We start from the raw sequence: 449,628 nt of genomic DNA on the forward strand, positions 1-449,628 counted from the left end.
TTTCGGAGAGGCTCAGCAGTATGGAGCGATTTGCGCCCGTCGGCAAGATCAATCTTCAGAAGATTTTCACTGGCCGCCGGCGCGTCGTTGTTCCCGCCGCCGAGGAGTGGGGGTGTATCCGCCCCTCCCCCGGGACGCAAGCCCGAATGGGAGTCAAACTGCAGCTTTGCGCAGCAGGTCGCTGTGAAAGCCTGTTCCGCCTCTGTGGGGACTAGGCCCCCTCTATATAGGCCTTGAGACTTTCCGCTTCCGCCTCGGCATGGGCGATCTTGCGTTTGACCACGTCACCAATGGAGACCACGCCGATCATACGGCCCTCATCCATGATGATGAGGTGGCGCACCCGCTTTTCCGTCATGAGCGACAACAGGGCGTCGATGCTGTCAGACGGGCTGGCTGTAATCAGCCCCCTGCTCATCACGGTCTCCACCCGTTCAGACAGGGCGGCCGGTCCGGACGCCGCGATTGTGCGGGCCAGATCCCGTTCAGAGAAGACGCCCACAGGCTGATCCCCCCCTTCGGTGACGATCACGGCGCCCACCTTGTATTGTGCGAGCGCGACAGCGGCTTCCTGAAGTGTCTGTGTCGGGCGAAGCGAGAATACGGTCGCCCCCTTGTCGTCGAGTATACGCGCAGCAGTCATGCGGGCCTCCCTGACTTTTATGATGGGAGTATAACCACACCCGATCCCTCCTTCATAGAGAGAGCCGGACTCTCACCGACGAACGGGCGAGCGCAGCGCACGCACGAAGGCCGGATAGGCGAACATCCCCACCAGAAGGCCGCCCACATGCCCCGCCCAGGCGATCGGCACGGGGAACACCAGCGTGGCGAACGCCAGCGCCAGGTTCAGTCCCAGCCAGGGCAGCGCCAGCTGATACATGCCCGCACGCCCCCCGCGCGCCCAGCCGGCCGCCGCGATCAGTCCGGATATGGCGGTAGACGCGCCAGCCATTGTGGTCGGCGTATTCAGATGGGTCAGCTGGTGCAGAAGCGCTCCGCCGATCGCACAGGCAAAGAAGAAGAGCACGAATCCCAGATCCCCGCGCAGACCCGGTCCGAAAGGACGGCGCACAGCCGGCCCCACCGCCACCAGGACACCCAGATTGAGAAGAAGGTGCCCCCAGCCCGCATGGACGAAGACATGCAGCACATAAGGCGTCAGTCCGAACACTGGCGCGGGCGGAATGGCATCGACCGCCGCGCCGGTCCGCAGCGCGCCCGCCCAATAGATCAGCGCATGCACCGAGCCGCCGCTTCCGAAAGACAGGGATTCAGCAAGCTGGACCGCCAGGATGAGCGCGGACAGGAGGATCACCACACCCGGCATCGCGTTGAACAGAGGTTCGCGCGGCGGCTTGGGCGGCTGCGGGCCTGCACCCTCGCCTTCGGGGTCATCCTGGGACAGCGGGGGCGGCGTGGCGCTCATGAAGCTTTCCTAGCGTTGTGAAGCGTTTGGCATGGCCATTGCAGCCTGTCAGCCAAACCGTCTTCAAAGAGGACACATAAGGCATGACCCGTCAGCTTAAAGTCTGGCTCTGCGCTTCCGCCGCGGCCATTTTCGCAGCGACCGCCGCAATGGCTCAGTCCACCGCTCCCAATCCCTCGGAGTGGAATCGTCCCTATGGTCAGGCCTATGGCTCTGAAGGCCAAGCTTATGTCGGCGCACGCGTCGGCGGCAACCGGGTGGTGCTCAACGGGATCATCCAGTCCGGCGTGGGCGTCTCCGCCCAGGCCTACGCCATGACCCAGACCGGCGCCGGCGTCGGCCTGTCGAGCCAGAACCAGTCGGGCCTGTTCGCCTCGGCGGGCGCAAGCGCGATCGGCAACCAGCTCAATGTGGTGGTCAACGGCAATTACAACACCGTGGTGATCAACAACCGCCAGATCAACAATGGCGACATCTCCGCCAATGCTGGCGCGGCCGCAAACAACCAGTCCTCTCAGGGAGAAGCCGCCAATGACCGTTAAGCGCCTTATCGCCGCCGCGGTGTCCGCGCTGTCCCTGACTGCGTGCGCCACCTCGACGCCGGGCACGGACGGGCTTTACGCCACGCCGACCGGCGGCGCGCCGGTGACCCCGAACCCGACACCCTATTCGGACGCGCTGGTCTGCCTGTCCGGCTATGCGCGCCAGCACGGCCAGGCCGCGCCCCGCGTCGCTGTGGGCCGGATTGCGGACTATACCGGCCAGATGAACCCTGAAGGCGGCACCCGGGTCACCCAGGGCGCATCCCTGATGGCGATCAGCGCCTTCGCCAAGGCCGGCGCGCGTCTGGTGGAGCGTTTTGACACGTCTGTGGCCGAGCTTGAACTGCGCTACGCCAACAACCAGCTCATCGGCGACGCCGCCGAACAGGATGGCTACCGGCAGATCTATGCGGGCTCGATTCCCGGCTCTGACTATTATCTGGTGGGCGGCATCACCGAGCTGAACGCCAATATCCGGTCCAACGGCCAGGATGTGCTGGCGGGCGACAGTGTGGATTCCGATCCGTCCGGCCTGTTCTCGCGTCGCATGTATGTGATGAATGTGGGCCTCGACCTGCGCCTCATCGATTCGCGTACGCTCGAAGTGGTCGATGTGGTCTCCTATCAGAAGCAGATCATCGGCCGCGAACTGTCCGCCGGCGTTTTCGCCTTCTTTGGCGATGTGGTGCTCGACGCGTCCGCAGGCGGTCGCTCGCTCGAGCCGATCCAGCTCGCCGTGCGCTCTGTCATCGAACGCGCCGTGCTGGAGATCTCCTCCCAGCTTTATCAGGTCTCGCCGGACCAGGTCTGCGCCTTTGATGACCCGATCGGCCCGTCCAACATTACCGGCGGCGTTCAACTGAACACCGCCTACGCCCCCACGGAGGCTCCCTATGTCCAGGCTCGCACGAGTGTTGATCGCGGGCACCAGCGCCGCGACGTTGATATCCGCAGCCAGCTTCGCGGAACCTATCAATAAGGTCGAGCTGGACCAGGACCAGACCGGGCCTGTCTCATCTGAGGACATCCTGAATGCAGACGGCGTGCGAGACATGATCTCCACCGCCGTCGCTCAGGGCAATTCAGGCACGGGCGCCCTGTCCGGTGACAGCGAGATTTCGGGAGCACAGACGCTGAATGGCTCTGTGAGCGCGCAATCTCTGCTGAGCGCGAACGGGGTCTGGGCCAGCGTCATCAGTACGGCCACCGCACAGGGCAACGCCCTGACCGCGAGCGTGGAAGATGGCGCTCTCAATCTCGATCTCAACCAGACGGCGGGCGCCGGTCAGGTCTCGGCGCTGTCGCGCCTGCGGATCACCGATTACGCTGCCCATACCGTTCAGACCGCGTCCAGCGCCGTGAACGCCATCCAGACCAGTGCGGAAGGCGGGCAAACCCTGTCGATCCGTCAGGCAAGCGCCGCAGATTCCCGCGCCGAGGCCCGGGTCGAAGCCGCGAACGCGGAAATCGAAACCAGCGTTGTCGGCGCCGTGGCGGCGGGCAACAGCCTGATCTCTACGGCGGAAGACGAGGATTCGTCCCTGACTCTGGACCAGTCCCAGACCGGTTCGACGACTGCGATCGCCCATGCCGAGGTTGGCAATGCGGACTGGGGCGTCACGGCGGCCTCCCAGGCGGCCGGCAACACAGCGACTTTCCAGAATGATTATGGCGACAGCCAGACGGGCGGCGTGCAGTTCAATTCCGGCGAGGTGCGGTCTGAAACCGTGATTCTGGCGGACCAGTTCGCCAATGGCTACGCCACGGGCTCGGCCAATGCGGTGGGCAACTCGGTCCTGACGTCCACGATCGGCGCCAACACCTATCAGGGCGTCCAGCAAACCAATTCCGGCGATGTCATCGCAAATGTGACGATGACCGGCGGCGCGGGCGGCGGTCTGGGATCCGTGCTCAACGCCACCGCGATCGGCAACGCCCAGTCCGCCTATGTCTGCGCGACCTGTCCGGTGGGCGTGACCGGCGAGATCAACCAGATCAATTCCGGCGCCATCAGCGCCAGCTCGGTGACAACGCACACTGGTCAGGTCCGCACCATGACCAGCTCCGCCACCGCCGTCGGCAATGCGGCGACCTTCGCCACGCAAAACCGCGGAAACTGATCCACACACTATACCCACCCAACTGACTGGCCGCTCGCGCAAGGAGCGGCCTTTTTCTTGGCCGGATTCAGCTCTGACAGCGGCACAAAAAGCCCCGAAGGCGGAACCTTCGGGGCTTTGTTCATTCAGCCATGACGAGATGGGTTAGTGATACCCGCCTACGCCGCCATCGAGCATCAGGGTCATCGAGCGACGCTCATAGGATTCGCTGCGGCGTTCGACGGTCTCGGTATAGTGCTCTTCATAGCGATACCAGACCAGCTTCACGCCCGGACCATGCAGGCGGAGCAAGGAGCGCTCATTGCAATTACGGCGGTGTTCCTGCGGCGCGCAGAACAGCTCGCCGCCGCGGCCATAGCGCAGGGCTTCGCCTTTCTGGCACTGGATGGAGACGCCGTCGAAGCGATCTTCCCCGCCTTCGCGCCAGCCCAGCGTCGCCTGAAGCGCCGTGCCAGCGACACACCGGAAAATCTCGCCTTCAAAGTCCGGCGTCACTCGCTCGTCCGCATCGGGACGCGAAGCAGGATGCGGATTGCCGCTATCATCCATGCAGTACGCCCGGACCAGGCGCCATTCCTCAACCCAGCGCGACCGCTCTTCTTCAATGAGCTCGTATTCGCTTTCACCGGCCAGACGCAGACCCGATACGGCGGTCGCCGCCGGGGCCGTGCCGCCGCCATAATATCCGCCGCCGCCATAGATGATGGTCGCGCCGGAACGGGCAGAGGCCGTCGCAGTGGCGCCGGCATAGGCGTTAGCGCTGACATTGACGTTGACCGAGGTGTTCACGTTCACCCCGCCCATATTCACGGTCGTGCCGCCCACATGCACGCTGGGCGCGCCGATATTGATGCTGGGCGTGCCGATGACCGGACCGCCCGGATGCGTACAGCAGGGCGGAGGCGGCGGCGGGGCGCAGCAGGGATCGCCGCCAGCAGCCGTCGTCAGCGTTACAGCCTGGGCCGCTCCTGTCAGGGCGGCGGACGCCAGAAGGCTCGCGGCCAGAGCAGACAGGGCGGAAGCGTATCGTGTTGAAACGCGCATGGCGGTCTCCGTTCTCACTTGCGCGTAACCTTGCAAGACAGAGGCCGAACTTCCGTTTCTCGTCCCGGGCGGAATTGCACCTGTCTCAAATGGGGTTGGCAAGCAGCTTGCAGACTGTCCCGCCAACACACGGTCGCGCCCTCACCGGCGCCGTCCCGATACGGACGGAACAGACCGCGGGGGGACTATGACGATAGAAAAGGGACGGCGCTCGTGAAGCACCCGAACACACAGACCTTGCTGGCTTACTGGCATTCCCGTCGGCATGACGAAGCTGCGCCTCAACGCGCAGACATTGCGCCTGAAGATCTGGGTTCGCTCCTGTCGAACCTCTTCTTGCTGCGCCGCATGGATCAGGGCCACCATGTGTTTCGCCTGGCCGGGACAGGTCTGTGCCGCATGCATCAGCGCGAATTTCGCGATCAGAACTTTCTCAGCCTCTGGCAGGGGCATGACCGGGTGCATGTCTCCGCCCTGCTGGAAGGCGCCCTGTCGACACCCGCGCCCGCCAGCCTCGTAACCGAAGCGGTCAGCCTGGACGGGGATCGGACCGATGTCGAAATCGCCCTGCTGCCCCTGCGCGGCCCTGAAGGCTGGCTGGACCGGGTTCTGGGACTTTACCAGCCTTTGACCCCGCGCCCGGCCAACACCCGCCCCATCGTCCGACACCGCCTTCAGGCGCTTCACCCGGCGCAATGCCCGGCGCCGCACTATTCGGCTTTTTCCGCGCCGAGCTTTGAATCCGTTGGATTACGGGTCGCGAACGACAGTTAAGCTAGCGAAGTATTAAGGCTGCCACCCTAGGCTTTTGGCACTGTGCCGAGGGTGAAATGACGCGATCCTTAGACTTGGGCGCCCGACTGGACCGCCGGAAAATCAAGATTGCTGCGCGTGGCGCCGAAGAGCGCCGCCGTCACCGTCGTGTGCGTCTGACGCTGGCGGGCCGCGGCCTGTCACCCAGCGCCGGCGAGTTCACCTGCACCCTGGTCGACATTTCTCCGGGCGGCGCCCGGATATCCAGCAAGACCCCGCCCGAAAAGGGCGAACGCGTTGTCTTGCTGTTTGACGGCCTGGGCCGGCTTGAAGGCGAAGTCCTTCGCGCCGGACGTTCAGGCTTCATCGTCCGCCTGCAAGGTTCCCAGCGCAAACGTGACCGGCTGGCGGACGCCATTACGTGGCGTTTCAATATGCAACGCCTGGGTCTGGACGAAGACCGCGCTGCGCCCCGCAAACCCGGCCGGGGCCGCGCCAAGATCCGCCTGCGTGACGGCGTGGTCATTCAGGCAGATGTGATCGACGTCTCTATCAGCGGCGCCGCCTTCGCCTGCCTTGAACGGCCGCGTCTTGGAGAGGTTGTTCGCGTCGGCGACATGCAGGGACATGTCGCACGATGGCTGGACAATGGCTTCGCAGTAGCGTTCGATCCCTCTACCGACCGGAGTTGAGGGCTCCGGATGGTATTTCAGGGTGAATGCATGACAGCGTCACTTTGAAACACCATATATCGAGGGGTACGGCCCGTTTCTTGCCTGTGTAAGGTTCACGCCTACGGCAATAGGGCCCTTGGCCGGGAGAATTACAGATGCCGCGCGACGACGGAATCGCCATGTCCTGGTTTGTGAAAGTGGAAGGCCGTGTCTACGGACCTTACACGGGTGCGCAAATGCGCGCCTTTGTGGGGGAAGGACGCGTTGCCGCCCACTCCACAGTTTCAGAGCAGCGCGACGGTGAGTTCCGCGATGCCCGCGATGTGCCCCAGCTGAAAGCCTGGCTGGATGAAGCGCGTCGTGCGCCTGGCGAGCGTCGCCCGATGCCGGCGGACGCCCGCACGTCCAATTTCGTGATCGTGGCCGACCTCAATTCCGATAGCCGGGGCGGTTTTGAATCCGCCTTGAAGGATTTCGGTGAAGTGGAAGCCATTACCCCGGGCGTCTGGTTGCTGCGCGGCGCCGCAAGTGCAGCCCATCTGCGCAACGAGCTGAGTCACCTGCTGGCGCGGGACGACAAGCTTCTTGTCGTAGACGCTTCACGGGATCGTTCTGCATGGTTCAATCTGGGCCGAACTGCAGATCAGCGCATTCGCGACCTATGGGGCCGTCGCGACTAGGGAATTTCCTGCTGCGCTTGCTGCTTTGCAGCAACCTGCGACATCACAACGCTGTCACAGGTCTGTTTTTATACGTTGCACTGAATGTTGCAGATGCACATGTGTGCACCCAACGTGCGATACCGCGCGCGTATAAAAACACCAAGCGGAGGACTCCCCATGCTTCGTCTCAACAGCCTCGCCACCCGTCTGGGTCTGGCGGCCGGTCTCGCACTGTCCGCAGCCTCCCCGGCGCTTGCTGGCGGCTTCAAGCTCTCTGAATATTCTGTCCGTGACCTGGGCATGGGCCATGCCGGTTACGCCGCGCTCGCCGATGACCCGTCCACGATCTGGTCCAACCCGGCCGGTCTCGCCCGTCTTGACGGCACCCAGATCCAGATTGGCGCGCACGCCATCATCGGTCAGGGCGACTTCACCAATGCTGGTTCGGTCGACGTTCTGGGGCGTCCGCTGGGCGGCACCGAAGAGAATGACCTCTTCAACGACGCCGTCATCCCAAACTTCTACCTGTCGCACCGCCTGAACGACCGTATCGTTCTGGGTCTGGGCGTGACCGCGCCCTTCGGCCTCGCGACCGAATACAATCAGGACTCTGTCACCCGCTTCCAGAGCGTGAAGAGCTCCCTGAAAGTGGCCGAAATCAACCCGTCCATCGGCTATCAAGTGAATGACCGCCTGTCGCTGGGCTTCGGCGTCTCCGCCCAGTATTCTGAAGCGACCCTCGCCAACCACCTTGATTTCAGCGCCATCTGCCTGGGTCAGCTGACCCCGGCCCAGTGCACCGCCACCGGCTTCCTGCCGGGCCGCCCGGAAGGCTATCTGCGGGTCACCGGCGATGACTGGGCGTTCGGCTGGAATGTCGGCGCGCTCTATGACCTGACCGAGACCACCCGCGTCGGCGTCTCCTATCGTCACAAAGTGGACCACAATCTCGAAGGCGAAGCCGATTTCGGCGTGCCGGCGAACGCGGCGCTCTTTGCGCCGGCCTTCACCGACACCGACGGCTCTGCAGAGCTGAACCTGCCGGCCGAGCTGGCGGTCAGCCTGGCGCATCAGGTCAATGACAAGCTCTCCCTGAACGCCTCTGTGGTCTACACCTTCTGGGATTTCGAACGTCTGGTCGTCGAGTTCGAAAACCCGGCCCAACCCGATGCGGGCGAAACCCTCGGCTATGACGATGAAGTGCGTTACGCGGTGGGTGGCGAGTACGCCTACAACAGCCGCCTGACCCTGCGTGCGGGTGTGGCTTACGATCAGTCCCCGACCGAGAACGAGCACCGCACCACGCGCGTGCCGGACTCTGACCGCACCATCATCGCGCTTGGCGCGTCCTTCCAGGCGACTGATTCCATCCAGATCGATGCGGGCTATCAGCACCTGATGTTCGACGATGCGCCGATCAACCATGTCGGCGCCACGGGCGACCGCGTGGTGGGTGACTATGACAATGTCGCCGACATTGTCGGCCTGTCCCTGACCTGGCGTCGCTAGGCTTCAGTCAGATCTGAACAGAGACGGCGCCGCAGGATGATCTGCGGCGCCGTTTTATTTTGGCTCAGACCGCTTTGAGCCCCTTGGCGTAGCGCGCGGCGTTCTCGGCGTAATGATCGGCGCTGGCCTTGAGCATTTCCGCCACGCCCTCCCCGATCTCCTTGACCACCTTGCCCGGCGCGCCCATCACGACCGAGCCGTCCGGGATCTCCTTGCCCTCGGTGATCAGCGCATGTGCCCCGATGATGCAGTTCTTGCCAATCTTCGCGCCGTTGAGAATCGTCGCGCCAATGCCGATCAGCGAATAATCACCCACCGTGCAGCCATGCAGCATGGCCTTGTGACCGACCGTCACGCCTTTGCCGAGCGTCAGCGGGAAGCCCATATCGGTATGCATGACCGAGCCGTCCTGGACGTTTGATTCCTCGCCGATCGTGATCAGCTCATTGTCCCCGCGAAGGACCGCACCGAACCAGACCGAGGCGCGCGGAAGAAGTTTTACACGACCAATCAGGGCCGCATCGGGCGCAACCCAGGCGCCCTCCTCGCTGATCTCGGGCGTCGCATCGTCCAGTCTGTACAGGGTCATAGAGGGCCTCCCAGGGTGTTGCGCCGCACAATGTGGCGGCGATTTTTCGTCTTTGTATCGGATATGAGACGAGTAGACTCATACTTCGTTAGGCGTCCAACATGACACTGTGCTTGCGATTCGAGATCAAGTTTCGATTCGCTTCGCACGCGCCGCATGGCGCTGGATGTGTGAAGGAGGACGTGATGGCGTACGCGCCACCTCAAGCTGGAACGACCCCGCCGCCCGGTGCGCCGATGTCGTTTGAGTCTCGCGCTTCTGAATTCACTGCTTTGATCACCCCTCCGCTGCCGCGTGAGGGGTTTTTTCTTGTCTCTTGGAGGGCCTGACATGCGTAAACGAGCCACCAAACGCCGCCAATCCGGACACTTCAACGCTGAAGCCTATGAGGAAGATAAAGTCCGCTCGCTCTTCCCCGGGACCAGCTGGTCTCCCGATGACAAGGAGCCCATGCGTGATCAGAGCTACACAAAGAACGTCAAACCGCGCTCGAAGAATCAGGCCGAGCTCATGGAGTCCATTGATTCCCACAATCTGGTGATGGCGCTTGGCCCGGCGGGGACCGGCAAGACCTATCTCGCCGTCGCCAAAGGGGTCGAGGCGCTTGAAAAGGGCGAGGTTGGACGAATCGTCCTCTCCCGTCCCGCCGTGGAAGCGGGCGAATCGATTGGCTTCCTGCCCGGCGCCATGGAAGAAAAGCTCGCGCCCTATCTGCGCCCGCTCTACGACGCGCTGGCGGACCGGCTGAGCCCCAAGCGCCTCAAGGCGCTGATGGCGGAAGGCCTGATCGAGATCGCCCCGATCGGCTATATGCGCGGACGCACGCTGAACAACGCCTTCGTGGTGGTCGATGAGGCGCAGAACTGCACCTACGCCCAGCTCAAGATGCTGCTGACCCGGCTGGGCTGGAACTCCACCATGGTAGTCACTGGCGACCCGGCGCAGACCGACCTTCTGCCCGAAATGTCAGGCCTCGCCACCATCGCCGAGAAACTCGAGACGGTGGACAATATCGGCGTGGTCCGTCTCCAGAAGGAAGACATCGTGCGTCACCCGCTGGTCGCCAGCATGTTGACCGTGTTGTAAAAAATTCAATCTCAAACCTGAGAAGAGCCGGTATCAGTCCGGCTCTTCTTTTGTTTGGAGCCTGCCATGAACCGCCTGCTTGCCCTGATCGCAGCCAGCCTTGTCAGCCTGGTCCTCACCTCGCCGCTTCGCGCGCAGGCCCCCTGGCCGGCCGAAGCGCCTGAGAGCTGGGGGCTGGCCATCGTCGATGTCGAGACAACGGGGCTGGAGCCCGGCGAGCACGAGCTGGTCGATCTGGGCGCGATCTATACCGATGTCCACGGCAACGAGCTGGGCCGGTTCTTCGTTCGGGTGATGCCGGACCACCCCGAGCGCGCCGGCGAGATCGCGCGATCCATCAACGGCTTCTCCGAAGAGCGCTGGCAATCGCTGGGCGCCATCAGCCAGGCAGAGGCCGCCGCGCAATTTCTGGCGTTTCATGAGCAGATGAGCACCGAGCGCCGCTTTGTCTTCACTGCCTACAACGCCAGCTTTGACCGGGGCTTCGTGGACGCGTGGCTGAATGCTCATGGTTCCGATTTTGAAGCGCTCTACACGTACTTCGCACTGGATCTGCCATCTGTCGCCTGGGGCGCGGGCGCCATTGATCTGGTCAACGCAGATGTCGCTGCGGCCTACGGCGTAGAAGCGGAAACCAGCGACCCCATGCTGCACACCGGCCTGTCCGGCGCGGAATGGAATCTCGAGCTCTACCGCGCCATGCTGGCGGCCGGTCACGGGCCCGCCGCGCAGAACCGCTAAAGAAAAGCCCCCGCAACCAGGCTGCGGGGGCGCTTTTCATATCGACAGGTCGAAAGAGGCCTAGATGCCCTCAAGATCGATGTCGAGGATGACCAGCTCGAAGGAATAGGACACTTCGCCCTCTTCCACGTTTTTGGACACCACGCCGAGCAGCTCGGAGTCGATGTAGATTTCCGCGCACTCGTCAGCGCGCTGGCGCAGACGCACGGCCAGCTTCGGATTCAGTTTGCTGCGCAGGAAGGTTTCGACTTTTTTCGCTTCAGCGGCAGTGAAAACGGGAGCGGCCACGGCTTTACCTCTTCAAAGATGGATCAACGAGTCAGGCGCACCCTAGCGTTCTTCCTGCGCAGGGCAACACAAAGGGCGCAGGCCTAGCTGTCCTCGCCATTGGAGGCGAAGGTCTGATCCATGGTGCGAGACGGCTCGGCGCAGCGCCCCCCCACCGGTTTGGCGGGCACGCCCGCAACGGTGCAACGAGACGGCACATCCGCCAGAACAACTGAACCCGCCGCAATCCGCGCTTCAGCGCCAACCGTGATATTGCCCAGCACTTTCGCGCCCGCGCCGATCAACACGCCATTGCCGATCTTGGGATGGCGGTCCCCGCCATCCGCGCCGGTCCCGCCCAGCGTCACCTCGTGCAGGATCGAGACATTGTCGCCCACCACGGCGGTCTCACCGATCACCACAGACGTGGCGTGGTCGATCATGATCCCCCGGCCCAGCTGGGCGGCGGGGTGAATGTCCACACCAAAGCGTTCCGACATCCGGCTCTGCATATGGAACGCCAGGCTGTCGCGCCCGTCGCGCCACAAACGGTGGGCGATGCGGTAGCACAACAGGGAATGGAAACCCTTGAAGTAGAGGAAGGGCTGCAGGAGCGACCGGCAGGCGGGATCCCGCTCATCCACCGCCAGCATGTCCGCCGCCGCTTGCTCGACCAGATCGTGATCCGCTTCCAGCGCCGCCTTGGCCACGTCATGGACCTGCAGGGCGTCGAGCTGGGAATCACTCATCTTGGCGGCCACACGGTGCGCAAAGGCTTCGGTCAGCCCGTCATGGCGCAGGATCGCTGCATTCAGGAAGCTCGCCAGCATCGGCTCTTCAGCTGCGGCGGAGGCCGCGTCCAGACGCAGGCGGTTCCAGACAGAACCGGCGAGCGGCGGCGTTTCATCGAAGACCTGGGTTTGCGCGAGGGTCATCGGTGACTCCTGTGATGGTCGCGTGTCAGGGCGTCTAAGCTTCATCAAGCCCGGACAGGATGGAACGGGACAGTCCGGGGTCAAGAGCGCCACGACGCGCTTTTTCAACCGCAGCCATCAGCATGATCAAGGTGAAACCGTCCCGAATTGATCCTGAAATGGCCATCTCCAGCGCCTCGCGCAAGGGCAGGCGCCGCATCTGCATGTCTGCTTCCGTCCCCTCGCGATCGGGATCGCCTTCGCTCAGGCCCCAGGCGATGTAGCTGTAGGCGCGTTCATTGGTAATCGAGTTGGAGACATCAAACTCTGACAACTCACACCAGTCCGACGCCTTGAGGCCGGTTTCCTCTTCCAGTTCCCGCTTCGCCGCGTCCAGTGGCGGCACGTCCTCCGCGCCGCCCCCCTCAGGCAATTCCCAGGACCAGGCATCGAGCGCAAAGCGATACTGGCCCACCAGCATGGTGTCGCCATTCTCAAAGACGGGCAAAATGCCGATCGCGACGTTCTTGGGCTCAACCACACCATAAAGGCCGGGCTGGCCGTCCGGGCGGAGCACGTCGAACTCGCGCACTTTCATCCAGGGATTTTCATAGCCCAGACGCTCGGTCAGAATCGTCCATGGGCCGCGCTTGCGCTCAGTCATGGCGCACCTGCCCGATCAGAAGCGTTCGCCCGCATCCAGCCGCTCCACAAGCCGCGCTGTGCCCAGCCCGCGCAGAATTGTGTCGGCATGGAAAGTGATGAGGCGGTCGAGCTCGGCGCGCACATGCTCTTCACTGAGACCACAGGAATTGGGCTCATGATCACTCAGCACCGGCAAGGCGCAGGGAAATTGCGGGATGGTCACCGCCAGCTGGGTCAGACCATGGGTCGCCGCCCAGACCGACTTCGCCGCAAGCTTGAGGTCGAGCGGTCGGAACCAGCCCTGCTCGATGCTCAGCTGGATGATGCGATCCAGGTATTCCGCCACGGCATAGGCGTAGGTCTCTTCCGGATGGTCATCGATATCCGGGAAGGACGAGAAGGCCAGCTTGTAATGGCCTGGCTGCTCCAGCCCTGTGTCCACATAAGCGCGAATACAGGCCGACCCCAGCATGGGGCCGACTTCCACCTCCTCGCCGACCGCCTTCATCCGGTCATGCAGGCGCTCAAAGAAACTCTCGCGAATCTCGCGGAACAGCGCTTCCTTTGAATCAAAATACTTGTAGAGCGCCGCCGGAGAGTAATCGATGCGCTCGGCGATGCGGCGCATGGACAGCCCCGCTTCGCCTTCTTCGGTGAAGATCGCTTCTGCGGCATGGATGATCGCATCGCGCACCTTGCGACGGCGACGTTCCGCCGGGCTGAGCGCGTCTTCACTGACTGCGGTGATGGTCACTTCCCCAACTTCCCCGGATCCGGCGCCGCGGCCTGCGTCTGACAGGCCCTGACTTGATCGCACTATGCTAACCTACAACGTATAGCGACGTTTCACGTATACGGTCAAAAACTCCGCTTCGAAGTCAAAGGCAGATCATGGCCACTTTCACCGCCCCGACCTTTCCAAATCCCGGCGACACGGTCAGCCTGACCGGCCCCAGCGCCGAGACGCTCACGCTGATGGCGCAGCGCCGCTCGACGCTCGCCAAGGATATGGGCGAGCCCGGCCCCAGCGCTGAACAACTGGACACGCTCTTGAAGATCGGCGCCCGCACGCCCGATCACGGCAAGCTGTTTCCCTGGCGCTTCATCGTTTTTGAAGGTGAGTCGCGCGCCGTGTTCGGGGAGAAGCTGGAAGCACGCTTCCGCGATATCGAGCCGGACGCCCCGGCGGAACGGCTGGAACTGGAACGCACCCGCTTCCTGCGGGCGCCCGTCGTGATCGCGGTCATTTCCGACACGGACGAGATGCACAAGGTTCCCGAATGGGAACAGATCCTGTCGGCAGGGGCTGTGTGCCAGAACCTTCTGATCGCCTCCGCCGCCATGGGCTTTGGCGCGCAATGGCTGACCGAATGGTATGCCTTTGACAACCCCATGAAGAGCGCGCTGGGCCTGCAACCGGGCGAACGTGTGGCCGGCTTCATCTATGTGGGCACGCCGCAAGTCCCGGCGCAGGAGCGCCCCCGCAAGGACCCGCGCGTGACGCACTGGGCGGGGTAAGTTTTCTTCCCTAACAATGAAACCCCGGCCAAGCGCAGCGCTGAGCCGGGGCCTCGTGCAGGATAAGGTGCTAGAAGCGGAGGGAGGTCCCGGGTCTCGCTATGCTCGCCCGGGATTTCAGCATCCCCTAAAGCTCGAGCACCCGGGCGCCGTCTTCCTCGCCAACGATCACGGCGCGGGCGAGGTTGATGAACAGGCCATGCTCGACAACGCCCGGAATGGCGTTGAGGCGGGCCGCAACCTGTTCGGGGTCAGACAGCGCAGCACAGGCGCAATCCAGGATGTAATTGCCGCCATCGGTGATGAACGGGTCATTCCCGTCGCCCCGGCAACGCAGTTTCACATCCGGGCGGACTACGCCAGAGGCGGTCAGCGCGTCATAGACCTTCTTGGCGGTGATGGTGAAACCGAATGGGTCTACCTCGACCGGCAGGGCGAACGCGCCCAGCGTTTCCACCAGCTTGGTTTCATCGACCACCACAACCATCAGGTCAGAGGCGTGGGCGATGATCTTCTCACGCAGCAGGCACCCGCCGCCGCCCTTGATCAGGCGGAAACGGCCGTCCACTTCGTCCGCGCCGTCAATCGTGACATCGATCTTGTCGGCCTGATCCACTTCCAGAAGCGGCACGCCGGCTTCGCGCGCGACCTTGGCCGTGTTTTCCGAAGTGGGAATGCCCTTCACATTGGTCAGCGAGCCGCTTTCCAGCGCCGCCCCCAGAAGACGCACAAAGATGTCCGCCGTGGAGCCCGAACCGAGACCCAGCGTCATGCCGTCCTCGACAAACTCGAGAGCCGCCTCGGCGGCGCGTGTTTTCTGTTCGACCGCGCTCATTGATCCACTCCCGCCAGCAGCACGAACTTAAGTTCGGTGAATTCCTCGACGCCCCATTTTCCGCCCTCGCGGCCAATGCCGGATTCCTTGACCCCGCCGAACGGGGTGGCGGGCGAGCCCACCATCGGGGCATTCACCCCGATCATGCCGAAATCAAGCGCTTCGGAGATGCGGTGCACCCGGCCCACATCCCGCGTGTAGACATAGGCGGCCAGGCCATAGGGCGTGCCATTGGCCAACTCGATCATCTCGTCTTCGGTCTCAACGCGATAAACGGCGCAAACCGGGCCGAAAATTTCAAAACACGCCAGCTCCAGCTCGAAATCCGTCCCGCCCTCAATCAGGGTCGGCGCGTAGAACGATCCGCCTAGCTCATCCGCCAGCGATTGTCCGCCCGCATGGATGACGGCGCCGCGCTCACGCGCGTTGTCGACCAGCTTGCTCACTCGCGCCACGGCTTCGTCATGGATCAGCGGGCCCACGGTGACGCCTTCGGTCAGACCATCGCCCACCTTGATGGCGGAGATGCGCTCTTTCAGCGCCGCGATCAGCTTATCGGCGATGGGCGCGTGGGCGATGATCCGGTTGGCGGACACGCAGGTCTGTCCCGAGGCGCGGAATTTCGACGCGACCACGCCATCCGCAGCCTTCTCGATATCCGCATCATCCATGATCAGGAAGGGCGCATTGCCCCCCAGCTCCAGCGCCACGCGCTTCACAGTGCTTGAGGCCTGCTTCATCAGAAGTTTGCCCACCGGGGTCGAGCCGGTGAAGCCGACCATACGCACCTTGTCAGACTGGGTGAAGACATCGCCAATGGCCGGGGCGTCGCCGGTGATGACGTTGAAGACGCCATCAGGGAAGCCCGCGCGCCTGGCCAGCTCCGCCAGCGCCAGCGCCGACAGCGGGGTTTCCGGGGCCGGTTTGACCACCACAGTGCAGCCCGCCGCCAGAGCCGGGGCGCATTTGCGGGTGATCATGGCGGAGGGGAAGTTCCACGGCGTGATACAGGCGACAACGCCGATCGGCTGATGGATCGTCCAGCCGCGCGAACCGGGGAACGGGGTCTGGATGGTTTCGCCGTGACTGCGCTTGGCTTCTTCGGCCGACCATTCGACAAAGCCCGCGCCATAGACCACTTCGCCGCGCGCCTCGGGGAAGGGCTTGCCCATTTCAGCAGTGATCAGATGACCCAGATCGTCGGCATGCTCGATGATCAGGTCATGCCATTTCTTCACCAGCTTCGCGCGCTCGAACACAGAGGTGTTCTTCCACGTCTTGAAGGCCTCGGCGGCGGCGTCGATCGCGGCTTCGGCGCCCTGGGCGCCGACATCAGTCATCTGCGCCAGCACAGACCGGTTGGACGGGCTTGTAACCTCGATCCAGGGCTCACCCTTGACCCAGGCGCCATTGATGAAGGACTGAGTCTGATACAGCGCCTTGTCCTTGAGACGATCTTGAAGCTCGGTCATGGCTATCCCTTCTTGGCTTTGTCTTTTTTGGCGGACATGGCCCGGCGGAAACGCGCGGCCCAGCCGTCCTTGTTGGTCTGCTTGGCGCGCGAGACGGCCAGAGCGTCCGCGGGCACGCTGTCGGTGATCACGCTGCCCGACCCCGTCATCGCGCCATCGCCTATGGTCACCGGGGCCACCAGCGAGGAGTTCGAGCCGATAAAGGCGCCCTCGCCGATCACCGTCTGGTATTTGAGGAAGCCGTCATAATTGCAGGTGATGGTTCCCGCGCCGATATTGGCCTTCGCGCCCACCGTCGCATCCCCGATATAGGAGAGATGGTTCGCTTTCGCGCCCTCCCCCAGCACCGCTTTTTTCACTTCCACGAAATTGCCGACCTTGGCGCCGGTCTTCAAAACCGCGCCAGGGCGCAGTCGCGCATAGGGGCCAACCTCGCAGCCACCGGAAACCTGCGCGCCTTCCAGATGGGAATAACCGCGAATGCGCGCGCCGCTCTCGATCACCACGCCCGGTCCGAACACCACATGGGGTTCGATCACCACATCGTTCTCGATCACGGTGTCATGGCTGAAATAGACAGTTTCGGGCGCAACCAATGTCACCCCGTCCACCATGGCCTGATGCCGCGCGCGCTGCTGGAAGGCGTGTTCTGCGGCGGCGAGATCCACGCGGGAGTTCACGCCCAGCACCTCATCCGCGCTCGCCTTGACCGCTTTCGCCGGCAGGTCACGACCGCGCGCCAGGCCAACAAGGTCCGTGAGGTAGTATTCGCCACTGGCGTTCTCGTTCGTCACCTCGGCCAACAGTTCGAACATCAGTTTTGACGGCATGGCGAGGACGCCGGAATTGCACAGCCCGACCATGAGCTGCTCAGGGCTCGCATCCTTGGCCTCGACGATCGCATCCAGACCACCCTCGGCGTTCTCGATCAGGCGGCCATAGCCGCCCGGCTCTTTCGGCTCAAAGCCCAGCACGGACACCGCAGCGCCCGCATCCAGCGCTGCGAACACCTCTTCCACAGTCTCAGCGGTGATCAGCGGCGTGTCGGCATAGAGCACAATCACATCGCCCTCGAAGTCCTTGAGCGCATCCTGCGCCTGCTGCACGGCATGGCCGGTGCCCCGGGGCGGATCCTGCAGCGCCGTCAGCGCACCCGCAGCTTCCGCCTTCTCCTTCACCTCAGGCGCATGCGCGCCCCAGACCACCACCTTGCGCTCGGCTTTCACCGCATCCGCCAGCACCAGCGACCAGTCCAGCATGGATCGGCCGCCAATGGCGTGCAGCGGTTTGGCCTGAGCCGATTTCATACGCTTGCCATGACCGGCGGCGAGAATGACGGCGGCGCGGGGACGAGAAGACATGAGCCGGGCTCCCAGAAAACGTCAGGTCCGTGAGGTGAGGAATCTCAGGCGCTTTTAACGCCTGAGCGCTATAGCCTATCGAGAACCCGGACGCGACCACGCAGGCGCGTCACATTCGCTGAAGTCTTTGAAACCCAATGTGAGGGCCCATGCTCACTTCCCTATCCGGCGCCCGCATCGCCTTTGATCTTGATGGAACGCTGGTGGACACCGCCCCCGATCTGGTGCGGGCGCTCAATGAAAGCGTGGTTCCGCTGGGGTTTGAGCCGGTGCCGCTGGAGGACGTGCGCGCCATGGTGGGCCGCGGCGCCAGAGCGCTGATCGAGCGCGCCTTCGAGCGTGAAGGTCGTCCGGCGCCCGAGGCGGATCTCGTGAGCGAACGTCTGACGGTGTTTCTGGATGCCTATCGAGCTGACATCGCCCGGCACTCGCGCCCGTTCGAGGGCGTTGAAGCGGCGCTTGATTCGCTGGCGGAGGCCGGCGCACGCCTGTCGGTCTGCACCAACAAGCCGACGCAGCTGGCGATTCCCCTGCTGGACGCGCTGAACATGCGCAGTCGATTCGAGCGGGTCATCGGGCCGGAAGACGCTCCGGCGAAGAAACCCGATCCGTCCCATCTTCTGGTCGCGGTGGGTGGAGAGCCGGTCGATCACGCCTGCGTGCTGGTGGGCGATTCCGAACCGGACGCGCTGGCGGCGAAGGCGGCGGGCGCCGGTTCAGTGATTTTCGAGGGCGGTTATAGCGAAAAGCCGGCCCGCACACTGGGTGCGGACCGGCTTTTTGAAGCGTATGGCGCTTTGCCCGGCCTGCTCGCCGAGCTCATCGACACACGAAAAGGCGCTTAGGCGCTGCGACGATCCGAAGACCGGTCGTTTGCCGGGCGCGGCATGCCATTGACCATGTTGGAGCGCACGTCGGTGCGGGCCGAACGCATGGCGGGCATGAAGCCGGCTTCGGTCAGTTCGATGTTCACGTCGTAGCCACGCTCTTTCCAGTACGCTTCAATGCGTTCTTTCAGACGGAGCGCGCCTTCACGGGTGCAGAAGTCATTGGTGGCCATGGGGAGAAACCTCCTTCAAACACGCGCAGCAGCTCGCGTGCGTAGGGTTCGTTATCATTTGGAATTCTTAGCCGCAGACCGAAACAGCCCGGCGGCGAGACGCGGGTCTATAAGTGATATTTGTTCTTGACGAAAGTATGACGGGCCATTTTTTCGAAAAAAAATTACGCAACCGAGGAAAATTCGTAACTTAGCGATCCATGCGCTGCATACGATCTGCGTTTCATCGGCTGGGACCGCTTGACCGCCCCCGGTCCTCATCATAAAACCCGCGCCTCTTGAGGGCGATTAGCTCAGCGGTAGAGCACTTCGTTCACACCGAAGGGGTCACAAGTTCGATCCTTGTATCGCCCACCAATAAGCCTGAAGAGGCGCGAACCCCGGCTCGATCGAGCCGGGGTTTTTGCTATGCGGTCGCAGTCTCAGCCCCTCAGCCGATAACGCGCCTGAACCATCGGGTGGGCCTCCACCTCGATATGGGCCGAGCTGCGCGCCAGAAAGCGGATCAGTTTATGCTCGGAACCTGACAAGCGGCCTTCCCCACGCAGCTCCAACCGCGCCTGCACTTGTTCAGGAACGATGGAGATCGCCGCCCGCACCAGACTGCCCTGGATCGGCCTGATGGCGGCGGGAACAGCTCGAGGCGATCTTATCACCCCCAGAAAGTCATCCAGGACAGGATTGGGCGCCAACTCTGGAAGCTTGGCGTCGATCAGGGCGCGGGCTTCGGCCTGAGTTCGAGGCGGCTGTGACACTCCATAAAGTCGCGCGCTTACTTCCGCTTCCGCGTAGGCGTCGGACTGGGCCTCCTCATCGAGTGGTTCCACGAACCGGTCATAGGCGGTCACAAAGCCATAACTCGCCGTCAGCTGCACCCAGGTCAGAAGCGCATCGTCATTGGCGAAGTAAGACGTTCCCGAAGGCGTTTCGCCCCGCACCTGGTCGTGCATCTCGACCACATGGCCAATGACCTTCTCCGCCACACTTTTCGCTGCGTAAACGGTCACCATGGCCGCCAGGCCAGTCCTTTGCATCCGGGCCAGCGGATCGCGCTTGAAATCGGTGTGGTCCCAGACTCCATAGGCGATGCGCTCGTCTCCAAACTCCATGATGACGGCCGCTACGCCGCCTATGAACAAAGAGATCGGGCTGGCGAAAATCCGCCATGAAACGCCCTCCGCCGGTGTCAGCGCCGGTTCGCCCGACGGCGCACGAAAGTCGACCCTCGGACCGTTTTCAGGCTGCAAGAAAGACTGAAATCCCTTCCCGGTGACGCTTTTGAGGGGCCAGCTAGACAGAGACCGCCCAAGGGCTGCGCTAAAGGAAAAATCCTGATTGTCCGACTTCATGGTGGCTCCGCCCTTCATTCCAGGCGACTAACGCGCTTTCCCTTCGATCCGTTGCGCGTTTGCGTCCAACAAATCGCGATGCGGCTGGCCGTCGCACTTGCGAGACGTTCTCAGAAGTGGCAGTGAGTACCTCCCCCGGACAGGACAGACGTCCGTTATGTCTGTCGGAAGTACAAGGACACGCCATGACACTCGCCACCGCCTGCAAAAGCCTTCTGCTCGGAATGGTCAGCCTGAGCGCGCTCAGCGCCTGCAGCCCTTCCGGTTCGTCCTCAGGTGAAGGCGTGGTCAATGTCTATACGGCGCGCCACTACGCGTCTGACGATGCCCTCTATGACGCCTTCACCGAACACACAGGCATCGAGGTCAATGTCATCGAGGCGCCGGGCGATCTCTTGATCGAACGGGTGCGCGCCGATGGCGACCGCTCCCAGGCTGACGTGGTGATCACCGTGGATGCAGGCCGTCTCTGGCGCGCCGATGAAGCGGGGCTGTTCCAGCCCGCGCCGGAACTGGACAGCGTTCTGGCGAATGTTCCCGCCAATCTGCGACAGCCGGATGGCGACTGGTTCGGTTTCGCCAAGCGCGTGCGCGTCATCGCCTATGCGAAAGATCGTGTGGATCCCTCCGAAATCAGCAGCTTTGACGATCTGACCGACCCGCAATGGGCCGGCCGCGTCTGCGTGCGCTCCTCCAACAATGTCTATAACCAGTCCCTGCTTGCGGCGATGGTCGCCCAGGAAGGCGTCGAGGCGGCTGAAGCCTGGGCCCAGGGCATTGTCAACAACATGGCGCGCGCGCCGCAGGGCGGGGACACCGACCAGATTCGCGCCGTCGCCGCGCGCGAATGCGATGTCACCATCATCAACCATTACTATCTCGCCCGCTTCATGCGTTCGGAAAATCCGGGCGATCATGAAATCGGTGAGCAGATCGGCGTGATCTTCGCTGATCTCGGCGATGACGGCGCGCATGTAAACGTGTCCGGCGCGGGTCTCGCGGCCAATGCGCCGAACCGCGAGAACGCGGTCGCCTTCCTTGAATTCCTGCTCTCTGACGAATCCCAGCGCATCTTCGCCGAGCTGACCAACGAATACCCGGTCATTCCGAGCGTCACTTATGACAATGACGTGCTGGACGCGTTTGGCGAGTATTCCTCTGATGACGTCAATGTGGATGAGCTGGGCGCCAATGCCGGCGAAGCCCAGCGCATCTTTGACCGTGTCGGCTGGCCGTGATCGCATCACGCGCCCAGTTCAATCCGGTCAGGCCCGCCATTGTCGCCGCTCTGATCTGCGCCGCACCGCTTCTGGCGGTCGCGGCGCTTGGCGTTTTCGGGCCCTGGACAGACTATATGGGCCATATCGCCCGCACCCGCCTGCCCGCCTATCTGGGCCATACGGCGCTGGTGACGAGCGTGGCGGCCTTGAGCGCATGTCTGGTCGGCGTGCCGCTCGCCTGGCTTGTGGCGCGGTATCGCTTTTTCGGACGCTCGGTCTTTGAATGGCTGCTGGCCCTGCCCCTGGCGGCGCCCGCCTACGCCTCCGCCTATGGCTGGTATGACCTGACCCAGCCCGGCGGTCCGGCGGACTTCCTCCCAACCGTGCGCGGGCCCATCGGGGCCGGGCTGATCTTCGGCTTTGCGCTCTACCCTTACGTCTATCTTCTGGCGCGAGAGGCCTTCGCCGGTCAGTCCGCGGACGCCTACGAAGCCGCCCGCACGCTGGGCGCCAAGCCGCGCAGCGCCTTCCTGCGCGCCGCGATTCCCATGGCCCGTCCCGCCATCGCAGCCGGTCTTGCGCTAGTGGTCATGGAAAGCCTCGCCGATTACGGCGCAGTCGTCCATCTGGGCGCCCCGACCCTGTCGGTAGGCCTGATCCGCGCCTGGGCCGGGGAAGGCGCGATTGCAGACGCCGCACGCCTCGCGCTGATTCTGGTCATGATCGCCTTTGTCCTGTTCGCGCTCGAGCGCAGCCAGCGCCAGCGGGCGCGCCAGACCAGCGCTTCCGGGCGACGCCGTCCGCCGCGGCGGGTTTCGCTGTCGCGCGTACAAGGCGGGCTCGCCATCCTCGCCTGTCTCAGCCCGGTCCTGATCGGGCTTGTGATTCCTCTGGGACGGCTCACTTATCGCGCCTTTCACGCCCCCATGGCGCGGGATCTGATGCAAGCCGCCACCCATTCGCTGACGCTGGCGGTGCTGTCCGGCGTTGTCGCCGCCGCCATCGGGCTGGCCTGCGCCTATGCCTTGCGCAGCAAGAAGACCGTTGCGGTCGCCGCCGCCCGTCTGGCCGGGTTGGGCTATGCCGTCCCCGGTTCTGTCGCCGCTCTGGGCGTTCTGGTCCTGCTGGGCGGTCTGCAAACCGGACTGGATGACGCCTGGACCCGGATGACCGGCGTGCAGTTCCCGCTCCTCGTTTCGGGCGGGGTGCTGGCCTTGATCTTCGCCTATCAGTCCCGCTTCGCTGCGGCCTCCATCGGCCCCTCTGAAAGCGCCTTGCAGCGCGTGACGCCCACACTCGACATGGCGGCCCGCACGCTGGGCGCCGGTCCGGGAGAGACGGCCTGGCGGGTGCATCGCCCCATGGTGATGTCCGGCTCGCTTCTGGCGGCGCTTTTGGTGTTTGTGGAGGTGCTCAAGGAGCTCCCCGCCACGATGATCCTGCGCCCGTTCAACTATGACACCCTCGCCGTGATCGCGAACAACTATGCGTCTGATGAAAGATTGGGCGAAGCGGCGCTGCCTGCGCTATTGATCACGCTGATCGCCCTGCCGCCCATGATCTGGATCGCACGCCGGATCACGCGGCAAGAGGGCGCGAAATGACTGGACTTCGCTAGACTATGACCGCCGTCAAACTCGATGATCGCCTGCTGGAAGTGTCCGGCGCCGTGGTGCGTTTTGCGCCCGGTCGCGCCGCTGTGGACGGCGTCGAGCTGACCCTGACATGCGGGCGGGTGACGGCGCTTTTGGGCCCGTCAGGGTCTGGCAAATCCACGCTTCTGCGCGCCATCGCCGGGCTGGAGCCGCTGGATGCCGGCGAGATCCGGTTCGAAAACCATTTGTGGAGCGCCAAGGGCCTTCACAAGCCGCCGGAAGATCGGCGTTGCGGCGTGGTGTTTCAGGACTATGCCCTGTTCCCGCACCTCACCGCGCTCGACAATGTGGCGTTCGGCCTGCGCGAAGGCCCCAAGGCGCACCGACGCGAGATCGCGCTTAAACGTCTGGAAGCGGTGGAGTTGGCCCATCGCGCCAAGGCCTACCCCCATGAGCTGTCGGGCGGTGAGCAACAACGCGTGGCGCTGGCGCGCGCGCTGGCGATCAAGCCCGATGTCATGCTGCTCGATGAGCCGTTCTCCGGCCTCGACCGTCGTCTGCGCTCGGATCTGCGCGGCGCAACGGCGGACGCTCTGCGCCAGTCCGAAGCGGCGACCCTGATCGTGACGCACGATGCCGAAGAAGCGCTGGAGCTTGCTGATTCCATCGCGCTGATGAATGACGGCAAGATCATCCAGACGGGCGCCCCTGACACGCTGTACATGAAGCCCGCTTCGCTGACCGCAGCGCGTCTTCTGGGCGATGTGGATGCGTTTGAGGCGGACATTTCGGACGGTGTCGTCCGGACCGTGCTGGGCTCCTATCCGGCGGAAGGTTTCACCAATGGGGACAATGCGTTGCTGCTGGTCCGCCCCGAAGGCGTGATCCTGGGCCGCGCGGATGCAGAGGGCGCCCTCGCCCGCATCACCGCGCGCCGGGTCAGCTCCGGCTATGCGCGTTTGACCTGCCGGCTTGAGACTGGCCAGACACTGGAAGCTCGCGCCAGCCTGAAAGAGAACCACCGCGTGGGCGATGCCGTGCGCCTGAGCGTCGAGCCTGCTTTCGCGCATCTGGTCAGCGCCTGAACGGCGTCAATTCCAGCCTGTCATCCAGCCCCAGCGCCTCAAGGAACGCCTCGTCGTGACTGACGGCCAGTATGGCGCCCGAAAAGTCCGCCAGCGCCTGTTCCAGCGCTTCCACGGCCTCGATATCGAGATGGTTCGTGGGCTCATCGAGCAAGATCAGCTCAGGCGGCTCACCGCCCAGAACGCCCGCCAACCCGGCGCGCAAGCGCTCCCCGCCACTCAGGGCTGAGACCGGCTTCTCGGCCTCTGTATTGCGCAGATCGAACTGGGCCAATGCTGCGTAGGCGGCATTGCGCGACAGCGCCGGATCACGGGCGCGGAGCGCGTCGACGACGCTCAGAGCCGGATCCAGATCACTTACGGTCTGATCGAGCCGGGCAATGCACCCTGTGGTGCGGCGGATCTCTCCGGCATCGGGCGCGAACACGCCTTCGGCCAGTTTCAGCACGGTCGTCTTCCCGGCCCCGTTCGGCCCGGTGATCGCCACGCGCTCACCGCCTGAGAGTGCAAAGCTGAGCTGGTCGATGACGGGCGCTTCGCCATAGCCGAACGATACGGCGTCAAACGCCAGAACCGTACGGCCCTGCGGGCTGTCCGCGCCCACGGCCCTGATATTGAGTTTGGCGCCGGTGTAAAGCTGGCTTCGCGCTGCTTCAAGACGGCTCGTCGCCTCGCTGACCCGCTTCTGGCTAATGCTGGCGAGACGCCCCGCGGTCGCTTCGCTGCGATTCTTCATGGCGTCGAGCAGCACCTTGGGCTGGCTGCCATCGGCGCGTTGCGCCTTACCCGAGCGCGCCCGGCGCTGCAGCCGGGCTTCGGCTTCCTTCGCGGCGCGTTTGACCTGTCGCGCTTCAGCGTCCAGCCGGTCATGTTCTGCCTGCGCGCGAGCGCGGGCGGCGCCCCGCTGGGCCACATAGTCTGACCAGCCACCGCCAAACATCGACCAGCCCGGGCTCTCCAGCGCGACGATGCGGTCCACATGCTCCAGAAGTGCGCGGTCATGGCTGACGATCACCAGCCCGCCCGGCCAGTCTTTCAGCATCTGATGCACGGCGGCGCGCCCCTCGGCGTCGAGATTGTTGGTGGGCTCATCCATCAAAAGGATGTCCGGCGCCGTGATCCAGGCCCGCGCCAGCGCCAGCCGCGCGCGTTGGCCGCCGGACAGCGCCGAGAGCGGTCGATCAAGCGCCAGACCGCCCAGACCGACGCGATCCAGTGCGGCCTCCACGCGCGCCTCCAGCGTCCAGTCGGCGGCGTCAAAGTCGGCGTCCTCGCCCGCGCCTTCGGTGATGCGTTTGACGCAGGCGAGCGCGTCGCTGATCCCCAGACCCGTTGCGAGGTCGCCCTCAGCCGCCGCACCGGACTGTTCCAGCCAACCGATCCGGCCATGCGCTGCGACGCTGCCCGATGAAGGCGCAACACCGCCCGCCAGCGCCCTGAGAAGCGTGGACTTGCCCGCCCCGTTGGTGCCGACAATGCCTGTCACCTCAGCGCCGAAGCTGAGGGTGAAGTCCTTCAGAAGGCAGGTGTGATCAGGCGTATGGAGGGAAAGAGCGTTTGCAGAAAGACAGGCGGACATGACGGACTCCAGACAAGGTTGCGCAAGGGGCGAAACGGGTCTGAAGCTTCATCGGTCGGGTGTCCTTCAATGCAGAAACGGCGGCCTGACTACAGGCCGCCGTTCCGGTGTGCAAGTTTATTTCAGGCCAGAAAGCGGGCTTATTCCGCCGCCAGGGCCTTTTGCTCGGCCGCATCAGCAAGACGCTGGCGCGCAATCTCGTCGGCGACGAGGTTGGACGGACGGTTCTCGCGCGCCGCGGTGTCCATGATCTCGCCCAGCGTCGCTTTCAGGGTGTGCAGCTTGCCTTCCACCCATTTGGCGTCAAAGCGCGTGTCGATCTCTCCCATGACGTTGATGATGCCGCCGGCGTTGATGACATAGTCCGGCGCATACAGGATGCCGCGCTTGACCAGCTCGGCGCCCATATCGCGGGTTTCCAGCTGGTTGTTGGCCGCGCCCGCCACCACTTTGACCTTCAGACGGTCAATGGTGTTGGGGTTGATGATCGCGCCCAGAGCACACGGGGTGAAGATGTCCGCATCCACGTCGTATATGGCGTTCGGATCTTCCACCACGGTCGCGCCGGTTTCCTTGGCGAGCGCCTTGAGCTCGGCTTCGCGAATGTCGGCGAGGTGCAGCTCGGCGCCGGCTTCAGCCAGGTGACGCACCAGATAGGCGCCCACATGGCCGGTGGCGCCCTGAACGGCGATCTTCACACCCTTGAGGTCTTCAGAGCCCAGACCGCGTGCAGCGGCCGCCTGAATGCCCATGAACACGCCCTTGGCGGTCACCGGGGACGGGTCGCCCGTGCCGTCCGGCAGGCCCACCACGTGACGGGTGGTGCGGCGCGCCGCAACCATGTCGTCCGGAGACACGCCGACATCTTCTGCAGAAATGTACTGGCCATTGAGGCTTTCCAGCGCACGACCGAAGGCTTCAAACAGCGCTTCACGGTCGAAATCGCCCTGCGGCTTGATGATCACGGATTTGCCGCCGCCAATGGGCAGGTCCGCCATGATGTTCTTGTAGCTCATGCCCTGGGACAGGCGCAGCACGTCGGTCACCGCCTCGGCAGAGGACGGATAGGACCACATGCGGCAGCCGCCAACGGCCGGGCCGCGGGCGGTGGAGTGCACCGCCAGAATGGCTTTCAGCCCCGTCGCCGGATCGGTGGCGAAGAGAACTTTTTCGTGGTTGTCGAAGGCGTTATGCTCGAACAGGCTCATGAGCGGGGAGTCCTTCCTGTCGCGATACGAAAATGGGACGCTGGCGGAGACAGGGCCGCTTCATTGGCGGTCGCTTCCATCCCGGGGCCAGCGTGTGCGCCGCCTCGATACTCCCTGTCACAAACGTGTGCAAGTGTCCGTTTTACTTGGGTAAATGTACGGTCAATTTACACTGTTCAGCATTTCGCGAACGCGAGATTTCAGCTCGGGCAAAACGTCTTTTTCAAACCAAGGGTTACGCTTCAGCCAGCCGGTGTTTCGCCAGCTTGGATGCGGCAGCGCAACATAATCCGGCCAGTACAGTCGCCACTGCTTTACGGTGTCTGTCAGCGTCTTTGCAGCGCGAGTCTTCAAATGCCAGCGCTGTGCATGGGCGCCCACCAGTAAAGTCAGCCCCACACGGGGCAGCGCCTCACCGACGCGGTCCTGCCAGAGCGGCGCGCATTCGCGTCGGGGTGGTTTGTCGCCGCCTTTCGCATCCAGACCCGGAAAGCAGAACCCCATGGGCGTGATGGCGATGGCGCGTTCGTCGTAGAACTCGTCCTCGCTCACCCCCATCCAGTCGCGCAAACGATCCCCGCTGGGATCGGTGAACGGCTTGCCGCTGGCCTGCACGCGCGTGCCGGGCGCCTGTCCGACAATGCGGATGCGCGCGCTCGCCTCGCCCCAGATCACAGGACGCACGGGATGATTCAAATGGGGCTGGCAGACCCGACAGGCGCGGATCTCGGCCTTCAGCGGATCAAACGCCTCAGCCATCGCCTTCAGGCGCGGGCGCGTCGGGCGCCTTGGCGAGGCGATAGACGCCCTTGAAGTTTTCCGGGTCCACCGGCTTGCCCTTGCGCAGGATCACGATCTTGCCCTGACGGGCCAGATGGATCGCGGCGTTGCGCACATGGCGCATGCGGTTCTGCCAGTCTTCAGGAAAGACCTCGCGCGCTGCCTCAGAGGGGCAGATGCTCTTTTCCGGCCCTCGCTGCTCGACCAGGGACAGAATCGCGGTTTCGATAACGTCTTCGCTCATTCTGGCTGGATACTCCAAAACCATGCGTCATGACCACCGCCCTTACTGGATGCACGCTCTGTGGGAGCAGTATGAGAACTGGTGGGTCCGGCGCTTTGTCGAACCCCATTTCGAAAGTCTGGGGAAGAACGCCAAGATCGTCCGCCCGTGGAATGTGGAAGTGTTCGGCCCCAATGTGCATGCCGGGCAAGCGATTCACGTCGTCAGCCGACGCGACCAGCCCGTCAGTTTCACCGTCTGGTCGCCCCAGGATGCGCCGGGCGAGATCCGCATCGGCGATTGCTGCTTCTTCGCCGGCGGGGTGCGCATTCTGGCGGGACAAAAGATCGTGATTGGCGACGGCGCCCTGATCGCGAAATCCGTCACGATCACCGACAGCGACTGGCACGACATCTATGACCGCATCACCCCGCGCCCGCCCAGCAAGCCGGTCATCATCGGCCGCAATGTCTGGATCGGGGACGGCGCCTTTGTGGGCAAGGGCGTGACCATTGGCGACAACGCCATCATCGGCGCCCGCTCGGTGATCACCAAGGACGTGCCCGCCAACACCGTGGTCGCGGGCGCGCCCGCCAAGCCGGTCAAGTCGCTTGATCCGGACGGCCCCTTCAAGACCCGCATGGAAATGCTGGGCGACGCCGAAGGCCTCGATCGCTTTATGAAGGCCGCCTATCGCGAACAGCTCAAGGGCAATTCCACGCTGGGCTGGCTCAGAAGCAAGCTCTTCCCGCGGCGGGGGGATTAGCCGCCTGCCCCAAACAAAAACGGCCCCGGATTTCCGGGGCCGTTTTCTAGTTGACGTGTCGCCTGTCTAGCTGAACAGGCTCATCGGCAGGGTTCCGATCACGGCGCCCGTCATCAGGGTCGCAAGCGTGCCGGAGATGAGCGCGCGCGGGGCGAGCTTGAGGATGTCCTCACGGCGGCTCGGCGCCACGGCGATGAGGCCGCCCACCAGGATGCCGACCGAGGAGAAGTTCGCAAAGCCGCACGCCGCATAGGTCAGGATGAGGCGCGAGCGCGGGCTGAGCACGTCGGCGTTCGCCGCGAGCGCATCATAGGCGAAGATCTCGTTCAGCGCGGTCTTGAAGCCCATCACGGTGCCGCCCGCCTGCGCTTCACTCCAGGGCAGGCCTGCGACCCACACTAATGGCGAGAACAGGAAACCCAGCGCCCGTTGCACGGTGATCGGCTCGCCCATGAAGTCCGGCAGGCCGCCCAGCATGAAGTTCACCAGCGCGACGATGGCGGTGAACACCAACAGCATGGCGATGATGTTGATGAAGAGCTTCACGCCGTCCGCAACGCCGGTGGTCAGCGCGTCCATGGTGGAGTGATAGAGCTGGACCGGGATGCGTTCCTTCTCGGCCTGCTCGGCGGTCTCGTCCTGCGGGTGCATCAGGCGCGCCAGAATGGCCGCCGCAGGCACCGAGATCAGCGAGGCGGTCAGGATGTGGCCCGCAGCGTCATCAAGCACGGCGTTGAGCTGGCTCACATAGATGGCCATCACCGAGCCCGCCACGGTGGAAAAGCCCACCGTCATGATCAGGAAGAGGTCCGAGCGGGAGATCGCAGGCAGGCGCGGACGGATCAGCACCGGGCTTTCCGTCATCCCCAGGAAGATGTTCGCCGCAGCGCCCAGAGACGCGGCGCCGGACAGGTTCAGGATGCGGCGGAACAGGCTGGCGAAGCCGCGCACCGCAAACTCCAGAATGCGCCAGCGCCACAGCACGGCCGAGATCGCTGACAATACGATCACCATGGGCAGGGCCTGGAAGGCGAAGGTGAAGGTCAGCCCCTCGGCGCCCTCGCGGATCACATAGGGGTTCTCACCCCCGCCCAGATAGCCGAACACGAAGCTCGTGCCCTGGGTGGTCGCGGCCTGAAGCACTTCGACCACAGTGGTCAGCGATGACAGAAATGCGCGCGTGGGCGCAAAGCTGAACAGCAGGATGGCGATGGCGAACTGGACGGCGACGCCGCCAATCACCAGAACAACCGGCGGCGTCTTGCGCGGGCCAAGCGCCCAGGCGATGGCCAGAAACACGAACACGCCGATGAGGCTGCGCAGCTGCAGACCCAGATCTTCAATCATGTGAATGAATTCCCCTAATGACGGCCCACGCCGCGTTGGGCGTTTGTCACAGGTTCGCCAAAATACCGTTTTCTTAAAGAAACACTAGTGCGCTTGCAGCAGAAGCCTTAACGCGCCAGTTTCAGGCCATGAGCGAACCGATCTGGAGCCCCTGCAAACGCGTCTGCGTCGTCGATCCCAATGCAGCGATCTGCGTGGGCTGTTTCCGCACCATGGACGAGCTGGGCCGCTGGATGAAGATGACCCAGCAAGAGCGTCTGGCGATCAAGCCCGAGTTGAAAGCGCGCGAAGCCGCCTATCGGGAAAAGCGCAAGGCGAACCGCTAGCTAGCCGACGAAGATCGCTTCGCGCAGCATGTTCAGCGACATCACCAGCAGGCCCACGGCGAAGAATTGCTTGAGCCGTTTGGGGTTCAGGCTGTGCGCCAGATTGGCGCCTACCGGCGCCAGAAAAACCGCGGACGCCGCGAGCGTGACGAACGCGGCCATGTTCACATAGCCCAGCGAGAACGGCGCCCGGCCCGGCTCATCGAGCCCTGCGACCATGAAGCCGATGGCGCCCGGAAGGCCAATCGCAACGCCGAACCCGGCGGCGGTGGCGACAGCGGTGTGGATCGTCTTGCCGTGCAGGGTCATCAGCGTGACGCCGAACACGCCGCCGCCAATCCCCATAAGGGACGACAGGATGCCGATGGTCATGCCCAGCACGGTCTTCATGGGCTGGCCCGGCAGGTCATCCGCCAGCTTCCAGTCCGGACGGCCAAAGAAAAACTGCGCTGACAGCAGAAGCGCCACCGCGCCAAACAGCCCTGTCAGCGCCCGGCCCGGCGCCAGGTCGGCGACAGCCGACCCCACCAGCGCGCCGATGACGATGAAGGGCGTCCAGGTCTTGAGCACCTGGAAGTCCACCGCGCCTTTCTTGGCGTGAGCAGCGACCGAGCGCAGGGAGGTCGCCACGATCACCATCAGCGAGGTGCCCACGGCGGCATGCATGGCATGCGCCTCATACCCCAGCCCGTTCAGTACGTAATAGAGCGCGGGCACCATGATGATGCCGCCGCCAATGCCGAACAGGCCCGCAATCAGCCCGGCGAAGGCGCCGACGGCCAGAAGAGCGAGAATGAAGGGGATGAGCGAGGCGTCCATGGTGCGGCCTTTCACAAAGACTGAAAGAGGGCCGCACTTGTGCGCCGTTTCATGGCGCGCTGCAACATGCAGTCGAGAAAGGGTTTCCCGCTTATCCACCAAAGAAAGCGGCAACATCAGCAACCAGCCCTTTGGCGCTGAAAGTCGGTGATCTGATCGACGGCGCCATTTTCCGCGTCAGCTGCATCAAGCCTCATTGGGGATGAGACAAGAGCAAACCGCAACACAGAACTCCTTGAGCGCGTCGCAGTCTGCACTCACATTGCCGCCCCGCCGGGTGAAGGCGGAGCGACAATACCAGAGCCGCGTCAGGACAGAACGACGATCTTGCCGACGATGCCCTTGCTGGCATAGGCCGCATAGGCAGCCGCAGCATCCTCCAGGCCGAAGGTTCCAGCGATCTCGGGCGTCAGCTTGCCTTCTTCCAGAACGCTTGCCACGTCTTCCATGGTGGCGAGTTGCCCTTCGGTGTCCGCCACGAAGATCGCCTCGACGTCCTTCCGGGAGATCATGTCGGGTTGAAGCGGCGGCATGGTGATCGACACGAGGCGCCCGCCGCTGCGCAGGTGACCCGCGACATCGGAGAGTTCATGGCCCGGCAAGGCGAGGTTGAAGATCGCATCCAGATCGACCGGATAGCCCGCTGCGTCATATCCGGTGAACTGCTTGGCCCCCAGGGCAGCCAGCGTGCTCTGGTCCTCCGGCTTGGCCGTAGCCACGACCTCGACCCCAAGCGAGGCGAGATGGGAGACCAGCGCGGTGCCGACGCCGCCAGAGGCCCCGATCACCAGAGCCCTCTCGCCTGCTGCGGCGCGACCTGCGCGGGCAGCAGCCAGCGCGGTCAGCCCGGTCGTTGCCACGGCGGCGGCCTGCGCGGGTTCAACTGTCGCGGGACGGCGCGCGATCACCGGCGTATCCGCCTCGACCACCATGTATTCGGCCATGGAGCCGGTGCCGACCGAGGGGCGCGATCCCGCCATCGGCCGCATCACGCGGGGGCTTGCGTAGCCGAAGATTTCGTCGCCCACGGCATAGCCGCTGACACCCTCGCCAACTGCCGTGACGGTGCCAGCAAAGTCGTTACCCATCACATGGGGGAAGGGCAGGTCAAGGAAGGCGCTCAGCTCTCCGGTCAGAAGGCGCATGTCGGCGGGGTTCACCGACGCCGCCTTCACCTTGATCTGAAGTTGGCCGGGGCCGGCTTCAGGGCGGTCGATGTCTTCGACGGATAGCACGTCGGGGGTGCCGTATTCGCGGGTGAGAAGGGCTTTCATGATGTGATCCTCTTGAGTCATGCTTCTAAACGGACCATGTAGTCACCTTAGAAGGCCGAATCAATAAGCGGACCGCGTGGTCCGTTAAATTTCGGAGATGTCATGCCAAAGCCTCGCGCACCTCGCTCGGATGGGTTGAAGAACCAGGCTTCGCTGCTGAAGGCAGCCGAAGAGGCCTTTGTCGAACAGGGCGTGGATGTCTCCGTCGCCGAGATCGCCAGGCGCGCGGGCGTCGGGAAGGGCACGGTGTTTCGACACTTCGACACCAAGGAAGACCTGCTGGCGGCCGTCGTGGTCACCCGTCTGCAAGACCTGATCGCGGAAGGGCGCGCACGTCTCGACGCGCCGGACAGCGCCAAGGCTCTCTACGATTTCCTTGAGCTGGGGGCGGCGCAGCGGCAGCAGCGCGGGCTTTCCTTCATGCAGGATGCCTATGTGGGGAACGACGTCATCGCTGCGGCGCGCAGTGATCTCCTGACCGTGCTGGACGCGCTTGTCGAGCGCGCCAAGGCCGAGGGGGAACTCCGCAAGGACGTCAACGGCGGGGACGTTGCCCTGCTGATGTGCGCGCCAGGCTATATCGCCAGTCACATCCATGAGGCGGACGAGGCGATCTGGAAGCGCTACCTCGCAATCATTTTCGACGGGCTGCGCCCGGAAAGCGCCCGAGCGCTGCCGGGTCACACGCCGGGGATGCCGAAGTAAGGTCCTGCACCGACGTCGGGAAATGGCTCGAAATACCTTTGCGCTTCAGGTCTGCGAAACGCGTATCTGCATCGCAGATGCATGGGGCAGCCATCAAGGCCAGCATAGCCCGTAGCTCTTCGAGCGGCGCAGCTGCTTACCGACAGCCCCTTGGAGCAGGACGCGCATCTGGTCGACCACCGGGATCGGTTTCCAGATTGTGGTTGATTTCTCCCGCTCGACACCCGCTTCCAGATGTCAGGGATGGACTTCAGTTCGGTGATCATCAGGGCTCTCCGCTCGTTCCGCCAACCGAGCAATGTTGGCCTGGCAGGTGTTCGGCGAAGAAGAAACTTGGAAAATCGCGCAAAATGCGGCGAGATGACGGAAAAGCTAAGCTAAGTCAGCACCTTGGGATAATCTCTGCTTTTTCTCGTGGATAAGCGGGAGGGGTTTTATTCCGCAGCGTGGACACTGACCGCGGCCAGCGCCTCTTCCATCACCTCCCAGCCCGCGCCGGGACGGTTGGCGCGTTCGGACAGGATCTGGCGCCATTTGCGCGCGCCGGGACGGCCCGCGAACAGACCCAGCATGTGACGGGTGATGGAATGAAGGCGCACGCCCTGTTCCAGCTGCGCCTCGATATAGGGCCGATAGGCCGCCACCGCTTCAAACGGGCTCGCACACGGGTCTGACGCCTCGCCATAGATGCGGGTGTCCACTTCAGCCAGCGTCCAGGGCGTGTGATAGGCCGCACGCCCCAGCATGATCCCGTCCGTGCCGTGAATTTCCGCCAGCCCGTGCTCCAGGCTTTCAAGTCCGCCATTGAGAAGGACTTCCAGATCAGGATGCTCCGCCTTCATTCGGCGCACCAGATCGTAATCGAGCGGCGGCACATCGCGGTTTTCTTTCGGGCTCAGCCCTTTCAGCCAGGCCTTGCGGGCATGAACGACAAAGGTCTTCACCCCGCTCTCGCGCACCGTCTCGACAAAGCCAAAGAGGGTCTGTTCGGGCTCCTGATCATCCACGCCCAGCCGGTGCTTGACGGTGACAGGGACCGACACCGCCTCGCGCATGGCGGTCAGGCAGTCGCGCACCAGCTCGGGCTCGCGCATCAGGCAGGCGCCGAACTTGCCCGACTGAACCCGATCCGACGGGCAGCCCACATTCAGATTGATCTCGAGATAGCCAAAGCGTTCGGCGATCCTGGATGCGCGCGCCAGAATCTCCGGATCAGACCCGCCCAGCTGAATGGCGACCGGATGCTCTGAGGCGTCAAAGCCGATGAGGCGCGGCGCATCGCCATGGATCAGCGCCTGGTCCACCGCCATCTCGGTATAGAGCACAGCGCGGCGCGACAGGACGCGATGGAAGGCGCGGCAATGCCGGTCCGTCCAGTCCATCATGGGCGCCACCGTGAACCGGCGGTCGAGAAGCGTTGCGCTGTTCGTCATGGGCGGGGGATGTAGTGCGAGCGAACAGAAAGCGCAAATCCGCCGGTCAGGCTCTGGCGCGCACCAGGCCCTGACGTTGCGCCTTCAGACGGTCCAGCAAGAGGCGGAAGGCCGGGGTCATCTGACGGCGACTGGGGTAATAGAGGTGATAGCCCGGAAAGGGCGGACACCAGTCTTCGAGCACGGTTTCCAGCGCCCCGGACTTCAGATGCTCGGCGATCAGCTGGTCGGGCAGACAGACCAGCCCGCCGCCCTTGAGCGCCATCTTGATGTTCAGCTCCGGATCATCACTGGTATAGCGCCCTTCCACGCGCACGCTGAGCGGTCGGCCATCCTTCTCGAACTCCCAGGCGTACAGACCGCCCAGGGTCTGGAGCCTGAGATTGATGCAGTCATGATCGGTCAGCTGGTGCGGCGTTTCCGGTCGCCCCGCTCGGGCGAAATAGGACGGCGCCCCGGCGACGCGCATGCTCAGATCCGGGCCAATGGACACCGCGATCATGTCCGCATCCACCTGCTCTCCCAGACGTACACCTGCGTCAAAGCCATCCTTGGCGATGTCGACAAGTCGCGCATCCACGCTGATCTCCACCTCGATATCGGGATAGTCCTGCATCAACTGGCTAACCACAGGCTCCAGAAGGTCATGCGCGGAATCCCGCGTTGCGGTGATGCGCAGCAACCCGGCCGGTGTCGAGCGAATCTGATCGAGGGTTTCAAGCTCGGCCTCGATCTCGTCCAGCGCCGGACGCAAACGCTCTGCTAACCGCCGCCCCGCTTCCGTGGGCGCCACATTCCGGGTCGTTCGGGTGAGCAAGCGCACGCCCAGACGATCCTCCAGACGGCGCACGACCTGACTGACCGCAGACTGGGAGGTGCTCAGCCGCACAGCGGCCTTGGTGAAACTGCGGGTTTCAGCGACAGCCAGAAAGGTCATCAGGTCGGAGAGGTCTTCGCGTTTCATTTATATCAATTTCGAATAAGCCCCAATCAGCCTCATATACTAATCACATTTATAACAGTCGCTATATCACGGGTGCACACAAGAAGAGGCAGGATTGAAAGATGGATATCCTTCATCAAGACCAACAACCCGCTGTCCAGGGCCCGGCCGAGACCTTTTCCGGTCAGGTTCAGATCAACGGCCTGTTCACGGCCCCTTCCCCGGCCGAAATCTCAACCGGCACGGTCACCTTTGAAGCCGGCGCCCGGACACACTGGCACACCCACCCGCTCGGTCAGCTGCTGATCGTAACCGACGGCGAAGGCTGGATCCAGATCGAGGGCGAAGCGCGCCAGGACATCCGCACCGGGGACATGGTGTGGATCGAACCGCACAAGAATCACTGGCACGGCGCCCAGGCCGACAAATCCATGACCCATATCGCAATCCAGCAGTCTGAAGACGGATCCCCCGTCGCATGGGGCGAAGCCGTGACCAATACCGATTACGCCCCTGAACTGAGCCAATAACCCGCAACGTTACTTAATATCGCTTGCGATATAAGCGCTTCATCCTACCTATCGGGCGAAGCGCTTTTCACCACCCCTCGGGAGACCCTCATGAAAACGACTGGCTACGCCGCCTACGCGCCGGACAAACCGCTGGCCCCGTATGACTTCGAACGCCGTGAGCTGCGCGGCAATGATGTCGCCATCGAGATTCTTTACAGCGGCGTCTGCCACTCTGACCTGCACACCGCCCGTGGCGACTGGGGCCCCTACACGGCGCCGCTGGTGCCCGGCCACGAGATCGTGGGCAAGGTGATCGCAGTGGGTCCCGACGTCGAAAATTACGCTGTGGGCGATCATGTGGGCGTCGGCTGCATGGTGGACAGCTGCCAGGACTGCGACCAGTGCGATCACGGCGAGGAGCAGTACTGCCGCAACGGCATGACCGCGACCTATGATTCCAAGGACCGCATATCCGGCGAGCCGACCCAGGGCGGCTATTCCAAGCATATCGTGGTGCGTGAAGAGTTCGTTCTGGCCATGCCGGAAGGACTGGATATCTCTCGCGCCGCGCCGCTGCTGTGCGCCGGCATCACGACCTATTCCCCGCTGCGCACCTGGAATGTCGGACCAGGCAGCCGGGTTGGTGTCATCGGCATGGGCGGTCTTGGCCATATGGCGATCAAGCTGGCCATCGCCCTGGGCGCGCATGTGACCGTGCTGAGCCGCTCTCCCAGCAAGGAGAAGGACGCCCTCGAGCTGGGCGCCGACGCCGTGCTGATCTCCACCGACAAGGATGCGATGAAAGAAGCGCGCAACTCGCTCGACCTCATCATCGACACCGTGCCGGTCAAGCACGATGTGACCCCGTACATGCCGCTTCTGGATGTGGACGGCACGCTCGCCATTGTCGGCCAGGTCGGCGTGATGGACGAGTTCATGTCCCCGCCGCTCATCATGGGCCGTCGCCGCGTCGCCGGCTCCCTGATCGGGGGGATCGCCGAGACCCAGGAAATGCTCGATTTCTGCGGTCGCATGAACATCCTGCCCGAGGTGGAGATGATCAGGATGGACGAGATCAACACCGCCTTTGACCGCATGGAAAAAGCCGATGTGCGCTATCGTTTCGTCATTGATATGAGCAGCATTGAAGCGCCGGCGGCCTAAGCCGACATCGCTTCAGAACCTGTCAGAACGCCGCCCTGCCCCGCGCAGGGCGGCGTTTTTGCGTCTGCTTGCGACGGCATCGCGAATGTCCGGACGTATAGGAGGTTTCCGTCCCCCCAATGGAGCCTTCGTGATGAGACTGACCTACACCCTGATTACAGCGGCAGCCCTGACTGTCACGGCCTGCGCGGGAGGCCCGCCCGAAGGCCGTGGCGCTCATGAAGGCGCGCCCGGGATCAATCCCGCCCGCGTGGGCGGCATCGTCACTCCGGCCAGTCTTGTGGTCGCCAGTTTCGACGCAAGCGCAGACGCGGTCGTTACAGCCGCCGAAGTGCGTACCGGTGCAGAAAGGGTTTTCCTGGCCTCTGATCAGGACAGCAATGGCGGTCTGTCCGGCATCGAGATTTCCGGATTTTCCCAGCGTCATCTGGGGGCTCAACATGCCATTCCGGGCCGGATCGCCTTTGATCCGAACGGCGATGCCGTTACGACGCTGGAGGAGTTCACAGCGGTCTGGATCGCCGAATTCACCCGCCTCGACACCAACGCGGATGGCGCAGTCACCCGCGAGGAGATGATCCGACAAGTCAGCATGAGCCCGTCCGGCCAAGGCCGCCCGGGTGGCGGGCGCGGCGGGCGTGGCGGTCCCGGCGGCGGTGGCCGGGGCCCCGGGGGTCCCGGCTAGTCGCTAGTCCTCAACGAGGCGCCAGGCCATGGCTTCACCGGCATGGAAGGGGACGATCTTGATGTCTCCGGCTTCCAGGGCTGCGGGGATGTCGGTGGGCTGGCGCTTGAGGGTGATCGTGCCCTCATTGAACGGCAGGCGATAGAAGGCCGGGCCGAACTCGCTGGCGAACCCTTCCAGCTTGCCGAGCGCGCCTTCCTCCTCAAAGGTCTGGGCGTAGCTCTCAATGGCGACCGGCGCGCTAAAAATGCCCGCACAGCCGCATGCGCTTTCCTTGGCGTGGCGCTCATGGGGCGCAGTGTCCGTGCCCAAGAAGAATTTCGGGTTGCCCGAGACCGCCGCCTTGCGCAGGGCCAGCTTGTGCAGGCGTCGCTTGGCGACCGGCAGGCAATAGGCGTGCGGGCGAATGCCGCCCACCAGCATGTCATTGCGGTCAATGCGCAAATGGTGCGCCGTAATGGTCGCCGCGAGGTTTTCGCTTCCCGCCTTCACGAACTCGACCGAGTGCTCGGTCGTAATGTGCTCCAGCACAACCCGCAGGCCCGGCATCTCCTTGAGAAGCGGGCCGAGGACCGTATCGAGGAACACCGCCTCGCGATCGAAAATATCGATATCGGGGCTGACCACCTCGCCATGCACCAGAAGCGGTATGCCCAGCTTTTCCATCCGCTCGAGCACCGGACGGATATTGGCGATATCGCTGACGCCATGCGCCGAGTTGGTCGTCGCATTCTGAGGGTAGAGCTTGGCGGCGGTGAAGACGCCCTCCCGGAAACCGCGCTCGATCTCGTCCGCGCTGATCGTGTCGGTCAGATAGGCCGTCATCAGCGGAGTGAAACCGCGCTCCGCCGGAACGGCGGCGTTGATCCGGTCGCGGTAGGCTATGGCCTGATCCACTGTCGTCACCGGCGGGGTCAGGTTCGGCATCACGATGGCGCGGGCGAACTGCCGAGCGGTGAAATCGGCGACGAACTCAAGCATCGCGCCGTCGCGCAGATGCACATGCCAGTCGTCGGGCTTGCGGAGGGTCAGCGTGTTCTGGGTCATGGCTGCGATTTACACAGGCTTTCAAGCCAGCGCAAACCCGTCCTGCGCGGTTGGCTGGAAGGGGTTTCGTAACCGTGTTGGTTAACCCGGCCTAGACCCGGCCCCCGTTATGCTGGTCGGCAAGGGAGTGCACGATGGCCAAAGCTGAATACCACAAGCATCAACGCGTCTACGTCAAACCGGTCGGCACCTGGGCGGTGATCGAGAAGGTCAAACCCCATTGGGTGCGAGACGTCGAGGAGCCGGTGAAGATCGCTTATGACTGCGGTCTGGGCCGGGACTTCACGGCAGACGAGCTGAGCGCGGAGGCGGTTGAGGAGAACCCGGTCGGCAACTGGCGGCTCATGCGGGCGCGTAATAAATGGCAATCGGCCGAGGAGTGCGCCCACCACCCGCAGCCCGGCACCTATCCGGTGGTGGTGACGGACAGCCAGAACTGGGGCGGCTGGCGCGTGCCCGGCGCCGAATATGACCGCGACCCGGGTCGCATCGAGCATCAGGCCCGTCTGATCGTGCATGCGCCCAGCCTGTTCGCGCTGGCTGAACGCCTTGTGAAGTCAGCCCAGGATGATCCGGACGCCTCCACGCAAACCATCACGCTCGCCAAGGGTGCGGCTGACCTCATCCGCGCCATCAACGCCCGGCCGGATGATATGCAGCAAAAGTCTGAAGGCACATTGGATTAACCGTACGGAAATGGCGTACGACCTAGATTGAACGCGAGTCAGACTTGAGCCCTGAGCGAACGGAGCCGTGGCATGACGCCCCGCATGGGCAATGTGAACACCCTGATCATCGACGATAATGCTCACATGATCAGCATTATCCGTTCGATGCTGCTCGGTTTCGGCATTTCCCGCACTCATGAATCGCGCGACGCCGTGGAAGCGTTCGAGATGGTGCGTCATGAAGCCATCGACCTGATTATCGTGGATTATCAGATGCCGCTTCTGGACGGGCTGGAATTCATCCAGATGGTCCGCCGCGGCGCGGACATGAAGAACCCGTTCGTGCCGATCATCCTGCTGACCGCGCATACCGAGCGCTCGCGCATCATGGCCGCCCGTGATGCCGGCGTCACCGAGATCTGCGCCAAGCCCGTCACGGCGCGCCAGATGTGGGAAAAGATTGTGGCCGTGGTCAACAATCCCCGCCCCTTCGTGAAGACCGCGAACTATCTGGGCCCGGACCGTCGCCGCAAACGCGAGGACTACAAGGGTCCCGAGCGTCGCGCCGCCGCTGCTGAAAAGCCCTCGGAAGGGGGTGAAAACACCGAATCCGAGGTCGTTGACGACAACGATCAGGACGCCATCGACAAGCTGATGGCTTAAGCCTCAAGACGGCTCTTAACCCGGTATTTACGGCGCTGGACGAACGCCCGCGGAACACCTTAGTTTGCGAGGGATGATTCGTGTCGGCCAACAAACCGCGCGCGGCGCCAAAAGCGATCGCACACCCGTTTCGGCCGAGACCGAAGCGAAGGGGTCGTTGTGGCCGACAACCCTTGCGGTTATTGCATTCTCGCTGGTTTTCGGATGCGTGATCCTGGTCAAGCTGCATCAGGAATGGACCGCCGCCCGCGCCGAGGCTGAAGCCTCCCAGGCGCGCACCGCCGCCTTCATCGCTGAACGCGTTTCCGGACGCCTGTCCGAAGTCCGCGGCGCGCTCGCCATGGCGGCCTCCCAGCTTGAGGTGATGAGCCCGGCCAGTCTGGATGCCGGCGCCCAGGCCGGCCTCGACAATCTGATCCAGGCGCCCTGGGTGAACGCCGCCGCCCTTCTCACCCCGGATGGACGCCTGATCGCGGCTGGCGAAGCTGACCCCGAAGCCCTCCGGGAAGCGGCCAATGCCGCGCTCCTCTCCAGCTCTGGCATTGCCGCGCGTCCCGGCCAGACGCCGCCGCTGGTGATCACTGCGCCCGCGCCTCTGGCGGACGGCTCGGTTGGCGCCCTTGTCGCCAGTCTCACGCCGCAGGGCCTCCTCCCGCGCTGGAACCGTGACGAGGTCGCCATGCTGACCGACGCGGACGGGCGCTTGCTGGCGCTCAACCCGGACACGCCATTCACAGGCGCGCCCTTCGCGGCTGAACGGCTGGGCCTAGACCCTGCCGCCGTCTCGGAAATGTCGCGCAATGGCGGCGCCATGCGTGGCGCGCATCTGGGAGAAGACACCCGTATCCTGGGGGCCGCCGCTATCAATGGCGCGCCGCTACAGGCGCTGAGCCTGGGCCCGGACGGCATTGATCGCTCGGCCTGGAACAGCACCCTTCTGTTCCACCTGCTTCTGTTCCTGGCGCCCTTGGGTACGGCGGGCGCCCTGTCCATCGTCCTGCGCAATCAGATGGGTCGACTGGGCGACACTCAGGCCAAGCTGACGGACTCCGAGGGCCGCCTCCACCTCGCTATTGAAGGCGCGCGTTGCGGGGTGTGGGACTGGGATCTGGATACCGACGAAGTGGAGCTGACCGATTCCTTTGCGCAGCTGATCGGACGCGCGCGCGGCGAATCGCTCTCCGGCCCGGAGTTGCTGCTGCTTCTGGGCAAGGAAGACCGCCCCAAGGTGCGCGCGGCCCTGCGCGGCGCCGCGAATGCCCAGGACGTCGATCTGGAAGTGCGCGCGGCGGGTCTGCCGGTCTGGCTGCAACTGCGCGGACGTCTGCTGCCCCATACCCGCCGGATCATCGGCGTCGCCATCGACATTACCGAGCGCAAGGGCGCCCAGGCGCGTGTAGCGGCGGCGGAATCACGCCTCCGCGCCGCGCTTGAATCCATGAGCGAGAGCTTCGTGCTGTGGGATGCTCGCGGCCGCCTCGTGTTGTGGAACCGCAAGTTCCGCGACTTCTTCGGCTTCAACGAACCCGATCTGCGCATCGGGTCGAGCTATGAGCAGGTCGAGGCTGCGGCGGCGCGGGCCATCAAGGCGGCTCATGCCTCCGAGGACGGTCAGGACGACTATGATCTCGAGCTCAATGACGGGCGCTGGATTCACTATGCCGAACGCCGCACCGCCGATGGCGGCCTTGTCAGCGTGGGCGCGGACATCACGGCCCTGAAGGACCAGCAGCGCGCCCTCAAGGATAATGACCGCGAGATGCGTCGCACGGTCGAGAATCTCCGTCGGTCGCAGGAGCGGGTTCAGGAACTCGCCGCCAATTACGAGCAGGAGAAGATCCGGGCCGAGGAAGCCAACCGCTCCAAGTCCGAATTCCTCGCCAATATGAGCCACGAGCTGCGCACGCCGCTCAACGCCATCAACGGCTTCTCCGAGATCATGGCGGGCGAGATGTTCGGTCCGCTCGGCCATGAACGCTATCAGGACTATGTCAACGACATCCTCAGCTCGGGCCAGCACCTGCTTTCGCTGATCAACGACATTCTCGACATGTCCAAGATCGAGGCGGGCAAGATGCAGCTTCAGCCCGAGCCCCTGATGCCCGCCGAAGTGATCGAGCAGTGCGTGCGGATCATGCGCGCCCGCGCCGAGGAGAAGTCCATCCAGCTGACGGTGGAAGGCGACGATCTGCCCGAGATCTGCGCCGATCCGCGCGCCCTCAAGCAGGTGCTCCTGAACCTGATGTCGAATGCGGTGAAGTTCACCCCCGAAGGCGGCAAGGTGAAACTGCGCGGCTTCCAGGCCGCCGATGGCGTGGTGCTTCAGGTCTCTGACACCGGCATCGGCATCTCTGAAGACGATCTGCAACGGGTCGGGCGCCCGTTCGAGCAAATCGAGAGCCAGCACTCCAAGAAGCACCAGGGTTCAGGCCTCGGCCTCGCCCTGTCCAAATCCCTGATCGAGCTGCATGGCGGCGCGTTGCGCATCGACTCGCGCCTGGGCGAAGGCACCACCGTGTCATTCACCTTGCCGGCGGAACCAAGCCTGCCTCAGGAAGCAGAGCCTGAAATCCTCCCCTCGGTCGATCATGACGAGACTGATGAGGCCACGGTCAGCGCGGAAGCCTGATCCGCACCGCAGCCCGGGAGTCCACGCTCGGCTCTAGAAGCCCGTGCGTCTACGCTCGGCTCTAGAACAGGTCCGGTTCGTTCGGGCCCGCCGGCGGTTCATGTCGCGGAGCGTGATCACGACGATCATGCGCGTCATCATCACCCCGCTCGCCGTCATGACGGCTCCCACGGTCACCGCCACGGCGGTCATGGTCGCGGTCATGATGACGGGTCAGGGCGCGATCAAATGCATCCCGACGCACATCAGCCGGCAAAATGCCCGCCGCATCCAGGATCAGCGCCTCGGTGCGTTGCTCCAGCCGCGCCCGTGCGTCCCGAGCCTCGCTCAGCGCTTCCGCCGCCGCTTCAGGATCATAAGGCTCGCTGGTCAGCACATCGCGTACTGCGCGGCGCTTGTCGCCCAGATCACGCATCAGGCCGTAGACCTCATCACGAGAGCCCGCCATGTGCTCAAACAGATCCCGGCGATACTCTTCGGGCACGGCGCGGAAAAAGCTGCGCGGCTCAAAGCCCTTCACACTCGCCGCATCCGCAGCGTCAGCGCGGATGGCTTCACGCGACGGGCCGTCGTCATGAAGCCAGCGATGGGCGCTGGCGCCGATGAGCAGACCGTTCAGCAGAACAGACGCCAGAAGCAGGGCGATCCAGATATTGATCCGGTTCATGAGCCATCCTCAAATAGGGTTTCCGTCTCGGACAGAACGGAAAAGGCGTTGGCGTACAAAACGTCATGGTTTGGCTGGGTATTCATCTGGGCGCCAACCCAGCCGGTCCCTGCCCCGAACATCAGGGCGAAAGCCGCAGCGATACCCGCCCAGCGAGGCGGTGCGAAGGCGCGACGAATACCCGAAACGGCAATGGTTTCATAAAGCGAAGGCGGCGGCGGGGCGATAGCATCCAGATCCAGCAGCGCGTCCAGCGCGGCGGCTTCTTCCAGAAGCGCCTGCGCCAGGTCTGGCTCCGCCTTCACGAACGCCTGTGCGCGCGCCTGCTCCTCGCTCGGCCAGCGCGACAGATCTCCGCCAAAAGCATCCGCCAGTTCAGAAAACCGGTCCGGGTTCATCGTGTGCATCTCGCTCATATTTCTTTCCCCGATCCGTGTAGTCCAGCCGCATCCGCGATCAATTCGTCACGATCCGCGGCGAGTTTCGCCTTCAAGGCGCGACGCGCCCGGGCCAGAAGGGATTCCAGCGCCTCGACGCTGACCTCCATGATCTGGGCCGCCTCTATATTGGAATGGTCCTGAAAATGGCACAGCTGAAGCGCCATTTTTTGCCGCTCCGGCAAGGCGTTGACCGCCTCTCTCACCCGGCTCAGCGCATCCTCGCCCGTCAGACGGTTCTCGGCGCTGACCGCGCCATCCATCTGTTCGGGCGCGTCCTCGCTGATCTGACTTTCGCGCTTCTTGCGCAAACGGTCATAGCAGGCGTTCATCGCAATCCGCGTCACCCAGGTCTCGAGCCGGGCGCGATCGGGATCGTAAAGCGCGATCTTGCGCCAGACCTTCATGAAGGTCTCCTGCGCCACATCTTCGGCTTCGTCCTGGTCGCTCAGCAGGCGCGCCGCCACGCCATGGACGCGCGGCAGGCACCTCTGGGTCAAAGCCCGGATAGCGCCGGCATCGCCCTGGGCGACGCCTTGAGCCAAACGGGCGTCCGCAGCGCGCGCCTCCTCACCCCCGCCCGTCCGGTGGGGGGATCCGTCTATGACTTTGAGAACGGGGCGAGACACGCGCGCTGCTTTCCTTTGACGCCTAGTTGCGCCACCAGGGCGTGCGACGCTCTTCCCGACGCTCTTCACGCGCCGCCACATGAGCATCGAGCTCATCCGGGGTCACAGAGCCGTCAGAATTCGCATCAAGCCGCTCGAACATACGCAGCGATCCCGCCATGAACTCATCGGAGGAGATGCGGCCATCCTGGTCGGCGTCAAAACCGCGACCTTGGCCCCGGCGACCGTCACCACGACCTTCACGGCGGTTGGGACGGTCCTCACGCTCGGCCTGACGCGCCTCACGGCGCTCTTCACGCAGCGACATCATGCGGATGTGCATCGGAGAGGCGTCCGCCTCGTCCAGGAAGCCGTCGCCATTGCGATCCCGATAGGCGAACTCTTCGCCCTGCAGCTGCTCGACCTCGGCGCGGGTGACGGTGTTGTCACCGTTCAGATCCGCCACCTGAAGCATGCGCAGACCATTCATGCCGCCATGCCCGCGGCCCTGACCACGATCATGATGACCGTGGCCACGCGCGCCATATCCGTCAAAGCCCATGGGCTGGGCCAGGGCTGCGCCCGAACCCAGAACGATCATCGCTGCAGCAGCGCTCAGAAGTCTCTTCATCGTACCAATCTCCTGTATCGAAGCGGGGTCTTGTTCTCTCCCTCGCTCATACCCTTGGTACGGGTGGGGTCATCCTAATCCGTCGCGCGAAATCTGACAGGCCCGATATAGCGCTCGAAAACCGTGCGAACATCAGCGGCGCAAGCATCCAGACGATCGGCGGCACAGGCCAGATCCTCGCAATGGGCCGCCATGCACAAACGCCGGGAGAAAGGATCGCTGGCTTTTTCCGGATCAAAGTCCGCACCATGCGCCGCCCGCAGGATCTGCGTCAGGTCGCCATAAAGCTCATGCGCCTCCAGCAATACGCGCGCATCCTCAACCGCCAGCCATCCTGCTTGCGACAGTCGGTCCAGAGCCCCCGCCGTATCCGCGCCCTGTCGTTCATGCTGAACCAGCTGACCGATCTGGGCGATGAATTCGATATCGATCAGCCCGCCCGGCCGCAGCTTGAGGTCCCAGAACGACCGCGCCGGTCGATCCCGTTCCAGCCGGGCGCGCATGTCCGCGGCGTCCTCGCGCAACATCTCGGCGTCCCCGGCGTCACCGATCACGGTGTTGATGGCGTCATCAAGCTTTCGGGCCAAACCACCCTCGACCACGATCCGGGCGCGGGTCAGGGCCATCCGTTCCCAGGTCCAGGCTTCGGAAGTCTGATAATACTCTTCAAAGCGGGAGAGGCTGACCGCAGCGGGCCCGGCGGAGCCCGACGGCCGCAGCGCGAGGTCCACTTCATAGAGCTCCCCCTCCTCGGTGGGCGCCGAGAGGGCGGAGACCAGACGCTGGGTGAAGCGGATGAACCAGGTTTGCGCGACCAGCGGGCGCTTGCCGTCTGATTGCTCGGCATGTGGCTCATAGACCAGCATGATATCGAGATCAGACGTCGCGGTCAGCTCTCGCCCCCCGAGCTTGCCCAGCCCCAGCACCGCCCAGTCGCCCGGTGGAGGCCCGTGCCGCGCGGTCATTTCCTTGACGGCGGCTTGCGCCATCGCGGCCAGCGAAGCGTCGGCGAGATCGGCATAGGCCTGCCCCGCATCCTGCGCCCGCGCACGCCCCAGCAAAAGCTGTCCGCCAATGCGCAACTTCTCCTCACGCGCCAGACGCCGGGCGGCGTTGAGCGCCTGCTCGTAATCCATCGCATCAAGCCCGGCAAAGCGCTCAATCCGATAAGCCGGCGGGTCTTCGCTCAGCGGGCGCGCGAAGGCCGGGTCCAGCAGGGTATCCAGAAGCGCCGGGCGCCGCGCCAGGGTTTCTGCCAGACGTGGCGCGAGGCCCAGCATGGCGATCAACTCACGCGCCAGCTCGGGCTGATTGACCAGAAGCGACAGCGGCTGCACCCCGCTGGGCAGGCCCTCGAAAAAGGTCGAAAAGCGGGTGAAGGCGGCGTCGGGATCACCTGTGGCGGCCAGCGCCTCGATCAGGCGCGGCGCAAAGCGGGAGAACAGGCGCCGGGCGCGTTCAGTGCGCGCAGCGCGCGCCCGGCCCGCCGCCCAGCCTGACAGGCGCTCCCACACCCGATCCGGCTGCGAAAAGCCCAGACGGTCCAGCGTCTCACGGGTATCGGGCGTCGGCTCGACCCCGGTCAGCACCAGAGAGCCCGCCTCGGTGGCGAGACTCTCTCCGTCCCCGAACTGGGCCGAGAAGGCCGCGTGCACAGCGCCGAACAGCGCTGTCATGCGCGCATCAAAGTCGCCCAGATCATCCGATCCCGAGAGCGCCGCCACAGCCCGGCGCGCCTCCGCCTGCACAGGCAGGGTCTGGGTCTGCTCGTCCTCCAGCATCTGGATGCGATGCTCCACATCACGCAGGGCGATGTAATAGGCGGTCAGCGCTTCGGCCTCTTCAGATTCAATGAGGTCATGGGCCGCCAGCGCCGCCAGCGCATCCACCGTACCGGGCGCCCTGACAGCAGGCATGCGCCCGCCAAACACCAGCTGCAGGCATTGGGCGTAGAACTCGATCTCGCGAATGCCGCCACGCCCCAGCTTCACATCATGGCCGGCTGCGCGCACTTCAGCGCGCTTGCCGACGGCCTGAATCTGCTTGGCGATGGAGCGGATATCCTCGACCGCGGCGAAATCCATGGTCCGCCGCCAGATGAAGGGGTTGAGGTCTTTCAGAAAGCCCTCGCCCGCTGCCCGATCACCCGCACAGACGCGCGCCTTGGCGTAGGCCGCCCGTTCCCAGTTCTGGCCCAGAGCTTCGAAATAATAGCGCGCCATATTGGCGCTGACCGCCACAGGGGTGGAGCCCGGATCAGGACGCAGACGCAAATCAACGCGGAAGACATATCCGTCCGCCGTCACGTCCTGCATGATATTGCTGAGCTTCTGGGCGATGCGCGAGAACAGCTTGAGCGGGTCCTTGCCCTCGGGCGCCTCGATGATCTCCGGCTCATAGGCGATCACAAGATCAATGTCGGAGGAGAAATTGAGGCTGCGCGTGCCGTGCTTGCCCAGCGTCAGCACGAAATAGCCCGGCAGCGGATTGAGCGGATCGCTGACCTCGACGCCATAGCTGCGCACAGCGCACGCAAGGCTGGCCTGAACAGCCGCGTCGGCAAAGTCCGTCAGCGCCGCCATCACCTGTTTCAGGCTGAACGCGCCCGCAAGGTCCGCCAGCGCCGTGACAAGATGAAGGTCCAGCTTGGCCCGCCGCAACACAGCCATCACTTCGGCCTCGTCCTCCAGGGACGCCGCCTGACGCGCGGTCTCGCACAAACGCTCGATCAGGGCTTCAGGGCTGGTGGTGGCAAGCTCACGCAGCGTATCGGGCCGCCGCACGACCGTGCGCGTCAGATAGGGCGCCGCCGCGAACACGCTGTCGAGGAAATCCGCCCCCTCGCCCCAAGCGTCAAACACCGCCTCGCCGATGCGCTCTCGCGCCCGCCGGGCGCGGTCGGGCGCGATATTGGGCAGGTGTTTGGTGAGGCGGTCTTTGAGGGGCGCAGTCATGGACCCAGAGTGCAGAGCGTTGCGGGCCGCTGCAAGATTGCGAGGCGGTTCGGCTTCCCCTACCGTCCGATTCTTGCTGGAGGGGAATCCATGATCAGAAATCTCTGTGTGGCGGCGATCCGCCTGCTGGCCTTGTATCTGGGAGCGATTACTCTTCCCAATTTGCTCTTTAGTCTGATGCGCTTACTCAGCGGGAGCGACCCATTTTCCAACACCGCATATGAGATTCAGAACTTTCTGGGGTTAGGCATCACGATCGTACTGGCTATCGCGCTATGGGTATTTTCGGGTTTCCTCACAAAGGTAATAGCACCCGAAGCAAAGAACCCCACAGAATCAGATATCAAGGCACAGGATTTCGTTCTAATCGGCCTGTGCCTGATTGGCGCGAACACACTGATCAACAGCCTTCCAGACGCTATTATTTATACGACTGAAGTCATACGCTCTCGAGCTGCTGAGGGCGCCGCAGCGAACTCCAACATGCAACTGCAAGTGCAAGTTAGGTCAGGCCTCGCTTCTTTGCTGTTAGAAGCCATCATCAGCTCTGTGTTTGGCGCCGGCCTGCTCTTCTTTGGCTTCCGACTGCGTCCGTTTCTGCGCAAGTTCCAGACTCTACGCACCGCCGGCCACGACAAGCCCGAGCCTATTTCCGCTTCGAAAACGTCAGAGCGATCCTGAAGCCAGGGCATCGCCTCAGGCTTCGGGCGCTGCTGCGCCGATACGACCGCGCGAATGGCTCGATTGTTATTCGCGCGGTCGTGGGCAAAGGGTGCGGCGCGCCGCGATCAAGGGCAAGGCGGTTGCGGCAGTGCTTCAAGCCTGCATAGTAGCCGCGCTTTCGCCTGACAGGAGTCCCCGCATGCTCAGATCCCTTTTCGTTACGCTCCTCAGGGTGCTGTGCGTATGGGGGCTTATCCTACAGGTTCCCGAACTTGTTCAGATTTGCCTTCACTGGATGGCTCTCACTTCAGTTCCTGAAATGTCACCCGATTTTCCAGATACGCTCTGGATAACGGGGCAGCTTTCGCTGTCGGCCTCACTGGCATTAGGGTTCGTGTTCGCAGCGCCGGTGTCAAAAGTCGCAATCCCCAAGACTGCGGACTTTCCCAGGATCTCTCTGACAACCATGGAGCTTACCCAGATGGGGCTGGCGATTCTCGGAGCCTATATTGCGATCACTCGCATTCCGCTGGTCTTAGAGAACCTGCTCACTTTCGGGGCGTTCACGGCCTTCATAGCATCCGATCTGGCGCAAAGCCTTATCGGCCTTGTCCTCGTGATGCTCATATTCAGAATAAACAGCAGGCCAATTGACCGCCACGACAAGCCCGAGCCTATTTCCGCTTCGGAAACGTCAGAGCGATCCTGAGGCCAGGGCCGGCGCCATCCACGGCGCCGGGGCCGTCATCGAGGCTGAGCTTTGCGCCGTGCACTTCCGCGATGGCGTGCACCAGCGACAGGCCAAGGCCCACGCCGGGCTGGTTGCGCGAACGATCCAGACGCACAAAGCGCTCCAGCACCCGTTCGCGATCCTCCGCCGGGATGCCGGGGCCGGTATCAGTGACCGACAGCTCGATACGCCCATCGCCGGTCTTGCGACCGCGCAAGGCAATCGCGCCGCCATCGGGGGTGTACTTGATGGCGTTGTCGAGAAGATTGGCGATGGCCTGAGCAATCAGCTCGCGATCCCCCAGCAGCATCAGATCGGGCGAGCACTCGCACAGGAATTCCGTGCCCGCATCCTCACACACCGGCTGATAGAGCTCGCACATATCTTCCATGAGTGCGCCCAGATCCATGCTCTCGAAGGCGCGGCGGCGCTCACCGGTCTGAAGGCGGGACAGGGACAGAACGGCGTTGAAGGTCTTTAAAAGCTCGTCCACATCGCTGACGGCTTGCATCAGCGCGGCTTCGCGCGCCTCCACATCGCCTTCCTCAACAAGGGCGGATTCGATGCGTCCGCGCATTCGGGTCAGCGGCAGGCGCAAATCGTGGGCGATGGAATCGCCCGCCGTGCGCATGCGGTGCATCAGGTTTTCCACCCGATCGAGCATGTCGTTGAAATTGCGCGCCATCTCATCCAGCTCATCGCCGGAATAGGTGCGCGGCGCGCGGGTATCGAGCTTGCCCAGCATCACCGCCCGCGCAGCGGCGTTGATGCCGTCGAGCCTTCGCGCAAACCGACGCGACACGACCGCGCCCGACACGATCCCCAGCGCCAGCGACAGGCCCGAGGCGATCAGGACCGAATTCAGCGTATTGGCGACGAAGCGGCTTTCCTCTTCCACATCGAGGCCGACAAAGAGCTGATAGCCGTCGCCCAGCTCGACAATCTGACCGCGGGCGTCCCGGCCTTCCTCGGCGCGATCAATCACCCCGTCCACGGGTTGGCGGTCATAGGTGAAGCGCACCCGGCCTTGCGGATCGGTCGGGGCTTCTGGCAGGCCATAGATATTGCCCACCAGCTGTTGCCCGTCCGGGTCCAGCAGCATGTAGAAGAACTCGCCCCCGCCCACCGAGCGCTGGACGAGATAGCGATAGGCGCCCTGATAGCCGCGCTCTTCATAGAGCGTCTGGATCTCGGCGACTTCAGCGGAGACAGACGCATCGGCCCGCCTCAGCGCTGCGCTCACAGAGGCGGCGTAGACGAGCGCAAGGATCACGAAACTGGACAGCGCAAACAGCGCCGCAGACAGCAGCGTCAGGCGAAAGGCGGTCGTCCGCAGAAACGCGGGCGCCCGCCAGCCTTTATGGGTTTGCGTGTCCAGTGTCTTGCTCGCCGTTCGCGCCTAGTTGGACAGACGATAGCCTGCCCCGCGCACCGTGTGCAGCATGGAGGTGTCGAACGGCTTGTCGATCTTCGAACGCAGACGCGAGATGTGCACGTCGATGACGTTGGTCTGGGGGTCAAAGTGATAGTCCCAGACCTTTTCCAGAAGCATCGTACGGGTCACGACCTGACCGGCATGGCGCATGAGGAATTCCAGCAGGCGAAACTCGCGCGGCTGAAGCTGGATTGTCTCCTCACCGCGCTTCACGGTGCGCGCCAGAAGATCCATTTCCAGATCACCGACCTGCAGGCGGGTCTTCAGCGCTTCAGGGTCACGACGACGCGCCAGCGCGTCCACACGCGCCTTCAGCTCTGAAGGCGCATAGGGTTTGACCAGATAGTCATCGCCGCCCGCCGTCAGGCCAGCCACGCGATCATCCACCTCGCCCAGCGCGGACAGCACCAGGACCGGGGTCTTGTCGCCTTCCTCACGCAGGATGGACACCATGGACAGGCCGTCGCGGCGCGGCATCATCCGGTCCACGATCAGCACATCGAAAGCGCCGTCACGCGCCATGGCGAGGCCGTCCTCGCCATCATGGGCCATATCGACCACATGTCCGGATTCGCGCAACATTTTCGCAATGTTGCCGGCGACCTCGCGGTCGTCTTCCACGATCAGAATACGCATGACTCACTCCCGAACCAGAATGGGCGCCGGGCTTCCCGACCCGGCGCCGTATTGTTGTTTTTGTTATTCGTCCGTCTCTTCGGACGGCATTTCCAACGCGGTGTAGCGCTGACCGCTTTGCGACACCACGAACACCAGAAGCGCACGGCGGTTGCGCTCACGCGCATCCTCCACCGCCGCATCAAAATCAGACAAGGCGCTCAGATCACGACCACCCGCTTCCAGGATCATATCCCCCGGACGCAGACCTTTCTCAGCAGCTTCCGAGCCGGGACGCACGCCCTGAACCAGTAGGCCACGGCCATCCTCGATCCCCAGCGCTTCACGCTCGGCCTCATCCGCCACGCTCAGCGCCAGACCGAACTGGGCGGCGGCGCCGGCGTCACGATCCGGGGTTTGAGCCGGGGCGGAATTGTCCGGGCGCTCGGTCAGCTCGACGCGAATGGTGCGCTCGCGCTCTTCACGCAGGATGCGGAATGCGACGCGCTCACCCGGCGCAAAGGCGCCGACGCGACGGGTCAGCTCACGCGGATCGTCCACCGGCTCGCCATTGATCTCAAGAATGATGTCGCCGTTCTCCAGACCCGCGGCCTGCGCCGGGGTGTCGTCGAGCACCTGGTTGATCAGAACGCCTTCAAGGTCTTCATCAAGACCCATGGCGTCCTTGAGATCATCGGTCAGGACAGCCGGGGCAATGCCCAGATAACCCCGTCGCACTTCGCCATTCTCGATCAGCTGATCGATGACGGTGGCGGCGAGATCGGAGGGGATGGCGAAGCCGATGCCCACATTGCCGCCCGTCGGGCTGATGATGGCGGAGTTCACGCCGATCACCTTGCCATCGAGATCAAACGCCGGACCGCCCGAATTGCCGCGGTTGATCGGCGCATCGATCTGCAGGAAGTCGGTATAGGCCTGAGCCGCGCCCATCTGGCGACCGGTCGCAGAAATGATGCCCGCCGTGGCGGTGCCGCCGAGACCGAACGGGTTGCCCACGGCCACGACCCAGTCGCCAACCCGGATGCTCAGATCGCGTTCCAGCTCCACATAGGCGAAGGGTTCGTCTTCTTCGGCGACGCGCAGCAGCGCCAGATCCGTCGCCACATCCGTGCCGACAATGGTCGCCTCAAGAGAACGCCCGTCAGTCAGCACGACACGGATGGTGTCGGCGCCGTCAATGACGTGATTGTTGGTGACCACATAGCCGTCAGCGGAAATGAAGAAGCCCGAGCCCTGGGCGCGACGTTCGCGCGGCTGGTCCGGAATGCCGCCAAAACGCTCGAAGAACTCGCGGAATTGCGGCGGCAATTGCGACATGTCAGGCGCGTTCTGGCTCTCCACATGACCTTCCGCCTCGATGGAGACCACAGCCGGGCTGACCTGCTCGATCAGGCTGGCGAAGCTCATCGGAGCGCCATTGGGCGCCGCATAGGCATACGCGGACGGCGCCTCCTGCGCGCTAAAGGCGACAGTGGTCGCAGCCCCCAGGGTGAGAGCGGCGACGGCGGCGGACAGGATCAAACGTTGGGTCAGTTTCATGGCAGACAATCACAGTCCTTTACGCGTGTCAGAACCGGCGGACCGGTCCATGGGATGTAAATTTGATGGCAGGGTGCGGCTGACAGGAATATTACGGACACCTTACGGTTTCGTAATTTTTAGAGTCTGGTCTCAGCGGCTCCCCTTATAGCGGCTCTCCACATGGGCGCCGCGCTCAAGCGTGCGGTGGACCGGGCACTTGTTGGCGATCTCGAGAAGCTTGAGCTGAAGGGCTTCATCCTCCAGACCCTCGACCTCGATCTCGCGCTCAAACAGATCTGACGGGCCGTCCGCCTTCACCTTGCTATGGGTCACCCGTGTCGTGATGCGCCCCAGCTCGATTTGCTTGTGATTGGCGTACATGCGCAGGGTCATGGTCGTGCAGGCGCCCAGCGCCGCAGACAACATGTCATAGGGAGCGGGACCGCCATTCAGACCGCCCACCTTCTCAGGCTCATCTACAATGAAGGCATGCTCGCCAGTCACAGCCCAGCTGTGAAACCCGCCAAGCCCAGTCTCCTGCACGATAGCCGTCTCGCCATTGTTCAGTTGCGGCGGCGGGCCGACCTTGGCGGGCGGCGCATACCGGCTTGCCCAGGCCGCGATGGCGTCAGCAGCGTAATGACTGTCCGCTTCCCGGCTCAGAAGGTGATCCGCATTGTCCAGGCTCAGAAAGCTTTTGGGATGACGGGCGGCTACAAACAGGCGCGTGGCGTTCTCGATGCCGACGGTTTCATCAATCGGGGAGTGCGCGATCAGAAGCGCCGCCTTCATGTGGCGCACCACATCTTCAAGCTTGTGATCCTCGATATCGTCGAGGAATTGCTTCTTGATCGTGAAGACGCGCCCGGCAAGCGACACCCTGGCGGAGCCGTTGGCCTCGATCGCTTCCACCTCATCCTGACTGAAATGATGGCGCACATGCTCGGCGTCAGCAGGCGCATTGAGCGTGGCCACCGCTTTGACTTCGGGGATGGAGGGCGCCGCGGCGATAACCGCCGCCCCGCCCAGGGAATGGCCAACCAGAAGACTGGGCGCCGCCTGCGTCTCGCGCAGAAAGTCCGCCGCCTTGATCAGGTCTTCCACATTGGAGCTGAAATTGGTGTTGGCGAAATCACCTTCGGACTGGCCCAGCCCGGTGAAATCAAAGCGCAGCACGCCATAGCCATGGGTGGTCAGGCGTCGGGACACCCGCTGGGCCGCGTGCACATCCTTGGAACAGGAAAAACAGTGCGCAAACAGGGCCCAGGCCCGGATCGGCCCGTTCGGGCGATCCAGTCGCGCCGCCAGCGTATCGCCTGCGGCGCCTTCAAAGGTCACTTTTTCTGATTGAGCCATCCCAGCCTCTCATCACCTGTCTGAGAGGATGAGGTGGCGTCTTTGTGTTCAGGCTTCAAGACAAGCTCTGCTCACGGTTTCGTGGGACGTTTGCGCATGGAATTGGCCAGGAGGCCGCCACCCATCACAAGCAACAGCACCGGCGCCACCCATAGCAGGATCGTATTGGCGTCCAGCGGCGGGCGCATCAGCACCGCATAGCCGAAACGCTGCACCAGCGCTTCGCGCACCGCATCGTCATCCGCGCCTAGAGCGACCTGCTCACGCACGAACCGGCGCATGTCCTGCGCCTGGGCTGCGTTGGAATCCAGGATCGACTCCCCCGAGCACACCATGCACCGCACTTCGCGCATCAGGGCCTGCGCACGCGCTTCCTCATCAGAAGGAAGCGCGCCTGACGGAACAGACTGGGCCGCCAACGCCAGAGCCAGGATCAGGGCTTTCATCACACCGCCTCCGCAGGTTTGGCAGTCGCATCCCGCCGGACGATGGGCGCATAGGCGCGCAGCCGTCCTGTCAGCGACAGACCGCCGCCCAGAACGATCATGATCGCGCCAAGGCTCAGCGCCCAGATCAGCGGGTGGAACGCTACTCGTGTTTCAAACGCCGTCGAGCTGTCCGGACGCAAGCGCGCTTCGCCGACCGAGATATACAGATCACCGGCGATAGAGGATTTCAGCGCCACTTCGCGGGTGGTCTGGTTGGCGCCGGCATAGAAGCGACGCTCCGGAGACATGACGCCCCCCTCGCCGCCATCCACAAGGATACGCGCCCGGTCAGCCATATAGTTCGGCCCGTCAGCCCGGCGCACGCCATCCAGCGTCAGCTCGCGACCTGCGATACTCACGCTTTCGCCCGGCGCCAGCGCCAGATTCTGATCTGGCGGGCGGGAGGCGTCCGCCGCAGCCCCCAGCGCGATAAAGCCGACGCCCGCATGGGCGAGCACCCGGCCAATGACCAGCAGCTTCTGGCCGCGCGCCATGGCGACCGGCAGGAATTGGCCCAGATCCATCACCGCGCCCGAAATCGCCCAGACGCCAATGGCGCCGCCGACAACCGCCAGCGGGCTGGCGCCGGCGAACAGCAGGGCGATGATCACCGCCGCTACCGGGATCAGCATCAACGCCGCGCGCATTTGCGAGACCGCGTTCTTCAATCCGCCATTAGCCCAGGGCAGAAAAGGCGCGATGGGCATCAGAAGCGCCGCGCCCAACAAGAGCAGCGTGGCCGAAGAGTTGAAATACGGCGCGCCAACCGAAATCGTCGCCCCACCCATCATCTCAAGCAGCATGGGATAGAGCGTGCCGATCAGCACGACGCCCGAGGTTGCGGCCAGCAGCAGGTTATTGGCGCCGATCAGCGCCTCTTTGGACGTGGGTTCAAACCCGTCGCCCTCGCCCAGCGAGCCGGCGCGCAACGCAAACAGCAGGAACCCCGCCACCGAGGACACGCCCAGCATGCCCAGAATCCAGATGCCGCGTTCAGGATCAAGCGCGAAGGCGTGCACCGAGGTGATGACGCCCGACCGCACCAGGAAGGCGCCCAGAATGGAGAGGATATAGGCCAGAAGCGCCAGAAAGACGGTCCAGCCTGGAAAGGCGCCGCGCTTTTCAGTGGCGATGGAGGAGTGGATCAGAGCCGCGCCCAGAAGCCAGGGCATGAAGCTGGCGTTCTCAACCGGGTCCCAGAACCACCAGCCGCCCCAACCCAGCTCGTAATAGGCCCAGAAGGCCCCCAGCGCGATGCCCGCCGTCAACGCCGTCCAGGCGCCCAGCGCCCAGGGGCGGATCGCCGCCGCGAGCACACGGCCCGGCGTTTTCTGCATCAGGCCCGCCGCCGCAATCGCAAAGGCCGTCGACAGCCCCACATAGCCCACATAGAGCATGGGCGGATGGATCACGAGGAGCGGGTCTTGCAGGATCGGATTGAGCTCGGCGCCTTGCAATGGGACCGGAGACAAGCGCTCGAACGGATTGGACGCGAAGGCGAGAAAGCCGAAGAACAACGTCTGCAACAGGCCCTGAAAGCTCACGGCGCGGGACCGCAAACCCTCATCCGTCGGGCCAAAGCGCGCCAGGCCATAACCGAACACCGCCAGCAGCAGACACCACAGCAGCATCGAGCCTTCATGCCCGCCCCAGCTGGCGGCGATCTTGTAGGCCAGCGGTTTGTCGACCGATGAGTTCGCCGCCACATAAGCGATGGAAAAGTCAGACCGCAGGAAGCTCGCGATCAGCAAGATCATGGCGACGCCCGCCGCAAGCATCGCGATCTCAGAGGCCGCCTTGCCCGCATTCACATACGCGCTGCGCCCCGCCCCCCCGGCGCCCCGCCAGGCGACGAAGATCTGCACAAGGCTCGCCAGCAGGGCCAGCGCGATCAGATAGCGTCCGAGCTCGGCGATCATGAAGGCTGCTCCGTTTCAGCGGGGCGATAGCCATTCGGGCCGCCATAGCCCTCATGGTCGCCTTCCTCTTCATGCCACATTCCCGATTCGCGCAGTGCAGCGGCGACTTCAGGCGGCATGTAGTTCTCATCGTGCTTGGCGAGCACGGTGTCGGCGGTGAAACGGCCTTCGGGATCAAACACGCCCTCGGCCACAATGCCCTGCCCTTCGCGGAACAGGTCCGGCAGCGAGCCGTCATAGCTGATGCGGATTTCCCCGCCGCCATCGGTGATGATGAAATTGGCGCCGCCGCGCGACGGACGCTCCACAGAACCGTCCAGAACCAGTCCGCCCACGCGCACGCGCTGACCGGGCTGGGGCGGGTTCTCGGCCACCATGGCGGGCGAATAGAAGAACACCATGGCGTCACGCATGGCCGTCATGGCTAGACCGGCGGCCCCGACCAGAACCACGCCTGCCGCGAGGGTGATCCAAAGACGTCGCTGGGCTTTTCTCATTGTTCGCTCTCCTCAACCGCAAAGGCGGTCCGCATGGCCGAAATCAGGGCCAGGGCGCCGGCATCGCCTTCAAACCGCGCGCTCGCCTGCTCCAGTGCCTCAAGGCCGGCTTCGGCCTGCCCTTGCGTCCAGCGCGCCCGCGCCAGCGTCAGCCAGCCGGACAGATCGTCCGGATCCTCTTCAAGCCGGGTTTCAAGCCGACTCACCATCATCTCCGCCAGGTCTGCAGGATCAACACCCGCAGCGATGGCGTCGGCGAACGGGGCCGCGCCGGACGAACCCGGTCCGCCCTGCGGTCGCGACAGAAGGTCCGCCGCACGCGCCGCAATCGCTGCGCGGAACGGGTCCCCGTCATCCAGACGCGCAATGATGTCAGACCAGACTGCAGCCGCTTCATTGCGTTCGCCGCGCGCATAATAGGCTGCGCCCAGGAAGAAGGCGGGTTCAGGCAAGGTCGGATCCAGCTGGTTTGCCGCCTCAAAGGCGCGCTCGGCTTCGGGGGTGACCTGACCGTCATTGAGCACCACAAGCGCCTGCCCGAGATCGGAGAGAATGCGCGGATCCTCTTCGATCTGAAGCGCGCGCGTAAACAGGGTGACCGCTTCCAGCTCCCGTTCGCTGCGCGACAGGAAACGGCCCAACAGCGTCAACGCCTGAAGGTCTTCGGGATTCTCGCGCAGGATGGCGCGCAAGCGGGCTTCCTGCTCGTCCGGGGACAATTGTTCAGGATCGGTCTCCGCCAGACGCTGGGCGACGGAGGCATAGGGGGCGCCTGGTTCTTCCGGTTCGCCGTTGACGAAATAAAAGCCCAACGCCCCCAGCAGGACGACCGGAACAATCACAAGCGCCATGATGCGCCCCGATCCCGTCTCGGTCCCGTTGAGGAAAGGACTGGCCAGACGCCAGGCGGCGACGGCGCCGATGATCGCCGTGATCAGGATAAAGAGGATCATGCCGCGCTCCGATGGAAGGTCAGCATCAGATTGTTGGACGGCATGACCAGCCGTTCCGTCCGCGCAAAGCCGCAACGGGCCGCAAGCGCATCCACGGCCTCGATCGAGCGCACGCCCCAGCTTGGATCGCGCTGTTTAAGACTGGCGTCAAAATCGAGATTGGACGCCGCGGTCTCCGCCCCTTCCAGAAACGGGCCGTACAGATACAGGCCCCCCTTCGGTGCGAGAAGCTGTGATGCGCCTTCAAACAGGCCTTCCGCCGCCTCCCAGGGAGCAATGTGGATCATGTTGGCGCAGTAAAGCGCGTCCACAGCCTCAAGGTTTTCCCACCAGCCCTTCGCGCAGACATCCAAATCCAGCGACGGGCGGATCCGGCCCTCGGCGTCCTCAGCCCAGGCGTTCTGGCTGGCGCGCGAGCGGGGATCGGGATCGCTGGGCGTCCAGCTCAGATCCGGACGCGCACCGACAACGGCCAGAGCGTGTTCGCCGGTTCCGCTGGCGATCTCCAGAACCCGGGCGCCCTCAGGCAAGCGGTCCTTCAGCGCCAGGGTGATCGGTTCGCGATTGCGCGCTGCGCTTGGCGAGCTCATACGCACGCCGTGCTCGGCGCGGTCTTCCAGTGCAATGGGAGAAGTCTTCTCGGTCATACGGGGGTAGATAGACTGTCCCCCGCCCGCTTTGAAGGCGAATTAGGCCGCTTGAACTGCGGCGGCTCGGCGCAGGAGCACCGCACCGGCCTCCCGCATGCCCAGCACATCAAGGAAACGGGTCACCTCGCGCAGGCGAACACGATCGGCTTCCTCGTCATCAGAAACATTGCGGCGCAAGCGCGCGAGAATATCCTCGCCCAGCTTCTCGGCGGTTTCCCGAAAGTCTTCCAGAAGATGGGCATGGGCGTTGCCGACAGCGGCGCGGGCCGCATCATCCTTGATCTGATAGAGAAATCCGCAGACCGCTTCGGCCTCATCAAAGACCGGATCGCCAGGATGGGGAATATCACGCGTGCGGCGTCTTGGCCCTGTCTCGGGCAAGGCATGCTCGAACATCCGCCGCGCCTCTTCATGGATCAGCTCCATCTGCTGGCTGGCGGCGTTGCGCAGCTCGAACAGACGCTTGCCCCAAGCGCCATCCTTGCGAATGCCGATCTCCCGGGTCATGCCCACGGTGACCGCGGCGAACTGGGTCACCGCCTGCACACAGCGCGCCACCTGATCGGGCGTTTTGGGGGTGAGCTTGAAGCCCTTGAGATAGAATTCGGCGTCGCTCAGCAGCGCTTCACCCACGCTGGACATATCCGTATGGGTCAGCAGGAAATCATCGTCACGCCGGGCGATACGCTCGAACACGCGTAGCATGCGCCAGGGTTTCTGGACCCGCGCCATGGTCATCAGGAGCACCCAGACACCGGATTCAGGCTGTTCCTCGATGGCCTGCTCATACCGGTCGCGCAGCTCAGCGCAGACCTCATCATCCATCTTCTCGATCTCTTCCGGCAAGCCATCGAGTGCTTCGCGCAAGGCCGGCACACTCATCAGCAGACCGGCGACAGAGCGCACTTCATCAAAGTCCTTTACGCCCAGCTGATGGCGAAGGCGTTTGTTTTCTTTGGGCTCTTCCTTGAGCGAATCCACAGTCTCGACAATCAGCTGCGCCACCCTCACACGCGCCTCGTCCAGGCTCTCGTTATCAAAGTTATCTGAGAATGTGGACGCGGCATCCATCGCAGCCGCAGCTGCGTCAGGGTCCAGGTCCGAGCGGATCCAGCTCCACAGTGGGACCAGAAGCGCCTCGGGAATCAAGGCGCGTGACGGCTCGATCACGGTCCGGTCGCCTATGGCGTCTTTCAAGGGAAGGAAGAACTGCCGGCAGGCCGCACCATCCGCGCCATAGCGACAGAATTCCAGCATGCGCGCCATGCCGGGATCAATTTCGGCTGCCAGATCGACAAGACTATCCACCCGCTCACCCGACATGTGAGCCAGCAGCATGGACAGTTTTTCGACTTTCTCCGCGGAGAGCGGCCCCATGGGATCACCAAGACAAGCACGTTGAGTATGAAGATAACTGAACGCGGTTAATGTCAGCTTTCCACAAGCGCCGGCAACCACAAACAGGCTTTCAGCCCGCCCAGCTCTGAACGATCAAGCTCGAGGGCGCCCTCATAAGCCCGCGCCAGATCGACCACGATCGCCAGCCCCAGCCCCGTCCCTGGCGCCTGTTCGTCCAGACGGACCCCGCGCGCCAGCACGGCCTGACTTTGCTCAGGCGTCAGCCCGGGTCCATCATCTTCAACGCACAGATAGACCTGCCCCTCGCGCAGGCTGGCGGACACGGTCACCGCGCTCGCCGCCCATTTGCAGGCATTATCGATCAGATTGCCCAGAAGCTCTTCGAGGTCTTGTTTTTCACCCCGAAACACGACCCGCTCCTCACAGGACCAGCTAAGCGTAATGCCCTGACGTCCATAGATTTTCTGCAAGGTGCGGCCCAGATCGTCGACCGTGCGGTCCACAGCCGCCCGAGCGCCAATGGTGCGCGCATGGGCCGCCGCACGCGCCCGGCGCAAATGGTGCTCCACCTGCTCGGACATCAGACGCGTCTGCCGGTCCACCTGGCGGGCGAGCGCGCCCTCCTGATCCCGCGCCTCATTGGACAGGACCGTCAGCGGTGTTTTCAGCGCATGAGCCAGATTGCCCACATGGGTGCGGGCGCGTTCGACGACTTCCTGAGAATGATCAAGCAGCTTGTTGAGCTCGCCGCCCAGCGTGATCAGCTCGGCGGGATAGACGCCGCTGACCCGGTCCGCCCGGCCATCGCGCACATCCGCGACCGCGCGCCCCATGCGCAGAACCGGCGCCAGACCCACCCGGACCTGAACGAAGACCCCGATCGCCAGAGCAACCGTGAACAGGAAGAACAGGCCCGCAGACGCCAGGCCAAACCGCAGGATGCGCGCATTGGCCGGTCGCTGGTCTTCAGCCGCAATTACCAGAAGCGGTTGTTCGACCCCTTCAATCAGGATCGCACGGATTACCAGCCGCAAGGGCTCTCCGTCCGGCCCTTTGGTCGTCGAACTGACAGGCCGCCCCGGCGTGGACAGCGCCTCCCCCAACGCCTTGTCCGGCGCGGCCAGTGAGACATCGGCCAGAGATTGAGAGCGTAAGGGCGCCACATCCAGCGCCCCGGGCAGGGACACCTGCCAGTAGCGCCCGGAAAAGGTCTGCGAAAAGCGCGGATCGATCAGGTCTTCATCCAGACGCAAAGTCAGGGCGCCGCTGACTTCCACATGGGCGATCAGGGCGTCGGCCACTCCGGCCAGACGGTCTTCGAGATCACTCAGGACCGTCTGACGAAACAGGGCGGTCAGGGACATCGCCCCCAGCACCAGAAGCACGAGCGCCCAACCCAGCGCCGTCATCACCAGACGGCGCACCATCGACCCCTGTGTCACCAGGGGCGGCGATGTGGGCGCGTCACTCACTCAGCCGCCGAACTTTCGGTCTCGCCCGGATCCACCAGCCGATAGCCCAGACCGCGCACGGTCTCGATCCGGTTGGAGCCGATTTTCTTGCGCAGGCGTCCGACAAACACTTCGATCGTGTTGGAGTCGCGATCAAAATCCTGATCGTAGATATGCTCGACCAGCTCGGTGCGTGAAATCACCCGGTCGCGGTGATGCATGAGATAACTCAGCATCCGGAATTCGTGCGAGGTCAGCTTGATCAGCTGGTCGCCCAGGAAAACCCGCGACCCGCGCGTGTCCAGGCTCAGATCACCACACATCAGGGTCGAGCTGGAATGTCCCGCCGCGCGACGGGTCAGCGCCCGCAATCGCGCCAGCAATTCCTCGGGATGGAAAGGCTTGGTCAGATAGTCATCCGCGCCTGCATCAAAGCCCGCGACTTTCTCGCTCCAGCGATCACGCGCGGTCAGGATCAGCACCGGGGCGGACATGCCCGCATCGCGCCAACGCTCCAGAACCGTCACACCGTCAAGCTTGGGCAGACCCAGATCGAGAACGATCGCGTCATAGGGCTCGGTCTCGCCCAGAAACAGGCCGTCCTCGCCATCCGCTGCCGTATCCACGGCATAACCCGAATGGGTCAGCACATCCGCCAGCTGGCGGCGCAGGTCTGGATCATCTTCGACAATAAGCGCTCGCATCTCAGCGTCCTCCGCTAGCGCCGCACCCGACCGGAGATCGCATCCACGCGCACATCCAGCCGGCGGCCTTCCGGGGTCAGAATCCGGATCATGTAATAGGGATTCTCACCATTCACGAGCCGGTGCGAAAGCACCTCGGAACCCGGATACGCCTGACGCACCGCCGCCACCGCGACCGAGACCGGCACGATGGACTGGGCGGACGCGTGAACCGCATCCTTGTGTGTGCTGGCGAAGGCCTGCGCATCCGCGAGAACGGCGGCGCAGGCAAACGTCAGGAGAAGAGTGAGAATTCGTTTCATGACAGGCTTAATGACGGATCCGGGCTGAACGCATGCTGAACGTCGCTGACAGGGTTTCGCCGCGAAGTTGACGCATCATGACATGAAACGCTTTCGCGGATCATAACCGGCTGGCGGTTTCCAGTCTTCGATAAAGGCTTCAAGGTCGGGATCATTGAGCGGCACATCGATCACCAGGCGAATGATCTGGTCGCCCCGACCGCCCTCGCTTTTGGGGGCGCCCTTTCCGCGCAAGCGCAGCTGGGCGCCGGAATTGGCGCCGGCGGGCACGCGCACTTCCACCATACCGTCCACCGTCGGGGCGCGCACCGTGCCGCCAAACAGGGCTTCCTTTAGCGAAATGGGCAGGTCGAGGCGGATATTGTCGCCCTCGCGCCGGAACCAGGGATGATCCGCGATCACGATCTCGATCAGCGCATCCCCGGCCGGGCCGCCATCGCGTCCCGGATGCCCCTGCCCGCGCAAGCGCAGCACCTTGCCGCTCTCAACGCCGACCGGCACCCCCACCTCAAGGGATTTGCCGTTGGACAGGCTGACGCGTTTTTTCGCGCCCTTCATCGCTTCTTCAAAGCTGACGGTCAGGCGCGCCTTGATCTCGGCGCCGCGCATGGGCTGGGCGCGCGAGCGGGCGCCGCCAAAATCAGTGAAGAGGTCAGAGAACAGATCGCCCAGATCCTCGAACCGGCCGCTGGGGCCGCGCTCGCCGGGAGCGCCGCCCGGACGTGAGCGGAAATGATACGCCGGGCGCTCCTGACCCTGCGCGTCGATTTCGCCCTGATCAAAACGGGCGCGCTGTTCGGGATCAGACAGCAGTTTGAAGGCTTGGGTGACCTCTTTGAACTTCTCCTCCGCCTCCTTGTCATTGGGGCGTGCGTCAGGGTGCAGGGCCTTCGCCAGCTTGCGGTAGGCGCGCCGGATCTCGTCGGCGCTCGCTGTGCGGGACACGCCCAGAATCGCATAAGGGTCAGTCATCATGGCCGTCGTGATAGCAGTCCATTGCCAGTCGGGCGAGCGTCAGGGCGCACCCGTCCGGCGCATATCTGTAGGTTCCGCCTCACATCTGCAAGACAGACGCCAATCCGGGCCCGTATCGTTCCGACACCTGACAAACCTGAAAGACATGACCGGCAAGGTCGGAGGGCAAGTCAGCGCGTGGCAGGTCGATCAGGGGCGCTGTGCACATCCATTGCCCGATCAAATCCCCGTCAGGGGCCTGCAGGCTCACCTGATAGTGCTCCTGCGCCTCTCCCAGCGGGACGTCTAACCCCTGCCAGCGATCCCCGCCAAGCCGGGTGCGGCGGATCCAGCCGAGCCTCATCTCCTCCGCCCGTCTCTCAAGCCGCAGATGCACCGGGGATAAGGGTCGCAGATCACGCCCCTCATAGACCGCCGTCAGACGCCGGGCGCGCGCATCACTGCGTCGCGCGCCCTCAGGAACGGCGATCACACTCAGCTCGGCGCCGCGTTCGGCCTCATTCACCGGCAGTACCTCGAGCAACGGATCCAGAATGACCACGCCTGCGCCCGCTGGCGCACCCGCCGGGGGCGAGCCGCCCAATCCACGGAGCAAGCCGTTCAGCAACCAGCTCCCGTCCGGCTCCAGCGCGGCGCACTCGAACCCGATGACTTCCCAGCCCTCCTCTGTCTCGACCGCCAGACGGTTGGCGCCCGCCAACACGGCCAGAGGGGAACGGCTCTCCAGCGCTCCTGCCGTCAGACGCAAACGCAAGACGGCGTCCCGCCGCCAACGCCCTTCCGGCCCCGCCGGTAAATCCGCCAGCAACTCTCCGGTCCGGGCCGGGGCCACAAGGCGGGCGCGGGCTTCAGCGCTGTCCTCATCCGCGCCTGCGTAGAGTTGGACAGCGCCCGCCCAGGGCTGGCTCCACGCAGCGGCGACAAGGCCGTTGCGAGCGCTGTCGGCATCCGGCTCAAGCGGCAGATCGAGAAGCCGCACCAGTGGCCGACCGGCAGGCGCAGGTGCAGGCACGGCGCCCGTTTGCGGCTCGGGGCCCGAGACCGGGGCGGCGCCGGGGTCTGTCCGTCCCAAACGCGCCTGACGCACACTGCCGCCTTCGAGCGCGTCCAGGCGCCAGACCGGCCCCATCGCTGCAGGCCTCACCGGATCGCCCGGCTCCAGCCGCGCCAGTGACGGCGGCAGGGCCGCGTTCAGACTCTCACCCTCGCGCCTTGCCCGATTGAGCAACCCCCTTGCCCAGTCCTGCGCCTGCTGGCGATCCGCCAGCACCGGCGCGCTCAGTGAAACAAGGCCATGGGTCAGATGGTCCAGACCTTGCGCCCTGACCGACGCGGGGGCGTACTCGCCCTCATCCCCAATCAGCGTGAGCTGCGCATCGGCAGGCGCGGTTTCAGGTGGCGTGCGCGTGATCACAAATCCGTCTGCCCCCTCGGGCAGATCGTCGTTCCTGAGAACCGTCGCGGCGCCGCGCGGCGCAAGCGGCAGGCAGACCGGCCCGCGGCTCTGATCGGTCAGGGTGAAGCCAAACACGCCCGACAGCGAGGCGATCACATCGCGCGCGCGCCGGGGCCGGTCGATCACAAACCCCGCCAGCACGCCATCCAGAGCCGACACGTCCAGCGTCTCAAGCCCCGCCCGCCTTGCCACGTCCTGAACCACCGCGCCCAGCGCGGACTGTCCCGCGCGCCCTGTCAGCCAGTGCCCGCGCCGCCAGTTGCCGCCATCACTCCACACATCCTCACGGGTCGGGAACTCGGGAAACGGTCGCCCGTCCCAGCACCAGACATGACTGCGCGCCACATCCAGCATCGGCCCGCCATAGACTGTCGAGACCGGGTTATGGCCCTCATCAGGCGCCCAATAATCCAGCACTGTCTCGATATAGCGTCGCTGGATCAGGTCATCGCGGGCGCCATTGGAGAAATGCGGCGCGCGGCTTTCCGCGCTCTTGGGATCGATGAAAACATTGGGCTGGTTTGAACCTTTATCGACCGCCGGGCAGCCCAGCTCCACAAGGCGGATCGGCTTCATTCCCGGCGTCCAGACCGTCGGCGCGCTGGCGCGCACCCCGCCCACCCGGTCATGATGGGGGTTCGACCACCAGTCAGCCAGGCGCTTATAGGCCCAGATCCAGTCCTCGCCATATGCGCCGTCGATGATGGGTGTTCGCAGCTGGGTCTGACGATCCGCCTCGTTGGCGTAATACCAGTCTCCGCCCTCACCGCCTTCTACATTGTTGCTCAGATAGGCGCGGTCATGGATCGAGCCCGCGGCGGCGTCCGCATGCGCCTCGCCCTCGCGCCAGTCCGATAAAGGCCCGTACCAGTCGATCCCGATATAATCCACATTCGGATCGGCCCAGAGCGGATCGAGATGAAACAGGCGATCCCCCGACCCGTCGCCGGGCGCATGACCGGCATATTCAGACCAGTCCGCCGCATAGGAGAGCTTCACCCCCGCCCCGACCAGTGTGCGCACCTCTCCCGCCAGGGCTTTGAGGCGCGCGACAGCGGGATAGCTTGTCCGGTCAGAGCGCACCTGAGTGAGCGCCACCAGTTCAGACCCGATCAAAAGGCTCTCCACCCCGCCCGCAGCTTTGGCGAGCATGGCGTGGTGCAGGATGAAACGGTCAAAGCCCCAGTCTTCGGCCCCCGCATACCGCACCTCATCCCCGCTCAGAGAGAAGTCCGCCACCTTCGCGCCGCCAAAGAAGGCGTTGATCTGCGCATGCGCCGCCATGCTCTGGTCCGGGCTTCCCGGCTGGTCCGGCGCCGGGCTCGAACTGATCCGACCGCGCCAGGGATAGGCGGGCTGAAAGCCGCCGCCATGCGGATCGCCGGGCACGGTCTCGCCCGGAATATCCATCAGGATGAAGGGATAGAGCGTGACCTGATAGCCGCGCTGTTTGAGCGCGCGGATGCAGGCGATGATCGTGTCATCTGACGGCGTGCCGCCATAGACCGGAGCGCCCTCTTTCTGCGACACCAGATGCGCGCTCGCCCGATCCAGCCCCGCCGCGCGCCAGCTTAAAGGCCGCGTCCGCTTCTCGCGCGTCTCGACGCCGGGGCGGATCTGGCACTGGTCACAGCGCAGATCGGTCCCGAACCAGCTCGTGACCAGCGCGACCGATGTCACGTTCGGCAGGCGCGCGGCAAGATCATCAAGCGCCGCGTCGAGATTGGTGAAGGCGCGGCTGGTGTGGACATTCTCGGCCCGCTCCTCGCCCTCGCGCACCTCGCGAAACACGGGTTCGGTGGCGTAGGCGAATTCGCCCGAGGCCGGGATCAGGCACACGCCCTGAACCAGCTGCTCGAGCTGCGGCTCTTCGCTCTCAACAGCCCCCGCGCCCAGCACTTCAAAGCTCAGATTGGGAAGCCGCGCGCCAAACGCATCAAGCGGCAAATCCTCAAACACCATATAGGCGAGCCCGCGATAGGCGGGCGCTTGCCCCTCCACCGCCTCGATCAGCGGATCGGGCGCCTGGTCTTCGGCTCCGCTATGAAGCCGCATCACCGCGGCGTCATGGTTCAGGATTTCGCCATTCGCCCAGATGCGTCCCACGCTCGCGATCGGGCCTTCACACAGCGCCACGGCGAAGCTCGCGGCATACTGATACTCGGTCAGCTCCGGCCCGCCCTTGCCGCCAGATGTGCGCGCGCTTTCTGTCACGGGGCCCATCCAGATCACCTGCCCGGCCAGACGCATGCGGCCATAGACGATGGGCACGAAGGCGCCCTCGGTCGAGGTCTGAACGCTCAGCCCGTCAAGGCGCGGGCCTTCGCGGTCGGGTGCAAACAGATTGCCGAGGAGCGTGGAGACACCGGCCTGCAGAAAGGACGCCCCCGCCTGTCCGGCGGCGGTCAGAAGAAGCTGGCCCATAAGGTCCTCGCTCTAATGTTGAGGGAAGGCGTAGGCGCCCGAAATCCGGCGCCGCCAGAACGACCCCAGCGTGGTCTCGCACACGCTCTGCCCGCGCCAGGCGTGCAGGATGCGGTCGGGCGCGGAGAGGATGGCGCAATGGCGCGCAAAGCCGTTCGTCGCATAACGAAACAACAGCACATCGCCGGGTTGGGCTTGAGACGCATCAAGCGGAACCAGCCAGCGCCCTGCCGCCTCGCTGAGCGTGTCGACTGGGGTGCGTTCAGACCAGTCCGGCGCGTAGGGCGGCAAGGCTTCCGGCTCCGGCCCGTAAAGCGCCCGCCACACCCCGCGCACCAGCCCCAGACAATCGCACCCTGCGCCTTTGACGCTCATCTGATGGTGATAGGGCGTGCCTATCCAGCTTTGCGCCTCGGCCAGAACTTCCGTCCTCATCGACGGGCGCTCACGGGCCGGATCAGGGCGTCATTGCCAGGCATGTGCGGGCAGCCGCGAAAGTTCAGCGCGTTGGAAAAACGGGTGGCGCAGGTCTCGAACCGCTTGTCACAGCCCACGCTCAACTGCACCGCCTGCCCAGGCGTCACGCCCTCAGGTATGGCGGCCTCAAGCTCAATGACCTGTGCGGCGCCTTCAATGCGCGCCGACACAATGCGCTGATCAGGCCAGCTCGCGCCCGGCCAGCTCAACACGCCGTGGATCAGCGCGGACGCGTCCAGACTGTCCGCCCCGCTGATCCTCAACGCCCGCGCCGTGATCTGTTCAGACACGGCGCCCTCCACCCGGCGCCCGGCGGCGCCCAGATCGACACCGCAGCGGGCATCCCCCAGCTCCGCATCGCACAGGCGTGAAAAGGCCCGCCCGATGGTGCGGTTCAAACGCGCGCTCAAACCTGAAACATCTGCTTCAAGACCCTGATCGCCATAGCGGATTTCCCCAAGCTCGCCTGTAAAGGCTCGCCAGAACAGCGATGGCTCGGACCAGTCCACGCGGTAGAGCACAAGCCCCGCACCGTCCCAGACGCCCGCGGCGATGTCGGAGCACGTGATGATGCTGGAGTCGAGCTGACCAAACACGGCGCCGCGGGCGGGCGCGCCGCCCGTCTCGCTGCGCAAATCGCCATGCGAAAACCCTGAGGCAGGTTCACAGTTTACGCCCTCTAGCTCCAGCGCCTGATCATGATCGGTGAAGCCGAACCTCATGCCGTCCCGGCGTGTCAGGATCCAGACCCAGCACAGGGTCGTGACGCCCGCATCGAGCTTCGCCTGCAAGAGGGGTGGAATGTCGATCATGCGACCTCCAACAAAAAACCCCGGCGCAGGGCCGGGGTGGAAACACATCAACGTCTCAGATTGAGCACCCCGAGCCTGAAAGGCTCGCAAGCGCGACCGCGCGCCCGCAGCGAAGCGAGGAAACTGAAAAACCGAGCCCAGCGGGCTCGCAAGGCCAAAGGCCGCCCACAGCTTTAGCGAGGACCGACAGAACGGAGTGAAGGAGGACAGGGAAAATCCCCTGCGCGAAGGCGCGGGAGAAACCTTATTCCTCAAACGCCGCGCAGGGCGCCTCAGGCTCCAGATGACAATCCGCTTCCATATAGGGTTTGAGACGACCGTCTATGAAATGCACCCAGACGCGGCGGACAATGCCCGCCAGCTCCTCATCCACCTCGCCCGTGATTGCGAGATCGACGGTGAAGCGGGTTTGCTCCGGGTTTTCGCCCTCTTCCAGCGTCCAGCTCGACACCAGCTGCACCGCCCGGCCGCTGAGCCCCAGCGGGCCATCAAGGCGAAGCTGTTCAGGCGCCCGAACGAAGATCACCCGCGCATGGACCACGCCATCGGGCTCCCCCGCCTCAAAGCGCTCATAGAACAGGCCGCCCACTTCAGGCTCGATCACCAGCTCCGCTGGCCCCGGCCAGAAGGTGTGATCCCACCAGGGCGAGACATCGCCGGTCGCGGCGTCAAACACTTCAGCGCGCGGCGCATCAATCTCCACCATGATCTGGCTGCGAAAGCCCTGAACCTCGAACGCCTCCACGGCTTGCGCCTCAGGCGTAGCCTGAAGCAGGGCAAAAGCGGCAATCGTGCTGATCATGTCATCCTCCCCAGAGTATTGCTTCATGAGGGCGATGAACGACGCGCCTGTCCAGCCCTAAAGCCGGACTTCCAGCAAGGGAACCGACGCGATCAACGCCGCGCCGCCCTCAAGGCTCGCCTCGATCTGATCGGCGTCAAACCGCGTCGGCACGTCAAAGCGGAACCCCGCCGTGATCAGCGCGCCATCTGCGAGCGGCGTCTCGAACTTGATCCAGCCTTCCGGTTCAAGCTCATACCCGGTCTCGACCCCATCCACGGCCACACGCACGCTGTCAGGCTGGGGGTGGGTGATCGGGCGCCGCCATTGATTGGCCGCATCGCCATACGCTTTGGACAGTTGAAAGCGGTCCGTTGCGCCATCCCCGGTCCCGATGACCTGATCGAGCGGGCCGGGCGCCGCCCCGGAAGTCCCAGAGCTGTGATCAAACGGATCGGTGAAGCGGAAGGCATGAAGCCGCCCCCGCCGCGCCTCAAAGAACGCCACGAACTTTGCCAGATCCGCCTGCGACCTTACCCCCGGCGCCGCATCCCAGCGCCGCCGGGAATCACGCCAGACGGCGTTGCGCTCCTCACGGCCTGAATTGAGGGTGACGATTTCAGTGCGCCGTTCCGGCCCGCCGCGCGCGGCGAGCCCGATCGACAGCGGGAAGCGCACATCATGAAACCCGGTCATAGCTGACGCCCGCCGCGCTGCACCGCCCGCGCCACCGCCGCCGCGATCTGGCTTTCAGAGCGGCGCACGCTGTCCAGCGGTGCGCCATGTGTGTTGATGGTGATGGAAATGGGCGCGGACCCCAGCGTCGAAATCGCGCCCGATTGGGCGGGAGTGAACACTTCCGGCCCCCGCTCGCCGACAAGATACCGCTCTCCCGCCAGAACCGGGCCGCCCTCGGCGCGTTGGCCCAGCACCCCGCCCAGAAGGCTCGCCGCATTGCCCAGAAGTCCGGAGACGGGCTGCAGGACGAACTGATCGAGCGCGATTTGCGCAAAGCTCTGCGCGATCTGTTCAGCGAGCGCAGTAAAGCTCAATTCCCCTGAACGCGCCGCGCCCTCAAGGCTGTTGGCGATATCCCGCCCGGCGCTTTCAAACGCCTCTGAGAGAGCTTGCGCGGCGAGCGTTCCTTCGCGCGCCGTCTCTTTAAGCTCGCTGCGCGCCGTGCTGGCGCCAGACGCCAGCTCGGACAGGTCAAACGTATCCGTCATTCTTCACTCCATCGGGAAAACGCCGCATCAGCGTGTCCAGCGCGCTCCGGTCCGGCGGCGGCGCAGCGCCCGGCGCCAAGGCCGAACACAGCGCCCGCCATTCCAGAACCGACAGGCGCCAGAACGCCTCCGGGTTTAGCCCAAACCGCAGAACGCCCAGCGCGAACGAGCCTTGCCAGCGCGCGCTCATTTGAGGTTCGCATCAAAGCAGGCGAGCACCGCCTGCGCGGCTTCGGTCGGCGCGGCGGTGTGCGCCAGTGCGTCCGCATCCTCATGCCCGCCCGCCCGCAACAGGGCAGTCAGCACTGCGCTCAGATCGCTCGCCGTCAGGGCGCGAAACCGCGCCGCCAGCGCATCAAGACCGGACACGCCTAGAGCCTGTTCGATTTCCATCAAGGCGGCGAGCGACAGGCGCAAGCGAACCGCCGTCTCACCCAGTCGGGCGGAGACGGTTCCAGGTTGAGAGATTGTCATGTGAAAGCCCCAGACTTCGGGTTTAGGCTCAACGCATCCCATCAGCTCAAGGATGATCCATGCGCCGCGCTCTCGCCGTTCTCGCCCTCGCCTCGCCGCTTATTCTGTGCGGTTGTGAAAGCGTGTTTGAAGAGGTCTATGACGAGCGGGCCGAGGATGAGTGCGAGGAATTGCGCAATCCGGACGCCTATCGCGCCTGCCTCAATGATCTTGAGGATCGCCAGCGCCAACGCCGGATCAACGACCGCACGTCATAGCGGCGTGAAGCTCAGCGCCCCGGCGGAACTCAATGAGATCGAGTAACTCGCCTCGCCATCATGGCGGCCGGAATATTCCAGCGCCGTCACCAGGAACGGGCCTTCGATGACGCCAAAATCCGGCACGATCACCTGAAAGCTGCGCTTGGCCTGATCAAAGAACACCCCGCGCACGGTCTCGTCCGCCGCGCTGTCCACAAAAATGCCCGCGCCGGATATCGCCGCCTGACGCACCCCGGCGCCATCCAGCAATTCGCGCCAGCGCCCCGGGCTGTCCGCATGGGTCACTTCGACCGCCCGGGCATTCAGGGAAAGCGTTTTCGCCCGCAAACCTGCAAGCGTGGTGAAGTTTTCGGGCGATCCGCCATCGCCGATTTTCAGCAAGACATCCTTGCCCGCCTGCGCCGTCATGGCGTGTCTCCTTGTGTTTGAAGTAGCGCCCGCACCCGCACCAGCCCTTGCAGGGCGCGGCTGTCGGACGTTGAGAACAGATCGGCGTAGACGACCCGCGCGTGGATCGCCTGATAGGGCGGGGCCAGCGCCAGCGGCGCCGCATCGAGCGCCGCCCGTATCGCGCCCAGCGCCTGTTTGATCGCTTCGGCGTCATCGCGTCGCCCTCGGATCAGAAGGGTCTGGCGCAGCTCGATCAGGCGGCTTTCGCTGGCGTCTGCAGCGTCGCTTTCAACGCGCCCCAGATAGAGGAAGGGATAGCGCACGCCCGAGCGCGGCAGGTCAAACACCCGCTCACCCAGAACAGCCGCAACACCCGCATCCGTCCGCAAATGGTCCAGAAGTCCGCTCTGGAAAGCGGCTTCCGCACTCATAGCCGCACCCGTTCATAGGGCGCGAGCAGGCGGTCGACGATCTCCGGCGCAGGTGGCGTCTCGCCCCCCTCGCCGCGATCTGCGCCATAACTCGCCGCGACCAGATGCAGGATCGCCGCGCGCAGGGGTGCGGGCACGTCGTCGGGCGTTTCGCCATAGCCGGCGGTGAAATCGATCTCGATGCCGCCGCCGCGAACGTCTGGCCGAGGCAAGGCGAAGGGGAGGATGGCGACCAGCCGCCCCGGCTCGCCCGTCTCCACACGGTATTCCGCCGGGTCCCAGTCAGTCAGTGCGCCGTTACGGCCTCGCACCCTGACCGCCTCAACGCTAATCAGCGGCGCCCGCTTGAGCTGAACCGCCAGCCCGGATGCGCTCAGCCGGTCGCGCGGCCAGTCCTCCAGCCGCTCGCGCCAGCTCTGTGTGATCAGCACCCCCCCTGTTCGGGTTTCGACATGCTCGCGTGCGGCGCGTAGAAGAGATGAAATCAGAGCGTCATCAGCCGCATGACTGATCCGCAACCAGTTCTTGGCGTCAGACACGCTGACAGGCTCCGCTGCGGGAGCCGCAGTGAGTTCGAGTGTCATGGGATGTCCCTGGAATGGAGACCAAGCCGATGCGGCTTTATCTCGGGTTATTACTGACGACGGCGATTGAAGCCGGTGTGACCCTTCTGGCCATGGCCCTTGTGGCGGCGGGGGCCCTTTATGCCTTTGCTCAGGACGTCAAGATCGAAGCGGTCGTCATTGTTGGCTTTGCAGCGTTCGTCATCGGGTTGGGAGCCATATACAGGCTGCTCAGACTGGATCAGGGACTGCAGGTCATTCTGCGCCTCTTTGCAGGAGAACCCGAGCCGGAGCTGACGCTCAACAAGGCAAAAGACAGAGCCTTGCTCCTGGCTATTCTGGTGTCGCTCGGGCTTGGTCCTGTGGTCTTCCTGACCCTGGCCCTTCTGCTTTCCGGCTGGCTCCAGACGAGCCTGTTCGCATCCCTCACCTATTTGGTGTTCGTTGAGCTCCTGATTGGCGCACCCGGATTGTTCTTCTTCGGTTCGCAGGCCTACAGCCGCGCCAGGGCCTATCTGTACCAGGGCAGAGACGAGCTCATTTCGCCTGATCTCGACGACCGGATTCGCACTTCGCTGGAAAAAGACCTCAACACGCCAACCTGAACGCCCCTCAAAAAGCAAAGCCCCGGCGCGGTGGCCGGGGCTTTGAGGTGGGGGAGAGCAGGCTCGATCAGGCCGCGAATTTCAGAAGCTTGATCGCGTCGAAATCCTGCACGCCGCCGCCGACACGGCGGGTGGTGTAGAAGAGGACATAGGGCTTGGCGGAATAGGGATCGCGCAGCACCTGAACGCCCTGGCGGTCCACCACCAGATAGCCGCGCTCAAAATCGCCAAACGCAATCGAGAAGCTGTTCACGCCGATATCGGGCATGTCCTCAGCCTCGGTGACGGGATAGCCCATCAGGCTGGCGGACTGGCCCGCGCTCTGGGCGGGCTGCCAGATATATTGCCCATCCGCATCCTTGAACTTGCGCACCGCAGACACCGTCGAACGGTTCATCACGAACCGGCCCTTGGCGCGATAGCTCGTCTTGGGCGCATAGATGAGATCAATCAGCGCGTCGGCGGGATCAGAGGCGGAGAATCCGCCCGACACGCCCGTGGTCACAAAGCCCAGCTCGCCCCAGCTTTCCGTGCCCACTTCGGCTTTCGTGTAATCGAGAAAGCCGCGCGGCTTGTTCACGCCATCGCCCAACACGAACGCCCGGCCCTCGGCTTCGGCGAACACATCGCGCACTTCCTCGGCCAGCCATTGCTCAAGATCGACCATGGCGTCATCGAGGATGGCCGGCGTCGCGGCGGGCATGGCGTAAAGCTCAGCGGTGGGAAACTCCAATAGCTCCAACGAGGAGGCGTCGGTTTCGGGCCGGCTCGCCGTCTCCGCCGCCCAGGCGCCGGTGGCCCCGCCCGCGCTGACGGGTTTGCGGAAGGTATGCGACGTCGTCTGCTTCACCGTGGCGATGGCGCGGATCGGGCTCACTTCCCGGATCAGGCGCTCGATGCGGGTTTCCAGCTCCGCCGGCGCCACATGGCCGCCCGTAGCGCCGGACTGCCCCGACAGCGCTTTCTGGTCCAGCGCGAGCGCGGAGCCCGTACGCAGGAAGTCGCCCCAGCCCGCGCTTTTCGTCCCGCTGCCCGACAGATCCGGCCTCGCCGCTTCCCGGCTCAAACGATCCAGACGCGATTTGGCTTCATCGAGCGCGGCATCGATGCGGTCCACCTTCTCGGTGATCAGCGGATCAGCGCCGGTTTTGGATTCCAGCGCATCCAGCCGCTGGTCATTGGCCTCTTTGAAGTGTTCGAACGCGGCCAGCATGTCGGCCATGGCGGCGCGCGTCTCGGCGGAGGGAACCGCCATCTTGGTTTCCCGGCTCATGAATGTCCTTTCTGGTCATGAAGAGAAAAGGCGGTCAGGCCGCCGACGCGGAGAGCCGCGTCTTATTGGGCTCCACAACGCGCAAGCGCGCCTGAGCCAGCATGGGGAAGGTCACGATCGACACCTCCCACAGATCGAGCTGCAACAGATCGCGCCCGCCGCCCGGTCGGGGGGCGGAGCGGATCGTGCGAAATCCGATGGAGAGGCCGTCCACGGCCCCTTCGGCCACCAGCCCCATCGCGGCCTTGCCGCGCGGGGCGGTCGAAAGAATGCGGCCGCGGACATAAAGCCCGCGGCCATCCTCGGTGATTTCGTCCCAGACCCCGACGGGTTCGGTCGCGTCATGCTGGAACAGCATGCGCACCCCGGTCGGGCCTCGCGCCTTCAGCCCCTCTGCAAAGGCCCCGGCGCGGACGAGATCCCCGCCCTGATCCTCGATATCAAACAGGCTGGCATAGCCCGCCACCTCCAGCGTCTCGCCAGAGCGGTTCAGCGCCTGCATCGGCGTCTCCATTGTTAGAAGGGGCGGACCTCAGTCCTGTTCGAGCCGACGCTCGATGCGTTCCAGCGCCGCGCGGGAATAGGCGGCGTGCGCTTCCAGCCGCGCCAGCCGCTCGGCTACGGGCGCGGTGGCGTCGGCGCGGGTTTCAAGCTGATCGAGGCGCTCATTCGCCGCCCCGGCCCACATCAGGGCGCCCGCGGTCTGCAGCGTCAGCGCCAGAATGACGCCCAAAGTGATCGAGCGATCCAGCCGCCAGGGGCTGATCGAGTGGGACGCGTCGGTCATTGCGCGCCTCCTTGCGGGGCGAGACCCAGTAATGATCGCTTTTCCACGTCTGACAGAAACTCCGCCGCCGCGATCCGCGCCCAGCGCGCCGCGCGTTCCTCGGTAAAGGCGGGCAAGCCGTCTTCATCCACGCAGAGCTTCGGGTCCGCGCCGAGCCAGGGCGCCAGAAAGCGGTTGAGCGCCAGAGCGCAGGTTTTGGCCAGCGGCAGCACCGTCTGGCGATAGAAGGCCTGATTGGCTTCGCGATAGTTCGAATAGGTGTTGTCGCCCGGCAGCCCCAGCAGCATGGGCGGCACGCCGAAGGCCAGCGCGATCTCCCGCGCCGCCTCGCGCCGCGCCTCGATGAAATCCATCTCGGCAGGACTATGCCCCATCGGCTTCCAGTCGAGCCCGCCTTCCAGCAACAGAGGCCGCCCGGCATTCTCGGCGCCGGTATAAAGGCTTTCCAGCTCTCCTTTCAGGCGCTCGAACTGGTCCGGCGTCAGACGCCCCTGTCCGTCGGTTCCCGCTTTCACCACCAGAGCGCCCGAGGGTCGCGCGGCGTTATCCAAGAGCGCCTTCGCCCAGGCGCCGCCTGCGGCGTGCACATCGACGGCGCGCGCCGCCGCCTCCATGGGCGACAGGCCGTACTGGTCGTCGGTGGGGTGAAAGCGTTTGAGGTGCAGGATGGGAGAGCGGCCCGAGGCGCGATCACGCTGAAACACTTCTGCTCCCGTGGCGGTGCGATATTCCCAGCCCTCGGTCCAGCCTTTCGGCCCCGTCATCACCCGCACCCGATCGGGCCGCAGCGCATACAGCGACGGCGCCCCGGTCTCAAACCCTGTCAGATGCAGATAGGCGTCGCCCGCCACCTGAAGATGGCTCTGGACCATATCGATCAGTTCGGGGCCGGACTGGTCGGGATTGGGCGCGGTCAGAAGCGTCAAGGCCGCCTCCCCCGCCGGGCCTTGCGCCGCCTTGAACGGCGCCGCGGCGACCGCTTCAGCAACCAGCCGCACGCAGCGATGGGCGACCGCGTTGCGGGCATAGCCCTCGGTCGCGAAAGCGGCATAGCCGCGCGGGCTCCAGCTCGCCCCCGTCCCGAAGCCGAGCGCAAGGGTTCGCCCGGCCGCCTTGCGACCGAGACCCAGCCATTGCTTGAGCATGGCGTTCTCCTGTGGGTTTAAAGCCGCCGCAGCCTGGGGCTGGCGGCGTTTGGGGTCAGGGCGGCGATGGCCCAGACAAGGGCGTCCACCCGGTCCGGACTGCCGCTTTGTTCGGGCGCGCCAAAGGCGCACATCTGGTCTTCCAGCACCGCAAAGCGCCCGGCATGGCGCACGCGGCCCTTGGCGTAGAGCGCAGCGACGGGTTCGGCCCGTGCCCGCTTGCCGCGGCTGGCATGGACCAGCTTGATCGGCAGGTCGGGGGCTGCGGCCTGCAACACGGCGCGGACCATGTCCCCGCCCTGATTGGCCTCGGCCACCACCCAGTCTGCATCCACCGCCTCAAAGGCTTCAGCCACCTTGGCCGCCCAGACTTCAGGGCGACCTTGCTGGCTCATATCCTTCAGCACGACCAATCGGGCGTCGCGGCCCTGACCGCTCACACCCGCCGCGATGATCCCGCATTCGTCTCCTGTGGCGCTCGCGGGCGGGTCCACCGCCACCACTACGCGCTCCGGCTCAAAAGCGGGCAGGCCTAGCGCCTGATCAATCAGGCCCCGTGTCCACACGGCGCCGTCTGGATCGTCGATCAGAACGCCCTCCAGCTCCTGCCGCGCGAGGCGCGACGCGCCATAGCGCTCGGTCATCGCGGCGACAAAGCCCGGCGCCAGATTGGCCGCATTGGCGTCCGTCGTCGCATGGGTCATGACCACGCCCGCTTGTTTGAGCAGCGCCTTTAGCGCCGGAAGGGGCCTGGGCGTCGTCGTGATCATCAATCTGGGGTCTTCGCCCAGACGCAGACCCAGCCCCAGCATGTCCAGCGTTTCCTGCGGCCGGGTCCAGGCGGCGAACTCATCCGCCCAGGCGCAATCAAATTGCGGTCCGCGCAAACCGTCCGGATCTTCGGATGAGAAGCCATAGGCCTCCGCCCCGTTGGGCCAGATCAGACGATGGCGGCTGGCTTCATAGCGGGGGCGGTCATCGTCCTCGCCAATATTGAGAAAGCCTGACGGGCCGGACACCATGACCTCGCGCACATCGGAAAAGGTCGGCGCCACAAGCGCGATGCGCTTGCAGCCCGCCTTCACCTGGGCCCTCACCCATTCGGCGCCAGCGCGGGTCTTGCCCGCCCCCCGGCCGCCCAGAAACAGCCAGATGCGCCAGTCACCCGGTGGCGGTTTCTGCTCAGTCCTCGCCCAGAACGCCCAGCTATCGACCAGATGTTGCGCCTCGCTCTCGCTCAGCTTGCTCACCCATGTCTTTGGACAGAAGGTGCGATTGTAAACGAGTAAGTCGGCGCTCAAGCTCGGCGTGGTAATCTCGTTTCTCACCTTGGGGCGCCTCCGCCTGTGCGGCGGGCATGCCGCCAGTCTTCTGCTCGCTCATTGTCTCGCTCCATTGCTTCAGCTCGCGCCCCGCGCGGATCAGCGCGGCGATGGTTCTGGCCTGCTTTTCCGCCTGCGCCGCATCGCCCTCATCCAGCCGGGACATCGCCTGTTCCAGACGCCGGTTCAGCTCCGCAATCAGGCGCGCGGGCGCCGGGGGCGGGAAGAACTGGTCAATCCAGACGCATTTTCCGATGATGGTATTGGCTTTCAGCCCATGGGCCTCAGCCAGGGTTTCTGCGGTTTGCCCGGCCCGCCAGCCTTCATGAATGGCGACCCAGTCAAACCGTTTTCCGCCCGTCCGTTTCGGCTCCGGGCAGAACGTCCTTCGGTTCATTTCGACCATGCCTGAAGACTAGCACCTGACCGCCCCGGTCGGATTGATCGCGCACAAAAACCGCCAACGCCCGAAAGCGTCAGCGTGTTTTGTGTTTCACTTGCGGGATTGGCGCAGACTTATTCCTGCTTTGCGTCCTGACGGGCGACGATATGGTGCTCGAGATCGTCCTCATGAACGATATTCTCGCTGATCAGCGTGCCTTTGACCGAATGCCCCGCCTCGATGACGCTATTGGGGTCGCCGGAGACCAGCGGATGCCAGTCGGGCAAATCCTTGCCCTCATTGAGCAGGCGATAGGCGCAGGTTTCAGGCATCCATTTAAGCTGGGCGATATTGTCCGGGCTCAACCGCACGCAGCCGGGAACCTTTGACTGGCGATGGGCGTAATCTGAACAACGGATCGTGTTCAGATCGAGGAGCTTGCAGCCCACATTGGTGCGCCAGAAGGTGTCCGGGTCGTCCTCATCGCCCAGAATGACGACGCAGCACTTGCCGCAGCCATCACACAGGGACTCCCATTCACTCACGCTCATTTCAGAAAGCGTCTTGCGTTCGTAGAAAGGACGAGTATCGCTCATCGCCTGAATTTAGCCGTGATCAGCTGTTCTTGAGATCATTCCCAAAAACGCCCCAGAGGGCGGCAAACCTATTGAGGCCTGCCATCACCTTTCGTGCCGATCAAAAGCCCTCCCCATGGACCCGGCTGAAATCCCGCTGGCGCCTTGTCGCCCTGATCACCGCGCAGATCGTGATCCTGGTCGGGCTGATCAGCGGGATCGCCTTCTGGCGTTGGGCCTACCACGACTTGCCGAATGTGCCAACAACCGCTCAGGAGTTGTGGAGCGTGCGGCGCGAGCCTGCGGTGACGGTGCTGGCGGAAAATGGCGCGATTCTGGGCCAGCGCGGGCCGCTTTACGCCCGCCCGGTCCGGCTGGACGAGTTGCCCGATCACGTCCCCCAGGCTTTTCTGGCGGTCGAGGACCGGCGCTTTTACGAGCATGACGGCTTTGACGAGCGCGGCTTCGCCCGCGCGATGTGGGCCAATGTGCGCGCCGGGCATCTGGTGCAGGGCGGCTCGACGCTGACCATGCAGCTGGTGAAGAACCTCATTCTCAGCCCGGAACGCACCGTCCGGCGCAAGATCCAGGAAATCCGCATCGCGACCGAGCTTGAGAACATTCTGACCAAGCAGGAAATCCTCGAGCTCTATCTCAACCGGGTCTATCTCGGGGATCAGGCCTATGGCGTGGAAGCCGCCGCGCGGCGCTATTTCAACAAGCCCGCCAGTGAGCTGACCCTGTCTGAAGCGGCGCTTCTGGCGGCTCTGCCCAAGGCGCCCTCACGGCTGGCGCCCACCTCGAACCTGCCCGCCGCCCGCGCCCGCGCCGCTGAAGTGCTCTACGACATGCTCGACGCCGGTTTCATCGACGAGACCGCCTATCAGGACGCAATCGACACGCCCGCTGAACTCGCCGCCGGGGATGAAAGTTTCGAGCCCGGCGCCTTTGGCTATGTCTTTGACCAGGCGCTGGCCGAGGCGCGTCAGCATCTGGGCGATGCAGCGGATACGCCCGACCTTGTCATCCGCACCACGGTCAGCGTCACCGCCCAGCAGGCCGCCGAGCGCGCCGTCGCCGCCGTGATGGATTTGCAGGCCGAAGCGCGCAACGCCGATGAAGCCGCGCTGGTAGCGATGGACCCGCAAGGCCGGGTGCGCGCCATGGTGGGCGGGCGCGACTATGCCGAAAGCCAGTTCAATCGCGCCGTGCAGGCCCGCCGCCAGCCCGGCTCCGCCTTCAAACCCGTGGTCTTCGCCGCCGCGTTCGAGGCGGGCATGGAGCCCTCCACCGCGTTTAATGACGAGCCCATCGAGATCGAGGGCTGGAGCCCGGAGAACTATGGCGGCAATTATCGCGGCCGCATCACCATCGCCGACGCCCTGAAACGCTCCATCAACACGGTCGCCGCCCAGGCGGGCGCCCAGGTGGGCGCGGACGCCGTGGCGGAAATGGGCCAGCGTCTGGGGATCACCACTGCGCTTGATCCTGTGCCCGCCTTGTCGCTGGGCGCCTCGGGCGTGCGCCTGATCGACATGACGCGGGTCTATGCGGTCTTCGCCAATGACGGTCGTCGCCCGAACCCGGTTCTGGTGCTGGAGGTGCGCAATTCGCGCGGTGATCTGCTCTACGAGGCGCCCGAAGCCACCGAGGGCCGTCAGGTGATCGATCCCGAGCAGGCCCAGTGGATGTCCACGCTCTTGCAGGGCGTCATACAGGACGGCACGGGTCAACGCGCCCAGCTCAATGGCCGCCGCGCCGCCGGCAAGACCGGCACCAGCCAGAACAGCCGCGACGCCTGGTTTGTGGGCTATACGGGTCAGCTGGTGGCGGGCGTCTGGGTCGGCAATGACGATGACACCCCGACCGCCGATGTGACGGGCGGACAACTGCCCGCCGAGATCTGGCGCCGCTTCATGACGGAAGCCCATCAGGGTCTGCCCGCCGCCCCCCTCTCCGCTCCGGCGCCGCAAAGGCGCGGCGCACGCGAGGAAGCTCTGGCGGCGTATTATTCGGCTTTGTCCGCCCGGTTTGAATCGCTCAAGGACGGCATAGACGACTGATCCGCCCCGGTTTTTTCCGCCAGCAGGAGGCGCATTTCATGCATCTCCTCACGCATGGCGCGCATTTCGTGGATCAACACCTCGCGCTCGTCATGGGCGACATTCTGGCGCTCGGTCTCGGCGTCGAAATGCTTGGACTGCATGGAGTCCACGATGACCGCGATAAAGAGGTTCAGAACCGCAAAGCTCGTCACGATCACGAAGCCGACGAAATAGATCCACGCATAAGGGTGCTCGGCGATCACCGGACGCGCCACCCCCATGGACCAGCTTTCCAGCGTCATCACCTGAAACAGGGTATAGGCCGAGCCGCCAAGGTCGCCGAAAAACTGCGGATGCGTGCCCGAAAACAGCTTCGCGCCCATCACCGAGGCGACATAGAAAATCACGCCCAGAACCAGCATGATGGCGCCCATGCCCGGGATCGCCTTGCCTAGCGCTTCCACGACCGAGCGCATTTCAGGGATCACCGAGAACAGGCGGAACAACCGCAGCACGCGCAGCGCCCGCAGCACGGTGAACGCGCCCGCCGCCGGAACCAGCGAGATCGCCACGACCGTGAAGTCAAACCAGTTCCAGCCCGACTTGAAGAAATTCAGGCGGTAGACGACCAGCTTGAGCGCAATCTCCACGACAAACGCCGCGATGATCGCCTTGTCGGCATAAGCCAGAACCGTCGCCACAGAAGCGGGCAAGTTATAGGTCAGAAGCCCCAGGATCGCGGCGTTGATCAGGATCAGCGCCGTGATGGTGTTGCGGAACGCCGCGCTCTCCAGCAGGCGTTCCAGGGCGTTCTTGGAGGTCTCGGCCGACGCGTCGCTCATGACAGGCTCTTCTCTGGTATGGATCGCGCTTGGTTAGCCGCGCGCTTGGGCCGGCGCAACGGTTTGTCAAAGTCGTGATGTCATATTCGCAACCATGATTGCTGTCTTCGCCCTGATGCTGCAAACCGCAGCGCCCGATCCGACTGCGCTGCCCCCCGGCGCCCTGACCCCCGATCACGCCCGGCGCGGGGTGTTGATCCGGCTGGATGGCGCGGCGGCGCAAAGCGTGGAGGCCTGCATCAGCGCGTGCGCCCTGAACGAGCCATGTCAGGCCTGGACCTGGCGCCCGACACAAATCGGCCGCGCGGCGCGCTGCGAACTTCACCCCATTGCCGGCCCCAGCCAATACGCCCCCGGCGCAGTCACCGGATTATCCCCCGAACTGGCCGCCCGGATCGAGGCGGGCGCCGAGCGGGCGCCCAGCGCGCGGGAACGCGCTGCGCTCACACCCCAGCCCCGACAGGCCGACACCCCCTACCATGCGGAAAACGAACTCGCCGGAGGCGGGTGAAAAAGAACGGTTGAACGACGCGTTAACCAAGGTGCGGCACGCTTTCTTTACATCATGCGTCGCAGAATACCGCCATCACTGCGGAGGCCCGGATGTCGGTTTCGTCCAAGCTGCACAAGCTGACCGAACTTGCGAAAGAAAAATCGTCTGATCGCCGCCGCGAATTGCTCCGCGAGGTGACGGACCTGTTCTTCGATGCGCCTCCCGCCAGCGACTCCGCCGCGCAGGGCCAGTTCGACGACATTTTGCGCACCCTCGCCAATGAAACCGCTCAGGACGCCCGCGCCGAGCTGGCTGATCGGTTCGCCGACGCCCCGTTTGCGCCCAAGGGCCTGATCCAGCAACTGGCCAAGGACGCCATCGAAGTCGCGGCGCCGATTCTGTCGCGCTCGTCCGTGCTCAGCGATGAGGACCTCGTCACCATCGTTCACGAAACCGGCCAGGCCCATATCCAGGCCATTGCCCGGCGTGAGTCCGTGTCTGAACGCCTGTCCCACGCCATCGTGGAAAAGGGCGATGACCACTCAGTCGCCGCCCTGATCCGCAACGAAGGCGCCCAGCTGTCGCGCTCCACCTATGAAGAAGTGGCCCGCCGCGCCGAGGACAGCGAAATCCTGCAGGCGCCGATCGTGGAACGCGGCGACGCCCCCGCCGACCTGCTCAACGACCTGATGGTGGTGGTCAGCCGCACCCTGCGTGACAAGATCAGCCAGCGCTTTGAAACGCTGGAGCCGGGCGTTCTGGAAGCGGCGCTGGCCGCCTCCCAGGCCCGTTTGGAAAAGCGCATGGCCGAGGACAAGGCCCTCGTGGAAGCCCAGCGCTACATCGCCTCCAAGCGCGTGCGCAAGGAACTCGACGGCTCCCTGCTGGTCAGCCTGCTGCGTGAACGCAAGCCCGTCCATTGCGCCCTTGGCTTCGCGGAGCTGACGGGTGTGGATTACTTCACCGCCAAACGCGCCTTCGAGCACAAGAGCCCGGACGGTCTGGCGCTGATCTGCAAGGCGGCGGGCATCGAGAAAGCCCTGTTCGTCACCCTCGCCGTCCTGCGCAGTCAGGCGGCGGAGAACGCCTTCAATGATGCGCGCGAAATCGGCGCCATCTACGAAGCCCTCGAACCGGAACAGGCCGAACGCGCCCTGCGGTTCTGGAAGCTGCGCAAGCAGAACGCGGCGGCGGCTTAGCGCCTGCTCTCACACCTCCGCTCGTCATCCCGGACGCGAAGCGATCCGGGATCTACCGGAACCGCTCTGTTCTGATCACAGAAATGAAACGGGTAGATCCCGGCTCAAGGCCGGGATGACATTGATATGTGAGTAAAATCCCGGCCAAGCGCAGCGCGCAGGCGCTCCACCCCTAGCGACCGTCTCCGCTTTCCCCGTCATGGTTCTCGCCGCGGGCGATCTGACGGTTCTGCTTTTCGGGATCGTCATGCGGGGTGTGCTTTTTCACCTTCGGCGGCACGAACAGCTCCGCCCCGTCATCCATGTAGACGGTGGTGGACGGGAAGGCGAAGCCCGTGCCCGCCTCTTCCACGATGCGCTTGATGGCGAAGGCCAGCTCTTCCTTGATGCGCAGCCACTCGCCCCAATTGGTGGTGGTGGTGAAGCAATAGAGGAAGAAGTCGATCGAGGACGGCCCGAACTTGTCCACATGCATGAATGTGGACACTTCCGGCGGCTTGGCGAATTCAGGATGGTTGAGCACCCAGTCCAGCACTTCGTCGCGGATATAGGCCAGCTGGTCGGTCGTGGTCTTGTACTCCACGCCAATGACCCAGCTGATCCGGCGATGGGTCATGCGTGAGAAGTTCGTCACCGCCTTGTCCGACAGGAAGGCGTTCGGCACGTAGACCGGACCCTTGTCAAAGCGGCGCACGAGGGTGGAGCGGAAATTGATCTGCTCGACCGTGCCTTCCACCACGCCATCCACCTTGATCCATTCGCCCGGCACGAAACGCTTTTCGGTCAGGATCAGAATGCCGGCGATCAGGTTCTTGAACAGGTCCTGCGCGCCCAGGCCGACCGCCACGCCCAGAAGCCCCAGACCACCGATGACCGGCGCCACGGGAATGCCCCAGGCGCTCAGCGCCGCGGCGACGCCAATCACCACGAACAGGATCTTCAGGGCTTTTGACAGCCAGTCGATCATCACCGGGTTCAGCGCCCGACGCAGCGGCTTGAACAGATGCGCCACCGGCTCGACCGCATTATGCAGCGCCCAGAACAGCGCCAGAATGACCAGCGTCTGCACCAGGCTATCGCCGCTGATGGCGGCGTCCTCGCCGCGCAAGCCCAGAATATTGACCGCGATATAGACGCCGATGATCACGGGGATCATCTTGATCGGGCCGTAGAGGGCCTCGAGCAGCTTGTCATCAAGCTGGGTCTCGGTCTTCTCGGTCGCGTTGCGCACCCGGTGAATGATCACCGAGGAGAACAGGCCGCGGAACACGAAGGCGATGACGATCACGCCCAGCGCCGCCAGCCCCGCCCCGACCGACAGACCCAGAAAGCTGGTGTCCCAGACAGACTGAATGATGCTGACCAGATCGGTGATCGAGGCCTGAACAGGCTCGGGCAATTGCTCGGTGACCGACGGCGCGCTCATCAGCTCCGCTCCTTGGTGGCGTTGAAGGTGATGTTGGGGAATTTCTCCTGGGAGTAATTCACCTCCCAGGCCGATTTCGCCATGAACACGGGATCGCCGTCGATATCTTCGGCGATGGCCGATTTATGCCGGTCGATGAAGGCGGCGATGTCCGCGTCCGAGCCGGTGATCCAGCGCGCCGTGTCATAGGGGCTGGCTTCAAACACCACCTCGATGCCGTATTCATCCGCCACCCGCTGGGCCATCACATCGATCTGCAGCGCGCCCACCGCGCCAATGATGAACTCACCGCCCAATTGCAGACGGAAGAGCTGGGTGACGCCTTCTTCAGCCAGCGATTCCAGCGCCTTTTTGAGATGCTTGGCCTTGAGCGGGTCTTTCAGACGCGCCCGGCGCAGCATTTCAGGCGCGAAGTTCGGAATGCCCGCCACGCGCCATTTGCCGCTTTCAGACAGGGTGTCGCCCACCCGCAAAACGCCATGGTTCGGCACGCCCATCACATCGCCGGCAAAGGCTTCGTCGGCGATCTCGCGGTCAGACGCAAAGAACAGGATCGGATTGTGCACCGACAGCGTCTTGCCGCTTTCGGTCTTCAGCTTCATGCCGCGTTTGAACTGGCCCGAGCTCAGGCGCACGAACGCCACCCGGTCGCGGTGATTGGGGTCCATATTCGCCTGGACCTTGAAGACAAAGCCCGCGACTTCCTTGTCGCCCGGCTCCAGCGTCTCGCGCGGGCCCTTGGCGGCGGCCTGGGGCTGCGGTCCCGGCGCATGATCCGCCAGCGCATCAAGCAGCTCGTGCACGCCGAACCGGCGCAAGGCCGAACCGAAATAGACCGGGCTCAGATGGCCCTCTTCAAAGCTCTGCTGGTCAAATTCGGGCAAAAGCTCGCGCGCCATTTCGGCGCCTTCGGTGACTTCGGCCAGCTCGTCCGCGCTCAGCACGCTTTTGATCGCGTCGCCGTCCAGCGGCACGCGCTCGGAGCGGCTCACCTCGGCGTCGTCCGGACGCTTGTAGAGCACAAACTCGTTCGTCTTGAGATCGGCGACGCCCTTGAAGCGATTGCCCGACCCGCACGGCCATTGCATCGCGGTGACGTCGAGCGCCAGCTTGTCCTGAATGTCGTCCAGCAGCTCGGACGGCTCCATCGCCTCGCGGTCGAACTTGTTGATGAAGGTGATGATCGGGATGTCGCGCAGGCGGCACACCTCCACCAGCTTCAGCGTCCGCGGCTCCACGCCCTTGGCGGCGTCCAGCACCATGATGGCGCAGTCAGCCGCCGTCAGGGTGCGATAGGTGTCTTCAGAGAAGTCCTCGTGGCCCGGCGTATCAAGCAGGTTGAAGATGAGGTCGCGATACTCATACGTCATCACAGAGGCGGAGACCGAAATCCCGCGCTCACGCTCGATCTTCATCCAGTCCGACTGGGTGCGGCGGTTCTCGCCGCGTGCGCGCACCTGACCGGCCAGACGAATGGCGCCCGCTTCCAGAAGCAGCGTCTCGGTGAGCGTCGTCTTACCCGCGTCAGGGTGAGAGATGATGGCGTAGGTGCGCCGGCGCGCCCATTGCGCGCCGTCAGCGGCGGTGGTCATCGGCATATCCTGCAAAGTTTTCAGACCCGCGAGGTAGCCGAGCCGTCCCCTGCACGCAAGCGCTCAGGCGTCAGGGATAGTGTCTCACTTTGATATTTCAGCGATACGTTTATTTGTCGGAGCCATGATCGGCTTGATGCTTTCCATCTAAACCAGCCTCAGAAAACAGGGACTCTATTCATTTTAAATGGTCAATAATATTCTCAAAATCATCTCGCATTATATCATGCGCGACCCAACGAGGCAGCTTTAATTGAGTAGCAACAATTTCCATAGTTGCGTTGTCATTATCAAGCGCGTGCCGCAAATCCCGCCGCTTTTTCTCCGTGCACAGAACTCCAATAGCACGCCAATATGCTTTCCCTTCAGCAGCGAACTGCGGACTTGTCGGGAGCTTCGGATCTCCAAATTTTTCAATTTGATTAGAAAATTTTTCCGCTGTATTCGTTTTTTCGCTTTCTTCATCAAAAGCGTGCATAAGTTCTTTTGTAAATACTATGCGGCGGTCGGTTTTAGGTATGTCGCGAGCCAGCACGATAAGAATTTCATTTGCCTCCAGCGGAACAGGCGGAGACAGCGGGCCTTCGATATAAAAACCTCGTAGAACCGCAGGGTCAAGTTGACCCGTCCACTGCTCTTTAACGCGAGCAACATGAGTAAGATCAATAATTTGATCCCTTACCCAGCTAGTCTTCACACGCCCGTTAGGTTGAGACTGAACGCGCTTATATAATTCAGAGTACGACATAAAAAATGCGCCACCTGCAGTTACAGATGGCGCATTAAGACAACCGAATCAATTACGCGTCAAGATCAGCTTCAACGTTAAGCATCTCTTGAACTCCGCCATTTTCTGCATCTGCAAAATAGCGGTTGATCTGACCGGCTATATCGTCGGCACTCACATCTCTGTTCGAGCCCGGAAAAAACTTTATGTTTTGAACGGCGCTGTCTTCGAATAACCGCCGCTTGAGCAGTTGAACGTTTATTTGCATGGTCGGCCCTCCAACGCACTTTTTCTGCGCGCTTTGCTATCTCCTTACACGCCAGCCGAAAGCCATTCGGCCCGCGCGCATCCACCAACACGGCTACGCTTGGCGGTTCTGGTTTTTTCCACCTTGCCCAAAGCGATTTTCGCGACCATCACCGCACACGCATTGGTGTCAGCTAGTCTGCGCTCGCTATTTGCTCCCCAGGCAAGGTGCTCCTTTGTCATCCTGCACGTGGCAATCATGCGCCACTCTGATTAACACATAGTACATCTCACAGGATTTTTCAACTTCATCTCTTGACTTGATCGCGCAAATGTGACTAGCGGTCATATCACCTTCGAAGCGCATCCTGTCACCACACTGGGCACTTCTGTCAAGCCTGTGTGGCTTAATGATGGCGCTTTGCCGCAGCAGTGAGGTGTTTTTGCCGCGTTTGCTTCAATTGTAGCTTTCGCACAAATTCACACTCAACGATTCTTGCGCCAGAGTCTAAAACTTTGCCGTTTCGTTCCATTATCTACCACTTTTGACATGCAGCAAATAACCTGAAGCGAACGGTGTTCGTTCCCTGCGGTCCACATCTCAAACTGAAGCGCTGTGCGTCAGGCCTGCATGCGGGCGGGCGCCTGGGACCAGACCGCCATGTTCGCCATATGCCCGGACAGACGGCCTTCCGCCTGCAGGTCGAGCAATTGCTTCATAGTCACAAGCGACACAGACGCCAGTCGCACCTGCACATCCGCCGACGTCTTGGAGCCATTGGGCGCCACGGCCAGAAGCGCGTTGGCTTCATTGGTCTTCATGGCCACCAGCGCCGCCAGGAACATCCCGCTCTGCGGATCAGACTTGGCGAGGGCGGGACGCTCCCACACCCATTCGCGCACCATCTTGATCACCTGGCCCACACGCAGATTTCGCAGCGCCAGGGGGTTCACCCCCAACGCATCACCGCGCTCGCGCGCGGTCTCCGCGACGTCGCCCAGATCGTAAAGAGCATCGTTGAACAAAAACAGCATGTTGAATGTAACCCGTCGGCGATTTCCCAACCACGGCTCATCCTAGCGCGGTGATCTTAAGAATTATCAATCGCCTCATTAAGGAAGTGTCGACCATGAGGGTCGTCCACCTCCACCAGCCAGAGGTCGGGATCATCCTCGATCCGGCGCCGCGCATAGCTCTCAGCGTCTTCTTCCGGCACAGGGTCAGGGCCAAGCGGCGTCATCCACACCCGCTCCCCCTCGAAATTGCGCATGGGCGCATACAGCTGCGCCTGCCGTCCGGGCAGCAGGGTTTTAAGCAGGATCACGCCTGCATCCGGGTCGCCCTTATGCGCCACATACACGCTGGCGCCGGCGCTTTCCGCACGCCACCGCAAGGCATCCACCCAAAATCGCGCTCTGAGATCCGTCATCGTCATTTCACTTGATGGCAAAGCAATTGCTTAATAGTTTGTTAATTGAGGGGAGCGTGCCATGCTGACACAAAATCGTTCATTCGGCCTTATTCTTATAGGCCTGATGTCACTTGCCGTGTTTACGTCACAGGCGCTGGCGGACGATCACAGGGCTGCGCGCTCTGAGGAAGTCCTGCTGACCGAGCTGACGGACAACACCAATGATCTGCGGCTGGATGCAGAGCATCGTGAAATCCGCATCCCCTTCACCATTGCACCGAGCGCTGATCCGCAGGCGATCGAGCTTCTGATGAACGCCATTCCTGACAGCGCTCAGGCCGATGGCCGCATCGAGGCCTTCGTGAACCGGTCGCGCGCCGTGGTGCTTCAGCCGCGCGCTGAACCCTTTGAAGCCCGCTTCTCGCTCTATTCCGATGATCTGCGCGCCGGGGAGAACACCCTGATCTTGCGCATTGTCGATCCGGGTGCGGATGGCTGGACGATCAGCGCCCAGGCCAGCCGCCTGCGCATCTCCGCCGCCCCGCCGCGCGGCTATTCCGCCCTGTCGGAAGTCGAAGCGGCGCTGAACGCCGATTTCGCCGCCCCGCGCCGCGTTCATATCGACGCCCGTGAAGCCGGTGATGACGAACTGGCTGTCGCAGCGCTCGTGGCTCAGGGTCTGGCCCTGCGCATGGGCGAAGCGCCGATCCTTGTCAGCGATTCTGATGTGGCGGAACTGGTCGTCACCGCCCATGTGCGCGGCTCCGGCGCTCCGGCCATCGATCTGACCGGCCCGTCCGAAGTGCGCCTGTCCGCCGCCTCTCCGGCCGCGCTGATCGCCTCGGCCCGCCTGTTCGCCGCCCGCTCCATGCAGGCGCACACCGTTCGCTTTGACATGGCGGCTGCGCTCAACGCGCCGCGCCTGATGCGCACCCCGCCCGCCACCACTAGGGACCGGGACGCGCTGGCGGGGCTCGCCAGCATGGGCGCCCCCTTCGGACTGGATCAGGGCGGCCGTGCGGCTGTCGTGATCGCCGGTGAAGACGAAGACCAGCGCAACGCCGCCCTGTCGGTGATCGCCCGCGCGGGTCTGGCGTCCGGTTCGGCCTGGCTCTACGCCTGGTTCGGCGATGATGTGGACGCCGCGCCCGCCCGCTATGACCTGATGGTTCTGGGCCCGCAGGAAGCGCTGGACCCGCGTCTTCTGGCCGCAGCGCCTGTGGAAGTGCGCGCCGCCGCCAGCGCCGCCGCCAACCGCACCCCGCAACGTCGCCGCTATTATGGCTCGACGGCCTTCGCCGCCGATCCCAGCGAACGCGATGCGCGCATCACCGGCGTCGCCGCCCTGTTTGATACGCCCGAGGGGCGTCAGGTGGCCCTGTTCACCGCGCCGGACGGCGCAGATTTCGCCCGCGCCGCCAAGCGTCTGGCCCGGTCCGAGCTGTGGACCGAGCTCGATGGCCGCGCCGCCCTGTGGGATGCAGCGAACGTCACCCATTTCGGCCCGTCCTCGGCCCCGCGCTTCTCGGCGGAATGGATCAGCGGCCAGCTGCGCGCCCATGACGAATGGTTTGCGCTGGGCGCCTTCACCCTGGCTGTGCTTCTTCTGCTGGGCAGCATCAACGTAAACCGGACGTCAAGACGCCGCGCCTAGACTGGGGGGCATGTGGACATCCGCCCTCGCCCTTCTGACGACGCAAGCCGTCTTTGACGCCGACGCCTCCTTTGACGCCTATGAGCTGCGTCTGGAGGCCCGGTCGGCGGACAACGCCTGTTCGGTGTTCACCGCGGTTGAACGCGCGCTTCTGGACGCCGCCATCAAGCGCTCCCGCGATGATGCGGTGATGCAGGGCGCGAGCCCGGGGCAGCTTGACGGGTTTGAACGCCGCCAGGCGGACGCCTTCAGCACGCCCTGCAACACGGCCTTTGATCTGCCGGGCGTCACGCTCCATCGTCAGGAAACCCTGCGCCTGAGCGGCTATGACCAGGCGCGCTTTGAAGGGCGCGCCCAGGGCTGGACCGCCCAGCGCGGCGGCCTGTCAGACGAATTCGCCCAATGGCGCATCGTCCAGAGCCTGCGGCAGGGCGCGGCCTATTTCGGCATTTATCAGCAAGGCGAGGAAACCGGCCTGGCGCTCAGCCTGCGCACGGCGCTTCGCCCCGCCTATGCGGTCGCCTTTGTGCGCGACGCCGAACGGGCGCCCGATCCTGTGGACCTGACGGCGGGCGGATTGCTGCCGCCGCCGGACGATGATCCGGTCAGCGCCTGGGGCGCCCCGTCAGACCGTCTGGAGCGCATCTTTGCAACCCGGACCCTGAGCCGTCAGCGCGCCGGGGAGCTTGCCCCCGCCAGCGGCCAGCCCGCCGTGGGCTTTGTGTTTCCCCAGGCCCTGACCGAAGAACTGGCGACCCTGTCCCCGCGCGAAGGCGCCCGCATTGACCTGTATGACGGCACGGGGACCGTGATTGACCGCTATTGGGTGGAAGTGGGCGCGTTTGACGCCGCCCTCGCCTTCATGCGCTTGCCGACCATGGCGCCGCAAAGCGCCGCCGCAGCGTCACACTGATCTGAATTCGGAAAGCAAAGCGCCGAAGACGGCCGGCTTACGCCGCGCCGCCATTGGCCTTGATGATCACTTCGCCCGCCTGCTGGGCGGCGGCGATGCGCTGATGCACTTCCAGCGGCGCGAACTCGGTGACGGTGCTTTTCGCTTCGCCAATCACCGGCAGGCGCACAGTCACCGTGGTGCCCTGACCGCGGGCGCTCTGAACCTTCACGGTTCCGCCCTGCATGTCCGCCAGCGCCTGCACCAGCGACAGGCCCAGGCCCGTGCCGCGCTCAGAGGTTTCCTTGCCCGAGCGGGTCTGGTGATAGGGCTTGCCCAGATCGGCAAGCTCATCCTCGCCAATGCCGACGCCGCTATCGCCCACAGCCAGCACCAGATCAGGACCGTCCTGACGCGCCATCACGACGACGGCGCCGCCTTCGGGCGTGAACTTCACGGCGTTCGACAGCAGGTTCAGAAGGATCTGGCGCATGGCCTTGCGGTCCGCCTTCACCGGCAAGTCCGCATCGCCCGGCTCGCAATACAGCGCAATGCCGCGATCCTTGGCGCGCGGGCTGATCATCTTGGCGCAGATGGACACCACGTCGCGGGCGTCAAACTCGTCCGGGGTCAGCTCGTACTTGTCCGCTTCGATCTTGGACATGTCGAGCACGTCGCCGATCAGCTCCAGAAGGTGCTCGCCGCTTTCATGGATCAGATCGCCATACTCGGCATAGCGTGCAGGCAGCGGGCCGAACAGGCGCTGCTTGATGATGTCGGAGAAGCCGATAATGGCGTTGAGCGGGGTGCGCAGCTCGTGGCTGACCGCCGCCAGAAACTCGGACTTGGACTGGCTGGCCGCCAGCGCCGCGTCGCGTTCCGCTTCCAGATGCGTCAGCTCTTCAGACCGGGGCGCCGCAGCCACAGCCGCCTCGCCGCGCGGGGTTTCAAGGCTCAGCACAAAACCGGCCTCGGTCGCCTGGGCGTGGGCGTCCAGCACCTGGCGCGCGCCGCGGGCGGAGCGGACCGGGAAGCTGAAGGCGCTGTCAGACAGATGGCCGTGCGACAGGGTGGACTGGAGCCCGGCCTGAATCTCGGCTCGGCCCTCATCGTCAAAGGCCAGCCCGGTCACATCCAGACCGTTCATGTCGCGCGGGGCGCCCGGCGTGAAGCCGCGCAGGCGTTGGGACACCGCAGAAATGCGGCCCTTGCGATCGAGCGTCATCAGCGCGGTCGGCGCGTGATCAAAACCATAGGCCGCCGGTTCCAGCGCCTTAAGTTTGGCGCGGCTCTCGTCCAGCGCGCCCAGCAGCTGCACACGGGCGGCGAAGCCGCAGCCCGCAAAGAAGATCGCCAAGGCCAGCCCCGTCATCGGGCTGGAAACAAGGCCCGAGCCCCCGGCGCTGAGCGGGGCCCAGGCGCTGGCGATAGCGACCATCAGGAAGGCGAGCGTATTCATCGTCGCGCTCAGGCGCACATCCTTGCGCAGACCTGCCGCTGACAACGCCGCCGGCCCTGCAAGAAAGGCCAGAGCCGCCGGAGACAGGGCCGAACCCAGCGCCAGAGCCGCCGCAAAACCGGGCAGCGTCCACGCCAGCGCCAGCACGAAGCGGACGCTGTCACGGCTGGCCGAACGGTGACCGCCCAGCAAAAGCCCCAGAACGCCCGGCGCGGCGGCCAGCCCCAGCACGCCCAGATCACTTTGGGAAACAGGGGCTTGGGCGCCCGTTCCGATCAGGGCGATCAGCACCAGCCAGCCGCCATGAATCAGGCGCGCCGCCTGTTGGTCCATGACACGTGAGAGGTGGGCGAAGGCAGGGCGCATCGAAGCGAATCTCGACTCACAAATGAGAATAGAACCGCACGCTCGTCTGGGCCCGTTAACAATTACTGAATTCGCGCCAATCACCGTCATCCCCCTTGGCGCGGACCGCGCTCTAGGTCATGATCAAAACAGGTGTTTTCTCCTTGGATGACGAGATCATGATTTTTGCCGCCATCAGCCTTTCCCTGCTGTCAGCCGCAAGCCAGACCGCAGCCCAGGAGCCCCCGTCTGACGGGCCGGTGCTCAGCCTGCCCGCCCCCGGTCAGGATCAGGGCCTGCCCGACACCACCGAGCCTGAAGTGCTTCAGAACGCGCAGACCTATGCCGCCTATCGCTCGGATGTGACGCTGGCGGGCGAGCGCGAATTGCTGTCCGGCGCCGATCTGGACGCCACCATGGATGCGCTGAGCCAATATTATGATGGCGACCGTCTGGTGAACGCCCAGATCGCCTATGCCGCGCTGGTCGCCGCGCGCAATCCTGAATTCATCGACGCCGTGCGCGCCGTCGCCGATTACTACGGCACAGAAACCGCCGCCGCCGCCCTCACCCATGATCCCATGTATGTGACCGGCTTCATGGGGGCAGACACCGCAGGCCAGACCGTGGCCGTCGCCATTGACGGCGATGTGAATGATATCCGCACGGTGGGTACGCGCTATCGTCAGGCCGCCTATGACCTTCAGCGCGAACGCTGGGCCCAGCAGCGCGCCCGCGACCGTCAGGAGCGTCTGTCGGCGCTGGAAAGCGCGTCCGAGCGTCTGGATGTACAGTTCCGCGCGCCCGAAACGCCCGCCGCCGCCCCCATGGGCGCCAGCACCACCTTGTTCGCCCAGCCTGAAGTCGTCGATCTGAACCTGCCCGATCTCAGCGTTGAAGTGGGCCAGAGCCAGCTTCAGCCCGATGAGCGCAGGGTGGGCCGCATGCTGTCGCTCGCAGCCCTCGACGCCATTGAAGACGGCGACATGACCTATATGGACCGTCTGCTGGATGATCCGGCGGTGGAGCGCTGCATGCAGTGGGTGCGTCTCGACCTCGCCCAGTGCGTGGCGGCCGGCCATTTCAAGTATGAGGACAGCTTCTGCATCGCCGAGCACGCCCTCAACGATGTGGCCGATTGCCTGACCGCGACCCGTGCGCCTTCTGAAGCTGTGTCAAATTGAGACACTTTATTCAATTAGGTAATTTCAAATTAAGGGTAAGTGTTCAGCGTTAACACACGTTTTACCCTTAATTGCACATCAGCTGGTATTTCCGGGAACAGTTTTTTAGCCTCAGAATTGCTTCAAGACCTGAAGTGAGTTGAAAAGAGGCTGGCATGCTCCGCAACGTGCTACGCGCCATTTTCTGGACCGCCGTGACGGCGGCTTTCGTCCCTGCCGGCTTTAGCGCCGCGCCGGACGGAGCGTTTGCGCGTGAAACGCGCCAGCTTGTCCTTTCAACGGATGCGCTCTCGACCTCTCAGGACTTCACCCGGCAGGCGGGGCATCAGACCCGTCAGTTCTGTGATGATCAGGCCGAGGCGTGCGCGGTGGGCCAACAGCTCGCCAGCTTCTCCTCGATCGTTGCTGGCGTGGTGGGTGATCGCGCCCAGCGATGGGCGGCTGATCAGGCGCAGGCCAGCCCGCGCGATCCGCTCGCTTTGCCGCAGAACGCCCCGGCGCAGAGCCTTGACGCCCTGCTCGCCGATGTCGCCCGCGAAACCGGCGATCTGAACTAGGCGCGCCGCGGGGTCTTGCCCCTGCCGCCTGCGCGCTTTACCTCAGCGCGCATGAGTGATCTCAACACCGATATCGACACCCTCGTGGACGAGTTCGACTTCCTGGGCGACTGGGAAGAGCGCTACCGCTATCTCATCGAGATGGGTCAGGCGCTGCCCGGCCTTGACGCCAGCGAGCGCACTGACGACACCCGCGTTCAGGGCTGCGTCAGCCAGGTCTGGCTGGTGCTTGAGAGCGGCCCGTCCAAAGAGCTCATCCTGCGCGGGGATTCCGACGCCCATATCGTCAAGGGGCTCGTGGCGCTGCTCAATCGGCTGTATGACGGCCGCACGCCGCAAGAGGCGCTGTCCATTGATCCCAAAGAGGTTCTGGGCCGCATCGGCCTCGCCGAACACCTCTCCCCCCAACGCTCAAACGGCCTCGCCTCGATGATCAAGCGCATCCGGGCGGAAGCGGAAAGCCGGGTTTAGGCGGGGTGGGGCAAGCTCAATTGCCAGGACAGGCCGAACGGGTCGAGCAGCCAGCCATAGCGGGCGCTGAACCCGTATTCGCCGACCGGCATCAGGATCTGGCCATTCCCTGAAAGCTGTTCAAAGGCCGTATCGAGCACATCGACGCTGTCGCATTCCACATAGAGCGACATGGACGGCGTAAACTTGAAATCATGGATGGGCGGGCTGTTATAGATGATCAGCTCATGGCCCGCGAAACGGCCCGAGGCGAGCTTGATCGCCCCCTCGGGCAAGGCTTCGCCTTCGCCATAGCGATCCTCGACTGTGATCTCGAACGCCGGAAAGACCGAGCGATAGAGCGCCAGCGCCTCGTCCGCATCCCCTTGAAACATCACATGCGTCTTGACCTGCATAGAGCCCTCCCCGGCGCCTGACAGCCTTGACCGTCACGCCGCGCGGAACGGGTCCGCGCACCGGCGCTCGGGCTTGAGCCGATAGTGAACCGCGAGACGGTCGAGCGCCAGCTTCAAGGCCTGAGCGCCGGAGCGTGAGGGCCAGTTCAGGTGCCGTTCGGCGTCGGTCATGGCGCTTTGACGGATCAGGATTTCCACCAGCCAGTGATCAAGCCCCGGCCCGACGGCGGCCAGCGCCTCCATCACCCGCGCCTGCGCCTTCATGCGCCGCAAGGGCGCGTCAGAGCGATCACGCGGGGCCGAACGCCCGCCCCCGCCCGGAACCCCGCTCCAGTCCTGTGTGACGCGGCTTGAAAGGCTCGACAGTTCATAATCGCGCATCAGGCTGTCCGCCGCGCAGAGATGGGCGGGCTCTAAAAGCGGCGGCTGGCCGTTGCGCGGTTTGGCATAGCGCGCCAGCGGGCCGTCACTCGTGTTCGGGTTGATCGTCTGCACGCTGACGCCGCCCTCAGGGGTCGGCGCCAGACGGCGTTCGGTGGTGAGCGCGGGGCGAAGTTCTGGCGCGTCAGACAACGCCTGCTGGCGGCCCAGATGGCTCAGGCCATAAACGCCCTCGCCCGCCTCGCTGAGCCAGCCCGCCTCGACCGCCTGCTCGAATGCCGCCCGGTCCAGCCGGGCGAGCGGGCGGCGTCGCCGGTCCCCGTCAGCAAAGACGCCATAGCCGGGCTTGACGCCCGCCAGCGGCGCCAGCACGGCCCCTCGCCGCGCCAATCGCCGCATCCAGCCCGGCGCCGGGCTCATTGGGTCATCCGGAAGGGAATGAGGTCAGGCCCCGGCGCGCTGCGCAGACAGGCTTCAAGATCCTCCATCGCCGCATCAAAGGCAGGGTCGTCACGCGCATCCTCGATCCGGTGACAGGCATGGGCCGCCGTCGAGCGGTCCCGGCCAAAGGCGTCCGCCACCCGATTGAGGCTCAGCTCGAACGCCACATGGGTCAGATAGATGGCCGCCTGCCGCGCAAGGGCCGCTCGGGCCCGCCCTCGCGTTGGCGTATTGATCTCTTCCACCGGCACGCCAAAGGCGTAAGCGGCGGCCTGCTGCGCCAGGCGCGCACGCGCCTGATCCAGAACAAGCGTATTGGTACGCATCGGGTTATCCCCTCCCTTCTCGATCCACGGGTGAAGTATAGGATCGCGATGAAGGGCGAGGATAACATTCCTATTATGCGCGCGTGAATTCCCTTATCAGGCTAGTTGACACTGAGTGCGTTCAATGCCCTAGACGGGGGAAAAGTATGCCACCAGAACGACGCCTGCCAGCATGATTGCTGTCCACAGCGCCATCATCCCGGAAGGAAATTCCCGAGACAGGGCGCCCGCCGGGCTGAACAGGTTGAACAGGCGCAGACGGATGAAGCTGATGAACGCGCCCAGAACCTTGCCGATGGCGTCAAACAGGAGCTGCCCCATGGCCGCGCCCCAGCGCGCGCTGGCGTCGCCAAAGCGGCGATAGAGCCAGTCCGCATCCAGGAGGGTGCGATCCGATGTCAGCGGGAACAGCTTGAAGTACAGCGCCAGCCCGAAGACGAGCATGGTCCCCAGAAGAAGCTGGGTCTGACCGTACACGCTGGCGAGCTTGTAGGGCTCATACTCCATGTCGAACGGCAGAATGCCGTAGAGCGCGGGATAATTGATCCCGAGGAAGACGCACAGGAAGGCGGCGAGCGCCATGCCCAGATGCATGGTCTGGGGCGCTTCCTTGACGCGGAGGCCGCGGTCTTTGCCGAAGAAGGCGAACCAGACGACTTTCAGCGCGCTGATCTCCATCACCCCAGCAGACGCATAGACCAGAAGCGTATAGGCGAGATCATGATGCTCGTGATGCGCCGCCGACAGGATCAGCGTCTTGGCGACAAAACCCGAGAACAAAGGTGCGCCCATCACTGACAGGGCGCCAATGATGGCAAAGAGCGTGGTGACCGGCATGGACTTGTAAAGACCGCCCAGCTCGGTCGCCTTCACCGTGCCCGTACGCAGCAGAACCGCGCCCAGCACCATGAACATCAGCGCCATATAGATCACGCCCGCGAAAGCGTTCGCCGCCGCGCCATTGATCCCCAGATGCCCGCCGACGCCGATGGCGACGACCATGAAGCCGAGCTGGTTGATCAGCGCATAGGCCAAGGTCTGGCGCAGATCGTTGGAGGTGATGACGTAGAAGATCGGGAAGATCGCCATGACCAGGCCAATGACGATCAGCGCATCCTCGCCCGCAAACCCCCGCGCCAGCGCATAGATGGCGAGCTTGGTGGTGAAGGCGGACAGAACGACCGAGCCCACGCCCGTCGCCTTGGGATAGGCGTCCGGAATCCACATGTGCAAGAGCGGGAACCCCGCTTTCAGGCCGAAGGCCAGCAGCAGGATGATCCCGGCCCAGCTGCCGGTTCCGATGGCGTCGAACGCCCAGGAGCCAGTCTGGCTGGCCCAGATCGCAGCCCCGCCCAGCAGCATGACGCCGGACAGGACCTGGATCGCCAGATAGCGCAGGCCCGCGCGTTGGGCTTCAGGCGTGCCGACCGCAAAGATCAGCGGCGCCGAGGCGAGCGCGGTCAGTTCCCAGAAGAAGAACAGGGTCAGCATATCGCCTGCGAACACCGCGCCCACGGCGGAGCCGGAATAGATCAGCGCGGCGCCGTCGGTCATACGGTTGCGTTCGTGCAGGGCGTACACGGCGTTGATGAAGCTGATCAGGATGAAGACCAGCGCCCAGACGCGCGACAGGCCATCCAGACGGAAGGTTTCCAGCACAACGGGCCCGAGATCGAGCACGCCATAAATGCCGGTTTCCCCCGTGGCGAACCAGGCCGCCAGAGCGCCGATCGGGCCCAGCAGCATCAGCGCCTTGCGCAGTTCAGAACGCGGCGACGCCCAGGCCAGAAGACCCGCGACGATCAGGAACCAGGCCGGCGAGACGCCGTTCAGTACGGACAGGGCGTCAGTCATCCTGGCCCTCCTTCACATCGCCTGCGGCGCGGGAATAGAAATCACCCGGACGGCTGACCAGCCAGACCAGCACCCAGCCCAGCGCAATGGCGATGACGCTGGCCGCCAGCGGCAGCAGCTCATACGCGCCGTACACGTCGGGATATTTCGACAGACCGCCGTCATAAATCACGGTCTCGAGCGCGAAACCGGCAACGACCAGAACAGCAATCACGATCAGCGCGATCAGACCGGCGCGCGGGCTGCTCAGCCCGCTCAGCGGACGGGCGAGCGGATGCACGCCGGATTTGGGATCACGGGGCGCGGTCATGGCGTCATCTCCGTGGTGAAGACAGGCGACAGGAAGTCGATCAGCGGGCCAATGGCGAAGAACAGCACCACCGTGCCCAGCGCTGTGATCAGCGGCGCGATCCAGGCGAGCGCCGGCGGCTGGCCGGGGCGCATGGGGCTGGGTTCAGGCTTGGGCTTGAAGAAGCCGCGTATCACGATGGGCAAGAGATAGCCGATATTAAGAAGCGTCGAACCGATCAGCATGACGATCAGCCAGGGCTGACCGCCAGACGCCGCGCCCTCCATCAGGAAGACTTTCGGCCAGACCCCGCCAAAGGGCGGCACGCCGATGATCGACAGCGCGCCAATGAGGAAGGCCGCAAAGGTCACCGGCATGTAATGGCCAAGGCCATTAAGCTGGGAGATCTCGGACTTCTTGGCGCCGGTATAGATGCCGCCTGCGGTCATGAAGAGCGTGATCTTGCCATAGGCGTGCATGACGATCTGAAGCGCAGCGCCCAGAAGCGCCAGCGGGCTGGCCACCATGGCCCCCAGCGTGATGTAGCTCAGTTGCGAGACGGTGGAATAGGCGAGCCGGGCCTTGAGATTGTCCTTGGTGAACGCAAAGACCGAGGCGAGCACGATGGAGCCGCCCGCCACCCAGGCCAGAACATCCGCCGCCGGCAGGGTCTGCATATAGTCCGCGCCAAAAATGTAGACGACGACCTTGAGGATCGAGAACACGCCCGCTTTCACAACGGCCACGGCGTGCAGCAGGGCGGACACCGGCGTCGGCGCGACCATGGCGTTCGGCAGCCAGGGGTGAACCGGCATCAGCGCCGCCTTGCCGATGCCGAAGGCGAACAGCACCAGCAGGATCGAACCCGCCACAGGACCGACGCCCGACAGGATGCCGCCAACGGTGAAGTCGGTGGTGCCGGTCAGCGCGTAAACAGCAAACACGCCCGGCAGGAACAGGCCGATGGAGGTCGCCAGAAGAATGCCCAGATAGATCGAGGCGCCGCGCTTGGCCTTGGCGTCACCCTTGTGCGCCACCAGCGGATAGGTCGCCAGCGAAAGCGCTTCATAGAAGAAGAACAGGGTCAGCAGATTGCCAGACAGCGCGATGCCCATGGCGGCGGCGATGGAGATCGTGAAGCAGAAATAGAAGCGGGTCTGATCCTTCTCGTTGTTTCCGCGCATATAGGCGATGGAATACAGCGAGTTGATGATCCACAGACCGCTCGCGACCATGGCGAACATGGCGCCGAGCGGTTCGAGCTTGAATTTCAGCTCCAGCCCCGGCGCCAGCGTCGCCAGCACCAGTTCGGGACGACCGGCGGACGCTTCCACCAGATAGGCCACCACAATCGCCAGCGCGATGGCGGTGATCAGAGTGACGGCTTCACGCAGATTGGGCTTTGAACCCAGCGCCAGCACCCCTGCCCCGCCAATGAGCGGCAGGATCAGGGCGAGCGCGAGGGCCAGTTCAGGGGTCCAGCTCACGGCGCAACTCCGGCGTTATAGGCTGCGGCGGCGGCCGTCTCAGCCATGTTCACAAGCGGCTCGGCATACACGCCGAACACCAGGTTCATCAGGGCGAGCGCCAGCAGCGGGGCAAGGATCATGTAGGGCACGCGCTGCACCGAACGGCTGGCGCCATCGGGGCGCGGGGCGACCCACAGATTGACCAGCACCCGGTAGCAATAGAACACCGCCAGCACCGAGCTGATCAGGATGGCGACGACCGCAAAGGCCCAGCCTTTCTGAAGCGCCGCCTGGATGAGGTAGAATTTCGAGATGAAGCCCACCGTGAACGGCACGCCGATGAGCGACAGGGCGCCCAGGGTGAAGGCCGCCGAAGTGACCGGCAGCGACTGGCCCAGCCCCTTGAAGTTCTCGATCCGGCGCACGCCATAGCTGATTGCAAACGCGCCCAGCGCCATGAACAGCGTGCCCTTCATCAGGGCGTGGTTGATCAGGTGCAGCACGCCCGCCGCGACACCAGCCTGCGTTCCGATGCCCAGGCCCAGCATCATATAGCCCACCTGCGCCACCGATGAGTACGCCAGAAGCCGGCGCACATCGCTCTGGAACAGGGCCTGAGCGGACGCGATGATCATGCCTGCTATAGCGAGCGGGGTGATCACATAGGTGAAGCTGTTCAGCACAAAGCCGTTCTCGACCGAGAACACGTCATAGCTGAAGCGGATGATGCCGTAGAAGGCGACCTTGGTGGCCGTGGCGGCCAGGAAGGTCGTCACAAAACTCGGCGCATAGGCATAGGCGCCCGGCAGCCACAGATGCAGCGGGAAGAGCGCGGCCTTCAGGCCCAGACCCACGAGAATGAAAGCGAAGCCGATTTCGACGACCCGGTTGCCATGCAATTCGGACAGGCGCTCGGCGAGGTCGGCCATGTTGAGCGTACCGGTCGCCATGTAGAGAAAGCCGACGCCGATGACGAAGAAGGTCGCCCCGATCGTGCCCATAACCAGATAGTTGAACGAGCTGGTCAGCGCGCGGCGGTCATGCCCGGCCCCCATCGCGATCAGCGCGTAGGTGGGGATGGATGAGATTTCCAGGAAGACGAACAGGTTGAACGCGTCGCCCGTGGTCGCAACGCCCGCAAGGCCGGCGAAGACGATCAGGAAGCCGCCATAGAACAGCGATCGCTTGTTGGCGTCGATCTCGTCCTCAACGCTCGGGAAGGCGAAGATCAGCGCCAGGACAGCACTGGCGGACAAGAGCAGCAGCAAGGCCGAGTTCAGCCCGTCAATGCGAAACTCGATGCCGACCGGGGGCTGCCAGGCGCCCAGCGCATAGCTGATCTCGGCGCCCACGCCGCGCGTGGCGAGGAAGACCTCGAGGGTGAACAACAGCGAAGCGACAGCGCCCGCCATCGCAATCGCCCAGCCAACACGGCCGGACCGGATGGCGGCGGCCGGCGCAGACAGCACCAGCGGGATAACCACCAGCAAAACGGGAGCGTGGGCCGCCAGCGCGGCCGGGAGGAGATGACCAACCGTCACGGCTTAAACGCCCTTTTCCAGTTCAAGAGAGTAATCGGCCTCGGCCAGCGTATCGTCTTCGATCGAGCCGTAGGCTTCGCGGATGCGCACCACCAGAGCCAGCCCCACCGACAGCGTCGCCACGCCGACCACGATGGCGGTCAGGATCAGCACGTGCGGCAGCGGATTGGAGTAGATCGCATTGGGATCAAGCTGGTGGCTGGACATCTCCTTGTAGTCAAAGATCGGCGGGGCGCCGCCGAAGACCTTGCCCACAGTGATGTACAGAAGGAAGACCGAGGTCTGGAAGATCGACAGGCCGACCAGGCGCTTGACCAGATTGCCCGTGGCGATCACCGCATAGAGCCCCACCATCATCAGGATGATAATGACCGCGTAGTTGAAGCGTTCTGCAACCATCTCGATCATGGCTTACCAATCCTCGTCAGAGATTTCGGGGCTGCGGCCGGCGAAGGCGTAGAAGATCGCGATCATCACGCAGGTCACCGTCACCAGGACGCCCAGCTCGACGCCGATAATGCCGATATGCTGGCCCATGCCGTGATCCACATCGGGGTGAAGCACGGTGTATTCGAGAAACTTGCCGCCCATGAACAGGGAGACGAAGCCGACCGAGGCGTAGATCACCCCGCCCAGCGCCATGCCCACGCGCGCCCAGTACGGCGGGAACACATGATGGGCGGCCTCAAGGCCGAAGATCAGCGCGTACAGGATGATGGCGGACGCCAGGATCACCCCGGCCTGAAAGCCCCCGCCCGGCGAATAGTCGCCATGGAAGTGGACGTAGAAACCGAAAACGATGATGAGCGGGATCAGAAGCTTGGAAACGACCCGCAAGATGACATGTGGCGACATCCGCTTATCCCTTCTTCTTCTTTGATCCGCCCAGACCGATCAGCAGGGCGACCCCGAGACCGGCGGCGAACACCACGAAGGTCTCGCCCATGGTGTCAAAGCCCCGATAGCTGGCCAGCACGGCGGTCACAACGTTCGGAATATGGATTTCTTCAGCGGTCATATGGACATAGTCCATGCCCACGCCCGTATTGGCCGGGCTCGTCCCGTCGCCATAGACCGGCATGTCGCCCAGCGCATAGAACAGGGCCACGCCCGCCGCGATGGTCACGACCGCCGCCGCCGCGTGACGGGCGAAAGACGTCTTGTCCGCCTCGCGAGAGGTCAAAAGCATCGCGCCCAGCAGCAGGACGGTGGAGATGCCAGCGCCCACAGCCGCTTCGGTGAAGCCCACATCCACCGCGTCCAGCGACACGAACCAGGCCGCCGAGATCAGCGAATAGGCGCCGGTCAGCATGACCACGGCGAACAGATTGCGCAGGCGGATCACCGCAATGCCGATGCACAGGAGCATCGCCATGAAGATGTAGTCAAAATACTGGGTGATGTCAGACGCGCTCATGCCGCCCCTCCATCGTCAGAACCGGCATGGGGGCGGTAGCGGGTCAGAAGCGGCTTCAGCCCCGATTTATAGGCGGCGTTCGCCACGGCATGGGTGGCGGTCGGGCTCGTCAGGAAGACGAACACGCCCAGAAGCGCCAGCTTCACCGTGATCAGCGAGAACCCGCCCTGGATCATCAGGCCGATGACGATCATTTCCGCGCCCAGCGTGTCGGTCACGCCAGCCGCATGCATGCGGGTGTAGAAGTCAGGCAGGCGGATAACGCCAATAGCGCCCGCCAGCACGAACACCGCGCCGGTGATCACAAAGCCCGCCGAGACGATATCGAGGGCCAGCTCAATCCAGAAACCGTAATCCATCAGTCGTCATCCTCCCCGTCGAGCGCACGGCGCAGGGCCATTTGCGACAGGGCTACATCCAGCGAGCGATAGCGGAAGAACTTCAGGATCGCGATGGTGGCGATGAAGTTGATCAGCGCATACAGAAGCGCGATGTCGAGGCCGTCGCCGCGGCCCACCATCAGCGAGAACACCGCCAGGAACAGCACCGTCTTGGTGCCGAAGGAGTTCACCGCCAGCACGCGGTCATAGAGCGTCGGGCCGACAAACAGGCGGCTGATCATCAGCACCATGGACACGGCCAGAACGATCGCGATGCCGAAATCGAGAATGGGTGTGATCATGATCAGGCCTCTCCCCGCGGCTTCTCGAGCGCCTTGCGTCCCTCGACCGCCTCGATGGTGCGCCGCTCCATGTCACGGAAGGCGTCCTGGTCGGCGAATTCCTCGGTCAGGGCGTGCACCAGAAAGCCGGTATCCTCGACCTCGATGGTCACGGTGCCCGGCGTCAGGGTGATGGAGTTGGCGTAGGTCGTGCGCGCCATGTCCGATTTTGCGGTGACGGCGACACGGGTCATGACCGGCTTGATGTTGAGATCGGGCGCCATGGCGATGCGCACCACGGCGATATTGGCCTTGAAGATCTCGGCGCCCAGCCAGCCCCAGTATTTGAGATATTGCGGCATGCGGGCGAACGGAACGGATTCCCCGTCCAGAAGCCCCATGCGGGCGGTCATGGCGATCGCGGCGAACACCGCGAAGCCGCCCAGCCCCACCAGAAGCGGTTTGAACCAGTACCCTGACAATAACAGCCAGAGCACGGACAGAACGAGTGCGAGCAAGACGCCGTAAAACAGCCTTGAGGCCACCGATCACCCTCCCTTTGCGCCGCTTGATGAACGGCGTTGTCGGGGGGTTCTAGACCACCCCTAACCGCGTTTTCCAGTGAAACCGGTCGTTAATACTGGATATTCTTCAGAAGCGCTCGCCGCGGACCACCTCGACATCGTGCGCGTAGATGATGCCGGGATAGCGCGCGAAGAACGGCTCGGCGAGCTCGAACACCTTCTCGGCGGTCTCCGGCTTCATCACCGACAGCACCACCTTCATCTCTGTGGCGTCCAGCACATCCTCGCGCGTCCAGTCCCCGCCCAGGCCGCTGCCCTCGCGGCCCTCGATCACGGTGAACCCCGTCACGCCGCACTGGCGGAACAGGTCGATCAGCCGTTTGAGATGGGGCGTTTCCACAATGGCTATGAGCTTCTTGCGTACGGTCCGCGACATGTCTTCAGCCTCCAATGACAGCTCTGGCGATCGCGCTGTAAAGCGGAATGCCGATGGTCAGGTTGAACGGGAAGGTAATGGCCAAAGATAATGTCAGATATACGGACGGATCAGCGTCCGGCAGTGCGATCCGCATGGCCGCAGGCACAGCAATATAACTGGCCGACGCGCCCAGGATCATCAGCGCCGCCGCATCCCCGGCCCCCATGCCAGCGAGGAGCGCCAGCCCCAGCGCCGCAGTTGCGCCGATCGGCGGCATGATCACGCCAAACAGCGCCCCGGTGACGCCCAGCTTGCGTGCGCCCGACAGACGCCGCGCCGCCACAAGGCCCATATCGAGCAGGAAGAGGCACAGAATGCCCTGGAACAGATCGACCACAAAGGGTTCGAGCCGGACCATGCCATGCTCGCCCGAAATGCAGCCGATCACGAAAGAGCCCATCATCAGGACCACAGAGCCGTTCAGCGCCACTTCGCGGATCAGCTCGCCGCGCGCTGACGGGTCCGGCCCCTTGCTCGATGCGCCCGCCAGCAGCAGGCCCGTCAGGATCGCCGGGGTCTCCATCAAGGCCAGCACGGCGACCATGTGCCCTGAATAGACCAGACCCGAGAGCTGCAGGAATTCAGAGCCCGCCACAAAGGTCACAACCGAGATCGAACCATAGTGCGCGGCGCTGGCCGCGGCGGTCGTACGGTCGAGCTTTGTGAAGGCGCGCAACAGCGCATAGGCGATCACCGGCATGGCGAAGCTCAGAAGCACGCCCGAGCCTGCCGCGAGCAGCAGCTCCAGCGTCAGGCCGGCCTTGGAGACTTCCACACCGCCCTTGAAGCCGATGGCGAGCATCAGATAGAGCGCCAGCCCCTTGGCGACCGCCTGGGGAATGTTGAGATCAGACCGCACCACCCCGGCGAGAACGCCGAGGGCGAAAAACAGGACGGCCGGCGATGTCAGGTTCGCAAGTGCGAGAGAAAGAACATCCAGCATGGTGCGACAGCTAGACGCACAGGCTCACCGGTTCAAGGTTTGTTGCGAGCGCGAAAAGCTGTTCAGCCTGCGCGCGCGGCGCGGGCGATCACCCAGTTCCAGTAGCGCAGCACGGTTTGCGCCTTGTCCACGCTCATGGTGTCAAACACTCGTACGGCCTGCTCGACGCGGTTGAAAGCGTCCATCCGGCCCGACCCTTCGATCATGGCCGTCAGATGCTGACGCGACAGGCCGGTCGCCTTGGCGAGAATCGCCAGCGGCTCACCGCCGAAATCATCGATCATCCGGTTCAGCAGGTCGCGCTGGACATTGGCGAGCACGGAGGCTTCCGCCCGCAATTCCTCGGTGAAACCGATCTGGGCGGCCCGTTCCACAAGCCCTTCCAGAGAGCCATAGGGCGTGACCTCGGCCGCCTTCCGGTCGCGCTGACGCCGGTCGATATAGGCCAGCGCCTCGCGCACTGCGGAATCCGGGGTCTCTTCCCTTGCGGCGAGCGGGAACACGTCTTCAGCCGCATCTTGCAGGATCTGACGGGAGGCGGCGAAACGGTCCAGGATCAAACGGCGCAATTCATGCGACACCGACCAGAACAGGGCCAGCGCCTGGGCGGGCCGCAATTCGGGACGCGGAATGATGAGACGGGCAATGGTATCGTGCTCGGCGGCGACCCGGACGATCACATCCATGGTCGAGCTGGCGAATCGCACGCCCGGATTGCGCAGCAGGACTGTCATCACCTCGATATCCGCGCTCGAGCACAGGGCGGCGGCGACGGTTTCAGACACCTTCTCGCGCCGGGCGATCTCCAGCTTGTGACGCACAGAACCCGACTGGGCGATGTCCATCATGTCAAAATCGGACAGGGCGAGCGAGTTGCGCAAAAGCGGCTCGGCCACCTCGAACTGGTCATGCGCCAGACGCCGCAACAGGCCGCGCGGCGCTTCATGCTGCTGGGCCAGGCGCTTGGCCACCTTCATGCGCAATTCGACCTCCGCCGAGCGGAGCAATTCATCCAGCACGTCCGCCACCATCCAGCGCTCTTGCGGCGCAATCTGGCTGGAAGGCAGACAGACAATGTCCGCCAGCCTGCGGGTCAACAGATCACGCGCCCGCGGCGGGGCGGTGCGAGGAGGAACAGGGCTGAGGTCTTCGGCCATTACAACGTCACATCCGGCTTTTGAGCGCCAAGCTTGCCCCAAGGGCGTTAAGGAAGCGTCGAAGCCCTTGCCCGAAACGCCCTGATCACACCTGAGTGCTTAAGTCCTTATCAACCTTGTTCTGCCCGTATCTGGCTTGCTAGGGTTCAGTGTGTCCGTTCATACGGGCCCGGGATTCTCACAGCTGACAGGACCGCTCGTGGCGCTGAAAACTCTACGCAGACTGCGCCGAATGAGGCGTTTGCCGCCTTTCAGCGTCTACATGATTGCGGTCTCGGGCTGGTTCTTCAGCTTCGGGCTTCAGACCACCCTGTTTCCCGGTGTGATCAACTATACGCTGAATGAGAGCCCGGACCGGCTGGGCCTGGCCCAGGCCGCCCTCACCGCACCCATGTTGTTCCTGCTGCCTTTTGCCGGGGTGGTCGCTGAACGTCTGGATCGCCGCTGGGTCATGGGCGGATTTCACGTTCTGGCGGGCCTGTGCGCCGCCGTGCTGTCCCTGATGCTGTTCCGGAACCTGCTGAGCTATTGGGCGATGATCATCTATGCCCTGCTGGTGGGGGTGGCCGGGGCGTTCGTGATGCCTGCGCGCGACAGCGCGGTGAATGCCGTCACCCGCGTGGCCCAAAGGCTGGGCCATCCCGACTTCACCCTCCAGAAAGCGGTCATTCTCGCCTCCCTCGTCCAGTTCGCAGCGCAAATCCTGGGAATGGGCGCCGGCGTTCTGGCCGGTCGGCTGGGCCCGGCGCCCCTGTTCGCAGTCCAGTCCGCCGGGCTCGTCATCGGCGGCGCGGCGGCGCTGATGATGCCGCGTCTTCCCCGACAGAATACCGGCGGGGAGAGCCTGTGGGCCAGCCTGCGGTCGGGCGTGCTGGAAGTCCTGCGCTCGCCAATCCTCGCGCCCATGACGCTGATCATGCTGGCGCTCGGGCTTCTGGTCGTGGGCGGCGGATTCTTCGTGATCATCCCGGTTCTGGTGCGCGATGTTTATGATGGCGGGTACGGAATGCTCGCCCTGTTGCTGGTCGCATTCTGGATCGGCGCCTTTATCGCCAATGTGCTGCTGGCCCGCGCCGGAGAGATCGAGCGCCCCGGTCGCGCGCTGATGATGGCGCAGATGGCCACGGTCATCACCATGGGGCTCCTGGCCTTTCCCATGCCGCTTTTCGCCCTGTTCGGGCTTGTCTTCAGCTGGGGGCTGGGCGGGGGCGTCGCCATCTCGCTGTCACGCGCCGTGGTGCAGGAGAACGCGCCGCCGCGCATGATCGCCCGCGTCATGAGCGTCTATCAGCTGGGCCTGTTTGGCGGTATGCCGCTCGGCGCGTTCGTCATGGGCCATGTCGTGCACGAGATCGGACCGCGCCTGTCCGCGCTCATCCCCATGGCGGGCCTGCTGCTGGTTCTGGGCTTTGTGTCGCTGACTACCCCGATCCTGTCGCTTCGCCGCACATCCTGATCGGTATTCTGTTACATTTCAGCCAGACTCACTGGACAGCGCTGCAGCCGCGAGAAACACTGTCTCTTCAGTTTTATTGGGGAGTCAGACGCAGTGCTGCGTCTGGTGAAAAATCATCATGAGCTTATCTCGATATGGCATGAAAGCCGCCCTGCTCGCCGGAGCGGCCGTCTTCGCCCTGACGGCCTGCAGTCAGCCTGCCTCTGACAGCGCCGCCACCACTACGGAACAGACAATGACTGACACTTCCGCCCAGGATCTGATCGCCCGCGCGCAGACGATCCAGGCCCCGACGCCCGAACAGCGCCCTGAAGAGATCACCCAGCTGGGTCGCACCCGCACGGACGAGTTCAGCTGGCTGCGCGACGCCAACTGGCAGGAAGTCATGCGCGAGCCGTCCGTGCTGCGTCAGGACATCCGCGACCATCTCGAGGCGGAGAACGCCTATTACAACGAAGTGATGGAGCCGCTGACCGGCCTTGAGACCCGCATCTATGAAGAGATCCGCGGCCGTATCAAGGAAGACGACGAATCCCCCGCATCCCGCGACGGCGACTGGTATTACTCCTCGCGCTATCGCGAAGGCGGCCAGTATCCGGTGTTCGTGCGCCGCGCGACCGGCGAGAACGGCGAAATGGCCGGCGAGGAAGTCATCATCTTTGACGGTGACGCCGAAGCCGAGGGCATCGACTATTTCGGCCTGGGCGCGGTCCAGCACTCGCCTGACCACCGCTATCTGGCCTATGCGGTCGATACCGCAGGCTCTGAATTCTACGCCGTAAAGATCCGCGATCTTGAGACCGGTGAAGACATCGCCACCCTGACCGATGAGGGCTATGGCTCCATCGTCTGGGGCAATGACAGCGAGACCATCTACTGGGTCTGGCGCGACGAGAACAACCGTCCGCGCCGCGTCTATCGCCAGAACATCAACTCGGCCGACGCCGAGCTGATCTACGAAGAAACCGATCCGGGCTACTTCCTGGGCGTGGGCAAGACCGATGGCGATCGCTGGATCGTGCTGTCGGCCAATGACCACACCACCTCTGAAATGCGCGTCTTTGACGCCAATGACCCGAACGCCGAGCCGATCCTGGTCGCCGAGCGGGAGCCGGGCGTTGAATACTCGCTGACCGAAGCGGGCGGCCGCCTGTTCGTGCGCACCAACCTCAATGACGCTGTGGACTTCCAGATCATGGAAGCCCCGCTGGAGGATCCGCGCCGCGAGAACTGGACCCCGCTGATCGAGCACCGTCCGGGCGTTCTGGTGAACGGTCTGATGGGTTTTGAGAACTGGCTGGTTCGCTCTGAACGCGCCAACGCCCTGCCCCGCATCGTCGTGCGCGACCTGCGTTCGGGTGAAGAGCACGAGATCGCCTTTGATGAAGAGGCTTACGCGCTCGGCATGGATGGCGGCTATGAATACGCCACCGACCAGATGCGCTTCTCCTATGAGAGCCCGTCCACCCCGGAACAAACCTATGACTATGATATGAGCACGCGCGAGCGCACCCTGATCAAGGAACAGGAAGTGCCGTCCGGCCACAACGCCGACGATTACGTCGTGCGCCGTATCATGGCGACCGCCCGTGACGGCGCCAGCGTGCCGGTGACGATCCTGTACCACCGCGACACCCCGATCGACGGCACCGCGCCGCTGCTACTGTATGGCTATGGCTCTTACGGCATCACCATTCCGGCCAGCTTCTCGGTCTCGCGCCTCTCGCTGGTGGATCGCGGCATGGTCTACGCCATCGCCCATATCCGCGGCGGCATGGCCAAGGGCTATCAATGGTATCTGGACGGCAAGCTCGACCACAAGATCAACACTTTCAATGACTTCGTGGATTCCGGCCGCGCCCTGATCGAGGAGGGCTACACCTCTGAAGGTCAGATGGTGGCCATGGGCGGCTCCGCGGGCGGTCTGCTGGTCGGCGCGACCATCAACCAGGCGCCGGAACTGTTCGCCGGCGCCATTGGCGCGGTGCCCTTCGTGGACGTTCTGACCACGATGAGCGACGACACCCTGCCCCTGACCCCGCCGGAATGGCCCGAATGGGGCAACCCGATCACCGACGAGGCGGCGTATGACTACATCATGTCCTACAGCCCCTATGATCAGGTGAGCGCGCAGGATTACCCGCACGTTCTGGCCACCGCAGGCCTGACCGACCCGCGCGTGACCTATTGGGAGCCGGCCAAATGGGCGGCGCGTCTGCGCACCCGTCGCACCGATGACGGCCTCACCCTGCTGCGCACCAATATGGGCGCGGGTCATGGCGGCGCTTCAGGCCGGTTCGACGCCCTGCGTGAAACCGCCGAGGAATACGCCTTCGCGCTGATGACCGTGGGTCTGGCCGATGCAGAGGCCGCTGAGGCGGGCTCTGACGCGTCCGAGAGCCAGGAGGGCGGCGAGCACTAGGCTCGGCCCCCACCGCAATGAGAAACGGCGCGGGAGCCTCTCCCGCGCCGTTTTTGTTAGGACTTCACGCCAATCCGTGTGTCGTGTTGTTCGCCCTCATCGCCAATCTCGTCCCACCCCGCTTTCGAGCCTACGAAGATATGGTGGATGACCTTGAGGTCGTCCACGCCCTCGGAAAGGATGCCCGCCGGGATGAAGACACGGTCCTCATCATTGTCGCCCGGCGCCGGCGAGCCACAGACCTGACAGAAGGCGCTTTCCCAATCTGCCTCCGGATGGCGCCAGTGCGAGACCTTGTCGGCGCCAGAGCGCCAGTGAAAATCCGCCCGGTCCGCCAGCACAACCGAGATATTCGCCGTGCCCGTATAGCGACGACACAGCGAGCAATGGCACTGGATCACCCCCATGACCGGGCCGGTGACCTCAAAGCTGACAGCGCCGCAATTGCATTCGCCTTTCATGGCGCTCTCCTCTGTCCTGACAGCGGCATTCAACCCCATCCCTAACGCACGCACAAATGTGAACGGCGCAGCCAAACTGCTGCACCGTTCACAATTCGGCCTGAGCGGTGATCAGTCTTCCAGATCGAACACCAGCGTGGTCTGGACCCCGCGATTGACGATGCGGTTCGGGTCCACGTCCTGCACCGTCTGGTGACGCCAGCGTTCGACTGCGGCGATCGTAGCCCGGGCAAAGCCCGTGCTGTCGCATTCGGTGACCTGAAGGTTCACCGTCGCCCCAGAGGCCAGAATGTCATAGCGGATGGTGCACTGGCCGGTGATGCCCCGGTCCAGCTCCCGCGCCGGATAGACCGGCGGTATGCGGATCGCGAGCGGCGATGGCGCCAGGGTGACGCCCTCCATCCCGGTATCAATCACAGGCTCTGGCGTGACCGGTGTGGTGGCGTAGGTGAAGCCGTCTTCAGACGGGATTTCAGTGCTCGACCGATCAATGGGCGGGGTGACCGGCAAAGGTTCGACATCAACCCGTTGCGGACGATCCGGCCGCGTCACGGTATGGGGTCTGACATTTTCCGAGAGCGTGAACGTCTCCCGCTCCGCCGGTTCAGGCAGCACGATCACCTCCACATGGATGAGCACCTTCATCAGGACAAATAGCGCGAAGGTGATGATGACCGCGAGGCTGCCGGCGGTGATCCAGCGGGCGGCGGTCGAGATCGCGTGCCCTTGCGGCGACGCGGCGGTCGTAGGCGTGACAGTCATTGAGGTCATGATCAACTCCCCGATCAATGCGGGGCGGCCTCTGGCTCTGTCCCCGCCAACATTGCGAGGCTGTAATGTGAATGCGGCCAAAACCAGACATTTTCCCGTTCAAAGCGAGGCGGCGGATTCGACCTTCGTCTTAGGGGAAATGATGAATGGGCAAAGAAAAACCCCGGCGCGGAACGCCGGGGTTTTCCAGTTTGCCTTGAAGACGGCTTAGCCTTCAGCGGTTTCCGCTTCGGCTGCGGCCGCAGCTTCAGCCTGAGCGGCTGCAGCTTCCTCGTCCGACATGCCCGCTTCGCGGATCTGTTCGCCATACACATTGTAGTACGGCTGGCAGCGTTCCGGGATCGATTCAAACCGCACGCGGCCTTCCTCGTCCACAGAACCGGTCAGAACGATCTGGCGACGTTCGGCTTCCAGGGTCAGGCGGCATTCGTCGATGACGATTTGCTCCTGCTGCACCCGGCGACGCTCTTCGCCTTCGATCTGAGCGGTGATCCAGCGGATCCAGCCATTGGAGGTGGACCGCGTGGTCGGGTAACGGGCGCCTTCACGGAAGGCGGCCAGAGCACCCTGACGGTCACCCTGACGGAACCGCGAGGTCCCGAGCAGTTCCCAGGCCTTGCCGGTATCGCTCAGCCCGCCGCGGTTGATCGCCGTTTCAAACGCCGTTTCAGCCGCTGCGAAGTTGTTCTGCGCGAAGTTGGCTTCCGCCAGACGCAGAGCGGTTTCACCGCTGCCTTGCAGTTCCGACAGTCGTTCGAGAACCGGAATCGCACGCTGGAACTCGGCCGCCTGACGCCACATGTTCGCCAGAAGCTCGAGATTGCGCTGGTTGGTTTCCACCCGGCCCGCATTCATTTCACGCTCCAGAATGGAGCCGCCACGGAACGGATTCTCGAAGTAGCTGTAGTATTGCACCAGACGGATCAGCTCGTTCTCTTCCTGGAAAAGACCATTCAGATACATGAGCTTGTTGGCTTCAAACGCATTGTTTGAATCGTCCTGCTGCGCATAGAGCGCAATCAGGTTCTGCCACGCCTGACGCGCGCCCGGAAACGCGGACAGATACTCCCGGATCACCCGCAGCTGATCGCTGGTGCGATCCAGTTGCTGGTAGAAGTAGAACATCAGGTTGTAGTCCTGCTCCGTCTTCTCCGGGGTGTTGTTGTAGAAGATCTCCGCATAGCGGACCCCGTCACGGATGCGGTCAGCCTGAAGATAGGCCTGCGCCACCGTTTTGGAGAAGCTCGGCGTCAGCTCGGCGCCGGCCTCGATGGCCAGCTCGAATTGACGGATCGCCTGATCGGTTTGCTCTTGCACCAGATACAGCTGGCCCAGTGCGGAGCGGATGGAAACGGTCTCGTCACGGGTGGTCGCCCCGGTATCCAGCGCAGCGCTGAAATCCCGGATCGCCAGATCCAGACGATCGTTCATGAAGTAGGCGCGCGCGCGGAACTGGAGAACCACAAACCGTTCATACGGGCTGAGTCCCTCCCGAGCCGCGAGCTCGTTCATGATGCGAAGCACGCAGGCATTGTCGTCCACGTCCTGACATTCCTGCGCAGCGAGCACCTGCTCACCCACAGCCGCCGTCAGAACCCGGCCTTCAACCTGCTCTTCATCATTGTCGCGACGGCGTTGCGCTTCTGACGGCGCAGCAATCGCGAAGGCCAGAAGGCCGGCTACGGCGACGACGCCCAGTGACCGAACCAAGCTGGCGGGGTTGAAAGTCTCGTTCAGAGTCATTGTCTCTCTCCCGGTGTCGGCGCACCGCCCTCGTTAGGGAGTTTGGTGCGCCGCACTGCTTAGTCAGCCAGCTGGTAATCGAGGCGCGTTTGCACGCCGCGACGCCAGACAGCGTTGCCGTTCTGGATTTTCGGCTCATACCGCCAGCGTTCCACGGCCCGTACGGAGGAGCGTTCGAACAGGGAGCTGGAGCAATCCAGCGCCACAATGTTCGTCGGCGTCCCGTCCGGAGTCACGTCGAACTGCATCAGGCAGTACCCTTCCGTGCCGCGTTCAGCCGCCCGGGGCGGATATTGCGGCGGGATGCGGACCATCGGTTGGGCGTCACGGTCGGACACGTCAAAGCTGACGTCGCCGCTGCCCAGGTCCGGAGCGTCAAATTCCGGAATTTCACCGGCGATGGTGCTCATGTCTTCAGACGGGACATCAGCCACTTGCCGCTCGATTTGAGGCGGCGGAGGCGGAGGTTCCACGTCGTTCACGTCATCCATCGTCACTTCACGACGACGAACGCTCATATCCTCGACTTCCTCGGAGATAACGATCCGCAGATCATCACCCGCTTCAGGAAGCTCGACTGAATCGGTCACGATCAGTCGCTGCATGAGCATGAACAGCAGGAAGGTGATGACGGCCGCGATAGGCGCACCGACGAGAAGACGGATCAAACTAGCCATATCGTCTCCCTCACTCCTGCGTTGACACTTTGACGGGCACGTCCATGTCCATGAGCAACTCCTGAACATCGAGAACCGTACCGGCCGGAGCGCCAAGATCACCCTGGATCATGGCTTCGGCGCGGGGGTTCTCCTCACGGAGCTGTTCGAACACGTTACGAAGCTGCGAGAGCTCGTAAACGTCCCCATCCACGTAGATTTCGTCATTGGCCGTCACGGCCACGAGCAGGGTCGGCTTCTCACGGTCCCGAAGTTGAGTTTCGGGACGCAGAATGTCGACGCCTGGCTCCTTAACGAACACGGCTGTCACGATGAAAAAGATCAGAAGGATGAACACGACGTCGAGCATCGGGGTCATGTCCAGCTGGACTTCTTCCTCATCGTTGAGCACGCGGCTTTGTCGGCGAGCCATTGCTTGTCTCCTCTCCCGATCCGTTACCCCTCGCCGCTGTCGTGGCGAGAAATTGAGACCGGAATGCTGTTCGCCTTCATCTCATCCCAGATGGTGACGACGGTGCCGTGAAGCGCCTCGTCATACACCTCGATGAGGACCGCGGATTCAGGCTGTTCAGCCCGGATCCGTGACACAGCCGCAAGGACGCGAAGCTCGCTGGTGGGTTCCTGGTTGACGAAGACCTGATTGCGGTCATTCACCTGAACAAGGATCACCGGGTTGCTTTGGTCCGGCTGCTCCGGGGACGGAGGCGGCGGACGCATGTCCACGCCTTCTTCCTGGATGAAGGTGGCCGTAACGATGAAGAAGATGAGTAGGATGAACACGATGTCCAACATCGGCGTCATATCGATGTCGGCCTGATCGTTTCCGCGTTTTGAACGTCTACGCATGGCCTAGTCCACCTCCAGCTCGTCGGCGAGTTCATGGACCTTTTGTTTGGCCATGCGCTCGATCTGGTTGGAGAAAAGCAGTCCGGACAGAGAAGCAACCATGCCCGCCATGGTCGGGATGGTGGCGCGAGCCACCCCCGCCGACATGGCGCGAGCATCGGATGAGCCGGAGATCGACATGACGTCGAACACCGAGACCATCCCGGTCACCGTGCCCAGCAGACCAAAGAGGGGAGCGACCGCGACGAGCGTCTTGATCAGTTCCACATTCTGGTCGGCCTTGGCCTTAACTTCGCTAATGAGCTGATCCCGGATGGCGTGGGCGTGCCAGGAATGGTGGTCGCTACGTGCGCCCCATTCCTGTCTTGCCCGATCGGCCGTGCCCTTATGGGCGAAGCCGAAATACGCCAGACGTTCCAGGATAAACGCCCACATCACGAAGGTCAGGGCCATGATCCAGGTCAGGATCGGACCACCGCGTTCCAGGAATTCCTGGAGACCTGTGAGGGCGCCTGAAATATCCATAGGTCTGTTTCCTTAACCTGCGGATTTCTCTTCGGCGTGACGGGCGATGATGCCAGCAGCTTGTTCTTCCAGGGTCTGCTGTGCGCCACGAGCAAAGCTTGCAGCGAACGAGTGGATGAACAGAAGCGGGATCGCCGCGATCAGACCGGACACCGTGGTCACCAGGGCTTCGGAGATACCGCCGGCCATGATCTTGGGATCGCCGGTGCCGAAGAGGGTGATTTGGGTGAAGGTCCGGATCATGCCGGTCACGGTGCCGAGCAGGCCGAGCAGCGGAGCCACAGCAGCCGCCAGCTTGATGAAGTTCAGGCCGAACTCGAGTTTCGGAGTCTCACGAAGGATCGCTTCGTCGACTTTCAGCTCGATGGTCTCGGTCGGACGATCCTTGACTTCCTCATACGCCAGCATGATGCGGCCCAGCGGGTTGGAGTTCGACGCGGTCGAACGACGCTTCTGGGCGTTGATGGCGGACGTGGTCAGCAGCAGGCTCACCAGACGGAACAGACCGAAAGCAGCCGAGAAGATCAGCAGGACGGCGATAATCTTTGCGACGATGCCGCCTTGCTCGAAACGCTCGGACAGGCTCGGCACGTCACGGTAGATGCGCAGCAGCGCGCCACGGGACGGGTCGACCGGACCGGAGACGATTTCGCCCGGCTCAGCATTGATCAGGTTGGACGCCGCGCTCAGCAGACGAGCCGGAGGCTGACGCTCGAGGTTCGCCAGACGGTAGCCGGCGGCGGTGTTGTTTTCGTCGGAGGTCCACTGCACGAAGACCGGGCCGCCATCATTGGCCATGGCGATGAACGGACCCACGCGGGTCACGGCCACCGGCTGACCTTCGTTCAGACCCAGCACGCGGGTGTTGAACGTGGTGACCTGAGCCTGGGCTTCCATCTCGTTGACGACGGTCTGCCAGATGGAATCAAGTTCGTAGCGCTCCGGCAGGGTGCGGCTCTGGGCCAGTTCCTGCAGCGGCTCGGCGCGGCCCGGGTACTGGGCGGACACGAGGGAGGCTTCGATGGTGGAGCCGAATTCGCCAGCAGCCTGACGGGCGGCGCCGAACAGTTCACCGAAAGCGCCTTGCGCTTCACGCAGCTGGGCGTCCAGCTCGGCGATCTGCTGGTCGTTGGCGTCGAACTGGGCTTGCAGACGCTCGGACTGGGCTTCCAGGGAAGCCAGTTCGTTGCGGGCCTGGCTCAGCAGGGCGGACTGGCGGTCGCGCTCGGAGCGGAACTCCTGCAGGCGACGCTGGTTCTCAGCCTGTGCATCACGGCTGTCCGCACGGACGCGCTCAAGCAGCTGGGAAATGGAGGTGACCGGTTCGCGGTCGGCTTGTGCGAAGGCCGGAGCCGACGCCGCACCGGCGATCAGCGAGACGGCCGCAATCGAGGTAAGAATGCGTTTCATCGTAAGAATCTCCCGTCTCAACTACTGTGCCGTCGGGCCCGGCAGAGGGGCCTCGAACACTTCCGGGGTGGTCACTTCGTCTGCGATCCGGAAGGCGCGCAGAACATTGTTCGCCATGGAGGACGGCACCGGACGCCAGGTCTGGTTGTCGTGGGTCATGATGGCGAGGTCGCCGCCGACCTGACGGATCATGGCCACGCGGCCGATCTGCAGGATGCGGGCTTCTTCCGGAACGCCGTCCACGAGCACTTCCTCGGTGTAGGAGTTCAGCGAACGACCATACGCAGATTCAATCTCGAAGGCGTTCAGCAGCAGGCGGTATTTCTCGGCGGGAGACACGTCAGCCTCGCCCAGAACGTCGCGGATGCTGTCCAGGCGCTCGGTGCGCTGTTCCATGCGGAACGGCAGGTCAGACGAGATGAAGTCTTCCAGTGCGTTGAACATTTCCAGCATCATCGGGGCGAGATCGACTTCGATGTTGCCCACGCGCTCGAGCTGGCCTTGCAGGCCGGCGAGCTCGTTTTCCTGCGAGCGCAGGAACACGTTTTGCTGCGCGATGAAGACGCGCTGGGATTCGATCTGCTCACGAACCGCCAGGTATTCGCGTTCCGCGTTGTCGGCGGCGTCCGCCAGCGTGTTGATCTGCTCTTGAGCCCGAGCACCGTCCTGAGTGGACTGACGCGCCACTTCAAGCGCTCGGTCGAGCTGCGCATGCGCAGCGCCCGCAACAACGAGCGCGGCGGCGCTCGCCGCAAGCGTCGTGCGGATTCCTTTGAACGTCATGGACATATTTTGCCTCACAGTAGCCGGCGCGATCACAATGACTGCGCGCTCCGTTTCCCTCGCTTAATCGGTGCGCCGATCGTCTCCGCGACGGCATCGGCCCCCCAAAAACACAAATACCGCGGCGCACCGCGCGATGACGCCTGAACTTCAGGCGCCAATAAACAAGTAAACGAGACCGACGTCGCAGGACGTCGCCCTCATCAAGGTAACGCGGCGTGGACCGCCGTCTCTATAGTTTGGATGAACGCTAGCACCGGCTGAGTTCGCCGATCAACCGCTCAAACACGATCAGCCCTGCCTGTGGCGGGGGTGTTTTAAGCTTCTAGCGTCAGACCATCATGGTTTTACGACGGCGCTCCGTATTACGGGATCGTCAGAAATAGCATGTGAATCAACGCCAATTTGACGCAGGCGGACGCACGGACATGACGCGGGAGGCGGACAATGAATCGCCTGCGACATTAACTGCAATTGCTTGATTTGGAGACGTTAAGCATGTGCGCGTGGCGCCAACGCAACGCGCAAAACGCTGCATGACAGCGTTATAATACCATACGTGTGCAGGAAAAGTTGGCTGGGGCGCCAGGATTCGAACCTGGGAATGGCGGTACCAAAAACCGCTGCCTTACCGCTTGGCCACGCCCCAACCGTGTGACCGCTTGGTCACGGGACGCGGTATGTATCCCGGCCCGAGACAGGATGCAACGCCCCTGCTGCACTTTCATTCAGCTGCATTCCAGCTGCGAAGAGATCATTGCCTTTTTCAGGAGCTTCGGTCTATAAGCCCGGCCTCGGTTCGGAGTATAGCTCAGCCTGGTAGAGCACTGTCTTCGGGAGGCAGGGGTCGCAGGTTCAAATCCTGCTACTCCGACCATCTATTTCCCGCCCTGTTTACAGGACATGCGCGCCCTCCTTTCGGAAGGCGCGTTTTTGTTTGCGCCAACAGCTGTGAGTCGCGTCTGCGCCACACTTCACCGCGCTCCGCCCTCTGCCCTTACAAGCGCAGTCGACCCGGCCCCTCCCCGACGTTAAGATTTCGGAAAGGTTGAGGGGGCGTGCAGGCAAGCCTGCGCGAGGGGCATGAAACAATTCTGGCTGACATTCTTCGGATCCATCGCGGGCGTGCTGGCAGGCGCCTTGATCTGCGTGGTCTTCCTCCTGTTCCTGATCGGAGGCCTGATCAGCGCCGCGATCTCGGACGCCGGTGACGCCGCCCTGCCCGCCCCGTCCGGCGCCATGGTGCTGGAGCTTGATCTGCGCACGCCGCGGCTGGACCAGGCCTCCGCCTCGCCCTTCGCCTTCGCCGAACCCCTGTCCATCGTCGAGCTGTCCCGGGCGCTCGAGCGCGCCCGGACGGATTCGCGAATCTCGGCGGTCTTCGTGCGGGCCAACACCCTGAGTCTTCCCGCCGCACAGGCGGAAGAGATCAACGCCCTGTTCGCCGCCCTGTCAGAGGCCGGCAAACCGGTGATCGCCCACGCCCAGGGGTTCGAGGGGGGATCGATTCTGCCCTATCTGGCCGTTGGCGCGGCCGACGAGATCTGGATGCAGGACAGCGCCAGCTTCACCGCCGTCGGCCTGTCGGTGGAAACCCTGTTTCTGGGCGGCCTGTTCGAGCAGATCGGCGTTGAGCCGCAAATGGTCCAGCTGCACGAGTACAAGAACGCCGCCGACACCCTGACCCAAGCGGGCTATACTGACGCCCACCGCGAAGCCACACTAAGCTGGCTGGGCTCGATCCAGGACAGCGCCCTTGCTGACATCGCCCGCGCACGCGATGTCGCCCCGGACACGCTGCGCGCCATTGTCGAGGCTGGCCCCTATTCGGCGGAAGCCGCTCTGGAGCTGGGCCTGATTGACCGGCTGGGCCATGTCGCCGCCGCACGCGACAGCGCGCTGGATCGCGCGGGGCCCAACGCCCGTCTGATCGACATCTCTGTTTACGCCCGGCAGATGACGCCGCCCCCGGCTCCACACGCGCCGGTGATCGCCCTGATCGAAGCGCAGGGCGAGATTGTCACCGGCCCGTCTGAAGCCGGCTTTGGCGCGGTCACTCTGGGCGGAGACACGCTGGCGGACGCGCTGGACGCCGCCGCCCGCGACGCCTCGGTCGCCGCCATCATCCTGCGCATTGATTCCCCCGGCGGATCGGCCATCGCCTCCGACCAGATCTGGGACGCGGTGATGCGCGCCCGCCAGCAGGGTAAGCCGGTCATCGCCTCCATGGGCGCGACTGCGGCCTCCGGCGGCTATTACATCGCCGCACCGGCGGACCGCATCATCGCCAACGCCACTACCCTGACCGGTTCGATCGGCATGTTCGGCGGCAAGCTGGTCGTTGAGGATGCTCTGGGTCGTCTGGGCCTCAATCTCGACCCGCTGTATGTGGGCGGGGAGTATGCCCTCGCCCAATCCTCCGCCCAGCCCTGGAGCGAGAGCCAGGCGGCGGATTTCCGTTCGCTGGCCGAGGATGTGTATGACGACTTCACCCGCAAGGTCGCCCAGGGCCGCGATCTGCCGCTGGCGCGCATCCAGACCCTTGCGCGCGGCCGGGTCTGGACGGGCCGACAAGCGCTCGAGCTGGGGCTGGTGGATGAGATCGGCGGTTTTGACGCCGCCCTGGCCAGCGCCCGCGATCTGGCCGGGCTGAGCGACAGCCAGCCTGTCCGCCTGCAGCGCTACCCTGCGCGTCCGGACGGTCTGGCGGCGCTTCAGGCGCTGTTCGGCGTAGGGGTTGAAAGCGTGGAGAGCGCCGCAGCGCTGAACCAGTTGATGCAGAGCCCCGAGGCGCAAGCGCTGATCCGCGCCCAGTCCCGGATGCAGTCCGGCGGGCAGACGCTGAGCGCGCCGGCGGAAAACCCGCGCTAGCCCAGCACCGCGCCCAGCAGGAACACGGCGAACAAGCCCAGCATCAGCACGAAACCATACATGTTGGTCAGCACGAAGGTGCGCACGGCGGACTGGAAGCGTCCGCGCTCGTAGACGACGCGATGCAGCTTGTAGAGATAGACGTTCGAATAGATCACCATGGCGAAGATCGCCCAGCCGCCGCCGATCAGGATGCTGGCCTGGCTCATGATCGCCATGGCCAGGAACAGCGCGGCATGAAAGTGCAGCGACACGATCATATGGTCGTAAAGATAGAAGCCCCGACGCCAGATATAGACCAGCCCCAGCAAGAGCGCATAGACCGGGACCATCACGAACATGACCCGCGGCACCCAGTCCGCCGCTGAATCCAGCCAGTCGCCCGGATCATCCGCCACATGGGCGAAGCGCTCGCCCAGATACCGCCGGAACTGCAGGGGCCAGATGGTCTCGGGCGCCGCTTCGCCAAAATCCTCTGGCGCAAAGAAGCGCCTGATCCGCTCGCCCTCGACCTGACCGCCGAAGGGGTTGAACTCCCCTTCGCCAGACTGCGCAGCCTCCACCCCATCCCCTGCATCAGGCGAGGCCTCCTCCACCAGGGCGACCTTCTCCTCGACGCTGAGCGCCACCGGATCAGGCTGCAGCACCTGGTAGTCGGCGGGCGGCGCCTTTTCCGGCGTCTCCAGCACCAGCTCGCCGCCGGGATATTTCGGCCCCAACGGCGTCAGATAGGTGATCTCGTCACCCGCCTCTTGCGATTCATTGGACGAGAGACCGCCCAGAAAACCGAGCGTATCGAAGGTGCGCAGCGCAATGGTCGCCTCGTCTTCAGTCATTTCGCCTGCAGAGACCTGCTCGGCGATCCGCTCCCGCGCCTGCTCAATCTCGACCGCAGCCTCGGCCTGAGTGTCGGCGTTGTTCCACCCTTCGCGCATATCGCTGGTCGCCTGGTCGAGCCCGGTGGTCATCGGCACGAGCAGGAAGAAAATCAGCGAGGCGATGATGTAGAGGCGGAAGGGCGGCATGTACCGCATCCGCTTGCCTTTCAGGAAGGCGCGCGTAACGCGCCCCGGAAACAGCAAGAGGGCCGGAATGGTGCGCGCCACCCGGCCATCCAGGGCGAACAGCCCTTCAACAATTTCAGAAAACAGGCCGCGGACCGGCCGGTGGTATTCATCATCGACCTGGCCGCACATATGGCAGACCGGGCCTTCAAGCTTGGTCTCGCAGTTCGCGCAGACGCCTTCAGGCGTATCCGCACGCAGCACTGCGGGACGGGAGGGGCGGCGGCGAGACGATCCCCGGCCCGCCGCCACGCCCATGGCGATGGCATGGTCAGCGACGACTTGCGCCGAAGGATCGAAATTATCGCTCACACGTCGCCCCAGCCCTGTCGCGATTAACCTGCGTCAGCCTTGCACAGGTAACGGGTGCGGTGAATGTGGGTCAGGTTGTCTTCCCAACCGGTCACATTCGGGTTCACCAGCGCCTTGTTCACGTAATAGACGAGCGGCATGTACGGGCTGTCGTCGAGCAGGATCTGCTCGGCGTCAGACAGCAAGTCGCCGCGTTGTTCGGCGTCCAGCGTGCGGTTCGCCTGCTCCACCAGAGCGTCATACTCGGGGTTGGACCAGCGCGAATAGTTCATCGGAACCGAATCCGTCTCGCCCAGGAACAGGAAGTTGTAAGCGTCGTTGTAATCGCCGATCCAGCCGCCATCGCCCAGCGAGAAGTCACCGGCGCGCAGGTTGGCGTAGTGGATCTGGGTCTCGATGCCCACGATCTCCGGACGCACCCAGTCTGCAATCAGCGCCCAGTCCTGCTGGACCACCGGCGCCACCCGCGGATTGTCGCCCGTGGTGCGGTGGGAGTATTCGAACACCAGCGGGTTTTCAGGACCGTAGCCGGCTTCGATCAGCAGCTCGCGCGCCATCTCGCGGCGCTCTTCAACCGGAATCTCTTCCCAGCTCACATGCGCATCGCCCGGATAGGCGTTCACGCCCGGCGGCACGAAGGAATAGGCCGGGATCTGGCCGGCGCGCAGGATGTCATTGGCGATAAAGTCACGATCGACCGCCATGGACAGGGCGTTGCGCACGCGCGGATCGTCAAACGGCGCTTCAGTGGTGTTGAAGGCGAAGTAGACGATGCCGAGATAGGGGTGCACCCGCACATAGTCGGGGATCTCACGGCGCAGGAAGTCGAGGTTCTGGCCAGCGAAATCCACGTTCAGGTCCAGCTCGCCATTGCGCACGCGGCGCTCGGCGGCGGGGTTGTCCACGGTCGGGTAGTAGAACACCTCGTCCACGCAGACATTCTCATTGTCCCAGAACAGCGGGTTGCGCTCGACAAGCACGAAGTCGTTGGCGCGCCAGTTCACCAGCTTGTAGGGGCCATTGGTGACGATGTTCTGCGGCTGAACCCACGCATCGCCATATTGCTCCACCACGTGCTGGGGCACGGGGAAGGTGGTGTAGTGGGTCAGAAGGCCCGGCAGGTACGGCGCAGGGAATTCCAGATCGATGCGCAGGGTGTGATCGTCAATGGCGGTCACGCCCAGCTCTTCCGGAGCCAGCTCGCCCGCGTTCACCGCGCGCGCATTCTTGATCGGGTAGAGCAGCGAGGCGTAGTTGGCCAGCGTCGCCGGATCGAGGATGCGGCGGAAGGCGTATTCGAAATCGCCCGCCGTCACCGGCTCGCCATCGCTCCACACCGCATCGCGCAGGGTGAAGGACCAGCTCAGGCCGTCCTCGGTGACATCCCAGTCAGCCGCCATGCCCGGAACTGGCTCTGCATCGGCGTTCTCGGTGAACAGGCCGATCAGCATGTCGCCGATAATGTTGTTTTCCCAGGTGCCCGACGCCTTGTGCGGATCGAGCGTCAGCGGCTCTGCGCCGTTGCCGCGATGCAGCACGACCAGATCACTGTCAGCAGAATCGCCGCCTCCCCCGCATGCGGTGAGGGCGAGCGCGGATGCGCCAGCCGCAAGAAGTAGGCTCAGCTTACGAGTGATGGTCATTATGATCAGGCTCCCCAGTGATCTGTTTTCGCTTCTGCGTGCAATTGACCGCGTTCCATAGCATCATCGCATTCAGAGGATGCTGAACCTAGCCGCCATGCCCAGTCAATTCACCGGGTGATGTAAGCGCTATGGTTGACGCCTTCTTAATTTCCTAGGGAAATGGGTGAGAATTCAAGTGAAAATCGGACGTATCATATGCAACTGAGATCTCTGGCGACCGCTTGCGCCCTGATCAGCGTGAGTTTTCCGGCTCTGGCGCAAGGCGCTGAAACGGAGTCTGAAACCCTGAACCGGCTACTCGCATGTCAGGCGCTGACCGATGACGCCGCCCGCCTCGCCTGCCAGGACGAGCATCTCGCCACACTGGCCGAGGCGACGCAAACCGGCCGCATCGTTGTGGTCGAACGCCAGGCGCTGCGTCAGGTGGAACGCGAGAGCTTTGGTCTCAACCTGCCCAGCGTCGGACGGCTGGGTGGCTTCCTGCGCCGTTCATCCTCTGACACGGCGGACGCCGAACAGGTCGCAGAAGCGGAAACCGAGACGTTCGAAGACGGCTCTGTGGCCACCTATAACGAGGAAGGCTCTCTGGACAGCCTGACCGGACTTCCGGTCGAGGAGGTGGAGACCGTGCGCGGCAAGCTGCGCATCACCCTCGCCAATGGCCAGGTCTGGGCCCAGACCGATTCGACCCGCATTCCGACGATCTCCAATCGCGATGTGCGCAACGGACTGACCGCCGAGATCGAGACCGGCCTGATGGGCGCTCACTTCATGACGCTGAGCAACAACACACGCCGTCGCTTCCGCGCCGAGCGCATTCACTAGGCGCGCGCCTTCAGACAAGGAAAAAGCGGCGCTGGTTCAGCGCCGCTTTTTTTGTGTCCGTACCTGAGGCCTCGGCCTAGCGATCCTTGGGATCGATGGCGTCGCGCAGGCCGTCGCCGATGAAGTTGAAGCAGAACAGCGTCAGCATCATGGTCAGCGCCGGGAAGATCAGCGTCCAGGGTGCGATTTCCATATCGCGGGCGCCGTTCGAGATCAGATTGCCGAGCGAGGTCAGCGGTTCCTGAACGCCGAGCCCGAGGAAGCTCAGGAAGCTTTCCGCCAGGATCACCACCGGAATGGTCAGCGTCACATAGACCACCACAGGGCCCAGCACGTTGGGCACGATATGGCGGCGGATGATGGCGCCCTGGGAGACGCCGGCGGCATGAGCCGCCTCGACGAATTCCATGCTTTTGAGCGCAATGGTCTGGCCGCGCACGATTCGCGCCATGGTCAGCCATTCAACCGCGCCGATGGCGACGAAGATCAGGATGATGTTCCGCCCGAACACCACCATCAGGATGATGACGAAGAAGATGAAGGGCAGCGAGTACAGGATATCCACGACGCGCATCATCAGCTGGTCGAGCTTGCCGCCCACAAAGCCGGCGATCGCGCCCCAGGTCACCCCGATGATCAGAGAGACGAAGGTCGCCACCACGCCCACCATCAAGGACATGCGCAGGCCGACCAGCACGCGGGCGAACAAATCCCGCCCCTGCGCGTCCGTGCCAAAGATATGAAGGTCGGTGAAGGTCGGCGCGATCTGCACCTTGTCACGATAGATGAAGGTGCTGTCGTGAACCCAGAGCAGCGGGCCGACCAGCGCCAGAAGAACCATGACGCCCAGAAGGATCAGGCTGGCGACCGCCGCCTTGTTGCGCAGCAGGCGCGCGCGCGCATCGTCCCAGAGCGAGCGGCCCTTGACGGCGCTCTGTTCCATCAGCTCGGCTTTTTCTTGCGGCGTGGAGGTCAGAACCATCAGTCGAACTTCACTTTGGGATTGAGCACCGCATACAAGAGGTCCGCAATCAGATTGAGAAGGATGATCAGGCTGGCGTACAGGATCACCACGCCCATCACCACGGTGTAGTCACGCTGGAGCGCGGCGAAGACAAACTGTCGCCCGACGCCCGGCAGGGAGAAGACCTGCTCGATCACGATGGAGCCGGTCAGAAGCGCGGCGGTCGCCGGGCCCAGATAGCTCACCAGCGGCAGGATCGCGGCGCGCAGGGCGTGACGGGTGATCACCGCGAACGGGCTCAGACCCTTGGCGCGCGCCGTCCGGATGAAGTTGGAGCGGATCACCTCGATCATGCTCGCGCGCATCAGGCGCGAGATGATGGCGATCTGCGGCAGGGCCAGCGTGATGACCGGCAGGATCAGGCGCTCGACGGTCATGCCGTGTCGCGGATCCAGCCCGCCCGATGGCAGCCAGCCCAGATAGATGCCGATGACCAGCGCCAGAATGGGGCCCACCACAAAGGGCGGGATCACGATGCCCACTGTGGCGAAGCCGACCACCCCGTAATCCAGCGATGTATTTTGCCTGAGCGCGGCTATCGATCCGAGCGCCGTGCCCACAAACACCGCCAGCGCCATCGACAACAGGCCGACAGTGGCCGAAACCGGGAAGCCTTCAGAAATGATCTGGGCGACGGTCTTGTCGCGGAATTTCAGGGACGGGCCGAGATCGAACTTCGCCAGATCGACCAGATAATCGACATATTGCTTGGCGACCGGCTGATCCATGCCGTAGCTCGCCAGCAGGTTCTGACGGGTCTGCTCCGGCATGGGACGTTCGAGGTCGAACGGACCACCCGGCGCAAAGCGCATCATGAAGAACGCCAGCGTGATGATCACCAACAAGGTTGGGATCGCAACGAGAATACGGCGGACGATGTAACCGATCATGGGGCGCTTTTTGACATCTGGATGAAGACCGCTTTGTGGGGGTTACAAACTATCGGATCAAGGACGACCCGCAGTCAGCAACATTTGGAATTATTTTTCAATAGCTTCGCACTCAGTGCATTCACTGTTCCCGATCAGTCTTTGTCCGGACCTTGAGTGCGTTCAGCGTTTGAATCACGCATAATGTCAGCACTGGCGTGAACAGGGCCTGACTGAACCGGACCGTGCGCCTGGGTGTCGAGTCCCATTTTGAGACACCCGATCACGATCGCCGCCATCACCAGAAGGCGCATGCGGCGGCTCAGAAAGATACTGGCGGCGGTCAGGCGTGTCATGGCGAGGTCCTCGGTTTCCAGCTCGGTGACGCACACGAAAGCGTGACGCAAAAAGCGCGCCGGTGTGATGAGGCGTGAATTGCGCCATTCAGGGGCCGCGGTATCGTGTAACCGGAATCAAGAGGGGCGCAGGTATGGCGACGACCGCGTGGTGGCGCGATTTTGAGCTGAACGGACATGTGGTGCAGGTCAGAAAAACCGGCGCCCGCATTCCGATTGATGGCGGCATCGTCTCTGAAGTCCTGTCCTGGCTGACCTATCACCTGCGCATCGAGTTTGAGCGCCAGCGCATCCCGGCCGACGGGCCGCGCGTCTGGTTCACCCCCGACCGCCCCCGGCCCTGGTATCTGATCTGGCCGGTGGCGCAGATGGCGGGCCTCAGACTGGCCAGCAGGCCAGAGGACGCGGACCTCGTGTTCAGCTTCGAGGACCTGACGTGTGTGGAGGCGGCGCAATCGAGCCCCCTGCCCCAGATGAACACGCAGTGCGTGGACGTCTCCAAATCCCGCGTAGCCGCCGTGTTTGAACAGGTGAGCGGCCGGGCGCTGGCGGTGGACCCCGGCGTCTGGAGCGGCCCGATGGTCGCCAAGTCAGAGCTTAACGGCGCCCATGACGGCCAGATCGTGACAGGTCCGACCGCCGCCGAACCCGGCCTCGCCTATCAACGCCTGATCGACAATGTGGCTGAAGATGGCTGCGTGGAGGATCTGCGCTGCCCCACCGTGGGCGGCGATGTACCGGTCGTCTTTCTCAAGCGCCGCCCTGTGGGCGAGCGCTTCGCCAACCACAATACCGAAGTGCGGCTGCTGCACCCCGACGCGGTGTTCTCGGCCGGGGAGCGCGACCTGATCCGCCGCTTCTGCGCCGCCATGAAACTGGACTGGGGCGGCATTGATGTGTTGCGCGACCGCCAGTCCGGCGATCTGTGGATCGTCGATGTGAACAAGACCGATATGGGCCCGCCGATCGCGCTGCCCATGACCGACAAACTCAGCGCCACGCATACGCTGGCGCAAAGCCTGCGCGCCTATGTGGACGCCCGGCTGACCGCTTTGGAGACCTGATATGAGCGCCATCCCCTTCGTCCGCGAGTTCGACTTTGAATACGGACGCTGTGACCAGATGAGCCCGCGCATCCGCCGGGTGATCGCGCCCAATCCGGGCAATTTCACCTATACCGGCACGGGCGTGTTCATCATCGGAACCGGCGAGGTCGCCGTGCTTGATCCCGGCCCCGCCATGGCTGAACACGAAGCCGCGCTCGACAAAGCGCTGGCGGGCGAACGGGTCAGCCATGTCTTCGTCACCCACCATCATCTCGACCACTCCCCCCTCGCCCACACCCTGGCGAACAAGCATGGCTGCAAGGTCTATGGCCGTATGCCCAGGGTGACCGAACCCGAAGGCGGAGAAGTGCGCATGGAAGCGGGCGATGATCTGGGTTTCCGTCCGGACATCCAGATCGAGGATGGCGATGTGTTCGAGGGTCCGGACTGGACGCTGACCGCGCTCCATACGCCGGGGCACACCTCCAACCATCTGTGCTACGCACTGAAGGAAGAGAACGCCCTGTTCTCGGGCGATCATGTCATGGGCTGGTCCACCTCGGTGGTCAGCCCGCCCGATGGCTCCATGAGTGATTACATGGCCCAGCTCAAGCGCATCCGGGCCATGACGTTCGGGACGATCTACCCCACCCATGGCCCGCAGATCACCGATCCGCAGCCGTTTCTGGACGCCTATATCGCCCACCGCGAAGCCCGCGAGGCGCAAGTGCTCAACCAGCTCAAGGACGGTCAGACCACCATCAAGGCCATGGTGGCGGTGATGTATGCTGATGTGGACAAGCGCCTGCACCCGGCCGCCGCCCATTCTGTGCTCGCGCACATGATCCATCTGGTGGAACAGGGCAAGGCGGTCTGCGAGGGCGCGCCGGGGCTCGACACCCCTTACACCCTCGCCTGACGGAAGGGCGGGCGCCTAGGCGCCCTCGCCCAGCGAGCTGCGCAAGCGCGCCTCGAACGCGTCCAGACGGGCGGCGTTCGCACCGAGATCAGAGACGCCCACTCGGCTGACGGACCGGGCGTCGACCCGGCTTCCGCCCTCTTCAAGCGCGGTCACACGCACCACAACATCATCCTTGAAGCCGAACCAGAACGAGGTGTCGGTGGCTTCAAACATGCCCGCTTCGGGCGAGTCCGTGCCGATCTTCCAGCCCATATCCCGCGCCGCATTCAGAGCCGCCTCATAGACCAGCTCGGGCTCGACTGCGAAGATCATCGGCTGGATCTGCGGATAGGCCTCGGCCTGCACTTCGGGCAGCGGACGCTCGGAACGCGGATCGATCTTGCCTTCATACACAACCGGATTGGCGTCCGCGCCACGCCGGTCGATCAGGGCGGCGGAAAATTGCGGCGGGTTCTGGGTGTCGGTGGTGATGTCGTGAATGGGCGGGATGGTCGAGGCGTATTCGCGCACTGACGCCGCGTATCCCAGCCCGCCAGCACCCACGACAATCGCCAGTATGGCGGCGACCCAACCGCCTGCGCCCGGCGCATTCGCCTTGCCGAACACGAAGCGGTAGACGATCAGCAGCACCAGGCTGACAACGCCCGCGCCGAGCGCCGCAAACAGGAAGCGCGGCCCCCATTCAAACGTCATGACGCCCAGACCGAAGCGATAGCTCCACAGCTCGAACCGTGTGCCCAGCGCGCCAGCGGCGAACCAGAGCGGCGTGATAATGGCGAGCGCCGCCGTGACGCCAACCACGAGATGCCGAATGGCGCGAAAAACCGAAATCATGACAAAGCCCCGACTGCCACTGGATGGGTATTTGGATACTCTAGGCCCAAACCCCAGCCGTTTTAAGGATAGAGCCGGCTGACCGACCATGTTTCACGCGAATGTGTCCGTTCGAACACCATCCGGTCGTGCAGACGGAAGGCGCGATCGCGCCAGAATTCGATCCGGTGCGGGTCCAGACGGTAGCCGGTCCAGTTCTCCGGCCGCGGAATATCGCCGATATTGAACTTCGCGGCGTATTGGGCGACGCGCTTTTCCAGCGCGAACCGGCTTTCCAGCTCATGCGATTGCTTGGACGCCCAGGCCCCGATCCGGCTGTCACGGGCGCGAGACTTGAAATAGGCGTCCGCCTCTTCGCTGCTGACCTGGCTGATCGGGCCGCGAATGCGGATCTGGCGGCGCAGGCTCTTCCAGTGAAAACACATGGCCGCATTGGGATTGGCCGCCAGCTGCTGGCCCTTGTTGCTGTCGGTATTGGTGTAGAAAACGAAGCCGCGCGCATCAAAGCCCTTCAGAAGCACCATGCGCACATCCGGCAGGCCGTCCGCGTCCGCCGTGGCCACCGCAACCGCATTGGGGTCATTGGGCTCTTTGGCCTTCGCATCCTCAAGCCAGTGCTCAAAAAGGGCGAACGGGTCCTCGCGCGCAAAGATGTCTTCGGGCGGGTTCGTCTCGGACTGTTCATAGTCGCTCTGGCTGGGACTGGGCGGGATAACGGGCTTGTCGCTCATAGGACGGCTCCTGTGGCCCCCAAGAAATGATGGCTCTGAGTTAGTCGCATCCTCGGGAAGGTCAACGATTCGACAATAAAAGCCGTTTAATATGTGCACCATGAGTGAGCCGCACGAAGCGATAGTCAAAGCGTACAAGGTGTTCGGCCTTGAAGGCGACGAGGATTTCTCCGTCGTCCGTGACCGCTTTCGCACCGTGATCAAGGATGTTCACCCTGACACCGCCGCCTCCAGCGACGCCAAGACGGTGGCCAAGCTCCAGCGCATGCTGAAGGCGTATGAAGTGCTGCGCCGCTTCGCACCGCGCCGGCACGACATCACCATCACGCCTGAAGAAGCGCGCAAGGGCGGCATCCGCACCATCAAGATTCAGGACCGCGAGGCCATGATCCGCGTGCCGGTGGCGGTGAAGAACGGCACCGTCGTGGTGCCCATCGGGGACCCGCTCTGGCGCGTGCACATCAAGGTGCAGGACGTGATGGTGGACGCCGACCTCAACCAGCAGGGCGAAGCCGAGCTCAAGCGCCTGGCCGCCATGAAACAGAAGTTCGAGGACACCAAGGTTGAGGAAGACGCCGAGGCGCACACCAACCTTCTCAAGGCTTTCTGCGAGCGCTTTGTGAAAGCCTCGCCCGCCGCCCGCTTCGCCAAATGGGTTCGCGGCGGCAGCAACGCGGCGTGACGCCTGCGCAAAGCCTCTCTAGAGTGCTGCGCCTGTAACGAATTCTGCCTGGCGTCTGTTCAATGTCCCACAATAGCTTCGGTCATCTGTTCCGCTTCACCACCTGGGGCGAAAGCCACGGGCCCGCGCTCGGCTGCGTCATTGACGGTTGCCCCGCCGGGATCAAGCTGACCGAAGCCGATATTCAGCCCTGGCTGGACCTGCGCAAGCCCGGCACCTCGCGCCATGTCACCCAGCGCCGCGAAGCCGATGAGGTGAAGATCCTCTCTGGCGTGTTCGAGGATGAGCGCACGGACGGTCAGGTCACGACAGGCGCACCCATTTCGCTGATGATCGAGAATACCGACCAGCGCTCGAAAGACTATTCCGACATTCGCGACAAATGGCGTCCCGGCCACGCCGATTACGCCTATGACGTCAAATATGGCGTGCGCGATTATCGCGGCGGCGGGCGCTCGTCGGCGCGTGAAACCGCCGCCCGTGTCGCCGCGGGCGCCGTCGCCCGAAAGGTGCTGGGTGATGAGATCACGATCCGCGCCGCCCTCGTCCAGATTGGCGACCGCAAGATCGACCGCGCCCGCTGGGACTGGGATCAGGTCCGCGAGAACGATTTCTTTTGCCCCGATGCCGAGACCGCCAAGCTCTGGGAAACCGATATGGACCAGATCCGCAAGGATGGCAGCTCGGTCGGCGCCCTGATTGAAGTGGTCTGCTCGAACGTGCCCGCAGGCTGGGGCGCGCCGGTCTATGGCAAGCTCGATGCGGACATGGCGAGCGCCATGATGTCGATCAACGCCGCCAAGGCCGTCGAGATCGGTGCGGGGCTCGAGGCCGCCGCCCTGCGCGGCGAAGACGCCGCCGACCAGATGCGCCTCGGGCCCGATGGTCAGCCGCACTTCCTGTCCAACAATAATGGCGGGGTTCTGGGCGGCATCTCCACGGGTCAGGAACTGGTGATCCGCGTCGCGATCAAACCCACCTCCTCGATCCGCATTCCGCGCCAGACCCTGACGAAAGACCTGCAGGAAACCGAAGTGGTCACCAAGGGCCGCCACGACCCTTGTGTCGGCATTCGCGGCGTCCCCGTCGCCGAAGCCATGGCCGCCCTGGTGCTCGCCGATCACAAGCTCCGCGCAGCGGCGTATCGGTAAGACTTACAACACGCCCTCTTTCCCGGCGAAGGCCGGGATCCAGAGATCATCAAATGCTGCGGGTCCGGCTCTGGGCCCCGGCCTTCGCCGGGGAAGAGGAAGTTTCTATTGCCTGTCATCCCCCGCTTCATGCGGGGGATCCATTCCGGTTGGCGCGATCACAGGTCACGGCATGGATTCACCGGATGAACCGGTGAATGACAGTTTGAGAGAACTGAGAGCCCCCATCGTCACCCCGGACGCCGTAGCTGGCCCGGGATGACGGGAAGCGTGATGCGCTTACGTCCCTTGAGACAGGCGACACGAGATATGGTCGTGCATGTCCCAGTCAAATCTGATCCCGGCTCCCGGGTTCGAGTTCATATAGCCGTCAGAAAGCGCCAAATCGAGCTTCTGCAAGTCAGAGGGCAGAACCCTGTCAGCGATCACGCACTCAAAACTGATGGTCTCGGCCATTTCATTGATGAGCACGCCGCCGGACAGACAGGTTTCAATTGGCAAATGCAGGGTCGCGCTGCCATGGCCATATCGCGTCAGCTCGAGAAAGAGCTCTGAATAGCCCGCAGCACCGCCTCCACGTTCCAGAGATATGCTCGCACTCAACGCCTGATTGCTGTCAGTACAGGAACTGACCCTCTCGCCGCACGCGGGCAGGAACAGCAGCAGGGAAAAGAGGGCGACGCGCCTCATCCCTACCGTCTCCGGAACACCGCCACCGACTCCACATGGCCGGTCCATTTGAACTGATCGACCGGAGTGACGGGCCCCATCTTGTAGCCGCCCTCGATCAGGATGGCGGCATCGCGGGCGAAGGTGGCCGGGTTACACGAGATCGAGACGATCACCGGCACCATGCTGTCAGACAGGCGTTCAGCCTGGGCTTTCGCGCCCGCCCGCGGCGGGTCGATGACGACCAGCGACGTGCCTTCAAGCTCCTTGGGGGTGATCGGTTCAAGCGCCAGATCGCGCACCCGAGCATCCACGGGTTTCAGCCCCGGCGTGCGTTGGGCGGCGCGTTGCAAAGCGTGCAGCAGCCCGCTTTCCCCTTCCACGGCCAGCACCGGCATGGTCCGCGCCAGACGCAGCGCGAAGGCGCCCGCGCCCGCAAACAGGTCCGCGGCCTTGAACGGGCCCTTGCCCTCAAGGCTTTTCACCGCTTCATCCACAAAGCTCGCCAGCACCGCTTCGCCCTCGGCGGTGGCTTGCAGGAAGCCGCCGGGCGCAGGGGTGACTTTCGTATCGCCAAATTTGACGACCGGGGCCTCGAACTCGATCAGCGGGTCGCCGCCAATGGTGACGCGGGTCCAGTTATACTTGCCCGCCAGCTCCGCCCCGGCTTCACGCAGAGCCAGGCTGATCTCCTTGACGCCTTGAACGGAGACATCGAGCCCCGGTTCGCAATCGAGCACATGAATGTCGATCCGGCCCTTCTTGGGCGTCGCGACTTCAGCCAGCTTGCGCAGGCCCGGCACGGAGGCGCGCAGGCCCGGCGTTGAAACCGGGCAATCGGTGATGTCGACAATCTTGTCGCCAGCGCGTTCGGCAAAGCCGACCACCAGCTTGGCGCCGAAGCGTTGGGCGTGCAGCGTCATGCGGCGACGGCCCTCGCCATGGGCGTCCACCAGCATGCGCACCTCGGCATGGACGCCCGCTTTCTCGAGCGCATCCACTACGAGGTGGCGCTTCCACAGCTTGTAGGCGCTTTCTTCAAAATGCTGCAGCGAGCAACCGCCACAGCGTTCGGCCACCGGGCAGAAGGGCTCGACCCGATCGGGGCTGTTGCTGACCCGTTCAAGCACGCGCCCGCGCTGGCCCTGCACTTCCACCTTCGCGCCTTCGCCCGGCAGCAATCCGGGGGTGAAGACAGGGCCCGCCATGACGGCGTCCCCCCGCGCGCCGAGGCTCTCGGCGATCAGGGTTTCCACATGGACGGGTTTGGGGGCGGCTTTGCGACGTCTGTTCATGAGCATGCTGATGCCGGGCGCAGGCGATGCGGTCAAGCGCCCAGAGCAAGCCGCGCCCGGAGCCGTTTTCTGACAAACGTGTTCATGTCCGGCTCAGCTTCGGGGCTTTAGGGTTTGTTTACGTTACGGGCACGCCCCGCCACAGCACAGGAAAGGGCCATCCTCATGCGCCTGAAAACCCTCGTCGCCACATGCCTGCTCTCGTCCGCTCTCGTGACGCCGGGCCTTGTGTTCGCGCCGTCCGCCTATGCCGCGGACGCCGTCATCGAAACCGTCCAGCAAGAGCGCCAGGAACGCCGGGCCGATCGTCGCGAGCAGCGACGTGAATCGCGCGGTGACCGGCGGGAAGATCGTCGCGATGCGCGGGGCGACCGTCGGGGTGAACGACGCGAAGCCCGTGGGGACCGACGCGAAGACCGGCGCGAGGGGCGCCGGGACCGGCGCGACGATGGCGGCGATCAACGCCGCCATCGTCAGCCCGATCAGCGCCCGCCCCATCAGGACCGGGAGCGGGGACGCGAGCATGACCAGCGCCGCGACGGACGCGGGCATGACGACCGGCGCGACCATCATCGCGAGTCCCGGCCCGATCACGGCCGAAACCCGCATTGGGACAATCGTCGGGACCGCCGGGATCATTTCGACCGCCGCGACCAGCGTCGCTGGGGGCATGAGGATCGCCGCGGTCATAACCGCCGCTACTCCCCGCCGCCGCGCCGGGTGATCCATTATCATGTGGACCGCCGCCCCGATTACGGTCGCAGCTGGCGCTATCATGACAGCTATCGCCGCTATAACAGCCACCAGTTCTATTACACCGACCAGTTCTGCCGCGCCGATGGCGATGCGGTGATCGCGGGCGCGCTGATCGGCGCCCTTCTGGGCGGGGTCGCCGGTGACGGGGATGGCGGCGCGCTGCTGGCGGGCGGTCTTGTCGGCGCGGGCCTGGGCGCAGCGCTTAACGATTGTGACCGCGGCCAGTACCGTTATGGCCTTCAATCCGCCTTTGTCAGCGATCAACCCTATTACTGGGCCAACCCCTATTCAGGCGTGCGCGGCGTTGTGCGCGCCGGGGACTGGCACCGCTGGGGGCCGCGCCAGTGCCGCTGGGGCGACGCCGAGATTTTCCTGCCCAATGGCCGGGTCACCTATGACCGCGTGCGCATGTGCCAGGACGCCTATGGTCGCTGGGAAGTGGCGCACCGCCAGTAATCTGGCTATAACTTTCGTGGCTTGACGCACTCTCTCGCGCCCGGCCGCTGTTCCGAACGGACGCTCTATCCGGGTCGGAACCTTCCGGCGCCTGTGGGGACAGACGCCGGGGACAGGAACGGGCCCGCCATGTCTTTATGGCGGGCCCGTTTTTGTCTCCCCGCATCACACCATCACGCAATCGCCCCAAACCGTTCATCCTGGGCTCATGGCGACTGGCTTAAGGTTTGCGTAACGTCAGACACCGGCGCCAGATCGCGCCAGAACTGGAGGGTCCAACATGATCCGTTCGCGTTTCGCCATTTCCGCCCTGACGGGCGCCGCCCTGCTGCTGCCGCTCGCCGCCGCCGGCGCGCAGGCGCAGACCTATCGCTCCTATTCCGCTCAACAGCCCCAGACCACGCAAAGCTATGAGCAATGCGTCGCCGCCCAGCGCAACCGCCAGGTCGCCGGCGCGGTTCTGGGCGGGGTTCTGGGCGCCGTGGTCGGCGCGGAGATCCATGACGACCGCCAGGACCGGGACCGCGAGCGTCACTACAATGACCGCAACCGTCACCGCGACCATTACGGACGGGGCTCACGCCGGGGCGACCGCTATGATCGCCGGGGCCGGGGTCGCTATGAGGAAGACGGCAATGATGGCGCGGTTCTGGCCGGCGCCGGCATTGGCGCCCTCGCCGGCGCCGCCGTCGCGGGCCGCTCCAATGGCTGCGAGCATCTGCGCAATACCGGCTATGGCTATGACAATGGCTACGGCAATAGCGGGTATTCCAACAGCGGTTACGACAATGGCTATGGCTATGACGACGGATATGGCCAGCAAGGCTATTCCTATCCGTCTTCCAACTCCGGCGAGCTTCTGGGCGGGGAAAGCTATGGCTATGACGAGCCGGCCCAGCCCTATCAGAACCAGCCCTACCAGCCGCAAACCCAACCGGGCTATGACAGCCGCACCTATACCGCCAGCGCCAGCGCGCCCCGCGCAAACGCTTGCCGGAACATGCAATCGGGCAATGGGTCGGTGACCTGGATGTGTCAGGGTACGGATGGCGTCTGGCGCCCCGCCGGAACCTACTGATCCGTTCAGGCCTTGCGGCCGTAAAACAGATATTCGCGGTTCCCGTCCCCTCCCCGGATCGGACTGCAGGTCTCCCTTTGGACCGGGATCAACGCCCGCGCAAAGAAAGCGCGGGCGTTTTCCTTTGCGCGCTCCACCGCCACTTCATCCTTCACGACCCCGCCCTTGCCGACAAATTTCGGCCCGACCTCGAACTGGGGTTTGAAGAGCGCGATCATTTCGCCCGCCTCCGCCAACAGCTCCAGTGGACGGGTGAGCACTTTCTCAAGGCTGATGAAGCTGGCGTCGCAGACCACAAGATCCGGCGCGGCGCCGCCGATCTGATCCAGCGTCAGCGTGCGCGCATCGGTGGCTTCCAGGCTGAGCACGCGCGGGTCCGCCCTGAGCGCCGGCGCCAGCTGATCCCGGCCCACATCGACTGCAATGACCCTGGCTGCGCCCCGTTCCAGAAGGACTTCGGTGAACCCGCCCGTGCTGGCGCCGACATCAAGACAGACTTTGCCCGCCGGATCGACGCCAAACACATCAAGCCCCTCCACCAGCTTCAATGCTGCGCGACTGACATAGGGGTGAGCCGCCTCGGCAATGACTTCGGCTCCGTCGGCTATGGTCTGGGAGGGTTTTGTCAGGGCGACGCCATTGACCACCACCTTGCCCGCCGCGATTGCAGCCTGGGCCTTCGCGCGGGTGTCAAAATGGCCGTGCTTCACAAGGTATTTGTCTGCGCGCATTCCCGTCCTCGCCTTCAGGGCGCTGCTTGTATCCACCCCCGACTGAAAAACCAAATCCCCGATTGAGTGACCGCAGTCATGTTTTCTGGCAGAGTCTGAGCATGACCGGATTACGAGACGCCAAAAAAGCCCGGGTGCGCGAGGCGCTTTATGAGGCCGCCCTCGAGCAGTTTCGCGCGTCTGGCTATGAAGACGCCTCCATCGCCGATATCTGCAAGGCGGCGGGCGTGGCCAAGGGCACCTTCTTCAACCACTTCCCCACCAAGTCGCACATTCTGGCGGACTGGTATGATCAGGCGATGCAGAGCGCTGATCTGAGATCGAGCGCCACCCCTGACCAGACGCTGCTCGACGCCTTGCTGCTGGTGGCGCACAACGCCGTCACCCTTGCCGGTCTCGATCCCGTGCTCTGGCGCGCCAAGCACGCCTATGCGCCCCAGTCAGACGATATCCAGCGCACCGAACGCGAAACCGATGACCGCGTCCATACCCGGATCACGGCCCGTATTCGCGCCGCGCAGGAGCACGGTGAAGTCCGGGCGGACGTTGAGGCTGACGCCCTGTCGGCGCTCTATGTCTCCACGGTCACCGGCGTGATCCGCCAATGGCTGAACACGGGTGAGAGCTTTGACCTGAAGGACACGCTGGAGGATCGAATCCGGACGATCCTGAAGCTCGCCAACGCCTGAGCGCTTGACTTTAAGCTCGCCTGGACTCAAAAGATGACCGTGGTCACTTTTGGGGTTTCACATGGTCCTCCTTCTCGCCTTCCTCTTCGCGCTCTTCAACGGCGCGGCATCCTCCGAACCCATATTCAACGAGGACGGGACGTTGGCCCCGCAGGCTGAAGGTGTCTGGTACAGCCGCGAGAAAGGCTGGATCCTCGATATCAACGACACCGGGATCACCCGCTGGCAGGACACGCCGCAAGGCTGCTACGCCAATCCGGCGCCCGATGACAGCACGCCTCTGATGGGGCAGCTGGAGTACCGCCTGTTCCGCGCCTCGCACGACGGCCAGTCGCTCAGCCTGAACTATCTGCCGGGCGACGCCTCGGCCCATTTCGAACGGCTTGACGCCTTGCCCCCTCGCTGCGGCAGCGACGACCTGACATCGGAAACAGCGATTTTTGACGTATTCACCAGCGTCATGGCCCAGCATTACAGCTTCTTTGACGCGCGCGGCGTGGATTGGGATGCGCTGGTCGCCCATGCTCGCCCACAAGTGCGTGACGGCATGGGTGAAGCAGCCTTGTGGGAAGTTCTGGACGGGCTTCTCGCACCGCTGGGCGATTCTCACACCAAGATGGTCGGGCTGGTGAATGGCGAGCCTCGGCGTGCGCAATCAGGCCTGGGGACCACCCTTCCCATGATCCGTGACGGCATGGGCGAAGGCGCCTGGCTCAATGGCCTTGTGGATCAACTGTTCAACGAGATGTTGGACCCCGGCGCCGAGCTGATCGCGGACCGGGTGATCGTGGGCGAGATCACGCCCGAAAGCGGCCAACCGATCGGCTATATCCAGATCTTCACCATGGGCGGGTTCACCACTGAGCACACACCCGGCAGCATTGAGTGGTCACAGGCCGAACTGGCGGCGCTGTCTGACATGCTCGATGACGCGCTCACCCGTTTTGCGGATCATCAGGCGGTCATTCTCGACCTGTCCAACAATCGTGGCGGCTATGACGCCGTCACCCGCGCTATCGCCGCGCGGTTCACCGATCAGCCTTTCCTGGGCTATCGCGTCAGCGTGCCGGGCGCCCCGGAAGCGGATCAGGACTATCCGATCACCCCTTATGAGGGCGTGCGGTACACCGGCCCCGTCTATCTGATGACCAGCGATGTGACCGTGTCGGGCGGCGAGATCACCACATTGATGATGCGCCAGCTGCCCAATGTCATTCAGGTGGGCTCAACCACGCGCGGCGCCTTTTCCACCCCGCTCGCCAAGCCCTTGCCCAATGGCTGGTATCTGGAGCTGTCCAACGAGGTGTTCGAGGACAGCGAAGGCCACATCTTTGAAGGGCGCGGCATTCCGCCGGTGGTCGCCTTTGACATCTATCCCGAAGACAACCCCATTACCCACCACAAGACCGCCATTGAACGCGTGGTCGGGATGATCGAGGCGGGCTAGGCGATCTCCACCAACGCCTCGACTGGACGACGCAACATGCGCGGGGCGACAGGCCCCCGCCCGACCCGCAGCACCAGATCCGGCCGCCGTCCCGGCTCGCCCATCAGGGCCGCCAGTTCAGGGCGTAGAGCCCCCACCTCGACCGGCTGGTTCAGGAAAGCGGTTTTAAGGCCGAGCACGGTTGCTTCCAGCTGCAGGCGTTGCGCGGCGCGGCCCGCCTCCACCCAGCCCGACGGCGTGGCTTCATTAGCCATCAGCACGATCAGGGCGGCGCTGGAATTGACCTGCCGGACGATTTTGGCGTTCTCGCCCTCCGCCGTGAACACTGTGGAAAACAGGCGCCGCCCCAGCCAGCCCGGCATTTCAGGATTGCCCGTCGCCCCTGTGAACAGGCCATCGCGCAGCCGGGCCGCCTCGGACTTGTTGAAGCGTATCCAGTCGCGCAGTTCAGCCACGAAGGCCGCGTCTGCGATCTGACGCCGATTGCCTTCAAGGATCAGCTCGGTCAGATCCGCCTTGCCTGAAGCGCTATCAAAGACAGCCACCGACACCCGCCCATCGCCTTCCGCCGCCGCCAGCAGGCGCGTGCGTTCCTCGGCGCTCAGGGCCGAACCGTCATACTCCAGCCGCGTACTTTGACGATGGGGGATGGCGGCGAAGCGTTCGCTAGGCTCGCTCGCACCGGGGCTCAGGGGCAGCACCAGACCATGGTCCAGCCATTCCACCTGACCACCCTGCCCTGCGGCTCTCGCGGCCAGGCTGAGATTTTCCGCCGCGCAGCCCATGGATGCGAACAGGTGGTGGTCATCCGGATCCACCACGGGCGTGCGCCGGTCGTAATCGGGGCGCAGGACAAGGGCGTTTGAGGACAGGACAAAGCGCCAGGGCTGGGTGTTGTGCCCGTTCGCGGCCAATCGCGCATAATGAACCAGCTGAAGATGCGTATGGGGAAACGCGCCCGGCGTGAAGTCGGGCGAGGCGCCCAGCTCAGACGCAATTTGCGCATAGCTGTCAGTACTGTCTGAACAGCCTGCTAAGGCGGGCGCAGCCATCACTGATGCAAGACCCAGCGCGCCACGGCGCGTGATCGACGCTCCCATGGGCTCATACTCCCTCTGGCGACGGCAGGAACTCTCCTGCCGCCCAGAAGTGCGGTCAATGAAAACAGAGGCGCTGCGACGCTATGGCCTAGGCCAGAGCCGCCGCCGCTTCCGCCTGACGGCCCAGCGCGTCGAGCACTTTGGCGGTGATGTGCTTGGCGTTGAGGCCCGCGGTTTCATACATGCCGAACGGGCTGTCCTGATCCTGGAAGATATCGGGCAGGGTCATGGTGCGGATCTTCACACCCGCATCGAGCGCGCCGTCTTCAGCCAGGAAGTGCAGCACGAAGGCGCCAAAGCCGCCCACTGCGCCCTCTTCAATAGTGATGAGCACTTCATGCTCGCGCACCAGAGAGCGGATCAGATCATGATCGAGCGGCTTGGCGAAGCGCGCATCGGCAATCGTCGGGTTGAGGCCATAGGCGGCAAGCTCGTCCGCGCTTTTCAGCACTTCGCCGAGGCGAGCGCCAAAGGACAGGATGGCGACGCCGGAGCCTTCGCGCACGATGCGGCCCTTGCCGATCTCGAGCGGGGTCAATTCCTTGGGGATTTCAACGCCCAGCCCCTCGCCGCGCGGATAGCGGAAGGCGCTCGGCCGGTCGTCGATCTCATTGGCGGTGGCGACCATGCGCGCCAGCTCCGCCTCGTCGGCGGCGGCCATCAGCACCATGCCCGGCAGGGCGCCCATATAGCCCACATCAAAGGCGCCAGCATGGGTGGCGCCATCCGCGCCCACAAGACCGGCCCGATCGATGGCGAAGCGCACCGGCAGGGACTGGATCGCAACATCGTGGACGACCTGATCATAGCCGCGCTGCAGGAAGGTGGAATAGATCGCGCAATAGGGTTTGAGGCCCTCAGCCGCGAGACCCGCCGCGAAGGTGACGGCATGCTGTTCGGCGATGCCCACATCAAAGGCGCGGTCGGGATAGGCCGCAGCGAACTTGTCCACGCCCGTGCCGCCCGGCATGGCGGCGGTGACGGCGCAGATTTTCTCGTCGGTTTCGGCCAGCTGGATCAGCGCCTTGGCGAAGACGCCGGTATAGCTCGGCGCAGCCGGTTTGGATTTTTGCTGCTCGCCGGTGACCACGTTGAACTTGGCGACGCCGTGATACTTGTCGTCGGCCGCCTCGGCGGGGGCGTAGCCCTTGCCTTTCTGCGTCACGGCATGGATCAGGATCGGGCCCTCGCCGGCATCGCGCACATTGCGCAGCACGGCGACCAGCTGGTCCATGTCATGGCCGTCGATCGGGCCGACATAGCGGAAGCCCATTTCCTCAAACAGCGTGCCGCCCATGGCCATGCCGCGCAGATATTCCTCGGCCCGGCGCGCATGCTCCTTCACGCCCAGCGCCTCGGCGACGCCGCGCCCGAGCTTGCGGATGGAGTTATAGTTTTTCGAGCTGACCTGACGGGCGAAATAATGGCTCATCGCGCCCACAGGCGGGGCGATGGACATGTCATTGTCATTGAGGATGACAATGAGGTCCTTCTTCATGTCCCCGGCATTGTTCATGGCCTCATAGGCCATGCCGGCGGACATGGAGCCGTCGCCAATCACCGCGACGACCTTGCGGCCTTCTTCGTGCTTGAGGTCACGGCCTACGGCGAAGCCCAGCCCTGCAGAAATCGAGGTCGAGGCGTGCGCGGCCCCGAACGGGTCGTATTCGCTTTCAGAGCGCTTGGTGAAGCCCGACAGGCCGCCGCCCTGACGCAGGGTGCGGATGCGGTCGCGGCGCCCGGTCAGAATCTTGTGCGGATAGCATTGGTGGCCCACATCCCAGATCAGGATATCGCTGGGCGTATCAAACACATGGTGCAGGGCGACGGTCATCTCGACCACGCCCAGACCCGCGCCCAGATGCCCGCCCGTCACCGATACGGCGTCGATGGTTTCGGTGCGCAATTCCTCCGCCACGGCCTTCAGAAAGGTGAGGTCGCGATTTTTCAGATCCTGCGGTGAGGCGATCTGATCAAGATGCGGAGTGTCGGGCATGCGCCGTGTCCTTGTTGTCTTGTTCTAATCTAGGCGTCAGGACTGCCGGGCCAAAACGAAATCCATCAGATGACGCAGCATGTCGGCGTCCTTGCCGAATACGTCCAGATGGGCCTTCGCCTGATCCGCCAGCCTGGCGGCCCGGTCACGGGCGTCCTTCACCCCGAGTATCGAGACGAAATTGGCTTTTCCTTGACCGACATCCTTGCCGGTGCGTTTGCCCGTCAGGCTCTCGTCACCTTCCGCGTCCAGAAGATCATCCACGATCTGGTAACACAGACCCAGGTCATGCGCGAAGCCCTCGAGCGCAATTCGATGAGCGCGGTCAGCGTTGGCGATCACCCCGCCCGCCTCGGCGCAGAAACTGATCAGGGCGCCGGTCTTCATGCGCTGGCAGCGCGTGATGATCCCGATATCGCTCTCTTCGCCCGCCTCAACGGCCATGTCGATCATCTGACCGCCCACCATGCCGCGCGGACCGGAGGCTTTGGCCAGACGCAGCACCAGCTCGGCGCGTACGGCGGCATTGTCATGGGTCTCAGGGTCGGCGAGCAGCTCGAACGCCTGGCTCTGCAGGGCGTCGCCAGCCAGCACAGCGGTCGCCTCATCATATTCACGATGCACCGTCGGACGGCCCCGGCGCAGATCGTCATCATCCATGCAGGGCAGATCGTCATGGACGAGCGAATAGGCGTGCACGCATTCCACCGCGCAGGCGGCGCGCAGCAGGGCCCGCTCGTCCGCGCCTACGAGGAACCCCGCCTCGATCAGCAAGAAAGGCCGCAACCTCTTGCCCGGCCCCAGCGCTGCATAGCGCATGGCGGAGATGACGCGTTGCTCTGGCCCGTCCGGGCGCGCCAGCAAGGCGTCCAGCGCCACAGTGACCCGGTCAGCGGTCTCGGTGAGATGCTTGTCAAAGGCGCTCATGATACTCGCGCTCCGTTCGGCGCATCCCCGTCTGCATTCAGAAGCAGGATCGAGCCGTCGGTATCGGTCACGCCCAGCACCAGCACTTCAGAGCGCACCGGACCGATCTGGCGCGGCGGGAAGTTCACCACCGCCAGCACGCGGCGGCCCACAAGGGTCTCGGGCGCGTAATGCACGGTGATCTGGGCGGAGCTTTTCTTCTCGCCAATCTCCGGGCCGAAATCGACCCACAGCTTGATGGCGGGCTTGCGCGCTTCGGGGAAAGGTTCGGCGCGCACAATGGTCCCAAGCCGGATATCGGTCTTGAAGAAGTCCTCGGGCGCGATGTCAGGCTGGACCGGTTCGCAGCTCATGCGCCTAGTCCAGATTCGCCGGTTCAGCGCTCAAAGCGCCATCGGCCTGCTCGACGATCTTGTCGACCTTGAGCTGGGCTTCGCGCAGGCGCGCCTCGCAATGAGCTTTCAGGGCCGCGCCGCGCTCATACATGGCGATGGACTTTTCCAGCTCCACCTCACCGCGCTCAAGCTGAGCGACAATGGTCTCGAGCTCTTTAAGCGCGGTCTCAAAGCTCATCTGGGCGATTTCGGCGGAGGGTGCGTCAGTCATCGCGACAGCCTTCTCATCAGGAACACGTGGCCCCCACAATCGCGAAAGATCGCCGAGGATCAAGCCGCCTGTGCGCTAGCGCTTCAGCTCATAGCGGCGCCAGGACCAGTATCCGTCCCCGCCATCGCGCACACAGGTCCAGCCCTGACGCTTGAGTTCAGGGCGCAGCATGCGATTGAACCAGCCATGGGCGAACAGGGCCACGCCGCCCGTCTGGGCCGCATCGACCAGTTTTTCAGCAGCCGCCGCAGCGCGCACTTCGGCCTGGGGACGGCTTTCACCATCCCGGGCGAAGCCCATCCACCATGAACAACGGGCGAACACGCCCCAGGTCCGCGCCTGCATCTTCCAGGGCAGGGACGGCGGCGGCAAAGGCGCTTCCACAAACAGGCTGTCGTGCTCGATCGGACGCTCGCCCACGGTCGCGCGCGCAGTTTCGATGGCGCGCGGCAGGGTGGAGGAATACAGCGTCTGCGCCAGCCCCGCCTGTTCAACCAGGCTTGGCGGCGACACCTGACCCGGCTTCAGCCCGGCGCGATCATAGGCCGCCCACCAGTCCACATAGCCACGCCAGTCCATCACAGCCCGGCGGTCCGCGTCAGGCTCGCCATGGCGTGCGATGATGATAGGGCCCGGCCCGGTCTGGCTGTCGGCTTTGGTCATGAACAGTCTTGAGCGATCCTGATGAACACGCGCTGACAGCCGCCTCCTCGCCCGGACGAGCCGGCTGCCTCTCACGCCCCCCGTCGTGAAAGCCGCGGCCCTCATGAGTCAAGCGTCAGGACTTGGTACCCGCCCTCCCCCCTCCGCACAAGCAAGGATGACGCGCCCGTGTGCGATGAAACGGCAGAGGGCTTTCAAGCCTTGGAAACAGCGGTTGTCTCAGGAAAAGAAACAGACACAGCGCCGTGCACGGGCCGCCGACCGGCGAGCCCGCACATCAACTGGTGATTCGCTCTGGACGCGACACACCTGAGCGTCAGGCTCAGCGGGCGTGTGAAGAACCGTTGCCGTTTGACCGCCCGGCATGGGCGGCCACCATGGAGGGCATCATTTCGAAGCCGGGCTCGAATTCGGAGTAATTGCAGGTGATTTCTTCGCCCGGCGCGATGTCGGCGATGGCGTAGCCATAGACGGAATCGCGAAAATCCGTGTTCGGGGTAAGCGAATGGTTCATGTGCCGGCCATTGTCGGCATCCAGCACCAGAACGCCCGGCTTGCCCGGATAGGGATAGGTGTAGCGGTCCACGAAGCGGCGAATGGATTCGGGAAGCGCGTCGATCTCGGAGAGCTCGATCAGCCGGTCGAACTCCGGCGCGAAGCGATAGATCATCTGGCCGGCGCGAATGGGTTCGGCGGCGAACACGCCGACGCCCTCGATCGCACTCGGTCCGACATAGGTGTCGATGAGCAACATGGGTCAGAACGCCCTGGGCTCCGCGCGTCGACGCGGATCAAGGATACAGCGCGGCCTGACTGGCAGGACCGACGCAGAGTGCGACGCTCCAGCGCCTATGATGCTCCATTGGGGAAAAATGCAAGCGGATTGTTGGCCGCGCGCCGGATGCACGCGGCCAAGTCCTTGGATTAATGCCCCAGCTGGACATCCATGATTTTGACGCCCTCAGGCGCCTTGGGCTCTTCAGGCACGAAGAAGTCCGGCAGCAGCTCTTCACCCGGGGTGACGCTGAACTGATCAAGATCGGTGACGCCCTCGCTGACGAGGAAACTGTCATCAATCAGGAAATTGCCGGTGAATTCGGACGCCGGCTTGGTGAGCACGCGATAGGCGGTCTCGGCCAGAATGTCGGGCTTGCGGCAGTTCTTGAACGCATCCTCGCCCGCCAGAACATTGGCGATGGCGGCGGTGGCGACCGCCGTGCGTGGCCAGATGGCGTTCGCGGCGATCTTGCCCTTGAACTCGCCCGCCCAGCCCAGAATGCACAGGCTCATGCCGTATTTGGCCGAGGTATAGGCCACGTGCGGGGCGAACCATTGCTCGCGCATATCCAGCGGCGGAGACAGCGCCAGAATGTGCGGGTTTTCCGATTTTTCCAGATACGGCAGCGCTTTCTGGGTGACGAGGAAGGTGCCGCGCGCATTCACCTGATGCATCAGGTCCCAGCGCTTGATCGGCGTGTCTTTCGTGGGCATCGGGAAGATGGCCGAGGCATTGTTCACGACGATATCGATGCCGCCAAAGGTCTCGACCGTCTTGGCGATCGCGGCGTCCACGCTGGCTTCATCGCGAATGTCGCACACCAGAGGCAGGGCTTTGCCGCCCGCTTTCTCAATGGCGTCTGCAGCAGTGTGGATGGTGCCTTCCAGCTTGGGATGAGGCTGGTCGGTCTTGGCGGCGATGACAATATTGGCGCCGTCGCGCGCACAGCGTTCGGCAATGGCCAGACCAATGCCGCGGCTTGCGCCGGTAATGAAAAGAGTCTTGCCCTTCAGGGACATGCTTTCCTCCCGCTCCTGAATGAAGCGAGAGAATAACACTGTTATAGGGCAAAGGACAGCCCCGCGAGCCGCGTGGTTAGATCGGACGCCAGACGCGCCAGCCCGGGCAGGTCATGCCTTCTTCGCGGCGGCAGGAGGCGAAGGTGAAGAGCACGGTCCAGGCCTGGCCGACCACCAGATCGCGATGGACATAGCCGATCCCGCGCGAAGCGCGGCTGTCGAGCGAAGCGTCGCGATTGTCGCCCATCAGGAAGAGATGGTTCTCTGGCACATTGAACGGGCCCACATTGTCCAGCAGCGCATTGTCGGACCGCTCGTAGATCTCGTGCACCTTGCCGCCCGGCAGGCTTTCCAGATAGACGGCGGCTTCCACCGGCGCACCTTCACGGTCGCGATAGCGCACCACGCCTTCAGGATCACGCGGGACCAGCTCGTCATTGATGTACAGGCGGCCCTCACGCATCTCGATCCGGTCACCGGGCAGGCCGATGACCCGCTTGATCAGGTTGATGCCCTGAGCGGGGTCGCGCACCACGACGACGTCGCCGCGCTTGGGGGTCGAGCCCAGAAAGCGGCCCGACCAGCTGTCCGGCAGGTGATAGCCCAGCCCCAGCGGCAGGGAATGACGCGAATACCCGTACGCGAATTTCGACACCAGAACGCGGTCGCCCACCTGAATGGCCGGCTGCATGCTTTCTGACGGGATATGGAAGGCCGCAAAGACGAACGTGACCAGCACGAACCAGACCGCCACAACCCCGGCGAGGAAGCGGATGGTTTCCCCGACTTCCGAAATCGCCTTGCCGCCGAAACGGCGCACGTGTTCATTCATTTCAGTTTTACCGCCGTTCCATAGGCGAGCACTTCTGCTGTGCCTTCCATGACCGCGGCGGTGGAGAAGCGGAAGGTGACAACTGCGTCCGCCCCCATCTCCTCGGCATGGCTGACCAGTCGGCCTAGAGCCTGCTCGCGCGCTTCGGCCATCAGCTTGGTGTACTCGCTGACTTCGCCCCCGACCAGATTGCGCAATCCGGCCACAAAATCACGTCCAAAAAACCGCGCACGCACCACACTGCCACGCGCAATCCCGATGACCGCCTCGACTTCACGGCCGGGAATATCATCGGCCATGGTGACGAGTACAGGGGCGCGCGTTGCGGGATGCTCAGGGGTGTTGCTCATGGAAAGCCCTTTTAAACAAACCTGTTAACCCAGCACACTGATCGCGCCACAATCACACGGAGAAAGTTAAAGATTAACTCGCAGGCCTCAGTTCACAATGCTTATTGGCGCCTGACAAGGTGACAGCTGACAGGGTCTTCACTTGACGCAACCAAGCGCGCCCGGCTGAGTTATAAAGGTCACAGATAAACGACCGGCAATTTGCGGAGATCCGGCATGGCCCCCACCGACACCTCCCCCCCGAACCCGGATGACGCGCCACAGAGCGCGCGGGACCAGAACAGCGACCGCGTGCTCGCCGTCATCAATTATGCGCTCCTGCTGGTCGGGATCAGTAATGGCGTCACTGTGCTGATCGCCGCCATTCTGGCCTATGTGCGCAAGGACAATGCCGATCCGTTGGTGAAGAACCATTTCCAGTTCCAGATCCGGACTTTCTGGTACTGGCTGGCCATGGTGATTGTGGGCGCGCTGACCTGGATCTTCCTGATCGGCATGGTGATCCTGCTGCTCGCCACCGTGTGGCTCGGCATCAGGGGCGTGGTGGGGCTGATCCGGATTGTCGACGGGCGTCCCCATCCCGACCCGACTGGCTTCTGGATCTAGCTTCGGCTTGACGCATGGCGCCTGGAGCGCCATCTCGGTTGCAGAGGACGACCTCCCCGCACTCGGGATCAGCATTCGGGACGGCCCGGAACCTGAAAGGTTTCGGCCATGCCGTGGATATATCTGCTGGGCGCAGGGCTTCTTGAAGTGCTCTGGGCGAGCATGATGAAACAGTCAGACGGACTGACCCGCCCCGTCCCGACACTGATCATGCTGGTGAGCATGGTGGCGAGCTTCGCGCTGCTGACGCTGGCCCTGCGTACCCTGCCGCTCGGCACGGGCTATGCCGTGTGGACCGGAATTGGCGCCGTAGGGGCCTTCATAGTCGGCATTATCGCGTTTGGCGACGCTCTGACACTCGGGCGCGTCCTGAGCGCGACGTTGATCCTGGCGGGCATTGTCGGCCTGAAACTCTCGACCGACAACGCCCACTAGATCCCGATCAGACGCTTTCGAGCACGGCTTCGCCCGGCGCGAACAACGGGTCGTAGCCGATCTTGATTTCGCCGAGCAGGCCCTTGGCGCCGGTCAGCACGCTCTGGGCGAAGACATTGGCGATGGCGATGCGCGCCTGCGCGTAACTGTCATCGCCATCGGCTTCCTTGAGCTTGCGCTGGGCGGCGACCGCGCCCACGCACAACAGCCAGCCGCCCGTTACATCACCGGCGAGCTGGAGATAGGCGGTGGCGCCGGCAAGCCGGTCCGCATCAGACGCGCCCAGCATGAAGGCGGTCGCCTCTTCCAGCGCGTCACAGGCAGGCTTCAGCGCTTCGGCGAGAACCGGCAGTTCAGGGTTTGAGCTGGTGATGCAGTCCTCGATGGTCTGACGCACATCCTCGATCAGCTCGCCCATGGCGGTCCCGCCATCGCGCGCCAGCTTGCGGCCTACAAGGTCGATGGCCTGAATGCCGTTCGTGCCTTCATAGATCGGGGTGATACGGGCATCGCGCAGATGCTGGGCGGCGCCCGTTTCTTCGATGAAGCCCATGCCGCCATGAACCTGAACGCCCATGGAAGCGACCTCGACACCCATATCGGTGCACCAGGCCTTGGCGATCGGGATCATCAGATCTTCGCGACGCTTGGACCAGGCCTTCTCGTCGGCGTCATCATTATGCTCACCGAGATCAGCCTCGACCGCGGCGTGGAAGCAGATCGCACGACCCGCTTCGATCTTGGCCTTCATCACCGCCAGGGAGCGACGCACATCAGGATGGTGGATGATGGCGTGCGGGCCATGATCGTCCATATTGATAGCGCGGCCCTGCTTGCGATCCTTGGCGTAGGCCAGCGCGTGCTGATAGGCGCGCTCGGCGATGCCGACCCCCTGCACGCCCACATTCAGGCGCGCCGAGTTCATCATGATGAACATGGCGGCCATGCCCTTGAACTCGTCGCCCAGCAGCCAGCCTTTGGCGCCGTCATATTCCATGGTGCAGGTGGGCGAGCCGTGAATACCCATCTTGTGTTCAAGCCCGATCGCCTGAACCGTATTGCGCTCGCCCGGGGCGCCATCCGCATCGGGGATGAATTTCGGCACGATGAACAGCGAGATGCCCTTGGTGCCCGGCGCCCCGTCCGGCGTGCGAGCCAGCACCAGGTGGATGATGTTCTCGGCGCAGTCGTGCTCACCCCAGGTGATGAAGATCTTCTGGCCTGAAATGGCCCAGGAGCCGTCGCCATTGGGCTCGGCCTTGGTGCGCAGCGCGCCTACATCGGACCCGGCGCCCGGCTCGGTCAGGTTCATGGTCGCGGACCATTCGCCCGACAGGATCTTGCCCAGATAAAGTTCGCGCTGCTCTTCAGAGCCGACGGCGATGAGCGATTCAATCGCGCCAAAGGACAGCATCGGGCCCAGGCCGAAGGCCATGTTGGCTGATTGCAGCATCTCCATCAGCGCGCAACCCAGCGCCTTGGGCAGGCCCATGCCGCCCATATCGGTGGGAAATTGCAAACCCTGCCAGCCGCCTTCAACAAACTGGGCATAGGCCTCCCTGAAGCCGTCCGGCGTCGTCACTTCGCCATCCTTCAGGGTGCAGCCCTGCTGGTCGCCGGAGCGATTGATCGGCCCCAGCACGTCGTTGGCGAGCTTGGCGGCCTCATCCAGAATGGCGGGCGTCAGGTCCGAGGAGAATTCCGGAAACGCGCCTGTGGCGTTCACGCTGTCGAGCGCAGCAACTTCTTCCAGGGCGAAACGGATATCGCGAACCGGGGCGCGGTAGCTCATGGTGAGGTTTCCCTTCCAGCATCAGATTTGGTCCGAACATAGCGCGTTTGCTGCAAAGCGGGAGTCAGCTGTCTGGGTTTTGGGCAGGACCGCGTGTCGCATGGCGGCTCAGGATCACGGACTCGACCTGCACTCCAGCCTCTCCAGCATGCTGCACATGCGCAAGCCGGGCCGCGAACGCCCGGGAAACACAGTTATCCGGCGCGCGCTCTAATCGCCGTTCGGTCCAGCCTGTATGGGTATCCGGCAACCCGGACAAAAGACCACACATTTTTCGGGGTTGATCCGCTTCCCCGAATTCATAACCGCTATAGACTGAGTATTCATACCGTAGCGGAGCGTTTCCGCTTCTGACTGGAGTAGGTCATGACCACCGCAACCGCGTCCTCGCGTTACACCACCGTCGCCATCATCCTGCACTGGCTGATCGCGGCCATGCTGATCAGCCTGATCTTCGTGGGCTGGTGGATGGAAGATCTGGGCGCCGCCGCGCGCGCCGGCGAAGTCAGCTTCGACTTCACCCGGGGCGTCTACAACTGGCACAAGACCGCCGGCATTCTGGTCCTGGTGCTCTCGCTGGTGCGTCTGGGCTGGCGCCTGACCCACCCCGCTCCGGCTCTGCCTTCCGGCATGAAGCCCTGGGAAGCCTTTGCAGCCAAGGCCATCCACAAGCTGTTCTATGTGGTGATGATCGGCCTGCCGCTGATTGGCTGGCTCATGGTGTCCAACAGCTCGCTGCCGACGCGCCTGTTCAACATCGAAGGCTTCAACCTGCCCGGCCTTCCGGTGCCTGACAGCGAGTTCCTGCATGAAGCGCTTGAGAGCGCGCACGGCGCCGGCGCCTGGGTGATCATCGTCCTGCTGGCCCTGCACGCCGGCGCGGCGCTCAAGCACCACATCATCGAGCGCGATGGCGTGCTGACCCGCATGCTGCCGTTCGTGAACGTGCCCAAGCAGAACGTCGAGGACTGATCCTTTCCGTTCCGGAAGCAGCTCCTTTCGTGAAGCGCGGCTTGTTTGCCCGTCCCGCCATCGTATCTGTGTGGCCAAAAGCGCGGCATTCAGCCCGCTTCGCAAAGGAGGCTCTTATGCGTACGCTTTCCATGATCGCCCCGCTCGCCGCCGCCCTGGCTCTGAGCGCCCCCGCCCTGGCTCAGGACTGGATTCTTGATGCAGAGGCCAGCCAGATCCGCTTTGAAACCCAGGCGTTCGGCGGATCGATTGAAGGGGCTTTCGAGGCCTTTTCCGCAGACATCACGCTGGACCCGGACAATCTGGACGCCGCGCATATCCACGCCGTGGTCCAGACGGGCTCTGCTGTGATCGATAATGCCGAGTATCTCGACACCCTGCGTGGCCGCGCCGGTTTGAACATTTCCAGATTCCCCGAGGCGGTCTTTGACTCAAGCCGCATTACCCGCGAAGGCGAGACCTATCGCGCAGAGGGCGCCCTGACGATCAAGGGCGAAGAGAACCCGGCGGTTCTCACCTTCACCCTCGACATCGAGGGCGACCGGGCCGTCGCGGATGGCCAGTTGCAGGTGATGAGCCGGAGCTTCGGCGTGGGCGCCAATGACTGGGATGGCGCGGGTGAAGAGGTCGCGCTTTCGCTTCACATCGAGGCCGACGCCGCGCAGCGCTAAGATTGCGCCGTTTCCGGGGCGGAGCTACCTAACAGGCATGACCCGCCCCGCCCTCCCCTCCAATACGCCGATCCTGAGCGCGACTGATCTCGCCGCGCTCGACGAGGCCGCGCGCATCCTCAAAGCGGGCGGCTGTGTGGCGGTTCCGACCGAGACCGTTTACGGGCTGGCCTGTGACGCCACCCATGCGGAAGCGGTGGCTGGCGTCTATGAGGCCAAGGGCCGCCCCAGCTTCAATCCCCTGATCTGCCATGTGGACACGATCGAGCGCGCTCGATCCCTGATCGCCCTCGATAGCGCAGGCGAGCAGCTCGCCGACGCCTTCTGGCCCGGCCCGCTGACGCTCGTGGCGCGCAGACGCACGCCCTCGCCGGTCAGCGACCTCGCTGCAGCGGGGCTCGACAGCCTGGCGGTCCGGCTGCCGAAATCTGACGCCCTGCGCGCGCTTGTCGCCAAACTCGATGCGCCGCTGGCGGCGCCCAGCGCCAATGCGTCAGGCACGATCAGTCCGACCACCGCCCAGCATGTGAAAGACAGCCTGAACGGCCGCATTCACCTCATCCTTGATGGCGGGCCCTGCCCGGTCGGCGTGGAGAGCACCATCGTTTCACTACTTGAGCCCGGCTCACCCGCGATTCTGCGTCCGGGCGGGGTTGCGCGTGAAGCGCTGGAAACGGTCTGCGGCGGGCTTGATCACACAGAAGTGACGAATCACTCCGCCCCCACCTCACCGGGTCAGCTCACCAGCCACTACGCGCCCAACGCGCATGTGCGATTGAACGCAACCGGGCCGCAAGTCGGCGAAGCCTATTTGGGGTTTGGCGCGCAACCAGAGCGCGATGATCTTGTATTTTTTAATCTTTCTCAAAAGGGCGACCTAGTCGAGGCCGCTTCGAATCTGTTTACTGGGCTACGCTGGCTGGATTCACTCAGCGACCGCATCGCTGTCGCCCCCATTCCTGAAACAGGTCTGGGCGAAGCGATAAACGACCGCCTCAGACGTGCGGCTGCAGAGCGTTAGAACAACTGCTCAAGGTTGCATTCAGACTCTGGATGATAAATACGCTCGCCATGAACAACGGTCTTTACATCGCCTCTTTCCGCACCCCGCTGGATGACGCCAAGGGCGTGATCATGATCCAGGACCAGAAGGTCATGGGCGGGGATTCCGGTATGTTTTACGTCGGCACGGTGTCCGGCCCCGACAATGATCTTCAGGTGAAGATGGTCGTGACCAACCATGACCCGTCGCGATTGTCCGTGTTTGGCGAGTTCGACAAGTTCGCGCTCACCCTGACCGGCAAGCGCGAAGGCGACGCCTATGTCTTCCAGGGCCGTGCGGACGCCGCACCGTCCATGCGCTTTGAAGCCGTACTGGAAAAAGCCGCAGATTAGTCGCGAACGCGGCGCATCGGCTCTTGTTCTATTCAATGCGGCGGTTGCACACTGCCGCCATGAGCACGAACACCCTCTCCCAGATCAAAGCCGCCCTCGACCCCAAAGCCTGGAGCGAGGATCCTGACGAGCTCGCCCCGCATGTGCGTGACTGGCGCGGGCGTTATCAGGGCGCCTCGCCGCTCCTGCTCAAACCGTCTACGACGGATGAGGTGAGCCGCATCCTGTCGCTGTGCAATGCGGGCGGCGTGACCGTCATCCCGCAAAGCGGCAATACGGGGCTGGTCGGCGGTTCGACGCCTCAGGGCGAGGTGGTGCTGTCGCTCAAGCGGATGAACCAGATCCGCACCATCGATACAGACAACGACTCCCTGACCTGTGAGGCGGGCGCCATTCTGGAAAGCGTGCAGGACGCCGCCAAGGCGCGCGGCAAGCTGTTCCCGCTGTCTCTGGGCGCGCAAGGCTCGGCGATGATTGGCGGGTTGATCTCCACCAATGCCGGCGGCGTGCATGTTTTGCGCTATGGCATGATGCGCGAGCTGGTGCTGGGGCTTGAAGCCGTGCTGCCCGATGGCCGCGTCCTGTCGGACCTGTCCGGTCTGCGCAAGGACAATACGGGCTATGACCTCAAACAGCTCTTCATCGGGGCGGAAGGCACGCTGGGCGTTGTCACCGCCGCAACGCTGAAGCTGTTCGCGCGCCCTGCCTCCACCGCGGTCGCCATCGCCGCCGTTGAAAGCCCGGCCCAAGCGGTTGAGCTTCTGGGCCATATGAAAGAAACCACGGGCTCGGTCGCCGCGTTCGAGCTGATGCCGAAGATCGGGCTCGATCTCGCCGTGCATCACCTGCCCGGCGCGCGCCATCCGCTGGATTCAGACCCCGCCTGGACCGTGCTGATCGAGCTGGTGAGCCCGGAAACAGACCGCGCCCAGTCCCTGATGGAAAGCGCGCTGGAGACCGCCTTTGAAAAGGGCCTCGTCTCGGATGCCGCTTTGGCGCAGACCGAAGCGCAAATGGCCGAGTTCTGGGCCCTGCGCGAGGGCATTCCCGAAGCGGAGAAAGCCCATGGCAAGGCCGCCAAGCACGATGTCTCCGTGCCGGTCTCGCGCATGCCCGCCTTCATGGAGGAAGCGACCGCGAAAGCCGAAGCCATGCTGCCCGAAGCCCTGATCATCGCGTTCGGCCATGTGGGCGACGGCAATGTCCATTTCAACGTGGCCCGCAAAACGCCCGGCTCGGGCGATGATTTCGTGGCGAGCTGCGCCCCGGTCACTGAAGCCATCTATGATCTGGTGGACAAGCATGGCGGCTCGATCAGCGCCGAGCACGGCGTAGGCGTTCTCAAGCGCGAGGAGCTGGCCCGGCGCAAGCCCGTCGAAGTGGCCGTGATGCGCGCCATCAAACAGACGCTCGACCCCAACGCCATCATGAACCCGCGGATCATGCTGGGTATAGACTGAGCCTATGACTCCGACCGGCTAAATTGATTGGCGCCGCAGGGGCTCGGCCCCTATCTCTGCCTCATACCTGACGGAGATGCCCATGCTGATTCTGCTTTCGCCCGCCAAAAAGCTCGACTTTTCCGAACGCGGCCATGCCCCGACCGCGACCCGCCCGGCCCTGATGGACCGGACGAAAGAGCTGTCAAAAACCACGGCGAAGCTGACGGCCTCCAAGATCAAAGCCCTGATGCATCTCAGCGATGATCTGGCCGATCTGAACCGCGAGCGATTCAAGGCGTTTGATCCCGACAGCACCGAGGGCCGCCCGGCGGCGATGGCGTTCAATGGCGAGGTCTATTCCGGCCTCGACGCCCCATCCCTCAGCTCTGAAGACCTGCAATGGGCGCAACAGCGCCTGCGCATACTGTCGGGCCTGTACGGTGTTCTGCGGCCGCTCGACACGGTCCAGCCCTATCGGCTGGAGATGGGCACGAAGCTGAAAACGCCCAAGGGCGGCAATCTCTATGATTTCTGGGGCGAGGATATCGCCAACCAGCTGAGCGCTGATCTGGAGGGGCATCCGTCCAAGGCCGTGATCAATCTGGCGTCCAACGAATATTCCAAGGCGGCGAAGCTGAAATCACTGGGCGTTCCGGTGATCAGCGTTGACTTCAAGGAAGAGAAGGACGGCCAGCTGCGCGCCCTGATGGTGTTCGCCAAGAAGGCCCGCGGCATGATGGCGCGCTGGATCATCGAGAACCGGATCGAGGACCCCGACCAGCTGCCGCAGTTCAATGCGGAAGGCTACCGGTTTGATCGTGACGGATCGACGCCGGACAAACTGCTCTTCACCCGCCCGCAACCGCCGAAGAAAAGCTAGTCCGCACCTGATATCAGGAGCGTTCCGGACTTGACGCGGCTACGAAATTCATCACCTGTTGAAGCTCTGCAATCCCCTCTTCTGGAGACCTGTCTATGAGCTCGATCCGTGTGGACCTGTCCGGCCATGCCGCCGTCATCACCGGCTCTTCATCCGGCATCGGCCTGCATATGGCCGAGGGTCTGGCGGCCAATGGCGCCGATATCGTGCTCAATGGTCTGGGTGATCCTGATGCGATCGAAGCTGAGCGCAAGCGTCTCGCGGACACCTATGGCGTCAAGGTGCTGTATCACGGCGCCAACATGCTCAAGCCGGACGAGATCGAGGATCTGATCGCGTTTACGTCGCGGGAGCTGGGCCGTCTCGACATTCTGGTCAACTGCGCCGGCATCCAGCATGTGGCGCCGGTGGACGAATTCCCCACCGAAAAGTGGGACGCCATTATCGGCATCAACCTCACCAGCGCCTTTCACACGATCAAGCACGCCGTGCCGGTCATGAAGGCTCAGGGCCGGGGCCGCATCGTCAACATCGCCTCCGCCCACGCCTTGCGCGCCAGCCCGTTCAAAGCGGCCTATGTGTCGGCCAAGCACGGCCTGATGGGGCTGACCAAGACGGTCGCGCTGGAAACCGCCGAAGCGGGCATCACGGTGAATTGCATTAATCCGGGCTATGTGAAGACGCCGCTCGTTGAGAACCAGATCGCCGACACAGCCAGGGCGCGCGGCATTTCCGAAGAGGAAGTGGTACGCGACGTCATGCTGGCCGCCCAGCCCACCAAGAAGTTCGTCACCTATAGCGAGCTGGTCGGTGCGCTCCTGTATCTGGTCAGTGATGACGGAGCGAATGTGAACGGCAACGCCATCACCATTGATGGCGGCTGGACCGCCAAATAGCGATGACCGGGTCGGCTTCCTCTTCGTCGACCCGCAAACGGTCGAAGACGCCCCGCCCCGTCTCGCTCGCCCTGCAAGGCGGCGGCGCCCATGGCGCGTTCACCTGGGGCGTTCTGGACGCCCTTCTCGAAGACGGACGCATCGCCCCCAAAGCCATCAGCGCCACCAGCGCCGGCGCCATGAACGCTTGCGCGCTGGTCATGGGCCGGGTGAGAGGCGGTGATGAAGGCGCAAGGCAGGCGCTGGATGATTTCTGGCGCGCCGTCTCACGCGCAGGCGGCGGCTTTCTGCGCGCGCCGGGCCTGTCGTTTTTCGCGCCCTGGCTGGATGCTCTGACGCGTCTCACCAGCCCCTATGACACCAATCCGTTCGGCTATGATCCGCTGATGGAAATACTGGACCGGCAGATCGACTTTGACGCCATCCATGACTGCGCAGAAATCCAGCTCTTCATCGCCGCGACCTGCGTGACCACCGGGCGCAGCAAGGTGTTTTCCGGCGACGAGGTGACCCGTGATGCGGTGCGGGCGTCAGCCACCCTGCCCTTCATCCATCAGGCGGTGGAGATCAAGGGCGAGCCATTCTGGGATGGCGGCTTCACCGGCAATCCGGCGCTCTGGCCGCTGTTTTACGCCGACGCACCGCATGACCTTCTGATCGTGCACATCAATCCGATGGTGCGCCCCGGCACGCCCAAATCGGCCGAGGACATCCTCAACCGCGTCAACGAGATCACGTTCAACGCCAGCCTTCTGGCGGAATTGCGCGCCGTCGCCTTTGTCCAGCGTCTGATCCGGGATGACTTGCTGAAGGATCCGCGCCAGATGCAGCTGCGCAATATGCGCGTGCATTCGATCCGCGCCGATGACGCGATCTCGGCCTATCCCGCTTCGAGCAAATATGAGACGAGCTGGAGCTTTCTGACCGAATTGCGCGACCGGGGGCGTGAGGCGGCGAAAGACTGGCTGGACACCAGTTCAGACAAGGTGGGCAAGCAATCAAGCGTCGACCTGCACGCCGAGTTCCTGAGCCAGAACCGCTAATCCTCGCCTTCGATCAGCCCCGGATCGTCCTCACGCACGCCATTCACCCGCTTTGAGGCCTTGCGCAGGCTCAGATAGCCCTCGGGCGGGGCCGTCAGGAAGGGCTGAGGGTCGGTCTCGGGGTTCAGCCAGTCCGCAAAGCGTCCTTCAGGAATGAAGACCGGGCTGCGATGGTGGATCGAGGCGATATCATTGCTGGCCGCGGTTGTGAGGATGGCGAAGCTATCCACCCGGTCCGCCCCCTCGCCCCAGCGCTCCCACACGCCTGCCATCACCATGGGCTGACCGTCGGTGCGGGTGATGTACCAGGGCTGCTTGCCCCCAGCCTCGTCCCTGGACCATTCATAGAAGCCGTCCGCCGGGATCAGCGCGCGACGACGCTGCAGCGCCTGTCTGAAGCTGGGTTTGTCGCTTGCGGTTTCCGCACGCGCATTGATCAGCGGCTTGGCGCCGTCCGGCCCGGTCTTTGACCAGTGCGGCACGAGCCCCCAGCGCACATTTGTAAGCCGAAAGTCGGCGGCCCGCCCCAGCCGGACGATCGGCAAAGCCTGTGTGGGCGCGGCGTTCCAGGTGGGCGGAAAGTTCAACCGATCCAGCTTGCCGAACAGGGCTTCCAGCTGGACGAGGCTCAAACTCATGACATAACGACCGCACATATCTGTCTCCTCGCCCTGTCAGCCTCAGAGGTCAAGCATGAAGCAACTGCCCCGCATCAGTGTCGGCCTTGTGGTCTGGCGCGAGGAGGACGTGCTGCTGATCCGCCGCGCCAATCCGCCCTTTCAGGGCTGCTGGTCCATCCCCGGCGGCAAGGTGGAGTTTGGCGAAACCCTGCATCAGGCCGGCCTGCGTGAAGTCAGGGAAGAGACCGGGGTCATTGCAAAGGTCGAAACCCTGATCGATGTCTTTGAATCCATCACAGAGCACGGCCATTTCGTGATGGCGGACTTCTCGGCCTGCTGGATCAGCGGCGAACCACAGGCGGGCGATGACGCGTTGGACGCCGCCTTCTTCCCCTTTGAGAAAGCCTGCGACCTCGTCGCCTGGGACGATACCCGGACGGCGCTCCGGCAGAGTGCGGAAAAGCGCATAGGATAAAGGTCTTATCCGCCTCGATAACGCTCAGTGCTTGACGGTCTGTTAGGAGGTTAACCCCCACCCTCACGAATGAATAAATACATGCCTGCGTATCGCAGATGAGGGCGAAGATGAAACTGACCTTGAGGCACAAATTGCTGGCCGCCTTTGCAGGCGTGGCCGCTCTGGTTCTAGTGGTAGGCGCATTCGGCGCCTTTGGCGCACGAACCATGGGTCAGATTTTTGATGATTATCGCCAGACAGCGCGCGCCAGCCTGATCTACAACGACATGAAATTGCGTCTGGAATCCGCCCGGCGCTCCGCCTTTATCTGGCGCACCAATCAAAGCGAGGAACACGCCCAGCGCTTTGACGAGCAGATCGAAATCTTCATTCACGACGCTGACCTGCAAGGCATGAATGAAGAACACGCCCATGCCGATGAATATCGGTCCTATTTCCGTGAAGCGATCAGCCATCAGCAAATTCGCGACGGTCATTACGCGACGCAATCCGCCATGGGCCCCCAATTGCGCATGAAGCTCAGCGAAGTCATGCGCTCCGCCTATACGGACGGCGATGTTGAAGCGGCCTATCGCGCTGGTCTGGCGCAGGAGCACCTGATGCTGGGCCGCTATTATGCGGAACGCTTTCTGCGCACCAATACCGAAGCGGATTCACAGCGTGCGGTTTCAGAGTTCGAGCTGGCTCGCTCCGAACTGGACGCCCTGCTGCTCGAACTGGAAAACCCGGCACGGCGCGCCCTCGCTCAAAGCGCAATCGATGAACTGGCGCAATTCGAAACCGCTTTCAGCGCAGCTGCTACAGCCATTTTCGACCGTAATCTCGCCCTGGCCGAGCTCGACCGGATCGGTCCGGTCATGGAGGCCATCGCGGAAGAAGCGCGGATCGAGAGCGTCAACCACCAGAACGAGCTGGGCCCGCGCGCCGAAGCCGAAGTGCGTCAGACCGAGCTGATGGTGATCGCCGCTTCCGGTCTGATCCTGATCCTGTCCATCGTCATGGGCGTTCTGGTTTCCGACGGTCTGTCAGGCATGATCCGCAAGATCACCGAGTCCATGACGAAACTGGCCGGTGGCGACAAGACCATCAAAGTCGCCGGAACCGAGCGGGCGGACGAAATCGGCGATATGGCGCGAGCCCTTGCCGTCTTCCGCGATCAGGCGCTGGAAGTGGACCGTTTGCAGGCCGAACAGAAAGAGGCTGAAGCGCGCGCCGCCAGGGAACGCAAAGCCGCCATGATGGATCTCGCCGATCAGTTCGAAAATCAGGTCGGGTCCGTCATCCAATCCCTGTCTGACGCCGCGCAGGAAATGCAGACCCGCTCCCAGATCCTCAACACCAATGTGGACAACACCAATGTCCGCGCGTCTTCTGTCGCAGCAGCAGCAGAACAGGCGTCCGGCAATGTCGAGGCGGTGGCGTCCGCCGCAGAAGAGCTGACAGCCTCGATCCGCGAGATCGCCGGACAGGTCGCCAATTCCGCCAGCGCCGTGCAAGCCTCCAATGCGCGCGCCGAGATCAGCAGCCAGCAACTCGACCGTCTCAATACCGCCGTCGCAGGCGTGGACGAGATCGTCCAGGCAATCAACGCCGTCGCCGACCAGACCAATCTGCTGGCGCTGAACGCCACCATCGAGGCTGCCCGCGCCGGTGAAGCCGGCAAAGGGTTCGCCGTCGTGGCCAGCGAAGTCAAAGCGCTCGCCACCCAGACACAGAAACTGACCGAGCAGATCGCCGACCGTCTGAACGAGATCGGCTCCACCTCCAATGACGCCATCTCCGCCACGCGGGACATTCTCGGCCAGGTTCAGGAGATTGACCGGACGACCCAGGCGCTCTCCGCCGCCGTCGAAGAGCAAAGCGCGGCGACGGGCGAAATCTCCGCCAATGCCCAGCAGGCGGCGGAAGGCGCCCGGACTGTCACCAGCGACATCACCGACATTCAGGGTTCGGTTCAGAAAACCTCCACCGTGTCCGATGAAGTGAGCACCGCCGCCAGCGCGCTGAAATCCAATTCGGAACATCTGCGCACTGAAGTCCAGCGCTTCCTGAGCACGGTTCGCGCGGCCTGACGCGCCGAAAGGCCTTGAATTCGCCCTGTTCAGCGTACAGGAACAGGGGATGATCTTGAGACCGCTCCTTCTGGCCCTCGGGCTGACGCTCATCCTTGCCCCGCTCAGCGAGGCGCAGACGATCCGTCGCCCTCCGGGCTATGAAGACCCGTATCCGGTGGAATCCCTGGCGCGGGTGATGGGCGAGATGCACTATCTCGATTTCGCCTGCAAAGGCCGCCAGTCTCAGGCCTGGCGCGACGCCATGGTCGAATTGCTCGACCATGAAGCCCCCACGCGCGGCAGCTATCGGCAACGGCTCGTCGACCGGTTCAATGAAGGTTTCCGCATTCAGGAACGCCGCTCGCCGCGCTGTGGCGCGGAAGAGGAAATGGTCCGCCAGAGCCTCGCCATCGAAGGCGAAGCCCTGAGCGAGCAATTGCGCCGGACCTATCTGAACTGAAGCACGCCCGGACACCGTCCGCCCGCACCCGACGCCGAATAATTATATGCTGCCAAAGACTGGTGATCAGCGTCCGGCGTTAACTCTGTGCAAAGTCGAAATCCGCCAACCCTTGCTTCACCTTTGGGGATTTGTTGAAGTGGTTGGTATTCACCATGTTGAAGCTGAATCTGAAGCAGCAATTGTTTGCTGCCTTTACCGGACTGGCGCTGTTCGTTCTCATCATCGGCGCAATCGGCGCCGTTGGCGTGAACGTGCTGGGCGGCGTGTTCCATCAATATCAAAGCGTGTCGCAAGACAGCTTGCAGGTAAACGGCATGAAGGTGGACCTCGCGACTGCGCGCGGCGCTGCCTTCAACTGGCGCACCACCAACAACGCCTCCAAGGCCGAAGAATTCTCCGCACTGATCTCACAATTCATCAGCAGCGCAGAAGCGCAGAACCAGACGGAACTCGCAGATCAGGCCCGGTCCTATCGCGAGGCGTTTGAGGCGGCCCGGCAATCGCAGGCTGAACGGGACCGTCACTATGCGGTCATGGCCGAGCATGGCCCCGTCGTCCGCCAGAACATCACCGATCTGATGGAAAGCGCGTATGCGGACAATGCCACCGAGGATTCCTTCTATGCCGGTCGCGCACAGGAAAAGCTGATGCTGGGGCGCTTCTACGCCGAGCGCTATATCAACAGCTCGCGCGAAGACTACGCCCTGGAGACCACGACCGAACTTCAGGCCTCTCTTGAAGCGCTGACCACGCTCCTGCCGCGGGTTGAGAACCCGCAACGGCGCGCCCTGACAACGGAAGCCATCGGTCGCGTAGAGCTCTACATCTCAAGCTTCAACGGCGTACTGAGCGCCACCCGCGCCCGCAACCAGGCGATGAACCGAATGGACGAGCTGGGCCCCGACATGGCGACGGGCTCCGAGAATGCGCGCCTGGCCATCATTGCGCGGCAGGAAGAGCTGGGCGGCAGCGGCGAGCAAACCCTGACCACGACCCAGACCGTCGTCATCGGCGCGTCGGTGATCGCGGTGCTGCTGGCGCTGATCGCGGCCTTCCTGATCGCCACGCGCATGTCCGGCTCGCTGAGGGCGATCACCGAGGCGATGCGCACCCTCGCGGCGGGCGACAAGTCCGTGCACATCGAGGGCGCGGAACGCAGCGACGAGATAGGTGAAATGGCCCAGGCTCTGGTCGTCTTCCGCGATCAGGCCGTGGAAATGGAGCGCATGGAAGCCGAGCAGGCCGAACTGAAGGCGCGCACCGAGGCCGACCGCCGGGCGGAAATGATGCAGATGGCGAACGCTTTCGAGGCTCAGGTCGGCGCAGTCATCGAAGCCCTGTCGTCCGCCGCCAATGATCTGGGCGACCGCTCGATCACCCTGAACGGCGCCGTGGATGCCGCCGGTCAGCGCTCAACTTCGGTGGCGTCCGCCGCCGAACAGGCGAGCGGCAGCGTCGAGGCTGTGGCCTCAGCCGCTGAAGAGCTGACCGCCTCCATCCGGGAAGTTTCAAGCCAGGTCGCGTCCTCGGCCGAAGCGGCGCGCGCCTCCAACAGCCAGGCGTCCAAGAGCGGCGAGCAACTGGATCGCCTGAACACCGCCGTCGCGGGCGTGGACGAAATCCTGGGCTCCATCAATGATGTGGCCGAACAGACCAATCTTCTGGCCCTCAACGCCACCATCGAGGCGGCCCGAGCCGGTGAAGCCGGTCGCGGCTTTGCTGTGGTCGCCAGCGAGGTCAAGGCGCTGGCGGCGCAGACCCAGAAGCTGACCGAGGAAATCGGCAAACGCCTGAGCGAGATCCGCGTCACGTCCGGGGACGCCATCACCTCCACCCGCGACATCATCGGGCGGATTCAGGAAATCGACAGCACCACCCAGGCGCTGGCGGCTGCGGTGGAAGAGCAGACCTCGGCGACCGGGGAAATCTCCTCGAGCGCCCAGCAGGCGGCTGACGGCGCGCGTACGGTCTCTGAAGACATTGCGGGCGTTCAGACGGCGGTGAATGAATCCGCCTCTGTCGCCGAAGCGGTCAACACCTCGGCGCGTCTGCTGCTGGAGAATGCGGAAAGCTTGCGAACGGAAGTCTCGCGCTTCCTCAATACGGTGCGCGCAGCGTAAAACGCAGCGTCACGGGATCGGAAAAGGCGGCGGCGACGCCGCCTTTTTCATGCGCGGTTCTCAGCTGTGTCCGACATCAGAGCCTCGGCGGCGCGCTCCACCGCATCCACCTGCAAGGCGCCCATGAGCGTCTGCCTGGAGCTGTCGGCCAGGGCGCGACGGTCGCGTTCGTCAAACCGGTCGCCGGCCCGAACGATCCGCGCCCGCTTGCCCCAGGGGGCGTACAACCGCTCATCAGTCGGACCGAACAGGCCCAGCGTCGGCGTGCCTGCTGCGGCCGCCATATGCATCAGCCCGCTATCATTGCCCACAAACAGCGCTGCGCGCTTCAGGCAGGCCGCCGCCTCCACCAGATCCAGCTGACCGGTCAGGTCGATCACCGTGCGCGTTTCAAGCCCCGCCTTCACCGCCTCGGCCCGCGCTTCATCGCCGGGCCCGCCAAAGATGGCGATCGCCGCGCCAGGCAAAAGCCCGTCTTCAGCGGTCAGGCGCAAGGCCAGCTCGGAAAAGCGCTCTGGCGCCCATTCCTTGAACACGGCTGACGCGGCTGGCGATAGCGCCAGAACCGTCTGATCGGCGGGCAGTTCGGCGTCGGCGCGCGACTGGCCCTCTGCGTCAATCCAGAGCCGGGTGTCAGGCGCGGTGTCCAGACCCAGCACGTCAGCCGCCTCTTCCACCCGGTGGCGAATGCCCGCCTTGGGGTTTGGACGCTTCACAAAGCGCTTCCCCGCCCAGAGGAACCAGCTCGTCAGCGAGCCGCGCATATCCACCACCACATCCCAGCGATGGCCTACGCTTTCCCGCCACAGCTTGATCCAGTGGCCGCCGCCCTTCTGCTTGGCCATCACGATCACCCGCTCGACTTGCGGGATGGCGCGGAAAAGCGGCGCAGCCAGCGGACCACAGCCCACGGTGATACGGGCATCCGGATGCGCCGCGATCAGATGATCGAGCACGCCCATATTCATGATGGCGTCGCCGATGCGGGTGGCGGTGATGAAAAGGATGCGCGTCATGGGGGGACGCACTTAGCCTGACATCGCGCCGGGCGCCAGTCTGAAGCGCGCCCTCTTGATCCGCGAACCGCTTCACCCCCATCTAACGGGCATGACCCAGGCCTTTCTGACTTCCCTGCCCGACCGCGCTGTTCTCTCCGTCACCGGAGCGGAGGCGCGCAGCTTTCTCCAGCGCGTTCTGACCAATGGACCGGAGGGGGTGGCGCCGGGCAAGGCGATGTTCTCCGCCCTCCTGACCCCGCAGGGCAAGGTGATGGCCGACCTCATCCTCTTTGATGACGGTGATGAAGGGCTCTTGTTTGACGTGCCCGCAAGCGAAGCGGACATGCTTGTCAAACGTTTCACCCTCTATCGCATGCGCGCGGACGCCACGATTGAACGGCGTGAGGACCTGTCTGTCATCGCTGCTGCGGGCGAAAGCATCGAGGAACTCAGGACGGTCGCGCTGAGCGCCGCCCCCGATCCGCGCAAGGCTGAAGCCGGTTGGCGCGCCATTGCGCCTGCAGGCGGACCGGATGCCGATCTCGATGCCTATCATCTGGCGCGCATCAGCGCAGGCGTGCCTGAAATGGGCAGCGATTACGGCCCGTCAGACGTGTTCTCCACCGATGTGAACCACGACCTTCTCGCGGGCATCAATTACAAGAAAGGCTGCTTTGTCGGCCAGGAAGTCGCCAGCCGGATGCACCGCAAGGGTGGCGTGCGCAAACGCACTGTGCGTCTTCAGGCGGATGGGCTGAACCCCGGCGACGAGGTGAGCGCGGGAGAGACGGCTCTGGGCGCAATCACAAGTTCTACTGGCGGACACGCCCTCGCCCGCCTTCGGATTGATCGGCTGAAAGAGGGGCTGGATGCAGGCGACGCCCTGACGGTCGGGACCGCGCCGGTGCGCCTTCTGGACGATCCTGACGCGCTTTGACCCCGCCTTCTTTTTGTCTTGTCAGCGCCGATGAGACCCGGCTAGATGCGGAACAAAAGGAGATCACCATGACCGAGCGCTGCTCGTGGTGCGGGGATGACCCGCTCTATGTCGCCTATCATGACACGGAATGGGGCGTGCCGGAGTGGGATTCCCGAGCGCTCTGGGAAAAGCTGATCCTGGACGGGTTCCAGGCCGGGCTCGCCTGGATCACCATTCTGCGCAAGCGCGACACCCTGCGCGAAGCCTTTCATGGCTTCGATCCCGAACGGATCGCCCGCTATGACGCGACCGACATGGAGCGCCTGCTCGCCAATCCCGGCATTATACGCTCCCGCGCCAAGATCAACGCCGCCATCGGCAATGCGCAGGTCTATCTGGACATGGCCGAGCGCGGAGAGGACTTCTCCGACTATCTTTGGGGCTATATGGGCGGCGCGCCCAAGGTGAACCGCTTTGCGAGCATGGCGGACGTTCCCGCCCAGACCGAGTTGAGCCAGACCCTCTCGAAAGACCTTAAGAAACGCGGGTTTAAGTTTTGCGGCCCGGTGATCGTCTATGCCTTCATGCAAGCGGTTGGCATGGTGAATGACCACATCACCTCCTGCCATCGTCACAGGGAAGTTACAAAATAGCCTTTTGCTGCGTGGAAGCGGTTGGCGCTGCGGCGCAGGTGCGGCTAAGTTGCGCTCCTTCAAGTGATAGAATCTTGCGTCGGAGCCTTTCATGACCGCGGCCGTTATTCGTTCCACAGGCTTGTGGACGCCAGCCAACTCCATTTCCAATGAAGAGCTGGTGGAAAGCTTCAACGCCTACGTCGCCCAGTACAATCAGGAGCATGCGGCCGCGATCGAAGCGGGCGAGATTGCGCCTCTGTCTCCGTCGTCCGCCGAATTTGTCGAGAAAGCCTCCGGCATCAAGTCGCGTTACGTCATCGACAAGGATGGCGTGCTCGACACCAGGCGGATGAAGCCCTTCATTCCGGCGCGCGAGAACACCGAAATCTCCACCCTGGCCGAAATCGGCGTGAAGGCTTGTCAGGATGCGCTCCAGCGCGCTGGCAAGACTGCAGCCGATGTGGACGGGGTGATCGTCGCCGCCTCCAATCTGCAGCGCGGCTATCCGGCGGTCGCCGTGGAAATCCAGGACGCACTGGGCATCGAAGACGGCTTCGGCTTTGACATGAACGTCGCCTGCTCTTCGGCCACCTTCGGCATCCAGACCGCGGCGGACCAGATCGCCGCCGGCCATGCCCGCGCCATTCTGGTGGTGAACCCGGAAATCTGCTCGGCGCACCTGAACTGGTGTGACCGCGACAGCCACTTCATCTTCGGCGATGTGGCGACTGCGATCCTGCTCGAACGCGAGGATCTGGGCGAAAGCGGCTGGCGCATCATCGGCACCAAGCTGAAGACCAAGTTCTCCAACAATATCCGCAACAATTTCGGCTTCCTGAACCGGACCGAACGCCCCACCGGCGAAGCGGGTCAGGAAAACCTGCTCGCGCCCAAGGATGACAAGCTGTTCGTCCAGGAGGGCCGCAAGGTGTTCAAGGAAGTCGTGCCGATGGTGTCGGAGATGATCCGCACGCATATGGGCGAGCTGGGCCTTGAGGCGGACGACATGCGCCGTGTCTGGCTGCATCAGGCGAACATCAATATGAACCTGATGATTGCCAAGAAGGTGTTTGGTCGCGAGGCCGGCGGCGAGGATGCGCCGACCATTCTGGACGAATACGCCAACACCTCATCGGCTGGCTCCATCATCGCCTTCCACAAGCATTCCGATGACTTTGCGGCCGGTGAAAAAGGCGTGATCTGTTCCTTCGGCGCCGGATACTCCGCCGGCACCGTCTTTGTGGAGCGGCTCTGAGGTGAACCAGCCCGCCGATAGCACGCTTTTCGCCCGCGTGTTGGCGAAGACCAACGAGTATCTCGACTTCCCATCCGTGGTCGGGCACGAAACGCCTTTCCTCGACCATCTGGCGCGTGATTTCTCGGCTCTGGGCTGCACGGTCGACCGACCGCAAAATCTGTGCGTCATCACGCTGTCTGAGCCCGGCCCGGTCTATCTGGCGCATGCGGACCGTCATGGCGCTGTGATCGCGGAGGACGGCGCCGCCGTCTACGCCGCCCAGGCGGTGAAGAACACCAAGTATTCCGACGCCGCCACCCATACCGAGGCATTCGCCGCCACCGTCTCCAAACGCTATGAGGGCGAGGACGTCTTCGCCTACGACCGCAAGACGGGCGGCCGCCTCGCCTATGGCAATATCAAGCGCGCCCGGATCGACGAACAGAACCGTCTGATTGTCGACATCGAGGACCTGCCTCCGCTGCCGGGCGGCACGCCTGTCGCGTTTGCGCGCGATGTGACGCGCAACAAGTCCGGCCATGTCTCGGGTCAGCTGGATAATCCGGTCTCCCTCGCCGCCCTGCGCATCGCCGCAGAATTCGGTCTGAAGGGCACGATCATCGCCACCGCCGAGGAAGAGATCGGCCGCTCCGCCACACACTTCCTGAACTGGGCGCAGGCGGGCGGGCTCAAGCCTACCAAGGAACTGGTGGTGTGCGACACCTCCCCCTTTGATGACGCTGCCGCCTGCATGGCGGGCGCGGTCATCCTGCGCCGTCGCGACGCCACGTCGAGCTTTCACGATGCGATGGTGACCCGGCTTGAAAGCGCGGCCAGCCGCGCGGGCGCGCCGATGATCTTCAAGGACAGCTTCATCGCGCGGGAAAACGACGCCCGCGCCCGTCGCGAGCTGCCGCTCAAATCCATGGGCCTGACCGAGCTCGGGCGCATCACCGCGGACAGCCAGGGCCAGTATGCCGGAGCGACGCTGCAGCTGCCGACCTATAACTACCATTCCAACGAAGAAACGACCTCGGTGAAGGCGCTGACCGCCTTCGTCCGGACCCTGCTGGCGATCTGATAAAAAAGATCCCGCTTTGGCGAAAGCCGAAGCGGGACCAGTCAGGGAGGAAACTGTGCGCCGGGCGGCTGTGGAGCCATCGCCCGGCGAATGTGTGTCAGGCGCTCTCCCCGTGCAGCGCCACATCGAGGCCGGTGACCTCGTCTTCTTCTTCAACCCGCAACTTCATCACCCGTTCCATCAGCCACAGAATGGCGAAGGTGGCGATGCCGCACCATGCCGCAGCCGCCAGCGCGCCCCAGGTCTGGGTGAACACCAGCATGACATTGCCTTCCACCGCGCCGGGCGTTCCGCCGATGGCGGAGCTGGCGAAAACCCCGGTCAGGATTGCGCCCGCGAAACCGCCCACGCCGTGCAGGCCGAACGCATCCAGGCTGTCATCATACTTGCCCAGCTTCTTCAGGCCGGTGACGCCCCAATAGGCCACCAGCGTCGTCAGCACGCCGATCAGGAAGGCGGCGTAAGGCTCGACAAAGCCGGCCGCCGGCGTGATGCCGACAAGACCCGCAATGGCGCCCGATGCTGCGCCCAGCACAGACGGTTTGCCGCGCATCACCCATTCCAGGATCGCCCAGGTCAGGGCCGCAGCCGCCGCCGCAATCTGGGTCACGAGAGCGGCATGGGCCGCCAGTGCGTTCGCGCCTAGCGCCGAGCCGCCATTGAAGCCGAACCAGCCCACCCACAGAAGACCGGCGCCGATCACGGTCAGCACGAGATTGTGGGGCGGCTGGCCCTCTTTGGGCCAGCCGCGCCGCGGGCCCAGCTTAAGCGCCAGCACCAGACCCGCTACACCGGCGTTGATATGGACCACGGCCCCTCCCGCGAAATCCAGCACGCCTGCGTCGTACAAGAACCCTTCACCCCAGACCCAGTGCGCAATCGGCGCATAGACCACCAGCAGCCAGATGGGTGCGAACACCATCCAGGCCTTGAAGCTGAGACGCTCTGCTGCACCGCCGGCGATGATCGCCACGGTGATGATCGCAAAGGTCATCTGAAACAGGATGAACACCGCTTCGGGCAGGCCCGCCGCTTCGCTTTCAAGGTTCAATCCGTTCAGAAAGACCTTGCCGAAACCGCCAAACAGCGCGCCGTCGCCCGAGAAGGCGAAGGAATAGCCTGCAATCACCCAGACCAGAGATACCACCATGGCCGCGCCCAGAGACTGCATCAGCGTGGAGAGTACGTTCTGACGGCGCACCATGCCGCCATAGAACAGGGCGAGCCCCGGCAGGGTCATCATCAAGACCAGCGCGCACGCCGTGAGAATCCACGCCACATCGCCGCCTGAAAACTGAACCTGATCCATACTCGCGCTCCTCTTCGCCCGAATGCACGGACAAACTTGCGCCCGCGCCGGACGACGAGTCAGCGCTCAACCCGCATTTTGAGATGCAGCTGATCGCATCCGCTCAAAACAAAGGCGCCCTTGCACGCAGTTCGAGCAAGGGCGCAAACCGGGACGGACCATAAAAAAAGCCCCGGCGTCTGCAGCGCCGGGGCTTCACGTTACAGGATGAGGCGCGGCCTAGCCGTTCACCTCAGTCGCTTCAGTGATCTTGTAGACAAGGTCATCGCCATCCGCTTCGTGGATGGTCACGTAATCGCCGTGGCGCAGGGTGTGTTCACCGAGCTTGTACACCGGCTCATCCGGGCCTTCCTGCTCTTCGTCGTAATGGAAGAACCAGTTGGCGCCGCGATGGGTCAGCCAGCCATCCGCCTTCTCGTCCTCGTCCGGCGAGAAACGAATGACGGTGCAGGCTTTCTTATGGGCGCGCCACAGCTCGGTATCGAGCTTGCCGTCCTTGTCGAGCGGCGCGGTGATCACATAGCCACGCGAATCATCGCCGCCGGGATATCCCGCATCAGGGTTGCGGCTGAGCCGCAGGGTCAGACGGGTCAAAGCCATTCCAGCCTCCTCAGATCGTCTTTTCTATAAAAGGGTTAGTGCGCCATCAGCAGGGACGGGCCATGCTCGGCGGTCAGAAGTTGTCGCGTCACCCCGCCAAACATGAACTGGGCGATCCGGGAATGGCCATAGGCGCCGGCGACCAGAAGATCAGCCTTGTCAGCCGCCTCCAGAAGCGCATCGCCAAGACCGCCCTTGCCGTCGATCTCTTGCGTTTTCGCGGTCACGCCACGCGCCGCCAGCCAGTGCGTCAGACGATTGGGGGCGGACGCAGCACGGTCGTGATAATCAAGATTCCGGGCGCTGTGCAGCACCGTCACCTCAACGCCTTCACGGAACAGGGGCGCGGCGGCAAAGGCGGCGCGAGACGCCTCCTTGGAGCCGTCCCAGGCCACCGCAATGCGCTTGGGCGGGATGGCGCCCTGCCGCGGCACATAGATGGGGCAGCCTTCCTCGACCATGCAGGCGGCGGTGAAATCCGCCAGCGGACCACGTCCGGCGGCGGCGCGCGGACAAGTCACCAGCAGACGCACCAGGCGCGCCTGTTCTGCAGCTTCGGACGGGCTGTCGATGACACGCTTGAAACTCGCGGACTCGCCCAGATCATGCGCCTTGATCGCGGCGTCAAAGGACGCACTCGCCTCTTCACACGCTTTGGCGGCTTCCTCGCGCACCGTATCGATAGCGGAGGAGACAACAGAGGCGCCGGCTGCGCCGGGACCTGTCCAGAGCATGTAGGCGGCGGGGTCCGGTTCGACGAACAGCCCCCGCAGGTCCGCATCAAACAGGGGCGCCAGCGCACATGCGGCTTTCAGCGGCGTAGCATCGCTGTCAGAGCCTTGCAGGGCGACCAGAATGCGTTCGGGCTTCATCAAATCCTCCCAAGGGGTTGTGACGCCGCCAATGTTCAGCAGCTATCCTTGAACTTACGCTGTTTCACGATACGACGGAATTGAGTGAAAGCCGAATGGAGCGGGACAAAGTGGCGCGGTCAGCACGAAAAGAGGGCAAAGCGGCGACCGACAAACCGGTCCGGGCCTGGCAGCGCATGCTGTCGGGGCGTCGGCTGGACCTACTGGACCCTTCACCCTTTGACGTGGAGATCGATGACATCGCCCAGGGTCTGGCCCGGGTAGCGCGCTGGAACGGGCAGACGATGGGCGATCACGCCTTTTCTGTCGCCGAGCACTCGGTCGTCGTGGAGCAGCTGTGCGGCCTTCTCGAACCGGACTGGCCCATGAAATGGCGGCTCGCCGCCCTTCTGCATGACGCCGCCGAATATGTCATTGGCGATATGATCTCGCCCTTCAAGGCCGCTTTGGGCTATGACTACAAGGCGTTCGAGGCCCGGCTGGAGGGGGCGATCCACATGCGATACGGCTTGCCGCCTGAACTGCCCAAAACCATCAAGACCGTGATCAAGCGCGCCGATCGGATCTGCGCCTATCATGAAGCTGTACAGATTGCTGGTTTCTCTGTTGACGAAGGACGCAAGCTCTTTGGCCGCCCGCCGGTGGATGCGAAGGTCGAGATCAACCCGCTGCCGGTGAAGGCGGCGCAGGCGCTGTTTCTGCAGCGGTTTTCAGAGCTTCACGCCCTGACTGAAGCGGAGCTCGGTCGATGAAGCCCGATCTGAACGCCGCTATCCAGCCGCTCGTCGTGGGCCTGAACGCGGTGATCTTTGCGGCGTCCGAAGGCGACCTCAAAGTGCTGGTGACCGAAAGCGTCGAGGGGGGCGAGCCCGCCCTGCCCTTCGGTCCGTTTGACCCCAGCGCCCACCGCACATTCGAGATCGGCCTGCGTGAATGGGTGCGAGATCAAACCGGGTTCGAGCTTGGCTATGTGGAACAACTCTACACCTTCGGCGACCGGGGCCGCGAAGCGCCTTTGGCGGCGCTGGCCGGCGCGCAGGACGCCCGCGTCCTGTCAGTGGGCTATCTGGGCCTGACCCCGGAAGCGCGCCCGCTCAACACCTCCGAGGCCCACTGGGACAGCTGGAAACGGTTCTTTCCGTGGGAAGATCATCGCTGCGGGCGCCCGGCCGTGCTCACGAAAGTCATCGAGCCCGCCTTGCGCTCCTGGTGTGATGAAGCCGCCGCCCCCGGGCGCCGCGCCGCACGCTTTGACCGGGTGCGGGCGACCTTCGGGCTGGATGGCGCGCTGTGGAATGAAGAACGGGCGCTCGATCGCTATGAGCTGCTTTACGAAGCCGGGCTCGTGACCGAAGCGGCGCGGGATCGGGGCGAACCCAATGCGGCGCCGGACGGCCTGGGCGTCGCCATGGCGTCTGACCATCGCCGCATCCTCGCCACCGCCCTCTCGCGCCTGCGCGGCAAGATCAAATACCGCCCCGTGGTGTTCGAACTGATGGGGGAAAGCTTCACCCTGTCCGACCTGCAGCGGGTCGTGGAATCCGTCTCCGGCTTCACCCTGCACAAGCAGAATTTCCGCCGCGCACTGGACCGCGCTGGTTTTGTGGCGGGTACGGGACGGGTGGAGAGCCAGACCGGCGGTCGCCCTGCCGAGCTCTATCGCTTCGCCCGCGAAAACCTGACCGCAGGCGCCGCCCTGGGGCTCTCCATTCCCCGCGCGAAGGACAATTGACCATGAAAGCCGGACTGATCGCCGCCCTTCTTCTCGGTTTGACCAGCCCGGCGCCTGCCTTCGCCCAATCGGAGACTCCCGACGCCATGGCGTTCTGGAGCGAACACCGACGTGGCGCGAATTTCTTCAACGAGGTTGAAACCGAGCAACGCATCGCGGACGCCGCCCGAGCCGGGCTCGATTTTATCCGCCTGACGCCCAGCAAATGGCGTGATGAGGCGGGTCAGGGTCTGTTTGGCGATCTTTCAACGCCCTATGAGGGGGTGAACCCGGCGCTCATCGCACATCTGGTCGCCATGCTGGACGCCGCCGAGGCCCATGACATCAAGGTCGTGCTGACGCTTTTGGACATGCCCTGCATGTATGGGCGTCAGGGCGATGATCCGGACACCGCCGCGGCCCTGTGGCGCAACGAAGCCTGTCTGGATCAGGCGGCCAAGGCGTGGACGGATCTTGCTTCCGCCCTCGATGCGCACCCTGCATTGGCAGGCTATAACCCGCTCAACGAACCCCAGCCCGCCCCGGTCCTTGCCGATATTGACGCGCCCGGAGACGATTTTCTCGCCTTCACAGCAGCGCATCAGGGCACAACGGCGGATCTGGACCTCTTCAACGCTCGCATGATCAGCGCCATTCGCAGCGTGGATGCGACCACGCCCATTCATCTGGAGCCGGACCTTTACGCCGCGCCTGCCGCCTTGCCCGCCATGGCGCCGGTCGAGGACGCGCGTGTGATCTATTCGGTCCATCTTTATCCCTCTTGGCTCTACGGCACGCACCGCGCCAATCGGGGCCGCTTTACCTATCCCGACGCCATGCCGATGAACTGGAATGGCGATACGGAGCGGTGGGAAGACGGACGGTTGTGCGCCCTGATGAACCCGGCCCTTGAATGGATCGAGACGCACCGGATCCCTCGCGAGCAACTGGTCGTAGCTGAGTTCGGCGTCTCCCGCCGGGTCGCAGGCGCCGAAGCCTATCTCTCTGACATTCTAAGCTGTCTGGAAGACCATGATCTTCACTGGGCCTTCTATTCCTACCGGGAAGATGCCTGGGACGAGATGGATTACGAGCTGGCTTCTGACGCCCCCGCCTGGGCGCCCTCCCACACGGATGAAGCGGGCTACCGCATCAAGAACTGGCAAACGACAACGCTCTACCAGCTCCTCGATCAGCATCTGACGCCAGAGCCTTGAGGCGTTTGACCCGCAAGCCCCCATTCACCATACGGTGAGCGCTTGCACCGTCATGAAAGTTTCAACTTGCCACCCCCTTTCATCGGCGTATATTCGCCCCCACTTAGGCTCATGTAGAGCAAAAGGTCGGCGACACCCCCGAGTGATCGCCGTCGTTTAAGGCCCCTGAAATGCTCAAATCGAGCATAAGTCCACACATAACCAGGGGCCGAAGGAGGACGACCATGGACGGCATGAGCTGGACCGAAACCGGTAAGGACGTAGCCGAGCGCGTATGGCCCGAAGCGAGCGCGCTGGTGTATGACGACGCCGTCAAGGCGCGCACCGATCACCTTTATGCCCGCGTCAAGGACGTGGTCACTCCGATGGAATGGCCGGCCTTTGCGCCCCTGATCGACGCCATCAACCAGCTGAAAGTCCTGCGTGGCGCGACCATTCTGGCGCACAACTATATGACGCCGGAAATCTTCAACTGCGTCGGCGACATCACCGGGGATTCCCTCAAACTCGCCCAGGTCGCCGCCGAAGCGGAAGAAGACGTCATCCTGCAGGCGGGCGTCCACTTCATGGCCGAGACCGCCAAGATCCTCTCGCCGAACAAGACCGTGCTGATCCCCGACATGGACGCGGGCTGCTCGCTCGCCAGCTCCATCACCGGCGCGGACGTGCAGGCGATCAAGGCGGCGTATCCCGACTATCCGATCGTCACCTATGTAAACACGTCCGCCGAGGTGAAGGCGTATTCAGACATCTGCTGCACCAGCTCGAACGCCGTTCAGGTGGTCGAGGCCGTCGCCAGGCAGTGGAACACCGATACGGTCATCATGATCCCCGACCAGTATCTGGCCAAAAACGTCGCCGCCCAGACCGGCATCAAGATCCTGACCTGGCAGGGCGAATGCGAAGTGCACGAACAGTTCACGCCGCAGGACATTCAGGACCTGCGCGACGCGCACCCCGAAGCGGTGATCATTACTCACCCCGAATGCCCGCCCGAAGTCATGGCCGCCGCCGACTTCGCCGGCTCCACCGGAGCGATGGCCGCCTATGTCAAAGACAAGGCGCCGAAAAAGGCGATCCTGATCACCGAATGCTCGATGAGCGACAATGTCGCCGTCGAAAACCCCGGCGTTCAGTTCATCAAGCCGTGCAATCTGTGCCCGCACATGAAGCGCATCAGCCTCAAGAACATCTATGAAGCCCTGCGCGACATGAAGCACGAGGTCGAGGTCGACCCGGTGATCGCGGAAAAAGCCAAGGCCAGCCTGCAAGCCATGCTGGACCTGCCCAAGGCCGACAATCCGCCAAGCTTTGACACCGGCAAAGCCCCGGTCGCCGTGCCCTATGTGGCGATCTGATAATGAAACTGGTTTCTCAAAGTGGTGAAACGCTCTTTGACTTTGGCCGTGACGGTGTGGCTCAGGCTTTTCTTTGGCGCTGCATGATCACTGCCAAGTTTCCTGAGGACTACTTTTATACAGAAATCACGATGAACAGTCTGACCAACGGGCTTTTGGAAAGCCTTCAGGCGGCTAAAGAGAAACCCTCCGTTTCGCAAAAGCACCAAGGAGTCAGAGCCCTACCTGATCATGTGAGCCGGATTGCAGCGGAAGCGATCGCCGATCAGGTCCTGAACCTACGCGCCCAATGGTTCGGCACAAGTCTCTCTGAACGTAGAGATCTTTGCAAAGACGCTTTGTTTCCCTTCGACACAAGTGATCAGTCTATTGATCACGTTATGCGCGAGGTAGAAAAAAAAGTTGGACCAAGGAAACAAGAAGTAGAAGAGCGTTTGGCATGGCCGGATGCAAACGCAGACAAGTTTTCCTCATCGTGAGCAGCGCCTCGCAACATCAAGGGTGTGACATCAGATGAACCCGATGAGCACCCACCCCATCCTCATTGTCGGCGCCGGGATCGCCGGGTTGTGGACGGCCTTGAAGGCCGCGCCCAACCCTGTGGTGCTGCTGACGGGTTCGCCCCTCGGGGACGGCTCCTCGACCGGCTGGGCTCAGGGCGGGGTTGCGGCGGCGCTGGGCCCTGATGACAGTGCGGCCTTGCATGCGCGCGACACACTGATGGCGGGCGCGGGGCTGGTGGATGAGACCGCCGCCATGGTGCTCGCGAGCGCAGGAGCCAGCGAAGTCCGCGCCCTATTTGACGTCGGCGCCGGGTTTGAACGCACCGAAGATGGCGGCTGGTCGCTGTCGCGCGAGGCAGCGCACTCGGTCGCTCGCGTCGCCCGGATGAAGGGCGATCAGGCGGGCGCGGGTATTCTCGCCGCCCTCATTGCCGCCGTTCGCAAAGCTGACCATATCGAGATCAAGGATGGCTGGCGCGCCGAGGCGCTGCTGCCCGATCAGGCCAGGGGCTGCGCCGGCGTTCTGGCGCGCGATCCCGAGGGCAAGCTGCATTCGATCGAGGCGCGCCATACCGTGCTCGCCACGGGCTCCATCGGCGGGCTTTATGCGGTTACCACCACGCCCTGGACCAGCCAGGGACAGGCCATGGTGATGGCGGCCGAGCTGGGCGCGGTGATCCGCGATCCGGAATTTGTGCAGTTTCACCCCACCGCCATTGATATTGGCCGCGACCCGGCCCCGCTCGCCACAGAAGCCTTGCGCGGGGAAGGCGCGGTGCTTATCGACCGAAGCGGCCATCGCTTCATGAACGATGTGCATGAGCTGGCGGAGCTGGCGCCGCGCGACGTGGTCGCCCGCGCCGTTCATGCGCAGAACTTGTCCGGCGCGGGCGCCTATCTCGATGCCCGCGAGGCCGTCGGCGCCCACTTTCCTGATGAGTTTCCAGCCGTCTTCAAGGCCTGCATGAGCGGCGGTATTGATCCGCGCACCGATCCGATCCCGGTCGCCCCGGCGGCCCATTATCATATGGGCGGGGTGGAGACCGATCTTGATGGCTTTACCGGCGTGCCGGGCCTGTGGGCAGTGGGCGAATGCGCCTCCACCGGCGTTCATGGCGCGAACCGTCTGGCGTCCAATTCCCTGCTGGAAGGGCTGGTTTTTGGTCATCGGGCCGCAGACGCCATCAAGCGCGCGCCAAGCCGCACCGTGAAGGCGGGAGCGGCAAAGGCCCCGCCTGTCCTGCCCCAGAGCGCTCTGCAAACCCTGCGCGCCGCGATCAGTGCGCACGCGGGCGTCATCCGCGATGCGGACGGTCTGAGCGCCCTCTCCACCCTGATTGATGCGCTGGAAGCCGAGCATGGCGCAGCACCAGCCCTGGTCGCCGCGCGCTTTTTGACCCAGGGCGCGCTGGCACGACAGGAAAGCCGGGGCGGACATAGCCGCACCGACTTCCCCGACACGCTTGCGAACGGGCGCCATACCCGCCTGAAACTCTCTGACCTTGTCCCGGCGCAAACAAAACTGCGCCAAGCCGGAGCCGCCTGACATGACCCCAGCCCTGCCGCGCCATATCATCCATGCGCTCGTCACCCGCGCGCTCGAGGAAGATCTGGGCGGGCGCGGCGATGTCACCTCGCTCGCCACCATCCCGGCGGACCGCAATGCCAGCTTCGTCATCAGGAGCCGGGCCAATGGCGTGCTGGCGGGCCAGCAACCGGCGGACGCCTGCTTTGACCTTGTGGACCGTGATGTCGCGGTCACCTGGCGCAAACGCGATGGCGATATTCTGGAGAGCGGCGATGTGGTCGCGATTGTGGAAGGGCCAGCGCTTGGCATTCTGACGGCGGAACGCCCGGCCTTGAATTTTCTCGGGCGGATGAGCGGCATCGCCACGCTCACCCGCCAGTATGTCACCGCCATCGCGGACACGGGCGCAGTCATTGCGCACACCCGCAAAACCACGCCGGGCCTGCGCGCCGTCGAACTGCAAGCGGTCCGCGCAGGCGGCGGCGCGTATCATCGATATGGCCTTGATGACGCCATCCTGATCAAGGACAACCATGTGGCCGTCTGCGGTTCGGTCAGCGAAGCAGTGAAGCGCGCCCGCGCCTTCGCCGGGCACATGACCCGCGTCGCGGTCGAGGTGGACCGGCTTGATCAGCTTGAAGACGCGCTGTCAGCGGGTGCGGAAAGCGTGCTGCTGGATAATTTCAGCCTGGATGACCTGCGCGCTGCGGTGCTGCTGACCGATAGCCGCGCCAATCTGGAAGCGTCGGGCGGGGTCAATCTCGACACCGTTCGCGCCATCGCGGAGACAGGCGTGGATGTGATCAGCGTCGGCGCCCTCACCCATTCCGCCCCCAATTTCGATCTGGGACTGGACGAGCGCTAGGCCGCCAGCCAGCGCTTCATCTGCGGAAAGGGCGCCGGGTCAGCCGGGTCGCCAAAGGGTGGCGGGGCCGAGCACATCTCAGCCCGGACAAGCCCCTGAACACCCGGGAAGAAACCCTGCGCCACCTGCATCATGACCAGCTGCGGCGCGCCCCCATGCTGTCCGCCATAGCCTTGCTCCCAGAACACGCAGTCGGGCGACACACCCGCCGCCAGCGCCGCCGCATAGGACCAGGCGATGGCTTGTGGTTCGGTGCGGGCGATCTGGCGCGTTTCAGCCTCCGTCACCTTGAGATCAGGGTCAGCAATCAGGGCGGCGGCGCAGGCGTCGATATTGCCGTCCAGATGCCTGCGTAGACGCCCCGGCGCGACGGCCAGATGCCCCGCCTCGTGCAAGATGTCGCCGGGGGAGCCCAGGCGTTCGGGATCAACGATCAAAGCGCCGTGCTGAACGACCACACCGGGCAGGAAGCTGTCATCAGACAGCGAGGCCTGCGTCACCGGCAAACCAACCGCGCTCAGAAAGCGCTCGATCGGCGCCAGCGCCTCGGCATGGATCATAATCGCCCCCTCTGGACACATCAGAACAAGCTTAGCGCGCACACAATCGCCCGCAAGGAGAGAGAGCCGTCAGTTTTCTCGTCTGCCTTGATTTTGCAACTGGACTTGAGCTGCCCGTCGGCAAAATATCGATCCAGCTGACTGCTCTGGGCAGTCTGGCGGTTCATTTGGGGACGAACCTATGGCGACCTGGGAATCCAAGACCATGCTGACACGCGAGCAGACCTGCTCGATGTGCAGCACCCGCTATCGCTACGACTTCGAAGTGAAGGCGGAATCTCAAGAGAACTCCTTTGAAGCGGAGAAAAAACTTCAGGAAAAAGTTCAGGTCGAACTCGGGCGGGACTTCTCTGATGATCCGGTCAGATGTCCAGAATGCGCAAAGATGACGCCGGCCATGTGGAAGAAGGCGATGTCGAAATCCCTCATCGCGCTGGTTCTGGGCGTCATCGGCGTCGGCATAGGCGTTCTGATCTGCTTTGGCCTGCTGCGCATGCTGGAAGAAACCGGCCTGTTCGCCTGGGGGGCGCTGCTGTTCGTCGGCTTCTGGACGCTGATGGGCGCAATCGCGGTTCCCGCCCTCGTACTGGAACCCGTGCTCAAGCCCATCAAGGGATATCGCGTGGATGCACCCTCAGCCTGAGCAGGGATCGAGCGTGAACGAAAAAGGCCGCCCATCGGGCGGCCTTTGTGCATCAGGCTTCACGTTCGGCGAGCAAGCGCCGTTCGGAGCGATTGGGGAAGCGGTAGAAGACGTGCGAGCCGATCCGGCGGGTTCGCACCAGCGTATCGTTCCAGTGCGGATCCACCGCCGTGGTATGATAGTGCGTCGCGCGATTGGTGACCGGACGGGCAAAGCCCATCAGCGCATGGTCCGCCACATTCTGCGCCCGCTCCCAGCCCCGGCCCTGAGGCGCGTTGATCATGGAGCCATCGCAGGTGAAGGTGAACTGGCAGCCCGTCGAGCGCTCGGCGCCCTGATAGACCACGCCGCAGATCGTGTTGGGATAGGCGCGGTGAAGCGAGCGGTTGATCACCACTTCCGCCACCGCCATCTGACCCGCCAGCGTCTCGCTGCGCGCTTCATAATAGATGGCTTCCGCCAGGCAACGGCGCTCGCGCGCAGCATTGCGAGCCGCATCCAGCTCATTGAGATTGAGCGTGCCGACGCTGTCGATGGCGCGCTGAACCAGCACGGCGCCTTCAACCGGATCGGAATCGATCTCGAATGAGGCGAAGGTGAACGGCGTGTCGGCGGTCTGCGGGGTCCGGCTCTGTTCAAATTCGAGGAATTGAAGCGCCAGTTCGCGAAGATCGCCGGCCTCGTCCTGTTCTTGCGCCCGCTCGGGCGCCAGGCTGACGCCCGCCGCGATCACGGCGAAAGCCGCAAGCACGCCGAACCCGGCCAGGGCGCTCTTGGCGCGAAGGAGAAGAGTCGTAACCGTCAAATTCAACAAACTCCAAGGGGCTCGCCCGGTGTCAGGGGGCGCAGCTCCGCCAGCAAGATCAGGACCATGAATGTGTGTCCTGAACGCGCTCACCATCCAGTGGTGGGCTTGGATCAGGCCGCGGTCAATAAGTATCAACCATGCCCGAAATAAGGCACAAAGCCGCCCCTGCAAGTACAGGAGCGGCTCTGTTCTTATTTAACAATGACTTACCGGAGCGCTCAATCGTCGCCCTTGAGCACGGCCTGCGCCGCCGCCAGACGCGCAATCGGCACCCGGTATGGCGAACAGGACACATAATCGAGCCCGGCCGATTCGCAGAAGCGTATCGAAGCGGGATCCCCGCCATGCTCGCCGCAAATCCCCAGTTTCAGACCGGGACGGGTGGCGCGACCGCGTTCAGCGGCGATCTTCACCAGATCCCCCACGCCATCCTGATCGAGCGAGACGAACGGGTCTTTCTCGAAGATGCCCGCTTCCAGATACTCGCTCAGGAACTTGCCCGCGTCATCACGTGACAGGCCGAACGTGGTCTGGGTCAGGTCGTTGGTTCCGAAGGAGAAGAACTCGCCATGATGGGCGATGTCGCCAGCGCGCAGCGCTGCACGCGGCAGCTCGATCATGGTGCCGATCAGGTATTGCGGACGCTTGCCGGTTTCCCGATCCACTTCATCGGCAACCGCTTCCACACGGACCTTGAGGATCTCAAGCTCCTTGGCGGTGGCGACCAGCGGGATCATCACCTCGGCGACGGGTTTGACGCCGGTTTCCTTCTCCACGAGCGCCTGCGCCTCGAAAATGGCGCGCGCCTGCATCTCGTAGATTTCCGGGAAGGTGATGCCCAGACGACAGCCGCGATGGCCGAGCATGGGATTGGATTCAGACAGATCCTTGGCGCGCTCCCACAGGCCTTGGGCGGGCAGGCCCGTCGCATCGGCCACCGCCTGCACATCCTCTTCGGTGTGCGGCAGGAATTCATGGAGCGGCGGGTCCAGAAGGCGGATCGTGCACGGACGGTCTTCCATGATGCGGAAGATTTCCGCGAAGTCGTCACGCTGCATCGGCAGGATTTTGGCCAGCGCCGCGATACGGCCGGTCTGGTCTTCGGCCAGGATCATCTCGCGCACGGCCGCAATGCGGTCCGCATCAAAGAACATGTGCTCGGTGCGGCACAGGCCGATGCCTTCCGCGCCAAACTCCTTGGCGGTCTGAACATCCGCCGGGGTCTCGGCGTTGGCGCGCACCTTCATGCGGCGGGCCTTGTCGGCCCAGGTCATGAGGGCTGCGAAATCGCCGGTCATTTCCGGCTTGATCATCGGGGCTTCGCCCATCAGCACTTCGCCGGTGGCGCCGTCCACGGTGATGATGTCGCCATCCTTCACCACACGACCGCGGGTGCTGAACGAGCGCGCTTCGGTGTCGATGCGGATCTCGCCAGCTCCGGACACGCACGGACGGCCCATGCCGCGCGCCACAACGGCGGCGTGGCTGGTCATGCCGCCGCGCGCGGTGACGATGGCCTGAGCGGCGTGCATGCCGTGAATGTCTTCCGGGCTCGTCTCCACGCGCACCAGAATGACCTTCTCGCCCTGTGCGGCGCGGGTCTCGGCTTCGTCCGCGTCAAACACCACAGCGCCGGATGCGGCGCCCGGGCTGGCGGGCAGGCCCTTGGCCAGCACGTCGCGGGTATAGCTTTCGTCGATGGTGGGGTGCAGCAGCTGATCGAGCTGGGTCGGATCGACGCGCAGAACAGCTTCGCTCTCGCTGATCAGGCCCTCGGCCACCATTTCCACGGCGATTTTCAGCGCCGCCTTGGTGGTGCGCTTGCCGTTGCGGGTCTGCAGCATCCACAGACGGCCCTGCTCGACCGTGAACTCGATGTCCTGCATGTCGCGATAGTGATTTTCGAGCTTGTCGAACACATCGGTCAGCTGGGCGAAAACCTCCGGCATGGCGGTTTCCATGGACGGCAGATGGTCGTCCATCTTGATGCGCATGGCTTCGGTCAGACATTGCGGCGTGCGGATGCCCGCCACCACGTCCTCGCCCTGAGCGTTGATCAGGAACTCGCCGTAATAGCCGGTCTCGCCGGTGGACGGGTCGCGGGTGAACGCGACGCCCGTGGCCGAGGTGTCGCCCATATTGCCGAACACCATCGCCTGAACGTTCACCGCGGTGCCCCAGCTGGCGGGGATGTCATACATGCGGCGATAGGTGATGGCCCGGTCATTCATCCAGGAGCCGAACACCGCCCCGATCGCGCCCCAGAGCTGGTCGCGGGGATCGGTGGGGAACGGGAAATCGAGCGCGCGCTGCACGGCTTTCTTGTACTGCGCGATCACCTCTTCCCACTCTTCAGCGGTGATTTCGGTGTCCAGATTGTAGTCGCGCTCTTCCTTGAAGGTCTCAAGGATCTCTTCAAACGTGGAGTGCGGCACGCCCAGCACCACGTCAGAATACATGGTGATGAAGCGGCGATAGCTGTCGAGCGCAAAGCGGCGGTCGCCCGAAAGCTTGGCGAGGCCTTCGGTGGTCTCGTCATTGAGACCCAGGTTCAGCACCGTATCCATCATGCCCGGCATGGAGGCGCGGGCGCCCGAGCGCACCGACACCAGAAGCGGGTTGGCCGGATCGCCGAACGTCTTGCCGACCTTCTTCTCAAGGTCCGCCAGAGCGGCCTCGACCTGATCGTTCAGGTCGGAGGGATACTCGCGATCGTTTTCATAAAAAGCGGTGCACACCGCCGTGGTGAGCGTAAAGCCGGGCGGAACCGGCAGGCCGAGCTTGGCCATTTCAGCCAGGTTCGCGCCCTTGCCGCCCAGAAGATTGCGATCCTCGCGGTCGCCGTCCGCCGAACCGCCGCCGAATGCATAGACCCACTTCGTCATGGGGCTCACCTTCCTGATCGTCAAAACGGAGAAAAGAGCAGACGCCCCCGCGCCTACCCTTCCAACCGTGAGAAATCCGCCACTTGATCAGCTGCTGCGCGAATCCGCGACAACAGCAACAATCTATTGCGACGCACCATAGAATCTTCTGCGTTCACGACAACCGCCTCGAAGAAGGCATCGACCGGTTCACGCAGTTGCGACAGCGCCGACATGGCGCCTTCAAAATCTTCTTTGGACAGAGCAACCGAAGCCACCTCGTCCGCGCCCTCGATGGCCGCGATCAGCGTGCGCTCTTCAGCGGCGTCCGCGGTTTTGGCGATGGCGATCATCAGGGCGGCGTCCGTGTCCTTATCCGAGCCAGAAACGGCTTCGGCGCGGGCCGATGCAAGATCGAAGCCCTTCTTCTCTTCCGCCGCCAGAATGTTCGCCGCGCGGCGATAGCCCTGCAGCAGCGCCTGACCGTCCTCGGTATTCATGAAGGCCTGCAGCGCGCGGGCTTTCTTCGTGACGCGCACGAGGTCGACTGGGTCAATCATCACGCTGTCAGACTTCTGCTCGAACAGAGCATCAATGACGTCGTGCTTCACGCCCTCATCCTTCAGGTGGACCTTGAGGCGCTCACCGAAGAACCCCTCCAGAACAACGCACATCGCCGCGATAGCTTCATCTGAAGCATTACCACCGCCCCAAGCCTTTCCGGCCTGAACTTTGACTTCATCCACAACGGAGCGCACCAGCGTTTGATGGAGGTCAAGTCTGAACCCGCCATCCAGCAAAATCCGGATCACCCCCAGCGCCGCGCGGCGCAAGGCGAACGGGTCTTTCGAGCCGGTCGGCTTTTCATCAATCGCCCAGAAGCCCACCAGCGTATCAAGCTTGTCCGCCAGCGCGACAGCGGCGCTGACCGGCGCGGTCGGCACGTCGTCAGACGGGCCTTGCGGCTTGTAATGGTCCTTGATGGCGTCGGCGATCTGGGGATCAAGGCCGGCGTCGAGAGCGTAATAGCGGCCCATCGCGCCCTGAAGCTCAGGAAATTCATAGACCATCTGGCTGACGAGATCGGCTTTCGCCAGACGCGCGGCTTTCTCCGCCATGTCCGCATCGGCATCCACGACCGGCGCGAGTTCGCGCGCCAGCTTGGCGACGCGCTCGACCTTGTCCGCCACCGTGCCCAGCTTTTCGTGGAAGGTGACCTTGCTCAGCTCTGAGGCCATCGCCTCAAGCCCGGTCTTGCGGTCGAGATCCCAGAAATGGCGGGCGTCCGACAGGCGGGCGGACAGCACGCGGGCATTACCCGCCGCAATCGCCTTGCCGCCATCGGGCGCGTCCTGGTTTGCGAGAACCACGAATTTGGAGGTCAGCTGCTGAGTCTTTGGATCACGCACCGCAAAGTATTTCTGGTGCGTCTTCATGGTCAGCGCGATGACTTCAGGCGGCAGGTCGAGGAAGTCGGGGTCCATATCGCCAAGGATCGGCGCGGGATGTTCAACGAGCCCCGTCACCTCTTCCAGAAGCCCCTGATCCTCGATCAGCTCAAGCCCGGCTTCCGCACAGACGCGGCGAGCGCCGTCGAGCACCAGCTGCTTGCGCTCGTCCCGGCGCAGGATCACGCCATTCTTGCGCAGCTTGGCTTCGTAATCGGCAAAGTCTTTGACCGAGAACGGGCCGGAGCCGTGAATGCGGTGGCCATCGGTGATATCGCCGGACGTAATGCCGAAAACCTCGGTCTTGATCACTTCGCCATCGAGCAAAGAGATCAGCGAACGCAGCGGGCGCACCCAGCGCTGGGCCGTCTCGCCCTCGCCGAACTTCATCGATTTGGGCCAGGGGAAGCTCTTGAGGATGTCGGGGATGGCTTCAGCGATCACCTCGGCCGTATCCCGGCCCGGCTTCTCGATCACAGCGATATAGAAGCTGCCCTTCTTGCTTTCCTCGACCTTGCACTGATCAAGGCTGGTGATCCCGGCGCCGCGCATGAAGCCTTCGAGCGCCTTTTCCGGCGCGTCGGTGCGCGGGCCCTTGCGTTCCTCGCGCACATCCTCGGTCTTGAGCGGCAGGCCCTCGATCACAAGGCCCAGACGACGCGGGCCGGAGTAGGCTTCAAGGCTGTCCCATTTCAGGCCCGCCTCTTTGAGGCGGTCCGACATCAGACGGGCAAGGTCACCTTCCGCACGCTCTTGCATACGCGCAGGGATTTCCTCGCAGAAGATTTCAAACAGAAACTGGGCCATGGGGAGATGCGATACTCGAAACGTCGATGTCAGGAATTCTGGGTGGCGAAGGCGCGCTGGAAGGCGGGCCGTTCGGTCATCCGCTGGGCATAGGCGGTCAGCGCCGGGGTTTTGGGGAACATACCGAACTGGATCGCCCAGTTCACCGCCCCGCCCACGATCAGGTCCGCCGCGGTGAACCAGTCACCGAACAGATACGGGCTCGCCAGAGACAGGCGCTGTTCCAGCACCCGCGCCACCAGCTGGACATTGCCCCAGCCGGCCGAGCGCTGATTGGTCTCGAACTTCATGCCCGCCTGCAGCATGGCCGGCTCGATGGACGCGGCCTGGAAGACGATCCAGCGCAGATATTCGCCCCGGCGCGGATCATCGATCTCCGGCGCCAGATTGGCGTTGTCCTTGTACTTGTCGGCGAGATAGAGCGCGATGGCGACGGTCTCGGTCACCACCGTCTCGCCATCCACGATCACCGGGATCTTGCCCATCGGATTGAGCGCCAGAAAGCTTTCCGACCGCATGGAGCCGTCTTCATAGTCGACGGCCTTGAGGTCATAGGACACGCCCAGCTCTTCAAGCAGCCACAGCGTCATCACCGCCCGCGATTGCGGGTTGTAGTACAGATGCACGGTCATGCCGCTTGCTCCTCGCGTGATTTTTCAAGCGCAACCCAGGCGCTGGCGCAGCCCTTGGCGAGCTCCCGCACCCGCGCGATCCAGCTGGCGCGCTCGGCCACCGAAATCGCCCCGCGCGCATCCACCAGATTGAACAGGTGGGACGCCTTCAGGCACCAGTCATAAGCGGGCAGCGGCAGCGGGGTCTCCAGCGCCAGCAGCGCCTGACACTGTTTCTCTGCGTCCGCGAACCATTTGATCAGCATGTCCACATCGGCATGCTCGAAATTGAAGGTCGATTGCTGACGCTCGTTTTCCAGGAACACGTCGCCATAGGTCATCCCGGCGCCGTTGAAATCGAGGTCGTAGACGTTCTCCACGCCCTGCACATACATGGCGAGGCGCTCAAGACCATAGGTCAGCTCGCCCGAGACCAGCTCCACATCAAGGCCGCCAACCTGCTGGAAATAGGTGAACTGGCTGACTTCCATGCCGTCGCACCAGACTTCCCAGCCCAGCCCCCAGGCGCCCACGGTGGGGTTCTCCCAGTCGTCTTCCACAAAGCGCACATCGTGCAGCTTGCGATCAATGCCGATGGCGTCGAGCGAGCCCAGATACAGCTCTTGCAGATTGGCCGGGCTCGGCTTCAGCAGCACCTGAAACTGGTAATAGTGCTGCAAGCGGTTGGGGTTCTCGCCATAGCGGCCATCGGCCGGACGACGCGACGGCTGCACATAGGCCGCCCGCCAGGGCTTGGAGCCCAGCGACCGCAGCGTGGTGGCCGGGTGCAGCGTGCCTGCGCCCACTTCAGTGTCATAGGGCTGCAGAATGGCGCAGCCCTGATCAGCCCAATAGCGCTGAAGGATGAGGATCAGATCCTGAAAGCTCGGGGCTTTTGAAGCGGTCATCTGCGGGCGTCCGGTCGACAGTTTTCAAGGAAAGCGTCCGGCATGTGTTCGCGGACGCAAAAGTGCGCGCGACACTAGGCCCGCCAGCGCCCCCGATCAAGCAAGAGGGGCGGTGGATGCGGTGATTTGGGGTCTTCAGACCATCAGCCCGTACGTCACGGCCTGAACCGTCCCCCGGAACAGCCGGGGGACGGAGACACAGCGTCAGTTGTTATCGTCGCCCATATCGGTCAGGGCGCCATCCGCGCTGATCAGGAACCGGCGGATGCGAACACCGCTCGCTTCCACGGAAAACTGTGCATCGGCCCGTCCGAACGAGCCGCCCACGGCGTCCTCGAGATCGGCCTGGGTGACAATCAGTTCGCCATTGCGAAGCTCGCCAGCGGGCGAAAGCGCATAGGTGCCGTTCTCGCCTTCAGAAGAATGCGTCAGCGTCACCCACATCGCCGGCAGGGCATCGCCCAGCCCGGTCAGACGGAAGACATTGCGTACGCCGGCGTCGCCGCTCCCCACCCATTCAAAGGTCGAGGAGACAAGCCCTTCCCGTCCGATCGCATTGGCGCCGCCAGACAGCGTCTCATCGGTCAGCGCCAGCGTCCCGAAATCAAGCGACGTCGTTGTGGAGACCGTGCCGACGGTGATCTGCGTGTCGGCATCCGCATCCGGAACCGCCAGAATATCCACTGCGCCGCCTGCAATATGGGTCAGCGTCACATCACTCGCGCCCGTCACGACAAAGCGCGCGACATTGTCCACAAGGGGAGCGCGCAGGCTGGCGCCGCCGCTCGACAGCTCCAGCGCTTCAAGGCCGGTGGCGTCCGACAGGGTCACCACGAGCTCCAGCTCATCGGTGTGTGCGGCCAGGCTGGCGTTGACCGCGGCCCCGCCCACAAAGACCTGCCCCTGAACCACTGCTTCCAGCGTCCCCAGACGGCGGGCATCGAGATCGTTGTAGTCAGACGCCAAAGTCGCGTTCACAACCGTCTCGCCCAGCGGGTTCTCGGCGGTTCGGGCCGCCGTGCCAAAGGTGCGCACGACAAAGCCGTCCACAGCTTGCGCAACGGGGTCAGCGGTGGTGTTGGCGTCGTTATTGTCCTGCACGTCTGAGGCCAGAACCAAGCCCGTCGCGACGAGCCGGATCTCCACCGAGGCGTTCACCTCGCCGCCCGTCAGGCGAATCGGAAGGGTGAAGACCATGTCGTCATCATCCACACCCGCCGTATAGGTCCGGTCCGTCATCTGGTCATCACACTGGCTCAATGCGCTGGTGCGGAAGGTGACGACATTCCCGTCCGAACGGCCATCGCGGTACAAAGAGAAGGCGCACGGCCCGCCCGAACTGAAGGCGCTTTGCTGGACATGGCCGTCAAACACGGCGCCCTCCAGAGTGATCTCGAGATCCGCCGGGCTGGGATAGGCTGCGAACTGGTCATCATTCTGCACGACGATCGCCAGCTGAAGGTCGCCGGTGATGGATGCGGCATCGTAATCGACTTCACTGGCCAGCACTTGCGTGCCCGTAGCGCCGAAATCGGAGGCCGCCGTGACAAAGGCGTCTATCACACGGTCATTGTCACGCACGGTCACATAGCGCTGGCTACGAACAGCTACCGGGACCGCGTCACCGCCCAGTCCGCTGCCATCGGTCCAGCTGATGATAAAGCCTTCCTGATCATCAGCATCGATCGTCACCCGGTTCTGCGAATTTGCCGTGATCGTATTGACCAGAAACTCGGAACCGATTTTGTCCCCGTCCTCATCAATCACCTGCGCACGGACGGCATGCAGAGAGGTGTCATCGGCGGACAGGCTCAGATCCTCCCAGGTCACGACAGGATTGCCATTCGACATCACAGCGACCCTGGGAGCTTGCTGATCCGACGTCGTGGTGGTGTTGATCAGGCGATCCCCCCACAGACGATTACCAGAGACATCAAACGCGCCCGCCGCAATCGCCGAGCCGGAGTTATCTCCCAGAAGCAGGCTTCTATCCTGCCAGACCACGATGAAGCCGTCCCCCAAAGCCGCGACATCGGGTATGGCCTGATCGTTCACTGTTACCAGGTTGATCAGAAACTCGCCGCCCGACCGGACGGCAGAGGACGTATAGATTTGCCCGCGCACAGCATCATCGGAGGTATCACCGCCGGATGAGCTGTCGTCGCCCCAGACCACAACAAAGCCGCCATTGGACAGGCCTGCAACGCGCCCATTGTTCTGAAACTCACTCGTGGTGGTATTGACGAGGAACTCCGCGCTGAGTGGAGAACCGCTCGCATTATACCGTCGCCCCCGGATGGCGGTCTGGCTGATGTCCGCCCCCGTCCTGCTAAGGTCCTCAAAGACAACGACAAAGCCACCATCGGCCAGCGCCGCCACATCTGACGCATCCTGATTGGAAATCGTGCTCGAGTTGACCTGAAGCTCGCCACCCACACGCGCACCGTCGGCATCGAACACCTGCGCCCGCACGGCATTGCCATTCGTATCTCCGCCGGTCTGGGATTCATCCGTCCAGGTCACCACAAAGCCGCCCCCTGTCAGAGCCGCAATGCTGGGAAATCTCTGTCGATCAGCTGTGGTGGTGTTGACCAGGAACTCGCCGCCCTGAGCGATCCCGTTTGCATCATAGCGTTGCCCCAGCACGGCGGAACCGTCGGTGTCGCCGCCTGTCAGGCTGTCATCGCTCCAGACAATGACATAGCCGCCACCGGCCAGATATGCAGCCGCGGACGAATACTGGTTATTCGCCGTCGTGGTATTGACCAGCACTTCCGGGCCCGCCGGAACCACGGTCTGCGCATGGGCGCCGCATGAAACCATGGAGGCGAACGCCAACGCGCTCGCCAGCTTGAAACCGGACATGCGGCTCTCCGTTAAAATTGATTTGGCAAGGCTCGTTTAGACGTAAGTCTTAATAGGACTGCACCCGGAGGTGCAAAAATGCTCGTGCATTAAAAAATAACCATTCCCCTGAAATCCCGGGTTCACGCCCTAGGTTCTGGACTCATAAGTCCTGAGCCAGATTCGGGCTGACGCCAGTGCGACGGCGGCGAGGAAGTTTCTTGCGAGCTTTTCAAAGCGAGTGGCGCATCTTCGGAAGTGCTTGAGTTTACAGAAGTAGCGCTCGACGAGATTGCGTTGCCGGTAGATGTGGTCGGGGACGGATCGCTGAACCTTTCGATCTTTCTGGGTCGGGATATGGGCGGTGGCGCCGATGGCCTCGATCTGTTCGACCAGGGCGCGGGCGTCATAGCCGCGATCCGCGACCACATGGCGGGTTCGTGTCAGGCTGGCGATCAGCTCGGCACCGCCCCCTTGTCGGACGCCTGCCCCTGGGACAGGCCCAGGCGGATGGGCCGTCCGCACTCGTCGACAATGGCATGGATTTTGGTGCTCAATCCCCCACGAGAGAGGCCGATGGCGTGATCCGGGCCCCCTTTTTTCCACCGGCGGCGTGCTGGTGGGCGCGGATGATCGAGCTGTCGATGAAGGCCATGGATTCAGGCGAGTGTTCGGACAGGGCCTTGAACACGCAGACCCAGACCCCCGCCTTGGCCCAGCGGTTGAACCGGTTGCAGACCGTCGTGTACGGCCCGTATCGACCCGGCAGGTCGCGCCAGGGAGACCCCGTGCGCAGGATGTAGAAAATCCCGTTCAGGACCCGACGGTCATCCGTGCGCGCCACGCCGCGCGGCTTGTTGGGCAAAAGCGGCGCGATGACCGCCCATTCCGCATCACTCAAATCAAAACGGGCCATGATCCTTCTCCTTCAAGAAGTTTGAATCATGACCCGAAGTGTTTGGGAATCCCGTTTATGGGTACAGAGCCTAACCCCGTCCCCCGGAACAGCCGGGGGACGGAGACACAGCGTCAGTTGTTATCGTCGCCCATATCGGTCAGGGCGCCATCCGCGCTGATCAGGAACCGGCGGATGCGAACACCGCTCGCTTCCACGGAAAACTGTGCGTCGGCCCGTCCGAACGAGCCGCCCACGGCGTCCTCGAGATCGGCCTGGGTGACAATCAGTTCGCCATTGCGAAGCTCGCCAGCGGGCGAAAGCGCATAGGTGCCGTTCTCGCCTTCAGAAGAATGCGTCAGCGTCACCCACATCGCCGGCAGGGCATCGCCCAGCCCGGTCAGACGGAAGACATTGCGTACGCCGGCGTCGCCGCTCCCCACCCATTCAAAGGTCGAGGAGACAAGCCCTTCCCGTCCGATCGCATTGGCGCCGCCAGACAGCGTCTCATCGGTCAGCGCCAGCGTCCCGAAATCAAGCGACGTCGTTGTGGAGACCGTGCCGACGGTGATCTGCGTGTCGGCATCCGCATCCGGAACCGCCAGAATATCCACTGCGCCGCCTGCAATATGGGTCAGCGTCACATCACTCGCGCCCGTCACGACAAAGCGCGCGACATTGTCCACAAGGGGAGCGCGCAGGCTGGCGCCGCCGCTCGACAGCTCCAGCGCTTCAAGGCCGGTGGCGTCCGACAGGGTCACCACGAGCTCCAGCTCATCGGTGTGTGCGGCCAGGCTGGCGTTGACCGCGGCCCCGCCCACAAAGACCTGCCCCTGAACCACTGCTTCCAGCGTCCCCAGACGGCGGGCATCGAGATCGTTGTAGTCAGACGCCAAAGTCGCGTTCACAACCGTCTCGCCCAGCGGGTTCTCGGCGGTTCGGGCCGCCGTGCCAAAGGTGCGCACGACAAAGCCGTCCACAGCTTGCGCAACGGGGTCAGCGGTGGTGTTGGCGTCGTTATTGTCCTGCACGTCTGAGGCCAGAACCAAGCCCGTCGCGACGAGCCGGATCTCCACCGAGGCGTTCACCTCGCCGCCCGTCAGGCGGATCGGAAGGGTGAAGACCATATCGTCATCATCAAAACCCGCCGAATAGGTCCGGTCCGTCATCCGGTCATCACACTGGCTCAATGCGCTGGTGCGGAAGGTGACGACATTCCCGCCCGAACGACCATCAGCGTAAAGGCCAAAGGCGCACGCCCCGCCCGAACTGAAGGCGCTCTGCTGGACATGGCCGTCAAACACGGCGCCCTCCAGCGTGATCTCGAGATCCGCCGGGCTGGGGAAGGCTGCGAACTGGTCATCATTCTGCACGACGATCGCAAGCTGAAGGTCGCCGGTCATGGACGCTGCTTCGTAATCGACTTCACTGGCCAGAAATTGCGTGCCTGTGGCGCCGAAATCGGAGGCCGCCGTGACAAAGGCGTCTATCACGCGGTCATTGTCCCGCACGGTCACATAGCGCTGGCTGCGAATGGCTAACGGGTCCGGATCACCGCCCAGTCCGCTGCCATCTGTCCAGCTGATGATAAAGCCTTCCCGGTCGTCGGCATCGATCGTCACCCGGCTCTGTGACCCCGCGGTGATCGTGTTGACCAGGAATTCGGAACCGATCTTGTCGCCGTCCTCATCAATCACCTGCGCACGAATTGCGCTCAGATTGGTGTCGGCGCCCGTCAGGCTGAGATCCCCCCAGGTCACGACAGGATTGCCATTCGACATCACTGCGACCCTGGGCTCTTGCTGATACGACGCCGTGGTGGTGCTGATCCGGCGATCCCCCCACAGACGGTTGCCAGAGGCATCAAACGCGCCTGCCACAACTGCGGTGTTCGAGGCATCACCGAGGAGCAGACTGCTATCCTGCCAGACCACAATGAAGCCGTCTCCCAGAGCCGCGACATCAGGTCTGTTCTGAGAGTTCAATGTCGTCGCGTTGATCAGAAACTCGCCGCCCGACGGGGTGCCGGAGGCCGAATAGATTTGCCCGCGCACAGCATCAGACGAGGTGTCGCCGCCGGATGCGCTGCTGTCGGTCCAGACCACAACGAAGCCGCCATTGGACAGGCCTGCAACGCGTCCATAATTCTGAAAGTCATCCGTGGTGGTATTGACGAGAAACTCCGCGCCTTGCGGAGCGCCGCTCGCATTATATCGTTGCCCCCGGATGGCGGTCTGGCTGATGTCCGCCCCCGTCCTGCTAAGGTCTTCAAAGACAACGACAAAGCCGCCATCCCTCAGCGCCGCCACCTCAGACCTGTCCTGATTGGAAACCGTGCTGGTGTTGACCAGAAACTCGCCACCCACGCGCGTACCGTCCGCATCGTACATCTGCGCCCGCACGGCATTGCCATTCGTATCTGCGCCGGTTTGGGATTCATCCGTCCAGGTGACCACAAAGCCGCCGCCTGTCAGGCCGGCAATGCTGGGAAATCTCTGGAAATCGGCTGTGGTGGTGTTGACCAGGAATTCACCGCCCCGAGCAATCCCGTTTGCATCATAGCGCTGCCCCCGCACGGCGGTAAGGTCCGTGTCTCCGCCTGTTCTGCTGTTGTCACTCCAGACAATCACATAGCCGCCATCGGTCAGATATGCAGCGGCGGACGAGAACTGGGTATCAGCCGTGGCCGTATTGACCAGCACTTCCGGGCCTGCCGGAACCAGGGTCTGCGCATGGGCGCCGCATGTGACAATAGAGGCGAACGCCAACGCGCTCGCCAGCTTGAAACCGGACATGCGGCTCTCCATAAAAATTTTGTGACAGGTTTTGTCTAGACGTAGGGGTTATATGGCCTGCGCGTGGAAGCGCGACCCAAGAATGCGAATTAAATAATAACCTATGCCCAAGTATTTGTGAGGGTTTTGCCCTAGTCCCGGCCCTCGCGCTCGAGCTTGCGCCGCACCGCTTCGGCGGCGGCGTCCGCCGTCCTGTCGCGGCGGGCTTTGGCGGGGCGGGTGAAGATCACGAAGGCGATCACCGCGCCCGCCGCCAGCAAAAGCGTCAGTTCGAGCATTCTAGAGCCCGAAGCGCGCCCAGACCGCGCGCAGCTCAACGCCATCCAGCGCCGCGCCGAACAGGCGAGAGAGCGGGCCTTGCTTGGCGGGGCTGAAGACTTTCACGCGCACATCCTCGCCAAAGCGGGCGCGGACCACGCTTCGCAGATCACCAATTTCGTCCGCAATGCCATTTTCGATGGCTTCAGAGCCAGTGAAGACCGAGCCGTCAAACAGCTCTTCGCCCTCTTGCGGATTGAGCTTCTCGCCCCGGCGCGATTTGACCAGCTCGATGAACTGGCCGTGCACGGTGTTCAGCAAACGCTCCATGCGTTCTTTCTGCTGGTCGGTTTCGGGCGAGAACGGATCGGCGATCAGCTTGCTCTTGCCTGCGGTCTTCACCCGGCGCTCGACGCCCAGCTTGTCCATCGCCTCGGTAAAACCAAAGCCCGCATTGATGACGCCGATGGAGCCGATAATCGTCGCGGGATCGACAAAGATCTCATCCGCCGACACCGCCAGGAAATATCCGCCGGACGCGGCCACATCCTCGCAGAACGCCAGCACGGTCTTGTCTTTCTCGACCGCCAGCGCACGGATGCGCTCATGGATCAGGCGCGACTGCACCGGGCTGCCGCCGGGCGAATTGATCAGGAGCGCCACCGCAGACGTGTCAGGCATCGAGAAGGCTTTCTCGATCTGTTTCTCGACCCGCTGCAGGTTCAAGGCGTTGGCGTTACGCCCGCCGGACATGATCACGCCCTCAAGCCGGATCACCGGCACGACGGGCTTGTCGTCTCCCAGCAGCTTGCGAACCGATTGACGGACCTGCTCGACAGCAGACAGAAGCGAGTCTTTCAGTGACATTGTTTTGCGTCTCCAACCAGATAGAGATCAGTTGGGGGCTTCAGCGATGAAACTCAAGCCGCGCCTCGCCTTTGAAAATCGCATCCGCTTGCTCCGTGAAGCCGCTTTCCCCCGCCGCATGCAGGATCAGAGGGGCATGAAGCTGGAGCGGCGCCTTGCCGGTCTTGATCGCCTGCACCAGCACCCGCTTGGCGGGTTCCCCGGCGCGGGACTGAAGAGGCAGCACTTTCACCGACCCCGCCCGGTTCTTCAGCGCGATCAGAATGTCATCCAGCCGGTCCGCCCGCTGGATCACCGTTATGACGCCACCTGACCGCAGGCGGCGCAGCCCCGTATCGATCCACGCGGCCAGCCCGGCATCAGACATCCAGGCAGGCGTCTTGCCCGGCTTGGGCGCGCGAAGAGCAGACGGATCATCAAAGAAGGGCGGATTGAAGAACACGGCATCCAGCTCGCGCGCATCGGGATAGACCAGCGCATCCCCCTCGGTGATGCGAACCCGATCCGCCATGTCATTCAGCACGATATTGTCTTGCGCCAGCGCAGCGGCTTTCGGGTCGATCTCGACGCCGATCAGTTCCACATCATCATAGAGCGCCGCCGCGCCCAGAAGCGCCGCGCCGACCCCGCAGCCAAACTCCATCGCCCGCTGGCCCGGTTTCAGATTGAGCCCCGCGACCAGCACAGCCGCATCCATGCCGGCGCGATAGCCGTCCTCAAGCTGATAAAGACTGATCTTGCCGCCCAGAAAGGCGTCTGGCGCCCGTGTCACGTTTCCCCATCACCCTTGAGGGCCTCAGCCAGAAGGGATTTGGCGCGAGGACCATCGTCTTCACGCACCAGAATCCGGCGCTTGATCCAGGGCAACGCCCCGCCAAAGGTCGAGGAGGTCTGCTCATCCAGCGTCACCGCCTCAATCCCCGCCTCCTTGAGAACGGCCTGCGCGAAACTGAGTTTCACGGGATCGTTTGTCGCAAGCACTTCGATCATTCTGGTCTCCGGCCTATATGAGCTTTAGGCATAATGAACCATCCAATGCGTTCGCACAGCGTCGCGTGCTTGCCGCTTCAGGGGGCGCTCCCTATTGTGCGGCGCGCTGAACGAGAACATCAAGGGGCTCGGGGTGAACGGACTCCCTCAGGCAGACATTCAGGAACAGCCGGTCAATCCGGTGATCCGGCTGGCGACGCTCGCCAGCGATGACATGGCCGCCGTGGAGGCCGTGATCGAGGAACGTATGGCCAGCGCCACGCGCTCCATACCGCAGACCGCCGACTATCTGGTCGCGGCAGGCGGCAAGCGCATCCGCCCCCTGATCACCGTCACCGCCGCCCGCATGCTGGGCTATGAAGGGGACGGCCACGTCTCCCTCGCTGCTGCGGTGGAGTACATTCACTCCGCCACTCTGCTGCATGACGATGTGGTCGATGAGAGCGAGCTGCGCCGAGGCAAGGCGCCCGCCAACACCGTCTGGGGCAACGCCCATTCGGTCCTGGTTGGCGATTTCCTGTTCGCGCGCTCCTTCATGATGATGGTGGATGCAGGCTCCATGGACGCCCTGCATGTGCTGAGCCGCGCCGCCTCGGTGATCGCCGAGGGCGAGGTGCGCCAGCTGGCCGCCGTGCGCAATATCGACATCAGCCGCGACGAATATATGAGCATCATTGATGCCAAGACTGCGGCCCTGTTCTCCGCCGCCGCCCAGGTCGCCCCGATCCTTCACGGCTCGGACAAGGCGGTCGAGGACGGACTGGAAACCTATGGCCGCGAGCTGGGCCTCGCCTTCCAGCTTGTCGATGATGCGCTCGACTATGGCGGCATGGCTGCAGAGCTGGGCAAGAATACCGGCGATGATTTCCGCGAAGGCAAGATCACCCTGCCCGTCGCCCTCGCCATGGAACGGGCCAACGCCCGCGAGCGCGCCTTCTGGAAACGCGTCATCAGCGACGGCGAACAGACCGACGCTGATTTTGACGAGGCGCTGGCCATCCTGAAAAAGCACGGCGCCCTCGACGCCACGCTTGAAGCCGCCCGCACACACGCTGCGAATGCGGTCAACGCGCTCAAGATCGCACCGCAGAACGAATGGACCGAGGCGCTGGCCGCCCTTCCAGAGTTCGTCGTCGAGCGCGCTTACTAGTCTCATGGGCGGCCTTGGCCGCCCTTTTCACATCCGCAACGCAAAGGTCCGCCATGCGCATCTCCAGCCAGTTTGATTCCGGCAATATCGTTGTGAAGTCCGCGTCCGATCCCAAGGACATCCGCCTTGAGATCAAGAAGGACAATGGCTCGGATTTCTATCAATGGTTCCATTTCCGCCTGTCGGGCGCGAAGGGTCAGACCTGCCGCATGGTGATCGAGAACGCGGGCGGCGCGGCCTATCTTGACGGCTGGGACGGGTATCAGGCCGTCGCCTCTGAAGACCGTGAGCATTGGGAGCGGATCGAAACCTCCTACACGGACGGCCAGCTGACCCTCACCCTCACCCCGGACGCAGACGCGGTGTGGATCGCTTACTTTGCGCCCTATTCCATGGCCCGTCATGACGCCCTGATCGCCGCCTGCCAGGCCGATCCGCGCGTGACGCTCGATGTGATTGGCGAAACGCTGGACGGTCGCGATATCGACCGTTTGACCGTGGGCGAGCCGGGCGAGGGCAAGAAAACACTGTGGATCACCGCGCGCCAGCACCCCGGTGAAAGCATGGCCGAATGGGCCGCCGAGGGCCTTCTGGAACGCCTGCTCGATGACAATGACCCGGTGGCCCGCGACCTTCTGGGCAAGGCCGTCTTCCACATCGTGCCGAACATGAACCCGGACGGCTCCTTCCGCGGCCATCTGCGCACGAATGCGAAAGGTGTGAATCTCAACCGTGAATGGGACAAGGCGAGCGCGGAGAATTCACCGGAAGTCAAATGCGTGCTCGACGCGATGGAAGAGACCGGGGTGGATTTCTTCCTCGACATGCATGGCGATGAGGGCCTGCCCTATAACTTCATCGCGGGCGCCGAAGGCGTGCCAGGCTGGACGGACGCCGATCAGAAGAAGCTCGACGGCTACAAAACCGAGCTGAAACGCTTCAATCCCGATTTCCAGACCGAGTTCGGCTATGCGGTCGATGCGCCCAATAGCGCCGACCTCTCCATCGCCACCCACTGGATGCGCCATCATTTCGGCTGCCTCGCCATGACGCTGGAAATGCCCTTCAAGGACAATGCGGACATGCCGGACGAGATCTATGGCTGGTCTGCAGAGCGCTCCATGAAGCTCGGCGCCAGCCAGCTCGACGCCATCCGCGCAATGCTGGATCGGCTTTGATCTGACTGAATTCCCGAGCGAGCATAGCGAGACCCGGGACCTTTCTCCGGATAAAGCGCCACGCTTTATTCTCTCCAATTGTCATTCACCGGTTTATCCGGTGAATCCATGCCGTGACTTGTGATCCAACCAACCGGCATGGATCCCCCGCATGAAGCGGGGGATGACAGTGAGAAGGGTTTTCGTGAACCGCCAGATCCCGGGTCGCTTCGCGTCCGGGATGACAGGCTTAAACGAGAAGCGGTCTACCGCCCGACAACCCGCCCGACCGAGACATGCAGGCCGGTCAGCACCAAGACCCACACGGCAAACACCACCGGCACGGCGCCGTCCATGATCTGCGCAGCGACAAGCCCTGTCAGTCCGATTACAGCCGTCAGCCCGCCATAGACCAGCGCGATCGCCTGATGGCTCCAGCCGCTATCAATCAGGCGCTGATAGGCATGCTCACGATGGGCGGAGAGTGAGAAGCGGCCATGGCGCGCCCGACGCAAGAGCGTCAGCAAAACGTCCGCCAGAAACACCAGAACGAAGAGCGGCGCGAGCCAGAGCGTGCCGGAAAAGCCGTGATTGACGAGCGCCAGCGCCCCGCCGGCATAGAGCGCCCCGGCCCCCAGCGCGCCGATATCCCCGGCAAACAACTTCGCCGGCGGCCAGTTGAGCAGCACGAAGCCTGACAGGCTCGCCGCGAGCAGCACGCCTGCGATCACGGACGTCATCACGCCTGCGGCCAATCCCGCGACGCAGAGCGCGACCCCGGCCGGGATCATCACGGTGGCCAGAATGCCGTCCGAGCCGTCCATGAAGTTCGCCGCATTCACGACCACAAACACAAACAGCGCCGAACCGATCCAGCCAATGAGAGGGTTCAGGGCAAAGCCCAGCTCATAGGTCAGGCCAAAGCGGCTGACCGGACCGGCTACGGCCACCATGCCCAGGCAAAAAGCGATGAAAGCGATAAGCTTGAGCCGCTCATCCAGCACAAACAGATCGTCGAGAAAGCCCAGGGCTGCGAACAGCAAGGTCACCGCCAGCACGCCACCCAGAGCTGACGCACTCAGCGGAAACAGGCTGGCGATGATCGCGCCTGCCCCCACGCCCGCCATCACGCCCAGCCCGCCGCCCCGCGGCGTGGGTGCGCTATGGCTTGAGCGCGCATTGGGGAAATCGAGAATGCCGCCCTTGAGCACCAGAAACGAGACGATGAGGCTGACCAGTCCGGCGCTTGCCGCCATGGCGATCAGCGCCGCGCTCACGCCGCGCCTCCAAAGACCACGGCGCGCGCCGTCCAGTCCGGATGGGTCTGTGTCAGGGCGGTCGCCGCGCGTTGGGCGGCGTCCGAGGTCTCAAACAGTGCAAAGCAGCTGGCTCCGGAACCGGACATCCGCGCCAGACGTGAACCCGGCTGTGTGGCCAAAGCCTCCAGCGCCGTCGCAATCACAGGCGTTTGCGCGATAGCAGGCGCCTGAAGGTCATTGCCGTCCAGAAGCAGGCGATCGATGGCGTCATCCAGCGTGCCCGCGATCATCGGCTTGCCGGGCGACAGCCGCCCCGGCTCGGTCGCGTCATAGGCCTTGAAGACCGGTCCCGTGGGCACTGGCGCACCGGGGTGCACGATCACGCCGTGCAGTCCGGGCCAGGCGATCAGCGGGGTCACCCGCTCGCCAATCCCTTCCATGCGTAGCGGTCGCGCATGCACGCAGGCGGGCACATCCGCGCCCACCACCGTGCCGATCTCGGCGAGTTGCTTGATGGAAAAGCCCAGATCCCAGACCCGGTTGAGGATGCGCAGGGCGGCGGCGGCGTCCGAAGACCCGCCGCCCAGCCCGGCCGCGACCGGCAAATGCTTGTCGAGCGTCAGGCTCGCGCCCAGCTCGGGCTTGTCGGCGGCGGCGCGCAGCGCATAGGCGGCCTTGAGAACAAGGTTCTGCGGGTCCGCTTTCAGACCCTCCGCGCCTGGCCCGCTCAGGCTGAGCGTCAGCGTTTCAGAGGGCAGCGCCGTCAGCGTATCGCCCCAGTCTGCAAACACCACAAGCGAGTCCAGCGGATGGTAGCCATCGGCGCGCGGTCCGCCGACACGCAGGGTCAGGTTGACCTTCGCCGGAGCGAATTCTGTGGCTGCTTCAGTCATGTCGCCGCTCATGGCAGATCAGGCGGTCCGGCGTCCAGCCCGAGCTCCAGACGGCGCTCCACAAGGGCGCGCTCATCCTCATCCAGATCAAGCTCAAGCGCCCGCCGCCATTGGAACTCGGCTTCGAGCGTGCGTCCGGCAGCGGCGTAGACATCGCCCAGATGCCAGTTATTGGTGCCGCTATCGGGGCTGAGGGTAACCGCGCGTTCCAGCCAGAAGATCGCCTCTTCAATATGGCCCAGCTTGAACTGGCCCCAGCCCAGGGAATCCACGATAGCGCCATTGGAGGGCTCGATCGACACGGCGCGTTCAACCATTTCAAGGCCGCGCTCCATCTGCTCGCCCTCGACGATCAGATTATAGCCCAGATGATTGAGCAGCATGGGTTCGTTCGGCGCCAGGTCCAGGGCCCGCTCAAACAACGGCGCCGCCGCATCCCAGTCCTGCGCAATTTCCACGCAGGCGGCGTGATAGAACACGAACCGCCAGTCCGCCTGACCGCGTTCGGCTTCCGCCTGGGCGGAAACGTCTGCATAGATCGGGATGGCCTCGGCGCAGCGATCGGTGACGCGCAGCATGTCCGCCAGCAAGAGCCGACGAGACAGTGTCGGGTCGTCCTGCACCAGCACGCGCGCCTCATCCACCAGAGCTTCGGTCTGGTCCATGCGGAATTGCAACCAGATCCGGCTCACAGTCACCTGTTCAAGCAGCGGACCGTCATCAATCTTGCGATATTCCGCCACAGCTGCGTCCTGCAGGTCGAGATTGTCCAGAAGCTGGGCGATGGTCAGCGTATTGGTGTCAAACTCCGGGTCGAGCCGTTGCACCACGCGCAGGAACAGGATGGTGTACTCGCCTGAAGCGCGGCTGCTGATCAGCGAAGCCGGCGGAAACAGCGCGCGCGCCGCCGCCTGCCGTGGCGCGGGCAGTCGCGGCGCGCGCCCATTGCGCTCGACACGCGCCAGAGCCGCCTCGATATCGGGGCGATCGCTTGCAAACTCCTCCAGCGCGGCCTGATAAAGCGCCCGCGCATCGTCGCGACGCCCCTGTCGCTCCAGGAAGGCGCCATACATCACAGTGTTGAAACCGTTCAGGCCAGGCACGCCATCCCGCGCCTGCCGGTAGGCTTCTTCAGCGGCCTCGGGCTTGCGCAGCGTTTCATACACCAACGCCCGATGCATCTGTTGCTGGGCCGGGACCAGCTCTGCGCTCTCGAGATGTATCTCGGTCTGCGCCCAGGACGGCTCACCGCCGCGCGCGATCATATCCCAGTCTGACAGGATCGAGCTGACCAGCGTGGAGAACGGCCCGATCGGCGTATTGCTGATCGTCGGCGCCTCGCGCCCTCGCCCGAGCTGGATGACGCGCCAGTAAAGCTCGGCGATCTGGGCGGTCTCGGGATCATTCGCAGCGACTTCCGCAGCCGCGTCCGCATTATCGAAATCGCCCGCGACAAGCGCGGCGAAGAAGGCCCGCTGGGAGATCAGACCCGATTCCGGAGCCCGCTCCAGAGCGTCAGCGTAAAACGCGGCAGAGGCGTCCAGCTCACGCGCAGAGCTGGCGTATCGGGCCGCAAGATAGGAGCCATAGACCGAACGCTCATCCTGGTCGAAACCGGGATAAGGCGTACTCGCACACGCACTGAGACCCAGCACAAGGCCCGTGGCCAGAGCAGTTCTCAGCGCGGCGCGAAGGCCGGGTGCGGGGCGCATGCTCGCCCCGCCCTTACATGTTCGGATAGTTGGGACCGCCGCCGCCTTCGGGCGTGGTCCAGTTGATGTTCTGGTTCGGATCCTTGATGTCGCAGGTTTTGCAGTGGACGCAGTTCTGCGCATTGATCACGAACTTGGGCTCGCCGCCTTCGTCCGGGGTCACCCATTCATACACCGCCGCCGGGCAATAGCGTGCGGACGGGCCGCCATAGACATCATACTCGGATGATTTCTGCAGCGCCGGGTCCTTCACCTTGAGGTGGATCGGCTGATCTTCTTCATGGTTGGTGTTGGAGATGAACACCGAGGACAGGCGGTCAAAGGTCAGAACGCCATCGGGCTTGGGATAATCGATCTTTTTGCACTTGTCGGCGGGCTTGAGCGCCTCGGCGTCGGTGCCGCCATGGCTGAGCGTGCCGAAGATCGAGAAGCCGAACAGATAGTTCGTCCACATATCCATGCCGCCCAGCGCCACGCCCAGCACCGTGCCGAACTTGGTCCAGAGCGGCTTGGCGTTGCGAACGGTCTTGAGCTCTTTTTTCACCCAGGACTTGTCATAGGCCTCGGCATAGGCGGTCAGCTCGTCGCCCTGACGGCCTTCAACGATGGCGTCAAACGCGGCTTCGGCGGCCATCATGCCGGTCTTCATGGCGTTATGGCTGCCCTTGATGCGGGGCACGTTCACGAAACCGGCCGAACAGCCGATCAGCGCGCCGCCCGGGAAGGTCAGCTTGGGCACGGACTGATAGCCGCCCTCGGTGATCGCCCGCGCGCCATAGGACAGACGCTCGGCGCCCTCAAAGATCGGGGCGATGTCCGGATGCGTCTTGAAGCGCTGGAATTCGCCGAACGGGAACAGGTGCGGGTTCTTGTAGTTCAGGTGAACGACGAAACCGACCGCGACCAGATTGTCGCCGAAATGATAGAGGAAAGAGCCGCCGCCCGTGGTGTTGTCCAGCGGCCAGCCCATGGTGTGTTGCACCCGGCCCTTCTTGAAATTCTCCGGCTTCACGCGCCAGAGTTCCTTCATGCCAATGCCGAATTTCTGCGGGTCGCGGCCTTCGCTGAGGCCGTATTTCGCGATCAGCTGCTTGGACAGCGAACCGCGTGCGCCCTCACCGATCAGCACATACTTACCACGCAGCTCCATGCCGGGCTGGTACATGTCCTTGTGGCCGCCATCACGCGCCACGCCCATATCGCCGGTGATCACGCCTTTGACGACGCCATCTTCCTCGATGAATTCGGCGGCGGGGAAGCCGGGATAGATTTCCACGCCCATGGCTTCGGCTTTCTCGGCCAGCCAGCGGCACACATTCGCCAGCGAGCCGACATAGCAGCCATGATTGTGCATGAAAGGCGGCATGCCGAAGCCGGGGATCGTCGCAGATCCCGCCTCGCCGAGCGCCATGAAGACGTCTTCCTCGACCTGGGTGTCGAACGGCTGGCTCGGATCATTGCGCCAATCGGGCAGCAGCTCGTCGAGCGCCTTGGGATCGAAAACGACGCCCGAGAGGATGTGCGCGCCGACTTCGGAGCCCTTTTCAAGAACGGCGATGGAGAGGTCTTGCCCCGTCTCTTCGCAGCGTTGCTTCAGCCGGATGGCCGCCGCCAGGCCGGCCGGACCAGCCCCTGCGATGACCACATCATATTCCATGGATTCGCGCTCGATAGACCCGTCGGCCATGTCGTCTCCTACAGTCTCAGCCCCTGCCGCGCTCTTTCGCTGGCGCCGCATTCCCTTTCGTATTAACCCAGCCTTGCGCTATGAGCTAGGGTGAAGCCTCACACGGACCAGATCGGACCTGCGCCCTGCCATGACCGCCCCGCTGAACCCTGAAGACATCCGTGCTCTGAAGAGCCTGATCAGCTGGTGGGAGCAGTCCGGCGTCGAGGCGCTGCCGCCTTTGCCCGCCCCGAAATCCACTCAGCCCGCGCCGCCGCCATCGGTCGAAGCGCGCGCGACCGGCGCCCAGGCGCGACAGGCGGGATTCGGCGTTGCGCCCACCCAGGACGGGCGCGCCATGGCGCAGGCCGCCCAGACCATCGACGAGCTCAAACAGGCGCTCGAGGCCTTTGACGGCTGCCCGCTCAAGGCGACCGCCACCCAGACCGTGTTCGCACGCGGCAATCCGCAGGCGGATGTCATGATCATTGGCGAGGCGCCGGGCCGGGACGAGGATCGCGACGGCGTTCCTTTCGTCGGACCGACCGGGCATTTGCTGGACCGGATGCTGGCGGCGATCGGTCTTGATGAGACCGGCGCCTACATCACCAATGTCGTGTTCTGGCGCCCGCCGGGCAATCGCAAGCCCACCGACGCCGAGATCGAAACCTGCCTGCCCTTCGCAGAGCGCCATATCGAGCTGATCCGGCCCAAGCTGGTCGTCTTCGCCGGCGCGATCGCCGCGCAAAGCCTGTTGCATTCAAAGAACGGCATCATGGCGCTGCGCGGACGCTGGCATGACTACAAGCTCGGCGATGGAACCGTGATCCCGGCCCTGCCCATGTATCACCCCGCCTTCCTGCTGCGTCGCCCGCAGGAGAAAGCGAAAAGCTGGCAGGATTTGCTGAGCCTGAAGGCGAAGCTAGCGGGGCTTTAGATCCGACGCCTCATCCACATCCCGCAAGGGACGCAGCTGTTTCACGCGCTCCAGCCCGTGCAGGCGAAGTTGGCGCAACAAGTCGCTGCGGGTCTCTTCATGAGACCAGCGCATGCCGTCAAACAGGCCTTCCGGGGCCGGGCCGTTCAGCGCCAGCAGCCAATAGCCGCCATCTTCCGCCGGGCCGATCACGGCGTCATGGCGTTTGAGGCTTGAGAACGCCGCAGCGATGTCCGCGCGCGTGATCTGGGGCGCATCCGACCCGATCACGCACACCGGCGCGCGAGGGGCGAACACCCGCGCCTGACGGACGCCCAGATCACCGCCGCCCTGCAGGGCGCGGGGCAAGTGCGCGGGCCAGACGCCGGGAAAACGGCGCTTGAGAGCGCGGTCCGGGCTGAGCGTGATCACCGTCTCCCAGCGCGGATCCTGAAGGCGCCGCAAGAGCGTCGCCGTCATGGCGCGGTGACGCCGCCAGGCCTGCACCTTGCCGATGCCCTTGGCGAGGCGGGTTTTGGCGCCGCCGATCACGGGCGCCTTGACGAAAACCACAAGCCGGGGACGGGACATCAGCGATAGCTCTTGGCAAGGTCGGAGGGCCGGGCGCCCAGAAAATAGCGCGCCAGCAAAACCAAATTCTTCATCGACCGGCGACGATAGCCGTCAGCCAGGAACTTCTCCGCGCTCGTTTCCGCCCGCGCGGTCAGGGGCCAGAGCCTGTGCTTGCCGATCCGGCGCACCAGATCGACATCCTCGAACAAGGGCCAGGGCTTGAACCCGCCCAGCCGATCATAAAAGTCCGCCCGGATCAGCAAGCCCTGATCGCCATAGGGTAAGCCGAAGGTGCGGCAGCGCCAGCCGACCGCGCGTTCCAGCCGTCGCGCGCGATGGGACATGTCATCCAGCGTGAAGCGGAAATACGCGGCCCGGTCCCGGTGCGCATTCGCTTGCATGAAGGCCATCGCCTCGGTCGACCAGCCCGGCGACAGGCGCGTATCGGCGTGCAGGAACAGCATCCAGTCATCAGGCCTTATGCGCGACCGGGCATAGGCGGCGCCCGCAGCGAGCTGGGCGCCGCGCCCTTTCGGGCCCTGCACCAGATGACAGCCCAGTCGGCGTGCGGTCTGCGGCGTGCCATCCGTGGATCCGCCATCCGCCACAATCCAGCCTGCGGACAGGCCAGCGCGCTCGGCCTCGGCCAGGCTTTGCAGCGTGCGCTCCAGACGGGTGTTGGCGTTCAGAGTGGGCAGGAGGGTGATGATCTGGCTCATGGGAGTGAGAAACTCCGGCGCCGCTGAGGAGTCAATGCAAAAATGTTCTTGCTATGTTCCGATCTGTGAGTCACCGTCAGGACATGACCGCACGCTTTGTTCCCGCCCGGGGCATGAGCCCCCTTCCCGAGCCGCTGCAACCGCGCGGCCGCGCCGCCACATCCAATGCGTCGGGGCGCTTCGAACGCGACACGCGCGAGCCCTTCGACGATGGTTGGGGCGAGAGCGACGCTGCACCGAAACAGATCCGCACCACCCTGATCAAGGACAACAGCCGCACCATCATCGCCACCAATGACAGCCCGGATATCTCCTTCAACCGGTCGATCAATCCGTACAGGGGCTGCGAACATGGCTGCATCTATTGCTATGCGCGGCCCAGCCACGCCTATTGGGGCTATTCGGCGGGCGTGGACTTTGAAAGCATGCTGTTCTTCAAACCCGGCGCCGCGCGTCTGTTGGAACAACAATTCCGCAAGCCTTTCTACCAGGTTGAACCGATCGTGATCGGCGCCAATACCGACGCCTATCAGCCCATTGAACGCCAGTTGCGCCTGACGCGTTCGATCCTTGAGGTCTGCCTGCGTTTCAAGCACCCGGTCAGCCTGATCACCAAATCCGCCGCGATCACCCGCGATCTCGATATCCTGTCCGAACTTGCGGCCCTGGGGCTCGTCAAGGCTGCGATCTCCCTCACCACGCTGGATCGCAAGCTTGCCCGCGCCATGGAGCCCAGGGCCGCAACCCCCAGACGCCGTCTTGAAGCGATGGAGGCGCTCTCCAATGCGGGCGTGCCGCTGATGGTGATGACCGCGCCGGTCATTCCCGGTCTTACCGATCACGAGATCGAAAACCTTCTCAAGGCGTCGGCCAATGCCGGGGCGCAAAGCGCGGGCTATGTGCTGCTGCGCCTGCCGCTCGAAGTGCGCGATCTCTTCCATGACTGGCTGCGCAAGGTGAAGCCCGACGCCGCGGACAAGGTGATCAACATGGTGCGCGATACCCGCGGCGGCTTGGATTACAGCTCTGATTTCCATGTACGCGGACGGGGCCAGGGCCCGATCGCGGACATGATCGCCAAGCGCTTCCGCGCCGGGGTACGCCGCTATGGTCTGGACAAGGACCGGGTGAAACTGCGCTGTGACCTCTTTGAACGCCCGCTCGACACAGAGGACCAGCTCAGCCTGTTCTGATCCCCCCCTGTTCAGGTCATGGACAGGATATCGCCCGCCTGCAGACTTCCCCCAGCAAAGGGGGTTCTCATGCAGCTTTTCCGAACACTCATTCTGGGCGCCGCGCTGGCCGCCGGCGTCATGACGCTTGGTTCCTGCGGGTCCGGCAGCGTTGATTCCATGATCCGCGAGACCATGGACGACAGGGTCATCGCCGCCGCTGAAGAGATGGTCACGCTTCTCGTGGAAGAGGATCGCGACGGCTTGCTGGAAATGGCCCACCCGCTGGCGCGCATCCAGTTCAGCAGCGGCGGGGCCCTCGATCCCCTGCTCGCCGCCTTTCCGGACGTCACGCCCGACAGTCAACGTTTCGTGCAGTCAGAGACCTCGGCCTATACGCGCATCGGCGGCGGAAGCGGCACCCAGCACGACCTGGTCATGGCGCTGACCTTCAACGAGACCGAACGCTATCTGCTCACCCTGAATTTTCGCATGATCGACGAGGAACCGCGCGTGCTGCTCATCGAATTTGAGTCCGTGCCCGAATAGAAACGGCTGCAGACTTGTCCGGGCCGCCATTCCAAGGCACGAGGGGGCTTTGCTGAAGTCGGACAGAGCCCCCGCCATGCCTGAAACGCGCCCCACACCTCTCATCGCCGGTGTCGACGAAGCCGGTCGCGGCCCGCTTGCGGGCCCTGTTGTGTGCGCGGCGGTGATCCTGCCCGAAGGCTTCTCCGCGCTCGATCAGCTCGATGATTCAAAGAAGCTCAGTGAAAAGCGCCGCACGGCGCTGGCCGCCATCATCCGGGCCGAGGCGCGGGTTGGCGTCGGGATCGCCGAACCGGTCGAGATCGACCGCCTGAACGTCCTGCACGCCACCATGGCGGCCATGGTCCGCGCCGTTCAGGGGCTGGGCGTCCAGCCTCACGAAATCCTGATCGACGGAAATCGTGTTCCGCCCGGCCTGACCGCGCCGGCGCGGGCGATTGTGGGCGGGGATGGCAGCGAAGCCTGCATTGGCGCTGCGTCCATCATCGCCAAGACCTTGCGCGACCAGATCCTGATCGAGGCGGAAAACCGCTTTACCGGCTATGGCTTGGCCGGACACAAGGGTTATCCCAGCCCCAGCCATAAAGCCGCGCTCGAAAAACTCGGCGCCGCGCCGATCCATCGGTTAAGCTATGCCCCGGTACAGCAGGCCAGACAGGCGCGCGGCCTCTGGAGCAACACATAATGAATCGGCCTTAACCATCGGGTAAGCCGAAACGATTCACCCCTCAGGGAATCAGCGCTGTTGCGAACAGAAGGGCGGTTGAGGTGTCAGTGAAAACGAATAACAAGATTCCAGTCGATGTCATCCTGGAGGGCGATTGCGCCGAGGTGATGAAGACGCTTCCCGATGAGAGCGTCGATCTGATCTTCGCGGATCCGCCATACAACCTCCAGCTTGGCGGCGACCTGCACCGCCCGGACAATTCCAAGGTGGACGCGGTCGACAATGACTGGGATCAGATCGGCGACTTTGACGCCTATGACCTGTTCTCCTGCGCCTGGCTGGAAGAGGCGCGCCGGGTGCTCAAGCCCAATGGCGCGCTGTGGACCATCGGCAGCTATCACAACATCTTCCGCGTTGGCGCCTTCTTGCAGGATATGGGCTTCTGGATCCTCAATGACGTGATCTGGCGCAAGTCCAACCCGATGCCGAACTTCAAGGGCACGCGCTTTACCAATGCGCACGAGACCCTGATCTGGGCATCGAAAACCAAGGATGCCCGCCCGACTTTCAACTATGCCGCCATGAAGGCGCTGAATGACGGCGTGCAGATGCGCTCGGACTGGACCCTGCCGATCTGCGCAGGCGGCGAGCGTCTGAAGAACAAGGACGGCAAGAAAGCCCACCCGACGCAAAAGCCTGAAAGCCTGCTGCATCGCGTGCTTCTGGCCACCTCCAACCCTGGCGATGTGGTGCTTGATCCCTTCTTCGGCACCGGCACCACGGGCGCCGTCGCCAAGAAACTCGGCCGTCATTATATCGGCATTGAGGCTGATCCCGGTTACGCGGATGTGGCGCGCAAGCGCATCGCCGCCATCAACCCCACCAGCGAAGACCTGCTGCAGGTCACCCAGTCCAAACGCGCCCTGCCGCGCATCCCGTTTGGCTCGCTGGTGGAAGCCGGTCTCTTGAAACCCGGCGACACGCTTTACTGCGCGCAAGGCCGCCGCACTGCGCAAGTGCGCGCGGACGGCACGGTGATCGCAGGCGGTCAGGCCGGCTCGATCCACCAGATGGGCGCCCATGTGCAGGGCGCGCCGTCTTGCAATGGCTGGACCTTCTGGCATGTGCGCCAGGGCGGCGCCCTCGCCCCGATCGACGTACTGCGCGCCCGCATTCGCGCGGAAATGCAGGTCTAGGGTTTGCCGCATGGTCCTCCGGATCAAGTCCGAAGGCCGACATGTTGACGCCTCACATTTCGGTCCTCGGGCTTGACCCGGGGACCCATTCTTTTTTGGCGCTACAAAAGCCGCGTCTCCAGCCCCAGCTTCGCCGCCTTCATCATCACGCTGGGCAGCCCCGCCTCTTTCAGCTCTGACAAAGCCGTCCAGCCGCCCTCTTCCGGCGTCCAGCCCGCGGGCGCGATCGCGCACAGCACGTCAAGCTCCAGCGCAAAGTGCGTGAACACATGGCGCACCTGACCGGCGTTTCGCCAGTCCGCCTCAAACGGCGCAGCGCTCGCGACCTCCTCCTCTGAAACCCCGCCTTCGCGCCAGTCCGTTCCCGGCACTTCCATCATCGCGCCCAGAAGCCCCGTCTCAGGCCGACGGCGCAGCCAGATGGCGCCGTCGCGCAATATATGAAAACAGGCGCCGTGACGCACGGGCTTGGGCTTTTTCTTCTCTTTCAAGGGATAGCGGGTCTGATCGCCTTCGGCCCGCGCTGCGCACCAGTGTGACCACGGACACGCCGCGCAATCGGGAGATTTCGGCGTACACACGGTCGCCCCGAGATCCATGATCGCCTGCGCATAGTCGCCGGGTCGCTCAACCGAGGCGAACCCAGCCGCAATCGCCTTGATCTGCGGCTTGGCTTTCGGCAGCGGCGTCTGAAGCCGGACCATGCGGGTGATCACCCGCTCCACATTGCCATCCACCACGCTGGCGGGCTGGTCAAAGGCGGCTGCGCGGATGGCGTTTGCGGTGTAATCGCCCACGCCCGGCAGGGCCAGAAGCCCCTCAAGATCGCTGGGGAACGCACCCGCCAGCTCATAGGCGACATTTTGCGCGCAAGCGTGCAGATTGCGGGCGCGGGCGTAGTATCCAAGCCCCGCCCAGGCCGCCAGCACATCCTCACGCGGGGCGTTCGCCAGATGCGTCACCGTCGGCCAGCGCGTCAGGAAACGCTCCCAATAGGGCGTGGCATGCGGCACGGTCGTCTGCTGCAGCATGATTTCCGACAGCCAGACCGCATAGGGATCGGCGACCGCGCCCGTCTCACGGTCTTCAGGCCGGATGCGCCAGGGCAGGCTGCGCCCTTCTCGGTCATACCAGTCCAGAAGCGCAGCTTGCAGATCCGGGGCAGGCAGCGCGGGCTGTGCGGATGGCGGCACGGGTTGTCCTCTCATGCTTGCCAGAACGGCGTGACGGCGCGATGGTGCGCACCATGAAGCGACCGCCCCTTTCGTCAACGCCGAACCGGCATCTGATCGCACGCGGAACCCGCACGTCGCGTGACGAGGCGGACGCGTCGGCCTGGATGAGCGAACACCGGGGCCGCGCCGCTATCAAGCCTCCGCCGAGTGTAGATCGCGCCATGAGTGCGCTGATCAAGCCATTGTCGCAGAAATTCTCAGGCCCCACCCGTCACGAGCTGGACGCGCAATGGGCCGAGATTGTCGGCCCGCAACTGGCGAAGCTGACCCGACCGGAGAAATTCCAGTCTGGCGCCCTGGTCGTTCGGGCCCAGGGCCCCGCCGCAACGCTGGTGGAGGCGCAATCGGCCCAGATACTGGCGCGGGTCGCGGCCTATTCGGGCAAGAAGCCGAGCAAGCTGAAGATCATTCAGGGCCCGCTCAATTCTGCGCCGAAACCCAAAGCCCGTCCCGTCACAAACCGGATCATCAAGGTCACATCTGCGTCAGAGCGGACGCTGACCCTTGAAGAAACGCTTGAAAACTGGCGCAAAGAGATCGAACGGCGTGAAGGCGTCAGCCTGCCGCCCAAATCCACACGCGACTGACGCAACCGGAGACTGATGTGTTGTCACTGACCCGCCGCGGCCTGACCGCGATCGCCGCCGCCCTGTTCGTATCCGGCGCCGCCCTGGCGCAGAACGCCACCACGCTCTCCCAGGCTGAGGCCGGGCAAGTGCGCGCGACCGACCGCGTGATGGGCGAAGCCGACGCCCCCGTGACCTTCATCGAATACGGATCCGTCGCCTGCAGTCATTGCGCTCATTTTCAGGAAGTGGGCTTCCCCGCCGTTCGCGAAGCGATCGATGCGGGCGATGTGCGCTTTGTCTTTCGCGAGATGATCACCGGCCAGCCCAATATCGCCATCGCCGGTTTCGCCCTGGCCAACTGTGCGCCGGACAACCAGTATTTCGAGGTCATCGACGCGATGTTCCTGAACATGCGCTCGATCTATGAAGCCATGCAGACCGGCGAGGCGCTGGACCGCTATAATGAAATCGCGAGCGAGTTCGGCTTCAGCCCTGAAGACGTGCAGGCATGCTTCAGCAATGAACAAGCCGTCATTGCGGTTCAGGAGCACAACAGGCAGGCGGCTGAAGACGGCGTGCGCTCCACCCCCTATTTCATCATCAATGGCGACCATCTGATCGCCGAAGAAAATGGATCCGGTGAAGGCTATGTCTACACCGTGAACGGCCAGCCGCTCGCCGATTCACAAGGCGTCATCCCCGCAGACCACGAGGCCGCAACCGTTCGCCGCATCATCGCCCTGTATAAGGGCGAGTGAGCCCGCTAAGCTGACCTGAATTCAAAGACCGGCGCGCTATTCCGATGCCGGCCAGACACCCTGATTGGAGTTGATCACGTGACGACTTTCACCCGCCGCGCCCTCACCCTCGCCGCCGCAGTCGCCGGCGCCGTGATGCTGACCGCCTGTTCGGGCGGCGGCGCCTCGGACGGTCATTCCTCCTATGAGCGCGAAGGCGATCGCGGCGTTGGTCCCGCGGGCGCTCCGGTGACCATCATTGAGTACGCCTCCACCTCCTGCCCGGGCTGCGCCGCCTTTCACGCCCAGGGCAAGCCTGCCATTGATGACGCCGTTGAACGCGGCGATGTCCGCTTCGTCTTCCGCGAAATGCTGACCGGCCAGCCCAACCTCGCCCGCGCCGGCTTCATGCTGGCCCGCTGCGCGCCTGAAGATCAGTACATGGAGGTTCTGGACGTTCTGTTTGAACAGCAACGCGCCCTGTTCAGCGCCATGCAGCAAGGCAATGCGCAAGGCCAGTTCCAGTCCATCGCCCGCTCGGCCGGCTTCTCGGACGAGGATTTCCGCGCCTGCATGACCAATCAGGAAATCCTGGAAGCCGTGGAAGAAGCCAACCTGCAGGCCGTCCGCGACGGCATCGGCTCGACCCCGAGCTTCATCATCAACGGCCAGCATCTGGAACAGGAAGCGGGCGCTGAAGGCCCGGTCTATGCGGTCGACGGCGAGATCCTGATCGACGACCAGGGCGAAATCCCCGCCTCGTTTTCCCGAGACACCTGGGACCGAATCATCGCCCTATTCAAAGCGCGTGCGGAAGGCTAGCCTTCCCGCGCAGACCTTTTGCAGGCGGTCTCCCCTCAGATCGCCTGCGAAGGGTTTACGCCGAAACAGGTTTCGGCAGGGATGGCGGCGACTGACAGACCGGAAAACCGGCGTTCAGCGCCAGTGGAGGTCTGAGGTTGAAGTTCACCCAGCTGCGCCTGGCCGGCTTCAAATCGTTTGTTGACCCGACCGAGCTGCGGATCGACGCCGGATTGACCGGCATTATCGGTCCCAATGGCTGCGGTAAATCCAACCTGCTTGAAGCCCTGCGCTGGGTGATGGGCGCCACCTCGGCGAAATCCCTGCGCGGCGGCGGCATGGAAGACGTGATATTCGCCGGCACTGACAGCCGTCCGGCCCGCAACCATGCCGAAGTCACCCTCGTCGTCGACAATACCGACAAGCGCGCCCCGGCCCGTTTCAATGATCATGACATGCTCGAGGTCGTCCGCCGGATCACGCGCGGCAAGGGCTCGGATTACAAGATCAATGGCGAGGAAGTCCGCGCCAAGGATGTCCAGCTGCTGTTCGCCGATGCGGGCACGGGCGCAAACTCGCCCGCTCTCGTGCGTCAGGGCCAGATCAGCGAACTGATCAACGCCAAGCCTGAAAACCGCCGCCGGGTGCTGGAAGAAGCGGCAGGCGTCGCCGGCCTGCGCGCCCGTCGCCGCGAGGCGCAGCTCAAGCTCGCCGCCGCCGAGACCAATCTCGATCGCATTCTGGAAATCGTGGAGGACCTTGATAGCCGCCACGCCGCCCTGCAACGCCAGGCCAAGCAGGCGGGCCGCTATCGCGATCTCTCCCAGACCATCCGTAATTTTGAAGCCCTGCTCTGGATTCGCCGCTGGAAAGAAGCCGGTGAAGCCGTCGAGACGGCGCGGCAGAAGCTCAAGGAAACCGACGCCGAGGCCGAGCTGGCCTTGCGCGCGTCAGCGGGCGCCATGATCGAGGCCGAGCAGGCCCAGAGCGCCGTTCAGCCCTTGCGCGAAGCCGAAGCGGAAGCCGCCGCCGCCCTGCGCCACACCGAACGCGCTCGCGACCAGCTGGAACGCGATATAGAAGCCGCCCGCGCCGCGATCAAACGCGGGCAAGCGCGCCTTATGGAGCTGACCGGCACGCTCAAGCGCGAAAGCGAGCTTCTGGAAGAAGCCCAGGCCGCCCATGAGCGCCTGCATGGCCAGCTCAAGCATGCCCGCGATCAGGCGGCGGATGATGCGAACGCCCAGACCCGCGCTGAAGCGGTGCTCACCGACGCCGACACCGACCGCGCCAAGGCCGAACAGCATCTCGACGCCGCGTCCAACGCCGTCGCCCAGATCAAGGCGCGACGGGACGGCGCCCAGCGTGAGCTGGATCAGGCCGAGCGTCAGGTCGCGACGCTTGTCACTGAAGCGGAGAACGCCCAGGCGACGCTGGACCGGTTTGATGATGTTGTCGGCCCCGATCTTGAGAGCCTGCAGTCCGATGTGGATGACGCCAACGCAGCGGTTGAGGATCAATCCGGCCAGATCGCCAATCTCGATGAGGCCGCCGAGGCCGCCCGCAACACCGCTCAGACCGCGCGTGAGGAGGTCCAGCTCGCCCAGGCTGATGTGCGTGCGCTCGAGCGCGAAATCGCCGGGCTCGAACGCCTGCTGGCCAGCTCCGACGAAGGTGATCGCGCACTCGATGAAGTGCGCGCCTCTGCGGGCTATGAGCAGGCTCTGGCCGCTGCGCTCGGTGATGATCTGGAGGCCGGGCTCAACGCTTCTTCCGCCCGGCGCTGGCAAGGCGCCGAGATCGACCCGCCCGCCCTGCCCGATGGCGTGCAATCGCTGTTTGAGCATGTGGACGCGCCCGCCGCCCTCTGGCCGCGTCTGAAAGCGATTGGCGTGGTGGATACGGCTGATCTTCAACGTCTGAGCCCACGCCTGCAACCGGGCCAGCGCCTTGTGACCAGGGAGGGCGCCCTGCGCCGCTGGGACGGCTTCGCCAGCGAGGCGGGCGCGCCGTCAGCCGCCGCCGTGCGTCTGGAAACCCGCAACCGTCTGGCCGATCTGGCGCCGCAACTCGACACCGCCCGCCGGGGCGCCGCGCGCGCCCAGACCCTGGCGGAAGAGAGCCATCAGGCGCGCCTGGACGCCGAAGCCGAACTCAATGAAGCGCGCTCGGCTCTGAAACAGGCCGAGAATCGCCGTCGCGACGCCGAGCAGGCCTTGTCTGCCGCGCGCGCCCAGGCCGCTCGCGCCGAGGCGCGCCGGGCAGGTCTGGTGGAATCGGTGGGCCGTGCACAGAGCCGACTTGAGACCGCCCGCAAGCTGCACGCCGCCGCACAGGAGGCGCTTGAGGCGGTGAGCGGCGAGGATGATGGTCAGGATGCCCTTATAGCAGCGCGCGACCGCGCTGAACGCGCCCGTGGAAAGGCGGCGGATGCGCGCGCCGCACTGGAATCGGTCAAACGCGAAGCCCAGGGCCGTCGTCACCGCATCGCCTCGCTGGAGCGCGAAGCAGCGGACTGGGATCGTCGCCATGAGCGCTCGAAAGATCAGGTCGAAGCGCTGAAATCCCAGATCAGCCAGACCGGGACCGAGCTTGAAACCGCCCGCAGCCAGCCCGAAACGCTGGAAGGCCAGCGCGATGCTATTCTGGATGCGCTGACCGAGGCCGAGAAAAAAGCCAGCCTTGCCCGCGAAGCCGTGCTCAATTCCGAATCGCTTCAACGCGAGAAGGATGCGGCCCTGCGCGAAGCCGAGAAGATCAGCGCCAATGCGCGCGAAGCCCGCGCTGCGGCGCAGGCGCGACTGACGGCAGCGGAAGAACGTCTGACCGAAACCACCGAACGGCTGGAAGACGCCACGGGCGAAGAACCGCGTGCGCTCGAACGGATCGCCGCAGGCAGCGAATTCGCCGAGCTGACATCGGATGAGCTGGAACGGCGCCTGGATGAGGCCCGCCTCACCCGTGAGCGTCTGGGCGCGGTGAATTTGCGCGCCGATGAGGAAGCGCGAGAACTTGATTCTGAACGCACGCGATTGTCGCGAGAACGCGATGACCTGCTGGAAGCCGTCGCGCGCTTGCGCAAGGCGGTCGACACGCTGTCACGCGAAGGCCGAGCCCGCCTTCTGGATGCGTTCGAAGTGGTGGACGGGCATTTCCGCACCCTGTTTGAAACATTGTTCGGCGGCGGCGCTGCAGAATTGCGCCTGACGGAAAACGATGATCCGCTGGAAGCGGGCCTTGAAATCTTCGCCTGCCCGCCGGGCAAGAAGATGGAGACGATGAGCCTGATGAGCGGCGGCGAACAGGCCCTGACCGCGACCGCGCTGATCTTTGCGGTCTTCCTGGTCAGCCCGGCGCCCGTGTGCGTGCTCGACGAGGTGGACGCCCCACTCGACGATGCGAACGTGGACCGCTATTGCGCCATGCTTGAGCAGATGCGGTCGATGACCGAGACCCGATTCCTCGTCATCACGCACAACCCGGTGACCATGAGCCGGATGAACCGTCTGTTCGGCGTGACCATGGGCGAAAGAGGCGTCTCGCAGCTTGTCTCGGTCAATCTGAGCTCGGCTGAAGAGATGCTGGCTGCGGAATAATCCGCAAAGACTATAAAGTTCAACGAGTTAACTTGTCCGCAACCTTGCTTGACAGGGTATAGGCCCCCTTATAGGGTGCGCGCGCCTGTCGGGACTACCTCCGGGAGGTCGCCTGTCATCATGGCTCACCGAGACGAACCGAACCAGAACCCTTCCGATCCCCACGACTTCGAGCGGCGTTTGAACGCCAAGCTTGAAGCCCGTCGGGCGAAGGAGGCCGCCTCAAACCCCTCTGGATGGGGACAGGGCGTGCGCTATGGATCGGAATTCGCCGGAGGGGTTCTCGTTGGGGCTGGTCTGGGTTATTTGACCGACCAGATCTTCAACTGGACGCCCTGGGGCCTCCTGCTGGGTGTATTAATGGGTTTCGCAGCGGGCACTTTGAATGTAGTTCGCGCTGCGCAGAGCATGAACCAAAGCGACGACGCCTCGTCTTGAGACGCCCGGCGCTAAGGTTTGAAGTTGGAAACGCGGCGTGCGCGCCGTAGCACAAGGGGCCGGGTGTGGCTGACGCGACGAACCCGATCAAACAGTTCGAGATCCATCCGATCGCTGATTTCTCGATCGGCGGCTGGAATTTGTCCTTCACGAACTCCAGTTTCTTCATGGTGACGTCCGTGGTGCTGGTCGCCGGGCTGCTGTCGCTGGCGATGTCCAAGCGCGCGCTCGTGCCGGGCCGCGCCCAGTCGGTCGCCGAGCTGCTCTACGAATTCGTGGCCGGCATGATTCGCTCCACCGCGGGTGACGCAGGCTTGAAATTCTTCCCCTTCGTGTTCACGCTGTTCGCCTTCATCCTGATGGGCAACATGCTGGGCATGTTCCCGTACTTCCCGGCTCCGGGTTTCCACGGCTTCACCTTCACCTCCCACATCATCGTCACCTTCGCGCTGGCGCTTCTGGTGATGGCGATCGTGATTGGCTATGGCGTCTTCAAGCACGGCCTGAAATTCTTCTCGCTGTTCTTCCCGTCTGGCGTTCCGTGGCCCCTGTACATCCTTCTGACCCCGATCGAGATCATTTCGTTCCTGTCGCGTCCTGTGACTCTCGGGGTTCGTCTGTTCGCCAACATGCTGGCTGGCCACATTCTGCTGAAAGTGTTCGCCGGCTTCATCATCATGCTGGGTTCAGTGGGCGCTCTGGGCGTTATCGGCGCCGTCGCTCCGCTGATCATGGTCGTCGCGTTGACCTCGCTGGAATTCCTGGTGGCTTTCCTCCAGGCCTACGTGTTCGCCGTTCTGACCTGCATCTACCTTTCGGACGCACTGCACCCTGGTCACTAGGGGCGTTCGACAAGACCTACCTATCCATCCGCACCGACCACCTACGAGGAGTATCGACATGGAAGCGGAAGCCGCGAAATACATTGGCGCTGGCCTGGCCACCTTCGGCATGCTGGGCGCCGCTCTGGGCGTGGGCAACATCTTCTCCAGCTTCCTGGCTGGCGCCCTGCGCAACCCGTCCGCCGCGCAAGGCCAGTTCGGCAACCTGATCTTCGGCTTCGCCGTGACCGAAGCGCTGGGCATCTTCTCGCTGCTCATCGCACTGCTGCTGCTGTTCGTGGTCTAATAGACCTCGACTGAACAGCCCTCGTTCCGGCCGGAAGGCGCGCGAAGCATCGCCGCGTCTTTCCGGCTTGGGGCGTTCTATAGTGTCGGGCTTACGGTAAGCTCGAGCTAGTTTAGCCTTTGCGCAAGGGAGGCCGCCGTGCTGGCGCCGGAGTCCCATTCCGAACACGTCGAAGCTGCAGGACACGCTGCTGACGCCGCTCATGGCGGTGGTGCGTTCCCCCCCTTCGACCCGACCTATTTCGCTTCGCAGCTGTTCTGGCTCGCGATCAGCTTCATCGTCCTGTACGTGCTGCTGAGCCGTTTTGTCCTGCCGCGTATCGGCGGGGCGATTGAAGAACGCCGCGATCGCATCGCTGATGATCTCGACACCGCCGCGCAACTGAAAGCGCAGGCTGACGAGACCGTTCGCGCCTACGAGAAATCCCTGGCTGACGCCCGCGCCAAGGCGCATTCGGTGGCTGCAGAGGCGAAAGCCGCTGCCGACGCTGAAGTGGCCGACGCCATCCGCAAGGCAGACGCCGAGCTGGAAGCCAAGCTGGCCGAATCCGAAGACCGCATCCGCGTGTCTCGCGACGCCGCCCTTGGCGAAGTGCGCACCATCGCGGCCGGCGCCGCCGTGGTCGCCGTCGAGCACCTGGCCGGCCTTGAGGTGTCTGAAGACGACGCGGCGAAAGCCGTCGACGCGGTGAAGGAGTAAGTCATGAACTACCTCCTGTCTGACACCAGCTTCTGGGCCTTTGTCGGCCTGATCCTGTTCTTCGTGGTGATCGCCTTTGTCGGCGCCCCGAAAATGATCGGCAAAGCGCTCGACGATCGCGCCGACCTGATCCGCAAGGAACTCGATGAAGCCCGTCGCCTGCGCGAAGAAGCGCAGGAGCTGATGGCCACTTATGAGCGCAAGCAGACCGAGGCCGCGGCCGAAGCTGAAGCGATCATCAAGCAGGCCAAGGCGGAAGCTGACTATCTGCGCGACAACGCCAAGACCGAGATCGCCCAGCGCATCGAACGCCGCACGGCCATGGCCGAGCAGCGCATCGCGCAGGCCGAGGCCCAGGCCGCCAAGGAAGTCAAATCCCTGGCCGCTGACCTCGCCGTGGAAGCCGCTGAGCAGCTTCTGTCCAAGAAGCTGAACAAGACCCAGCGCAACGCCCTTCTGAAGGCCGATACGGCCGCCCTGAAGGACCAGCTGAACTAGTCAGCCCTGACAAACCGACATGAAAAAGCCCGCGAGATGATCGCGGGCTTTTTTGTATCTGGCGCAAAGCCTAGTCCGCGCAGATGACCTGTTCTTGCAGCAGCTGATAGGACAGGGCGAACATCTCGCCCTGGCTCTCGTCCACATTGGTCAGCATGGCCATTCCGGCGTCAAAGGCCGGCACATAGACCAGCGTGATATTGCTCGCCCCGTTCGAGCCTGACTGGGTCGAGACGAGATATGAGGCTCCACAGAGCTCCAGTTCACGGAATCGGCCGCCATAGGCGTAGTTCTGCTCGGGAACCTGAACGGTGCGGAAGGCTTCAAGCGAAGCAGCGGACAGCACCTCGCCGCTTTCAAGCGCCCGTTCCAGTCTGATCAGGTCCGACGCTGTCGTATAGCTGCCCTTGAAGAAGTCCGGGCTCCAGTAATCCCCTCGCCCGTCTGGATCCTCGGGATCAAAACCGATAGCGACATTCCGGACACGGGGCGTGGTTTCGTGCAGATCGTGGACATAGCCCCCGCTCTGGCTCATCCCGGCCCGGTCATACACATAATGCTGTCGGACCTGGACATAGCTTTCGCCCGTCACCTCAGCCAGCAGGTACTGAACCAGCAGCCAGTTTGACAGGGCATAGTCAAACCGCTCGCCGGGCTGAAACTGCAGATCGCCGCTGGCATAGTCGGCCACCGCCTCATCAACGCTTTGCGCATCGACCGCCTCGGCCTCGCCATTGGCGATCCGCCGGAAAGCGGCGCGAAGGTCGTTGGGCAGCCCCGACTGATTGCTCAGAATCATGCGCAGGGTGAGCTGAGCGCCGGTGTCAGGGCGGTAGTCGTGCAGATAGGCGCTGATGGGCGCATCGAGATCCAGAACGCCCTCATCAACCAGCGCGAAGACGGCGATGGAGGCGAAATACTTGTCGATGGAGCCGGTCTGGAACCGGGTGTCGGCGTTGATGAGTCGCCCCGTCTCCGGATCAGCCACACCCCAGGCCCAGCTTTGCCCCCTATCGCCCGTATCCAGCCGCACAACGCCGTTAAAGGCATGTGACTGCACCCAGTCGCCGACTGGCTCTGGAGGGGCCTCAGCCGGCGTCAGAGCGGCGGCAATCAATAAGGGAAGGGCGAAGGTCATGAACGGCTCCTGTCTGCGGGCAGACGTTATCGTGCAGGAGCAGCAAGCCTATCTGATTTGGCTGAGGGCAGAAGCGCCGCTCACCGACGGACAGGCGCCATTGATCGAATAATCGCAGACCGGGATCAGGACGGCCGGTCTTCGCGATGGAAGCGATCGAAGATGTGCTTGACCTTGTCCCAGACGCCCGGATGACGCTTCAGCCAGTTGGTGATGAAGGTGTGGGCGCGCTTGGAGGTCATCGCCAGCAGCAGGAGGCCGATAACGGCCAGCGGCAGCCCCAGCGGAATGGGCAGGAAAAACAGCGGGACAGACAGGGCGAGCAGAAACAGCGCCAAGGCGACCGAGATCGCGCGAAGCACCACCATGACCATGCCGGTCACGCCATTCATTCCGTTGCGCGCCCAGCGATTGGGGGTGTCGTTCATCGCCACCGCCGCCATCCTAACCCGATTACAGACCCAGACGTCTGCTACATAGGCCTATGTTGAGGGCCCCGCCATCCGATACAACCCGTATCGACTGACGAGGCCCGCAATCTTGCAGTTGACCGGACCGATTTCGCCACAGTGTTGCACCGCAACCTCAACCGGTCCGTGAGACTGCGTCTTGTTTACGCGTCGTCCGTAGCCGGCGTCCAGCGCAGAACCGGCTGACGAGCAGCGCGGGTTTCATCCAGACGCTTGGTCGGCGCATAGCGCGGCGCCGCAGTGAAGCGCTCGGTCTCACCCGCCTTGGCCGCATGGGCGAGCGCTTCCAGCGTATCGCAGAAGCGGTCAACACTGGCCTTGGATTCCGACTCCGTCGGCTCGATCAGCATCGCGCCGTGCACGACCAGCGGGAAGTACATGGTCATGGGGTGATAGCCCTCATCGATCATGGCTTTCGCAAAGTCGAGCGTGGTGACGCCGGTATCCTTGAGGAAGCGGTCGTCAAACAGCGCCTCGTGCATGCACAGACCGTCAAAGGACGGCGTCATGACGTCCTTGAGGCGCGCCAGGATGTAGTTGGCGTTCAGGACCGCGTCTTCGCTGGCCTGTTTCAGGCCGTCCGCGCCATGGCTGAGCATGTAGCTCATGGCGCGGGTGAACATGCCCATCTGGCCGTGGAAGGCGACCATGCGGCCGAACGGCTCGGCGCCCTGCGCTTTGGCGTCAGCTTCATCCTCAACCATGCGCCAGCTATCGCCCTCCTTGAGGACGTAAGGCAGGGGCGCAAACTTGGCGAGGGCGTCAGAGAGCACCGTCGGACCTGCGCCGGGACCACCGCCGCCGTGCGGGGTGGAATAGGTCTTGTGCAGGTTGAAGTGCATGGCGTCGACGCCCAGATCACCCGGGCGGACCCGGCCGGAAATGGCGTTGAAGTTGGCGCCGTCGCAATAGAAATACCCGCCCGCCTCGTGGATGGCGTCTGCAATTGCGCGAATATCGCGCTCGAACAGGCCGCACGTATTGGGGTTGGTCAGCATGATCGCGGCGACGTCATCGCCGAGTTTGGCCTTGAAGGCCTCCATGTCGACGCGGCCATCGGGGCCTGCCGGGATCTCGTCGCAGAAGAAGCCGCACTGAACAGCGGTCGCCGGGTTGGTGCCGTGCGCGCTTTCAGGCACCAGCACGCGACGGCGATGGCTTTCGCCACGAGCGTCTAGCGCGGCGCGGATCGCCATCATGCCGCACAGCTCGCCATGGGCGCCCGCTTTGGGGCTCATGGCCACGGTCGGCATGTTGGTCAGCGTCATCAACCAGTGCGCCAGCTCACCGATCAGCTCGAACGCGCCCTGCACGGTCGATTGCGGCTGCAGCGGGTGCACGTCCGAAAAGCCCGGCAGACGCGCCATCTTCTCGTTCAGGCGCGGGTTGTGCTTCATCGTGCACGAGCCCAGCGGATAGAGCCCCAGATCGATGGCGTAGTTCTTCCGGCTCAGGCGCACATAATGGCGCATGGCTTCGGGCTCGGAGAGACCGGGAAGACCCAGATCCTCGGTACGCTCCAGAGCGCCCAGACGGGATGTCTTGCCCTTCGGCGTTTCGAAATCGACGCCGGTCTTGTCATAGGTCTGACGCTCGAAGATCAGCGGTTCAGCCTGATCGAGCCCGCGCGAGCCCGAGAAGGTGTCGGCATACGCGCCCGGATCAGGGGTGTGGATCGGAGCGGAGGGACGGCCTTGAGTGTTCATCGCCATGATTACAGCACCTCTTTCAGAGCCGCTTCGAAAGCGTCGAGATCGCTATCGGTGTTGGTTTCGGTGGCCGCAACGATCAGAAGATCGTCATAGCCCTTGCCCGGATAGAGCCGGCTGGCGGGCACGCCGCCCAGAACGCCCTTTTCAGCCAGCGCTTCCACCACGTCCGCCGCGTTTTTCGGCAGGCGCAGGGTGAATTCGTTGAAGAAGGCGTCGGTCACCAGCTCCACGCCGGAAATCGCGCTGAGGCGATCGGCCAGCTCGCAGGCTTTCTCATGGCTCAGCCGGGCCATGGTGCGCAGGCCCGTATCGCCCAGCAGCGACATGTGGATCGTCCAGGCCAGCGTCATCAGGCCCGAATTGGTGCAGATGTTCGAGGTGGCCTTGTCGCGGCGGATATGCTGCTCGCGCGTCGACAGCGTCAGCACATAGCCGCGGCGGCCGTCCGCATCCACGGTCTCACCGGCCAGACGGCCCGGCAGGTTGCGGATGAAGTTGCGGTCATTGCGGCAAGCAAACAGACCCACATGCGGGCCGCCGAATTGCAGGCCGACGCCGATGGACTGGCCTTCGCCCACCACGATGTCCGCGCCCATGGCGCCCGGGGTCTTCATCAGGCCCAGCGACACCGCTTCGGTGAACACCGCGATCAGGAGCGCGCCCTTTTCATGGGCGGCCTTGGCGATGGGTTCCAGATCATGGACCTGACCGAACACGTCCGGATTCTGCACGACCACGCACGCCACATCGTCGCTAATACGCGACGCGATATCGTCAAGACCGCCCGGAACCGCCGGATCGTCCTTGATCTCGATGTCCATGTATTTGGCGAGCGTGTGGGTCGCAGCCGCGTAATGAGGGTGCAGATTGCCGCTCAGGATCGCCTTCTTGCGCTTGGTGATCCGGCAGGCCATCAGCACGGCTTCGCCGCAGGCGGTCGAGCCGTCATACATGGAAGCGTTCGCCACTTCCATGCCGGTCAGGAGCGCAACCTGGGTCTGAAACTCAAAGAGGGTCTGCAGCGTGCCCTGGCTGATTTCCGGCTGGTACGGCGTGTAGCTGGTCAGATATTCTGAACGCTGGATCAGATGATCCACGCTGGAGGGAATGTGGTGCTTGTACGCGCCCGCGCCCACGAAGAACGGCGCTTCGGAAGCGGCGATGTTCTTGCGCGACATCTGCGTCAGAAGGCGCTCGACCTCCATCTCGCTCTTGTGGCGCGGCAGGTCCACCGGCCCGTCCAGACGCGCCTTTTCCGGCACGTCTTCAAACAGGGCGTCGACAGAATCCACACCGATCTTCTCGAGCATCTCGGCCCGGTCGGCGTCGGTCAGCGGGAGATAGCGCATGGGCGATCCACCTTCCTTCAATAAGCAGGGCAGGCGGCCCCGTTGGGCCGCCGGTCTTGTCGCTGCATCTAGATCGACGCCGTCAGGCGTCGAGACTTACTTGGTGTGCTCGGCGTAGGCCGCGTCGTCCATCATGGCGTCAAGCTGGGATTTGTCAGACAGCTTGATCTTGACGAACCAGCCCTCGGCTTCCGGCGCTTCGTTTACGGTCGCCGGCGCATCTTCCAGACTGGAGTTGACGGCGATGATCTCGCCCGACACCGGCGCATAGACTTCAGAGGCGGCCTTCACGCTTTCCACCACAGCCAGCTCGTCGCCCTTGGCGACAGTCTTGCCGACTTCAGGCAGTTCCACGAACACCACATCGCCCAGCTGTTCAGCGGCGTAGGCGGTGATGCCCACAACGCCCTCTTCGCCGTCGACGCGGATCCATTCATGATCTTCGGTAAAACGGGTGGTCATCTTCTGTCTCCTCCAGAAACGGTAAGCGCGGGATCAACCGCGATAAAAACGATGCGGCGCGAAGGGCGTCTTCACCACTTCAGCCGGGCGCGCCTTGCCGCGCACCATCAAATCAATCTCGGTCCCTGGCGTCGCCAGATCGGTGCGCACATAGCCCATGGCGATCGGAGCGCCGACGGTGGGGCCAAAGCCGCCCGAGGTCACAACGCCCACAACCTCGCCATTGACGGCGATCTCCGTGCCCTCACGGGCAGGGGCGCGGTCTTTCAGGGCTATGCCAACGCGCTTTTTGGCCGGCTTGTCGGCAATGTCCTTGAGGATGCGGTCCGCACCGGGGAAGTCGGCGCGCTCGCGACGCGATTTCGCCACCGCCCAGGTCAGGGCCGCCTCGATCGGGCTGGTGGTCTCGTCCATGTCATGGCCATACAGGCACAGGCCCGCTTCCAGACGCAGGGAATCGCGTGCGCCGAGACCGATGGGTTTGACGCGCGCATCAGACAGAAGCTTGCGCGCAAAGTCGCTGGCATGCTCGTTGGCGACGGAGATCTCAAACCCGTCCTCGCCGGTATAGCCCGAGCGCGAAATCATCAGGCGCAGGCCATCAATCTCGAACCAGCCCGCCTGCATGAAGACCATCTTGGCGGCTTCGGGGCAGATATCCGCCATCACCGCGCCCGCCTGCGGGCCTTGCAGCGCCAGAAGCGCGCGACCATCCAGCTCGACAAGTTCAGCAACGCCCTTGGTCGCTTCGAGGATGTAATCAAAGTCAGAGCGCTTGCAGGCGGCGTTCACCACCAGGAACAGGCCTTCAGCATCGGGGCGGGAGACCATCAGATCGTCCTTGATGCCGCCTTCGGAATTGAGAAGCAGGGTGTATTTCTGTTCGCCCGGCTGCAGCGCCGCGAGATCCGCCGTGATCAGCTTTTCCAGTGCGCTCTCATCACCAATCAGCCGCGCCTGGCCCATATGGGAGACGTCAAACAGGCCCGCCGCTTCACGGGTATGGTTATGTTCGCCCATGACGCCGTCATACTGGACGGGCATTTCATAGCCGGCGAACGGGACCATCTTGGCCCCCAGCTCGATGTGGAGATCGTAAAGCGGCGTGCGTTTGAGCGTTTCGGTCATGTCTGGCCTCAGCATGCGGGTTTGCGAGCGTCGCGCGGCTCATGCCGGCTCCGATTCGCCCCCGCTGTCTTGAAGACCTGAGAGATTCCCGCGTGACGCCAGCCAGGGAGAGGCGCGCCCGCATTGCTCCTTCGGTGGGGCGCTGAAACTCAGCACCCGCTTTCCAGCGTTAGGTCTTAGGCTTGCGGTCCTTTAGCCTGAGCGTTTCCGGGGCGGTTGCGCCTTCGGCGCCGGCGTCTTCGGCCGGTCTCTCCCGCAAGTGACCTGTATCCATGCCCGCAACAGCGCGCCTCCCGGCGGGTCTGCAGCGACGCGCAAACCTAGCGTTTGCGCGGTATGAGTCAATCGCGATTGGGCGCTGCAGCATGGCTGTCGCGCACGTCCCCTCACCCACTGCCAGCTGGCGGCGCGCCACCCTATTCGGTTGTTGGCGGGGTCAGCATGATGCAGGCCTGCAAGGCCTCCTGCATGAGCTGGGGAATAGCGAGCTGTTCCTCTTCGGGCAGGGCTTCGAACTCGGACATGACCCTGTCGCGCACGACTTCCCAGTCCTGGATTTCGCCCCGTCCCTCGATGCTGGCCTGAGACCCCAGCGCCATCAGACGGAAACCCTCCGGGCTCACCGCCTCGCGCATGTCATCGGAAAAGCACTGACAGAACGCTTCATAGCTCGCCGGGGCTTGCGCCGGATTGCGATCAGTCTGCTGGATGCGGCACGCCTGCTGCAACCAGATTCCATACTGGCGCTCATCGGCCTCGTACGGCCGCTCATCGGCCAGCGCCAGACCCAGCGCCAAAGTGATCAGCATGTCCGTCTCCGTCAGTCGTTGGTCGCCGGGCCCAGAGTCACGCATTGCTGCAGGCTGGACTGAAGGCGTGCGGGAATTTCGCTCTGTTCCTGCTGCGGCAGGGCGGCGTATTCGGCAAAGGCGGTATCACGCGCCGCCTCCCAGTCCGGGATGTCCGCCCGGTCCTGGGCGTGCCCCTGCAGGCTTAGCGCCATGACGCGAAACGCGTCGTCCGAGGAGGACGCGTTCAGGCTGTCGGCGACACAGGCGCAAAACGCCTCAAATTCGGCCGGCTCATGCCCGTCGCGGCGGTCCGCCTGCTGCAAGCGGCAGCCCTGCTGAAGCCAGGCCGAGTATTGCTGCTCGTCCGCTTCAAACGGCCGGTCGTCCGTCAGCGCCAGGGCCAGAATCAGTGTGATGAACATGAGCGTCTCCCTTAAGTGGCGACACTCTAGTGCAGACATCGCCTCTCGCCCTCCCCTGAATAAGGGGGGCGAGAGGCGACAGAGTCTACATACGCTCGGGCACGTCAATCCCGATCAGGCCCAGCACGATTTCAAGCTGGCCAAGCGTGGTCTGCGCCAGACGCAGACGGGAGGCGCGAATGGCCTCGTCTTTCTCGGGCAGGATCGGACAGGCGGCGTAAAAGCCCGAGAACGCCTGCGCCAGACCATAAGCGTGCTCGCACAAGACGTTCGGCGCGCGATCGCGCTCAGCCCGGCTCAGCGCACCTTCAAAGGCGTCCAGACGCCGGATCAGCGCGGCTTCGGCCTTGTCGGAAATCGTCACAGCACCCGGCGCGATGCCTTGCTCGCCAGCCTTCTTCAGCAGCGATTTGATGCGTACGGCCTGATACTGCAGATACGGACCGGTCTTGCCCTCAAAGCTGACAAAACGATCCAGATCGAAGATGTAGTTCGTGGTCCGCACATTCTGCAGGTCCGAGAACTTGATCGCTGCATTCGCCACGGCGCGCGCCACGGTCTCGAACTCTTCAGGCGACAATTCGCTGCCCAGCCCGGCTTCGTTCAGACGCGCCCGCGCCCGCTCACGCGCCTCATTGATGAGGTCGGCCAGACGGAAGGTGCCGCCAGCGCGGGTGCGCAGGCGTTTGCCATCGGTCCCGTTGACCGTCCCGAACTTCACGTGCTCTAGCGCGTCTTCTTGCGCGAGGCCCGCCTTGTAGGCGGCGCGGAACACCTGTTCGAAATGGTCAGACTGCCCCAGATCGACCACATAAAGGGTCAGCTCGGGGTCCTGCTGGCGCTTGCGATCCAGGATCGTCGCCAGATCGGTCGTGGCGTAGAGCGCGGAGCCCTGGCTTGAGACCAGGATCAACGGCGCGAGTTCTTTCTTGTCGTCCTCACGGGCGACGCGGACGATCCAGGCGCCTTCGCTCTCCTCGGCAACGCCGCGATCCTTGAAGTCCTGGACCAGCTCGGGGATCAGGTCATTGACGTCGCTTTCGCCCTTCCACAGGTCGAAATGCACGCCCAGCGCACTGAAATCCTCTTTCAACGCCGCAATCGAGACATTGATGAAATGGCGCAGAAGGGCGCGATAGCCCGGACGCCCGGACTGCAGCTCGGCCGTCGCCTTGCGCGAACGCGCATTGCGCTCAGGGTCTTCCTTGGCCTTTGCGGAGGCCTGCGGGTACAGCCGCGCCAGATCCTCGATCGTCACCGGCGGCTCATCCGGATAGGGCCCGGTGAAACCGGCGTCGTAATAGACCAGATCGGGCTGCTCATCCTGCAGCTCGGTGACGAGATGGCCCATCTGAAGGCCCCAATCGCCGAGGTGGATGTCAGAGGTCACGTCATGGCCGCGGAAGCGCATCAGGCGCTGCAGGCTGTCGCCAATCACCGACGAGCGCAGATGGCCCACATGCATGGGCTTGGCGACGTTCGGGCCGCCGAAATCGATCATCAGACGCTTGGGTTCATCGCTCTTGCGGCCGCCCACGCGCGCATCTTCCGCCAGTCCATTGGCGCGGATCGCATAGACTGTGCTGGCCGGGGTGATGTTCAGAAAACCGGGACCGGCGATCTCCACCTCAAGCTCCGGATGAAGCTCTGAAAGCTTGGCTTTCACATCCTCGGCCACGGCGCGCGGGGCCTTCTTGGCCTGCCTGGCCGCCGCCATCGCGCCATTGCATTGATAAGGCGCAAGATCAGGGCGGTCGGATTCAAACACCGTCCCCAGATCAGAGGACAGGCCAACGGCCTCGAACGCAGCGCCGACGGCGCTGCTGAGTTGTTCAACAATGGAAGTCATACGGTCTCGACGTCTTAATCGTCTTGTCCGGCCCGAACGCGGAAGCGCAGGCCGCTACGGTTGAACTCGATCTGCTCGTCCGTCAGTTCGAAGCCGAGCAGAACCTCGTAGTTCACGCCCGAAGTCGTCGGCGACACGCGCGGCAGCTCGATGGAGGGGAATTCCTCGATCACTTCCACCCGCTCTTCGCCCGGCTCGAAGGTGACCGTGATGGGGAACACCTGACGATCGATCACGGCGCGATCGGTGCGGGTCACCGCCACGAACAGGTCATAGGTCTTGGTCTGCCCCTGCGCCGCCGGTCCGCGACCAAACGCCAGACGCACCGCCATCTCCATTTCAATGGGAGACGCGTTGCGGTCGGTGTAGCGGCAATTGCTCGCAATGTTGAGAATTTCACCCGTGAAACCCACATTGGAGAAGACGGGGTTCTCGCCATGGATCTCGACCAGACGGTGGGCGTCATAGAGCGCCAGAGCGTTCGGGCACGGCCCCGGATTGGGATCCGGCTCGCTGAGCGTGTCTCGCACGGTGGAGCAGCCGGCAAGAGCCAGAGCAGCGACGGACAGGCTGAGAACGGACAGGCGCATGAATTACCTCAAGGCGTTCAGATGGCGAACCATCTCGGAGGACGGCATGCCCCCCTTCGCGGGGCGCACAGGGTCTGCTAGAGCAGTCTGTACGACGCGCGCGCGGACAGGGCAACGCCCCGCCGCCTTTCCCGGCAGAGGAAATCCATGACCGACAAACCTGTTTTGACCGTTCAGCTGGCCTCGCCGCGGGGATTTTGCGCCGGTGTGGACCGGGCGATCCAGATCGTGGAAAAGGCGCTGGAGCGTTATGGCGCCCCTGTTTTCGTCCGCCATGAGATTGTTCACAACAAGCATGTGGTGAACCGGCTTGAGGCCATGGGCGCGGTCTTCGTCAAGGAGCTCGACGAGTGTCCGGACGACCGCCCCGTGGTGTTCTCCGCCCATGGCGTGCCCCAGCGTGTGCCCGCTGAAGCCTCCCGCCGCAACATGCTGTTCGTGGACGCCACATGCCCGCTGGTCAGCAAGGTGCATGTGGAAGCCCAGCGCCATCACAAGGCCGGTCAGGAAATCCTGCTGATCGGCCATGCCGGCCACCCCGAAGTGATCGGCACGATGGGGCAGCTGCCCGATGGCGTAATGCACCTCATTGAAACGGTCGAAGATGTCGAAACCTTCGAGCCCAGAGACCCGTCCAATGTCGCCTTCGTCACCCAGACCACCCTGTCTGTGGATGATACCGCCGACATTGTCGCCGCCCTGCAAAAACGCTTCCCGGGCATTTCCGCCCCGCACAAGGAAGACATCTGCTACGCCACCACCAACCGACAGCTGGCGGTGAAGGCCATTGGCGAGGGGGCGGACCTGGTGCTTGTGGTCGGCGCGCCCAACTCGTCAAACTCGGTGCGGCTGGTGGAAGTGGCCGAGCGCGCCGGCGCCAAGACCGCCAAGCTGGTGCAGAAAGCCGAGGAGATCGACTGGAGCTGGCTCGACGGCGTGAAACGCATCGGCATCTCTGCGGGCGCCAGCGCCCCCGAGGAGCTTGTGGAGGGCCTCCTGTCCGCCCTCGCCCGCCGCTACACCCTGCACATCCGCGAAGTTCGGGTAGCGGAGGAAAACGTGGTCTTCAAACTGCCCAAGGAAGTGGCGTAAGTTCCGGGCTCGGGGAGACGCCAATGGCCCAGAACAAGAACCAGCCCACGACGGCTGATGTCGCTGACTATCTGAAGACGGTCGAACCTGATGTGCGCCGCGAGGATGCGATTGCACTCGATGCCCTGATGCGTCGGGTGACCGGCTGGTCTCCCGTGATGTGGGGGGAGTCCATGGTCGGGTATGGCTCGTATCATTATCGCTATGAGAGTGGCCGTGAAGGCGATTTTTTCGCCACAGGCTTCGGTCCGCGCAAGGCCAGTCTGTCGATCTACATCATGCCCGGATATACCGATTACGGTCCGATCCTGGACCGACTGGGCAAGCACAAGACGGGCAAGAGCTGCCTTTATGTGAACCGGCTCTCAGACGTCGATCTGGACGTTCTGGCCGAACTCATTCAAGCCGGGCTCGACGATCTGGGCCGCACATGGCCCGTCAGCCCCAGCTAATGTTGAGAGTGCGTTTTGGCCGAAAACACCATCGTGATCCACACTGACGGCGCCTGTTCGGGCAATCCCGGCCCTGGCGGCTGGGGCGCCATCCTGCACTGGAAGGGTCACGAGAAGGAGCTGTCGGGCGCTGAGGCGGACACCACCAATAATCGCATGGAGCTGATGGCGGCCATCGCCGCGCTCGAAGCGCTCAAGCGTCGCTCAAAAGTGCGCCTCGTCACCGATAGCACCTATGTGCGCGACGGCGTGACCAAGTGGATTCATGGCTGGAAGCGCAATGGCTGGAAAACCGCCGCGAAAAAGCCGGTCAAGAATGATGATCTGTGGAAGCGACTCGACGCCATCGCCTCAAAGCATGACGTGACGTGGGAGTGGGTGAAAGGCCATGCCGGCCACCCCGAGAACGAACGCGCCGACCAGCTCGCGCGCGACGCCATCGCGACGCTCTCAAAGGACTGAACACTCCGGCCCGGCTTTCGCCAGACCGGAGCTTTCAGTTCTGTCAGACTAGAGCGCCTTGAGCATGTGCTCGGCGGAAGAGACTTCGAAATTGCCCGGCTCATCGACAAAGACCTGTTCGACGGTCTTGTCGTTGACCACCAGCGCATAACGCTGGGAGCGCTTGCCCATGCCGAAGGCGGAGCCGTCCATTTCAAGGCCAAGCGCCGAGGCGAAGTCGCCATTGCCGTCCGCCAGCATCAGCACGTCATCGCCCGCGCCCTGATCCTTGCCCCAGGCGCCCATGACGAACACGTCATTGACCGAGGTGCAGGCGATCCGGTCCACGCCCTTGGCCTGCAGCTCCGAGGCCTTCTCGATGAAGCCCGGCAGGTGCTTGGCTGAACAGGTCGGCGTATAGGCGCCCGGCACGGCGAACAGCGCCACGCGCTTGCCGCCGAACACGTCATCCGTGCTCATCGGCTGAGGACCGTCTGCGGTCATGGTCATGAAGGTGACGTCAGGCAGGGTGTCGCCGACTTTGATGGTCATGGGGGGCTCCTGAAAAGGACTGAAGAGTGAATGGTTCTGACTTAAGACGCCGCCTTCCCCGCGACAAGACGCTTGCAAGGCCTCGGGACTGGACAATCTGAGCGCTTGGAGAAAAGCTGTTCCCATGACCTCCGTTCAGCCTGATACCCAGACTGGCTATCTGGGCGGCAAGCTCCTGATCGCCAGTCCTCTGATCGGTGATCCGCGCTTTGACCGCACGGTGATCTATGTGTGCGCGCATGACGCAGAAACCGCGATGGGGCTGATCCTCAATCGTCCTTTGACCGGCATGCGCCTGCCTGACCTTCTCGAACAGCTCGATATCAGCGGCGGCGCTCAGGCCAAGGACGGGCCGGTGCTCGAGGGCGGCCCTGTGGATCGCGACCGCGGCTTCGTTCTTCACACCCTGGATGTGGATTGCGGGCCAGCCACCGAACGCGTGGGCTCCAATCTCGGTCTGACCGCCACCCAGGAGATCCTGATGGCGCTGGCCTCCGAGGATGCGCCCTCGCGCGCCCTTATGGCGTTAGGCTATGCCGGTTGGGGCGCAGGACAGCTGGAAGATGAAATCAGTCTCAACGCCTGGCTGGTCGCCGAGGCGGATCACGGCCTGATCTTTGACGATCAGGCGGACGAGAAATGGGCGCGCGCACTGGGCAAGCTGGGCGTAACCCCTGAATTTCTCACGGCAGCCAGCGGCAACGCGTGAAAAGTGGCGCATACGCCATATTCGCGATTGACTTGATCATTCAATTCGCTTGAATGGGGAAATCTTCTCCAAACGCGCGTTATCGACTCTCATGCCTGTCCGTTCAAATCGCAAGTCAGCGGCGTGGTTGATCCGCGTACGCGATTGCTCCGCCAAGGCCTTCGTCTTTGGCGTGCTGGGACTGGCTATGGTTCTTTTTCCGCTGGCGCTGACCTCGGGCTCTGTCTGGGCCCTCTGGTATTTCTAGACCGCTTTACTCTGGTTTTGCGCTGAACGACCGCGCCGGCTCGAACCGGGCCTTGAGCCCGTGCGTCACGGCGCGCGCCGCATCCTGCGGAGAGAGCGCGGGTGCATACTGATAGCCCTGACCGTAATTGCAGCCCAGCTCCAGGCAGAGCGTATGGGCGGCGGCGCTCTCCACCCCTTCTGCAACCACCAGCATGCCATAGCTTTCGGCGATCCGGACAACCGAGGAGATGATGGATCTGGCCGATCCGTCGGTCAGCGCGGCGCGGATGAAATACTGATCGAGCTTGACCACATCAAAGGCGAACCGGTCCAGACGCGCCAGCGAGGAATAGCCGGTTCCGAAATCATCAAGCACGATCGGCACGCCCTGATCCCGAACCGCATTGAGCGACCGCTCCGCCGCATCCGGGTCGAGCATCACATCGGTTTCATTCACTTCCAGCTTGAACGCCCCGCGCGGCAATCCCGCCCCCTGGACCGCCTCGAGCAAACGCCCGGCGAAGTCCGGCGAGCAGACTTCGGTCGCGGTGGCGTTGGCGGTGACAAACAGGTTGAGCCTTGAGGATTGCGCAGACAGCCAGGCGCCCAGATCCTGGGCCGCCATGGCGCGTACGGTCTCGCCCACCGCCTCGATATAGCCATGGGACTGGGCCAGCGGCATGAACTCGTCCGCGCCCAGCAAACCCACGCCGGGCCGGTCCCAACGCGCCAGCGCCTCAAACCCCGCCAGCACGCCGGACTTCAGATCGATGACCGGCTGATAATACGCGCAGACATCCCCTGTTTGCAGCGATTGCGCCAGGGCGGTTTCAAGGTCCATGTCCGCCTGAACGCCGGCGGATCCGCCCGCAGGCAGCATCAGACCGCGCCAATGCAGACCGTCGCCCTGTCCGATCAGGCGCACATAACGCACCTCGTGATCATCTCCCAGCACGCGCAGGCGCATGTCACACGGGCCCGCACGCCGCAAACGATCCAGCCGGGGCTGGTCTGTCGGCGCCAGGCGTTCACGCAAATGATGAAACCCGCCCGATTCCCCCAGCGAGCCCAGGCCCAGCGCCGTCACTTCGCCGCCCAGGATCAGGCTGTCATCGAGAAACCCGATCTCCACCGCCAGCGCCCCCGCCGCCGAAACGGCGTCCATATAGGGACGCAGGGTGGAGGGATCGGTCATCGGATCGGATCGTTCTTGAGGATGGCGAATTTCAGATGGTCGCGCCATTCGCCATAGATTTTCAGATAGCCGCGCGCCACGCCTTCAGGCGTGAAGCCCACCGACATCAGAAGCATGCGGGACGCCTCGTTGTCGATGCGCGTCGCCGCCTCGATCCGGTGCAGACGCAGAGAGCTGAAAGCATGGCCCAGAACGCGGCGAACAGCGGCGCGGGCATAGCCCTTGCGCACATAGGGCGAGCCGATCCAGTAGCCGATATCGGCCGCCTGAAGCACGCCCCGGCGGACATTGTTGAGATTGCAGGCGCCCAGAAGCACATCGTCCGACGCGCGGAAGATGAAAAACGGATAGCCCGTCCCGTTCTCCACATCGCTCTGATAGCGACGCAGACGGCGCTTGTAGGCGGATTTGGTGAGCTCATCCTCCGCCCAGCTGGGCTCGAACGGCTCGGTATGAGCCCGGCTGGCCGAGCGCAGCTTGGCCCAGGCCTCGTAATCTTCCAGCTGGGGATGGCGCAAACGCAGTCCTTCAGACCATAGCACCGTCTCCTGCATCTCTTCGCGCCAGAGCGCCATCGGGGTCTTCCTTCGCCGTCGCTTGAGCTAGCCCCGCCATTGCAGGCGGCCGACCTGTATATGATACGCGAAGTAAACAGCCAGCAAAGCCAGCATCATTCCGAACCAGGTAATTGCATATGCCAGATGCCGCTCGGGCGGCGTCTGGGTGAGATAGGCGGGCGGCGCGCCATCGCTGAGCGCCAGCCAGTAGCGGGTATTCAGGCGCTCCGGATCGATGTCCAGCCTTGCACCTAAGCCATCCGCGTCAAACGCGTAGAACTCGTTCGCCTCGGGGTTGGCGGGCGGCGTGAACGGCCCCTGCGCCAGAGGCGTCTCAAAGCGCAGCTGGGTGAAGGCGTCAGCCTCAACCACCGAGCTGTCATCAGCGCGTGTCGCCGTCTGCAGCCCTTCAAAGCCGGTCTCCACCAGCACCAGCTGATCGGTGCCGCAAACCATAAGTGGGGAAAATAGACGCCATCCCGGCGCGCCCTGGGCATTGCGGCCTGAAACACGCACCAGGCCCGAAAGCGGTTGCGCCCCATCCAGAAGCACACGACGGCCAAGCTCGGCTTGTCCTTCGCACAGCCCGTCAGACAGCGTCAGGGGTTCGGCTTGAGCCGTCGCGGCGTAATCCGCCAGAAGCTCGATCTTCCAGGCGCGGCGATCCAGCTGCCAGCTGCCCAGCCAGATGAGCAGACCCAGCGCCGGCAGCATCAGGAGAGTCAGAACGGGGAGCGGGCGAAAACTCGCCATGTCAGATCAGGCCGCGTCAGTATCGCTTTGGGAAGCCGCGCCCGGACGGGAGTCCTGCTCACCGCCTTCAGGGGCGAGATCGAGCTGCGCCTCATGGGCGTTATGCTTCCATTGCAAGGCGAACAGGGTCGCCTTGAAGGGCGGCAGGATCAGCAGGGTGAGGATCGTGGCCAGCGGCAGCCAGAGCAGCATGTGCAGCCAGACCGGCGGGGAGACCGCAAGCTCAAGCGCGAGCGCGGCGGGCACGACAATGAACCCCACGATGGACATCACGAAGACGGCGGGGCCATCCCCGGAATCCTCGCTGGAAAAATCAAGGCCGCAGACGCCGCACGCGTCCGCGACCTTGAGATATTTGCGAAACAGAGCCCCTTTTCCGCAGCGTGGGCAACGCCCGAGAAGGCCGGCGAGGAAGGGGCTCGTTTCAGTCATTTAGTGTCCAACTCCGGTCACAGTCCCGAGGCCGGCAAAGGCCACGTAGACAAACGCGAACAGGAACAGCCAGACCACGTCCACGAAGTGCCAGTACCAGGCGGCGGCTTCGAAGCCGAAATGGTGTTCCTTGGTCCAGTGGCCCATCATCAGGCGGATCAGGCAGACCGCCAGGAAGATGGTGCCGATGATGACGTGGGCACCGTGGAAGCCGGTCGCCATGTAGAAGGTCGCGCCATAGAGGCTGCCCGAAATGCCGAAGGCGGCATGGGAGTACTCATAGGCTTGCAGCGCGGTGAAGCTCAGACCCAGCAGTACGGTCAGCAGGGTGCCCAGCTTGGCGCCTTTACGGTCGCCGTGTTGCAGCGCGTGGTGCGCCCAGGTCACGGTCGTGCCCGACAGCAGCAGGATCAGGGTGTTGATCAGCGGCAGGTGGAAGGGATCAAAGGTCTGGATGCCCGGAACGCCGTTCGCCCAGCCCGAATAATCGATGCCCAGCACGTCGCCGGTCCAGCCTGCGCCCGCACGGTCGCCGTGGAACAGCGCCATGTCGAAGAACATCCAGAACCAGGCCGCAAAGAACATCACCTCGGAGACGATGAACAGCAGCATGCCGTAACGCAGACCCAGGTCCACGACCGGGGTGTGATCGCCCTTCTGGCCTTCCTTGATGACGTCTCCCCACCAGCCGAACATCACATAGATGATGAGGGCCACGCCGAGCAGCAGCAGGATCGGCGACCCTTGCTGCAGGAAGAAATGGAAGATCGACTCTTCGTTGGTCGACAGACCCTTCATGAAGACGACCCCGCCAAAGGTCAGCACGAACGCGCCAAGCGAGGCGACGAACGGCCACGGGCTGGGGTCGACGAGGTGATAGTCGTGTTTAACGGCTGCGCCGGCCATGATGCTCTCCCGCCAGTATTCCCGGTCAAATAACGTGCGACTCTATAACTTCGCCCGTCCCGGTATTCAATTAATCACGCGCGTTAGCGCTACTGGGCGTCAGCATCCGAACCGGACGCCTCCGCAGTTTCATAGACCCGCTCGTCGCCGCTTTCCCAGAAGGTGTAGGAAAGGGTTACGGTGCGGATATCGTCCAGCCGGTCGTCTTCGTCCATAAGGGGATCTACGAAGAAGATCACCGGCATGTCCATGGATTGCCCCGGTTCGAGGGTCTGCTCGGTAAAGCAGAAGCATTCCAGCTTGGAAAAATACGGCCCCATCTTGAACGGGGTCACATTGTAGCTGGCGATGCCCGTCACGGGGCGGTCAGAAGTGTTGGTGGCGCGGTAGAAGGCCAGAGCCGTCTCGCCAACACGCACCTGCATTTCGGTTTGCAGCGGCTCGAACTCCCAGGGGAAGCCGCGCGAGCGAGACGCGTCAAAACGCACCGTCACTTCGCGATCAAGCACCTGGCCCGGATCGTACTGGACGAGCTGGGTCGTGCCGCCATAGCCGGTCACCTTGCAGAACAGGTTGTAGAGCGGCACCGAGGCGTACGCCATGCCAACCATGCCCACGATCACGACGCCGCAAATCGCGAAGATCCGGGTGTTCTTGTCGAGACGGGAGAACATGATCGATCAGGCTCCTGCGTTATAATTGCTGGCGAGGCGGATCATCGTCGTGACGAAGATCAGCCCCACGAACACGAACAGGCCCAGCGCAATGGCGCGGTTTCGACGGTTGCGCGCAGCCTTCTGCTCTTCGGTCAGCACCACGAACTCCGCTTCGCCCTCGGGCGCGGCGTCAGGGGTCTCGGGGCGGTTCAGATCATCGCTCATGCGCCGCCTCCAAGAAGCGCCAGCACAGGCTTGTACCCGCCTGCCCCGTGCTCTACGAGCAGGGCCGCGAACAGCAAGGTCAGATGGGCGATCGAATAGGCGAAGAGGTCACGGGCCGCCTTGTCGCCTGCACGCACGGCGTACAGCTCGTCCTCGGCGGCGTTGGCGTCACCGGCGCGCGAGGCGAAGACCCGTACGGCCAGCAACGCGAACAGCGCGCCGCCCAGCACGACCGCGCCCGCATACACCCAGCCGCCCAGGCCGGTAACGATCGGCGCGGCGGTCGCAGCCAGATAGAGCGCGGTATAGATCAGGATCTGGAAGCGGGTCGATTTCGCGCCCTTGGCGACCGGCATCATCGGCACCCCGGCGGCGGAATAATCGCCCGATTTGTATAGCGCCAGCGCCCAGGAATGGGGCGGCGTCCACAGGAAGATGATCAGGAACAGGAGCACGGAATTGAGCGTGATGTCCCCGGTGGCGGCGGCCCAGCCAATCATCGGCGGGAAGGCGCCCGCAGCGCCGCCAATGACGATATTCTGCGGCGTCGAGCGCTTCAGCCACATGGTGTAGATCACCGTGTAGAAGAAGATGGAGAAGGCCAGAAGGCCCGCGGCGACATAGTTGGTCGCCAGCGCCATCAAGAGCACCGAGGCCAGCGCCATCACGCCGGAGAAGACATAGGCTTCATTGGCGGGCACGCGGCCGGTGGGCACCGGGCGACGCCGGGTGCGCTTCATGATGGCGTCGATATCGGCGTCATAGGCCATGTTGAACGCGCCAGCCGCGCCTGCGCCCACAGCGATGCACAGCATGGCGATGGCGGCGGTCAGGAAATTCACGTCAACAGGAGCTGCCGCAAAGCCGGCCAGACCGGTGAACACCACCAGGGTCATGACGCGCGGCTTCATCAGCGAGACATAGTCTCGCCAGGACGCCAGCGACGCGGCGTCCGAAGGATCGCGGGGCGGCGCTGCATCTGCAGCGCCGCCCTTGCGAAGATCGGCGGAAAGTTCGGTCACGGTGTTCGTTTCCGGTTCCGTCTGGTTGACCAACGTCACTGCTACTTGATGCGCGGCAGTTCGTTGAACTGGTGGAAGGGCGGCGGAGAGGACAGGGTCCACTCCAGCGTGGTTGCGCCTTCGCCCCACGGGTTCGCTTCGGCCGGGCGGCGACGCAGGATCGATTCGATCAGCACCAGGAAGAACACCGCCATGCCGATCAGCATCACGACGTAGCCCATGGACGAGACGTGGTTCCACAGTGCGAAACCGTCCGCATAGTCCACATACCGGCGCGGCATGCCCTGGAGGCCCAGGAAGTGCTGCGGGAAGAAGATCAGGTTGGCGCCCACGAAGAAGAAGAAGAACTGGATGTTCGCCAGCGTCTCGTTGAACTTGATGCCGAAGATCTTCTCATACCAGTAGTAGAAACCGGCGAAGATGGAGAACACCGCGCCCAGCGACAGCACGTAGTGGAAGTGCGCCACCACGTAATAGGTGTCGTGCAGGGCCTGGTCGACGCCGGCGTTGGAGAGCATGACGCCCGTCACGCCGCCGACGGTGAACAGGAAGATGAAGCCGATCGCCCAGATCATCGGGGTGCGGAACTGGATGGAGCCGCCCCACATGGTGGCGATCCACGAGAAGATCTTGATGCCGGTCGGCACCGCAATGATCATCGTGGCGGCCACGAAATAGGCTTTCAGGTTCACGTTCAGGCCCACGGTGTACATGTGGTGCGCCCACACGATGAAGCCGATGAAGCCGATGGCGACCATGGCGTAGGCCATGCCCAGATAGCCAAAGACCGGCTTGCGCGAGAAGGTGGACACGATGTGGGAGATCATGCCGAAGCCGGGCAGGATCAGGATGTACACTTCCGGGTGACCGAAGAACCAGAACAGGTGCTGGTACATGATCGGATCGCCGCCGCCGGCGGGATCAAAGAAGGTCGTGCCGAAGTTACGATCGGTCAGCAGCATGGTCAGGGCGCCGGCCAGAACCGGAACCGAGAGCAGCAGCAGGAAGGCCGTCACCAGCACGGACCAGGCGAACAGCGGCATCTTGTGCAGGGTCATGCCCGGCGCGCGCATGTTGAAGATCGTGGTGATGAAGTTGATCGAACCCAGGAGCGAGCTCACGCCGGCGATGTGCAGCGAGAAGATCACCATGTCGAAGGCCGGGCCGTTATGGCCTGATGTCGACAAGGGCGGGTACATCACCCAGCCGCCGCCAAAGCCGTTGTCCCCGCCTGCGCCCGGCACGAACATCGATGCGAACAGCATGATGAAGGAGAAGGGCAGCAGCCAGAAGGAGATGTTGTTCATCCGCGGGAAGGCCATGTCCGGCGCGCCGATCATCAGCGGCACGAACCAGTTGCCGAAACCGCCGATCATGGCGGGCATGACCATGAAGAAGATCATGATCAGACCGTGCATGGTCGTGATGACGTTGTAGTTATGCTCGTTGCCCCAGAAGCCGTTGTTAAAGACCTGGAGACCCGGCTCGGCGAGCTCCCAACGGATGAGGCCGGACATGGCGCCGCCGATCACCCCCGCGAAAATCGCGAAGATGAGGTACATCGTGCCGATGTCCTTGTGGTTGGTGGAATACACCCAACGCTTCCAATCCCAGACGCTGGGGGTGTGATCGTCGTGATGCGCAGCAGCTTCTGACATCTGATCTCTCCTTACTGGATGGAAGCGAGGCGGGCTCCGCCACGCACGTCATCGTAATAGGCGGCCAGGACGTCCGGCGCCGTGTAGGGGTCGTTATTGGCCGCTTCCACCCATGCGGTGAACACCTCTTCAGGCACCACATGAACCTCGATCGGCATGAAGGCATGGCGCAGGCCGCACAGTTCAGAGCACTGGCCGTAATAGATGCCCGGCTCGTCAACTTCGAACCAGGTCTCGTTCAGACGGCCCGGAATGGCGTCCATCTTGATGCCAAAGGCCGGCATGGCCCAGTTGTGGATCACGTCGGACGCGGTCACTTCAACACGCACCGTCGCGCCCGTCGGCACCACGACCGGCAGATCGGTCGACAGGTTGCGCAGCGCTGAATACGGGTGAGCGGCGATGTCCTCATCGGCCAGCATGTTCGCGACATAGTCGAAACCGCCATGGTCCGGATAGGTATAGGTCCAGTTCCACTGGTTGCCCGTCGCCTTGATGGTGAAGTCCGCTTCGGGGATCACGTCCTGCAGGTACAGCAGCTTGAAGGACGGCACCGCGATCACGACCAGGATCAGGATCGGAATCCCCGTCCAGATCACTTCAACCAGCGTGTTGTGGCTGAATTTCTTGGCTTCAGGGTTCTGCTTGCTGTTGTAGCGGACCATCACCCAGACCAAGAGGGCGAGAACGACGAGGGTGATCGCCGAGATGATCCACAGCACCATGGCGTGGAAAACCTCGATGTTCTCCTTCACCGGGGTGACCGCTTCCTGCAGCCCAAGATGACCGTCGACAGGCGCGCCGATCACAGTGGCCGAAGCGCTGGCTGTCATTACACATAGGGCGGCGAAGGCGCCCAGTATGGCCGAGAATCGCATAATTCCCCCAAGTCCTGGTTCTATCGTCCAATTGGCGACGTTCGATGAGAGGTGCGGTCAAACGTCACTTGCGGCGACTCGTCGCCACCTCTGAATTCCGCACGATATAAACTGCAATGGCGTGCGAGCCAATCGAGCATGAGCGCCTTTTTGTCGCACTTGGCCGTCTTTTTCCACCTCCTTGTGCGCATGAAAGTCTGGCCGCCTGATTCAGGCTTTGCTAACGTTCCCGGACACGATGAAGTCTGAGGGGGCCGGATTCATGACCACACATAGCTTTCACACCCGTTCCAACCGTCCTGTCATGCAGGCGCTGACCGGCGGCATTTGCGGCCTGGCGATGGCGGCGCTTCTGGCGCTGGCGATCTCCTTCGCCTTTTCCGGGCGCGCGCTCGGTCAGGACGAGGATCCGCGCTATGAATGCGAGGCTGGCGCACGCGATGCCGGCGCAACCGGTCGCGCGCTTGGCGCCTGCGATCTTCTGCTGCGCGATGCCTCCGTCACCGGCGAGACCCGCGCCCGCGTCCTGACCAACCGCGCTGTCATGCTGCTGGCCCGCGGTCAGAACATCCAGGCGCGCTCCGATCTTGAGGAAGCTGTCGAGCTGTCTCCGGAACTGGCTGAAGCCTGGCTGAACCTGTCGGCGGCGCAAATCGCCACCGGCTCGGCGCAAGCGGCCATCGACACCGCCCGCCAGGCGCGCGATCTGGGCGCGAGCCCCGCCCTCGTCGCCTTCAACACCGGCATCGCGCTCGAAACCCTGGGCCGCTATGAGGACGCCTACGCCGCCTATAGCGAGGCGGCGCAGGAAGACCCCGAGAATGTCACGCTGGCGGCGCAACCCGCCCGCTTCATCTGGCATCAGGGCTGAAGCCGACGGGCGCGCCTGTCCGCGCCCCTCGCACTGAGCTGACTCACGGTCTATGTATGAGGCCTACCGCCACGTGCAGGAGCCGTCATGACCACTGATCCGTTCACCGCTTTTGAATTTGACGCCGATGATGCGGGCCGCGTGCTCGACGAGGCGCTGGTCGGAGCGGATGACGGCGAGCTCTTCCTGGAAACCTCGGCCTCTGAAAGCCTCGCCTTTGACGATGGCCGGCTGAAGGTCGCCAATTTCGACGCCGAACGCGGCTTTGGCCTGCGCGGCGTGTTCGGCGAGGCCTCCGGCTTCGCCCACTCGTCTGACCCCACCCTGGCCGCGCTCAAGCGCGCCGGTGAAACCGCCAGCGCCGCCCGCCAGGGGCGCGACGCGGTGATGGCGCCCTCTCCGTCCCGCGCCAACCAGACCCTTTACAAGGATGTGGACGTCATCGCCCAGCCGGGCTTTGAAGCCAAATCCGCCCTGCTCGCCGAGATCGACGCCTATCTGCGCGCCAAGGATCCTGAAGTGGTCCAGGTCTCCGCTTCTGTCTCCGCCTCGCGCCGGGTGATCGGCATTGTCCGCACGGGCGGCGATGTGCGCACCGAGGTGCGTCCGCTGGTGCGCGTGAATGTGTCGGTGACCTGTGAACGTCAGGGCCGCCGCGAAACCGGCTCGGCGGGCGCAGGCGGTCGCGCCGCCTTTGATCAATGGATCGCGCCCGGCGCCTGGAAGGGCCTCGCCGATGAAGCGCTACGCGTGGCCAAGGTCAATCTGGAAGCCGTAGATGCGCCGGCGGGCGAATGGCAGGTCGTGCTGGGCCCGGGCTGGCCCGCCATCCTGCTGCACGAAGCGGTGGGGCACGGTCTGGAAGGCGATTTCAACCGCAAGGGCAGCTCGGCGTTCTCCGGCAAGGTCGGCCAGCAGGTCGCCGCCAAGGGTGTCACGGTCGTGGACGACGGCACGATTCCCGATCGTCGCGGCTCCTTGAGCTTTGACGATGAAGGCACGCCGACCGGCCGCACCGTGCTGATCGAGGACGGCGTCCTCAAAGGCTATATGCAGGATCGGCAAAATGCGCGCCTGATGGGCGTTGAGCCCACCGGCAACGGGCGCCGTGAAAGCTATGCCCACCCGCCCATGCCGCGCATGACCAACACCATCATGGAAGCGGGCGATCGGGACCCGGGCGAAATCCTTGAAAGCCTGAAAGACGGCATCTACGCCAAGAATTTCGGCGGCGGTCAGGTGGACATCACCTCGGGCAAGTTCGTCTTCCGCTGCACCGAGGCGTATCGCGTGCGCGACGGCAAGATCTGCGAGCCCATCAAGGGCGCCACGCTGATCGGTGACGGCCCGACCGCGCTGACCAGGATCTCGATGATCGGCAATGACATGCAGCTTGATCCCGGCGTCGGCACTTGCGGAAAGGCCGGTCAGGGCGTGCCTGTGGGCGTGGGCCAACCCACCCTGCGCATTGACGGATTGACGGTCGGCGGCACGGGCTGAGCCCGCAAACTCCGCCAGATCATCTTACAAAGTAGTCACTTACCACCTTGTAATAAGAAATTCCTGACAATACCCCCTAGCCTCGCGCCTGACTTTGAATTGCAAGGCTGGACTGATGATGATTGCCCGGACGACTTCGCTCGCCCTTCTTTTTGCTGCGACCGCCCCTGCTTTCGGCGATGACGCTCCCGAGCCGGTGATCGCGGAAGGCGAGGCCGATGGCGCCATCCTCGCCTACCCCGCCAGCTTCTTCACCGAATTCAGCCCCGTCACCGCGCGCGACATGATCAACCGTCTGCCCGGCTTTTCCCTCTCTGACGGGGATACCGGTCGCCGAGGTCTGGCGGATGCCTTTGGCAATCTTCTGATCAACGGGGAGCGCCCGTCCGACAAGACGCTGGGTCTGGGAACCGTGCTCCAGCGCATCCCCGCCAATCAGGTCGTGCGTATCGAGCTGATCCGCGAACCCCTGCCTGAATATGACATGCGCGGCTACAGCCAGCTCGCCAATGTCATTCTGGTTGAGGGCTCAGGCACGCGTGCGAGCTTCGAGCACACGCTGACGCGTAACAATTCATCGCGACTGGCCTCGGAAATGGAAAGCTCGATCACCCGCCCTGTGGGCTCGGGCGAGATCACACTCGGGCTCAATTGGGAAACCTGGGGTCCGGCCAATGACCGGACCGTGATCTCCGAATCGCCCGACGGCGTGCGCCTTTCGAGTGAGCGTTACAACGACCAGCGCCGCTATCGCGAGATCGAGCCCTCGATCAGCTATGCCGGGCCGATTGGCGAGAACACCCGGCTTCGCGTCAACGCCAATGCCGAATTCGTCGCCTGGCGCCGGATCATTTCCGGCTTCGCCTATGACGGCGCTGGCCAGCCCGAGGCCTATATCACCCAGGAAGCCAATGAGCGCAGCTGGGAGGCGGGCCTGTCGGCGACCGTGGAGCGGGACTGGGCGGAAGGGCTGGCGTCGACCACCACCTTCCTGCTGACCCGTTCGGATACGGATAATGGCCCGGAAGAGGAAAGCGTAAACACGCTGTCAGCCGGCGTGGAGCGGGCTCAGGTGCTCTATCAGAACGCCGAGGAAGAGACCGCGCTGCGCCACAGCTTCGACTGGACCCTGTCAGAGGCGCATTCCTTCACCTTCGGCGCCGAGGCCGCGTTCAACGCGCTCGACGCCAGCCTGGCGTTGTTCGAGGATACCGGCGGCGGATATGTGCCCATCCCCCTGCCCGTCAGCGACACCCGGGTCGAGGAAGTGCGCGGCGAGCTGTTCGCCGACACGGTCTGGGTGCTTTCGGACACGCTCTCGCTGGAAGGCGGGCTGCGCTATGAATACAGCGAGATTTCCCAGTCCGGCCCCAGCGGCCAGGCCCGCACCTTCACCTATCTCAAGCCCCGCGCCAGCGCGACCTGGCGTCCGGGCGAGCAGCGCCGCCTGCGCATCGGGATCGAGCGCAATGTGGACCAGCTCGATTTCGGCAATTTCGCCAGCTCGGTGGACCTCAATTCCGATCAGGTCGATGTGGGTAATCCCGATTATCGCCCCCAGACCGACTGGACGCTGGAAGCCGAGTTCGAGCAGCGCTTCAACGAGGACGCCTCTGTCACTCTGACGCTGGGTCGGGTCTGGCGGCAGGATCTGGACGATTACATCGCCATTATCACCCCCACCGAGATCTTTGACGCGCCGGGCAATATCGGTGATGGCGCCCTGAACCGGGTGACGCTGGAATGGACCAGCCCGCTGGGCTGGCTGGGCTTGCGCAACGCCACGCTGGACGGGTTCGTGGAATGGTATGACTCCAATGTCACCGACCCGGTCACCGGCGAGGATCGCGCCTGGTCCGGTATTGCGGAATGGGAGCTCAGCTTTGACTTCCGTCAGACCTTCCCCGAACAGCAGATCGCCTGGGGCTGGGATTACTTCTACCTGTCTGACGCCGCCTCCTATCGCGTCGGGCGCTTCACGAACATCCAGCATCCCGGCGGCGATCTCGATCTGTATGTGGAAACAACACGCTGGTTCGGCCTGACGACCCGCCTCGGGGCCGATTTCGTGCTGGACACGACCGAACGACAGGACCGGATCTTCTATGACGGATCACGGGCGGATGGCGTCGAAAGCCTGCGTCAGCAGCGCTATTTCGATTTCGGACCGCAGGTCTATCTCAGCGTCCGTGGCGCCTTCTGACCTTCCCGATTTGTAATGCCGGCACAACACCCAGTCTGGTAGACTGAATCAGGCAGGGCGAACGCCGGGCGAGCAGCGATCTGGCGAACCTGCCGGGAGGAGGTCGTCATGCACGCCGTCAAACGCGTCTGCCTGGGTCTGGCCCTGTGTTCGGCTTTGTCCGCCAGCGCCCACGCCCGGCCGGACACCCTGGAGCTGTTGCGCAGCCCGTCAGGCTATTATGTGGCGCCGGTCTTTATCGGCGAGGACGGGCCCTACCCGTTCGTGCCGGATACCGGAGCCAGCCATACCGCCATCGCCCAGAGTCTTGCTGAAGCCCATGGCTTCATCAGCACGCGCGAGCATCTTGATGACGTGCAGACCCTGACGGCGGAGGTTCAGGCCGAACGCTATACCCTGATCAAGTTTAGTCTGGGCCCTCACGCGCTGAATTCAGTGGATACGGTCGTCACGCCGACCCCGCCGGATCTTGAGCTTGAAATTTTCGGCCTGCTGGGCAGCAACGCCTTTGCCGGGCGCGTGATCGAGCTCGATTATCCGCGCGCACGCCTCAACCTTCAGGCCGAACCCCCGCAATACGCCGACGCCCGGATCGATCCGCGGCGGCAAGTGCTGACCGGCGCCGCTCGCGCCCGCGGCGTGGAGGACGATATTGCGGTGATGATCGACACCGGCTCGCCCATCACCATCGTCAATGACAGGCTTGCCGCGCGCCTGCGCCAGCGGGAAATGATCCGCGTCCTCACCGTGGGCAGCGTCTCTCGCATTCCCGACACGGTGGAGACGGATCAGGGCGTCGTCATCCGGCAATTCCAGCTGGGCGGATTGTGTCTGGGCCGCATGACCATTCACACAGCCGACCTCGATGTCTTCCGGGCCATGGGATGGGAGAACCGCCCCGCCATGATCGTGGGGCTGGATCTGTTGCAGAACACAACGCTGACCATCGACTATCGCAGCGGCGCCGCCCAGATCGAGCCCGGACCGTCCGACTGGCGCTGTCCGGGCGAACGCCGCAGCCAGCTCAGCCATTAAAAAAGCCCCGGAGCCAGGCTCCGGGGCTTTTCATCGACAGTCAGGACCGTCTAGAGCAGGTCACGTGCGTCCTGATCGGGGCCGGCGGCTTCCGCCTTGGCATCGATCTGGTCTTCCGCACGGCCATGGCCGAGGCCCTTGAGCCAGAAGCTCAAGACGCCGAACACCACGCCCAGCACGATGGCGAAGAGGCCGATCGAGCCGAACACGGCGGCATAGCCGTTGAGCGCGGCTTCAGGATCGAGCACCTGGCCCGCCACCGTGTCGGTCGCGGTGAAGGTGGCGATGATGCCCGCCACGTATTGCGCGAAGGCCGAGGACAGGAACCAGCCCGCCATCATGGTGGAGACCACCGCGCCGGGGCTGAGCTTGGTGATGGCCGACAGGCCCACCGGGCTCAGGCACAGCTCACCGGTGGTGTGCAACAGATAGGCGCCAGCGAGGAAGATCAGCGGCACGCGATAGTCATCGCCTGCAAACTGGACGCCCCACACCAGCAGCATGAAGCCCAGACCCACCTGAACCAGCGCGAGCGCGAACTTCAGCGGGGTGTTGGGGTTCTTGCGCAGCTTGGCGAGGAAGGCCCAGATCGCCGCGAAGATCGGTGCGAAGATCAGGATGAAGCCGGCGTTGAACGATTGCGTCTGTGACGCCGTGATCTCGAACGCGCCCACCGACAGGTCGGTATTGCGCGAAGCGAACAGGTTCATGGACGAACCGGCTTGCTCGAACAGCGCCCAGAACACGACCGAGACGATGATCAGGATCAGCGCCAGGATCAGGCGTTGCGCCTCCACCTTGGTGCAGCTGTTGACCATGTAGAAGACCACATAGCCCAGGAAGCCGAGGCCCCCGATCAGAAGGAACAAGGCCAGAAGGTCCTGCTCGCCCATGCCCGGCAGGGTGAAGCGGATGGTATGCGCCTGAACCATGAACCAGACCACGATCACGCCAACAAGGCCGATGCCATAGATCAGCCATTCGGTGTTGAGCGGACCCAGCGCCTTGGCCTTGAGCTTCTCAAGGCTCGGCGGGTTGCCCACATGGCTGAGCAGGTTCTTGCCCGGCAGGAAGAACAGCGCCCGGCCGCGCACGAACACGACAAAGCCCAGCAGCATGCCGATGCCGGCCGCGCCGAAGCCGGCCCACCAGCCCACGGTCTCGCCCAGCCAGCCGCACAGGATGGCGGCCCAGAAGGAGCCCAGATTGATGCCGTAATAATACAGGGTGAAGCCGCCATCACGCCGCGGGTCGTTCTCTTCATAGAGCTGACCGACGATGGAGGAGATGTTCGCCTTCAAAAAGCCCACGCCCATGATGATCAGAGCCAGGGCGAAGTAGAAGATGTTCAGGAACATCCGGTCGCGTTCAACGCGCTCGATCTCGAACTCGCCTTGCGGCAGCACAGCCGGGATGGACGCGCTTGCAGGCAGCTCAGCAATCTGGAAATCGCCTTCGGAGTTGGCCGAGAAGCTGTATTCCGCGCCATCCACCTCGATCATGACCGAGCGGTTCGAGCCGCGGCCTTCCGCGATCAGCTCGTATTGCTGGCCTTCATAGATCAGGGCTTCGCGAGCCGGCTCGCCTTCAATGCCCATGGTCGCGTGACCGGCCACCAGCAGCAGGGCGCCAAAGGCGATGGCCTTGCGGTTCCCCAGATACCGGTCCGCCAGATACCCGCCCAGAAGCGGCAGCAGGTACACCAGCGCGGTATAGGCGCCGTATTGCGAGCTGGCTTCCCCGTCCGAGAACAGGAAGTGCTGGGTGAGATAGAAGATCAGCAGGCCGCGCATCCCATAATAGGAAAAGCGCTCCCACATCTCGGCGAAAAACAGAATGTGAAGGCCCTTGGGATGCTTGCGCATCTCCAGAAAAACCGGCACGGCGGTAACGACCGTGATCAAAAAGCCTACAATGATCAGTAACATGACCTGAGGTCCCTCCCCCTGTCACGGCCCGACGCCCCTCATGCGTCAGTTGAGAAGGACCGTGATCGACTTCGTGAAGAATTTACTACCGCGCAAAACACCACGCGGGGCCGGGAGTCGCAAGGGCTTTGCGGCAGTGGGGGTATTGGGGAGGGGTGGGGTGGCGCATCTTTCAGGTTATGCGCTTCTCGCGATAGAGTGCGCGTATGGCGTCCAGAAAACCCATCACCACAGCACGTCGTTTGCGCCGGGACATGACCAACGCCGAGCGCAAGCTCTGGTCCTTGATGCGGCAAAGGCCTGATGGGCTGAAGTTTCGGCGTCAACATCCAATCGGGGCCTATGTGGCTGACTTTGCCTGCCCGGAAATCGGTCTGATCATCGAACTGGATGGCGGCCAGCATAATCTTCCCGCCCATCAGCGCCGCGACCAGAGCCGAACAACATGGCTAGAAAGCCAAGGCTGGCAAGTCCTTCGGTTCTGGAACACACAAGTCTTTGAAGCGCCCGAAATGCTGGGCGATCAGATTCTCGAAATCGCGCGCTCATTGAAGCAACGCCGACAGAACCCCTCTCCCCCTTGACCAAGGGGGAGAGGCAGGGTGAGGGGGTGCGCTTCAATCAGTCAGATGTGAGCCAGCTGAAACGCCGTTCACCCCTCACCTAACCTCTCCCCTCAGGGAGGGGAGAGGGATGGGGGTGGCGCTCTATGACTGTTTGCGAGCTGACTCAGCCCTCAGTAAGCCGCCTCTTCAAAGATCGGCTCGACGCTTTCGCCCCAGGCGCTGTGATAGCGCTCGAGCAGGCGTTCGGCGGGGCTGATGCCGGTCTTGGCGATCTCATCGAGATCATCAAGGAACAGCGCTTCGTTCTCGCCATGGGCGTTCAGGCGCTGGCGCGCCTTGAGGCCGGAGCGGGAGATGGCGAGCGCCTGCTGGGCGATCTCTTGCAGGGTGGTATTGCGGAACGGGGTTTTCAGCGCGGTCTTCGCGGCGCCCAGGCGCATGGCGTCGCGTTCTTCCGCGGTCCAGTCTTTCACCAGATCCCAGGCCGCATCGAGCGCGCTCTGATCATAGAGCAGCCCCACCCAGAAGGCCGGAAGCGCGCAGAGACGATTCCACGGGCCGCCATCCGCGCCGCGTTGTTCGAGGAAGGTCTTCAGGCGCACTTCAGGGAAGAGCGTGGAGAGATGATCTTCCCAGTCGGACAGGACCGGAAGCTCGCCCGGCAGCAGCGGCAGCTCGCCCTTCAGGAAGTCGCGGAAGCTGAGGCCCGTCGCGTCCTGGAAGACCGAATTGCGCTTGACGAAATACATCGGCGCGTCGAGCGCCCAGTCCACATACTGCTCATAGCCAAAGCCTTCATCGAAGGCGAAATGGAGCATGCCGGTGCGGTTGTTATCCGTGTCGGTCCAGACATGGGCGCGATAGCTGAGAAAGCCGTTGGGCTTGCCGTCCGCGAAGGGCGAGTTGGCGAACAGCGCCGTCGCGATCGGCTGCAGCGCCAGCGAGACGCGCATCTTCTTGACCATGTCCGCTTCGGACGCGAAATCGAGATTGGTCTGCACGGTGCAGGAGCGGAACATCATCTGATGGCCCAGCGTGCCGACCTTCGGCATGTAGGCTTTCATGATGTTGTAGCGGTCCTTGGGCATCATCGGGGTCTCATCAAGAGACCATTTCGGCGAGAAGCCGAGGCCCAGAAAGCCCGCGCCCACCTCATCGGCCACTTCACGCACTTCGCGCAAATGGGTGTTCACCTCACGACAGGTCTCGTGAAGGGTTTCCAGCGGCGCGCCGGAGAGTTCGAACTGGCCGCCCGGTTCAAGGGTGATCGAACCGCCATCGCGTTTGAGCGCAACCGGCTTGCCGTTCTCCTCGATGGTTTGCCAGCCAAAGCGGGTCAGCCCTTCCAGAAGCTTGCGCACGGCCGGGCCATCGCCCTCATAGGGCAGCGGCGCATGATCTTTCAGCGCAAAGCCGAACTTCTCGTGCTCGGTGCCGATACGCCATTGATCTGAGGGTTTTTCGCCCGAAGCGATATGGCCGATGAGCTGGGCCTTGCTTTCGATCGGGGCGCCTTCGCCGCCTGCGTTATACGTGCCGCTCATGGGTGCGTGTCTCCCCGCCAGGCCAATTCGTGTGGCCGCACAGTTAGGCGCCCGTATCCCCTACGGCAAGCAGGGAAACAGGTTTTCGGTCACAAGGGTGTGAGAGAATCCGTGATCGCTTACCAGTCGCCCAGCATGGATTGCCAGACAGACAAGGCCGCAGCGGCCGCTGTGTCCGCGCGCAGAATGCGCGGGCCGAGGCTGACGGGCAGGACGAAAGTCTGAGCATGCAGGAGCGTGCGTTCCTCAACCGAGAATCCGCCTTCAGGCCCCACCAGCATCGCCCATTGACCGCCGCGCTCGCGGCCAGCCAGCGCCTGGGCGATCGGGCGGGCGCGGCCATGCTCGCCGCCCCAGGGCTCGGTCTGGCTGTCCCCGCTCTCATCAGCGAACATCAGCGTGCGCGCCGCATCCCAGCCTTCCAGCATCCGGGTCAGGCTGACCGGTTCATGGATCACCGGCAGGTCGAGGCGTTCGGTCTGTTCAGAGGCTTCGCGCGCCAGCGCTTGCATGCGATCGGTGCGCACGCGTTCGGACTGGGTGCGTTGGGTGATCACAGGCGTGATCGAGGCGACGCCCAGCTCGGTCGCTTTCTCGACGATGAAATCGGTGCGCGCCTTCTTCACCGGCGCAAAATAAAGCGCCATGTCCGGCGCGGCGCTCTGACTGCGCCGCTGCTGAACGATCTGAAGGCTGGCGCGTTTCCTGTCTGCGCTCGCCACTTCGGCGCGCCATTCGCCGTCCCGGCCATTGAACAGCCGGACGCCGTCGCCTTGTTTGCGGCGCATGACATTGACGAGATAGTGGGCCTGGTCCCGATCGAGATCCAGCACGGCGCCCCCAGCGAGCGGCGCATCGATATAAAGACGCGGTTCGACACTCATGAATTGCGTTCTAGCTGGACGGCGCCCACGTTCAAGCTCTGAAATGTCGTCGCACGCCAGCCGATGTTCGCACCCGTAACCGTCCCGGCCACAGGAGCCCCGCCATGAAGTCCATCAATCCCTATACCGGCGAAACCGTCTTTGAAGCGGAAACCCATGGGCAGGCCGCCATTGAAGCGGCGATGACCCGCGCAGTGAGTGCAGTGAAAAAGCTCAAGGCCATGGGGATGGACGCAAGGCTCGATGCCCTGCGCAAGGCAGGCGATGTGCTCGATGACCAACGCGATGAAATCGCCGAGTTGATGACCCGGGAAATGGGCAAGCCGATCAAGCAGGCCCGCGCCGAGGTGGAGAAATGCGCCTGGCTCTGCCGCTATTATGCGGATGAAGCGCCGGACATGCTCAAACCCACGCCCATCACTGCGCCCGAAAAAGGCGAGTGCAGCCTCTATCATTTGCCCATCGGGCCGGTCTTCGCCGTGATGCCGTGGAACTTCCCGTTCTGGCAAGTCTTCCGCTTTGCGGCGCCCAATCTTGTCGTGGGCAATCCCGGCATCCTCAAGCATGCCTCCGCCGTGCCGGGCAGCGCGCTCAAGATCGCCGAAGTTCTGGACAAGGCCGGCTTCCCCGAGGGCGCCTTTCAGACGTTGCTGATCGGGTCGGACAAGACCGAAAGCATCATCACTGATGACCGCATTCGCGGCGTCACCCTGACAGGGTCTGAAGGCGCAGGCTCCGCCGTGGCTTCGCTCGCAGGCAAGGCGATCAAGCCCTCCGTCATGGAGCTGGGCGGCTCGGACGCCTTCATCGTCATGCCCAGCGCAGATATCAACAAGGCCGTGGAAACCGCCGTCACCGCCCGCACCCAGAACAATGGCCAATCCTGCATCGCGGCCAAGCGCTTCATCATCCACAGGGAAGTCTATGACGCCTTCACCGCCAAATTCGTGCAATCGATGAAGGAGTTGCGCGTCGGCGACCCGATGGATGAGAGCACCGATATCGGCCCGCTTTCCAGCAAGGAAGCCGCCGACGAGGTCTATGAGCTGGTGGAAGAGACCATCAAGGGCGGCGCTACCGTTCTGTTCGAGCCCGAGCGCAAGGATCACGCCTTCCTGACGCCGGGGGTCCTCGCCGACATCCCACGCGGCACGCCGGGCCATGACTCTGAAATCTTCGCCCCCGTCGCCCTGATGTTCAAAGCCGAAGACCTCGACCACGCAATCGCCATTGCCAACAACCATCCCTACGGCCTTGGCTCGTCGTTCTGGTCGAAAGACAAAAATGAGATCGAGACCGCGTGCACCGACCTTGAGGCTGGCTCCACCTATGTGAACCAGATGGTGGCGTCTGATCCGCGCCTGCCCTTCGGCGGGGTGAAGAAATCGGGCTATGGCCGAGAGCTGGCGCGCGAAGGCCTGCTTGCCTTCACCAACCCCAAGACCATCGCCATCACCGGGCTGGACTAGGCCCGAACACGGGGCGGGTGGAATTTCCACCCGCCCCGCGACGTTCATCCTCTTTCAGTCCGGCGCGCGGCGCGCTATCGATGCGCCATGACTATCGCCCCTGATCGCCGCGTCGCTGACTCCGTGCCCATAAGCTGGGTGGATCGCGCGCCCTCCTCCCTCCGCCCCTATCTGCGGCTGGCGCGCTATGACCGGCCCGTGGGGTTCTGGCTCTTGGCGATTCCGTGCTGGCAGGGACTGGCGCTCGCCAGTGTCAGCACCGGGCTCGACTGGCTCGATCTGTACTGGGCGATCCTGTTTGGCGTTGGCGCGATTGCGATGCGCGGGGCGGGCTGCACCTATAACGACATTGTCGACCGCGATATCGACGCCCAGGTCGCCCGCACCGCCGACCGGCCTTTGGCCGCAGGCACGGTGAGCCTGAAACAGGCCTGGGCGTTTCTGGTCGCGCAATGCCTGGTCGGGCTTCTGGTGCTGGTCCAGCTGCCCTGGCCCGCGATTCTGACGGGGCTTGGCGCGCTGGTGCTGGTGGCGGGCTATCCCTTCATGAAGCGCATCACCTGGTGGCCGCAAGCCTGGCTGGGCCTGACCTTCAACTGGGGTGTTCCGGTGGCGGGCGCGGCGGCCCTGGGTACGCCCTTCGCGCCTGAAATCATTCTGCTTTATGTCGCGAACCTGTTCTGGACGCTGGGCTATGACACCATCTACGCCTGTCAGGACATGGAGGATGACGCCATGGTGGGGGTCAAATCCTCCGCCCGCGCGCTTGGCGGTAATATCCCCCTCGGCGTTCTGGCCTTCTATCTCGTCTGCGCAGCGCTCGCGGCGCTGGCCGGGGTCTTCGCGGGGGCCGGTCTGATGTTCGCGCCCGCCTTTGCGGTCTTCGCGGCGCATCTGCTGCTGCAAGCACGCAAGCTCGACCCGTCAGATGGCCGTGAATGCCTGCGCCGGTTCAAGGCGAACCAGATCACGGGCCTCCTTCTGACCGGCGCCTTCCTTCTGGGCGCGATCTAGGCTCACTCGCCTCTCACCGTCATGTGACTGGCCAAAAGGCCCGCGCGCCATAACTCTTGGGGTAACGCCAAGAGGAGGCCCCACCATGACTGCGCTCAGCCGCCGCCTGTTTCTCGCCACCGGCCTTGCCGCCTTTGCGAGCCCGGCTCTCGGGCAAAGCGATATTGAAGGTCTGGAGGTCGAGCTGTTCGACCATCCCGGCATCACCCCCTGGGGCGCCGAGGATGTGGACTTCATGAGCCTGACACGTGAGCAATGGCATGAGCGGCTCAATGACGAGCAATTCCGTGTCCTGCGTCAGGAAGGCACCGAGCGCGCGGGCACGAGCCCGCTCAACCGCGAACATCGCGACGGGATTTTCGTCTGCGCAGGCTGCGCCTTGCCGCTGTTCTCATCTGAAGCCAAATATGAAAGCGGCACCGGCTGGCCGAGCTTCTGGAGCCCGATCCGCGGCGCCGTGGCCACCAAGCCTGATTACCGTATCTGGACGCCGCGCACCGAATATCATTGCGCCCGCTGCGAAGGCCATCAGGGCCATGTGTTTGAGGACGGGCCGCGTCCCACTCGCCAACGCTGGTGCAATAACGGCATCGCCCTGACCTTTATTCCCCGCGCGGAAGCGTAGTATCGGGGCGGCATGACCGCCCTGACGCCCGACATCGTCCTCAAGGACCACACCCGCATCGGCTCTGCCCCGCTGACGCCGGAACTGCGCTTTCATCTCGCCGATCCGCAGAGCGATCTGTGGCGGCAGGAGGAAGAGGCGCTGATCGCGCAGGGCCTGCCCTCTCCCTTCTGGGCCTTCGCCTGGGGCGGCGGGCAGGCGCTGGCGCGGCTGGTGCTCGATCAGCCGGAGCTGGTGAAGGACAAGCGCGTGCTGGATTTCGCCTGCGGGTGCGGCGTGGCGGGCATTGCCGCAGCGAAAGCGGGCGCAGACCTTGTGACCGGGACCGAGATTGACGCCTTCGCCGTTCACGCCGCCCGCGCGAACGCCCGCCTCAATGATGCTGACATGCAGGTGCTGCACGCTGATCTGGTCGGCTGTGATGATGGCTGGGACGTGGTGCTGGCGGGCGATGTCTTCTACGAGACCGAAGCGGGCGCCGCGATCACCCACTGGCTCGAAAGCCTTCATGACCGCGGCGCGCTGGTGCTGATCGGCGATCCGGGCCGCGCCTATCTGCCCAAGGACAAACTCGGCATCGCCGCCCGGTTCAACGCGCCCCGGGCCGGCGATCTTGAAGATCAGGATGTGGGCGCGGCGCGGGTCTGGCGTTTCAGCGCCGAGCCCCGCGGTCTGCCCGAGATGGACTAGCGCAGATTGGCGTAGCCGCCATCGAGCGCAATGATCTGCCCGGTCACATAGTCCGACGCGGCTGACGCCAGAAACGCTGACAGACCGATCATGTCATCCGGCGTGCCGATCCGGCCGAGCGGAATATTCGCCGCAACCGCATCCCGACCTTCCTGCTGGCTCAGCATAAAGGCGGTCATCTTACTCTCGAACGGGCCCGGCGCGATGGCGTTCACGGTGATCTTGTCGCGCGCCAGACGCCGCGCCATCACCTTGGTCAGATGGTGCACCGCCGCCTTGCTGGCCGGATAGGCGTAGCTGTCCTCCATCATCGGAACGCTGAGACCTTCAATGGAGCCGATATTGATGATGCGGCCCCGGCCCGACGCCTTGGCGCCAGCCTGCAACCGAGGCAGCAGCTTCTGGGTCAGGAAGAAGATGGATTTGACATTCAGATCCATCACCCGGTCCCAGCCATCCTCGGGAAAATCTTCCAGCGCGGCGCCCCAGGTGGCCCCGGCGTTGTTCACCAGAATGTCGATGGCGCCGGTCTGGTCCGCCAGCCAGTCCGCAAAGGCCTGAGCGCCTTCATTCGTGGACAGGTCGGACGGCAGGGCATGAACCTCGCCATGCTCGGACAGGCGCTCCTGCGCCGCCTTCACCGCATCGGGCTTGCGCGAGGTGATGAAGACCCGCGCGCCTTGCTTGAGCAGGCCCGTCGCGATCATCTCGCCAATGCCGCGCGTACCGCCGGTGACAACGGCGGTCTTGCCGGTGAGGTCGAAAAGTTTGGAAACAGACATGATGCTCGCCTCGCTTTTGAATAAGCGCTTAAGCAACCAGCAAACAGGCGCTCTGGAAAGGGGCGGCGTGAAGAAATCGCACAGCGGGACAGCGCACCGCCCGCCCTTGATGTCTTTCACACACGAATGAATCGCGGCAGCTTTCCCCCCATGGCACGCGTTCGCGCCGTTGACCGGCGACTGTTTTTATTGATCGAAATCGCGGCCCGGCGCTTGAGCCGGGAAGCAGATGCGCGTCTGCGCGCTGAAGCCAATGTCACCGCCAGCCAGTCGGCCGTGCTGTTCCTGCTCTTGCGTCGGGGCGAGCGCCGTCTGGGCTCGATCGGCGAGGTGCTGGCGCTTGGTGCGCCAGCCGTTACAGGACTGATCAACCGGATGGAGACGGCGGGTCTGGTGATCAAGCGCAAGGATTCAAGCGACAAGCGCGGCGCGCTCGTGGACCTGACCGAAGCCGGGCGGCGCGCCGCCGAGCGCGCGGATCAGGTCTTGCGCGGCTTCAATGCAGAGCTCGATGAAAAGCTGGGCGAGACCGACGCCGCCATCGTCTATGACGCCCTGACCCGTCTGGCGACGGACACGGACCCGACCTCCTGATCAGGTTCCGCCCCCGTTACTTTCCCGTCGCTGACAGGGCCTGCGGCGCGTTATGCGACGTGGTCTCATAGGATCGGGTCAGAGAAACCGCACGCTTGGCGGCGAAGGTGACGGCATCCTTGGCGTCCCGCACCAGCTCCGGAGATTTGTCGGCATCCGAGCTGACAGCCAGCTCCAGTTTCTCCTGCGCCTCGGCCAGAGGCGTAAAGAAGGTCGTCTTCATCTGCTCAAGGAAACGGCTCTTGGACGCCAGCGTCTCGGTCTGGAACCTTAAGGCGTCCTCGGCGATCTGACGCGTTTCCTGCTCAGTCTGCATGGCTGCGACGGTCTTGTTCAGCAGCGGCCGGAAGATGAAGACGGCTTCACCGGCAAGAATGAGCAGGATCAGAGCCACCTGAAAAAGCTGGATACGGCTGATCCGGTTCAGTCCAAGCTCGGCATGCTCTTCGAACAAGGCGACAGCGTGATGCAGCTTCACAAACATTTCGCCCAGAGCGAGGTCTTCCATGCGCTGTCGTTGCTCGACTGACGCACCGCCCTCCAGCGAGCTGCGTGCAATCCCCACATACTCAGAGATCAGCGCCGTGATGCCGGCTTCAGGCTCGTTGAACAACACCATCAGCTCATCGCGCACATCCCCGGACGAAATCGCCTCAGCTTGCGCCTGAAGCCGGACGTTCGCGGTCTCCAACTCGTCCGCCGTAGCGCGTATCAGCGCGTTATTCTGCTCTTGCGCACGCTGGCCGCTCTGGGTCTCCACCAGAGCCAGCAGCCTCTGGCTCAGCATGCGTTGCTTGCCGCTGACATTGACGATTTCCGCCGTGCCGCGCTCATGGCTCACGGCATGCAGCGTCGCCAGGTGCGCGAAGACCGAAACGATAAAGATCAGCCCGATGGCGATCCCATAGCTCACAAGATAGCGGCGTCTGAGCTGCGGCAGTGTCATGGCCCCTCATCCGGTTCTGAATAACCCGAGTATCACTCCTCAGCCTCGGTCGTGTCGGCCTAAAATTGTGTGAAGCGCCCAGCCTGGCAGGATTTCCGACCAGTTCGCGATTGCTAGACGCTCACCCCATCTCTCCTTAACGTGCCGATACAGACACTGGGGGAGCAGGTCATGATGCGAATTGTTCTGAGCGTAATCGGTATCGTTCTGGCGCTGACGCTGGTGCGGATCGGATATGTGGTCACCCGCGCCAGCGGGACGTTGAGCCATCCTGAGTACACCGACAACGCCGCCTGCACGCCGGTCGAGATCGCGCCGGGGACCGAAGACGTTACCTTTGACCCGGTCTCGGGTCTGGCCTTCGTCTCCGCCGCCGAGCGACGCTCGGGTGAAATGCATCCGCGCAATGGCATTTACGCCTTTGACCCTCAGAACCCTGACAGCGTGCGTCTGGTCTCCATCGACGCACCGGCCGACTTCCGCCCCCATGGCATCAGCCTGTGGCGCGGCGAGGATGACGCCGGACAATCCATCGGTCGCCTCTTCGTCATCAGCCATCCCTATACGGGCCATCAGGTGCTGATCTATGACGTGGCTGACGATGGCGCGCTGTCGCATCTGGAAACGGTCAGTCATGACGCCCTGCGCTCGCCGAACGATATTGTCGGCGTCGGGCCAACCCAGTTCTACGCCAGCAATGACGTCTATTTCGGCGACACGCCCATGGGGTATCTGGAGGCGTTTCTCGGCCTGCCGCTGGGATCCATCAGCTATTATGACGGCCAGGACGGCCGCATTGCGGCTGACGGTTTCGCCTACGCCAATGGCGTCAATGTCAGCGCTGACGGGTCCGAGCTTTATGGCGCTGGCTTTATCGGCCGCACGCTGCACGTCTTTGACAGGGACCCGGCGACCGGCGATCTGACCCGCACCGCCCGCCACCCCGTCCCGCTCGGGCTTGATAATATCGAGGTCGGTTCAGACGGCGCGCTCTATATCGCGGGCAATGTGAATGTCTTTGACTTCCTGGCGCATCAGAAAGACCCGACGTCGCACGCCCCGTCCCAAGCTGTCAGAGTTGATCCGGCGACGGGCGACTGGACGACCGTGTTCGCCGATTCCGGCGAAGCGATTGATTCAACCTCCGTGGCGACCCGCGTCGGAGACCAGCTTCTGCTGGGTGCGGTGTTTGATTCCCACGTCCTGGTCTGCCCCTATTCTGCAGCCCCATAGATTCTCTGCCCCAAGGACAGCGAAATGACTGATCTGATTTCGGTGAGCGACGCGAACGGCGTGCGCACCCTGCGCTTCAACCGGCTGGACAAGAAGAACGCCATTACACGCGCCATGTACGCCGCGATGGCGGACGGGCTGGAAGAGGCCAATACGCGCGCCGATATCCGCGTCGTCATCCTTGCAGGCGGCGAAGGCTGCTTCTCGGCGGGCAATGACATGATGGATTTCATGGAGGCGCCGCCCCATATCGGCGGCGGGGAAACCCCGGCGGTCGAACGCTTCATGATGGCGCTGATGGGCTGCGAGAAGCCCGTGATCGCCGCCGTGGACGGCCTGGCGGTGGGCATCGGCACGACGCTGCTGCTGCATTGCGACCTCGTCTACGCCACCAGCCGCGCCATGTTCACCACGCCCTTCGTCAATCTGGCGCTGGCGCCTGAATTCGGCTCCTCCCAGATCCTGCCGGGCATTGTGGGCCGAGCCGTTGCGAGCGAAATGCTGCTTCTGGGCGCCAAATGGGACGCCAAGAAAGCCGAGGCCAAGAACCTGATCAACGCCGTGCTGCCGCCGGACGGGTTTGACGCCGCCGTGCAGGAGATCGCCCAGCAGATCGCCCAGCTGGCCCCGGGGGCTGTGAAAACCGCCAAAATGCTGATCAACCTGCCGCCTGAAGACATCAAGGAGCGTATCGTGCGCGAGGGCGGCCTGTTCGCCGAGCAATTACGCACCGAAGAGTTCAAGGAGGCGGCCACCGCCTTCATGGAGCGCCGCCCCGCGGACTTCTCCAAATTCGGCTAGAGACACACGGGCTCCGGATCATTCCGGGGCCCGAACTCTATCAGGCGACAGGAAAACCATAGTTTCCATCACCGACAAAGACGCCGCCCCTGTCCGCCATTATGGTCATTTCATCAAAAGGACAGGAGGCCGACATGGCTGATTTCACGATCACGGAAGAGCGTTCGGACAGCAAGGGCCGCTATGTGGCGCGCGGCGACGGCAAGCCGGATGCGGAAATGACCTTCTCCATCGCCAACGCGCACATGATCATCATTGATCATACCGGCGTGCCGGACGCATGGCGGGGTCAGGGGGTGGGCAAGGCGCTGGTCCAACGCGCCGTCGAGGACGCCCGCGAACGCAAGGTCCAGATTGTCCCGCTTTGCCCCTTCGCCAAGGCGCAGATCGATAAAACGCCCGAGTGGCAGGACGTGCTCAAACCGGCTTCAGAGCGTTAGGACAAAGAAAAAAGGGCGGGCTTTGCAGCCCGCCCTTCGCCAGTTTTGCGCTCACAGGGGAGATTATGCTCTCACCCTAGCGAGCCCGCGTTTAAATTTGGTAAGTGAACTGCTTCAGCGAATGCATTTTACATAATCACTCTTGACCCGACCCGCGCCCGGGCGAACCCTCTCAGAAAAATCGGGGAGGAAACCATGCGTCGTTTGTTCTGGGTGATCGTTTTGATCGCCGCACTGGTGCTGGGCGGGTGGGTCTATCTCAGCCAGTCCGTGACCGGCCGCATCTATCTGCCGTCAGGCACCGGGATCACCGCCAAGCAGACCTGTTCGCTGACCTTTGTGTCCGGCCTTGAGCCCGACCGCGCCCAGGCGCTCTACATCACGCCCTTGCTGGGCGGGGCGAATGCGCTGATTTCCGTCGATATCGATCAGGACAACCAGCGCGTGACCAGCGCCGTTCTGGGCGGCCTGTTCAAGCAGACGGCGGTCTATCGCGATGGCATTGGCTGCACGCTGGTGCACAACTCTGACGACTTTGACGCCAGCCTGAGCCTGCCCATCACCAACGGGCCTGACCCGATGACGCTGGATGCGGACTGGCGCGACGCCCATTTTGACCTGGATGCGCTGAACGCAGCTCTGGACGAGGTGTTCACCGAGGATGGCCGCAACACCCTCGCCGCCCTTGTCATCCATGACGGCCATCTGGTGGCCGAGCGCTATGCCGAGGGTGTGACCGAGACGACGCCGCTGCATGGCTGGTCGATGACCAAATCCACCACCGCCACCTTTGCGGGCGTGCTGGTCCAGCGCGGCCTCATCGACATCAGCGCGCCCGGCCAGATCCCCGCCCTTGTCGAGGCCGGACGCCCGGAAATCACCATCGACGACATGCTGCGCATGAGCGGCGGTCTGGATGGGTTTGAGCGCAATGATGGCTCGGACCCCAATTCGGAAATGCTGTTCACCCAGACCGATATGGCGACCTATGCCGCCAACCGGAACGTGCTGCATGCGCCGGGCGAACACTGGGATTATCAGAGCGGCAATACCGTGCTGGCCGGCTCCGCCATGGAAACGGTGATGGGCGACAGTGTGGTTGACGAAATCCAGACCCTGCGCGACTGGCTGTTCACGCCGCTGGGGATGAACCATGCCGTGTTCGAGCCGGACCAGTCCGGCACCCTGCAATGGTCGAGCTATATGTACGCCAGCGCTCGCGACTGGGCGCGTATGGGCGAACTCTATCTCAATGACGGGCGGATCGGGGACGAGCAGATCATCCCGCCCAACTGGCTGACCTATGTCTCAACCCCCACCGTCACCTCTGACGATCAGTATGGCGCGGGCTTCTGGCTGAACATTCCGGGCCTGCCGTCTGATACCGTGGTGATGCGCGGCTTCCAGCAGCAATGGACGTTTGTGATCCCGTCCGAGGATCTGATCGTGCTGCGCATGGGCGCAACGCTGGGCAGTGATGGCGGGGCGCCGGACTTCGCCCGGGCGGTGCTTGCAGCGAGGCAGGACGCCCCGCAACCGGCTAACTGATGTCGGTGCGCTGAAGGATGCGGTCGAACGGGTGCGGCGTCACCCGTTCGGCCTTGCTCATCAGGTCATTGAACCGGGGATGTTGCTGGCGCTTGCCGCGCACCCATTCGCGCGCGCTGTCAGAATTGGACAGGATCAGCGCCAGCCCGATCGCGATCAGGATCAGACCGAACGGCAAGGGCGTCCAGAACAGCGGGACGCCCAGCGCGATCAGCAGAAAACCCAGTGTTTGATATACGAACCTCATGCCAATCAAATGCGCAGGCCGGCGATTGGTTGCAAGGCTCTTAACCCTTTGCTCAGCCCATGGCGCGCTTGCGGCGACGCTTCTGATACAGCATCCACAGGCGCGAGCTGCCCAGGCACAAGCCGGTATAAACCAGCAGCCCGGCGACCGCGGAGGCGATCCCGGCGATGGTCTGCCCGATCAGGCCGAACACCTCGCCCGTATGCAGGAAGCGGATGAAGATGCGCGCCTTGCGCGCCAGCGGCATGTCCGCCCGCGGATCGATGCGGGTCACGCCCTGTCCGTCCCGCGCCGCCTCATAGGTATGGATCGAGCCCGGCTCGACGCCATTGCCGAAATCGAGCGCAAGGGTGGTGATCGCCGCCTCGGGCTCGGGCAGGGTGATCTGCACGCGACGCCCCTCGCGGCGCGATTGCGCCTGCGCCTGCTCGACCAGCGCATCCAGAGACACGGCCTCGCCCTGAAGCGTCACAGGGGCAGCCTCAACGACTTCAGTCTGCTGACTGCCCGAACCCTGCGCGCCGCCAAAGGCCCAGCTTACGAACTCACCCGCCCAGCGATAGGAGAACACCGCGCCGGTCAGGGTGATGAACACCAGCGGAATGGCGAACCACAGGCCCAGCGCATGGTGCCAGTTGAAATGGCGCGCCTTGGCGTTGGGATGGCTCGTCAGCAGCGTCAGGCGCGGCTTCACAAAGGCCCAGCGCCAGAATTTCGGCAGCCACAGATACATACCCGTCAGGCACAAGGCGGTGAACAGCAGGTTGGACACGCCGTTGATCTGGGCGCCCACTTCATTGCGTCCGCCGGTAAAGGCCAGCCAGCGATGGATATACATGACCCGACGGAAGAAGGCGGTCGTGCCCTGCCCCGCCTCGTCCAGGCGCTCACCCGTATACGGGTTCATCAGGAAGCTGTTGCGACGACCGGCCGAAACGCTGACCGCGCCCTCACGGCCATTGGGAACCGTCATCACATGGCCGGGAGCGCCGCCTGCGAGCAGGGCTGCGTCCGCCAGTTCCTGATAGCTCAGGGGGGCGGCGTCAGCGGGGGCGCTGATGGCGTCGTTCTGGGCCATGCGGATCATCTGACGCTCATAGGTCAGAAGCACGCCCGTCACCGACATCAAGAGGATGAAGACGCCCAGCGTCATGCCCACGATCAGGTGGAGCCAGAAGATGATGTCACGGATTTTCATGTTTACCCCCGGTATGACGATGCAGCTTGTACGCGCGTCGTCGCCCTCCTCAGTCGTGGTGCGTCAGTCCGCCGCGCGCCAGGTATAGGCCAGCGGCGCTTCCTTGTGCGCGAAGCGATCAAGATGCTCTTCAACGACCTGTTTGAATTTGTCGATATCCGCCCCCTCAAGCGGGTGGAGCGTGATCACCAGCTGATCCGCCTCCGCTTTCAGCGCGACCTTGCCCAGCGGCAGAGCGATCTCTCCGGCTTCAGGCCTGAAGCTCACCTCGAATTTGTGGCTCCAGTGCTTGCACAGCTGCTGGAGATACCGGCTGGCGTTGGCGGTGGCGGGGGTTGCAACAAGGGTCATGGGATATCTTTCCTCTGCGGGCCGGACGCCCGCAATGCGTCAAAATGTGTGTCGCGCGCTTATAAGAATGAATTGCAAGTACGAGCAAGTCATCTCTCATAACGGACAGCACAACGCAGCTTCGAGCTTGGCCCGCCTGCCGGGCGGGCCTAGTTTGCGTCTCATCTGACAGGAGGGCCGGATGGCGTATAAATCTCTGCGCGACTTCATCGCTTTGCTGGAATCCGAAGGCGAGCTCAAGCGCGTCTCCCGTCCGGTCTCCACCCATCTTGAAATGACCGAGATCCAGACCCGCCTTCTGAACACCGGCGGCCCCGCGGTCTTGTTCGAGAACCCGGTCCATGAAGATGGCCGCCCTGCTGAAATGCCGGCGCTCGCCAACCTTTTCGGCACGGTGGGCCGCGTCGCCCGCGCTGTGACTTTGGGCGGCGAGCCGCGCAAGACGGCTTCTGACCTGCGCGAAGTGGGCGAGCTTCTGGCCTTCCTGCGCCAGCCCGAACCGCCGCGCGGCCTGAAGGACGCGCTCGGCATGCTGCCGCTGGCGAAAACCGTGATGAGCATGCGCCCCTCCACCGTGCGCAAGGCGCCGTGTCAGGAGGTGGTGCTGCAAGGCGATGACATTGATCTTGATCGCCTGCCGATCCAGGGCTGCTGGCCGGGCGAGCCCGCCCCGCTGATCACCTGGCCTCTGGTGGTCACCAAAGGCCCGTCAGACGACAAGCAGGACGACTTCAATCTCGGCATTTATCGCATGCAGAAGCTGGGCAAGGACCGCGCGATCATGCGCTGGCTCAAGCATCGCGGCGGCGCCCAGCATTATCAGCGCTGGAAGAATGAAAAGCCTGATCCCCTGCCCGTCGCTTGCGTTCTGGGCGCCGATCCCGGCACCATTCTGGCCGCCGTCACCCCCGTGCCCGACACGCTGAGCGAATACCAGTTTGCGGGCCTGTTGCGCGGTCAGAAAGCCGAGCTTGTGGACTGCAAGACCGTGCCTTTGAAAGTGCCCGCTGAAGCCGAGATTGTGCTCGAAGGCCATGTCATGCTCGACGAGTACGAGGATGAAGGCCCCTACGGCGATCACACCGGCTATTACAATTCGGTCGAGAAATTCCCGGTCTTCAAGATCAGCGCCATCACCATGCGCAAGGATCCGATCTATCTGACCACCTTCACCGGCCGTCCGCCGGATGAGCCGTCCGTGCTGGGCGAAGCGCTCAACGAGGTCTTCATCCCGTTGGTGCGCCAGCAATTTCCCGAGATCGTTGATTTCTGGCTGCCGCCCGAAGGCTGCAGCTATCGCATCGCCGTCATCTCGATGAAGAAGGCCTATGCCGGCCACGCCAAGCGCGTGATGATGGGCGCCTGGTCCTATCTGCGCCAGTTCATGTACACCAAATGGGTGATCGTCGTGGATGACGACATCAATGCGCGTGACTGGAAGGATGTGATGTGGGCGATCTCCACCCGCATGGACCCGGCGCGCGACATCACCCCGATCGAGAACACCCCCATCGACTATCTCGACTTCGCTTCTCCGGTGTCGGGCCTCGGCTCGAAGATCGGTATGGACGCCACCAATAAATGGCCCGGCGAGACCCACCGCGAATGGGGCGAGAAGCTCTATATGGAACAGGATGTGATCGATCGCGTGGACGCGATGTGGGGCGAGCTGGGGCTGGACTAGTCCCGCAACCGCTTAACGCCCCGGTAACTCACATTACCAGTTCCGCGTGCAAAAGCCGGTATTTAGGCGCATAGCTAGCGTCATGAACTCGGTTTTCGCATCCGGCGTACAAGCCTTCCAAGCCGCCACAGCGCGGCTGGACGCTGCGGCAGGAGCGGTCAACCGCGTTCGCCCATCGACCATCCCTGCCGCGCTTACCCAAAGCGCTTCAGCTCCTGACGCGTCCGCCGGGCGATCCGACGCCCCCCCACCACCCGCCGGTCCCGGCGGGCGCGTTTCTTCTTTCGACGATGACTACGTCACCGCCATGGTTGATATGATCCGGGCCGAGCATCAGGCGTCCGCCGCCACATCCATCATCCGCTCCGCCGATGAGATGATGGGCAACCTGCTGGATACCAAGGCCTAAATCTCTTTTCCGGTCATAGTGTCACTGCGCGCATCATCAGGACGACGTTAAGTCTTCTGACCTAGTCTGTGCGACATGGCCGCGTCTGAATTGACCCCATTTGAGGAAAATTTTCCCGATCCCTCAGCCTTGCCTGACGGGAGCGAGGAAGAGCGTCTGCATATCCATATCTGTGAGACGAGCCGGGTCCAGCGCGCCATCCTGGTGCGCATGTTGAGCGAAGCGGGCTTTTTCTGCAGCGCCTCCGGCCACGCCCAGGAGAGCCTTGACCGATTGCGTCAGGATCCGCCGGACATCTTCCTGACCGCCATCGAGCTGCCGGACTTTTCCGGGCTGGAAGCGTGCTGGCGGGTCAAGGCCAATCCCGAGACCGAGCATATCCACACCATGGTGCTCTCCGCCTCGGGCCAGGAAGACAAACTGGCGGAATCCCTGGATTCCGGCGCGGACGACTATCTGGTCAAACCCATCGACAAGAACGAGCTGAAAGCGCGGATGCGCGCCGCCTCGCGCATTGTCCGGCTGACCCAGCGCATGCGCGCGGAAGCGGAAACCGATGCGCTGACGGGCGCCTACAACCGCCGCGTCTTCATGCGCACGCTGGAACGTGAGCACAGGAAGGCGCTGGATCAGGCCCTGCCCTTCAGCGTGCTCATGGTCGACCTCGATTTCTTCAAGAAGATCAACGACACCCATGGCCATGCCAGCGGCGACCGCGTGTTGATCCAGACCGTGCGCACGGCGAAAACCCTGCTGCGCCCGCCCGCCATGTTCGGGCGTCTGGGCGGCGAGGAATTCGCCGTCCTCTTGCCCGGCCAGGACGAGACCGAAGCCATGCAGACCGCCGAGAAGCTGCGACTCGCCCTGCAGGCCATGTATGTGGAAAATGACGAGGGTAAGCCCATTCCGGTCACCGCCTCCATGGGCCTCGCCACGCTGCACGCCGGTGATCTGGAGTCCACGGGCGAGAAGATGCTCGGCGAAGCGGATGCCGGGCTTTACAGGGCCAAGGAAGGCGGACGCAATCAAGTCTGCATGCCCTGAGCTTTTCCTGCTTCAAGGATCGCACTAGGGTCCGGCCATGACCCAAGTTTCCGTTGATATCGTCTCTGACGTTGTGTGCCCGTGGTGCTGGCTGGGCCTGCGCTATTGGGATCAGGCCCGCGCTCTGGTTCCCGAGATCCAGACCGAAACCGTGTATCGCCCGTTCCAGCTCGACGGCGCCGTGCCGCGCGAGGGCGTGCCCTATTCTGACTACATGAAGAAGAAATTCGGCGATGGCCCGGACGACCGCTTCAAGATGATGCGCGAGCATCTCGAACAGGCCGGTCCGGCAGCGGGAATTACCTTCCGCTTTTCCGGCATTCCCATGCGCCCCAACACGCTCGATGCGCACCGCGTCATCCGCTGGGCGCAGGGTCAGGATCTGGGTGAGGCCGCCTCCGAGCGCCTGCACAAGGCCTTCTTTGACGAGCATCTTGATATTGGCGATCCGGCGGTTCTGGCCCGGCTGGCGGGTGAAATCGGCCTGGAAACAGAGATTGTCGGAAATCTCCTCTCATCTGACCGTGACCGCAAAGAGGTTCTGGAGGAAGAGCAATTCTTCCGTCGCCTGGGCGTTCAGGGCGTGCCATGCTTCATCTTCAACGGTCAGTTTGCGGTTTCCGGCGCCGAAGCGCCCGAAGTGCTGGCTGACGCTATAAGGCAGGCGGCAAGCCTGCCCCGGGACACTGACGACGCCGAGTAAAGCGGCGCGCATGACAGGGGGAATTTCATGACAGCGCTTCAAGTCGCGAGTCTGTATGTCGGTCTCAATCTGGTGATCCTGCTGATCCTCGGGATCAATGTGATCCGCTACCGGGTCAGCACCAAGACGAGCCTCGGCGTCGGGACCGACCCGGCGCTCGAACGCGCGTGCCGGGCCCACGCCAATGGCGCGGAATGGACGCCGGGCGCGCTGATCGCGCTTGTGCTGATGGCCATGCTGGGCGCCCCAGTGATGGCGATCCACGCCATCGGCGTGACCCTGACCGTTGCGCGCGGCATCCATGGATACGGGGTCGCCAGCAAGGATGGCCCCAATCTTGGCCGCTTTCTTGGCGCGCTGATGACCCTTGTTCTTTATGCGGTTCTAGGCGTCGGACTCGTCCTTCACGCCGTGACGGGCTGACCCCTCAGCCGATGTGACGCGTTGCGCTTGGGCCCGTGTTGACGTTATGGGATCGCTATGACCGATCAAAACGCCAGCGCCGGCCTGGGCGCGCCCGACACCCAATCCCTTCTCGCGCTGGCCCATGAGCTGGTGGACCGCGCCAAACGCGCCGGCGCGCAGGAGGCCGAAGCCGTCCTGTCTGAATCGCGCGCCATCGAAGCAGGCGCCCGCGAGGGCAAGCTGGAAACTGTCGAGCGCAGCGAAACCCGCGACGCCGGTCTGCGCGTGCTGATCGGCAAGAAACAGGCGGGCGTGGCGTTCTCCGACCTCTCCGAAGCGGGCATGAGCCTCGCCGTCGAACGCGCGGTCGCCATGGCCAAGGCAGCGCCTGAAGACCCTTATTGCGGTCTGGTTGATCCTGACAAGCTGGCGCGGAAAATTCCCGAGATCGCCACCTATGAAGTGTCGGACTTCACGCCCGAACAGCTTGAGGCCGCCGCGCTGGAGATGGAAGCCGCCGCCCTGTCGGTCAAAGGCGTCGCCATGTCCTCGGGCTGCGGCGCCAGCGCAGGCGTGGGCGGATCGGCCTTCGTCACCTCCACCGGATTTGAACGCGCGCGCCTGGGTTCACGCTGCGGGCTGGGCGTCGCCGCCATCGCCAAGGATGCGTCCGGCGCGATGGAGCGCGATTATGACAGCCACGCCGCCCGCCGCCGCTCGGATCTGAAGACCGCTCGGGAAATCGGGCTGAGCGCCGGTGAACGCGCGGTCAGCCGTGTGGGCGCGGAAAAGCTCGCCACCGGCAAGATGTCGGTCGTCTTTGACAAGCGCGTCTCCACCACCTTTGTCTCCTCGCTGCTGGGCGCGATCTCCGGCCCCGCCATCGCCCGCGGCACCTCATTCCTGCGCGACAAGATGGGCGAGCGCCTGTTCAGTGAGGGCGTGGATATCATCGAAGACCCGCTGCGCGACTGGAGCTTTGGCGCCCGCGCGGTGGATGCCGAAGGCGTCGCCTGCAAGCCGCGCGCCCTGATTGAGGACGGGGTGCTGACCACCTGGCTGCTCAATTCCTCAAGCGCCCGCCAGCTCGGCCTTGAACTGACCGGCCATGCCGCCCGCAATCTCGGCGGCGCGCCGGGCGTCGGCGCGTCGAACGTGCATCTGACGCCGGGCGAGCTGGATCGCGACGGGCTGATCAAGGAAGCCGGCGAAGGCGTTCTCGTCAGCGAAATGTTCGGCCCTTCGCTCAACGCCAATACCGGCGACTGGTCCGTCGGCGTCGCAGGCTACGCCATCAAGGGCGGCAAGCTGGCCGGTCCGGTCAGCGAGATCACCGTGGCGGGCAATCTTCTGGATATCTTCGCCCGGCTCGTGCCCGGTTCGGACCTTGAATTTGACAGCGCCATCAACGCGCCCAGCGTGCTGGTGGAGAACCTATCGATCGGCGGTCGCTAGATGACCGACGCGCGCGCAGACCGGGATTTGCTGGCCGACGCCGCGCGCGCCGCCGGAAAACTCGTCCTCGCCTTCCGCGCGCGCGGCATGCGCGACTGGGAAAAGAACCCCGGCGATCCGGTCAGCGAGGCCGATCTCGCCTCGGATGCGCTCTTGCAGGAACGCCTCAAGGCGGCCCGGCCCGACTATGGCTGGCTGTCTGAAGAGACCGCGGACGACCAGTCCCGGCTTGAGCGCAAGCGCAGCTTTGTCATCGACCCGATCGACGGCACGCGGGCGTTTCTCAAGAACAAGCCTGAGTTCGTCATCTCCTGCGCCGTGGTCGAAGCGGGCCAGCCGCTGGCCGCCGCCATCTATGATCCCAGCGCAGACGTGATGTATGACGCCGCCCTCAAACAGGGGGCACGCAAGGATGGCGCTGCGTTGACCATCAGCCGTCATGACAGCATTTCCGGCGCGCGCCTGATTGGCGATCCGGGGCGGCTGGCCGATCTCAGGGCGCTTGGCGCGGACGCCCATACCGTCAACTCCGCCGCCCTGCGCCTGTGCCTTCTGGCCGCGGGCGAAGCGGACGCCGTGGTCGCGGTTCGACCTAAGTGGGACTGGGATCTCGCCGCTGGTCATCTATTGGTGGAAGAGGCGGGCGGGGTCTTCACCTCGTCGAAAGGCGAGCCGATGTATTATAACCGGACAAGCGCTGTGCAGGACCCGCCGCTGGCGGCTGGCCCGGCGCTTCACGCCTTGCTATTAGACCGCCTGAATCAGAACAGATAACGCCCTTCAAGGGAGACTCCCCATGAGCGACACGTCTTCTCAGCAACTGCTCCACCTGGTGATCGGCGGCGAGCTGAAGGATATCGGCCCCTGCGCGCCCGAGTTCAAAGACCTCACCCAGGTTGATTTCGTCGGCGCCTTCCCCAGCTATGATGAAGCGCGCGAGGCGTGGAAATCCGCCGCGCAGCGCACCGTGGACAATGCGCACATGCGCTATTTCGTGATCCACGCGCACAAAATGCTGGATCCGTCCAAGAAGGACTAAGCGCCCTGTCCGAGACGCCTTCTCAGAACGGCGCCCTGCCCGGCGCGCCCAAGCCTCAGAGCGCGCGCTCGTTTGCGCTGGCAAAGCGGCTCTGGCGCGAACAGATCACAAAGCACAAGGCCCTGCTGGCCTGGGCGACCCTGCTCGCCGCCATCACGGCGGGCGCGGCTTCGGGCTATGGCGTCGTGGTGCAAAAGGCGTCCGGACTTCTGGAAAACCGCGAAGCGAGCGTCCTCTGGCTCGCGCCCGCGCTCATTCTGGGCGCGGTGATCGTGCGCTCGGTCAGCCTGTTTTTACAGAACCTCGCCACCAACCGTCTGGCGCTGGCGATCATGCGCGACTTGCAGGTCGCCATGTTCGACCGTCTGATCACGGCGGACTTCCAGCGTCTTGAGCGCGAGCCCGTGGGCGCGATCATCTCGCGCTTCACCAATGACATCACCATGCTGCGCGAGGGCCTGATCCGCGCGGCGAACAACCTCACCCGCGATTTCCTCACCGTGGTGGGCTGCCTTGTGGTGCTGTTCTGGCTCGACTGGGCGCTGACGCTCGTCGTGCTCGCCGTGCTGCTGGTGGCGGGGCATCCGATCACCGTCATCGGCAAGGCGATCCGAAAGCGCGCAGGCGATATCCAGGACCAGATGGGCGATGTGTCGAGCTTTCTTGAGGAAGGCTTTTCCGGCGCCCGGATGATCAAGACCTTTTCGCTCGAAGACTGGTCTCAGGAGCGCGCCAGAGGCCGCTTTCAAAGCCGGTTCGAGCTGTTGCTCGCCATGGTCGCCCAGCGCGCCCGGATCGAGCCGATCATGGAGGTCGCCGCCGGCGTGGCGCTCGCGGTGATCTTCGGCTTTGCGGGCTGGCGGGCGCTCAACGGCGCGACCGAACTGTCCGACCTTCTGGGCTTCATCGTCGCGTTTGGCGTGATGAGCTCGCCCATCCGCGCCCTCGCCTCGCTCTCGGGCGTCTTGCAGGAAGGCTTTGCAGTGCTCGACCGCGTCTTCGCCCTGCTCGATGAACAACCCAACCTCACCGAAAGCCCCGACGCCCAACCACTGGTCTTTGAAAAAGGCCATGTGGAAGTGCGCGATGTGCGCTTCCAGTATGAGGCGGGCGTGGATGCGCTGCATCAGATCACGCTCGAAGCCAGACCAGGCGAGACCATCGCCCTTGTCGGCCCGTCCGGTTCTGGCAAGACAACGCTGCTGAACCTCATCGCCCGGCTTTATGACCCGATTGAAGGCGCCGTGCGGATCGACGGGCAGGACATCAAATCGGTCACCCTCGCCTCGCTGCGCACAAAGCTCGCGCTGGTCAGTCAGGAGGTGACCCTCTTTGACGACACGATCCGCAACAATATCGCGCTCGGAAAGCTCGGCGCCTCTGAAGACGAGATTATCGCAGCCGCCAAAGCCGCCGACGCCCATGATTTCATTCTGGGTCTCTCAGGCGGATATGACACGCAGGCGGGGCCGAAAGGCTCGAACCTTTCGGGTGGTCAACGCCAGCGCATCGCCATCGCCCGCGCCATCCTGAAAGACGCGCCAGTCCTCTTGCTCGACGAAGCCACCAGCGCGCTCGACGCCAACTCCGAGGCGCGGGTGCAAGAGGCGCTCGACAAGCTGAGCCAGGGCCGCACCACCATCGTCATCGCCCACCGCCTCGCCACCGTACGCAAGGCCGACCGCATCTATGTCATGAAAGCGGGCGAGATCGTGGAAAGCGGCGACCATGACAGCCTGATCGGGCAAAACGGCCTCTACGCGCAATTGAGCGCGCTACAGTTTGCGGACGGGTAATGTCGTGAATTCCCGGGCGAGCATCGCGAAGACCCCGGACCTCCTCCGATTTAAGAGCCTTATCCCGCACGAGCCCCCGGCTCTGCGCTGCGCTTGGCCGGGGTTTCATTCTCTATGACTGTCATTCACCGGTTTATCCGGTGAACCCATGCCGTGACAGATGATCAAACCCACCGGCATGGATCCCCCGCATGAAGCGGGGGATGACGAGTGTGGAGGTTCAATAAATCTCTCCTTCCCGGCGAAGGCCGGGACCCAGAGATCATCAAGCGCTGCATTTCCGGCTCTGGGTCCCCGCCTTCGCGGGAAAAGAGCAGGAGAAAACCTTCACCCCGCCCACAACCCGCAGCGCTTGAGGTCGCCCATGCGTTCCTCCGGCGCGTAGACCGTGTTCTCGCGCCCCTGCACGCCGGGGCGCAGGCGGGCGCCGTCAAAGGCGGCGCGGGTATAGCCCAGCTCCGAGGTCAAAAGCTGATCGGCGTCGGCGTTTGATTGCATCAGGATCAATGGGCGGCAGCGTTTGAGCGTGTCTTTCGCGCCGCGCACCACGGCGTCAAACCAGCCCGGCGCGTCGATCTTAATGAAGCCCGGCTGCAGATTGAGCATGTCGAGGGTGAAGGTGCGCGCCTCACCCGCCATCATTTCAAAGCGGTCCGGATCAAACCCCGCCACGGTCTCATCACTCAGCCAGGTGCGCGACTGATCAGGATCAAACGAGGCCAGCCCGTCATACACAAAGCCGCGATAGACCGGCACATAGAGCCGCCGCGCCTCGTCCCTGTCGCTCAGCCCGCAGGCATAGACCGCGAGCGCGGGATCATCGTCAAACAGGGTCGCCAGCCCCGTCGCCAGATGCACATTGGGTTCAAAGGCATGGATCAGGGCGTTGGGCTGGTAGAGGCGGATCGCATCCACGCTCTGGCCGCGATGGGCGCCCACATCGATGAAGACCTCGCCCGGATCGGGTCGCCAGCGCGACAGGAGGGAGAATTCGGCTTCAAACGGGCGCCGCAGCGTGCGGCGCATGAAGCGCTGAACGCTGGCCTTGGCGTCCACCAGCGCCGGGAACCGGCTCTGTAAGGCGCGGATATGGGTATCGATCGACATGCTCGCCTCCTGCACCCCAAGGATGCAAGCGACGAGCCATCAACCCCAAGCTATTCGCGGCGCAGGATTTTCTCGGTCAGGGCCGAGCCCCACCAGCTGGCCATGAAGCCGTCATGGCACGCCTGGCGGTCATACTCGGTACGCACCCAGTCCAGAAACGCGATCGGCGATTGCGCATTTCTCTGACGATAGAGGTCAAAGAAATGATCGAGCATGCCGGTCTTGCCCTGCTTGATATGGCCGTATTTGAACGAGAGTTGCTGGACGGCCTCCTCGAACGGGGCCTTCTCGTGCAACAGCTTGTACATCACCGCCACGATGCCCGCCCGGTCCGCGCCGGACTTGCAGTGCATGAAGGCGGGATAGGCGATCTCGTCGAAGACTTTGATCAGATGCTCGATGCGCTCCACATAGGGCGCCTCGCGCGAGCCCCAGGGCAGGTCGACGATATCCAGGCCGATCTGCTCGCAGGTGAAATGCTCAAGGTCGTAGTAATGACGCCCCGGCTGCGTGCCGCGCAGATTGAGGATCGTCTTGAACCCCATATCCTTGAGCTCCTGCAGGCGTTTGGGGCTTGGCTGATTGCCCCGCCACATCTCGCCGCCCACGCGGTGCATGTTGTGAAAGCGCTGGCGCAGCACGCCATGATCGCCCCACATGAGGCCCTTCATCGCGCGCTTGTAATCGACCGGGTCGTTCAGATCATAACTCATGGCGGGCTGAAGTAAGGCGCTTGAGCGCGGCTTGCAATGGCTTCGCGCGTGCGATTGACGCGCACGGAATGCTTGACGGATCGCCCCGGGGCGGCGATCCAGCGAAGACCATGTTGAAGTCCATTGTCTCTTCCGCGCCGGTTCAGGCGCTGATCGCCGCCCTGCTGGCGGGCTATATGAGCCTTGTCAAAGCCACCACACGCTGGGACGTGCGCGGGCTCGAGCACGCCCAGCCGGTCTGGGACAGCGGCGACGGGGTGATCGGCTGCGTCTGGCATGGCCGCATCCTGATGACCATCGCGGCCTGGCCCAAACGCGTGCAGCCGCCCGCCATCCTGATCTCGCGCTCGCGCGAAGGCGATGTAGTGACCAAGGTCGCCCGGCATCACAAGGTCGGCGTGGTGCGCGGCTCCTCACGCAACAAGAACAAGACCAAGGAAAAAGGCGGGCTCAGCGCCTTTCGGGAAATGGTTCGCTGGGTCGAGGGCGGCGGCTGCATGGCGCTGACGCCGGACGGTCCGCGCGGCCCGCGCATGCGCGCCGGGCTGGGCGCCATCAAGCTCGGCCGCGCCACGGGCGCCCCGCTTCTGGGGCTGGGTTGGTCCACCTCGAACGCCATCCTGTTCAAGAGTTGGGACCGCTTCATGCTGCCGCTGCCCTTTGGCAAGGGCGTCATCGTCTGGACCGAGCCGGTCCTGATCCCTAAGGACGCTGACAAGGCCGCGCTCGAAACCGCCCGCGCCACGCTGGAAGCGCGCATGATCACGGCGAATATGGAAGCCGATCTCGCCTGCCGCGGGGAAGCCATCACCGCCGCGCCGAAGCCGGACGACCAGAAGGACGCGGCATGAGCGCGCCGGGCCTGTCGCTCTATCGTCTGGCCGCAAGCGCGCTGAAACCCGCCGCGGGCTGGCTTCTGAACAAGCGCGCCCGCGATGGCAAGGAAGACCCGGCCCGCCTGAATGAACGCCGGGGCGACGCGCAAATACTGCGCCCTCAAGGCCAGCTCATCTGGATTCACGCCGCCAGCGTCGGGGAAAGCCAGATGGCGCTGACGGTCGCCGAAGCGCTGCTCGCCCGGCATGAAAACGCCCATGTGCTGATCACATCAGGCACCCTCACCTCGGCCAGCCTGATTGCGCGGCGCGGGCTGGATCGCCTGATCCACCAGTTTCCACCTGTAGATGCGCCAGACTGGGTGAACGCCTTTCTGGATCACTGGCGGCCTGATCTCGCCGTCTTCACTGAAAGCGAGCTGTGGCCGAACCTGATCCTCGCCGCCAAGGCGCGCGGCGTGCCGCTAGCGCTAATGAATGCGCGGATGAACCGCAAATCGCTAGAGGGCTGGGCCCGCTGGCCCGGCAGCGCGAAAACCCTTCTGGGCGCGTTTGACTGGATTGGCGCCGCGGACCAGCGCACGGCGGACGGGTTGTCACGCCTGATCGGCTGCCCCGTCGAGAAAGCGGGCAATCTCAAGCTGGAATGCGGCCTGCCCGCGCCCGATCCGGAAGCCTTGAAAGCGGCGCAGGACGCCATTGGCGAGCGCCCGGTCTTTGTCGCGGCCAGCACCCATGAGGGCGAGGAAGCCCTGATCGCAGCGGCCCATGTCGAGATCCTGAAATCCCGACCGGACGCCCTGATGATCCTCGCGCCGCGCCATCCCGAGCGCGCCGAAGCGGTAGCGGCGGTTCTGAACGAACACGGCTTGCCCCAAGCCCGCCGCTCACAGCGCGAAACGCCGGACGGCAAGCCGGTCTGGCTGGCCGACACGCTGGGCGAGATGGCGCTGTGGTATGGGTTGTGCCCGGTGGCGGTGATTGCGGGCAGCTTCAAGCCCGGCATTGGCGGACATAACCCGATCGAGGCGAGCCGCGCAGGCGCTCTGGTCATCACCGGGCCTCATGTGGACAGTTTTTCCGATGTCTATGGCGTCTATGACGCCCATGAAGCGCGCCTGATTGCAGAGACCGCCGAAAGCCTTGCCCGGGATGTCGTCACCTGCTGGCAGGGCCGCGCCTTGCATGTCCGCGATGCGCTTGCGGCGTTAAACGCCTTGCCGGGCGGGGCCTTGCCCCTCACCCTGTCTCACCTGAACCGGCTTCTCGACCAAGGACGGCCCTGATGCGAGCCCCGCCTTTCTGGGATGATACAGCGCCGCGCAGTTCGGCGGCTCTGACGCGCGCCCTCCTGTCGCCGCTGGGGGCGATCTACGCCTGGGCCGGGGCGCGCCGCATCCGCACCACCACGCCTGCCCCTGCGCCGGCGCCCGTCATCTGCGTGGGCAATCTCACCGTGGGCGGGGTGGGCAAGACGCCCGTCACCGCCGCCCTGATGCGCGCCGCGCACCAGAAGGGGCTCAAGGCCGCAGGCCTCAGCCGGGGCTGGGGCGGCAAGCTCGCAGGTCCGGTCCGGGTTGATCCCAAGCTTCATTCCGTCGCCGATGTGGGCGATGAGCCGCTTTTGCTGTCGCGCCTCGCGCCGGTCTATGTCTCCCGCCATCGCCCCGAAGGCGCGAAACTGGCCGCCGATGAAGGCGCCGATGTCATCATCATGGATGACGGGCACCAGAACCCCAGCCTTGAAAAGACGCTCTCCATCGTCGTCGTGGACGCCGTATCGGGCTGGGGGCCGGGCACGATCTTTCCGGCCGGCCCGTTGCGCGAACCGGTGAAGGACGGGCTTGCGCGCGCGGACGCGGTGATCGTGATGTGCCCCAGCGCGGATTTCACGCCCGACCTTGAAAAGCTCCAGCTCTCAGATCTCGAGATCCCGGTGCTCACCGCCTGGCTCGCGCCTGAAGCCGCCCCGCCGTCGGGGCCGCTACTGGCGTTTGCGGGCATTGGCCGCCCGCAGAAATTCTATGACGCGCTGGAAGCCGCGGGCGGGACTTTGGCGGACACCGCGAGCTTTCCCGACCATCACGCCTTCACCCGCGGCGAGATCGACAGCCTTGCCGATCTTGCTGAAAGCCATAACGCCACCCTCATCACCACCGAGAAGGACCATGTGCGTCTGCCCGGCGGGGTGAAGGGCTCGGTCACCGCCTGGCCCGTGCGCGCCGTCTTCCGCGAGGAAGCCCGGCTGGACGCCCTTCTGGATCAGGCGATGGATTCCTTCGCCGCCAGACCTTAAGTCAGTGCCATGTCAGATCTCATGAAATCCATCAGCTTCCGCGCCGAAGCGCTCGGCTGGGACGCCTATCAGGGCCTGTTCCGCTCCATGGGGCTGGAGCGCGCCTCTAATTATGGCGCGAAGCTTCTGCGTACGCTGGGCCCGAAAGTGTCCGTCCATCACGTCGCGCGGGTGAACATGCAGATCGCCTTCCCCGAAGCGTCCGAGCGGGAGCTCGATGGGCTTCTGGACGCCATGTGGGATAATTTCGGACGGCTGGTCGGCGAGTTTCCGAACACCCACCGCTTTGATTTCAGCCCGACCAGCGACCAGATCGAAGTCGAAGGCGAGGAGATCCTGGCCGAGCTTGACCGTCAGGGTCAGCCCGCGGTGCTGATCGGCGGGCATTTTGCGAACTGGGAATTGATGGCAGCGGTGATCGTGCGTCACCTCAAGGATTGCCGGATCACCTATCGCCACGCCAACAACCCCTTGATCGACCAACGCATCATCGACCAGCGCAAGGCCTATGGCATCAACATCCTCGCCCCCAAGGGCGGGCATGGCGCCAAGGAATTGATGCAGGCGCTGAAATCGGGCGCCTCGGTTGCGCTGATGAACGATCAGAAGATGAATGACGGCATCGCCGCGCCCTTCTTCGGCCGTATGGCGATGACCGCGCCCGGCCCCGCCCGCATGGCGTTGCGCTATGACTGCCCGCTGGTGCCCATGTCGATCCGGCGCAAGGATGGCGCCCGCTTCAAGGTGACGATCTACGAGCCGCTGGCCAAGCCTGACGGTCAGGGCGCCGACGCCATCCTTGAGACCGTCACCACCATCAACCGCTTCATCGAAGACCGCATCCGCGAAGCTCCCAGCCAATGGTTCTGGGTGCACCGCCGGTTCGAGAAGCCGCTCTACAAGCAGGCGAAGGCGGAGGGGTAAGCCCCCAACAGCCTGAATTCCCGGGCGAGCGGAGCGAAGACCCGGGACCTCCCTCCACGTTAAGCGCCTCATCCTGATGGAGGCCCCGGCTCTGCGCTGCGCTTGGCCGGGGTTTCAGCGATTTACCGCAAGCCGCTCGGGTCAACCTCGAGCGCTTCGGCGGGGTCGATATAGCGATTGTGCCATTTGATGCGCCAGTCCAGATGCGCCCCGGTGGAGCGACCGCCTGAGCCGACCTCGCCAATCACCTCGCCCTGGGCGACTTGCTGACCGACTTCCACGTTCACAGCGCCCAGATGCAGGAAGGCGCTGGTCAGGCCTTGGCCGTGATCGACGAAGATCAGCCCGCCTTCATAATACATGTCAGGATCGGCCAGCGTCACGACGCCCGCGGCGGGCGCGACGACCGGCGTGCCGCCCGGCGCCGCGATATCGATGCCATAGTGGGGCCGGCGCGGTTCGCCATTATAAAAGCGCTGGCTGCCATAGACGCCCGTCAAACGGCCTTCGACCGGCATGATGAAGGCGCTGGCGAAGCCCTCCCCCGTCCAGCGCGAGGTATAGGCGTTGCGCTTTTCCCGGCCCTCGGCGCGGATGCGTTCGAGCACCTCTTCAGGCGGGGTGACATATTCCTGCGGCACGCCCTCGATGCGCTGGATGTCATACTCGCGCTGCTGGACGCTGATTGTCTCTTCATAGCGGCCATCGGGCAGAGCCACGGTGAGCGTGGTTTGGGCTTCGGCGTCCCGGTCATGGCCCAGCACGACCCAGCCTTCATCATCGGCTTCAACCGTAATGTCGCCAAGCGTGACGCTGGCGCCCGGTCGTGTCCGGCACACGATCATCGCGCCCTGGCGATGGGTTCCGGCGCAGTTGATCGGCGCAGCGGCGGGCGCCGTCTCCGCGATCAGGGCGGCCATGGGATCAGCCGCGCCCTCCGGCGCAGCAGCGACGGATTGAACAAGGGCGAGCGCGGCGATCAGAACCATGAGAGCTATCCTATCCCTATCCGGGTTTTTGCTGCTTGGCGGAGCCGGGGCCCTGATAGACCTCGCGCCAGCGCGCGGTGGCTGCGTTGGCGTCAAGATACGCTTCCTGCAGCTCGGCGGACCAGTAACGCAGATTGTTCAGCGAGATTTTCTCACCCGTCACCGCGCATTTCACATACGCGCCGGGCTTGAGGATCATGAAATCGGCATCGCCGAATTCCAGCGTGGCTTCGCCCGCGAAATCACGATCAAAGGAGGGCAAATCAGTATCGGTCATGATGCTTTCCTATCACGAGAGCCTTGGAAAGCGGAAGACGGCAAACAGCGCTGCGCCTTGACCGACTCACACCCGCTCGCGAGTTTGGTTTCATGACCCTGATCCGCCGCCTGTCACCCGAAACCGTCAACCGCATCGCCGCCGGCGAAGTGGTCGAGCGCCCCGCCAGCGCCGTCAAGGAGCTGGTGGAAAACGCGCTCGATGCGGGCGCGCAACGCATCGACATCCGTATCGAGGGCGGCGGGCTGACCCGCATCGTCATCGAGGATGACGGCTCGGGCATGGATGCCGAAGGGCTGGAAACCGCCATCGAGCGGCACGCCACGTCCAAGCTGCCCGTGGGCGAGGACGGTCAGGATGATCTTCTGAACATCCATTCCATGGGCTTTCGCGGCGAGGCCCTGCCCTCCATCGGCTCGGTCGCGCGCCTCAACATCACCACTCAGGATGAAGAACTGGGCGGCGCGTGGGAGTTATCCGTCGAGGGCGGAACTAAATCCGGTCCCCGTCCCGCCCCCTCGCTGGGCCGTCGCGGCACGCGGGTGGAAGTGTGTGATCTGTTCTACGCCACGCCTGCGCGGCTCAAATTTCTCAAATCCGAGCGCGCGGAAAGCACCGCCGTCGCCGATGTGATCAAGCGTCTCGCTCTGGCGCGTCCCGATGTGGGCTTCTTCCTGACCGTCGATGGCCGCGCGCGCGTCTCCGCGCCTGCCGAGAGCACACAGGATCGCGATGAAGCGCGGCGCGGGCGCCTGTCGTCCATTCTGGGCGCAGACTTTGGCGAGAACGCGCTCGTCATCGATCAGGAGCGCGAGGGCGTGCACCTGACGGGGCTCGCCAGCCTGCCCACCTATAATCGCGGTTCGAACCAGCACCAGTTCCTGTTCGTCAATGGCCGCCCGGTCAAAGACAAGCTGATCGTCGGCGCGGTGCGCGGCGCCTATCAGGATTTTCTCGCCCGCGACCGGCACCCGGTCGTCGCGCTCTATGTGGACCTGCCCTCGAGCCATGTGGATGTGAACGTCCATCCCGCCAAGGCCGAGGTGCGCTTTCGCGATTCCGGGCTGGTGCGCGGTCTGATCGTGGGCGCGCTGCGTCATGCGCTGGCGGGGGCGGGACATCGCGCCTCCACCACCGTCGCCGGCTATGCGCTTGGCCGCGCCCGCCCCGAAGGCGCGCCGACCCACGCCCTTCCCCTGACCCGTGGCAGCTCGATCTCCAGCGGCTGGACGAACCGGCCCTCCCCGGCCTGGGAAAACCAGCTCAGCGAGCATCACGAGACCTCGGGCTATGGCTATGGCGAATCCCAATCCGGGCCGTCCCAATATGGGCGCGGCGATCTCGCGCCGGGCATGTCCGCCCGCACCGAGCCGTCCTATGGCGGCGAACCGGCGGACGGCGCCTCTGCGCCCGAAGCGCATACGCCGGACTATCCGCTGGGCGTCGCCCGCGCGCAGGTGCACGCCACCTATGTGATCGCCCAGACCGAGGACGGGCTCGTCATTGTCGATCAGCACGCTGCCCATGAGCGTCTGGTCTATGAGCGCATGAAGAAACAGCTCGCAGATACGGGCGTGGCGCGACAAGCCTTGCTGGTGCCTGAAATCGTCGAGCTTGATGAGGCCGAGGCGCGCCGCGTGCTCGACCGCGCCGACCAGCTCGCCGAGCTGGGCCTTGTGATCGAACCGTTCGGCCCCGGCGCGCTGGCTGTGCGTGAAACCCCCGCCCTTCTCAAACGTCTCGATGTACAGGGCCTGATCCGCGATCTGGCTGACGAGATCGCCGAATATGACGAAGCGCTGTCGCTGAAGGAAAAGCTCGAAGAGGTGGTGGGCACCATGGCCTGCCACGGCTCGGTGCGCTCGGGTCGACGCCTGACGGGCGATGAAATGAACGCCCTCTTGCGCGAGATGGAAGCCACGCCCCATTCGGGCCAGTGCAATCATGGCCGCCCCACCTATGTGGAGCTCAAACTGGCCGACATCGAACGCCTGTTCGGGCGGCGTTAGGAGTGGTGAACGCGCAAGCCATTGAACGCGTGCATCAATTTATTTCCTAACAAAAGGTTTCGCACCTTGCCCGCCGGGTCCTCATTTTGCATAAGCAGAGCGAGGGACCGTGACGGGGGAAATCGTGCATCATTTTCGCACAATGCTTGTTCTGGCGCTTTTTTGCGCGCTGCTTGCTGGATTTACGCCCGCGCTGGCGCAGGGTGGTTCGGGCGACGAAACGATTGTCATCCACCAGATGAATGTGCGGAACACCAGCATTGATCTGAGCGGCACGCCGCCGACCATCCTGATCGATTACGACATTGAAGATGTGTCAGAGGATAATCCGGGTCTGGAAATGCTCGTTGTTCACCCCCTTAACGATGAGGGTGAGCTAATCGATTTCGATTTCAGAGTGGTGTCAGGAAGCGCGTGGTTTGCTGACCACCCCCTTCGGGCCACAGGCACACTGGAGCTTGAAGTGCCCGCCCTTCTGCCGCCTGGCGAATACGACCTGGCAGTCACGGTCTATCGGTTTGAACGAATAAAGGTCATTGATAGTCAACTCGATATCGCCACGCCGGGCACGGTCACGCTCTTCAGAGGCGGTGACGGCCCCTGGAACACGCCGCCGAGCTTTTCAGGCATCTATGGGACCATTGAAGACACCAATGTCACCTACCACCCAGGATCACATGGCTATCATGTTCGAATGCTTGACAATAACCGCTCCGGACTCGTGTCCCTGACGGTCGAATTATTCAAGGATGGGGTCAGCACCGGCTCACGCGTGTCCCATGTCCTGCCCGATGATATGGCCAGGTCTTCTGGTCCCCCTCCCGGCGGTTATCTGAGTACGGGGATCAACCTCCCGCAAACCTTGAGCGATGGTGAGCATGAGGTCGTCTTCACTGTCACAGACGCATCGGGCCTCTCTTCTACTGAAAGCCGAACTCTGGACGTTACCAATTTCAGAGATGAAGACACGCCGCCCGTCATTGAATCCGTCTCGTTCAGAGACGAATCCATAGATCTGGGCGAGAAATACACCCCTCCTCCATTTATCGTGCTTTATGAGTTTTCTGATGTTGGCATAGGGGTTTCTAAAGTTGACTACATCCTCGTCAATCAAGAGGACGCGTCCGATCGCCAAACGCGGACCATTGCATTTGACTCTCCGACCCTCAGCGTTTCCGGCTCTCATTCCCTTACGAACGCGTTTGATCTGAATGCCGGACGCTACACTCTGGCGGTTCGGCTATACGACGATGCCGGCAATGAGACCTATGCGGAAAATCTCGACAGCATCGAGATCACGAGTGACGACACGCAGAACCCGTATGTCAATTCGCTGACCCTGACGCCCAATCAGATCGAGACCAGCCCCACTGTAACGCCTGCATCGCTCAATTATTCGCTGCGGGATCCGGGCACGGCTGGCCTGCGCGAACTCAGTCTCACCCTGCGCGACGTCAACGATGCAAGCCGGACCTACGCGATCACCCCGCTTCGGTTCACCCGTGAATCGCGTCTGGACAGCCAGACCCGGATCAGCCTGCCCGCCTCCTTGCCAGCCGGGGAATACTTCCTGCGTTATGAGCTCAAGGACGCCGCCGGCAACACCGAAGTCGGGTCCGCCAATGAACGCCTGACCGTGACAGGCGGGCCTGTCGGCCCGGTTTTCACCGCGCTTGGCGCAGCCTCGGACCGGATTTTCACCAATGATCCCTCTGGCGAGCTGGTAGTGACCTATGCCTTGCAAGACGGGGATGAGCGGGGCCTGGGCTGGATCCAACTGAGCCTGGAAAGCGAGACCTTACCGAACGCGGAGTCCGGCAATATCTCCCTGGGAGGCGTAGCAACGGCGCATGGCGCTTACGGCTTTCCGCTCAATACGCTTGCGCCTGGACGCTACCGCCTGGTCGCCACGGCGAGGGACACTCAGAACAATGAAGCCACTACGCGCGATGTGCTGGCCGGAACACCGGAATTCATCGACGTGCTTGCTCCCAATCAACGTCGCTTCGGCCCGTTTGACTGGGCGGGTGCAGGAACGACGGAACATCCCTTCCGCGACATCTACCGCCTGAGCGGCCTGTCCCATGGCGCCCCCGTCGCCATCACGTACGAGAGCACGCAGCACCGGCTGAACGAGGTTGAAACCTGCGCGGTCGACATTGTGCCCCAGCGCTATAACGGCTCGGAATACCTGATCCTCTCCCAGGACATTCCGGCGCAATGCAACCCTCAGACCTATCAGCAAGCGCAAATGCTGATCACCTTCGCGCATGCGGACGACATGGAGACCAGCACGCTGAGCCGCTTCAAGATCAGCCCGCACGGCCATCTGACCGATATGGGGTCTGACCACGCAAGCGCACCGCTCGCGTTTGATTCGCGTCAGGCCCTGCAACTGGAATTCGGCCCGTTTGAATGGGTGGAAAACGGCCAGAGCCGACAGCATCAGATCCTGTTCAGCAATGTCAGCGGCGTCCGTCAGATCGATCTCGCTTTCGCCAATGCGTCCAACGCCGGTTTTGCAGGCGCATTCACCGACTGCACGATCCACCGCACCCCCGCCAGCCGGGATGAGACCCATTTCCTGCTGTCGCCCGCCATGCTGGCGGCGTGCGGGGATTTTGGCCGCGCGGACCTGACCGTCCGCCTCAGCGCACCGGACCCGTGGATACAGCCCTACACGTCGGCCGCGCGTTTGATCACGACAACCGAAAATGCTGTCAGCGACTTCAGTGCGGACTTCACCCCGGCCCGCAGCCCGGAGCTGACGTCCCAGTTGGGCGGGCTGACACTGGCCGTCTATCCGGCATTTGAATGGACCGGGGACGCCAACGCCCCCACCTCGAACCTGTTCCGCCTTGCGGGTCTGAACGGCGGCGCTCCGGTCTCCATCACCTTGCGCGCACTGCAGGATGAGGATTGGACCGATTGCGACATCCCGGTCAGCGTCGCAAACACCGGCGCGTTTGACTATGTCCTCACCTCGCAGGCCCTCGCCGCCTGTGACGCATTCGGGCGCGCTGATCTGCAATTCCGGGTCACCTATGCGACCGCCAACCAGCGCAGCGCCCCGCCAGCATTGCGCCGTCTCGCCGTCGGGGCGCATGGCGATCTCACCGATTTCGGCTTTGATCTGGATGATCGGGACGCCCTTGCCCCGACACCGATTGCGGACGGCATGGCGGAGATCGTGTTCGGCCCGTTTGAATGGACCGGCGATCATACGGTTTCGACCCAGAACGTGTTCCGCATCTCAGGGATCACCGGGGCGCCGGACAGCATCGACCTCGCTTTGATGAACGCCACCACAGAGGGCTACACAGGCGATTTCACGGACTGCTCGCTGCTGATCCGGCCCTATCGCGTGGGCCGGAACGAGTTTGTCATTGCGTCCAATGATCTGGTGGACTGTGGCGGCTTCCTGCGCGCTGACATTCGTTTCCGCGTCCGGGCCCAGGCCGATCAGTTCGAAGATGAAGTGCGCATGCGCCGTTTCGCGGTGACGCGCAGCGGCGGCCTGACCGATTTCGGATCCGACAATCCGCGCTGATGCTCGCCCGCGCCCCCACTCTGTCGCAGCCAGATTGCGGCGCTTTCACTGGACCGGGCGGGGCGGGCCCTGCTAAGCCTGTTCAAATAGGGAATGCAGGGACTTGATCATGCAGCGAATGTTCGCGCGGAAACGCCCCGCCGGATCGTTCACGATCTTTGGCTTCATCACCGCCGTCCTTGTGCTGATCGCCGACCAGGCCAGCAAATTCTGGATCCTGAACGGGCTTGATCTTGATGGGCGCGACCCCCAGCAGGTCGAAGTGCTCGCCCCCTGGTTCAACCTGTCCATGGTCTGGAATCACGGTGTCAGCTTCGGCATGTTCCAGGCCGACACCCCCGCCCAGCGCTATCTTCTGGCGGGCGTGTCGCTCGCCATCGCCGGCGTGCTGGTGGTGTGGATGTTCCAGACCACGCGCCGGCTTCAGGCGCTGGCGTTCGGCCTGATCATTGGCGGCGCCATCGGCAATGTCATTGACCGCTTCCTGTACGGCGCGGTGGTCGACTTTCTGGACTTCTCGGGGCTTTACTTCCCCTATGTGTTCAACGTCGCCGACGCCGGCATTTGCGTGGGCGTCGCGGTCCTGGTCCTTGATCTCGTCCTGAACGGGGACCGCTGAACGGTTTCGAGCGGCGCCCGGCCTCTGGCCAGAGCGTGCGCCTGTCTGATACAAGCGGTGAGAACCGCCTCTGAAAGCGAGCTTTCGACCATGCGTATGCGCACCGCACTGATCCTTTCCGCCACCGCCCTGTTCGCGTTGACCGGCTGTAATTCCGGCGTCCGTCAGGCTTTGGGCGTGGACAAGACCACACCGGACGAGTTTCGCGTCGTCACGATCGCGCCGCTGTCGGTGCCGCCGGAATACAACCTCACCCCGCCGCGTCCGGGCGAGCTGCGCGCCGAAGACATGTTCCAGGACCAGCAGGCGCGCCGCGCCCTGTTCGGCGACCTGTCCTCGTCCAACGCCACCGATGCGGAAATCCTGTTCGCGTCGCGTGCGGGTGCGGCTGACGCCAACCCGAATGTGCGCGCCATCATCGACGGCGAATCCGCGTCGCTGATCCGCAAGGATGAAAGCTTCGCCAACCGCATCCTGTTCTGGCGCGACAATGAGCGCATCGTCCAGCATGGCGGCGAGCCGATTGACCCCGCAGAGGAAAGCGCCGCGATCGAGACCGTCACCGGCGGCGGCGAAGTCGAGATCGAACGTCGCCGCAGCACGCGTCGCAAGCTGCCGGGCCTTTAAGCCCCAGCCGTACAAACCTGAAAACGCCCGGCCCTGCGCCGGGCGTTTTTGCATTCAGCCTCCCCTTTCCTGCCGCAAGAGGTTTGACACTCGCCCCGGAGGCGGACACTTTTGCGGTTAAGCTCTGAAGAGCAAAAGGGGAGAGACAGACATGATCCGCACCATCGCCGCACTGGGCGCGCTTGCCGCGCTCTGGCCCGCCAGCGCTCGGGCGCAGGACGCCGAGCCGCTGACCGTCATTCATGCCGGCCATCTGATCGCCGCGCCGGGTGAAGAGCGCGTGCGCAGCGAAGTGTCGATCCTGGTGCGCGGTGACGCCATCGAAGCCATCGAGAGCGGCTATGTCAGCCCCGAGGGCGCACAGATTGTCGATCTGTCAAACGCCTGGGTGATGCCCGGCTTCATTGACGCCCACGTCCACATCACCAACCAGCAAGGCCCCGGCCGCCGCATCGCCGCCTTCACCGAAGGCAGCGCGGATCGCGCCGTTGACGGCGTGCTCTATGGCCACCGCACCCTGATGGCGGGCTTCACCACGGTTCAGGATGTGGGCGGCGACATGGAAGCCGTGCGCGCCCTGCGTGCGGGTGTCGAGGCAGGTGACTTCCCCGGCCCGCGCATGCGCATCGCCGGCGGCGCCGTCACGCCCACGGGCGGACATGGCGACGCCAATGGCTGGAGCGTCGAGGTGCTGCGCGCCAATGGCAGCCCCTATGCCTGTAATGGCGCGGATGATTGCGCGCGCGCCGTGCGCCAGCTGGTTCAGGAAGGCGCGGACGTCATCAAGATCACCGCGACGGGCGGGGTTCTGTCCTCCACCGGCGCAGGCGTTGAACAACAATTCTTCCAGGAAGAGCTCGAAGCCATTGTGGGCGCTGCGCATATGATGGGCCGCCGGGTGACCGCCCATGCCCATGGCGTGACCGGCATCAACGCCTTCCTGCGTGCGGGCGGGGATTCGGTTGAGCACGGCACCTATCTCGATCGCGACTCCATCCGCCTGTTCCGTGACAATGACGCCATCCTCGTACCCACCGCCATGGCGGGCGAATGGGTGGCCAATCAGGCCGATGCGGGCTGGATGACGCCGTTCCAGGCCGCCAAGGCCCGCATGGTCGGCCCGCTGATGCTCGAAATGGTCCGCCGCGCCCATGAGGGCGGCGTCACCATCGCCTTCGGCACCGATTCCGGCGTTTCCGCCCATGGCGACAATGCCCGCGAGTTTCTGCTCTACACGCAAGCCGGCATGACCGAGATGGAAGCGCTGGCCACCGCCACCACCGTGGGCGCCCGCCATGTGCAGCTCGAAGACACGATCGGCCGCATCGCACCGGGCTTCTCCGCCGACATCGTGGCCACCAATGGCGATCCGCTGGAGAACATCGAAGAACTGATGGATATCGACTTCGTCATGGCCCGCGGCGTGGTGCACAAGAACGAAGAGTAAGGCTTATGACTGCTGCTCTTGCCGCGCTCCATGACTGGATGGAAGAGCATCCGTTTCTGACTCACCTGTTCGGACCACTGGTGGGGGCGCTGATCGCACTGGTGATCGTGCCCTTTCCGTGGATGCTCTTGGCAAAGGGAGTCCCAGCCTTGGGCGTCCCCGCCCTTCCAGAAATCAGCTTGAAAGGGCTGCTGACAATCGCTGGCCTTGCAGGTTTTCTGACGCTTGCTGCGCAATGGCTTCAGATCAATAAGGACTCGCCCCCGGCAAATCTGTTTCCAGACAAGCGCGGCTGGGTGCGGACAGGCGGATCAGTGCTCGCCCTGTCTCTCTGGTCTGTATTGGGAATGATGATCGCCGCCAGCTTGTCCATGTCTATGAACTAACCGCATTCATACACTCACATCACCCCGGGGACGGTCTTGTGGCTTTGTCAAAGCTACTTTGAACTAATGACCCGAAAACCTTTAGAGACTGCCCATGTCCCAACTTGACGATACCTTCTCCGGCACCAAGCCGGTCGCTGATGCGCTGAAGTTTGACCAGTCCGCGCTGGAGCGCTGGATGGAAGAGCATGTGGAGGGCTTCAAGGGTCCGCTGAGTGTCGAGCAGTTCAAGGGTGGTCAATCCAACCCCACCTACAAGCTCTCAACGCCGGGCGCGCGCTATGTGCTGCGTCGCAAGCCGCCGGGCAAGCTCTTGCCGTCCGCCCACGCGGTCGATCGTGAATACCGGGTGATGAAGGCCTTGGGCGAGCAGGGCTTTCCCGCGCCGCACATGTTCGGCCTGTGCGAGGATGACAGCGTCATCGGCACCGCCTTCTACATCATGGATTTCGTTGAGGGCCGGATCTTCTGGGACCCGTATCTGCCCGATCTGAACCCCGATCAGCGCGGCGCGATCTATGATGCGTCCAACGCCACCCTCGCCCAGCTACACACCATCGACCACGAGGCCGCGGGACTGGGCGATTACGGCAAGCCGGGCAATTATTTCGAGCGTTCCATCGGCCGCTGGTCCAAGCAGTACAAGGCGGCGGAAACCGAAGCCGTGCCGTCCATGGACAAGCTGATCGAATGGCTGCCCGAGCACGCCCCGGCGCAAGAGCGCACCAGCGTCGTGCATGGCGATTACCGCCTCGACAACATGATCTTCCACCCGACCGAGCCCAAGGTCATCGCTGTGCTCGACTGGGAACTGTCCACGCTGGGCGATCCGCTGGCGGACTTCACCTATCAGCTGATGCAATGGCGCACGCCCAAAGACATCCGCAACGGCTTCCTGGGTCAGGATCTCAAGGCGATGGGCATCCCGACCGAGGACGAATACGTCAAAGCCTATTGCGAGCGGACCGGTCGGGACGGCATCCCCAAGCTCGACTTCTATTTCGCCTACAACATCTTCCGCCTGACCAGCATCGTACAGGGCGTCTATGCCCGCTCGCTGCAGGGCAATGCCTCCAATGAAAAGGCCAAAGAGATGGGCGCCCTCGTCAAGCCGATGGCCGATTACGCCTGGAGCATCGCCGAAGGGGCTTAGGCTCTCTTCTCCCTTCCCTCTCATACTGTCATTCACCGGTTTATCCGGTGAATCCATGCCGTGACCTGTGATCCAAACAACCGGCATGGATCCCCCGCATACAGCGGGGGATGACAGGTATGGGATAGCCCCTCACGCCGCCTGTGAGCGCGGCCAGACCGCTTCGGACGCCACCAGCGCCCAGAGCACGATAAAGGGCTGGAAGAGCGGTCTGAGCGCGTAATAGGCCGCATCCCCGCCCAGCCCCGCCACCGCGCCGCCGGTTTCGGCCACATGGGCGTTGGCGATCACCATCACGCTCAGCATCATCGCCAACCCGACGCCCGCCAGCGGCCTGAGGTCAGGCAGGCCCAGACGCCGGTAGACGAGCGTGGGCAGCAGCAGCGCAATCCCCGCCAACAGCTCCAGCCCGCCCGTGATCTCCACCAGGTGGAAGTCATAGGGCGCGAGATAGTCCGGGATCATCGGCTGATAGCGCGCGGCGCCGTTCGCGAAATGATCGATCCCGGTATAGACGAACCCGCCGCCCATGCCGCGTCGCAGGGCCAGCCGCCAGTTGCGGCGATCCTCCCAGATCCATTGCGGGATATAGGCGATCAGCGCGATCACACTCATCAGAAACAGGAATTTCATGGCACGCCTCCCGCGCAACTTAACACCGTTAAGTCATAGCTAACACTGTTAGCTTTCTGGCGCAAGTTCGTGTTATGAGAGGGCGCCTCAGGAGAGCGAGAATGAGCGACCAGGACCTGAAAACCCGGCTGATTGAAGCCGCCCACGCCATGATCCGCAGCGGGGAGAGCGTCACGCTCAGCCTGCGCGCGGTTGCGCGGCAGGCCGGGGTCAGCGAGGCGGCGCCCTATACCTGGTTCAAGGGCAAGTCCGAGCTGATCGCCCATGTGGCCGCGCTCGGCTTTGACGCGCTCAACGCCCGGCTCGCCAATTGCCCCGAAGCGGGCGATCCGGTTGAAACCCTGTGCGCCATGGGGCGGGCCTATCTTGATTTTGCGCAAGACGAACCGGCGCTCTACGCGCTGATGTTCAGTGATGACGCCGGGCTCGACCGCACCGCGCCCGTTTATCAGAGCGCCAGCGCCGCGTGCTTTGACCGCCTCAATCAGATCGCCAGCGCATGCGCGCGGGTCGAGCCTGACAGCGAGACCGGGCAGAAAGCCGCCCTCGCCGCCTGGTCTCTGGTGCATGGGCTGGCGCAATTGCCGCTCGAGCGACCGGCGGACGCCATCTCCCGTTCTGATGCCGCCCACTGGTCCATGCGGGCGCTGGCCGAAGGCCTGTCGCGGGTCTGGGCCTAACGCCCCAGATGGCTGAGGAAAGGCGCGCCCAGCGCGGCCGCCATGACGAGCTCGAAGCCCAGCCCGATCAGATTATAGCGCGTGCGCGTCTCCTGCCCGCCATCGGCCAGCATAGACACGCCGCGCCCGATCACCATGCCCAGCCAGTAGCAGCTGGCCGCGAAGGTCGAGCCCATCACGGCCCCGGCGCCCGCCTGAAAGCTCATCACGATTGTCAGGATCACCGCACCATGCAGCAGCAAGAGCGCGCCGCCATAATTGGCGCGAAACTCGGCGAAACCGCCTTTCCAGCGCGGGTCGGGCATGAGCCGGACAACGGTCTGCGCCCAGCGCGGCGCCAAGAGGGCCGCGCCCCCCATCACAAAGCCCAGCAAGGCGGCCAGACCGGCGAACAACCACGGCGTGGGATACTCAAACATCAGCGTCTCTCAGATGGCTTGACTGGAATACGGCTCAGCCCCCGTTCCAGATCACTTTCGCCCTGCGTCCGCGTCAACGCAGGCATAAAAAAAGCCCCGGCGCAGCGCGCCGGGGCTTTGGGCTCGTCTCAAAGGGGCCTAGCCGTTCAGCCACTTCTTGGCTTCAAGCCGGGAAATGGTGCGCTCATGCACTTCATCCGGGCCGTCGGCCATGCGCAGGGTGCGGATGCCGGCATAGGAATAGGCGAGCGGGGTGTCGTTGCTGACGCCGCAGCCGCCATGGGCCTGAATGGCGTCATCGATGACTTTCAGCGCCATGCGCGGGGCGGCCACCTTGATCATGGCGATTTCGCCACGGGCGACCTTGTTGCCCACGGTGTCCATCATCCAGGCCGCTTTTAGCGTCAGAAGACGGCATTGCTCGATCTCGATGCGGGCGGTGGCGATGCGGCCTTCCCAGACCGAATGCTTGATGATCGGCTTGCCAAAGGCTTCCCGGCTCATCAGGCGCTTGACCATCAGCTCCAGCGCGCGCTCGGCGGCGCCGATGGTGCGCATGCAGTGGTGGATGCGGCCCGGGCCAAGCCGGCCTTGGGCGATCTCGAAGCCGCGGCCCTCGCCCAGAAGAATGGCCGAGGCGGGCACGCGCACATTCTCGAGCTTGATTTCCATATGGCCGTGCGGGGCGTCGTCATAGCCGAACACCGGCAGGAAGCGCTCGATGGTGATGCCCTCGGCGTCCGCCGGGACAACGACCATGGACTGCTGGGAGTGGGTGTCGGCGTCGGGGTTGGTCTTGCCCATGACGATGAAGACCTTGCAACGCGGATCACCAGCGCCCGAGCTCCACCATTTGCGGCCATTGATGACGTATTCGTCGCCATCTTTCTCGATCCGGCATTCGATATTGGTGGCGTCGGCGCTGGCCACGGCCGGCTCGGTCATCAGGAAGGCGGAGCGGATCTCGCCCGCCAGCAGCGGCTTGAGCCATTTCTGCTTGTGCTCTTCGGTGCCGTAGCGAACGAAGACTTCCATGTTTCCGGTGTCGGGCGCGGCGCAGTTGAACACTTCGCTGGCCCACGGCACGCGGCCCATCTCTTCAGACAGCGGCGCATAATCGGAGTTGGACAGGCCGGCGCCTTCTTCACTGTCAGGCAGGAAGAGATTCCACAGCCCGGCGGCCTTGGCCTTCGCCTTCAACTCCTCGATGATGGCCGGGACCTGCCAGCGGTCGGTGCCGAAGGCGGCCATCTGCGCGGCATAGACCGGCTCATTGGGATAGACGTGCTCGTCCATGAAGGCGCGAACGCGCGCCAGATAGTCTTTGCACAGGTCTGAGTATTCAAAATTCATGGCGTCTGGCCTCCCCTTGGCGGCGTTCGGAACACGATCCGCCGAACAGTTCTTAAGAGCTTATCTAATTATGGACATGTCGGCGCAGAAATCCAGCCATAAAACCCTGCGTCACAATGGCGCCCGCCGCAGGGCGTGCTAGCATGTGCAGCAATTTCAAGGGTGAAAGGCTTGCTCATGTCCTCGCTTGTGATTGCCCCCGATGATCCGGCCCGCGCCGATGTCACCGCCCTCCTGCAGGCGCACGCCGCTTTCGCGCTGGAGGAATCGCCCGCCGATGCCTGCCACTTCCTGGATGTGCAGGGCCTGAAGACCCCGGACATCAGTTTCTGGAGCGCCCGGCGGGACGGCGAGACCCTTCTTGGCGTCGTCGCCCTGAAAGCGCTCGATGAGCGCTCGGGTGAGGTCAAATCCATGCATGTAAGCCAAGCCGCGCGTGGCAAAGGCGCCGGACACGCCCTGATGGCGCACCTGATCAACGAGGCGCGCAACCGCGGCTATCACGCACTCTGGCTGGAAACCGGCAATACTGAAGGTTTTCAGAGCGCCCTGCGTCTTTATGGCCGGCTCGGCTTTGAAGTCTGCGGGCCGTTTGGCTGTTACAAGGAAACCGATTTCAACGTCTTCATGACGCTCAAGCTTGAGGCGAACCATGCTGCTTGAACCTGAACTCCTGGAAAACGCGCATGTGCGCCTGGAGCCGCTCAAGGAGGCGCACCGCGAAGCCCTGAGGCCATTAGCCCAGGAAGAGGAGATCTGGGCGCTGACCTCAAAACGCGGCGATGGCGCGCATTTCGATCCCTGGTTTGATCTGATGCTGGCCGGACAGGATAGCGGCGCCCAGATCAGCCACGCCGTCTGGTCAAAGGCGACGGGCGCCTATGCCGGTCATACCGCCTTCCTGCAGATCGACCGGGACAATCAGCGCGTCGAGATCGGCTGGACCTGGTATGGCGCGGCGTATCGCGGCGGGGTGACGAACCCGGCCTGCAAGGCGCTCTTGTTCGAACACGCGTTTGGCGGCGGCGCCGAGCGGGTGGAACTCAAAACCCATCACCTCAATGAGCGCAGTCAGGCGGCGATGCTCAAGCTGGGCGCCATCCGCGAAGGAACCCTGCGCAGCCATATGCGCACCTGGCGCGGCGACCGCCGGGACACGGTGTTCTTCTCGATCCTGCCTTCCGAATGGCCAGGCGTTAAGGCCGGTCTCGACCTGCGACTTGCAGGCGCTTGAGTTTCCATCGGAACGCGTGACTATACCCGCACACCTTACAGGGGACGACACCATGCTTCGCACACTTCTGGCGCTTGGCGCGATCAGCGCCCTGCCCGCCACCGCCCTCGCCCAGAGCGAACCCAGCAGCGCCTATGTGCAGATCGACACCTGCCCCAGCTATCAGCTCGAAGGCGAGCCGGTCTGGGAAAGCGCCTGCCCCGGCTATGAGAACTGGAGTGTGTTCTTCCGCGCCAGCGAGCATGGCAGCGGCATTTCCTACGCCTTCAACGGCAGCGAGCGGACCGACTTCTATCGCCCCCCGGCCCAGCTTCTGTTCGGCAATTTCCACAACACCATGGAATGGCGCATGGATGTCGAGGGCGTCTACGCCACCATCCATCGCTATGTCAGCGAAGGGCCGAACATGGATGTGGACCCCAGCGAGCCAGACGGCGAACGCCCGATGCAGCGTCAGGACCTCTTGCTCGTGACTGCGCTCAACCCGGACAATTACCAGACCGTCGCCTGCCCGGTCTATGTGGTGGACGCCAGCCGGATCTCAGACGCCAACAATGCGGCGCGGCTTCTGGCTGACACCTTCCTGCCCGGCTATGTCTGCGACGGGCGTGAACCCTATGTCTTCACCGGCATGGACGAGATTTACGCCACCGTCGAAGCCGCCCATATGATGCAAGAAGATCAGGCACAGGCCCAACCGCCCAAGTCCAAGCCTTGATCTGGCGCCGCCCGACGCCGACATGACATCCATGTCGGCGGTCGGGACAGGAGCAAGACGTCATGATGATCATTCAGGTGCGCGAACGCGGCGGCTGTTTCGGCAGCGGGTGTCTGGGCGTGGTCGCCCTCGCCGGCTGGATCACCGCCGTGGTGCGCGACGCCATGATGGTCAAATGGCTGTGGCTGATCTTCGACCTGCTGCTGGCGCCGCTGGGCGCGATCCGCGGCTTCATGATGTGGCTGGGCTGGGCCTAGCCCTTCGCCTTGCGCCGCGCCCGGAAGAAGGCCTTGAGCATCTCGCTCGCCTCCTCGGCCAGCACGCCGCCCTGAACATCAGGCCGCCAATGGCAGGTGGGTTGCGCGAAAAACTGCGGACCATGATCGACCGCCCCGCCCTTGGGGTCGGACGCGCCATAAATCACCTTGCCGATGCGGGCATGGCTGATCGCGCCCGCGCACATGGCGCACGGCTCCAGCGTGACGTAGAGTTCCAGCCCGGTCAGGCGGTAATTTCCCAGCTTTTGCGCGGCGATGCGCAGGGCGCGGATCTCGGCATGGCCGGTGGGATCGCAGTCTGAAATCGGGGCGTTGCCCGCCTCGGCGATCACTTCATCCGTCTCAGGATCAACGATCAAAGCGCCCACGGGCGTCTCGCCCGCCGCAGCGGCGGCTTGCGCAAGACCCAGTGCTCGCCGCATAAAGCGCGTTTCACGATCCTGCTCGGGCGTTGATACAATCGTCGTCATGAGCGGGCCTTACCTCTGGCCTGGAGCGCTGGCAAGTTTTGACCGACACCCCGTCTACCCCCGACACGCCTGAAGAAGAGGGCGGCGAACGCATCGCCAAGGTTCTGGCCCATGCCGGGATCGCCTCGCGGCGCGAGGCCGAGCGGCTGATCGAGAAGGGCCGGGTCAGCGTCAATGGCGAGATCCTGCGCACCCCCGCCTTCAAGGTCATGGTTGGCGATGATGTGCGTGTGGACGGCGAGAGCATCGGCCAGCGCCCGCCGACGCGCGTCTGGCGCTACCACAAGCCGGTAGGCCTTCTGACCACGCACAGCGATCCTCAGGGCCGCGAGACGGTGTTTCAGACCCTGCCCCAGGATATGGGCCGGGTGATCTCGGTCGGGCGGCTCGATCTCAACTCCGAGGGGCTTCTGCTGCTCACCAATGATGGCGAGCTGGCGCGGGTGCTTGAACTGCCCTCCACCGCCTGGACGCGGCGCTATCGCGTGCGCGCCTACGGCAATGCGTCCGACAAGGCGTTGGCCGAGCTTGAGAACGGCACGGTGGTGGATGGCGTCGTCTATGGCCCGGTCGAAGTCACCGTCGATCGCCGCACCGGCGCGAATGTCTGGCTGACCGTCGGCATCAAGGAAGGCAAGAACCGCGAAGTCCGTAAAGTGCTGCAAAGCGTCGGCCTGACCGTGAACCGGCTGATGCGGGTGGCCTATGGCCCCTTCCAGCTCGGCTCGCTCAAGCGCGGGGAAATCTCTGAAAGCAAGCTCAGCGTCCTGCGCGACCAGCTGGGCAAGCTCTACCCGCTCGACACCGACGGTCAGCCGCTCAAACCGGGCGAGACCGCCAAGCCTGACACCCGCACCGGCACCGCCAAAGCCAAGCCCAAGGCGAACCGCCCGCACGGCAAACCCGGCGGCAAGGCCAAATCCGGCCCGGACGCGGACTCCATCATGCCCGCAGGCGGCAAATCCAAGACGGCCAAGGGCTGGGCGAAGGCCAAACCCAAGGCCAACGAGAAACCCAAATCCTCCAAGCGCTCTGACCCCAAGGGCTCGGGCGGCAAGGCTTCCAAAGGCAAATCTGATGCGGATCGTCGCCGGCGCTCATAAGGGCCGCGCCATCACCGCCCCCAAGGGCGACAAGACCCGGCCCACCACCGACCGCGTGCGCGAAAGCGTCTTCAACAAGCTCACCCATGCGTCCTGGGGCGTGGAGCTTGAGGGTTTGCGCGTGATGGACCTGTTCGCAGGGTCGGGCGCGCTCGGCCTGGAAGCGATCAGCCGGGGCGCCAGCTTTGCGCTGTTTGTGGAGACCGATCCCGCCGCCCGCGGCGCCATCCGCACCAATGTGGACGCGCTGCAGCTGTTCGGCTGCACCAAGCTGCATCGCCGCAGCGCCACTGATCTCGGCCCCAAGCCCTCAAATATGGGCACGCCCTTTGATCTGGTGTTTCTCGACCCGCCCTATGCGCAGGGCCTCGGCGACACCGCCCTCGCCCGCCTCGTGGAGGGCGCCTGGGTGAAGGATGACGCCATCGCCGTGCTTGAAGAGCGCAAGGGCGTGGAGGTGACCGCTGTGGGCTGGGAGCTTCTGGACACGCTGGAAGCGGGCGACACGGTCGTGCGCTTTTTCAAGCGGGCGGTTTAAACCCCCAGCAGCTGCCGCGCGGTCTTACTATCCGCCGCGATCTGCGCTTTCAGCGCATCCAGCCCGTCAAATTTCTGCTCGGGGCGGAGGAAATCAATGAGATCGACCTCCAGCACCTGACCGTACAGATCACCGCTGAAATCAAACAGGTGCGCTTCCAGCCGCGCCTCGGTGCCGTCCACAGTCGGGCGGGAGCCCAGATTGGCGACGCCCGCCACGACCTCGCCGGACGGCAGATGCGCGCGCACGGCGTAGACGCCGAACTTCGGCCGCAGATAATCCCCAAGCGCGATATTCGCCGTCGGAAAGCCCAGCAAGCGCCCGCGCTGATCGCCCTGGCTCACCTCGCCCTCAATGGCGAAGGGGCGGTCCAGCAAAGCCGCAGCGGTCTTCACATCGCCTTCGCGCAGGGCGTTGCGCACATTGGTCGAGGAAATCTTGCCCGACGCGTCCTCAAGATTGACGGCCTCGGCGATCTTCACCGCCACGCCATACTGCTGACCCAGCGCCTTCAGCGCGTCGGCGTCGCCGGCCCGGTCCTTGCCAAAGCAGAAATCCGCGCCCGTCACCACGCCTTTCAGACCCAGCCCTTCGGCCAGCACATCGCGCACAAAGACCTCCGGCGTCATCGCCGCCATGGCCTTTGAGAACGGGATGTGAAACACGGCTTCCGCCCCGGCCGCTTTGAGCGCGCGCACACGCTGGCTGTCGCTCATCAACAGGAAGGGCGGCGCGTCCGGCGCGAACACCTGGCGCGGATGCGGTGTGAAGACCGCGCCGGCGCAGGGAGCGTCGAGGCTTTTGGCGAACGCGCAGGCGGTCTCGATCACCGCCCGGTGGCCGCGATGCACGCCGTCAAAATTGCCCAGCGCCGCCACACAGCCGCGCGCCACATCGGGCAGGTCGGAATAGCCGTGATAGACCGCCACGCCTTACGCCGTGCTCTTGCGGCGCTTGCGGACGATGACTTCAGCGTCGGCTTCCATGCAGGTCTGGCCCTCCACCTCGCACACACAGGCGAGTTTCACGCGCCGCGCCTTCACGTCAACATCAGTGACCGTAGCGCGCGCAATGACGGTATCGCCGATCCGCACCGGGCGTTCAAACCGCATGGTCATGCCGGCGAACACCGCGCCCGGCCCGGGCAGATGATTGCCCAGCACGCAGGAAATGAAGCTCGCCACCAGCGCGCCATGGGCGATCCGCCCGCGGAAGGGCGAGCGCGCGGCATAGGCCTCGTCCATGTGCAGCGGGTTGAAGTCGCCGGACACCTCGGCGAACTGCCGCACCGTGTTCTCGTCGACCAGCCGGGTGATCTCAGCGGTTTGACCCACTTCCAGTTCGGTGATGCCGAAGCCTTCAAATTCACTCATGGTGTAACCGCCTTTCCTCTTGCGGCGCGTGTTTAACCGAATTTTGACCGCGCTTGTCTACAGTCTCGTTCGTACGGGGCCCTTAAAGTGGAGCTTTTAAGGGGTCTTTATGGTCGTTAATTGGATGGAGGAAGGGTCATGGCGGTCGAAATGACGATGCCGATCCTGGTGGTGGACGATTACAAAACCATGGTTCGCATTATCAAGAACCTGCTCAAGCAGATCGGGTTCGAGAATGTGGACGAGGCTTCGGACGGGACCGAAGCATTCGAGAAGATGAAGAAGAAGAAATATGGTCTGGTCATCTCTGACTGGAACATGGAGCCGATGACCGGTTACGAGCTGCTGCAAAAAGTGCGCGCAGACGAATCGACCAAGGCGACCCCCTTCATCATGGTCACGGCGGAATCCAAGACCGAGAACGTGATCGCGGCGAAAAAGGCGGGTGTGAACAATTACATCGTGAAGCCTTTCAACGCCGGCACGCTGAAAGCCAAGATGACCGCCGTCATCGGCGAATTCTAGGCCGGGAGAGCCGCGCCGCCCCCATGGCTAACGCGTCATTAGGGACGGTTCGTTGAAATTCCCGCAAGGGCTGGATTGAAAGGAAGACCGACATGCCTGCCGCAGAAGTCGCCGCACGCGTACGCCAGTCTCTGGAGTCGGTGAAGGTTTCCGATCTCGAAAACGTGCAGCTGATCGAGGTGTTGCGCATGGCGCAGCAGCTGACCGATACCATGCAGATGTTTTTCGGGTCGCTGGACAAGTCGATCCACGCCGAATTCAACTCCATCGCCGAGTACATCGCCAAAACCCGGGATGAAATCGCGCATCTGCGCCCCAACGACATCCGCGAATCCCGGCTTCCGGGCGCGGGCGCCGAACTGGAAGCGCTGATCGCGGACACCGAACGGGCGACCGAGACCATCATGAGCGAGGCTGAAGCGCTCATGGTCAGCGAGACCGAGGACCTTGACGCCTATAAAATGGAAGTCAGCGACGCGATGACCAAGATCATCGAGGCCTGCTCCTTCCAGGACCTCACCGGTCAGCGCGTCTCCAAGGTGGTCAGCTCTCTCAAGCATATCGAGGAGCGCGTGGCCCGCTTCGCCCAGACCATGGGCGTGAACGACGCCGAAGCCACCGCCAACGAGAAGGCCGAGGAAGAGCGCAAGGCCAAGCTCCACCTCAACGGTCCCGCCATTGGCGGCCCGGAGGTTGACCAGACCAATGTGGACGATCTTCTGGCCATGGATCAGGACGCGATCGACGCGCTGTTCGACTAGGAGCTTTTCCAGCAAAAGTGGAACCCGGTTTTGCGGTTCGGAAAAGCGACCAGAGAGACTAAATCTCTTTACACGCTCATGCGTTCCCCCTGAGCGCATGCAAAACGCCCCGCCGGGATCCGGCGGGGCGTTTTACATTCAGTCTATGAAAGAGGCCTGGCCTAAGCGGCATCCAGCTTGCGGCCCGAGCCTTCCTCGACGCTCACCACGTCATTATTCTCATCCAGCAGCACGACCGTGGGAACGAACTGGCGCGCTTCTTCCGCCGCCATGCCCGCATAGGCCACCACGATGATGCGGTCGCCCGGCTGCGCCAGGCGCGCTGCGGCGCCATTTATCCCGAACATCTTCGAGCCGCGCGGGGCCGAGATGGCGTAGGTGGTGAAGCGCTGGCCATTGTTGATGTTCAGGACATCCACCTGCTCATTGACCAGAATGCCCGCCGCATCCAGCAGGTCCTGGTCGATGGAGATGGAGCCTTCATAGTGAAGGTCCGCCTGCGTCACCGCCGCGCGGTGAAGCTTGGTCTTCATCATGGTGAGTTGCATTCCGCCCTCGTCATGAAAATGGGTCTGTTGCAGTGCGGTATACTCGATTGCGCCGGAAAAAACACCCGTTTCGCACTGACATATTTGTCATATGGCGATTAAGGGGGCGTTGGTGAAGGGGGGCTTCTCAAGTGGGTCCCCGGATTAAGCCCGAGGACCGAGACCCTAGAGCTTAACCCTCTCGGCCTTCGGACTTGATCCAGAGTCCCATACAGCGAATGCCTAATGCGTTACCTATATTACTGCCGAACTCCCACATAATCGCTTGAGCGCTTCCTTAAGATTATTACTTGGCAGGAAGTACTCTTCTGTCATTTTAATGGAAAATTGGGCTCACTTCAGCACCTTGTTGGCAGCATCGATAAGATTCTTACAAGCTTGGCGCTCACCTTCGGTTAGGTCGGCAGCCGTATTATCCCGACACCACCGCAAGAATCCTTTTGCCAATCTATATTTTGAAAAATTACTTATTTCATCACTCATTATATCAGCAATAGGGCGTTTAATTTGTCGGGAAGCTACATCACTTACATCTATACTGAATGTATCCTTCGCAACCGTCACTAACGTGGAGCGAATGAGGTCTTCTATCTCGCAATTTTTAACGCCAGTAGCTTCAAAATCTGCCGTGCGTAATATAGCTTTTGATTTTAATGCGTGGACCAAAGCCTCTTGTTTTGCCGCAGTATCACCAGCTTTGTCAGAATCGAGGAGCGTAGCAACTTTTAAATTCTGGGCATGGAGTATAGTTGCATAATATACTACCTTCCCAGCATCCCCCGCAGGAATAATCGAAATTTTCCCGTCCAAGTCAGCTATATCAGCTTCTCTTAGCAGGTTCGCCACTCCTTCAAGATACCAAAGATCTGTTATGCCCTCGACAATAAGATTACGCTTCTGAGTAAATAGACTTTGCGCTAAATCATAACCCAAAGCCTCCTGAAGCGGGAGAAGCGCAGCAGGGTCGTCAGCTGCGATTGTTGAGTGCACTTTAGTACCAATTCTTCGATCGTTGAGCTCTACGACCCTGACTCTATCAAGCTCGTCAGAGCCCACCATAAATGGGGAATGTGTACTATATAGCGTCTGATTGGACTCAGAGAGCCTAGAAATCGTATTTCTAAAATCTCGCTGCTTCAGGGCATGTAAGCTAACGCCAGGCTCATCAAGCAACAGAATTGCATTTTGATGCTTGTCGCTTACTTCTGCAAAGAACACGATAAAAAATGACGTTAGCCATTGAAACCCTTCAGACCGCTGATCGAGTTCAACAGCTACACCAACATCATCCAGAACACTCACTACAAGGTATTGCCCATCAGCTTCGATTCTGAGCTGAGCGGCTTCTCCTTTTGATGTGTCAGGTCGCCAGACCTCACGAATACCTTCTGACAACCTTACCTCAGCTGCATTTAGCGCGTAGCGTCGCTCATCAAGCTTTTCCCTGAAAACATCTAATGCCTCGGCATTGTTTGGGTCCTGATTAGCTACATCTCCCAGCCGAGAAAGCTCTTCTACATTGAAACCCAACAGGCGAAGTAGGCAAAGATTGCCATAGTCATATTGATCGTCATCCAACGCGCCGCTAGCTTGCCTGCGGGCCAAGTTTGCCAAATGAATAATTGGCCTAGCCCTTAAATAGTTATTATAGTATATGAAAACTGGAAGTCGAGACTTTATGCTCGATAGTAAAGCCAGATACTCGCTACCCAATTTGAATAGCTGGCGGATTTTCTCCAATCTCCGCATTTCAGTGTCATTATTTTCATCAACATTAAAAGCGTACTTTTCAATCCACCCGCTAAATTCTTGTCCCACTTCGGCTTGGAGATAATAGTTAGAACCGTGTTTATCTAAAAGAGCGGCTAGCTCGGAAGAAGGCAGTGTCTGCCCCTCACCTTCATCAGTCACATGTATCTGACCATCCAAATGCTTTGCCATTCTGCGCAAATCATCGGTTACCGTCGAGACCGTGGGACGGTCAGGCCCACCAACTACAGAGTGATGGAAAGAATTATCTAAATTTCGCCAACACCTGTATCGGGCACCCACCCAACGCTCAGGCATCCCTTCTATGTCTTTATCATCTAATGAGAACTCTGCGGTTACGACCGTTACATCCTTGGGGTTAACTTTTTTTGTTTGAATATCATTATATAAACGCCGCGGGTAATCACGACGAGCATCAAACCCAGGAGTCCCGCCAGGTGGGTTGATCTGTTGGATCGCCTTCATAATAGCCGTCTTTCCGGCTTCATTCGGACCGACCAATATCGTTTTGATGAAGTCTGCTTCGAATTCACCAGTATCAATCACGCTTCGATAGTTTTGTACCCGCACCTTCGAGAGCCGCACTTCATCCTCCCGCATAATCTGCAAACCCCTAAGTTGGGGTATTTTCTATCGAAAGTGAAGGCGATTCGATCAATGCTCGAAGAAAGTATTTAAAAAACGTTCCCCAACTTAAATCGCAGATGGAAGCATCATCTTTCTAAAAACTCTGAGCACTCAATCGTGCCACTCTGAAACACCAACCACGCAAAGCGCCAGCCGGGAAATCTATTAGCCCCAAGCACCTGACGCGGATGTAGGCCACGACTCAAGGCCCAAGGGTGTTGGAATGAGTGCACCCACCCTCTCGGCCTTCGGGCTTGACCCGGAGGTCCATGCGGCGGCTCGGCCGGGTATGGGTCCCCGTATCTAGTCCGGGGCAAGCAAGTCCGAGGACCGAGGTATTCTTCTCTTCCCCGGCGAAAGCCGGGGTCCAGAGCCGGGTGCGCGGCACTGGATGATCTCTGGGTCCCCGCCTTCGCGGGGAAAGAGGGACAAACCGGAACCCGGCGAGCACCGCAATCCCGCCTCTAATCCCCCTCCCCCGCAACCGCACCTAGACTCCGCCCGGTTCTTTCTCAGGGTTGATAGGCAAGGGCGAGGCGGCGCGACTCCGTCATCGGAGTCGCGCGAGTCCTGAGAGCCCGGATGAGAGCCGGATGGTAGTCATGGTAGTAGGAGTCACCCCCATGCGACTCGCAAGGGGGATAAGTCCTTGAGGAATACGGGGAGAGTTTAGCCCGGATTTTTGCTGCGCCAGGCTTCCATGGACAGGGAGATGGCGAAGGTTTCGCGGTATTTCGGGCTGCCGGCGGGGCGCGGCGGTTGTTCGCGGGTCAGCTCCATGATTTCGGCGAGCTTGTTGTGCGCGGCGCCCGCTTGCCCCGCGCCGATATAGGCGTGCAGCTCGACCAGGGCGTTGGCCAGCGGGTCATGGGCGCGAATGACGAAATAGGGTTCGTCCTCGGCGAGGTCCGGCAGGCAGTCATACTGGCTGGGATTGGCTTTCGAGCCGAGCGGGGCGGTGGTCATGGCGAGCTCCTTGGCAGGCAGGGCGCGAATCGGAGGATCGCGCTTTGGCGAAGACTAGCAAACTGGGGCGCGGACGCATCGCCCAACTGAAGCGCGGCGCTGCGCCCCTTCGCCTCGGGGCGGACATGGCCGCGCCTCAAAATCGCCTCACGCGCTTCAAGACTGGTTCAGGTTCGCCCTGCGCATGATAGGGTGAAACCGGGCAGAAAAGGGGATGATCATGTTGCGCGAAACCGGACTGTTGCTGGCCGCAGGCCTTGTGCTGGCAGGCTGTGGCGAGGAAGCGAGCCGCCCTGTTTCAGGCGGCGTCTATGAAGAATACGCGATGATGGAGGCCGAACCCGCCCCCGCGCCGCCGCCGCCCGCCGCACGGATGCAGGCGAGCAATGACGCGGTTTCGGTGTCGGGCAGCCGAGTTCAGAACGCCGAGGGCGCGGCCGAGGCGGCGGAAGGCCCGCTCCTGGCCTATACCTATCAGACCAGCCTCGAGCTGCCCGCCGACGCTCTGGGCAGCACCCATGAGGCCCATGTGCAGGCGTGTCAGAACGCCGGGCCCGCCACCTGTCAGGTGATCCGCGCCCAGGTGAGCAATGCCGACGGACCGCGACCCAGCGCCTATCTGCAATTGCGCGCCGCGCCGGACTGGATCGTCAGCTTCCGCGCCGGTCTGGAAACCGAGGCTGAGGAACTGGGCGGGCAGGTCTTGTCAGACCAGACCTCGGTCGAGGATCTGACCACGCGCATTGTCGACACCGCCGCGCGCGTTCAGGCCCAGACCACCCTGCGCGACCGGCTGCAGCAGCTGCTGGAAACCCGGGACGGGGATCTGAGCGACCTCCTGGCCGTCGAACGGGAACTGGCGAATGTGCAGGCCAATCTCGACGCCCAGGCCAGCGTGCTCGCCGCTCTGCGCCAGCGGGTGAACACCTCCATGCTGACGCTGAACTATCAGGCCGAGCGTCAGGTGGTGGAGCCGCAGACCTTCAATCCGATCGGTCGGGCGTTCAAGGAAATGGGCGATGTGTTTGCTGAATCCGTCGCCAGCCTGATCCTGTTCCTCGCGGGCGCCCTGCCCTGGCTGGTGATTGCGGTGCCGGTGATCTCCGGCGTCATCATCGGCTTCCGCCGCCTGCTGCGTCGCCGCAAGGCCAAGACCTAGGCGGACAGGTGCAGCACGATCTGTCGGTCCTGCGGCCGGTCCCGATGCTCGAACAGGTAGAGCCCCTGCCAGGTTCCCAGCATCAACCGGCCGCCGCTGACCGGCACGCCCACTGAAACCGCGGTCAGCGCGGACTTGATATGGGCGGGCATGTCATCGGGCCCTTCGGTGGTGTGCCACAGCCACGCCATCGAGGGGTCATCGGACCGCGGAACAAGCCGGGCGAAGAATGCCTGCAAATCGCGCTGCACATCCGGGTCGGCGTTCTCCTGGATCACCACCGACGCCGAGGTGTGGCGCACAAAGCAGGTCAGCAGCCCCTCAGCCGCGCCGTGGCGGGCCACAAAGCGGCTGGCGGCCTCCGTGAACTCGTAAAGCCCGGGGCCTCGTGTGGCGATCTCGATGCGGTCCTGGGCCATGCGCGTCTCCCCGTGTCTTTCACCATTGTGTGTATCGACCGGACCGGCGAAATCTGAAACAGTCCGGCTCGCATTCCATACGCATTTCGAGGGTCATCATGCGCGAACAGGTTCGGGATTATTACGGCGATGTGCTGCAGTCGAGCGGCGATCTGAAATCAGACGCCTGCTGTGAAATCTCCACCCCGGAACCGCATATCCTCGAGGCGCTCAAGAACATCCATCCCGAGGTCTCCAGCAAGTATTATGGCTGCGGCCTGATCGCGCCGAGCGGCCTTGCGGGCAAGCGCATCCTTGATCTGGGCTGCGGCACGGGTCGGGACGTGTTCCTGCTGGCTCAGCTGGTGGGCGAGGACGGCGAGGTGGTCGGCGTGGATATGACCGACAACCAGCTCAAGGTCGCGCTCGAGCATGAAGCCTGGCACGCCGAGCGCTTTGGCTATTCCAAGCCCAACACGCGCTTTCTGAAGGGCTATATCGAGGAGCTGGACCAGCTCGATCTCGAACCGGGGAGCTTTGATCTCGTGATCTCAAATTGCGTGATCAACCTCTCCACCGACAAGCCGGCGGTGTTTGCGGGCGTGCGCCACCTGCTCAAATCCGATGGCGTCATGCATTTCGCCGACGTTTACGCTGAGCGCGAAGTGCCCGCCGCGCTGCGCACCGATCCGATCCTGTACGGCGAATGCCTGGCGGGTGCGCTGTCCTGGTCAGACTTCCTCGCCATCGCCAAACAGAGCGGCTTTGAGGCGCCGGACCTTGTGGATCACCGTCCGCTCGCGATCACCGATGAAGCGCTGATCGACAAGCTCGACGGCCTCAAATTCGTCTCCTCCACCGTCGAGCTGCGCCCGGCCGGCGCCAGCAGCAACTGCTGCAAAACGACCGGCAATCCGTTTGAGCTGAAGTCTCAACACGCCCCGTCCAGCGGCAAGTGTTGCTAGGGCCTCACAGCCCGTTCAACTCCCAGCGGCGGACGGGTTTGGCGGAACCGCCCGAGCTCTCATAAAGCGCCTCAGCGGCTTCGGTTTCCGAGCTGGTCCACATCAGGAAGGTCGCGGGGCTTTCGCGCACATCCTCGACCACCGCTTCAAAGAGGGCGCGCCCGGCGCCCTCGCCACGTCCGGCCTTGCCGACGCAGACCTCGGCCAGCCACGCGCCTGCGCCGCCATGACCTGAGTCATAATACGCGTGCCAGACCGCATAGCCGATGGGTTCGCCATCGGCGGGCGCGGCCACCAGTACGTGAAAACTGGCATCGTGGCCGAACAGGGTGGATTTGATGTTCTCGGGCGTGCAGTGCTCGGTGGAATCGCCCACGACTTCATTGAGTTCGCGCGACAGACGGGCGATGGCGGCCGCATCCTTGGGACGGGCGGCGCGCACGATCAGATCGGACTGGCTCATACTCTCTCCTGTGATGGAACGGGGGCGGATTATTCGCTTGGCGCGTCTTCGGACAACAGGTCGCCGGACTTGCCCTCACGACGCTCTTCCTCGACGCGCTCGGCCAGCGAGGTGTCCGGCGCCACATCAGACGCGTCCACAGTCGGCGTTCTGGCTGGCTGGACCGGTTTTGGCTCAGCCGGTTTTACGGGTGTTGCCTTCGCAGGCGCCACGGGCGCAACGCCGCTATCGATCCGCAAGCGATAGGTGGGATCGGGCAAGGTGAAGCCCGCCTGATCCAGCGCGGCCTTGACCGTGGCGATGGCCACAGACCGCGATTTGTTGAAGTCGGACCGGGTCTGGTCGATCCATCCCGCAAAGAACAGGTTGATGGTGGAATCCCCCACCTCGCGAATGCCTGCGGACGGGTCGGGATCCGTCATCACAAAGCCCAGGCGCTTCATCGCGCTCAGCCCCGTCTCGACCGCTGACAGCGGATCATCATCGGGGTCCACGCCCAGCACGAAATCAAAGCGGCGCTCGGGATTGCGGGTGTAGTTCAGGATCACGGCCTTGAAGACCAGCGCATTGGGCAGGCGCAGATGATTGCCTTCGAGCGTCATCAGCACAGTGGCGCGCGAAGTGAGACGGATGACCCGGCCTTCCTGCCCGTCGATGATCACATGGTCATTGGGACGGAAGGGCTGACGGATCGAAAGCATGATCGAGGCGATGTAGTTCTCGATCGTGTCTTTCACCGCAAAGCCCACCGCCAGACCGATCACCCCCGCCGCGCCCAGAAGCGCGCCCAGGAAGGCCGTCGCATCCAGAAGGTTGAGCGCCGAGACCAGTCCGAACACCACGAACAGACCAAACACCGTCGAGCCGACAAGCTCGGCGACAAAGCGGTTGGGCGTCAGCACGCGCCACAGCGCGTCCCAACGGCTCAGAAGCCATCCCAGAAGGCTCAGCACCACGAACACCGCCACAGCCAGCGCCAGCAGCGGCAGGACCCGCACCAGATCCTGCAGTGTTGTTTCAAGCTCGCCCACAGCCGGGGCCACCCGTGTGGCGACCGAGACATCCCGACCGATCCGGTTCTCCACCGTCACCACGCCCTCGACGCGGCTGGCCAACGCCTGGGCGCGGCTCGCGGCCTCGGCGGTCATGGTCTGCCCTGTCAGGGTCACGACCCCGGCCTCGACGCTGATCTCGACGCCCGACAGGGTGTCGATCTCGCCAAAGATGGTGGCGATGCGGCGGGCGATGGCGGCGTCAGAGGGGGCGTCGGACTCCAGAGAAATCTCGCCGCCCGATGGCTCGCTTTCGGCTTGCGCGAAGGCAGGGGCGGTGAAGGCCAGCATCACGCCGACAAGCGCGATCATCAGGACGAGCGGCAGCGGGAAGACAGATCGGTTCATACTCAAAGCCTTGCGCACCGCGCTGAAAAAGGAAAGTCGCTTGAGGATCAAACGCCGGATCCCGCACATGGTTGCCCCAAGCACAGCAAAAAGCCCCGCTGTGTCCAGCGGGGCTTTGTGTGTCGCTTTGTCGCCAGCGCTCTAGCTGTCGAGGAAGGAGCGCAGTTTGCGGCTGCGGCTCGGGTGCTTGAGCTTGCGCAGGGCTTTCGCTTCGATCTGGCGGATCCGCTCACGGGTCACCGAGAACTGCTGGCCCACCTCCTCAAGGGTGTGGTCGGTGTTCATGCCGATGCCGAAGCGCATGCGCAGCACGCGCTCTTCACGCGGGGTGAGCGAGGCGAGGACCAGCGTGGTGGTTTCACGCAGGTTGGAGTGGATCGCGGCATCGATGGGCAGAACCGCGTTCTTGTCCTCGATGAAATCGCCCAGATGGCTGTCTTCCTCGTCCCCGATCGGGGTCTCAAGGGAGATCGGCTCCTTGGCGATCTTCATCACCTTGCGCACTTTCTCAAGCGGCATGGAGAGCTTTTCCGCCAGCTCTTCCGGGGTCGGCTCGCGGCCGATCTCGTGAAGCATCTGACGGCTGGTGCGCACGATCTTGTTGATCGTCTCGATCATGTGCACCGGAATACGGATGGTGCGCGCTTGGTCGGCGATCGAGCGGGTGATGGCCTGACGGATCCACCAGGTGGCATAGGTCGAGAACTTGTAGCCACGGCGGTACTCGAACTTATCGACCGCCTTCATCAGGCCGATATTGCCTTCCTGAATGAGGTCGAGGAATTGCAGGCCACGATTGGTGTATTTCTTGGCGATGGAGATCACCAGACGCAGGTTGGCCTCCACCATTTCCTTCTTGGCGACGCGGGCTTCGCGGGCGCCTTTCTGGACGGTGGCGACGATGCGACGGTAATCGTCGATCGGCACGCCGGATTCCTGAGCCAGGGTCGCGATTTGCTCGCGCAGCTCGCCGGCCTCGGTCTCTTCACGCTCGACAAACCGGCCCCAGGCCTTGGACTTGCCGGCCATGTCCTTGAGCCAGTTTGGATCAAGCTCGTGGCCCTGATAGGATTTGAGGAAGTCGGTGCGCGGCACGCCATGGGCTTCGGCCATGCGCAACAGCTTGCCTTCCAGGCCCATCAGCTTCTTGTTGATGGCGTCGAGCTGTTCGACCAGCGCCTCGATCCGGGCGTTGTTCAGGTGCAGCGAGTTCAGGTTCGCCACGATGCGCTCGAACACTTCGTCGTACGCGGCCTGATCCTTGTCGCTCAGATGCTTGCCGGACAGGCGCGAGGACACCAGACGGTCCTGCAGCTGACGGAAGACGTCAAAGTCGGTGGCGATGGCGTCCAGGGTTTCCATGACCCCGTCGCGCAGCTCGGCCTCCATGGCGGCGAGAGACATGTTGCCGCCGTCATCATCATCGTCTTCGTCTTCGCCTTCGGCCTTTTCACCGTCCTCGCCCTCGGACTCCCCGTCCTCGGACTTGGCTTCGGTGTCGGACTTGGCCTCTTCGTCGCCCTCGCCCTCTTCCTCGTCATCGTCAGAGGTGGCGGTGGCGTCTTCGCGCACGCCGCCATAGGTGGCGTCCAGATCGATGATGTCGCGCAGAAGGACCTGACCTTCCTGCAGCTCGTCACGCCAGACCATGATGGCTTCAAAGGTCAGCGGGCTTTCGCACAGCCCGCGGATCATCGCATTGCGGCCCGCCTCGATGCGTTTGGCGATGGCGATCTCGCCCTCGCGCGACAGAAGCTCGACTGAGCCCATCTCGCGCAGATACATACGCACCGGGTCATCGGTGCGGTCCTGCGCAGACGTGGTGTTCTGGCCCGCGGCGACTTCGCTCTTGGCTTTCTTGGCGACGGACGTGGACTTTTCTTCGTCCTCGTCATCATCCTCGTCGTCAGAGTTGGACGCCTCGTTGTCCATATCCTCTTCGGAATCCACGACCGTGATCCCCATCTCGGAGAGCTGGGCGAGGATGTCCTCGATCTGCTCGGAGCTGAATTCCTCGCTCGGAAGGACCTTGTTCAGCTCGTCATGCGTCACGTAACCGCGTTTTTTCGCGGTCTTGATCATCGCTTTGACGGTCTGATCCGTCAGGTCGAGCAGCGGCCCGTCCTGGTTTTCAGAGGTCGCTTCGGCGTTTTCAGCGGCGGCTTTGCTCATTCGGTGATCGTGCTCCCGGAGGATTTCATTGCTGCGCGCACATAGAGGCGGCGTGGAGGCGCGCTAGCGCTGGCGGCCTCGTCGTTCGGCGACGAGGTAATTCTTGAGAGCGTCGGAATCGCCCTCTTCAAAAAAATCGGCGTGTCGTGGTCGGTCCTGAGCGTCTTGCGCAACTCTTTCCATATAAGAAGCCGAAAGCCTGCGCCAAGCCTCTAGCCGGCTGTCAGCATCCGCCTCACTACCCCCAAGACTGGCGCGCATGGGCGCTTTGTCCACAGCCAAACGTGTCAGTTGGGGGGCGAACCCCCGTCGTGACAACGCATCGCGCAGTCCGCCGACAGGTAGAGGCTCCCCAGAGAAACACGCGTCTAGAATCGCGTCCCTAAGGCTGTCAAGCGTTCCGAAAGACATTTGCAGCAATGTCTCAGCCTCAGCCTCAGCGATTTCAGGGTATTCGATCACCGCCAGCAGCAGTTGTCGAGCGCTTGCAGGCGGCGGTTTCTGTTTTCGTTGCGCGACGAGTTCCGCCGTAGGCGGTTGAAGCGCGTTGAAGCCGCGCCCGCCTCTACGACCGCCATAGCCGCCGCGCTGACCTTCGGCGCGCAGCCCCTGCTGTGGCGCCCGTCCGAACAGCGTCTCGATGCGCACATCAAATTCGGCGCGATATTCCGCCTTGATATCCGGGTCCTTGATCTTGGCCACAAGCGCCTTGATGCGCTTCCGAAACCCCGCGCGGCGATCCGGATCATCCAGCGGCTCGATGTCCACCTCGCGCCGCCACAGCACATCAATCAAGGGGCGGGCGTCAGCGATGGCGTCTTTTAGCGCCTGCGCGCCCTGTTCGCGCAGCAGATCATCCGGGTCCTGCCCATCGGGCAGGAACACAAAACGCAGCGTCCGGCCCGGTTCCAGCAGCTCGAGCGCCCGCTCCGCCGCCAGCGCCGCCGCGCGCGTGCCCGCCGTATCACCATCGAGGCAGACAACTGGCTCAGGCCCGGCGCGCCACAAAAGCCGCAGCTGGTTCTCGGTCAACGCCGTGCCCAGTGGCGCAACCGCCTGGCCCAGTCCGGCGCGGGCGAAGGCGATCACATCCATATAGCCTTCCGCCACGATCAGCCCCTTGGCCTTGACCTTGGGATCATGGGCGAAGGCGCGCGCTTCTGGATAGCGATAGAGCAGCGAGCCTTTGTGAAAGAGCTCGGTCTCGGGCGAGTTGAGATATTTCGCCCGCACGTCCTTGCTCATCGCCCGGCCGCCAAACGCCACCAGACGATCGCGTGCATCCTTGATCGGGAACATCACCCGGCCACGGAACCGGTCATAAGGCTCGCCGCCGTCCTCAGGCAGGATCGACAGGCCCGCGTCAGAGAGCTCCTGCGCCGTCGCGCCCTTCTGGATCAGAGACCGGGTCAGGCCGCGGCGATTGTCCGGCGCAAAGCCCAGTCCGAACCGTTCCATATCCGAGCGGCTGAGCCCGCGGCGCTCAAGATAGATTCGCGCCTCTTCGCCTTCAGGCGCAAACAGGGCGCGCGCAAAATAGTCCTGAGCCAACCCGATCCAGTCCAGCAGCGTCTTACGGTGCTCTTCCTGTTGGGGGTCGCGCTGCTCCATGCGCGGAACTTCAAGGCCGGCCTCCTGGGCCAGAGCCTCGATCGCTTCCATGAAGCTCAGACCTTGGGTCTTTTGAAGCCAGGAGAAGATGTCGCCATGCTCCTGGCTGGCGAAGCAATGGTAGAAGCCCTTCTCGTCATTGACGAAAAACGAGGGCGTACGCTCTTTCTTGAACGGGGACAGGCCCACGAATTCGCGGCCCTGACGCTTGAGCGCCACCGTTCGCCCGATCAGCTCGGATGGGCGGATGCGCGCCTTGATCTCGTCTTTGAACCCGTCAGGAATCGCCACGTGCTGAACATCCTCCAGCCCGACAGCTTACGCTCAGGCAGGCCAGGGCGCTAGGAGCCTAGGCCTGACCCTGCAGCAGAGTTTTGACTTCCTGGCCCGCCTTGGCGAAATCCATGCGGCCGGTATAGCGCTCTTTCAGCGCCGCCATGCAGCGGCCCATATCCTTGAGGCCGCCAGCATCAAGCTCGCTCACCACCGATTTGGCAGCTTCAGCGATCTCGGCCGGCTTCATCGGCTCGGGCAGGTAGGAGCGGACGATCTCCGCTTCCGCGCGCTCACGTTCAGCCAGGTCCAGACGGCCCGCCTTTTCATACGTGTCCGCGCTTTCTTCACGCTGCTTGAGCAACTTTTGCAAGATCGCCTGGATCTCGGTCACACAGCAGCCTTCGCAGCGGTCTTCCGCGCGCGCAGCAATGTCACGATCCTTGATGGCGGCCTGAATGAGGCGCAGCGTGGACACGCGCGTGTCATCCTTGGCGCGCATGGCGTCTTTAAGGTCTTCGAGGATGCGGTCGCGAAGCGACATGAGAGCACCTATTTGCGGCGGCGCTGCAGATAAGCGCCAAGCCATTGTTTTTACTAGCATATGCAGATCGGGCTTTTGCTTGACCCCGACCAGCTGCTCGCCTACTTTCCGCGCGTTTATCCGCCCGCCGCTGGAGCACAGCTCGCGGCCCGCGCGTGTCAGGAGGCGAGCACCTATGCCGGAAGCGATCAAGAATCAAGAGCCGATGCAATCAACTTCGTCGGGGGCACAACCTGAATGGGCCACCGCCGCGCTGGTTCTCTCTGACGGAACAGTGTTTTACGGCAAAGGCGCTGGCGCAACCGGCTCCGCCGTCGCCGAGCTCTGCTTCAATACCGCGATGACCGGACACCAGGAAATCCTGGCCGATCCCTCCTATGCGGGGCAGATCGTGTGCTTCACCTTCCCCCATGTGGGCAATGTGGGCGCGAACGCTGAAGACGAAGAGGCGTCAAGCCTGATCGCGCGCAAGGCCGCCGTCGGCATGGTGAGTCGCGAAGACATCACCCCGCCCGCCAGCTGGCGGGCCGAGACCAGCTTTGACGAATGGCTGGCCGCGCGCGGCGTGATTGCGATCACCGGCATCGACACCCGCGCCATCACCCGCCGCATTCGCGAAACCGGCATGCCGATGGCCACCATCGCCCATGCCCGTGACGGCAAGCTCGACATCGAAGCGCTCAAGGCCCAAGCCAAGGACGCCCCGTCCATGGAAGGCGCAGAGCTTGCGGGCGCTGTCGCCTGCGACGCCGCCAATGACTGGAAAGACGGCGACTGGGCCTGGTCCGAAGGCTTCGCCAAGGGCCCTGAAGACGGTCCGCTGGTCGTGGTACTCGATTACGGCGTGAAAGCGAACATCCTGCGCCGCCTCGTGTCTGCAGGCGCCCGCGTACAGGTCGTGCCGGGCAAGGCCAGCAAGGACGATGTCCTCAAGCTCAACCCGGCGGGCGTGCTGGTCTCAAACGGTCCGGGCGATCCGGCGGCGACCGGCCAGTATGCGCTCGACACCATTCGCGGCGTGATCGACGCCGGCGTGCCGGTGCTGGGCATTTGCCTGGGCCATCAGATGCTGGCGCTGGCGCTTGGCGGCAAGACCGAAAAAATGGTTCAGGGCCACCATGGCGCGAACCATCCGGTGAAAAATATCGAGACCGGTCAGGTGGAGATCGTGTCCATGAACCATGGCTTCGCCGTGGATCGCGACTCCCTGCCCGAAGGCGCCGTTGAAACCCATGTGTCGCTGTTTGACGGCACCAATTGCGGGTTCAAGCTGACCGACAAGCCGGTCTGGGCGGTTCAGCACCACCCCGAAGCCAGCCCCGGCCCGCAAGACAGCTTCAAGGTCTTTGAAGGCTTTGTGAGCGCTCTGAAAAGCGCCTAAGCCGCTAGCGGCGCAGACAGACGCAATGCTACCCTTCCCGTCGTTCAATACGGGAGGGGAGCATGGCTGGTCTGACCCGACGCCAGACGCTGGCGTCCGGCATCGCGGGCGCAGCAGCGTTCGCAGCAGCCGGCTGTTCGGATCGCTCAGGTGCGCCTGAGGGCTTTCTGCGCGTCGCCATCGAGACCGAACCTGACAGCCTGGACCCGTTACGCGGCCAGTTCGCGTCCGCGGCTCTTTTATACAAACAGCTTCACGCCCCGCTGACCGAGTACGCCCCCTCGGGCGGGCTGGCGCCCGGCCTCGCCCTGACCTGGCGAAGCGAAGACGCGCGCACCTGGAGGTTCACCCTGCGCCCGGACCTCGTCTGGTCTGATGGCGCGCCTCTGACCGCCGATGACGTGGTCTGGACCGCGCAACGCGCCGTGGACCCCACGACAGGCTTTGCCGATCTGGGCGACTTCTTCGCCGTCATTGGCGCGCGGGAAGCGCTCGCGGGCGAACGTGATCCCGAGAGCATCGCCGTGTCAGCGCCCGATGCGCGCACTGTGGTGTTCGAGCTGGACCGTCCGGTGGGCAATTTCCCCGTCCTGATGCGGGAATTCTATCCCCTGCCCCGGCATGCGGTCGAAGCCCATCCCGAGGACTGGACCCGGCCCGAACACTGGGTCTCCGCCGGACCCTATGTGCTCGCCGCCCATGAAGCCATGTCGCTGCAGCTTCGCAAGAACCCCAACTTCCCCGCAGCCGGCAGCGTCAGCATTGAAGAGATTGCGGTGGATGTGGTCGACACCCCGGCCACGCGTGCGCGCCGCTTCCGGGCCGGCGATTATGATCTCGCCGAGCGTCCGCCCACCGACCAGATCGGCTTTCTGCGCGACACCGTGGGCGATCAGCTGCACGCCTACCCCGCGCCGATCCTGACCTATCTCAAGATCAACTGCGCCCAGCCCCCTCTCAGTGACGCCCGTGTGCGCCGCGCACTCAGCCTCGCGCTCGACCGGGATTTTCTGAACACGCATTTCTTTAATGGTGAGGCGCAAACCTCAGACCGGGTGATCCCGCGTCGGGGCGAAGCGCGGATTGAACCGCAGCATGATGTCGAGGCTGCCCGCGCGCTTTTGTCCGAAGCCGGTTTTTCCGCAGAAACGCCCCTGCGTCTGACCCTGCGCGCCAGCGCGGGCGATCGGGACCGGCTGGCCATCGCCATTCTGGATGACTGGGCCCGCATCGGGGTCCAGGGCGAGCTCTTGGCGAGTTATCCGCTTGATCTGTATCAGGCCGTGGATGCGGGCGAGTTTGATATCGCCCTCGCCCGGTTTGATCGCGGCCTGAAGACCGATCCTGACTTCATGCTCCAGCCCTTCAGCCGCAACGGCTTCGCCGATAACACCAACTGGACCGGCCCGGAACGCGAGCAGTACGACGCCATCATGGCGGACGCCTATGCCGTGATGGAGGCCCAGACCCGCGCCGAGCATTTCAGACGCGCCGAAGCGGTGTTCCTGGACGCCATGCCAAACATCCCGCTCCTGCATGAACGCGCCTACTGGCTGGTGTCGGACCGCACACGCACGTCAGCAGAGATCCAGCCCCAGCTCTGGCGCGACCTGTCGCTGCGCTAGACGCAGACCGGCACGACGGTTGCATTTCACACACTTGATCCCCTGGCGCTTGCACACTGGTGAGAGGCGCAGGGGCTCGATAACGACCCGTCTGATAAGACAGGACACGCGGACGCAAAAGCGTTCAGCCCCCTCACGGAGAGGGCGGCACAGGCGGAAGAATCTGCCGCTCAGCACATTTTGATAGGCAAGGCCTGCCACCAAGCGGCAGCCCGCATATCGGGAGACACTGATGAGCGCCAGCGCAATCACCGGCCCGTCATGGACGCCATGGGACAGTAAACATGCCAAGGGCGCCGCCCTGGGCGAGATGTCCCTGCCCAATCCCACCAAGTCCGCAGAAGACGCCCGCAAGACCGAAGAAGCCGCGGCAACGCCAGCACCCTCGTTGAAAGAGCGCGCCGGCAAGCTCAATGAAAGCCTGTCCGCGCAGCTTTTCGCCGCGCTTCTGGACCAGCAGAATTACGCGCAAACCAATCCCAATGGTGACGCCAACACCGAGGATGCGCCCGCCAATGGCGCAACCAGCGTGAAGGGCGGCAGCGCCAATCTGACCGACACCGACGCCGCTGCCGGTGGCGCGACCGGGGAAACCGCCGAGCAGGCGGACGAGAATGACGCCCAGCGCGGCGTCACCGCCCAGCAATCAGGGTCCGCCAATGTGATCGGCGCCCGAACCAGCTCGGCCTACGCGCTGGATGAAAGCGCCTTGTCTCCAGCCTTGCTGGCTCAGCTTGAAGGCGCACGCAATCCGCAAGCCGCCTCGGCCCGCCTCGCCCGCTTCTTTGCGTATAGCTAGACCGTGAACCGGGACTACGCCCTGACTCTCTGGCGCGCGGATCTGGTGCGCTTCGGACTGGAGGACCGTCAGCTCAAGACCGGCAAAACCGTGATCGCCAATCATGCCGGATGGCTGAGGCGCTATCACGGCCTGGGCCACCTGACGTTTCTGTTTCAGGAAATCGAGGCGCATGCCGAACTGATCCGTGATCTGCCGCGTCTGACCTATGCCGCCTGGTTTCACGACGCGATCTACAAGAGCTGGCGCAAGGACAATGAGGTTCGTAGCGCGGACTGGGCGCAGAGCGCGCTCGTCGACATGGGGGCTGATGCTCACCTTGCCCGGCGGGTGCAGACGCTGATCCTTGCGACCGCTGATCATGCCAGCGGCGGCCAGGATGACGACGATGCATTGTTTCTGGATATGGATTGCGCCATTCTGGGCGCCCCCGCTGAACCGTATGACCGCTATGTCAGACAGGTCCGGCAAGAGTATGTCTGGGCGCCCGGAGGCGCGTTCCGCAAGGGACGGCTGACTTTTGTGAACGCCCAGCTCGACCGCTCCGCGCTCTTTCACACCGAGCCCTATCGACAGCGTTTCGAGGCGCAGGCCCGCGCCAATCTTGAGCGCGAACGCGCGGCGCTGTCGCGCTAGTCCGCGTCCCGCACCAGAACCAGCAAATCCCCGGGCTCGCAGTCGAGCACCTCACACAGGGCCAGCAGCGTGGAGAAGCGCATACCCTTGATCTTGCCGGTCTTGATCTGGGAGAGCGCGACCTCGGAGACCCCGATCCGTTCGGCCAACGCCTTGGACGTCATGCGTCTTCTGGTCAGCATCACGTCCAGGCGCACCTCGATGCGTGCGCTCATATAAAGGTGTCCAGCTCGTCCTGCTGAGCGCAGGCGCGTTCAAGAAGATGCGCCACACTGACAAACACAAGCGCCACGAACAATGTGGTCAGATCATCCGACCCCAGTTCCAGCTGCAACTGACCGCCCTCGCCCGGCGCACACCAGGACAGGAAGGCGCTCAGCGCCGCCCCCTGCACCGGCGCCAGGATCGCCAGCGCCGTGACGGACCAGGCGAACACCTTGAAGCCCGAGAGCGCACGACGTGAAAAGGTGTGGCCATCGGAGGTGTGCCGGAAAAAGCTGCGCAAATTCAGAAGGCCATAGCTGGTGACCAGCGCCACAGGCATGCAGATCGCCATGCCGCCCAGACGAATGGGCAATTCCAGCCAGGACAGGTCCTGAGAACCACTGGCGCTGATGATCACGCTCTTGATGAAGTCCGGAAAGAGGAGCCAGCTCACGGTCTGAAACAGCGGAGCGATCGCCGCCCCGCCCAGACACACCCAGGCAAGGAAGGTTGCGAGCCCCGAACCTTTTACAGCCGGTGACTGAACAGAACTGGAAGCCTCGGACATGGTCGCCTCGCCGTCTCGCGATAAAGTCTGACTTTATCTCCATAGCGCCGGTGGCGACCGGGGTGCAAGGCGCTTCTCAGCGCCTTGCACCGGCTGGGGATCAACGCAGCGTCTGCTCGAACAGAGCCAGAGATCGGGTCAGAAGCGTATGGCGAGAACTGGCGAGGACCAGGAAATGGGTTTCCTCCTCCAGCTGCACATAATCGAGATTATCCTGCCCGCGCATGGCCCGGTTGAGCGAGTCTGACGCCTCTATGGGCACCACGCTATCTTCTGTGCCGTGCATCAACAGGACCGGCATGGTCAGAGAGCGCGCATTGTTCAGAATGGACACGCGCTCGGCATCCTCCCGGCTGAACAGCAGATCACCCATATATTGTCCCCAGAAGTCATAGGCCAGGAAGTCGCCATACTGGCGCGCCTGCCCAAGTTCGCTTGAAGGGTGGGTAACCGGTGCGAAGGCGACCACGCACGCCACCTGATCGGGCGCCATGACCGCCGCGCGCAGAGCGGCGTATCCGCCATATGAGCCGCCTGCGACACAGAAGCCGCCATCACGCGCCCAGCCGGCATCAATCAGGGACTGCGCGCCATCCAGGCTATCCTGAATCATCAGATCGCCGAACTCGCCATAACCGGCTTGCTTGAACTCCAGCCCATAGCCCGTCGATCCGCGGAAATTGGGCTGCAGCACCATATAGCCCTGAGCGGCATAGGCCTGCGCCCACCAGTCAAAGGCCACATAATCGCGCGCGGCCGGGCCGCCATGCGGCATGACGATCAGCGGCAGAGGGCCGTCTTCCTCGGTCCAGCCAACCGGCGTGGTCAGCACGCCTTCAATTTCCAGCCCGTCAGACGCCTGATAATCAACATAGCGCCGTTCGGGCAATGTCACCCCGACCAGGCTCGGATAGCTGTCGCCTATTGGAGAGACACTGCCTTCAGACCGGACGTACAGATAATAGCTATCGGGCACGCCAGCCGCCTGCGTTCTCAGCAACAGCCGGTCCCTGTCCATGCTGAAGTCTTCCAGAAGGACGTCTTCGCCCAGAGCCCGGGACAAGGATGAGATATCGTTGTGAAAGCCCTCATCCAGCAGAACCTGCACTTCGCGACCGTCCCGCTCGCCCCGGAAACCGATCAGAGTGCGGCTCCAGTCAAAGATCGGCGCGCGAACCACATTCATCGTCAAGCCCTCAATATCGCTCAGCTCACCGGTATTGCGGTCCAGTCGATAATAGCCGCGGCTCTCTGCGGGGAAGTAGATCAGGAAGCCGGACTCATCCATGAAGCCCAGAATGCTGGGCGCATCACTGACGTGTTCGCCCTGATAGATCACAGCGCCGTTGCGGCCGGCCTCTCGAATTTCAAACTCGTGCGTGACGGAGTCGAAATAGACATTCGCGACCGTTTCGCCCTGAGCATCGATAACCCGCTCAAACACATCAGACTGATCAACCCGGCGCGCCCGGCCCGTCTCCAGATTCACCCGGAACAAGCCACTGTGAAACCCTTCGCCGCGGCTCAGGCGGCTGCCGGTCTGTTCCTGACCTTCAAACAGGAAGGTCGTCTCGATCAGGATTGTTTCAGGGTCGGACAGATTGCGTGACGCCAGCCCGGTCGGGTTCAGACCGCCACGACCATCGCGCATCAGCAAGGTCGCCTCGCCCGAATGCATGTTCACAGAGATGGCGCGCGACATTTTCAGATCACGCAGGCCGCTGGCTGTCGTCAGTGTCTCATAGATCGACACATTGATGACCAGATAGTCCTCGGAGGCGAAATACACCCCGCTGAGCCAGGACCCTTCAGGCACAGGTATCGCGTGAGCCATAGCGTTGGCTTCAAGATCAAAGATGCAGATCGAGGCCTGGGTGCGAACGGTGCACTCGGCGGACATCCAGCGCCCTTCAGGGGACAGGTTGGGATTGGACATCTCAGGAAGTTGCGCGAAGTGCGTCACATCCTGCGCCAGAGCGGAAGCGCCAACGCACACGGAAAACAGCCCTGCTGCGAGGCTGACGATAAGTGTTTTCATGATTCCCCCTCAAGAATGTCCGTTAACATTCCCCAAAACGGGGAATTTTCAAACCCCTTTTCCCCGCCAACCCTCATTTGTGCGTCTGTTCACCCTATGTGTGAGCAAGACCGCATTCAGGTCTCGCCAAGCGGTCGATTCCGGTCTAAGCACGGGTTTCAGCGTACATCATCAGCGCCGCACGCCGCCTCCGCCCGCAAAGGGCACGTCCGAGGCTGCGTTTTCGCGCGCGCGTGCAAAACTCGAAGAGGCCGGCCATGCCCAAACGCACAGACATCCAGTCCATCCTGATCATCGGTGCTGGACCTATCGTGATCGGTCAGGCCTGCGAGTTTGACTATTCCGGCGTTCAGGCAGTGAAGGCGCTGAAAGAAGAAGGCTACCGGGTCATCCTGGTGAACTCGAACCCCGCCACGATCATGACGGACCCCGATCTCGCCGACGCCACCTATGTCGAGCCGATCACGCCTGAAATGGTCGCCAAGGTGATCGAGAAGGAACGCCCCGACGCGCTTCTGCCCACCATGGGCGGCCAGACCGCGCTCAATTGTGCGCTCGAGCTCGACAAGCGCGGCGTGCTGGACCTGTTCAATGTGGAGATGATCGGCGCGAAAGCGGACGTTATCGACAAGGCGGAGAACCGCGAACGCTTCCGTAACGCCATGGATTCCATCGGCCTTGAAAGCCCCAAATCGCGCACCGTGCACACCATGGCCGAAGCCGAAGTGGTGCTCGAGGAGCTGGGCCTGCCGGCTGTGATCCGCCCCTCCTTCACCATGGGCGGCACGGGCGGCGGCATCGCCTATAACGTTGAAGAGTTCCGCGAGATCGTCACCTCTGGCCTTTACAACTCGCCGGTCACCGAAGTGCTGATCGAGGAAAGCGTTCTGGGCTGGAAAGAGTACGAGATGGAAGTGGTTCGCGACAAAGCGGACAACTGCATCATCATCTGCTCGATCGAAAACATTGACCCGATGGGCGTGCACACGGGCGACTCCATCACCGTCGCCCCCGCCCTGACCCTGACCGACAAGGAATACCAGCGCATGCGCTCGGCCTCGATCGCCGTGCTGCGCGAGATCGGCGTGGAGACCGGCGGTTCGAACGTGCAGTTCGCCGTGAACCCGGCTGACGGCCGCATGGTCGTCATCGAGATGAACCCGCGCGTGTCGCGTTCCTCGGCGCTGGCGTCCAAGGCCACCGGCTTCCCGATCGCCAAGGTCGCCGCCAAGCTGGCCGTGGGCTACACGCTTGATGAGATCGACAATGACATCACCGGCGGCGCGACCCCGGCGAGCTTTGAGCCGACCATCGACTATGTGGTCACCAAGATCCCGCGGTTTGCCTTCGAGAAATATCCGGGCGCCCAGGCGACCCTGACCACCTCGATGAAATCTGTCGGTGAAGCCATGGCCATGGGCCGCAGCTTCTCTGAAAGCGTGCAGAAAGCCCTGCGCAGCCTTGAAACCGGCCTGTCCGGCTTTGACGAGATCGCGATTGACGGCCTTGACCAGGCCGAAGACGAATCCGCCCGTCATCAGGCCGTGCTGGCCGCCCTGTCCCGTCCCACGCCGGATCGCTTGCTGGTGATCGCCCAGGCGCTGCGGGAAGGGCTGAGCGTCGAGCAGATCCACGCCGCCTGTTCATACGAGCCCTGGTTCCTGCGTCAGATCGAAGTCATCGTGCACGCCGAGGACCAGGTGCGCATGCTGGGTCTGCCCGAAAATGGCGACGAACTGCTGAAGCTCAAATCCATGGGCTTCTCCGACAAACGCCTCGCCACGCTCGCCAAGATCGAAGAAGCCGGCGTGAAGGCCCTGCGCAAGCAATACGGCGTGCGTCCGGTCTACAAACGCGTGGATACCTGCGCGGCCGAATTCTCCGCCCCCACCCCCTACATGTACTCCTCCTATGAGCGTGGCGGGGAGTGCGAGAGCCAGCCCACCGGGCGCAAGAAGGCGATCATACTGGGCGGCGGCCCGAACCGGATCGGCCAGGGCATCGAGTTTGACTATTGCTGCTGTCACGCGGCCTACGCCTTCGCCGAGATGGGCATTGAATCCATCATGGTGAACTGCAACCCCGAAACCGTCTCTACCGACTATGACACCGCGGACCGGCTCTATTTCGAACCGCTGACGGCCGAAGACGTGCTTGAGCTGATCGAGACCGAGATGCAGTCGGGCGAGCTTCTGGGCGTGGTGGTGCAGTATGGCGGCCAGACCCCGCTGAAGCTGGCGCCGGAGCTGGAGGCGGCGGGCGTGCCGATCCTCGGCACCGCGCCGGACGCCATCGACCTTGCCGAAGACCGCGAGCGCTTCAAGGCGCTGCTGGATGATCTGAAGCTGAAACAGCCCCCGAACGCCATCGCCCATAACGAGGCGGAAGCGCGAGAGATGGCCGAAGAGCTCGGCTTCCCGCTGGTGCTGCGTCCCTCTCACGTTCTGGGCGGTCGCGGCATGGAGATCGTGCGCGATATCGAGAGCTTCAGCCGCTATATCCGCGAAGCCGTCCACGTGTCTGGCAAGGCGCCGCTGCTGCTGGACCGCTATCTGTCTGACGCGTCCGAAGTGGATGTGGACGCGGTCTGTGATGGCGAGAATGTCTGGATCTCCGGCATCATGGAGCACATCGAGGAAGCCGGCGTGCACTCGGGCGACAGCGCCTGCTCCCTGCCGCCGCACTCTTTGTCCGATCAGACCGTCAGCGAGCTGCGCCGCCAGACCAAGGCGCTCGCCAAGGCGATCAACGTCAAGGGCCTGATGAATGTGCAATACGCGGTCAAGGACGGCGTGGTGTATCTGATCGAGGTCAATCCGCGCGCCAGCCGGACCGTGCCCTTCGTGGCCAAGACCATCGGCGCCCCGGTCGCCAAGATCGCCGCCAAGGTGATGGCCGGCGCCAAGCTGACCGAGTTTGACACCCCGTCCATGCCGACCCGCCATATCGCGGTGAAGGAAGCGGTGATGCCCTTCTCGCGTTTCCCGGGCGTTGACCCGATTCTCGGCCCGGAAATGCGCTCCACCGGCGAGGTGATGGGCATTGACGAGCGCTTTGAAGCGGCTTTCGCCAAGGCCGAACTGGGCGCGGGCGTGAACCTGCCGAAATCAGGCACGGTGTTCATTTCGCTCAAGGAATCCGACAAGGCGATGATGATTGAATCCTGTCACCGCCTGACGTCTCTGGGCTTCAAGATCCTCGCCACCACCGGCACAGCCAAGACGCTTGAAGAGTCTGGCGTTGCGGTTCAGCGCATCAACAAGGTCTTCGAAGGTCGCCCGCATATCGTGGATGCGATCAAGAACGGCGAAGTCCAGCTGGTGTTCAACACCACCGAGGGCCAGCGCTCGATGATCGACAGCTATTCCATCCGCCGTACGGCTCTGGAAATGAAGGTTCCGTGCTATACGACGGCCTCCGCATCGCGCGCCGCAGTGAAGTCAATTGCGGCGATTGATGCAGGCCAGCTTGAACCGCGCTCGTTGCAATCTTATCGTAATGGGCCATCTGGCGGCTGAGAGTAGTTGTCAGTACGTCAGAGCACTGTTCACGAGACCGGACATTCATGCAAAAAATTCCGATGACCGCCGAGGGCCATAAAGCGCTCGACGAAGAACTCAGGCACCTCAAGAGCGTGGAACGGCCCGCCGTGATCGCCGCGATTTCAGAAGCGCGCGAACATGGCGACCTGTCCGAGAACGCCGAGTATCATGCTGCGAAAGAGCGGCAGGGCTGGATCGAAGGCCGCGTGCAGGAGCTTGAGGACAAGATTGCACGCGCCCAGGTGATCGACGTCTCCAAGATGTCGGGCAGTCAGGTGAAGTTCGGCGCCACGGTCACCGTGGTCGACGAGGACACCGATCAGGAAAGCACCTACAAGATCGTCGGCGATGACGAGGCCGATGTGAAATCGGGCAAGATCTCGCTCTCTTCCCCCATCGCTCGCGCGATGATCAACAAGGAAGAAGGCGATGTGGTCGAGGTGAACGCACCCGGCGGCGTCAAAAGCTACGAAATCCTCAAGGTCGAGTGGAAATAGGCTCGGGCTCAAGGCTCTGAACGACAAGACGGCCGGCGCGATGCGCCGGCCGTAAGTTTATCCGAGACTTGGGAACGATCAGTTCTCGGGAAACAAGGCCTCGCGGATTTCACGCATGGCGCGGGCGTCGTCTTCGCGACCGGTCTCCTGATAGAGATATTCCAGAAGCAGTAGCGTGGCCTGCTCTTCGCCATCCTGAACCCGCCTCGTGTATTCGGCGTATGGCAGTGCAGCCTCGTAATCTTCCATCTGCAGATAGGCTTGCGCGACTGTCTTGCTCAAATGGCCTGACATCGGGAAATCATACTGAAGCAAACGATCCAACGAACGACGCATAGCGTCATAGTTTTCCAGAACAAGGTTGAGCTGGAAAATCGCCGTTTCGACGCTGTAGCGCTCTTCCTCATTGGCCCCGCCGCTGGCGAGCGCCGCCTCGAACGCCTCGATAGAGCCGGACATGTCATCAAGCTCGAACAATGCCCGCGCCCTGAGCTGCGCGATGACAAATTGCTCATAGGGTGAGGTCGGTGAAATGCCGTCCAGGATCGCCAGCACCCGCTGATGATCGCCGGCCCGGGCCGCGTCCTGCGCCGCCAGCACTTGCTCACCGACCGCCTCTGTCAGGACACGACCTTGCGTGATCTGCACGGTGTCCTGCCCGCTCAGCACCATCGCCAGCGCCGCAGACGGAGCGCCCGCCAGCACGATCGCAGCGCCCGCAATCAGAGCCAGATAAGCGCGCGGCTTCTGGCCGGTATGGGTGAGGGCTGCCTGAACGCGGCGACGACGCAGGCGGTCAAGGTCGGTCAGAAAGCCCGTCGCAACAGCCGGCATGGGCGCGAGACCTGCAATCGCCTCGGCATAGTGATAGCGATGCTCGGGGCCCATGGCGTCCAGCACATCCGCATCACACGCCAGCTCCCGCGCGGCGGCCAGGCGACGCTCTATGGCGCGATAGACCGGGTTGAACCACATCAGGGCGGTCAGCGCTTCACCGATGAGCCGGTCGCGTTCATCGCCGCGCTTGATATGCATCAACTCGTGGGCAATCGCGGCTTCGGCGTCATCGCGCATTCCCAGCGTATCCGGCGCCAGGATCACCGGCCTGAAGCCCACCACGAAGGGCGAGATCACCGCATCCACCACCCGAACCGGGGCACAGGCCTGCGGCAAGCCGAGGCGTGTGCGCCAACGCTGGGCGAGTTCTGACAAGCGTCCATTTTCGGTAACCGAGGCCCGCATCAGAGTGCGGATCTGGCTGCGCTGGAACAGGCCCCGGGCGGCCATGACAACGAGCCCCGCCAGATAAAGCGCTGCGATCAACGACAAGAGCCCGGCCGGAATGGAAGCCTTGCTCAGCTCCGCAAACTCGAGAACCGGCTGGAGCAGAGGCGCGGCGACGGGAACGGGCACGGTTCCTGCCGCACCAGACCCGATCGTGACCGTCGTAGCTGGCTCGGCGACCTCGAGATGAGGCAGAAAGCCTGCTCCCAGCACCAGAAGGACCGGAGCAAAGGCGGCGAACCGGGCGGCCTGCCACAGGCGCACGCCCAGACGCGGGGACAAATGCGGCTCCAGCGCACGGGCTGCGAGCCAGGCGGACAAGGCGGCGGGAATACACGCCGCACTCGTCCAGATCAGATCGATAAGGGTCATTGTCCGGCCTCCTCAGCTTTATCTTTGTCAGACGCACCGCCGGCCCCGGCTTTCAGCAGGGCGTCGAGCTCGGCGCGTTCGGCGTCATCCAGCAGGCGGCTGCCTGCAAATGCTGATGCTGGCAGAGCGCTCGGATCGGTTTCCAGCACCCGGGCCGTAAAGCTGCGCACCAGGCGCGAGATCAGGTCGACCTTGCGATCCACAGCGGCGAACACGGCAAGGCCATGAACGCTGTCCTTGGTAAGGAGCCCCTTGTCGACCATGCGCTGAATGACCGTACGGGTCGTAGAATAGGACCAGCCCTGGGCTTCGCCGATCCGGTCATGGATTTCACGCGCACTGAGCCGGTTTGAGGACCAGAGCGTCTTGAGCACTTCCAGTTCACTGGGATTGGGTTCGGTCGCCATGTGATACCTCCCTTGATTGCGTTACAAGTGTCGCACGATTCCGACAAACGTCAACACACAATCGTTCGAACCGCCCTTCGCGCTTGACGCTGAAGGCATTCCGATCACGATGACAGGCATGGAAACTCGCTCTTGCATCGTGGTGACCGACGGGCGTCGGGGCATTGAAAATCAGGCGCTTGGCCTCGCCGAGGCTGTGGGGCGACTGACCCCGCTGCAGACCCTGCCCATCCATATGCCGCGCACGGGCGAGCTTCCCGATGCCGGCATGATCGAACCCGATCTGTGGATCGGCTGCGGCCGGGCGGCGGTGCGCGCGGCGGCGTTACACCGCAAGCATTGGCGACGCACCCGCTTTGTCTATGTGCAAAAGCCGCGCAGCCATACAGACCTCTTTGATCTGATCATCGCCCCGCGCCATGACCGGATGAGCGGTCCCAAAGTGCTCAACATTCTGGGCTCGCCCAACCGCATCACGCCGCAGCGCCTGAATGAGGGCGCCAGCGCCTTTGCCGAACGGCTCGAAGCCCTGCCCGGACCGCAAGCAGCGGTTCTGATCGGCGGTGACAGCAAGCACCATCGCTTCACCGACGCCGCCTGCGCGCACCTGCTACAGGAGGTGGACTCCATCCGCCGCCAGGCGGGCTCGCTGATGATCACCGTCTCCCGCCGCACGCCTGACGCGCTGACCGCAGCGCTACGCGAGCGCTATGGCCAGGCCGAGCGGGTCTGGTTCCATGAAGGCGACGGCCCCAACCCCTATTTCGCTTTCCTGTCGGCGGCGGACTGGATCTGCGTCACCGAGGATTCCACCAACATGCTGTGTGAGGCCGCCGCCACCGGCGCGCCGGTCTACCGGCTGGGCGTCGAAGGCGATCCGGGCAAATTCCGTCATCTTTATGCGGGACTTGAGGGCGCCGGCGCCGTGCGCCCCTATCTGGGGCGTCTTGAGAGCTGGGACTACGAGCCGCTTCACGAAACCGACAGGGCGGCGCAAGCCGTGCTTGAAATCCTCGCCTAGGAAGGCGACATCAGGGGCAACTCAAACGCCCGCCTGCGCGCCGTCCGACTCAGGGCATTCTGCGCGGCCATCACAGACGAAGGAGCCGGCCATGGCCGACACCCGCCACGCCAAGCTTGTCATCATCGGATCCGGCGCCGCCGGTTACACCGCCGCGATCTATGCCGCGCGCGCCATGCTGGAACCGCTCCTGATCTCGGGCATGCAGCCGGGCGGTCAGCTGACCATCACCACTGATGTCGAGAACTATCCCGGCTTCGCCGACCCCATTCAGGGGCCGTGGCTGATGGAGCAAATGAAGGCGCAGGCCGAAAACATGGGTACGGCTTTCGCCGATGACCTGATTGTCGAGGCGGACCTCAGCGCGCGCCCCTTCACCCTCAAGGGCGATAGCGGCAACATCTACACCGCCGACGCCGTGGTTATCGCCACGGGCGCCAGCGCCAAATGGCTGGGCCTTGAAACCGAGCAGGAATTCCAGGGCTATGGCGTCTCCGCTTGCGCCACCTGTGACGGCTTCTTCTATCGCAATCGCGAAGTCGTGGTGGTCGGCGGCGGCAATACCGCCGTCGAGGAAGCGCTGTTCCTGACCAATTTCGCCTCCAAGGTGACGCTGGTGCACCGCCGCGATTCCCTGCGCGCTGAAAAGATCATGCAAGACCGCCTGTTCAACCACCCCAAGGTGGAAGTGGTGTGGGACAGCGTGCTTGAAGAGGTCACCGGCGAGGACAAGCCGGTCAAGGCCGTCACCGGCGTGAAACTCAAGAACATCAAGACCGGCGAAGTCACAGAGCGGGCTGCGGACGGCGTGTTCATCGCCATTGGCCACGCCCCGGCGACCGAACTATTCACCGGCCAGCTGGAGACCAAGGAAGGCGGCTATCTGGTGACGGCGCCGGATTCCACCTCCACCTCCATTCCCGGCGTTTTCGCGGCGGGCGATGTGACCGACGACAAGTATCGTCAGGCCATCACGGCGGCCGGCATGGGCTGCATGGCGGCGCTGGAAGCGGAACGGTATCTGGCCGCGCTTGAGGCTGCCCGGGACAAGGCGTCTGACGCCGCCTAGGGCAACCTTAAACAGCGGTAACTTGATCTGACAGGCTCCAGGACAAATATATGGCGCAAAAGCCATGGCTGTTTGGGGGCCTGAATCATGATGCTATCTTTTACCGCGGCGGCGCTTGCTGCAGCGCTTGCTGCGCAGCCTGCCAGCGACGCGCACCAGTATCCGGACAGCTTCTCGGCATACGCGGACTATAACGCCGATTCCGAGATGACGATCGATTATGGCGTCTGGTCGAGCCTGCTCTCTGACATCGTCTTTGATGTCGGCATGTCTGACCGCCGGCCCGCCAGCGGTCAGGCGCCCATTCGCACGGGTACGCGTCTGCGCGCAGGCTCCAACAGCCCGTATCGCAATGAGGGCAACCGGGTCATCTATCACCTGATCGAGGATGACCGGGCGCAAGCGATCAGCGAATACCGCGAAGAGCTCATCGCCCTGGCCGATTCCCTGCCGATCTCGCGCCTCAATGGCAATGAACAGCTGGCCTTCTGGCTGAACCTTCACAACGTCATCCTGATCGACGAAGTGATCAAGGCTTACCCCGAACCGCGGGTAAACCCGCCCTGGAGCCGGGGTTCGACCCTGTTTGACCGCCCTGTCGCCACCCTCAACAACACCGAAGTCAGCCTCAATGACATCCAGGCTTTCGTTGTGGAGACCTGGGACGATCCGCGGGTCATTTACGGCTTCCATCTGGGCGCCATCGGCGGACCGTCGATCACCAGCCAGGCCTTCTCCGGCAATCGCGTCTGGCACCAGCTGGACCGCATCGGGCGGGAATATGTGAACTCGCTGCGCGGCGTGGAAGACCATGTCGGCGCCCTGCGCGTCTCAGCGCTGTACACCCATCACCAGAACGCTTTCGCGTCCTGGCCTGCAGACCTGCACGCTCACCTGCTCACGCTCGCTCAAAGCGATGTGGAAGCGATTGTGCGCCGGGCGACCAATGAGGTGCAGACCATCACCTACGCCTCTGAAATCGCCGATCTGACCAATGGCCGGAACTGTGGCGCAGCCGGGGCGTCCTTCAATGTCCGCACCACGGATTCAGATGGCAATTTCCGGTTCAATGGCGCTTGCGATCCGCTGCCGCCGCAAAGCCGTGAGCTGATCCGTCAGATCCAGCTGCGTCAGCTGCGCTTCATCCGCGAAGGCCGGTACGGGCGCGTGACGGTGACCGATATCCAGACCCCGAGCACCAGCGAAGCGCCGCAGGATCCTGACAGCTAGTCAGAGCCTGACGGTACAACCCGATAGCGGTTTACTCCACTCGGCGGGACCGAAACATTCTATCGGGTTCTTCACTTGGCGGGGCGCAGCGTCGACGTTACACAATAGCGTATGAGCATCACGACTGCGCCCCCCGCCCTCGCCCTTTCTGATCTGCATTTCGCCTATACGCGACGTCAGCCTGACGTCATCGCGATCGACACCCTGCGCGTTGAAGCGGGTGAGCGAATCTTCCTGCGCGGGCCCAGCGGATCGGGCAAGTCAACGCTTCTGGGCCTGATCTCGGGCATTCTGGAGCCGCGCTCGGGTGATCTCGAAATCCTGGGTCAGCCCATGCAGACCCTGTCCGCGTCAAAGCGCGACGCGTTCCGGGCGGCGCATCTGGGCGTGATCTTCCAGATGTTCAACCTGCTGCCTTATCTGCCTGTCGGCGAAAACGTCATGTTGCCCTGCCGGTTCTCGGCCGAACGCGCCCGGCAGGCGCAAGCGGCGGGCGGTGAGCAGGATGAAGCCCGGCGGCTTCTGGAACGCCTGGGCCTCGACGCCAGGGATGTCTGGTCCCAACGCGCGTCCAATCTCAGTGTCGGCCAGCAGCAACGGGTCGCCGCCGCACGCGCCCTGATCGGCAAGCCGGGTCTGATTCTGGCTGACGAACCCACTTCGGCGCTTGATGCGGACAGCCGGGACGCCTTCATCACGCTGTTGAAGGAAGAATGCACGGCCTCCGGCGCCGCGCTCCTGTTTGTCAGCCATGATGGCGGTCTGGCCGACCAGTTTGATCGTGCGCTGGATCTGCAGACCATCAACACCGCCAGCGTGAAGGAGACGGTCTGATGGCGCGCCTTCCCATTCTCAATCTCGCCCTGCGATCCATCGGCAATCGACGCGCCACCGCCATCCTGACGGTCCTGACCGTCGCCATTTCGGTGATGCTGTTTCTGGGCGTCGAGAAAGTACGCCATGGCGCTCGCGAAAGCTTTGAGAACACGATCTCCGGCGTTGACCTGATCGTCGGGGCGCGCTCCAGCCCCGTGAACCTTTTGCTCTATTCAGTGTTTCACATTGGCGATGCGACCAACAACATCACCTGGGAGAGCTATGAGGCGGTAGCGGGCGCGCCGGGCGTCGCCTGGACCGTGCCGATCAGCCTCGGGGATTCCCATCGCGGTCACCGGGTGATCGGCTCTACACCGGGCCTGTTTGAGCACTATGAGTATGGCGGCGGGCGGACCCTGGAGTTTGCCAGCGGCGAACCGTTTGACGACCTGTTTGACGCCGTCATTGGCGCCGCCGTTGCGCGCGATCTGGGCTATCAGACCGGCGACGAGATCGTGGTCGCCCACGGCATGGGCGAGGTGGGCTTCATCGAGCATGACAGCAATCCCTTCACGGTGGTGGGCGTGCTCGCCCCCACCGGCACCCCGCTCGACCAGTCCGTAATGGTGACGCTGGAAGCCATCGAGGCGATCCATCTGGGCGGCGCGACGGGAGCAGGATCGACCCTGCCTGAAGAAGAGCTGCGCGCCCGCGACCTGACCCCGGATCAGCTGACCGCCTTCTATGTGGGTCTCGACAGCCCCGTGGCCGCCCTGCGCCTGCAGCGCGCAATCAACACCTATCCCGAAGAGCCGCTACAGGCCGTCATTCCGGGCGTCGCCCTGGCCCAGCTGTGGAGCATTGTCGGCGTGGCCGAGCGCACGCTGGCCGCCGTGGCGGCCTTTGTGGTCCTCACAGGCCTCGTCTCCATCCTCACCGCCATCCTGACGAGTTTGAACGAACGGCGCCGCGAGATGGCGATCCTGCGCGCCCTCGGCGCCCGGCCGCATCATGTCTTCCTGCTGCTGGTCGCTGAAGCGGCTCTGATCGCGCTGGCCGGCGCGGTTCTGGGCACGCTCGCCACGTATGGCGCGCTGAACGCCCTCGCTCCGCTGCTTGAGGCGCGGTTCGGTCTTGTGTTGCCGGGGCTGACCCCGGGCCTTTACGATCTGGCTATAATAGGTGCTGTTACCGGCGCAGCCGCTGTGCTGGGCTTCTTCCCCGCCTGGCGCGCCTATCGCAATTCGCTCGCCGACGGCATGACGATCAGACTTTAGAAGGCCCGACATGGACTGGGACAAGCTTAAAACCTTCCACGCGGCTGCGGAGGTCGGGTCACTGACGGGCGCCGCCGAATCGCTCGCCCTGTCGCAATCGGCGGTCAGCCGCCAAATTTCCGCACTGGAAGGCGAGCTGGGGGTGAAGCTGTTTCACCGCCACACCCGCGGCCTGTTACTGACCGAGCCGGGCCGGGTTCTGTTTGAAGCCAGCAAGGATGTGGCCGGCAAGATCGCGCTCGCCGAAGCCAATGTGCTCGATTGCCGGGATGAACCGAGCGGCCTGCTGCGCGTTACCGCGCCGACCGCCATGGGGGCCACCTGGCTCGCGCCGCGCCTGGCGCGCTTCAATGCATTGTTTCCGCAGATCCGCGTGCGCCTGCTGCTGGTGGACCACGAACTCGACATCTCCAATCTGGAAGCAGATGTGGCGCTGCGCCCTTGGGCGGCGACCCAGAACGACCTGATCCAGCGCAAGCTGATGGTGGTGGACCAGCATCTGTACGCCTCTGAGGCCTATCTCGAGCGCAAGGGTGCGCCAGCTGACTTTGACGATCTCGACCGGCATGACTTCGTCGGCTACGGACCGCGCAATCTCGCCCCGATCCCCAATCTCAACTGGCACCTGGATCTGGGTCGTGAACCTGGCGAAAAACCGCGCGAAGCCTTGGCAGAAGCCAGCACCATTCATGGCATGATGCGCCTGGCTGAAGCCGGATTGGGTCTGGTGGGCCTGCCCGACTATGTGGCGCGCGAGAATGACCGACTCAAACGCCTGTTTGAGACCATCGAGGGCCCGCCCTTTGAGGTTTATCTGATTTTCCCGGAAGAATTACGCGCCTCGCGCCGGGTGAAAGCCTTCCGTGATTTCATCATGGAAGAGGTCAAACTCTGGCGAGAGTAGGATTTTCGTCCCATTTCGAGACATTTCGAGCCAATTGCGACAGCAATGCGGCAATGACCTGACGCAATTGTTGCAGGTCCGCAAAAACGCATAGCGGCTATGGCGAAGGGGCTGTTGTGCGGCATGTGCGAAGGAGGCATATAGCCCCCCGACAGCGGGTGCTTCATCTGCTTTCCCCTTTTAGCGCATACCGTCTCCTCCCCGATTAGGTATGCTAAACTGAGCTGGTCACCGCGGATGCGGGGCCAGCTCTTTTCTTTTTATACAAGGCTTTTTCAAGCCACTCCGAACGTCATGGACGTGCGCACCCTCCCCCTCGAGCGCACGTCACAAAGAACCCCGCCAGTGCAAGCGCTGGCGGGGTTTTTCATATCTGCAAGGCTGAAAGACCGAAGCCCTAGCCCAGAGTGGCGCGCAGCATCCAGGCCGTCTTCTCGTGCTCGGTGATACGGGGCGCGACCAGATCGGACGTCGCTTCATCGCCGTGCTCTTCCGCCAGCTTCAGAGCTTCGCGTGCGGTGCGCACGACCTGCTCGTGACCGGCCACCAGATTGGCGATCATGGTGTTGGCGTCCGGGGTGGCGCTGTCATGCTTGATCTTCGCGGACGCCGCCATCTCGTCATAGGAGATCGGCGCCAGAACGCCCAGCGCACGGATACGCTCGGCGATCTCATCCGTCGCCGTCCACAACGCCGTGTACTGCAGCTCGAACATGGTGTGCAGATCGTGGAAGCGCGGACCGGTGACGTTCCAGTGATAGGCGTGCGTCTTGAAATACAGAGCATAGGTATCCGCCAGCAAAGCCGTGACCGCCTTGGCCATGGTTTCGCGCTGTTCCTTGCTCAGACCCATATTGATGTCCATTGCCGCCTCCTTTGCGGTGAAACCCATATGAAGAATGTGGAGATGCCGCCCCCTAAAATCCAACTGAGTTTATCGAACAGAGCTATAGATTTTCTCTATTCGCCCACTGCGGCCTGACAGAACCGGACAATACGCTTGCCCGCTTCTTCCAGCGCCGCATCATCAGTGGCGTAGGACAGACGGAAACCGGCGGACGCGCCAAAGGCGGTGCCCGGAACGACAGCCACGCCTTCTTCGGTCAAAAGCGCTTCGCACACGTCCAGATCCGTCTTCAGGAAATGCCCGCCCTGGGAGGTCTTGCCGATCAGCCCGCCGCAATCAGCGAAGATGTAGAACGCCCCTTCCGGCGTCGGCGCGATCAGGCCTGGAGCATCCTCGAACTTGGACAGCATGGCGTCCCGGCGCGCCTTGAAGGCGGCGTTGCGCGGCTTGAGGAAGCTGTGATCGCCATTGAGCGCCGCCACTGACGCCCACTGGCTGATCGAACAGGGATTGGAGGTGGTCTGGCTCATCACCTTGGCCATCGCCTTGATCAGCTTTTCCGGACCCGCGGCGTAACCGATGCGCCAACCCGTCATGGCGTAGGCCTTGGACACGCCATTCATGGTCAGCGTGCGGTCATAAAGGTTCGGCGCGACCTGGGCGATCGTCGCAAACTCGAAGTCATCATAGACAAGGTGCTCATACATATCGTCGGTCAGGATGAGCACCTGGGGGTGACGCTCCAGCACCGCGGCGAGCCCTTTGAGATCCTCGGCCGTATAGGCGGCGCCGGTGGGGTTGGACGGTGAGTTCAGGATCACCCAGCGCGTCCTGGGCGTGATCGCCGCTTCCAGGGTTTCCGGGGTCAGCTTGAAGCCATCCTCAACGCCGGCGGAGGCGAAGACCGGCGTTGCGCCGCACATCACCGCCATCTCCGGATAGCTCACCCAGTACGGCGCCGGGATCACCACTTCGTCGCCGGGATCCAGCGTCGCCAGGAAGGCATTGTAGATGACCGGCTTGCCGCCCGGCGACACGTTCACCTGAGACGGCGTATACTCAAGCCCGTTATCACGTTTGAACTTGGCGCAGATCGCCTCTTTGAGCTCGGGAATACCGTCCACATTGGTGTATTTGGTCTGGCCCGAACGGATGGCGTTGATCGCAGCTTCCTTGATGTGATCAGGCGTGTCGAAATCCGGTTCGCCCGCGCCGAGACCGATCACGTCCCGGCCTTCCGCCTTCAGCTGGCGCGCCTTCTGGCTAACCGCAATGGTCGCAGAGGGCTGAACGCGCGAAAGCGCTTCTGATGACCGGAACAGGTCAGAGGCGGAAGCGGACATGGAAATCTCCTCGATCAAAACCTTCGCTGCGGCGCATCATGCCGGCTTACGCTGCAACAAAACAAAGCGAGTCACCAGTCGGGTCGGCGCCTCCAGGGCGCGCCCCGCCACCCGCAAACCATAGGCTTGAGCCAAGCCGGACGGCCCGACAGCGCCCCAGCCCGGTTCAGACTCATTTCCAATCCCCGTCAGGCCGGCAGTATTTGAAGCAAACACACGCGTACGCAAGCGGTTGTTGTCGATATAGGCGCGCAGCTGCGCCAGCGCCTTTTCATGACCGACAATCCCGATCAGCGGCGTTTCGTCATCCCTGCGCCGATAGAGGTCGAAACTGACCGCTATCTCGTGTTCGCCCAGGATTTCCGCCCAACCCTCCGCCACAGCCTCTTTGGTCTCGGCGATCGGGCCCGCCGCACTGTCGATGGCGGCCACGGCGTAGCGCGCGGCGCCGGTGCGCAGGGCGTCGAGCACCTCTACAAGCCCCGCTTTCGGATCAAGATGGGTGGGCTGAGGAGCGAGGGACAACGCCGCCTGGTGGGTGAAACTGCCCTCAGGTCCCAGATAGGCGGTCAGCATGGCGGCGTCCTCGGCTTGTTCGTCGCCACCGTAATACCCTTGCTGACGCGGACAACCGCCTTGCCCGCAAATCAACACATTTGATCACACCGGCGCCCGATTTGGGCCCCAGACGCGCCCAGACATCGCGTGAGAGTTGATTCATCGCCAGTTCATCCAGCTGGCATCAGGTTCATCAAGTCGCCAACGGGGAGGGCGCATCATGAAACACGACACTTCCAGCGCCGGACTTCTTGGGCTTTGCCTCGCCGCTCTGTGTCTGCTCGCTATCGGATGGACCCTTCATGCGGGACCGGCCAGCGCTGAATCGCTCTATGTGGCCAGCGACTCCTTTTACTCATCCGCCTCGGGCGCAGCTTCTGACTGATTGATGATTGAAAGCCCGGCGCAATGGCCTCATCTGTTGCGTCGTGAGCCTGCCCTCTACCCTCTCTTCCGCCCTTGGCCGCGACCGGCTCAGCGATGCGACGCGGCGCGGTCTGCCCTTCGGTCTGGCTCTTGGCCTGCATGCCGGGCTTCTGGCGCTACTTATTTCCACCCCGCCCGGCGAGCTGTTGCGCATCCGCGGAGAGGTCGAACGACTGGACGTGCGTTTTTACACGGTCAGCGCTGCGGATGCCGATAGCGACGCCCAACTGGTCGAACCGCCTCTGAGCGACGAAGCGATTGATCCCGCGCTGGAAGAACCCGCACCCGTGGATGAGGCCGAGGGCGCTGAACCGCCCGCCCCTGTCGCTGAAGCAAGCCCGTCAGAACCCGAACCGGCGCCCACTCAGCGGGACACCGTTGAAGCTGTGTCCGAGGACGGGCTTTCAGCGCCCTCACCCGAACCGGCCTCCACGAGACCGCGCCGGGCGCGAACCGGAGCCGCCCCCGCACCGGGCAATGCATCCGCTGACGCCCCGGTCAGCACCACCCAGCAACGACCCGGGCAACGCCGCAGGGCGCCGCCGCCCCCCAGTTTCGCCGACATCCTGGCGCGGGCTGAAACCCGGCTTGATCCTGATGATTTCCGCATCGTCCTGTCTCTGGACGGTGTTCGGGAGGCCGTTAGGGAAAGCTTCTGCCTGTCTTCTTCCGCCGCCAATCTGGAAGCCGGTGAGTGCCCGGATGGTCCCAACCCTGACTCCGCCAGGCTGGCGCAGTTCGGTCTTCAGGGGCTCGGGGAAGAGCCCCCGGAATTTCTGGAGGACATGGATCGCATGGCCTTCCAGCTCCAGCAACTTGGGGCAAATCCCTCGCAAGTTGAACGCATTATGCTCGCCTTGCGCGAGTCACGACGCGACGCGATCAACACTCCGGGCGTGAACCGCGCCATGCAGCGCGACCTTGAAAGCCGCACAGACAATCTGGGCAACCCGCTGCCGGGTCCTGACTAGCGCGCCTCACTCACAAGGCCGACCACGCCCTCTGCGCGAGTGATTAAGCCCCCATCAACCCAAGCAGGCAAGGCTTTCAAAGCGCTCTCTGGAGGCTGAAGCCATGCTGTCCAATATCCCCGTCACCTGGCGGATGATTGCATCTGCCCTGTTGCCGACTCTTGCCCTGCTGTTTTTCTCAACCAGCCTTGTGTTCGAGCAATGGGGCGTGTCGAAGGAGATGGCGCTGGTTGAACGCGCCTCACACTTCAATCGGGACATCTCCCAACTCGTTCATGAGCTACAGCGAGAGCGCGGACGATCCGCTGGATTTGTAGGCAGCCAGGGGGGCGCCAATTATCAGACCCTGATGAATGACCAGCGCACGGCGACTGACAGCGCCTTGTCGCGTTATGTCACAGCGCGGCGACAGGCAGGCGCAGCCCTTGATAACCCTCAGCTGAACACCGCCCTGATACATGTGGATGAGCTTCTGGCGGAACTGTCATCGCATCGCTCCCAGATTGACGCTCTCAACCTGAATCTGGGTGACACCGTCGGACATTATACGCAAACCATCACCGCCATGCTGGAGACAGTCGCCAAACTCTCTCATATGGGCACGTCCAGCGAACTGTCAGGTCAGATGGTCGGACTTCTGAATCTGATGTCAGCCAAGGAGAAAGCGGGCATCGAACGCGCCGTCGGTTCAAACATCTACGCCTCGCGTTCCATTTCTCCTGATCGCCACCAGACAGCCATCAATCTCGCAGCTCAACAGCGCGCCTATTTCCTGGAATTCAGGGAGTTGATGGGTGAGACGTGGGGAGACCGACTTGACGCTGTGCTGGCTCAACCTGCTGCGCAATCAGTCGATAACGCCCGACTGAACATCGTGGCGGCCGGCTATGGAGAGCCCCTATCCAGCATGACCGGCGTTGAATGGTTCGAGCTGACGACGCTGCGTATCGAATTGCTGATGGGGCTGGAGGAGGAACTGGCGCAGAGCATCATCGCCAATGCAGGAAGAAAACAAGCCGAAGCGCGAAATGGCGCACTCTTCATGCTTGTGCTGACACTTCTGGTCGTCATGGTCACCCTGACGGCCGCAGCGGCCCTGATGTGGTCAGTCGTCAAACCTCTGGCCAGCATTACCGAATGTCTGCGGCGGCTGGCGTCGGGCGATATGGATGTCGAGATCCAGGGCGCGGACCGGGGCGATGAAATCGGCGTGCTCGCCAAGACCGCCGAGTCCTTCCGACAGGCGACCGAAGATCGCGAGGAAGCGGTGCGTGAACGCGCCAAGGCCGAACAGGACGCCATGCGTGAGCGCCGAAAGGTTCTCACCGAGATGGCTTCAAATGTTGAGAAGGCGACCCTTGAATCGGTTGGCTCTGTCGCTGAGGCCGCCAAGACCTTGAGCGCCAGCAGTGAAACGATCCGGACCAATCTGGAAACGGCCGGCAAAACGGCCTCGCAGGTGACCAACGCCACCGAGCAGAACGTCAAACACACCGGACGCGCCGCAGAACTGGCGTCAGAGCTGTCGGCCGCAATCGGTGAAGTCACCCAACAGATCACACGTGGCGACGCCCTCGCCCGCAACGCCATCAGCGAAGCCGACCGCTCGCGCCAGAGCGTTGAGGAGCTGAATGAAGCCGCGCAGCAGATCAGCGATTTCATCGGCCTGATCACCGACATCGCCGAACAGACCAACCTTCTGGCGCTGAACGCCACGATCGAGGCTGCGCGCGCCGGTGACGCCGGCAAGGGCTTTGCCGTGGTCGCCAGCGAAGTGAAAGCGCTGGCCGCCCAGACCAACCAGTCCACCACCCAGATCGCCGAACGGGTGGCCCAGATCCAGAGTCGCACCCAATCCACCGTCGAAGCCATGAACGCCATCACGCAATCGATCGAGAATATCGGTGAGGTCACCGCGTCTGTGGCTGCGGCCATGGAAGAGCAGAGCGCGTCCACCGGCTCCCTGTCGAGCTTTGTGGATCAGAACCGGCAGGCCCTGGCGCGCGTCAGCGCCGACATTGCGGAACTCGTCCAGATGACCACCCGCTCCGCCGATGATGCAGACAGCATGGCCCAGCTGGTGCAAACCATGTCTGTGACCGCTCAGGACGCCAATTCCTCCATTCCCAGGATCGTCCAGCAGGCGGTCGCCGCTGCGGAAAGCCGGCGTGAGGAACGTCAACCCTCCCGGTATAACGCTGAAATCGAGGTCAATGGCCAGCGGCTGAAAGCGACGCTGATCAATGCCTCCCATCAGGGCATCCGCATCAGCTGTGCAGGGTTGAAAGAGGGTCAGACCGTCAAAATCGTCAGCCCGGCGCTCAACGAGAGTGCGACGGTCGTCTGGGTGAAGAATGATGAAGCCGGGTTGAGCTTCGCAGCCGACATCAACGACAAGGCCCTGAATGCGCTTGTAGAGGCTGGCGCTGACGTCAGGGCGGCCTGAACGCCGATGCAGCCCGTTGACGACGCATGAGGTTTGCGGCTCATTGGCGTCATGAATTTCCTGTCTGACACCACCGCCCCCGCCCATCCCGCATTGCTTGATGCGCTTGTGGAAACCAATGAAGGATTTGCGCCAAGCTATGGCGCAGACGCGGTCAGCGCCGGGGTGAAACAGCGACTTCAGGACATCTTCGAGACCGAGCTCGAAGTGGTATTCACCGTCTCCGGGACCGCCTCCAATGCGCTGGCCCTCTCGGTGCTCTGCCCGCCCGACGCCATGGTTCTTTGCCATGACGAAGCGCACATCCATCGCGATGAGCGCGGCGCGCCTGAATTCTTCACAAAGGGCGGCAAGCTGCTTCCGCTTGCGGGCGACCACGCCAGGATCAGCCCCGATGCGCTGGCGGATGCGCTGAAGCAATGGCCCAGTGATTTCGTGCATGCAACGCCGCCCGCCGTGCTGAGCCTGTCCCAGCTCAATGAATCAGGATGCGCCTATACGCTGGATGAGCTGGACAACCTGATCGGGCAGGCCAAGGCGCGCGACCTGAAAATCCACATGGACGGCGCCCGTTTTTCCAATGCGCTGGTCACGCTGGGCTGCACACCAGCCGAGATGACGTGGAAGGCGGGTGTGGACATTCTCAGCCTGGGCGCCACCAAGAACGGGGCGCTGGCGAGCGAGGCGGTCATCCTGTTCCCCAGCGTGAAGGATCATCTGCCCCGGCTACAGGCGCACCAGAAACGCGCGGGCCTGATGCTGCCCAAGATGCGCTTTGTCTCCGCACAAATGGGGGCCTGGCTTGAGGACGGGCTGTGGCTGGAGCTGGCGCGCAGCGCCAATGACGCCGCGCGGCGTTTGTCTGAGGGGCTGGCCGCGCTGGACGGCGCCGCGCTGGTCCACCCCACCCAGGGCAATGAGGTCTTCATCCGTCTGGAAGAGGCGCTGGCGACCCGTTTGCGCGATGCGGGGGCGGGCTTTTACAGCTGGCCGGACGGGTCGGCGCGGTTCGTCACGAGCTGGTGCACGACCGACGCCGAAATCGGTGCGCTTCTGGAGGCTGCGGGCTAGCCCTCGCCGCCTTCCTTGTCGCTGATGCGGCGCATCGGGCCGGTATAGCGCGGATCCTGACGGCGGCGGCGGTCAGGACCGAAATATCCCGGCGTCTTCACAAAGCGCCGCGGCCGCTCGATCAGCGTGACAAGGCGATTGTACAGATCCACCGGACGCACCGGCTTGGCGAGGTATTCGTTCACGCCCGCATTGATCGCCTCGAGCACCTTGGAGCGGTCGGTATGGCCCGACACCATGACGATCGGCAGATACTTGTTCGGGCTATCCGATGCGGTGCGGATCAGCCGGGTGAATTCCAGCCCGTCCACATCGCCCAGCATGTAGTCCACCAGCGCCAGATCCGGGTTGGCGTTGCGCATCAGCTCGAAGGCGTCCGCCGCGTCGCGGGTCTCGATGACCGAGCGCACGCCAAACCCTTGCAGGATGGTGCGCAAGATCGAGGACATATGGGCGTTATCTTCGACGATAAGCACCCGGATGCGTTCGAAACTGCCTTGGGACATGGCGCTTTAGCGACCCTGCTGGTTGATTTGTTTGCGATGCACAATGCCTCAGAAACGGTTAAACAAGACTTGCAGCCCCGCGCCCCCTGTTCAACCCGCTTTCACGCCCCCATATTGCGCCCATGCCCAAACTGACCCGAGACGACAGCGCCCTCACCCCGCAAGGCGTCGAGGACATGGCCCAGGCCGATTTCGTGATGGATAAACCTGTGCAGGGCTCCATCAAGGATCCGCTGAGCCTGCCCGCCAACTGGACCCCGCACCGCCCTGACCGTCCGGAAAAAGCCGAGGGCGGCCAGAAATTCCGCATGGTCTCCGAGTACGAACCCGCCGGCGACCAGCCCCATGCGATCGCCGAGCTGGTGGAGGGCATTTCCCAGCAGGAGAGAGATCAGGTTCTCCTTGGCGTCACCGGCTCAGGCAAGACCTTCACCATGGCGAAAGTCATTGAAAAGGTTCAGCGTCCGGCTCTGATCCTGGCGCCGAACAAGACGCTGGCGGCGCAGTTGTACGGCGAGTTTCGCGACTTCTTTCCCCATAATGCGGTGGAGTATTTCGTCTCCTACTACGACTACTACCAGCCCGAAGCCTATGTGCCGCGCACCGACACCTATATCGAGAAAGAATCCACCATCAACGAGGCCATCGACCGGATGCGCCACGCCGCCACCCGCGCGATCCTGGAGCGCGACGACGTCATCATCGTCGCCTCGGTGAGCTGCATTTACGGCATCGGCTCGGTCGAGACCTACACCGCCATGGTATTCGATCTGGAGGTGGGGGCGGAAAAGGATCCGCGCGAGGTCATGCGCGACCTCGTGTCGCTGCAATACACCCGCAACGACGCCGCCTTCCAGCGCGGCACCTTCCGCCTGCGCGGCGATGTGCTGGAAATCTTCCCGGCCCACTATGACGCCCGCGCCTGGCGGATCAGCTTTTTCGGCGACGAGATCGAGCGCATTCAGGAGTTCGAGGTTCTCACCGGCGCCCCCATTGGCGATCTCGAGAAAGTCCGCGTCTACGCCAACTCCCACTATGTCACCCCGCGCCCGACGCTCAATCAGGCCATTGTCGGCATCAAGAAAGAGCTGGGCGAGCGCCTCCAGTGGATGGAGGCCAACGGCAAGCTGCTGGAAGCCCAGCGCCTGCAACAGCGCACCGAGTTCGATCTCGAAATGCTCGAAGCCACCGGCTCCTGCATGGGGATCGAGAACTATTCGCGCTATCTCACCGGCCGCAAGCCCGGCGAGCCGCCCCCCACCATGTTTGAATACCTGCCCGACAATGCGCTGGTTTTCATCGATGAAAGCCATGTCACCGTGCCCCAGCTGGGCGCGATGTACAAAGGCGACTTCAACCGCAAGCGCACCCTGGCCGAGCACGGCTTCCGCCTGCCCTCCTGCATGGATAACCGCCCCCTCAAATTTGAGGAATGGGAGGCCATGCGCCCGCAGACCCTCCACGTTTCCGCCACGCCCGGAAAGTGGGAGCTGAACCAGACCGGCGGCGTCTTCACAGAGCAAGTCATCCGCCCCACCGGCCTGATCGACCCGCCGGTCGAAGTGCGCCCGGTGCAGACCGAGACTTCGAGCCAGGTCGATGACATCATCGAGGAGGCCCGCAAAACCGCCGAGACCGGCTATCGCACCCTCATCACCACCCTCACCAAGAAGATGGCCGAGGATCTGACCGAATACATGCACGAGCAGGGCCTGAAGGTCCGCTACATGCACTCCGATATCGACACGGTGGAGCGGATCGAGCTGATCCGCGATCTGCGCCTGGGCGAATACGACGTCCTCGTCGGCATCAACCTGTTGCGCGAGGGCCTCGACATCCCCGAATGCGGCCTTGTGGGCATTCTCGATGCGGACAAGGAAGGCTTCCTGCGCTCTGAAACCTCGCTCGTCCAAACCATTGGCCGCGCGGCGCGGAACGCCGACGCGCGGGTGATCCTTTATGCGGACCGCATCACCGGCTCCATGGAGCGGGCGATGGAGGAGACCGAGCGCCGCCGCGAGAAACAGATCGCCCATAACCAGGAGCACGGCATCACCCCGCGCACCGTCACCCGCGGCGTCAGCGACATCCTGCAAGGCGTGATGGAAGAAACCGCCAAGGGCCGCGGGAAAAAGCGGGACAAGAAGCGCGACCGCGCCGTCGCCGAGGATCAGGCCCGCTTCGAACCCAACAATCTCAAGGCCACCATCGCCGATCTGGAAAAACGCATGCGCGAAGCCGCAGCGGATCTGGAGTTTGAGGAAGCGGCGCGCTTAAGGGATGAGATCAAGAAGCTGGAGGGGGCTTAGGGGGGGCTATCAGATAACGCGTCGAATTAGCCACTCTTTCTCTCTAATCTGGCCTTGAAGAGCGCATCAAAATGTTCATCAGCTCCCCAAGCCTGAGCAGCTGTGAATGCCACCTGCCTTTTCTCCGATGAACTTAAGTCACCATACATTGACTTATACTCTAGATCGTGGTTCGCCTCAGCCCATGCGTGTTGAAACAATGTTTTAATTTGTAACTCGAACACAGTTGGGCAATCTAAATCTCTTCCCTCAGGAACCAAGTCCGTTGGCACCAACAATAAATAGTGCCGCCCCCAATATCCAAACTCATATTCAGATTCAGGCACTAAACTCTTAACTTCTATTCTCCTGAAATACTTCTCCACTTCAGGTATTATGCGATCTATATCGCTCTTATAGAACACTATTACCCTAACACCAATTTGATCCTGAATATCAACTAATGGGTTCTTATAATTAAGCTCTCCATTAGTGGTTGATACTGCTTTAGCGACAAACCTATCTGCAGACTTTGCCCTAGAGCAAATCCGATCTATGCGGGGAATTCCATCAAGTATATCCTTGAATCTTTCCTCAATCAAAGACGCCACAGGTGACAACACCTCCAAACGTCTTAGCCTATACTGTTCCTCAAGATCGGTCATTTAACTTTCCTAAATCGCTCATCAACCACATGGCCAACAGTAGCAAAGCGAAATTTTCCATCCGATCCCAGCATTTCGCGCTCAAATATAGTATCAAATGAATCAGCCGGAGCCGATAGAATTGCACCCGTATTCAGTTCCATACTTTTAAATTGAACTTGCCTTCCAAACTCTACAGAATCAAACTTAAAACTTTCAGCCATAACCTTGGTATTCTTGATTTCTTTTTGTATGGCTTCTTTTGTTTTATCAGAAAATCCCATTTGCTCACAATAATCTTCGACTGACAATGTTCTTCCCGAATAGCCTCCAGAAAGAGTGACTGCCGCCGATATTTCTTTTTTTACATCCATATCATCAGAATTTTGCATGACCTTTCTCATGGCTAAACCCAATCTCCTACTTCCCTCAGCAGAGGTAGTCATAAAATCAGATTCGAGAAACTCATGAATCCAGTATTCTGATATATCTGTATCCTTACTATTTATTTGCTTGTCGATAGCCCTTCCCTTCCAGAACCCACGATCTCTGGAAGAGTCTTCATAAAATGCCGTCTTAAAAGCATTGGAATTCTTCATAAATACTTTTTCTATAAATGATAAATCCAGACGAGCACCTACTTGCTCAGCCAATATTCCGTGGTCTGCAGGAAACCTGGAAACCAGAATTCTTTCCCTATCAGCTTCCTCACCTACTATCAGAAAAAGGAGACCTAGTCCGGATCGATTTGTAGTACTAATAGCTAGCTTTTTCGCAATCATGTTACCTGAAAGCTCTGAACTTTCAGACAAATGGGAAATCAAAAGCTCTCTAATGGCATTAAACTGAGTGCCATCGTCAGATATATTGAATGATATATCTATCTTGCAGTCTTTATTAACTCTCTCATAAATTCCGCGCAACAATTCGTAGAGCTTTCCGCTCAAAGGGACACTTGCGCCATTAATAATTGGCTCGCCTTCTTTTCCCTTATAAGCAGGCACCAAATAACTATGAATTGATTTAATTGTCATTGCAATAACTTCCAACTATAGAAATAATTTTATCCTTGAATTTGTATACATCATAGATTTGATCAATATTAATTCGCTCTTTGCTTTTCTCGTTGCCAAACACCTCTACATACTTCGTCCGCCCATCGAAGAATAACCGCGCAATCGGCTTCAGGCGGTTATCATCAAACAGGACACTACAATAGCTCTTCTGGTCCCGGATCGCGATGCGGGAGGGATCGACGATTTCAGCGGCGATGGCGCGAATGATGTAGAAGGCTTGCAGCTCTTCCTCGGTCGTCACGATGCCGTCGCCCGACGCCTCTGACTCGCTCTCCGTTTCTTCGACCTCGGGCTCGTCATTGCCGAGCGCCACTTCCAGTCGGCTGCGGACCCGCGAGCGGATCAGGTCATCAAAGGCTCGCTTCACATTGGGCTTGAGGCGTTCGACCACCTTGGCGGTGAGATTGCCGTCATAGAAGGACTTGCCCACCAGACGGACGAACTCATCCTCCGGGTCGGCCATCTGTTCAGACAGGTATTGGGTGGCCAAACGAGTATATTTCAGGCTGGCGGCGGTGGAGCGTACCTGGTCGATGGAGAATTGCGTCTTGGCGAATTTCTCCAGCTCTCGCAAATCGCCGTCATCATAGGCGCCGAGCGTGAACTTGAAGAAAGGGCGCTCATCCATCTTGTTGGGCGCATCAATGTCGGTGAAGAACCAGAACTCCGCGCCATTGGTGAGAAGCGCGATGCGCGCCTCGGTCACGCCGAAATAGCGATAGAGCTGGCTGTATTGCGCGTCCTGAAGGCTGGTGGTGAAGGGCTTGGCCTCCACAATGATCTCGACCTTGTCTTCAAGGAAGACGGCGTAATCCACCTTCTCACCCTTCTTCACGCCCACATCGGCGATGAATTCGGGATGCACCTCATTGGGATTGAACACGTCATATCCAAGTGCGCTCAGAAAGGGCAGCACGATGGATGTCTTGGTCGCTTCCTCGCCCAGATCAGTGCGGGAGCGCACCATTTCCAGACGCTTCGCCACATCGGCGATCTTGTCCTTAAACGCCACAGTTTCCCCCCTGAGGCCATGTTCATTGCACGCACTATCGCCAACAGGAGAAATCTTGGCAAGCGCTTGGGTTGTCGCAGGTCGGAAGGATACGCGCATGACTTGTGATGACTTCCGTCATCCCGGACGCGCAGCGCGCCGGGATCTGCCGGAAACGCTTTGTTCTGATCACAGAGACGCCTGCAGTAGATCCCGGCTCAGGGCCGGGATGACGGGTGGGGAGATTGGAAGAGTACACCCAACCTCTCGGCCTTTGGACTTGATCCGGAGGCCCATGCGGCGGATCGATTGGTCTGGGTCCCCGGGGCAAGCCCGAGGACCGAGAGAGAGAGAGTCTTCCAATCCCCTGACTGTCATCGGACGGCTTGTCCGGCCGATCCATGCCGGTTGATTTAATCACAGGTCACGGCATGGGTTCGCCGGATAAACCGGCGAATGACAGTTTGAGAGGGTGATGTGTCTGAGCGGGCGCCGTGCGTCCCTCTCCCCTTCCTGAGGGGAGAGGACAGGTGAGGGGTGAGCGGCGGGACCTCCATCAGGGTATGGAGCCAGACGCGGAGGGAGGCCCCGGCTCAAGGCCGGGGTTTCAGTCCGAGGGGAAGCGCTATCCCCCACCCCACCCTCACCCCCTATCCTTGCGGGCATGAGCGCTGAGACACCTGACATCACCGATCCAAGGATCGCCCGGGCGCGGGCGATGCGGGAGGCGGGGGCAGAGACCGCCGAGATCGCGCGCGCCTGCGGCGTGACGGTGAGCACCATCTATCGCTGGGCCGAGGCGCATGGCTTTCGCGTCTGTGATCTGGACGCGGCGGCCTGGGACGCGTCGGGGCGGGGTGTGGGTGCTCCCTCACCCTCTCCCTCTCCCTCACCCTCTCCCTGTCATTCACCGGTTTATCCGGTGAATCCATGCCGTGACCTGGCCTCTGCTCAACCGGAATGGATCCCCCGCACAAGGCGGGGGATGACAGAGGGTGAGGAGCAGGACGCGCGCGAAGACGCCCCCGAGATCAGCGCCGAGCAATGGGGGCAGATGGCGCGGAGCCTGAAACAGCGCGCGCTCGCCTTGACCGAAGCGGGGCGCTTGCGACAGGCCGAGCAGGCGCTGCGCCTCGCGGAGCGCTATGACCGCATGCGCGCCAGCGCACCGCAGCCTAAACCTGAACGCGATGGCTATTACTATCGCAATGAGCTGATCCGCAGGCTGACCCGCCTGCAGCAGCATCTGCGCGAGCGGGCCGGGCTGAAAGAGGGCGAAGAGTTCACCGACGCCCACCGCGAAGCCCTGGGCATCAGACCCCTGCCGCCCGAGTATGGCGGGTGAAGTGGGGTGAAGCGCGCGCCGCGCGTCCCTCTTCCGTGTCGTGGGGAGACAGGGGAGCGATTGCGGCGCCCTCCCCTGTCATCCCGATCAGCGCCGGATGTCGGCTTCCCGCTCGCGCCGGGGGCCGTCGACGGAGTTATCCCGGCTGAAGATCATGTACAGGATGGCGGGCACGGCCCGGTTCCAGTCGAGCCCGCTGATGGTGTCGCGGAACACCCGTTTGGGCAGGAGCAGGTAATCGCGGATATGCTCCACATCGGCTTGCCCGGCGCCGGTCGGCTCGGCTTGCGAGGCGGCGGTGCGGTCGCCAATCTGCTGTCGCAGCGGCAGGCACAGGCTGTCATTGGACTTCGCCCACACAATCGCCTCTTCGCGAAAGGCTTTGAGGGAGTCCGGCAGGTCTGGCGCCGTCAGGAACTCCTCCAGCTCATACGGGCGCAGCTCCGACTTGTTCGCATACGCCTCGGGCAGGGTCCGGTTATAGGCCGGGTCGTAGAGCAGGTCGTTTCCATCAAAGGCCCGCCAGTCAAGCACGAGCCGCCGCCCCGAGCCGATGAGCTGCAAGCCCTCCCCGGTCAGGGCGAGCTGCACGCGACCGCTGCCGATGAAGACGGGACGCAGGGCGTCTCGCTGCCGGAAGCGCTGCATCATCTCTGAATAGGAGCGGCGCACGGCGAGGATGCGCTGGAAGCGCAGCTTGAAGAGCCCCAGCCCCGCCAGAAGGGCGCCGAGCAGGCTGACGCCCCAATTGGTCAGGCTGGCCAGCGAGACCGAGGCGATGGCGCCGCACTCCGTGCCGGCGCAACCAAGATAGCGCTCGAACAAGGCGGGCGTTACGGCAAACACGTCACAGAGGACGCCCAGCACGAAGACCGCCAGCCCGACAAGGCTCCAGCTGGTCCAGCCCGCCAGCACCTGAAGGCTTGTCTCGAACCGCTCGCGCGATTCAATGACCCTCTGGTCTTCCAGAACCAGGCCAAGCTCTTCGCGCGTCAGCTTCTCGCGCTCTGACTCATAGACGCCGGACGTAGACTGTCCGCTCGCAAATTCGCTCGCGCGGCCGTCATCGGCCCCGCTCTCATACGTGTTGTCCGACATGTCGCTCCCCCTCAGGTCGTAAAAAATTAACTTTCAAGGCAGAGGCGTCAATACGCGTTTCAAGGCGCGACGAGGCCGGGGGCCGCAACTGCGAATAAAACATTAATACATTCTGAAGGCTGGTTTTCAGCGCCGGTTTTCACCCTATAGTGCGCTCGACTGATACGCGCGCAATCTGGAGGGGAAGAATGCCGCATTCACGCATCAAGGCAGGGCTTTGCGCTTTGGCCATTCTGGTTGGCGCGACGGGCGCTGTGCGGGCGCAGGACGAGGCCTCATCGGCGCTGCAGGCTGACGCGGCGCGCCTTCTGGCGCTGCGCGCTCATGAGGGCCTGCCGCTTGAGGCGCGCCTGGCCTTTGAACACCGGCTTGATCTGTGCCGCGACGCGCCGGACGGCTGCGCGCTGCTGGTCGCCGACCTTCAGACCTATGCGGCGCCGGTTGCGGACGCGACGGCCGCGCCGATGCGCCTGATCCGCGGCTCCGCCACCCTCCTGCCCGGCTCGGACGGCGAGATCGTGGGCTCTCATGCTGACGACACGGCCGCCCCCTCAGAGGTGAGCCGGCCGCAGGCGGTGGACACCATCCGCCCCGTTGTGGACAGGCTGACCATCTCACCCGATGAAGTGGATATCGATGCCGGAGAGACGACCGTCTGGGTCGAGTATGAAATCTCTGACGAAGGCGGCTCTTATCTCGAACGGATGATACTGGACCTCGAACATGTGACCGAACGGACAGCCCCGGCCATTACCGGCGGTGCGTTCCTGCCCACCGGAGCACGTTCATCAGGTCGGGTGCGCATTGCGCTCAACCGCTCGGTGCTTGCGGGTGAGTATCGGGTTCGCATGTTCGTCTTTGACGGCGCGGGCAACAGCAATGATATCAGCGTCCCCGCACCCACGGTGATGATCCATAACACGGCGAGCGATACTGAAGCGCCTGTCCTGGACTCGCTGACGATCACACCTGACCCGCTCACGCTGGACGGCACGGATGGAACTCTGAACATCGCGTATGAGATCCACGATATCGGTCCGGCCGGGCTGGACTATCTGAGCATGGGACTCTTTGAGATCGGAACGCCGACCTATATGGGCGCGATCGCCAACACCTTTGTTGAGCTGGATGGTGAAAGCGAGCAGCAGAGTACAGCGACGTTGACGATCCCCGCCGAGACGCCCGCAGGTGACTATTATGTGAGCGTCATTCTCATGGATAACGCCAGGAACAGATTGTTCCTGAACAATCAGGAAGTCGATTCGTCACGGCGGGTCACGTTGATCAATGACGAGGGCGGCGACACGCTCGCACCGGTCGTAAACCGCCTCTCCGTCTCGCCAGATGCCATGGAGACGTCCAACCTGGGCTCTACCTTGCATATTGAGTATGACTTGCTTGATGAGGGAGACGCGGGCCTGAATTATCTCTCGGTCACTCTGAGCCATACCGAGGCCAATAAACGCCAGACGATCTATAGCGCCCCTCTGGTCAGATTTAATGGAGAGCGTTCTGCACGCGGAAGTTTTGACTGGGGCCTCCCGCCCAACTTCCCGGTCGGCGCCTATTATGTCGGCGCCCAGCTCACCGACACACTTCTGAACAGGTCGGATGTCATCGGCATCGCCACCACCCAGATCATCTGGGTGAACGAGCCAGGCAAGCGCGCCTTCGGCCCCTTCCCGAACGTCATCGAACCCGATGGTGAAGGCCGGGACATTTTCCGCGTCACCGGTTTGCACAACGCCCCCCCCAGCAGGATCGAGATCGCGTTCCATGATGCCGAGATCAACGGCTTCGACGGCAGTTTCACAGATTGTGATCTGGCCATCCAGCCCGGGCGTCATTCCGGCAGTGAATACCTGATCCTGGCGCAGGATCTCGCCGCCTGCGGCTCATTCGGATCTGCGGACGTGATGTTCCAGATCACTCCCCAGGGCGCCGATCTGAGCAATCGCATCACCCTGCGTCGCTTCCGGATCAGCGAGACCGGAATGCTGAGTGATCAGAATGTGGACCGGAGCCCCTTGTCCCGTTGGGGCGAGGGCCCCGGAGCGCTCGAGTTCGGCCCGTTCGAATGGACGGAAACGCCCTCGAGCGGCCGCATGCACCACTTCCGGCTGTCCGGCCTGACAACCAGCCTGCCGCAGAGCATGGACATCGCCATCGCCAATGCCGCTGTTGACGGTTTTGACGGAGACTACAGCGATTGCACGATCAATGTGCCCTTCAGCGCGGTCACACAAGGCGTCTACGCCTTTACCAGCGCTGATCTGGCCGCGTGCGGTGATTTTGGACGCGCCGATCTCAGCTTCAGATTTACCGATATCGCTAACTATTCTGATCCAGTCACCCTGACGCGCTTTGTCTCTACAGCGCAGGGCGCGGTGACGGACTTCTCATTTGACCAGCTCACAGACGTGCCGATCCAGCTTGAAGCGACGTCTGGCGGCCTGGCCCGGATCGAAGCCGGACCGTTTGAATGGACGGGTGATGCGACGGCTCCGACACAGAATCTGTTCCGCATCTCCGGCCTGTCCGGAGAGCCCCGGCAAATCGAGGTCGCTATCAGCAATGCCGCCAACAGCGGGTATGACGGGACCTATTCAGACTGCAATCTGCAAATCCGTCCCGCGCGCTCCGGCGCACACGACTATCTGATCAGCGCAGCCGACCTTGCTGATTGCGGGACCTTCGGGCGGGCGGATCTGAGTTTCCGGATGACGGCCCTGGCGGATGATATGCCTGACGGGGTGCGGATGCGGCGTATTGCGATTGGCGCTCACGGCGACCTGACGGACTTCAATTTTGACCATGACGTCCGCCCGCCCGCCCAGATCCGCGCGAGCAGCACCAACGGTCAGTCCAACATTGTCCTTGGCCCGTTTGAGTGGACTGGCGACAGCACCGTCGGCACTCAGAATGTCTTCCGCATCACCGGCATTGATGGTGCTCCGACCCGGATTCAGGCGGCGCTCGCCAACACAACATCGGGGGACTACAGCGGCAGTTATCTGGATTGCGAGCTGACGGTGCGTCCCGAACGCGCCAGCGAGAACGACTATGTGATCACCAGCAATGACCTGGCCGATTGCGGAAACTTTGCGCGCGCCAACATCACGTTCCGGGTGCACGCGAACACCGCTCAGTTCTCCAATTCCGTCCAGATGCGACGCTTCGCTGTCACACTGACGGGCGGACTGACCGATTTCAGCTTCGACAACCAATAAGCCAACCAATAGCTCTCTTTCCTGCTTTCAGTCGGGGAAGAGAGCTTGCCCCCCTACGCCGGCAAGCTGACCCGGGCGCGCAAACCGCCGAGCGGAGAGTCCTCAAGCCGCAACTCACCGCCATGGGCGCGCAGGGTGTCGCGGGCGATGGCAAGGCCGAGGCCAACCCCCTTGCGGTTGGCGTTGCGGCTTTCATCCAGACGCGAGAAGGGCTTGAAGGCGTCCTCGCGCTGTTCGGCGGGGATGCCGGGGCCATTGTCATCAATGAGGATTTCAAGCCGCGAGCCATTACGCCGCGCGATCAGAAGCACATCCTCGGCATGGGCGGCGGCGTTGGAGACGAGATTGGCGAGCGCGCGTTTCAGAGCGCTCTCGCGCGCCTGCACCACAAGGCCGTCCTCGACTTCAAGCCGCAGGTCAACGCCTTCGCGCGCGGCGTCGTCGGCGAGGGTTTCGCACAGGGCGGTGAGATCGAGCGCGTCAGGCTCCTCCCCCGCCTGACCGCGTGCAAAGGCGAGGTATTCTTCAAGCGCGGCTTCCATGTCAGCGAGATCGCGGCGCGCGGCGTCCCGCTCTTCGCTCTGGGGCATCAAGGCGAGCTGGAGACGCAAGCGCGTGAGCGGGGTTCGAAGGTCGTGGCTGACGCCCGCAAGCAATTGCGTGCGCTGTTCGATATGGCGCTTGAGCCGCGCGCGCATATCCAAGAACGCGGCGCTGGCGCGGCGCACTTCGCGCGCGCCGGCAGGCTTGAAGCGCTCCACATCCTGGCCGCGGCCAAAGGCTTCGGCGGCCTCGGCGAGCTGGCGGATGGGTTTGACCTGATTGCGAATGAAGAGGATCGCGACCGTCAGCAGAAGGCCCGTGGCGAGGAACAGCCAGATCAGGAAGATATGCCCGGTGGTGGCGAACACCCGGTCGCGCGCGGCGATGAAGCGCAACACGCCGCCATCCACCTGCACGCGGATGTCGACATAGGAGGGGTAGCGCGTGGTGTCGAACCAGAAGGCGTTGTTCATCTCGTCGCCCAGCGCGGTGCGCAAGGTGCGATCGAGGGCGCGAAAGAAAGCGGTGCGGCGCGAGGTGGGCAGCGTATCGCCCTCGCGGAACTCGACGCTGAGATCGGTGGTGGCGAAGGCCAGGTTCGCCAGCGAGTCAAACTGGTCCGGGCCTTCGCGTTCATAAAGCCGGACCACGAGCGCCACCTCGCCGGCCACGCTTTCACTCAGGCGCGCGGTGGTGGTCTGCCAGTGCTGGTCAAAGAAGGCCCAGGTCACCGCCCCCTGCATCAGCGCCACAGGCAGCACAATGATCAGGAGCGAGCGCTCGAACAGGCCCTTGGGCAGATAGGGTTTGATGGAAAAGCGCATGGGCCTAGCCTTCAGCGCCGTCATAGACCGGATCCGCGACCAGTTTGTAGCCCGACCCGCGCACGGTCTGGATATAGAGGGGGGCCTTAGGGTCCGCCTCGATCTTGCGGCGAAGACGGGTGATCTGAACATCCACCGCCCGCTCGCCCGCGCCATTGGCGGCCTGTTCTGACAAGGACTGACGCGAGACCGCTTCGCCATTGGATTTGGCGAGCGCGGCCAGCAAGGCCGTCTCCCCACCGGTAAGGCGCACCGGCTTGCCATCCTCGCTGAGCTGGCCGCTCTCGATCTCGAAGCGCCATGGTCCGAAGGCGACGGCGGACGGCCCGCGCGTCTGCGGCAAGGCCCGGCGCAAAATGGCCTGCACCCGCAGCACCAGCTCTTCAGGCTCGAAAGGTTTGGCGAGATAGTCGTCCGCGCCCAGGCTCAAGCCCCGGATACGATCCTCGGGCTCGCCGCGCGCGGTGAGCAGCAGGATCGGCGTGGCGTCGGTCCGGCGCACGGTCTCGGTGACTTCAAACCCGTCTGCGCCCGGCATCATCACGTCCAGGATGATCAGGTCAAAGCGCATCTGCGCCAGAAGCGACAGCGCCTTCTTGCCATCACTGGCGGCGGTGACGCGCAACCCCCGACCGCGCAGGAACTTCGTCAGAAGATCGCGAATGCGGTCATCATCATCACAAACCAGAATATGGGCGGCGCGCGGGTCAGTCATGACGCGAGCTTGCCCAAATCCGCAAGGTTTGACCAGTTGCCTGAGTGCGTCTGAAACGCTTGCTAATGCTTCTTGAACGGGGCGGAGATCGCCGTGCCCACAAGCGCCACGATAATGCGGGCGATCAGGGTGAAGAACAGCAGCAGAATCGCGCCTTCCTCGATCAGCAGATCCATCCAGACCTTGTAGCGAACCGGAATGTCGGGCCGCAAGATCAGCGCCTCGAAATCCTTGGCGCGTTGAACCAGCCAGTCCAATCCTTCGGGCCACAAAATGCCCATGCTGATCAGCATGATGTAAGACAGGACGAATGACAGAAAAATCGTGAACGTCGCATTGGTGGCGCGCGCAAAGATCAGGCCCATACCGGCCTCCCTCAATCCAAGGCGTCTGCCTCCCCACGGGCGACGCGTCCGGACCCTAGCATCAGTCCGGGTCTATGCGCAGCCTATTTTAAGGTCTTGTTGACCTTTTAACCGGGAGAGCTCGCTGCCTGACCGGCGCCCAGCCGCACCAAGACAGTACCTCGGCCACAGGCAAAACGTCTTACAGGATGAAGACAACGGCAATTATAGCCAACGCCACTGCCGCGCCACCCATCGACAGATACAAGACATGTTCTTGCCAAGCCCGGCGCTCACCCTGGCGTGCTTCAGTTTTGTCTGCACGAATGGTCATATCGCCTCCTTTATGCTGATAAAACGTCAGCTAGGGCGATAAGTTCCACTCTCAAGGCTTAGCGGACCCGGAATTCTCCATCCCGGTTCTACAGACGTTGAACGTGCGACAAGCCGTCGAGTGCGTTGACAAGCGCGTTCAATTCGACCGGCTTGCTGAAATAGCCTTCAACGTCCAAGGCCTTTACACGCGCACGGGTTTCAACCGTAGCGTCCGCGCTCACCACATAGACCGGTATGCGGGACTCTCCCGCCTCTCCGGACCGGATGCGACGGATCGCTTCCTCACCGCCCATGCCCGGCATGTGCAGGTCCATCAGAACCGCGTCGAACTGTCCCTTCTGCAACAGATCCAGCGCTTCACCGCCACTGGCGGCGACGACGGGCTCGAACCCGCCCTGCCGGACCATTTCAGCGGTCACGTCGCGATTGACCTGCTGGTCGTCAACGACCAGCACGCGCTTGTCCCGGCGTGTTGCAGCAGTCGTGCGGCCGAGCGCGGCCGGAACGGTCTCACGGGCGGCGTCGGGATCCGCATCCGGAGCCAGCACTTCAAACCAGAAACAGGCGCCTTCCCCGACCCGCGAAGACACGCCGATCTGCCCGCCCATCAGGATGACCAGCTCGCGAGCAATCGCCAGCCCCAGACCCGAGCCTTCATGGCTGCGCGAATGAGACATGTCCGCCTGCTCAAACCGGCCGAAGACACGCTTCTGAACGCTTTCGCTCAACCCCGGGCCCGTATCATACACCGATACCCGCATCATGCCTTGTTCGGTCGGCCCGGCCTCGACCCGCACTTCGCCCACATCGGTGAACTTGATGGCGTTGCCCAGAAGATTGCTCAACACCTGCCGCAAGCGGTTCGCATCGATCATCGCCAGCGCAGACAGTTGCGGGTCAACGGTCAGCCGGAGCGGGAGTTTCTTGCGCTCGGCTTCAGGCGCGTGGGCCTGCACGGTTTCCTCAATGACCTCAGCCGGGCAGGTCGGACGTTTGACCAGCTTAAGCTTGCCCACCTCGATCTTGGACAGATCCAGAATGTCCTCGATGATGGAGAGCAGAGCGCGGCCCGACGACCGGATCGTCTGGACAAATTCCTTCTGACGATCATCCAGATCGGTCAACGCCAGCAACTGGGCTATGCCCAGCACGCCATTGAGCGGCGTGCGGATTTCGTGACTCATATTGGCGAGGAATTGCGACTTCGCCTCGCTCGCCGCTTCAGCGCGCGCCAGGGCGCCCTTCAGGGTGTCTTCGGCCAGCTTCTGCTGGGTCAGATCCTCGACAATGCCGATCATGCGGATGGGGCGATCATGCTCATCGCGATCCACGACCCGGATGAACACCTTGATCCAGACCGTCTGGCCGCCTGAGTTGATGATGCGGTGTTCGAGAACCAGTTGCTCCTGTTCGCCCGTGAGCAGGACCTGAGCCAGCTTGTGAACCTCATCACGATCCTCGGGATGCGTAAAATGAACGAGGCGCTCGACATTGGCCTCCTCAAACGCCAGCCCGGGCTGTCCCAGGATCGAGGCCAGGGTCGCATCCATGCGCAAGACCCCGCTATGGGCCTCAAGCTCCCACACGCCAAGCCCCGCGACGCGCAGCGCCATCTGGGCGCGCAAGCCGGCCTGACGGGCCTCCTGCTCGATTCTCAGTTTTTCGGTGATGTTGCGCAGGGTGCCGGAGATCCGTTCCGGACGACCTTCGGCGTCGCAAAGAACCTCGCCCACCCCTTCGATCCAGAGGTAATGGCCGCCCTTGTGGCGTAATCTGAACACCAGATTCTGCTTGTGCGGCCCCGGCTCCCCCGGCTCGATGACCGGGTCCCGCAGGGTTTTCTGGACCGAGGAGAGGTCATCGGGATGCACGGCTTCCAGAAAGTCGGAAATCTTGCGCACGCCGGACGGCTGGGGATTGCCCGTCATATGGTAATAGCCGGGCGAGGCGAACAGCCGGTCGGTTTTGAAGTCGAGGTCGAAGACCGCCAGGTCCGAGCCCTTGATCGCCAGCTCATACAGCCGGCGATGTTCGTTGGCTTCCTGCTCGGCCTTGCGCAAGGGGGTCTGGTCTGCGGCGATCCCGGTCAGTTCCAGAGGGCGGCCGGTTTCATCGCGGCGGATAATCGCGCCATCCACCTGAAGCCAGAGCACCTCCCCGTCCGGCCGGATCACACGGTGCGCAACGCTGAGCCGTCCATCCTCGGAATCCAGGGTCGCCGCCAGCTTCTCGGCCACATCCTCGCGATCCTCACCCACCATCAGTGCCTGCATATCTGCAAGTGGAAGCGGTTTGTCCTCCAGGTCCGGACGCCCCAGCAGGTCCGCGAAGCGCTTGTCGAGAAAGATGGTTTCGTCTCCAACCGTGTACCACCAACGGCCCATGCGGGCGCTGTTGACGGCCACTTCGGCGGTCAGCCGGGCCTTGAGGGCGCGAGACTCCGCATCCGCAATCTCGCTGACATCCACGAGCGTGCCGACCATGCGGCGCGGCGCGCCGACATCAACCTTTTCCGCCTGACCGTGGGATTCCACATAGAGCCAGCGACCATCCGTATGGCGCACGCGCAACCGCTCCCGCAGCGGCGTACCGGTCTCCAGATGCCGCCAGATCGCGGTCTGATAGCGATCACGGTCACTCGGATGCATGAAATCCAGCCCCGCCTTCGAGGTCGGCGGCTGATAGGTTTCCGGCAAACCCATGATGTCCAGCAGGCGTTTGGACCAGTACAGGGTCTCTTCGTCGGCATTCCACTCCCAGATGCCCGCGCCAGTGCCTTCAATGGCCAGCGCGTAGCGCGATTCCGACTTTTCAAGCCGCGCCTGGGTCGCCTTGGCGGCCTCGTCCAGTCGCCGCGCCTTGATGAAGGCCCCGATGGTGCTGGTCAGCGGCGTCAGAAAGTGCGCCAGCGCCGGGTCATACCCGCCCTCGCGATTGGCCACGCCGGCAATGCCCAGAAGCTCATCCCCGCTCATCAGGGGCAAGCCCAGAAAGGCGGTCATCGGAGGGTGCCCGGGCGGCAGGTTCACATCAAGCTTTCCGCCCTCGGCGCCGTTGGCGATCACCGGCCGTGAATCCTTGAGAATCCGGGCGAACAACAACCTGGTGTTGACGAACTCCATCACCCCTTCGCGGCCCGATTGCTGATAGAGCGCGCGGGAGGCCGGATCCCAGCTGATATCGGTCATCGCCCAGGAGCGGAGCCAGGGATTGATCCCGTCCCCCTCGCCAACCACTTCCCCGACAAAGCCGTATTCGGAGCCTGTGATCTCGAGCAGGATGGCCAGTAGCCGGTTGAACGAATCATAGGCGGACTGCTCACCGCCAATATAAATGGCCTGAACATCTGAAATCGCTTCCAGAAGCTGGCGACTTCTAGCGTCCGAAATCATGTCACGCGCCATTCAACGGTTCCCCATCCGGGTTCAGGCAGGATTGCTACCATGACTTAAGGGTGTCAATGACTGGTGAACCAGACGCCATCAGCCTTTCTCTCCGACGCGCATCGCGCTATATCCGCTAGCGGATGCGCCAAGCGCGCACGCTCAAGTTTCTCGAGAAGGACCCGTCCCATGGCAGCTATTGTCGCCCTCGGCCTCGCTTTCGGCGTTTTCGCGATCCTGAACCTGATCGACAACAAGCGTCTGGACTAGGGCTCTCGCGGGCCTCGCCCGCCAGAGACGCAGGTCTTTATGCCTGACATTCTTCTGTTCAGCCTGATGGTGCTCGGCGGCATCGTCGTCCTTCTGACGGGCGGCGATATCTTGGTGCGTGGCGCGACTGCGCTCGCCAGCAAGGCCGGGGTTCCGCCGCTTCTGGTCGGGCTCACCATTGTCGCCTTCGGCACCAGCGCACCGGAAATGGTGGTCAGCGCCGCCGCCGCGGTTGAAGGCGCGCCCGGTCTCGCCATCGGCAATATTGTCGGCTCCAACATCGCCAACGTGCTTCTGGTGCTGGGCTTGCCCGCCCTTCTCGCGCCCATCGCGTCCTCGGCGACCGGCGTCAAGCGCAACGCCCTGATCGCTCTGGGCTTCACCGCCCTGTTCATCGCCCTGTGCCTGGACGGCGCGCTCTCGCTGACCGACGGCGGCATTCTGGCGGCCGGCATAGTCGGCTATATCGGCTTCCTGGCGCTGACCGCAAAATCTCACAGCGACGATCCGATGATCGCCGAGCTGACCGATATCGAGCATATGGACGGCCTGCCGAAGAAGGCGCCCATGGTGGCGTTGTTCCTTCTGGGCGGTCTGGTGATGCTGCCTGTCGGCGCCCAGCTCATCGTGGATGGCGGCGTGGGCATCGCCGCTCTGTTCAATGTGCCCGACGCCGTGATCGGCCTGACCATCCTGGCGTTCGGCACCTCCCTGCCCGAACTCGCCACTGCGCTCGTCGCGGCCTTGCGCAAGCAGGCGGAAATGGCGATCGGCAATGTGGTCGGCTCCAACATCTTCAATATCAGCGCCGTGGGCGGGATCACCGGCATTGCAGCCAGCTTTGCAACGGGCCAGCCCGCGCCGGTAGACGCCCAGTTCATCCAGCTGGATTTCTGGGTGATGACGGTCTCCGCGCTCGCCATTCTGGGCTTCGCTGTGCTGCGCCGCCCCATCGGCCGCGTGTCCGGTCTGATCATGACGCTGGCCTATATCGGCTATCTGGCCGTGCTGGTGCTCAAGAACCCGCTGACGATCCCGGCCTGAGCCGGCGAAGTCAGCGGCGTTGCCCCCCTGTCCTGACTGCCTGAAAAAAAATGGCCGGCTGCGCGAGGCAACCGGCCAGATGGGAAGGTTCATCCGCCTTGCGGCGGGCGCTCGGGGAGGAGCGAGGATCACTCTCATCCCGCCCTGTGACCTGAAAAGGACCGCAAAAGGGAAAGGTCAGGGCGTGAATGGGGCTGCTTCGCCGCAAGTCTGTCAGGACGTTCATCAGCCCGAAAACAAACAGGGCCGGTCGCGGAGCGACCGGCCCTTTGTGCACGTTGGGGGACGTGCGGAGGGTGTGAAGCGCAGTTCGAGCTTAGTGCTCTTCGCCGTGCTCTTCAGCCGGCAGGGTTGCTGCCCAGGCTTCGAACTCGGCTTGGTCAAGGCCGCCGTCAGCGTTGACGTCGAAAGCGGCGAATTCGTCTTCGGTCAGTTCCGGCGCAACAGCTTGCGCTTCGGACAGGGTGATCACGCCGTCGCCATCGGTGTCGACGGTGTCGAACATCGGGGCTTCAGCGAAGGCAGCGCCTGCAAAGGCAGCGGCAGCGATCGTGGAAATCAGAACTTGGCGTTTCATCAGTCTCTCTCCTTGCTCTAGGCCAGTTCCGACAGGCGTCTGAGGGCCGCCTCGTCGTCTGGCAGGATTGAATATGATGGGCGCTTGTGTCCGCAGATGGTCGAAATCAGGGAAATCTGGAGAGTTTTTAACGGCGGCTTCCCGCCGGAAAACTGGCGGAATTGTGAACTTCTGTTCATTCAGGGCGCTGGCGCGAGGTGGGTCACCTTGGTCTGGAAGGCGTCTTCATTGCCTTCAAGGATCAACGGGAAGGCGCGTGCAATGGCGTCCAGAAGCGGGCCCAGCCATTCGCCCTCGGCCTTGGAGAAATCGCCCAGCACCCAGTTTGTGACCTGGTTCTTGTCGCCGGGATGGCCAATGCCGATACGCCCGCGTTTGAAATCGCCCTCGATATGCGCCTTGGTGGAGCGCAGGCCGTTATTGCCCGCATGCCCGCCGCCGGTCTTCAGCCGGAACTTGCCCGGCGCGAGATCCAGCTCGTCATGGAAGACCACGATCTTGTCCGCATCGATCTTGTAAAAGCGCGCCGCCTCGGCCACCGCGCGACCGGACTCATTGTAAAAGGTCTGGGGCTTGAGCAGCAGCACCTTCTTGGGCCCCTGCCCCGTCTCCACCACGCCCTCGACGGTCTGCCCCGAGAAGCGCGACTTCCAGGGTCCCAGCCGCCAGTCCTCGGCGATAGCGTCGAGCGCCATGAAACCCACATTGTGACGGTTGCCGGCGTATTTGCCGCCCGGATTGCCCAATCCAACGATCAGATGCATGGCGCGCTCCACAAATGAAAAAGGCGGCCGGGACAAGGTCCGCCAGCCGCCTTTTAAGTCCGTTTGGGACAATGGGAAGAGGATTAGTCCTCTTCGCCCTCGCCCTCGGCTTCTTCGCCTTCGCCGGCTTCATCGTCGCTCGCACGCGCTGCGCGGGAGTTCTGGATGGTGGCGATGGTGAAGTCGCGGTCGGTGATCGCCGGGGTGACGCCTTCCGGCAGGGTCACGGACGAAATGTGGATGGAGTCACCGATGTCGTAACCGGACAGGTCCACATCGATCTGGTCCGGAATGGAGCCAGCCGGCACGTTCACTTCCACGGCATGACGCACAACGTTCAGAACGCCGCCGCGCTTCAGGCCCGGAGACTTCTCGTCATTGTGGAAGTGCACGGTCACTTCAACGGTGATGATGGTGTTTTCATCAACGCGCTGGAAGTCGATGTGCACCGGCTCGTCACGAACCGGGTGGAATTGCACGTCACGGGTCAGCACGGACTGCTTTTCACCCTTGTGATCAATGGTGATCATCTGGGCGAGGAATTTGCCCGAATTGATCGCTTTGACCACTTCGTTGTTTTTCAGCGCAATTGCGACGGGACCTTTGTCACCGCCATAAAGAACGCCCGGCACAAAGCCATTGCGGCGGGTCTCACGTGAGCCGCCAGTACCCGTGCGCTCGCGCACTTCGACGGAGAGAACAATATCGCTCATGGTCCGGTCCCATACGAAATCGGTTTAAACGCAAGCGCCGCCGGTTTTGGCGGCGCGCGCTTCGTTCAGTCCGTTACAGACTGAGTAAGAACTTTCGAGCCGCGGGCTATAGCGGAAGCTTGCGGGGAGCGCAAGCGATCCGCTGACTCTTCCGCGGCCCGTCTCCAGCCTAGTCGAACAGCTTGGAGACAGACTCGTCATTGGCGATCCGGCGGATCGCCTCGCCCAGAAGCGGCGCCACCGACAGCGAACGGATGTTCTTGCCCGCAGCGACCTTGGCGGTCACGTCGATGGAATCGGTGACCACCAGCTCTTTCAGGACGGAATTGGAGATGCGCTCCACCGCCTTGCCCGACAGCACCCCGTGGGTGATGTAGGCGGAGACTTCCTTGGCGCCCTGCTCTTTAAGCGCGGCGGCGGCGTTGCACAGCGTGCCGCCCGAATCGATGATGTCGTCAAAGATGATGCAGCGGCGGCCTTCGACATCGCCGATGATGTTCATCACTTCAGACACGCCCGCCTTTGGACGACGCTTGTCGACAATGGCGATGTCCGCGCCCAGACGCCCGGCCAGCGAGCGCGCACGCACCACGCCGCCCACGTCCGGCGAGACGATCAGCAGGTCTTCCACATCATAATGCTTGCGGATGTCATCCTCGATCACCGGGGTGGCGAAGAGGTTGTCGGTCGGAATGTCGAAGAAGCCCTGGATCTGACCCGCGTGCAGGTCGATGGTCAGAACCCGGTGCGCGCCGGCCTCGGCGACAAGGTTCGCCACCAGCTTGGCGGTGATCGGCGTCCGGCCGCCGGTTTTGCGGTCCTGACGGGCATAGCCGAAATAGGGAATGACAGCGGTGATCCGGTTGGCGCTGGCGCGGGCCAGGGCGTCCATGCAGATCAGCAGCTCCATCAGATGGTCGTTTGCGGGCTCGGAGGTCGGCTGGATGATGAAGACATCCTGGCCCCGCATGTTTTCGTCGATGCGAACAAACAGCTCGCCATCGGCGAAGCGTTCGATCTCAACATCCGACAACGGAGCATCAAGATAATCGGCGATGGCCTTGGCCAATGGTCGGTTGGCGTTGCCGCACATCAGTTTCATGGTCTGGCCTCTCCCGTGTTCTGAGCCGCGGCGCGCTCATAGCAGGATAAGCGGCAGCGGCAAAGCGGCGGGGCGCCCGCCATGCTCACATGACTATCAGGACATGAACGCAGAAGCAGTCCGACACGCGCAAGGCGTGCATCGCTAGCGAAACACTCCCTTAAGCAGAAACACTGAGGCTGATCAGGGCGAATTCGCCAGCTCAGAGGTGTCCATGCAATCGCTACACGGCTTCATGCCTCATGGAATGTGCTATCTCTGGCGTGTCGACATCCTGTTGATGCATGTCCTTTCAGATGCACTGATCGGCGCGGCCTATCTCTCTATCCCGGTGGTGATCTGGCTGATCTCGCTGCGACGCCCCGACATCCTGTTCCGGCCTGTCGCCTATCTCTTCATTCTGTTCATCCTGTGCTGCGGCGCGACGCACCTGTTCTCAATCTACACGATCTGGACGCCGGCCTATTTCACCGAAGGCGCACTCAAGATCGTGACCGCCCTGGTCTCCGTGGCCACCGCGATCGCCCTCTGGCCGCTCCTGCCCAAGGCGCTGGCCATGCCCAGCACCGCACAGCTCAAACAGACCAATGAAACCCTGATTGACGAGGTCAATTTACGTACCCGGGCCGAGCAGGAGCTCACCAGCCTGACCAACACCCTCGAACGTCAGGTCAAGCGCCGGACGGCCGATCTTGAGCGCTCGAACGGGACCTTGCGCGACTTTGCGGCGGGCGCCTCCCATGATCTCAAGGCCCCGGCCCGCCAGATCTCCCTGCTGGCGGATCTGGCCCAGCGCGAGATCGGTGCGGAGGGTAGCGAGAAGGTGCGCGGCTATCTGCATGACGTGAAAGCCAAGTCGCGCGACATGCTGATGCTGATCGACACGCTTCTGAGCTATTCCGACCTGGTCGAGACCAAGGCGGTGTCCAACGCCGCCCCGCTTCGCCCCCTGCTCGAGAAACTGCTCAAGGCCTATTATCCCGACGCGCCGATCACGCTGGAGATTGACGGCGCCCCGGTTCTGCAAGGGGATGAGACCCTGCTGTCGCATCTGTTCCGCAATCTCGTCGACAACGCCGTCAAGTATTCCGACAAATCCGAGATCCGCCTCACGATTGATGCGCAAGACACGCCAGAGGGCATGCTGGTGCGCTTTGCGGACAATGGCCCCGGCATCCCCGCAAGCCAGGCCGAAGGCGTGTTCAAGATGATGCAGCGCTATCGCAGCGACGTTCCGGGGTCGGGCGTCGGGCTGGCCTTTTGCGCCCGGATCATGGAGGCTCATGACGGCAAGATCAGCGTCGACCCTGACTATGAAGACGGCGCGCGTTTCCTTCTGAAATTCCCCCGGATCGAGGAGTTCAGCGATGACCAGCCTGATCATTGAAGACAGCCAGATCGACGCCTCCCTGATTACCAGCGCGCTGGAAGCGCAGGGCTATGTCGACCTCAAGGTCTTCGAACGCGCCGAGGATGCGCTCGATTACATCCGCAGCGACGCGGCGAAACCGGACTTCTGCCTGGTGGACAGTCGCCTGCCGGGCATGTCGGGATCAGACTTCATCAAGCTGGTGAAGAACTGCGTGAAGATGACCGGCGTACCGTGCATCAGCCTGTCCACCTCCAACCTCAAGGACGAGATCGGCATCGCGCTCGCCGCGGGCGCGGACGGCTATTTCGTTAAACCCTCAGACCTTGAGGAATACGAGCGCGTGATCGCCCGCATCATCGAGGCGCATCTGAACGTCTAGCGCCCGCGTTTGAAGGGCGCGATGCCCGGCGCAGGCGGCAGGGCGTCAGAGCTGAACGCGGCGAGCTTGAAGAGCGTCCCCATATCCTCAGGCGACACCAGGCGATGCATCTGGCGCTTGAGCTTGGCTTGCCCCGCCTCATCCACGGACCGCGACAGCACCGCCGCGCGCTGCTCGATCCCCAGCTCTGTCAGGAAATCACCCTGGGTCATGGGACCAAAAGCGGACAGCCCGGCGTCTTCGCCCAGCCGCAACAGGCGGTCAAAATCCACCCAGGCCGTAAGATCCGCCGTGCCCGGCGTATCCAGCGGATCGACTTTCTCATGCGCGCGAATGGCCTGCAGCGTGTCGCCGGTTTCGGGCTGCGCAGAGCCATAATCGACAAACAGGGCATAGCCCGGATCACGGGCGAAGCGTTTGGCGAGCTGCTCGACCTGTTGCTGATCGCCGGGGCGCAATTCCACCAGCGTGCCTTCTTCAGCCTCTCGCAGGGCCGGCGCAATGAAGGCGATCTCCCCCTCGCCCAGTACAGGGCCCAGCGCGAAGACAAAGCGGGTCTCGTCCTCGGGATGCAGCGTAATGACGCGCTCGCGCCACTGGCCCTTGTGGCGGACCGCCTGACGGATCGGCAGGCAATCCAGAAACTCATTGCCGATGACGACGGCGGGGCCCGAGGGCGCCTTCTCGAAATCCTTCGCCCAGCTGATCGGGACAGCTGCATTGGCCAGCGTCTGGCCCTGCACCATTTTCAGCGCCGGCGAGGCTTCGATCAGCGTCACATGCACCGCCTCAAGAAAGCCCGGCGCCGCGCGGCCCGCGCGCAGCATATCACTCATCATCCTGCCCGTGCCCGGCCCCAGCTCGATCAGCTCAAAGCGCGAGGGGGCGCCCATCTGCATCCAGCATTCCGCCGCCCAAAGGCCCAGAAGCTCCCCGAACATCTGGCTGATCTCGGGGGCGGTGATGAAGTCGTTCGCTGCGCCCAGCGGGTCTTTCGTAGCGTAGAACCCGGCCATGGGATGAAACAGGGCCTCGGCCATGAACGCGGCGACCGAGAGCGAGCCCTCCGTGCGGATACGTTCGCGCAGACGCTCTGACATCATCTGCGCAGGGCGAAACTCGTCATCGCTCATGGATCAGTCCTTGTCTTGGGCTCAGGCGGCGCGCTCGCCCACGGCGGGCGCCTTGCGGGCGCGCCAGACCAGATAGGCCCCCAGCGCGATCATGGGAATGCACAGCACCATACCCATTGTCACATAACCCTGCAGCGCTTCGGGCATTTGCCGGTCCGGCTCGCGGAACAGCTCCACGAAGGCGCGGAACACGCCATAGCCCATCAGGAAGCCGCCCGTAACAAGGCCCGGACGGGTCAGCGCCTTGAAGCGATAGACCAGCACCGACAGGATGACGAACAGCACCACGCCTTCCAGCGCCGCTTCGTAAAGCTGGCTGGGATGGCGCAGCTGGCAGGTCGGGTCCGCCGCGAATCGCATGGCCCAGGGCAGCTCCGGCGCTGCACGGCCCCACAGCTCGCCATTGATGAAATTCGCCAGACGCCCGAAGAACAGGCCGATAGGCGTCGCCGCCGCCACGGCGTCCGAAACCCGCAGGAGCGGTGCGCCATGGGCGCGCGCGGTCAGCACCATGGCCAGCGTCACCCCGATCAGGCCGCCATGAAAGCTCATCCCGCCATCGGTGATGCCGGTGATGACGCGCACCGGCGTCTCCCAGATCATCGAGGTATTGTAGAACAGTACATAGCCCAGGCGGCCGCCCACAATGACGCCGATCATGATCCACAGCACGAGATCATCCACGAAGGCGCGGTTATAGGGCGCGGTCTGCGTTTTCGGGGTCGTGCCCCACAGCCCGCCATTGCCGACCAGCCGCAGCACCCAGAACAAGCCGCCAAACAGACCTGCGATATAGGCGAGCGCATACCAGCGAATGGGCAGCGGACCGATGATCCACACCTTTGGAATGGTGAACAGGACCGGATCGATCAGGTCAAAACTGGCGGGGCATGCGCCTATCATGGAAGGCTCCAGAAAAAAATTTGGCCGACGGGACCGGCTGTTAACTGTCAGGCGGCGCGGCGCCGCATTGCTAAGCCGGCCCGTCGACGCCTATATGGGTCTTCATAGCAGAGCACACGGTGATGTCATGCAGTCACGCAATCCCATGTTCGCAGATCTCGCTGATCTGATGACCGACGCTTTCAGCGCCGCCCAGGCGGCAGGCGATGAAGCGCGCGCGGTTTTCCGCGCCCAGGCCGAGCGCATGGCGTCCGAGCTGGACCTTGTCAGCCGTGACGAGTTCGAAGCTCTGCGCGCCGAAGCGGACGCCAGCGCCGCCCGGCTCGAATCGCTGGAGGCCCGTCTGGCCGAACTGGAAGCCCAACCGGCGAAGAAGCCGGCCCGGGCCAAGCCTGCGGCCAAGACGTCCACAGCAAAAAAATCCGCTGAATAAACCACTTACAAAATCCCCACCGCACAGCGCTTGCACCCCGATGACGGGGCGGCATACCGTCCGACATGGGCGGCGAACTGAGTCGCCGGGCGCAGCGAGGGGCTAGAGGACCATCATGGATCTCACCACCCAGGAAACCGTCATTGCGATGGATCCGCTGGAAAGCATCGAACAGGCCGTCCTCACGGCTCAATACGCCTATGAGCGCGATGATCTGGAACTGCACATGGCGGTCCCCGGATCCTGGCGTGATCACCAGATCTGGTTCTCCTACCGGCCTGATCTCGACGTCATCCACATGTTTTCAGCGCTCGATCTGAAAACGCCTGACAGCCGCTACAAGGATGTGTGCGAGCTGGTGGCGCGTCTCAACGAGCGTCTGTGGATTGGCCATTTCGAGATCTGGCACGAGGACGGCACGCTGGTCTTCCGCCATGCGCTGACCCTGCCCGAGGCCGAAAATGTGTCTGTGGCGCAGGCCGCAACCATGATCGAGGCCGCCAAGGAAGCAGGCGAACGTCTGTATCCGGCGTTTCATTATCTGCTGTGGAGCGGTAAAAGCCCGCTTGAAGCAGTGGCCGCCGCCATGTTCGACACGGCCGGCGAAGCCTGAGGATACGGAACTCGCACATGGCAGACACACAGGGCCGGATCGGCCTGCTCGGCGCGGGCCGCATGGGCTCCGCGCTGGCTGCAGGCTGGCTGCGCAAGGCGCGCGGCGGCGTCAGCGCCGACCAGATCATCCTGATCGATCCCCGCCCCGGCGTGGGCGCGCAAGCCCTGATGGACAGCCATGGCGTAACTTGCGTCCCTGCGCTGACCGCCAAGGTCGCCGCCAGCCTCGACACCCTTGTGGTCGCCATCAAGCCGGACCTGGTGCGCACCGTGCTCTCTGCCGTCAGTGACGACCTGCCCAGGGATGCGCTGGTGATTTCGATCGCCGCCGGCGTGCCCCTGCGCACCCTGTCCGCCGCCCTGCCCGACCGCCCCGTGGTCCGCGCCATGCCCAACACCCCGGCTGCGATTGGCGAAGGCGTATCGGTTTGCGTCGCCAACGAGGCCGCCGACACCAAGACGCTGATCCGTCAGACCGAAAAGCTGCTGAAACCGGCCGGGCTGGTGGAGTGGATTTCGGACGAGCGGATGATGGATGCCGTGACCGCCGTGTCCGGCTCCGGCCCCGCCTATGTCTTCCTGTTCACCGAAGCGCTCGCCGCCGCCGCAGAAGCCGAAGGTCTGCCGCGTGAGCTGGCGATGACGCTGGCCAAGCAGACCGTCTCCGGCGCAGGCGCCATGATGAAAGCCGGACTGGGCGAGCCTGACGAGCTGCGTCGCAATGTGACGAGCCCGAACGGGACGACCCAGGCGGGTCTGGATGCGTTGATGAGCGGGGGCGGCCTGCCCGGCCTCGTGCGTAACGCCGTCGCCGCCGCGGAACGCCGCGGCCGTCAGATGGGCGCGCAAAGCGCGGGCGACTAGGCCCGCACTCCGCTTATTTCCTACAGATAGTTCAGAAGGCTGATCTGGCTCAGGCGCGAGAAGGTCTGAGCCGAGACCTGCACGGCGGTCTGGGCCTGCTGGAAGCGCGTGGCCGCCTCGGCCATATCCGCATCCTCGATCCCCGCCACCATGATCTCGAGATAATCGGACCGCTTTTCGTGGCCGGTGATAGAGCCTTCAAGTTGTTTCTGGCGCGCGCCGTTCTCGGCCATCGCGACGTTGATCTTGTCAAAGGCGTTGATGATGTTGCCGAGTTCGGTTTCCAGGAAGGTCTGCTGGGCGTCCGTGATCTGACCGTCAAACGGACCGTTCGGCCCGGCATTGAAATCGGCGATGCGCTCGATCGAGGCCATCAGATCGGTTCCCACCTCTGACGCGGTGGAATTGATGTCGATGGTGATGGTTTCCTCGATCTTCGTGGTCTGACGCTGGGTGGCGTTCTGGAAGGTCGCAGAGACATCAGGGACCGCCGCCTGAAGATCGGCGATGGTGTCAGCGGTGAACGGCAGGGCATCCGTGCGCATGCCGCCGAACACGAAGGAGCCGTTAAAGCGCATGTTCAGCGCGGCGGAGGCCCGGTCGAACACCTCCTGCACCTTGTCCATCATGAAAGAGCCGTCATTGGTGGTCAGCGCGGTGCGCAGATCGGTCGCGGCGGTGGAAAGCTCCTGATAGGCGAGATCCTGGATCTCGAGCCGGTTCAAGACGCGCTCATTGGCGCCGACAAAGGATTCGCTGCGTTTCTGCGCCGCACGAGCGGCGATGATGGTCTCCGCCGAGTTCGCATAGCCCTTCAGATCCGGCGCTTTCTTGCCGCTCGAAAGCTGTTCGCGGGCGTCATAGGCTTCACGCTGTGCGCGCATCAGATCGCTGAGTGCGGCCTGAGACGCGGCCTGGGTGGAAATTCTCATTCTAAGCTCCCTTCCCGACCTAAAGGATGTTCAAGAGCGTATCCGACATTTCGCGCGCAGCCTGCAAAAGGCGGGCGGCGGCGTTGTAGGATTGCTGGAACTGGATCATGCGAGCGAGCTCTTCATCAAGGCTCACCCCTTCCACGTCGGAGCGCTTGATGTCAGCGGCTTCCTTCACGGATTCTGCAGCGGCTTCAGAGCGTTGAGCGGCGGCGGCGACCGAGCCGACCTTGCCCGCAACCCGGGCGCCATATTCCACCAGGGTGGACATGCCCCCCTTCATGGTGCCGGCGTCGTCAAAGGTGCGCTTGGTCTGGCCCGCAGCCGCCAGCGCCTGACCGCCCCGGTTATCACCCGAGGTGACCACAAGATCCCCCGGCGCAGTCGCGCCGGTGATCTCGAGCTTGGCCATGGACAGCAGGGTGGAATCCGAGCGGATCGCCGGACGCACCTCAAAGCTCTCGGCGCGGCTCATGCGCGCGCCATCGGACATGCCGAAAATGGTGGTGAAGGATTTGCCTGTGCCCGTGCGCACGCTGGTGTCGCCGGTCACAACGACTTCATAACGTTCATAGCCGGCGGCGGGCGTGAAGCTGATCTCGCCATTGGCGTCCATACCGAACGAGCCATAGGCGCCCAGCCCCGTGCCCGCGGCGTTCAGCGCATTCAGCTGGTCCTGAATGCTGGCGCCAGCCACGTTGACATCAATGTCCGCCGTGCGAGCGCCGTTTGGCCCCAGAACCTTGAAGCTCATCACACCGCCCGGCGCCAGTCCATGCGCGCTGGTTGCGGTCAGGCCGGTCTCGAAGAAGGACGGACGGTCTGAATCCACGATGTCGTTGAGGCCAAAGAAGTGTGCAAAGCCGCGCCCGCCGATCGAGGACGGGTTGGCGCTGTCCTGCACCGTGGCGACGCCATGGTTGGGGTTGGTCGCATCAATGCTCAGACGGCCATTGGTAAAGCTGGCCGTACCATTGCCGCCCAGCGCGGTATTGAGCTCATTGACGAGGTCGGTGATCGAGTTCGCGGCATTGCCGTCCACGGTGAACCCTGTCGCCGTCACCGTGATGGCGATGTTTTGCACCAGCGTGCCGTCATTATTCACGATCGCCAGCGACGCCGCGCCCGAGCCCTGAAGCACGTCTGCGCCCACAAGGCTGGTGTCGCGCCCGGTCAGCGTGTTGGGCGGCGGATAGGCGGTGGAATCGTTGTGCGCCGCGTTCAGCGCGTCCGCCGCACCCGAGGCGTATTCAGCCAGAGCCGCCGCCAGTTGCGGCAGATCCTTGTCACGCAGATCAATCAGGCCGCGCAACTCGCCCGAAGTAATGTTCTGGGTCAGGTCCACACGCGCGCCTGACGCGGAGACCACAGCGGTGATCTCGCCATAATCCAGGCCATAGCTGCCGGTGCCGGCAGGCGTGTATTCCAGTTGCAGGCGTGAATTGTCCAAGAGCGCCACGCCATCCGCCGTCGAGACGAACACGCGTCCGTCCGGCTGGCGCTGGGTGCGCACATCAATATAACTCGACAGCTCGTCCAACAATTCGACCTGACGGTTCGCCGCGCCGCTGGTGTCCGCCGAGCTGGCGTTTAACGATTGCGCCTGCAGGTTCAGGTCCTGCATCTCCTCGAGGATTTCATTGATGCGGCCGATGCCGGCGCCGATCTTGGTGTCCGCCTCATTGCGCAGGGTGCGGATCTCCACCGACAGGCGTTCGGTTTCATCAAAGAAGCTTTGCAGCTCGGACGCCGCGCTGAGGCGAGACACGGTCTCCGCGCTATCGGCGGCGGCGGCGCTCAGCGAGTCAAAGGCGGCGTTCAGACGCCCGAAAATGGAGCTTTCATCGCTGGTGCTGCCAAACTGCGCCTGCAGGCGATCCAGCGCGGAATAGCGCGCGGTGGCCGCAGAGAAATCGGAATTGGCGCGCACGGAAGCGGCGAGCAGGTATTCGTCCGTGATGCGCTCGACGCCACGCACGTCAACGCCCATCCCCTGCCCCGCAACATTGCGAGAGGTGATGGCGAGCTCGGTGCGCGCATATCCGGGCGTGTTGACGTTGGCGACGTTGTTGGACGCCGTCCGTAAACCCAGCTGCGAGGCCCTGAGGCCAGACAGGGCGTTGCCGATCACAGAATTGAGCGCCATGTGCGCCTCCAATACCGCTCCGCCGGGGCGATTTTACCCATATGGCGGCAGAATCTTCCTAGTCAGCATGTGAAAAGCGACGCCTGAAGCCCGACCTGGAAACCCAATAAACACCTTTATTTTAAAGGCTTTTCTTGGCCCTGCCGGTTTCACGCCTGTTTGCGCTTTCCTGCTGGCTGCCAGTAACAGCGCAAGCAACGGGCCAAACCCGATCGGCGGCCATTCACTCGGCAATTCCGTCTTCTCCAGCGGGGGAGAATCTGCCGGGCGGCGCCGTTATCAATCCCTAACGACAAGTTTATTCATTGTTATTGCTCAGCTTTTCTGGTTTGCGAATTTGGCACGTCCCTTGAAGGACAAAGCCGACCACATGGCAGGACAAAAAGTCCCGCCCCCTCGACGCAGCAAAACGCGGCGCATCAGCTTGATGATTTGCGGAGCCTTACGCTCATGCCGCTCGACCGTCTGCCCCCGGCGCCTGCGCCGACCGTGCCTGCACCCAAACGCACCTCCCGTGCGTCTGGCGAGGACGCGCAGACCTTTGCGCTGCCCGAGGCCGACACCCGCAAGTCCGCCCCGAACGCCCAATCGAAAACCGATGAGCGCAAAGCCGCCCCGTCGCAGGAGGCGTCCGACGCCAAGGACCGTGACGACGCAACCGACGCGCAAACGGCGACGCAGGACGCCCAGCGTCAGACCGCTGGCGAGAGCGCCCGGACTTTCAACGAACTCTTTGCTCAGGCTCTGGAGGGCGAGGCCAGCCAGGACGCTGACGCGCCGTCTGACGCCGCCCCCGAGACTGAAACGGACGCAAACCTCTCCAAGGACGCCGCCCCCAAGGCTGGCGCCGAGAACAAGCCTGCAAACGGCGCTGCGGATGCGTCGGGCGCACAAGCCCCGTCCCGGGCTCAGCCTGAAGCGCAAGCCAGCGCCGCCGCGCCTGCGCCGACCGGAACGCCCTCAGACGCGTCTGATGCGGATACGGAGCAGCCTGCAATCGCCAAGCCTGTTTCCGCAGACAAGAGCCAGGGAGCTCCGGCCTCTGGCGACACGCCTGTGAACGCCCCGCGCAATGCGGAGACCGGGCAAGCCCTGCCCCGGACGGCGGCCTCTGAAGACCAGCCTGAGATCGCCTCGGGTGAAGCCCAGCCGCGCGCCCGTGCAGACGCGGCCCCGAATGCGCAAACCGAACAGGACGCAACCGGTCGTTCGTCCGAGGCCAAATCGGCGGAGCCCCGCCCGCAGCCGCAGACTGAAGCCGCTGACGCTGTCAAACCCGACGCCAAGGCCGCGCCCGCAGACAGCAAGGCTCAGCCCGCCCCTGCGCTATCTGACGCCGCCCGCACCGATACGAATACGACCGATGCGACCCGGGCCCGTTCCGAACAGGGCTCGCAAGGGCAAGGCGCCAGCCAGTCCGCCAGCGTGGCCGCCGAGCAGGCCCAGTCCGCGGCGTCCGCTCAAGCCGCCTTCAAGGAGGGCGCCGAGCAGACCCACCGCGCAGAGTCAGACCGTGCGCCGGGCATTCAGAACAAGTCCCGTCACGCTGACAAGAGCGACGCTGGCGCCAAGAGCCCGGCGCCTCAGGGCGCCGCTGACGCCAGCGCATCCCGCTCCACCGCATCTGATGCCGCCGCCCAGGCGCGTCCGGCGCAAACCCCTGCCGCTGCCGCCGCCGCACCGGCCGACCCGCTGGCCTGGCTGCTTCAGGAGAGCCTGATGGGCGAGGAGGCGCCGGTCGAAGCGCCGACGGATTCAGCCGATGCCGAACTTGAAATGAGCACGGTGCGCGCCGAGCCCCGCATTGAAGCGGCGCGCCCTTCACAGCATCCCCAAGCCCACGCCGCATCGCGCTTTGCGCCGACCACGACGCAGACTCTGGCCGCCCAGATCGCCCGCAAGTTCAATGATGGCGGCCGGGTGTTCGACATCCGCCTTGATCCGCCCGAGCTCGGCCGCGTTGAAGTGCGCCTTGAGCTGGGCCCGGACAACAAGGTCTCCGCCATGCTGAGCGCGGAGCGGGCCGACACCCTGTCCGAGCTGCAGCGCCATGCGCGCGACCTTGAAAAGGCGCTGACCGAAACCGGTCTGGAGCTTGGTGAGGATGGTCTGTCCTTCTCGCTGAGCGAGGATAATGGCGCGTTCAGCGGTTTCCAGGATGAGGCTGGCGGTTCCGCTGACGGCTTCTCCGCCCGCAACCAGTTCACGCTGGAGGTCGAAACCGACCTGCCCGGCGCCCCGCTTGCCGACGCGCTCTACGGCTTCGCCGTCAGCCAGCGCGCTGGCGTCAACCTGATCGCCTGAGCAGAAGAGCGAGATCATGACCGAAGTCAACGCAGCCGCCGCCTCCCAGCAATCGCAAAGCCAGACCAAGCTTGCGACCGCTGGCCTTGCGGACAATTTCGACACCTTCCTGGTGCTGCTGACCGAGCAACTGAAGAACCAGGATCCGCTCGATCCGCTGGAATCGGAACAATTCGTCCAGCAGCTGGTCCAGTTCTCCTCGGTGGAGCAACAGATCGCGTCCAATGAATCTCTGGAAGCCCTGCTGGCGCTGCAACAGACCGACGCCCAGCTGACCGCGCTCGAATTCATCGGCAAGGAAGCCACCGTGAACACCCGCTACAACTTCCTCAAGGATGGCGAAGCCACCTGGGAGTACGGGCTGGCTCAGGAAGCTGACACTGTCGAAATCCTGATCTTCGACGAGAACGGCAAACAGGTGCGTCGTCTGGACGGCGACAAGGCTGAAGGCATCCACGAAGTCGTCTGGGACGGCAAGGATGAGGCCGGAAACGCCCTGCCTGAAGGCGTCTACGAGATCGAGATCATCGCCAAGGACGCTGACAAGAACGCCATTGATTACGCCACCCGCATCACCCACCGGGTCACCGGGGTGGAGATGAGCGGCGGCGCGGCCCAGGTCAGCTTCGCCAATGGCGAACTGATCCTGCCGGCCACCCTGGTCACCAGCGTGCGCGAGGCGAACAACGCCCCTGCGAACAACAACAATACCGGCGCTGAGGACGAGGAGTCCGAAGCCGCCGCCTAACCCCGAAAACGGGGAAACCGGAGCCCGAACCGCTCCGCAACAAAATCGAGGCTCTCCGCCAGAAGGACCGGGAGCCCTGGCTATAATGATGGGAAGCAAGTCATGAGTATCAACTCGGCCATGGCCGCCGGCGCGTCCGGCCTGATCGCCAACTCTTCGGCGCTCGCGGCGATTTCGGACAACATCGCCAACGTGAACACCGTCGGCTACAAGCGCGTGGATACGATCTTCACGCCGAACTACAAGATCGGCGGCGGCGGCGAGACCCGCTATGCCTCCTCGGGCGTGAGCTCGAACTCCCGCCTCGACGTGAACTCCTCGGGCCTTCTGACCCCGGGCGTGAGCGCCACCGACATGGCGATCGACGGCGACGGCTTCTTCGTCGTGCGTCCCAGCCCGACCGCGTCCGGTTCGTCCGACGCCGTGCTGTTCACCCGTTCGGGCGGTTTCCAGACGGACTCATCAGGCTTCCTGCGCAATGACGCCGGCATGTATCTGTATGCCTGGCCGGTGCAGGCTGACGGCACCGTCAACCAGAACCCGTCCAATGTGGACCAGCTTGAAGCTGTGAACCTGTCCAATATCGGCGGCACGGCGAATGCGACCTCCAGCGTCCGCATCAACGCCAACCTTCAGGCGAGCACGACCCCGTCGGCGGCGGCTGCGACCTATGACGCGACGGCATCGGGCACCAACATGGCCTCTGGCACGGTGACGCCGGACTTTGAGCGCACCATCCAGATCTATGACACCCAGGGCGGCGTCCGCTCTGTGACCATGTCCTTCCTCAAGCACGCCACCAACGCCAACCAGTGGCATGTGGAGCTGCACGTCCAGCCCGCCTCTGACGTGGTGACGGGCGCGCCCCTGATCGACGGTCAGATCGCCACCGGCATCGTCGCGTTTGACACCAATGGCGAGATTGTCCCGGGCGCTCCGACCACCCTGCCGACCAGCCTGCCGTTTGAAGCCTCTGACGCCGCAGGCGCCGTGGGCGCAGGCGCGGTCCGTTGGGCGGCGTCCACCGGCGTTGGCGCGCAAACCATTGCGCTCGACCTTGGCACCGCCGGCACGCCGGGCGGCATTACGCAGTTCAACTCGCCCTCCAACCTGGATTCCACCGTGGTGGATGGCGCGATCTTCGGCGCCTTCGCGGGTGTGGAAGTGAGCGATGACGGCTTCCTGTCCGCCCGGTTCACCAACGGCGTGGTCCGCCGGGTGTATCAGCTTCCGGTCGCAACCGTGTTCAACCCGAACGGCCTGGCCTCGGTCGGCGGCGCCAGCTTCCAGATCACCGAGGATTCCGGCGCCTTCACCCTGAACGCCCCGGGTTCGGGCGCTTCGGGCACCATCGCGGCGAAGACGGTCGAGAACTCGAACGTCGATATCGCCACCGAATTCTCAAACCTCATCATCACCCAGCGGGCCTATTCGGCCAGCTCCCGGATCATCACCACGGCGGACGAAATGCTCGCCGAGGCGATCCAGATGAAGCGCTAACCCAACGCCGTCCCACCGGCCGACTGACACCCCGGCGTTTCGGCGTCGGGGTGAATTTTTTCTAAACAACTGATTTACCGGACTTTTACCCTGAGCTTTAGGCTCACCTTAAGAGGCCTCGCGTATAACCCTTCCCATCAAGGACCCGCGTTAGACGGGTCTTCTTACAAGGATGGGTCGGATGGAACGTCGAGCGAAGAAGGAAAACTATGTCATCGGTCCCGATGGCAGTCCCCTAACCGTGGCCGATTTGCCGAGCCCGGATACCAAGCGTTGGGTTATTCGCCGCAAGGCCGAAGTGGTCGCCGCCGTGCGTGGCGGACTTCTCAGCCTGGATGAAGCCTGTGATCGCTACCGGCTGACCGTGGAAGAGTTCCTCTCCTGGCAGCGCTCTATCGACCGGCATGGCCTTGCCGGACTGCGCACCACGCGCATTCAGCAATACCGCCAGTAGGCGGGATCGCCCCCCTCTCTTTCAGGCCCGCATTCAGCGCGGCGAGTCTCGACTCGCCGCGCTGATCGTGTTTTTTGATTCAACGCGTTAAGACCTCGTTTACGCGGATAGTGGGAAAAACTTGCCTAGCCGCTGCAGGGAGCGGCGTTTTCCTGATTCGGAAATCAGCAAGGGCCCAGCGTGAACGCGTTACTGGAACAGCTTTCCCGATTCGGAGTCGGTCGACTCGCCGCCATTCTCGGTCTGACGGCCGGTGCGGCCGCCGCTCTGGTGTTTTTCACCATGAGCATGAACTCCAGCGGCCAGGCGCTCCTGTTCTCCGGGCTCGGTCCGTCCGACGCGGCTGCGGTCAGCGAACGTCTCGACCAGGCCGGCATCCCCTACGAACTGCAGGAAGGCGGCTCGGCCGTCTATGTCAGCACCGATCAGGTGGATGAAGCCCGCATGCGGGTCGCCTCTGGCGGCGCGCTGAGCTTTGGCTCTGTGGGCTATGAGATCTTTGACGAGACCGATGCGCTCGGCACCACCAGCTTTGTTCAGAACGTCAACGCCAAGCGCGCCCTGGAAGGCGAGCTGGCGCGATCGATCAACACGCTCAACACCGTTTCCGCCGCACGCGTCCACCTGGTGCTGCCCGAGCGCCGCCTGTTCTCGCGCGAGCAGCAGGAGCCCTCCGCCTCGGTGGTGATCAGCGTGCGCGGCGAATTGCCCAGCGCCCAGATCAACACCATCCGCAATCTTGTGGCCACCGCCGTGCCGGGTCTGCAGGCCAACCGCATTACGCTGGCCGACGATCAGGGCCGCCTGTTGGCCGCGCCCAGCGATGCCGAAGGCGACTTCGTTGGCGCCATGCTGGATGACCGCCAGAGCGCCATCGAGCATGACCTGCAGCAGAAGATCCGCGACCTCGTTGAGGGCGTTGTCGGCTCGGGCGGCGTGCGCGTGGCCGTCACCGCCGAACTCAACCGCCAGAGCCAGACCCGCACCCGTCTCGAATATGATCCCAATGGTCAGGTCGAGGTCAGCCGTCGCGCTGTCGAGGAACGCCGCAGCGAGCCGGTCACGTCAGGCGGCGTGTCGGTCAGCGAGAACACGCCGGACGCCGAAGCCGGCGCAGATGGCGAAACCCCGCTGCTGGCGACCAGCGAAAGCTCCACCACCGAGCGCAATTACGAGAACACCCGCGAAGAGATCGTCTCGATCATTCAGCCCGGCGATCTTGAGCGACTGGCCGTGTCGGTCGTGGTGGATGAAGTCGCGGTCGTGGGCGAGGACGGCACGTTGACCTTCGAGCCCCGCAGCGAGGCCGAGCTGACCCAGATCCGCAATCTGGTCGCCGCCGCCGTGGGTTTCCCCACCGACACCACGCTGACCGATGGCGAGCAGATCCTGCAAGTCACGTCCATGCGGTTCAGCCGCCCCGACCTGACGCTGGGCACGCCGGCGCCGGAAGGCTTTAACCTGGCGCGCCTTGATTTCATGCGTATCGCCGAGATTGTGGTGCTGTTCGTCACGGCCCTTCTGGTGATCCTGCTGGTCGCCCGCCCGCTGGTGCAAGGCGCCATCGGCAATGTCAGCAGTGCGCGCGTGGCGTCGTCGGGCGGCGGCGGAGCCCTGCCGGAAAATATCCAGGCGCTTCTGGGCAATTCAGACGGCACGGTGATGCTGCCTGAAGGCGATCCCGCTGATGACCATATCGATGTGGCCCAGATCGAGGGTCAGGTTAAGAAATCCTCGGTCCGCAAGGTCGCCGCGCTTGTCGAGCAACATCCCGATGAATCCATGAGCATCCTGCGCACCTGGATGCACGATGGCGAGGGCTGAGATGGCTGAAGCACCCCTTCCCCGCGGCCGCAAGATAGACGACCCGGCGAATATGACCGGGGCGGAAAAGGCCGCCGTGATCCTGCTCGCGCTTGGTGATGAACAGCGCCAGCTCTGGGAAATGATGGACGACGAGGAAATCCGCGTCGTCTCCCAGGCCATGGTCAATCTGGGCAATGTGACGTCCAGCGCTGTCGAGAAACTGATCATGGAGTTTGTCGGCTCCATGTCCTCGACCGGCTCGATCGTGGGTTCGGTCGATCAGGCCCAGCGCCTGCTGTCCTCCTTCCTGCCCGAGGACAAGGTCGACCAGATCATGGAAGAGCTGCGCGGTCCCGCCGGCCGGACCATGTGGGACAAGCTCGCCAATGTGAACGAGGTGGTTCTGGCGAACTATCTCAAGAACGAATACCCGCAGACCGTCTCCGTGGTGCTCTCCAAGGTGCGCCCCGATCACGCCGCGCGCGTTCTGGCCGCGCTGCCCGAGGATTTCGCCATGGAAGTGGTGACCCGGATGCTGCGCATGGAGCCGGTTCAGCGCGAGATCGTGGAAAAGATCGAAGAGACCCTGCGCTCGGAATTCATGAGCAATCTGGCGCGCACCTCCAAGCAGGACAGCCACGAGCTGATGGCGGACATCTTCAACAATTTCGATCGCCAGACCGAGAACCGCTTCCTCGCCTCGCTTGAAGAGCGCAGCCGGGATTCCGCAGAGAAGATCCGCTCACTCATGTTCGTCTTCGAGGATCTGGGCAAACTCGACCCGCAAGGCGTGCAGACGCTGCTGCGCGGCGTGCCCAAGGACCAGCTGGGTCTGGCCCTCAAGGGCGCATCCGACACCCTGCGCGACCTGTTCTTCTCCAACATGTCCGAACGCGCGGCGAAAATCCTGCGCGAGGACATGGCGTCCATGGGGCCGGTGCGTCTCAAGGACGTGGATGGCGCGCAACAGGCCATGGTCAACCAGGCCAAAGACCTCGCCGCCAAGGGCGAAATCCTGCTGTCGGAAGGCGGCGGGGAAGACGAGCTGATTTACTAGGAGGGCCCGAACTCAGTGTCTGACGGCTTCAGAAAATTCGACTTCGACCGGGAATTCGCACCGGACGGCCGCATTCTGCGTGAAGGCGACACGTTCAAGCGCGTCTATACCGAAGAAGAGATGCAGATGGTGGCCGAACAGGCCGCTGAAGCCGCACGTCAGGTCGCCGAGATCGAAGCCCAGGAAGCCGCAGCCGAAGCCGCGGGCCAGATTGTGCATCAGGTGGCGGGCCTTCTGGGCCGCCTGCAGGCGGAATCCGAAGCTATGCGCCAGGACGCCGCCCGGCTGGCGCTCGCCGCCGCCCGCATCATCGCTGGCGCAGCTCTGGAACAGTTTGGCGAGGAAACGCTGAAAGACTGCATCAGTGAAGCCCTGGCCGATCTGCGCAGCGAACCGCGCGTTGCGGTCCGGGTGAACCCGACCATGTCCGAGGCGCTGGCCGAAATCCTTGAAGGTGAAGCCGCCCAGCACGGGCTTGAAGGCGCGCTGATCGTGCGCGCCGATCCGGACGTGGCGCGCACCGATTGCGTGCTCGAATGGCGCTCCGGCGCGATCGAGCGCACGACCGCAGACATTGAAACCCGCATCGAGCAAGCCGTGAAGAACTGGCTGGCCCAGCCCCGTGAGGGCGATGCGGACCTCACCCCCGATCAGGCAGCCATGGGCGGTCAAGCCTCGGCCTGAAGGAGCTAAGTCATGAGCGACGACGATCTGAACCTTCCCGATCTGTCCGGCGGTCCCGACATTGTGAGCCCGGACCCCGAGCCCATGGGTGAACCGGCCCATGGCGCAGCCCAGGCCCTGATCGACGAGGAAGTCCGCACGGCGGTGGACCTCGCGCCCGTCTTTGACGTGCCGGTCAACATCTCTGCGGTTCTGGGCAAGGCCCATGTGGATGTCAATTCTCTGCTGCGCCTGACCTCGGGCTCCGTGCTCGAGCTCGACCGCAAGGTCGGCGAAGCCATCGACATTTACGTGAACTCTCGCCTGGTGGCGCGTGGCGAGGTCGTCGTCGTGGACGACCGGCTTGGCGTGACCATGACTGAAATCATCAAGGACGGGGACACCGGCTGACCCCGGCCGCCCATAGGAAAGGAAAAGAACGATGCGCGTTCTGATCGTTGGAAGCCTGGGCGGCCAGTTATCCGCCGCCACCAAAATCGCCATGGACCGGGGCGCGAAGGTCGCCCATGTGGACACCATCGCGCAAGCTACCGCCTATCTGCGGGCCGGCAAGGGCGCCGACCTTCTGATGGTCGACGTCAATCTCGATGTCGGCAGCCTGATCGCCGCCAACGAGGCCGAGCGCATCATCGTTCCGGTCATCGCGTGCGGCGTGAATGTGCGGCCTGAAGCCGCCGCCGGCGCCATCAAGGCTGGCGCGAAGGAATTCATCCACCTGCCGCCCGAGCCCGAGCTGATCGCAGCCGTGCTGGAAGCCGTCTCTGACGATGACCGCACCCTGATCGCCCGCGACCCGGCCATGCTGGACGTGGTGCGTCTGGCCGAGCAGATCGGCCCGTCCGATGCGTCCGTGCTGATCACCGGCGAGAGCGGGGTCGGTAAGGAAGTCATGGCGCGCTATGTGCACAAGAAGTCCAAGCGCGCCTCCAAGGCCTTCGTTTCGGTGAACTGCGCCGCCATCCCGGAAAACCTTCTGGAATCCGAGCTGTTCGGCCATGAGAAAGGCGCCTTCACCGGCGCGCTCGCCCGCCGGATCGGTAAATTCGAAGAGGCGGACGGCGGCACGCTGCTGCTGGACGAGATCAGCGAAATGGATGTGCGCCTGCAGGCCAAGCTTCTGCGCGCCCTTCAGGAACGCGAGATCGACCGGGTCGGCGGCTCAAAGCCGGTGAAGGTGAATATCCGCGTGCTGGCCACCTCCAACCGCGATCTGCGGGAAGCGGTGAAGGATGGCGCGTTCCGCGAAGACCTTCTGTTCCGCCTGAATGTCGTGAACCTCGCCATTCCGCCTCTGCGCGACCGCCCCGAGGACACGCTGGCGCTGGCCGATCACTTCCTGAAGAAATACGCCAAGGCGAACGGCATCGATTATCGCCCGCTGTCTGAAGCGTCCAAGGCGCAAGTCGTCGCCCGCGCCTGGAAGGGCAATGTGCGGGAGCTGGAAAACGCCATGCACCGCGCCGTCCTGCTGGCAAGCGGCCCGGTGATCGAGCCCGAAGCCATCCGCCTGCCGGACGGCTCGCCCCTGCCCGCGAGCTCTGCTGGCGCCGCGATGGCGCGCCAGGCGGCGCAGGCCGCTGACGAGGCGATCAACCTTGTGGGCAAGACCGTGGCCGAAGTGGAAAAGGATCTGATCTTGGACACGCTCGATCATTGCCTGGGCAACCGCACCCATGCGGCGAACATTCTGGGGATTTCGATCCGCACGCTGCGTAACAAGCTCAAGCTTTACGGCGAACAGGGGGAGGATATCCCCAGCCCGGGTGAATCCCGGTTCGCCGGATAGTGAACTCTCCGGCCCTGCCCGGTCTTTGCGGACAGGGCCGGACACTCTCGAAACGCTTTTGACGTGATGAGAATCCGGGCACTCAGACCCAGGGCGGGATGCAGAAGCGGCCTGCCTGTTAACCCTACCAGAACGGGCCCAATTCATGGCTGACGCCAACGCCTCCACCCAAAGCGGGTTAGACTTCGCCCAGATCGCCAAGCGACTGGCGCGGGGCGATATCGCGATGGGTCTGGGCGTTCTGGGCCTTCTGGTCATGCTGATCCTGCCTTTGCCCAAGGCGCTTCTGGATGTGATGCTGGCGGTGTCGGTGAGCTTTTCCGTGCTCATCCTGATGACGGCGCTGTTCATCAAATCCCCGCTCGAATTCACCGCCTTCCCCGCCATTCTTCTGGTCGCGACCATGCTCCGGCTGGGTTTGAACGTGGCGTCAACGCGTCTGATCCTGTCAGAGGGTCAGGGCGGCACGGCGGCGGCGGGCGACATCATCGAGGCCTTCGGCAGCTTCGTGATGCAGGGCAATTTCGTCATCGGGATCATTGTGTTCATCATCCTGGTGATCGTGAACTTCGTCGTGATCACCAAGGGTTCGGGCCGGATCGCGGAAGTCGCCGCCCGCTTCACCCTGGACGCCATGCCCGGCAAGCAGATGGCGATTGACGCCGACTTGTCCTCAGGCCTGATCAACGAGGATGAAGCCCGCAAGCGCCGCAAGGAACTCGAAGAGCAATCAAACTTCTTCGGGGCCATGGACGGCGCCAGCAAATTCGTGCGCGGCGACGCCATGGCGGGCATTCTGATCACCTCGATCAACCTCATTGGCGGCATGATCATCGGCGTCGCCCAGTCGGGCATGGATTTCGGCTCCGCCGCGAACACCTATTCCACGCTGACCATCGGCGACGGTCTGGTCTCCCAGATCCCGGCGCTGATCGTGTCGCTGGCCGCGGGTCTTCTCGTCTCCAAGGCGGGCGTTGACGGCGCGGCGGAAGAAGCCGTGTTCGGCCAGCTTTCCGCCAATCCCGCCGCCATGGGCATGGTGGCCGGCACCTCGCTCGCCATCGGCCTTCTGCCCGGCATGCCGCTGATCCCGTTCGGGCTAATGGCGGCGGGCGCAGGCGCGCTGGCCTGGACCAGCGCGCAACGCCGCGAGAAAGCCATAGAGACCGAAGCGCGTGAAGCGCGCGCCGAGGAAGACGCCGCCGCCAAGGGCCCCGATCCCACCGATGCGCCGATTGAGGACACCCTGCATATCGACGAGCTTAAGATCGAGCTGGGCTATGCCCTGCTGCCGCTGATCAATGATGTGGAAGGGCGTCGCCTGACCGATCAGATCAAGGCGCTGCGCCGCAATCTGGCCCAGGATAGCGGCTTCGTGCTGCCCAGCGTCCGCATCGTCGACAACATGCAGATGCCTGGCGAGCAGTATGTGCTGCGCGTGAAAGAGATGGAGGCCGGCGTTGGCGAGCTGAAGATCAACCAGATCCTCGCCATGAACCCCTCCGGCGCCCAGGTCGAACTGCCGGGCACACACGTCAAGGAACCCGCGTTCGGCCTGCCCGCCACCTGGATCGACGAGAGCAATCGCGAGGAAGCCACTTTCCGCGGCTATACGCTGGTGGACCCCGCCGCCGTGCTGGTCACCCATCTGACCGAGATCCTGCGCGACAACATGGCCGAGCTTCTGAGCTATTCGGAAACCGAGAAGCTGCTCGACGCCCTGTCGCCCCAGCACCGCAAGCTGGTGGACGAGATCACCCCCGGCCAGATCACCCGTGCGGGCATTCAGCGCGTCTTGCAGAATCTGCTCAAGGAGCGCGTCTCGATCCGCGATCTGGCGGCGATCATCGAGGGCGTGGCCGAAGCGTCCGGCGCGACCAACAATCTCGACGCCATCACCGAACATGTGCGCACGCGTCTGGCGCGCCAGATCTGCTACGCCAATCGCGGCCCGGACGGCAATCTGCCCGTCCTGTCGCTGAGCCCGCAATGGGAGCAGGCCTTCGCCGAGGCCCTGATCGGGGAAGGCGAACGCCGCCAGCTGGCGCTTGCGCCGAGCAAGCTGCGCGAGTTCGTGGAAGTCGTGCGCACCGCCTTTGACCGGGCGGGCATGAGCGGCGATGTGCCGGTGCTGCTGACCAGCCCGCATGTGCGCCCCTATGTGCGCTCGCTGACCGAACGCTTCCGCCCGCAAACCGTGGTGATGAGCCAGAACGAAATTCACCCCAGCGCCCGGCTCAAGACCGTCGGCCAGATCTGAGACTTGAAGGAGAGATGGCGCGATGCGCCTGCGCACCTACACCGGAGAGAGCCTGAGCACGGTCATGGAGCAAGTGCGCCGTGAGCTGGGTCCTGACGCGGTGATCATCTCCACGACCGATTCGCCCGAAGGCGGCGTTCAGGTGCGCGCCGCCGCTGAGCGCGGAACCGTGCAGCCCAAGGCGGATACACCCGAAGCCGCCCTCGCCAAGCGGGACAAGGCGCGCGCCACCGCGCGCGGTCAAGCGGATGAAGGCCTGACGCGCATCGCCCGCGCCCTGAGCTGGCACCTTCCGCCCGAACGCGCCTCTGAAGCGCTGATGGACAGCGCCATGGCGCTGGAGGATGGCGAAGCCACCGCCACCCTCGCCCGTGCGCTGGACCAGCGCTATGGCGTACACCCGCTGGAACCCGATCCGGGGCGTCCGGTCCTGCTGGCGGGCCCTCCGGGAACCGGCAAGTCCTCCGCCCTCGCCAAGCTGGCCGCCCGCGCCGTCGCCCAAGGCTATGCCCCGGTGCTGATCAGCGTGGATGCGCGCGCCGGCGCCGCCGAGCAGATGACCGCCTATGCCGATGCGCTGGACCTGCCGCTGGAATGCGTCACCGGACCGCGTGAGCTGCATGCGGTGCTGGAGCGCCTGCCCGCCGGGCCAGTCCTGATCGATGTGGCCGGGCTCAACCCGTTTGATCTCGATCAGCTTGATGATCTGGCCGCCCTCGCAGACGCGGCCGATGGCGAAGTCGTTGCCGTGCTCGACGCCGGCATGACCCCGGGCGACGCGGAAGACGCCGCCGCCCTGTTCTGCTCGATCGGCGCAGGCCGGGTGATCGCCACCAAGCTCGATATCGCCCGTCGGCTCGGCGCGCTTCTGGCCTTTGGCGAGGCCGGTCTCGCCTACGCCCAGATTTCCGCCTCCCCCTATATCGGCGACGGCCTTGCGCCCGCCACCGCCCTGCGCCTGTCCAGATTGCTTCTGGAAGACCCCGGAGAGGAGCTCCCGGCATGACGAACTTCGCCGCAGACGCCTCAACGGCGCTCAGTGCGCCGCGCCGCGCCGGACCGCTTCTGGCCATTGCGTCGGGCAAGGGCGGGGTCGGCAAGACCACGCTCGCCATCGCCATGGCCCACGCCTTCGCGCGCCGGGGCCAGCGCACCTTGCTGGTGGACGCCGACCTGGGCATGGCCAATGTGGATGTACAGCTGGGCGTCAGCGCCGTCAGTGATCTCGCCTCGGTCGTTGCAGGCGATCTCAGCCTTGCTGAAGCAGTGAACTCGGCGGGCGAAGACAGCTTTGACCTCATCGCCGGGCCGTCAGGCTCCGCCGCGCTCGCCGGTCTGGATCTTGAGAACGTCAACCGTCTGGCGGCGGGCGTCACCGCTGCGGCGATGGCCTATGACCGCACGCTGATCGATCTCGCAGCCGGCGCAGAACGCTCCACCATTCGGCTCGCCGCCGCAGCAGATGATGTGGTGGTGGTGATCAATGACGAGCCGACTTCGCTGACTGACGCCTACGCCTTCGTCAAAACCCTGCGCATGCGCGATGAAGGGGCGAGCCCCTTCGTGGTCGTCAATAACGCGCCCGATCACGCCGCCGCCCAGTCCGCCTATATGGGCTTCGCCAAGACGTGTGAGAGCTTTCTGGGGTTCCGGCCGCCGCTGGCGGGCATCGTTCGTCGCGATCCGCATGTGCCGCAGGCCATCCGCGCCCAGGTCATGCTGGAGAAACGCTATCCGGCGTCTGACGCGGCGTCCGACATCGCCAAGCTCGTGCGGGCGCTGGAGCATGGCGTTCCGGTCAAGTAAGATGATCACCGCCCTTGGGGGGCGCGAGATCAACAGGCTTCAGACAGAAGCCGGTACAGGGGGGTGCGCATGGCGGGCAATGACGCCTGGAGCCTGTTATGGGCGGGTTTCACATTCTTTGATCTGTCCTTCATCCTGATGGCGGGCATCGTGGCGGCGCTGGCCATGCGCCGCTGGGGACAGCTAACCGCGGCCGCCCTGATCGCCTATGCCGTGGACGTCATCCTGCGCTTCACGCTCGAATTCATGAGCGCGGGCGACATGCCCGCCAATTTCGCCATGGATCTGGCCTTCGCGCGCATGGACATGCACGCCCTGTCGGCCATGCTACGGCCCTTCCTGTATTTCGGGACCATCGCCATTCTGTTCGGCGTGAAGAAGCGCTATGGCGGCTAGAGGACGTCTGTGCATCCATATCCCGGCCTGAATGCATCCTGACCAGAAAGCGGCGCCATTGGGGCGCTGCATCTGTCAGGGATTGCCATGCTCCACGCCATTCTCACCTCAATCGCCCTCCTCAGCCCGCTCGCGCCGACCGTCCAGCTGGGCGGCAGTGAAGCCGCGAACGCCAATACGCTTCAAACCCTGTGCGCTACGCAAACACGCCGCGAGCTGGACCCGGCCGAACTGCCCCTCGCCCAGTCCAGCCATGTGCAGATTGATTGCGACGGCTATGTCTTCATGGATACGCCGCGCCTTGCCGAGTTCGTCTTCGCCGATGACCGGCTGACCCATGTCTGGGTGCTTGTCGAAGCAGGTGAGCTGGACGCGCTCGACGCCGCCTTCACAGATCAATATGGCGCCGCCACGGTTCGGACTGATGGCTTCAGCGCCTATTTCGACGCCCGGGCGGCCGTGCGCCGTGATGTGCCGGAAGCCCTGTTCTACGCGCCTGATGCAGCGCCACTTTTTGAAGCCTGGTTCAGCAGTGCTGGTTGAAACTGACCACAGGAATCAAAAAGGGCGCGTCCAGCGGACGCGCCCTTTTCATGTTTGCGTATGACGCAGGGGCCTAGTGGCCTTCGCCCTCGCCATGACCGTCTTCCGGCTGCGGCTCGGCGGCCGGCTCGGTCTCTTCGGTCATCGGAGCGGCGTCTTCAGCGCCCTCTTCAGCCATCGGAGCATCGCCTTCGGCTTCAGCAGGCGCGGCTTCTGCAGCGTCAGCCGCTTCAGTCATCTCGCCATGGGCTTCATCGCCGTGCGCGTCTTCCTCAGCCGCCGGAAGCGGAGCCGGGAACGGCATGTCGGAGCTGCCTTGCTCATGGATGTAGGCGATCAGGTTGATGCGATCTTCCTGGTCACGCAGGCCGGCGAAGCTCATCGCGGTGCCGGGAATGTAGCGGCGCGGGTTTTCCAGGAAGTTGTAGAGGTTCTCGTAACCCCAGCCGCTGGCCGTCGCGCCGTATTCCTGCATGGCGCCGGAATAGTTGAAGCCGTCTACAGCCGCGACTGCGCGACCAAGAACACCGTAAAGGTGCGGGCCCGTGCCGTCAGCCATGCCCGAATCAAAGGTGTGGCAGCTGGCGCAACGGCGTGCGACGCGCTCACCGGCCGACACATCGGCGCTGGCGAGCAGAACGCCGAAATCAACCGGGCCCTCTTCCTCTTCCTCAGCGCCGCCATGTCCGCCCTCAAGGGCGGTCAGGTCGACCGGGTAGCCGTATTCCTCGGGCTGTTCGACATGGAACAAGCTGTCACCAAGAGTGGTCAGCCCCAGGACCACCAGAGCGATCGCCAGGAGAGCGGCAGCCAGCTTATTGAAGAAAAGAGAGCCCATGAGCGTCCTCACCGATCCCTACTGATAAAACGGAGTGTGGCGGTGTTTGGCACGCTCCGGCGAAAGAGGCAACCAGTTCACACCGCTTTGAAAGGTATTGCCCAGCTCATTCTGACAAGCGCGACAGGGCGTCGCAGGTCTCAGTCCGAACCGGCAGCGAGCCATCTTTCTATCAGCATACGCGCGATTGAGAAGTGCGATGGCATCATCCGGGCGATCTCGCTGTTGAAAAGCGTGCGCACTTCGTCGCGCGTGAACCAGCGCGCATCCTCCAGATCGTCGTCAGGGACGAGCTCGCCCGGCTCTGCTTCCGCCATCAGCCCGATCATCAGCTGGGAGGGGAATGGCCAGGGCTGGCTGGCGACATACTCGACCGAAGTGACCTTGAGGTGGACTTCCTCGGCCACTTCGCGGGCGCAGGCCGCATCAATGGTCTCGCCCGGCTCCATGAACCCCGCCAGCGTGGAATACATGCCCTCTGGCCAGTTGGGCTGACGCCCCAGCACACACTTGTCGCCTGCATGCACCAGCATGATCACGCTGGGATTGACCCGCGGGAAGTGCTCCGTCTCGCAAGCCGGGCAGACGCGCTTGGAGCCTGCATCCGCGCCCAGCGTCTTCTCTCCGCAATTGGAGCAGAACGTATGTTCGCGATGCCACATCAACAGCGAGCGCGCGCGACCGAACGTGCTGGCGAGCTCTGGCGGCGCGCTGGCCGCCGAATGCCGGAAGTCCGGGCCTTTTTCGGCAACGCCCTTCTCCACCGCGCCGGCGAACCAGGGCGCGCCGTCCAGCAGGCCCAGAAAGATCAGGCCCGGAGATTTGAGCGGCAGGCGCGACGCATATTTGGCGCGCATGATGAGCGGGGCGCCCTGCTCATCCATGGCCAGATCTCCGCCTGCAAACAGGACAGCCTGCGCCTTGCGGTCCGCAAGCTGGCTTTCGACCCACTCCGGATTGGAGCGGAACAATCCCGCGTGATCGAGCGCGGCGTCGGTGAAAGTCAGTTTCATGCTGCTAGCTAGACCGAATTCGGCCCCCTAGCCAACAGCCGCTTTCAAGCCCAGAGCCTTGGCCTTTTGCAACCAGCCGTCACGCTTCTTGTCCGTGCTGCCCAGAATCCGACCGAACTGTCTCACATGGCGTGGCTTGATACCGACAAACTCGAAGACCAGCCGGGTCAACGCCAGACGGGCAGGTCTGCCATATACCCACCGATCCCAGAGCGGAGGCGTGTCGGACGTGATGATGATGTCGCCTGTCCGCCCGACCAGCAGCTTGTCCCAGCCCAAGCCTTTCTTGTGATACCTGAAGCCAAAACCCGGCAAGAGTGCGCGATCCAGTACGGTTTTGGCCTGCCCCGGAATAGAGCCCCACCAGTACGGGGTCACGAACACCACATGGTCCGCCCAGACGAGATTGTCCTGCCAGGCCTGCAGGTCCGGTTCGAGCAGCGATGTCTGGCCGGTATAGCCCTCGAACCCATTCTCGAAGCGCATGTCGGATACGGCCTGAACCCGCACTTCGGCGCCCGCCTCCCGCGCGCCCTGGGCGTAGGCGTCCGCCAGAGCATGATTGAAACTGCCACCCCGAGGATGCGCCACCCAGATGAAGACCTTCCTGGCCATGCCCGCCTCCATAATGTGAGCAATGATCATGTTTTAAAACGTGACATATGCTCACATTTTTGACAGAGTCAATCTTATGTCCGAAGCCTCCTCCTCCCTCTCCGACATCCAGCCGCGCAAAGCGCCAGTCCAGGCACGTAGCCGGGAGCGGTTTGAACGCATCCTTTCGTCAGCATTGGAATTGATCGTCGAACGGGGAGCGGACCCGGTATCCATGCGCGAGATCGCCGCCTCAGCGGACATCTCCATCGCCTCGCTCTATCAGTACTTTCCGGACAAGCCCGCGATCATCGCAACCCTGTGCGAGCGCTGTAACGCCGATACCTTTGAGTACATTCAAGCCTTGCTTGACAACGTCGGGACCATCGCCGCGTTCAAGACCGCGGTCCTGCAACTGGCCGACGGGCTTTTCCGGCGCCTGATCGAAGACCCCACCACGCTCGCCCTGTGGCGCGCCAGCCAGTCCGACCCGCGCCTGCAAGCGTCAGAGGATGAAGACGAGGCCGCTCATGCGGCTTTGGTCTGTCAGACGCTCAGACGGATCGCGCCGTCCAAGACTGAAGCCGAGTGCAAGCTCTACGCCCAGATTCTCGTGCACACATTGGCCAATTGCCTGCGACTGGCCTCGCGGCAATCCGGAAAAGACGCCTTCAGCGGTGTTCTGATGTGCAAGGCCCTCATCCTTGAACCCAGCCTTGAGGCCTTCTTCACACCCTGATGCCAATTGGCTCTCGATCGTGTGAAATTCTGTTGATCGATCAGTATCTTTTCAAAATTCTCGCCATGCCCCATCTGCGGATCGTCGCTTTGACCGGCCTTGCACTTCGCAACGCTGCGCCCCCCAAGGATGGAGCCTTCCATGACCGACTTTAACCTCTACGACGAAACCAACGCCCCTGAAGCCGCCCGTCCGGTGCTGGCGACCGCCAAGGGCGCTTTCGGCTTCGTGCCGAACCTTCTGGGCACGCTGGCTGAAAGCCCGGCCGCCGCTGAAGCCTATCTGACGCTGGCCGGCATCGTGGACAAGACGAGCCTGACCCCGGCGGAACGCCAGATCGTGCTGCTGACGGTGTCCTATGAGAACACCTGCCATTACTGCATGGCCGCGCACTCCACCCTGGCAGGCGGCGCCGGCGTTGACGCTGCAACCCTGACCGCCCTGCGCACCGGCACGCCGCTGCCGGACGCCCGTCAGGAAGCGCTCGCCCGTTTCACCCGCACCCTGGTGCGCGAACGCGGCTACGCCAATGACGCCGACGTCAAGGCGTTCCTGGATGCGGGCTACACCAAAGCCAACATCTTCGACGTCATCACCGCCACCGCGCTGAAGACCATTTCCAACTATGCCAACCACATCGCCGTGACCCCGGTCGACGCGCCGTTCCAGGCTCAGACCTGGGCGAAACCGGCCGCCGCCTGAGCCGGCTGAAAGGTTAACGTTTCCGGGTCGGGGCGGAATTCCGACGGCGTTTCGCCACGGCCCGGACACCGTTCGCCACCGCTTGGCCACAATGCGTCGCAGAACTGCAACACTGCGTTTTTACAGACATTTTCAGCAGCAGATGCAGGCTTGCGAACCTCGATCTGCGGGCACAACTCTCAACGCGGGCTGGGGCTCTAACCGGAACCCATACGCGTCAAAGAAAGACAAAAACCATGCAAAAGACGATCCTCCTCTCCACTGCTGCCGCCCTGCTGATCGCTGGCGGCGCTTCCGCGCAAGAGTCCAAATGGAACATCGGCGCCGGCTACACCTATTTCGATGCCTCTGACATCGAACTGGACGTGATCAACGTCCGTGGCGGCTACGACATCAACCAATATTTCGGCGTCGAAGGCGAACTGCTGGTCGGCCTGGAAGACGAAGACCTCTCCATCGGCGGCGTGCCGGCTGAAGTGGGCCTCGACTACGGTCTGGGCATCTACGCCAAGGCGCAATACCCGCTGGCCGAGCAAGTCTCTGTCTACGGCCGTCTGGGCTATGCCTACCACGAGTTCGACGCGTCTGTCGCAAGCGCGAGCTTCGACGACAGCTCTGACGCTTTCGCTTTCGGCGGCGGTCTGGAATGGACCATTGCCGGCCCGAACGCAGTGCGTTTTGACTACACCCGCTACGAGTATGATGGCGACGGCGATGCTGACGCCTACTCCATCGGTTATGTGCGTCGCTTCTAGGCGATACGCTTTTCCGGCATGTGAAACGGGCGCGGCCATGCCGCGCCCGTTTTGTTTGCGGCACGCTGCGACATGATCGCTCTGGCTCAGATGGGCACTGGACAAGGCCGCCGACAATCCTGAAAATGCGAATTGTTCGCAATAAGGAGAGTCGCCATGGCGTGCGCCGTCGTTGAATTTCCCACTCTAAAGACAGGCGTCTGCGCCCCGTCAGTCACGGACTGGCTCGACAGTCAGGCGCGGGTCGTGGACATCTGGATTGATCGCCTTGTGGCGACAGGCGGCGATGTGGGGCTGATCGCAGTCCTGGATCAGCATGCCGCTTTCTTGCGCGAAGCGCTGGAACGCAGCAGCCCGGTTGAACCGGGCTAGGCGGCGGAGCTGATCAGCTCGGCGTAGAAGTCGTTCTCATAATCGGACCTGGCGGCCAGCTCATCGCGCCCGCTCAGCTGAACGGCGTCGCGGAATGCAGAGTAGATCAGACGATCAGACAGGCTCATCTCGCGTTCGGCCTCGCCATTGGCGCGAATGCGCGCCCAGCGCCAGATCGCCAGCTTCATGGCCAGGCTGTCCCAATCGCTCGCTTTCTGCGCGCTGACAGCCGGCAGCAGATGCGCCAGATCCGGGTTCGCCCCTTCTGACTTCATCTGTTTGAGTTGCTCGAACACAAATTCTATGAACTCTGAATCGTTCACACACTCACTCCGTCTGAGGTTGAACGGCGTTCAATCGCCGGAGCGCGGGGTATAGTTAAATCTGAATAAGGGTCACGTCCCGTAATTCAGGGACAAACAAGGGCAAGCTTGCCTTATTTTTTCAAATTGTCGCCTTGTTGGCGAGAATGCTTCTGAAACACTGCAATTAAAGCGTTATCAAACCGGCCCTTAGCGCTTTGAGCACAGCGGCGATGCGGTTGGAGGCCTCCAGCTTCACAAAGGCGCGTCGCATGATCGTGTCCACGGTATGGGGCGAAACACCCAGAATTGCCGCGATGACCGCGTTACTTTTGCCACGGGCGAGCCATTGCAGGATCTCAACCTCGCGTTCGGACAGGTGTGGCGGCGCAGGCGCGTCCACATCGCGAATCCCCACCGTCCGGCTGAACAGCTCCTGACTGGCGAGCTGAAGCACGCGCAACTCGATAGCGGTCAGACTGAAAGGGCCTGAAAACCGCCCACACGCCACAAAGGCCGCCAGGCCATAGGGACCGAAGACAGGAATGGTGAAGCCATCCGCAAACCCCGCCTCGCGCAACAGCGCAAACAGACGCTGACTGAACCGTGTGCCCGGAGAGGTCTGCTCAACCTCGAACCAGTATTGTGGCTGCAAAGCCGTGGCGGCGCGACTGGTAACCGGGTCATGCTCGAAAAGACGCTCATCGAGATAGGCCGCATGCATGTTCGCAGGGAACGTATTGTACTCGAAATCAAATGACGTGTCGGACGCATCAAACGGGCTGGGCAGCACCTGATAGCCAAAAGCCTCGACGCCATAGCCTTCTACAAAGCTTTTGAAAGCCGCACAGAGCGCATCCACGCTGTCTGCCGCAGCACTGTGCTCCAGAAACCTGAGGAGCGTTTCCGCCATAGCCTTCCCCGTTTGTTGGGGAAAGAGGAACACCCCGGCGGGCAAATGGCAAGGACGAAGACCGTCCTCGCCCTATTTTCCAGTAGCTTAACAAGGTCGGGGCCCGGCAAAGCAAAGGGTTCAGCATCTGAACGTATTGATAGTCGTCTCATTCACGGCGTCTCGTCTTGCCTGACAAGCCACGGCGCCAAGGCCTTGTCCTTGCGAAACGTCCGGCGCCGGAAAGCTGTGGACACCTGCGGGCCCGCCTTGCGTTTCGCCCCCTCAAACGCGATATTGAAAGCAGGAAGGCCGGCGGCGGACGAGCCCCTCGCCAACCCGGTCAGGTCCGGAAGGAAGCAGCCGTAACGAGTTTCGGTTCGGGTCGCCGTCCGGTCTTCCGCCGTCTTCCGCGTCAGTTCATCTCCCGCAGCACCCGATCGAGGGCGCGCGGACCCGCGCGAAGGACCCTCTCCTGTGATGGATGATCCCCACTCCGACGCGCCTGAGTCAGACGCCCATGAGGCCTATGATGGCCCGGCCCTGCCCGGCCTTGAGCCTGAAGCGCCCAAGGATACGGGCTATCAGGTGCTGGCGCGTAAATACCGTCCGCAAACCTTTGACGATCTGATCGGCCAGGAGCCGATGGTGCGCACGCTGACCAATGCGTTCGCCTCCGGCCGGATCGCCCACGCCTATATGATGACCGGCGTGCGCGGGGTGGGCAAAACCACGACCGCGCGCCTGATCGCCCGTGCGCTCAACTATGACACCGATACGGTGCACCAGCCTTCCATCAACCTCACCCCGCCGGGCCGGCATTGCGACGCCATTGCGCGCTCGGCCCATGTGGACGTGATGGAGATGGACGCCGCATCCCGCACCGGCATTTCGGATATCCGCGAGATTCTGGACGGCGTCCGCTATGCGCCCGTCAGCGCCCGCTACAAGGTCTACATCATCGACGAAGTGCATATGCTGTCGACCTCGGCCTTCAACGCGCTTCTCAAAACGCTCGAAGAGCCGCCCGAGCATGTGAAGTTCATCTTCGCGACAACCGAGATCCGCAAGGTGCCCGTCACCGTGCTGTCGCGCTGTCAGCGCTTTGACCTCAAGCGCGTGGACCGTGAAGTTCTGACCGACCATCTGGCGCGCATCTGCCAGAAAGAAAACGCCAGCGTGGAGCGCGACGGCCTCGCCGCCATCGCTCGCGCCGCTGAAGGCTCGGTGCGCGATGCACTGTCCCTGCTCGATCAGGCGATCGTTCAGGCGCAGGACGGCGAAAGCGTCACCGCCGAACAGATCCGCGACATGCTGGGCCTCGCCGATCGCTCCCGCGTGCTGGACCTTCTGGAAGCGGCGCTGGAAAACCGCGCCAAGGACGCGCTCGACGAGCTGCGCCACCAGTATGACAGCGGCGCGGACCCGCAGGTTCTGATGCGCGACTTGCTCGATCACCTGCATGCGGTCAGCCGCATCAAGGCGGCGGGCCCGTCTGCGGACCTCGGGGAAGCGCAAGAGACTGTGGACCGGCTGGCGAAACTGGCCGAAGCCCATTCCCTCGCCTCCCTCGGCCGTTTGTGGAAAACGGCGCTGACCGGGCTTGATGATGTGAGGAACGCGCCCGATCCGGTGTCGGCGGCGGAAATGGCGGTGATCCGGCTGATGGCCGCCGCCAGCCTGCCCAGCCCTGAAGACGCCGCCCGCCTTCTCGCCGGGATCGCCCCGTCAGGCGGTGGCGCAAACCCTAGCAACGGTCCGGGGGGCGCGCCGTCCGGACCGCAAGCGAGCTACGTTGCGCCCGAGCCTGAATTTCACGGCCCCAGGGACCTTGATGCCCTGATCGCCATGGTCGATGAGGCGCGCGATATCGGGCTGAAGCTCGATATCGAACGTTGTTTCCGCCCGGTTTCGATCAAGCCCGGCGCCATTGTGTTTGAGCCCACCGAGAACGCGCCCTCCAATCTGGGCGGGCGCATCGCCGCTTTCCTGCAAGAGCAGACCGGCGAGCGCTGGCTGGTGGATTCCAAGCCCAAGTCGAAGGGTGGAGAGACCATTGCCGAGCGCCGTGAGCGCGAGCATGAAGAGCGTATGGACGCTATCCGCCGCGACCCGGCCATGATCAAGGCGCTGACCCTGTTTCCGGGCGCGGAAATCCTCACCGTTGACGAACCCGCACCGCTTCCCACATCTGAAGACGAAGACGACAACGCCGCGCGGCAGGAGACCTCCCGATGAAAGACCTTGGCGGGCTGATGAAGAAAGCCCAGGAAATGCAGGCCAAGATGGCCGAGGCGCAACAGCGCCTTGAATCCCTGGAAGTCACCGGCGAGGCCGGCGCGGGCCTCGTGAAACTCACCCTCACCGCCAAGGGCGAGATGCGCGGGCTTCAGATCGACAAATCCGTCATCGATCCCGAAGACCCGTCCATGCTGGAAGACCTGATCAAGGCCGCCCATAACGACGCCAAGCGCAAGGCCGACATCGCCCAGACCGAGGCCATGAGCGAGGCCACCAGAGGCCTCGGCCTGCCGCCGGGCATTGATCTGCCGTTCGGCACCAAGCCGGGACCGTTCTAGGGAGAAACTCCCAGCGTGCGCCCTCAGCGCTTGCGTCGGATCAACAAGCCCAGCGCCACTTTGCGTCCGGGCTTTTCTACGACTTCATAGACAATCGCGGCGCCGACAAACGTCATAAGCATTACCGGGACCACCCAGAACACCGGAACGGAATCCGCCGGATACCCGAAGGCTTTCTCGATCACGCTGAAACATGTCATCTCGAAGAAGGCATGGATCATGTAGAGCGAGTACGAGATTTTCCCCAGATAGACCAAGCCCTCATAGGGCAGGCCAAGCCGCGTGCGCTGTTGCGTGGGAGATTGCTCGTCACCTTCCAGCCAGTACAGGCTGGCGATGAGGACCGGGAAGACCAGCGTCATGTATACGGACGCATCCCAGACTGAGAACATCACCAGCGACGCCAGAACCGAGCCTGCGCCAAGAAGTCTGATGACAGTTTCCGAGGGCCGGGACAGGGAGCGGACCACCATATAGGTCCAGCCGCCAATCAGGAATTCAGGCAGGATCCTGAGGATCGAGAAGTCATAGGTCAAATGCACCAGGGGACGCCCGACCCATTCCCGGGCGATGATCGCCAGGAGGCTCAGAAGGATGAAGGCGGCCAGCCCGACGATCCACAACCTGAACCGATGTACGAACAGGGCGATCATCGGGAAAAGCGCATAGGCGAACATTTCCGCCGAAATTGACCATGAGGGATAATTGAAGCTCAGCCCTCCGCTCACCCCCCAGGCATGCAGCATCAGAATATTGATCAGGAAATGGTAGGCGGTGAATGTCTCCGGCAGGGCGCGAAGGCCTGCGGCGGCTGAGGCGACGAACAGTCCTGCAATCAGGACCGTTGTCACCAAATGGACGGGGTAGAGCCTGGCGAACCGCTTCTTGATGAAGTCGGAGAAGCTGAAGCGCCCAGCCTCAAAGCTCTCAAAATACACCAGAAAAATAATGAAGCCGCTCAGATAGAAGAACAGGTCCACGGCCAGGAACCCGTTCGCCACCAGGGTGACGCTTTCAAGGTCGACGTCGAAATGCTTGGCGAAGTGATACAGAACCACCCAGCTGGCCGCGACACCCCGTAAAACCGTCAAGGTACGGATTTCCTGTGGCTTTATCGCTTCACCCGCCATCGCCCGCCCCCGTGAATGGCCTGTCCCCATGAGTTGCAATCACTTAAGCGCTCCCTGTGCATAGGGACAAGGCGTAATACGAGACGAGATGGCTCTGGAATGGCCGCCCATATAGCCTTGGCCCGTCCCGCGCCCTACCCTCACACCAGTGATTCCCTGCGTTGAGGCCTTCATGTCCGCTGGTCCTGAAATCGAGCGTCTGATCCAGCTCTTGTCCAAACTGCCCGGCCTGGGGCCGCGCTCGGCAAGGCGCGCTTCACTGTCGCTGTTACAAAAGCGCGATCAGCTGATGAAGCCCCTGGCCGAAGCCATGGCGGATGCGGCCGAGAAGATCAGCGCCTGCACCGAATGCGGCAATCTCGATGTCACCGATCCGTGCGCGGTGTGCCGCGATCATCGCCGCGATGACAGCGTGATCTGCGTGGTCGAAACCGTTGGCGATCTGTGGGCGCTCGAACGCGCCGGCGCCTTCAAGGGCCGTTATCATGTGCTGGGCGGCGTCCTGTCAGCGCTCGATGGCGTGGGGCCTGAAGACCTTAATGTCGCCAAGCTGATCGAGCGGGCGAACCGCGAGGAGGTGAAAGAGATCATCCTGGCGCTCAACGCCACGGTGGATGGCCAGACCACCGCCCATTTCCTCGCCGACAAGCTGGCGGACGCCAGCGTCGACATCACCTCGCTGGCGCGCGGCGTGCCGGTGGGCGGTGAGCTGGACTATCTCGATGACGGCACGCTGACGGCGGCCTTCAGATCACGGCGCCCGGCTTAGCCCTTATCTTTCCATTCCCTATTTCCTCTTTCCCCGCCCAGGCGGGCACCCAGAGCCGGATACGCGGCGGCCTATGATCTCTAGGCCCCGGCCTTCGCCGGGGAAGAGGATGAGGATGCTGAAACCGCGCTTGATCTTGGCGGCCAACCCGCCTGTCATGGCGCTCCAACCCAGGAGCCTGCCATGACCCGTCGCACATCCCATCCCGCCGGAACGCTGACCCGCATTTCGGTGCAGTCGAAATTGCTGGAGGGCAATCTTCTGGGTGACCCCACGGTGCGGGAAATCGATGTGTATGTCCCCCACGGCCACGACGGATCGGGCCTGCCGCTTCTGGTGGACCTGACCGGCTATACCGGCTCGGGCCTCAGCCATACGGCGTGGAAGAATTTTGGAGAGAACGTGCCCGAGCGCCTCGACCGGCTGATCGGGGATGGCGTGCTGCCACCCGTCGTGGTGGCGTTTCCGGACTGCTTCACCCGGCTGGGTGGCAATCAGTACATCAACTCATCGGCCATGGGCCCGTGGGAGGACGTTCTGATCACCGAATTCGTGCCGGCGGTGGAAAGCCGGTTCAAGTGCGGCGGTGCGGGCAAGCGCGGCGTGTTCGGCAAAAGCTCGGGCGGGTATGGCTCCATTGTCCATGCGCTCAGGCATAATGACTTCTGGGCGGCGGCGGCCTGTCACTCGGGCGATATGGAGTTCGAGCTGTGCTATGCGTGCGACTTCCCGGCCGCGCTTCGGGCCCTCGCCAAACATGGCTCGGTTGAGGCCTTCATCCATCAGCTGGAGACCAGCGAGAAGCCCAAGGGCGATGACATTCACGCCCTGATGACCTTCGCCATGGCCGCCACCTATGATCCCGATCCCAGCCAGCCCTTCGGCGTGCGCCTTCCGGTGACACTCGATACGTGCGAGCGCATTGAAGACCTCTGGAACAACTGGCTCGCCTGGGACCCGCTCACGCTGGTGGAGACCCATTACGAAGGGCTCAAGGGGATGAAAGCCCTCTTCATCGATTGCGGAGATGTGGACCAGTACAATCTGGTCTATGGCGCGCGTCGCCTGCATCGGCGGCTTGATGAACTGGGCGTCGCCCACCGCTATGAGGAATTCCCCGACAATCACTCCGGCATCGATTACCGCATGGATGTCAGCCTGCCCTGGCTGGCGAAGGCCTTGTCGTGATCAGGCCGTGCCGGGATAGAAAGTGTTGATGACCTGACCGACTTCCACCCGGTTCCTGCCGCCTGACTTGGCCTGGTAGAGCGCCCGGTCCGCCAGCTCGATCAGCTCTTCCGGCGACAGGGCGTAGGAGAAGAGCGGCGCCACGCCGAAGCTGGCGGTAATCTCCAGATATTCGCCATCGGGGCCCGTCAGGGCCAGGCGCTCAATGGCGCGCCGACAACGCTCCGCCGCCACCACAGCCTGGTCCAGAGCACATTCGGTAAACAGGATGGCGAATTCCTCGCCGCCAATACGCCCCAGCTTGGAGCCGGCGCGCAGCTCGGTCTGGCAGGCGGCGATCACGCTGCGGATCACCACATCCCCGACCGGGTGGCCATAGGCATCGTTGATCCGCTTGAAACGGTCGATATCAAACAGGGCGATGCATAACAGGTTGGCGTTTCGCGCCGCACGCTGGATCTCTTCCTTGACCATCGACACCCAGTTGTGGCGCGCCATCACCCCGGTCAACTGATCGCTGCCCGCCTGAATGCGCAGTTCAAGCTCATCCACGACGAGCTGGGCGAACTTGCCAAGTATCTTGAGATCGCGCGCCGAAAACTCACGGGGCCGCGTATCCATCACGCACAGCGTGCCCACCTGATAGCCATCCGGGCTGACCAGCGGAATGCCCACATAGGCGCGCAGATGCGCCTCGCCCGTAACCAGCGGATTGGCGCTGAAGCGGGGATCCTGGGTCGCGTCGGTCACGACCATCGGCTCTTCCTGCTGGATGGCGTAATGGCAGAAGGCGATGTCCCGTGCAGTTTCACACACATCCAGCCCGCGCTGGGCCTTGAACCATTGCCGGTCCGCATCCACGAGACTGACTGCACAGATCGGCACTTCGAGGATGTCCTCAACCAGCGAGACGACCGTCTCGAACGGTCGTTCGATATCGGTGTCCAGCACCTGATAGCGGCGCAACGCCTCCAGACGCCCGGTCTCGTCACCCAGTTTCACCTTGCCGAGCAAGGGCGCCTCCATCCACTAGGGCTGTAGTGTCATTATGCCCCAGAATGACGGCTTCAGGTTTGATCAAGCTTTAATCAAGAGAACCGAATTGTGTCAGCCCAGACGGTAAATCCCGTTGATCGGCGCATAGTTGAAGGCGATCCGCTTGGCGGCGCGGGACAGGTTCTCCTTCACCGCCAGCATGTGATGGCCGTTGGCGTGCAGCAGAGTCTGACCGTCGGTCATGACGCCCACATGCCCCGGCCAGAACACCAGATCCCCGCGCTGCAGGCCGCTGAAGTCATCGGTGATTTCAACCGCACGACCCTGCTGTTTCGCCCAGGCCTCCTGCGGCCCTGAATCGCGCGGAATATAGCGCCCCGCCGCTTCCATGGCCGTCTGGATCAGCCCCGAGCAATCCAGGCCCAGGCTTTCCTTGCCCCCCCACAGATAGGGCGTGTGCTCGAACCGTTCCGCCACAGCGACCCAGTCCGCCTCCACCGGCTCGCCCACAGCCCTGAGATGGTCTTCCAGCACCCAGCCCATGCGTTGGGCTTCCAGAAACCGGCCCTCGCGACGGGCGCCGACGATCTTGGCGTTCATGGAGATCAGCGCCAGCGGCTCGCTCTTCATGTCCGGCTGGGCATAGACATAGGTGCGCAGCGTCTTGACCGTGTGAGTGGGGATAAGCGCCGGCTCGGCCAGCGCCTCCATTTTCACCCAGCCCTCATAGCCATCCAGCGCCGCCACGCCCTGCGCCCAGCCATCCACATGGTCATGCACATGAAAGACCTCGCCCGCCAGCATCTGCGTCTCGCGCGCGCCATCCCGCGAAGGGGATTTACGTAGCGGCGTCGAGCTGGCGATCACCTGGAACGGAGTGCTGGTCGGGGCGTCGCTCATCCGGGAGATCCTAGCCTTTGAAACGGGATTTCAGATACTCGTACACGGCGCGACCGGCGAGCATTTCACCCCCTTGCGGGCGCCCCGGCCGCGCAGACGGCGTCCAGCCGAAAATGTCAAAATGCGCCCATTCCTTCGCGTCCGATCCAAAGCGGCGCAGGAACAGAGCCGCCGTGATCGAGCCGGCGAATTTGCCGTTGCCGGTGGAGCTGAGATCCGCGATCGGGCTGTCCATCCACTCGTCATACCGGTTCCACAGCGGCAGCCGCCAGACCGGGTCGTCAATGCGCGCGCCCGCCTCGAACACCCCTTCGGCGATGGCGTCCACATCTGTGTAGAAGGGCGCCACATCCGGGCCCATGGCCACACGCGCCGCCCCGGTCAGGGTCGCCATGTCGATCAACAGATCAGGCTCGCTCTCACAGGCCCGGGTGATGGCGTCGGCCAGAACCAGACGCCCCTCGGCGTCGGTATTGCCCACTTCAACAGTCAGGCCCTTGCGGCTGTGCAGAATGTCGCTCGGGCGGAAGGCGTTGCCCGAAATTGCGTTTTCAACCGCCGGGATCAGCACGTGCAGGCGGACCGGCAGTTTGGCGTCCATGATCATGGACGCGAGGCCCAGAACGGTTGCAGAGCCGCCCATATCCTTCTTCATCAGAAGCATGCCGTCAGCGGGTTTGATGTCGAGGCCGCCGGAGTCAAAGCAAACACCCTTGCCCACCAGCGCCAGGCGCGGATGGCTCTCATCGCCCCACTCAAACTCGATCAGGCGCGGCGCGTCATCCGCAGCCCGACCTACGGCGTGGATCATGGGATAATTCTGCTCCAGAAGATCATCGCCCGTAATCACGCTGAAGTTCGCGCCATGTGCCTCGGCCAACTCGCGCGCAGCTGCTTCCAGATTGGACGGCAGCATGTCGCCCGCCGGGGTGTTGATCAGGTCGCGGGTCAGCTTGACGCCGCGCGACACACGCTCGGCCTCGGCCACATCACAGCCTTGCGGCGCCACCAGCCGCGCCGGAGCGCGCTTGGCCGATTTGTAGCGGGTGAACTGATAGCTGCCGAGCGCGAAGGCGATCGCCGTCTGGGTCGCGTCCCAGCCCTTGGGCAGGCCGTCATAGCCCCAGTCGCCTTCCGGCAGGGCCAGCGCCGCGCCTGCCGCCTCGAAGGGTGATTTCCCCATCCCGGCGCCGACCAGCGCATCAAGTCCGGCTTCCCCCGGAAGCATCACCACTTGCCCCGGCCCGCCTTCAAACCCGCTCGCACGCGCATGCGCCGCGCTGGCGTCGCTCAGTCGCGCCAGCTCCGCATCCAGATCGGTCAGCGTTACGAGACGCGCCGTACGGGCGAAATCCGAAGGAGAAGCAAACAGATCCGTCATGATACGTCTTCCACTCAAAGGCTTGCGGCGAGCGCGTGATCGCGCCTCAACGCGGGTAAGGTGAACGCCGGGGAAACGTTAACGACTTCTTGACCGGCGCACAGGCATGCTCTGCCCCCTACAGATAGAGGCAAAGCGCCTGTCAGCAAAAAGGTAGAGCATGGCCAGCCCGTCCCCTGCAATCGTCGCACTGAGCTTGAGCGCGTGTTTGCTGGTTTTGACCGGCTGCGCGACCCATGCCGAACTGCAGCCGACCGAGCAGGAAGCCGAGCTGACCGAGACGCTTCAGGCGCGCTCGATCGCCCCGGCCACCGCGCAGGAGCGCGAGGCCATCCACAATCAGGATTTGCTGACCCAGGCCGCCTTCTGGGCGGAAGCCTATGAGCTGAACCCCGGCGATCGGGAAGCGGCCTTTGAATTGTCCTCTGTACTGCGCCTGCTGGGCTCCACACAGCGCTCGGCGGAAGTGGCGCGTCAGGCGCTGGCTCTCTACCCCGACGATCAGGAGCTTCTGAGCGCCTATGGCATGGCGCTGACGGCGGATGGTCGCGGCGCGCAGGCCGTGGAATATCTGATGCGGGCCGTGAATGCGGGCGCGCCGGACTGGCGGCTCGTGAACACGCTGGGCGTGGCGCTGGAACAGAGCGGTCGGCCCGAGCAGGCGCGCGCCCGCTTCATGGAAGCGCTGGGCATGCAGCCGGGCGAGCCTGCGGTCATGAACAATCTCGCCCTGTCCCACCTTTTGGCGGGGGAGCCCGAACGCGCCGAAACCGTCTTGCGCCAGGCCATGCAGAATGTCACCGCAGGCCCCGAAGTGCGCCAGAATCTGGCGATGGCGCTGGCCCTGCAAGGCCGGTTCGATGAAGCGCGTGAAATCGCGCTGATCGATTCAACGCCGGAAATGGCGGAAGCCAATCTTGATTACATCCGCAATCTGATGAGCAGCCCGCGCAGCTGGGAGCAGTTGCGCCGCTCCGAAGCGCTGGGCGGCTAGGGCCCGTGACGTCCGGAACGCTCGAGCGTAGCGCCGCCTATTGGAACAAGCAGGCCGCCAGTGAAGAACGCTGGAGCGTGCCCGTTGACGCCGCCGCCATTGCGCGCGCCCGTGAAGGCGACTGGTCCATCATCCTGACACCGGACAAGACCGTCCCGCGCGGTTGGTTCCCCGCAGACCTGTCAGACACGCGCCTGCTCGCTCTGGCGGGCTCAGGCGGACAGCAGGCGCCGGTGCTGGCGGCCGCCGGCGCACAGGTGACCGTATTTGATTTGTCAGAAGGCCAGTTGAGCAAGGACCGGCAGGTGGCGGACCGCGACGGGCTGGATCTGCGGATCGAGCAGGGCGACATGGCGGACCTGTCCCGCTTTGAAGACGCCAGCTTTGATCTTGTGGTGAACCCGTGTTCAGTCTGCTTCGTCGCCGAGGTCGAGCCGGTCTGGCGCGAAGTCTCACGCGTGCTGCGCCCGGGCGGACGACTGATGACGGGCTTCATCAATCCCCTGTTCTTCCTGTTCGATCATGACACCCCGGGGGCGGACCGTTTGCAGGCGCAATTCCCCCTGCCCTATGACAGCAACAGCCCCGAACTGAGAGACCGCGCCCTCGCGCTGGGCGTGGATGAATTCAGCCACAGCCTCGACACGCTGATCGGCGGACAGATGCGGGCAGGCCTGCACCTGATCGACATGTATGAAGACAACTGGCCCGGCGCTGATCTTGCAATCGACGCGCTAACCCCGCTTTACATCGCCACGCTGGCGCAAAAGCCGCTCTAGACGTCCTTGACGTCCGGCGGCGGCGCCATGGGCGGCGGGGCGATCTGGACTTCCTCGACCTTTTTCAGCGGGAAGCGGGTCTTCAGCCACTGGCTGACCATGATCTGGTCAAAGCGGAAATCCTCCGCCTCTTCGCGCAGCTCGGCGGGGGCTCGACCATCCTTGGACGCCTCGATCGCACGGTAGAGCGCATACAGGCGCAGATAGCCCTTGTCGTCCTTGCTCAGCGAGGTCTCATCGAGCCCGGCGCAGACTTCCAAAAGCTTAGCGTTGCCGGAACGGCGCTTGCCGCTGGCCAGCTCGACGACCGCCATGGCGAGCGCAGGCTTCCAGCCGCCATCCGCGAATTTGAGCTTCTTGGGAACAGCGGACAATTCCTGACGCGCGCGCGTCAGATCGCCTTCCGCCAAGGCGTCCAGGGCATGATCCGCCGCCTGATCCGCAATGCGGATGGCCTCACGGCGCTTGGCCACAGCCTTTTCACCACCGAACATGCCTAAACGGCTCCCTCAGAACGCGACGTCCTGACCTAACGCAGAACGAAGGCGCCAGACTAGCTGGGCTTACATGTTTTGAAAACTGATCGCGGCGGGGCCGATGATCACGACGAACAGCACAGGCAGGAAGAACAGGATCATGGGCACCGTCAGCTTGGCCGGCAGCGCCGCCGCCTTCTTTTCGGCATTGCTCATGCGCATGTCGCGGTTTTCCTTGGCCATCACGCGCAGGGCCTGCCCCAGCGGCGTACCATAACGCTCGGCCTGGATCAGCGCGGTGGCCACCGCCTTCACGCCCGGCAGATTGGTCCGCATGCCCAGATTCTCGAACGCCGAGCGCCGGTCCTGCAGGTAAGCAAGCTCGGCATTGGTCAGCGACAGCTCTTCAGCCAGCTCGATGGAATTCGTGCCGATCTCCGCGGCGACCTTGTGCAGGGCCGCCTCGATGGACATGCCCGCCTCCACGCAGATCAGCAGCAGATCGAGCGAATCCGGGAAGGCCTGCATGATCGAGTCGCGCCGCTTGGCCGCCTTGTTCGACAGGTAGATGCCCGGCGCATAATAGCCCAGAACCGCCAGCACCATCACGATGGTCAGACGCTGCATCACCGGCAGGCCGAAATCATTGACCACCCACAAGTAGAAAAAGCCCAACAGCCCCATGAAGGGCGGGATCGCAAATCGAGCGAAATAGAAGGCATAGACCGGGCCCTGACCGCGATAGCCGGCCTGGATCAGCTTGGTCTTCAGGTTCGCATCTTCCAGCAGCGTGGCCAGATTGAGCTTCTCAACGACCTTGCGATAGAGCGAGCGCGTATCCTTGCCGCGCAAGCCGCCCTTCTTCTCGCTGACCGACTTCTCAAGCTCCTCGCGCGCCTTTCGACGCAGTTCCTCACGCCGGTTAGAGACCGCCTTCATGCGCTTGTTCAGGGTATCGCCACCCATGGCCGGCGCGGACAGCGTCCAGACCGTTGCAAAGACGAGCCCGGCTGCGATGACGGCGAACAGGTTCGCCGGGGTCACGATCCACTGGATAAAGTCTTCCATGATCGCCCCCTACATCTTGAAATTGATCATGCTGCGCATGACCAGAATGCCGGTGAGCATCCAGACGCCCCCGCCCAGCAACAGGAAATGCCCTGTCGGCGTGGTCAGAAGCGGCGTCATGTAATCAGGCGACATGATCGACACCATTACGCCCACGCCCGGCGGCAAGGAACCGATGATCCAGGCGGAGGCCTTGGCCTCTGACGAAAGCGCCCCGACCTTCTCGCGCATCATCTTGCGCGCACGCAGAACGGCGGACAGGTTGTTCAGGGCCTCGGCGAGGTTGCCGCCGGTCTTTTGCTGGATGGCCAGCACGGTGGTGAAGAAGGACAGTTCAGGCAATGGCATGCGGCGGTGCATGCGGCGCATGCCCTCTTCCACATCCACACCCACGGACAAGCCTTCCACCAGCAGCTGGAATTCCTGCTTCACCGGAGCCTCGCCTTCCTGAGCGATGATCTTCAGCGTCTCGTTCAAGGGCAGGCCGGATTTGACGCCGCGCACGATGATGTCGAGCGCATCGGCGAAATTCTCGGTGAACTTCTTCTGCCGCCCCTTGCGCATCATGCCCAGAACCCAGCGCGGCAGGCCCAGCCCGGCGACGACGGCCGCGGCCAGCGCGAACACGACATTAAGCCCGGTGACCACCACCATGAAGGCGGCGACAAAGCCTAAAATGGCGGAGAATATCCAGAATTGCGTCGGCCCGGTCTTGAACAGACCCGCCTGGTCCAGACGCGCCCGCAAGGTCAGCGACTTCTTGCGCTCGGCTTTCTGGCTGTCTTCCAGCTCTTTCAGGCCATCCTGAATCTGACGGCGCTTCTGGGCGGCGGCGTCCACGGCGCCGCCCCGACGACGCGTGTGCTGCACCGGGCCGCCCACAGCCCCTTCGAGCCGCGCCTTGCGCGCCTTTTCCTCGCTGGAGCCGACAAACACCCAGCCGATCCCCGCCACGGCGAAGAAGGCGCATCCGGCGGCCACATAGAGGGCGAGATCGGGCGACATGGCTTAGGCCTCCGAAGCGTCGAGCGCGGCGGCCAGCTGGGCGTCGAGACCAAAGTAACGCGCCCGCTCCCAGAAATTCGGACGGGCTATGCCGGTGGAGACGTGACGACCGGCGATGTCGCCGTTCTCGTCTTCGCCGGTGATCTCGTACAGGAACAGGTCCTGAGTAATGATCACATCGCCTTCCATGCCCAGCACTTCGGTGATGTGAGTGATCTTGCGCGAGCCGTCGCGCAGGCGCGCGGCCTGGATGATCACGTCGATCGAACCCGAGATCATCTCGCGGATTGTCTTGGTGGGCAGGTTGTAGCCGCCCATGGTGATCATGGATTCAATACGCGACAGCGCCTCGCGCGGCGAGTTGGCGTGCAGCGTGCCCATCGAGCCATCGTGGCCCGTGTTCATCGCCTGCAGGAGGTCGAAGGCTTCCGAGCCGCGCACCTCGCCCACGATGATCCGTTCAGGACGCATCCGCAGACAGTTCTTCACCAGATCGCGCATGGTGACCTGGCCCTGCCCCTCAAGGTTGGGCGGGCGGGTCTCGAGCCGCACGACGTGAGGCTGTTGCAACTGAAGTTCGGCAGCGTCTTCACAGGTGATGATGCGCTCATCCTCACCAATGAAGCCGGTCAGACAGTTCAGAAGAGTGGTTTTACCCGAACCCGTACCCCCGGAGATCAGAACGTTGGCGCGGCAGGCGCCGATGATCTCGAGAATGCGCGCGCCCTCGGGCGAGATCGAACCGAACTCGACCAGGTTGGAGAGCTTGAGCTTGTCTTTCTTGAATTTCCGGATGGTCAGCGTCGGGCCATCCAGCGCCAGCGGCGGCGCGATGACGTTCACCCGGCTGCCATCGGCGAGACGGGCGTCACAGATCGGCGAGCTTTCATCTACCCGGCGGCCCACCTGGGACACGATCCGCTGACAGATATTCATCAGCTGGCCGTTATCGCGGAAACGGATATTGGTCTTCTGGACCTTGCCCTTCACCTCGATGAACACATCGCCTGCGCCATTGACCATGATGTCGGCGATGTCGTCGCGTTCCAGAAGCGGCTCGAGCGGGCCATAACCCAGCACATCGTTACAGATGTCCTGAAGCAGTTGCTCCTGCTCGGCGATGGACATGGCCACGTTCTTGATCGAGATGATCTCGGTGACGATGTCGCGAATTTCATCGCGCGCGGTTTCATTATCCAGACGCGCCAGCTGCCCCAGATCGATCGTGTCGATCAGCGCGTTGAAGATGGTGGTCTTGACCGCATAGTACTCAGCTGACCGCTCAGCCCCGATCGAGGCGACCGGGGTGGCTGCACGCGCTGCAGGCTTCGCCTTGGTCGGCGCCGCGGCGGCGGCTTTCGGCTTTGATGTGCTGGCGGCGGGAACGACCGGTGCGGACGGCGCGCTGGTTGTCTTGGCCGGTGCAGGACTGGGCGACGGCACACGCGCCTTGGTCGCAACGCCGCCCGCACCGCCCTGAGCCGGGCGTGCGGCGCCGCCGCCGAACTGGCGGGGCGGGGTTTGCGTTCCGGTGGGGCGCTTTCCGAACATCGCTATGCGTTAGCCTTTGCCCAAGAGTGAACCGAACAGGGATTTGCGGCGCGGCGCAGCCGGGGCGCGCCCCGTCAGCTGGGCGGCCAGGTGTGCGAACCCGTCAGACGCCTTGGACTTGGGATCCACCTCGGCGATCATCTGGCCGTTATTGGCGGCCTTGCCGAACAGCGCCGGCTCGAACGGCAACACCAGCGCAGGCGCAGCCCCCAGAGCGTCGGAGAAATCCTTGAGCGGAATGTCCGGCTTCTTCGGACAGCCGGCCATGTTCACCACCACCTTGGGCGGCTCGTCATTGGGACGGGCGTTCTGAACAAGATCAAACAGGTTCTTGGCGTTGCGCAGGCTGGCGAGGTCCGGTGTCACCGTGACCACGACCTGATCCGCGCTCAAAAGCGTATGGCGCACCCAGGGGCTCCAGGCGTGCGGCAGATCAAGCGCGATGAACGGCGCCTGACGGCGCACCTTGTCCAGAACGGTCTCGAAGGCGTCCGGCTGGAAGTCCCAGTCCCGTTCCAGCGTAGCCGGCGCAGAGAACAGGCTGAGCCGCTCGGTGCACCGCACCAGCAGGCGGTCGAGCAGCGCATCATCAAGCCGGTCCGGCTCTTCAAGCGCCTGGGCGATGGTCTGGGCAGGGTCCTGATTGAAATCGAGACCGGCCGTGCCGAAGGACAGGTCGAGATCGACCAGAACCGCGTCAGAGCGCAGACCTTCAGTCATCTGCCAGGCGACATTATGCGCGATCGTGGAGGACCCCACGCCGCCCTTGGCGCCAATGAAGGCGATGGAGCGACCTGCGAACGGTGCTTCAGGATCAAGGAACAGGCCCGAAATCGTCGAGATCAGGTGTAACGGGGTCATCGGCGGCACGAGATACTCGCTCACCCCGCGCTTGATCAGCTCGCGATAGAGCGTGATGTCATTGGCTGCGCCAATGATGATGACCTTGGTGTCGCCGTCCACGACAGCGGCCAGCTCTTCAAGCTGCTGGAACAGCTCCCGTCCGCGCATGCCGGTCTCAAGGATCAGCAGTTCGGGCGTGCTTTCGTCATGAAAGCGCTCGATGGCGCCAGACAGACCGCCCAGCTCGACCGTGACATGGGTGCGCGCCATGCGACGGTCATCAGCGGCGTGATGGATCAGGCGCCCGGTCTCGGGGCTTTCGCAGAAAGCGTGAATGGCGATCCGCGGAACAGGCTGGTTCAACAGGGATTCATCAGGGCTGGATACCGCCGCGATCTCGCCGCTCATCCCGCTCGCGGAGAGCGGAGAGGTTAGAGGCAAGCCGTCGTCTTCACCAAAGGGATCGACTTCGGGAGCCTGACGCACGGGCGCAGACGCCTGCGGAGCCGCCGGGCGCATCGGCGCCGCCGGTTCATATCCGCCAAAATCGTCGTCATAGTCAGAATGCCGGTTGGCGTCCGCCAGGCGCGCCCCGAAAGGCCGACCGCCCGGAGCATCGCTCAGCGGGGCGTCGCTTACATCGCCAAAGCCGTCCTCTTCGCCCAACAGGCGACGCTCGATGCTTTCAGCGTCAAGAAAAGGATCTTCAGGCGCTTGTTCAAGCGGCTCCAGAGGCGCGTAGGCGTCATCGGAGACAAACTCGTCAGCCGCGTCGAAGGACTCATCTTCAAAGGCGTCAGCGGTGCGGTTCATAGCCATACCCTGTTAATTGCCGACCGAAGAGCTGACGGCGCCGCTCTCCCGGTTGGAACGCTGGCTGGCGGTGGTCTCGCCCTGCCGGTAGCGATCAAGAACGGTCTGTCGACGTGAGGTGTCCGGCGCATCCTGAGTGCGCGGCGCCACCAGATCACGCGGATCAGCGACCATGTTCGCAAGATTGTTTGCGGTCGCGCAGCCAAAGCGCGGCCAGTCCTGGTTCGGGCGCGCACGCGCCATGTCGTTCCAGGCCGTTTCGCATTCCGGCGCCATCGCCTGATAGCGCGTGAAGGAAAAGATCACGGGCGCGCTGACACGGCCGCCAGCTTCATAGGCGCCGCCTGCGATCTGGCGCCAGTCCAGACCAGCTTCGTACAGTCGGGTGCGGGCTTCTGCGATCGCGCTGATGGCGGCGTCTGCATTGCCAGCGTTCTGCGGATAGGAAATGACGAGCGGGCCATGGCCCCGCGCCTTGTACTCGGTCGCCACGGCCTCGATCACATCGATCTGGTTCCAGGTGAGACCATTATCGAGCGCGCTGACATCCATGCTGACGCGCACGGTTTCCGGCGCAGCGGTGGCGCGCGGCAGCGGTTGCGGCGCAGCGGCGCAAGCCGCAAGGGACAGGGCGCTCAGGGCCAGCAGGGCTTTGAAGACAGATTTCATCTCAGCTACTCCAGCACAAAGCCGATGGGGCCTGACCAGCCGCGGTTTTCAACCTGCGCGCCCGGCGCCGCGTAAACCCGGTTCAGGCGGCCCAGAAAGGCGCCCGCAGCGACGGATGACACGGCGAAGCCTTCAGCCGGGCTTTCCACATCATTGGGGTTCAGCGGATCGACCAGATAAGGGGTGATCACGACCACAAGCTCGGTTTCATTGTTGGCGAAGTCACGCGAACGGAAGAGCGATCCCAGAACCGGCATGCGCTCGATGCCCGGCACGCTGTCCATGGCCTGACGCGTCTCCTCACGGATCAGGCCGGCGATGACCATGGAGCCGCCAGACGGCAACTCGACCGTGGTCTCGGCCCGGTTCACAGACAGGGCCGGAATGGTGATGCCCGGAACCGTGCCGGTGACATTGCCATCATCATCGGTCAGCACAGTCTGGCTGAGCGAGATCGCGCCCTCATTGGAAAGCTCGGACACTTCGGTCGAGACGCGCAGCGAGATCCGGCCTTCAGACATGACGACCGGGGTGAAGCCCAGCCCCACGCCGAAGGGTTTGAATTCAACCGAGACATTGCCGTCGCGGTCCCGCCCGACCGGAACAGGGAATTCCCCGCCCGCCAGGAATTGCGCCGGCTCGCCAGAGATCGCGGTGATGTTGGGTTCGGCCAGCGTGCGCACCAGCCCCACGCGCTCCAGCGCGTTCAGGGTCGCGGAAATCGAGCTTTGCAGCACGCCATCCACAAGGTTCTGGGTGCCGATGGTGCCGGCCAGTCCGCCCAGCGCCGCGCCCGCCACGCCAAAAGCGTTCGACGTGCCCCAGCTGCCGGTATTCTGGAACCGGCCCGAGCGATAGACTTCATAGATCGGCGCGCCATTCTGATCGAACAGCGGGTCGCCGCGATCATTGGTGGCGGCGGTGCGCACAGTCGGGGTGAACTCGCCAAAGGCTTGCTCGCCGCTCAGATTGACGCCCAGCTGACGCACCAGCGTGCGTTCCATCTCGACGATCCGGACTTGCAACGTGACCTGATCACGCCCTTCCACGGTCAGGAAGGAGACCACCTGCTCGGGATTGTCCACCCAGCGCCGCGCCACCTGAAGCGCCGTATCGGCAGCCGCCGCAGACGGCACCTGACCGGACAGCACGATATTGGCGTTCATGCTCTCGGCCTGCACGCGCCCCTCGGGCACGAAACGGTCCAGAGCGTCCTGCAGGGCGGCGATGTCGCGCTCGACGCGGACATTGAGGTCGAGGATCAGCCCGCCATCCGCATCAAAGAAGAAGATATTGGTGCGACCAACCGCCTGGCCCATCACAAAGGCGCGGCGCGTGGTGCGCACCACAGCGGTCGCCACCTCATCATTGGCGATGACCACATCCGCCGCGTCATCGGGCAGATGGATGACCGCAGCCTGCCCCAGCGGCAGCTGCAGGCTTTCAGACGCCGGACCGGCGCCAGGCTCTCGAATGTGGACCTGCAAGGTATTGTTGGCTTCGGTGCGCCCGCCCGAGAGCTGCGCCTGGGCCGGAGCAACGCACAACACCGCCATAAGGGCGGCGCTGCACAAAGCGATAGAAGAGCTGCGGACCATTATGGCGTCCCTCCCAGCGCGACGCGCTGCTCGGCGCCGTAGCGGATCATGCGCACTTCACGCCCCCGCCCGTCGCCTTCCTCATTCTCACCATTAGGGAGTCTCGGCCCGCCTTCGCGATCTGCAACAGAGCGCAGGGCCAGAACGATGTCGCCTTCCGCCACGCCCAGCGCCACGGTGCGCGTTTGCCCCGGCGTCAGTTCAAGTGTAGCGGTTGACCCCAGAACCACGCTTTCACCGTCATCCACATAAGTCTGGTCGATGGCGAGAACGCGGACATTTTCAACAAGCACTTCAGACAGATAACCCGCATCACGTGCTGAAGTGGTCACCAGCACATCCACACGATCATTGGGCAGGATGAAGCCGCCAGCGCCGGATTCAGCAGAGATCGGCACGGCGACCGCGCGCATGCCCGGATCTATCACGGCGGCCATGAACCCCGCCTCGCCCGGCTGCACCAGCTTGCCCGGCAGGATCGGCTCGCCTTCAACAAAGGCCGCGCGGGTTACAGCGCCGCCCATTTCATCCATGGCGTCCGGACGGGCTTCCCGCGTGACAAATGCCGGCATGACCGCTTCAACGGGCCAGTTCGTCCAGCGGAAATCAGCGCCGGAAACACGGGTAGACGGGCTGAGATCACGGGCTGCGACAAGGACCTGAACCACTTCGGGCTCGGCGGCCTGTTCGACCACGACAGGGGCCGGAGCTTGCGCAGGCTGCATGGCGCCGCGAACGAAGACAGCGGCGAATACCGCCGCCAGCGCAGCGACAGCAAGCACGATCAGGCGGACAGCATTCATCTCGGACCCCAAAACCCTTTTGCGCACAAGGCGTCAGCAGGCATCAGAGCCGATAATTCTCAAGGCCGCGTTAATGCACGGTGATTACCCGGTTAACTAACCTGTATAGACCGCGAACATCTGCGCCTGCGGCAACACAAGTAATGCCCCAGCCGCAATGGCGATGGCGTAGGGCACAGGCGCGCCCTGGGCGAGCGCGGTTGCGCCCAGCCGGTCAGAGGAAATCGGCAAGAGGTGCGCCACATGGCGCAGGATCAGCAGGATCACCGCCAGCACGCCGCCCGCTGCGACCGCGATCAGTACGAAAGACAGCGCATCCGGCCATCCAAACCACAGCGCGCCCGCCGCCAGCAGCTTGACGTCACCGCCCCCGACCCAGCCCGGCGCCCACAACGCCATGCCCAGCCCCAGGACGATCACGCCCGCCAGCAGCGACATCCCCGCGCCTGCCCAGCCCAACCCCAGAAACGGAGCCGCCAGCACCCAGCCCGCGATCAGCACACCGGGCACCCAGTTGGGAATGGTGAAGCTGCGCACATCGTACCAGACGGCGCACAACATCAGGAAAGCAAAGCCCAACAAGGCGATATTGGAGATCATGGCCAGCGCCCGCAGCAGTCAGAAAGAGCCTTGAAGCTAGCCTTGTATGCTTAAGGCTTTTCAAACAACGCTCGGGACCGCTGAATCAGAAAAGCCGCCCCGGACGGGACGGCTTTCCTTTACGTGACGTATCGTCAGCGCGTATGGCTTAGAGGCTGCCGCCACCGCCACCACCGCCGCCGCCACCGCCGTTTGCGGTCGCCAGCTGGTTGCCGACATTGGTGAACGTCGTGCTGAGGTTGGTGCCAAGCGTGGTCACAGCCGTGATGATCACGACGGCGATCAGTGCAGCGATCAGACCATATTCGATCGCGGTGGCGCCAGACTCGTCCTTGAGAAAGCGCGAAACCAGGTTCTTCATCCCATCCACTCCTTAGTTTATCTCTGGCTCCAGGATCGCAGCCTTTGTTCCCGCCCCGTCCTGAATGCACGGTGAGTTAAACCCGAAGACGATTTAAGTCGGGTAAAAATCCATGATTTATTTTTGGTAAATATTAGCAATCTACGCCATGGTGAATAAAGCGTAAACTCGAGCCTGTTCGGATCCGAGTTTGAAAACCCGAATAAAGATCCGATTAACAGGCGCGCTCTCCTACGCGCATGCTTCCCTATAGGCAACCCCCTCGCTGCCCTTCGGGATGTTTAGGTTTCCTTCACGGCCAACACCCATACTCCCCGCAGCTATATAGAAAGAGGCCTGTCATGGGTTTTCGCGCACTCGCACTCGCTTTTGTGATGACCTTGGGTCTGGGCTCCGCTCAGGCGCGAGAGTTTGTCGTGACCGCTGACCAGGCCGGACTGATCCGCCTGCCCGGTGACGCCGCCGGTGTGATTGTGGGCAATCCGGGCATTGCTGACGCCACTCTTTATGACTCCCGCACCCTGTTCGTGACGGGCAAGGTCTTCGGCCGCACCAATCTGATCGTCCTGGATGACGCCGGTCGCGTGCTCTACACGTCTGATCTGGTCGTAGCCCAGCCTGACACCAACATGGTGCAGGTTTTCAGCAATACCGACCGGCCCCAGAGCTATGTCTGTGCGCCGACCTGTCAGGCGATCCCGCAAATCGGCGATGATATGAGCTGGTATGATCAGGTTGACCAGCAGCGCATCTCCACCCGCGCAGGCGCCGGCGCTCCGGTGACGACGCGGCCGGATTAACCGTACGGTTTCATCACGCATTAAGCGCTTTCTGTCAGTATGCGCCTTCATAACGAGGGCGACTTCATGCCGATCAGGGCCATGATCCGAAAACTTTCAGGACGCTTCATCCGCGCGCGCGAGGGCGCTGCGGCGGTGGAGTTCGCCCTGATTGCAGCCCCCTTCTTCCTGCTGATCTTCGCAACGCTGGAAGTCGCCCTGTTCTTTCTGGGCTCCACGATCATCGAGAACGGCGTCAATGAAGCCGCTCGCGCCATCCGGACCGGCCAGCTTCAACAGTCCAATCAGACCATTGAGGATTTTCGCGGCTCGATCTGCGAGCGCATCAGCGCGGTCGCGGACTGCAGCCGCATCCAGCTGGATGTGCGCACCTTTGACTCCTTTGCCCAGAGCTCGATGACCAATCCGCTGAATGAGGATGGCGAGATCGACAATACCGACTTCACCTTCGATCCGGGCGGCGGCGGAGATGTTGTGGTGGTGCGCGTGTTCTATGACTGGCAACTGATGGCGCCGGGCGTGGTCTCGGGCATGACCAATATGAGCGGCAACAAACGCCTGATCACCGCCACCGCCGTGTTCCGGAACGAGCCGTTCGAGTAAGCCATGCGCGCGTTGATCCATTCCTTTCTGGCCTTCAAGCGCGACCAGCGCGGCGTATCCGCCGTGGAATTCGCCTTGCTCGCGCCGTTTATGATTGCGCTCTATCTGGGCTCGGTACAGTTGACGCTCGGCCTCACGGCGGACCGCAAGGTCTCCCAGGTCGCAAACTCGGTGGCCGACCTTGTCACCCAGGACGATTTCGTCACCGATGATGATCTGGTGGACATTTACGCAGCCGCCGACGCCATCCTCAATCCGTTCGACACCGCGCCGCTGAGCCTTCGCATCACCTCGGTCCGCATGGATGCGGATGGCGAGATATTCGTGGACTGGAGCGAAGGCGACGGCATGACGCCGCTGGACACCGACAGCCTTCCCGAGCTGCCGGACGGTCTTATGGCGCCAATGAACTCGATCATCATGGTGGAAGCGAACTACACCTTCGCCACCAATCTGGGTGAGCTGACCAAGACCCCGATCACCTTGTCGGACACGGCCTATCTGCGCCCCCGACGCGGCCCCTGGGTGCGACGCGGCTAGTCCGCCTGCTCGCAAATCGCCTTCAACAGCGCCAGGTCCGCCGCAGGGGCGGTCACATACTGTCCGTCCAGCGAAGACAGCGGAACCAGCCCCATCACGGCGTTGGTGAGAAAGAGCCAGTCCGCTCCATTGAGCTCAGACGGTTCAAACGCCCCTTCCACCACCTCAACTTCGCGCGCCCGCAAGGCGTCGATCAGCGCGGCGCGCGTCGTTCCGGGAAGGCATCCGCAAGACAAGGCCGGCGTGAAGACGACGCCATCGCGAACCCAGAAGAGGTTGGCGCTGTCCGCGCTCGACACATGCCCGTCACTCGTCAGGACGAGCGCCACATCCGCGCCCGCCCGCTGCGCCGCTCGTCGCGCGCCCAGCATATCGGCATATCCGGTCAGCTTGTGGCGACTGGACAGATTGCGCGCGTCCCGCCGCGCCTCGGTGACCAGGCGCGCTGTCAACGCCGCCGGGCGTTCCGGCAGGGCGCGTGCGGTGACCAGCACTGTTGGCGAGGCAGAGTCCCGCGTCGCCATACCGCCGCCCTGCGCGCCGCGAGAGAGTGTCAGACGCACCACAGCGGTCTCCAGCCCCTGAGCGCGACATACAGCGAGCGCAGCCTCCTTCACGTCATCCCAATCGGGCGGCGCGATTTCGAGCGCCTGCAACGCCGCCTCCAGCCGGGCTTTGTGCCGCGACCATCGCCGGACGTCGCCGGACGCAACACGCAGGGTCTCGAACGCACCGTCGCCCAGCAGGAACCCGCGATCCTCCGGATCAATTCGCGCCTGGTCCGCGGCAAGGAGCGCTCCGTTCAGCCAAACCTGCGCCATCTCAACCCTCCAGCGCCGCTCTCAAGGCCGCCGCCTTGTGCCGGGTTTCATCAAGCTCGGCATGAGGATCTGAATCGATCGTGATCGCGCCTCCCGAGCGCACTTCCACATCCCAGCCCTCGCCAGACCTGAACAGGCTCGCGGTCCGGATCATCACGTTGAGATCACAGGCCCCGTCCGCCCCCAGCCAGCCCAGCGCGCCGCAATAGGCGCCGCGGCTCTGCTGTTCCAGCTCGGCGATGATCTCCATGGCCCTCACCTTGGGCGCGCCGGTGATCGAACCGGGCGGGAAAGTCGCGCTTATGAGGTCAAACACATCTCGCCCTGCGTCCAGCCGCCCTGTAACCGTCGAGACCAGATGATGGACATTGGCGTAGCTCTCGACGCTGAACAGCTCTGGCGTTTTCACGCTTCCGGGCTGACAGACACGCGCCAGATCATTGCGCATCAGATCCACGATCATCAGGTTTTCAGCCCGGTCTTTCAGTGACGCGGCCAGCGCCTGCACTTCCGCCCGGTCCTGATCGGCATCGGCGCGGCGCGGTCGCGTACCCTTGATGGGGCGCGTCTCCACCTCGCCCTCCGACGACAGATGCAGGAACCGCTCAGGTGAATTGGTCAGGATCACCTGGTCAGCCTTCGTTCTGAAATACGCGGAAAAAGCGGACGGACTGTTTTGCACCAGCCGCTCAAAAAGGCTCAGAGGCGCGTCATCGCCCTCGATGCGTCCGGTGAAGGCATGAGACAGGTTGACCTGGAAGATGTCGCCCGCCGCGATGTAGTCGCGCGCCTGACGCACCGCATCCAGATAGCGCTCATCAGGCCAGTCCTGCGACAATCGCCCTGAAACAGCCTTGCCAGTCCCGTTTCGAGACGTCCCGGCCCGAGCCAGATGATCCACCAGTCTTTGAGCCGCCGCACGATTGCCCAGCGCCCGGACGGTCCGGGCGTGGTGGTCAAATTCCAGAACCGCGTCATACCATCCCATGGCGATTGCGGGACAAGCGCCCAGCCCGGGATTACATGCGGGCGTTCGCTCGAATGCGCGGCCCAGATCATAGCCCATCAGCCCAGCATAGCCGCCAGAGAACCCGGCTTCAGGGTTTTGGCCCGCCGGACGAAAGCCGGCCCTGAGTCGCTCGAACCCCGTCGCCGGATCTTCATCCTCAACAGTGAACGCCGGAAAGGCGCACAGATAGCTCCTGCGCCCCCAGGACTGTGCGCCTCCGCCTTGCAGCAGCAAGGTATAGGGTTCCGGGTCAAAGGCGCGAAGCGCCCGGACCGGCTCTATCCAGTCCAGCGTCATCGCCCGCTCAGGGGCAGGACTCACGAGGTTTTCAGCCGCTCGTGCAATTGCGCGATCACGGCCTCGCTCAAACCCAGCTCATTGCGCAAATAGCCCTGCACATCGCCCATCGCTTCAAGCGCGGTGGTCAGATAGGCGTCCTCGACCCCCAGAAAGGCGCGGATTTCGCGATCCCCCACATCCCGGCCCATCGTATCCCGGATGCGTTTGGCGAAGCGGGGCGCCAGGTCGTCATAATCAACTGCGGTGTTGGTCATGAGATAGTCTTCACGCACCACTTCAGGATCCACACCCAGCTCTGTCAGGAGCAGCGCGCAGAATATCCCGGTCCGGTCCTTGCCCGCCGCGCAATGGACGACAAAGCCCTCATCCGCTTGGGACTGCGCAAGCGCCTCGAACCCCGCCTTGAAGACCGCCTTGTTGCCTGCATCAAACGGCAGGCGGCGATAGGTCTCGATCATGAAGCCACGAATATTGTCGAGCGTCAGGTCGCTTTCGCGCAGGAACGCCAGATGCGGCGGCTCGGCGTGGCCGGCATGGTCCGAGCTTAAAAGGGTGATCCCATCATCCTCACCCCAATGAGAGGGTTCGGCCTCGCGCTCGCGCGGACGTCGCAAGTCAGCGACATAGCGAATGTTCAAGCTTTCAATAGCTTGAACATCATCCGCCGTGGCGCGGGAGAACTGTCCCGAGCGGTAAAGACAATCCCGCACCTTGCCGCCCGTTTGAAGCGGATAGGCGCCGAAATGGCGAAAATTGTAAACGCCCGAGAGCGGCAGAACACGATCAGTCATGGCGGTGAGGTAAATCCGAATAGCTTTATTCACAAGTGGCGGCGGATCGTCCCTGAGGATAAGCGCCAGTTAACAGTGTAGCGCTATATGTTTCACACCTTAAGGAGAAGTCTTTGCGCGTACTGTCCTGCCTCGCCTTCGAGCATCATTTTCCAAGTGTGCTACTGGCCGCTGTGGTTTGTATCGTCAGCTGCCTGCTCAGCATGCGCCTTCAAAGGCGCAGCGAGGAAAGCGATTCCGTGGTTCAGGTGGCCTGGCTGGTGGTCACCGCCACCTGTCTGAGCGCAGGCATCTGGTCGACGCACTTCATCGCCATGCTGGGTTACCGCCCGGGCGCGACTGTGCACCTGCATTTTGACGAAACCGCGTTCTCCGCCCTGATCATCATGTGTGGCGCTCTGATCGGCTGTTATATCGCCACGCTGAAATTCACCTACGCCAAGGCGCTGGCCGGAGCCGTGATCGGCCTGTCCGTCACAGGCATGCATTACGCCGGCATGACGGCCTACCACATGGATGCGATCGTCCAGTGGGACGCACGCTACATTCTGGCCTCCGTCGTGCTTGCCGTCTTTTTCGCCGTCTTCGCCTTCGAAGCCTCCGACACTTACACCAAGGGCCTGAAGCGGCTCATCCCGGGCGCCCTGCTCGCCCTCGGCGTCGTCTCCCTGCACTTTACCGGCATGGGGGCAATGAGCGTTGTCTCGATCGGCGCTGCTGAAGGCATGGATGCGATCACCTTCCAGATCCTGGCTCTGACCACGGCGGTGACGACCCTGGTCGTCGTCGGCGCCGGCGGCGCCGGCTATGCCGTCGAAGCCAGCCTGCGTGAACGCACGGACCGTCGCCTGCGGCACCTGGCGCTGCACGACATCGTCACGGACCTGCCCAACCGGGCCTGTTTCACGGCCCTGGTCGAACAAGCCATAGAGGGGCCGGGCAGAAAGACGATTGCTGTTCTGATGATCGACCTCAACCGGTTCAAGGAAATCAATGACGTCTGGGGGCACCAGGCCGGTGACGCCGTGCTGTGCGATATTGCGGACCGCCTGCGCAGCCATGAACGTCCCGGTTGCCATGCGGCGCGGCTTGGCGGGGATGAGTTCGGCATCGTCTTCCCCGTGGACGGTGAGGACGATCTGGCGGATGAGCTGAAGAAGATCGAATCGCTGTTCATGACTCCAGTCCGTCATGCCGATTTCGAGATTGTCACCAGCGCCAGCCTGGGTGTTGCGGTCTATCCCGATGATGGACGCGATTGCGAAACCCTGATGCGGAATGCGGACCTTGCCATGTATAAGGCCAAGACCGACCCGCTCAAACGCATCCAGCACTATGAGCAAGCCCTGGGCGAAGCGGTGCGCATGCGTCGTGAACTGGCCCAGGATCTTCGCGTCGCGCTCGATAAGAACGAGCTGCGCATGTTCTATCAGCCCCAGATCGACCTGAAGTCGGGTGAAGTCTGCGGCTATGAAGCCCTCGTCCGCTGGCCGCATCCGGTGCGCGGCATGATCTCTCCGGCCGAATTCGTGCCGCTGGCCGAAGCGAACGGCCTGATCGGACGACTGGGCGACTGGGTGCTTGAAACCACCTGCGAGGAAGTCTCCCGCTGGCCGGGCTCACCCAAGGTGGCGATCAACCTGTCCGCCATCCAGCTCAATGACCCGCATCTGGTCAGCAAGGTCCTGCAAGCCATGGTCGCGACGGGTCTGAGCCCCAGCCAGCTCGAGATCGAACTGACCGAAACCGCGCTAATCCACGATCTGGGGCAGTCGCTGAACGTGCTGCGCCGGATCAAGGCTCTGGGCGTGTCGATGGCGCTGGATGATTTCGGAACGGGCTATTCCGCGCTGGAGACGCTGCGCCGCTTCCCGTTTGACAAGATCAAGCTCGACAAGGGCTTCACCGATGGCCTGTCTGATGGCGGACGCTCACGCGCAGTGATCAGCGCTGTGGTGACGCTGGCGCACAATCTCGAGATTCCCGTCCTGGCCGAAGGCGTTGAGACAACCGACCAGCTGGACATTCTGAACATGATGGGGTGCGAGCAGGCGCAAGGCTATCTGATCGGGCGCCCGGGCCCCAGCGAGAACGGCCAACCGCCCGCAGCGCTGGACGTCATGTGGCGACCGGGAGACCCGGCCGCCACGCAACATTCCGGCACGACAGGTTAAACCTAGCGGAACGGCGGCTCGTCAAAACTGCGAAGCTTGCGAGAGTGCAGGGCATCCGCGCCCTGCCGCTTGAGGATTTCCACCGCTTCAATGCCGGCCGCCAGGTGCTCAGACACAGATTTCGCGTAAAAGCGATTGGCGGCGCCCGGCAGTTTCAGCTCGCCATGCAGCGGCTTGTCCGACACGCACAGTAGCGTCCCATAAGGCACCCGCAGGCGGAAGCCGTTCGCCGCGATCGTGGCGCTTTCCATGTCCACAGCGATAGAGCGGGACTGGTTGATGCGCCGGGCTTCCTGAGTATAGCGCAGCTCCCAGTTCCGGTCGGCATAGGTCACGACCGTGCCGGTCCGCAAACGCCTTTTGAGCTCATCGGCATCATCACCGCTGACGCTTTCCACCGCTTCCTGCAGGGCGACCTGGATCTCCGCGATCGGCGGGATGGGAATCTCCACCGGCAGTTCACGGTCCAGAACGCTGTCATAACGCAGATAGGCGTGCGCCAGAACGTAATCGCCCAGACGCTGGGAGTGACGCAGACCGCCGCAATGGCCGATCATCATCCAGCATTCGGGCCGCAGCACGGCCAGATGGTCAGTGATGTTCTTGGCATTGGACGGCCCCACCCCGATATTCACCAGAGTGATGCCCCGCCCGTCTTTGGCTTTGAGGTGATAGGCCGGCATCTGGAACCGACGCCAGGGGGCGGCATTGATCTCGCCCACTGGGTCGGCCGTGCTGGCGTCCACATCCACAAAGCCCGCAGCCGACAGCGCCACGTAATCGGTGCTGTCATCCTTCACCTGCTCCACCGCCCAGTCCACGAACGCATCCACATAGCGGTGGTAGTTGGTGAACAGGATGAAAGGCTGCACGTCCTCATAGGGCGTGCCGGTATAGTGACGGATGCGCTGAAGCGAATAGTCGGTGCGGACCGCATCAAACAGGCTCAGCGGACGCGGGCGTCCCGGCATGGACGGGCGTTCGCCGTTGGGAAGCGCGTCATCAATTCCGGCGAGATCCGCATACGGGAAGTGACGCACCAGCTCGGCCGGCGACGCCGCGTCCATATCAAGATCGTCCGCCCCGTCGAGCACATAGGAGAACGGGATCTCCTGCACCGACAGGCCGGTCTCGATCTTCACCGGATAGGTGTTCGACAACAGCTCGATCTGTTCCACCAGATAGCGGCGGAACTGTTCGGGATGGGTGATCGTCTGCTCGTAGACGCCCGCCTCGGAAAACTTGCCGAAAGCCCGGCTGATCGGCGGCACGGCGCCGTCGGGCTGGTAGATGATGCGAAGCGACGGATAGGCGAAGCTGCCGGCGAAGCGATCCGCCTCGGAGGGCGGCGGACCGCCGTCGAGATAGATCTTCAGCTCGTCGCGCAGCGCCTTGACCGATGCTTCGTACAGCACGCACAACCGATCCACCGCCTCGGAGGCGGTGCTGGCGCGCTTGAACGTCTTCTCGACCGCCTCGTGGGACACGATGTCGGTATCGCCCAAGGCCTAGTCCTCGCGCTTGACGAAGGTCACGGTGAACAGCGGTTCGCCGTCAAACACCGGGTCGGTCTTGCCTTCTTCATCAATCATCTGGAAGGCGGTCGGCTCGATGCGGCCTTCCATGCGATAGCCGCGTTCGGCCATGCGGCCGCGATGAAATTCAAGCGCCGCCGCCGAAAACGTCTTGGCCAGGAAGGTGATGCGATGCGGTTCGTCTGCCATGGCGGCCTCCTATGAAACTCTTATGCGCGCGGAGCGCGGTTCTTAAGTCGTACCGCTATCTCCGCGCGCTTCCAAGCCGGGATGACCGTCTGAAGCGAGGCTTTTACTGCGCCGGGCAGCGCCCCGCCGTCACACGCGCCACCTCTTCGGGGTCGCCATTGGTTTCGGCAGGCTCAAGACCCAGGGCGCAGGCGATCATCAGATAGACGTTCACATTCTCGAACGGGGCGACCATACCCACACCGTCAAAGCGCGGACCGGCGGCCACAAAGGTCGAGCCCATCACCGGGTCATGATTGTCATAGCCGTGATTGCCCGGAATGATCCGGCGCGGCGATTGCTCAAGGCTCGGCGCCACAAGGCTCCAGCCCGCCTCGGCGACTACAAACAGGTCCGGGCCGCGGGTCGGGTGATCCAGATGGTAATAGTCCGGCATCTCATGGGCCTTGTAGGCGACCACATGTTCATTGCCTGAGGCGTTGATGGCCTCATAGGCCTCGTCGATGGCGGCCTCGTCGCCGTCTTCGGAGAAGATGAAGACGAACGGTTGCGCGCCTGCGCCCCAGCGCCCTTCCATGTGCGGAGAGTAGACGCGGTCAAAATCGACCCATTCATCAATGGCGACGATGCGCTCGTCTGACAGCTGAGCCATGCCATGGTCTGACACGATGATGATGTCGGTGGTGTCCAGAAGGCCGCGCGCCCGAAGCCCCTCGACCAGCTGGCCCACATAGCCGTCCACTTCGGCGACCGCTTCAGCCACAGCGTCATTCACCGGACCATTGCGGTGCGCGACACTGTCCACGCGATCAAAATAGACCGCCGACAGGCGCGGCATGTCTTCGGACGGACGGTCGAACCAGGCCAGAACCTCGTCCACGCGCTCCTGATAGGGTTTGTCGTGCTGATAGGGCGTCCAGGTGGTCGGGCGCACGCCGTCATGCTCGATCTCCGAGCCCAGCCAGAACATGATCGCGCTTTCAACGCCTTGCTTTTCAGCCGTGATCCAGATCGGTTCGCCCTGCCACCAGAACGGGTCCTGCGCCGACATCGGATTGACGAAACCGGTGCGCGCTTCACGGTCGTAGGGCGCATTGTCGGTCATGCCGTGGCTTTCGGGATAGAGCCCGGTGGCGATGGAATAGAAGTTCACGAAAGTCTTGGACGGCATGACCGGGATCATGCGTTCGGCGCGGGCGCCGCGCTCGGCCAGCGCCTCGATGTTCGGCGCATCATAAAGATCAAGGAAGTCGGCGCGGAAGCCGTCGAGCCCGATCATCAGCACGCGCTCGGGCTGCTCGCTCGCGGCCACTTCTGGTGCGGATGTGTTCTCAGAGACGCTGGCGCAGCTCGCCAGAGCCAGCGCACTGCACGTAGCAATAGTATAGACAAAAGACCGAAGCATGACGCATCCCCATGCGATGACTGGAAATTTCACGCCCGCCCTACCCCATGCTTGGAGCGGGGTAAAGTGAACACCGCGAATGAAAACTTTCGCACTGCAACATGGCGCGGTAAGGGATCGGCCTTCTTTCAATTCTGGACGATCCGATGACTGATCAAACACCGCTCGCCAACCGTGTCTGGACTGTTTTGAAATTCGGCGGCACCTCTGTGGCCAAGCCGGAAAACTGGGCTGTAATCGCAAAGCTTGCGAAGGCCCGGCTCAAACAGGACAAACCGGGCGGCAAGGTGCTGATCGTGCATTCGGCCCTGTCCGGCGTCTCCAATCGTCTAGAAGCCCTGCCCGATCAGGCGCTCGAAGGCGATGTCAGCTCCGAGATCGCCGCCATCAAGGCGGTCCATCTTGATTTCGCCGAAGCGGCCGCGCTTGACGGTTCCACCCTGCTCGCCAGCCAGTTCGAGACGCTCGACCGTCTCGCCGCCGGCATTGCGCTGGTGCGTGAAGCCAGCCCGCGTGTGCGCGCTGAATTGCTGGCGCTGGGCGAACAGATGGCGAGCGTTCTGGGCATGGAGCGCCTGCGCCAGGAAGGGCTGACGCCGGTGTTTCTGGATGCGCGTGATGCGCTTCAGGCCGCCTCCAATACCGAGGATGCGGGCGGCTATCTGTCCAATGCGGTGATCGAGGGCGCCGACGCCAGCCTTCAGATGCGCCTGAAAGACGCCGACCTCGTCCTCACCCAGGGCTTCATCGCCCGCAATGATCGCGGCGAGACTGTGCTGCTGGGCCGGGGCGGGTCGGATACCTCCGCCGCCTATTTCGCCAACAAGCTCGATGCCGCCAAGCTGGAAATCTGGACCGATGTGCCGGGCCTGTTCAGCGCTGATCCGCGGCTGACCGAAGGCGCACGCCTGTTGCAGGCGCTGTCCTATGACGAGGCGCAGGAAATCGCGACCATGGGCGGCAAGGTGCTGCATCCGCGCTGCATCGGCCCGGCCCGGCGCGCCGATGTGCCGGTGGAAGTGCGCTCCACCCTGCGCCCCGAACTCGCAGGCACGCTCATCACCGCCAAACCCGGCGATGACGCGCCGCGGCTGAAAGCCGTGTCGGTCAAATCGGGCGTGCGCATCGTCGCCATGGAAGGCGCGGGCATGTGGCGTCAGGCAGGCTTCCTCGCCGATGTCTTCGCCTGCTTCAAGGAGTGCGGCGTGTCGGTGGATCTGGTCTCCACCTCCGAAACCAACGTCACCGTCAGTCTGGATCCCGATCCCAGCCTTGATCAGGCGCGCCTCGACACGCTTCGGGCGCGACTTGAGCGCTTCTGCCGGGTGAAGATCCTTGAGGATGGAGCGGCGGTGTCGCTGGTGGGGTATGGCGTGCGCCGCATCCTGCACAAGCTGGCTCCGGCGCTGGAAATGTTCCAGGACAAGCCGATCCGGCTGGTCAGCCAGGCCGCCAATGATCTCAACTTCACCGTGGTGGTGGACGCCAGCGAAGGCCGCGCCCTGGCCGCGCGTCTTCATGAAGAGCTGATCGCCCCCGCCCCGTCCGGTCCCGTCTTCGGGCCGAGCTGGGCGGAGCTGAACGAGACCGCGTCCAGCAAGCCGCAACGCCCCGATCCGTGGTGGGTGACCAAGCGCGAGCAACTCATCGAGATCGCGCCGCAAACCGGCGGGCGCTATGTCTATGACCTCGAGACCATCAAGGCGCGCGCCAGCGCGGTGGCGAACATCAAGAGCGTCAATCGCGCCTTCTACGCCATGAAAGCCAACCCGCACCCCGACGTTCTGAAAACGATCTTCGCGGCGGGGCTGGGCTTTGAGTGCGTGTCGCCGGGCGAGCTGATGCGCCTGAAGGACACTTTCCCCGGCCTTGATCCCAAGAAAGTCCTCTTCACCCCCAATTTCGCAGCTCGCCATGAATACGCCGCCGCGATCGAGCTGGGGACCAATCTCACCATTGACGGCCTGCACCCGCTGACCGAATGGCCCGAATTGTTCAAGGGCGTCGAGGTGATCCTGCGCATCAACCCGGATCGTCCGCGCGGCCACCACCAGCATGTGCAGACCGCTGGCCCCAAGGCCAAGTTTGGCATTCCGCTCGATCAGCTCGACGCCGCGCGCGACGCCGCCACGAAAGCTGGGGCAAAAGTCATCGGCCTTCACGCCCATGCCGGTTCCGGCGTAATCGAGGCGGGCCATTGGCGCGAGATCGGGGCGATCCTCGCCCGCGCCGCCGAGGGCTTTTCCGATATCCGCATCCTTAATGTAGGCGGCGGCCTGGGCGTGCCCGAAAGCGCCGAAGCGCCCGCGCTGGATCTCGGTCTGGTGGACGCGGAACTCGCCAAGCTCAAACAGGCCCTGCCCGATTACGAGATCTGGATGGAGCCGGGCCGGTATCCGGTGGCCGAATCCGGCGTGCTCCTCTCAGCGGTCACCCAGATCAAGCACGCCTTCGGCACGCGCTTTATCGGGCTTGGGACCGGCATGAACTCGCTGATCCGCCCCGCGCTCTACGGCGCCCGCCATGAGATCGTGAACCTCACCCGCTATGACGAACAGGGCACGGGCCTGGCGTCCATCGTCGGCCCGATCTGCGAAAGCGCCGATCTTCTGGGCGCGGACCGCCTGATGCCGGAGACGACCGAAGGCGATGTCATCGCCATCGCCGAAGCCGGCGCCTATGGCGCGGTCATGTCCAGCCGCTACAATCTGCGCGAACCGGCGGATGAAGTGGTGATTTAGGGGGCTATTCACAGCAATTGAAACCCCGGCCAAGCGCAGCGCAGAGCCGGGGCCCCCATCAGGGTTAGGCGCTTGGAACGGAGACAGGTCCCGGCTCACGCCACCGGGATCGTGCCCCCGTCAATGACGTGCTCGCTTCCGGTGATCGCGCTGGCGTGATCGGAACTGAGGAAAGCAATCAGAGCCGCTGCTTCGGCGGGTTTCGTCGGGCGCCCCAGCGGGATTCCGCCCAGCGCCTGCATGATCATATCCATGCCGCCCTGCCGGTCCGTGCCCGCCTTGTCCGCCAGCCGGTCCGCAAGGTCATGGGCCGCCTCGGTCTCGATCCAGCCCGGCGAGACGCGCACAACCCGCACGCCTTTGGGACCCAGTTCTTTGGACAGGCTCTTGGAATAGGTGGAAAGCGCCGCTTTCGCCGCCGCATAGGCGGTGGTGGACTGCGGCAGGGGCATACGGCTCTGGATGGAGGTCACGTGCACGATCACTCCCGAACCCTGCTCAATCAAGCCTGGCGCCAGCGCCCGGTCGAGCCGGACTGCGGCCATGAGGTTTAGCGACAGCTCATCCTCCCAGATCGCGTCGGTCAACGCGGTGAAACCGCCCGCTGGCGCACTGGAGCCTCCGAGCACATTCACGAGAATGTCGACGCCGCCCCAGAGCTCGCCAACGGATGCGGCCAATCGCTCACACCCTTCCGCCGACATCAGATCCGCAGGGATATAGTCAACACCCGGCAAGGGCGCCTGAGGCAGGCTGCGCGCCGAGACAAGCACACGCGCGCCCTCATTGCGGAAGAGTTCGGCCGTCGCCTGGCCCAGCCCGCGCGTGCCGCCCGTCACCAGAACACGCTTGCCGTTCAGGCCGAGATCAAACCTCATCGAGGATCTCCAGCGTCTGGATCAACCCGTCAGACAGGACAAACCGATAGGTGAACAGGATCGGGCTGTTCTTGAAGGCGCCCGAAACTTCACAGGTCAGCGTCACCGCCGCGTCGTCGCCTTCAGCGGACAGGACCCGTTCCTTGAAGTTGATGGCCTGCACGTCCTGACGCCATTTCAGAATGGCGGCCCGACCGTGATGGGACTGGCGCTCGTCGGTGACGACGCCGTCCTCGGTGAAGCAGGATGCAATGTCTTCAGGGTTCTGAGCCGTCATGTAACGCTTGACGGCGTTTGGATACACAATTGTCATGAGTGTGGCCTCCTTGGCGCAATCAGGGTTTCGATATGCGACCGGACCTGGCAGAGGACAAGAACCGACTTATTTGTTAGGGACTTACCTGAAAGTAAGCTGATGCAGGAATTCCGCCCCACCCCCGTTGAACACACACGCGAAAGCGCGACAGAAGGCCTTGAATCGGCGCTAAAGATGATAGAGGGGCGCTGGAAGCTGGCGATCCTGTTCCATCTGTTCGGCGGACAGGTCCTGCGCTTTTCCGAGCTGGAGCGGGCGATCCCCGACATCTCCCAGAAAATGCTGATCCAGCAGCTCCGGCAGATGGAAACGGACGGCATTGTCGCCAGGACCGTCTATCCCGAAGTCCCGCCCAAAGTGGAATATGCGCTGACAGACTGGGGGCAATCCCTGTGTCCCGCGCTCGACGCCTTGCTGAGCTGGGCGGGAAACAAGCCTGAATAGCACACCCCAACAAAAAAGCCCCGATCATCGACCGGGGCTTTGTCGTTCAGGCTCTGACGTAGCCTAGTCTTCTTGCGCGTCCGCGATGGCGGCGGTGGCGCTCCAGCCATAGGCGTGGGTGATGACGTGGTGGAGGGTGTTCTGCTCCATCGTGCCGTCCACCAGATGCGCCCAGGGGCCGACGGCGAAGGCGATGACGTCTTCGCCCGAATGGGTTTCAGAGCCCATCGGCATCGCCGATTCCTGGCGATAGTTCGGGTCCATGACCTGCTCATCGGTCAGCGGGCCGGCTTCATCACTGCGCGGACGGACCGGGCCGCCATTCTGATAGCCGAGCGTGGTGTAGGGGCGCCCGTCGCCTGCCGGCATGGGCGGGGTGTCGGCGTCGGTCAGGTTCGGGGCCGGCGGGTGCACCAGACCCAGGATCGGATTGCCGCGACGCGGATAGCCCGCAATCGTGAAGACGTGACCGTGGTCGGCGGTGACGATGATCAGCGTCTCATCAAGATCGACCATGGACTGGGCGGTCTCGATGGCTTCGGCCATGGCGAGCGCATCGTTCAGCGCGCGCGCGGCGTTGGCGCCGTGGTGGGCGTGGTCGATCCGGCCGCCTTCCACCAGCAGATAGTAGCCATCCTCGTCATTGGACAGGCGGTTGATCGCAAATTCGGTCAGCTCGGCCAGAGACGGCTCTTCATTGGGGTCGCGGTCGATGGCGTAGCTGAGGTGGGACGGAGTGAACAGGCCCAGCACCGGCTTGTCGTCATTGACGTCGAGCGCGGTAAAGCCCGCCAGATCATCCACATAGACGCCGCCTTCAGACACCCATTCCGCCGTCAGGTCGCGATCCTGACGCTGACCGCCCTGATCGCGCGTGATGAAGGCCGAACGACCCCCGCCCAACGCCACGTCAACGCCGTCGCCATAAGCGCCGGCGCGCGTGCCGATCAGCTGGGCGGCGATATCGGTGCAGCCAGCGGCCACCGCGTATTCCGGCAGCGAGGAATCGCTTTCCCAGTCGCGGTTGGTGACGTGGGCGTAGGTGGAGGCCGGGGTGGCGTGCGTCAGGCGCGCCGAGGTGACGATGCCGGTCGACAGGCCATGCTCTTCGGCCATCTCGATCAGGGTTTGCGGCACAGGGCCGCCCTGGCAGGGCTCAAGAATATCGCGGGCATAGACCGAGATCGCGCCCGAATGGGTCTTCACCCCGGTATGGATCGCCGAGGCGGTGGCGGCGCTGTCGGGTACCTGCGCGTTTTCCGAATAGGTCTTGATGAGCGCCGTGTGGCCCCATTGCTCGAACGGGAGATAGTTCTCTTCCCCGCTCATGCCCTGGTTCTGACCATCCAGGATCCGGCTGGCGACGATGGTCCCGAGACTCATGCCGTCGCCGACAAAGACGATGACATTGCGCGCGCGGCCTTCGCGCTGCGGACGATTGAGACGGGCCAGGATCTCGTCTTGGGAGCGGGCGCGCCATTCCGCGCCCGGACCTTCAAACTGCGCCGGTGCGGCGGTGGTCTGGGCCGGGGCGTCATCGCGACCGGACCAGTCCAGATCAGACTGCATGGACACATTCTGGCAGGCGCACAGCGCGAGCGCGCTGGCGGACAACAGGGCGGCGCGGAAGATCATGATGGACCCCTTCTCTGACACTGGGGAGGGTTTAGCGCGGCTTTGTGACGGATCAAAGCATCTCTCCTGCCAATCATGCGTTATAGAAAGAGTACGCCATCGCCCCGGGAGACCATCGCCTTGAAAACCTTGTCGCTTGTGCTGAACGCTCATTCCGGAACCACGCGTGAGCTGGGCAAGGACAAAGTGCTGGATGCGGTCCACGGCTCGGCGGACTGGGCGAAGGTCATCGTGCATGACTGTTCAGAGACCTTTGAGGAGCGCGTCAGCAAGGCCTGCGCCGAGCCGTCAGACTATATCGCCGTCGCGGGCGGGGACGGCACGGCGGCGGCGGTCCTGAACGAGCTGGTGCGCACAAACTGCCGGACCCCGGTCATCCCCCTGCCGCTGGGGACCGCGAACCTTCTGCCCAAGCGGCTCTATGGCGACCGCTCCATCGAGACGATCCTCAAGGAAGCGCCGGACTATCCCATCGAGCCGCTGCATGCGGGCGAGGTGGAGGGACATCTGTTCTTCTGCGCCCTGATGGCGGGCTTCCCGGTCCGCTTCGGTCAGGCGCGCGAAGCGTTGCGTCCCGATGGCGAAGGACGACAGCCGGGCCGCGCGCTCACCTATCTGCGCCAGGCGCTGCGCGCCTTTGGCCAGACCCGCATGCGCCTGACGCTGGATGACGACGATGTGCGCAAGCTGCGTCGCGCCAATGCGCTGATGACCATTCCCGGCGGCGCGGGAGCCATGATCCATGGCGCAAGGCCCGGCGAAGAGGTGCTTGAGCACGTCTTCACCCACACCGAGGACCTCTCTGATGCGCTGGGCGCCCTGACTGGCTTTCTGGGGGAAATGCTCAATATGGGCGAGCTCAACCCGATGCGCTCCGAGCATAGCGCCGTACTCGACGGCCCTTCGAAAATCACCGTCATGCTGGACGGCGAGGTGTTGACCCTGAAGACGCCCATACGCATCTGTCTGAAAGCCAACGCCGCCCTGTTCGCAGCTCCGGAGGTCGAGGCATGACGCGACTGGCGCAAATATCAGACCTGCATTTCGGCGCGGAATCCCCCGGCCTGCCCGAGGCCCTGCTTGAAACCCTGAACAATCTCGCCCCTGACGCCGTCATCGCCTCGGGCGATTTCACCCAGTATGGCCGAAGGCGCGAATTTGACGCCGCGCGCGATTTTTTCAGCGCCATCAACGCGCCTGTCATCGCGGCGCCCGGCAATCACGACACGCCCTATCTCAATATCGCCGCCCGGGTGACCGCACCGTGGAAGCGGTTCGAGAAGCGGCTCGGCCAGGGCGTCACCCCCAGCTGGCGCTCCGCATCCGCCGGGGTGGAATCCTTTCTGACTGCCCGCGGCCTGCAAGCCCAGCTCGACTGGTCGCTGGGGCGCGCCAATCCCCGCCACGCCGCGCGCATCGCGCAAAGCTTTTCCGAGTTCAAGGGATTGAAAGTCGTCGCCGCGCATCACCCGCTGATGGCGCCGGGCGGACTGAAGGGCCGGGCCAGGACCCGAGGCGGCCGCGAAGCGGCGGACATTTTCGTGCAGGCGGGCATGGATCTGGTGGTGACGGGGCATCTGCATCAGGTCTTCGCCCTGCCCCAGCGCCGCCCCGATGGCGGGGCGTGCTGGTTTGTCGGCGCGGGCACGGCGCTGTCGCATCGCACGCGCGGTGAACCGCCCAGCTTCAACCTGTTTGACCATACGCTCGACGGGCTCAGCCTGACGGTCTACGCCGCCGAGGACGGGGAGAACCGCTTCATGCCGCAGAAGGTCCAGGCCCTTCACGGCTAGCCCCAAAGAAAAAGCCCGGCGCGATGCGCCGGGCTTTTCCGTTGCGGATGATCCGCCTGTTACCAGATGCGCACGCGCTGTTCCGGCGGCAGGTACAGATCGTCTTCCTCGGTCACGCCGAACGCGTCGTACCAGGCGTCGAGATTGCGGACGACGCCGTTGATGCGGTACTGCGCCGGGCTGTGCGGATCGCCCAGCAGCTGCGCGCGCAGCGCGTCTTCGGTGATCAGCGAACGCCAGACCTGAGCCCAGCCCAGGAAGAAGCGCTGGTCGCCGGTCAGACCGTCGATCACCGGGGCTTCGCCGCCATACACTTCGTCCACATACTGACGCCAGGCGGTGTAGGCCATTTGCAGGCCGCCCAGATCGCCAATGTTCTCGCCCATGGTCAGACGACCGCTGACGCACTGGCCTTCCACCGGGCAGAACGCTTCGTACTGGTCGCCCAGGGCGCCTGCGCGCTCTTCAAAACGTTCATTGGTCTCTTGCGACCACCAGTCACGCAGACGGCCTTCGGCGTCATAGCGGCGACCATTGTCGTCAAAACCGTGGCCGATCTCGTGGCCGATCACGCCGCCAATACCGCCAAAGTTGACCGCCATGTCGGCGTTCGGATCAAAGAACGGCGCCTGCAGGATGCCAGCCGGGAAGGTGATCTGGTTGGCCAGCGGCGAGTAGGACGCGTTGACGATTTGCGGCGGCCAGCCCCATTCGCGGGTGTCGACCGGGCTGTTGAGATCCTCGATCTGCTCGGCCCAGTTGAACTCGGCCATGCGGACGCGGTTGCCGAAATAATCATCGCCGGAGATTTCCAGGCCCTCATAGGAGTCCCAGATTTCCGGATAACCGATGCGGGCTTCAAAACCGGCCAGCTTGGTCAGCGCTTCGGCGCGGGTCTCGTCGTCCATCCATTCGAGGTTTTCCAGACGCGATTCAAAAGCCGTGGTCAGACGCGCGACCAGGTCTTCCATCTGGGTCTTGGAGCTCGGCGGGAAGTGACGCTCGACATAGATCTGACCCACGGCGTGGCCCAGCGCGCCGCCCACCAGGTTGACCGCACGACGGTCACGCGGGCGTTGCTCGGTCTGACCGCGCAGGGTGCGGCCGAAGAAATCGAAATTGGCCTCTTCAAAATCCGAGGTCAGCCAGTTGGCGCGGTCGGAAATGAAGTTGAACGCCATCCAGTCCTTGATGGTCTCAAGGTCGGTGTCTTCCAGAATGGCGGAGGTCTGCTCGATGGCGGACGGCTGAACCACGATCAGCTCTTCCACGTCGAGGCCCAGATTGGCCATGCCTTCGGGGAAGTTCATCGCCGGAGCCAGCTCATCAAGCTCGGCCACAGACATCACGTTATAGGTCTGGGTGACGTCGCGGCTGTCTTCACGGGTCCAGTGCGCGTCAGCAATGCGGGTTTCGAACGCCAGGATCGCTTCGGCTTTCTCCTGACCGCCTTCAATGCCGGACAGTTCGAAGATGCGTGCAATGTAAGCGACATAGGCGTCGCGGTATTGCTGGAAGCGCTCGCCTTCATCGAGGTAATAGTCACGGTTGCCCATGCCCAGACCGCCCTGGAACAGGCGCAGCGCGTTCACGGTCGGGTCAGCCGGGTCGGCCCAGACGGCGAAGCCGTAAGGCGACTGGTGGTGCACGGTCGCAAACAGCGCCGAGGCGTCATCCAGGGTCGCAATGGCGGAGATTTCAGCCAGATAGGGCTCAAGCGGCGCCGTACCGGCTTCCGCGATCGCCGCTTCGTTCATGTAGCTGGCATACAGATCGCCCACGAGCTGGTTGTTGGACCCAGCGGCGGCGTCGGCTTCGCCGGCCTCGAAGATGATTTCCTGAACGTCTTCTTCGGCTTCTTCAGACAGGACCGTGAACATGCCGAAGCGCGAACGGTCGCCCGGCAGCTCGGTGCTGTCGATCCAGCCGCCATTGGCGTACTGGTTGAAATCATCGCCCGGCGCGACGTCGGTGTTCATGCCGGCCATGTCAAAGCCGAAATCGCCATAGACGGGCGCTGCCGCTTCAGTGTGAGACGCGGTTTCGGTTTGCGCGGAGGCGTTGCTCTCCGGCGCATCGGTCGGCCCGCAAGCGGCCAGGCTGAGCACAGCCAGCGCCGAGCACGACAACAAGATCTGTTTCATATGTTTTCCCCTTGGCATTCATAAACAACACGGCTCGCGATGCGAGATCATGTCGGAAATGTGGCGCACCCTCATGCCGGGCAAGATGGATGGCAAGTGAAAATGCGGACAGACAGGGCTAAACCCATGAAAAAGCCCGGCGCGTGAGCGCCGGGCTTGAACGGTTTCGATCGAGGTTGGTCTACCAGATCGAAACGCGCTGTTCGGGCGGCAGATAGAGATCGTCGCTCTCATCCACGCCAAAGGCGGCGTACCAGGCGTCGATATTGCGCACCACGCCGTTCACCCGATACTCGGACGGGCTGTGCGGATCGGTCCGCAGGCGGCTGATGAGGTTGTCCTCACGGTACAGGCGACGCCAGACCTGGGCCCAGCCCAGGAAGAAGCGCTGGTCGCCGGTGAAGCCGTCAATGACCGGCGCTTCGCCGTCATAATGCTCGTCCACATAGGCGCGCCAGGCCGAATACGCCATTTCCATGCCGCCAAGATCGCCGATGTTCTCACCCAGGGTGAAGCGACCGTTGACGGTGTGGCCTTCCAGCGGTTCGAACTCGTTGTACTGGGCGACGAGCGCGTCAGAGCGTTCGATGAAGCGCTCATTGGTCTCTTCGGTCCACCAGTCGCGAATGCTGCCCTGCGCGTCAAAGCGGCGGCCCTGATCGTCAAAGCCGTGGCCGATCTCGTGGCCGATCACAGCCCCGATGCCGCCAAAGTTGACCGCCATGTCGGCGTTCGGATCAAAGAACGGCGCCTGCAGGATGCCGGCCGGGAAGGTGATCTGGTTCAGAAGCGGGTTGTAGCTCGCATTGACGATTTGCGGCGGCCAGCTCCATTCGCGGCGATCCACCGGACCGGCGAGGTCTTCCAGCTGCCCGGCCCAATTGAACTCGGCCATGCGCATGACATTGCCGAAATAATCATCCGCCGAGATTTGAAGCCCTTCATAGCTGTCCCAGACTTCCGGATAGCCAATGCGCGGCTCGAAGGTGGAGAGCTTTTCCAGCGCCTGAACGCGGGTTTCGTCATCCATCCAGCTCAGATTTTCCAGACGTTCGCGGAAAGCGGACTGAAGCCCGGCCACCAGCTCTTCCATCTGGGTCTTGGATTCGGGCGGGAAGTGACGATCCACATAGATCTGGCCGATGGCGTGGCCCAGGGCGGAGCCGATCAGATCGACGCCGCGCTTGTCGCGCTCGCGCTGTTCTTCCACACCATTGAGGGTCTGGGAGAAGAACTCAAAGCTCGCCTGATCAAACTCATCGCCCAGCGCACTGGCGCGATCTGACAGGAAGTGGAAGGTCAGATAGGCCTTCAGCGTATCCAGATCGGCTTCAGAGAAAATGGTCCCGGCGTCCGCGATGGCGCTCGGGGTGGCGACCATGAAGCTCTCCTGACCGCCAAGGCCGAAGGCGTCGAGATTGGCGCGGAAATCAAACTGGGGCGCCAGCGCGACCACTTCATCCAGCGACATCACATTGTAGATCTCGGTGATCTCGCGGGTGCGCTCCTGGGTCCAGTGAACCTCGGCCAGCGCGGTCTCCAGCGCCATGATGGCGTCGGCCTTCTCGGCGCCGCCTTCAATGCCGGCGAGGTCAAAGATGCGCGCGATATAGGCGACATACGCGGTGCGATAGCGCTCGGAGGCCTCGTCTTCCTCAAGATAGTAATCCCGGTCCGGCAGCCCCAGACCGCCCTGCCCCATATAGAGGGTGTATTGCGTCGTGTCGGCGGGATCAGGGATCACACCCACGCCCCAGGGCGAGGCGAAATGCACGGTGGCGAAGAGCGAGGCGATATCCTCCCAGCTCGACGCGGCGTTGATCTGATCCAGATAAGGCTGCGCCGGAGCGAGACCGGCGGCGTTGATGGCGTCCACATCCATCCAGGACTTGTAAAGATCGCCGACAAGCTGGGTGTTGGACCCTTCGGGCGCCTCAACCGCGGAGGCTTCGGCGATGATCTCGGCCACATGCTCTTCGGCTTCGATGGCGAGCTTGGTGAACATGCCATAGTTGGAGCGGTCGGACGGGATTTCAGTGCGCTCAAGCCAGGCCTGGTTGGCGAACTGGAAGAAGTCATCACCCGGATCGAGCGCGGCGTTCATGCCGGTGGCGTCAAATCCGAACTCCCCATAGACCGGCGCATCTTGCGCAAAGGCGGGCGCGGCGGCGGCGAGCGCGATAAAGGCGACGCCTGACAACAGGTTTTTCATGCGTGTTCCCCTTGTTTTTACGTGTCGTTCCGGGCGCCGAAAAAGCGGGCGCTGAAGTTAGGTCCTGCGGCGCGAGGCGTGTGAGGCGTCGCTCGCGCCGCAGGCACGTGAGGGTTATTCAGCCGGAGCCGTTCCCTCATCCAGTTGGCCGACATCGACGCCATCAAGGCCTGAGTCATGGCCGATATAGCTCTCGCCGACGCGCGGCTGTTTCTCGCCGGTCCACAGGCCCTTGAAGAAGCGACCGATGTCCGCACCGATTGCGTACAGGGCCGGCACCATCAGAAGGGTCAGGAACAGGGCGAAGATCACCGCAAAGCCCAGAGAGATCACCATCGGCTTCAGGAACTGGGCCGCAGTGGAGCGCTCTGCGATCATCGGCAGGATGCCGATGAAGGTGGTGACCGTGGTCAGAAGGATCGGACGGAAACGCTGCACCCCGGCATCAACCAGCGCCTGCATGGCGCCCACGCCACGCTCGCGCAGCCGGTTCACAAAGTCCACCAGAACCAGGTTGTCGTTGATCACGATCCCGGCCGCGGCCCCGATGCCGAACATCGAGAACAGTGCGAAGGGCTCGCCCAGGATCAGGTGGCCGAACACCGCGCCGGCATAGGCCATCGGGATGGCGGTCATGATCATCAGCGGCTGGGCGTAGGAGCGGAAGGCCACCGCCAGCAGGACATACATCATCACCAGCATCATCAGCTGATACTTGATGACCTCGGCCAGGAACTGGGCTTCGCCCTCCGCCTCGCCGATGGCGCCGGTGGAGATGCCCGGATAACGCTCTTCCCATTGCGGGAAGAAGTCTTCCTCCAGCTCCTGGCGGATGTTGGCCGCGGCGTCATTGTCGGTCAGCTCGGCGCTCACCGTCACGGTGCGCTGACGCTCACGACGGCGGATCTGGTTGATCCCCGGCGCAAACTCGGCGTCGACCACCGCCGCCAGCGGCACTTCACGACCGTCATTGGTGCGGATGCGCAGATTGTTCACCGCATCCAGGCTGTTCCGCGCTTCCCGGGGGTAGCGCACCATCACCCGCACATCCTCGCCGTCCCGCGGCAGGCGCTGCACTTCATAGCCATAGAAGGCCTGGCCCACCTGACGGGTCACGTCCGCCAGCGTCAGGCCCAGGGCCTGGGCGTCCGGACGCAGGGTCAGGCGCAGCTCGTCCGCAGACGATTGCAGGTTGTCGATGATGTCATAGGTGGTCTCAAACGTCGCCAGATGGGCCCGCAGATCAGCCGCAGCCGCCCGCAGGACATCCAGATCCGGGTGATTGATTGCGAACTGGATGGCCGGGCCATTGTCGTTCAGCGTCGCTTCAAAACGGATCTCCTCGGCATCCGGCACCGGGCCCAGCGCGTCACGCAGGCGTTGCGCCACATCGGCGGTCGGCGTGCTGCCCGGACGGTTCTCCGGCGGCGCGATGTTGATCCAGGCGCGCACCGAGCCGTCCGTCGCCAGGGTGGAGCGCGAGCGGATCATGTCCTCCTCGCCCGGGAATTCCTGACGATAGGCTTGCTGGACTTCCAGCTCGGCCTCATCCAGACGCGCCCGGATCTCGTCGGTCCGCGACCAGGGCGTGCCGTCCGCCAGCTCGATATTGACCCGGATCAGGTCGCTCTCGATTTCCGGCATGAAGGCGGACTTCACATAGCCGTTCATCTGCAGGGCGATGGCCAGACCAAAGATGCCGATGAAGAACATCAAGGTCGCGTAGCGCAAGCGGATCGCCAGCGCCAGAACCGGACCGTAGATATGGTGTGCAAAGGCGATCAGGCTGTCGGCGATCATCGCCTGGAACTTGATGAACGGACCGAAGAAGCCGTCCGTACGCTGCGGTTTGATGTGCGACAGGTGCGCCGGCAGGATGAACAGGGCTTCGGCCAGCGAGAAGGCCAGGGCCGAGATGATCACCAGCGAGATCTGGCGCGTAAACTGCACTTCCGGACCGGACAGCATCATCCAGGGCGCGAACGCCATCATGGTGGTTATGACCGCAAAGACGACCGGCTTGGCCACCATCTGCGTGCCCACAACCGCAGCCGTCAGGCCCTGCTCACCACGTTCGACACGGGCGTGAATGTTCTCCCCCACGATGATGGCGTCATCGACCACCACGCCGATCACGATCAAGAAGGCGAACAGCGAGAGGAAGTTCAGGGTGATGCCCAGCAGGGGCAGGATCAGGAAGGCGCCCGCGAATGCGGTGGCGATGCCCACCGTCACCCACATCGCCACGATGGGACGCAGGAACAGCACCAGCACGCCCAGCACCAGCGCCAGACCCAGCAGGGCCGAGCTGCCGATCACGGTCAGCTGGGAGTTGAACTGGTCCGCACCATCCCACCACACCGACAATTGCAAGGTGGAGGGAAGCTCGGCGTTCTTGCGCTCGAGATACTCCTTCATGGCGTTCGACACATCGATGATGTCCGAACCGCCAGTCGAGCGAATGGCGATGATCACCATCTGCTCGCCATCAAATGTGGCGTTCAGATTGGCGTCCACCAGACCGTCGATGACGGTCGCCACATCGCCCACGCGCACCACGCCGCCATCGGCGGTCTGGCGCACAATGATGTTTTCAAACTCATAGGCGCTGTCCGCCAGCTCGCGCGAGGCGATGCGAACATCGCCAAGATCGGTGCGAACCGAGCCTGCAGATGCGTTGATCGAGGAGTTTGCAATCGACTGGGCGATGTCAGCGAAGGTCACGCCATAGCGACGCATGGCTTCCTCGGAAACCTCGATCGCCACTTCCTCTCCCAGCACGCCCATGATCTCGACCAGCGAGGCGCCGGGAATGGTGGAGGAAATCTCGTTGCGGATCTCGCGCGCCACCCGTTGCAGGTCGCGGCGGTCCACCTGACCATGCAGGGCGAAACCGGCGATCTGGTCAGAGTTCTGCCAGCGCTGGACCTGCGGACGATAGGCCTCGCGCGGCATGTTGTTGATGGAGTCCACGCGCAGCTTGATCTCGTCGATAAAGGCGGACGCCTCCTGAGAAGGCAGGCCCGAGACATAGACAGAGCCGGAGCCTTCGCGCGCCACGGCGGAAAGCTCGTCCACCCCATCAAGGTCGCTCAGGGCTTCCTCGATACGCACGATGATCTGCTCCTCGATCTCCTGGGGGGAAGCCCCCGGCCAGGCGACCGAGATCGACGCACCCGGGAACACCGCGCCCGGATTGTTCTCGCGCTGCATGGAGAAATAGCCCACCACGCCGCCGATCAGGGCGATCAGCATCAACAGGTTTGCGGCGACGGAGTTCTTGGCCCACCAGGCCAGCAACCCCTTATGCTTGTCGTGTTCAGGATTATGAACCATGTCCGTTCTCCCCAATCCTGACTAGTTGGCCCGCGAGGCGGTGGTGGTCTCCTGGACCAGCGCTTCGCTCTCGGGGGTGTTGTCATTGTCCGCTTCGTCCTCGGCTTCCGGCTCGGGATCGAGCGGATCGCCATTGGCGTCCACAGCCCGCACCAGCATGCCGGCGGCGGCGCCGCGCAGCGGAGAGGTGACGACCCGGTCGCCCGGCTCGAGACCCGCGGTCAGGACGACGCGCTCGGCGCTGGTGTCAATCACATTGACCTGGCGGATCGACAGGGTGCCATCACGCTCGGCCACATAGACCTCGCTGGAACCGCGCAGTGCGCTGCGAGGCAGGACGATCGCGTTATCCAGCTCACGACCGTCAATGTTCGCCGCAACGAACAGGCCCACAGCCAGCGGCGCGCCCGCCTCTTCCGCAGCAACACCATAGGGGTCTTCGACCTCGATGATGGCGCTCATGGTGCGGGTTTGCGGGTTGATGGCGCTATCGGTGCGCACCAGACGGCCTTCCCAGTGACGCTCCTGACCCGCCACGCTCGCGCTCAGATGCGCAGGACGGCCCGGATTGGCGTCATTGGCCTGAAACGCCAGCGGCAGGTTCAGGGTCGCCAGCTCGGCATTGGTCAGCGGCAGACGCACCTGAACGCGGTTGGTTGCGAAGACCCGACCCAGACGCGTGCCCGGACCGACATACTGGCCCAGATCGGCGTTCTTCTCCCGCACGCGACCGGCGAAGGGCGCAGAGATGCGGGTGCGGCTCAGATTGAGACGAGCTTCAGCCAGAGAGGCTTCCGCAGACGCCAGCTGGGCGCGGGCTTCAGCCATTTGCGGCTGACGCAGGGTCAGCGCGCTGGCTTCACCTTCACCCAGCGCATCCCATTCTTCCCGCGCCAGATCCGCTTCGGCTTCTTCACGCACCAGACCCTGACGGGCTTGCGCCACCTGGGCTTCAGCGCGCGTCACGGCCAGACGATAGTCGGCGTCCTCGAGACGCACGAGCACTTCGCCCGCCTCAAAGAAACCGCCATCGACGAAATTGGGGTTCACATAGGTGATCCGGCCCGACACCTGGGCGGTCAGATCAATCTCGGTCAGCGGCGTGACCTCACCCTGGGTGGTGACGGACAGCTGAACCGGGCTCAGAGCCGCCTCAGTGACGAAAACCGCAGACGGGCGCGCAACGACTTCGGCGCGCTCGGGCTTGGGCGCCGCCGCCGCCAGCACGGCGTAGACGACGAAGAACGCAACGAGCACCGCAACCGGCAGCCCTATAATCAACAAACGACCAACAAACTTGCTCATGACCAACCTCTTTTGTCCCCTGACCGGTTTTCCGGTCTTATGATGTCCTAGTTATCGATATTGGATGCAGTCAGACCGCCGCCGGCGCTGAAATCGCCTGCGATGGCCAGATGCAACGCGATGCGGTTATCCACCCGCTCATTGCGCGCTGCGATCAAGGCCGATTGCGCTGAAATCTGGCGCGTCTGCGCATCAATCAGCTCAAAGATCGTCGACAGACCCGATGCATACTGACGCTGCACGAGCGCCAGGGCTTCGCGGGCCTCATCCGCTGCAACCGTCAGGGCCTGGACCCGCTCGGCCAGGCGGCGATCCGCCTCGATGGCGTCTTCCGCTTCACGCAAGGCCGACAGGGCCGTGCTGACCAGATTGGCCGACAGCTGCTCGGCCTGGGCTTCAGCCCGGTCACGTTCAGCACGCAGACGGCCACCCTGGAAGATCGGTGCGGTGATCGATCCCGCGACCGTCTTCACAAGATCATCAAAGTCGAGGACATCGGCGATATCAGAACCGCCATCGCCCAGGCTGGCGCGCAGGCCAAGCCCCGGATAGAGCGCCTTCTGGGCTGCAGATGCGGAATAGCCGGCGGCGGCGAGACGCGCTTGTGCGGCGACCACGTCCGGCCGACGCGACAGAAGGGCTTCAGGCTGACCCGGATTGGGCAGGACGCCCAGCCCAGGCAGTTCAGCGCCTGCAGCGATGCTCGCCGACGGATACCGGCCCAGCGCCACTTCCAGAACCCGCGCCGCGTTGGATTGCGCGCGCAGACGCGACGCCAGCGCCGCTTCGGAAGAGGCGAGCGCGGAACGCGCCGTGCGCACATCAGAGGAGCGGACCACGCCGCGCTGGAAGCGCCGTTCAACAATCTCGAGCTGGTTGGCGCGGGCTTCCACATCCGCCCGGGCAAGTTCAGCCTGCTGGCTGGCGGCCGTCAGCGCATACCATGACCGCGCCACAGAAGCTGCAATCGACAAGCGCGCGCCATACCAGTCCGCGCGCGCCGCCTCGGCCGTCAGTGCGCCTGACCGCGCCTGATCGCCCAGACGACCCCAGACATCCGCCTGCCAGTTCACTTCAAGACCGGAACTGAAGCCGGTATTGCCCGGCTCCTGATCGGTATAACCCAGCGAGCCATCCAGCGTCGGAAGACGCGACGCGCCAGCAGAGCGGGCGCCGGCACGGGCGGCATCATAATTGGCGAGCGCCGAGGCGACCGTCGGATTGGCGTCCAGCGCCTCCGCCACCAGCGCCTGAAGCACCGGATCCTCGAACGCGGCGATCCAGTCAGACGGCGAGGCGTCCAGCTCTGCGGGAACCGCAGAAAAGGTTTCCGGCGCCACCACGAGATCAGCTGCACCCGGCGTAACAACGCTGGCGCAGGCGCTCAGAAGCAAGGGCGCAAAAAACGGTGAAATTCGCAAAAGGGACACGGACCCTCCCCCGGGAAAATTACAAAACCTGAATTGCACCCTATAAGCGCGCTCTCGAAAGTCAATCAAAACTTATCGAAAAACGCTAAAAGTTTCTCGAATTACAAAAAATTTATATTGGAATTCATGCGAGCCTCGGGACGGAATCCGCAAAACTACAAGGGATTCCGAGGTGTCACATTCCCATGCTACGAACAGGCATGACCAAGGATCAGAAGACTCCCGCCAAGCGTCTGGCCGGGGACCGCCCCCGCCGACGCGACATTGCCCTCAGCGTCTCCATCGGCGTGGTGGTCATGCTGGTGCTCGCGGTCGCCGGCGAGCTCTCCGCAGGCGCGTTTCTGGGCGGCGCAACAGCCTTTATCGCCTTGGGACTCGTGTATTATCTCACCGCTCTGACGACGGCCGAGCCCAATCCCCGACCGGCTTCGGTGAATGCGCCGCGCGATCTGGAAGCTGAAGCCAGCGTGACCATGCTGGAGCGCCTGCCCATTCCGGTTCTCCTGATCGGAGCCGGTGGACGAATCGAGCGCGCCAATCCTGCTGCACGCACCTTTCTGGGGCTGGGCGCAGAGCGTGGCCTGTTGTCCACGGTGCTGCGCCAGCCGCGCGTCCTGGAAGCGGTCAGCGCCGCCCTGCGCGGGGATCGCGGCGCTACGGTGGAGTACTCAACCCTCGCCCCGCTCGAAAGCCATGTACGCGCCTATGTGGAGCCGATCCGGCTGTCCGCGCCGGGCCCCATGCCCTTCCGCGCCATGCTGGTTCTGGCCGATGACACCAACTCCAAGCGCGCCGAACGCATGCGAGCGGACTTTCTGGCCAACGCCAGCCATGAATTGCGCACCCCGCTCGCCTCGCTCGCCGGCTTTATCGAGACCCTGTCCGGCCCGGCCCGCGATGACGAGGAAGCCCGCGACCGCTTTCTTGAGATCATGACGGTTCAGACCGAACGCATGCGCCGGTTGATCAATGACCTCTTGTCCCTGAGCCGGGTCGAAATGAACGAGCACATGCCGCCGACGGGCTCGGTCGATCTCGACAATCTGACGCTGGACGTCTCCGAAGCGCTGGCGCCGGTCGCCGCCAGCCGCAATATAATTGTCGACATCGATGAGGCCGGGACCGAAGGCGGCGCCCAGGTCCGCGGCGATCGGGACCAGCTTTATGAGGTGGTCGAGAACCTGATCCAGAACGCCATCAAGTATTCTCCCGACGGCTCCCGTGTGAAGGTCAGCGTGCGCTATGGCGTTTCCCGGGACTCCGCAGAGCATCTGGGCGCACGGATCGATCCTGATTCCGGTCGCCTGACCCTGACGGCGCCCGCCCTGGATCCGGATGCCAGGTTCGGCGTCGTGCGCGTACAGGATCAGGGCGGCGGCATCGAGCGGCGTTATCTGCCACGTCTCGCCGAGCGGTTTTTTCGTGTGGACGGTCAGAAAAGCGGACCCACGTCCGGCACAGGCCTGGGGCTCGCCATCGTCAAACACATCGTCAATCGTCACAGAGGCGGCTTCACCGTGGAGAGCGCGCCTGAAATCGGCTCAGTCTTTACAGTCTTCTTCCCTGTGGCCACGGCGGTGAAACCTGTTGAAACGCTTGAAGCTACGCCGCGCAATGACATTGCCGCGCCCTGAGCGACCCGCGCCGTCACATAACTGTCACCAAACTTACATATTGGGTTGATCGTTCCCCACCATGGTCCGCCGCTAATCGAGCTTTGGGGAGATTTGCGTCCGGCGCAGAGACTCACTCCCTGACCAGGTGGTTTCATGCAGTCCTCGCTTTTCGCTGTCCTCGCCCTTCTGGTGCTGACAGCGGTCGGATTTCTGATCGGTCGGCGTCGCGCTGTCGCGGCGTCCAATGGTCGTGCGTCCTGGCTGCACTCCCTGCCTAATTACTACGGCTATTATCTGGCGCTCTGGACCGGCCTGCCGGCCTTTATCCTGCTGGCGCTCTATGGCCTGTTCGGCGCAAGCCTTGTGAACACGCTGGCGCTTGGCGAGCTCGAGCGCGAAGCCGCACCGCTGATCCGTGAATATGAAGCCCAGCTGGCGCAAGATTCCGAGTATCAGGCGCTGGCCGAGGAAACCCAGCAGATCGAGGCGGAAGCCTTGTCCGCCCGCAATGAGATGTTCCGCGCCGAACGCGAAGGCGGCGACGCCGAACGCTATCTGCGCGCTCTGGGCGCCCTGACCGCGCAACGCAACGCGATCGCCGCAGAGCGCCAGGTCCGCCGCGATCAGGTCGCCGCTTCGGTTGCCGCCCGCACCCCCCATACCGTCCCCGGCGTGCGCGCCCGGGCCGGTTTTGAATACTGGCGCGCGCCCAGCGAGCGGCGCGAGCTGTTCATTTCGGACGCCCGCGCACTGGCCTTCAATGAAGGCCTCGCCAGTCGCAACACCGAGGAAATCCGCGCTGCCGCACTCGCGCTGCGCCCCTGGGAAGACCTGTTCCGCTGGAGCGCCGCCGGGGTGGCTCTGGCCATGGCGGTGGGCGGCCTCGCTTTCGCTCGCACCCGAATTCGCGCCAGCTTCCGGGCTCGGGACAGGGTGGAAGGGGTGATCGGCCTCGCCCTGATGATGACCTCGGCCATCGCGATCCTCACCACGCTGGGGATCGTGTTCTCGCTGCTGTTTGAATCGATCCGCTTTTTCGCCTCGATCGACTGGCGCATCCATGAATTCCTGTTCGGGCTGCACTGGAGCCCGCAGATCGCCATTCGCGCCGATCAGGTCGGCCAGTCCGGCGCCTTTGGCGCCGTGCCGCTGTTTGCAGGCACGGCCCTGATCACCCTGATCGCCATGCTGGTGGCCGCGCCGATCGGCCTGATGGCTGCGATCTACCTGTCTGAATACGCCAGCCCGCGCCTGCGCGCCTGGGCCAAGCCAGCGCTCGAGATCCTCGCGGGCGTGCCCACCGTCGTCTACGGCTTCTTCGCGCTTCTGACGGTCGGCCCCTTCCTGCGCCAGTTCGCGCTGATGCTGGGCTATGAAGACGCCGTGACCCAATCGGCCTTGTCGGCAGGTCTGGTGATGGGGGTGATGATCATCCCCTTCGTCTCCTCGCTGTCTGATGACGTCATCAACGCCGTGCCGCAAGCGCTGCGCGACGGCAGTTACGCCATGGGCGCCACCAAATCGGAAACCGTGCGCCACGTCGTCTTCCCCGCCGCCCTGCCGGGCATTGTCGGCGCGCTGCTGCTGGCGGTGTCGCGCGCGGTGGGCGAGACCATGATCGTGGTGATGGCCGCCGGTCAGGGCGCGAACCTGACCGCGAACCCGCTGGAATCGGTGACCACCATCACCGTACAGATCGTCATGCTGCTGACCGGCGACCAGGAATTTGACAGCCCCAAAACCCTCTCCGCCTTCGCGCTCGGCCTCGTGCTGTTCGTGATGACCCTGATCCTGAATATCATCGCCCTGCGCGTGGTGCAACGCTTCCGTGAACGCTATGAATAACGCGCCGAACATCCGCGACGCGGTTCAGGCGCGCCTGGCCAAGCGGCACCGCGCCGAGCAGCGCTTCCAGTTCTATGGTCTGGCGGCGATCAGCGCGGCCGTGCTGTTTCTGGCGGTGCTGCTGGGTTCGCTCATCATCCAGTCCCTGCCCGCCTTCACGGCCCATCGCATGACGCTGGATGTGGAGATCAACGCCGAGATCGCCGATCCGCGCGGGGATCGCAGCGAGGCCTCCCTGCGCCGCGGCGCGTACAACACGCTGATCCAGGACGCCCTGCGCGACCAGTTCCCCATGGCGGACACGGTAGCCGAGCTGCGTGAGCTGTTCGGGCTCTACAGCGCCGTGAACGCTGCAGACCTGCTCAACCAGGTGGTCCAGAACCCGGACCTTCTGGGTCAGACCACGCGCTTCTCCTTCCCGATTTCTGATGATGCGGATCTGTATCTGAAGGGCCTCGCCACCGAAGAAACCCGCCTGCCGGGCGCAGCGCCGATCACGCTGTCCGGCGCGCTTGATGAAGAGATCGAAGTCAGCGCCGTCGCCGGCGAACCTGTCTTTTCCGATTTCATGGCGCTGGTGCGCGACCGGCTTGAAGCGGGCGCAGCTCAAGCTCGCGCCCGCGCCGTTTCTGCGACCGATCAGGCGCAGGCCGAGATTGACGCGGACGCCCGTGACAGCCTGCTGGCCGAAGCCGAGCGCGCGGATGCGCTCGCTGACCGCCTCCAATCCCAGGCGCGCTCTGTTGAGCCTGTTGCACTGGGTCCGCAAACCGCGTCCCTGATGCTGCGCGCCAATGGCGGCGTGCTGCGGATTTCAGAAATCCGGCCTGACGCCCGGACCGCGCTTGGCGAATGGCTGGTGGCGCCGGACGCCCAGGCCGAGACCCTTTCTGACTGGTCGCTCTGGGTGATCGAGACACCGGCCATCGCACGACGCATCAGTGATCGCCAGATCGTCTGGACTCGCGCGCTCAAGGAGCGGGGCCTGGTCACCAATGGACTGAACACCACGCTCTTCACCCATGCCGACAGCCGGGAGCCGGAGCTGGCGGGTGTCGCCGGGGCGCTGGCGGGTTCGATCCTGACCATGATCATCACCATGCTGCTGGCCGTGCCCATCGGCGTGGGCGCAGCGATCTATCTGGAAGAGTTCGCGCCCAAAAACCGGCTGACGGACTTCATCGAGGTCAATATCAACAACCTCGCCGCCGTCCCCTCGATCGTGTTCGGTCTGCTCGGCCTCGCCGTCTTCATCAACCTGTTCGGCATGCCCCGCTCCGCCCCGCTGGTGGGCGGCATGGTACTGGCGCTGATGACCCTGCCCACGGTGATCATTTCCGCCCGCGCCGCGCTCAAGGCCGTGCCGCCCTCCATCCGCGAGGCCGCGCTTGGCGTCGGCGCATCGCGCACCCAGGCCGTGTTCCATCACGTCCTGCCGCTGGCCATGCCCGGCATCCTGACCGGCTCGATCATCGGTTTGGCGCAGGCGCTGGGCGAAACCGCCCCGCTTCTGATGATCGGCATGGTGGCCTTTATCGCCGACCCGCCCACGCTGGGCCTCGCCGGCTTCACCGAACCGGCCACCGTGATGCCGGTTCAGATCTACATTTGGTCTTCAAGCGCAGAGCGCGCCTTCGAAGCGCGCACCGCCGCAGCAATCCTGGCCCTGTTGACGCTGCTGGTCAGCTTCAACGCCGTCGCCATCTACCTGCGGCGCCGCTTCGAACGGAGATGGTAGGAACATGCCCATGACGCTCGATTTTCCCATCGACAATCCGCCGACCCGGTATCACCCGCTGACGACGCAGCTGCCCATCAAGGTGGCGACCGAAGCGGTCAGCGTGCGCTATGGCGACAAGCTGGCGCTCGAGGATGTCTCGCTGGAAATCCCCGACCGGGCGGTCACCGCCTGCATCGGCCCGTCCGGCTGCGGCAAGTCCACCTTCCTGCGCTGCCTGAACCGGATGAACGACACCATCGACACCGCCCGCGTCGCAGGCTCGATCCGCATTGACGCCGAAGAGGTCAACGGCCGGGACATTGATCCGGTGGTGCTGCGCGCCCGGGTGGGCATGGTGTTCCAGAAGCCCAACCCCTTCCCGAAATCGATCTACGAGAATGTCGCCTATGGCCCGCGCATTCATGGCCTGGCCGAGACCAAGACCGAGCTCGATGACATCGTGGAAGCCAGCCTGAAGCGGGCGGGTTTGTGGGCGGAAGTGGCCGACCGGCTGCACCAGCCCGGCACCTCGCTCTCGGGCGGTCAGCAGCAACGCCTGGTGATTGCGCGCGCCATTGCGGTGAACCCCGAGGTCATCCTGATGGACGAGCCCTGCTCGGCGCTCGACCCGATCGCCACCGCGCGCATCGAGGAGCTGATCGACGAGCTGCGCGAGAATTATTCGCTGATCATCGTCACCCACTCCATGGCCCAGGCGGCCCGGGTGTCCCAGATGACCGCCTTCTTCCACCTTGGAAAGCTCGTCGAATACGGGCCGACCGAGGAGATCTTCACCAACCCGCTTGATCAACGCACCCAGGACTACATCACCGGACGTTTCGGATAAGCCGCCCGCGAAAACGGACCTTTGAAAGGCCAACGCAATGAACACGACGCATAACGCGCCGCATATCGTCAAAGCCTTCTCCGAAGAGCTTGAACAATTGACCGCCGATGTGGCGGCCATGGGCGGGCTGGCCGAAAGCATGGTCAGCGACGCGCTCCAGGCCGCGTCCAGTCGTGACGGCGATCTGGCTGACGAAGTGCGTTTGCGCGACGCACAGGTCGACCAGATGCAACGCGATATCGAGAAGAAGATCATCCGGCTGCTGGCCCTGCGCCAGCCCATCGCCCAGGATTTGCGGGTCTGCATCGCCGCGCTGAAGATCGTCTCCGATCTCGAGCGCGTGGGGGATCTGGCCAAATCCATCGCCCGCCGCGTGCACACGCTGAACGCCTCTGACCCGACCGCCCTCAATGGCGCGGTCGAGCGCATGGGCCGCGTGGTGCAAAGCCATCTGCATCAGGTTCTGGACGCGTACGCCACGGGTGAAGCCAGCCGCGCCGTCGCCGTCTGGGAACGCGATGACGATGTGGACGAGCATTACAACGCCCTGTTCCGCGACCTCGTCACCGCCATGCGCGATGACAGCTCGATGATCGAGCCGGGCGCGCATCTGCTCTTCATCGCGAAGAATCTCGAGCGTATCGGCGATCATGCCACGAACGTCGCCGAAGTGGTCCATTACCTGGTTACCGGGCAAGAGCTGACGGCTGATCGGCCGCGCGGCCCTCGTCCTGAAACGTCCTAGCGAAGGGGGTTCGCCATGCAACCGCATGTTCTGGTCGTAGAAGACGAAGACGCTCTGTCCGAGCTGCTTTCGTACAATCTCAAGAAGGAAGGCTTCCGCGTCTCCCTCGCCGCCGATGGCGAAGAGGCGATGATGCTGGTGGAAGAGCGCCAACCCGATGTGGTGGTGCTGGACTGGATGCTGCCGAAAATCTCCGGCATCGAAGTCTGCCGCCGCCTGAGAAGCCGCCACGAAACGCGCAATCTGCCGATCATCATGCTGACCGCGCGCGGCGAGGAAGCGGACCGCATCCGGGGGCTCGACACCGGGGCGGATGACTACATCGTCAAACCCTTCCTGATGAAAGAGCTGTTCGCGCGCGTTCGCGCCGTTCTGCGCCGCATCCGCCCGGGCCTGGCCGAGGACTCTGTCACGGTCGGGGACATCACCATCGACCGGGTGGCGCACCGCGTGGTCCGCTCCGATCTCGAGATTCACCTGGGCCCGACCGAGTTCCGCCTGCTCGATTATCTTATGCAGCACCCCGGACGTGTGTTTTCTCGGGAACAACTGCTTGATGCGGTGTGGGGTTCTGATGTTTATGTGGAGGCGCGCACGGTAGACGTGCATATTGGTCGCCTGAGGAAAGCGCTCAGTGCGGGCGGTGAGCACGATCCGATCCGGACGGTGCGTTCAGCCGGCTATGCGCTGAACGCCGCCTGACTTCCGCAAATACGACGCCAAGGAGCTGCAGACCCCGCGGCGTCGTTAAAAAGGCCGGCCTGGTTCTCCAGGCCGGCCTTTAACTTTTCAGGTCTGCAAAGTCGCCTAGAGGACTTCGAACAGGCCCGCAGCGCCCATGCCGCCGCCGACGCACATGGTGCAGACGACGTATTTCACGCCGCGGCGTTTGCCCTCGATCAGGGCGTGGCCGACCATCCGGGCGCCGGACATGCCATAGGGGTGGCCGACCGAGATCGCGCCGCCATTGACGTTCAGGTTCTCGTTCGGGATGCCCAGCTTGTCACGGCAGTACAGGACCTGCACGGCGAACGCCTCGTTCAGCTCCCACAGACCGATATCGTCCATGGTCAGGCCATTGGCCTTGAGAAGCTTGGGAATGGCGTAGACCGGGCCGATGCCCATTTCATCCGGATCCAGACCCGCAACCGCGATGCCGCGATAGGCGCCCAGCGGTTGAAGACCGCGCTTCTCCGCTTCCTTGCTTTCCATCAGCACGGCAGCAGACGCGCCGTCAGACAGCTGGGAGGCGTTGCCCGCTGTGACGAACTTGCCTTCCTTGATCTGCTGGCCGTGTGCGAAGACCGGGTTCAGCGATTGCAGGTTCTCAAGCGTGGTGGAGGGGCGGTTGCCCTCGTCCTTCTCCAGCGTGACTTCCTGCTTGGAAATTTCGCCGGTCGCCTTGTCCTTCACCAGCATGGTGGAGGTCAGCGGCACGATCTCGTCATTGAACTTGCCCGCTTCCTGAGCGGCGGCGGTGCGCTGCTGCGATTGCAGGGCGTACTCGTCCTGGGCCTCACGGGAGATGCCATAGCGCTCGGCCACGATCTCGGCCGTTTCCAGCATGGACATGTACAGGTCCGGGCGGTGTTCATTGATCCACGGATCGAACGCCTTGTGCAGGTTCATGTGCTCGTTCTGCACCAGCGAGATCGACTCAAGGCCGCCGCCGACAGTGACGTTCATGCCGTCGGAAATGATCTGCTTGGCGGCCGTGGCGATCGCCATCATGCCCGAAGCGCACTGACGGTCCATGCTCATGCCGGACACAGAGGTTGGCAGACCG

446 protein-coding genes, 3 tRNA genes, 1 other RNA gene, 3 pseudogenes and 1 riboswitch (1 of these 454 only partly in view) are annotated in these 449,628 nt (G+C 63.4%); of the genes and pseudogenes, 204 read left to right on the top strand and 249 right to left on the bottom strand.

What is annotated here, in order from left to right; all coding sequences use genetic code 11:
- Positions 1-211: 211 nt before the first annotated feature.
- Positions 212-643: a CBS domain-containing protein gene (locus tag ACFELO_RS09045; RefSeq protein ID WP_440957439.1), complete on the bottom strand. Its 432-nt coding sequence runs from the start codon at positions 641-643 to the stop codon at positions 212-214.
- Positions 644-715: 72 nt separating this feature from the next.
- On the bottom strand, positions 716-1,429 hold the full coding sequence (locus tag ACFELO_RS09050; RefSeq protein ID WP_440957440.1) for a rhomboid family intramembrane serine protease: 714 nt from the start codon (positions 1,427-1,429) through the stop codon (positions 716-718).
- Positions 1,430-1,512: 83 nt separating this feature from the next.
- Between ACFELO_RS09050 and hfaA the strand changes: the two genes are divergently transcribed.
- Genes hfaA through hfaD form a run of 3 tightly spaced genes read left to right on the top strand, consistent with a single transcriptional unit; the run spans position 1,513 to position 4,091 of the window.
- The gene (gene hfaA, locus ACFELO_RS09055; protein WP_440957441.1) at positions 1,513-1,971 is read left to right on the top strand and encodes a holdfast anchoring protein HfaA; all 459 of its coding nucleotides are present in this window, start codon (positions 1,513-1,515) and stop codon (positions 1,969-1,971) included.
- A complete protein-coding gene (gene hfaB, locus ACFELO_RS09060) occupies positions 1,961-2,950 on the top strand; it encodes a holdfast anchoring protein HfaB (protein WP_440957442.1) in 990 nt (329 codons plus the stop codon). The genes hfaA and hfaB overlap by 11 nt, the downstream gene beginning before the upstream one ends.
- Complete coding sequence (gene hfaD, locus ACFELO_RS09065; RefSeq protein WP_440957443.1) at positions 2,865-4,091, top strand: holdfast anchor protein HfaD; 1,227 nt, start codon at positions 2,865-2,867, stop codon at positions 4,089-4,091. Before hfaB ends, hfaD begins: the two co-directional genes overlap by 86 nt.
- 144 nt (positions 4,092-4,235) lie before the next feature.
- On the opposite strand, the gene ACFELO_RS09070 is transcribed toward hfaD, so the two are convergent.
- The gene (locus ACFELO_RS09070; protein ID WP_440957444.1) at positions 4,236-5,135 is read right to left on the bottom strand and encodes a hypothetical protein; all 900 of its coding nucleotides are present in this window, start codon (positions 5,133-5,135) and stop codon (positions 4,236-4,238) included.
- A 213-nt stretch (positions 5,136-5,348) separates the two neighbouring features.
- Between ACFELO_RS09070 and ACFELO_RS09075 the strand changes: the two genes are divergently transcribed.
- The 4 genes from ACFELO_RS09075 to ACFELO_RS09090 all read left to right on the top strand — a co-directional run bounded on the left by ACFELO_RS09075 (position 5,349) and on the right by ACFELO_RS09090 (position 8,733).
- Positions 5,349-5,909 carry a PAS domain-containing protein gene (locus tag ACFELO_RS09075; protein ID WP_440957445.1) on the top strand — a complete coding sequence of 187 codons (561 nt, stop codon included), beginning with the start codon at positions 5,349-5,351 and terminating at the stop codon, positions 5,907-5,909.
- A 56-nt stretch (positions 5,910-5,965) separates the two neighbouring features.
- The gene (locus ACFELO_RS09080) at positions 5,966-6,580 is read left to right on the top strand and encodes a PilZ domain-containing protein (protein WP_440957446.1); all 615 of its coding nucleotides are present in this window, start codon (positions 5,966-5,968) and stop codon (positions 6,578-6,580) included.
- A gap of 137 nt (positions 6,581-6,717) precedes the next feature.
- The gene (locus ACFELO_RS09085) at positions 6,718-7,242 is read left to right on the top strand and encodes a DUF4339 domain-containing protein (RefSeq protein ID WP_440957447.1); all 525 of its coding nucleotides are present in this window, start codon (positions 6,718-6,720) and stop codon (positions 7,240-7,242) included.
- 159 nt (positions 7,243-7,401) lie between these two features.
- Positions 7,402-8,733 (top strand): OmpP1/FadL family transporter, encoded by a 1,332-nt coding sequence (locus tag ACFELO_RS09090; RefSeq protein ID WP_440957448.1) that lies wholly within the window; start codon positions 7,402-7,404, stop codon positions 8,731-8,733.
- Positions 8,734-8,797: 64 nt separating this feature from the next.
- Here the strand turns inward: ACFELO_RS09090 and ACFELO_RS09095 are convergent, their stop codons facing one another.
- On the bottom strand, positions 8,798-9,322 hold the full coding sequence (locus tag ACFELO_RS09095; protein ID WP_440957449.1) for a gamma carbonic anhydrase family protein: 525 nt from the start codon (positions 9,320-9,322) through the stop codon (positions 8,798-8,800).
- Between the two features lie 330 nt (positions 9,323-9,652).
- On the opposite strand from ACFELO_RS09095, the gene ACFELO_RS09100 reads away from it, so the two are divergent.
- Both ACFELO_RS09100 and ACFELO_RS09105 read left to right on the top strand, forming a co-directional pair.
- Positions 9,653-10,408 (top strand): PhoH family protein, encoded by a 756-nt coding sequence (locus ACFELO_RS09100; protein ID WP_440957450.1) that lies wholly within the window; start codon positions 9,653-9,655, stop codon positions 10,406-10,408.
- Positions 10,409-10,474: 66 nt separating this feature from the next.
- Entirely contained in the window at positions 10,475-11,149 is a 675-nt protein-coding gene (locus tag ACFELO_RS09105; protein WP_440957451.1) for a 3'-5' exonuclease, read from the top strand.
- 60 nt (positions 11,150-11,209) lie between these two features.
- On the opposite strand, the gene ACFELO_RS09110 is transcribed toward ACFELO_RS09105, so the two are convergent.
- The 4 genes from ACFELO_RS09110 to ACFELO_RS09125 form a co-directional block, all read right to left on the bottom strand.
- Positions 11,210-11,437: a DUF3126 family protein gene (locus ACFELO_RS09110; RefSeq protein ID WP_440957452.1), complete on the bottom strand. Its 228-nt coding sequence runs from the start codon at positions 11,435-11,437 to the stop codon at positions 11,210-11,212.
- Positions 11,438-11,520: 83 nt separating this feature from the next.
- A complete protein-coding gene (cysE, locus tag ACFELO_RS09115; RefSeq protein ID WP_440957453.1) occupies positions 11,521-12,351 on the bottom strand; it encodes a serine O-acetyltransferase in 831 nt (276 codons plus the stop codon).
- Positions 12,352-12,385: 34 nt separating this feature from the next.
- Positions 12,386-12,994: an NUDIX domain-containing protein gene (locus ACFELO_RS09120; RefSeq protein ID WP_440957454.1), complete on the bottom strand. Its 609-nt coding sequence runs from the start codon at positions 12,992-12,994 to the stop codon at positions 12,386-12,388.
- A gap of 15 nt (positions 12,995-13,009) precedes the next feature.
- Positions 13,010-13,729, bottom strand: coding sequence for a TetR/AcrR family transcriptional regulator (locus ACFELO_RS09125; RefSeq protein ID WP_440957455.1), 720 nt, complete (start codon positions 13,727-13,729; stop codon positions 13,010-13,012).
- A gap of 137 nt (positions 13,730-13,866) precedes the next feature.
- Here ACFELO_RS09125 and ACFELO_RS09130 point away from each other — a divergent pair, with 137 nt between their 5' ends.
- Positions 13,867-14,493 carry a nitroreductase family protein gene (locus tag ACFELO_RS09130; RefSeq protein WP_440957456.1) on the top strand — a complete coding sequence of 209 codons (627 nt, stop codon included), beginning with the start codon at positions 13,867-13,869 and terminating at the stop codon, positions 14,491-14,493.
- A 127-nt stretch (positions 14,494-14,620) separates the two neighbouring features.
- Here ACFELO_RS09130 and rpiA read toward each other — a convergent pair whose 3' ends face one another.
- Genes rpiA through glmU form a run of 3 tightly spaced genes read right to left on the bottom strand, consistent with a single transcriptional unit; the run spans position 14,621 to position 18,161 of the window.
- On the bottom strand, positions 14,621-15,328 hold the full coding sequence (rpiA, locus tag ACFELO_RS09135) for a ribose-5-phosphate isomerase RpiA (RefSeq protein WP_440957457.1): 708 nt from the start codon (positions 15,326-15,328) through the stop codon (positions 14,621-14,623).
- Complete coding sequence (locus tag ACFELO_RS09140) at positions 15,325-16,800, bottom strand: NAD-dependent succinate-semialdehyde dehydrogenase (protein ID WP_440957458.1); 1,476 nt, start codon at positions 16,798-16,800, stop codon at positions 15,325-15,327. The genes rpiA and ACFELO_RS09140 overlap by 4 nt, the downstream gene beginning before the upstream one ends.
- 2 nt (positions 16,801-16,802) lie before the next feature.
- Positions 16,803-18,161 carry a bifunctional UDP-N-acetylglucosamine diphosphorylase/glucosamine-1-phosphate N-acetyltransferase GlmU gene (glmU, locus tag ACFELO_RS09145; protein ID WP_440957459.1) on the bottom strand — a complete coding sequence of 453 codons (1,359 nt, stop codon included), beginning with the start codon at positions 18,159-18,161 and terminating at the stop codon, positions 16,803-16,805.
- 149 nt (positions 18,162-18,310) lie between these two features.
- Between glmU and ACFELO_RS09150 the strand changes: the two genes are divergently transcribed.
- Positions 18,311-19,006, top strand: coding sequence for an HAD hydrolase-like protein (locus ACFELO_RS09150; RefSeq protein WP_440957460.1), 696 nt, complete (start codon positions 18,311-18,313; stop codon positions 19,004-19,006).
- Here ACFELO_RS09150 and ACFELO_RS09155 read toward each other — a convergent pair.
- Positions 19,003-19,221, bottom strand: coding sequence for a phosphoglycolate phosphatase (locus ACFELO_RS09155; RefSeq protein ID WP_009803406.1), 219 nt, complete (start codon positions 19,219-19,221; stop codon positions 19,003-19,005). The genes ACFELO_RS09150 and ACFELO_RS09155 overlap by 4 nt on opposite strands.
- Positions 19,222-19,503: 282 nt before the next feature.
- On the opposite strand from ACFELO_RS09155, the gene ACFELO_RS09160 reads away from it, so the two are divergent.
- Positions 19,504-19,578 (top strand) — tRNA-Val (locus tag ACFELO_RS09160).
- Between the two features lie 65 nt (positions 19,579-19,643).
- On the opposite strand, the gene ACFELO_RS09165 is transcribed toward ACFELO_RS09160, so the two are convergent.
- Complete coding sequence (locus ACFELO_RS09165) at positions 19,644-20,588, bottom strand: oxygenase MpaB family protein (protein ID WP_440957461.1); 945 nt, start codon at positions 20,586-20,588, stop codon at positions 19,644-19,646.
- 167 nt (positions 20,589-20,755) lie between these two features.
- Between ACFELO_RS09165 and ACFELO_RS09170 the strand changes: the two genes are divergently transcribed.
- Genes ACFELO_RS09170 through ACFELO_RS09180 form a run of 3 tightly spaced genes read left to right on the top strand, consistent with a single transcriptional unit; the run spans position 20,756 to position 24,470 of the window.
- Complete coding sequence (locus ACFELO_RS09170; RefSeq protein WP_440957462.1) at positions 20,756-21,808, top strand: Fe(3+) ABC transporter substrate-binding protein; 1,053 nt, start codon at positions 20,756-20,758, stop codon at positions 21,806-21,808.
- Positions 21,805-23,394 (top strand): ABC transporter permease, encoded by a 1,590-nt coding sequence (locus ACFELO_RS09175; RefSeq protein ID WP_440957463.1) that lies wholly within the window; start codon positions 21,805-21,807, stop codon positions 23,392-23,394. The genes ACFELO_RS09170 and ACFELO_RS09175 overlap by 4 nt, the downstream gene beginning before the upstream one ends.
- A gap of 17 nt (positions 23,395-23,411) precedes the next feature.
- Positions 23,412-24,470 (top strand): ABC transporter ATP-binding protein, encoded by a 1,059-nt coding sequence (locus ACFELO_RS09180; protein ID WP_440957464.1) that lies wholly within the window; start codon positions 23,412-23,414, stop codon positions 24,468-24,470.
- Here ACFELO_RS09180 and ACFELO_RS09185 read toward each other — a convergent pair.
- The 4 genes from ACFELO_RS09185 to ACFELO_RS09200 all read right to left on the bottom strand — a co-directional run bounded on the left by ACFELO_RS09185 (position 24,460) and on the right by ACFELO_RS09200 (position 28,281).
- Positions 24,460-26,049, bottom strand: coding sequence for an ABC-F family ATP-binding cassette domain-containing protein (locus tag ACFELO_RS09185; RefSeq protein WP_440957465.1), 1,590 nt, complete (start codon positions 26,047-26,049; stop codon positions 24,460-24,462). The two genes, ACFELO_RS09180 and ACFELO_RS09185, sit on opposite strands and share 11 nt — an antisense overlap.
- A gap of 140 nt (positions 26,050-26,189) precedes the next feature.
- Positions 26,190-27,257: a Leu/Phe/Val dehydrogenase gene (locus ACFELO_RS09190; protein WP_440957466.1), complete on the bottom strand. Its 1,068-nt coding sequence runs from the start codon at positions 27,255-27,257 to the stop codon at positions 26,190-26,192.
- A 162-nt stretch (positions 27,258-27,419) separates the two neighbouring features.
- The gene (locus ACFELO_RS09195) at positions 27,420-28,016 is read right to left on the bottom strand and encodes a uracil-DNA glycosylase family protein (protein WP_440957467.1); all 597 of its coding nucleotides are present in this window, start codon (positions 28,014-28,016) and stop codon (positions 27,420-27,422) included.
- Entirely contained in the window at positions 28,009-28,281 is a 273-nt protein-coding gene (locus ACFELO_RS09200) for a DUF3253 domain-containing protein (protein WP_440957468.1), read from the bottom strand. The genes ACFELO_RS09195 and ACFELO_RS09200 overlap by 8 nt, the downstream gene beginning before the upstream one ends.
- A gap of 22 nt (positions 28,282-28,303) precedes the next feature.
- Here ACFELO_RS09200 and ACFELO_RS09205 point away from each other — a divergent pair, with 22 nt between their 5' ends.
- Positions 28,304-29,026 (top strand): acyltransferase, encoded by a 723-nt coding sequence (locus ACFELO_RS09205; protein WP_440957469.1) that lies wholly within the window; start codon positions 28,304-28,306, stop codon positions 29,024-29,026.
- A gap of 66 nt (positions 29,027-29,092) precedes the next feature.
- Here the strand turns inward: ACFELO_RS09205 and ACFELO_RS09210 are convergent, their stop codons facing one another.
- Positions 29,093-30,373 carry a NupC/NupG family nucleoside CNT transporter gene (locus tag ACFELO_RS09210; protein WP_440957470.1) on the bottom strand — a complete coding sequence of 427 codons (1,281 nt, stop codon included), beginning with the start codon at positions 30,371-30,373 and terminating at the stop codon, positions 29,093-29,095.
- A 128-nt stretch (positions 30,374-30,501) separates the two neighbouring features.
- Here ACFELO_RS09210 and ACFELO_RS09215 point away from each other — a divergent pair, with 128 nt between their 5' ends.
- Positions 30,502-30,699, top strand: a complete 198-nt coding sequence (locus ACFELO_RS09215) for a DUF1289 domain-containing protein (protein WP_440957471.1) — start codon at positions 30,502-30,504, stop codon at positions 30,697-30,699.
- Here the strand turns inward: ACFELO_RS09215 and ACFELO_RS09220 are convergent, their stop codons facing one another.
- Entirely contained in the window at positions 30,700-31,518 is an 819-nt protein-coding gene (locus ACFELO_RS09220; protein ID WP_440957472.1) for a sulfite exporter TauE/SafE family protein, read from the bottom strand.
- 308 nt (positions 31,519-31,826) lie between these two features.
- Entirely contained in the window at positions 31,827-32,792 is a 966-nt protein-coding gene (locus tag ACFELO_RS09225) for an NADP-dependent oxidoreductase (RefSeq protein WP_440957473.1), read from the bottom strand.
- 102 nt (positions 32,793-32,894) lie between these two features.
- Between ACFELO_RS09225 and ACFELO_RS09230 the strand changes: the two genes are divergently transcribed.
- Positions 32,895-33,497: a TetR/AcrR family transcriptional regulator gene (locus ACFELO_RS09230; protein WP_440957474.1), complete on the top strand. Its 603-nt coding sequence runs from the start codon at positions 32,895-32,897 to the stop codon at positions 33,495-33,497.
- A 93-nt stretch (positions 33,498-33,590) separates the two neighbouring features.
- Here ACFELO_RS09230 and ACFELO_RS09235 read toward each other — a convergent pair.
- From ACFELO_RS09235 to ACFELO_RS09245, 3 genes and pseudogenes are all read right to left on the bottom strand, one after another.
- Positions 33,591-33,704, bottom strand: a pseudogene (locus ACFELO_RS09235) (IS1595 family transposase); the annotation flags it as partial.
- A gap of 227 nt (positions 33,705-33,931) precedes the next feature.
- Positions 33,932-34,930 (bottom strand): tRNA dihydrouridine(20/20a) synthase DusA, encoded by a 999-nt coding sequence (gene dusA / locus ACFELO_RS09240; protein WP_440957475.1) that lies wholly within the window; start codon positions 34,928-34,930, stop codon positions 33,932-33,934.
- 46 nt (positions 34,931-34,976) lie between these two features.
- Complete coding sequence (locus tag ACFELO_RS09245; RefSeq protein ID WP_440957476.1) at positions 34,977-35,894, bottom strand: LysR family transcriptional regulator; 918 nt, start codon at positions 35,892-35,894, stop codon at positions 34,977-34,979.
- 101 nt (positions 35,895-35,995) lie between these two features.
- Here ACFELO_RS09245 and ACFELO_RS09250 point away from each other — a divergent pair, with 101 nt between their 5' ends.
- The 3 genes from ACFELO_RS09250 to ACFELO_RS09260 all read left to right on the top strand — a co-directional run bounded on the left by ACFELO_RS09250 (position 35,996) and on the right by ACFELO_RS09260 (position 38,234).
- Positions 35,996-36,403, top strand: coding sequence for a (R)-mandelonitrile lyase (locus ACFELO_RS09250; protein ID WP_440957477.1), 408 nt, complete (start codon positions 35,996-35,998; stop codon positions 36,401-36,403).
- Positions 36,404-36,493: 90 nt separating this feature from the next.
- Entirely contained in the window at positions 36,494-37,549 is a 1,056-nt protein-coding gene (locus tag ACFELO_RS09255; RefSeq protein WP_440957478.1) for an NAD(P)-dependent alcohol dehydrogenase, read from the top strand.
- Positions 37,550-37,682: 133 nt separating this feature from the next.
- Positions 37,683-38,234 (top strand): hypothetical protein, encoded by a 552-nt coding sequence (locus tag ACFELO_RS09260; RefSeq protein ID WP_440957479.1) that lies wholly within the window; start codon positions 37,683-37,685, stop codon positions 38,232-38,234.
- A gap of 3 nt (positions 38,235-38,237) precedes the next feature.
- Here the strand turns inward: ACFELO_RS09260 and pyrC are convergent, their stop codons facing one another.
- The gene (gene pyrC / locus ACFELO_RS09265) at positions 38,238-39,281 is read right to left on the bottom strand and encodes a dihydroorotase (RefSeq protein WP_440957480.1); all 1,044 of its coding nucleotides are present in this window, start codon (positions 39,279-39,281) and stop codon (positions 38,238-38,240) included.
- A 134-nt stretch (positions 39,282-39,415) separates the two neighbouring features.
- Here pyrC and ACFELO_RS09270 point away from each other — a divergent pair, with 134 nt between their 5' ends.
- From ACFELO_RS09270 to ACFELO_RS09280, 3 genes are all read left to right on the top strand, one after another.
- Positions 39,416-39,967 (top strand): hypothetical protein, encoded by a 552-nt coding sequence (locus ACFELO_RS09270; RefSeq protein WP_440957481.1) that lies wholly within the window; start codon positions 39,416-39,418, stop codon positions 39,965-39,967.
- Positions 39,968-40,039: 72 nt separating this feature from the next.
- Positions 40,040-40,612, top strand: coding sequence for a response regulator (locus ACFELO_RS09275; RefSeq protein ID WP_440957482.1), 573 nt, complete (start codon positions 40,040-40,042; stop codon positions 40,610-40,612).
- A gap of 208 nt (positions 40,613-40,820) precedes the next feature.
- Positions 40,821-43,241: an ATP-binding protein gene (locus ACFELO_RS09280; RefSeq protein ID WP_440957483.1), complete on the top strand. Its 2,421-nt coding sequence runs from the start codon at positions 40,821-40,823 to the stop codon at positions 43,239-43,241.
- Between the two features lie 61 nt (positions 43,242-43,302).
- On the opposite strand, the gene ACFELO_RS09285 is transcribed toward ACFELO_RS09280, so the two are convergent.
- The 5 genes from ACFELO_RS09285 to ACFELO_RS09305 form a co-directional block, all read right to left on the bottom strand.
- Positions 43,303-43,908, bottom strand: a complete 606-nt coding sequence (locus ACFELO_RS09285) for a periplasmic heavy metal sensor (RefSeq protein ID WP_440957484.1) — start codon at positions 43,906-43,908, stop codon at positions 43,303-43,305.
- Positions 43,905-44,324, bottom strand: coding sequence for a hypothetical protein (locus ACFELO_RS09290; protein WP_440957485.1), 420 nt, complete (start codon positions 44,322-44,324; stop codon positions 43,905-43,907). Before ACFELO_RS09290 ends, ACFELO_RS09285 begins: the two co-directional genes overlap by 4 nt.
- Positions 44,321-44,974, bottom strand: a complete 654-nt coding sequence (locus ACFELO_RS09295) for an RNA polymerase sigma factor (protein ID WP_440957486.1) — start codon at positions 44,972-44,974, stop codon at positions 44,321-44,323. Before ACFELO_RS09295 ends, ACFELO_RS09290 begins: the two co-directional genes overlap by 4 nt.
- A 22-nt stretch (positions 44,975-44,996) precedes the next feature.
- On the bottom strand, positions 44,997-45,584 hold the full coding sequence (locus ACFELO_RS09300; protein WP_440957487.1) for a hypothetical protein: 588 nt from the start codon (positions 45,582-45,584) through the stop codon (positions 44,997-44,999).
- Between the two features lie 74 nt (positions 45,585-45,658).
- Positions 45,659-48,538, bottom strand: a complete 2,880-nt coding sequence (locus tag ACFELO_RS09305) for a bifunctional [glutamine synthetase] adenylyltransferase/[glutamine synthetase]-adenylyl-L-tyrosine phosphorylase (RefSeq protein ID WP_440957488.1) — start codon at positions 48,536-48,538, stop codon at positions 45,659-45,661.
- Between the two features lie 90 nt (positions 48,539-48,628).
- Between ACFELO_RS09305 and ACFELO_RS09310 the strand changes: the two genes are divergently transcribed.
- Positions 48,629-49,219: a hypothetical protein gene (locus ACFELO_RS09310; protein WP_440957489.1), complete on the top strand. Its 591-nt coding sequence runs from the start codon at positions 48,629-48,631 to the stop codon at positions 49,217-49,219.
- A 181-nt stretch (positions 49,220-49,400) separates the two neighbouring features.
- Positions 49,401-49,910, top strand: a complete 510-nt coding sequence (locus tag ACFELO_RS09315; RefSeq protein ID WP_440957490.1) for a hypothetical protein — start codon at positions 49,401-49,403, stop codon at positions 49,908-49,910.
- Here ACFELO_RS09315 and ACFELO_RS09320 read toward each other — a convergent pair.
- The 22 genes from ACFELO_RS09320 to ACFELO_RS09425 all read right to left on the bottom strand — a co-directional run bounded on the left by ACFELO_RS09320 (position 49,876) and on the right by ACFELO_RS09425 (position 71,827).
- Positions 49,876-51,204: a sensor histidine kinase gene (locus ACFELO_RS09320; protein WP_440957491.1), complete on the bottom strand. Its 1,329-nt coding sequence runs from the start codon at positions 51,202-51,204 to the stop codon at positions 49,876-49,878. The genes ACFELO_RS09315 and ACFELO_RS09320 overlap by 35 nt on opposite strands.
- A gap of 126 nt (positions 51,205-51,330) precedes the next feature.
- Entirely contained in the window at positions 51,331-52,002 is a 672-nt protein-coding gene (locus ACFELO_RS09325; RefSeq protein WP_440957492.1) for a response regulator transcription factor, read from the bottom strand.
- 63 nt (positions 52,003-52,065) lie between these two features.
- Positions 52,066-53,541 (bottom strand): Do family serine endopeptidase, encoded by a 1,476-nt coding sequence (locus tag ACFELO_RS09330; protein ID WP_440957493.1) that lies wholly within the window; start codon positions 53,539-53,541, stop codon positions 52,066-52,068.
- Positions 53,542-53,673: 132 nt separating this feature from the next.
- On the bottom strand, positions 53,674-54,879 hold the full coding sequence (locus ACFELO_RS09335) for a bifunctional alpha/beta hydrolase/OsmC family protein (RefSeq protein ID WP_440957494.1): 1,206 nt from the start codon (positions 54,877-54,879) through the stop codon (positions 53,674-53,676).
- A gap of 71 nt (positions 54,880-54,950) precedes the next feature.
- Positions 54,951-55,325 (bottom strand): cytochrome c-type biogenesis protein, encoded by a 375-nt coding sequence (locus ACFELO_RS09340; RefSeq protein WP_440957495.1) that lies wholly within the window; start codon positions 55,323-55,325, stop codon positions 54,951-54,953.
- Positions 55,325-57,286, bottom strand: a complete 1,962-nt coding sequence (locus ACFELO_RS09345; protein ID WP_440957496.1) for a heme lyase CcmF/NrfE family subunit — start codon at positions 57,284-57,286, stop codon at positions 55,325-55,327. Before ACFELO_RS09345 ends, ACFELO_RS09340 begins: the two co-directional genes overlap by 1 nt.
- Positions 57,283-57,783, bottom strand: coding sequence for a cytochrome c maturation protein CcmE (gene ccmE, locus ACFELO_RS09350; protein WP_440957497.1), 501 nt, complete (start codon positions 57,781-57,783; stop codon positions 57,283-57,285). Before ccmE ends, ACFELO_RS09345 begins: the two co-directional genes overlap by 4 nt.
- Positions 57,780-58,736, bottom strand: coding sequence for a tetratricopeptide repeat protein (locus tag ACFELO_RS09355; RefSeq protein ID WP_440957498.1), 957 nt, complete (start codon positions 58,734-58,736; stop codon positions 57,780-57,782). Before ACFELO_RS09355 ends, ccmE begins: the two co-directional genes overlap by 4 nt.
- On the bottom strand, positions 58,733-59,383 hold the full coding sequence (locus ACFELO_RS09360) for a DUF938 domain-containing protein (protein ID WP_440957499.1): 651 nt from the start codon (positions 59,381-59,383) through the stop codon (positions 58,733-58,735). Before ACFELO_RS09360 ends, ACFELO_RS09355 begins: the two co-directional genes overlap by 4 nt.
- A gap of 42 nt (positions 59,384-59,425) precedes the next feature.
- Positions 59,426-60,763 carry a hypothetical protein gene (locus ACFELO_RS09365; protein WP_440957500.1) on the bottom strand — a complete coding sequence of 446 codons (1,338 nt, stop codon included), beginning with the start codon at positions 60,761-60,763 and terminating at the stop codon, positions 59,426-59,428.
- Between the two features lie 53 nt (positions 60,764-60,816).
- Positions 60,817-62,217 (bottom strand): sensor histidine kinase, encoded by a 1,401-nt coding sequence (locus tag ACFELO_RS09370; protein WP_440957501.1) that lies wholly within the window; start codon positions 62,215-62,217, stop codon positions 60,817-60,819.
- Positions 62,214-62,900, bottom strand: a complete 687-nt coding sequence (locus ACFELO_RS09375) for a response regulator transcription factor (protein WP_440957502.1) — start codon at positions 62,898-62,900, stop codon at positions 62,214-62,216. Before ACFELO_RS09375 ends, ACFELO_RS09370 begins: the two co-directional genes overlap by 4 nt.
- 14 nt (positions 62,901-62,914) lie before the next feature.
- On the bottom strand, positions 62,915-63,202 hold the full coding sequence (locus ACFELO_RS09380) for a PepSY domain-containing protein (protein WP_440957503.1): 288 nt from the start codon (positions 63,200-63,202) through the stop codon (positions 62,915-62,917).
- Between the two features lie 75 nt (positions 63,203-63,277).
- A complete protein-coding gene (locus ACFELO_RS09385) occupies positions 63,278-64,177 on the bottom strand; it encodes a DnaJ C-terminal domain-containing protein (protein ID WP_440957504.1) in 900 nt (299 codons plus the stop codon).
- 79 nt (positions 64,178-64,256) lie between these two features.
- Positions 64,257-68,057, bottom strand: a complete 3,801-nt coding sequence (locus tag ACFELO_RS09390) for a baseplate multidomain protein megatron (RefSeq protein ID WP_440957505.1) — start codon at positions 68,055-68,057, stop codon at positions 64,257-64,259.
- Positions 68,058-68,069: 12 nt separating this feature from the next.
- Complete coding sequence (locus ACFELO_RS09395) at positions 68,070-68,492, bottom strand: NlpC/P60 family protein (protein WP_440957506.1); 423 nt, start codon at positions 68,490-68,492, stop codon at positions 68,070-68,072.
- The gene (locus ACFELO_RS09400) at positions 68,489-69,346 is read right to left on the bottom strand and encodes a DUF2163 domain-containing protein (protein WP_440957507.1); all 858 of its coding nucleotides are present in this window, start codon (positions 69,344-69,346) and stop codon (positions 68,489-68,491) included. Before ACFELO_RS09400 ends, ACFELO_RS09395 begins: the two co-directional genes overlap by 4 nt.
- Before the next feature lie 244 nt (positions 69,347-69,590).
- On the bottom strand, positions 69,591-70,148 hold the full coding sequence (locus ACFELO_RS09405; protein ID WP_440957508.1) for an SRPBCC domain-containing protein: 558 nt from the start codon (positions 70,146-70,148) through the stop codon (positions 69,591-69,593).
- Positions 70,149-70,205: 57 nt separating this feature from the next.
- Positions 70,206-70,823 (bottom strand): phage distal tail protein, Rcc01695 family, encoded by a 618-nt coding sequence (locus ACFELO_RS09410; protein WP_440957509.1) that lies wholly within the window; start codon positions 70,821-70,823, stop codon positions 70,206-70,208.
- Positions 70,820-71,353, bottom strand: a complete 534-nt coding sequence (locus ACFELO_RS09415) for a phage tail tape measure C-terminal domain-containing protein (RefSeq protein ID WP_440957510.1) — start codon at positions 71,351-71,353, stop codon at positions 70,820-70,822. Before ACFELO_RS09415 ends, ACFELO_RS09410 begins: the two co-directional genes overlap by 4 nt.
- Positions 71,337-71,543: a phage tail assembly chaperone gene (locus ACFELO_RS09420; RefSeq protein WP_440957511.1), complete on the bottom strand. Its 207-nt coding sequence runs from the start codon at positions 71,541-71,543 to the stop codon at positions 71,337-71,339. Before ACFELO_RS09420 ends, ACFELO_RS09415 begins: the two co-directional genes overlap by 17 nt.
- A complete protein-coding gene (locus ACFELO_RS09425; protein WP_440957512.1) occupies positions 71,540-71,827 on the bottom strand; it encodes a GTA-gp10 family protein in 288 nt (95 codons plus the stop codon). Before ACFELO_RS09425 ends, ACFELO_RS09420 begins: the two co-directional genes overlap by 4 nt.
- A gap of 59 nt (positions 71,828-71,886) precedes the next feature.
- Between ACFELO_RS09425 and ACFELO_RS09430 the strand changes: the two genes are divergently transcribed.
- Complete coding sequence (locus tag ACFELO_RS09430; protein WP_440957513.1) at positions 71,887-72,084, top strand: hypothetical protein; 198 nt, start codon at positions 71,887-71,889, stop codon at positions 72,082-72,084.
- Here ACFELO_RS09430 and ACFELO_RS09435 read toward each other — a convergent pair.
- Genes ACFELO_RS09435 through ACFELO_RS09445 form a run of 3 tightly spaced genes read right to left on the bottom strand, consistent with a single transcriptional unit; the run spans position 72,079 to position 73,492 of the window.
- Entirely contained in the window at positions 72,079-72,495 is a 417-nt protein-coding gene (locus tag ACFELO_RS09435) for a phage major tail protein, TP901-1 family (RefSeq protein WP_440957514.1), read from the bottom strand. The two genes, ACFELO_RS09430 and ACFELO_RS09435, sit on opposite strands and share 6 nt — an antisense overlap.
- Positions 72,492-72,908: a DUF3168 domain-containing protein gene (locus tag ACFELO_RS09440; protein ID WP_440957515.1), complete on the bottom strand. Its 417-nt coding sequence runs from the start codon at positions 72,906-72,908 to the stop codon at positions 72,492-72,494. Before ACFELO_RS09440 ends, ACFELO_RS09435 begins: the two co-directional genes overlap by 4 nt.
- Positions 72,905-73,492: a head-tail connector protein gene (locus tag ACFELO_RS09445; protein WP_440957516.1), complete on the bottom strand. Its 588-nt coding sequence runs from the start codon at positions 73,490-73,492 to the stop codon at positions 72,905-72,907. Before ACFELO_RS09445 ends, ACFELO_RS09440 begins: the two co-directional genes overlap by 4 nt.
- A gap of 14 nt (positions 73,493-73,506) precedes the next feature.
- Between ACFELO_RS09445 and ACFELO_RS09450 the strand changes: the two genes are divergently transcribed.
- Entirely contained in the window at positions 73,507-74,076 is a 570-nt protein-coding gene (locus ACFELO_RS09450; protein WP_440957517.1) for a hypothetical protein, read from the top strand.
- A 67-nt stretch (positions 74,077-74,143) separates the two neighbouring features.
- Here the strand turns inward: ACFELO_RS09450 and ACFELO_RS09455 are convergent, their stop codons facing one another.
- The 7 genes from ACFELO_RS09455 to ACFELO_RS09485 form a co-directional block, all read right to left on the bottom strand.
- On the bottom strand, positions 74,144-75,349 hold the full coding sequence (locus tag ACFELO_RS09455; RefSeq protein WP_440957518.1) for a phage major capsid protein: 1,206 nt from the start codon (positions 75,347-75,349) through the stop codon (positions 74,144-74,146).
- A 34-nt stretch (positions 75,350-75,383) separates the two neighbouring features.
- Positions 75,384-75,851 carry an HK97 family phage prohead protease gene (locus tag ACFELO_RS09460; protein ID WP_440957519.1) on the bottom strand — a complete coding sequence of 156 codons (468 nt, stop codon included), beginning with the start codon at positions 75,849-75,851 and terminating at the stop codon, positions 75,384-75,386.
- Between the two features lie 30 nt (positions 75,852-75,881).
- Positions 75,882-76,136 (bottom strand): hypothetical protein, encoded by a 255-nt coding sequence (locus ACFELO_RS09465; protein ID WP_440957520.1) that lies wholly within the window; start codon positions 76,134-76,136, stop codon positions 75,882-75,884.
- Positions 76,133-77,281, bottom strand: coding sequence for a phage portal protein (locus ACFELO_RS09470; protein ID WP_440957521.1), 1,149 nt, complete (start codon positions 77,279-77,281; stop codon positions 76,133-76,135). Before ACFELO_RS09470 ends, ACFELO_RS09465 begins: the two co-directional genes overlap by 4 nt.
- Before the next feature lie 17 nt (positions 77,282-77,298).
- Positions 77,299-78,531 (bottom strand): DNA-packaging protein, encoded by a 1,233-nt coding sequence (locus tag ACFELO_RS09475; RefSeq protein ID WP_440957522.1) that lies wholly within the window; start codon positions 78,529-78,531, stop codon positions 77,299-77,301.
- Positions 78,488-79,000, bottom strand: a complete 513-nt coding sequence (locus ACFELO_RS09480) for a hypothetical protein (protein WP_440957523.1) — start codon at positions 78,998-79,000, stop codon at positions 78,488-78,490. The genes ACFELO_RS09475 and ACFELO_RS09480 overlap by 44 nt, the downstream gene beginning before the upstream one ends.
- A 119-nt stretch (positions 79,001-79,119) precedes the next feature.
- A complete protein-coding gene (locus ACFELO_RS09485; RefSeq protein ID WP_440957524.1) occupies positions 79,120-79,581 on the bottom strand; it encodes a YcgN family cysteine cluster protein in 462 nt (153 codons plus the stop codon).
- 71 nt (positions 79,582-79,652) lie between these two features.
- Here ACFELO_RS09485 and ACFELO_RS09490 point away from each other — a divergent pair, with 71 nt between their 5' ends.
- The gene (locus ACFELO_RS09490; RefSeq protein WP_440957525.1) at positions 79,653-81,623 is read left to right on the top strand and encodes a transglycosylase domain-containing protein; all 1,971 of its coding nucleotides are present in this window, start codon (positions 79,653-79,655) and stop codon (positions 81,621-81,623) included.
- Here the strand turns inward: ACFELO_RS09490 and ACFELO_RS09495 are convergent.
- On the bottom strand, positions 81,569-82,447 hold the full coding sequence (locus tag ACFELO_RS09495; RefSeq protein WP_440957526.1) for an ion transporter: 879 nt from the start codon (positions 82,445-82,447) through the stop codon (positions 81,569-81,571). The genes ACFELO_RS09490 and ACFELO_RS09495 overlap by 55 nt on opposite strands.
- 94 nt (positions 82,448-82,541) lie before the next feature.
- Here ACFELO_RS09495 and ACFELO_RS09500 point away from each other — a divergent pair, with 94 nt between their 5' ends.
- Together ACFELO_RS09500 and ACFELO_RS09505 are read left to right on the top strand one after the other, a co-directional pair.
- Positions 82,542-82,958, top strand: a complete 417-nt coding sequence (locus ACFELO_RS09500; RefSeq protein ID WP_440957527.1) for a PAN domain-containing protein — start codon at positions 82,542-82,544, stop codon at positions 82,956-82,958.
- A gap of 92 nt (positions 82,959-83,050) precedes the next feature.
- A complete protein-coding gene (locus tag ACFELO_RS09505; protein WP_440957528.1) occupies positions 83,051-84,139 on the top strand; it encodes a DUF2336 domain-containing protein in 1,089 nt (362 codons plus the stop codon).
- A gap of 172 nt (positions 84,140-84,311) precedes the next feature.
- On the opposite strand, the gene ACFELO_RS09510 is transcribed toward ACFELO_RS09505, so the two are convergent.
- From ACFELO_RS09510 to ACFELO_RS09535, 6 genes are all read right to left on the bottom strand, one after another.
- Entirely contained in the window at positions 84,312-85,565 is a 1,254-nt protein-coding gene (locus tag ACFELO_RS09510) for a mechanosensitive ion channel family protein (RefSeq protein WP_440957529.1), read from the bottom strand.
- Complete coding sequence (locus ACFELO_RS09515) at positions 85,565-87,163, bottom strand: peptide chain release factor 3 (RefSeq protein ID WP_440957530.1); 1,599 nt, start codon at positions 87,161-87,163, stop codon at positions 85,565-85,567. Before ACFELO_RS09515 ends, ACFELO_RS09510 begins: the two co-directional genes overlap by 1 nt.
- Positions 87,164-87,335: 172 nt before the next feature.
- Positions 87,336-87,905: a hypothetical protein gene (locus ACFELO_RS09520; RefSeq protein ID WP_440957531.1), complete on the bottom strand. Its 570-nt coding sequence runs from the start codon at positions 87,903-87,905 to the stop codon at positions 87,336-87,338.
- A gap of 52 nt (positions 87,906-87,957) precedes the next feature.
- On the bottom strand, positions 87,958-88,152 hold the full coding sequence (locus tag ACFELO_RS09525; RefSeq protein WP_440957532.1) for a hypothetical protein: 195 nt from the start codon (positions 88,150-88,152) through the stop codon (positions 87,958-87,960).
- A gap of 599 nt (positions 88,153-88,751) precedes the next feature.
- Positions 88,752-89,165 (bottom strand): hypothetical protein, encoded by a 414-nt coding sequence (locus tag ACFELO_RS09530; protein ID WP_440957533.1) that lies wholly within the window; start codon positions 89,163-89,165, stop codon positions 88,752-88,754.
- A 56-nt stretch (positions 89,166-89,221) separates the two neighbouring features.
- A complete protein-coding gene (locus ACFELO_RS09535) occupies positions 89,222-89,560 on the bottom strand; it encodes a DUF1491 family protein (protein ID WP_440957534.1) in 339 nt (112 codons plus the stop codon).
- 106 nt (positions 89,561-89,666) lie between these two features.
- On the opposite strand from ACFELO_RS09535, the gene ACFELO_RS09540 reads away from it, so the two are divergent.
- Both ACFELO_RS09540 and ACFELO_RS09545 read left to right on the top strand, forming a co-directional pair.
- On the top strand, positions 89,667-91,196 hold the full coding sequence (locus tag ACFELO_RS09540; protein WP_440957535.1) for a hypothetical protein: 1,530 nt from the start codon (positions 89,667-89,669) through the stop codon (positions 91,194-91,196).
- 10 nt (positions 91,197-91,206) lie between these two features.
- Complete coding sequence (locus ACFELO_RS09545; RefSeq protein ID WP_440957536.1) at positions 91,207-92,109, top strand: hypothetical protein; 903 nt, start codon at positions 91,207-91,209, stop codon at positions 92,107-92,109.
- A gap of 37 nt (positions 92,110-92,146) precedes the next feature.
- Here the strand turns inward: ACFELO_RS09545 and ACFELO_RS09550 are convergent, their stop codons facing one another.
- Complete coding sequence (locus ACFELO_RS09550) at positions 92,147-93,913, bottom strand: sensor histidine kinase (RefSeq protein WP_440957537.1); 1,767 nt, start codon at positions 93,911-93,913, stop codon at positions 92,147-92,149.
- Positions 93,914-94,071: 158 nt separating this feature from the next.
- Between ACFELO_RS09550 and ACFELO_RS09555 the strand changes: the two genes are divergently transcribed.
- The 3 genes from ACFELO_RS09555 (at position 94,072) to ACFELO_RS09565 (ending at position 96,104) form a co-directional block, all read left to right on the top strand.
- Positions 94,072-95,076, top strand: a complete 1,005-nt coding sequence (locus ACFELO_RS09555; RefSeq protein ID WP_440957538.1) for a hypothetical protein — start codon at positions 94,072-94,074, stop codon at positions 95,074-95,076.
- A 155-nt stretch (positions 95,077-95,231) separates the two neighbouring features.
- On the top strand, positions 95,232-95,633 hold the full coding sequence (locus ACFELO_RS09560; RefSeq protein ID WP_440957539.1) for a hypothetical protein: 402 nt from the start codon (positions 95,232-95,234) through the stop codon (positions 95,631-95,633).
- 51 nt (positions 95,634-95,684) lie between these two features.
- Positions 95,685-96,104, top strand: a complete 420-nt coding sequence (locus tag ACFELO_RS09565; RefSeq protein ID WP_440957540.1) for a SufE family protein — start codon at positions 95,685-95,687, stop codon at positions 96,102-96,104.
- Here the strand turns inward: ACFELO_RS09565 and ACFELO_RS09570 are convergent.
- The 16 genes from ACFELO_RS09570 to ACFELO_RS09645 form a co-directional block, all read right to left on the bottom strand.
- The gene (locus ACFELO_RS09570) at positions 96,101-96,499 is read right to left on the bottom strand and encodes a VOC family protein (RefSeq protein ID WP_440957541.1); all 399 of its coding nucleotides are present in this window, start codon (positions 96,497-96,499) and stop codon (positions 96,101-96,103) included. The genes ACFELO_RS09565 and ACFELO_RS09570 overlap by 4 nt on opposite strands.
- Before the next feature lie 33 nt (positions 96,500-96,532).
- The gene (locus ACFELO_RS09575; RefSeq protein WP_440957542.1) at positions 96,533-97,300 is read right to left on the bottom strand and encodes a DUF6456 domain-containing protein; all 768 of its coding nucleotides are present in this window, start codon (positions 97,298-97,300) and stop codon (positions 96,533-96,535) included.
- Positions 97,297-97,647, bottom strand: a complete 351-nt coding sequence (locus ACFELO_RS09580; RefSeq protein ID WP_292980196.1) for a helix-turn-helix domain-containing protein — start codon at positions 97,645-97,647, stop codon at positions 97,297-97,299. Before ACFELO_RS09580 ends, ACFELO_RS09575 begins: the two co-directional genes overlap by 4 nt.
- 129 nt (positions 97,648-97,776) lie before the next feature.
- Positions 97,777-99,501 carry a proton-conducting transporter transmembrane domain-containing protein gene (locus ACFELO_RS09585; protein WP_440957543.1) on the bottom strand — a complete coding sequence of 575 codons (1,725 nt, stop codon included), beginning with the start codon at positions 99,499-99,501 and terminating at the stop codon, positions 97,777-97,779.
- Positions 99,494-99,811 carry a hypothetical protein gene (locus tag ACFELO_RS09590; protein ID WP_440957544.1) on the bottom strand — a complete coding sequence of 106 codons (318 nt, stop codon included), beginning with the start codon at positions 99,809-99,811 and terminating at the stop codon, positions 99,494-99,496. The genes ACFELO_RS09585 and ACFELO_RS09590 overlap by 8 nt, the downstream gene beginning before the upstream one ends.
- Positions 99,808-101,277: a proton-conducting transporter transmembrane domain-containing protein gene (locus ACFELO_RS09595; protein WP_440957545.1), complete on the bottom strand. Its 1,470-nt coding sequence runs from the start codon at positions 101,275-101,277 to the stop codon at positions 99,808-99,810. The genes ACFELO_RS09590 and ACFELO_RS09595 overlap by 4 nt, the downstream gene beginning before the upstream one ends.
- A complete protein-coding gene (locus ACFELO_RS09600) occupies positions 101,274-102,800 on the bottom strand; it encodes a monovalent cation/H+ antiporter subunit D family protein (RefSeq protein ID WP_440957546.1) in 1,527 nt (508 codons plus the stop codon). Before ACFELO_RS09600 ends, ACFELO_RS09595 begins: the two co-directional genes overlap by 4 nt.
- A gap of 3 nt (positions 102,801-102,803) precedes the next feature.
- Positions 102,804-103,208, bottom strand: coding sequence for a cation:proton antiporter subunit C (locus ACFELO_RS09605; protein WP_440957547.1), 405 nt, complete (start codon positions 103,206-103,208; stop codon positions 102,804-102,806).
- A gap of 3 nt (positions 103,209-103,211) precedes the next feature.
- On the bottom strand, positions 103,212-103,655 hold the full coding sequence (locus ACFELO_RS09610) for a Na(+)/H(+) antiporter subunit B (RefSeq protein WP_440957548.1): 444 nt from the start codon (positions 103,653-103,655) through the stop codon (positions 103,212-103,214).
- A gap of 4 nt (positions 103,656-103,659) precedes the next feature.
- Entirely contained in the window at positions 103,660-104,217 is a 558-nt protein-coding gene (locus ACFELO_RS09615) for a DUF4040 domain-containing protein (protein WP_440957549.1), read from the bottom strand.
- On the bottom strand, positions 104,214-104,576 hold the full coding sequence (gene mnhG / locus ACFELO_RS09620) for a monovalent cation/H(+) antiporter subunit G (protein ID WP_440957550.1): 363 nt from the start codon (positions 104,574-104,576) through the stop codon (positions 104,214-104,216). The genes ACFELO_RS09615 and mnhG overlap by 4 nt, the downstream gene beginning before the upstream one ends.
- On the bottom strand, positions 104,576-104,899 hold the full coding sequence (locus ACFELO_RS09625; protein WP_440957551.1) for a monovalent cation/H+ antiporter complex subunit F: 324 nt from the start codon (positions 104,897-104,899) through the stop codon (positions 104,576-104,578). The genes mnhG and ACFELO_RS09625 overlap by 1 nt, the downstream gene beginning before the upstream one ends.
- A 2-nt stretch (positions 104,900-104,901) precedes the next feature.
- Positions 104,902-105,423, bottom strand: coding sequence for a Na+/H+ antiporter subunit E (locus ACFELO_RS09630; RefSeq protein WP_440957552.1), 522 nt, complete (start codon positions 105,421-105,423; stop codon positions 104,902-104,904).
- A 106-nt stretch (positions 105,424-105,529) separates the two neighbouring features.
- Positions 105,530-105,838: a DUF190 domain-containing protein gene (locus ACFELO_RS09635; RefSeq protein ID WP_440957553.1), complete on the bottom strand. Its 309-nt coding sequence runs from the start codon at positions 105,836-105,838 to the stop codon at positions 105,530-105,532.
- A gap of 4 nt (positions 105,839-105,842) precedes the next feature.
- Positions 105,843-106,823: a sodium-dependent bicarbonate transport family permease gene (locus ACFELO_RS09640; RefSeq protein ID WP_440957554.1), complete on the bottom strand. Its 981-nt coding sequence runs from the start codon at positions 106,821-106,823 to the stop codon at positions 105,843-105,845.
- A gap of 62 nt (positions 106,824-106,885) precedes the next feature.
- A complete protein-coding gene (locus ACFELO_RS09645; protein WP_440957555.1) occupies positions 106,886-107,980 on the bottom strand; it encodes a DUF2336 domain-containing protein in 1,095 nt (364 codons plus the stop codon).
- Positions 107,981-108,212: 232 nt separating this feature from the next.
- Between ACFELO_RS09645 and ACFELO_RS09650 the strand changes: the two genes are divergently transcribed.
- Both ACFELO_RS09650 and ACFELO_RS09655 read left to right on the top strand, forming a co-directional pair.
- Positions 108,213-109,436, top strand: coding sequence for an MFS transporter (locus tag ACFELO_RS09650; protein WP_440957556.1), 1,224 nt, complete (start codon positions 108,213-108,215; stop codon positions 109,434-109,436).
- 118 nt (positions 109,437-109,554) lie between these two features.
- Entirely contained in the window at positions 109,555-111,858 is a 2,304-nt protein-coding gene (locus ACFELO_RS09655; protein WP_440957557.1) for a S9 family peptidase, read from the top strand.
- Positions 111,859-111,914: 56 nt separating this feature from the next.
- On the opposite strand, the gene ACFELO_RS09660 is transcribed toward ACFELO_RS09655, so the two are convergent.
- The 10 genes from ACFELO_RS09660 to ACFELO_RS09705 all read right to left on the bottom strand — a co-directional run bounded on the left by ACFELO_RS09660 (position 111,915) and on the right by ACFELO_RS09705 (position 119,723).
- Positions 111,915-112,319: a GFA family protein gene (locus ACFELO_RS09660; RefSeq protein WP_440957558.1), complete on the bottom strand. Its 405-nt coding sequence runs from the start codon at positions 112,317-112,319 to the stop codon at positions 111,915-111,917.
- Positions 112,320-112,430: 111 nt separating this feature from the next.
- Positions 112,431-113,090, bottom strand: coding sequence for an energy transducer TonB (locus tag ACFELO_RS09665; protein WP_440957559.1), 660 nt, complete (start codon positions 113,088-113,090; stop codon positions 112,431-112,433).
- A 207-nt stretch (positions 113,091-113,297) separates the two neighbouring features.
- Positions 113,298-114,833, bottom strand: coding sequence for a tetratricopeptide repeat protein (locus ACFELO_RS09670; protein WP_440957560.1), 1,536 nt, complete (start codon positions 114,831-114,833; stop codon positions 113,298-113,300).
- Between the two features lie 59 nt (positions 114,834-114,892).
- A complete protein-coding gene (locus ACFELO_RS09675; protein ID WP_440957561.1) occupies positions 114,893-115,510 on the bottom strand; it encodes an energy transducer TonB in 618 nt (205 codons plus the stop codon).
- Between the two features lie 10 nt (positions 115,511-115,520).
- Positions 115,521-115,922: an ExbD/TolR family protein gene (locus ACFELO_RS09680; protein WP_440957562.1), complete on the bottom strand. Its 402-nt coding sequence runs from the start codon at positions 115,920-115,922 to the stop codon at positions 115,521-115,523.
- A 23-nt stretch (positions 115,923-115,945) separates the two neighbouring features.
- The gene (locus tag ACFELO_RS09685; protein ID WP_440957563.1) at positions 115,946-116,356 is read right to left on the bottom strand and encodes an ExbD/TolR family protein; all 411 of its coding nucleotides are present in this window, start codon (positions 116,354-116,356) and stop codon (positions 115,946-115,948) included.
- Between the two features lie 3 nt (positions 116,357-116,359).
- Positions 116,360-116,881: a MotA/TolQ/ExbB proton channel family protein gene (locus ACFELO_RS09690; protein ID WP_440957564.1), complete on the bottom strand. Its 522-nt coding sequence runs from the start codon at positions 116,879-116,881 to the stop codon at positions 116,360-116,362.
- Between the two features lie 12 nt (positions 116,882-116,893).
- The gene (locus tag ACFELO_RS09695) at positions 116,894-118,291 is read right to left on the bottom strand and encodes a MotA/TolQ/ExbB proton channel family protein (RefSeq protein ID WP_440957565.1); all 1,398 of its coding nucleotides are present in this window, start codon (positions 118,289-118,291) and stop codon (positions 116,894-116,896) included.
- 21 nt (positions 118,292-118,312) lie between these two features.
- A complete protein-coding gene (locus tag ACFELO_RS09700; RefSeq protein WP_440957566.1) occupies positions 118,313-119,074 on the bottom strand; it encodes a DUF3450 domain-containing protein in 762 nt (253 codons plus the stop codon).
- Positions 119,075-119,648: 574 nt separating this feature from the next.
- A tRNA-Gln gene (locus ACFELO_RS09705) sits at positions 119,649-119,723 on the bottom strand.
- 151 nt (positions 119,724-119,874) lie between these two features.
- Here ACFELO_RS09705 and ACFELO_RS09710 point away from each other — a divergent pair.
- Together ACFELO_RS09710 and ACFELO_RS09715 are read left to right on the top strand one after the other, a co-directional pair.
- A tRNA-Pro gene (locus ACFELO_RS09710) sits at positions 119,875-119,951 on the top strand.
- Positions 119,952-120,157: 206 nt separating this feature from the next.
- The gene (locus ACFELO_RS09715) at positions 120,158-121,945 is read left to right on the top strand and encodes a S49 family peptidase (protein WP_440957567.1); all 1,788 of its coding nucleotides are present in this window, start codon (positions 120,158-120,160) and stop codon (positions 121,943-121,945) included.
- Here the strand turns inward: ACFELO_RS09715 and ACFELO_RS09720 are convergent.
- Positions 121,942-123,321: a DUF3667 domain-containing protein gene (locus tag ACFELO_RS09720; RefSeq protein WP_440957568.1), complete on the bottom strand. Its 1,380-nt coding sequence runs from the start codon at positions 123,319-123,321 to the stop codon at positions 121,942-121,944. The two genes, ACFELO_RS09715 and ACFELO_RS09720, sit on opposite strands and share 4 nt — an antisense overlap.
- A 23-nt stretch (positions 123,322-123,344) precedes the next feature.
- Entirely contained in the window at positions 123,345-124,964 is a 1,620-nt protein-coding gene (locus tag ACFELO_RS09725) for a peptide ABC transporter substrate-binding protein (RefSeq protein WP_440957569.1), read from the bottom strand.
- A gap of 198 nt (positions 124,965-125,162) precedes the next feature.
- Between ACFELO_RS09725 and ACFELO_RS09730 the strand changes: the two genes are divergently transcribed.
- Positions 125,163-125,792, top strand: coding sequence for a hypothetical protein (locus ACFELO_RS09730; protein WP_440957570.1), 630 nt, complete (start codon positions 125,163-125,165; stop codon positions 125,790-125,792).
- A 76-nt stretch (positions 125,793-125,868) separates the two neighbouring features.
- Here ACFELO_RS09730 and ACFELO_RS09735 read toward each other — a convergent pair whose 3' ends face one another.
- The 3 genes from ACFELO_RS09735 to ACFELO_RS09745 all read right to left on the bottom strand — a co-directional run bounded on the left by ACFELO_RS09735 (position 125,869) and on the right by ACFELO_RS09745 (position 128,092).
- Positions 125,869-126,774, bottom strand: a complete 906-nt coding sequence (locus tag ACFELO_RS09735) for an ABC transporter permease subunit (RefSeq protein WP_440957571.1) — start codon at positions 126,772-126,774, stop codon at positions 125,869-125,871.
- Complete coding sequence (locus ACFELO_RS09740) at positions 126,774-127,706, bottom strand: ABC transporter permease subunit (protein ID WP_440957572.1); 933 nt, start codon at positions 127,704-127,706, stop codon at positions 126,774-126,776. The genes ACFELO_RS09735 and ACFELO_RS09740 overlap by 1 nt, the downstream gene beginning before the upstream one ends.
- A 134-nt stretch (positions 127,707-127,840) precedes the next feature.
- Positions 127,841-128,092 carry a hypothetical protein gene (locus ACFELO_RS09745; RefSeq protein WP_440957573.1) on the bottom strand — a complete coding sequence of 84 codons (252 nt, stop codon included), beginning with the start codon at positions 128,090-128,092 and terminating at the stop codon, positions 127,841-127,843.
- Between the two features lie 83 nt (positions 128,093-128,175).
- Here ACFELO_RS09745 and ACFELO_RS09750 point away from each other — a divergent pair, with 83 nt between their 5' ends.
- Positions 128,176-129,105, top strand: coding sequence for a hypothetical protein (locus ACFELO_RS09750; RefSeq protein ID WP_440957574.1), 930 nt, complete (start codon positions 128,176-128,178; stop codon positions 129,103-129,105).
- A gap of 1 nt (position 129,106) precedes the next feature.
- Positions 129,107-130,006: an MBL fold metallo-hydrolase gene (locus tag ACFELO_RS09755; RefSeq protein WP_440957575.1), complete on the top strand. Its 900-nt coding sequence runs from the start codon at positions 129,107-129,109 to the stop codon at positions 130,004-130,006.
- 15 nt (positions 130,007-130,021) lie between these two features.
- On the opposite strand, the gene ACFELO_RS09760 is transcribed toward ACFELO_RS09755, so the two are convergent.
- Positions 130,022-130,843, bottom strand: coding sequence for a DUF1499 domain-containing protein (locus ACFELO_RS09760; RefSeq protein ID WP_440957576.1), 822 nt, complete (start codon positions 130,841-130,843; stop codon positions 130,022-130,024).
- Between the two features lie 62 nt (positions 130,844-130,905).
- Positions 130,906-131,574, bottom strand: coding sequence for a pyridoxamine 5'-phosphate oxidase (gene pdxH, locus ACFELO_RS09765; protein WP_440957577.1), 669 nt, complete (start codon positions 131,572-131,574; stop codon positions 130,906-130,908).
- Positions 131,575-131,674: 100 nt separating this feature from the next.
- Between pdxH and ACFELO_RS09770 the strand changes: the two genes are divergently transcribed.
- Complete coding sequence (locus tag ACFELO_RS09770; protein ID WP_440957578.1) at positions 131,675-132,256, top strand: DnaJ domain-containing protein; 582 nt, start codon at positions 131,675-131,677, stop codon at positions 132,254-132,256.
- A 62-nt stretch (positions 132,257-132,318) separates the two neighbouring features.
- Complete coding sequence (gene aroC, locus ACFELO_RS09775; protein ID WP_440957579.1) at positions 132,319-133,407, top strand: chorismate synthase; 1,089 nt, start codon at positions 132,319-132,321, stop codon at positions 133,405-133,407.
- 279 nt (positions 133,408-133,686) lie between these two features.
- On the opposite strand, the gene ACFELO_RS09780 is transcribed toward aroC, so the two are convergent.
- Positions 133,687-134,097, bottom strand: coding sequence for a hypothetical protein (locus ACFELO_RS09780; RefSeq protein WP_440957580.1), 411 nt, complete (start codon positions 134,095-134,097; stop codon positions 133,687-133,689).
- 2 nt (positions 134,098-134,099) lie between these two features.
- Complete coding sequence (locus ACFELO_RS09785) at positions 134,100-135,371, bottom strand: class I SAM-dependent RNA methyltransferase (RefSeq protein ID WP_440957581.1); 1,272 nt, start codon at positions 135,369-135,371, stop codon at positions 134,100-134,102.
- A 165-nt stretch (positions 135,372-135,536) separates the two neighbouring features.
- Between ACFELO_RS09785 and ACFELO_RS09790 the strand changes: the two genes are divergently transcribed.
- Positions 135,537-136,583, top strand: coding sequence for a hypothetical protein (locus ACFELO_RS09790; RefSeq protein WP_440957582.1), 1,047 nt, complete (start codon positions 135,537-135,539; stop codon positions 136,581-136,583).
- Positions 136,584-136,863: 280 nt separating this feature from the next.
- Positions 136,864-137,661, top strand: coding sequence for a hypothetical protein (locus ACFELO_RS09795; protein WP_440957583.1), 798 nt, complete (start codon positions 136,864-136,866; stop codon positions 137,659-137,661).
- Between the two features lie 5 nt (positions 137,662-137,666).
- On the opposite strand, the gene ACFELO_RS09800 is transcribed toward ACFELO_RS09795, so the two are convergent.
- Positions 137,667-138,392, bottom strand: a complete 726-nt coding sequence (locus ACFELO_RS09800) for a TlyA family RNA methyltransferase (protein ID WP_440957584.1) — start codon at positions 138,390-138,392, stop codon at positions 137,667-137,669.
- Positions 138,393-138,493: 101 nt separating this feature from the next.
- On the opposite strand from ACFELO_RS09800, the gene ACFELO_RS09805 reads away from it, so the two are divergent.
- Complete coding sequence (locus tag ACFELO_RS09805) at positions 138,494-139,081, top strand: TetR/AcrR family transcriptional regulator (RefSeq protein WP_440957585.1); 588 nt, start codon at positions 138,494-138,496, stop codon at positions 139,079-139,081.
- A 61-nt stretch (positions 139,082-139,142) separates the two neighbouring features.
- A complete protein-coding gene (locus ACFELO_RS09810; protein WP_440957586.1) occupies positions 139,143-140,528 on the top strand; it encodes a S41 family peptidase in 1,386 nt (461 codons plus the stop codon).
- Here the strand turns inward: ACFELO_RS09810 and ACFELO_RS09815 are convergent.
- From ACFELO_RS09815 to ACFELO_RS09860, 10 genes are all read right to left on the bottom strand, one after another.
- Positions 140,525-141,628 carry an Acg family FMN-binding oxidoreductase gene (locus tag ACFELO_RS09815; RefSeq protein ID WP_440957587.1) on the bottom strand — a complete coding sequence of 368 codons (1,104 nt, stop codon included), beginning with the start codon at positions 141,626-141,628 and terminating at the stop codon, positions 140,525-140,527. The genes ACFELO_RS09810 and ACFELO_RS09815 overlap by 4 nt on opposite strands.
- Positions 141,629-141,716: 88 nt before the next feature.
- Positions 141,717-143,624 carry a 1-deoxy-D-xylulose-5-phosphate synthase gene (dxs, locus tag ACFELO_RS09820; protein ID WP_440957588.1) on the bottom strand — a complete coding sequence of 636 codons (1,908 nt, stop codon included), beginning with the start codon at positions 143,622-143,624 and terminating at the stop codon, positions 141,717-141,719.
- A gap of 36 nt (positions 143,625-143,660) precedes the next feature.
- Positions 143,661-144,551, bottom strand: a complete 891-nt coding sequence (locus tag ACFELO_RS09825; protein ID WP_440957589.1) for a polyprenyl synthetase family protein — start codon at positions 144,549-144,551, stop codon at positions 143,661-143,663.
- Positions 144,548-144,904: a tRNA-binding protein gene (locus tag ACFELO_RS09830; RefSeq protein ID WP_440957590.1), complete on the bottom strand. Its 357-nt coding sequence runs from the start codon at positions 144,902-144,904 to the stop codon at positions 144,548-144,550. Before ACFELO_RS09830 ends, ACFELO_RS09825 begins: the two co-directional genes overlap by 4 nt.
- A 4-nt stretch (positions 144,905-144,908) precedes the next feature.
- On the bottom strand, positions 144,909-145,157 hold the full coding sequence (locus tag ACFELO_RS09835) for an exodeoxyribonuclease VII small subunit (protein WP_440957591.1): 249 nt from the start codon (positions 145,155-145,157) through the stop codon (positions 144,909-144,911).
- Positions 145,158-145,232: 75 nt separating this feature from the next.
- Positions 145,233-145,820: a histidine phosphatase family protein gene (locus tag ACFELO_RS09840; protein ID WP_440957592.1), complete on the bottom strand. Its 588-nt coding sequence runs from the start codon at positions 145,818-145,820 to the stop codon at positions 145,233-145,235.
- A gap of 322 nt (positions 145,821-146,142) precedes the next feature.
- Positions 146,143-146,574 carry an SET domain-containing protein gene (locus ACFELO_RS09845; protein WP_440957593.1) on the bottom strand — a complete coding sequence of 144 codons (432 nt, stop codon included), beginning with the start codon at positions 146,572-146,574 and terminating at the stop codon, positions 146,143-146,145.
- A gap of 170 nt (positions 146,575-146,744) precedes the next feature.
- Positions 146,745-147,617: an SDR family oxidoreductase gene (locus ACFELO_RS09850; RefSeq protein ID WP_440957594.1), complete on the bottom strand. Its 873-nt coding sequence runs from the start codon at positions 147,615-147,617 to the stop codon at positions 146,745-146,747.
- Between the two features lie 76 nt (positions 147,618-147,693).
- The gene (gene lepB / locus ACFELO_RS09855; RefSeq protein ID WP_440957595.1) at positions 147,694-148,449 is read right to left on the bottom strand and encodes a signal peptidase I; all 756 of its coding nucleotides are present in this window, start codon (positions 148,447-148,449) and stop codon (positions 147,694-147,696) included.
- Complete coding sequence (locus tag ACFELO_RS09860) at positions 148,446-148,799, bottom strand: YbjQ family protein (RefSeq protein ID WP_306016017.1); 354 nt, start codon at positions 148,797-148,799, stop codon at positions 148,446-148,448. Before ACFELO_RS09860 ends, lepB begins: the two co-directional genes overlap by 4 nt.
- Positions 148,800-149,015: 216 nt before the next feature.
- On the opposite strand from ACFELO_RS09860, the gene ACFELO_RS09865 reads away from it, so the two are divergent.
- Both ACFELO_RS09865 and ACFELO_RS09870 read left to right on the top strand, forming a co-directional pair.
- The gene (locus tag ACFELO_RS09865) at positions 149,016-149,405 is read left to right on the top strand and encodes a DUF4870 family protein (RefSeq protein WP_440957596.1); all 390 of its coding nucleotides are present in this window, start codon (positions 149,016-149,018) and stop codon (positions 149,403-149,405) included.
- A gap of 108 nt (positions 149,406-149,513) precedes the next feature.
- Entirely contained in the window at positions 149,514-149,840 is a 327-nt protein-coding gene (locus tag ACFELO_RS09870; RefSeq protein WP_440957597.1) for a DMT family transporter, read from the top strand.
- A gap of 7 nt (positions 149,841-149,847) precedes the next feature.
- On the opposite strand, the gene ACFELO_RS09875 is transcribed toward ACFELO_RS09870, so the two are convergent.
- Complete coding sequence (locus ACFELO_RS09875; RefSeq protein WP_440957598.1) at positions 149,848-151,632, bottom strand: acyl-CoA dehydrogenase; 1,785 nt, start codon at positions 151,630-151,632, stop codon at positions 149,848-149,850.
- A 366-nt stretch (positions 151,633-151,998) separates the two neighbouring features.
- Here ACFELO_RS09875 and ACFELO_RS09880 point away from each other — a divergent pair, with 366 nt between their 5' ends.
- The 8 genes from ACFELO_RS09880 to ACFELO_RS09915 all read left to right on the top strand — a co-directional run bounded on the left by ACFELO_RS09880 (position 151,999) and on the right by ACFELO_RS09915 (position 158,931).
- Positions 151,999-152,604: a cytochrome b gene (locus ACFELO_RS09880; RefSeq protein ID WP_440957599.1), complete on the top strand. Its 606-nt coding sequence runs from the start codon at positions 151,999-152,001 to the stop codon at positions 152,602-152,604.
- 116 nt (positions 152,605-152,720) lie between these two features.
- The gene (locus ACFELO_RS09885) at positions 152,721-153,275 is read left to right on the top strand and encodes a YceI family protein (RefSeq protein ID WP_440957600.1); all 555 of its coding nucleotides are present in this window, start codon (positions 152,721-152,723) and stop codon (positions 153,273-153,275) included.
- Between the two features lie 37 nt (positions 153,276-153,312).
- The gene (locus tag ACFELO_RS09890) at positions 153,313-154,296 is read left to right on the top strand and encodes an L-threonylcarbamoyladenylate synthase (protein ID WP_440957601.1); all 984 of its coding nucleotides are present in this window, start codon (positions 153,313-153,315) and stop codon (positions 154,294-154,296) included.
- A 50-nt stretch (positions 154,297-154,346) separates the two neighbouring features.
- On the top strand, positions 154,347-154,670 hold the full coding sequence (locus ACFELO_RS09895) for a GrlR family regulatory protein (RefSeq protein ID WP_440957602.1): 324 nt from the start codon (positions 154,347-154,349) through the stop codon (positions 154,668-154,670).
- Between the two features lie 59 nt (positions 154,671-154,729).
- Complete coding sequence (locus tag ACFELO_RS09900; protein WP_440957603.1) at positions 154,730-156,130, top strand: FAD-binding oxidoreductase; 1,401 nt, start codon at positions 154,730-154,732, stop codon at positions 156,128-156,130.
- Positions 156,131-156,212: 82 nt separating this feature from the next.
- On the top strand, positions 156,213-156,992 hold the full coding sequence (yaaA, locus tag ACFELO_RS09905; protein ID WP_440957604.1) for a peroxide stress protein YaaA: 780 nt from the start codon (positions 156,213-156,215) through the stop codon (positions 156,990-156,992).
- Positions 156,993-157,087: 95 nt separating this feature from the next.
- The gene (locus ACFELO_RS09910; protein ID WP_440957605.1) at positions 157,088-157,888 is read left to right on the top strand and encodes a 3-hydroxybutyrate dehydrogenase; all 801 of its coding nucleotides are present in this window, start codon (positions 157,088-157,090) and stop codon (positions 157,886-157,888) included.
- Positions 157,889-157,890: 2 nt separating this feature from the next.
- Positions 157,891-158,931, top strand: a complete 1,041-nt coding sequence (locus tag ACFELO_RS09915; protein WP_440957606.1) for a patatin-like phospholipase family protein — start codon at positions 157,891-157,893, stop codon at positions 158,929-158,931.
- Here ACFELO_RS09915 and ACFELO_RS09920 read toward each other — a convergent pair.
- A complete protein-coding gene (locus tag ACFELO_RS09920) occupies positions 158,928-159,587 on the bottom strand; it encodes an SOS response-associated peptidase (RefSeq protein ID WP_440957607.1) in 660 nt (219 codons plus the stop codon). The genes ACFELO_RS09915 and ACFELO_RS09920 overlap by 4 nt on opposite strands.
- A 37-nt stretch (positions 159,588-159,624) precedes the next feature.
- Between ACFELO_RS09920 and ACFELO_RS09925 the strand changes: the two genes are divergently transcribed.
- From ACFELO_RS09925 to ACFELO_RS09940, 4 genes are all read left to right on the top strand, one after another.
- Complete coding sequence (locus ACFELO_RS09925) at positions 159,625-160,026, top strand: NUDIX hydrolase (RefSeq protein WP_440957608.1); 402 nt, start codon at positions 159,625-159,627, stop codon at positions 160,024-160,026.
- Positions 160,027-160,136: 110 nt separating this feature from the next.
- A complete protein-coding gene (locus ACFELO_RS09930; protein WP_440957609.1) occupies positions 160,137-162,101 on the top strand; it encodes a methyl-accepting chemotaxis protein in 1,965 nt (654 codons plus the stop codon).
- Between the two features lie 49 nt (positions 162,102-162,150).
- Positions 162,151-162,543, top strand: a complete 393-nt coding sequence (locus ACFELO_RS09935; protein WP_440957610.1) for a TIGR02301 family protein — start codon at positions 162,151-162,153, stop codon at positions 162,541-162,543.
- Between the two features lie 155 nt (positions 162,544-162,698).
- Positions 162,699-164,666 carry a methyl-accepting chemotaxis protein gene (locus tag ACFELO_RS09940; protein WP_440957611.1) on the top strand — a complete coding sequence of 656 codons (1,968 nt, stop codon included), beginning with the start codon at positions 162,699-162,701 and terminating at the stop codon, positions 164,664-164,666.
- Positions 164,667-164,713: 47 nt separating this feature from the next.
- Here ACFELO_RS09940 and ACFELO_RS09945 read toward each other — a convergent pair whose 3' ends face one another.
- Positions 164,714-165,682 carry a glycosyltransferase family 9 protein gene (locus ACFELO_RS09945; RefSeq protein WP_440957612.1) on the bottom strand — a complete coding sequence of 323 codons (969 nt, stop codon included), beginning with the start codon at positions 165,680-165,682 and terminating at the stop codon, positions 164,714-164,716.
- A 91-nt stretch (positions 165,683-165,773) separates the two neighbouring features.
- On the opposite strand from ACFELO_RS09945, the gene ygfZ reads away from it, so the two are divergent.
- The 4 genes from ygfZ (at position 165,774) to ACFELO_RS09965 (ending at position 169,536) form a co-directional block, all read left to right on the top strand.
- Positions 165,774-166,601, top strand: a complete 828-nt coding sequence (gene ygfZ / locus ACFELO_RS09950) for a CAF17-like 4Fe-4S cluster assembly/insertion protein YgfZ (RefSeq protein WP_440957613.1) — start codon at positions 165,774-165,776, stop codon at positions 166,599-166,601.
- A 68-nt stretch (positions 166,602-166,669) separates the two neighbouring features.
- On the top strand, positions 166,670-167,236 hold the full coding sequence (locus ACFELO_RS09955) for a DNA-3-methyladenine glycosylase I (protein WP_440957614.1): 567 nt from the start codon (positions 166,670-166,672) through the stop codon (positions 167,234-167,236).
- A 91-nt stretch (positions 167,237-167,327) separates the two neighbouring features.
- On the top strand, positions 167,328-168,473 hold the full coding sequence (locus tag ACFELO_RS09960; protein WP_440957615.1) for a beta-ketoacyl-ACP synthase III: 1,146 nt from the start codon (positions 167,328-167,330) through the stop codon (positions 168,471-168,473).
- Between the two features lies 1 nt (position 168,474).
- Entirely contained in the window at positions 168,475-169,536 is a 1,062-nt protein-coding gene (locus ACFELO_RS09965; protein ID WP_440957616.1) for a hypothetical protein, read from the top strand.
- A 97-nt stretch (positions 169,537-169,633) separates the two neighbouring features.
- Here the strand turns inward: ACFELO_RS09965 and ACFELO_RS09970 are convergent, their stop codons facing one another.
- The 3 genes from ACFELO_RS09970 to ACFELO_RS09980 form a co-directional block, all read right to left on the bottom strand.
- Positions 169,634-170,845 (bottom strand): ammonium transporter, encoded by a 1,212-nt coding sequence (locus ACFELO_RS09970; RefSeq protein ID WP_440957617.1) that lies wholly within the window; start codon positions 170,843-170,845, stop codon positions 169,634-169,636.
- A 219-nt stretch (positions 170,846-171,064) separates the two neighbouring features.
- The gene (locus ACFELO_RS09975; protein WP_440957618.1) at positions 171,065-171,445 is read right to left on the bottom strand and encodes a hypothetical protein; all 381 of its coding nucleotides are present in this window, start codon (positions 171,443-171,445) and stop codon (positions 171,065-171,067) included.
- A 35-nt stretch (positions 171,446-171,480) separates the two neighbouring features.
- A complete protein-coding gene (locus ACFELO_RS09980) occupies positions 171,481-172,317 on the bottom strand; it encodes a universal stress protein (RefSeq protein WP_440957619.1) in 837 nt (278 codons plus the stop codon).
- A 95-nt stretch (positions 172,318-172,412) separates the two neighbouring features.
- Between ACFELO_RS09980 and ACFELO_RS09985 the strand changes: the two genes are divergently transcribed.
- The 7 genes from ACFELO_RS09985 (at position 172,413) to nadC (ending at position 179,499) form a co-directional block, all read left to right on the top strand.
- Positions 172,413-173,069 (top strand): YfbR-like 5'-deoxynucleotidase, encoded by a 657-nt coding sequence (locus ACFELO_RS09985; RefSeq protein ID WP_440957620.1) that lies wholly within the window; start codon positions 172,413-172,415, stop codon positions 173,067-173,069.
- Positions 173,066-174,049 carry an NUDIX hydrolase gene (locus ACFELO_RS09990; protein WP_440957621.1) on the top strand — a complete coding sequence of 328 codons (984 nt, stop codon included), beginning with the start codon at positions 173,066-173,068 and terminating at the stop codon, positions 174,047-174,049. Before ACFELO_RS09985 ends, ACFELO_RS09990 begins: the two co-directional genes overlap by 4 nt.
- Before the next feature lie 2 nt (positions 174,050-174,051).
- Positions 174,052-175,245, top strand: a complete 1,194-nt coding sequence (locus tag ACFELO_RS09995; protein WP_440957622.1) for a glycoside hydrolase family 5 protein — start codon at positions 174,052-174,054, stop codon at positions 175,243-175,245.
- Between the two features lie 224 nt (positions 175,246-175,469).
- The gene (gene nadA / locus ACFELO_RS10000; protein ID WP_440957623.1) at positions 175,470-176,603 is read left to right on the top strand and encodes a quinolinate synthase NadA; all 1,134 of its coding nucleotides are present in this window, start codon (positions 175,470-175,472) and stop codon (positions 176,601-176,603) included.
- A gap of 2 nt (positions 176,604-176,605) precedes the next feature.
- A complete protein-coding gene (locus tag ACFELO_RS10005) occupies positions 176,606-177,082 on the top strand; it encodes a hypothetical protein (RefSeq protein WP_440957624.1) in 477 nt (158 codons plus the stop codon).
- A gap of 43 nt (positions 177,083-177,125) precedes the next feature.
- Entirely contained in the window at positions 177,126-178,652 is a 1,527-nt protein-coding gene (locus ACFELO_RS10010) for an L-aspartate oxidase (RefSeq protein WP_440957625.1), read from the top strand.
- Between the two features lies 1 nt (position 178,653).
- Positions 178,654-179,499, top strand: coding sequence for a carboxylating nicotinate-nucleotide diphosphorylase (nadC, locus tag ACFELO_RS10015; protein WP_440957626.1), 846 nt, complete (start codon positions 178,654-178,656; stop codon positions 179,497-179,499).
- Here nadC and ACFELO_RS10020 read toward each other — a convergent pair.
- Complete coding sequence (locus ACFELO_RS10020; protein WP_440957627.1) at positions 179,496-180,059, bottom strand: hypothetical protein; 564 nt, start codon at positions 180,057-180,059, stop codon at positions 179,496-179,498. The two genes, nadC and ACFELO_RS10020, sit on opposite strands and share 4 nt — an antisense overlap.
- A 181-nt stretch (positions 180,060-180,240) precedes the next feature.
- Here ACFELO_RS10020 and ACFELO_RS10025 point away from each other — a divergent pair, with 181 nt between their 5' ends.
- Positions 180,241-180,702: a hypothetical protein gene (locus tag ACFELO_RS10025; protein WP_440957628.1), complete on the top strand. Its 462-nt coding sequence runs from the start codon at positions 180,241-180,243 to the stop codon at positions 180,700-180,702.
- A 52-nt stretch (positions 180,703-180,754) separates the two neighbouring features.
- On the opposite strand, the gene ACFELO_RS10030 is transcribed toward ACFELO_RS10025, so the two are convergent.
- From ACFELO_RS10030 to ACFELO_RS10085, 12 genes and pseudogenes are all read right to left on the bottom strand, one after another.
- The gene (locus ACFELO_RS10030; protein ID WP_440957629.1) at positions 180,755-181,507 is read right to left on the bottom strand and encodes a cell wall hydrolase; all 753 of its coding nucleotides are present in this window, start codon (positions 181,505-181,507) and stop codon (positions 180,755-180,757) included.
- A 221-nt stretch (positions 181,508-181,728) separates the two neighbouring features.
- On the bottom strand, positions 181,729-184,395 hold the full coding sequence (gene ppdK / locus ACFELO_RS10035; protein WP_440957630.1) for a pyruvate, phosphate dikinase: 2,667 nt from the start codon (positions 184,393-184,395) through the stop codon (positions 181,729-181,731).
- A 53-nt stretch (positions 184,396-184,448) separates the two neighbouring features.
- Positions 184,449-186,629: a glycine--tRNA ligase subunit beta gene (glyS, locus tag ACFELO_RS10040; protein ID WP_440957631.1), complete on the bottom strand. Its 2,181-nt coding sequence runs from the start codon at positions 186,627-186,629 to the stop codon at positions 184,449-184,451.
- Positions 186,630-186,658: 29 nt separating this feature from the next.
- On the bottom strand, positions 186,659-187,261 hold the full coding sequence (locus ACFELO_RS10045; protein WP_440957632.1) for a glutathione S-transferase family protein: 603 nt from the start codon (positions 187,259-187,261) through the stop codon (positions 186,659-186,661).
- On the bottom strand, positions 187,258-188,148 hold the full coding sequence (locus ACFELO_RS10050; RefSeq protein ID WP_440957633.1) for a glycine--tRNA ligase subunit alpha: 891 nt from the start codon (positions 188,146-188,148) through the stop codon (positions 187,258-187,260). The genes ACFELO_RS10045 and ACFELO_RS10050 overlap by 4 nt, the downstream gene beginning before the upstream one ends.
- A gap of 204 nt (positions 188,149-188,352) precedes the next feature.
- Positions 188,353-191,013, bottom strand: a complete 2,661-nt coding sequence (locus ACFELO_RS10055) for a hypothetical protein (protein ID WP_440957634.1) — start codon at positions 191,011-191,013, stop codon at positions 188,353-188,355.
- A gap of 129 nt (positions 191,014-191,142) precedes the next feature.
- Positions 191,143-191,908 (bottom strand): annotated as a pseudogene (locus ACFELO_RS10060) (IS5 family transposase).
- Positions 191,909-192,021: 113 nt separating this feature from the next.
- Positions 192,022-194,682 carry a hypothetical protein gene (locus tag ACFELO_RS10065; RefSeq protein ID WP_440957635.1) on the bottom strand — a complete coding sequence of 887 codons (2,661 nt, stop codon included), beginning with the start codon at positions 194,680-194,682 and terminating at the stop codon, positions 192,022-192,024.
- 131 nt (positions 194,683-194,813) lie between these two features.
- On the bottom strand, positions 194,814-194,960 hold the full coding sequence (locus ACFELO_RS10070) for a hypothetical protein (protein ID WP_440957636.1): 147 nt from the start codon (positions 194,958-194,960) through the stop codon (positions 194,814-194,816).
- A gap of 1 nt (position 194,961) precedes the next feature.
- On the bottom strand, positions 194,962-195,807 hold the full coding sequence (locus ACFELO_RS10075) for a S49 family peptidase (protein WP_440957637.1): 846 nt from the start codon (positions 195,805-195,807) through the stop codon (positions 194,962-194,964).
- Between the two features lie 40 nt (positions 195,808-195,847).
- On the bottom strand, positions 195,848-196,579 hold the full coding sequence (locus ACFELO_RS10080) for a tRNA1(Val) (adenine(37)-N6)-methyltransferase (protein WP_440957638.1): 732 nt from the start codon (positions 196,577-196,579) through the stop codon (positions 195,848-195,850).
- Entirely contained in the window at positions 196,576-196,797 is a 222-nt protein-coding gene (locus ACFELO_RS10085; RefSeq protein WP_440957639.1) for a putative signal transducing protein, read from the bottom strand. The genes ACFELO_RS10080 and ACFELO_RS10085 overlap by 4 nt, the downstream gene beginning before the upstream one ends.
- 214 nt (positions 196,798-197,011) lie before the next feature.
- Between ACFELO_RS10085 and ACFELO_RS10090 the strand changes: the two genes are divergently transcribed.
- Both ACFELO_RS10090 and ACFELO_RS10095 read left to right on the top strand, forming a co-directional pair.
- Positions 197,012-197,947 (top strand): polyprenyl synthetase family protein, encoded by a 936-nt coding sequence (locus ACFELO_RS10090; protein WP_440959913.1) that lies wholly within the window; start codon positions 197,012-197,014, stop codon positions 197,945-197,947.
- Between the two features lie 53 nt (positions 197,948-198,000).
- A complete protein-coding gene (locus ACFELO_RS10095) occupies positions 198,001-199,125 on the top strand; it encodes a M14 family metallopeptidase (protein WP_440957640.1) in 1,125 nt (374 codons plus the stop codon).
- Positions 199,126-199,370: 245 nt separating this feature from the next.
- Here ACFELO_RS10095 and ACFELO_RS10100 read toward each other — a convergent pair whose 3' ends face one another.
- Genes ACFELO_RS10100 through ACFELO_RS10115 form a run of 4 tightly spaced genes read right to left on the bottom strand, consistent with a single transcriptional unit; the run spans position 199,371 to position 204,655 of the window.
- Positions 199,371-200,381 carry a hypothetical protein gene (locus ACFELO_RS10100; protein ID WP_440957641.1) on the bottom strand — a complete coding sequence of 337 codons (1,011 nt, stop codon included), beginning with the start codon at positions 200,379-200,381 and terminating at the stop codon, positions 199,371-199,373.
- Positions 200,378-201,256: a 4-(cytidine 5'-diphospho)-2-C-methyl-D-erythritol kinase gene (locus ACFELO_RS10105; RefSeq protein ID WP_440957642.1), complete on the bottom strand. Its 879-nt coding sequence runs from the start codon at positions 201,254-201,256 to the stop codon at positions 200,378-200,380. The genes ACFELO_RS10100 and ACFELO_RS10105 overlap by 4 nt, the downstream gene beginning before the upstream one ends.
- 8 nt (positions 201,257-201,264) lie before the next feature.
- Positions 201,265-202,968 carry a hypothetical protein gene (locus ACFELO_RS10110; RefSeq protein WP_440957643.1) on the bottom strand — a complete coding sequence of 568 codons (1,704 nt, stop codon included), beginning with the start codon at positions 202,966-202,968 and terminating at the stop codon, positions 201,265-201,267.
- Positions 202,969-202,981: 13 nt separating this feature from the next.
- The gene (locus tag ACFELO_RS10115; protein ID WP_440957644.1) at positions 202,982-204,655 is read right to left on the bottom strand and encodes an electron transfer flavoprotein-ubiquinone oxidoreductase; all 1,674 of its coding nucleotides are present in this window, start codon (positions 204,653-204,655) and stop codon (positions 202,982-202,984) included.
- 130 nt (positions 204,656-204,785) lie between these two features.
- Here ACFELO_RS10115 and ACFELO_RS10120 point away from each other — a divergent pair, with 130 nt between their 5' ends.
- Complete coding sequence (locus ACFELO_RS10120) at positions 204,786-205,571, top strand: uracil-DNA glycosylase (RefSeq protein ID WP_440957645.1); 786 nt, start codon at positions 204,786-204,788, stop codon at positions 205,569-205,571.
- Here the strand turns inward: ACFELO_RS10120 and ACFELO_RS10125 are convergent.
- Positions 205,557-206,141 (bottom strand): TIGR04282 family arsenosugar biosynthesis glycosyltransferase, encoded by a 585-nt coding sequence (locus ACFELO_RS10125; protein WP_440957646.1) that lies wholly within the window; start codon positions 206,139-206,141, stop codon positions 205,557-205,559. The two genes, ACFELO_RS10120 and ACFELO_RS10125, sit on opposite strands and share 15 nt — an antisense overlap.
- Positions 206,141-206,842 (bottom strand): glycosyltransferase, encoded by a 702-nt coding sequence (locus ACFELO_RS10130; RefSeq protein ID WP_440957647.1) that lies wholly within the window; start codon positions 206,840-206,842, stop codon positions 206,141-206,143. The genes ACFELO_RS10125 and ACFELO_RS10130 overlap by 1 nt, the downstream gene beginning before the upstream one ends.
- A gap of 83 nt (positions 206,843-206,925) precedes the next feature.
- On the opposite strand from ACFELO_RS10130, the gene ACFELO_RS10135 reads away from it, so the two are divergent.
- The 4 genes from ACFELO_RS10135 (at position 206,926) to ACFELO_RS10150 (ending at position 210,426) form a co-directional block, all read left to right on the top strand.
- Positions 206,926-208,035 (top strand): PA0069 family radical SAM protein, encoded by a 1,110-nt coding sequence (locus ACFELO_RS10135; protein WP_440957648.1) that lies wholly within the window; start codon positions 206,926-206,928, stop codon positions 208,033-208,035.
- Positions 208,036-208,104: 69 nt separating this feature from the next.
- Positions 208,105-208,563, top strand: coding sequence for a hypothetical protein (locus ACFELO_RS10140; RefSeq protein ID WP_440957649.1), 459 nt, complete (start codon positions 208,105-208,107; stop codon positions 208,561-208,563).
- A gap of 76 nt (positions 208,564-208,639) precedes the next feature.
- Positions 208,640-209,248: a ribonuclease HII gene (locus ACFELO_RS10145; protein WP_440957650.1), complete on the top strand. Its 609-nt coding sequence runs from the start codon at positions 208,640-208,642 to the stop codon at positions 209,246-209,248.
- An 83-nt stretch (positions 209,249-209,331) separates the two neighbouring features.
- Entirely contained in the window at positions 209,332-210,426 is a 1,095-nt protein-coding gene (locus ACFELO_RS10150; protein ID WP_440957651.1) for a site-specific DNA-methyltransferase, read from the top strand.
- 101 nt (positions 210,427-210,527) lie between these two features.
- Here the strand turns inward: ACFELO_RS10150 and mutY are convergent, their stop codons facing one another.
- Positions 210,528-211,619, bottom strand: coding sequence for an A/G-specific adenine glycosylase (gene mutY / locus ACFELO_RS10155; RefSeq protein WP_440957652.1), 1,092 nt, complete (start codon positions 211,617-211,619; stop codon positions 210,528-210,530).
- A 53-nt stretch (positions 211,620-211,672) separates the two neighbouring features.
- Here mutY and ACFELO_RS10160 point away from each other — a divergent pair, with 53 nt between their 5' ends.
- The 9 genes from ACFELO_RS10160 to ACFELO_RS10200 all read left to right on the top strand — a co-directional run bounded on the left by ACFELO_RS10160 (position 211,673) and on the right by ACFELO_RS10200 (position 220,127).
- Positions 211,673-212,248: a DciA family protein gene (locus tag ACFELO_RS10160; RefSeq protein ID WP_440957653.1), complete on the top strand. Its 576-nt coding sequence runs from the start codon at positions 211,673-211,675 to the stop codon at positions 212,246-212,248.
- A 17-nt stretch (positions 212,249-212,265) separates the two neighbouring features.
- Positions 212,266-212,988, top strand: a complete 723-nt coding sequence (locus tag ACFELO_RS10165) for a thioredoxin domain-containing protein (RefSeq protein WP_440957654.1) — start codon at positions 212,266-212,268, stop codon at positions 212,986-212,988.
- Between the two features lie 78 nt (positions 212,989-213,066).
- Entirely contained in the window at positions 213,067-213,789 is a 723-nt protein-coding gene (locus ACFELO_RS10170) for a thioredoxin domain-containing protein (protein ID WP_440957655.1), read from the top strand.
- Between the two features lie 137 nt (positions 213,790-213,926).
- On the top strand, positions 213,927-217,364 hold the full coding sequence (gene smc, locus ACFELO_RS10175; RefSeq protein ID WP_440957656.1) for a chromosome segregation protein SMC: 3,438 nt from the start codon (positions 213,927-213,929) through the stop codon (positions 217,362-217,364).
- Between the two features lie 120 nt (positions 217,365-217,484).
- Complete coding sequence (locus ACFELO_RS10180; protein WP_440957657.1) at positions 217,485-217,802, top strand: AtpZ/AtpI family protein; 318 nt, start codon at positions 217,485-217,487, stop codon at positions 217,800-217,802.
- A 65-nt stretch (positions 217,803-217,867) separates the two neighbouring features.
- On the top strand, positions 217,868-218,644 hold the full coding sequence (locus ACFELO_RS10185) for a F0F1 ATP synthase subunit A (protein WP_440957658.1): 777 nt from the start codon (positions 217,868-217,870) through the stop codon (positions 218,642-218,644).
- A gap of 58 nt (positions 218,645-218,702) precedes the next feature.
- Positions 218,703-218,930 carry a F0F1 ATP synthase subunit C gene (locus ACFELO_RS10190; RefSeq protein WP_009803216.1) on the top strand — a complete coding sequence of 76 codons (228 nt, stop codon included), beginning with the start codon at positions 218,703-218,705 and terminating at the stop codon, positions 218,928-218,930.
- A 138-nt stretch (positions 218,931-219,068) separates the two neighbouring features.
- Positions 219,069-219,629, top strand: a complete 561-nt coding sequence (locus ACFELO_RS10195; protein WP_440957659.1) for a F0F1 ATP synthase subunit B — start codon at positions 219,069-219,071, stop codon at positions 219,627-219,629.
- A gap of 3 nt (positions 219,630-219,632) precedes the next feature.
- Positions 219,633-220,127: a F0F1 ATP synthase subunit B family protein gene (locus ACFELO_RS10200; RefSeq protein WP_440957660.1), complete on the top strand. Its 495-nt coding sequence runs from the start codon at positions 219,633-219,635 to the stop codon at positions 220,125-220,127.
- Positions 220,128-220,197: 70 nt separating this feature from the next.
- Here ACFELO_RS10200 and ACFELO_RS10205 read toward each other — a convergent pair whose 3' ends face one another.
- The 10 genes from ACFELO_RS10205 to ACFELO_RS10250 all read right to left on the bottom strand — a co-directional run bounded on the left by ACFELO_RS10205 (position 220,198) and on the right by ACFELO_RS10250 (position 230,038).
- The gene (locus ACFELO_RS10205) at positions 220,198-221,265 is read right to left on the bottom strand and encodes a serine hydrolase domain-containing protein (RefSeq protein ID WP_440957661.1); all 1,068 of its coding nucleotides are present in this window, start codon (positions 221,263-221,265) and stop codon (positions 220,198-220,200) included.
- A gap of 125 nt (positions 221,266-221,390) precedes the next feature.
- Entirely contained in the window at positions 221,391-221,693 is a 303-nt protein-coding gene (locus ACFELO_RS10210) for a hypothetical protein (protein WP_440957662.1), read from the bottom strand.
- A gap of 185 nt (positions 221,694-221,878) precedes the next feature.
- Complete coding sequence (gene gcvPB, locus ACFELO_RS10215) at positions 221,879-223,447, bottom strand: aminomethyl-transferring glycine dehydrogenase subunit GcvPB (RefSeq protein ID WP_440957663.1); 1,569 nt, start codon at positions 223,445-223,447, stop codon at positions 221,879-221,881.
- A gap of 2 nt (positions 223,448-223,449) precedes the next feature.
- Complete coding sequence (gcvPA, locus tag ACFELO_RS10220; RefSeq protein ID WP_440957664.1) at positions 223,450-224,796, bottom strand: aminomethyl-transferring glycine dehydrogenase subunit GcvPA; 1,347 nt, start codon at positions 224,794-224,796, stop codon at positions 223,450-223,452.
- Positions 224,797-224,892: 96 nt separating this feature from the next.
- Complete coding sequence (gene gcvH / locus ACFELO_RS10225; RefSeq protein WP_440957665.1) at positions 224,893-225,258, bottom strand: glycine cleavage system protein GcvH; 366 nt, start codon at positions 225,256-225,258, stop codon at positions 224,893-224,895.
- 33 nt (positions 225,259-225,291) lie between these two features.
- On the bottom strand, positions 225,292-226,386 hold the full coding sequence (gcvT, locus tag ACFELO_RS10230) for a glycine cleavage system aminomethyltransferase GcvT (protein ID WP_440957666.1): 1,095 nt from the start codon (positions 226,384-226,386) through the stop codon (positions 225,292-225,294).
- Between the two features lie 175 nt (positions 226,387-226,561).
- A riboswitch (glycine riboswitch) is annotated at positions 226,562-226,652 on the bottom strand.
- A gap of 150 nt (positions 226,653-226,802) precedes the next feature.
- Positions 226,803-227,195 carry a hypothetical protein gene (locus ACFELO_RS10235; RefSeq protein WP_440957667.1) on the bottom strand — a complete coding sequence of 131 codons (393 nt, stop codon included), beginning with the start codon at positions 227,193-227,195 and terminating at the stop codon, positions 226,803-226,805.
- An 11-nt stretch (positions 227,196-227,206) separates the two neighbouring features.
- Positions 227,207-227,599 (bottom strand): hypothetical protein, encoded by a 393-nt coding sequence (locus ACFELO_RS10240; RefSeq protein WP_440957668.1) that lies wholly within the window; start codon positions 227,597-227,599, stop codon positions 227,207-227,209.
- Positions 227,600-227,684: 85 nt separating this feature from the next.
- Positions 227,685-229,448, bottom strand: coding sequence for an arginine--tRNA ligase (gene argS / locus ACFELO_RS10245; RefSeq protein WP_440957669.1), 1,764 nt, complete (start codon positions 229,446-229,448; stop codon positions 227,685-227,687).
- Positions 229,449-229,462: 14 nt separating this feature from the next.
- Entirely contained in the window at positions 229,463-230,038 is a 576-nt protein-coding gene (locus tag ACFELO_RS10250) for a hypothetical protein (protein ID WP_440957670.1), read from the bottom strand.
- A gap of 147 nt (positions 230,039-230,185) precedes the next feature.
- Here ACFELO_RS10250 and ispH point away from each other — a divergent pair, with 147 nt between their 5' ends.
- Genes ispH through rnhA form a run of 3 tightly spaced genes read left to right on the top strand, consistent with a single transcriptional unit; the run spans position 230,186 to position 232,044 of the window.
- Entirely contained in the window at positions 230,186-231,130 is a 945-nt protein-coding gene (gene ispH / locus ACFELO_RS10255) for a 4-hydroxy-3-methylbut-2-enyl diphosphate reductase (protein WP_440957671.1), read from the top strand.
- 23 nt (positions 231,131-231,153) lie between these two features.
- Positions 231,154-231,582 (top strand): DUF1801 domain-containing protein, encoded by a 429-nt coding sequence (locus ACFELO_RS10260; RefSeq protein WP_440957672.1) that lies wholly within the window; start codon positions 231,154-231,156, stop codon positions 231,580-231,582.
- 15 nt (positions 231,583-231,597) lie between these two features.
- Positions 231,598-232,044 carry a ribonuclease HI gene (gene rnhA / locus ACFELO_RS10265; RefSeq protein WP_440957673.1) on the top strand — a complete coding sequence of 149 codons (447 nt, stop codon included), beginning with the start codon at positions 231,598-231,600 and terminating at the stop codon, positions 232,042-232,044.
- Between the two features lie 48 nt (positions 232,045-232,092).
- On the opposite strand, the gene ACFELO_RS10270 is transcribed toward rnhA, so the two are convergent.
- Entirely contained in the window at positions 232,093-232,575 is a 483-nt protein-coding gene (locus ACFELO_RS10270; protein ID WP_440957674.1) for a peroxiredoxin, read from the bottom strand.
- A gap of 124 nt (positions 232,576-232,699) precedes the next feature.
- Between ACFELO_RS10270 and ACFELO_RS10275 the strand changes: the two genes are divergently transcribed.
- Positions 232,700-233,284 (top strand): YqgE/AlgH family protein, encoded by a 585-nt coding sequence (locus ACFELO_RS10275; protein ID WP_440957675.1) that lies wholly within the window; start codon positions 232,700-232,702, stop codon positions 233,282-233,284.
- 253 nt (positions 233,285-233,537) lie between these two features.
- On the opposite strand, the gene ACFELO_RS10280 is transcribed toward ACFELO_RS10275, so the two are convergent.
- The 10 genes from ACFELO_RS10280 to coxB all read right to left on the bottom strand — a co-directional run bounded on the left by ACFELO_RS10280 (position 233,538) and on the right by coxB (position 241,749).
- Positions 233,538-234,707: an EAL domain-containing protein gene (locus ACFELO_RS10280; RefSeq protein ID WP_440957676.1), complete on the bottom strand. Its 1,170-nt coding sequence runs from the start codon at positions 234,705-234,707 to the stop codon at positions 233,538-233,540.
- A complete protein-coding gene (locus ACFELO_RS10285; protein ID WP_440957677.1) occupies positions 234,704-235,282 on the bottom strand; it encodes a GNAT family N-acetyltransferase in 579 nt (192 codons plus the stop codon). Before ACFELO_RS10285 ends, ACFELO_RS10280 begins: the two co-directional genes overlap by 4 nt.
- Before the next feature lie 27 nt (positions 235,283-235,309).
- Positions 235,310-236,017: an SURF1 family protein gene (locus ACFELO_RS10290; protein ID WP_440957678.1), complete on the bottom strand. Its 708-nt coding sequence runs from the start codon at positions 236,015-236,017 to the stop codon at positions 235,310-235,312.
- Positions 236,018-236,023: 6 nt separating this feature from the next.
- Positions 236,024-236,449, bottom strand: a complete 426-nt coding sequence (locus ACFELO_RS10295) for a DUF983 domain-containing protein (RefSeq protein ID WP_440957679.1) — start codon at positions 236,447-236,449, stop codon at positions 236,024-236,026.
- Entirely contained in the window at positions 236,450-237,355 is a 906-nt protein-coding gene (locus ACFELO_RS10300; protein WP_440957680.1) for a cytochrome c oxidase subunit 3, read from the bottom strand.
- An 89-nt stretch (positions 237,356-237,444) separates the two neighbouring features.
- Positions 237,445-238,029, bottom strand: a complete 585-nt coding sequence (locus tag ACFELO_RS10305) for a cytochrome c oxidase assembly protein (RefSeq protein WP_440957681.1) — start codon at positions 238,027-238,029, stop codon at positions 237,445-237,447.
- A 6-nt stretch (positions 238,030-238,035) separates the two neighbouring features.
- Positions 238,036-238,236, bottom strand: a complete 201-nt coding sequence (locus ACFELO_RS10310) for a protoheme IX farnesyltransferase (RefSeq protein WP_440957682.1) — start codon at positions 238,234-238,236, stop codon at positions 238,036-238,038.
- On the bottom strand, positions 238,233-239,258 hold the full coding sequence (gene cyoE / locus ACFELO_RS10315; protein ID WP_440957683.1) for a heme o synthase: 1,026 nt from the start codon (positions 239,256-239,258) through the stop codon (positions 238,233-238,235). The genes ACFELO_RS10310 and cyoE overlap by 4 nt, the downstream gene beginning before the upstream one ends.
- A gap of 41 nt (positions 239,259-239,299) precedes the next feature.
- Entirely contained in the window at positions 239,300-240,916 is a 1,617-nt protein-coding gene (ctaD, locus tag ACFELO_RS10320; protein WP_440957684.1) for a cytochrome c oxidase subunit I, read from the bottom strand.
- A gap of 11 nt (positions 240,917-240,927) precedes the next feature.
- Entirely contained in the window at positions 240,928-241,749 is an 822-nt protein-coding gene (coxB, locus tag ACFELO_RS10325; RefSeq protein WP_440957685.1) for a cytochrome c oxidase subunit II, read from the bottom strand.
- A 307-nt stretch (positions 241,750-242,056) separates the two neighbouring features.
- On the opposite strand from coxB, the gene ACFELO_RS10330 reads away from it, so the two are divergent.
- From ACFELO_RS10330 to ACFELO_RS10345, 4 genes are all read left to right on the top strand, one after another.
- Positions 242,057-242,665, top strand: coding sequence for a tetratricopeptide repeat protein (locus ACFELO_RS10330; protein WP_440957686.1), 609 nt, complete (start codon positions 242,057-242,059; stop codon positions 242,663-242,665).
- An 87-nt stretch (positions 242,666-242,752) separates the two neighbouring features.
- The gene (tldD, locus tag ACFELO_RS10335; RefSeq protein ID WP_440957687.1) at positions 242,753-244,165 is read left to right on the top strand and encodes a metalloprotease TldD; all 1,413 of its coding nucleotides are present in this window, start codon (positions 242,753-242,755) and stop codon (positions 244,163-244,165) included.
- Positions 244,166-244,280: 115 nt separating this feature from the next.
- Complete coding sequence (locus ACFELO_RS10340) at positions 244,281-246,368, top strand: TonB-dependent receptor plug domain-containing protein (RefSeq protein WP_440957688.1); 2,088 nt, start codon at positions 244,281-244,283, stop codon at positions 246,366-246,368.
- Between the two features lie 108 nt (positions 246,369-246,476).
- A complete protein-coding gene (locus ACFELO_RS10345; RefSeq protein WP_440957689.1) occupies positions 246,477-247,403 on the top strand; it encodes an aspartyl protease family protein in 927 nt (308 codons plus the stop codon).
- A gap of 50 nt (positions 247,404-247,453) precedes the next feature.
- On the opposite strand, the gene ACFELO_RS10350 is transcribed toward ACFELO_RS10345, so the two are convergent.
- A complete protein-coding gene (locus ACFELO_RS10350; RefSeq protein WP_440957690.1) occupies positions 247,454-249,331 on the bottom strand; it encodes a peptide MFS transporter in 1,878 nt (625 codons plus the stop codon).
- A gap of 206 nt (positions 249,332-249,537) precedes the next feature.
- On the opposite strand from ACFELO_RS10350, the gene ACFELO_RS10355 reads away from it, so the two are divergent.
- Positions 249,538-249,915 (top strand): endonuclease domain-containing protein, encoded by a 378-nt coding sequence (locus ACFELO_RS10355; protein ID WP_440957691.1) that lies wholly within the window; start codon positions 249,538-249,540, stop codon positions 249,913-249,915.
- 152 nt (positions 249,916-250,067) lie between these two features.
- Here the strand turns inward: ACFELO_RS10355 and ACFELO_RS10360 are convergent, their stop codons facing one another.
- Together ACFELO_RS10360 and ACFELO_RS10365 are read right to left on the bottom strand one after the other, a co-directional pair.
- Positions 250,068-251,441, bottom strand: a complete 1,374-nt coding sequence (locus ACFELO_RS10360; protein WP_440957692.1) for a glutamate--cysteine ligase — start codon at positions 251,439-251,441, stop codon at positions 250,068-250,070.
- 119 nt (positions 251,442-251,560) lie between these two features.
- Positions 251,561-252,325, bottom strand: coding sequence for a 16S rRNA (uracil(1498)-N(3))-methyltransferase (locus tag ACFELO_RS10365; RefSeq protein WP_440957693.1), 765 nt, complete (start codon positions 252,323-252,325; stop codon positions 251,561-251,563).
- Between the two features lie 104 nt (positions 252,326-252,429).
- Between ACFELO_RS10365 and ACFELO_RS10370 the strand changes: the two genes are divergently transcribed.
- The 4 genes from ACFELO_RS10370 to ACFELO_RS10385 all read left to right on the top strand — a co-directional run bounded on the left by ACFELO_RS10370 (position 252,430) and on the right by ACFELO_RS10385 (position 256,123).
- On the top strand, positions 252,430-253,794 hold the full coding sequence (locus tag ACFELO_RS10370) for an NAD-dependent succinate-semialdehyde dehydrogenase (RefSeq protein WP_440957694.1): 1,365 nt from the start codon (positions 252,430-252,432) through the stop codon (positions 253,792-253,794).
- Positions 253,795-253,881: 87 nt separating this feature from the next.
- Positions 253,882-254,808: a 4-hydroxybenzoate octaprenyltransferase gene (ubiA, locus tag ACFELO_RS10375; RefSeq protein ID WP_440957695.1), complete on the top strand. Its 927-nt coding sequence runs from the start codon at positions 253,882-253,884 to the stop codon at positions 254,806-254,808.
- Between the two features lie 85 nt (positions 254,809-254,893).
- Entirely contained in the window at positions 254,894-255,433 is a 540-nt protein-coding gene (gene msrB, locus ACFELO_RS10380; protein WP_440957696.1) for a peptide-methionine (R)-S-oxide reductase MsrB, read from the top strand.
- Positions 255,434-255,445: 12 nt separating this feature from the next.
- The gene (locus tag ACFELO_RS10385; protein WP_440957697.1) at positions 255,446-256,123 is read left to right on the top strand and encodes a class I SAM-dependent methyltransferase; all 678 of its coding nucleotides are present in this window, start codon (positions 255,446-255,448) and stop codon (positions 256,121-256,123) included.
- On the opposite strand, the gene ACFELO_RS10390 is transcribed toward ACFELO_RS10385, so the two are convergent.
- On the bottom strand, positions 256,120-256,905 hold the full coding sequence (locus tag ACFELO_RS10390; protein ID WP_440957698.1) for a glucose 1-dehydrogenase: 786 nt from the start codon (positions 256,903-256,905) through the stop codon (positions 256,120-256,122). The two genes, ACFELO_RS10385 and ACFELO_RS10390, sit on opposite strands and share 4 nt — an antisense overlap.
- A 150-nt stretch (positions 256,906-257,055) precedes the next feature.
- On the opposite strand from ACFELO_RS10390, the gene ACFELO_RS10395 reads away from it, so the two are divergent.
- Positions 257,056-257,499, top strand: a complete 444-nt coding sequence (locus ACFELO_RS10395) for a MarR family winged helix-turn-helix transcriptional regulator (protein WP_440957699.1) — start codon at positions 257,056-257,058, stop codon at positions 257,497-257,499.
- Positions 257,500-257,515: 16 nt separating this feature from the next.
- Here ACFELO_RS10395 and ACFELO_RS10400 read toward each other — a convergent pair whose 3' ends face one another.
- On the bottom strand, positions 257,516-258,445 hold the full coding sequence (locus ACFELO_RS10400; protein ID WP_440957700.1) for a type IV pili methyl-accepting chemotaxis transducer N-terminal domain-containing protein: 930 nt from the start codon (positions 258,443-258,445) through the stop codon (positions 257,516-257,518).
- A 171-nt stretch (positions 258,446-258,616) separates the two neighbouring features.
- On the opposite strand from ACFELO_RS10400, the gene ACFELO_RS10405 reads away from it, so the two are divergent.
- The 4 genes from ACFELO_RS10405 (at position 258,617) to ACFELO_RS10420 (ending at position 262,467) form a co-directional block, all read left to right on the top strand.
- Positions 258,617-259,678 (top strand): strictosidine synthase family protein, encoded by a 1,062-nt coding sequence (locus ACFELO_RS10405; RefSeq protein WP_440957701.1) that lies wholly within the window; start codon positions 258,617-258,619, stop codon positions 259,676-259,678.
- Positions 259,679-259,702: 24 nt separating this feature from the next.
- Complete coding sequence (locus ACFELO_RS10410; RefSeq protein WP_440957702.1) at positions 259,703-260,479, top strand: enoyl-CoA hydratase; 777 nt, start codon at positions 259,703-259,705, stop codon at positions 260,477-260,479.
- 134 nt (positions 260,480-260,613) lie between these two features.
- Positions 260,614-260,919, top strand: a complete 306-nt coding sequence (locus tag ACFELO_RS10415; protein ID WP_440957703.1) for a GNAT family N-acetyltransferase — start codon at positions 260,614-260,616, stop codon at positions 260,917-260,919.
- Between the two features lie 195 nt (positions 260,920-261,114).
- Positions 261,115-262,467, top strand: a complete 1,353-nt coding sequence (locus ACFELO_RS10420; RefSeq protein WP_440957704.1) for a serine hydrolase domain-containing protein — start codon at positions 261,115-261,117, stop codon at positions 262,465-262,467.
- On the opposite strand, the gene ACFELO_RS10425 is transcribed toward ACFELO_RS10420, so the two are convergent.
- The 3 genes from ACFELO_RS10425 to ACFELO_RS10435 all read right to left on the bottom strand — a co-directional run bounded on the left by ACFELO_RS10425 (position 262,460) and on the right by ACFELO_RS10435 (position 264,263).
- Complete coding sequence (locus tag ACFELO_RS10425) at positions 262,460-262,714, bottom strand: hypothetical protein (protein ID WP_440957705.1); 255 nt, start codon at positions 262,712-262,714, stop codon at positions 262,460-262,462. The two genes, ACFELO_RS10420 and ACFELO_RS10425, sit on opposite strands and share 8 nt — an antisense overlap.
- Positions 262,715-262,766: 52 nt before the next feature.
- On the bottom strand, positions 262,767-263,912 hold the full coding sequence (locus ACFELO_RS10430) for a PepSY-associated TM helix domain-containing protein (protein ID WP_440957706.1): 1,146 nt from the start codon (positions 263,910-263,912) through the stop codon (positions 262,767-262,769).
- 63 nt (positions 263,913-263,975) lie between these two features.
- Entirely contained in the window at positions 263,976-264,263 is a 288-nt protein-coding gene (locus ACFELO_RS10435) for a DUF2218 domain-containing protein (RefSeq protein WP_440957707.1), read from the bottom strand.
- 181 nt (positions 264,264-264,444) lie between these two features.
- Between ACFELO_RS10435 and ACFELO_RS10440 the strand changes: the two genes are divergently transcribed.
- The 8 genes from ACFELO_RS10440 (at position 264,445) to ACFELO_RS10475 (ending at position 272,798) form a co-directional block, all read left to right on the top strand.
- On the top strand, positions 264,445-265,947 hold the full coding sequence (locus ACFELO_RS10440) for a UbiD family decarboxylase (protein ID WP_440957708.1): 1,503 nt from the start codon (positions 264,445-264,447) through the stop codon (positions 265,945-265,947).
- Between the two features lie 538 nt (positions 265,948-266,485).
- On the top strand, positions 266,486-267,400 hold the full coding sequence (locus ACFELO_RS10445) for a GGDEF domain-containing response regulator (protein ID WP_440957709.1): 915 nt from the start codon (positions 266,486-266,488) through the stop codon (positions 267,398-267,400).
- Positions 267,401-267,437: 37 nt separating this feature from the next.
- Positions 267,438-268,103, top strand: a complete 666-nt coding sequence (locus ACFELO_RS10450; protein WP_440957710.1) for a DsbA family oxidoreductase — start codon at positions 267,438-267,440, stop codon at positions 268,101-268,103.
- Between the two features lie 27 nt (positions 268,104-268,130).
- Complete coding sequence (locus tag ACFELO_RS10455) at positions 268,131-268,526, top strand: MAPEG family protein (protein WP_440957711.1); 396 nt, start codon at positions 268,131-268,133, stop codon at positions 268,524-268,526.
- Between the two features lie 57 nt (positions 268,527-268,583).
- Positions 268,584-269,963, top strand: coding sequence for a TldD/PmbA family protein (locus ACFELO_RS10460; RefSeq protein WP_440957712.1), 1,380 nt, complete (start codon positions 268,584-268,586; stop codon positions 269,961-269,963).
- Positions 269,964-270,737, top strand: coding sequence for a 3'(2'),5'-bisphosphate nucleotidase CysQ (locus tag ACFELO_RS10465; RefSeq protein WP_440957713.1), 774 nt, complete (start codon positions 269,964-269,966; stop codon positions 270,735-270,737).
- Positions 270,738-270,759: 22 nt separating this feature from the next.
- Positions 270,760-271,002 carry a DUF4170 domain-containing protein gene (locus ACFELO_RS10470; protein ID WP_440957714.1) on the top strand — a complete coding sequence of 81 codons (243 nt, stop codon included), beginning with the start codon at positions 270,760-270,762 and terminating at the stop codon, positions 271,000-271,002.
- A gap of 188 nt (positions 271,003-271,190) precedes the next feature.
- The gene (locus ACFELO_RS10475; protein ID WP_440957715.1) at positions 271,191-272,798 is read left to right on the top strand and encodes an ABC transporter ATP-binding protein; all 1,608 of its coding nucleotides are present in this window, start codon (positions 271,191-271,193) and stop codon (positions 272,796-272,798) included.
- 327 nt (positions 272,799-273,125) lie between these two features.
- Here the strand turns inward: ACFELO_RS10475 and ACFELO_RS10480 are convergent, their stop codons facing one another.
- The gene (locus tag ACFELO_RS10480) at positions 273,126-273,905 is read right to left on the bottom strand and encodes an FkbM family methyltransferase (protein WP_440957716.1); all 780 of its coding nucleotides are present in this window, start codon (positions 273,903-273,905) and stop codon (positions 273,126-273,128) included.
- A 50-nt stretch (positions 273,906-273,955) separates the two neighbouring features.
- A complete protein-coding gene (locus tag ACFELO_RS10485) occupies positions 273,956-274,618 on the bottom strand; it encodes a fused DSP-PTPase phosphatase/NAD kinase-like protein (protein WP_440957717.1) in 663 nt (220 codons plus the stop codon).
- Positions 274,619-274,728: 110 nt separating this feature from the next.
- Between ACFELO_RS10485 and ACFELO_RS10490 the strand changes: the two genes are divergently transcribed.
- Genes ACFELO_RS10490 through ACFELO_RS10505 form a run of 4 tightly spaced genes read left to right on the top strand, consistent with a single transcriptional unit; the run spans position 274,729 to position 278,674 of the window.
- Positions 274,729-275,469, top strand: a complete 741-nt coding sequence (locus tag ACFELO_RS10490; protein ID WP_440957718.1) for a lysophospholipid acyltransferase family protein — start codon at positions 274,729-274,731, stop codon at positions 275,467-275,469.
- Positions 275,466-276,740, top strand: coding sequence for a 3-deoxy-D-manno-octulosonic acid transferase (locus ACFELO_RS10495; protein ID WP_440957719.1), 1,275 nt, complete (start codon positions 275,466-275,468; stop codon positions 276,738-276,740). The genes ACFELO_RS10490 and ACFELO_RS10495 overlap by 4 nt, the downstream gene beginning before the upstream one ends.
- Entirely contained in the window at positions 276,737-277,750 is a 1,014-nt protein-coding gene (lpxK, locus tag ACFELO_RS10500; protein WP_440959914.1) for a tetraacyldisaccharide 4'-kinase, read from the top strand. The genes ACFELO_RS10495 and lpxK overlap by 4 nt, the downstream gene beginning before the upstream one ends.
- 9 nt (positions 277,751-277,759) lie before the next feature.
- On the top strand, positions 277,760-278,674 hold the full coding sequence (locus ACFELO_RS10505; protein WP_440957720.1) for a lysophospholipid acyltransferase family protein: 915 nt from the start codon (positions 277,760-277,762) through the stop codon (positions 278,672-278,674).
- A 122-nt stretch (positions 278,675-278,796) separates the two neighbouring features.
- Here the strand turns inward: ACFELO_RS10505 and ACFELO_RS10510 are convergent, their stop codons facing one another.
- A complete protein-coding gene (locus tag ACFELO_RS10510; RefSeq protein ID WP_440957721.1) occupies positions 278,797-279,663 on the bottom strand; it encodes a M23 family metallopeptidase in 867 nt (288 codons plus the stop codon).
- Between the two features lie 16 nt (positions 279,664-279,679).
- Positions 279,680-279,940 (bottom strand): DUF2093 domain-containing protein, encoded by a 261-nt coding sequence (locus ACFELO_RS10515; protein ID WP_440957722.1) that lies wholly within the window; start codon positions 279,938-279,940, stop codon positions 279,680-279,682.
- Between the two features lie 92 nt (positions 279,941-280,032).
- Between ACFELO_RS10515 and mutL the strand changes: the two genes are divergently transcribed.
- The 7 genes from mutL to ACFELO_RS10550 all read left to right on the top strand — a co-directional run bounded on the left by mutL (position 280,033) and on the right by ACFELO_RS10550 (position 289,731).
- Positions 280,033-281,949, top strand: coding sequence for a DNA mismatch repair endonuclease MutL (gene mutL / locus ACFELO_RS10520; protein WP_440957723.1), 1,917 nt, complete (start codon positions 280,033-280,035; stop codon positions 281,947-281,949).
- Positions 281,950-282,073: 124 nt separating this feature from the next.
- The gene (locus tag ACFELO_RS10525; RefSeq protein ID WP_440957724.1) at positions 282,074-285,499 is read left to right on the top strand and encodes an Ig-like domain repeat protein; all 3,426 of its coding nucleotides are present in this window, start codon (positions 282,074-282,076) and stop codon (positions 285,497-285,499) included.
- A 118-nt stretch (positions 285,500-285,617) separates the two neighbouring features.
- Entirely contained in the window at positions 285,618-286,118 is a 501-nt protein-coding gene (lspA, locus tag ACFELO_RS10530; RefSeq protein ID WP_440959915.1) for a signal peptidase II, read from the top strand.
- A gap of 90 nt (positions 286,119-286,208) precedes the next feature.
- Positions 286,209-286,745, top strand: a complete 537-nt coding sequence (locus ACFELO_RS10535; RefSeq protein WP_440957725.1) for a DUF3035 domain-containing protein — start codon at positions 286,209-286,211, stop codon at positions 286,743-286,745.
- Between the two features lie 151 nt (positions 286,746-286,896).
- Positions 286,897-288,192, top strand: a complete 1,296-nt coding sequence (locus ACFELO_RS10540; protein ID WP_440957726.1) for an amidohydrolase family protein — start codon at positions 286,897-286,899, stop codon at positions 288,190-288,192.
- Positions 288,193-288,197: 5 nt separating this feature from the next.
- A complete protein-coding gene (locus tag ACFELO_RS10545; RefSeq protein ID WP_440957727.1) occupies positions 288,198-288,578 on the top strand; it encodes a hypothetical protein in 381 nt (126 codons plus the stop codon).
- 94 nt (positions 288,579-288,672) lie between these two features.
- Complete coding sequence (locus ACFELO_RS10550) at positions 288,673-289,731, top strand: phosphotransferase (protein WP_440957728.1); 1,059 nt, start codon at positions 288,673-288,675, stop codon at positions 289,729-289,731.
- A 132-nt stretch (positions 289,732-289,863) separates the two neighbouring features.
- Here the strand turns inward: ACFELO_RS10550 and ACFELO_RS10555 are convergent, their stop codons facing one another.
- Positions 289,864-290,364, bottom strand: a complete 501-nt coding sequence (locus ACFELO_RS10555) for a DoxX family protein (protein ID WP_440957729.1) — start codon at positions 290,362-290,364, stop codon at positions 289,864-289,866.
- Between the two features lie 101 nt (positions 290,365-290,465).
- Here ACFELO_RS10555 and ACFELO_RS10560 point away from each other — a divergent pair, with 101 nt between their 5' ends.
- Complete coding sequence (locus tag ACFELO_RS10560; RefSeq protein WP_440957730.1) at positions 290,466-291,044, top strand: TetR/AcrR family transcriptional regulator; 579 nt, start codon at positions 290,466-290,468, stop codon at positions 291,042-291,044.
- Here the strand turns inward: ACFELO_RS10560 and ACFELO_RS10565 are convergent.
- Both ACFELO_RS10565 and ACFELO_RS10570 read right to left on the bottom strand, forming a co-directional pair.
- The gene (locus ACFELO_RS10565) at positions 291,041-291,463 is read right to left on the bottom strand and encodes a hypothetical protein (protein ID WP_440957731.1); all 423 of its coding nucleotides are present in this window, start codon (positions 291,461-291,463) and stop codon (positions 291,041-291,043) included. The two genes, ACFELO_RS10560 and ACFELO_RS10565, sit on opposite strands and share 4 nt — an antisense overlap.
- Positions 291,464-291,601: 138 nt before the next feature.
- Positions 291,602-292,816: an acyl-CoA dehydrogenase family protein gene (locus ACFELO_RS10570; RefSeq protein ID WP_440957732.1), complete on the bottom strand. Its 1,215-nt coding sequence runs from the start codon at positions 292,814-292,816 to the stop codon at positions 291,602-291,604.
- A 177-nt stretch (positions 292,817-292,993) separates the two neighbouring features.
- Here ACFELO_RS10570 and ACFELO_RS10575 point away from each other — a divergent pair, with 177 nt between their 5' ends.
- The 4 genes from ACFELO_RS10575 to ACFELO_RS10590 all read left to right on the top strand — a co-directional run bounded on the left by ACFELO_RS10575 (position 292,994) and on the right by ACFELO_RS10590 (position 295,025).
- Positions 292,994-293,479 carry a GNAT family N-acetyltransferase gene (locus tag ACFELO_RS10575; RefSeq protein ID WP_440957733.1) on the top strand — a complete coding sequence of 162 codons (486 nt, stop codon included), beginning with the start codon at positions 292,994-292,996 and terminating at the stop codon, positions 293,477-293,479.
- A complete protein-coding gene (locus tag ACFELO_RS10580) occupies positions 293,469-294,050 on the top strand; it encodes a GNAT family N-acetyltransferase (protein ID WP_440957734.1) in 582 nt (193 codons plus the stop codon). Before ACFELO_RS10575 ends, ACFELO_RS10580 begins: the two co-directional genes overlap by 11 nt.
- 52 nt (positions 294,051-294,102) lie before the next feature.
- Positions 294,103-294,768: a hypothetical protein gene (locus ACFELO_RS10585; protein ID WP_440957735.1), complete on the top strand. Its 666-nt coding sequence runs from the start codon at positions 294,103-294,105 to the stop codon at positions 294,766-294,768.
- Positions 294,769-294,830: 62 nt separating this feature from the next.
- Positions 294,831-295,025 (top strand): hypothetical protein, encoded by a 195-nt coding sequence (locus tag ACFELO_RS10590; protein WP_440957736.1) that lies wholly within the window; start codon positions 294,831-294,833, stop codon positions 295,023-295,025.
- Here ACFELO_RS10590 and tadA read toward each other — a convergent pair.
- A complete protein-coding gene (gene tadA, locus ACFELO_RS10595; protein ID WP_440957737.1) occupies positions 295,022-295,516 on the bottom strand; it encodes a tRNA adenosine(34) deaminase TadA in 495 nt (164 codons plus the stop codon). The two genes, ACFELO_RS10590 and tadA, sit on opposite strands and share 4 nt — an antisense overlap.
- A gap of 38 nt (positions 295,517-295,554) precedes the next feature.
- Between tadA and ACFELO_RS10600 the strand changes: the two genes are divergently transcribed.
- Positions 295,555-296,619 (top strand): pseudouridine synthase, encoded by a 1,065-nt coding sequence (locus ACFELO_RS10600; protein ID WP_440957738.1) that lies wholly within the window; start codon positions 295,555-295,557, stop codon positions 296,617-296,619.
- Positions 296,594-297,157 carry a 16S rRNA (guanine(966)-N(2))-methyltransferase RsmD gene (rsmD, locus tag ACFELO_RS10605; RefSeq protein ID WP_440957739.1) on the top strand — a complete coding sequence of 188 codons (564 nt, stop codon included), beginning with the start codon at positions 296,594-296,596 and terminating at the stop codon, positions 297,155-297,157. The genes ACFELO_RS10600 and rsmD overlap by 26 nt, the downstream gene beginning before the upstream one ends.
- Here rsmD and ACFELO_RS10610 read toward each other — a convergent pair.
- Together ACFELO_RS10610 and ACFELO_RS10615 are read right to left on the bottom strand one after the other, a co-directional pair.
- Positions 297,154-298,086, bottom strand: a complete 933-nt coding sequence (locus ACFELO_RS10610) for a bifunctional riboflavin kinase/FAD synthetase (RefSeq protein ID WP_440957740.1) — start codon at positions 298,084-298,086, stop codon at positions 297,154-297,156. The two genes, rsmD and ACFELO_RS10610, sit on opposite strands and share 4 nt — an antisense overlap.
- 3 nt (positions 298,087-298,089) lie before the next feature.
- Complete coding sequence (locus ACFELO_RS10615) at positions 298,090-298,530, bottom strand: MaoC family dehydratase (protein ID WP_009803130.1); 441 nt, start codon at positions 298,528-298,530, stop codon at positions 298,090-298,092.
- Between the two features lie 138 nt (positions 298,531-298,668).
- On the opposite strand from ACFELO_RS10615, the gene ACFELO_RS10620 reads away from it, so the two are divergent.
- Together ACFELO_RS10620 and ACFELO_RS10625 are read left to right on the top strand one after the other, a co-directional pair.
- Positions 298,669-299,055: a response regulator gene (locus tag ACFELO_RS10620; RefSeq protein ID WP_009803129.1), complete on the top strand. Its 387-nt coding sequence runs from the start codon at positions 298,669-298,671 to the stop codon at positions 299,053-299,055.
- A gap of 92 nt (positions 299,056-299,147) precedes the next feature.
- Positions 299,148-299,816, top strand: a complete 669-nt coding sequence (locus ACFELO_RS10625) for a protein phosphatase CheZ (protein WP_440957741.1) — start codon at positions 299,148-299,150, stop codon at positions 299,814-299,816.
- 161 nt (positions 299,817-299,977) lie between these two features.
- Here ACFELO_RS10625 and panD read toward each other — a convergent pair whose 3' ends face one another.
- The 3 genes from panD to ACFELO_RS10640 form a co-directional block, all read right to left on the bottom strand.
- The gene (panD, locus tag ACFELO_RS10630; RefSeq protein WP_292984115.1) at positions 299,978-300,364 is read right to left on the bottom strand and encodes an aspartate 1-decarboxylase; all 387 of its coding nucleotides are present in this window, start codon (positions 300,362-300,364) and stop codon (positions 299,978-299,980) included.
- 333 nt (positions 300,365-300,697) lie between these two features.
- Entirely contained in the window at positions 300,698-302,719 is a 2,022-nt protein-coding gene (locus tag ACFELO_RS10635; protein ID WP_440957742.1) for an AAA family ATPase, read from the bottom strand.
- 711 nt (positions 302,720-303,430) lie between these two features.
- The gene (locus ACFELO_RS10640) at positions 303,431-303,727 is read right to left on the bottom strand and encodes an aspartate decarboxylase (protein ID WP_440957743.1); all 297 of its coding nucleotides are present in this window, start codon (positions 303,725-303,727) and stop codon (positions 303,431-303,433) included.
- Positions 303,728-303,947: 220 nt separating this feature from the next.
- Here ACFELO_RS10640 and ACFELO_RS10645 point away from each other — a divergent pair, with 220 nt between their 5' ends.
- Positions 303,948-304,886: a DUF4349 domain-containing protein gene (locus ACFELO_RS10645; protein WP_440957744.1), complete on the top strand. Its 939-nt coding sequence runs from the start codon at positions 303,948-303,950 to the stop codon at positions 304,884-304,886.
- On the opposite strand, the gene ACFELO_RS10650 is transcribed toward ACFELO_RS10645, so the two are convergent.
- Positions 304,883-305,305, bottom strand: coding sequence for a secondary thiamine-phosphate synthase enzyme YjbQ (locus ACFELO_RS10650; RefSeq protein ID WP_440957745.1), 423 nt, complete (start codon positions 305,303-305,305; stop codon positions 304,883-304,885). The two genes, ACFELO_RS10645 and ACFELO_RS10650, sit on opposite strands and share 4 nt — an antisense overlap.
- 98 nt (positions 305,306-305,403) lie before the next feature.
- Between ACFELO_RS10650 and ACFELO_RS10655 the strand changes: the two genes are divergently transcribed.
- Positions 305,404-306,249, top strand: a complete 846-nt coding sequence (locus tag ACFELO_RS10655) for a methyltransferase domain-containing protein (protein ID WP_440957746.1) — start codon at positions 305,404-305,406, stop codon at positions 306,247-306,249.
- 4 nt (positions 306,250-306,253) lie between these two features.
- Here ACFELO_RS10655 and ACFELO_RS10660 read toward each other — a convergent pair whose 3' ends face one another.
- The 5 genes from ACFELO_RS10660 to ACFELO_RS10680 form a co-directional block, all read right to left on the bottom strand.
- Positions 306,254-306,712 (bottom strand): N-acetyltransferase family protein, encoded by a 459-nt coding sequence (locus ACFELO_RS10660; RefSeq protein WP_440957747.1) that lies wholly within the window; start codon positions 306,710-306,712, stop codon positions 306,254-306,256.
- 29 nt (positions 306,713-306,741) lie between these two features.
- Positions 306,742-308,112, bottom strand: a complete 1,371-nt coding sequence (locus tag ACFELO_RS10665; RefSeq protein WP_440957748.1) for a mechanosensitive ion channel domain-containing protein — start codon at positions 308,110-308,112, stop codon at positions 306,742-306,744.
- Between the two features lie 141 nt (positions 308,113-308,253).
- Complete coding sequence (gene rpoD / locus ACFELO_RS10670) at positions 308,254-310,284, bottom strand: RNA polymerase sigma factor RpoD (RefSeq protein ID WP_440957749.1); 2,031 nt, start codon at positions 310,282-310,284, stop codon at positions 308,254-308,256.
- A gap of 63 nt (positions 310,285-310,347) precedes the next feature.
- On the bottom strand, positions 310,348-312,186 hold the full coding sequence (gene dnaG / locus ACFELO_RS10675; RefSeq protein ID WP_440957750.1) for a DNA primase: 1,839 nt from the start codon (positions 312,184-312,186) through the stop codon (positions 310,348-310,350).
- Positions 312,187-312,244: 58 nt separating this feature from the next.
- Positions 312,245-312,712, bottom strand: a complete 468-nt coding sequence (locus ACFELO_RS10680; protein ID WP_440957751.1) for a GatB/YqeY domain-containing protein — start codon at positions 312,710-312,712, stop codon at positions 312,245-312,247.
- A gap of 205 nt (positions 312,713-312,917) precedes the next feature.
- Between ACFELO_RS10680 and carA the strand changes: the two genes are divergently transcribed.
- From carA to ACFELO_RS10700, 4 genes are all read left to right on the top strand, one after another.
- Complete coding sequence (carA, locus tag ACFELO_RS10685) at positions 312,918-314,093, top strand: glutamine-hydrolyzing carbamoyl-phosphate synthase small subunit (RefSeq protein WP_440957752.1); 1,176 nt, start codon at positions 312,918-312,920, stop codon at positions 314,091-314,093.
- A 62-nt stretch (positions 314,094-314,155) separates the two neighbouring features.
- A complete protein-coding gene (locus ACFELO_RS10690) occupies positions 314,156-315,718 on the top strand; it encodes a peptide ABC transporter substrate-binding protein (RefSeq protein ID WP_440957753.1) in 1,563 nt (520 codons plus the stop codon).
- 232 nt (positions 315,719-315,950) lie between these two features.
- Positions 315,951-316,517 carry a hypothetical protein gene (locus tag ACFELO_RS10695; RefSeq protein WP_440957754.1) on the top strand — a complete coding sequence of 189 codons (567 nt, stop codon included), beginning with the start codon at positions 315,951-315,953 and terminating at the stop codon, positions 316,515-316,517.
- Between the two features lie 3 nt (positions 316,518-316,520).
- Positions 316,521-317,153: an HD domain-containing protein gene (locus ACFELO_RS10700; protein WP_440957755.1), complete on the top strand. Its 633-nt coding sequence runs from the start codon at positions 316,521-316,523 to the stop codon at positions 317,151-317,153.
- On the opposite strand, the gene ACFELO_RS10705 is transcribed toward ACFELO_RS10700, so the two are convergent.
- The 3 genes from ACFELO_RS10705 to ACFELO_RS10715 form a co-directional block, all read right to left on the bottom strand.
- Complete coding sequence (locus ACFELO_RS10705) at positions 317,150-317,368, bottom strand: helix-turn-helix domain-containing protein (protein WP_440957756.1); 219 nt, start codon at positions 317,366-317,368, stop codon at positions 317,150-317,152. The genes ACFELO_RS10700 and ACFELO_RS10705 overlap by 4 nt on opposite strands.
- On the bottom strand, positions 317,365-317,925 hold the full coding sequence (locus tag ACFELO_RS10710) for a DUF2975 domain-containing protein (protein WP_440957757.1): 561 nt from the start codon (positions 317,923-317,925) through the stop codon (positions 317,365-317,367). The genes ACFELO_RS10705 and ACFELO_RS10710 overlap by 4 nt, the downstream gene beginning before the upstream one ends.
- Before the next feature lie 100 nt (positions 317,926-318,025).
- Positions 318,026-319,963, bottom strand: coding sequence for an alpha/beta hydrolase family protein (locus tag ACFELO_RS10715; RefSeq protein ID WP_440957758.1), 1,938 nt, complete (start codon positions 319,961-319,963; stop codon positions 318,026-318,028).
- Between the two features lie 257 nt (positions 319,964-320,220).
- On the opposite strand from ACFELO_RS10715, the gene carB reads away from it, so the two are divergent.
- Entirely contained in the window at positions 320,221-323,481 is a 3,261-nt protein-coding gene (gene carB, locus ACFELO_RS10720; protein ID WP_440957759.1) for a carbamoyl-phosphate synthase large subunit, read from the top strand.
- Positions 323,482-323,528: 47 nt separating this feature from the next.
- The gene (gene greA / locus ACFELO_RS10725; protein ID WP_440957760.1) at positions 323,529-324,002 is read left to right on the top strand and encodes a transcription elongation factor GreA; all 474 of its coding nucleotides are present in this window, start codon (positions 323,529-323,531) and stop codon (positions 324,000-324,002) included.
- A gap of 78 nt (positions 324,003-324,080) precedes the next feature.
- On the opposite strand, the gene ACFELO_RS10730 is transcribed toward greA, so the two are convergent.
- Positions 324,081-325,658: a M56 family metallopeptidase gene (locus ACFELO_RS10730; protein ID WP_440957761.1), complete on the bottom strand. Its 1,578-nt coding sequence runs from the start codon at positions 325,656-325,658 to the stop codon at positions 324,081-324,083.
- Positions 325,655-326,065, bottom strand: a complete 411-nt coding sequence (locus tag ACFELO_RS10735) for a BlaI/MecI/CopY family transcriptional regulator (RefSeq protein WP_440957762.1) — start codon at positions 326,063-326,065, stop codon at positions 325,655-325,657. Before ACFELO_RS10735 ends, ACFELO_RS10730 begins: the two co-directional genes overlap by 4 nt.
- A gap of 118 nt (positions 326,066-326,183) precedes the next feature.
- Here ACFELO_RS10735 and ACFELO_RS10740 point away from each other — a divergent pair, with 118 nt between their 5' ends.
- The 6 genes from ACFELO_RS10740 (at position 326,184) to ACFELO_RS10765 (ending at position 332,382) form a co-directional block, all read left to right on the top strand.
- A complete protein-coding gene (locus ACFELO_RS10740) occupies positions 326,184-327,086 on the top strand; it encodes a mitochondrial fission ELM1 family protein (RefSeq protein WP_440957763.1) in 903 nt (300 codons plus the stop codon).
- Positions 327,087-327,177: 91 nt separating this feature from the next.
- Positions 327,178-328,155 (top strand): thioredoxin-disulfide reductase, encoded by a 978-nt coding sequence (gene trxB, locus ACFELO_RS10745; RefSeq protein WP_440957764.1) that lies wholly within the window; start codon positions 327,178-327,180, stop codon positions 328,153-328,155.
- A gap of 87 nt (positions 328,156-328,242) precedes the next feature.
- Positions 328,243-329,385 (top strand): DUF547 domain-containing protein, encoded by a 1,143-nt coding sequence (locus tag ACFELO_RS10750; RefSeq protein ID WP_440957765.1) that lies wholly within the window; start codon positions 328,243-328,245, stop codon positions 329,383-329,385.
- 111 nt (positions 329,386-329,496) lie between these two features.
- Positions 329,497-330,219 carry an ABC transporter ATP-binding protein gene (locus ACFELO_RS10755; RefSeq protein ID WP_440957766.1) on the top strand — a complete coding sequence of 241 codons (723 nt, stop codon included), beginning with the start codon at positions 329,497-329,499 and terminating at the stop codon, positions 330,217-330,219.
- On the top strand, positions 330,219-331,478 hold the full coding sequence (locus ACFELO_RS10760) for an ABC transporter permease (RefSeq protein ID WP_440957767.1): 1,260 nt from the start codon (positions 330,219-330,221) through the stop codon (positions 331,476-331,478). Before ACFELO_RS10755 ends, ACFELO_RS10760 begins: the two co-directional genes overlap by 1 nt.
- A gap of 10 nt (positions 331,479-331,488) precedes the next feature.
- Positions 331,489-332,382 carry a LysR family transcriptional regulator gene (locus ACFELO_RS10765; protein WP_440957768.1) on the top strand — a complete coding sequence of 298 codons (894 nt, stop codon included), beginning with the start codon at positions 331,489-331,491 and terminating at the stop codon, positions 332,380-332,382.
- Between the two features lie 397 nt (positions 332,383-332,779).
- Here the strand turns inward: ACFELO_RS10765 and ACFELO_RS10770 are convergent, their stop codons facing one another.
- From ACFELO_RS10770 to ACFELO_RS10780, 3 genes are all read right to left on the bottom strand, one after another.
- Positions 332,780-333,247 carry a Dps family protein gene (locus ACFELO_RS10770; RefSeq protein WP_440957769.1) on the bottom strand — a complete coding sequence of 156 codons (468 nt, stop codon included), beginning with the start codon at positions 333,245-333,247 and terminating at the stop codon, positions 332,780-332,782.
- 95 nt (positions 333,248-333,342) lie between these two features.
- A complete protein-coding gene (locus ACFELO_RS10775; RefSeq protein ID WP_440957770.1) occupies positions 333,343-334,572 on the bottom strand; it encodes a pyridoxal phosphate-dependent aminotransferase in 1,230 nt (409 codons plus the stop codon).
- A gap of 36 nt (positions 334,573-334,608) precedes the next feature.
- Positions 334,609-335,148: a prephenate dehydratase domain-containing protein gene (locus tag ACFELO_RS10780; RefSeq protein WP_440957771.1), complete on the bottom strand. Its 540-nt coding sequence runs from the start codon at positions 335,146-335,148 to the stop codon at positions 334,609-334,611.
- A 202-nt stretch (positions 335,149-335,350) separates the two neighbouring features.
- On the opposite strand from ACFELO_RS10780, the gene ACFELO_RS10785 reads away from it, so the two are divergent.
- The 4 genes from ACFELO_RS10785 (at position 335,351) to ACFELO_RS10800 (ending at position 340,044) form a co-directional block, all read left to right on the top strand.
- Positions 335,351-335,515, top strand: a complete 165-nt coding sequence (locus ACFELO_RS10785) for a hypothetical protein (RefSeq protein ID WP_440957772.1) — start codon at positions 335,351-335,353, stop codon at positions 335,513-335,515.
- Between the two features lie 43 nt (positions 335,516-335,558).
- Positions 335,559-336,527 carry a hypothetical protein gene (locus ACFELO_RS10790; RefSeq protein WP_440957773.1) on the top strand — a complete coding sequence of 323 codons (969 nt, stop codon included), beginning with the start codon at positions 335,559-335,561 and terminating at the stop codon, positions 336,525-336,527.
- Between the two features lie 103 nt (positions 336,528-336,630).
- The gene (locus ACFELO_RS10795; RefSeq protein WP_440957774.1) at positions 336,631-338,973 is read left to right on the top strand and encodes a methyl-accepting chemotaxis protein; all 2,343 of its coding nucleotides are present in this window, start codon (positions 336,631-336,633) and stop codon (positions 338,971-338,973) included.
- Between the two features lie 51 nt (positions 338,974-339,024).
- Positions 339,025-340,044 carry a threonine aldolase family protein gene (locus tag ACFELO_RS10800; RefSeq protein WP_440957775.1) on the top strand — a complete coding sequence of 340 codons (1,020 nt, stop codon included), beginning with the start codon at positions 339,025-339,027 and terminating at the stop codon, positions 340,042-340,044.
- Here the strand turns inward: ACFELO_RS10800 and ACFELO_RS10805 are convergent.
- On the bottom strand, positions 340,041-340,550 hold the full coding sequence (locus ACFELO_RS10805; protein ID WP_440957776.1) for a response regulator: 510 nt from the start codon (positions 340,548-340,550) through the stop codon (positions 340,041-340,043). The two genes, ACFELO_RS10800 and ACFELO_RS10805, sit on opposite strands and share 4 nt — an antisense overlap.
- Positions 340,551-340,672: 122 nt before the next feature.
- On the opposite strand from ACFELO_RS10805, the gene uvrB reads away from it, so the two are divergent.
- Complete coding sequence (gene uvrB, locus ACFELO_RS10810; protein WP_440957777.1) at positions 340,673-342,859, top strand: excinuclease ABC subunit UvrB; 2,187 nt, start codon at positions 340,673-340,675, stop codon at positions 342,857-342,859.
- Positions 342,860-342,885: 26 nt separating this feature from the next.
- On the opposite strand, the gene ACFELO_RS10815 is transcribed toward uvrB, so the two are convergent.
- From ACFELO_RS10815 to ACFELO_RS10825, 3 genes are read right to left on the bottom strand one after another with little or no spacing between them, the layout of a single operon-like run.
- Positions 342,886-343,503, bottom strand: coding sequence for a GTP pyrophosphokinase (locus tag ACFELO_RS10815; protein WP_440957778.1), 618 nt, complete (start codon positions 343,501-343,503; stop codon positions 342,886-342,888).
- Entirely contained in the window at positions 343,500-344,516 is a 1,017-nt protein-coding gene (locus ACFELO_RS10820; protein ID WP_440957779.1) for a hypothetical protein, read from the bottom strand. Before ACFELO_RS10820 ends, ACFELO_RS10815 begins: the two co-directional genes overlap by 4 nt.
- The gene (locus ACFELO_RS10825; RefSeq protein ID WP_440957780.1) at positions 344,506-345,570 is read right to left on the bottom strand and encodes a type I restriction enzyme HsdR N-terminal domain-containing protein; all 1,065 of its coding nucleotides are present in this window, start codon (positions 345,568-345,570) and stop codon (positions 344,506-344,508) included. The genes ACFELO_RS10820 and ACFELO_RS10825 overlap by 11 nt, the downstream gene beginning before the upstream one ends.
- 643 nt (positions 345,571-346,213) lie before the next feature.
- On the opposite strand from ACFELO_RS10825, the pseudogene ACFELO_RS10830 reads away from it, so the two are divergent.
- A pseudogene (locus ACFELO_RS10830) lies at positions 346,214-346,327 on the top strand (hypothetical protein); the annotation flags it as partial.
- A 207-nt stretch (positions 346,328-346,534) separates the two neighbouring features.
- Complete coding sequence (locus ACFELO_RS10835; RefSeq protein ID WP_440959933.1) at positions 346,535-346,894, top strand: hypothetical protein; 360 nt, start codon at positions 346,535-346,537, stop codon at positions 346,892-346,894.
- 87 nt (positions 346,895-346,981) lie between these two features.
- On the opposite strand, the gene ACFELO_RS10840 is transcribed toward ACFELO_RS10835, so the two are convergent.
- Positions 346,982-347,992 carry a hypothetical protein gene (locus tag ACFELO_RS10840; RefSeq protein WP_440957781.1) on the bottom strand — a complete coding sequence of 337 codons (1,011 nt, stop codon included), beginning with the start codon at positions 347,990-347,992 and terminating at the stop codon, positions 346,982-346,984.
- 188 nt (positions 347,993-348,180) lie between these two features.
- Between ACFELO_RS10840 and ACFELO_RS10845 the strand changes: the two genes are divergently transcribed.
- Positions 348,181-351,222, top strand: coding sequence for a hypothetical protein (locus tag ACFELO_RS10845; protein ID WP_440957782.1), 3,042 nt, complete (start codon positions 348,181-348,183; stop codon positions 351,220-351,222).
- Between the two features lie 53 nt (positions 351,223-351,275).
- On the opposite strand, the gene ACFELO_RS10850 is transcribed toward ACFELO_RS10845, so the two are convergent.
- From ACFELO_RS10850 to ACFELO_RS10870, 5 genes are all read right to left on the bottom strand, one after another.
- Complete coding sequence (locus tag ACFELO_RS10850) at positions 351,276-352,589, bottom strand: ATP-binding protein (RefSeq protein WP_440957783.1); 1,314 nt, start codon at positions 352,587-352,589, stop codon at positions 351,276-351,278.
- Between the two features lie 4 nt (positions 352,590-352,593).
- Positions 352,594-353,304, bottom strand: coding sequence for a response regulator (locus tag ACFELO_RS10855; RefSeq protein WP_440957784.1), 711 nt, complete (start codon positions 353,302-353,304; stop codon positions 352,594-352,596).
- A gap of 62 nt (positions 353,305-353,366) precedes the next feature.
- Positions 353,367-353,669, bottom strand: a complete 303-nt coding sequence (locus ACFELO_RS10860; RefSeq protein ID WP_440957785.1) for a hypothetical protein — start codon at positions 353,667-353,669, stop codon at positions 353,367-353,369.
- A 181-nt stretch (positions 353,670-353,850) separates the two neighbouring features.
- On the bottom strand, positions 353,851-353,982 hold the full coding sequence (locus tag ACFELO_RS10865) for a hypothetical protein (RefSeq protein ID WP_440957786.1): 132 nt from the start codon (positions 353,980-353,982) through the stop codon (positions 353,851-353,853).
- A gap of 88 nt (positions 353,983-354,070) precedes the next feature.
- Positions 354,071-357,388, bottom strand: a complete 3,318-nt coding sequence (locus tag ACFELO_RS10870) for a PAS domain-containing protein (RefSeq protein WP_440957787.1) — start codon at positions 357,386-357,388, stop codon at positions 354,071-354,073.
- Positions 357,389-357,676: 288 nt separating this feature from the next.
- On the opposite strand from ACFELO_RS10870, the gene ACFELO_RS10875 reads away from it, so the two are divergent.
- On the top strand, positions 357,677-358,681 hold the full coding sequence (locus ACFELO_RS10875) for a calcium/sodium antiporter (protein WP_440957788.1): 1,005 nt from the start codon (positions 357,677-357,679) through the stop codon (positions 358,679-358,681).
- Between the two features lie 316 nt (positions 358,682-358,997).
- Here the strand turns inward: ACFELO_RS10875 and ACFELO_RS10880 are convergent, their stop codons facing one another.
- From ACFELO_RS10880 to ACFELO_RS10895, 4 genes are all read right to left on the bottom strand, one after another.
- Positions 358,998-359,258 (bottom strand): hypothetical protein, encoded by a 261-nt coding sequence (locus ACFELO_RS10880; protein ID WP_440957789.1) that lies wholly within the window; start codon positions 359,256-359,258, stop codon positions 358,998-359,000.
- Positions 359,259-359,437: 179 nt separating this feature from the next.
- Positions 359,438-360,022, bottom strand: coding sequence for an aminoacyl-tRNA hydrolase (gene pth / locus ACFELO_RS10885; protein WP_440957790.1), 585 nt, complete (start codon positions 360,020-360,022; stop codon positions 359,438-359,440).
- An 83-nt stretch (positions 360,023-360,105) separates the two neighbouring features.
- Positions 360,106-360,735: a 50S ribosomal protein L25/general stress protein Ctc gene (locus tag ACFELO_RS10890; protein ID WP_440957791.1), complete on the bottom strand. Its 630-nt coding sequence runs from the start codon at positions 360,733-360,735 to the stop codon at positions 360,106-360,108.
- 169 nt (positions 360,736-360,904) lie between these two features.
- Positions 360,905-361,837 carry a ribose-phosphate pyrophosphokinase gene (locus ACFELO_RS10895; RefSeq protein ID WP_440957792.1) on the bottom strand — a complete coding sequence of 311 codons (933 nt, stop codon included), beginning with the start codon at positions 361,835-361,837 and terminating at the stop codon, positions 360,905-360,907.
- A 214-nt stretch (positions 361,838-362,051) separates the two neighbouring features.
- Between ACFELO_RS10895 and ACFELO_RS10900 the strand changes: the two genes are divergently transcribed.
- Positions 362,052-363,224, top strand: coding sequence for a sensor histidine kinase (locus tag ACFELO_RS10900; protein ID WP_440957793.1), 1,173 nt, complete (start codon positions 362,052-362,054; stop codon positions 363,222-363,224).
- Positions 363,205-363,588: a response regulator gene (locus ACFELO_RS10905; RefSeq protein ID WP_440957794.1), complete on the top strand. Its 384-nt coding sequence runs from the start codon at positions 363,205-363,207 to the stop codon at positions 363,586-363,588. Before ACFELO_RS10900 ends, ACFELO_RS10905 begins: the two co-directional genes overlap by 20 nt.
- Here the strand turns inward: ACFELO_RS10905 and ACFELO_RS10910 are convergent.
- The gene (locus ACFELO_RS10910; protein ID WP_440957795.1) at positions 363,585-364,721 is read right to left on the bottom strand and encodes a class I SAM-dependent methyltransferase; all 1,137 of its coding nucleotides are present in this window, start codon (positions 364,719-364,721) and stop codon (positions 363,585-363,587) included. The genes ACFELO_RS10905 and ACFELO_RS10910 overlap by 4 nt on opposite strands.
- 21 nt (positions 364,722-364,742) lie before the next feature.
- Positions 364,743-365,624, bottom strand: coding sequence for a prolipoprotein diacylglyceryl transferase (lgt, locus tag ACFELO_RS10915; protein ID WP_440957796.1), 882 nt, complete (start codon positions 365,622-365,624; stop codon positions 364,743-364,745).
- Between the two features lie 127 nt (positions 365,625-365,751).
- Here lgt and ACFELO_RS10920 point away from each other — a divergent pair, with 127 nt between their 5' ends.
- From ACFELO_RS10920 to proC, 3 genes are all read left to right on the top strand, one after another.
- Positions 365,752-366,057: an accessory factor UbiK family protein gene (locus ACFELO_RS10920; protein ID WP_440957797.1), complete on the top strand. Its 306-nt coding sequence runs from the start codon at positions 365,752-365,754 to the stop codon at positions 366,055-366,057.
- Positions 366,058-366,172: 115 nt separating this feature from the next.
- Entirely contained in the window at positions 366,173-366,670 is a 498-nt protein-coding gene (locus tag ACFELO_RS10925; protein WP_440957798.1) for a YbjN domain-containing protein, read from the top strand.
- 17 nt (positions 366,671-366,687) lie between these two features.
- Complete coding sequence (gene proC / locus ACFELO_RS10930) at positions 366,688-367,536, top strand: pyrroline-5-carboxylate reductase (protein ID WP_440957799.1); 849 nt, start codon at positions 366,688-366,690, stop codon at positions 367,534-367,536.
- Between the two features lie 20 nt (positions 367,537-367,556).
- On the opposite strand, the gene ACFELO_RS10935 is transcribed toward proC, so the two are convergent.
- Both ACFELO_RS10935 and flgK read right to left on the bottom strand, forming a co-directional pair.
- The gene (locus ACFELO_RS10935; RefSeq protein ID WP_440957800.1) at positions 367,557-368,468 is read right to left on the bottom strand and encodes a flagellin; all 912 of its coding nucleotides are present in this window, start codon (positions 368,466-368,468) and stop codon (positions 367,557-367,559) included.
- A gap of 19 nt (positions 368,469-368,487) precedes the next feature.
- The gene (flgK, locus tag ACFELO_RS10940) at positions 368,488-370,614 is read right to left on the bottom strand and encodes a flagellar hook-associated protein FlgK (protein WP_440957801.1); all 2,127 of its coding nucleotides are present in this window, start codon (positions 370,612-370,614) and stop codon (positions 368,488-368,490) included.
- Between the two features lie 450 nt (positions 370,615-371,064).
- Between flgK and ACFELO_RS10945 the strand changes: the two genes are divergently transcribed.
- From ACFELO_RS10945 to ACFELO_RS11010, 14 genes are all read left to right on the top strand, one after another.
- Complete coding sequence (locus ACFELO_RS10945; RefSeq protein ID WP_440957802.1) at positions 371,065-372,918, top strand: flagellar hook-length control protein FliK; 1,854 nt, start codon at positions 371,065-371,067, stop codon at positions 372,916-372,918.
- 16 nt (positions 372,919-372,934) lie between these two features.
- Positions 372,935-373,666 (top strand): flagellar hook assembly protein FlgD, encoded by a 732-nt coding sequence (locus ACFELO_RS10950; RefSeq protein ID WP_440957803.1) that lies wholly within the window; start codon positions 372,935-372,937, stop codon positions 373,664-373,666.
- A 102-nt stretch (positions 373,667-373,768) separates the two neighbouring features.
- The gene (locus tag ACFELO_RS10955; RefSeq protein WP_440957804.1) at positions 373,769-375,166 is read left to right on the top strand and encodes a flagellar hook protein FlgE; all 1,398 of its coding nucleotides are present in this window, start codon (positions 373,769-373,771) and stop codon (positions 375,164-375,166) included.
- A 181-nt stretch (positions 375,167-375,347) separates the two neighbouring features.
- The gene (gene sciP, locus ACFELO_RS10960) at positions 375,348-375,620 is read left to right on the top strand and encodes a CtrA inhibitor SciP (protein ID WP_009803057.1); all 273 of its coding nucleotides are present in this window, start codon (positions 375,348-375,350) and stop codon (positions 375,618-375,620) included.
- Between the two features lie 180 nt (positions 375,621-375,800).
- Complete coding sequence (gene fliF / locus ACFELO_RS10965) at positions 375,801-377,444, top strand: flagellar basal-body MS-ring/collar protein FliF (RefSeq protein ID WP_440957805.1); 1,644 nt, start codon at positions 375,801-375,803, stop codon at positions 377,442-377,444.
- A 52-nt stretch (positions 377,445-377,496) separates the two neighbouring features.
- A complete protein-coding gene (gene fliG / locus ACFELO_RS10970; protein ID WP_440959916.1) occupies positions 377,497-378,483 on the top strand; it encodes a flagellar motor switch protein FliG in 987 nt (328 codons plus the stop codon).
- Positions 378,484-378,498: 15 nt separating this feature from the next.
- On the top strand, positions 378,499-379,167 hold the full coding sequence (locus ACFELO_RS10975; RefSeq protein WP_440957806.1) for a FliH/SctL family protein: 669 nt from the start codon (positions 378,499-378,501) through the stop codon (positions 379,165-379,167).
- Positions 379,168-379,251: 84 nt separating this feature from the next.
- Positions 379,252-379,557 (top strand): flagellar motor switch protein FliN, encoded by a 306-nt coding sequence (fliN, locus tag ACFELO_RS10980; RefSeq protein WP_440959917.1) that lies wholly within the window; start codon positions 379,252-379,254, stop codon positions 379,555-379,557.
- Positions 379,558-379,588: 31 nt separating this feature from the next.
- Complete coding sequence (gene flbD / locus ACFELO_RS10985) at positions 379,589-380,953, top strand: sigma-54-dependent transcriptional regulator FlbD (RefSeq protein WP_440957807.1); 1,365 nt, start codon at positions 379,589-379,591, stop codon at positions 380,951-380,953.
- 145 nt (positions 380,954-381,098) lie between these two features.
- Positions 381,099-383,213: a flagellar biosynthesis protein FlhA gene (gene flhA, locus ACFELO_RS10990; protein ID WP_440957808.1), complete on the top strand. Its 2,115-nt coding sequence runs from the start codon at positions 381,099-381,101 to the stop codon at positions 383,211-383,213.
- 22 nt (positions 383,214-383,235) lie between these two features.
- Positions 383,236-384,219, top strand: a complete 984-nt coding sequence (locus tag ACFELO_RS10995; protein ID WP_440957809.1) for a flagellar biosynthesis-like protein (FlhF) — start codon at positions 383,236-383,238, stop codon at positions 384,217-384,219.
- A complete protein-coding gene (locus tag ACFELO_RS11000; RefSeq protein WP_440957810.1) occupies positions 384,216-385,019 on the top strand; it encodes a nucleotide-binding protein in 804 nt (267 codons plus the stop codon). Before ACFELO_RS10995 ends, ACFELO_RS11000 begins: the two co-directional genes overlap by 4 nt.
- A gap of 69 nt (positions 385,020-385,088) precedes the next feature.
- Positions 385,089-385,415 carry a hypothetical protein gene (locus ACFELO_RS11005; protein ID WP_440957811.1) on the top strand — a complete coding sequence of 109 codons (327 nt, stop codon included), beginning with the start codon at positions 385,089-385,091 and terminating at the stop codon, positions 385,413-385,415.
- 87 nt (positions 385,416-385,502) lie between these two features.
- Positions 385,503-385,958: a hypothetical protein gene (locus tag ACFELO_RS11010; protein WP_440957812.1), complete on the top strand. Its 456-nt coding sequence runs from the start codon at positions 385,503-385,505 to the stop codon at positions 385,956-385,958.
- Between the two features lie 73 nt (positions 385,959-386,031).
- Here ACFELO_RS11010 and ACFELO_RS11015 read toward each other — a convergent pair whose 3' ends face one another.
- From ACFELO_RS11015 to ACFELO_RS11025, 3 genes are all read right to left on the bottom strand, one after another.
- The gene (locus ACFELO_RS11015) at positions 386,032-386,796 is read right to left on the bottom strand and encodes a c-type cytochrome (protein ID WP_440957813.1); all 765 of its coding nucleotides are present in this window, start codon (positions 386,794-386,796) and stop codon (positions 386,032-386,034) included.
- 140 nt (positions 386,797-386,936) lie between these two features.
- Positions 386,937-387,809 carry an NAD(+) diphosphatase gene (nudC, locus tag ACFELO_RS11020; protein WP_440957814.1) on the bottom strand — a complete coding sequence of 291 codons (873 nt, stop codon included), beginning with the start codon at positions 387,807-387,809 and terminating at the stop codon, positions 386,937-386,939.
- A 27-nt stretch (positions 387,810-387,836) separates the two neighbouring features.
- Complete coding sequence (locus ACFELO_RS11025; protein ID WP_440957815.1) at positions 387,837-388,424, bottom strand: NAD(P)H-dependent oxidoreductase; 588 nt, start codon at positions 388,422-388,424, stop codon at positions 387,837-387,839.
- A gap of 76 nt (positions 388,425-388,500) precedes the next feature.
- Here ACFELO_RS11025 and ACFELO_RS11030 point away from each other — a divergent pair, with 76 nt between their 5' ends.
- The 4 genes from ACFELO_RS11030 (at position 388,501) to ACFELO_RS11045 (ending at position 390,971) form a co-directional block, all read left to right on the top strand.
- On the top strand, positions 388,501-389,142 hold the full coding sequence (locus ACFELO_RS11030) for a TetR/AcrR family transcriptional regulator (protein WP_440957816.1): 642 nt from the start codon (positions 388,501-388,503) through the stop codon (positions 389,140-389,142).
- A 141-nt stretch (positions 389,143-389,283) separates the two neighbouring features.
- The gene (locus ACFELO_RS11035; protein ID WP_440957817.1) at positions 389,284-389,844 is read left to right on the top strand and encodes a carboxymuconolactone decarboxylase family protein; all 561 of its coding nucleotides are present in this window, start codon (positions 389,284-389,286) and stop codon (positions 389,842-389,844) included.
- 236 nt (positions 389,845-390,080) lie between these two features.
- On the top strand, positions 390,081-390,599 hold the full coding sequence (locus tag ACFELO_RS11040; protein WP_440957818.1) for a porin family protein: 519 nt from the start codon (positions 390,081-390,083) through the stop codon (positions 390,597-390,599).
- Positions 390,600-390,755: 156 nt separating this feature from the next.
- The gene (locus tag ACFELO_RS11045; RefSeq protein WP_440957819.1) at positions 390,756-390,971 is read left to right on the top strand and encodes a hypothetical protein; all 216 of its coding nucleotides are present in this window, start codon (positions 390,756-390,758) and stop codon (positions 390,969-390,971) included.
- On the opposite strand, the gene ACFELO_RS11050 is transcribed toward ACFELO_RS11045, so the two are convergent.
- Together ACFELO_RS11050 and ACFELO_RS11055 are read right to left on the bottom strand one after the other, a co-directional pair.
- A complete protein-coding gene (locus ACFELO_RS11050; protein ID WP_440957820.1) occupies positions 390,968-391,294 on the bottom strand; it encodes a hypothetical protein in 327 nt (108 codons plus the stop codon). The two genes, ACFELO_RS11045 and ACFELO_RS11050, sit on opposite strands and share 4 nt — an antisense overlap.
- Before the next feature lie 166 nt (positions 391,295-391,460).
- Positions 391,461-392,186, bottom strand: a complete 726-nt coding sequence (locus ACFELO_RS11055) for a helix-turn-helix transcriptional regulator (RefSeq protein ID WP_440957821.1) — start codon at positions 392,184-392,186, stop codon at positions 391,461-391,463.
- Between the two features lie 286 nt (positions 392,187-392,472).
- On the opposite strand from ACFELO_RS11055, the gene ffs reads away from it, so the two are divergent.
- From ffs to ACFELO_RS11070, 3 genes are all read left to right on the top strand, one after another.
- Positions 392,473-392,569: signal recognition particle sRNA small type (gene ffs, locus ACFELO_RS11060), an RNA gene on the top strand.
- A 76-nt stretch (positions 392,570-392,645) separates the two neighbouring features.
- Positions 392,646-394,403, top strand: coding sequence for a DNA polymerase III subunit gamma/tau (locus ACFELO_RS11065; RefSeq protein ID WP_440957822.1), 1,758 nt, complete (start codon positions 392,646-392,648; stop codon positions 394,401-394,403).
- Positions 394,400-394,744 (top strand): YbaB/EbfC family nucleoid-associated protein, encoded by a 345-nt coding sequence (locus ACFELO_RS11070; protein ID WP_440957823.1) that lies wholly within the window; start codon positions 394,400-394,402, stop codon positions 394,742-394,744. The genes ACFELO_RS11065 and ACFELO_RS11070 overlap by 4 nt, the downstream gene beginning before the upstream one ends.
- Positions 394,745-394,767: 23 nt before the next feature.
- On the opposite strand, the gene ACFELO_RS11075 is transcribed toward ACFELO_RS11070, so the two are convergent.
- Complete coding sequence (locus ACFELO_RS11075) at positions 394,768-395,835, bottom strand: acyltransferase family protein (RefSeq protein WP_440957824.1); 1,068 nt, start codon at positions 395,833-395,835, stop codon at positions 394,768-394,770.
- Positions 395,836-396,046: 211 nt separating this feature from the next.
- Here ACFELO_RS11075 and recR point away from each other — a divergent pair, with 211 nt between their 5' ends.
- A complete protein-coding gene (recR, locus tag ACFELO_RS11080) occupies positions 396,047-396,643 on the top strand; it encodes a recombination mediator RecR (protein ID WP_440957825.1) in 597 nt (198 codons plus the stop codon).
- Between the two features lie 183 nt (positions 396,644-396,826).
- The gene (locus ACFELO_RS11085; RefSeq protein WP_440957826.1) at positions 396,827-397,831 is read left to right on the top strand and encodes an alpha/beta hydrolase; all 1,005 of its coding nucleotides are present in this window, start codon (positions 396,827-396,829) and stop codon (positions 397,829-397,831) included.
- Here the strand turns inward: ACFELO_RS11085 and ACFELO_RS11090 are convergent, their stop codons facing one another.
- From ACFELO_RS11090 to ACFELO_RS11100, 3 genes are all read right to left on the bottom strand, one after another.
- The gene (locus tag ACFELO_RS11090) at positions 397,832-398,845 is read right to left on the bottom strand and encodes a sensor domain-containing diguanylate cyclase (protein WP_440957827.1); all 1,014 of its coding nucleotides are present in this window, start codon (positions 398,843-398,845) and stop codon (positions 397,832-397,834) included. It lies immediately after the preceding gene.
- A 93-nt stretch (positions 398,846-398,938) separates the two neighbouring features.
- On the bottom strand, positions 398,939-399,727 hold the full coding sequence (locus ACFELO_RS11095) for a C40 family peptidase (protein ID WP_440957828.1): 789 nt from the start codon (positions 399,725-399,727) through the stop codon (positions 398,939-398,941).
- A 10-nt stretch (positions 399,728-399,737) separates the two neighbouring features.
- Entirely contained in the window at positions 399,738-401,111 is a 1,374-nt protein-coding gene (locus ACFELO_RS11100; protein ID WP_440959918.1) for a leucyl aminopeptidase family protein, read from the bottom strand.
- 157 nt (positions 401,112-401,268) lie between these two features.
- Here ACFELO_RS11100 and ACFELO_RS11105 point away from each other — a divergent pair, with 157 nt between their 5' ends.
- Both ACFELO_RS11105 and ACFELO_RS11110 read left to right on the top strand, forming a co-directional pair.
- Positions 401,269-402,102 (top strand): tetratricopeptide repeat protein, encoded by an 834-nt coding sequence (locus ACFELO_RS11105; protein WP_440957829.1) that lies wholly within the window; start codon positions 401,269-401,271, stop codon positions 402,100-402,102.
- Positions 402,103-402,107: 5 nt separating this feature from the next.
- Entirely contained in the window at positions 402,108-402,881 is a 774-nt protein-coding gene (locus ACFELO_RS11110) for a class I SAM-dependent methyltransferase (RefSeq protein ID WP_440957830.1), read from the top strand.
- Here the strand turns inward: ACFELO_RS11110 and ACFELO_RS11115 are convergent.
- The 10 genes from ACFELO_RS11115 to ACFELO_RS11160 form a co-directional block, all read right to left on the bottom strand.
- The gene (locus ACFELO_RS11115; RefSeq protein WP_440957831.1) at positions 402,878-403,375 is read right to left on the bottom strand and encodes a hypothetical protein; all 498 of its coding nucleotides are present in this window, start codon (positions 403,373-403,375) and stop codon (positions 402,878-402,880) included. The two genes, ACFELO_RS11110 and ACFELO_RS11115, sit on opposite strands and share 4 nt — an antisense overlap.
- 69 nt (positions 403,376-403,444) lie before the next feature.
- Positions 403,445-404,425 carry a type II secretion system F family protein gene (locus ACFELO_RS11120; protein ID WP_440957832.1) on the bottom strand — a complete coding sequence of 327 codons (981 nt, stop codon included), beginning with the start codon at positions 404,423-404,425 and terminating at the stop codon, positions 403,445-403,447.
- Positions 404,426-404,434: 9 nt separating this feature from the next.
- The gene (locus ACFELO_RS11125; protein WP_440957833.1) at positions 404,435-405,430 is read right to left on the bottom strand and encodes a type II secretion system F family protein; all 996 of its coding nucleotides are present in this window, start codon (positions 405,428-405,430) and stop codon (positions 404,435-404,437) included.
- 3 nt (positions 405,431-405,433) lie between these two features.
- Positions 405,434-406,981 carry an ATPase, T2SS/T4P/T4SS family gene (locus ACFELO_RS11130; protein WP_440957834.1) on the bottom strand — a complete coding sequence of 516 codons (1,548 nt, stop codon included), beginning with the start codon at positions 406,979-406,981 and terminating at the stop codon, positions 405,434-405,436.
- Between the two features lie 9 nt (positions 406,982-406,990).
- Positions 406,991-408,637, bottom strand: coding sequence for an AAA family ATPase (locus ACFELO_RS11135; RefSeq protein WP_440957835.1), 1,647 nt, complete (start codon positions 408,635-408,637; stop codon positions 406,991-406,993).
- A gap of 12 nt (positions 408,638-408,649) precedes the next feature.
- Positions 408,650-409,306, bottom strand: a complete 657-nt coding sequence (locus ACFELO_RS11140; protein ID WP_440957836.1) for a CpaD family pilus assembly protein — start codon at positions 409,304-409,306, stop codon at positions 408,650-408,652.
- Between the two features lie 5 nt (positions 409,307-409,311).
- Positions 409,312-410,904 (bottom strand): type II and III secretion system protein family protein, encoded by a 1,593-nt coding sequence (locus ACFELO_RS11145; RefSeq protein ID WP_440957837.1) that lies wholly within the window; start codon positions 410,902-410,904, stop codon positions 409,312-409,314.
- Positions 410,904-411,707 (bottom strand): Flp pilus assembly protein CpaB, encoded by an 804-nt coding sequence (cpaB, locus tag ACFELO_RS11150; RefSeq protein WP_440957838.1) that lies wholly within the window; start codon positions 411,705-411,707, stop codon positions 410,904-410,906. Before cpaB ends, ACFELO_RS11145 begins: the two co-directional genes overlap by 1 nt.
- 96 nt (positions 411,708-411,803) lie before the next feature.
- Positions 411,804-412,307 (bottom strand): A24 family peptidase, encoded by a 504-nt coding sequence (locus ACFELO_RS11155; RefSeq protein WP_440957839.1) that lies wholly within the window; start codon positions 412,305-412,307, stop codon positions 411,804-411,806.
- Positions 412,308-412,455: 148 nt separating this feature from the next.
- Complete coding sequence (locus ACFELO_RS11160; protein ID WP_440957840.1) at positions 412,456-412,668, bottom strand: Flp family type IVb pilin; 213 nt, start codon at positions 412,666-412,668, stop codon at positions 412,456-412,458.
- A gap of 341 nt (positions 412,669-413,009) precedes the next feature.
- Between ACFELO_RS11160 and ACFELO_RS11165 the strand changes: the two genes are divergently transcribed.
- The 3 genes from ACFELO_RS11165 to ACFELO_RS11175 all read left to right on the top strand — a co-directional run bounded on the left by ACFELO_RS11165 (position 413,010) and on the right by ACFELO_RS11175 (position 414,611).
- A complete protein-coding gene (locus ACFELO_RS11165; protein ID WP_440957841.1) occupies positions 413,010-413,468 on the top strand; it encodes a pilus assembly protein N-terminal domain-containing protein in 459 nt (152 codons plus the stop codon).
- An 81-nt stretch (positions 413,469-413,549) separates the two neighbouring features.
- On the top strand, positions 413,550-414,071 hold the full coding sequence (locus ACFELO_RS11170; protein ID WP_440957842.1) for a TadE/TadG family type IV pilus assembly protein: 522 nt from the start codon (positions 413,550-413,552) through the stop codon (positions 414,069-414,071).
- A gap of 3 nt (positions 414,072-414,074) precedes the next feature.
- Positions 414,075-414,611: a TadE/TadG family type IV pilus assembly protein gene (locus ACFELO_RS11175; protein WP_440957843.1), complete on the top strand. Its 537-nt coding sequence runs from the start codon at positions 414,075-414,077 to the stop codon at positions 414,609-414,611.
- On the opposite strand, the gene ACFELO_RS11180 is transcribed toward ACFELO_RS11175, so the two are convergent.
- From ACFELO_RS11180 to ACFELO_RS11190, 3 genes are read right to left on the bottom strand one after another with little or no spacing between them, the layout of a single operon-like run.
- A complete protein-coding gene (locus ACFELO_RS11180) occupies positions 414,608-415,432 on the bottom strand; it encodes an aminotransferase class IV (RefSeq protein ID WP_440957844.1) in 825 nt (274 codons plus the stop codon). The two genes, ACFELO_RS11175 and ACFELO_RS11180, sit on opposite strands and share 4 nt — an antisense overlap.
- 1 nt (position 415,433) lies before the next feature.
- Positions 415,434-416,762, bottom strand: a complete 1,329-nt coding sequence (gene pabB / locus ACFELO_RS11185) for an aminodeoxychorismate synthase component I (protein WP_440957845.1) — start codon at positions 416,760-416,762, stop codon at positions 415,434-415,436.
- Positions 416,759-417,532: a tyrosine-protein phosphatase gene (locus ACFELO_RS11190; RefSeq protein ID WP_440957846.1), complete on the bottom strand. Its 774-nt coding sequence runs from the start codon at positions 417,530-417,532 to the stop codon at positions 416,759-416,761. Before ACFELO_RS11190 ends, pabB begins: the two co-directional genes overlap by 4 nt.
- A gap of 113 nt (positions 417,533-417,645) precedes the next feature.
- Here ACFELO_RS11190 and ACFELO_RS11195 point away from each other — a divergent pair, with 113 nt between their 5' ends.
- The gene (locus tag ACFELO_RS11195; protein ID WP_440957847.1) at positions 417,646-419,706 is read left to right on the top strand and encodes a putative bifunctional diguanylate cyclase/phosphodiesterase; all 2,061 of its coding nucleotides are present in this window, start codon (positions 417,646-417,648) and stop codon (positions 419,704-419,706) included.
- A gap of 2 nt (positions 419,707-419,708) precedes the next feature.
- Here ACFELO_RS11195 and ACFELO_RS11200 read toward each other — a convergent pair whose 3' ends face one another.
- The 3 genes from ACFELO_RS11200 to ACFELO_RS11210 all read right to left on the bottom strand — a co-directional run bounded on the left by ACFELO_RS11200 (position 419,709) and on the right by ACFELO_RS11210 (position 422,835).
- A complete protein-coding gene (locus ACFELO_RS11200; protein WP_440957848.1) occupies positions 419,709-421,211 on the bottom strand; it encodes an AMP nucleosidase in 1,503 nt (500 codons plus the stop codon).
- A gap of 3 nt (positions 421,212-421,214) precedes the next feature.
- Positions 421,215-421,430 (bottom strand): AMP nucleosidase, encoded by a 216-nt coding sequence (locus tag ACFELO_RS11205; RefSeq protein WP_440957849.1) that lies wholly within the window; start codon positions 421,428-421,430, stop codon positions 421,215-421,217.
- 103 nt (positions 421,431-421,533) lie between these two features.
- Complete coding sequence (locus tag ACFELO_RS11210) at positions 421,534-422,835, bottom strand: alkaline phosphatase family protein (protein ID WP_440957850.1); 1,302 nt, start codon at positions 422,833-422,835, stop codon at positions 421,534-421,536.
- A gap of 146 nt (positions 422,836-422,981) precedes the next feature.
- Here ACFELO_RS11210 and ACFELO_RS11215 point away from each other — a divergent pair, with 146 nt between their 5' ends.
- Positions 422,982-425,576, top strand: a complete 2,595-nt coding sequence (locus ACFELO_RS11215; protein ID WP_440957851.1) for a bifunctional aspartate kinase/diaminopimelate decarboxylase — start codon at positions 422,982-422,984, stop codon at positions 425,574-425,576.
- A 95-nt stretch (positions 425,577-425,671) separates the two neighbouring features.
- Here ACFELO_RS11215 and ACFELO_RS11220 read toward each other — a convergent pair whose 3' ends face one another.
- Both ACFELO_RS11220 and ACFELO_RS11225 read right to left on the bottom strand, forming a co-directional pair.
- The gene (locus tag ACFELO_RS11220; protein WP_440957852.1) at positions 425,672-426,454 is read right to left on the bottom strand and encodes an SDR family oxidoreductase; all 783 of its coding nucleotides are present in this window, start codon (positions 426,452-426,454) and stop codon (positions 425,672-425,674) included.
- Positions 426,444-426,767, bottom strand: a complete 324-nt coding sequence (locus ACFELO_RS11225; RefSeq protein ID WP_440957853.1) for a nuclear transport factor 2 family protein — start codon at positions 426,765-426,767, stop codon at positions 426,444-426,446. The genes ACFELO_RS11220 and ACFELO_RS11225 overlap by 11 nt, the downstream gene beginning before the upstream one ends.
- A 102-nt stretch (positions 426,768-426,869) precedes the next feature.
- Between ACFELO_RS11225 and ACFELO_RS11230 the strand changes: the two genes are divergently transcribed.
- The gene (locus tag ACFELO_RS11230; protein WP_440957854.1) at positions 426,870-427,214 is read left to right on the top strand and encodes a winged helix-turn-helix transcriptional regulator; all 345 of its coding nucleotides are present in this window, start codon (positions 426,870-426,872) and stop codon (positions 427,212-427,214) included.
- A 63-nt stretch (positions 427,215-427,277) separates the two neighbouring features.
- Here the strand turns inward: ACFELO_RS11230 and ACFELO_RS11235 are convergent, their stop codons facing one another.
- The gene (locus tag ACFELO_RS11235; RefSeq protein WP_440957855.1) at positions 427,278-428,849 is read right to left on the bottom strand and encodes an alkaline phosphatase; all 1,572 of its coding nucleotides are present in this window, start codon (positions 428,847-428,849) and stop codon (positions 427,278-427,280) included.
- Between the two features lie 120 nt (positions 428,850-428,969).
- Between ACFELO_RS11235 and ACFELO_RS11240 the strand changes: the two genes are divergently transcribed.
- Both ACFELO_RS11240 and ACFELO_RS11245 read left to right on the top strand, forming a co-directional pair.
- Positions 428,970-429,863, top strand: a complete 894-nt coding sequence (locus ACFELO_RS11240; RefSeq protein WP_440957856.1) for a diacylglycerol/lipid kinase family protein — start codon at positions 428,970-428,972, stop codon at positions 429,861-429,863.
- Positions 429,860-430,642 carry a metallophosphoesterase family protein gene (locus ACFELO_RS11245; protein ID WP_440957857.1) on the top strand — a complete coding sequence of 261 codons (783 nt, stop codon included), beginning with the start codon at positions 429,860-429,862 and terminating at the stop codon, positions 430,640-430,642. The genes ACFELO_RS11240 and ACFELO_RS11245 overlap by 4 nt, the downstream gene beginning before the upstream one ends.
- A gap of 59 nt (positions 430,643-430,701) precedes the next feature.
- Here ACFELO_RS11245 and ACFELO_RS11250 read toward each other — a convergent pair whose 3' ends face one another.
- From ACFELO_RS11250 to ACFELO_RS11270, 5 genes are all read right to left on the bottom strand, one after another.
- Positions 430,702-432,786, bottom strand: coding sequence for a M13 family metallopeptidase (locus ACFELO_RS11250; protein WP_440957858.1), 2,085 nt, complete (start codon positions 432,784-432,786; stop codon positions 430,702-430,704).
- 181 nt (positions 432,787-432,967) lie between these two features.
- Positions 432,968-434,998 (bottom strand): M13 family metallopeptidase, encoded by a 2,031-nt coding sequence (locus ACFELO_RS11255; protein WP_440957859.1) that lies wholly within the window; start codon positions 434,996-434,998, stop codon positions 432,968-432,970.
- A 114-nt stretch (positions 434,999-435,112) separates the two neighbouring features.
- Positions 435,113-438,334: an efflux RND transporter permease subunit gene (locus ACFELO_RS11260; protein ID WP_440957860.1), complete on the bottom strand. Its 3,222-nt coding sequence runs from the start codon at positions 438,332-438,334 to the stop codon at positions 435,113-435,115.
- A gap of 21 nt (positions 438,335-438,355) precedes the next feature.
- A complete protein-coding gene (locus ACFELO_RS11265) occupies positions 438,356-439,639 on the bottom strand; it encodes an efflux RND transporter periplasmic adaptor subunit (protein WP_440957861.1) in 1,284 nt (427 codons plus the stop codon).
- A gap of 47 nt (positions 439,640-439,686) precedes the next feature.
- Positions 439,687-441,069 (bottom strand): efflux transporter outer membrane subunit, encoded by a 1,383-nt coding sequence (locus ACFELO_RS11270; protein WP_440957862.1) that lies wholly within the window; start codon positions 441,067-441,069, stop codon positions 439,687-439,689.
- Between the two features lie 200 nt (positions 441,070-441,269).
- Between ACFELO_RS11270 and ACFELO_RS11275 the strand changes: the two genes are divergently transcribed.
- From ACFELO_RS11275 to phoB, 6 genes are all read left to right on the top strand, one after another.
- The gene (locus tag ACFELO_RS11275; RefSeq protein ID WP_440957863.1) at positions 441,270-442,703 is read left to right on the top strand and encodes an ATP-binding protein; all 1,434 of its coding nucleotides are present in this window, start codon (positions 441,270-441,272) and stop codon (positions 442,701-442,703) included.
- 135 nt (positions 442,704-442,838) lie between these two features.
- A complete protein-coding gene (gene pstC / locus ACFELO_RS11280) occupies positions 442,839-444,530 on the top strand; it encodes a phosphate ABC transporter permease subunit PstC (protein WP_440957864.1) in 1,692 nt (563 codons plus the stop codon).
- Positions 444,523-446,268: a phosphate ABC transporter permease PstA gene (pstA, locus tag ACFELO_RS11285; RefSeq protein WP_440959919.1), complete on the top strand. Its 1,746-nt coding sequence runs from the start codon at positions 444,523-444,525 to the stop codon at positions 446,266-446,268. The genes pstC and pstA overlap by 8 nt, the downstream gene beginning before the upstream one ends.
- 10 nt (positions 446,269-446,278) lie before the next feature.
- A complete protein-coding gene (gene pstB, locus ACFELO_RS11290) occupies positions 446,279-447,097 on the top strand; it encodes a phosphate ABC transporter ATP-binding protein PstB (protein WP_440957865.1) in 819 nt (272 codons plus the stop codon).
- Positions 447,098-447,134: 37 nt separating this feature from the next.
- The gene (phoU, locus tag ACFELO_RS11295) at positions 447,135-447,842 is read left to right on the top strand and encodes a phosphate signaling complex protein PhoU (RefSeq protein WP_440957866.1); all 708 of its coding nucleotides are present in this window, start codon (positions 447,135-447,137) and stop codon (positions 447,840-447,842) included.
- Positions 447,843-447,857: 15 nt separating this feature from the next.
- A complete protein-coding gene (phoB, locus tag ACFELO_RS11300; protein WP_009802996.1) occupies positions 447,858-448,544 on the top strand; it encodes a phosphate regulon transcriptional regulator PhoB in 687 nt (228 codons plus the stop codon).
- 105 nt (positions 448,545-448,649) lie between these two features.
- Here the strand turns inward: phoB and ACFELO_RS11305 are convergent, their stop codons facing one another.
- On the bottom strand, positions 448,650-449,628 hold the 3' portion of the coding sequence (locus tag ACFELO_RS11305; RefSeq protein WP_440957867.1) for an acetyl-CoA C-acyltransferase. Its footprint extends 224 nt past the window's final position; 979 of the gene's 1,203 nt are visible here — the last part of the coding sequence; the start codon falls outside the window, past its right edge; it ends in the stop codon at positions 448,650-448,652.

The sequence above is a fragment of the Oceanicaulis sp. LC35 genome, from assembly GCF_052055585.1.
GTDB lineage: Bacteria > Pseudomonadota > Alphaproteobacteria > Caulobacterales > Maricaulaceae > Oceanicaulis.

Bases quoted from the DNA above. Each gene is read 5' to 3' on its own strand.
- ACFELO_RS11220 (WP_440957852.1), bottom strand. From the start codon at position 426,454: ATGAGGTTTGATCTCGGCCTGAACGGCAAGCGTGTTCTGGTGACGGGC.
- ACFELO_RS09485 (WP_440957524.1), bottom strand. From the start codon at position 79,581: ATGAGCGATACTCGTCCTTTCTACGAACGCAAGACGCTTTCTGAAATG.
- ACFELO_RS10710 (WP_440957757.1), bottom strand. From the start codon at position 317,925: ATGTCCGAGGCTTCCAGTTCTGTTCAGTCACCGGCTGTAAAAGGTTCG.
- ACFELO_RS10070 (WP_440957636.1), bottom strand. From the start codon at position 194,960: ATGCTCGAACTGACGCTTTTGCTGGCGGCGGGCGCGGTGATCGCCTTC.
- ACFELO_RS09450 (WP_440957517.1), top strand. From the start codon at position 73,507: ATGGAGACCAAGCCGATGCGGCTTTATCTCGGGTTATTACTGACGACG.
- tadA (WP_440957737.1), bottom strand. From the start codon at position 295,516: ATGACGACGATTGTATCAACGCCCGAGCAGGATCGTGAAACGCGCTTT.
- ACFELO_RS10540 (WP_440957726.1), top strand. From the start codon at position 286,897: ATGATCCGCACCATCGCCGCACTGGGCGCGCTTGCCGCGCTCTGGCCC.
- ACFELO_RS10105 (WP_440957642.1), bottom strand. From the start codon at position 201,256: ATGACTGAAGCAGCCACAGAATTCGCTCCGGCGAAGGTCAACCTGACC.
- ACFELO_RS10045 (WP_440957632.1), bottom strand. From the start codon at position 187,261: ATGACCGTGCATCTGTACTACAACCCGCAATCGCGGGCGGTGATGACG.
- ACFELO_RS10345 (WP_440957689.1), top strand. From the start codon at position 246,477: ATGCACGCCGTCAAACGCGTCTGCCTGGGTCTGGCCCTGTGTTCGGCT.
- ACFELO_RS11035 (WP_440957817.1), top strand. From the start codon at position 389,284: ATGACCGACTTTAACCTCTACGACGAAACCAACGCCCCTGAAGCCGCC.
- ACFELO_RS09650 (WP_440957556.1), top strand. From the start codon at position 108,213: ATGAGGCGTTTGCCGCCTTTCAGCGTCTACATGATTGCGGTCTCGGGC.
- ACFELO_RS09955 (WP_440957614.1), top strand. From the start codon at position 166,670: ATGACCGAGCGCTGCTCGTGGTGCGGGGATGACCCGCTCTATGTCGCC.
- ACFELO_RS10615 (WP_009803130.1), bottom strand. From the start codon at position 298,530: ATGAGTGAATTTGAAGGCTTCGGCATCACCGAACTGGAAGTGGGTCAA.
- gcvT (WP_440957666.1), bottom strand. From the start codon at position 226,386: ATGACCGAAACGCTCAAACGCACGCCGCTTTACGATCTCCACATCGAG.
- sciP (WP_009803057.1), top strand. From the start codon at position 375,348: ATGGAACGTCGAGCGAAGAAGGAAAACTATGTCATCGGTCCCGATGGC.
- ACFELO_RS09150 (WP_440957460.1), top strand. From the start codon at position 18,311: ATGCTCACTTCCCTATCCGGCGCCCGCATCGCCTTTGATCTTGATGGA.
- ACFELO_RS09740 (WP_440957572.1), bottom strand. From the start codon at position 127,706: ATGATCGGTTACATCGTCCGCCGTATTCTCGTTGCGATCCCAACCTTG.
- ACFELO_RS09900 (WP_440957603.1), top strand. From the start codon at position 154,730: ATGAGCACGAACACCCTCTCCCAGATCAAAGCCGCCCTCGACCCCAAA.
- ACFELO_RS09615 (WP_440957549.1), bottom strand. From the start codon at position 104,217: ATGAGCGCGTCTGACATCACCCAGTATTTTGACTACATCTTCATGGCG.
- ACFELO_RS10490 (WP_440957718.1), top strand. From the start codon at position 274,729: ATGTTGAAGTCCATTGTCTCTTCCGCGCCGGTTCAGGCGCTGATCGCC.
- ACFELO_RS10690 (WP_440957753.1), top strand. From the start codon at position 314,156: ATGGCTGGTCTGACCCGACGCCAGACGCTGGCGTCCGGCATCGCGGGC.
- ACFELO_RS10865 (WP_440957786.1), bottom strand. From the start codon at position 353,982: ATGACCATTCGTGCAGACAAAACTGAAGCACGCCAGGGTGAGCGCCGG.
- ACFELO_RS09405 (WP_440957508.1), bottom strand. From the start codon at position 70,148: ATGATCAGCACGATTGCCGCTTTTGCCCTGCTTCAGGCTACGCCTGAG.
- ispH (WP_440957671.1), top strand. From the start codon at position 230,186: ATGACCGACAAACCTGTTTTGACCGTTCAGCTGGCCTCGCCGCGGGGA.
- ACFELO_RS10835 (WP_440959933.1), top strand. From the start codon at position 346,535: ATGACAGAGGGTGAGGAGCAGGACGCGCGCGAAGACGCCCCCGAGATC.
- ACFELO_RS09200 (WP_440957468.1), bottom strand. From the start codon at position 28,281: ATGAGCGAAGACGTTATCGAAACCGCGATTCTGTCCCTGGTCGAGCAG.
- ACFELO_RS10815 (WP_440957778.1), bottom strand. From the start codon at position 343,503: ATGACCGATCTTGAGGAACAGTATAGGCTAAGACGTTTGGAGGTGTTG.
- ACFELO_RS09455 (WP_440957518.1), bottom strand. From the start codon at position 75,349: ATGAGCCGGGAAACCAAGATGGCGGTTCCCTCCGCCGAGACGCGCGCC.
- ACFELO_RS10770 (WP_440957769.1), bottom strand. From the start codon at position 333,247: ATGGACATCAATATGGGTCTGAGCAAGGAACAGCGCGAAACCATGGCC.
- ACFELO_RS10880 (WP_440957789.1), bottom strand. From the start codon at position 359,258: ATGAAACGCCAAGTTCTGATTTCCACGATCGCTGCCGCTGCCTTTGCA.
- ACFELO_RS10395 (WP_440957699.1), top strand. From the start codon at position 257,056: ATGGCACGCGTTCGCGCCGTTGACCGGCGACTGTTTTTATTGATCGAA.
- ACFELO_RS09770 (WP_440957578.1), top strand. From the start codon at position 131,675: ATGAGTGAGCCGCACGAAGCGATAGTCAAAGCGTACAAGGTGTTCGGC.
- ACFELO_RS10090 (WP_440959913.1), top strand. From the start codon at position 197,012: ATGGCCGCCGTGGAGGCCGTGATCGAGGAACGTATGGCCAGCGCCACG.
- ACFELO_RS09340 (WP_440957495.1), bottom strand. From the start codon at position 55,325: ATGAAAGCCCTGATCCTGGCTCTGGCGTTGGCGGCCCAGTCTGTTCCG.
- ACFELO_RS10905 (WP_440957794.1), top strand. From the start codon at position 363,205: ATGACCAGCCTGATCATTGAAGACAGCCAGATCGACGCCTCCCTGATT.
- ACFELO_RS09980 (WP_440957619.1), bottom strand. From the start codon at position 172,317: ATGAAGCCCGAACGCATTCTGGTCGCCCTGCAAGGCTCTGACAGCGAT.
- ACFELO_RS11040 (WP_440957818.1), top strand. From the start codon at position 390,081: ATGCAAAAGACGATCCTCCTCTCCACTGCTGCCGCCCTGCTGATCGCT.
- ACFELO_RS11025 (WP_440957815.1), bottom strand. From the start codon at position 388,424: ATGGCCAGGAAGGTCTTCATCTGGGTGGCGCATCCTCGGGGTGGCAGT.
- ACFELO_RS11145 (WP_440957837.1), bottom strand. From the start codon at position 410,904: ATGGTCCGCAGCTCTTCTATCGCTTTGTGCAGCGCCGCCCTTATGGCG.
- carB (WP_440957759.1), top strand. From the start codon at position 320,221: ATGCCCAAACGCACAGACATCCAGTCCATCCTGATCATCGGTGCTGGA.
- ACFELO_RS10795 (WP_440957774.1), top strand. From the start codon at position 336,631: ATGCTGTCCAATATCCCCGTCACCTGGCGGATGATTGCATCTGCCCTG.
- ACFELO_RS10550 (WP_440957728.1), top strand. From the start codon at position 288,673: ATGTCCCAACTTGACGATACCTTCTCCGGCACCAAGCCGGTCGCTGAT.
- ACFELO_RS09535 (WP_440957534.1), bottom strand. From the start codon at position 89,560: ATGACGGATCTCAGAGCGCGATTTTGGGTGGATGCCTTGCGGTGGCGT.
- ACFELO_RS10140 (WP_440957649.1), top strand. From the start codon at position 208,105: ATGCAGCTTTTCCGAACACTCATTCTGGGCGCCGCGCTGGCCGCCGGC.
- ACFELO_RS10350 (WP_440957690.1), bottom strand. From the start codon at position 249,331: ATGTTACTGATCATTGTAGGCTTTTTGATCACGGTCGTTACCGCCGTG.
- ubiA (WP_440957695.1), top strand. From the start codon at position 253,882: ATGACTATCGCCCCTGATCGCCGCGTCGCTGACTCCGTGCCCATAAGC.
- ACFELO_RS09920 (WP_440957607.1), bottom strand. From the start codon at position 159,587: ATGTGCGGTCGTTATGTCATGAGTTTGAGCCTCGTCCAGCTGGAAGCC.
- ACFELO_RS10210 (WP_440957662.1), bottom strand. From the start codon at position 221,693: ATGAACGACACCCCCAATCGCTGGGCGCGCAACGGAATGAATGGCGTG.
- ACFELO_RS09395 (WP_440957506.1), bottom strand. From the start codon at position 68,492: ATGAGGACGGAAGTTCTGGCCGAGGCGCAAAGCTGGATAGGCACGCCC.
- ACFELO_RS09120 (WP_440957454.1), bottom strand. From the start codon at position 12,994: ATGACTGAGCGCAAGCGCGGCCCATGGACGATTCTGACCGAGCGTCTG.
- ACFELO_RS09380 (WP_440957503.1), bottom strand. From the start codon at position 63,202: ATGAAACGAATTCTCACTCTTCTCCTGACGTTTGCCTGCGCCGCCGTT.
- ACFELO_RS09895 (WP_440957602.1), top strand. From the start codon at position 154,347: ATGAACAACGGTCTTTACATCGCCTCTTTCCGCACCCCGCTGGATGAC.
- ACFELO_RS09565 (WP_440957540.1), top strand. From the start codon at position 95,685: ATGAGTGATCTCAACACCGATATCGACACCCTCGTGGACGAGTTCGAC.
- ACFELO_RS10430 (WP_440957706.1), bottom strand. From the start codon at position 263,912: ATGAAAATCCGTGACATCATCTTCTGGCTCCACCTGATCGTGGGCATG.
- ACFELO_RS09825 (WP_440957589.1), bottom strand. From the start codon at position 144,551: ATGAGCGCCTTTGACAAGCATCTCACCGAGACCGCTGACCGGGTCACT.
- ACFELO_RS10275 (WP_440957675.1), top strand. From the start codon at position 232,700: ATGACCTCCGTTCAGCCTGATACCCAGACTGGCTATCTGGGCGGCAAG.
- ACFELO_RS11245 (WP_440957857.1), top strand. From the start codon at position 429,860: ATGACGCGACTGGCGCAAATATCAGACCTGCATTTCGGCGCGGAATCC.
- ACFELO_RS09095 (WP_440957449.1), bottom strand. From the start codon at position 9,322: ATGACCCTGTACAGACTGGACGATGCGACGCCCGAGATCAGCGAGGAG.
- ACFELO_RS10095 (WP_440957640.1), top strand. From the start codon at position 198,001: ATGCGCATCTCCAGCCAGTTTGATTCCGGCAATATCGTTGTGAAGTCC.
- ACFELO_RS09250 (WP_440957477.1), top strand. From the start codon at position 35,996: ATGGATATCCTTCATCAAGACCAACAACCCGCTGTCCAGGGCCCGGCC.
- ACFELO_RS09865 (WP_440957596.1), top strand. From the start codon at position 149,016: ATGGCCCCCACCGACACCTCCCCCCCGAACCCGGATGACGCGCCACAG.
- ACFELO_RS09390 (WP_440957505.1), bottom strand. From the start codon at position 68,057: ATGGGCCAGCTTCTTCTGACCGCCGCCGGACAGGCGGGGGCGTCCTTT.
- hfaD (WP_440957443.1), top strand. From the start codon at position 2,865: ATGTCCAGGCTCGCACGAGTGTTGATCGCGGGCACCAGCGCCGCGACG.
- ACFELO_RS10020 (WP_440957627.1), bottom strand. From the start codon at position 180,059: ATGATCCATGCCGAGGCGCTGGCGCCGATCGAGCGCTTTCTGAGCGCG.
- gcvPB (WP_440957663.1), bottom strand. From the start codon at position 223,447: ATGGCGATGAACACTCAAGGCCGTCCCTCCGCTCCGATCCACACCCCT.
- ACFELO_RS09130 (WP_440957456.1), top strand. From the start codon at position 13,867: ATGGCCACTTTCACCGCCCCGACCTTTCCAAATCCCGGCGACACGGTC.
- ACFELO_RS09090 (WP_440957448.1), top strand. From the start codon at position 7,402: ATGCTTCGTCTCAACAGCCTCGCCACCCGTCTGGGTCTGGCGGCCGGT.
- ACFELO_RS10145 (WP_440957650.1), top strand. From the start codon at position 208,640: ATGCCTGAAACGCGCCCCACACCTCTCATCGCCGGTGTCGACGAAGCC.
- ACFELO_RS09560 (WP_440957539.1), top strand. From the start codon at position 95,232: ATGCTCCGCAACGTGCTACGCGCCATTTTCTGGACCGCCGTGACGGCG.
- ACFELO_RS09480 (WP_440957523.1), bottom strand. From the start codon at position 79,000: ATGAACCGAAGGACGTTCTGCCCGGAGCCGAAACGGACGGGCGGAAAA.
- ACFELO_RS10760 (WP_440957767.1), top strand. From the start codon at position 330,219: ATGGCGCGCCTTCCCATTCTCAATCTCGCCCTGCGATCCATCGGCAAT.
- ACFELO_RS09190 (WP_440957466.1), bottom strand. From the start codon at position 27,257: ATGAGCCTGTTCGAGCATAACGCCTTCGACAACCACGAAAAAGTTCTC.
- ppdK (WP_440957630.1), bottom strand. From the start codon at position 184,395: ATGACGAAGTGGGTCTATGCATTCGGCGGCGGTTCGGCGGACGGCGAC.
- ACFELO_RS10775 (WP_440957770.1), bottom strand. From the start codon at position 334,572: ATGTCCGCTTCCGCCTCTGACCTGTTCCGGTCATCAGAAGCGCTTTCG.
- ACFELO_RS10260 (WP_440957672.1), top strand. From the start codon at position 231,154: ATGGCCCAGAACAAGAACCAGCCCACGACGGCTGATGTCGCTGACTAT.
- ACFELO_RS09355 (WP_440957498.1), bottom strand. From the start codon at position 58,736: ATGATCCTCTTTATCCTGATCACGGCGATCATCGGCGCCGTCGCCGCC.
- ACFELO_RS09665 (WP_440957559.1), bottom strand. From the start codon at position 113,090: ATGACCTCAATGACTGTCACGCCTACGACCGCCGCGTCGCCGCAAGGG.
- ACFELO_RS09545 (WP_440957536.1), top strand. From the start codon at position 91,207: ATGTGGACATCCGCCCTCGCCCTTCTGACGACGCAAGCCGTCTTTGAC.
- ACFELO_RS09525 (WP_440957532.1), bottom strand. From the start codon at position 88,152: ATGCAAATAAACGTTCAACTGCTCAAGCGGCGGTTATTCGAAGACAGC.
- ACFELO_RS11000 (WP_440957810.1), top strand. From the start codon at position 384,216: ATGACGAACTTCGCCGCAGACGCCTCAACGGCGCTCAGTGCGCCGCGC.
- ACFELO_RS10390 (WP_440957698.1), bottom strand. From the start codon at position 256,905: ATGTCTGTTTCCAAACTTTTCGACCTCACCGGCAAGACCGCCGTTGTC.
- ACFELO_RS10650 (WP_440957745.1), bottom strand. From the start codon at position 305,305: ATGGCCCAGGACCGCATCGAGATCGCCACACGAGGCCCCGGGCTTTAC.
- ACFELO_RS10655 (WP_440957746.1), top strand. From the start codon at position 305,404: ATGCGCGAACAGGTTCGGGATTATTACGGCGATGTGCTGCAGTCGAGC.
- ACFELO_RS09550 (WP_440957537.1), bottom strand. From the start codon at position 93,913: ATGCGCCCTGCCTTCGCCCACCTCTCACGTGTCATGGACCAACAGGCG.
- ACFELO_RS10890 (WP_440957791.1), bottom strand. From the start codon at position 360,735: ATGAGCGATATTGTTCTCTCCGTCGAAGTGCGCGAGCGCACGGGTACT.
- ACFELO_RS09180 (WP_440957464.1), top strand. From the start codon at position 23,412: ATGACCGCCGTCAAACTCGATGATCGCCTGCTGGAAGTGTCCGGCGCC.
- ACFELO_RS09750 (WP_440957574.1), top strand. From the start codon at position 128,176: ATGGCGACGACCGCGTGGTGGCGCGATTTTGAGCTGAACGGACATGTG.
- ACFELO_RS09860 (WP_306016017.1), bottom strand. From the start codon at position 148,799: ATGAGCAACACCCCTGAGCATCCCGCAACGCGCGCCCCTGTACTCGTC.
- ACFELO_RS09270 (WP_440957481.1), top strand. From the start codon at position 39,416: ATGGCCAAAGCTGAATACCACAAGCATCAACGCGTCTACGTCAAACCG.
- ACFELO_RS09415 (WP_440957510.1), bottom strand. From the start codon at position 71,353: ATGACGGATACGTTTGACCTGTCCGAGCTGGCGTCTGGCGCCAGCACG.
- rsmD (WP_440957739.1), top strand. From the start codon at position 296,594: ATGCGGATCGTCGCCGGCGCTCATAAGGGCCGCGCCATCACCGCCCCC.
- ACFELO_RS09700 (WP_440957566.1), bottom strand. From the start codon at position 119,074: ATGACGTTCAAAGGAATCCGCACGACGCTTGCGGCGAGCGCCGCCGCG.
- ACFELO_RS10425 (WP_440957705.1), bottom strand. From the start codon at position 262,714: ATGAGGTTCGTATATCAAACACTGGGTTTTCTGCTGATCGCGCTGGGC.
- ACFELO_RS10895 (WP_440957792.1), bottom strand. From the start codon at position 361,837: ATGAAACTGATGTGCGGCAACGCCAACCGACCATTGGCCAAGGCCATC.
- ACFELO_RS10290 (WP_440957678.1), bottom strand. From the start codon at position 236,017: ATGGCGAGTTTTCGCCCGCTCCCCGTTCTGACTCTCCTGATGCTGCCG.
- ACFELO_RS10405 (WP_440957701.1), top strand. From the start codon at position 258,617: ATGATGCGAATTGTTCTGAGCGTAATCGGTATCGTTCTGGCGCTGACG.
- ACFELO_RS09800 (WP_440957584.1), bottom strand. From the start codon at position 138,392: ATGCGCGCAGACAAATACCTTGTGAAGCACGGCCATTTTGACACCCGC.
- ACFELO_RS09555 (WP_440957538.1), top strand. From the start codon at position 94,072: ATGATTTTTGCCGCCATCAGCCTTTCCCTGCTGTCAGCCGCAAGCCAG.
- ACFELO_RS11215 (WP_440957851.1), top strand. From the start codon at position 422,982: ATGACTGATCAAACACCGCTCGCCAACCGTGTCTGGACTGTTTTGAAA.
- ACFELO_RS09500 (WP_440957527.1), top strand. From the start codon at position 82,542: ATGATTGCTGTCTTCGCCCTGATGCTGCAAACCGCAGCGCCCGATCCG.
- ACFELO_RS09990 (WP_440957621.1), top strand. From the start codon at position 173,066: ATGAAGCCCGATCTGAACGCCGCTATCCAGCCGCTCGTCGTGGGCCTG.
- ACFELO_RS11105 (WP_440957829.1), top strand. From the start codon at position 401,269: ATGGCCAGCCCGTCCCCTGCAATCGTCGCACTGAGCTTGAGCGCGTGT.
- ACFELO_RS09435 (WP_440957514.1), bottom strand. From the start codon at position 72,495: ATGACGGCGCAGGCGGGCAAGGATGTCTTGCTGAAAATCGGCGATGGC.
- recR (WP_440957825.1), top strand. From the start codon at position 396,047: ATGTCCGCTGGTCCTGAAATCGAGCGTCTGATCCAGCTCTTGTCCAAA.
- ACFELO_RS09940 (WP_440957611.1), top strand. From the start codon at position 162,699: ATGTTGAAGCTGAATCTGAAGCAGCAATTGTTTGCTGCCTTTACCGGA.
- ACFELO_RS10055 (WP_440957634.1), bottom strand. From the start codon at position 191,013: ATGTCCGGTTTCAAGCTGGCGAGCGCGTTGGCGTTCGCCTCCATGGTT.
- ACFELO_RS09585 (WP_440957543.1), bottom strand. From the start codon at position 99,501: ATGACTGACGCCCTGTCCGTACTGAACGGCGTCTCGCCGGCCTGGTTC.
- ACFELO_RS10840 (WP_440957781.1), bottom strand. From the start codon at position 347,992: ATGTCGGACAACACGTATGAGAGCGGGGCCGATGACGGCCGCGCGAGC.
- ACFELO_RS10730 (WP_440957761.1), bottom strand. From the start codon at position 325,658: ATGACCCTTATCGATCTGATCTGGACGAGTGCGGCGTGTATTCCCGCC.
- ACFELO_RS09375 (WP_440957502.1), bottom strand. From the start codon at position 62,900: ATGCGAGCGCTTATTGTCGAAGATGATCCAGACCTGCGCCGCCAGCTG.
- ACFELO_RS10370 (WP_440957694.1), top strand. From the start codon at position 252,430: ATGAAGTCCATCAATCCCTATACCGGCGAAACCGTCTTTGAAGCGGAA.
- nudC (WP_440957814.1), bottom strand. From the start codon at position 387,809: ATGAAACTGACTTTCACCGACGCCGCGCTCGATCACGCGGGATTGTTC.
- ACFELO_RS10110 (WP_440957643.1), bottom strand. From the start codon at position 202,968: ATGCGCCCCGCACCCGGCCTTCGCGCCGCGCTGAGAACTGCTCTGGCC.
- ACFELO_RS09625 (WP_440957551.1), bottom strand. From the start codon at position 104,899: ATGATCACACCCATTCTCGATTTCGGCATCGCGATCGTTCTGGCCGTG.
- mutL (WP_440957723.1), top strand. From the start codon at position 280,033: ATGACCCTGATCCGCCGCCTGTCACCCGAAACCGTCAACCGCATCGCC.
- ACFELO_RS10365 (WP_440957693.1), bottom strand. From the start codon at position 252,325: ATGAGTGTCGAACCGCGTCTTTATATCGATGCGCCGCTCGCTGGGGGC.
- ACFELO_RS09360 (WP_440957499.1), bottom strand. From the start codon at position 59,383: ATGACCGAGAAGACTTCTCCCATTGCACTGGAAGACCGCGCCGAGCAC.
- dusA (WP_440957475.1), bottom strand. From the start codon at position 34,930: ATGACGAACAGCGCAACGCTTCTCGACCGCCGGTTCACGGTGGCGCCC.
- ACFELO_RS09215 (WP_440957471.1), top strand. From the start codon at position 30,502: ATGAGCGAACCGATCTGGAGCCCCTGCAAACGCGTCTGCGTCGTCGAT.
- ACFELO_RS09205 (WP_440957469.1), top strand. From the start codon at position 28,304: ATGCGTCATGACCACCGCCCTTACTGGATGCACGCTCTGTGGGAGCAG.
- ACFELO_RS11125 (WP_440957833.1), bottom strand. From the start codon at position 405,430: ATGTCGCCCGATCTCGCCCTCTATGTGGCCGCCGGATGCGCCTTCTTC.
- ACFELO_RS10750 (WP_440957765.1), top strand. From the start codon at position 328,243: ATGATGCTATCTTTTACCGCGGCGGCGCTTGCTGCAGCGCTTGCTGCG.
- ACFELO_RS10580 (WP_440957734.1), top strand. From the start codon at position 293,469: ATGCTGCTTGAACCTGAACTCCTGGAAAACGCGCATGTGCGCCTGGAG.
- ACFELO_RS11095 (WP_440957828.1), bottom strand. From the start codon at position 399,727: ATGAGCGACGCCCCGACCAGCACTCCGTTCCAGGTGATCGCCAGCTCG.
- cysE (WP_440957453.1), bottom strand. From the start codon at position 12,351: ATGACCCTCGCGCAAACCCAGGTCTTCGATGAAACGCCGCCGCTCGCC.
- ACFELO_RS11070 (WP_440957823.1), top strand. From the start codon at position 394,400: ATGAAAGACCTTGGCGGGCTGATGAAGAAAGCCCAGGAAATGCAGGCC.
- ACFELO_RS09735 (WP_440957571.1), bottom strand. From the start codon at position 126,774: ATGGTTCTGACCTCCACGCCGCAAGAAAAAGCCGAGCTGATGGAACAG.
- ACFELO_RS11115 (WP_440957831.1), bottom strand. From the start codon at position 403,375: ATGTTCGGTGGTGAAAAGGCTGTGGCCAAGCGCCGTGAGGCCATCCGC.
- ACFELO_RS09440 (WP_440957515.1), bottom strand. From the start codon at position 72,908: ATGAGTGCGGAAGCCGCTTTCCAGAGCGGACTTCTGGACCATTTGCGG.
- pyrC (WP_440957480.1), bottom strand. From the start codon at position 39,281: ATGACCCAGAACACGCTGACCCTCCGCAAGCCCGACGACTGGCATGTG.
- ACFELO_RS10455 (WP_440957711.1), top strand. From the start codon at position 268,131: ATGACAGCGCTTCAAGTCGCGAGTCTGTATGTCGGTCTCAATCTGGTG.
- ACFELO_RS10310 (WP_440957682.1), bottom strand. From the start codon at position 238,236: ATGAGCGATGATCTGAACCGCCCCGAGACCCCTGACGCCGCGCCCGAG.
- fliG (WP_440959916.1), top strand. From the start codon at position 377,497: ATGACCGGGGCGGAAAAGGCCGCCGTGATCCTGCTCGCGCTTGGTGAT.
- ACFELO_RS09845 (WP_440957593.1), bottom strand. From the start codon at position 146,574: ATGTTGCTCATCGACACCTATGTCGGACCGAGTGCGATCGAGGGCGTC.
- ACFELO_RS09945 (WP_440957612.1), bottom strand. From the start codon at position 165,682: ATGACGCGCATCCTTTTCATCACCGCCACCCGCATCGGCGACGCCATC.
- hfaB (WP_440957442.1), top strand. From the start codon at position 1,961: ATGACCGTTAAGCGCCTTATCGCCGCCGCGGTGTCCGCGCTGTCCCTG.
- ACFELO_RS11005 (WP_440957811.1), top strand. From the start codon at position 385,089: ATGGCGGGCAATGACGCCTGGAGCCTGTTATGGGCGGGTTTCACATTC.
- ACFELO_RS10125 (WP_440957646.1), bottom strand. From the start codon at position 206,141: ATGTCCCGTCCCCGGCTTGTGGTTTTCGTCAAGGCGCCCGTGATCGGC.
- ACFELO_RS09850 (WP_440957594.1), bottom strand. From the start codon at position 147,617: ATGTCCCTGAAGGGCAAGACTCTTTTCATTACCGGCGCAAGCCGCGGC.
- ACFELO_RS09655 (WP_440957557.1), top strand. From the start codon at position 109,555: ATGAGCTTATCTCGATATGGCATGAAAGCCGCCCTGCTCGCCGGAGCG.
- ACFELO_RS10870 (WP_440957787.1), bottom strand. From the start codon at position 357,388: ATGGCGCGTGACATGATTTCGGACGCTAGAAGTCGCCAGCTTCTGGAA.
- ACFELO_RS09100 (WP_440957450.1), top strand. From the start codon at position 9,653: ATGCGTAAACGAGCCACCAAACGCCGCCAATCCGGACACTTCAACGCT.
- ACFELO_RS10705 (WP_440957756.1), bottom strand. From the start codon at position 317,368: ATGAGCGCACGCATCGAGGTGCGCCTGGACGTGATGCTGACCAGAAGA.
- ACFELO_RS11165 (WP_440957841.1), top strand. From the start codon at position 413,010: ATGGGTTTTCGCGCACTCGCACTCGCTTTTGTGATGACCTTGGGTCTG.
- pth (WP_440957790.1), bottom strand. From the start codon at position 360,022: ATGCATCTGATCGTTGGATTGGGCAATCCGGGCGGCAAATACGCCGGC.
- ACFELO_RS09930 (WP_440957609.1), top strand. From the start codon at position 160,137: ATGAAACTGACCTTGAGGCACAAATTGCTGGCCGCCTTTGCAGGCGTG.
- ACFELO_RS09070 (WP_440957444.1), bottom strand. From the start codon at position 5,135: ATGCGCGTTTCAACACGATACGCTTCCGCCCTGTCTGCTCTGGCCGCG.
- ACFELO_RS09760 (WP_440957576.1), bottom strand. From the start codon at position 130,843: ATGATTTCGGTTTTTCGCGCCATTCGGCATCTCGTGGTTGGCGTCACG.
- rpoD (WP_440957749.1), bottom strand. From the start codon at position 310,284: ATGAGCAAAGCCGCCGCTGAAAACGCCGAAGCGACCTCTGAAAACCAG.
- ACFELO_RS09470 (WP_440957521.1), bottom strand. From the start codon at position 77,281: ATGCTCAAGCAATGGCTGGGTCTCGGTCGCAAGGCGGCCGGGCGAACC.
- ACFELO_RS09105 (WP_440957451.1), top strand. From the start codon at position 10,475: ATGAACCGCCTGCTTGCCCTGATCGCAGCCAGCCTTGTCAGCCTGGTC.
- ACFELO_RS09275 (WP_440957482.1), top strand. From the start codon at position 40,040: ATGACGCCCCGCATGGGCAATGTGAACACCCTGATCATCGACGATAAT.
- ACFELO_RS09225 (WP_440957473.1), bottom strand. From the start codon at position 32,792: ATGAAAGCCCTTCTCACCCGCGAATACGGCACCCCCGACGTGCTATCC.
- coxB (WP_440957685.1), bottom strand. From the start codon at position 241,749: ATGACAGCCAGCGCTTCGGCCACTGTGATCGGCGCGCCTGTCGACGGT.
- ACFELO_RS10270 (WP_440957674.1), bottom strand. From the start codon at position 232,575: ATGACCATCAAAGTCGGCGACACCCTGCCTGACGTCACCTTCATGACC.
- ACFELO_RS09315 (WP_440957490.1), top strand. From the start codon at position 49,401: ATGCTCAGATCCCTTTTCGTTACGCTCCTCAGGGTGCTGTGCGTATGG.
- ACFELO_RS09385 (WP_440957504.1), bottom strand. From the start codon at position 64,177: ATGATGACTGACCCTTATGCGATTCTGGGCGTGTCCCGCACAGCGAGC.
- ACFELO_RS09260 (WP_440957479.1), top strand. From the start codon at position 37,683: ATGAGACTGACCTACACCCTGATTACAGCGGCAGCCCTGACTGTCACG.
- ACFELO_RS10535 (WP_440957725.1), top strand. From the start codon at position 286,209: ATGCGTATGCGCACCGCACTGATCCTTTCCGCCACCGCCCTGTTCGCG.
- ACFELO_RS09790 (WP_440957582.1), top strand. From the start codon at position 135,537: ATGCGCCTGAAAACCCTCGTCGCCACATGCCTGCTCTCGTCCGCTCTC.
- ACFELO_RS10555 (WP_440957729.1), bottom strand. From the start codon at position 290,364: ATGAAATTCCTGTTTCTGATGAGTGTGATCGCGCTGATCGCCTATATC.
- lepB (WP_440957595.1), bottom strand. From the start codon at position 148,449: ATGAATGAACACGTGCGCCGTTTCGGCGGCAAGGCGATTTCGGAAGTC.
- ACFELO_RS09815 (WP_440957587.1), bottom strand. From the start codon at position 141,628: ATGGGAGCGTCGATCACGCGCCGTGGCGCGCTGGGTCTTGCATCAGTG.
- ACFELO_RS09310 (WP_440957489.1), top strand. From the start codon at position 48,629: ATGATCAGAAATCTCTGTGTGGCGGCGATCCGCCTGCTGGCCTTGTAT.
- ACFELO_RS09220 (WP_440957472.1), bottom strand. From the start codon at position 31,518: ATGGACGCCTCGCTCATCCCCTTCATTCTCGCTCTTCTGGCCGTCGGC.
- ACFELO_RS09170 (WP_440957462.1), top strand. From the start codon at position 20,756: ATGACACTCGCCACCGCCTGCAAAAGCCTTCTGCTCGGAATGGTCAGC.
- ACFELO_RS10450 (WP_440957710.1), top strand. From the start codon at position 267,438: ATGACCCAAGTTTCCGTTGATATCGTCTCTGACGTTGTGTGCCCGTGG.
- proC (WP_440957799.1), top strand. From the start codon at position 366,688: ATGGCAGACACACAGGGCCGGATCGGCCTGCTCGGCGCGGGCCGCATG.
- msrB (WP_440957696.1), top strand. From the start codon at position 254,894: ATGACTGCGCTCAGCCGCCGCCTGTTTCTCGCCACCGGCCTTGCCGCC.
- ACFELO_RS09835 (WP_440957591.1), bottom strand. From the start codon at position 145,157: ATGACTGACGCACCCTCCGCCGAAATCGCCCAGATGAGCTTTGAGACC.
- ACFELO_RS09400 (WP_440957507.1), bottom strand. From the start codon at position 69,346: ATGATCGACATTCCACCCCTCTTGCAGGCGAAGCTCGATGCGGGCGTC.
- hfaA (WP_440957441.1), top strand. From the start codon at position 1,513: ATGACCCGTCAGCTTAAAGTCTGGCTCTGCGCTTCCGCCGCGGCCATT.
- ACFELO_RS09795 (WP_440957583.1), top strand. From the start codon at position 136,864: ATGATCCGTTCGCGTTTCGCCATTTCCGCCCTGACGGGCGCCGCCCTG.
- ACFELO_RS10665 (WP_440957748.1), bottom strand. From the start codon at position 308,112: ATGAACCGATCTGTCTTCCCGCTGCCGCTCGTCCTGATGATCGCGCTT.
- uvrB (WP_440957777.1), top strand. From the start codon at position 340,673: ATGCCCAAACTGACCCGAGACGACAGCGCCCTCACCCCGCAAGGCGTC.
- ACFELO_RS09425 (WP_440957512.1), bottom strand. From the start codon at position 71,827: ATGACAATCTCTCAACCTGGAACCGTCTCCGCCCGACTGGGTGAGACG.
- ACFELO_RS09305 (WP_440957488.1), bottom strand. From the start codon at position 48,538: ATGACTGCGCCCCTCAAAGACCGCCTCACCAAACACCTGCCCAATATC.
- ccmE (WP_440957497.1), bottom strand. From the start codon at position 57,783: ATGAGAAAAGCCCAGCGACGTCTTTGGATCACCCTCGCGGCAGGCGTG.
- ACFELO_RS10955 (WP_440957804.1), top strand. From the start codon at position 373,769: ATGAGTATCAACTCGGCCATGGCCGCCGGCGCGTCCGGCCTGATCGCC.
- ACFELO_RS11065 (WP_440957822.1), top strand. From the start codon at position 392,646: ATGGATGATCCCCACTCCGACGCGCCTGAGTCAGACGCCCATGAGGCC.
- pstA (WP_440959919.1), top strand. From the start codon at position 444,523: ATGAATAACGCGCCGAACATCCGCGACGCGGTTCAGGCGCGCCTGGCC.
- ACFELO_RS09805 (WP_440957585.1), top strand. From the start codon at position 138,494: ATGACCGGATTACGAGACGCCAAAAAAGCCCGGGTGCGCGAGGCGCTT.
- ACFELO_RS09935 (WP_440957610.1), top strand. From the start codon at position 162,151: ATGATCTTGAGACCGCTCCTTCTGGCCCTCGGGCTGACGCTCATCCTT.
- ACFELO_RS10950 (WP_440957803.1), top strand. From the start codon at position 372,935: ATGACCGAAGTCAACGCAGCCGCCGCCTCCCAGCAATCGCAAAGCCAG.
- ACFELO_RS10435 (WP_440957707.1), bottom strand. From the start codon at position 264,263: ATGACCCTTGTTGCAACCCCCGCCACCGCCAACGCCAGCCGGTATCTC.
- ACFELO_RS10505 (WP_440957720.1), top strand. From the start codon at position 277,760: ATGTCAGATCTCATGAAATCCATCAGCTTCCGCGCCGAAGCGCTCGGC.
- ACFELO_RS10925 (WP_440957798.1), top strand. From the start codon at position 366,173: ATGGATCTCACCACCCAGGAAACCGTCATTGCGATGGATCCGCTGGAA.
- ACFELO_RS10800 (WP_440957775.1), top strand. From the start codon at position 339,025: ATGAATTTCCTGTCTGACACCACCGCCCCCGCCCATCCCGCATTGCTT.
- ACFELO_RS09510 (WP_440957529.1), bottom strand. From the start codon at position 85,565: ATGAGCGCGCCGTCGGTCACCGAGCAATTGCCCGAGCCTGTTCAGGCC.
- ACFELO_RS10305 (WP_440957681.1), bottom strand. From the start codon at position 238,029: ATGTTCTCCCGTCTCGACAAGAACACCCGGATCTTCGCGATTTGCGGC.
- ACFELO_RS09660 (WP_440957558.1), bottom strand. From the start codon at position 112,319: ATGAAAGGCGAATGCAATTGCGGCGCTGTCAGCTTTGAGGTCACCGGC.
- ACFELO_RS11010 (WP_440957812.1), top strand. From the start codon at position 385,503: ATGCTCCACGCCATTCTCACCTCAATCGCCCTCCTCAGCCCGCTCGCG.
- greA (WP_440957760.1), top strand. From the start codon at position 323,529: ATGCAAAAAATTCCGATGACCGCCGAGGGCCATAAAGCGCTCGACGAA.
- ACFELO_RS10945 (WP_440957802.1), top strand. From the start codon at position 371,065: ATGCCGCTCGACCGTCTGCCCCCGGCGCCTGCGCCGACCGTGCCTGCA.
- ACFELO_RS10485 (WP_440957717.1), bottom strand. From the start codon at position 274,618: ATGAGTTATGATCTGAACGACCCGGTCGATTACAAGCGCGCGATGAAG.
- ACFELO_RS11130 (WP_440957834.1), bottom strand. From the start codon at position 406,981: ATGTTCGGAAAGCGCCCCACCGGAACGCAAACCCCGCCCCGCCAGTTC.
- ACFELO_RS11275 (WP_440957863.1), top strand. From the start codon at position 441,270: ATGACCAAGGATCAGAAGACTCCCGCCAAGCGTCTGGCCGGGGACCGC.
- ACFELO_RS09210 (WP_440957470.1), bottom strand. From the start codon at position 30,373: ATGATTGAAGATCTGGGTCTGCAGCTGCGCAGCCTCATCGGCGTGTTC.
- flgK (WP_440957801.1), bottom strand. From the start codon at position 370,614: ATGGCGCTCAATTCTGTGATCGGCAACGCCCTGTCTGGCCTCAGGGCC.
- ACFELO_RS10460 (WP_440957712.1), top strand. From the start codon at position 268,584: ATGACCGATCAAAACGCCAGCGCCGGCCTGGGCGCGCCCGACACCCAA.
- ACFELO_RS10470 (WP_440957714.1), top strand. From the start codon at position 270,760: ATGAGCGACACGTCTTCTCAGCAACTGCTCCACCTGGTGATCGGCGGC.
- ACFELO_RS10065 (WP_440957635.1), bottom strand. From the start codon at position 194,682: ATGTCCGGTTTCAAGCTGGCGAGCGCGTTGGCGTTCGCCTCTATTGTC.
- ACFELO_RS09890 (WP_440957601.1), top strand. From the start codon at position 153,313: ATGACCCGCCCCGCCCTCCCCTCCAATACGCCGATCCTGAGCGCGACT.
- ACFELO_RS10850 (WP_440957783.1), bottom strand. From the start codon at position 352,589: ATGCGCTTTTCCATCAAACCCTATCTGCCCAAGGGCCTGTTCGAGCGC.
- ACFELO_RS10075 (WP_440957637.1), bottom strand. From the start codon at position 195,807: ATGTCACTGAAAGACTCGCTTCTGTCTGCTGTCGAGCAGGTCCGTCAA.
- ACFELO_RS10935 (WP_440957800.1), bottom strand. From the start codon at position 368,468: ATGAGAATTTCCACCCAGGCCGCGTCTCAGGCCGCACTCAGCGATCTG.
- ygfZ (WP_440957613.1), top strand. From the start codon at position 165,774: ATGACCCAGGCCTTTCTGACTTCCCTGCCCGACCGCGCTGTTCTCTCC.
- ACFELO_RS09725 (WP_440957569.1), bottom strand. From the start codon at position 124,964: ATGACCATCACTCGTAAGCTGAGCCTACTTCTTGCGGCTGGCGCATCC.
- ACFELO_RS09345 (WP_440957496.1), bottom strand. From the start codon at position 57,286: ATGATCGCCGAGCTCGGACGCTATCTGATCGCGCTGGCCCTGCTGGCG.
- ACFELO_RS09915 (WP_440957606.1), top strand. From the start codon at position 157,891: ATGACCGGGTCGGCTTCCTCTTCGTCGACCCGCAAACGGTCGAAGACG.
- ACFELO_RS10820 (WP_440957779.1), bottom strand. From the start codon at position 344,516: ATGACAATTAAATCAATTCATAGTTATTTGGTGCCTGCTTATAAGGGA.
- ACFELO_RS09495 (WP_440957526.1), bottom strand. From the start codon at position 82,447: ATGAGCGACGCGTCGGCCGAGACCTCCAAGAACGCCCTGGAACGCCTG.
- ACFELO_RS10920 (WP_440957797.1), top strand. From the start codon at position 365,752: ATGCAGTCACGCAATCCCATGTTCGCAGATCTCGCTGATCTGATGACC.
- ACFELO_RS10300 (WP_440957680.1), bottom strand. From the start codon at position 237,355: ATGGCCGGCGCAGCCGTTAAACACGACTATCACCTCGTCGACCCCAGC.
- ACFELO_RS09580 (WP_292980196.1), bottom strand. From the start codon at position 97,647: ATGCGTACCAATACGCTTGTTCTGGATCAGGCGCGTGCGCGCCTGGCG.
- ACFELO_RS10845 (WP_440957782.1), top strand. From the start codon at position 348,181: ATGCCGCATTCACGCATCAAGGCAGGGCTTTGCGCTTTGGCCATTCTG.
- ACFELO_RS10250 (WP_440957670.1), bottom strand. From the start codon at position 230,038: ATGCGCCTGTCCGTTCTCAGCCTGTCCGTCGCTGCTCTGGCTCTTGCC.
- ACFELO_RS09570 (WP_440957541.1), bottom strand. From the start codon at position 96,499: ATGCAGGTCAAGACGCATGTGATGTTTCAAGGGGATGCGGACGAGGCG.
- ACFELO_RS10695 (WP_440957754.1), top strand. From the start codon at position 315,951: ATGAGCGCCAGCGCAATCACCGGCCCGTCATGGACGCCATGGGACAGT.
- ACFELO_RS09695 (WP_440957565.1), bottom strand. From the start codon at position 118,291: ATGAAACGCATTCTTACCTCGATTGCGGCCGTCTCGCTGATCGCCGGT.
- ACFELO_RS09460 (WP_440957519.1), bottom strand. From the start codon at position 75,851: ATGCAGGCGCTGAACCGCTCTGGCGAGACGCTGGAGGTGGCGGGCTAT.
- ACFELO_RS09050 (WP_440957440.1), bottom strand. From the start codon at position 1,429: ATGAGCGCCACGCCGCCCCCGCTGTCCCAGGATGACCCCGAAGGCGAG.
- ACFELO_RS09465 (WP_440957520.1), bottom strand. From the start codon at position 76,136: ATGACCGACGCGTCCCACTCGATCAGCCCCTGGCGGCTGGATCGCTCG.
- trxB (WP_440957764.1), top strand. From the start codon at position 327,178: ATGGCCGACACCCGCCACGCCAAGCTTGTCATCATCGGATCCGGCGCC.
- ACFELO_RS09085 (WP_440957447.1), top strand. From the start codon at position 6,718: ATGCCGCGCGACGACGGAATCGCCATGTCCTGGTTTGTGAAAGTGGAA.
- ACFELO_RS10640 (WP_440957743.1), bottom strand. From the start codon at position 303,727: ATGACCACCGCCCCGCTCGGCTCGAAAGCCAATCCCAGCCAGTATGAC.
- carA (WP_440957752.1), top strand. From the start codon at position 312,918: ATGCAATCAACTTCGTCGGGGGCACAACCTGAATGGGCCACCGCCGCG.
- ACFELO_RS10415 (WP_440957703.1), top strand. From the start codon at position 260,614: ATGGCTGATTTCACGATCACGGAAGAGCGTTCGGACAGCAAGGGCCGC.
- flbD (WP_440957807.1), top strand. From the start codon at position 379,589: ATGCGCGTTCTGATCGTTGGAAGCCTGGGCGGCCAGTTATCCGCCGCC.
- ACFELO_RS09975 (WP_440957618.1), bottom strand. From the start codon at position 171,445: ATGGCTTTGACCCGTCTGACCCTGCGGCTCAGCCGCAACCCTGATGCG.
- ACFELO_RS09530 (WP_440957533.1), bottom strand. From the start codon at position 89,165: ATGCTGTTTTTGTTCAACGATGCTCTTTACGATCTGGGCGACGTCGCG.
- ACFELO_RS09925 (WP_440957608.1), top strand. From the start codon at position 159,625: ATGAAGCAACTGCCCCGCATCAGTGTCGGCCTTGTGGTCTGGCGCGAG.
- ACFELO_RS10585 (WP_440957735.1), top strand. From the start codon at position 294,103: ATGCTTCGCACACTTCTGGCGCTTGGCGCGATCAGCGCCCTGCCCGCC.
- ACFELO_RS10115 (WP_440957644.1), bottom strand. From the start codon at position 204,655: ATGGCCGACGGGTCTATCGAGCGCGAATCCATGGAATATGATGTGGTC.
- ACFELO_RS11045 (WP_440957819.1), top strand. From the start codon at position 390,756: ATGGCGTGCGCCGTCGTTGAATTTCCCACTCTAAAGACAGGCGTCTGC.
- ACFELO_RS10240 (WP_440957668.1), bottom strand. From the start codon at position 227,599: ATGTTCATCACACTGATTCTGGCCCTGGCGCTGACGGACGACCGGCCG.
- ACFELO_RS10515 (WP_440957722.1), bottom strand. From the start codon at position 279,940: ATGACCGATACTGATTTGCCCTCCTTTGATCGTGATTTCGCGGGCGAA.
- ACFELO_RS10545 (WP_440957727.1), top strand. From the start codon at position 288,198: ATGACTGCTGCTCTTGCCGCGCTCCATGACTGGATGGAAGAGCATCCG.
- ACFELO_RS09365 (WP_440957500.1), bottom strand. From the start codon at position 60,763: ATGGGGCCGCTCTCCGCGGAGAAAGTCGAAAAACTGTCCATGCTGCTG.
- ACFELO_RS11135 (WP_440957835.1), bottom strand. From the start codon at position 408,637: ATGAACCGCACCGCTGACGCCTTTGAAGATGAGTCCTTCGACGCGGCT.
- ACFELO_RS09810 (WP_440957586.1), top strand. From the start codon at position 139,143: ATGGTCCTCCTTCTCGCCTTCCTCTTCGCGCTCTTCAACGGCGCGGCA.
- mnhG (WP_440957550.1), bottom strand. From the start codon at position 104,576: ATGGATTACGGTTTCTGGATTGAGCTGGCCCTCGATATCGTCTCGGCG.
- ACFELO_RS09785 (WP_440957581.1), bottom strand. From the start codon at position 135,371: ATGAACAGACGTCGCAAAGCCGCCCCCAAACCCGTCCATGTGGAAACC.
- ACFELO_RS10590 (WP_440957736.1), top strand. From the start codon at position 294,831: ATGATGATCATTCAGGTGCGCGAACGCGGCGGCTGTTTCGGCAGCGGG.
- ACFELO_RS09605 (WP_440957547.1), bottom strand. From the start codon at position 103,208: ATGATCGAGATGGTTGCAGAACGCTTCAACTACGCGGTCATTATCATC.
- ACFELO_RS10200 (WP_440957660.1), top strand. From the start codon at position 219,633: ATGAACTACCTCCTGTCTGACACCAGCTTCTGGGCCTTTGTCGGCCTG.
- ACFELO_RS11140 (WP_440957836.1), bottom strand. From the start codon at position 409,306: ATGAAATCTGTCTTCAAAGCCCTGCTGGCCCTGAGCGCCCTGTCCCTT.
- ACFELO_RS10280 (WP_440957676.1), bottom strand. From the start codon at position 234,707: ATGACCGATCCCTCCACCCTGCGTCCCTATATGGACGCCGTTTCGGCG.
- pdxH (WP_440957577.1), bottom strand. From the start codon at position 131,574: ATGAGCGACAAGCCCGTTATCCCGCCCAGTCCCAGCCAGAGCGACTAT.
- nadC (WP_440957626.1), top strand. From the start codon at position 178,654: ATGACCCCAGCCCTGCCGCGCCATATCATCCATGCGCTCGTCACCCGC.
- ACFELO_RS11250 (WP_440957858.1), bottom strand. From the start codon at position 432,786: ATGAAACAGATCTTGTTGTCGTGCTCGGCGCTGGCTGTGCTCAGCCTG.
- ACFELO_RS09230 (WP_440957474.1), top strand. From the start codon at position 32,895: ATGCCAAAGCCTCGCGCACCTCGCTCGGATGGGTTGAAGAACCAGGCT.
- ACFELO_RS10645 (WP_440957744.1), top strand. From the start codon at position 303,948: ATGTTGCGCGAAACCGGACTGTTGCTGGCCGCAGGCCTTGTGCTGGCA.
- ACFELO_RS10625 (WP_440957741.1), top strand. From the start codon at position 299,148: ATGCCTGCCGCAGAAGTCGCCGCACGCGTACGCCAGTCTCTGGAGTCG.
- ACFELO_RS11170 (WP_440957842.1), top strand. From the start codon at position 413,550: ATGATCCGAAAACTTTCAGGACGCTTCATCCGCGCGCGCGAGGGCGCT.
- ACFELO_RS10120 (WP_440957645.1), top strand. From the start codon at position 204,786: ATGACCGCCCCGCTGAACCCTGAAGACATCCGTGCTCTGAAGAGCCTG.
- ACFELO_RS11190 (WP_440957846.1), bottom strand. From the start codon at position 417,532: ATGACTGATCGTGTTCTGCCGCTCTCGGGCGTTTACAATTTTCGCCAT.
- lspA (WP_440959915.1), top strand. From the start codon at position 285,618: ATGTTCGCGCGGAAACGCCCCGCCGGATCGTTCACGATCTTTGGCTTC.
- ACFELO_RS10570 (WP_440957732.1), bottom strand. From the start codon at position 292,816: ATGAATTTTGAATACTCAGACCTGTGCAAAGACTATCTGGCGCGCGTT.
- ACFELO_RS10910 (WP_440957795.1), bottom strand. From the start codon at position 364,721: ATGAGCGATGACGAGTTTCGCCCTGCGCAGATGATGTCAGAGCGTCTG.
- ACFELO_RS10740 (WP_440957763.1), top strand. From the start codon at position 326,184: ATGGAAACTCGCTCTTGCATCGTGGTGACCGACGGGCGTCGGGGCATT.
- ACFELO_RS10295 (WP_440957679.1), bottom strand. From the start codon at position 236,449: ATGACTGAAACGAGCCCCTTCCTCGCCGGCCTTCTCGGGCGTTGCCCA.
- ACFELO_RS11230 (WP_440957854.1), top strand. From the start codon at position 426,870: ATGCAGGAATTCCGCCCCACCCCCGTTGAACACACACGCGAAAGCGCG.
- ACFELO_RS09635 (WP_440957553.1), bottom strand. From the start codon at position 105,838: ATGTCGCGGACCGTACGCAAGAAGCTCATAGCCATTGTGGAAACGCCC.
- ACFELO_RS09165 (WP_440957461.1), bottom strand. From the start codon at position 20,588: ATGAAGGGCGGAGCCACCATGAAGTCGGACAATCAGGATTTTTCCTTT.
- ACFELO_RS09290 (WP_440957485.1), bottom strand. From the start codon at position 44,324: ATGAGCGAGATGCACACGATGAACCCGGACCGGTTTTCTGAACTGGCG.
- ACFELO_RS10995 (WP_440957809.1), top strand. From the start codon at position 383,236: ATGCGCCTGCGCACCTACACCGGAGAGAGCCTGAGCACGGTCATGGAG.
- dxs (WP_440957588.1), bottom strand. From the start codon at position 143,624: ATGCCCGACACTCCGCATCTTGATCAGATCGCCTCACCGCAGGATCTG.
- ACFELO_RS09730 (WP_440957570.1), top strand. From the start codon at position 125,163: ATGCAACTGAGATCTCTGGCGACCGCTTGCGCCCTGATCAGCGTGAGT.
- ACFELO_RS10875 (WP_440957788.1), top strand. From the start codon at position 357,677: ATGCCTGACATTCTTCTGTTCAGCCTGATGGTGCTCGGCGGCATCGTC.
- ACFELO_RS10025 (WP_440957628.1), top strand. From the start codon at position 180,241: ATGGCGACCTGGGAATCCAAGACCATGCTGACACGCGAGCAGACCTGC.
- ACFELO_RS10385 (WP_440957697.1), top strand. From the start codon at position 255,446: ATGACCGCCCTGACGCCCGACATCGTCCTCAAGGACCACACCCGCATC.
- rpiA (WP_440957457.1), bottom strand. From the start codon at position 15,328: ATGAGCGCGGTCGAACAGAAAACACGCGCCGCCGAGGCGGCTCTCGAG.
- ACFELO_RS10560 (WP_440957730.1), top strand. From the start codon at position 290,466: ATGAGCGACCAGGACCTGAAAACCCGGCTGATTGAAGCCGCCCACGCC.
- gcvH (WP_440957665.1), bottom strand. From the start codon at position 225,258: ATGACCACCCGTTTTACCGAAGATCATGAATGGATCCGCGTCGACGGC.
- ctaD (WP_440957684.1), bottom strand. From the start codon at position 240,916: ATGTCAGAAGCTGCTGCGCATCACGACGATCACACCCCCAGCGTCTGG.
- ACFELO_RS09420 (WP_440957511.1), bottom strand. From the start codon at position 71,543: ATGAGCGCGCGCTGGCAAGGCTCGTTCGCGCTGGGCGTTCTGCGGTTT.
- ACFELO_RS10410 (WP_440957702.1), top strand. From the start codon at position 259,703: ATGACTGATCTGATTTCGGTGAGCGACGCGAACGGCGTGCGCACCCTG.
- ACFELO_RS10420 (WP_440957704.1), top strand. From the start codon at position 261,115: ATGCGTCGTTTGTTCTGGGTGATCGTTTTGATCGCCGCACTGGTGCTG.
- ACFELO_RS11225 (WP_440957853.1), bottom strand. From the start codon at position 426,767: ATGACAATTGTGTATCCAAACGCCGTCAAGCGTTACATGACGGCTCAG.
- ACFELO_RS09300 (WP_440957487.1), bottom strand. From the start codon at position 45,584: ATGAAGAGACTTCTGAGCGCTGCTGCAGCGATGATCGTTCTGGGTTCG.
- ACFELO_RS09505 (WP_440957528.1), top strand. From the start codon at position 83,051: ATGTCGGTTTCGTCCAAGCTGCACAAGCTGACCGAACTTGCGAAAGAA.
- ACFELO_RS09575 (WP_440957542.1), bottom strand. From the start codon at position 97,300: ATGAGCCCGGCGCCGGGCTGGATGCGGCGATTGGCGCGGCGAGGGGCC.
- ACFELO_RS10465 (WP_440957713.1), top strand. From the start codon at position 269,964: ATGACCGACGCGCGCGCAGACCGGGATTTGCTGGCCGACGCCGCGCGC.
- ACFELO_RS10400 (WP_440957700.1), bottom strand. From the start codon at position 258,445: ATGACACTGCCGCAGCTCAGACGCCGCTATCTTGTGAGCTATGGGATC.
- ACFELO_RS09590 (WP_440957544.1), bottom strand. From the start codon at position 99,811: ATGACCGCGCCCCGTGATCCCAAATCCGGCGTGCATCCGCTCGCCCGT.
- pstC (WP_440957864.1), top strand. From the start codon at position 442,839: ATGCAGTCCTCGCTTTTCGCTGTCCTCGCCCTTCTGGTGCTGACAGCG.
- ACFELO_RS10355 (WP_440957691.1), top strand. From the start codon at position 249,538: ATGGCGTCCAGAAAACCCATCACCACAGCACGTCGTTTGCGCCGGGAC.
- ACFELO_RS11205 (WP_440957849.1), bottom strand. From the start codon at position 421,430: ATGGCAGACGAACCGCATCGCATCACCTTCCTGGCCAAGACGTTTTCG.
- ACFELO_RS09685 (WP_440957563.1), bottom strand. From the start codon at position 116,356: ATGCGTAGACGTTCAAAACGCGGAAACGATCAGGCCGACATCGATATG.
- ACFELO_RS09875 (WP_440957598.1), bottom strand. From the start codon at position 151,632: ATGAGCTACCGCGCCCCGGTTCGCGATATCCGTTTCGCCCTGGAAGAA.
- ACFELO_RS10660 (WP_440957747.1), bottom strand. From the start codon at position 306,712: ATGAGCCAGTCCGATCTGATCGTGCGCGCCGCCCGTCCCAAGGATGCG.
- ACFELO_RS10360 (WP_440957692.1), bottom strand. From the start codon at position 251,441: ATGAGCGGCACGTATAACGCAGGCGGCGAAGGCGCCCCGATCGAAAGC.
- ACFELO_RS09610 (WP_440957548.1), bottom strand. From the start codon at position 103,655: ATGTCGCCACATGTCATCTTGCGGGTCGTTTCCAAGCTTCTGATCCCG.
- yaaA (WP_440957604.1), top strand. From the start codon at position 156,213: ATGCTGATTCTGCTTTCGCCCGCCAAAAAGCTCGACTTTTCCGAACGC.
- ACFELO_RS10010 (WP_440957625.1), top strand. From the start codon at position 177,126: ATGAGCACCCACCCCATCCTCATTGTCGGCGCCGGGATCGCCGGGTTG.
- ACFELO_RS10085 (WP_440957639.1), bottom strand. From the start codon at position 196,797: ATGATCGAAGTGCTTGCGACAAACGATCCCGTGAAACTCAGTTTCGCG.
- ACFELO_RS11255 (WP_440957859.1), bottom strand. From the start codon at position 434,998: ATGAAAAACCTGTTGTCAGGCGTCGCCTTTATCGCGCTCGCCGCCGCC.
- ACFELO_RS10495 (WP_440957719.1), top strand. From the start codon at position 275,466: ATGAGCGCGCCGGGCCTGTCGCTCTATCGTCTGGCCGCAAGCGCGCTG.
- ACFELO_RS11265 (WP_440957861.1), bottom strand. From the start codon at position 439,639: ATGAGCAAGTTTGTTGGTCGTTTGTTGATTATAGGGCTGCCGGTTGCG.
- ACFELO_RS10900 (WP_440957793.1), top strand. From the start codon at position 362,052: ATGCAATCGCTACACGGCTTCATGCCTCATGGAATGTGCTATCTCTGG.
- ACFELO_RS09675 (WP_440957561.1), bottom strand. From the start codon at position 115,510: ATGGCTAGTTTGATCCGTCTTCTCGTCGGTGCGCCTATCGCGGCCGTC.
- ACFELO_RS09715 (WP_440957567.1), top strand. From the start codon at position 120,158: ATGAAACAATTCTGGCTGACATTCTTCGGATCCATCGCGGGCGTGCTG.
- ACFELO_RS09245 (WP_440957476.1), bottom strand. From the start codon at position 35,894: ATGAAACGCGAAGACCTCTCCGACCTGATGACCTTTCTGGCTGTCGCT.
- ACFELO_RS10050 (WP_440957633.1), bottom strand. From the start codon at position 188,148: ATGACCGCTTCAAAAGCCCCGAGCTTTCAGGATCTGATCCTCATCCTT.
- glmU (WP_440957459.1), bottom strand. From the start codon at position 18,161: ATGTCTTCTCGTCCCCGCGCCGCCGTCATTCTCGCCGCCGGTCATGGC.
- ACFELO_RS11030 (WP_440957816.1), top strand. From the start codon at position 388,501: ATGTCCGAAGCCTCCTCCTCCCTCTCCGACATCCAGCCGCGCAAAGCG.
- ACFELO_RS09080 (WP_440957446.1), top strand. From the start codon at position 5,966: ATGACGCGATCCTTAGACTTGGGCGCCCGACTGGACCGCCGGAAAATC.
- ACFELO_RS09540 (WP_440957535.1), top strand. From the start codon at position 89,667: ATGTCACTTGCCGTGTTTACGTCACAGGCGCTGGCGGACGATCACAGG.
- lgt (WP_440957796.1), bottom strand. From the start codon at position 365,624: ATGATAGGCGCATGCCCCGCCAGTTTTGACCTGATCGATCCGGTCCTG.
- ACFELO_RS10510 (WP_440957721.1), bottom strand. From the start codon at position 279,663: ATGGTTCTGATCGCCGCGCTCGCCCTTGTTCAATCCGTCGCTGCTGCG.
- ACFELO_RS11175 (WP_440957843.1), top strand. From the start codon at position 414,075: ATGCGCGCGTTGATCCATTCCTTTCTGGCCTTCAAGCGCGACCAGCGC.
- ACFELO_RS11120 (WP_440957832.1), bottom strand. From the start codon at position 404,425: ATGGAAGACTTTATCCAGTGGATCGTGACCCCGGCGAACCTGTTCGCC.
- ACFELO_RS09840 (WP_440957592.1), bottom strand. From the start codon at position 145,820: ATGACCAAAGCCGACAGCCAGACCGGGCCGGGCCCTATCATCATCGCA.
- ACFELO_RS11085 (WP_440957826.1), top strand. From the start codon at position 396,827: ATGACCCGTCGCACATCCCATCCCGCCGGAACGCTGACCCGCATTTCG.
- ACFELO_RS09330 (WP_440957493.1), bottom strand. From the start codon at position 53,541: ATGAAACTGACCCAACGTTTGATCCTGTCCGCCGCCGTCGCCGCTCTC.
- ACFELO_RS10765 (WP_440957768.1), top strand. From the start codon at position 331,489: ATGGACTGGGACAAGCTTAAAACCTTCCACGCGGCTGCGGAGGTCGGG.
- ACFELO_RS10235 (WP_440957667.1), bottom strand. From the start codon at position 227,195: ATGCTGATCACTTTGGCGCTGGGTCTGGCGCTGGCCGATGAGCGGCCG.
- ACFELO_RS09140 (WP_440957458.1), bottom strand. From the start codon at position 16,800: ATGACCGAGCTTCAAGATCGTCTCAAGGACAAGGCGCTGTATCAGACT.
- phoB (WP_009802996.1), top strand. From the start codon at position 447,858: ATGCAACCGCATGTTCTGGTCGTAGAAGACGAAGACGCTCTGTCCGAG.
- ACFELO_RS10680 (WP_440957751.1), bottom strand. From the start codon at position 312,712: ATGTCGCTTCGCGACCGCATCCTCGAAGACCTTAAAGACGCCATGCGC.
- ACFELO_RS09910 (WP_440957605.1), top strand. From the start codon at position 157,088: ATGAGCTCGATCCGTGTGGACCTGTCCGGCCATGCCGCCGTCATCACC.
- ACFELO_RS10205 (WP_440957661.1), bottom strand. From the start codon at position 221,265: ATGACCTTCGCCCTTCCCTTATTGATTGCCGCCGCTCTGACGCCGGCT.
- tldD (WP_440957687.1), top strand. From the start codon at position 242,753: ATGACCACTGATCCGTTCACCGCTTTTGAATTTGACGCCGATGATGCG.
- panD (WP_292984115.1), bottom strand. From the start codon at position 300,364: ATGCAACTCACCATGATGAAGACCAAGCTTCACCGCGCGGCGGTGACG.
- ACFELO_RS11160 (WP_440957840.1), bottom strand. From the start codon at position 412,668: ATGAAGAACCTGGTTTCGCGCTTTCTCAAGGACGAGTCTGGCGCCACC.
- ACFELO_RS10855 (WP_440957784.1), bottom strand. From the start codon at position 353,304: ATGACTGACCCGCGCGCCGCCCATATTCTGGTTTGTGATGATGATGAC.
- ACFELO_RS09195 (WP_440957467.1), bottom strand. From the start codon at position 28,016: ATGGCTGAGGCGTTTGATCCGCTGAAGGCCGAGATCCGCGCCTGTCGG.
- nadA (WP_440957623.1), top strand. From the start codon at position 175,470: ATGGACGGCATGAGCTGGACCGAAACCGGTAAGGACGTAGCCGAGCGC.
- ACFELO_RS10160 (WP_440957653.1), top strand. From the start codon at position 211,673: ATGAAGCGACCGCCCCTTTCGTCAACGCCGAACCGGCATCTGATCGCA.
- ACFELO_RS10005 (WP_440957624.1), top strand. From the start codon at position 176,606: ATGAAACTGGTTTCTCAAAGTGGTGAAACGCTCTTTGACTTTGGCCGT.
- ACFELO_RS10575 (WP_440957733.1), top strand. From the start codon at position 292,994: ATGTCCTCGCTTGTGATTGCCCCCGATGATCCGGCCCGCGCCGATGTC.
- ACFELO_RS09445 (WP_440957516.1), bottom strand. From the start codon at position 73,492: ATGACACTCGAACTCACTGCGGCTCCCGCAGCGGAGCCTGTCAGCGTG.
- ACFELO_RS09520 (WP_440957531.1), bottom strand. From the start codon at position 87,905: ATGTCGTACTCTGAATTATATAAGCGCGTTCAGTCTCAACCTAACGGG.
- ACFELO_RS10715 (WP_440957758.1), bottom strand. From the start codon at position 319,963: ATGAAAACACTTATCGTCAGCCTCGCAGCAGGGCTGTTTTCCGTGTGC.
- ACFELO_RS09155 (WP_009803406.1), bottom strand. From the start codon at position 19,221: ATGGCCACCAATGACTTCTGCACCCGTGAAGGCGCGCTCCGTCTGAAA.
- ACFELO_RS09755 (WP_440957575.1), top strand. From the start codon at position 129,107: ATGAGCGCCATCCCCTTCGTCCGCGAGTTCGACTTTGAATACGGACGC.
- ACFELO_RS10805 (WP_440957776.1), bottom strand. From the start codon at position 340,550: ATGTCCCAAGGCAGTTTCGAACGCATCCGGGTGCTTATCGTCGAAGAT.
- ACFELO_RS09045 (WP_440957439.1), bottom strand. From the start codon at position 643: ATGACTGCTGCGCGTATACTCGACGACAAGGGGGCGACCGTATTCTCG.
- ACFELO_RS09690 (WP_440957564.1), bottom strand. From the start codon at position 116,881: ATGGATATTTCAGGCGCCCTCACAGGTCTCCAGGAATTCCTGGAACGC.
- ACFELO_RS10285 (WP_440957677.1), bottom strand. From the start codon at position 235,282: ATGGCGCTCTGGCGCGAAGAGATGCAGGAGACGGTGCTATGGTCTGAA.
- ACFELO_RS09515 (WP_440957530.1), bottom strand. From the start codon at position 87,163: ATGCCGATGACCACCGCCGCTGACGGCGCGCAATGGGCGCGCCGGCGC.
- ACFELO_RS10440 (WP_440957708.1), top strand. From the start codon at position 264,445: ATGGCGTATAAATCTCTGCGCGACTTCATCGCTTTGCTGGAATCCGAA.
- ACFELO_RS09670 (WP_440957560.1), bottom strand. From the start codon at position 114,833: ATGACTCTGAACGAGACTTTCAACCCCGCCAGCTTGGTTCGGTCACTG.
- glyS (WP_440957631.1), bottom strand. From the start codon at position 186,629: ATGGCCCAGTTTCTGTTTGAAATCTTCTGCGAGGAAATCCCTGCGCGT.
- ACFELO_RS10755 (WP_440957766.1), top strand. From the start codon at position 329,497: ATGAGCATCACGACTGCGCCCCCCGCCCTCGCCCTTTCTGATCTGCAT.
- aroC (WP_440957579.1), top strand. From the start codon at position 132,319: ATGTCCCACAATAGCTTCGGTCATCTGTTCCGCTTCACCACCTGGGGC.
- ACFELO_RS10780 (WP_440957771.1), bottom strand. From the start codon at position 335,148: ATGCTGACCGCCTATCTGGGACCTGAGGGCAGTTTCACCCACCAGGCG.
- ACFELO_RS09430 (WP_440957513.1), top strand. From the start codon at position 71,887: ATGCGCCGCGCTCTCGCCGTTCTCGCCCTCGCCTCGCCGCTTATTCTG.
- ACFELO_RS09680 (WP_440957562.1), bottom strand. From the start codon at position 115,922: ATGGCTCGCCGACAAAGCCGCGTGCTCAACGATGAGGAAGAAGTCCAG.
- ACFELO_RS09780 (WP_440957580.1), bottom strand. From the start codon at position 134,097: ATGAGGCGCGTCGCCCTCTTTTCCCTGCTGCTGTTCCTGCCCGCGTGC.
- ACFELO_RS10785 (WP_440957772.1), top strand. From the start codon at position 335,351: ATGAAACACGACACTTCCAGCGCCGGACTTCTTGGGCTTTGCCTCGCC.
- ACFELO_RS09185 (WP_440957465.1), bottom strand. From the start codon at position 26,049: ATGTCCGCCTGTCTTTCTGCAAACGCTCTTTCCCTCCATACGCCTGAT.
- ACFELO_RS10180 (WP_440957657.1), top strand. From the start codon at position 217,485: ATGGCTCACCGAGACGAACCGAACCAGAACCCTTCCGATCCCCACGAC.
- ACFELO_RS09645 (WP_440957555.1), bottom strand. From the start codon at position 107,980: ATGGCCGAAGACCTCAGCCCTGTTCCTCCTCGCACCGCCCCGCCGCGG.
- ACFELO_RS10135 (WP_440957648.1), top strand. From the start codon at position 206,926: ATGACCGCACGCTTTGTTCCCGCCCGGGGCATGAGCCCCCTTCCCGAG.
- ACFELO_RS09880 (WP_440957599.1), top strand. From the start codon at position 151,999: ATGACCACCGCAACCGCGTCCTCGCGTTACACCACCGTCGCCATCATC.
- ACFELO_RS09410 (WP_440957509.1), bottom strand. From the start codon at position 70,823: ATGACCGGGTTTCATGATGTGCGCTTCCCGCTGTCGATCGGGCTCGCC.
- pstB (WP_440957865.1), top strand. From the start codon at position 446,279: ATGACGCTCGATTTTCCCATCGACAATCCGCCGACCCGGTATCACCCG.
- ACFELO_RS09335 (WP_440957494.1), bottom strand. From the start codon at position 54,879: ATGGCTCAATCAGAAAAAGTGACCTTTGAAGGCGCCGCAGGCGATACG.
- cpaB (WP_440957838.1), bottom strand. From the start codon at position 411,707: ATGAATGCTGTCCGCCTGATCGTGCTTGCTGTCGCTGCGCTGGCGGCG.
- ACFELO_RS10735 (WP_440957762.1), bottom strand. From the start codon at position 326,065: ATGGCGACCGAACCCAATCCCAGTGAACTGGAAGTGCTCAAGACGCTC.
- ACFELO_RS10340 (WP_440957688.1), top strand. From the start codon at position 244,281: ATGATGATTGCCCGGACGACTTCGCTCGCCCTTCTTTTTGCTGCGACC.
- ACFELO_RS10190 (WP_009803216.1), top strand. From the start codon at position 218,703: ATGGAAGCGGAAGCCGCGAAATACATTGGCGCTGGCCTGGCCACCTTC.
- ACFELO_RS09285 (WP_440957484.1), bottom strand. From the start codon at position 43,908: ATGAACCGGATCAATATCTGGATCGCCCTGCTTCTGGCGTCTGTTCTG.
- flhA (WP_440957808.1), top strand. From the start codon at position 381,099: ATGGCTGACGCCAACGCCTCCACCCAAAGCGGGTTAGACTTCGCCCAG.
- ACFELO_RS11155 (WP_440957839.1), bottom strand. From the start codon at position 412,307: ATGATCTCCAATATCGCCTTGTTGGGCTTTGCTTTCCTGATGTTGTGC.
- ACFELO_RS09970 (WP_440957617.1), bottom strand. From the start codon at position 170,845: ATGGATCAGGTTCAGTTTTCAGGCGGCGATGTGGCGTGGATTCTCACG.
- ACFELO_RS11015 (WP_440957813.1), bottom strand. From the start codon at position 386,796: ATGGGCTCTCTTTTCTTCAATAAGCTGGCTGCCGCTCTCCTGGCGATC.
- ACFELO_RS11235 (WP_440957855.1), bottom strand. From the start codon at position 428,849: ATGATCTTCCGCGCCGCCCTGTTGTCCGCCAGCGCGCTCGCGCTGTGC.
- ACFELO_RS11210 (WP_440957850.1), bottom strand. From the start codon at position 422,835: ATGCTTCGGTCTTTTGTCTATACTATTGCTACGTGCAGTGCGCTGGCT.
- ACFELO_RS10130 (WP_440957647.1), bottom strand. From the start codon at position 206,842: ATGAGCCAGATCATCACCCTCCTGCCCACTCTGAACGCCAACACCCGT.
- argS (WP_440957669.1), bottom strand. From the start codon at position 229,448: ATGACTTCCATTGTTGAACAACTCAGCAGCGCCGTCGGCGCTGCGTTC.
- ACFELO_RS11260 (WP_440957860.1), bottom strand. From the start codon at position 438,334: ATGGTTCATAATCCTGAACACGACAAGCATAAGGGGTTGCTGGCCTGG.
- ACFELO_RS09995 (WP_440957622.1), top strand. From the start codon at position 174,052: ATGAAAGCCGGACTGATCGCCGCCCTTCTTCTCGGTTTGACCAGCCCG.
- ACFELO_RS09830 (WP_440957590.1), bottom strand. From the start codon at position 144,904: ATGAGCTGCGAACCGGTCCAGCCTGACATCGCGCCCGAGGACTTCTTC.
- ACFELO_RS09885 (WP_440957600.1), top strand. From the start codon at position 152,721: ATGCGTACGCTTTCCATGATCGCCCCGCTCGCCGCCGCCCTGGCTCTG.
- ACFELO_RS10620 (WP_009803129.1), top strand. From the start codon at position 298,669: ATGGCGGTCGAAATGACGATGCCGATCCTGGTGGTGGACGATTACAAA.
- ACFELO_RS10330 (WP_440957686.1), top strand. From the start codon at position 242,057: ATGACCACACATAGCTTTCACACCCGTTCCAACCGTCCTGTCATGCAG.
- ACFELO_RS09985 (WP_440957620.1), top strand. From the start codon at position 172,413: ATGGAGCGGGACAAAGTGGCGCGGTCAGCACGAAAAGAGGGCAAAGCG.
- ACFELO_RS09960 (WP_440957615.1), top strand. From the start codon at position 167,328: ATGACCGCGGCCGTTATTCGTTCCACAGGCTTGTGGACGCCAGCCAAC.
- fliN (WP_440959917.1), top strand. From the start codon at position 379,252: ATGGGTGAACCGGCCCATGGCGCAGCCCAGGCCCTGATCGACGAGGAA.
- ACFELO_RS09325 (WP_440957492.1), bottom strand. From the start codon at position 52,002: ATGCGTATTCTGATCGTGGAAGACGACCGCGAGGTCGCCGGCAACATT.
- ACFELO_RS11180 (WP_440957844.1), bottom strand. From the start codon at position 415,432: ATGGCGCAGGTTTGGCTGAACGGAGCGCTCCTTGCCGCGGACCAGGCG.
- ACFELO_RS09640 (WP_440957554.1), bottom strand. From the start codon at position 106,823: ATGCTGGATGTTCTTTCTCTCGCACTTGCGAACCTGACATCGCCGGCC.
- ACFELO_RS10565 (WP_440957731.1), bottom strand. From the start codon at position 291,463: ATGTTTGAGTATCCCACGCCGTGGTTGTTCGCCGGTCTGGCCGCCTTG.
- phoU (WP_440957866.1), top strand. From the start codon at position 447,135: ATGAACACGACGCATAACGCGCCGCATATCGTCAAAGCCTTCTCCGAA.
- ACFELO_RS09870 (WP_440957597.1), top strand. From the start codon at position 149,514: ATGCCGTGGATATATCTGCTGGGCGCAGGGCTTCTTGAAGTGCTCTGG.
- ACFELO_RS10860 (WP_440957785.1), bottom strand. From the start codon at position 353,669: ATGGGCCTGATCTTTGCGCGCGCCACCAATGCGACGTTCACGATTTTT.
- ACFELO_RS09255 (WP_440957478.1), top strand. From the start codon at position 36,494: ATGAAAACGACTGGCTACGCCGCCTACGCGCCGGACAAACCGCTGGCC.
- ACFELO_RS10480 (WP_440957716.1), bottom strand. From the start codon at position 273,905: ATGTCGATCGATACCCATATCCGCGCCTTACAGAGCCGGTTCCCGGCG.
- ACFELO_RS11055 (WP_440957821.1), bottom strand. From the start codon at position 392,186: ATGGCGGAAACGCTCCTCAGGTTTCTGGAGCACAGTGCTGCGGCAGAC.
- gcvPA (WP_440957664.1), bottom strand. From the start codon at position 224,796: ATGCGCTATCTCCCGCTGACCGACGCCGACCGGGCCGAGATGCTCGAG.